This window comes from Niveispirillum sp. BGYR6 (assembly GCF_027568365.1).
In the GTDB taxonomy this organism is placed as follows: Bacteria; Pseudomonadota; Alphaproteobacteria; order Azospirillales; family Azospirillaceae; genus Niveispirillum.
Map to the genome: position 1 here is coordinate 568,280 of NZ_JANLNL010000002.1, position 367,676 is coordinate 935,955.

A 367,676-nucleotide genomic window follows, 5' to 3' on the forward strand; every position below is an offset into this window, starting at 1 on the left:
CGGGTGCGGGGGCCAAACAGGAAAGCACTGTAAAAGTCGGGCGGCAGCCGAACGAACGGCAGACCATCCCGAACCTGATCAGGCGCTGCGCACCTGGGCCAGGAACTGGTCGACGGTACGCCCCAATTCGCCCGACTGGCGGGCCATGTTGCGCGCCGCACCCAGCATGTCGGTCGCCGACGAACCGGTCTGGTGCGCCACTTCCTCCAGGCTTTCGATATTGCGCGTCACTTCCATCGTGCCCATGGAGGCCTGCTGGACATTGCGGGCGATTTCCTTGGTCGCCGCATCCTGCTCTTCCACCGCACCGGCCACCATTTCGGAGATGTCGTTGATCTCCGCAATGGTACGGCTGATCACAACGATGGCGTCCACGGCCTCCTTGGTCGCGTCCTGCATCGTGGTGATCTGGCTGGCGATCTCCTCGGTGGCCTTGGCCGTCTGGTTGGCCAGGCTCTTCACTTCAGAGGCCACGACAGCAAAGCCCTTACCGGCTTCGCCGGCGCGCGCCGCCTCAATCGTGGCATTCAGGGCCAGCAGGTTGGTCTGGCTGGCAATGTCAGAAATCAGCTTCACCACGTCACCGATGGACTGGGCGCGCTGCGCCAGCGACTGCACGGTGCCGTTGGTCTTCTCGGCGGTCTTGGCGGCATCGCGGGCGATGCGGGCCGAGGTATTGACCTGATTGCTGATCTCCGCCAGCGATCCGGCCAGCTCTTCAGTGGCGCTGGCCACCGACTGCACATTGGCGGAAGCCTGCTGCGTGGCGGCAGCCACGGCGCTGGTCTGGGCGCGGCTTTCCTCGGCCGAAGCGGACAGCCCTTCGGCAGTGGACTGGACCTGACTGGACGCGCCGGAGATTTCGGAAACCACGCCCTTGACGGAGTTCTCGAAATCGGACGCCAGCTTCTCCATGGCCGCCTTCTTCTCGATGGCTGCCTGACGCTCCGCCTCTTCCTGGCGGCGACGCAGATTGTCCATCTCCAGCGCGTTGTCCTTGAAGACCTGCACCGACTGGGCCATGGCGCCGATCTCGTCACCGCGCTGGGTACCGGTGATCTGCACCGTCAGATCGCCAGACGCCAGTTTGGACATGGCGCCCTGCATGGATTTCAGCGGCGTGCCGACGATCTTCTGCAGCAGCACCACCAGAATACCGATCAGCACGGCCAGAACGACCAGGGCGATCAGGGTGTTGCCCATCACCGCATCGGCGATGGAGGCCTGCAGGTTGGCCCGGCTCCACGCCACGGTCAGCGTACCAACCTGATCGCGGTTGGCACCGGCGCGGACGGGGGCCTGCACAACCAGGAAATCACCCTGGTCCAGCAGCTTGACTTCGGTCACCGTCTTGGCGATCTGCGCCTTTGCCGGCTCAAACGGGGCCATCCCGGCCGGCAGCGGCTTGTCCTTGCTGGGATATTCGATCAGCGACTCACCGTCGCTGTCGAGCACGCGCACAAAGGCCAGGCTGGTGCTCTTGGCCGTGGCGAGGTCAGCATAGCTGTCGGCGATGGCGTCAGCATTCTTGAAACGGACGGCGGCAGACATCTGCGCGGCCATCATTTCCGTGACCTGGCTTTCCGAGCGCTTGGAAAGGTCCAGCATCGACGAACGCATGGCGGAAGCGCTGAGAGCGATCACGGCGCCAAGACCGATAATGATCGGTATGGCAATCGCAAACGTGATCTTACGGCTGATCGACCAATTACTGAACAGCCCGCCAGACCCGGCCGGAGCGGGGCTACCGGCCGGCCGCATGGTCCGATTAAAATTGCTCATCTCGACTAACCTTTCCTGTCCTTCTCAGCAACGCAACCTGCTCCACTCAACCTTCCCTTGACGGATGCCACGGCAGACCAAGGCATCCTCATTACGCGCCCTGTTATTGTTTGGGCGCTGTCGGCTCCCACCGGGCAAACAAAACCAGGATTGCATAAACTTTTATATTAATCCCACCATCCCAAAGTGGGATTGGCGCTTGCCCTGGCACCATCCTTTCGAATAGGTATAAACGAGCTTGTTGGGAAAATGTAGGCGTATCTACTGAATTCGATGCGGAATAGCATTAACGTTCGATTATCCAGCATGTGTTAAGCTTAACCCCAGCGGAAGTTGCCTTCTGGAGGACGCCCTTAACCATTGTTGGTGATGCACTGCGGCATTCCGCCTGTAACCGTCAGGTATAGCACTTGCTTCATGAGGGTCTTGGGTTAGTACTTTGCAACAAGAAGAGGGGCTGCAAGATATGAAAAGAGCGACTGCGCTGGCAGTGACAATCGCGAGCTTCATGATATCGGGCGTCGCCCATGCCGAGTGCGCATTGAAGGATCCGCCGGCCGTTCCTGATGGTGCCTCTGCCACTGAACCCGACATGGTTGCTGCCCAGAAGGCCGTGAAAGCCTATGTCGCCGAAACGCAGGAATTCCTGGCCTGCCTGGAGTTCGAAGGCAAAGGCAAGAGCGGTGGCGACTGGACGAAGCGTTACAATGACGCATCAGCGCGCATGGAAAAGCTCGCCGCCGACTTCAACAAACAGTTGCGCGCCTACAAGTCAAAATAAACCTAATGTTGAATATTACCAACGGTCACAATCCATGACCGTTGGTAATGCTGCGACTGCCGCCGCACCGCTTATGCGGCTTAGCCAAGCCAGCGGAGGCTGGCGCCGGCGACTGAGAGGCACGAAAGCGTGACCGGCGGTCATGATTTCCTGCCGCTGGTTAAAGGCTGGCTTATCCCGCTTTTCGCGGCCAGCCTGATCGCGGAGTGACAATCCGGGATCAGGGTTTGGGAGTCGGCGGCAGGTCAGGGGCGGGCACATTCGTCAGCGGGCGGTCTTTGGGGGCCATGTTGCTGTGCGCACCATCTTCCAGCGGCTCTACCGTCACCTTCGGGATAGGCGGCGGTTTGGTGATCGGCGGCATGGCCACCTTGCCGTTGAGATCATTGGCCTTCTGCACCTTCTTGCCATTCACGCTGCGGGGTTCCGCTGCCACCAGGGTGCTGGCCCGTGACACCAGATTCGGCAGGGTGGCCTCATCCCAATCCGCCCCCAGGGCACCTAAGCGCAGAATCACCAGCTCCCTCGCCTTGGAGATGTAGAGCCGGCTGCCATCGTCCCCCGCCATGAAAACCGTATCCCCATCGGTAAAGGGGGCCTTGGCGGCCACCGGTCCCTTCGGATCAAAGGGCCAGCCCAGGCGCAGGCGCCAGCCATCATTGCGGGAATGGCCGTTCGGCCGCAGCATCAGGTCCAGCCAGGGCTTGGGCACGAGAGTGTCGGCCCCGACCCGCCCATCCTCCAGCAGCAGCAGGCCGGGACGCAGCCAATCGCGAGCGGTCGCCTTCATGCAGCATTGCAGATAGGCGGCACCGGTCTTGCTGCCCGCTTCCAGGCTGGCATCCCTGGCCCCCAGCGGCTGCCAAAGCGCGGTGGCGAGGTAGTCCGCCACCGGCTGGTTGCGCGCACGGGACAGCACGAGACCCAGCAGTTGGGCCTCATAGCTATTAGGGGCGAAGCGGGTGCCCGGCTCAGCAGCCAGTTCAGCCGAAAGCGTCCAGACGGACGCATCCGCGCCGGGCGGAGTCGCCGGCGGTGTCAGCCCGCTGCTGCCTTCCAGCAGATGGCGCACGGTAATACGGCCACGGGCATCACCGGCCCATTCCGGCAGGTAGCGGCTGATCGGATCATCAATCCCGGCCAGGGTGCCATCCTGCAGGGCAATGCCCGTCAGCAGGGCCAGCAGGCCCGGCAGCAGACCCGCCGCGTCCAGCCGGTCACCCGGCTGCAGGGCAGGATCATAATATTCCAGCTGCAAGGCCCCCGCCTGCCAGACCAGCAGGGCCTGGCTGTGGCTGCGGCGGGCAAAATCCGTCAGCGCCTTTACCCCCTCCTCCGACAGGGTCAAGGCATCCGGGTCGGCCACCGGCAGCAGCCCGCCCGGACCGCCCTTCAGCACCGCCGCCACGATCGGCGGCGGTGGGAGTGGCGGCGGCACCGCCACCACGGGAGCAGATGGCCGTTCCCCGCCCGGCACCAGCCAGAGCGCCGCACCGATGGCGGTCAGGACAATGGCGGTGGAGACAAGGAGGATACGCCGCATCGGAACCCCGTCGGGTGTGGAAGCGTCAGCTTACTGACGATGGGTGTAGAGCGGGTATTCCCGCGCATCCACCACTTCCCAGGCGCCGTCGGGCTGGCGGCAGAGGAAACCCGTGGTGTGCTGATACATGTCGTCCAGGATCACCACGGAATGGAACTCCCGGCAGGGGCGGTTCTGCGCATCATAACCATCGCGCAGCACCTTCACAGCCCCACGCTTGCCGGTCAGCGGATTGGCCCAGCCCACCACCTGATCCACCGGTTTGGTGCCCATCTCCCGCAGTGCGCCCTGGACGGCGGCCAGATCGCCGGCATCCATGATGATGCTGGTGGGCTTGGCCGGCGCGGCTGGTGGAGGCGGGGGCGCCGCCGCCTCCGGCGGGGCGGGTGGGGTTTTGCTGGCACAGCCGGCCACCGCTAGAACGATCAGGAAACCTGCAAGACGCCGCATCATGCCTGCCACTTCGATCCACAAGAATAGGGAGCCGCCTGTTTGCCAACCAGCGCCCGGCAAAGCAAGACTGTTAAACGGGTTGGCCCCCCAATCTATGCGGCAAATGGTGGCCAAAGCATGACGGCCCCTGTGGATAGAAGCGGGCAGCTTACCGGCTAAACCGGGCTACCCAGAACGCGCCGGGGCGCGATGGTGTGCTTCTTCAGCCGTGCACCGGTGGCGGGATCAACCTCCTCCAGTTCCACCTCATAGCCCCAGAGATCGGCCAGATGTTGCAGCACGGCTTTGGTCGACGCCTCATCCAGCAGCACCTGATTCAGCACCCGATGTTCCAGGATCAACCGGCGATCCCCCACCAGATCGACATCGACGATCTGGATATCGGCCTCCGCCCAGGCAATGTCATATTGTCGCGCCAGGGCGTGGCGCACGGCGCGATAACCCCGCTCATCATGGATGGCCGCCACCTTCATTTCCGGGTCACGCGCATCATCGGCCACATGGAACAGGCGGAATTTGCGGATCAGCGCCGGGGAGAGATATTGCAGGATGAAGCTTTCATCCCGGTAATTGGCCCAGGCATGGCGCAACGCCCCCATCGGATCGCCCCGGCCGGCCAGATCGGGGAACCATTCCCGATCCTCCGCCGTGGGGTTGCTGGCGATACGCTCGATATCCTGCATCATGGCGAATCCCAGCGCATAGGGATTGATACCACCATAGCGCCGGTCATCGAAATCCGGCTGGAACACCACATTGGTGTGGCTGTGCATCGCCTCCATCCAGGCGCCATCGGTCAATTGCCCACGCTCATGCAGGGTTTGCAGGATGCGGTAATGGCAATAGGTGGCGCAGCCCTCATTCATCACCTTGGTCTGGCGCTGGGGATAGAAATATTGCGCCACGTGGCGGACAATGCGCAGCAACTCCCGCTGCCAGCCATCCAGGCGCGGCGCCTTCTTCTCCAGAAAATAGAGGATATTCTCCTCCGGCAGTTCCAGCATGGCGCGGCGGCGGTCGCGGTCCGACAGTGGGCTGGCCCCGCCGGCTTTACCCGGAACGGTGCGCCAGAGGTCGTTGAAGGTCCGCTCACGGTGCTCCTCCCGCTCCCGCGCCCGGCGCTCCTCATTGCGCAGGTCGGGCGTGCGGCGGCGGGGATAGCGGTGGACGCCATGGTTCATCAGCGCATGAGCGGCATCCAGCACCCGCTCCACCGCCACATGCCCAAACCGTTCCTCACACTTGGCGATATATTCCTTGGCAAAGGAGAGATAATCCAGAATGCCGTCGGCATCGGTCCATTGCTGGAACAGATAGTTATTCTTGAAGAAATGGTTATGGCCGAAGGCCGCATGGGCAATCACCAGCGTCTGCATCGTCATGGTATTTTCTTCCATGATGTAGCTGATGCAGGGGTTGGAATTGATGACGATTTCATAGGCCAGCCCGCGCTGGCCGCTACGATACATCGCCTCGTCACGGGCGAAATGCTTGCCGAAGGACCAATGCTTGTAGAATAGCGGCATCCCGATGCTGGAATAGGCATCCAGCATCTGTTCGGACGTAATCACCTCGATCTGGTTGGTATAGGTATCCAGCCCCAGATCCTGCACCGCCACCTGCTCGATGGCATCATAGACGCGGCGGACCTTGTCATAATCCCAGTCCGCCCCCTGGTAGAGCGGTTCGCCGCCGGCGGCGGCCCCGCCGCCCAGTACATTGCCCAATGATGTGATGATGCTCATGCGCCGGCCTCCGCCTGTTGCGCCACCCCGTCCTTGGCAAACAGCTCCCGGAAGACAGGGTAGATTTCCCGCCGCTGCGTCACCCGGCGCATGGCCAGCACCGGTTCGGCGATGGATTTATAGGTACGCCAGAGATCGGTTTCCCGCGCCCCGCCGCCATAGGCCAGACCGGGCGACATGCCATCCTGCCCCACCTCGATATAGGCATAATATTGGCAGATCGGCAGGATGATCTCCTTCATCAGCTGCGCCGTCTTGCCATTGTCCGACAGGGCGTTGTCGCCGTCGCTGGCCTGCGCGGCATAGATGTTCCATTCCGATGGCGGGAAGCGCGCCTCCACCACCCGCTGCATCTCCTCCAGTGCCGTTGACACCACGGTGCCGCCGGTTTCGGGGCTGTAGAAGAAGGTCTCCTCATCCACCTCCTGCGCCTTGTGGGTATGGCGGATGAACACCACCTCCACATGCTTGTAACGCCGGGTCAGGAACAGATAGAGCAGCATATAGAAGCGCTTGGCCAAGTCCTTCATATGCTCCGTCATGGAGCCGGAGACATCCATCAGGCAGAACATCACCGCCTGGGCGGCCGGGCGCGGGGTGGCATCGAACCGGTTGTAGCGCACATCCACCGGGTCGATATAGGGAATGCGCTGGGTGCGGCGCAGCAACAAGGCCAGCTCTTCCCGCGCCTCTTCCAGCCGTACCCGGTCACGACCTGTGCGCTCCAGATCGTCGATCTCCACGCGCAGGGCCTTGATCTCATCCCCCGTCGGGCGGTTCAGCGCGATGCGGCGGGCCAGCGAATTGCGCATGGTGCGCACAAGGTTGAGATTGGTCGGCGAACCGGAGACGGAATAGCCGGCCCGGTGCCAATCCAGGCTGTCGGTCACCGCCAGCTTGCGTTTGGCCAGATCGGGCAGTTCCAGATCTTCCAGGAACAGATCGATGAATTCCTCCCGGCTCAGCACAAAGCGGAATTCATCCTGGCCGTCGCCATCATCGGCCCCCTCATTGCCCTGCCCGCCCCCACCGCCCTGGGGCGGGCGCTTGATCTTGTCGCCGGACATGAATTCCTTGTTACCGGGCACGACATAATCACGCGCGCCACCGCTGGAAGAGCGGTGGATGGTCGGTTCCTTGATACCGTCGGGGGAGATGCTGATATCCCCGCCCATATCGATATCCTTGATGCCCCGCTTGGCGGAGGCATCGCGCACGGCCCGCATCACCTGTTCCTTGGCCCGGCGCAGGAAGCGCTGACGGTTGGCCAGGGATTTGCCGGAAGGGTTCAGGCGTCGATCAACAATGGTGAACAAGGTTGCACCGTCCTTTCACTGGCATTCGCCGGTTTCCGGTAGGCCGGAAATGGCGGGCGCCTTTCCTGTTCCTCAACCACCGGCCCCGATCGGGGCCGGTGGCGGGGATTTTTCCCAAGGAACGGCCTCAGCCAGCCTGCTTCACCCGCATGTACCATTCCACCAACCGGCGGACCTGACGTTCGGTATAGCCGCGCGCCATCATCCGGTTGACGAATTCACTGTGCTTCTTCTCCGTGTCGCTGTCTTTCTTCGACCCGAAGCTGATCACCGGCAGCAGTTCCTCCACCTGACTGAACATGCGCTTCTCGATGACGTCCCGCAACTTCTCATAGCTGGTCCAGGAGGGGTTACGCCCACCATTATTGGCCCGCATACGCAGGGCGAATTTCACCACCTCGTTGCGGAAATCCTTCGGATTGGCGATGCCGGCGGGTTTCTCGATCTTGGTCAGCTCCTGGTTCAACAGGTCGCGGTTCATCAACTGGCCGGTATCGGGATCCTTGAAATCCTGATCCTCAATCCAGGCATCAGCATAGTCGACATAGCGGTCGAACAGGTTCTGGCCGTAATCGTGATAGCTTTCCAGATAGGCTTTTTGGATTTCATTGCCAATGAACTCGGCATAGCGCGGGGCCAGTTCTGCCTTGATGAACTCGATATATTTCTTTTCCGTCTCGTCGGGGAACTGCTCCCGCTTGATGGATTGTTCCAGGATATACATCAGGTGGACCGGATCGGCCCCCACCTCTGTATTGTCATAGTTGAAGGTGCTGGCCAGCACCTTGAAGGCGAAACGGGTGGAAATGCCGTTCATCCCCTCATCCACCCCGGCGGCATCCTTATATTCCTGCAGGGTCTTGGCCTTGGGGTCCGTCTCTTTCAGGCTTTCGCCATCATAGACGCGCATCTTGCTGAACAGGTTGGAATTGCCATGGTCACGCAGGCGTGACAGCACGGTGAAGCGCGCCAGCATTTCCAGCGTTGCCGGCGCGCAAGGGGCTGCCGACAACTCAGATGTCCTGATCAGCTTTTCATAAATGCGCTGTTCTTCCGTCACCCGCAGGCAATAAGGCACCTTGATCACGCAGATACGGTCGATAAAGGCCTCATTATTCTTGTTGTTCTTGAAGCTCTGCCATTCCGCCTCATTGCTGTGGGCCATGATGACGCCCTGGAAGGGCAGCGCGCCGATATTCTCCGTGCCGATATAATTGCCTTCCTGCGTCGCCGTCAGCAGCGGGTGCAGCATCTTGATCGGCGCCTTGAACATCTCGACAAATTCCAGCATCCCCTGATTGGCCCGGTTCAGGCCGCCGGAATAGCTGTAGGCGTCGGGATCGTTCTGGCTGTAAAGCTCCAGCTTGCGGATATCGACCTTGCCGACCAGGCTGCTGATATCCTGGTTATTTTCATCGCCCGGCTCGGTCTTGGCGATGCCGGTCTGGCGCAGGCGGGAGGGGCGCAGCTTCACCACGCGGAAGCGGCGGATATCGCCGTCAAACTCGTCCAGCCGCTTCAGGGCCCAGGGGCTCATCAGGCCGGTCAGCCGGCGGCGGGGAATGCCGAACCGTTCCTCCAGCACCGTCCCCATCTTGGTCGGGTCGAACAGGCCCAGCGGGCTTTCAAAGACCGGGCTGATCTGGTCGCCGGCCTTCAATACATAGATCGGCTGTTCCTCCATCAGCGCCTTCAGCCGCTCGGCCAGCGAGGATTTACCGCCACCCACCGGGCCCAGCAGATAAAGGATCTGCTTGCGTTCCTCCAAACCCTGGGCGGCATGGCGGAAGAAGCCGACGATACGCTCAATCGTCTCTTCCATGCCAAAGAACTCGGTGAAGGCCGGATAGACTTTGATTGTCCGGTTCATGAAAATGCGGGCCAGCCGCGCATCCTTCGCCGTATCAATCACTTCCGGTTCGCCGATGGCGGCCAGCAGGCGTTCCGCAGCGCTGGCATAGCGCAGCGGCTCGTCGCGGCAACCTTCCAGGAACTCGGACAGCGACATCTCAATATCGCGACGGCTCTCATAGGTGCTGGCGTAGCTGGCGAACAGGTCCGTGACCAAGCTCATGAGCACTCTCCTTCATCGGCAACCGGTCCGGCCATCGGGTAAAGGCCGGGTATTGCTGGACCGGTGGCGGTTCCAACAGGGGGCGAAGCGGGGGCTGGCAGCGGCGGCGCCCGGGCAAACGCGGACGACCCTTATGGCAATTCGTGGAAGGGAATGGATGGCGGCGTGCCACCCCTTCGTGCCGTCCTTCAAGCCCGCAATCGCCACCCCGGCGGAAATCCGCCGGCCGGGTACGACTGCCCTGGCCCTCTGGAAGCACATCACCGCATGTCCCTTCGTCACGCTGTGAAAACTTCTGTACCTGACTCAGATTGTTGACTGCCCTTATCGAGGCAAGGGGCAGCAGGCTTTGCTTAAGGATATTCTTCAACAACCGGAAAGCAGGCGGCCGAACGCTGGGCCGCCATCACATTTGTTCCCTAACCAAACCATTATCCCGATGCCCATGGTGGCACACCTGCGGAATGGTTCAATACTTCCGGCACCGGTTCGATTCCTGCCAAACCCGGCCGGCACGCTGGGCAGCCCCAGACAAAGGGCGGTTCCACCCATGCATGATGAAAGAATGGCCCCAAGCCGGGCAAAAGGTAAAGGGATGATACCCCATACTGATGATCGCCTTTCGGGAAACCGCTCTTCATCAATCCTTAATAGCCAGCGTTAACCAGCCAATTGTTCAAATCAAGGCAAGCCAGGGGATCAGTATCTTCCCGAACCGGGAAAGATAGCGGCGAATCGGCCCGCTGGGCAATCGGTCCACCCTTGGCCCCCGCGCAGCAGAAAGCGGCTCTGCGTTCTTCGCCGTTGCAACATGCGGACGGAAAGATTGTTCTGTCAAAGAAGGGTGCTTGGCTTCCCGATCAACAGCTTCGCTTTCCCGGTTCTTCAATCAGCGGGTTTCGCGGGTGCAACGGGAAAGTGGCGGCCATGGGTAGAACCGGCAGCCCTTCGGGTAAGACACGCTTGTACGGTGGATGGAATGAGCAGCGCGGATTTTGAGAAGAGCTTCGATACGGCCTGCCGCGAGCATGGCCTTGACCCAGCAAACACGAACATGTTCACACTGGAATGTGTGCGCCAGGGCCTGGACCCGAAGAAAGCGCGGGCCTTCGACCTGGACAAGAACCCCACCCCGCTGTGGGCCAGCTTCCGCAAGCTGAAGACTGCCAGCTGAAGACCGGTTTTCGGGCAAACGTCCTGAAAGGGGCGGTGCTGTTGTGAAAGGGTCGCCTGAAAGGGCGGCCCTTTTTCACATTTTGGTCTCTACCAAAAGTATTTTCTATACAACCGGCTATATTTTTGGCGTCATGGTTTTGGTTCATAATCATATTGGCCCTCATACCTCCGCCCTCAACGCATCCGTGTTCCGGTTGAAACTGCCGGTGCGTTGTCGGGATTGGCGGGGATGTCCCATCATATTGGCAATAATCGGGACCGGTAAGGATGCGTGGCACTTTGGCCAAATCACTGGCAGCACGGCAGGCGGCACGGGCCGTGCTGGCCGCCTGCCTGATCGGCCTGTCGCTGTCAATATTGGAAGTAGCCTGGGCCACCTGGCGCGAACGCGGCAAAGCAGCAGAACTGTCCAGCCAGATGCTGGATCTGCTGGAAGGCGGGGCCGCCACCGCCGCCTGGAATGTCGATGAAGGGTTGGCCGAACAGATCGGCCTTTCTGCCCTTTCCATTGGCGCCATTGACGGGTTGGAAATCCTGCTGACACCACAACAACCGCTGTGGCAGCGCTTCCGCAATGGCGGAGCGGAAGAGGCCGCCATGAACCCGATGGGTCGGCTGGTGTTCGACGATCTGCGGGTCAGCGACCGCCTGCTGTACCGCCCGCAAGCTGATGGCCATAGCCGTCCGCCCATTGGCGTGCTGCGTATCCATTTCGATATGAGCCGGCTCTCGGCTGATTATATCGCCTTCGTAACATCCACCCTGCTTAGTGGCCTGTTGCGCAACCTGTTGCTGGGGCTGGCCCTGACCCTGGTGTTTCACCGTTTCCTGACCCGCCCCCTGCTGGCGCTGGAACAGCATATTGCCACGTTGGACAGCGGCGGCCGTGGCTATAATCGCCTGCCGCTGCCCGAAGGGCATGAGCAGGACGAGCTGGGGCGGCTGACCCAGCGGATCAATGAGACCTTGGAAAGACTGGACAATTCCCAAGACCAGTTGCGCCAGCTGGCGACGCGCGACCCGCTGACCGGCCTGCCCAACCGCGCCCTGCTGCAGGAGCGGCTGGACCATGCCCTGTCCCGCGCCCGGCGGGGTGCAGGTGGTATTGCTGTGCTTTTCCTGGATCTGGACCGGTTCAAGACCATCAATGACAGCCTGGGCCACGAGGCTGGTGATAAATTGTTGCGGGCCGCCGCCCAGCGGCTGTCCCACATGTTGCGGGGGTCCGATACGGTGGGCCGCCTGGGCGGGGATGAGTTTCTGGTGATCGTGGAAGAGGTGCGGGAACCGAAGGAGGCCATCCAGGTGGCCGACCGCATCCTGATGGCCATTGCCAAGCCGCTGGAAATTGATGGACAGCAACTCCAGGTCAGTGCCTCGATCGGTATTGGCATCTGGCCGGGCGATGGGGAGGACGGGGCCAGCCTCCTGCGCTCCGCCGACATTGCCATGTATGCCGCCAAGGCCGCCGGCGGCGCCGGCTGGCGCATGTTCTCCGCCGAAATGTCGGAGAAGGCGGTCAACCGGCTGCAGACCGAAGCCCGTTTGCGGGCTGCCGAGCTGCGGGAAGAATTCGTGCTGTTCTATCAGCCGAAGGTCAGCCCGCATGATCTGTCGCTGCTGGGGGCGGAGGCTTTGTTACGCTGGCGTACCGATAAAGGTTTCATCTCACCGGCCGAATTCATTCCGGTGGCGGAAGAAACCGGCCTGATCATTCCGATTGGGGAATGGGTACTGCGGGAGGCCTGCCGTCAGGCTGCGCAATGGCGCCAGCACCATGGCGATCTGAATATGGCGGTGAATGTCAGCCCGCGCCAGCTGGCCGACAGCGGTTTTGCCGACAAAGTGCGCACCGCCCTTGCCCTCAGCGGCCTGCCCCCTGCCCTGCTGACGCTGGAGATCACCGAAACAGCGGCGATGAATCAGGCCAGCGGCGATTTCGTCACCCTGCACAGGTTGCGGGAAATCGGGGTTGGTATCGCCATGGATGATTTCGGCACCGGCTATTCCTCCCTCTCCCATCTGCGCCGTATCCCCCTGACAGAATTGAAGATCGACCGCACCTTGATGGCCACCGTTCCGGGCGATGCCGCCATCGCCGCCACCATTCTGGAACTGGGGCTGCGGCTGGGGCTGGAAATTGTGGCGGAGGGGGTGGAGACCGAAGAACAACGGGCCTGGCTGAGTGCCATGAATTGCCAGACCCTGCAGGGCTTTCTGGTCTCCCCGCCTGTGCCCGCCAGCGCTTTCGAACCCCGCTTCCTGGCGGACCGGGTGAAAGCCGTCGGATAGCGGCGGGGTCACCCCGATACGGTACTGACCGGCCGGATGCCCAGGGCGGTGGTCAGCACCATCTCTTCCGCCCGGTCCAAATCGGCCGGCAACAGGCTGCGTTCCCCCGCCCCCCAGGCTTTCAACAGGGCCGCCCGCATGGTGCCGGGCAAGGCCCCATCGCTGACCGGCGGTGTCAGCCAATGGCCATCCAGGCGAACGAACAGGTTGGCGGCGCTGGCCTCCGCCACCTGCCCCCGGCTGTTCAATAGAATGGCATCATCGGCCCCGCGCGCCTGCGCTTCATTCCGGGCAATGATGCTGTCCAGATAGTTCAGCGTTTTCAGACGCGACAGGGGCGAATGTTCATTGCGGCAGGTGCGGGTGGCAATGATCAGCCGGGCTGGCGGCAATTCCCCCGGCAAGGGCCCCGCCGTCAGCAGCAGGGTCGGCGCCAACATCGCCGGGCGCGGCAGCCCACGCGGGGCCGGCCCCGCCGTCAGGGTCAGCCGAACCGCCGCATCATGCAGCCCATTGGCAGCCACAATCCCGGCCACCGCATTGGCCAGCGCATCGTCGGCCAGCGGCACGCGCAACCCCAGAAAGTCGGCACCCGACCGCAACCGCTGACAATGTGCTTCCAGCCGCAGCGGGGCACCGGCCTTCACGGCGATGGTTTCAAACAGCCCATCCCCCAGGGTCAGCCCCCGGTCGCTGGCCAACAAAGCCGGCTTGTCCGCCGGCAGGAATTCGCCATTCAGCCAGATGCTGCTCATGCCGCCTCCCCTGCCATCCTGTCGCCCAGCGCCGCCAGACCGCTGGCCGGCGGCCAGGCCATGCCGGGGTCGATGGCGGTCAGCAGGGCGCGGGCCTTGGTCAGGCTTTCCTGATATTCCGCCTCCGGGTCGCTATCGGCGACAATGCCGCCACCGGCCTGCACCTGGATCAGATCGCCCGCCACGGCAGCGGTACGGATGATGATGGAACTGTCCATCGCCCCATCCCAGCCGATCCAGGCCACCGAGCCGCAATAGGCACCGCGCCGCGCCGGCTCCAGCTCGTGGATGATCTCCATGGCGCGAATCTTCGGCGCCCCGGTGATGGAGCCACCGGGAAAGGCCGCCCGCAACAGGTCAACCGGCCCCAGGCCGAGCCGCAGCTGTGCCGTCACCACCGAGGTCAGGTGATGGACTGTGCGATAGCTTTCCAGCCCCCACAGGCTGGGCACGGCGACGCTGCCGATTTCCGCCACGCGCGACAGGTCATTGCGCAGCAGATCGACAATCATCAGGTTTTCCGCCCGGTCCTTCTCACTGGCCAGCAATTCTGCGGCCAGGGCCGCATCCTGTACCGGGTCGGCATGGCGCGGGCGGGTACCCTTGATGGGCCGCGTCTCGATCCGGCCGCCGGCATCCAGCGCCAGGAAGCGTTCCGGCGACCCGGACGCCAGGGCCCGGCCCCGGCCCAGATTAAGGAATGCCGAAAACGGGGCCGCCGTGCGCGGCCGCAGCGTGCAATAGGCATCCCAGGCGCCGGCCCCCGGTGCCAGATGCCCCAGGAATCGCTGGGTCATGTTCGCCTGATAAATGTCACCCGCGGCGATATAATCCAGAATGCGGACGATGGCGGCGCGATAGGCAGCAGGGGCGAATTCCGCCTGCCAGCCGGGCGGGCGCAGGATCGGCCCCGGCGGCAGCGTCACAGCCGGAGCGGCCAGCAGCCGATCGCGCAGCCCGTCCGCCAGCGCGCGGGCCATGGCAGGCCGGCGCGCGGCATCCGTTTCCCGCTCCCCGCCCGAAACCACCCAGGCCTGCCCGCTGTGGTGATCAAACAGGGCCACCGTATCATAAAGCCCGAAGGCCATATCCGGCAGGTCCAGGCCCCGGCTGCGGGGCACCGGCAGCCGTTCCAGCCAGCCCCCCAGCTCGTACCCCAGCAGGCCGACGGCACCGCCCTGGAAAGGCGGCAGACCGGCCACGGCACGGCGCTGGAACGGGCGTAACAGCGCTTCCAGCGCGGCGAACGGGTCAACCGTCAATACCTGCCCATCACGGCTTACCAGCCGCCCCGTCACCTCCAGCCAGGCGAAGGGATCGGCGGCGATCACGCTGTAACGCGCCCGCCCCTGGTCCGCCGCCCCGCCATCCAGCAGCATGGCGCCATCCTCCCCCGCCAGGGCAGCGAAGGCGGTGGCCGGGTCAAGCGGCGGCAGGGGCAGGATGATGGGCAGATCGGGCACAGGCATGGGCGGACGATAATCGGCCGCGCCCTGGCGGACAATAAAGATCAGGGACAGATGCTTGTGGCCGCCCGGTTGCGTAACCAATTGGTTTCATCGCTGGCGGCCAGCGACGCGCCCGTCTACTCTGTCGCGCAGGGGACAGGTTTCATTCCCGTTCTTCCCCAAGCCATTGGATGAGGTTCATGCGTATCATCGTCCGCGTTTTCGCCATTCTGGGCCTGTTGGGCGTGCTGGTTACCGGCCTGCTCATCGGGCTCGCCATTCATTTCTCCAACCGCGCGCCCACGCTGCCCGGCAATATCGTGCTGGAACTGGACCTGGAAAAGCCGCTGGCGGAGGCACCGCCCAATGATCCGGTTTCGGGCCTGCTGGGGGAACGCCGCGCCACCTTGAGCCAGGTGATCGGCGCGCTCAACAATGCCGCCAAGGATAGCCGGGTGAAAGGCATCATTGCCCGCACCGGCAACCCGGCCTTCCCCTTCGCCCAGTCGCAGGAACTGCGCGACGCCATCGCCGCCTTCCGCAAGACCGGGCGTTTCGCCATCGTCCATGCCGAAAGCTTCGGTGAAACCGGCAATGGGATGCAGCCCTATTATCTGGCCAGTGCGTTTGAACAGATCTGGCTGCAGCCCATGGGCGATCTGGGCATTACCGGGATGCAGGCGGAACTGACCTTCTTCCGCGGCACGCTGGACAAGCTGCAGGTGCAGCCGGAATTCCGCAAGCGCGAGGAATATAAGACCTTCGCCGAGCAATATACGGAAACCGGCCCCTCGGCCGCCAACCGTGAATCCACCGATGCGCTGGTGGGTGACCTTTACGAACAATGGGTCGCCGGCGTGGCCGCTGATCGCGGGTTGGCGCTGGATGCCGTGCGTCAGGCGGTGGACAATGCCCCCTTGCTGGACAAGGCCGCCCTGGATGCCAAGCTGGTCGACCGGCTGGCCTATTGGGATGAGGCGGTGGCCTGGGCCCTGCTGAAGGCCAGTGGCCAGGTGCCGCCCCCCGCCGACCAGCCGCTGAAGGCCCCCAAGGGCGACGGCGTGGCGCAGCTGGTGTCGGTGCTGGATTATGCCAAGATCGCCAGCGCAACCAGCAAGGTGAAGCTGCCCACCGACAATGCGCCCGTGGTGGCGGTCATTGTGGGTGAAGGCGCCATCATGCGTGGGGAATCCAATGTCGATCCACTGTCCGGGTCGGAAAGCTTTGGCGCCACCACCATCGCCGCCGCCTTTGACGAGGCGATTGAGAATGAGCAGGTGAAGGCCATCCTGTTCCGCGTCAACAGCCCCGGCGGCAGTGCCGTGGCGTCGGAGGTGGTGCGCCGCAAGGTGTTGCAGGCCAAGGCCGCCGGCAAGCCGGTGATCGTCTCCATGGGGGCCGTTGCCGCGTCCGGTGGCTATTGGGTGTCGATGGGGGCGGACAAGATCGTCGCCCAGCCGGCCACCATCACCGGTTCCATCGGCGTGGTCGCCGGCAAGATGGTGACCAAGGGCCTGACCGACATGGTGGGCGTCAGCTTCGCCCCGTTCAGCCGGGGGGCCAATGCCGGGATGTGGTCGTCCAATGCGCCTTTCAGCCCGGAACAGGACGCCAAGCTGAACAGCTTCCTGGATGCCACATATGGCGCCTTCACCAGCGGTGTGGCCGAAGGGCGCAAGCTGCCGCTGGAAAAGGTGCGGGAGATTGCCAAGGGCCGTGTCTATACCGGGCGGCAGGCCAAGGAGCTGGGGCTGGTGGATGCCCTGGGCGGCTATCAGGTGGCGATCAAGCTGGTGCGTGAGGCGCTGGGCGTCAGCGAGGATCAGCGCCTGTTCCTGATCAATTACCCGGCCCAGCGCAGCCCCTTGGAAATGGTGATGAAGCTGATGTCGGGTGAGGTCAGTGTGGGTGACCTGCGCGCCGCCGTCAGCGCCCGCATGGCGGCCGATGCGCTAGCCGATGTACGGCCCGTGCTGTCCCCCTTGCTGCCGATCCTGCGCAGCGGAGAGGAGAACACCATCATGATGCCGGCCATGGCGACACAGGGGCTGTAACATCCCCTGATTCTGGCATAGGTAAACGGGCGGCCCTGGTGACGGGGCCGCCCTTTTTTATAGTTTCAGCCCCACCAGTTCGACCCGTCAGCGGGAGAGGTGAGACGTCGCCGCTACGCACGGCCAATCTGCCTTTTCAGCTGGCGTGCGACCTCACCGGTTCATCATAGGGTAATGGTAATGAAACCGGACGTCGCACCAGCGTGACCAGCACATAGGACAGCAGCATCAACAGGAACCAGGAGCCGAACTTGGCCGGTGAGACCATGGCCCAGCCATCGCGCTGGCTGGGATAGATCCAGGCCCCGGCAAAGGTGCCGATATTCTCGGCAAACCAGATGAACAGCGCCACCAGGGCAAAGCCCAGCAACAGCGGCATCCGGCGATGGTCATGCCAGATACGGAAATGAATCCAGCCGCGCCCGAACAGCACAAATGCCGCCCCAAACAACACCCAGCGCAGATCGAACCAGTAATGGTGCAAGAAGAAATTGCCATAGGCCGCCAGGGCAAAAGGCAGCGTGGCCCATAGGGGCGGATGGCGGGTGAAACGGAAATCAAACAGCCGCCACGCCCGCGCGATATAGGAACCCACGGCGGCATACATGAAACCGGTGAACAGCGGCACCCCGCCGATGCGCAGCAGGCTGGGTTCGGGATAGACCCAGGAACCCATGGCGGTCTTGAAAATCTCCATGCCCGTGCCGACCAGATGGAACAGGGCAATGACCAGCGCCTCTTCCCGCGTTTCCAGCCGCAGCCGGACCAGCAATACTTGCAGGGTGAGTGCTGCCAGGGTCAGGAAATCATAGCGGGCCAGCGGCAGATCGCGCGGATAAAACAGATAGGTGCCCAGCAGCAGGGCCAGCATCAGCCCGCCATAGAGACAGGCCCAGGCCTGTTTCACCCCAAAGCGCAGGAACTCATACCCCGCCAGCGCCAGCCCGCCCCGCGCGGCGGCGGCCTGGGCGAACCGGGCCTCACGGTCGATAAAGCGCGCCAGAAAGGGCCACGCCCTGGCGCTGGATGGATGCAGCATGAAAATCCCCCCGATCACCCAATGCTATATCAAGGGGTGGTGGGGCGGAAAGATGGCGTTAGCCATGGGAGAGGGCGGAAGCTAAATCGGTTTTGGCAAAATCCTGACCAACATACAATAACGGCCATCCCCGCTTGGCAGCCAACGCATAGGCAAAGCAATCACCATAGTTCAGGGAAGCCGGATGATTGCCCTTACCCCAACGGGAATAAGCAGCGGCAACGGCAGAAGCAAACTGTTCATCAACCGGTACAATCTCCGGCGATAACTCCGCTAAAAAAGAATCTATCTCCGCCTTTAAACGGCGCTGACCGGCAACGATCAACACCTCAGCCAAGTACCGGCAGACATCGCCAAGTCCTGTACGCAAAGAGCTTCGATACAGAATGGTGCCAGCGGCTCATCCAGTAAAACCGCCATAAGCGCGGATGTATCGATCACAATCACCTTGGCAATCCATCATTGCCGTACAGAAATTGGTCGGCCTGCGCTGCCGGTGCCCCTGGGGCAGCTTTTGCCGAAGCCTTCCGCGACAGGGCCCGTAGGAAATCAGCGCGCCGTTTTGGATCAAATACAGCGGATGGCTGAACAGGGAGCATACGCACCACCGCATGGCCCTGGCGGGTGAGAATGATCTCCTCCCCCGCCTCTGCCCGCTGGATCAACTCCTGCCAACGCACCAAAGCGTCGCCAACAGATACTTCCATGGCTGCCTCCCATCCTGTCCCTGATGATGGATCAGGGACAGGGGCTTTACAAGGCCGTGCAACCGCTGGGAAAGATCACCCCACCTTGCCCGCATTGGCCACGGCGATCAGGCCCTGGGTGCTGGCATCATGCGCCTTGGCGGCTTCGCCCTCCAGTTCGGGCAGGATCACCTTGGCCAGCTGCTTGCCCAGCTCCACGCCCCACTGGTCGAAGCTGTTGATGTTCCAGATGATGCCCTGCACGAACACCTTATGTTCGTACAACGCGATCAGCATCCCCAGCCGGTACGGGTCCACCGCATCGACCAGAATGGTGTTGGTGGGGCGGTTGCCGGTGAAAATCTTGTGCGGCAGCAGGGCTTCCAGGGCGGCCCCCGTCTTGCCTTCCTTCACCAGCTCGGCCCGCACTTCATCGCCATTCTTGCCGCGCATCAGCGCTTCGGTCTGGGCAAAGGTGTTGGACAGCAGCATGGCATGGTGGCGGCCCAGCGGGTTCTGCGAGGTCACCGGCGCAATGAAATCGCAGGGGATCAGGTGGGTGCCCTGGTGGATCAGCTGATAGAAGGCGTGCTGCCCATTGGTGCCCGGTTCGCCGAAAATGATCGGGCCGGTGGTGTAATCCACCGGGTTGCCCTGGCGGTCCACCGACTTGCCGTTGCTCTCCATATCCAGCTGCTGCAGATAGGCCGGCAGGCGGGCCAGATACTGGTCATAGGGCAGCACGGCGTGGGCCGAGGCACCCCAGAAATTGCCGTACCACACACCCAGCAGACCCAGGATCACCGGCATGTTCTGCGCCAGGGGGGCGGTGCGGAAATGTTCGTCCATGGCATGGGCGCCGGCCAACAATTCGCCGAACTTCTCCGGCCCCACCATCAGGGCGATGGGCAGGCCGATGGCCGACCACAGGCTGTAACGGCCGCCCACCCAGTCCCAGAAGCCGAACATATTGTCGGTATCGATGCCGAACTTCGCCACTTCGCCGGCATTGGTGGACAGGGCCACGAAATGTTTGGCCACGTCGGCCTCTGACCCGCCATTGGCCAGGAACCAGTCCCGCGCCGTATGGGCGTTCGCCAGCGTTTCTTGGGTGGTGAAGGTCTTGGACGCGATGATGAACAGGGTGGTGGCCGGGTCCACCTTCTTCAACACATCGGCAATATGGGTGCCGTCAACGTTGGAGACGAAATGCGCCGCCAGATGCGGATGATGCCAGGGCGTCAGCGCCTGCGTCACCATCACCGGCCCCAGATCGGACCCGCCAATGCCGATATTGACGATATCGGTGATGGGCTGGCCGTCAAAGCCGCGCCATTCGCCATCGCGCACCTTGTGGCAGAAGGCATACATGCGGGCCAGCACACCCTGCACATCGGGCATCACATCCTGGCCATCCACCAGCACCGGCCGGTCGGCGCGGTTGCGCAGCGCCACATGCAGGACGGCGCGATCTTCGGTGATGTTGATCTTCTCACCGGCATACATGGCATCGCGCATCCCCTCCAGATTCTGCTGGCGGGCCAGGTCCAGCAGCAAGGACAGGGTGTCGTCGGTGATGCGGTTCTTGGCGTAATCCAGCAACATGCCGTCAAACGCGATCTTGTACCGGTCAAACCGGCCCGCATCGGCGGCGAACAGGTCGCGCAGACTGGTGCCTTCCAGGGCGGCACGGTGGGCGGCAAGGGCCTGCCAGGCGGGGGATTGGGTAAGACGGGACATCGGATCACTTCTCCGGTGCTGCGGATGCAGGGGTTGCGGCCAGAGTGATAGCACGAAGAATGCCTTTCACAAGACATCCATGTAACGCATCACCCCCTAAATCCGGTTATTTTGCAACATATGAAAAGAACCGGTCAGGATGCGGGACGAAATGCCAATATAGAACCAAAACCAGACCAATGCCAATCTAGAACGCTTCCGCATCCCCCTGAAACGGCACCGGCTCGGAAACCCGATAGCCCTTATCCTGGTTGAAGCGCATCCCGGCCTTGGCGCCGGCCATCTTTTCGCTGGCGGCCCACACCATGTAACGCCGGCCACCCCGCCAGGATTGCGCTACCTCGTCCGGCGCCTTGCGGGCCAAGTTGTTGAAATCCGGATGCGAGATGGTCAGCATGAAGGCTTGGTCACCCAGGTTCTTGCGTTCATCAAAAACATAGATCTGCGAATCGTTGCCTTTTTCTCGCCGGGCCGCCGCTTCCCCATCCTCGATCATATCATGCAACATCGCCAGCTCGCGGTGCTGCTGCATTTCCTCCCGGCGCAGGCCGAGGGTAACAGCCGCCTTCTCCCGCATATGCTTGCGGGCCTGCTGCACCCGCGCCAGCATGGTGCTTTCCATGGCCTTGGCGCGACGCAGGCGCTTGGAAATGCCGCTGATCACCTGCACCATCACCACACCGCCGGCCAGCAGGCCAAACCAGATGGGCAATGTGCTGAACAAGGAACTGATCATACGATCCCCCCGCTCTCGACCACGGCCTTCATCTCGGCTTCCTGCAGGGGCGTCAGCTCATCAGCATCGCTTTGCGGTTCGGTGATTTCAGAGATGAAAAAGCCGGTCGCCGGCGGATAGGTACGCTCGGCCAGGGCCTTGGCATCGCCAATGGTCGGGGCCCAGATCACCACCTGCTGGGTGCGAGCCCAGCTGCGGGACAGGAAGGGATGTTCCTTCTGGTCCAGCTGGGCCCGCTGCACATGACGGTTCACAACATAGGCGATGAATTTGCGGGCCGGCCGCTCTGTCCGTAGAAAAGCCTCCTCCTCCCCGATCACCCGCATCAATTGCGAGCGGGCGATTTTCAGGTCGTTCAGGCGCTTGTTGATCATGTAATGGCGTCGGCGGGCGGATTTAACCTGGGCATCCAGCCGCACCAGACGCGGCAACATCGCTTCGCGCCGCTGTTCAAACCGCTGGGCACCCAGCATATAGCGGTTGAACTTGCTCTCCAGCCCCTGCCCTTCAAATCGGCGACGCAGAGAGCTTTCGACCGAATGGGCGATCCCCAGGCCGATCACATAGGACATGCCGCCAACGATAAGGAAAACGATAGCGGCTTCGACAAGTTTTTCGATCATTCATCGCAGCCGGAAGCGGCGGGCGACACCCGCCCGGATGGCAATAACCATAGACTGCTTTGCATCTGCGGAAAAGGCCGGTGCCGGATAAGAAGAACCCGCCACCCCGCGGGCAAGCGGAATGGCGGGCCAGTCGATGCGGCGTCGGGCGGGGAAAAAGGGGTGGGGGCACCCGCCCGTCGATACCGGGGGCGTACCCCGGTGAAGAAAATCTGCCCGTTGCCCCGCCCCGCCGCTGTGACCGGCATCACCGAAACACGCGATTTTCTTGTACAATTCTCTCAGTTCTGGTTCAGATCGATCAGTTCGCCATGCAGGGCGCAGGCCGGCACGGCAAATTCCACGATGGCGCGGGCCACCATTGCCGGATCCTGCAGGCTGGCTGGATCTTCCCCCGGAAAGGCCTTGGCGCGCAGGCCGGTGCGCGCCGGGCCGGGGTCCAGCAGATTAACCCGCAGGGTGGTGTTCAGCGTCTCCGCCGCCCAGGTACGGCCCATCATGTCCAGCGCCGCCTTGGCCGCGGCATAGGCGCTCCAATAGGCGATGGGCTCCCGGCCCACCCGATCGGTCAGCAACAGGGCACGCCCGGCATCGGACCGGCGCAGCAGCGGATCGGTGGTGCGGATCAGGCGCAGCAGCGCCGCCACGCCGACACCGAACACCTTGTCCCAATCCTTCGGATCGGCATGGGCGATGGGGCCCAGGGAACCGAGCTGGGCGGCTGCGTGAACGAAAATGTCCAGCCGGCCAAACCGCTCGTACAGCGCCGGCCCCAGCGCATCCAGCTTCACCCCATCCATCAGATCCTGCGGGATCAGGGTGGCGGCACCACCCTTGGCCCGGATACGGTCATCCACCTCTTCCAGCGCACCGACGGTGCGGGCCAGCAGCACGACATGCGCGCCCTCCAGGGCAAGCTGTTCGGCCACGGCCGCACCAATGCCCCGGGAGGCACCAGTGACAAGGGCGACACGCCCGGCCAGGCGCTGCGGCTGCGGGCTGGGTTGGGTGGGGCTGCTCATGATCATTCCTGTATTCCGATGGGCGGTGCCACGGGCACCAACCCTGCAAACCGCGATGGTAGAAGGCCGGCTGGTATTAGCCTATCCGGACCTTTGGGGAAAGACGCTGCGGCCCCATGCCGCCGCCTGAAAATGCCGACAGAAAAAAGGGGAGGTGGCATGGCCCCTCCCCTTTTCCGTCTCAGCGTTGGGCTGCCGGTCAGGCCTTACGGCTCCACCAGCCACCACGCCGGGGCTTCTCCGTCGCCGGCTCGGCCGCCGACTCCGGGGCCGGCGTGGCAACCGGGGCCGGCTCCACCACCGGGGCGGGCGGCACCGGCTCGCTCACCTGTTCGGCTGCAGGAACCTCGGCCGCCACCGGCTCCGCCACCTTCTTGCGGCTGCGGGGCGGCGCCTTCTTCTTCGGTGCGGCCGCTTCCTCAGCCACCGGCTCCACCGCAACCGGTGCTTCCACCGGAACCTCGGTAACCACCGGCGCTTCGGTCACCGCATCCGCCACCTTTTTGCGGCTACGGGTCGCCCGCTTCTTCGGCGCTGCCGCTTCCTCGGCCACCGGTTCCACAGCGGCGGGAGCCTCCACCGGTGCTTCGACAACCACCGGGGCTTCCACCGCCGGTTCAGCCACCTTCTTGCGGCTGCGGGTCGCCCGCTTCTTCGGCGCTGCCGCTTCCTCGGCCACCGGTTCCACAGCGGCGGGAGCCTCCACCGGTGCTGCCACCGTCGGCGCGGCCTCGGCGACCGGTTCAACCGGGGCAGTCACCACCGGCTCAACCGTCGGCACCTCGGCCGTGACAGGGGCGGCGGCCTCCTCGGCCCCCTCCTCGTCAGACTCGCCATCGGCCGACAGCTCATCACCCCGGCGACCGCGACGGCGACCGCCACGCTTGCCACGACGGCGCTTCTTCTGAGCGGCCTCGTCCTCACCAGCGGCCGCTGCCTCGTCAGCCTCGTCCTCTGTCTCTTCACCGGCCGGCTCTACCGCCTCGGCTTCGACAATCGGGTCAGCAGCGGCAGCGGGGATTTCGGCCGTATCAGCTTCCTGATCCGCCTCGTCCTCACCTTCTGCGTCATCGGACTGGTCACCATTGGCATCGGTACCCGTGCCCTCACCGCGTTCACCCCGGCGACGACGGCGACGGCGACGGCGGCGACCATCACGGTCACGGTCCCCGTTACCCTCACCACGATGGCCATTCTGGACGGGGGCGGGGGCTTCAACCTCCTCTTCCTCCGGCTCCACCGGCACAACCTCTTCCACCTCGGCCTCTTCGGCCTCCATGGCGCGTTCGGTCTGGGCCATCACGCGTTCGGCACTGACCGGGGCCACGGCGATATCATCGCTGGCCAGACGGGCGCGCAGACGCTCCAGCCGGTGGTCGGTGCCGGTCAGATGGTCATCGGCCTGCAGATAGACGCGCAGACCATGGCGCCGCTCGATATCCGCCAAAGCTTCACGCTTATGGTTGAGGATATAGAGCGTGACAGCCGAAGCGCAGGTGACGGTAATCTCCGCCGAACGCTTGCGGATGCCCTCTTCCTCCACCGCGCGCAGAATGGCCAGGGCGGCACTTTCCAGGCTGCGGATCATGCCGGTGCCCTGGCAGTGCGGGCAGCGCTCGAAGTTGATTTCCTGCAGGCTGGGGCGCAGGCGCTGACGCGACAGTTCCAGCAGACCGAAGGCAGAAATCCGGCCCAGCTGGATGCGGGCGCGGTCGGCCTTCATGCAATCCTTCAACCGCTTTTCAACCGACGCATTGTTGCGCGGGTCTTCCATATCGATGAAGTCGATGACGATCAGGCCCGCCAGATCGCGCAGGCGCAGCTGGCGGGCCACCTCTTCAGCGGCCTCCAGATTGGTGCGCACCGCCGTCTCTTCGATATTGCGTTCCTTGGTGGAACGGCCCGAATTGACGTCGATGGCGACCAGCGCTTCGGTCTGGTTGATGACGATATAGCCGCCGGATTTCAGCTGGACGATGGGGTTGAACATCGTCTCAATCGCACCTTCCACCTGGAAACGGTGGAACAGCGGGATGCCTTCATCCTGATAAAGCTGGATCTTCTTGGCGTGGCTGGGCATCAGCATCCGCATGAAGTCCTTGGCCACCTGATACCCGGCCTCACCCTCGACATGCACTTCGTCAATGTCGCTGGAATAGAGGTCGCGGATGGTACGCTTGATCAGATTGGCTTCTTCATAGATCAGCGCCGGGGCGACCGACTGCAGGGTCGTCTCCCGGATGCTGTCCCACAGCCGCATCAGATATTCCAGATCGCGGCGGATTTCCGGCTTGGACCGTTCAATACCCGCCGTGCGCAGGATGACCGACATGCCCGAGGGAATGTCGAAATCCTCCAGCATCTCCTTCAGGCGCTTGCGGTCGGCCGGGTTGGTGATCTTGCGGGAAATGCCGCCACCACGCGGGGTGTTGGGCATCAGCACCGCGTAACGGCCGGGCAGCGACAGGAAGGTGGTCAGCGCGGCACCCTTGTTACCGCGTTCTTCCTTCGTCACCTGCACCAGCAGAATCTGGCGACGCTTGATAACTTCCTGGATCTTGTAGGATTTCATCGGCCGGCGGCGCGCCTGGCGCGGCTCTTCCGGCTCAACCTCTTCCTCTACCTGCTCCGGCGCTTCCACCGCGGCGGCAACCGGGCGGGGGCCGGGGCGCGGACGGCGGCGGCGATTGTCGCGGCCGCTGCTATGCACGAAGGGTGAACCGTCACCGGCTTCCCCGGCTGTCGGGTCGATGACCTCACCCGTCTCACCATCGGCGTCGCCGCTGATCCCCGGCTCCACCCCGTCGCTGTCAACGCCCGATGCATCGCCATTGCCCTCTTCCCCGACGATCAGGGCGGGGGCGCCACCGCCCACATCTTCGGGCGCCGGCAGCGGCGGTTCCTGCTCAATGGGGGTTTCGCCGTCGGTCTCCGTCTCCGCCCGTTCCATGGCGCGGGCTTCACGCTCCTCCGCCAGCTCCTGCTGTTCACGCAGCAGCGCCTCACGGTCGGCGACGGGAATGCGATAATAATCGGGATGGATTTCAGAGAAGGCGAGGAACCCATGCCGGTTCCCGCCATATTCAACGAAGGCCGCCTGAAGCGACGGCTCCACCCGGATCACCCGGGCCAGATAAATATTACCCTTTAACTGCTTCCTGGAGGCGATCTCGAAATCAAGCTCTTCCAGGCGGTTACCATTAACCACAACGACCCGGGTTTCCTCCGGATGCGTGGCGTCCACAAGCATACGCTTGGCCATATGTCGTCCCCGTGGCGAAGAAACCCCACCCACCCGTGCGACGGGACGGGGGAAGGGCCTTGCCACCATTTCGGTGCGAGGCATTCGGCGGCAGTCATTGCCAACCACGTCGAACAGCGCTGCCCAAAAATTAAGAAACGGGAAGCAGCCAGGACGCGAACAACACCATCACCGGGCAGCACACCGGCGAACCGGCACACCACCAACCTCAAGGTTTCCACAGCACCACGCGCCGCCGGGGTTGAACCCCTGGCAAGCGTCACAGACAACGGGCGCAAAGGCAGCAGAAATCTGCCGGCAGCGCGGTCCCGGAGCGCGACGCCGAAGCCCGGGAGGGCAAGGACGACGCATGGTTTGTCGCAAGAGACACCATAAACAGGAGTAGCCCCCTTCCACAATGATAGATTTGCATCTGGCGGATAGGGGATGTGCGTTTTCTGCTTCACAAGGGGCGGTTGGCCGGATGGGGATAAAGCGATTTCTCATCAACGCCGTTGAAGTGGCTGATTTTCCGTGCCTATAAAAGTGCTGGTATTTCATCACCGCCGGGGGACGGAACAGGCGTGACGCGCCGTCAGCATCCCGCAGGAACCGGGGCCGACCATGCCCGGCAGCAAGGCCGGTTCGCGTGGCCGGTTTTTTGCGCACTCCTGCTGGCCCTTCTCTGGCTGTTGCCCTGGCAAACGGCCCGCGCCGGGGAAGATGGCCGGATGGCCATGAACCAGGCCCAGGTGGCCGCCATCCGCCCACCCGCCTCCCCGGCCCTGTCGCAGATTCTCGACGCCCGGTTGGGCGTGCATCCGGACAAGACGCGCTTTGTGCTGGAACTGACCCAGCCGGTCCCCTTCCGGGTGCAGACCCAATCGTCGCCCCATAGTGTGGTGATCGATCTGGCTGACGTGGCCTGGGGCGGGGCCATGCTGCCCGGTCGGGGGCTGGTGCTGGCCGTGGCCTCGGACAATGTCGCCCCCGGCCGGGTCCGGCTGGTGCTGCCGACCACGGGGCCGGTGCGGGTGGCGCTGGCGGAGATCATTCCGCCACGCGATGGCCGCCCGCCGCGTTTCATTCTGGATCTGGTGCCTGCCAGCGGCCTACCGCACGCGGGCGCCCCGCAAACCATCGGCAGCCTGCCGCCCCTGTCTGCCCCCCTCCCACCCCTGTCCGGTCCCTTCCCCCCGCAGGAACCGATCGGCACACCGCCGGAGATGGCGGCCAGCGTCACCGGCCCCCAGCCCAGCACCAACGGCCCGCAATCGTCCGGCACGCCCAGCGCCGGCATGGTGGTGGCCGCTGCCAGCCTGGGCAGTGCGCCGCTGCCGCCACGCCCCAAGCCACTGGCCAAGGTGGAACTGCCACTGATCGTCATTGATCCCGGCCATGGTGGCCAGGATCCGGGTGCCATTGCCGGCAATGGCACCTATGAGAAAGACATCACCCTGGCCATGGCGCAGGAGCTGCGGCGGCAATTGCTGGCCAGCAAGCGCTACCGGGTGGTGTTGACGCGCGACAAGGATATTTTCATTCCCCTGCGCGACCGCGCCGCCGTGGCCCGCGACCAGGGGGCCAGCCTTTTTATCTCTCTGCACGCCGACAGCATCGACCGCAAGCAGGTGCGCGGCCTGTCCATCTATACGCTTTCCGAAAGGGCATCGGACCGGGAGGCCGAAACCCTGGCCCAGCGGGAAAACCGCGCCGATGCGCTGGGCGGGCTGGACCTGTCCTCCCAACCGGAACAGGTGGCCAATATCCTGATCAACCTGTCCCAGCGGGAAAAGATGAACCAGTCGCGCCGCTTCGCCGCCCTAGTGCTGACCAGCCTGGACAAGGCGATTGCCGTGCTGCCCTCGCCCCTGCGTTCCGCCGGGTTCGGGGTGCTGACCGCACCCGATGTCCCCTCGGTGCTGGTGGAGATGGGCTATCTTTCCCACACGCAGGATGCCAAGCTGCTGACCACCAGCACCCACCGCCGCCGCATGGCTGCCTCACTCGTGCGTGCCGTGGATGGCTACTTTTCGCCGGGCGCGGGCCGGAAACGGTCATGAGGGCGACATAATCTTCACGAGATTGCTAGAATAGCGGGATGAAGGCGGGCCGATGCCTCGGCGCCGCCGTTATGGTGTTTTCTGCTGAAGCGGGCGCTGGCGCCCGTGTGGGAACGGGTTGTAAAATGAACAGATGGGTCAAGGCCGGGCTGGTCGGTGGTGTGGCGCTGGCGGCGGTCGGTGTCGGGATCGGCGTTCTGGGCTATGTCCGCTACAGCAAGGATTTGCCCGACCATACGACATTGGCCAATTACACGCCCTCGGTCGCCACCCGCGTTCATGCCGGTGACGGGCGGCTGGTGGCGGAATTTGCCAGCGAGCGTCGTGTCTTCGTGCCCATCGCCTCGGTGCCCAAGCGGGTGATCCATGCCTTTGTCTCGGCAGAGGATCAGAATTTCTTCACCCATCACGGGGTGGATTGGGTGGCCGTGCTGCGCGCCCAGTTGCAGAACCTGAAAAATCTCGGCTCCGGCCGCCGCCCCATCGGCGCGTCCACCATCACCCAGCAGGTGACGCGCGTTTTCCTGCTGACGAACGAGGTCTCCTACGTCCGCAAGATCAAGGAAGCGATCCTGGCCAGCCGCATCGAAGATGCGATGACCAAGGATCAGATCCTTGAGCTGTATATGAACGAGATTTTCCTGGGCAACCGCGCCTATGGCGTCGGCGCCGCGGCACTCAACTATTTCAACAAGTCCCTGGATGAGCTGACGATTGCCGAGGCGGCCTTCCTCGCCTCCCTGCCCAAGGCGCCGGATCGCTATTACCGCGAACGTCACCGCGATGCCGCCATTGCCCGGCGCAATTATGTGCTGGGCCGCATGGAAGAGGATGGCTACATCACCGCCGCAGAGGCCGAGGCCGCCCGGCAGGAGCCGCTGAATTTCGCCGACCGCGCCGGCGACAATCAGGTCCGCGCCGATTACTTCATCGAAGAGGTGCGGCGCGAGCTGGCCAAGCTCTATGGGGAGCAGACGCTTTATGCCGGCGGCCTGTCGGTGCGCACCACGCTGGACCCGACCCTGCAGGCCGCCGCCTCCACCGCGCTGCGCGACGGGCTGATGGCCTATGACCGGCGCGATGGCTGGCGCGGCCCCGTTGCCCGGCTGCAGGGGCTGGATAGCTGGCAGGAAAAGCTGGAAGAGGTCCGCATCCCGCCCGGCGGGGAGGATTGGGATCTGGCCGTGGTGCTGAAGACGGCCGATGATGCCGTCACCGTCGGGCTAATCGATGGCCGCCAGGGCCGCATCCCGCTGTCCGAACTGAAATGGGCGCGCAAGTCCGACAAGGGCCGCATCGTCGGCCCCAGCATCGCCAAGGCGTCCGACGCGCTGTCACCCGGTGAGGTGGTGTTTGTGGAGTCGCTGGCCGGGGCCAAGGGAGACAAGGCCGACCAGTTCGCCCTGCGCCAGATCCCGGAGGTGCAGGGCGCCATCATGGCGATGGACCCGCATACCGGCCGCGTGCTGGCCATGTCCGGCGGGTTCAGCGCCCGGATGAGCGTGTTCAACCGGGCCACCCAGGCCATGCGCCAGCCCGGCTCCTCCTTCAAGCCGTTCGTCTATCTGACGGCGCTGGACCATGGCTTCACCCCGTCCACCCTGGTGCTGGACGCGCCCTTCGCCCTGGACCAGGGCGGCGGCCTGGGTAAATGGAAGCCGGCCAACTATTCCGACAAATTCTATGGCCCGACCCCGCTGCGCGTCGGCATTGAGAAGTCGCGCAATGTCATGACGGTGCGGCTGGCGCAATATATCGGCATGGACCCGGTGGTGGAAACGGCCCGCCGATTCGGCATCTATGACAATCTGCCGGCCCAGCTTTCCATGTCGCTGGGGGCCGGTGAAACCACGGTCATGCGCATGACCACGGCCTATGCCATGCTGGTCAATGGCGGCCGCAAGATTGAGCCCAGCTTCATCGACCGGGTGCAGGACCGCACCGGCAAAACCGTCTTCCGCCATGATAACCGGCCCTGTGTCGGCTGCCAGATGCCGTTGGCAACAACCGCGGTGGCAGCCGATACCGGCACTGCTGGCACGGTCCCCGTACCGCAGACGGCCGCCCCCACCCCGCCGGCCGATGCAGTGCCCGTCAACCCCGATCAGGTGCCGCAGGTGCCCGATGACCGGGAACAGGTGGACGATCCGCGCACCATCTATCAGGTGGTCTCCATGCTGGAAGGCGTGGTGCAGCGCGGGACAGCCACCAAGCTACGGGAGATCGGCAAGCCGCTGGCCGGCAAGACCGGCACCACCAATGACAGCCTGGATGCCTGGTTCGTCGGCTTCTCCCCCGATCTGGCCGTCGGCGTTTTCGTTGGTTATGACCAGCCGCGCTCCCTGGGCGATCATGAGACGGGCGGCAGCGTGGCCGTACCGATCTTCAAGGATTTCATGACGGTGGCCCTGAAGGATCAGCCGGCCATCCCCTTCCGTGTGCCGCCGGGTCTGCAGCTGGTGCGGGTCGATCCGGAAAGCGGCAAGCCGGTGCCGCCGGGCACGCGCAATGCCATCTGGGAAGGTTTCATCCCCGGTACGGAGCCCAATGACGGTCAGGGCGTGCTGGATGGCGGCGACAATGGCGCCGGCTTCGTCTCCTCCGCCGGGCAGCCGGTGCCGGGCAGCCAGCCGGCGCCCACCATCGGCACCGGCACCGGCGGGGTATACTGATGCCAACCCGCCTGAAGGGTCACCTTCAGGCGGGCTGGAGGCCGGCGACCGCCGGCCCGCCGCCCATGCGGCGTAAGCCAAGCCCGCGGATGCGGGCGCCCGGCGCCTGAGGGAGATTGGTATGATCCCCTATCCATGGGGGTAGCGGCGGGCTGTCGGCAGCCCGCCGCCTCTGCTGTTACGCTTGCCAGCGTCACCAGCGATAAGGCCATGGATGAACGCCGGCACCCCTTCCCCTTCCTTCACCCGCCTCCATGCCCTGCGCCAAGCCCTGGATGTTGAGGCGCAGCGGCGCTGCCTGCGGGAAATGACCGGCACCGATCTGGTGCATCTCACCCGCTCGCTGGAGTTCCAGGCCATCCTGGAAGGCGCGCCGCCGGAGTTGCTGGAGATGCTGCGCCCCTGGCTGCGGCAGGCCCGGCCGCCCCGCGTCGGCTCGGTGGAGCGGCTGTGCTGGCGGCCGCTGGAACGGTTCCTGGTGGACGCACCCGAGGCGGGTTCCGCCTGCTGGCTGGTGCCCCGCCGGCTGCTGACCCCGCTCTGGCTGGCGCTGGAGGCCGCCCACCCGGAGCCGGTGGAACAGTTGAAACGACAGCACGCACTGGCCTGTTTCGATGGCGATCAGATCAGCCTGGATCAGGTCTCCACCGGTGTGGTGGATCTGGCCGCCTATTTCTTCAACAACACGCCCGATTTGCCAGAACGGCTGGGCCTGAATGCAGCGGAAACGGAGATGCTGGGTTTCATCGCCCGGGTGATGAAATGGCATCGGCTGGTCATGCCCAATGTGCGCTATTTCCAGCAGGCGCCCCTGGTGCGGCGCCTGCCGGGGGTGGAAGCGTTGCGCCTGTGCAGCAACTGGTACACGCTGCTGGAACTGCTGGAAGATCAGTTCGATCTCTATCTGCTGTACCTGTTCAATATCAGCGCCGATCCCATCCATGTGATCGATGCCTTCCCCTTCTATTTCGAACGGCTGGAAGATGCCGATTGTCTGGCCATGCGCTGGCTGCGCCATCGGCTGGATCAGCAGTTGCAGGACATCAGCGCCGCCCTGGCCATTCCCCCCCGGCTGCAGGCCGTGGGGGCGCTGCAGGCCATGTCGGACAAGCTGATGAACATGGAACGGTTCATCGAACGGCTGCACCGGCTGCCCCTACTGGCCCCCGACCAGCCGGAGGGAACGCGCATCGCCGCCCTGCCGCCGCAGCGGCTGTCGCCGGATTATGTCAACCGGCTCTGTCTCGCCTATCTGGAGGATTTGACCGACCTGCTGCATGGTCAGGGGCCGCAGCGCGACCGGGCGCGGGAGGTGCTGCCGGTGCTGTCCGTCACCCTGCCGCCCCTGCTGGCGCGGCTGCGGATGAATGACCCCAGCGGCCGTATTGCCGGTCTGGTGGCGGAGATGGGTGGCAAGGCGCTGTATGAGATTGACCGCTATCTGCGCAGCCACGAGGTATCGCCCCGCTCCCGCCAGGGGCTGCAGGCCAGCCTCGCCCCGGTTCTGACCATGTGCGAAGCCCTGGGCATGGTGGATACGGCCGCCGTGCTGCGGGGCAGGCTGGGCGTCCCCGCCCCCACCCAGAACGGATAGATATTGTAGCCGGCTTGGCGACAAACCCCCATCGGTGCTATGACCTGGGTCATGCCGATGATCCGCCGCCTGCCCGATACGCTTGTCAACCAGATCGCCGCCGGCGAGGTGGTGGAGCGCCCTGCCGCCGCCGTGAAGGAGCTGGTGGAGAACGCGCTGGATGCCGGCGCGCGGCGCATCGACGTCACCCTGCGCGATGGCGGCAAGGCGCTGCTGTCGGTGGTGGATGATGGTATCGGCATGGTGCCGGAGCAGCTGGAACTGGCGGTGGAACGCCATGCCACCTCCAAACTGCCCGATGGCGACCTGACCGATATCCGCACGCTGGGTTTTCGCGGCGAAGCCCTGCCCTCCATCGGGGCCGTCAGCCGCCTGTCCATCACCAGCCGCACCGCCGATGCCGACCATGCCAGCATCATTCAGGTGGAAGGCGGGGCCAAGGGGCCGGTCGGCCCGGCACCGGGCGGCGCAGGCACGCGGGTGGAGGTGCGCGACCTGTTTTTCGCCACGCCGGCCCGGTTGAAATTCCTGAAGGGCAGCCGCACCGAAAGCCAGCACGCCATTGATATCGTGGAACGGCTGGCCATGGCGCACCCCCATGTCGCCTTCACCGTGAATGATGAGGGGCGCACGCCGGTGCGGCTGGCCGCCAGCACGGGGGAGGCCGAACAGGCCAGGCTGCTGCGGCTGGGGGCCGTGCTGGGGCGGGAATTCCAGGAAAATGCCATTCCGGTCAATGCCGAACGCGCGGGCGTGCGGCTGACCGGCCATATCGGCCTGCCCACCTACAACAAGCCGACGGCGGCCGGGCAATATCTGTTCGTCAATGGCCGGCCGGTGAAGGATCGGCTGGTGGTAGGGGCCGTGCGTGGCGCCTATGCCGATTTCCTGGCCCGCGACCGTCACCCCGTGCTGGCCCTGTTCCTGGAATTGGACCCGCATGAGGTGGATGTGAATGTGCACCCCGCCAAGACGGAGGTGCGGTTCCGTGATCAGGCGCTTGTACGCGGCCTGATCGTGGGTGCCTTGAAACATGCGCTGGCCGCTGCCGGCCACCGGGCCAGCACCACGGTAGCCGCCGACACGCTGGCCAGCCTGACCCCGCGTGTCGCCCCACAGACCAGCCTGTTATGGGAACCACCGGCCCGGCCTGCCGCTGCGGCCGGCCCCGCCTTCCCCAACCCATATCAGCACCACGCCCCGCCGCCGGTGGCCCGCGAGTTGGCGGAGGCCAGCTGGCGCTTTCAGGCCCCCCTGCCCCAACCGGCAGCGGAACCGCCGGATGCCAATTTCGCCCCCGCCGCCCGCAATGAAGCCGTCCCGGACAGTGCGCCGCCGCCGGCCAGCCAGTTTCCCCTGGGTGCTGCACGGGCGCAGTTGCACGCCACCTATATCGTGGCGCAGACGGAAAACGGCATCATCATCGTCGACCAGCACGCCGCCCATGAACGGCTGGTCTATGAGCGGATGAAGCAGGACATGCTGGGCGCCGGGGTGAAGCGCCAGATGCTGCTGATCCCGGAGGTGGTGGAGCTGGACCCGGCCGATGCCGACCGGGTGGGCGAACGCGCGGCCGAACTGGCGGAGATGGGCTTGATCCTGGAAACCTTCGGGTCGGGTGCCGTGGTGGTGCGCGAAGTGCCGGCCATGCTGGGCGCGCGGGCCGATGTGCGCGGCCTGATCAAGGATATTGCCGACGAGCTGGCAGAGCTGGGCGACGCCCACGCCCTGAAGGAAAAGCTGGAGGCCATCTGTTCGCGCATGGCCTGCCATGGCAGCGTGCGGGCCGGCCGGGCGATGAATGTCGATGAAATGAACGCCCTGCTGCGCCAGATGGAAGCGACACCCCATAGTGGCCAGTGCAACCATGGCCGCCCCACCTATGTGGAGCTGAAGCTGGGCGATATCGAAAGGTTATTTGGCCGCCGGTGAAAATGTCATCGGGACATGTGCGTTCATACAGGAAGGGGGCAGAGGGATTATGCTGCCGGCCACGCCCCCGCCTGCATTGGAGAACCAACCCATGAGCCATGGCATCGCCCTGATCGACACGCTGCTGATCGGCACCCCGGAACCGCTGGGGCCCAAGGGGGTACCCAGCAGCATCCAGACCCGCCGCGCCGTGCCCGGCCCGGTGCAGGCCGATGAAAACGGCCTGTTCGGCGACCGGGTGGGCGATGACAAGGTGCATGGCGGGGCGGAGAAGGCCATCCATCTCTACCCGTTCGACCATTACGCCCGCTGGGCCGCCGAACAGCCTTTGATGGTGCCGCATCTGGCCGCCCCCGGTGCCTTTGGCGAGAATTTCAGCGTCGCCGGGGTGACAGAGGCGGATGTCTGTCTAGGGGATGTGGTGGAGGTGGGCGGTGCCCAGCTTCAGGTCTCCCAGGCCCGTCAGCCCTGCTGGAAACTGGGGGTGCGCTTCGGCCTGCCGGCCTTGCCCCGGCTGGTGCAGAAGACCGGGCGCACCGGCTGGTATTACCGGGTGCTGAAACCGGGGGCGATTTCCCAGGGCGACCCGATCCGCCTGCTGGACCGGCCGCATCCGGCCTGGGACATCGCCCGCACCCTGCGCACCCTTTATGTCGATACGCTGAACCGGGAGGCGTTGGAGGAACTGGCGGAGCTGACCGGCGCCAGCCCCGGCCTGCGCCGGCTGGCCGCCAATCGGCTGGCCAATGCGATGGTGGAAGATTGGGGCCGGCGGCTGGATGGGGTTTGAGGGGGGGCGTTCACACCAGCAAACGCTTCCGGGGCCAACGCAAGCGATTCTTTGCCCCGTTTTCACCTGCACCAACCGTCACCCCGGCGAAGGCCGGGGTGACGGTTGAGAAGGCAGCAATGGCGCCGCCCCCTTCCCTCACCCCCGCTTCCAGCTCGTCCCCTGCGGGCCGTCTTCCAGGATGATGCCCTGATCGGCCAAGTCCTTGCGGATGCGATCCGCCTCCGCGAAGTTCTTGGCCTTGCGGGCGGCCAGACGGTCGGCAATGGCCTGTTCAATCGCCGCCTCGTCCAGCACCGCCGCGCCCGCGGGCTGCCATTTGAACCAGCTTTCCGCCGGCTGGCCCAGAAAGCCCAGCAACTGCGCACCTGCCTTAAGGCTTGCCGCTGCCGCCTGCTTGGTCGCCGGATCGCTTTCCCGGTGATAGGCATTGGCCAGTTCGTGCAAAGCACTGATGGCCAGCGGCGTGTTCAGATCGTCGGTCAAGGCTGCCAGCAGGTCGGCCGGAACGGCCGCCGCCGGCAGGTCGTCACCCGCCGCCCGCAGCACGCCATACCAGCGGTCCAGCGTCGCCCGCGCCTGGGCCACCTTCTCCTTGGTGAAGTCCAGCGGCTGGCGGTAATGCGCCGACAGAATGGCCAGCCGCAGCGCCTCCCCCGGAAACTCGTCCAGCAATTCGCGCACGGTGTAGAAGTTGCCCAAGGACTTGGACATCTTGTCGCCGGCGATGGTCAGGAAGCCTGAATGCATCCAGACATTGGCCATGACCTGGGTGCCATGGGCGCAACGGCTCTGCGCAATTTCATTTTCATGGTGGGGGAAGATCAGGTCCAGCCCGCCGCCATGAATATCGAACACCTGCCCCAGATGCGCCGCCGTCATGGCGGAGCATTCAATATGCCAGCCGGGCCGCCCCTTGCCCCACGGGCTGTCCCAGCCCGGTTCGCCTGCCTTGGCCGGCTTCCACAGCACGAAATCGGCAGGTGACTTCTTATAGGGGGCCACCTCCACCCGCGCGCCGGCGATCAGATCTTCCTGGCTGCGGCGGGAAAGCTGGCCGTAATCGGCCATGGAAGGCACATGGAACAGCACATGGCCTTCCGCCGCATAGGCGAAACCCTTCTCCACCAGCCGTTCGATCATCGCCACCATATCACCGATATGGCGGGTGGCGCGCGGTTCGATATCCGGGCGCAGCAGGCCGAGATCATCCATATCGGCATGGAACTGCGCCGTGGTGCGGGCCGTCACGCTGTCAATGGGTTCGCCGGACTGGTTCGACCGGTCGATGATTTTGTCATCCACATCGGTGATGTTCCGGGCGTAGGTCACCTGCGGATAAAGATGCTTCAGCAGCCTTGCCAGCAGGTCAAAGGCGCTGAAGGTACGGGCATTGCCGATATGGGCATAGTCATAGACCGTGGGGCCGCAGACATACAGCTTCACATGATTCGCATCGATGGGATGGAATTCTTCCTTGGCACGCAGAAGCGTGTTGTAGAGCGACAGGGCCATGGGTCTGCTTTCGGAAACTTGGTCTTGAATATCAGGCGAGAGGAGGCGGGGCGACAACGCCCTGTCGACATCGGGAGCCTGCTTTAAACTGAACAACCATCACGCCACCCGCCCGGCCAGCCGCGCCAGGGCGCGGTCACGGCCGATCAACGGCAGCAGGGTCTTCAGTTCCGGCCCATGGTCGCGCGCCGTCAACGCGCGGCGCAGCGGCAGGAACAGGGCCTTGCCCTTGGCCCCTGTGGCCGCCCCCACCGCCTTGGTCCAGGCGCCCCAGGTGGTTTCATCCCAAACCCCATCGGGCAGCAGCCCGGCGGCGGTTTCCAGGAAAGCGGCATCCTCCACCAGCGGGGTGACCGGCGCATGGGTCACCGCCCACCAGTCTTTCGCATCAGCCAGCTTGGACAGGTTCGGGCGCACGGCCAGCCAGAAGGCCTCATCCACCCCGTCCAGCCCCAAGCCCGCCAGCCGTTCGGCCACGGCGGCAAACGGGGCCTGATGCAGCACCTGGGCATTCAGGCGCATCAACTCATCCGGATCGAATTTCGGCGTGCCGCGCCCGAACTTGGCGAAGTCGAACCCGTCCGCCAGTTCGGCCAGCGATCCGGCCGCCGCAATCGCATCCGCCGTACCCAGCCGCGCGAGATATGACGTCAGCGCCAGCGCCTCCACCCCCTCTTCCAGCCGCATGGAGCGGACGGAGAGGGAGCCCAGGCGCTTGGACAGGCCTTCGCCCTCAGCCCCGGCGATCAGCGGCAGATGGGCGAAGGTCGGCACCTGCCCCTGCCCTTCCAGGCCGATAATGGCCTGGAACAATTGCACCTGCACCGCGGTGTTGGTCACATGGTCTTCACCGCGCACAATATGGCTGATGGCGAAATCCACGTCGTCAACCACAGAGGTGAGCGTATAAAGCGGGCGACCATCCTCGCGGATCAGCACCGGGTCGGACAGGTCGACCCCTTTGAAATGCTTGTGTCCCTGCACCAGATCGTCCCAGACGATATCCTCATGCAGCAGCTTGAAGCGCCAATGCGGGCGGCGGCCCTCTGCCTCCAGCCGGGCGCGATCCTCCTCGCTCAGCCGCAGGGCAGCGCGGTCATAGATGGGCGGCAGGTGGCGGGCTAGCAGCGATTTGCGCTTCAGGCCCAACTCCTCCGGCGTTTCATAGCAGGGGTAGAGCCGGCCGGCGGCCTTCAGCTTTTCCGCCACCTCGCCATAGCGGGGATAGCGGTCGCTTTCACGGGCATAACGGTCCCAGGTCAGGCCCAGCCAAGTCAGATCCTGCGCGATGGCATCGGCATATTCCTGGGTGGAGCGCTCTTCGTCCGTATCATCCAGGCGGAACATGAAGCTGCCGCCTTGCCGCGCCGCGAACAGCCAGTTCACGATAGCGGTGCGGACATTGCCGATATGCAGGAAGCCGGTGGGGCTGGGCGCGAAACGGACGGCGATCTTCATGGGGGTACTGCTTTGGCAGGCGGGAAATCGGGCCGCAGCGATAGCACGGGCAGCGATTTCCCTCAATGTGGTGTGAAAATTTCCTCTGGCTGGTCGATGCCGCGCAGGGCATGGACACCCAGGGAGCGCATGGGCCGGCCCGAACAGCCGGCAAAGGCGGTGGACACCACCAGCGGGCAATCCAGCGCCTTGGCGGCATCCAGCAGCCGACTGGTCATATTCACCGCCGGGCCGACCACGGTGAAATCCAGCCGGCGCCGGCCGCCAATATTGCCGAAGGCCACATGGCCCAGATGCAGCGACAGGCCATATTCCAGCGCAATCTGGCCAGCCGGCGGTGCCTCGTTCCAGCGGGCGACGGCGGCTTCCAGCGTGGCGGCTGCGGCCAGCGCATGGCCGCAGGCCTCCCGCGGGTTCAGCATGTCGGCGGGGAAGATGGCCAGCATCCCATCACCGATGAATTTCAGCACCTCCCCGCCATGCGCCTCCACCGCATCCACCGCCAGTTCGAACCAATGGTTCAGGCGGGCCACCACCTCATGGCTGAGATGTTCGGCCGTGTAGCGGGTGAAGTTGCGCAGGTCGCAGAACAGCACGGCGGCGAAGATGCTCTCCGCATCGCCGCGCTGGATTTGCCCGGCATAGACCCGCTCCCCCGCACCCTGGCCCAGATATGTGGTCAGCAGGTCGCAGGCGATGGAACGCACGACGCGGGCTTCCAGCACCGGGGAGACGGCGGCAACGATATGTTCCAGATCGCGGATATCATCGTCGCTGAAGGACGGCACGCGCTTGGCGGCAAAGGACATGGCCGCCGTGCGGTGCCGATCCTGCACCTGCATGGGGATGATGTAATAATCGGTGAAGCCATCGGCCTGCAGACGGCGCAGCAACGACATTTCCGTCTGTTCCGTCGCCAGCCGCACGCGATAGGGCTGATTGGTCTGGTCCACCTGATAGACCGGGCTGCTGAGATATTCCGACAGATCGGTATCGACGCGGTGGACCCGGTGGGCCTGGGTGGCCTGACCGCAGAGCCAGACCCGCCCCTCCCCCACAACCTCGGGATGCAGCAGCTCCAGGTTCAAGGAGACGCGGCCGATCGGCAGGCCAGCGGCCGCCACCCGGTCAATCAGCTCCGCGAACAGCGCATCCATATCGGTCAAGCGGTTGCCTTCCAGCAACAGCCAGTCGACGATGGGTCGGATGCGGGCGGACAGGGCGGGAACCAAGGCGGGGAACTCCGGCAACATTGTCACCCAGTTTGGTTATCCGACCCCATCAGGACAAGCCCTGTTCACGCCGGGTGGCTATCCGCATTAACGATTTGCCATCCACCGGGTTTACCCTGCAACAGCCTTGTAAACCCGGAACCGGCGGATGCGCAGATGGCTCTGCGTGGTGCGGATGGCGAAATGGCCGCGCGTATAGGGTTCGGGGTCGTTGTAATCAAACAACATTTTTTCATCGCGGAAGTAGCGCACGGTGGGCCCGGCGGCCAGCAGGGTGATTTTCTGCCAGCGATTGGGCACCAGCATGTCGGCCGGATCCTGCCGGTCATTTTCCGGCAGCAGCGGCCGGTCATCCTGGCGACCGATATAGCGGCGGAATCGGGTGGTCTTGTTCCAGTTGCCGCCCTGGCCGACATAATAGGTTTTCAGCGTGTCATAATCCTCAAACTTGCCGCTGCGGGTCCGCGCCAGCACATCGCCGCCGGGGGCCGCCGGGTCGGTCGCCATCCAGAAGGCATTCAGGTCGCTGACCCGGTCATTGGGGCCCCCTTCGGAAACCGCCTGCGCCTCATACTCAATCAGCACCGGCCCGGAAAGCGGGTGCCGGAACCAGACCGAGGTGCCGGCGGGCACATCAATCTCCATCACCCCAGCCTGGGCCGCCACCCGGCCCGGCCGGTGCATCTCCACCTGCCATTGGTCAAGCCCCTGGGTGAAATCATCGCTGTACAGCAACGGGCCGGGCCGATAGGCCGGGGAAGGCGCGGCGGCATCAACAGGTGCAGCGGCGATGATACCGGTGGACAAGGCAAGGTACAGGAAGGCGCGGCGGGCGATTGCTGGCATGGGTCAGGGAAGACTCGGCTGTTTCAGGGCGCTTGAAAGATTGATCAACACTTCATAAACGGTGCCGGACTGCACTAACAAGCCCGCGCTTGGGAAACGGTCATGACCCAGCCGCGAAACGAAAGGGCGGCATAGAATAGCGCAGGTTCGCAGAAACCCGCCTCACGAAAGCATTTTTCTTCTTCCGTCGAAGAGAGGAGCGGCAATCGCTCCGCCATCGCCTTTGCCGTCGCTGCGGCTTGTGAGGGGGCAGCGCTGGCACCCCCGGCAAACGCTGCGGACCGTGCCAGCCAAGCTTCTGCCTTCCCCTCCACATCCGTGTGATGAGCGGCGACAAAGACACCCCCCGGCATCAGACGTCGGCGTATTTCCTGTAATGTCCCCAGCCGTTCGCTTTTATCGAGGAAATGTAATGTAAGAAGGCAGACCGCTCCATCAAAGGGCCCGGCGGGCGCGTCGATGGCCCTGCCGAGAATGAGCTCTGTTCGCTCTGCGCAGGCCAAGGTCGTCTGTTTTGCGATGTCCAACATCGCCGGGGAAGGATCGACGCCGGTAAAGCGCCACGCCGGTCGGGCCTTTGCCATTGCGCTGATTTCCAATCCACCGCCAGCGCCAACCACCAGAATATGCGCAGCATCAGGCGCCTGTTCGGAAATAAGCAGCGTGGTCATCTTGTGAAGGTCGGCCAGACCCGGCACTTTGCGCGGCGTTTCAAGAACATAAGAGGCGACCACGGCCGGGTCCAGGAACGGGGCGAACGTGCTGTTCATGATGTACCAACTTATGTATCAGATGAAGCTACATAACACAGCCCTACATCAAGCATCTACAATTGTTACGAAAAATTTCCAGATCACTGAACGGACGGTACGAGCCGACCCCAATGCCGTCTGTCATGCCCCATCGGATGCGTTGCCGGGTGTCGCGCAACCAGCGCCGCCGGCAACCATCCAATCTATCCGCACCTCAGGAACCTTTCTCCGCCCGCAGCCGGGCCCAGTAATCCAGCCGCTTGCGCACGTCGCGTTCGAAGCCGCGTTCGACGGGGCGGTAGAATTCCCGCCGGGGCATCTCCTCGGGGAAGTAATTCTGCCCGCTGAAGCCTTCCGGCGTGTCATGGTCGTAATTATAGCCCTTGCCGTACCCCAACTGCTTCATCAGCTTGGTGGGCGCATTCAGGATATGTTTGGGCGGCGACAGGCTGCCCGTCTCCTTGGCGGCGCGCACCGCCTCCTTATAGGCGGTATAGGCAGCGTTTGATTTGGGTGCTGTGCCCAGATAGATCACCAGTTGGGCGATGGCCAACTCCCCCTCCGGGCTGCCCAGCCGTTCATAGGCTTCCCAGGCCGCCGTGGCCTGGGTCAAGGCGGCCGGATCGGCCATGCCGATATCCTCCACCGCAAAGCGGGTCAGGCGGCGGGCGATATAGCGGGGGTCTTCCCCGCCGGCCAACATGCGGGCATACCAGTAAAGGGCGGCATCGGTATCCGAACCGCGCAGCGATTTATGCAGGGCGGAGATCAGGTTGTAATGGCCTTCCTGCGCCTTGTCATACAGCGGCATCCGCCGCTGCACGGCACTGGCCAGACCATTGGTATCCAACAGCGTGCCCGCCGGCAGCGCGAACAGTTCCTCGCACAGGTTCAGGCAATAGCGGCCATCGCCATCGGCCAGCGCCTTCACCGCGTTGCGGGCATCGCCATCCACCGGCAGCGGCCGCCCCTCCTCCGCCTCCGCCCGTTGCAGCAACTGCTCCAGGGCGGCATCATCCAGCCGGTTCAACACGAAAACCTGGGCGCGCGACAGCAGAGCGGCGTTCAGCTCGAAGGAGGGATTCTCCGTCGTCGCCCCCACCAGGGTGATGGTGCCATCCTCCACATAAGGCAGGAAACCATCCTGCTGGGAGCGGTTGAACCGGTGGATTTCATCGATGAACAGCAGCGTACCCTGCCCGCCGGTACGGCGCGCCCTTGCCGCCTCGAAGATTTTGCGTAAGTCCGCCACGCCGGAGAAAATGGCCGACAAGGGCTCAAAATGCAGGTCGGTGGTCTGGGCCAGCAGCCGGGCCAGCGTGGTCTTGCCGCAGCCAGGCGGCCCCCACAGGATCATGGAGGAAAGCCGCCGGGCGGCGATCATCCGGCCGATGGGCGCGCCTTCGCGCAACAGATGGTCCTGGCCCACCACCTCGGCCAGTTTCTGGGGCCGCAACCGGTCGGCCAGGGGCCGTGGTGCGGCGGCATCGAACAATCCTGCGGCCACGATCTTGCAGCACCCCTGGTCCCGTTCCGTTCCCTTCTACATAGACGCTGTCGCGGCGCAAGGGAAGGTTAAGAGGGTTTCTGCGCTGATTGGGCAGGCGGGGTTGCCGCCGGTTCTGCCGGGGCTGGGGCTGCGGCAGGGGCCGGCTTGTCGGCCGATTTGGCCCGGTAATTGTCCAGGAAGCTGCGGAACAGGTCGATTTCCGTGATGCGCGACCGGATGGTCGCGGCATCGGCCAGCCCGGCCGCTTCCTCCGGCCGGGTCAGCACGCGGAACGCCGTGGCATCCTTGGTCTTTTCCATCAGCGGGCCGAAATCCCGGCGCAGCGCTTCCAGCCCGGCATTATCCTGCGCCAGCGACAGGGCCACGGCGCGTTGCACCACCAGGCCCGATGTCTTGGCATCCAGCGCCGTGCCCGCTGCTGGCGGAGGGCCGATCACATCGCCCAGCGCCTGGGCTGCCTGCGGCCATTTCTTGTCGCGCATGGCAATATCCACCCGCAACAGATTGGCATTGCTGGACTGATCCCCCGTCAGCAACTGGATGGCATCCATCCCCTTGCCAGATTGCGACAGGGCGCGGGCCCGCAGCAGCCGGCGCTCCTCCGCCAGTTCGGGGGGAATGCCCTCCACCTGGCTGGCATCCAAGGCGGCCACCGCGTCGGTCGGCTTGCCATCCAGCAGCCGGATGCCGGCCAGCCTGGTGCCGACCTGGGCCTTTTCCACCCCGGCCAGCCGATATTGCACCTGATGGTCCAGCAGTTCGGCAGCCCGGTCCAGCAGATCAATCTCCACCAGCCGCTCGGCCAGCTTGCGGATGATCAGGTCGCCCTCTGCCCCCGGCGGGGTCAGCTCGCGGTACTGTTCATAAAGGCCCAGCGCCTCCAGCGGCGGCATCTTGGCCGCGCCATCCTTGGAGAAAATCTCTGTGAAGGTGCGGGTCATGTCGGCTGCAATCTCCTTGGCGTCCGGCGTGTCCGGGAACAGGGAGATGGTGCGGCGCATGGTTTCAAACGCCTGGGGATAATTGCCGGCCAGGGCATGGACCTCCCCCAGGCGGCGCAGATTGGCCAGTTCCAGCGCATCGCCCATCCAGGCAAAGCGCATTTCCTCCATCCGCTTGGCGGCTTCCTTGGCATCAATCTTGCCCAGGTCCAGGGCGGTGTCGATCCATTCCTTCTTGCCGCGCATGGCATAGAGCCGGTCGCGGCTGTTCATCGCCGCCTCAAACAGGCCCAGCGCCTTTTCCTTGTCGCCCAAGGCGCGGAAGGCGAGGCCGCGATAAAATTCCACCCCCGGCCCCTGCTGACCGCCTTCCCCGCCGCGCTTGACCACCTTGTCCAGGATCAGGGCCGCCGCCTCCGGCTGGCCCTGTCGCAGGGCGGCGTCGGCCGCCCCCAGTGACAGGCCGACAAAGAACGGATCGGGATAGGCCGCCAGCTGGTCCTTGCGGGCCTGGAACAGGGCGTGCGCGCCGGCATAATCCTGCTTGCCGGCCAGGGCAGCCGCCCGCCAGAGGTCGGCATCCTTCTCCCCCGCCAATCCCGGATTGGACAGATCGGCCAAGGCACCATCCAGATTGCCGGTCAGGACGCGGGCGATGCCGCGCACGGCCAGGAATTCCGGCCGGCGATCCACATCGGGCTGCACCTCCTGCACCCGGGTCAACATGCCGGCGGCCTCATAGGCCAGACCATTGGCGATGTAGAAACGGGCAAGGTCCAACCGGCCCCGGTTCCGCTCCGTCTCCGGCATTCCCGCCACCTGCTGCCAGCGCTCCTGCCGGGCGGCGATGTAGCGGTCGGCCGGCCCCTGCCCCCAGCGTTTGAAATCGAACAGCTTTTCCTTTTCCTGCTTGGGCACCGGCGGCGGCGCGACAGAGGCCAGATCGGCCGCCGGTGACAGGCTGAGCCCGCCGGGCACGGAGATTTCCACCCCCTCGCGCACCGGCTGCACCACCAGCCGGTCATCCAGCGGGCGCACCACCAGCCCCTGCAGGCTGGGCAGCAACTGCGCCTGGGCGAACCGTTGGGCGGCGGGCAGGTGCGGGCCGGGGGTGGAAATGGGCGTGACGAACAGCGTGTCACCCACCACCGGATCCTTGAAGCTCAGCACCTTGGCCACATCCGGCGCGGCCACCACCAGACGGGCACCCAGGGCAAATTGCGGGTCCGGCGTGGCGGTCAGCACTGTCGCCGGGTCATTGGGCGGCAGGTCGGTGGCCCGGTTCAGCCCGATGCGCCAGATCGTGCCATCACGCTGGACGCGGGCCTGCATCAGGGCCGGCATGGGCAGGCGGAAACCGGCTGCATCCTGCACCGCCACCGGCTCCACCGCTGTGTTCAGGCCGGGCACGCTGCCGGGGGCAGGGGCGGTTTCCGGCGGCACCGGGCGGTCGAACAGCACATACAGATATCCCGCCCGCTCAAATACCGCCGCCGCCGTCCCCAGCTTGGGATCAAAGGGGATGCTGACACTGTCAACCAGCGGTGCCGGTGCCAGGGCAGCCTGTTCCACCGCCGGCACCGGGGCCGGGCTGGCGCCAGGGGCGGGCGGCGTGGAACCGGCTGCCGGCGCCGGCTGACCTGCGGCCGGCGCCGGTGGTGTCAGCGGCGTCGGTTGCCCCTTGGCGGCGGCCTGCCCCTCCGCCGGGGTCTGACGGCCGCGGAGTTCAAACAGCGGTGCGCCTTCCTTGGCCCGCCTTGGATCAACCGGGGCGGGCGGCTTATCCTTGGTTTCGGCCTTCGCCGGTGCTGGCGCTGGCGCCGGTGGAGTCTCCTTGCTCTCCGCCTTTTCCGGGGCGGGGGCCGCTTTGGTCGCCGCTGGCGGGTTTTCCGCTGGCGGCGGGGCCTTGGCAGGGGCTGGTGGTGCCTTGTCCAGAATATCGACCACCACGCGGGTACCGGCCCGCATATCCTTGATGCCAGCCCCGGCCGGGATGCGGAACCGCACCAGCAGGGCGCCACCCTCCACCGCCTGGCTCAGCCCTTCCACCCGTGCGGGTTTGGCCCGCAGCACGGCTGCCAGATTGACCTCTGCCGCCACCGGGAAACGCAGGGTGACATCCTGCCCGGATTGCTCGGCCGTATAGGCCGTGTTGCTGGCCCAGTCGAAAACCAGCCTTGTATAGGTCGGATGCACCCCACTGCGCACCCCCACCTTGGCCGCGGAAGCTGTTGCCGCCGCTGGCTTGCCCGGCTGGGCATTGGCCAGACCGGGCAGCAGGGCCAGCGTCGCCGTCATCGTCAGCAGCAGCGGGATCAGGGGTCGGCGCATCAGCGGGGCCCCCCATGGTCACGGATCACCAGTTCCACCCGGCGGGCCAGGGCATTGCCCTCTGGGGTGGCGGCGACCTCCCCGGCCCTGCCATCGCCATGGCCGCGCATGGTGATGGGGCGCAGATAGCCGGCCTGATGCAGGGCTGCCGCCACCGCCTGGGCGCGGGCCAGCGATAATTCCCAGTTGGAGGGCCAATGGCTGCCCGCCGGCGTGGCATCGGCATGGCCGGCCACATCCAGGGCGTTGCCCAGATTATCCGCCACCCCGGCCATGACGAACAGGGCCGCCCGGCCATTTTCAGACAATTGCGCCTCCCCCGGCGCGAACAACAGGTCCGCCGGCAGGGACAAGGCCAGCCCTTCCGGCCGGCGTTCCATCCGCAGATCGGCCAGGGCCGGGTTGCCGGGCAGCAGATTTTCAAACACCCGCCGCAGATAGCCCAGATCGGCCGCCTTTTCCCGGTTCAGGCTTTCCGCCGTGAAGACAGCCTTGGGGGGGGGAGCACCGGTGCCGCCGCTGCCCTGGCCAGGAACCACACCCAGCGCGCGTTGATAACGCGCGGGGTCCGGCTCTGACATGGAATAGAGCATGACAAAGAAGGTCAGCAGCAAACAGACCAGATCGGTGAAAGTGACCAGCCAGGCCTTGCCCGAGGCCGTTTGCGGGGCGGGAAACAGTTTCAGCAGCGGCAGGCCTGCCTTCATCGCCCACCCCCGTCACCGGCCACGGCCTTGGGCGGCGGCAGCCGGAAAACAAGGCGCACCTGCCCGGCCGGGTCATCCGGCTCCAGCCCGATGGACAGGGCCGCCGCCGGGGCACCATTGGCCACCAGCGCGCGGGCCAGCGCGCCCATGCGCGCCACGGCGGGGCCGGGTTCTGCCTGCCCCTTGATGCCCATCAGCATCTCACCCGCCACCTGCACCCCGCCTGGGCGGGGGGCCAGGATACCCGCGATCCGGTCCAGCAGCGCCACCCGGTCGGCGCGCACCCCGCCGCCGGGCCCGAACAGCGCATCGGCCGGCATGGTGGCCGTCAGGGCCAACCCATCGGCACTGGTTTCCACCTTGGCCAGCGCCACCTCGCTGCGCACCAGATCGCCCAGGCTGGTGACGGCCTGCAGCGCATCGCCCATGGCCCGGTCATGCGCCTTCTCCCCGCTGTCGCCGGACAGCAGGCGGGGCATGGAAAAGGCCTGATCGACGCTGCGCAGCACCGCGCCGACCTTCTGATCATGGAAATGCGAAATGGCGTTCAGCAGAATGAAAAATCCCAGCAGCAGGATGAAAACACCCAGATAGACCGTCAGGGCCCCCGCCCCCTGCCCATCCTCACCGGCGGCGGGCGCCTGGGATGGCCAGAAGAAGGGCTGATTCGGGGGGCGATCCTGGGACATTCATCCTCTGGCGGGAATGGTCAGTCGAAAAGCGAGTCGATAAAGGCCTGATCGATCCCGGAACCCGGCATGGAGGGGCCATGCAGCAGGTCGGAATCGGGGACCGCCAGGGCCACGGCCGGCACATCGGGCGTCACCGGATGGCGGCGTTCCACCTGCTCGCCCATGGCGACCAGCAGCGCCTCCACCTTCTGTTCGATATGTTTCAGGGCGCGCACCACCTTGGTGATTCGCTGGCCCGTAATATCCTGGAAGTTGCAGGCCTCATAAATGCCGGTGGTGATGTCCATCAGCTTGGAGGATACGGCGCTGGGCACGTCGCCGGCCAGCGCCATCATCTGGTCGCAGGCATCCATGATGCGGTTGGTGGCGTCTTCCGTGGCGCCCACCACGGCATCCAGCTCATCCGTCGCCAGGGGGATATGCTCGGAATGGATGTCGGCCGGCTGAATGGCGGCGATTTCCTTCTTCGCATTGTGGATGAAGCGGGCCAACCCCTCCAGCTCGGAATAGATGCGCAGATCATGCTGGGAAATCTCCCCGCCCATGGAATTCAGGACGGAGGCGACGATGCCCGCCACCTCATCACGGGACAGGGGAAGGCGCGCCTCCTGGCGGGCCAGGTCCAGACGTTCCTTCAGGGCGGGATCAACAGCAGTGCGGAGCATCTGGACACCTTCGGCAAGCATCGGTTCATCGGACAGGAGTAACGCGACAGGGAACAGCCCCACCGAGAGGGCCAAACCCCGACGGCGGAGACGGTTCCGCCGCTTTCATACAATCATTCGGGCACGGTTGGCAGTCTCTTCCGCTCCGCCAGCAGGATTGTAACCTCTTGCGCACGCGCCGAATCCATCGCCGCCAGTACCGGGGCCGCCTTGGCCTCCTTCATCCGGCTGATGACATTCAGCAAAACCTTGCTTTCCAGGCTGTTGAAGATTTTTGCCGCATCCACCGGCTTCATCGTCTCGTAAATCTTCACCAGACTGTCCAACTGCGCCTGCTGTTCGGCATTCACCGTGGTCAGCAGGCCCTGGATTTCCTGTTTCAGCTTCTGCAGCTCGGCGATCTTCTGGTCAAAGCGGGATTCGGCGGCCACCAGCATGGCCTCCCGCTGGTCCAGTTCACGCCCGCGCTGGTCCAGTTGCTCCCGCCGTTCCTGCAGACGCTGGAGGATTTCCACTTCCTTGGGCGTAAAACTCTGCCCTGGCGCGCCAGAGGGGGCAGCACCATGGTCATCTCCGTGCTGCACCGCCGGTGCGGGCGTGGCCGGGGGGCTGGGCGCCTGCGCCGGTTCATGCTTGGGTGCTGCCGGTTCCTGCGCCGGGGCCTGGGCGGCGGCCACCTGGGTCGCCGGCGGCACGGCCAGCTTGGCCGCATCCGGCTTTTCCGGCAGGCCCTGGGGGGCCTGTTCCTCTGCCACCGAGGGCGGCACGGGGTTGAAGGCGGCACCGGTGGTGACCGCCATCCAGATATCCCCCACCTTCACGCCAATCAGCAGACCGGCCGCCAGGATGGTGGCGGGCAGCAGGCCGGGCCGCAGCAGAGGTCGGCGCCGCGCCTTCACCTTCGGCTTGGCCGCAACCGGGCGTTTGCCAGCCGGCACCTTGCCCGGCGCGCGTGGGGCGGCGGCCCGTGGCGCGGCAGGGCTTTTCACAGCAGGTGCGGCCGGCATATCCGGGGGAACGCTCATGGCCGCAGATTCTCCAGCGCCTGCAACAATTCCTTCTCCGCCCGGGAGCGCGGTTCAGACCCGCCGGACGAAGCGGCGGGCGGCGGGGAGGCCGGGCGGGATGGTGCTGGCATGGCCGGCGGCGCTGCGGCGGAACGGGAAGCCGGGGGCGGTGCCGCCGTCAACGGCGGCGGCGGGGATGGCTGCTGGGCGGCCTGACGCGCCCGGCCGGATGCCTGTTCCAACCGGTTGGCCAGCCCGTCGGCGGCCTGCACGATCAGTTCCATCTCTTCCTTCAGGCTGCGGGCGCGGGTGATCATGGCCGACAGGGCCTCCCCCGACTCCGACGCGGCCTTGCGCATCCCCTTGACCGAACTGTCGGCCTGGGCGGTGGCTTCGGCAAAGCCCTTCACCAGCTCTTCCAGCTCCGCCCGGCTTTCCTTCACGGCGGAAAGCTGTTTGTTCAGCCGCACGGCATAGATGATGGTGGCCACCAGCAGGCCGATGACGGCGATATCCAGCAGCAGGGACAACAGGCCGGGGATCATGGCTGCGACTCCGGTTTCGGGGCCTCGCGGTCGATCCGCACGGCGATATTGCCACCCTTGCGGCCCATGCGACCGAGGAACATCGGCACGTCACCGCAGCGCAGCTCGATCGTTTCGTCCGGTGCCACGTTCAACAGAACGCGGCTGCCGACACGCCAGGCCAGCACCTCGCTCAACGGCAGCACGATTTCATCCAGGACAGCGGACAGGTGAACATCGGTCTGCCAAAGCTCCGAGGCCAGGTGGGTTTCCCAGATGCTATCACGGCCGAATTTCTCACCCATGAACATCTGGAGCAGCAATTCACGCACCGGCTCCAGCGTGGCATAGGGGATCAGCAGTTCCAGCCGGCCGCCGCGATCTTCCATATCAATGCGCAGCTTCACCAGCACGGCGGCATTGGCCTGGCGGGCGATGGTGGCAAAACGCGGGTTGGTTTCCAGCCGGTCGAACCGGAAGGTGACAGGCGACAGCGGATCGAAGGCGGCCGACAGGTCGGACAGCACCACATGCACCATCCGTTCCACCAGATTGCGTTCGATGGTGGTGTAGGGGCGGCCCTCGATGCGCATGGCCGCCGTACCCCGGCGGCCCCCCAGCAACACGTCCACGATGGAATAGATCAGGGCCGAGTCGATCACCATCAGCCCGTAATTGTCCCATTCCTCCGCTTTGAACACGGCCAGCATGGCCGGCAGCGGGATGGAGTTGAGATAATCACCGAAACGCACGGAACTGATCTGGTCCAGCGACACTTCCACGTTATCGGACGTGAAGTTACGCAAGGATGTCGACATCATGCGGACAAGGCGGTCAAAGACCACCTCCAGCATGGGCAGGCGTTCGTAATTGACCAGCGCCGAATTCACCAGCGCCATGACGCCGGTATTGTCGCCGTCGCCAGAACCGTCCTTGTCAAAGCCCAGCAGGCTGTCGATTTCGTCCTGGTTCAGAACGCGGGTGGCGCCGCCACCCCCGCCGCCGCCCATTTCACCAAAGGCGTCGCCGGCCCCTTCATCGGCCATGGCCGCCCATTCGGCGGCCATCCGTTCTTCTTCGCTCAGCTCTTCAGGACCGGCCATGGTTTCCCATCCCTTCCATCATTGCTGAACCAGGAATTCACTGATCAACACGTCCTTCACCTTCATGGGGGCGACCGCCATATTGACCCGCAGCAGCAATTCTTCCCGCAGCCGGTACATGCCGGCCGAACCGCGCAGATCATCCATCCGCAATTCCCGCAGATAGACCTGGAACCCGTCGGTGATGCGGGGAAGTGCCTGTTCCACGGCGGCCTTATACTCCGGACGCTCCACCTCCACCGAAATGCCCAGCTTCAGCAAGGTGGCCCGGCGTTCACCCGTATTCAGGTTCACCAACATATCGGGCACCGGCACATAGATCGGCGGGCCGTGATAGGGCGGCAGCTCCGGCTCGTGCTTTTCCTCCGCGTGCTCACCCTCGCCTTCATGCTTCTTGCCCAGAAGCCCGTCCAGCATCCCGGTGAAAAAGGCGGCAGCACCGCCGCCGACGATCAGCAGCAGCGGCAGCACAATGAACAGAACGATCTTCTTGCCGCTCAGCTTCTTGCGTTGCTGTTCATGTTCGGTCGAACCGCCATCGGTTTCCATGGCCGTCATTTATGAACGCGCCTTCAATGCCATGTTCCGCCCACCTGGTTCCAGCAAACCAGCCCCCACCGGTTCTCCGATGAAAGCGCTGCTTCCACCTGATCCTAATCATGCGGTGGTTAACAAGCGCTTTCAACCGTTTCCACGGTTTTGCTGAAAAAGCCTGTGAGAATGGGGCCGCACGGATACAGTCTTCCTGGTACGGTTGATCAATAACCGCCGCCCATTTGGCTTTTTATGTCCGCATCCCGTCCGGCCTGTGCCTTTCGCGCCCATGATCCTGCCGATAACCTGCCCGCCATCAACCAAGATGGAGTGCCGAAAATGTCCGCCCCTGAAACCGCCCTGCTGGTCATCGACGTGCAGGAAAGTTTTCGTCAGCGCGCCTACTGGCAAGAGGCAGAAGCGGAAGCCTTTTTTCCCCGCATCCAATCCCTGATCGATGGGGCCAAGGCCGCCGGCATCCCCATCGTACAGATTTTCCATGTTGATCAGGAAGGCGTGTTTTCCAAGGCGTCCGGCTATGTGAAGCCGCTGTCACCGGTCCAGATCACCCCTGACGCGGTGTTTGAAAAGACACGCCACAGCGCCCTGGTGGGCAGTGGCCTGGATGTCTGGCTGGTGGCCAACGGCATCCGCCGCGTCATCGTCAGCGGCATCCGGACGGAACAATGCTGTGAGACCACCACCCGCCACGCCAGCGACCTGGGTTATGAGGTCGATTATGTGACGGAAGCCACGCTGACCTTCGCCATGACCGACGCAGCAGGCCGCACCTGGTCAGCAGATGAGATCAAGGCGCGGACGGAGTTGGTGCTGGCCGGTCGCTTTGCCACCATCACCAGCGTGGAACAGGCCCTGGACCGGGCCCGCACGGAGAACACCGCGCGGGAGGCCGCCTGATGGGTGCGGGGGCAGCGCAGACGCGGACCATTGTCCCGGTTTATGTGGTGCTGCCCCCGCGCGCCCTGTTGCTGGATGTGGCCGGCCCGGCGGAGGTGCTGCGCCGGGCCGGCATGGAACAGGACAAGCTGGGTTTCGCCCTGCATTTCATCGGGCCGATGCCAGAGCTGGCCAGTTCCGTCGGACTGATCCTGTCACACATCGCCCCCCTGCCCGACAGTTTGCCGGCCGATGCCATCATCATGCTGTCTGGCAATATCGACCCGTTGCCCGGTCAGGATGTGCAGGCCGACAACATGCACGAACAGGCGATCGTGGACTGGCTGCGCCGGACGGTCAGACCCGACCATCTGCTGCTGTGCATCTGCGCGGGATCGGTCATCGCCGCCCGGGCCGGCTTGATGGATGGTCGGGCCTGCACCACCCACCACAGCGCCTATGAGGAATTGCGTCAGGCCAGCACCGCCGCCCGTGTGCAGGAAAATCGCCTGTTCGTAGAGGATGGCAATTGCTGGAGCAGTGCCGGCATTACCGCCGGCATTGACCTGGCCCTGCATTTCGTGGCGCGGCGCTGCGGGCCCGGTGTGGCCGCCGCGGTCGCCCGTTATCTGGTGGTCTATATGCGCCGTGCCGGGGCGGACCCACAGCTTTCGCCCTGGATGGAAGGGCGCAACCATTTGCACCCGGCCATTCACCGGGTGCAGGATGCCATTGCCGCCGACCCGGCGCGGGACTGGACCCTGGGCGATCTCGCCCGCATCGCCTATGCCAGCCCGCGCCACCTGTCACGCCTGTTCAATGAACAGGCCGGCATGAGCGTGCCGGATTACATCAACCGGCTGCGCGTCGCCCTGGCCCGCCAGTTGCTGGAAAATTCCCGCCTGGATATGGAAACGGTGGCGGAAAGATCAGGATTCGCCTCCACCCGGCAGTTGCGCCGTGCCTGGGGGCGGCTGCATGGCACGCCGCCCAGCGCCGCCCGCGCCACCAATGCCGGATAAGAAAATGTCGTGATTCCGTCTGTCGGACAATAATGCTGCGACGCAGCTTAACCCGACTTCCTTTTGATGTTAACCTGCCTATCCGGGGTTGCGGGGGCCACCAACGGGCCGCCGCTATAATGGGCTGGGAGACAGGGCCGTATGGGTATCCATGTCGCGTTAAATCACAAAACCGTCTATCGCTATGACCGCCCCATCACGCTGGGGCCGCAGGTGGTGCGGCTGCGGCCGGCACCCCATTGCCGGACGCCGATTCTCTCCTACTCGTTGAAGGTTACGCCAAAGCAGCATTTCCTCAACTGGCAGCAGGACCCGCAGAGCAACTGGCTGGCCCGCTTCGTCTTCCCCGAAAAGACCACCGAATTCACGCTGGAAGTGGATCTGGTGGCCGACATGGCCTCCATCAATCCGCTGGATTTCTTCCTGGAACCGGCGGCGGAAAAATTCCCCTTCACCTATGAAGCCGCGCTCGCCAAAGACCTGAAACCGTTTCTGGAGGCTGAAACGCCCGGCCCCCTGCTGACCGAACTGCTGGCCAGCATCGACCGGACGGAAAAGGGCACGGTCGGTTTCCTGGCCGATGTGAATATCCGGCTGCAACAGGCCATCGGCTATGTCATCCGGCTGGAGCCGGGGGTGCAGGGCTGTGAGGAGACGCTGGAAAAGCGCACCGGTTCCTGCCGCGACAGCGCCTGGCTGCTGGTGCAGCTGCTGCGCAATCTGGGGCTGGCCGCACGTTTCGTCTCCGGCTACCTGATCCAGTTGGTGGCCGATCAGAAGCCGCTGGAAGGGCCGGAAGGACCGATCGCCGATTTCACCGACCTGCACGCCTGGTGCGAAGTGTACCTGCCCGGTGCCGGCTGGATCGGGCTGGACCCGACCTCGGGCCTGTTTGCCGGTGAAGGCCATATCCCCGTCGCCTGCACGCCCGACCCGTTCAGCGCCGCGCCGATCACCGGTGCGTTGGAAATGTGCGAGGTGGAATTCGACCACCAGATGTCGGTGACCCGCATCGCCGAACAGCCGCGCACCACCAAACCCTATTGGCCCGAACAATGGGCGGCGATTGAGGCTTTGGGCCATCAGGTCGACCGGGAAATCCAGGAAGGCGATATCCGCCTGACCATGGGCGGTGAGCCGACCTTCATTTCCATCGACGATATGGACGGGGCGGAATGGAACACCGCCGCCATGGGGCCGACCAAGCGGCTTTTGTCCGGCGACCTGATCCGCCGGCTGAAAAACCGTTTCGCCCCCGGCGGTCTGCTGCATTTCGGCCAGGGTAAATGGTATCCCGGCGAAAGCCTGCCGCGCTGGGCGCTTCAGCTTTTTTGGCGCCGCGACGGGGATGCGCTGTGGGCGCATGATGAATATCAGGCCGATGAGCGCAAGGATTATGGTTTCGGCCAGGAAGATGCCGAGCGCTACATCCGCGCCCTGGCAACCCGCCTGGGCATCCCGCCGGAATATGCCCGCGCCGCCTTTGAAGACCCCTGGTACTATATCCAGAAGGAACGCAAGCTCCCCCTCAATGTCGATCCGTTCGACGCCAAGCTGGAAGATGAGGAGGAGCGGGCAAGGCTGGCCCGCGTCTTCGAACGCGGGCTGGATAAGCCCATCGGCTTTGCCCTGCCGCTGAACCGGCGGCATGAGGCGACGGGGCCAGTCTGGCTGTCCAGCGGCTGGCCGCTGCGCAGCGACCGGCTGCTGCTGGCGCCGGGTGACAGCCCCGTGGGCTATCGCCTGCCGCTGGGCAGCCTGCCTTGGGTGGATGAGAAGGAGTATCCCTGGTCTTACGAGCAAGACCCGTTCGATACGCGCCAGCCCCTGCCCGCCTATCAGGAACTGGCCCAGCAGGCCGCCGAACTGAAGGGCCAGACGGAACCGGTGGAACGCCGCCGCCGGATGGCCGATGTGCGCGAGGAGGTGCCGGACCGTGGCCAATCCGCCTGGTGGATCGTGCGCACCGCCCTGTGCGTGGAACCGCGCGATGGCAGGCTCTATATCTTCCTGCCCCCCACCTCGCATCTGGAGGATTGGCTGGAACTGATCGCCGCGATTGAGGCGACCTGCGTGGAAGTGGATATGCCGGTGGTGCTGGAGGGTTATTCCCCGCCGCGCGACCCGCGCCTGAATTCCATCGCCGTCACCCCCGATCCCGGCGTGATCGAGGTGAATATCCATCCCGCTTCCACCTGGGAAGAACTGGTCCGCAACACCACCGACCTGTACGAGGATGCACGGCAAAGCCGGCTGGCGACGGAGAAATTCGCGCTCGACGGCCGGCATGTCGGCACCGGGGGCGGCAACCATATCGTCGTCGGCGGGGCCACCCCGGCGGACAGCCCGTTCCTGCGCCGGCCGGATGTGCTGCGCTCACTGCTGACCTATTGGCAGAACCATCCGGCCTTGTCCTTCCTGTTCTCCGGCATGTTCATCGGGCCGACCAGCCAGCATCCGCGCGTGGATGAGGCGCGGCATGACAGCCTGTATGAGCTGGAAATCGCCTTCAAAATCCTGGACGAGGCGGGGCCGGGTGCGCCGCCCTGGCTGGTGGACCGGGCGCTGCGCCACCTGCTGGTGGATGTGCAGGGCAATACCCATCGCAGCGAATTCTGTATCGACAAGCTCTATAGCCCGGACAGTTCCAGCGGTCGGCTGGGCCTGCTGGAACTGCGCAGCTTTGAGATGCCGCCCCATGCACAGATGAGCCTGTTGCAGCAATTGCTGCTGCGCAGCCTGATCGCCTGGTTCTGGCGTCAGCCTTATCGCGCCCGGCTGGTGCGCTGGGGCACCAAGCTGCATGAACGCTTCATGCTGCCGCATTTCGTGGCGCAGGACATCGCCGATGTGGTGGCCGATCTGCGCCATGCCGGCTATGGCTTCCAGGAAGATTGGTTCAAGCCGCACCTGAATTTCCGCTTCCCCACCCTGGGCACGATAACCCAGCGCGATGTGACGCTGGAACTGCGCAGCGCGCTGGAACCCTGGCATGTGCTGGGGGAGGAGCCGGGCGGCGGCGGTACGGTGCGCTTTGTCGACAGTTCGCTGGAACGGGTGCAGGTGCGCCTGACCGGCGCCACCGACGACCGTTTCATCATTGCCTGCAACGGTCGCAAGGTGCCGCTGGCCGCCACGGGGGTGGAAGGCGAATATGTCGCCGGGGTGCGCTATCGGGCCTGGCAGCCGCCAAACTGCCTGCATCCCACCATTCCCGTGCATACACCGCTGGTGTTTGACATTCTGGATAGCTGGACGGGCCGGTCCATCGGTGGCTGTACTTATCACGTCGCCCATCCGGGCGGGCGGAACTTCACCACCTTCCCCGTCAACGCCAACGAGGCGGAAGGGCGGAGGCTGGCGCGTTTCTTCCCGTTCGGGCATACACCTGGGCCGATGCCGCCCCCGGCGGAGATCAAGAATCTGGAATTCCCTTTGACACTCGACCTGCGCCTTGGCTGAACCTGCTCTTTCCCTTCCCCCCTGCCCTGCCGATGCCTGGGACGAGATGGTCACAGGCAAAGGCCGCGTGCGCCCGCACTGGCAGGGGTTCTTTTCCAGCGGGGAGGCGGAAGCCGGCGCGATGGAAGAAAGCTGGGACGCCGCCCGCCGGCTGCTGTTCCAGAACGGTGTGACCTATCACGCCTATGCCGATCCACAAGGCGTAGAACGGCCCTGGCCGCTGGACCCCGTCCCCCTGCTGCTGCCGGCCACGGAATGGCAGACCATCAGCACGGGCCTGCGCCAACGGGCCCGGCTGCTGGACCGGGTTTTCTGTGACCTCTATGGCAGCCAGAACCTGATCCGGGATGGCGTGTTGCCGCCGGGGCTGGTGATGGGCGATCCGGGTTTCCTGCGCCCCTGTCATGGTTTGCAGGTGCCCCCCGCCGCCCGGCTGACCCTGTTTGCCGCCGATCTGGTGCGCGATGGCGGCGGCACCTGGCGGGTGCTGGCCAGCCGCACGCAGAACCCCACCGGCACCGGCTATGCGCTGGAAAACCGCGTGGTGTTGAGCCAGACGCTGGCGGAGTCGTTCCGCAACTGCAATGTTGAACGCCTGTCGCCCTTCTTTGAACAGTTGCGCCAGACCCTGGCCTGTCTGGCGCCGCGTTCATCGGGGCCGGATGGCAGCCCGCGCATGGTGCTGCTGACCCCCGGCCCCTTCAACGAAGCCTATTTCGAACATGCCTATCTGGCCCGCCATCTGGGCCTGCTGCTGGTGGAAGGCGCGGACCTGATGGTCCGCGACCAGTGCGTTTATCTGAAAACCCTGGGTGGGCTTGAACGGATCGACATCATCCTGCGCCGCGTGGATGATGATTTCTGCGATCCGCTGGAACTGCGGCCCGACAGCGCGCTGGGCGTGCCCGGGCTGCTGCAGGCGGTTCGTTCCGGTAACGTGACGGTCTGCAATGCCGTCGGTGCCGGGGTGACGGACAGTGTGGCCCTGCTGCCCTGGATGGGCCGGCTGAGCGAGTATCTGTTGGGGGAAGCGCCCTTGCTGGCCGATGTGCCCACCCTGTGGGGGGGTGATCTGCAACAGCGGGCGAGCATGTTCAGCCGGCTGGATGAGCTGGTTTTGCGGCCCGCCTTTTCCAATCTGGGCCATACGCCCATCCATCCGGCCAGCCTGGATGCGGCTGCCCGCGCTGATCTGATCAACCGCATCCGCCGCCGCCCGCAGGATTGGGTGGCCCAGGAAGCCATCGCCCCCAGCACCGCACCGGTCTGGCGTGATGGGCGGATGGAGGCGCGGCCGCTGGTGCTGCGCGCCTTTGCCTGCGCCACGCCGGATGGTGACTGGATGGTGATGCCGGGCGGGCTGGCCCGGATCAGCGCTGATGATCGATACCCGACCGTATCGCTGCAGCAGGGTGCCGGGGCCAAGGATGTCTGGGTGGTGGGCAGCGGGCTGGCGACGCAGCCCCGCCGCAACCGCGCCGCCGCACCAGATGGGGCCGGCGACACCGGCCCGCATGGCGGCGATCTGCCCAGCCGTGCCGCTGACCATCTGTTCTGGGTCGGGCGTTACGCGGAGCGGGCCGACAGCGCCGTGCGCATCCTGCGCGCCGCCGCCCGCCGCCTGTCCGATGATGCCCATCCGGGGGCGGATGAGGAACTGGTGCCGCTGCTGCGGCTGATGGGCTGGGTCGGCATGATCCCGCCGGTCATCGCCGCCTCACCCGCCGCCGATGCGGTGCGGGCCATGCGGCAATCGCTGGAGATCATTGCCGATCCAGCCAATCCGGGGGGCTTGCGGGCGCATATGGACCGGTTGCGCCGCTCCGTCCTGTGCGTGCGTGACCGGTTGCCGGCCGATGTCAGCCGGCTGTTGGTGGTGCTGGATGAGCGGGCGGGCGCGCCTCTGCGCAGCGATCCGGCAGCCGTGCAATTGCGGCTGGATGAGGTTTCCCCCCTGCTGGCGGCCCTGGTGGGGCTGGAGCTGGACGGCATGTCGCGCGGGCCGGCCTGGCGCTTTCTGGTACTCGGGCGGCGGCTGGAACGGGCCATCGGCATTGTCGGCGCCCTGCAGGGCAGCGGTGTCGCGGCCGGCACGGTGGATATCGGGGCGGCCCTGTCGGTTCTGCTGGAACTGGGGGCCGCCAATGCCGCCTATCGGGAACGCCATCCCATCGGTATCCGGCGGGAAGCGGTGCTGTCGCTGCTGCTGGCCGATCTGGAGCATCCGCGCTCGCTCGCTTTCCAGATCCAGACGGTGGAGCGGCAATTGGCCAAATTGCCGTCGGTGGCCGGCGATGGCAGCAGTGTCAGCCCCACCCAACTGGCGCTGTCCCTGCTCTCCACCGCCACGCAACTGGTGCGCGACCCACAGCCGGCCCGCGATGCCGGGGCGCTTTTCGATCTGACGGAGCGGCTGGGCCGCATTCTGCCGGAAATCTCCAACCTGCTCAGCCAGGCCTATTTCAGCCATGTTTTCGCCCGCACCACCTGAGGGGGAACGGCCGCTGGGCGCCATGCGCTACCGCTGCCGCCATGTCACCCGTTATTCCTATGGGGAGATGGTGACCAGCTCGCATTTGCTGGCGCATCTGGCCCCGCGTCCCCATCCGCGCCAGACCGGGCGGGTGACGGACATGACCATCCTGCCCTGGCCCGCCTCCCTGGTGGACCGGCTGGATTGGTTCGGCAATCCGACAACCTATGCCAGCATCCAGACCCCGCACCGGGAATTGACGGTGACGGTGGAAATGGAAATGCAGGTGCTGCCCCCGCCGCCGCTGAACCCCGCCGACAGCGCCCCTTGGGAACAGGTGGCGGCGCAGGCACTGGCGCGGGCGGAAACGGTGGAATTCGTGCAGGCCAGCCCGCGCGTGCCCCCGCCCAATGCCACCATCACCGCTTTCGCGGCGCCCTTCTTCCCGCCGGCCCGACCGGCGGCGGAAGGGGCGATGGCGTTGATGCGACATATTTTCAGCGAATTCAGCTTCGATCCCACCGCCACCACGGTCAGCACCCCGATTGCGGAGGTGCTGAGCAAGCAGCGCGGCGTCTGCCAGGATTTCGCCCATCTGATGATTGCGGCCTTGCGCGCCGTGGGGCTGCCGGCGCGCTATGTCTCCGGTTATCTGCGCACCCTGCCACCACCGGGGCAGGAAAGGCTGCGCGGGGCCGATGCCAGCCACGCCTGGGTACAGGTCTGGTGCGGTGAAGGGATGGGCTGGATCGACCTGGACCCGACCAACGGCCGCCAGGCCGATACCGATCATGTCACCCTGGCCTGGGGCCGGGATTATGATGATGTCAGCCCGCTGCGCGGTGTCATCCTGGGCGGTGGCAGCCACGGGGTGCTGGTGGCCGTGGATGTAGAGCCGTTGTAAGGGGCCCCTCAAACAAAACGGCACCGGTGATCCCTCACCGGTGCCGCGTTGATTACGCCTCGTCGTCGTAATCCTCGTCATCATCCTTGGTTTCCGGGCCGACATCGACATCGATGGGCACGCCCGGTTCATATTTCGACTGGCGGATGGCCAGTGCCGACTTCACATGGCTGACATTGGGGGCCGCCGTCAGCTTGGTGGTCAGGAACCGCTGATAGCTGTCCCAGTCCACAGCGACGACCTTCAGCAGAAAGTCCGTCTCACCGGCCAGCATGTTGCATTCCCGCACCTCCGGCCAGCTATTGACCAGGGATTCGAAACGCTTCAGGTCGGTTTCGGCCTGGGAGGACAGGCCGACCTGTGCGAAAACCGTCACATGGAAGCCCATGGATTCGGGATTGATGTCCGCATGATAGCCGCGAATATAGCCGGCTTCCTCCAGCGCGCGCACACGGCGCAGGCAAGGGGGGGCCGAGATGCCGGCACGACGCGCCAGCTCCACATTCGTCATCCGGCCGTCTGCCTGCAGGTCGCGTAGGATGCGCCGATCAATCCGGTCGAGTTTAACCCGCCGCATGGTGATTTCTTTGACTCCAGGGGTTTGGATTTGAGCAATGATATTACACGCCCGACGGCAAGCTGCAAGAGCGGGGGGCCGTTTCAGGTGAAATTTTCTTATACGATCCATTGGTAAAAGGCCATTAACCGTGACAATCAGCCCCTCTCCCACCTGCTGGGTAATGTCCGATGGCCGCGCCGGGATTGAAAATCCCTGCCTGGGTCTGGCGGAAGCCATGGGCCTGACACCCATCGTCAAGCGCATTGCCCTGCGCACACCCTGGCGGCAGACCACGCCCTATCTGCCGCTGCCCGGCCTCTCCCTGCCGCTGGCGCCGGGCTCGGACCGGCTGGGCTCGCCCTGGCCGGATGTGCTGATTTCCTCCGGCCGGCAAGCGGTAGGCCTGTCCATGGCCATCGGGCGCCGGGCATCGCGCTGCGTGCGGGTGCATATCCAGAATCCGGGCGTACCGTTCGACCGGTTCGATCTGGTCTCCCTGCCTGCCCATGACGGCAAAAGCGGGGCCAATCTGGTGGAAAGCATCGGCGCCATCCATCGGGTGACGCCGGCGAAACTGGCCGCCGCCGCGGCAAGATTCGCCCCGCGCGTGGCGGGGCTGGCCCGGCCGCTGGTGGCGGTGATGATCGGTGGCTCCAACCGTTTCAGCCAGCTGACGCCGGCCATCATGGCGGAGCTGGCCGACCGGCTGGCCCGGCTGGTACGCGAACAGCAGGTGGGGCTGATGATCACCACATCGCGCCGTACCGGTGCCGAGAATGAGGCCATCCTGCGGGAAAAGCTGGCGGGCCTGCCCATCTGGCTGTGGGATGGTACGGGCGACAATCCCTATTTCGGCTTCCTGGCCCTGGCCGATGCGCTGATCGTCACCAGTGACAGCGTGGCCATGGTGTCGGAAGCCGCCAGCACCGGCAAGCCGGTGCATATTATCGATCTGGCCGGCAATGCCCCCAAATTCACCCGCTTCCATGACAGGCTGCGGGCGGCCGGCATCACCCGCCCCTTCACCGGGCAGTTGGAAAGCTGGGATTATCAGCCCTTGGACGATACGGCGCGGCTGGCGGCCCGCACCTGGGCGGTGCTGGCCCAGAAGGGCGGCTTTACAGCCCCGGCAGCATCTGGGGGCTAAAGGGCACCGGCATGGCGTCGGGCGGGGGCGGTGCCTCGCTGCTGCCCAGCGGCCGCACCATCATCACCCAATCCAGCCAGCGCCCATGTTTCACCCCCAGGCCCGGCACGGTGGCCGCCGGGGTGAAGCCCAGCGCCCGATGCAGCCCCATGGAGCCATCATTGCCGCCATCTCCGATCACCGCCACCATGCGGCGATAACCGGCCTTGGTGCAGATATCGATCAGCGCCCGCAGCAGGGCGCGCCCCACCCCGGCGCCTTGGGCCTCCGGCGCGATATAGATCGAATTTTCCACGGTGAAGCGATAGCCGGGGCGGGAGCGGAAGGGGCTGGCATAGGCATAGCCCAGAAATCGCCCGTCCCGCTCGGCCACCAGATAGGGATAGCCCTGATCCAGCAGGGCCTGGATACGCCGGGTCATTTCAGCGGCATCGGGTGGCACGGCCTCATAGCTGGCGGTTCCATCCGTCACATGCGGCGCATAGATCGCGGCGATGGCGGCCGCGTCATCCGGCCGGACTGGGCGAATGCTGATGCTGCTCATCTGATGTCCCCCTGTTCTTCTTCATTCTTGATCGGGCGTGATCGGCCCGGCGGTTTTTACCGCCGCGCCAGCAGAACCGACGCCGGAACGGCCCCCACAGCCGCCACCAGTCGCCGCATATGACCAGCCAACACCTCCAGATAGGGCAGCCGGCTTAAAGACAGCTCCTCCATGTAAAGCGCACGGTTCAGTTCAATCTGCAAGGCGTGCACCCCGTCGGCAGGGCGTCCATAATGACGGGTGGTATAGCCCCCCGCATAGGGGGCATTGCGTCCCACCACATAGCCCATGGCGGTCAGGTTGCTTTCTGCCGACAGTGTGACCTGCGGCGCACAGGCGCTGCCGAAGCAATCCCCCAGCACGGCATCCAGGCTGCCGACAGCGGCCAGTTCCGGCGGCAGACCGATGGAGGGCATGGAATGGCAATCCAGCAGGATGCAATAGCCAAAGCGCGCCCGCGTCGCCTCGATCAACCCGCGCAGCGCCTGATGATAGGGATAATAACAGCGATCCAGCCGGGCCTGCGCCTCCGCAAAGGCCAGGCGACCGGCATAGATTTCCTCCCCATTCGCCACCACGCGGGGCACCGTGCCCAGCCCGGCGGCCACGCGCGGGCTGCGGCTGTTGATATGGCCGGGCAGCGGCCCGTCAAACATGGTGGGGTCCAGTTCGAAGGCTTCGCGGTTGGGGTCCAGGAAGGCCCGCGGGAACAGGGCCGCCAGCATCGGCACCCCCAGGCCGACGGCCGCCTGGAAAATCTCGTCCACATAGCCATCTTCCGACCGGCGCAGGCTGACCGGGTCCAGCCGGGAACGGGCGATGAAGGAAGGCGGATAATCCCGCCCGCTATGCGGGCTGGCCAGCACAACCGGCAGCAATTGCTCCACCGGCTGATGCAGCCGGAAGATGCCCCCTTCCGCATCGGCGACGCGGTGTTCATCACTGGGACTGGGTGGCGTGGATCTCATGGTTTGAGATGTAACGGAATCCTTCGCCGCCCGCCAGCCAAGGCGGGTATGAAAAATTTATCCCCGCCATCCAAATAGGGTGTTGCCAGCGATCGGGGCAGTTGCTATAAGCCCGCCCACTCCGGTGGCCACGGCTTCCGGGGCACTCGATGGATCGGGCGGTTAGCTCAGCGGGAGAGCACTTCCTTGACATGGAAGGGGTCACAGGTTCAATCCCTGTACCGCCCACCATCCAGCGGGTACAGGCCGAAAGGCCGGATCGCCGGGCATCCTGCGCCCTGCGTGTGAATGATACGGGCGGTTAGCTCAGCGGGAGAGCACTTCCTTGACATGGAAGGGGTCACAGGTTCAATCCCTGTACCGCCCACCATTCCCAGACATCAAGCCGCCGCCGGGCGGCTTTTTTATTGCCCGCCAGTCAACGCTCAATGCGGCTTCACCAGTTCGTCACGCGACAGGCGCAGCACATTTTCCGGCACATCCACCCAGCCGCCGATCAGCCCGCCGGCCAGGAATGAGACGCCCGCCTCCTCGCACAGCTTCTCCATCGCCACATCCTCCACCGGCTCTACCGAAATATGCAGGCGGAGTTTGGCGGCGGCAGCGGCGAAGCGCAGCAAGTCCGGCCGCAGCCGCTCCGCACTGCTGCCCGGCGGCAGCATCAGCGAAGCAATCTTGGCACCCGACGCTGCGACGGCCGGCAGATCATTGCCATGAATATCCACCACCACCATGATGGTCCGGCCAAAGGGCCGCAGGGTGGATACCATCTCAGCCAGCCGACCGGCTGGCACGCCCGCCGGCACCCCGGTCAGGTGATAGGTCATGAAGGCCCTTAGATGGGCCGGGATGGTCTGCAGCAGGGCCACCAGCTCCCGCCGGCGGGTCAGGGCCGCCAGCGTTTCAAAATGGACCGGCAGCGACAGGAAGAAGCGGAAGCGATTATCGTAAAGCTCCAGCGCCACATCCAGGGCGTGGCGCATGATCGCCATGTCGGTCTGCATAATCTGATTGGGGTCGGCAGGATCGTCCTGACACTCATAGCCCCAGGCCGGCATCCGCCCCCGGCGGGCCCGGCAGCAGCGGGCGATAAAGATCGACAGCACCTGCTGGCGCGAATCCCAGGCCGGCCGGTATTTCACCTCCAGCGGGCCGGCCCAGCTGGACAGGGAAGGATGCGCCCCCGCCGCCGTCGCCGGTTCCACCTGTCCCGCCTTCCCGCCAGCCAGACCATGGCGCTGCTGCGCCACGGCGGCATCCAGCATGTCCTTCAGCTTGGCCGGGGCAAACAGCATCTCCGAACCGACCTCCTGCACGGCCGTGTGCACAATGATCGAGTCGGTATCGGCATCCCCCAGCAGCAGCTTTTGCAGCTCCTCCAGCAGCTTGGCACAGATCAGCCGGGCCTGGTCCGGCCCCAGATGGGAGAAGACAACGACATAGGTTTCCGGCCCATGCCGAAACCAGGCGTCGCTTGGCCCCAGCTTCTGTTCCAGCAGCTTTTCCGTCAGCTGATGAACCCGTTCCGCCACTGTGGCCCAGCGGGAACCCAGGCGGGCCTGCAGGCTTTCCAGCCCCAGCAGATGCATACTGCCGCATTGTGTGGGGTCACGTTCACTGAAAATGCGTCGAAGGGCGGGGGCCAGCGCCGTGCTGTGCCCACGCGACGGTATTGTCGCTGATTGATGCGCATTTTCAGTTGCATCAGGCCGCCCGGCCATTGACGGGGCCGGGGTATCGGCATCATCCTCCCGCAGGACGGACATAAAAGAGTCCAGAAAGTTTTTCATCGGCCAAGCCCTCCCAAGCCTGTGCCTTGCCTGTAAACAGCGTACACCAAGTACCGTTAACAAATAGTGAGGTCCACCACACGAGAAGGTGGAAAATTTCCAACAATATCCAGATGGAAAGTAGCTGACCTAGATCAATGCGGCTACTTAATCATTCTGGCATAAGGGACCATAAGAATGCCGTGGAAGGAACGCCGATGAGTGAAGCGAGTAACCAAAGGCCACCCCTCACCGGTCGGGAGCGCCAGTTTAGTGACGATGAACTGATCGTCACCAAGACAGATAAGGGCGGGCGCATCACCTATGCTAACCGCACCTTTCTGCGCGTCGCCCATATGACCGAAGCGGAAGCGCTGGGCACTCCCCACAACTGTATCCGGCACCCGGATATGCCGCGTGTCGTCTTTAAGTTGTTGTGGGACCAGATCGGTGCCGGCAAGGAAATTTTTGCTTACGTGCTCAACCGGGCCCGCAATGGGGACCATTATTGGGTTTTCGCCCATGTGACGCCGTCGCGCGACATGGGCGGCAACATCATCGGCTACCATTCCAACCGGCGCACCGCCGACCGCCGCATCGTCAGTGAGATCATCACCCCCGTCTACAAGGCGCTGTTGGACGAGGAGGCCAAGCATAGCCGCATCCGGGAAGGCATGGCGGCGAGCGAGGCATTGCTGGGCAAGGTATTGCGGGAACGGGGGCAGAGCTATGACCAGTTCATCTTCTCTCTTTAAGGCACAGGTTGCTGGCATCATCGCCCTGTGCGGCGGGCTGGTCGGGCTGGTCGGCTGGGTTCTAGGGCACAGCATCCTGTCCGCCATCGGCGGGGCCATCACCATGGCCGGCACCGGCACGGCCTTTCTGCTGCTGACCCGCGCCAACAATGCCATCATTGCCGCCAATCAGGTGATGGCCCGGCTGGCACAGGGCGATTATGAGGCGCGCATCATCGGCATCCGCGAAGGCGGGGAGCTGGGGGAACTGCTGCACCGGATCAATGATGTCACCGACCGGGCCGACGCCTTTGTGCGGGAGGCGGCGGCCTCCATGCAGGCGGTGACCAACCAGATCTATTATCGGCGTGTCATGGAAAAGGGCATGGTCGGCACCTTCCTGGCTGGCAGCCGCATGATGAACACCGCCACCAGCGCCATGGGGCAGAAGGTGGAACAGTTCCGCGCGATGGCGGATAAGTTCGAAAGCTCCATCCGCAATGTCACCGATCAGGTGACCCGGGCCGCCACGGAAGTGGAGGATACGGCCAAGACCATGTCGGAAGCCGCCGAAGACACCAATCACGAAAGCATGGCCGTGGCCAGTGCGGCCGAACAGGCGTCGGGCAATGTGCAGACGGTGGCCTCGGCGGCGGAAGAATTGTCCGCTTCCATCAAAGCCATCACCGAACAGGTGGAACGGTCGCGCACTGTCACCGGCAATGCCGTGGAACGCGCGCGTGCCGCCAATGACCGGGTGGGCACGCTCGCCATCGCGGCACAGCGCATCGGTGAAGTTGTCGGCCTGATCCAGGAAATCGCTGCCCAGACCAACCTGCTGGCATTGAATGCCACGATTGAGGCAGCCCGCGCCGGGGAAGCCGGCAAGGGCTTTGCCGTGGTGGCGTCGGAGGTGAAGAATCTGGCGGGCCAGACGGCACGGGCGACGGAGGATATCCAGACCCAGGTGGCCGACATCCAGGCGGCCACCCAATCAGCCGTCGACAGCATCAACGAGATCACCCAAGTGGTCGTCGACGTCAATGGCAGCACGGTGGCCATCGCCGCCGCCGTGGAGCAGCAGGGTGCCGCCACCAATGAGATCGCGCGCAATGTCGATCAGGCGGCCACCGGCACCAAGGATGTCTCCCACCGCATCACCAATGTCACCCGGGCGGCGGCCGACACCGGTGCCGCCTCCACCCAGTTGCTGGGATCAGCCGCAGCACTCGCCCGCCAATCCCAGGATCTGGACCGGGAGATTGACGGCTTTCTGGACGCCATGCGCAAGGTAGTGTGAAAAACCTCTGCCCGATAAATTCGCGGGGTCAGCGATTGACCCCGCGACATATCGCCACCACATAGCTGCCCGTTATAATGTACATGACGGAGCAGAGCCATGTCCAAGCGCCCCACCCGACGTGACCTGATGCAGCGAAGCGGCCTTGCCCTTGCCGGCACCTATCTGACGGCAATCGGCGGGGGCAGCGTGCTGACGGGCTTAATCACCAACAGCGCCCAAGCATCACCGCTGCCAGTGGGCAAGCCGGCCCCGGCCTTCAGCGGCAGCACCATTGACGGCAAGACGATCAGTCTGGCTGATTTCAAAGGCAAGCCGGTGATCCTGGAATGGACCAACCATGGCTGCCCCTTCGTGCGCAAACATTACGACACCGCCAATATGCAGGGCTTGCAAAAGGAAATGGTGGGCCGGGGTGCTGCCTGGATCACCATCATCAGTTCTGCCCCTGGTGAGCAGGGCCATGTCAGCCCGGCAGAGGCCAAGCAGCGCTATGCGGCCGAAAGCTGGGGTGCCAGCGCCGTGATCCTGGACCCGAAGGGGGAGATCGGCCGCGCCTATGATGCCAAGGTCACGCCACACATGTTCATCATCGGGGCCGATGGTGCCCTGCTCTATGAGGGCGGCATTGATGACAAGCCCACGGCCAAGCCCGAAGACGTGACCAGCGCCACCAATTACGTACGCGCCGCCATGGAAGATATTCTGGCCGGCCGCGCGGTTCGAACCAACACCAGCCGCCCCTATGGTTGCAGCGTGAAATATTCCAAAACAACCGCCTAGAGCCAGTTGCAAGCGGATTCACGCCAGGAGGTGTTCAGCTTCTGGCGCTCCCCTGAACGAGATCGGCGTTAACCAAACCATTCAGATGACGAACCGGAACCGGTAATTTCACTACCGGTTCCGCCCCTCCCCGCCGCTGGGCAAGAAAAAAGGCCGTGGCATTGCCACGGCCTGAGTTTAGGGAGGAAACGCCCAAGAAGTGCGTTACGACAGAGGGCATAGGGCCGTGTCGCAAGACAGACTATGCGCGCCTCACCCCCATTGTGCAAGTGCAAAATAAGAAACCCGTCATGCATGCTTGTTCTGACGTTTGGTAACCGGTTACCAACCATTTCCAACGATGCCAGCTTCGCGCCGCAGCATGATGCTGCGGAATAGTCACACCTTAGGGCACGGTGCCCCCGGCCGCCGCTGATCATAACGGAGGCATGGCTGATTCCCGCCTGCCGGACGGACCCTTTTTCCTGTCACAGCGTTACCGCCGATGCCCCGGCCAACCCTGGTCGTTGGGCATCCGTTAAAGCCATCGGGGGACAAGGCAGGTGAACCGTCTCATTATCATCTCCAACCGGGTTGCACCGGTAACCGAGGGGAAAAGCCAGGCCGGCGGCCTGGCTGTCGCCATTCTGGAGGCCCTGAAGCGTCAGGGCGGCATCTGGTTCGGCTGGAACGGAGAGATTGAGGAGAGCGCAGAGGCCACCGAGCCGATTCTGAAAAAAGCGGGCAACATCACCTATGCCACCATGCCGCTCAGCCGGCGTGACCATGATGAATATTATAATGGCTATGCCAACGCGACCCTGTGGCCGCTGCTGCATTACCGGCTGGATCTGGCCAGCTTTGATGCTGCCACCTATGAAGCCTATCGCCGCGTCAATGCGTTGTTTGCCGAAAAGGTGACACCCCTGCTGCGCGACCAGGATCTGGTCTGGGTGCATGATTATCATCTGATGCCGCTGGGGCAGGAATTGCGCCGGCGCGGACACGGCCAACGGATGGGCTTTTTCCTGCATACACCCTGGCCATCGCCGGAAATCCTGTCGGCCTTGCCGGCCATGGTGGAGCTGGTGGAGAGCCTCTGCGCCTATGACCTGATCGGCTTCCATACGCGTGACGATCTGGGCTGCTTCACCCAATGTGTGGCGACGAGCGGTGCCGGCACGGTAGAGATGGCAGAAGATGGCGCGTCGGCCTGCATCACCGCCGCCGATGGCCATCGCGTTGAGGCGCGTGTCTTCCCCATCAGCATCGATACCACCAATCTGGAGAAACTGGCGGCCCAGGCCGCCCAAAGCGAGGCGACGCAACGGCTGCGGGACAGCCTGGTGGGGCGCGCCCTGATCGTCGGCGTGGATCGGCTGGATTATTCCAAGGGCCTGCCCCAGCGTTTTACCGCCTTTCAGGAATTGCTGGATCGCTATCCGGAAAATCTCTCCGCCGTCAGTTTCCTGCAGATCGCCCCGCCATCACGCAGCGATGTGACGGAATATCAGCAGATCAGGCGGGAGCTGGAAACCATGGCCGGCCATATTAATGGCCACTTTGCCGATTTCGACTGGGTGCCCATCCGCTACCTCAACCGCAGTTTCGGGCGGCGCACCCTGGCCGGATTCTATCGCGCCGCCCAGGTGGGGCTGGTGACACCGCTGCGTGACGGGATGAATCTGGTCGCCAAGGAATATGTCGCAGCCCAAGACCCGGACGATCCCGGCGTGCTGGTGCTGTCCCGCTTCGCCGGCGCCGCGCGGGAGCTGGAGGAAGCGCTGCAGGTCAACCCCTATGACACCGGCGAGGTGGCGGAATGCCTGCAGCGTGCCCTGCACATGCCCCTGGCGGAGCGCAAGGAACGGCACGCGGCCATGCTGCGGCACCTCCGCACCCACGATATCACCCGCTGGCGGGAGGATTACGTTGCCGCACTGGCCGGCCACCCTTAGGGCGTGTTTTGGCTGACTGGCAGCGGGCTCCGCACCCAAACGGGCACTACCCCTTGATCACCGCCAGCACCGCATCGGCGGCGCGGCGGCTGGGGGGCTTTTCTTCCCCCTGGCCCAGCCAGCGGGCCACTTCCGCCACACCATCGATCTGCGCCTGCCGGGCCGTTGGATCGCTCAGCAGCCGATCCACCCCCTCGGCCAGACGGTCGGGCACGCAATCACCCTGCAGATATTCCGGTACCAGCATCCGGTCCTGCATGATGTTGACCAGATTGGCATATTTCACCCGGATCAGCCGGCGGTAGAGCCGGTAGGTCAACGGGTGGATGCGATAGGCGATGATGGCCGGCAGCCGCGCCAGTGCCAATTCCAGCGCCACCGTGCCGCTGGCCGCCAGCGCGGCGGTGGAGGCGGCGAAGGCGCCATATTTCGCCGCATCACCCTCCACCACAATCGGGGCAAGCGGCCAGCCTGCCACCGCCTCGCGCACCGGCCCGGCCACCTTGCCCAGCGTCGGCACCACCACCCGCAGATCGGGATGGCGTTGCGCCAGAATAGAAAGCGCATGGCCGAAATCCGGCAGCAGCACCTTGATTTCGCTGCGCCGGCTGCCGGGCAGCACAGTCAGCAGCTTGGTTTCGGGCGCGATGCCATGGCGGGCGCGGAAGGCCGCGCCATCCCCCTGCTCCACCCCGGCCTCAACGATGGAATGGCCGACAAAGGTGGCAGGCAGCCCGACCTTCTCAAAATAAGGCGGCTCAAACGGCAGCAGCACCAGCAGATGGTCGAGAAAAGCGGCGATCTTCCGGGCCCGCCCCGGCCGCCAGGCCCAGACGGTGGGGGCAACATAATGGATCAGCTTGATCGACGGGTCGGCCCGCCGCACCTTCTTCGCCACGCGGAAGCAGAAGTCCGGCGCATCGATGGTGACCACAGCATCCGGCTTCAGGTCCAGGATGGTATCGGCGGTCTGGCGGATGCGGCGCAGGATATTGGGCAGTTTGGGCAACAGTTCGGCCAGCCCGAACAGGGTCAGTTCCTCCATCGGGAACAGGCTGTCCAGCCCCTCCGCGATCATGCGATCGCCACCGATGCCGGCAAAACGCACCTGCCCGCCGGTGGCCTGCTTCAGCCCGGCCATCAGCCGGGCACCCAGCACATCGCCCGATGGCTCCCCCGCCACCAGGAAAATCAGCGGCGCGCTCATGCCTCAATCCCCAGCAGGAACAGGCCGGCGGCGTCAGCAGCGGTCACCGCCTGCTCCCGGCCCAGGAACAGGGTATTGCCGGCCTGCATGGCGATCCCGGCAAAGCCCCCCGCCACGCAATGGGCCACCGTATCCGGCCCCAGGGCCGGCAGGTCCAGCCGGCGATCCTGCTGCGGCTTGGCGCATTTCACCAACACCGGTCCCGCACCGGGCCGGCGCAGCGGACCACAACGCTGGATCAGCGCATCAGTCCCTTCAATGGCTTCTACCCCCAACACCACACCCTGCTGCACCACCACGGACTGGCCGATATCCAGCTCCCCCAGCGCCCGCGCCACGCGCAGACCGTGGGCAATATCGGCCAGCGCCTGTTCATCGGCACGGGTGCTGCCCAGCGGGCCGGTGGGGGTCAACAGGTCGGTGATCAGATTCTGCACCCCAACCACCCGGAATCCTTCCTGCTCCAGCACCTGCGCCACGCCGCGCAGCAAGCCATCATCCCCCAGCGCCTTCATACCGATACGGGTGAAAAACTGGGTGGCCTTCCAATCCGGCCGCAATTCAGCCAGGGAGGGGCGGCGCACCCGGCCGGCCAGCACAATCTCCACCACCCGTTCGGCCTTCAGCCGATCCAGGATGGCCCCGGCCGCGCCCATGCGGAACCAGGCGTGCGGAATGGCGGGCGAGAGCCAGTCCGGCTCCGCCTGCCCTTCCAGGGCGATCAGGAAAAATTCCCGCCCATCGCGGCGGCACGTCTCCACCAGCCGGACCGGCAGGTCACCGCCACCGGCGAGAATGCCGAGTTTAGCCGCCATCACCCCGCCTCAGCGCGGCAGGGTCAGCGCACGCGATCCGCGCTTGGCCAGGAAATCCAGCATGGCGGCCACCAGCTCACTATCCGCGAACTCCGTCGCGGCCGCTTCCATGCGTTCCGCCATGGTGCCTTCACCGGCGGTGAAGATGCGCTTGAAACCGTTGCGCAGGGCGCCGATCTGTTCCCGGTTGAAGCCGCGCCGTTCCAGCCCCACCAGATTGAGACCGGCCAGAAAGGCCCGTTCGCCCTTGACCAGACCATAGGGGATGACATCAGCCTCCACGCCCGACATGCCACCGATCATGGCATGGGCGCCGATGCGCACCCATTGATGCACGGCCGACAGGCCGCCCAGCACCGCATAATCCCCCACCTCCACATGCCCGCCCAGCGTGGCATTGTTGGCGAAGATCACATTGTCGCCGACGACGCAGTCATGGCCGATATGGACACCGACCATGAACAGCCCGCCATTGCCCACGCGCGTCACCATGCCGCCACCCTCGGTGCCGGGATTCATGGTGACCTGCTCGCGGATTTTGTTGTTGGAGCCGATGATCAGTTCCGACGGCTCCCCCTTATACTTCAAATCCTGCGGCGGGTGGCCCAGGCTGGCAAAGGGATAGACCACAGTACCAGACCCGATGCGGGTGCGGCCATCGACCGCGACATGGCTGACCAGCCGCACATGATCCCCCAGCACCACATCGGGACCGACAACACAGAACGGGCCGATATGCACGTCATTGCCGATCTGGGCGGCAGAATCGACGATGGCAGAGGGATGGATAAAACTGGTCATGTGCGGATGGTTCCGTCGCAAGGGATCAAGGGGGCGCGGAGGCCAGGGGCCAACGCCCCCAGCCCATCGCTTCACGCCTTCTCACTATCCATGACAATCATGGCAGAATATGTGGCTTCGGCGTGCAGATTGCCGTCAACAAAAGCCCCTGCCTTGAACTTCCAGACATTGCGGCGGTTCTGCAGGCGCTGCACCTTGATATGGATCTGGTCACCCGGCACGATGGGGCGGCGGAATTTCGCCTCTTCAATGCCCATGAAATAGACCAGCCGCCCCTCTGCCTCCTGCCCCAGCGTGTGCATCACCAGAATGGCAGAGGTCTGCGCCATGGCTTCCACGATCAGCACGCCGGGGAACACCGGCTTCTGCGGGAAATGGCCGGTAAAGATCGGCTCGTTCACCGTGACATTCTTGATGCCGGTGCAGCTTTCCCCCGGCACAATGTCGCGCACCTTATCCACCAGCAGCATGGGGTAACGGTGCGGGATCATCTGCATGATCCGCAGAATGTCGAGCTGCTCCAAAACCTGATTATCCGCCGTCGCGTTCATCGCCTTGTCCACTTTTGCCCCTGACAAGCCGGCCCATCATGGCGACCTGCCGGAAATATTGGCGCTTCGGCAAAGCGGGGGTGCCGAACACCTCCGTGCCGGGCTCCACGTCCCGCATGACGCCGCTCTGTGCCGCGATGCGCGCACCGGCGCCGATGGTCAGATGACCGGCAACGCCCGCCTGCGCCGCCAACACGGCATGATGGCCAAACCTGGTACTTCCCGAAATGCCGGACTGGGCCACGATGACGCAGCCGGCCCCGAGCTGGACGTTGTGCCCGATCTGCACCAGATTATCAATCATGCAGCCCCGGCCAATCAACGTATCGGGCCCCGCCCCGCGATCGATGGTGACATTGGCCCCCACCTCCACATCATCTTCAATGATGACGCGGCCCAGCTGCGGCACCCGGACATGCCGGTCGATATCCATGGCAAAGCCGAAACCATCCTGCCCGATGCGCGCACCGGGATAGATCATCACCCGCGCCCCGATGATGCAATGGGACAGGGAGGCGCAGGCGCCGATGATGGTATCGGCGCCGATCTGCACATTGCGGCCGATGACGGCATTGGGGGCGATGCGTACCCGGTCACCGATAACGGCGCCTGCCTCCACCACCACCCCGGCCGCGATCTCCACCCCCTGCCCCAGCACCGCCGTAGCATCCACATGGGCGGCCGGAGAAATCACCCCGCTGGCCTGGGGCAGCGGGTAGAAGGCCTGGGCGCAGAGCGCGTAGGAACGATAGGGTTTTTTCGACAGCAGCAGCGCCATGCCGGCCGGCGCCTTGTCGGCCAGGGCCGGATGCACGACACAGGCCGCCGCTTTGCTGGCGCTGAACGCGTCCAGATATTTGCGGTTATCGAGGAAGGAAAGCTGCCCCTCCCCTGCCCCATCCAGCGGTGCCACATCATGCAACAGCAGGTCGGGGGCGGCACCGGGCACCACCTCCGCCCCGGACAAGGCAGCCAGTGCGGCCAGGGTGAAGGGGCCGGCGCGGTCAAAGAAACGGGGATCGGCCATGGGATGGACCTCTGGACGAAAGGATAAGAGCAGGGAAAATCAAATAGCCGTCAGGGTGAGGGCGGCAGATTGACGATGATTTCCGGCAGACGTGCATTCAGCCGCTGCATCACCTCGTCCGTGATGTCGCCCGCCGTTCCCGCCTGATAGACGATGAACTGGCGGGAAATCACCAGGGTGGCGCCATTCTCCTTGGCTACCTCGGCGATCACCTGATCCAGCGTGTTGATGGCGCTGTTCCGGGCCTGATTAAAGGCCACATCCAGGCGGCGGGTCCGTTCCTGCAGGGCGCGGCCCATGGCCGAAACCTGGCTTTCAAAATCGGTGCGCTTGCGATCAAACTCTTCCACCGCCACCGACTGGCGCAGCTTGGCCAAATCCTGTTCGGCCACCCGCAGCTGTTCCTGCTGGGCACCGACCTCCCGCTGGAACTGATCCTTCTGCCGGTCCAGCTGCTGCTGGATGGACCGCATGACGGCGGCATCCTGCAGGATACGCTGCACATCCACCACCGCCACCTGGGCATAGGGCAGGCTGCCCTTGCGCGCTGGGCCGGCGGGTGCCGCTGGCACCGATGTCGGCTCTCCCACCACCTGGGCCAGCGCAGCAGGCAGAGTCGGGCCGGCAGGTTCCTGCGCCACCGCCGGAGCGGCGCCACTGATTGCCGGGCTCGCCATCAGGGCCAGACCGGCAATCAGCCAGCGCAGGGAGGAAGAACCCGCCCGCCGCATCATCAGAAGCGCGTACCGAAGCTGAATTTCAGCTGTTCGGTCCGGTCATAGGGTTCCTTGGAGAACGGATAGGCCAAGTCGAGGCGAATCGGGCCGAAGGGCGACTTCCACGACACACCCACGCCCACCGAGGCGCGGATCTTGTTGCTGTCATAGAACATGTCGCCCTGGCCCGGCGTCTCCTTGGAGGAGGACAGCGTACCGGCGTCACTGAACATATGTGCCTTCACACCCAGCTCATCCGGCAAGCCCAGCTTGCTGGTCAGTTCCAGGCTGGCGCGGGTAAAGATGGTACCACCCAGCGAGTCGCTGTTATCCTTATTATTCATGTTGGGCACGTTGCGCGGGCCGACACCACCCACTTCAAAGCCGCGCAGCGTATCGCCACCCAGGAAGAAGCGGTCATTGATGCGCAGCTTCTCACCCATGCCCCAGATATAGCCAGCCTCTGTCGTCAGGCCCAGCACCACCTGATCAAACGGCTCCCAATAGGTGCCGCCGGTAATGCGGTTGCGCAGGTAACGCGTATCACCGCCCAGACCAGCCAGCTGGTTTGACAGCAGGAAATAGAAGCCCGACGTCGGCTCCAGCCGGCTGTCGCGCTCATCCCACAACAGCTGGCTTTCCACCGCCGAGGTCACCGTCGAGCCGCGCTGATCCAGCAGGAAGCGAGAGGATCCCAGCTGGACATTGTCGATCTTGTTCTGGCTCAACGAGTAAGACAGGCGCTGACGCAGCTTTTCCGACAGCGGGAAGCCCAGGCGGAAGGTCACGCCCGTGCTTTCCAGACTGTAGGAATAGTAACGGGAATCATCGCGCACGATGCGGAACAGGTCAACACCAGCCGCCAGATCGCGGTCCAGGAAATAAGGCTCTGTCAGGCCCAGATCGACCTCGAACGTGCGCTTGGACAGGGTGGTGGACAGGCGCAGATCCTGGCCCTTACCCATCAGGTTGCGTTCGCGGAAGGAGAAGTCCAGCAAAGCGCCGTCGGTGGTGGAGTAACCGGCACCCAGCTGAATTTCACCGCTGGAATCTTCCTGCACATCGACCGTCAGCACCGCCTGGTCGGGCGAGCTGCCCTCCTTCGGGGTGATGGTGGCTTCCAGGAAATAGCCCAGATCCTTGATGCGCTGTTCAGACCGGCGCACCTTGGAAATGCTGAACGGGTCACCTTCCACCAGCAGGATTTCGCGCCGGACCACCTTGTCCAGCGTGCGGTAATTGCCGTTGACGTCGATCCGCTCCACAAAGACGCGCGGGCTCTGCTTCATTTCGAACAGCAGATCGATCGTCTGGTCTTCCTGGTTGCGTTCCAGCAGCGGGTCGACTTCGACGAACGGATATTGCAGATCGCCCAGCCGGTCCTGCAGCGCCTTGATCGATTCTTCGATCTTGTCGCCATTATACCAGTCACCGCTGACCGTGTTCAGCGCCTGATAGAGCGGGGCAATATCCAGATCGGGAATGTCGCTGGTGATCTCGATCTTGCCGAACTTGTAGCGCTTGCCCTCATCCACCGTCAGGGTGATGAAGAAATCTTCACGGTCGGGCGTCAGTTCCGCCACCGCCGTCAGCACCTTGAAGTCGGCATAGCCATTGCGCAGATAATGCCGGCGAATCTGCTCCTGGTCATAGCGCAGGCGCTCGGGATCATAATTGTCGTTGGACGACAGGAACCGCCACCAGCGCGATTCCTTGGTGATCATGATCTCGCGCAGTTCGCTGTCGTCGAACACATTATTGTTCACGAAGCTGATGGCCTGCACACCCGTCATCTGGCCTTCGTCGATCTCGAAGATCAGATCGACGCGGTTCTGCTCCAGCTGCACGATCTTCGGCTCGATCCGGGCGGCGAAGCGGCCCTTCCGGCGATAGATCTCCTGGATGCGCTCCACATCGTTCTGCACGCGGGTACGGGTATAGACCGTGCGGGGGCGCAGCTGCACCTCCGCCGTGATATCCTCGGTCTTGACCCGCTTGTTCCCTTCAAAGGCGATGCGGTTGATGATGGGGTTTTCCACCACCGCCACCACCAGCGTCCCGCCGTCGCGGCGCAGCGCCACGTCGGCAAACAAGCCGGTGGCGAACAGCGACTTCAGCGACTGATCGATCTTCGCCGGATCAAACGGATCGCCAGCCCGTACCGTCAGGTAGGACTGGACCGTCGCCCCTTCGATACGCTGAGAGCCTTCGACACGGACATCACGGATGATGCCACCATCAAACGCCTCCTGGGCCATGGCGCCAGATGAAAGCGCGATGACGGATGTTGCGGTCGTGCCGCCGAGCAGCAGGCACAGTGCCGCGAACCTGGAAACCGAGACCAACTGTTCCCCCAAAAGGCTATGACAGGACATTCTTGACGAAGTCGACGACACGCAGACGGACAAGATCGTTCCATGTCGCGAATAGCATCAAGCTCAATACCAAAGCCAGGCCCACCCGGAAACCATATTCCTGGGCCCGCTCCCCCAGAGGCCGTCCACGAACGGCCTCCAGTGCGTAATACAGCAAATGTCCCCCGTCCAGCATCGGAATGGGGAACAGGTTGATCAAGCCAAGGCTGATCGACATGCCGGCCATGAACCACAGGACCGTCACGAAATTTTCCTGCACCACCTGGCCGGTCATCTGGGCAATACCCAGAAAGCCGCCCAGCTCGGTCGTCTCCCGTTCCCCCTTGATCATCTGCCAGATGACACCCAGGGTCTTCTCAATCGATCCGACCGTCTCCTTGACGGCTTCCCAGACGGCTTTCAGCGGCGTATGGCGGCGATATTCATAGCCCCCATGGATCACGCCCATCCGGCCGATCGTGTGGACATTGCCGAAACGATCTTCCACTTTCACGTGGCGCGGCGTGAGAACTATCTCATGCGTCTCGAATTTTTCCGGTTCCCCGGCCGCGGCGCGCTGCACCACCATGTGCAGCGGCTTGCCGGGATTGATGATGACGGCACCCAGCACATCCTCAAACCGCTCAACGGCGGCCCCTTCCAGCTGGATGATGCGGTCACCCGGCTTCATCCCCGCCTCATTGGCGGCACCGTCCGGGGCCACTTCCAGCACCACCGGCGTGGAATAGGGCTGGCCATAGACCATGAACATGAAGGCGAAGGCGACGATGGCGAACAGGAAATTCGCCATCGGCCCGGCCACCACGATGGCCATGCGCTGCCCCACCCTTTTATGGTGGAAGGAGACGGCGCGGTCCGCCGCACTCATCTGGCTCAGCCCATCGCCGGGCGTGCTGGCCGCCCCGGCATCGCCGAACATCTTCACATAGCCGCCCAGCGGAATGGCGCTGAATTTCCAGCGGGTGCCGTGACGGTCAGTACGGCCGAAAATCTCCGGCCCGAAACCGACCGAGAAAACCTCCACCCGCACGCCATTGCGCCGGGCCAGCAGGAAGTGCCCCATCTCGTGCACGAAGACGAGAATGGTCAGCACCACCAGGAACATGATGCCGTAATTCCAGATGAAGCTCAGAACTTCCATCAAATGCCCCGAGGCTCCGTATCGTCAGCAGGTGGACTAACCTGCAATTTCGGCAAAGGCAAGGCGCCGCGCTTCCCCATCTGCCGCCATCACATCAGCCAGCGTGCTGATCGACGACGGCCCGAAGCTTGTCAGGGTGCGCTCCACCACGCGGACAATATCCAGGAAGCCGATGCGGCCTTGCAGGAAGGCCGCCACCGCCACCTCATTGGCCGCGTTCAGCACTGTAGGGGCCGCCCCCCCGGCGCGCAAGGCTTCCCTGGCCAGCGAGAGAGCGGGGAAGCGCACCGGGTCAGGCGCCTGGAAGTCCAACCGCCCTGCCCTGATCAGGTCCAGCCGGTCGCCCGGGGTGGCGATGCGTTCCGGCCAGGCCAGGGCCACGGCGATGGGCGTGCGCATATCCGGCGTGCCCAGCTGGGCCAGCACGGAACCGTCAATATATTCGACCAGGCTGTGCACCACCGATTGCGGATGCACCAGCACATCGATGCGGTCTTCCGGCATGGCGAACAGATGGTGGGCCTCGATCAGTTCCAGCCCCTTATTCATCATGCTGGCGCTGTCGACGGAAATCTTGGCCCCCATCGACCAGTTGGGATGGGCGCAGGCCTGGGCCGGATTCATCGCCCGCATCTCTTCCAGGCTCTTTTCCCGGAAGGGTCCGCCCGAGGCGGTCAGCACCAGCCGCGATACGCCTTCGCGCCGCTTCTCGTCGAACACCTGGAAGATGGCGCTATGTTCGCTGTCCACCGGCAGCAGGGTGGCGCCATGGCGGCGCACGGCCTGCATCACCAGATTGCCGGCGCAGACCAGCACTTCCTTATTGGCGAAGGCCACGGTGGCACCGCGTTCAATGGCGGCCATTGTCGGGGCCAGCCCGGCGGCACCGACAATGGCCGCCATCACCCAGTCGGCCGGGCGGCGGGCCGCCTCCACCACCGCGTCCGGCCCGGCCGCCACCTCAATACCCGTGCCGGCCAGCGCCTCACGCAGCGCCGCATAATGGGCAGGGTCGGCCACCACGGCCAGCTTGGCCCGCAGCAGCTTGGCCTGGGCCGCCAGCTTGGCGACATTGGCGTTGGCGACCAGTGCCTCTACCGCGAAACGATCAGCATAGGCGGCCAGCAGTTCCACCGTATTGGAACCGACGGACCCGGTACTGCCCAGCACCGTCACCCGGCGGGCGGGGGCTGTTGACATCACCACCATTGCAACCATTCCCCGGCCAGACCATGGATCAGCGCGAATAGCGGGGCGGCAAAGATCAGCCCGTCAATGCGGTCCAGAATGCCGCCATGACCCGGGATCAGCCGCCCGCTATCCTTCATATCCACCCGGCGCTTCATATGCGATTCGAACAGGTCGCCCGCCTGCCCGGCCACGGCCAGCAGGGCGCCGATGATCAATGCCAGCCAGGGCTTTTCTGCCCCGGCCCAGCTGGCCACAGCAAAACCGGCCAGGGCCGCCGACACCATACCGCCGATCAGGCCGGCCCAGGTTTTTTTCGGGCTGATACGCGGTGCCAGTTTCGGCCCGCCAATGGTGCGCCCGGCAGCATAGGCCCCGATATCCGTGGCCCAGATGGAGAGCAGCAGGAACAGGAACAGCGAGAGCCCCGCCTCCCCATTCTCCGTGCGCAGCCAATCCAGCGACACCAGCGACAGGGCGATATAGGGCACGCCGGCTGCCAGCAGCAGCCGGTGCTTCATGCGGGTGGCATGGGCCGCCAGATAAAGCGCCGGGGTGGCCCCCAGGGCCAGCAGCACGGCCGCATGGGCGCCGGAAAACAGATCGGTCGCCACCACCGCGGCAACGGCCACCAGGGAGATGCTGAACGGCAGGCGCTGTTGCCCCGGCTCCGCCAGCCGCACCCATTCGCGCAGCCCCAGCACGGCAATCAGGGCAATCAGCAGATCAAAGGCGATGCCGCCCAGCCAGACGGCGGCCAGCACCGGCGGCCCCAGCAGCACGGCCGATATCGCCCGCAGGGCGAGGTCGGACGGGCGCTTCTTGGGGGGCGGCACGCTCAACGGCTGCCCACCGTGGCGCCGAAGCGGCGATCCCGCCGGTGGAATTCGCGGATGGCTTCCTCCAGATCACGCTTGGTGAAGTCCGGCCACAGCGTATCCACGAAAACCAGCTCCGCATAGGCCAGCTGCCAGAGCAGGAAATTGCTGATCCGCTTTTCGCCGCTGGTGCGGATCATCAGGTCCGGGTCGGGGATGTCCGAGCCGGTGAACAGATGCTGGCTGAAGCTTTCGGCATTGATGTCGCCGGGGCTCATGTCACCGCGCGCCACGGACTCGGCCATGCGACGGGCCGCATCCACCAGCTCCTGACGCCCGCCATAGGAAAGCGCCAGCACCAGGGTCATGTCCTGATTGTCGGCCGTCAGCGCCTCGGAATTCTCAATCAACGCCTGGATATCCGGCGACAGGCGCTGCCGGTCGCCGATCACCCGCAGGCGGATGCCATTCTTGTGCAGCTTGGCAATCTCCCCGCGGAGATAGAAGCGCAGCAGCTGCATGAGGGTTGAAACCTCATCCTCCGGCCGGCTCCAGTTCTCCGTGGAGAAGCTGTAGAGGGTCAGGTAGCGCACCCCCAGTTCGCGGGCGCCCTCAATGGCGTTGCGGACGGCGTCCACCCCCCGCTTGTGACCAGCGGTTCGCGGCAAGCCGCGCGCCGTCGCCCAACGCCCATTGCCATCCATGATGATGGCAATATGCGCCGGCGGCGGCCCGAAACCCTGGCTGTCGGTGCCGTGCATGACGGGCCGATCCCTTCCCCTCTGCCGGCCGTCAGACCTGCAGGATTTCCTTTTCCTTGGTGGCCAGCGCCTCATCAATCTTCTTGATATGGGCGTCGGTCACGGTCTGGATCTTGTCCGACAGGCCCTTCAGCTCATCTTCGGACAGGTCGCCATCCTTCTGGGCCTTCTTGGCGGCATCCATGCCATCACGACGCACATTGCGCACGGCAACGCGGGTCTGTTCGGCATATTTGGCGGCAACCTTGGTCAGCTCCTTGCGGCGCTCCGAATTCAGCTCCGGAATCGGCACGCGGATGGTGGAACCCTCGGTCTGCGGGTTCAGGCCCAGGCCGCTGTCACGGATGGCCTTTTCCACGGCCTTCACCGTGCTGCGGTCGAACACCTGCACGGAGATCAGGCGCGGCTCCGGCACGCTGACATTAGCCACCTGGTTCAGCGGCACGGTCGCGCCATAGGCCTCGACCACCACCGGCTCCAGCAGGTTGGCGGAAGCACGACCGGTGCGCAGACCGGCAAATTCCTTGCGAAGGGTTTCCAGGGCGCCGGCCATGCGGCGTTCCATGTCCTTAAGGTCGGGAGCGGCCACCTTATGCCTCTTCGGTTATGATGGTGAACTTGCCCTGCCCGCCCATGACCTCGGCGAAGGCACCGTCGGTCACGATGGAGAATACCAGGATCGGAATCTTGTTTTCGCGGGCAAGCGAGATTGCCGACGCGTCCATCACGGCCAGATCGCGCGACAATACATCGAGATAGGTCAGGCGATCATAGCGGATCGCGTCCTTCACCTTCTTCGGATCGGCGCTGTAGACGCCATCCACCTTCGTCGCCTTCAGCAGCGCATCGCAGCCCATTTCAGAGGCGCGCAGGGCGGCGGCGGTATCGGTGGTGAAGAAGGGATTGCCGGTGCCGGCGGCGAAAATCACCACCCGGCCCTTTTCCATATGCCGTTCCGCCCGGCGGCGGATATAGGGTTCGCAGACGCTGGCCATCGGGATGGCCGACTGCACGCGCGTCGGCACGCCAGCCTTTTCCAGGGCGTTCTGCACGGCCAGCGCGTTCATCACGGTGGCCAGCATCCCCATATAATCGGCGGTCGCACGTTCCATGCCCGATGCAGCGCCGGAAATACCCCGGAAGATATTGCCGCCGCCAATGACGGCGCAAACCTCCACCCCCATCTCGATGACTGCCTTGATCTCCCGCGCCATCCGGTCGACGACGTTGGGATCAAGCCCATATTCCCGTTCGCCCATCAGGGCTTCGCCAGAGAGCTTCAGCAGAACGCGCTTGTATCGGGCGGCAGCGGGCACGGGGTTGGTCCTTTCGATCAGGGAATGCAGGGCAAAACCGGGCGGGAAAGCTCCCCGCCCGGATTGGCAGACTTCTACCGGCGCCCTTCCGGACACCGGCCTCCTAAATCCCGATTGCGGCGGGATTCAGGCAGTATGCATCAGCGCGCCATCGAGGCCACTTCGGCCGCGAAGTCCGTCGCTTCCTTCTCGATGCCTTCGCCCAGCTGGAAGCGGACGAAGCCGGTCAGCGTCACCGGGGCGCCAACGTCCTTGGCGGCAGCTTCCACGACCTTGCGGATCTTGGTTTCGCCGTCGATGACGTAGAGCTGCTCCAGCAGCACCACTTCTTCATAATACTTGCGGATGCGGCCCTCGACCATCTTCTCGATGATATTCTCCGGCTTGCCGCTCGCACGGGCCTGCTCAACCAGAACAGCGCGCTCGCGGTCCAGGTTGGCGGTGCTCACGTCGGCAATGTCCAGGGCTTCCGGACGGGCAGCGGCGACATGCATGGCGATCTGCTTACCCAGATCGGCCAGCTTGGCCTTGTCACCCGTGGATTCCAGGGCCACCAGCACGCCAATCTTGCCCAGGCCGGGAACCAGAGCGGAGTGAACATAGGAGGCGACGATGCCGTCCTTCACTTCCAGCTTGGCGATACGGCGCAGGTTCATGTTCTCGCCGATGGTGGCGACCAGATGGGTCAGCTCTTCGGCGACGGTGCGGCCGGTGCCCGGATAGGCAGTGGCCTTCAGCGACTCGATGTCGCCGTTGCTGTCAACGGCCAGCTTGGCCACCGTGGTGACGGCGCCCTGGAAGGCATCGTTGCGGGCCACGAAATCGGTTTCGGCGTTCAGCTCGATGGCAGCGCCAACCACGCCGTTGGCGGCAACGCCAACCAGACCTTCGGCAGCGACACGGCCGGACTTCTTGGCGGCGGCGGCGAGGCCCTTCTTGCGCAGCCAGTCGACGGCAGCTTCCGTGTCACCGGCGGTTTCGGCCAGCGCCTTCTTGCAGTCCATCATGCCGGCACCGGTCTTCTCGCGCAGCTCCTTGACGAGCGCAGCAGTGATCTCGGCCATAATTCGCCTCTCTATCCGCTAGGATTGGTGGGTCATCGTCAAAAACAGGTGAGCAACCACCGCAGCGGATGCCGCGATGGTTGCCAACCCCTGAACAGCACAACGGCCGGACCGCCCCGACAATCGGGTACGGCCCGGCCGCGGTCACTCAAACTCAGGCCTGGGCCTCAGCCGCCACTTCCTCGGGCAGCACTTCGACCGGGGCTTCTTCCTGGGCACCGACATCGATGCCGGAAGCCGACATTTCAGCCTGCAGACCATCCAGCACAGAGCCGGCCAGCAGATCGCAATAGGTCTCGATGGCGCGCAGGGCGTCGTCGTTGCCCGGCACCGGGAAGGTGATGCCGTCCGGATCGCTGTTGCTGTCGACGATGGCGACAACCGGGATGCCCAGCTTGTTGGCTTCCTGGATGGCCAGGCTTTCCTTGTTGGTGTCGATGATCACCAGCAGGTCGGGCAGGCCGCCCATTTCACGGATACCGCCCAGCGCGCGCTCCAGCTTATCGCGGTCGCGGGTCATGTTGAGCAGTTCCTTCTTGGTGCGGCCGGAGCCTTCACCAGAAACCAGCGCCTCGTCCATTTCCTTCAGGCGGCGGATGGACTGGGAGATGGTCTTCCAGTTGGTCAGCATACCGCCGAGCCAACGATGGTTGACATAGTACTGGCCGCAGCGCTTGGCAGCCTCGGCCACCTTTTCCTGGGCGGCGCGCTTGGTGCCGACGAACAGCACGCGACCACCGCCGGCGACCACGTCACGAACGGCCTGCATCGAGCGATGCAGCATCGGAACGGTCTGCTCCAGGTCGATGATATGCACGCCATTGCGCACGCCGAAGAGGTACGGGGCCATCTTCGGGTTCCAGCGGCGGGTGTGGTGACCGAAATGCACGCCAGCTTCGAGCAGCTGACGCATGGTAAAGGTCGGCATAGCCATAGGAAAAAGTCCTTTTCCGGTTCTTCCTCCGTGGGCGACGTCCGCCCGGCACCATGCCAGGCAAACACCGGACCGATGCTGACACCGACCGCCGGACCGTCCGGCAGATACAAGTATCGGCACCGCAAGCCCACGTGTGGGATTAACGATGGGCGGTGGAATAGCGCAGGCAGCGGCGCATTGCAACCCCGCCCAGCCACGATTTTAGCCCGCCGGCCCCGCCATCGGCGCATGGCGGGACGCACGCGACAGATTATCCAGCTTTTTTCAAGGCTTTCAGAGAAGCTCGGATTTTCTTGTTTTTCGGCTTCGGGGCCAAGGCGCGGTAATCGGTGCCTTCAAGCCAGCTGGAGCCAGAGAGCCGGCGCAGCAGCGAATCACGCCCGCATGAGGTGCCCCTGCCAGAAAATGACGATGATGCAGCATCGGAACAGGTGCAAAGGGATGACATCCCCTGCCCCGCTGCGCCATGCCTTGGCAGGGCCACGACAGTGCCGTATGGTCCGCGCCAATCAGAAAGCACGCATTCCCATCCATACATCCTACGGTAACATGACCGCCCCCGCCGCCACACCCGCCGAGATTGACCTGTTGACGGGTTTCCTGCGCCTACAGGCCGAGGGCGGTACGCCGCCCACCCCCTATTGGATCAGCGCGGAAGCGTTGCCGGAGACGGCGCGGCAACTGCTGGCCCATGATCATGGCATGACGGCCACGCTGGAGGCCTTCTGGGGTGAACGGATGCGCCTGACCGTGCTGCATACGGCGGAAGAGACGACGCGCCTGCGCCGGCATGTGCTGCTGAGCGGTGCTGACAGCGGTATCCCCGCCGAGCTGGGGCTGATTGAGATGCATCTGGACGCACTGCCGTCGGCGGCACTGTTTGCCGTGCGCCAGCGGCGCATTCCCTTCGGGGCCATCCTGTCCGCCTGCGGCGTTCCGTTCCGCAGCCAGCCGGCCGGCTTCCTGACGCTGAAGGCAGATAAGGGTATCGCCCGACTGCTGGGGCGGCAACCGGGCGATGGGGTGCATGGGCGGGCGACCACCCTTTATAATAAGGAGGGCCAGATTCTGGCCACCGCCGTGGAACTGCTGAGCGGCCACCACCCGGCCTGAACCGGGCGGTGGCGCCCGCCGGCGATTGAGCGGCGCGAAATCATAAGCTTCAGTCATGATTTCGCGCCGCTAGTATAAGATAGTTATCCCCAGAAGTCTTGAATGGCCGGGACTGCAACGCGTCCTTCCGCTATACCATACTGCATATAATGGAAGGCGGGGTTGACGCCGGCCGCCACAAGATCGGGATTCGCCGCCAGATAGGCGGAAACATCAAACGACGCTGATGGGTCCCGCCCTTCGCCCGCCCCATATTGCGCGTAATGCTGTGCCGCTGACCGCAGACTGCCTGACGCCACTGCCGCAGCCACATCTGGGTTGTGGGCGAGGTACCAGTTGCTGTCGAACAGAGCATTAGGATCACGCCCTTCATACTGGCCATAGAGATAGTAATGCTGATAGGCGTTCTTCAGCACGCCAGCGCTGACAGCCTGAGCCACGTCGGGATTGGTGGCGAGATAGAGCTTCTCGTCAAATCCGATCTGGCCGGGGCTAAACATCGGGGCAGAGGGCATCCGCCCTTCAACGCGACCATAAAGGTCATAATGCTGTTGCCCGCTGGAAAGCAGCCCCGCCGATACCGCCGCCGCCACATCCGGATTAGCCGACAGATAGAAGGCTTCATTGAACGGTCCGTCGCTGACGGAGGGGCCTTGATAGAAGGTCGTTCCCGTTAACTTGACCGAATGATCGATCCAGGACGTATAGTTGTTCAGCAGAAGAACGCGATCATTGAGATGGAGAACTTCGACATTTTTGGTGTAGACGGTCCCATCGCCAAAGTAATTCATATCTCCGATCTGCAAATTCCCATTATTATCTACGTTGATAAGGATATCAGCGTAGTTGGCCTTCAATACCAGCGTATCCACCCCGGCGCCACCGTCGACGCGATTCAATCCGGGACCGGCATGAATGACATCATTGCCTGTTCCCCCATCAATCACGTCGTTACCGCCGCCCCCACGGATCAGGTCGCGCCCGTTTCCACCATTAATCGTGTCCGGACCATCGCCACCCGTCAGCGTATCCGCACCATTGGTCCCTGTCAGGACCTGACCCGCAACGGAAGTTGGCTGATAGATCAACTTCCCATCAGCTGAGAAACGCAAACCATTATAGTCAGAGACATTCTCCAGCGTGATCATCGCGGATGGAAAGCTGTTACTCGTGTAAACTGACAAGAGCAACCCAGATTTATTGGCCAACTGGTTGACCACCAAGCTACCCGCATCGAAACTCGGCCGAGAAGTATATCCCGAATAGTAATTGGCGCCCGCTATAACTTTCTGCGGGGTGAAGCCTATAATCTCAATCTTGTCGCCAACAGCGAAATCATTGATCGTCACATAGTTTGTGCTAAAACTACTTCCACTCAATCCGACGCGGTAGGTATCCGAACCCTCACCACCCGTTATTGTAGCACTTCCAATAGCAGTTATGGTATCGTTACCACTACCCGCGTCGATATTAGCAGAACGACCACTCGGCACAGTGATCTGATCATCACCACCACCGGCATAAATGCTGGAACCATAGCCACCACCAACGATGGTGTCATTGTAATTGCCACCATAAGCGATCTCAGAGGAACCGGTGATAACTATATTGGTTGCAGGAATATAGGATAATTCCCCACCCGTCAGCACAAAGGCACCAGGATCGTAGGCGCCCATCATATCAATGATATGATCAGCCCCGGCGACAGTGTCGGTGCCGATATGGAAGCGGTAACCACCCTGGACAGCCTCCCATTCGACCTGCCCTGATGTCACCCCAGTCCCGGTTCCCTGCTTCAAGCTGGTCAAGGCGAGGTTGGTAATACCGTCACTGGCCAGCAGGGAGAGGCGGTCACCGGTGGCGAAATCGGTTATCTGGGTAATACCCGCAGTTCCCCCCTGCGCGGTAATGATATTGAATCGATCATTGCCCGCACCACCGGTCAGAGTATCGCCAGCACCACCGATGATGACATCATTCCCGGCACCGCCGTCAATCAGATCGGCACCGGCTCCGCCGACCAGGGTTTCCGCCCGCGACGATCCAGTGATCGTGTCATTCCCGGATCCCCCCACGACGGAGACATATTTAATCCCCGTGAGTGTATCCACCTCACCCTGGCTGGTCGTAATGCTGCCGTCCGTAACAGTGATGGCAACGCCGACACTGCTGCCGGCCACATGATCGTGAATAACCAGATCGTCGCCACCATTACCGATCAGCGTGTCGCTTCCGGAGCCGCCATTCAATGTGTCGTCGGACATGCTGCCGGTGATGCTGTCATTCCCCGCACCGCCCGACAACACGTCACGCCCATAGCCGCCACCGCCGCTGATCACATCATCTCCATCTCCACCATAGATGATGTCCCCGAAATTGCTGCCGGTCAGCGTGTCATTGCCAGCACCGCCACTGAGAAAAGACGAGCCCGTCGCGTTGCTGGCAATCAACGTATCCGCACTGGCCGTGCCTTCCTGAATGAAGAACTGCGAACCGGTGAAATTCACCTGCTCAACACCGCTCAACTGAACCTGACTGAACACCCGCTGGCCCGCACCATTCACATTGGAATAAGTCAGGATTAAAGAACCTGAATTATCGCTGGCAGGAGCCAGAACGGAGGAAAGATTATCGGTATAAGCAAAACCAGGAATATTCACCTGATCATAGCCATCACCTCCAACCAGGGTATCCCGTCCGGAACCGCCGATCAGCGTGTCATTCCCGGCCCCGCCGGAAAGCGAATCATCGCCGCTGGAACCGGTCAGAACGGCGTTGGACACTGTGTCGGACAGGGAGAGTTGGACGCCGGTAACGGCGCTGGCATCAATGCCAGCAAACTGGGTGTCATTGCTGGCGTAAAGGGATTGGCCGTCCAGGGTTACAGAAACCGCGGTGCCATTCATCGTTGCCTGCAAAGCCCCGGTTCCGCTGCCGGTCAATACCAGGGTCGGCGCGATGCCAGGAAAAGCGCCGGGGCGCGACGATACGGTGATTGTCATCGTTATTCCTCATTCATTTATGATGTTCGATATAAATGAGCGGACCATCGCCCCAAAGGTCGCCTGCGCTGGTGGAATGGTTTCCCACAGAGCGCTAAGCACGCCTATAGGAACCATCGCCGCCCATGGTATAAGAGTTACTTAACATCCGCAATCCCTCAGAAGTGGCAGTGATGCGCCCCACAACCTCACCTGCCAACCACACCCAGCTAACATTCTGAAAAAAAAGAAATCTTTTTCAGTCACAACGCCTGATGATTGATGCCACCCACAGGATCCTGGCAAAAACTGCAGACAATTCGCTGCTGCATACTCTAACGGCGACACAACCCGAACCGAATCAACCGAGCAGTCCCACAGGGGTCAGCAGACGCCCCTCCGCCCAGCCATATTCCAGATAATGAGAAAGCGGATTAAGGCCAGCCGCCTGGACATCGGGATAATCCCTCACATAGGCGGCAAGGCTGAAGGCCTCCGATGGATCGCGTCCCTCCCGCCATCCGTCGGTATAAAAATGTGCGGCGGCCCCCGGCAACAGCCCACGCTTCACCGCTTCCGCCACATCGGGGTTATGAGCCAAGTACCAGTCAGCATCAAAAAGCGCGTTGGGATCGCGGCCTTCCAGCAGACCGGCACGCACAAAATGCTCATAGCCATTGGCGTAGCTGCCAGCACTTATTGCCGCAGCAACATCCGAATTCGTGGAAACATAGTAGGTTTCATCATAACCATAGGCCAACGGGCCCAGGTCAACATAGCCTGCGCGCCCTTCGGCACGCCCGGCGAGTTGATAATGCTGGTACCCGCTGGAGAAAAACCCCTGCACCACGGCGGCCCGGACATCCGGATTGCGATCAAGATAAGCGCTCTCACTGAAGCCATTGCCCAGGTGATCTGAATGGCTGTTGGGCTGCCGGCCTTCCAGCTGACCGCGCAGCTGAAAATGCTGCGCTCCGCTTTCCAGAACGCCTTGCGCCACAGCCTTGGCCACATCCGGATTCTGCGCCAAGTACCAGACTTCATCCACTTGAACAGAAGGAGCGGGGGAAACCTTGCCTGGTGCGGTCAGCAGGACAACCCGGTCGTTCAGCCGCAGCAGCTCCACCCCGGAAAGGACATCCGCGCCTTCCCCATCAGCCCGGTTATCGATCACCTGCACCCCGCCAGTGCCATCCCGCAGAATGGTGACATCGGCAAAACGGGCGTTCATGCCCGCCGCCTGGGTACCGTCGCCGCCGATGATAAGGTCGTTGCCCTTGCCGCCTTTCAGCAGCGTGATGCCCGCCGCCCCCTGAAGAATATCGGCATTGGCCGTGCCCCGGCCGCTGGTGATGGCCGTGGGGGACAGGACCAAACGGTTCCCCCCAGTGACGCTCAGCAGCGCGCCGCTACCAAGACCAGCGATATCGACCGCGTAATCAGCCCCGGCCATCTCATCCGCGCCCACATAGAGCCGGACGCTGCCATCCGCGCCGTCCTCATACCGGATGTCACCAAGAGCCAAGCCCTCCCAGTCACCGGCCTGATAGCTGGAAATAGTCAAATCGCCGGACACTATCGTTTGGCTAAAGGTAAGGATATCGCCTGCATGGAAATCCATCACTTGGTCGATATCACCTTCACTATTGTAGCCCGCCAACGGGAACCGGTCGTTACCCAACCCGCCCCATAAGATGTCACTGCCCGTATTGCCGGTAACGACGTCATTGCCAGCACCGGCCCTGATCACATCTGAGCCGGCACCGCCGGCTAATGTCTCCTTCCGGTCACTTCCGTCAATAACATCATTATAGCGGGTGCCACGGACCAGAACGGCTTCGATTGAATAAAGCTGATCAACCTCACCGTTATTAATGACAATACGATTGTCGGCAACAATTACCTTTATGCCGTAAACATTTAAGGAATAATCGAGAACAGCAAGGTCATATCCCGTCTCGCCATTTATAATATCATTTCCTCTTCCTCCTTCCAGCACATCATCTCCAGCACCACCGTGCAGAGTATCATGCCCCCAGCCGCCATACAGCGTGTCCGCGAGGTTACTGCCGACAATCGAGTCAGAGCCCTGATTGCCGAACAGAAGGTTACGAACATTGCCAACGCCGGCCAAATTATCATTATAAACCGTTCCTTTAATAAGGCGATATTCAAGACCATTAACGATTAATTTTTCTACATCCTCAATATAAACATATCCATCATCTTTAAAATTATCCGAATACAAATAGCTATATACGCTTAAGCCGTAGAACTGCTCTTCAGAAAATTGGGGAGAAATGCTGTAAGTACGAAGGCCGTTGGCCGTATCAAATGTCAGTTCGGCGGTATCAAAGCCAGCACCGCCATAGAAAGTGCTTGTCCCGTCAAGGCGCTTCCGCAACAGGTCATCACCAGCCCCGCCATTCAACGTATCATCGCCGCTGAAACCATCCAGCGTATCATTGCCATCAAGCCCGGTAAGGCTGTCATTATTATTTGTGCCGACCAACAGGTCATCACCTGCAGCCCCCGTCAAAGTAATTCCGGGGATATAGGTCAGATTTCCTGCATCAATGCCGAAGGAGTGGATAGTATATTCACCTATCAGCATTACACTATAATCCGCGCCGACTACACCATCTGTGTCAGCATAAAGTTCCGCAGTCCATGTATCGTAAAAACGAACCTGCACGGCTCCGCCCAACGCGCCGGTACCATCCCCGTCGGATATTGACGTGATGGTCCGACCCAGATTGATCTGGTCACCAGAGCTAAAACCCCTGACATAGTCTCTACCGCCTGAAACAGGCGAAAGGTATAATAAATCGGCCCCGTTACCGCCATCCAGGGTGTTTTGCCCGCCCAGCCCCCATATTATATCGTCCCCATCACCGCCGCTGAGATTGTCATTGCCGGCACCACCCCGCAATATGTCGGCGCCAGCGGTACCTGACAGTAAATATCCGGCCGTAACCTGCGGTTCGACCTGCAGCGTCACCGTGGCACCGGAAACGGCACTGGCATCGATCCACTGTAATGGCAGGGTAACGTTGGACAGATCGAAAGGCTGGTCATTCAACCGACCGGCCAGCCCTTTGTCACCTATGGTGATGAGCAGATGACCGGTGTCTGACCCTGACAGCTTCAAGATGTCCTGTTGTCCGGGGATGGAGTTCGCTACCTGCTGCGCCACTATGCCCACGATCTGCCACCTGTTTCCTGGATTTATCCTTTGGGACACAGTAGCAAATGATCGACAGGGCACAATCCTACAGAAGTAATAGGGGCTCGATCACAACTCCAGCACCTCCACCACCCCCTGTAGGGATTTGATGGCCGCACGGCCGGCGCTGTCGATCTGAAAGGTTTTCGGCAAGGCGATCTCCACCTCCCGCAGGGCATCCATTTCCACCGCCAGCATCACCTTGCCGCGCCCCGGCGGCAGGCGGGACAGGGTGTTCTTGATGCCCTCCACGGCGCGCACATCATCCACCAGAATGCGCAAGCCAGCGGCGGTCTTGGAGACCTCCTCCTCCAGCAACTGCACGCCGTGGCAGGTCAGGCGGATTTCCTCCCCATTGCGCTGGGCATCCACCGATACAAGCACGGCCTTGCCGGCCTCCAGCATCTCCCGGCTTTGGGCCAGGGTTTCCTGGAACAGGGTCACCTCGAAAACACCGGTGGCGTCCGACAGAGTGACGAAGGCGAAGCGGTTACCGCTTTTGGCCGTGCGTTCCTGGCGGGCCACCACGATGCCGGCCATCTTGTAGCGGGTGGATTTGGCATCGCGCATGGCCTTGGGCAGATCGGCATGTTTCACCACCCGCATCCGGGTCAGCGCTGGCGCAAACGTATCCATCGGGTGGGCCGAGAGGTAGAAGCCGATGGCCTCAAACTCGTGCCGCAGCTTTTCCAGCGGCTCCCAATCCGGCACCTTGGGCAGGTCGGGCGTCTTCAGTGCCTCAGTGGCGCCGAACAGGCTGGCCATGCCGCTTTCCCGTTGCTGCGCTTCGGCCTGGGCATAGCGCAGCACGGTTTCCAGCCCGGCGAACAATTGCTGGCGGTTGCGCGACAGGCTGTCAAAGGCCCCGGCGCAGACCAGCTTTTCCATCATCCGCTTATTCATCACCGTGTGATCAACCCGGCGGGCGAAATCGAACACATCCTTATAGGGGCCGTTGGCACGGCGTTCGGCCACCACCGATTCCATGGCCTGCGCCCCCACACCCTTGATGGCGGCGAGCGCATAGCGCACGGCCCGGCTGCCATCGGGCAGGGTTTCCACGGCGAAGCGGGCAGCAGAGGCATTCACATCCGGCGGCAACAGCTTGATCCGCAGCCGCATCAGTTCCTGGCGGAACTGGTTCAGCTTGTCGGTATTGCCCATATCATAGGTCATGGTGGCGGCCATGAACTCGACCGGGTAATTGGCCTTCATGAAGGCCGTCTGATAGGCCACCAGCGCATAGGCCGCCGCGTGGGATTTATTGAAGCCATAACCGGCAAACTTGTTCACCTGATCGAAGATCAGACCGGACTGTTCTTCCGGCACGGCCAGCTTTTCAGCCGAACCGGCGATGAACTTCGCCCGTTCCTTCTCCATCTCCTCCTTGATCTTCTTACCCATGGCGCGGCGCAGCAGGTCAGCGCCGCCAAGGCTGTAGCCGGCCAGCACCTGGGCGATCTGCATCACCTGTTCCTGGTACACCATGATCCCGAAGGTTTCCTCCAGGATCGGCTGCAAGGCCGGGTGCATGTAATCCGGCTCTTCCTGCTTGAATTTCACCTTGATGTATTTGGGGATATTATCCATCGGGCCGGGACGATAGAGCGAGACCAGCGCGATAATGTCTTCAATCCGGTTCGGCTTCATGCGGCGCAGCACGTCGCGCATCCCCGAACTTTCAAGCTGGAACACCCCGGAACTCTCGGCCCGGCCCAGGATGTCGTAGGACTTCTTGTCCTCCATATCCAAATCCAGCAGATCCAGTTCCGGGCCCAGATCGCGCACATGGTCGACCGCCGTTTTCAGCACGGTCAGCGTCTTCAGGCCCAAAAAGTCGAACTTCACCAGACCTGCCAGTTCGACATATTTCATGTTGAACTGGGTGACCGGCATGTCGGACCGCGGGTCGCGGTACATCGGCACCAGTTCATAGAGCGGGCGGTCGCCGATCACCACGCCGGCGGCGTGGGTGGAGGCGTGGCGGTACAGCCCTTCCAGCCGCAGCGCGATGGTCAGCAGGCGGGCCACCGTTTCATCCCCGCGCTGCATCTCCTGCAATTGCGGCTCCCCATCCAGCGCCTGTTGCAGGGTGACTGGGTTGGCTGGGTTGTTGGGGATCAGTTTGCAGATACGGTCCACCTGACCATAGGGCATCTGCAACGTGCGCCCCACATCACGCACCACGGCGCGGGCCTGCAGCTTACCAAAGGTGATGATCTGGCCGACCTTGTCGTAGCCGTATTTCTGCTGAACATACTTGATCACCTCTTCCCGGCGATCCTGGCAGAAATCGATATCGAAGTCGGGCATCGACACGCGTTCCGGGTTCAGGAAGCGTTCGAACAGCAAGCCATAACGGATCGGGTCCAGGTCGGTGATCAGCAGCGACCAGGCGACCAGCGATCCGGCACCCGAACCACGGCCCGGCCCCACGGGAATGCCGTGATCCTTGGCCCATTTGATGAAGTCCGACACGATCAGGAAGTAACCGGGGAACTTCATCTTGATGATGGTTTCCAGCTCAAAATCCAGCCGTTCCCGGTATTCCTTCTCGATCTTTTCTTTCTCATCCTGCGCCATGCCGCTGGTGAAGACATATTTGGTCAGCCGGTAGGTCAAGCCATCATGGGCCTGCACGCGCAATTCATCTTCTTCCAGCCGCCCGCCCTCACACGGGAAGGGCGGCAGGATCGGGTTCACCTTGCGCGGCATGTAGGCGCAACGCTTGGCAATCACCACGGTGTTATCCACCGCCTCCGGCAGGTCGGCGAACAGCTCCCGCATCTCGGCGGCGGTCTTGAAATAATGCTGCGGGGTGACGCGGCGGCGTTCCTCCTGCATCACATAGGCGCCCTCGGCGATGCAGAGCAGCACATCGTGCGCCTCGTACATGTCCGAAGTGGCGAAATAGGCATCGTTGGTGGCGACCAGTGGAATATCGTGGGCATAGGCCAGATCGATCAGATCAGGCTCAACCTTGGCTTCTGCCTGCCCGATCGGCCCTTCGGCATGGCGCATCAGCTCAATATACAGCCGGCCGGGGAACAGGGTTTTCAGCTTTGCCAGCAGGTCCAGCGCGTGGGGCTTCTGCCCATCCAGCAACAGCCGGTTCAACCCGCCGCCGAACCCACCGGTCAGGCAGATCAACCCATCGGTCAGCCCCTCCATATCCTCCAGCGAGACCTGGGGCAGCAGGCCCGGATCGGTATCCATGAAGGCCTTGGAGACCAGCCGCATCAGGTTGCGATACCCCTGCTCGCTCTGCACCAGCAGGACAAGCTGGTCGGCCCCCGGCCCCAGCACCCTTCCCGCCACCTTTTTCAAGGGACCGAAGGGGGTGATCCACATCTGGCAGCCGATGATGGGCTGGATACCATCGTCGGATGCCGCCATGGCAAATTCCAGGCAGCCGAACAGGTTGCCGGTATCGGTGACGGCCACCGCCGGGAAGCCGTGCTTCTTGCACAGCTTCACCAGTTCCTTGGGCTTGATCGCCCCTTCCGCCAGGGAATAGGCGGAATGGACGCGCAGATGGATGAAACCGGGGTCAGACAAGGCGGCAACGATCAGGCTACGGAACGGGAGTGATCCGGACCCTACCGCAAAGCAGGGGCCGGATGCGACTCCCCCGTCGGTTAATCCTGTCGGCGCCGTACCCGGCGCATCCACAGGCCACAGCCGATATCCGTGGCGGCAACCAGCAGCAGCCAGAGCATCCCCCACAGGGTCAGATGGCCCCAGCCGATGCCCAGCAGCGCCAGGGTGCAGGCCCCGGCAGCAAAGGCCAGCAGCGGCGCCAGCCCCACGGCATGGCTGCGGGACAGCAGCCAGAGCACACCGCCCAAGGCAAAACAGGAAAGCCCCAGGCCACGTATCAGCCAAGTGATTGCTGGAATGGCCACCAACTGCGGATCGGCGAAAACCAGGGCCGGCTCCAGCATCGGCAGGAAAAGCGCATCGGCCCCCACCAAGGCCACGATCACGGCATAAATCCGCACCGCGCGTTGGACAGCATCGGCTGAGACGGTGAAAGGCTGGTTTTGCTCACTGAGAACCATGGCATCCTCCCGGCAAGGCGAGAATGATGCCCTGTTTCAACGCTTCCTGCAAAGGGGCCGGGGCAGCGATCTGCCGCCCCGGCCACCTGCGCTTACTGCTGATCGTTCACCACCTGCCAGGCCCCGTCCGGCATCCGGCAGGCCGTGCCATAGGCATCTTCCGCACGACCGCCGATCATCACCGTCTGCTGGAATTCCCGGCAATAGGAACCGGTGGCGGTGCGGCCTTCGCGCACAGCCACCACCTGGCCATTGGCCCCGCTGTCCGACCAATAGATCGGCTGGCCGATGGGGGCGGCGGTGGCGCGGATCTGGGCATCTTCCAGGGCGCGCTGCTGGTTCTCATTGATATTGTTCAGCATGGCGAGCGTGATGCCGGTCAGGCCCAGCCACAGCAGGGCGTCATCGTCGCGGCGATAGTGACCATAACCATTGTACCAATGGCCATAGGGGCGGACCACCACCACATCCCGGTAAACCCGGCGACGCTCCGGCGGGATATAGTAATTCACCACCGGCCGACGCTCATGCTCCCACCAGCCCGGCGGCGGGCCGGGGGGCGGGCCCGGGCGGTAAATATGCACGTCCTCATGGACATAGACATCCCGGCGCCGGTCCGGCCCGTGCCAGTCATGGTCACCATGCCAGTCCCGATCGCGGTGCCAATCCCGGTCGTCATCATGATGGCCGTGCCAGCCCCAGCCCCGATCATCATCGCCCGGGTGCGCGAAGGAAGGCGGCACCACAAGGCTGAGCACAAGGCCGGCCGTCGCGGCGATGGCAGTGAAAGGGCGGATACGCATGGTAACCTCACCATAACAGGCCCGACAGGGGGGCCTTGATCAGCGTCAAGATGAACCGCGCTCACGGCAAAATCTGGGCATGATCAGGGTGAAGAAGCGGTTTCACGGCCCCTACCCCCTTTTCGTTACCCCGCCGACCAGCCGGCCCAGAGATGCGCCGTTGCCAGCGACCGCCAGGGCGTGAAACGACGCATCAGTTCCCCCTGTTCTACGGGCGTGGGGCGCCTTTCCATGCGATTGAAATTCTGCAGGGCTGCCGCCAGCCCGGCGTCACCCAGGGGGGCGATATCCGGCATGGCGCAGGCCCGCAACAGCACATAGGCGCGTGTCCAGGGGCCGATGCCCTTGATACCGGTCAGCGCCGCCTCTGCCGCATCGGGGGCCAGATGCGGCAGGCCTTCATAATCCACGCCCGCACTGGCGGCAGTGATCAGATAGGCCGCCTTGGCGCGGGAGAATTTCAGCCGGCCCAGATGATCCGGGTCCAGGGCGGCAATCCCGGCTGGCGTGGGATGGGCCTTCATGCCCGACGGATGGTCCAGCCCCGCCAGTTCAATCAGCGTGCGGCGCAACTGCCCGGCAAAGCGCAAATTCACCTGTTGGCCGACAATGGCCCAGCACAAGGCTTCAAACACGCTGGCCGTCTGGGGCAGGCGCAGGCCGGGGCCACAGCGGGACAGCAGGCGCGCCACCTCCCCATCCTCTGCCGCCAGCGCCTCAAACCCCGCCCCATCCAGGGCCAGGCCCAGCATCCGGCTGGCAGCATCAGCCAAGGCCGCCACCTCCCCCGCACTCAGGTCTGCCGGGTCGGCGGAAAGCTGTGCGACATCGGCCCCAATCTCGATCTCCAGCCGGATGGCACGGCCGCCCGGGGCCAGCAGCTTGGTGATGCAGTTGCCCACCACCCGTTCCGACAGCCCGTCCAGGTCGCGGCCATGATATGCGAGCACCCAATCGGCGCGGTATCCCGCCGGCAAATCCAGGTCCGGCAGCGCGTCCGCCATCTCAGCGTTCCACCAGCACGCCGTCGCGCATTTCCACCACCCGGTCCATGCGCTGGGCCAGTTCCATATTATGGGTGGCGACCAGGGCCCCCAGCCGGGCCCCGCCCGCCGCCTCCCCGCGCACCAGTTGCTGGAACATGGCGAAGACCGATTCCGCCGTGTGCAAATCCAGATTGCCGGTTGGCTCATCGGCGATCAGCAGGGCCGGACGGTTGGCCAGCGCGCGGGCAATGGCCACGCGCTGCTGTTCCCCGCCCGACAGCTTGGCCGGGCGATGATCGGCCCGCGCCGCCAGCCCCACCCGTTCCAGCAGCTCCCGCGCGCGGATTTCCGCCTGTTTGCGGGCCACCCCGGCAATCATCTGCGGCAGCACGATATTTTCCAGGGCGGAGAATTCTGGCAGCAGATGGTGGAACTGATAGACAAAGCCGATGCGGTCCCGCCGCAACGCCGTGCGCCCAGCATCATCCAGGGAAGACGCCACGTGGCCGGCAATGCGGATTTCCCCGCCATCGGCCCGTTCCAGCAAGCCCGCGATCTGCAGCAGGGTGGATTTGCCGGCCCCGGACGGGCCGACCAGGGCCACCAGTTCGCCCGCCTTCACGGCGGCATTCACGCCGCGCAACACATCCAGCCGCTTTTCCCCTTGCGCGAAGGAGCGGCGGATACCGTTCAGGGAAAGCACAATATCGGTGCCGTTCATCGCCTCACTCATAACGCAGTGCCTCCACAGGGTCGAGCCGGGCAGCCCGCCAGGAGGGGTAAAGGGTGGCCACAAAGGACAGGGCGACGGAGGACAGCGCCACCAGCGCCACCTGCACCGGGTCCGTCCAGCTTGGCAGGGTGGACAGGTAATAGATATCGGCGTTGAACGGGTCGGTGCCCGTCAGGGCCTGCACCAGTTGGCGCACATCTTCCACATGGTGGGAAGCCAGCACGCCCAGCGCCACCCCGGCCACCGTGCCGGCAATGCCGATGGAGGCACCGGACAGCAGGAAGATACGCAGCACCATGCCACGCCCGGCCCCCATGGTGCGCAGGATGGCGATTTCCCGCCCCTTGTCCTGCACCATCATGATCATGCCGGAAATGATGTTGAAGGCGGCCACTATAACGATCATGGCCAGGATCAGCGTCACCACATTGCGCTGGGTTTCAATGACGCTGAAAAAGGCACCATTCACCTGCTGCCAATCCTGCGCCAGCAAGGGTTCCGACAGGCTGGCGCTGACCGCCGGGTGCAGCCCCGGCGCCTTGGCCGGATCATCCAGCATCAGTTCCAGGGTGGTGATTGTCTCCCCCAGTTCAAAGAAGCTCTGGGCGGCGGGCAGGTCCATCAGCACCAGGGTGGCATCAAATTCCGACACGCCCAGCGCCAGAATGCCAACCACCGGGAAGCTGCGGGACCGGGGCGCCCCCTCCGTGCCAATGCGGGGGCTGAGCAGGGTGATCCGGTCGCCCAGCTTGATACCGCCCCGTTCGGCCAGCTTGGCCCCGATGGCTACCCCGTCGCCTGCTGGCAGGGTGCCTGCCTTCAGGGAACCGGCGAAGGCCGGACGGCGGGCAATATCCGCTGCGTTCAGCGCCTTGACCAGCACGCCGCCGGCATAATCACGGATGGAAAGCAGCCCCTGCCCGTCAATGGCCGGCATCACCCCCGCCATGCCGGGCAGGGCCGACAGGCGGCGCAGATCGTCGCCCGGCGGCACGAAGGGGCCATTGGGGGAAAACACCATCAAATGGCCCTGGAAGCCCAGCACACGGGACAGCAGATCGCGCTGAAACCCGTTGAACACGGCAAGCGACACCAGCAGCGTCGCCACACCCAGCGTGATGCCCAGGAAGGAGAAACCGGCAATGACGGAGATGAAGCCTTCCTGCCGCCGGGCGCGCAGATAGCGCCCGGCGATCCAGCGTTCCACAGCGGAGAACATGCCGCCTGCCTTCTGCTTTGTCTCAGCCATGGCGCAGCGCCTCCACCGGGTCCAGCCGGGCGGCGCGCAGGGCGGGATAGATCGTCGCCCCGATGGACAGGAACAGGCCCAGCCCCAGCACCAGCATCACCTCCCCCCAATCAATGATGGCGGGCAGGCCGGTCAGAAAGGCGATCATCGGGATATTGGCCGCCCCCGGCAGCGATGACAGCGCGGCACCGATGGCCTGCACGTTGAGAGTCAGCACCAGCCCCAGGCCAAAGCCGATCAGCGTGCCAAACGCCCCGATGGAGGCACCGGCCAGCAGGAACACCCGCAGGATGGAGCGCTGTGCTGCCCCCATGGTGCGCAGAATGGCAATCGCCGCCGATTTGCCGCGCACCAGCATGACCATGGAGGAGATGATATTGAAACTGGCCACCAGGATGATCAGCGTCAGCACAATGAACATGGCCACCCGCTCCACGCCCAAGGCCGTGACCAGGGAACCATTGGCCTGCCGCCAGTCGGTAACGCGATAGCCAGGGCCGACCGCCGCCGACAGGCTGGCATGGAGGGCGGTGACATCCTGCGGGTTCTGCACAAAGACATCGATGGCGGTTGCCTGTTCCGGCAGACGGAAGAAACTCTGCGCCGCCCCCAGCGGCATATAGAGGCTGGCGGCATCCTGATCCGGCATCCGCACATCCACCACCGCATAAACGGGGAAGGATTTGCGCCGCAGCATGGTGCCGAACGGGGTGGGCGTGCCCTTGGGGCTGATCAAGGTCACCTCCCCACCGACGGAGATGCCCAGCGTGCGCGACAGGCCAAAGCCCAGCGCCACCCCATCATCCCCCAGATCGGGCAGGCCCCTGATGACCGAACTGCCGACAATGGGCCGGCGCTTGAAATCCTCCGGCAGCAGCCCGCGCACCTTCACGCCCGTGGCGCGGCCATTGACGGTCGCCATGGCCTGGCCCTCCACCACCGGCATGGCCATCACCACGCCCGGCGTGGCCGCCAGCTTTTCCACCAGGATCGGATATTGAGGGATCGCCCCGCCATCGCGGGTGATGCTGGCATGGGCGCCAATACCCTGGATGCGGGCCACCAGTTGCGCCCGAAACCCGTTCATCACCGACATGACGATGATCAGCGTCGCCACCCCCAGCGCCACCCCGACAAAGGAAAAGCCGGCAATCACCGACACCGTGCCTTCCTGCCGCCGCGCCCGCAGGTAACGGAAGGCAACCATGCGTTCAAACGGCGTGAAGATCATCGGCTCTCAAAAAGCAAGGGGGCCCGGATGGGTGCGGGTTTAGCCTTGCTTATAGGCGGAAATGGGGCGGGGGCGGAAGGGGGTGGCGTGAGCGCTTCAGCAAGCCGTTTGACTTTTTAGGTCAACCAACCTAATTTAAAATTAGGTCAATTGACCTAGGGGGGCGACATGAATGAGACATCGACAAGGGACCAGATCGTCACAGCAGCCGACATGCTGTTCTACCAACGTGGTTTTGAGCCAACATCGCTGGCCGACATCGCCGGTGCTGTCGGCATTGCGCGCGGCAATCTCACCTATCATTTCAAAGCCAAGGATGAGCTTCTGGCCGCCGTGATCGACCGGCGCCTCGCCAACACGGCCGCCATGCTGACGGCCTGGGAAGAGGCTGGCGATCATCCGACCGACCGTATCCTCAGCTTCATCCATATCCTGATTATGAATCGGGCAAAAATCATGCAGCATGGCTGCCCGGTTGGCACGCTCTGTAACGAGCTGGCCAAGTTGGATCATGCAGCACAGACCGACGCCGCCCGCCTGTTCACCCTGTTCGCCGATTGGTTGGAGCGGCAGTTCATCCAACTGGGCCAAGGGGAGCGGGCACGGGAACGGGCGCTGCATCTGCTGGCACGCAGCCAAGGGGTGGCAACACTGGCAACCGCTCTGCGGGATGAAGATTTCATCCGCCAGGAGGTGGCCTTAATGACGGAATGGCTGGCCGGGCTGACGCCCGCAGCGCATTGAGAGAGGAAACAGATGCATATCGTTTTTCTGCGCTTCACGGCGGACAAGGCCCGCGCCAGCCATTTTATGGCCGCCCATAATGAGTGGCTGCAAAGGGGGTTCACCGATGGTGTTTTTCTGCTGGCCGGCAGCCTGGGACCGGGTCTGGGCGGTGCCATCCTGGCCGATGGGGAGCCTTTGACAGCGCTTGAGGCGCGTGTCGCTGCCGACCCATTCGTGGTGGAGGGGATTGTCAGCGCCGACATCAGTACCATCGTGCCCGGTCGCACCGATCCCCGGCTGGACTTTCTGCGACCCTGAGGCGAAACCGGATGGACAAGACCCTGTCCAGCCCCGATGCCCCGCTGGTGCGCCAAGGCTTTCAGTCCAGCCTCTCCTGGCGTACGCTTTTCGCTAAACGGGTCAATTGCCGCCGTGGCTGCCTTATGCCAAGAGCCATTGATCATGACTCTTGGTCTTTACCCGTTCCCTCAATCGCCGGGCGCTGCCTCCAAGGGGCATGTCCCATGCCCCTTGGCATTACTCAATCATGTCCAGTACGCGACGATGGTTGTAATGGCCAGGGTGGAAAGGAAGTTTCTGGCGGGCTTGTCGTAGCTTGTAGCGACGCGAGGGTTTTTGCTCTGTGACGCTGAAATCCTGGGTAGGCATAACGGCATTTCCTGTCTGACGCCTTCTGCATACCCAGGATTACATGCCCCTTATTCCCACTCGATCGTGCCGGGCGGCTTGGACGTGATGTCGTAGGTCACCCGGTTGATGCCGCGCACCTCGTTGATGATGCGGGTGGCGACGCGGCCCAGGAAGCCATGGTCGAACGGATAATAATCCGCCGTCATGCCATCCACCGAGGTCACGGCGCGCAGGGCGCAGGCGTAATCATAGGTGCGGCCATCGCCCATCACGCCCACCGTGCGCACCGGCAGCAGCACGGCAAAGGCCTGCCAGATGGCATCATAGAGGCCGGCATTGCGGATTTCTTCCAGATAGACCGTGTCCGCCTTGCGCAGGATTTCCAGCTTCTCCCGCGTGATCTCACCGGGGATGCGGATGGCCAGCCCCGGACCGGGGAACGGGTGACGGCCGACGAAGCTGTGCGGCAGACCCAGTTCCCGGCCCAGCGCGCGCACCTCATCCTTGAACAGTTCACGCAGCGGTTCCACCAGCTTCAACTTCATGCGGTCGGGCAGACCGCCGACATTATGGTGAGACTTGATGGTGACCGACGGGCCGCCGGTGAAGGACACGCTTTCAATCACATCCGGGTAGAGCGTGCCCTGAGCCAGGAATTCCGCCCCGCCGATCTTGGCGGCCTCCGCATCGAACACTTCGATGAACAGGCGGCCGATGATCTTGCGCTTCTGTTCCGGGTCGGAAACGCCTTCCAACTGACCCAGGAACATCTCCGACGCATCCACATGCACCAGCGGGATGTTATAATGGTCGCGGAACAGGGTGACCACCTGATCGGCCTCGCCCGCCCGCATCAGGCCGGTATCCACAAAGATACAGGTCAGTTGGGCGCCAATCGCCTCATGGATCAGCACGGCGGCGACGGAGCTGTCCACACCACCGGACAGGCCACAGATCACCTTGGAAGAACCGACCTGTTCGCGGATGCGGGCCACGGCTTCGGCGCGGAAGGCCGCCATGGTCCAGTCGCCCTTCAGGCCCGCCACTTTGAACAGGAAATTGCGGATAAGCGCATCGCCATGCGGGGTGTGCACCACTTCGGGGTGGAACTGCACGGCATAGAAGCGGCGGGTATCGTCGGCGATGATGGCGTAGGGGGCGCCTTCCGACGTGGCGACGATACGGAACCCTTCCGGCAGCTTCGTCACCCGGTCGCCATGGCTCATCCAGACCTGTTCGCGGGCACCGACCTGCCATACCCCTTCAAACAGGGCGCAATCTTCCTTCACATCCACGAAGGCGCGGCCAAATTCGCGGGTGTCACCCGGTTCCACCTTGCCGCCCAACTGCTCGCACATGGTCTGCTGACCATAGCAGATGCCGAACACCGGCACGCCCAGCGTCCACACGGCTTCGGGGGCGCGGGGGCTGCCGGCTTCCGTCACGCTGGCAGGTCCCCCGGACAGGATGATGGCGCGGGGGGCGAAGGCGCGGATACGCTCTTCCCCGGCGCTGAACGGGATGATTTCGCAATAGATGCCGGCTTCGCGCACGCGCCGGGCGATCAACTGCGTCACCTGCGATCCGAAATCCAGGATCAGGACGCGGTCGGGATGGGCGGCGATGTCGGGGGTGGCGGCGGCCATGGCGCATATTCCTGGCTAGTGTCGGAAAATGCGCCGCACCCTAACCGAGGGGGCGGGGTGCGACAAGCAGACGCCAAGCAGGGCAGCCCCCGCTTCAGGGCGCTTACTCCTTGGTGCTGATGGCCGTATAAGCGGGGGGTTTGCTGAGGGTGATGCTGGGATTCTCCCGCCGCAGCTTCTTGTCATTGGGGATCATCACCCGCCCATCCTTGTCGGCCTTGATCTCCCGGCTGCCGGACGGCCCCGCCAGGGTGGCCGTGCAGTCCACCCCGCAGAAGACCCGCAATGTCTGGGCCGAGGGTGCCACGAAGGACAGCATCCCCGCTTCCTTGCCGATCAGCTTATCAAACTGGGCAAAGGCCGCCTGCACATCGGCATAGGTGAAACCACTGCCATCGCCCGGCAGCTTCATGCCCACCTGCACGCGGATTTTATAGTTCTTCTCCGACTGATTGAACTGGACCAGCGTATTGGTCTTCAGCCAGTCCGGCTGATAGGGAAGCTGGAAGGCATTATCGGCATCGACCGGGATATCCTGTACCCCGTCCGGGCTGGCGATGCTGATCGTCACCGGCAGGTTGAGCTGTTTGCCATCTTCGGCCCGGATGGAGGTGCGCAGCGACAGCCGATCCCGTTCCTTCAGGGAATAGAACTTGTCCAACTGATCGAACAATTCCTTGTAAGGCACCTGATGCACCGCCGGCTGGGCGATGGCAGGGCCAGCCAGCAGCGGTAACGCCAGGACCAGGGCGGCCAGCGGAAGGTTCCTCATCGCCTTATCCTCCTTGGATGATGTCACGTGACAGGGGCCAGCGGTTCCACCCGCACCTGCCCGCCTTCCGCCACCAGGACGCTGGCATCCGGCACCTCCGTCCAATGGCCGGGATCTTCATCCAGCGGTTCGGAAAGGACCAGCACCGAATCCCGTCCCCTTCCGTCCAGGCAGAGCTTGCCATCCTGGCAGCCTTCGACATGGCCTTGTGTCCAGTACAGGCTGGGCGAATGCTTGTCGCTGGACCAGCGCACGGCATAAAGCCGCCGGCCATCGCTGGCCGCCGCCGTCATGCGGAACGGTTCTTCCACCCCTTCGGCCCGCATCAGGCCCAGAATCTGGGCGATGGTGCGGGCAAAGGCGCCGGCCGGGTCTTCCATCAAGCCATTACCCAGGGCCAGGAAGAAGAAGGCCTCGCTATCCGTCGATCCTTCGCGGAATCGATAGAGATCGCGGCGGATCAGCCCTTCCACATCCTGGCGCACCTGGGACCAGCCACCGATCTGGCCATTATGCATGAACAGCCAGTCGCCATAACGGAACGGGTGGCAATTCAGCCGCGAGGTGGCGGTACCGGTCGACGCCCGCACATGGGCAAAGAACAGCGGCGAGCGGATCTGCTCCGCCAGGGATCGCAGATTGGCATCCGACCAGGCGGGCATCGTATCCCGGTAGAGGCCCGGCCGGGTCAGGTCGCCATACCAGCCCAGACCGAACCCGTCGCCATTGATGGAAACAACACTGCGCTGGGCGTGCAGCGACTGGCGGATCAGGGAATTGCGGGGCTGGAACAGCAATGTATCCATGGAAATCGGCACGCCCGCATAGGCTAACCAGCGACACATGAAAAGGGGACTCCAAAAGCCAACGGGCAACAGACTGGCCGGTTCTTGTGGCGGAACAAGGGCGGATACCGGCAGGGCAGCGCATGGGGGGTACCCCCTCAGCCGATGGACCCACAGCCCCCACGCCCCCGTTTCAACAACATCCCGCCGCTGCGCACAGCAGGCATGGCGGGCCAACAACCGGTCTGGAGGACCACCATGAGCAAGGAAAACATCAAGGGCAAGCTCAACGAGGCGAAGGGCGAGATCAAGCAGGCCGTGGGCCGCGCCACCGATAATCCGCGTCTGGAAAATGAAGGCACCGCCGACAAGGTGAAGGGCAAGGCCCAGCAGGTGGCCGGCCATGTCAAGGATGCCGTCCGCGATATCACCCGCTGAGCCACCAGGGGCCGGACCGATCATGCGCGAGACCATGACAGATGCGGCCCGTGACCTGAGCAGTGCCGGCCCGTCGGACGTCTCCCCCACGTCCGGCGGGCCGGCAGGGTTGCTGCGCCCTGGCGAGACCTGTTGGCGGCTGGAACGGGCCGACCGGCTGGGCGTGATGATCGACGCGCAGGATTATTTCCGCAGCCTGAAACAGGCATTGCTGGGCGCGCGCCATCAGGTGCTGCTGATCGCCTGGGATTTCGATACCCGAATCCGGCTGGAACCCGACCAGGACCGGCCAAGCCCCGCCAAGGCCCCGGATAAGCTGGGCCGTTTCCTGGCCTGGCTGATCCGGCGCAAACCGGGTCTGCAGGTCCATGTGCTGAAATGGCGGTTCAGTGGTCTCTGGGGTCTGATGCGGGGCATGACACCGCTCTGGGTCTTGAACCTGATGAGCGACCGGCGGCTGCATTACCGGGTGGCGTCTGACCATCCGCTGGGCGCCTGCCATCACCAGAAAATCGTTGTCATTGATGACCGCATCGCCTTTTGCGGCGGCATTGATGTGACGGCGGAGCGCTGGGACACGCGCGGCCATCTGGATGATGATCCGCGCCGCCGGGGCCCCGGCCCCAAACATTACGCGCCTTATCATGACATGAGTGCCGCCGTGGATGGTGCCGCCGCCCGCGCGCTGGGCGATCTGGCCCGCCAGCGCTGGTTTCACGCCACTGGTGAACGGCTGCCGGCACCGCCGCCAGCCACAGCCGATGACCCGGACCCCTGGCCCCCCGGCCTGCTGCCCTTGTTGCGCCGGCCCCTGGTCGGCATCGCCCGCACCCAGCCGGCCTTCAACGGACAGGAAGAGGCGCATGAGGTGGAACGGCTTTGGCTGGAGGCCATCCATGCGGCCCGACACTACATCTATATTGAGGCGCAATATGTCGCCTGCCGCCGCATCGGTCAGGCCCTGCTGGAACGGCTGGAGCAGCCGGACGGGCCGGAGATTGTCATCATCAACCCCACCATCGCCAATGGCTGGCTGGAGGAAGCCGCCATGGGCCGCGCGCGCGACCATATCCTGGGCGCGCTCTGCGCTGCCGACCCGGAGGGGGAGCGATTCGCCTGTTATGCGCCGGTGACGCCCAAGGGCGTGCGCATTTATGTCCACGCCAAGCTGCTGATCGTGGATGACAAGGTGCTGCGCATCGGCTCCTCCAACATGAATAACCGCTCCATGGGGGTGGATACGGAATGCGATCTGGCCGTCGCCCTGGGCGACGGGCCGGCGGATCAGGAGGGGCGCAGCCGGCTGCGCGACATGCGCGACGGGCTGATCGCCGAACATCTGGGCATCTCCGTCCCGCTGGCCACGCGAACGATTGCCGAGAAGGGCGGCATGATCGCTGCCATCGAGACCCTGCGGCGCGCCGGCGGCAAGACACTGGTTCCCATCCTGTGCCAGGAGGTGACCGCAGCAGAAACCTTCCTGGTCGAACAGGAATTGCTGGATCCGGAGCGGCCGCGCTACCCGTTCCAGTCCTTCTTCCACCGGCTGGACTGGCGCTGGGCCCGCCGCCGCAAGGCCCGTCGGCTGCGGCGGGAAGTACTGCAGATCAAATGATATAAACTTCATCCATGTTTTGACGGTCTGCCACACCGTTGTAACGCGCAAGGGTGCCGCGATTTACAGTTTGGTGGGGCTGGGGTTATGGTGCGCCCGCCTTCGTGAAGGTTTGGCGACACTGTTCCGCAGGGGCGCCGCTCACCCCTCCCCTTTCACCCAATGACGGGCAGCACGACATGAAGCTGATCGCCGGTAACAGCAATCAGCCCTTGGCTGAAGCCATTTCCCAGTGCCTTGAGGTTCCGCTGACCAAGGCCACCATCCGGCGCTTTGCCGATAACGAGATCTTCGTTGAGATCAACGAGAATGTCCGCGGTGAGGATGTTTTCGTGATCCAGTCGACCTCGGCCCCGGCGAACGACCATCTGATGGAATTGCTGGTCACGATCGACGCGCTGCGCCGTGGCTCCGCCCGCCGTATCACGGCGGTGCTGCCCTATTACGGCTATGCCCGTCAGGACCGCAAGACCGGCCCCCGCACGCCGATTTCCGCCAAGCTGGTGGCCAATCTGGTGACGACGGCCGGTGCCAACCGCGTGCTGACGCTGGACCTCCATGCTGGCCAGATCCAGGGCTTCTTCGACATTCCGCTTGATAATCTGGTGGCTGGTGGCGTGTTCACCAAGGACATCCAGGACCGGATCAAGGATGGCAACCTGATGGTTGTCTCCCCCGACGTGGGTGGTGTGGTGCGCGCCCGCGCCATTGCCAGCCGGCTGAATGCCGATCTGGCCATCATCGACAAGCGCCGCGAACGTGCTGGCGTCTCGGAAGTGATGAATGTCATCGGTGATGTGAACGGCCGCGACTGCATCCTGATCGACGATATCGTCGACAGCGCCGGCACGCTGTGCAATGCCGCCGTGGCGCTGAAGGCCCGTGGCGCCACCTCCGTGCGCGCCTATGTCACCCATGGCGTTCTGTCTGGCGGTGCGGTTGACCGCGTTGCCAAGTCCCCGCTGGATGAGCTGGTGACCACCGACAGCATCGTGGCGACGGAAGCCGTGCGCAATGCGCCGAATATCCGTCAGCTCTCGATTGCCAATCTGATGGCCGACGCCATCGAGCGCATCAGCAATGAACGCTCGGTCTCCAGCCTGTTCGACTGATCGGACGGCCGGTAACGGTTAAAGAAAGGGGCGGCAGGCCGATATGGCTTGCCGCCCCTTTTTGTTCAGGGCCACCTTTCCAATCAGTGGCTCTTTTCCCCGGACTGGACGATCACCCCGTACCAGCCGAGCCCACGATAGGTCTCATAGCCCGGTGTCAGGGCAAAGCCGACCAGACGGCCATATTTGTCGACATAGTGGCCCATCGGTTTGCCACCGGTTTCCAGCGGGAACGTTTCTGTCAACTGCCCGCGGCCATCGGATGAAGCGATGACCCGGCCAGCGGCATCCACCAGCAGGCAGCGCGTATGGGCCTCCTCACTGCGGTCCAGCCGCACGCCGGTGGTCACCGCGCGGGCCTGCGGTTCCCAGTCGAAGAAAATACCCATGGCGCCGATGACATCGCCATCCACCGCGCCGTCACGGCGCACGGCGGTGGAATAGGTTGCCACCGTGCGGCCATCCAGGGCCGGGTTGGTGGTGACATCGACAACGGCAAAATCCGCGCCGTCCTTGGTGGCCAGCGCCTGCCGGAACCAGGGCTCGTTGGCAACATTGGTGCCGACAGCATGGGGGAAGCGGCGCGGCCGGCCAGTGGCGATCACCCGGCCGCTGCGATCGGCCACCCACAGATCCAGATAGACCGTGTAGCTGTCCAGAATCACCCCCAGGCGGGAACTGGCGAAAGCCGTCGCGTCGGGCGTCGGCACGGCGATGCAATCCACCACCGCCTTGTCAGTGGCCCACCAGCGCACGTCGCAGGAGCGTTCATAGAGATTACGATCGATGATTTCGATCATGTTCAGCGCCAGATCGGCCAGACGCTGGCCCCGGAAGCGGACCATCAGGTCTTCGCCCACGGTGGCCATACGGTCCACCAGCTGGCCGATTTCGCTCCGCAGCTCGCTGGCCACGACACTGACCTGGCGGGAGATGGAATTCACCTCATTCGCCACCACGGCAAAGCCACGCCCGGCATCCCCGGCCCGACCGGCCTCGATCAGCGCGTTGAAGGCCAGCATCTTGGTGGTACGGTTGATATCTTCGATGGCGGAGACCTTCTGGCTCGCCACATCCAGCACGTTCCTCGTCAGATCGATAAGGCTGTTATCCATGAGCCGCCTCTTATGTGCACCGCAACAGCGTGTTTTTCTAAAGAGCAAAAACCGTGCCTGTTACGGGCAAATTGTTAACCCGTTGACAATATTTGACATTAACCAAAAGACCGGACGATAGATAATTTCGCATATGCCGCATGAAACAGCAGGAAATAGCCTGCTGCCTTGTAATTAAGCTGTCTTAAATGAAACAAAGTCCGAACATCGCTGTATCTGGCAAGAACAGGCCCCCGACACTGGCAGGGCGCGGTTCTAGACCCAACACACGTTGATGTATGACGCCGTGCTTGGCTCTGCGCGCAACAAAAAGGGCGGTGCCACTGGCACCGCCCTTTTCACAACTGACCAAAAAACAGGCTGATCAAATCAGCGGCAGAAGGGCGGCAGCGGCTGCGCGCCGGCGGCCTGTTCCATCACGCCCGCCACGCGCAGCAGCGTCACCTCATCAAACGGACGGCCCAGGATCTGCAGACCCAGCGGCAACCCGTCTGCGGCCAAGCCCGCCGGCACCGACATGCCCGGCAGACCGGCCAGGCTGGCCGGTACCGTGAACACGTCGTTCAAGTACATGGAAATCGGGTCATCCTGCTTTTCGCCGATGGCAAAGGCCGTGCTGGGAGCGGTCGGCGTCAGGATCACATCGCACTGCTCGTATGCCTTGGCAAAATCCTCGGCAATGCGGGCGCGGACCTTCTGCGCCTTCAGATAATAGGCGTCGTAATAGCCGGCCGACAGCACATAGGTGCCGATCATGATACGGCGGCGCACTTCCTTACCGAAGCCCTCGCCGCGCGTATTCTCATACATCTCCTTCAGATCCTTGCCCTCAACGCGCAGGCCGAAGCGCACGCCGTCATACCGGGCGAGGTTGGAGGAGCATTCCGCCGGGGCCACCACATAGTAGGTGGCCAGCGCGTACTTGGTGTGCGGCAGGCTGATTTCCACCGGCACGGCACCGGCTGCCTTCAGCCAGTCAATGCCCTGCTGCCAGACGCGCTCAATCTCCGCCGGCATCCCCTCCACCCGGTATTCCTTGGGGATACCGACGCGCAGGCCACGGATGTCGCCGGTCAGCGCTGCCTGGAAATCAGGCACCGGCATATCGACGGACGTGCTGTCCTTGGGGTCGAATCCGGCCATGCTCTGCAGCATGATGGCGGCATCGCGCACCGTGCGGGTCATCGGGCCGGCCTGATCCAGCGAGCTGGCAAAGGCGATGGTGCCCCAGCGGGAGCAGCGGCCATAGGTCGGCTTCAACCCGACAATGCCGGTGAAGCTGGCCGGCTGGCGGATGGAACCGCCGGTATCCGTGCCGGTGGCAGCAATGGCGAAACGGCCGGACACGGAGGCCGCCGACCCGCCGGACGAGCCACCGGGGACCAGCTTGCGTTCCGCTGCGGCCGGGTCTTTCCCGGTCCAGGGGTTCAGCACCGGGCCGTAATAGCTGGTGATATTGGCCGAACCCATGGCGAATTCGTCCAGGTTCAGCTTGCCCAGCATCACCGCACCATCGCGGAACAGGTTGGCGGTGATGCTGCTTTCATAGGCCGGCTTGAAACCGTCCAGAATGTGGCTGGCCGCCGTGGTCAGCACACCCTTGGTGCAGAACAGATCCTTGATGCCCAGCGGCATCCCGTCCATCGGGCCATTGGTGCCGGCGGCATAGCGCGCGTCGGATGCCTTGGCCTGGTCGAGCGCGATCTCCGGCGTCTCCGTGATGAAGGCGTTCAGCGGGCGGGCCGCTTCCACTGCCTTCACATAGGCCTCGGTCAGTTCGACCGCGGTGAATTCCTTCTTCTTCAGCCCGTCCAGGGCTTCCGACATGGAAAGATGGGTCAGATTGGTCATTATTCGACGACCTTGGGCACGGAGAAGAAATGTTCGGCGGCGTCGGTGGCGTTCAGCACCACGGCGTCGGGATAGCCCCCATCGGTCACCTGATCGGGCCGGCGGCGCAGGGTTTGGGCGGCAACGGAGGTCATCGGCTCGACACCGTTGGTGTCAACCTCGCCCAACTGCTCGACCCAGCCGAGCAGTTTGTTCAGTTCATCCGCCAGATGCGCCTGTTCCTCTTCCGGCACCTTGATGCGGGCGAGGTGGGCGATCTTTGCCACGGTCTTGGCGTCCAGGGTGGCCTTGTCCTGCGACATGGTGCTAAATCTCGTCATAGCTGCGGGCGTCTTGCCCCGGCCGCCCCCATCAGGAAACCGATGATGCGGGCGCGAAAGCGGTTTGGAAGCTAGCACCACGTCATGGCAATCCGCAACCTTGAGGAACTGAAACCCGCAATGCCCCGTCACGCACGGCTGATGGGGCTGGATATCGGGGAGAAGACCATTGGTCTGTCCGTCTGCGATCCGGGCTTCAGCGTCGCATCGCCCATCGGCACCATCCGCCGCACAAAATTCACCCAGGATGTGCAGGAACTGGCCCGCGCCATGAAGGACCGCGACGTGCGTGGGCTGATCATCGGCCTGCCGGTCAATATGGACGGGACGGAGGGGCCGCGCTGTCAGTCCGTGCGGGAATTCGCCCGCCAGATTCTGATGCGCCCGCAAATGTTCGCCCAGGGCGAACCGGAAATCGCCTTCTGGGACGAACGGCTGTCCACCAGCGCGGTGGAACGCATGATGATCGAATGGGACATGACCCGCAAAAGACGGGATGAGGTCGTGGACAAGATGGCCGCCGCCTACATCCTGCAAGGTGCCCTGGATTTCATGAAGCGGGCGGAGCAGGACGCGGCGGAGTCGGCAAGTGATCCTTTGGACGATCTGGATGAATAAGGAAAAGGGCGGTCCCAAGTGAGCCCGCCCTTTTTTATTCTATACAGTCACGCGCTTTTCATTACGCCGCGCGCGGCAGCCCGCCGGGGTCCAGCATCATGGTCAGCGCCGTGCTGCCGCGATCCATGGCTTCCAGGGTCAGGGAGAAGGCATCGGCGGGCGGCAGGTCAAAGTCACACACCACTTCGCCGCAATCAAACGTGACGCGGGCATCCAGCCGGCCGGCGATTCGCAGCATCCGGTGATTATCGCCCAGGCAGAACAGCATCATCCGGCCCATGCCGCGATTGCGGGCCAGCACCATGGCCCGGCGCACCATGGTGCTGCCAACGCCCTGGCCCTGCCAGTCGGGTTCAATAGTGATGGCCAGTTCAGCCCGTTCGCCACGCGACGGGTCGCGGCGCAGCTCCACAGCGGCGCGGACTTCACCACCGATCAAGGCAACCAGGATGGTGGCATGGGCCCAATCGATGCCATCCACATAGGCACGCACCGCATCATCCGACATGCCGCCCATGAATCGGGCCCGGCGATCCCCGCGCGGCAGGCGCAGCAGGTGGTCGGCGTAACGCCCGGCCTCAGCCGGCAGAAGGGTGCGGAAAACGGTCATGGCAGGAACATCCAACGTCATGAAAGGCAAAAGGTTAAAACCCGAACGCCCCATATGCTGACGCAACCATCCCTACCGGTACCTGCCCAAGCAAGGCGGCACCTGTTCTTGTGCGCTGCAATATAAACCTGTGACGCGATGATGCAATAAGGCCAAGCCTCCCCCAGCTATGCCGTTCCTGCATTGCGTCCGGCGTATCGCGCGTTATCCTGTAACGGACAATCCAAAGGCAGAACGATCATGAGCATCTGGGGCAAGGTCATTGGCGGTGCGGCGGGGTTCGCCATCGGCGGGCCGCTGGGTGGCTTGATCGGCGCCGTGGCGGGCCATGCCGTGGACGAATTGCGCAGCGTGGAGCTGCCCGATGGACCGGATGGCAAACCCGACCAGACGCAAAGCATCGCCTTTACCGTCGGCGTCATCGTGCTGGGGGCCAAGATGGCCAAGGCCGATGGCGTGGTCTGCCGGATGGAGATCAACGCTTTCCGCGAGGTCTTCAAGGTACCGGAGGCGGAATTGCGCAATGTCGGCCGGCTGTTCGACATTGCCAAGCGCGATAGCGCCGGCTTTGAACCCTATGCACGGCAGTTGGCCGGCATGTTCAAGGATCGGCGCGCGGTGCTGGAGGAATTGCTGGGCGGCCTGTTCCATATCGCCGTGGCCGATGGCGTGGTGCATGAGGCCGAACTGACCTTCCTGCGCCGGGTGTCGGAGATTTTCGGCTTCCCGCCGGCGGAGTTTGAGCAAATCCGCCGCATCCATGGCGGTACCGCCGCCGGCTATGGCGACCCGCTGGATGATCCCTATGCCGTGCTGGGCGTGCCGGCGGGGGCAGATTTCCCCACGGTGAAGGCAGCCTATCGCCGCCTGGCGCGGGAAAACCACCCGGACCGGCTGGTGACCGACGGGATGCCGCAGGAATTCATCGATCTGGCCCAGGAAAAGATGGCCGCCATCAATGCCGCCTATGACCGGATCGAGAAGGCGGCGCGGGAAAGGGTTTAATCCCCTTCCCTGCCCCTGGCATTGCCAGTAGAACGGGGCCAGAAACCCGTTCCAGGAAGTCTTGTCCCCATGGCCCCCAATAACCCCGCCCTTGTCGGCCTTGCCGGCGCGTCTGTCCATATGGGCGCCACCGTGCTGTTCGAGAATATCGACGTCGCCGTCTCGCGGGGGGAGAAGATCTGTCTGGTCGGCCGGAATGGCAGCGGCAAATCCACCCTGATGAAGGCGCTGGCCGGCATCATCGATGTCGACAAGGGCGAACGCTTCATCCAGCCCGGCGCACGGGTGGCCCATCTGGCGCAGGAACCAGATTTCAGCGGCTTTACCACGGTGGCCGAGTTCGTGGCCGGCGGGCAGGAGGAACCGGCCCTCTATCGCGTGGAAGCGGTGCTGGAAGCGCTGGACCTGCCGGGTGATCGGGCCTGCGCCACCCTGTCGGGCGGGGAATCGCGCCGCGCCGCACTCGCCCGCGCGCTGGTCGATCAGCCGGATGTGCTGCTGCTGGATGAGCCGACCAACCATCTGGACATTCCCACCATCCTTTGGCTGGAAAAGGAATTGCAGCAGTTCCGTGGTGCTTTGCTGCTGATCTCCCACGACCGGGCCTTCCTGGCCAACCTGTCCAAGCGCATCCTGTGGCTGGATCGCGGCGTGTTGCGCACCACCGAGCAATCCTTCTCCCAGTTTGAAACCTGGCGCGATGAGATCTATCGGGAGGAGGAGGCCACATATCACAAGCTGGACCGCAAGATTCAGGCGGAACTGAAATGGATGTGGGAAGGCGGCATTTCCGGCCGCCGCACCCGCAATATGGGCCGTGTGCGCCGGTTGCAGGGGATGCGCCAGGAACGCGCCGACCGCATTAAATCCCGTCAGGTCAATCTGGGCATTGCGGAGGGTGATGTTTCCGGCAAGCTGGTGATCGAGGCGGAGAGCATCTGCAAATCCTTCCACGGCCAGGCGGGCGAACGGGTGATCTGCCGCGATTTCTCCACCCGCATTCTGCGCGGGGACAAGGTGGGGCTGATCGGCCCCAACGGCGCCGGCAAATCCACCATCCTGAAAATGCTGACCGGCGAACTGGCACCCGACAGCGGCAATGTGAAGCTGGGCACCAACCTGCAGACCATCATTTTCGACCAGCGCCGCGCCCAGCTGGACCCCAACGCCACGCTGAAACAGGTGCTGCTGCCCGAAGGCGGGGACAATATCTGGGTCGGCGGCAAGCCGCGCCATATTGCCAGCTATATGAAGGACTTCCTGTTCGATCCCTCCATGATGGACCAGCCGGTGCGCGTGATGTCGGGTGGGGAGCGCAACCGGCTGCTGCTGGCCAAGCTGTTTGCCCAGCCCAGCAACCTGATGGTGCTGGACGAGCCGACCAACGATCTGGACATGGACACGCTGGACCTGCTGGAAGAGGTGCTGGCCGATTATGAAGGCACCCTGCTGCTGGTCAGCCACGACCGTGACTTCCTGGACCGGCTGGTCACCAGCACCATTGCCGTGGAAGGCGATGGCGATGTGGCCGAATATGCCGGCGGTTACAGCGATTACCTGATACAGCGCAAGGAGCGGGAGCCGGAAGCGGCCAAAACCGCCGCCAAGCCCAGCGCCCCCGCCCAGGCCACAGCGCCGAAGGCCAAGAAAAAGCTCTCCTTCAAGGAGAACCGGGAGCTGGAGGAATTGCCGGGCCGGATCGACGCGCTGGAAAAGAAGATCAGGCAGCTGGAAACCAAGCTGGCCGATCCCGCCTTTTACAGCAAGGATGCCAAGGGTTTCGCCAAGACAACCGATGATATCGGCACGGCCCAGGTCGAACTGGCCGCCGCCGAGGAACGCTGGCTGGAACTGGAAGCCCTGCGGGAAGAGCTGGAAGGGTAAGCAAAGCGTTGATAGACCATAAAAAAGGCCGGGTCCAACGCCCGGCCTTTTCTTAATTTACCTGATCAATCCAGGAAGTAGCGGTCCAGCGCCTTCAGATCGGCATCCAGCTCATAAACGATGGGCTTGCCGGTGGGGATTTCGAACTGAACGATGTCCTCATCGCTCATGTCAGACAGATATTTCACCAGACCGCGCAGGGAGTTGCCGTGCGCGGCGATCAGCACGCGCTGGCCGGCCTTCACCTGCGGCGCCACGACATGGACCCAATAGGGCACCACGCGGGCCACGCAATCCTTCAGGCTTTCGGTGCGCGGCAGATGGTTCTTCGGCATCCCGGCATAGCGCGCATCGCCATCGGGCAGACGCTCATCGCCTTCCTCCAGGGCCGGCGGGGCGATGTCATAGGAACGGCGCCAGATCTTGACCTGATCGGCGCCATGCTTGGCGGCCGTCTCCGTCTTGTTCAGGCCCTGCAGGCCGCCATAATGACGCTCATTCAGGCGCCAGTTCTTGTGCTGCGGCAGCCACAGACGGTCCATGGCCTCCAGGGCCAGGTTGCTGGTCTTGATGGCGCGCGTCAGCACCGAGGTGTGGCAGCAATCAAAATCGAAGCCGGACGCCTTCAGCTTTTCGCCGGCCTGACGGGCCTCTTCCACGCCCTGCGGCGACAGGTCCACATCGGTCCAGCCGGTGAACAGGTCCAACTGGTTCCAAACGCTCTGGCCATGGCGGATCAGGACTAGCTTCGTCATCTCCCACTTCCTTCAAAAAGCTCCGGCTTGCGGGGGCCGGGTTGGCGAATAGTGCACAGCAAGCGCGGTCCTACCACAGCGGCCGGGGCCGTACCAGCCGCAAGGGCTCTAGCCCGCCGCCAGCAGCCAGTCCCGCAGCGGCTGCCAGAGCTTTTCCTTGGCCCCGCCGCTGACCACCATGCCGATATGGCCCAGTGGCGGATGCCAGGCGGTGGCACCGGGGATCGACCGGGCCAGCGCATCGGCAGCGGCCGGCGGCACGATGCGGTCACGCGCCGGCACCACCACCAGCGCCGGCTTGTGCCATGCCTCTGGCCGCACTGGCGCGCCGGCCACCTGCCATTCACCCCGCCCCGGCGTGTTGCTGCCATACCAGTCACCCAGACATTCCCGCGCGATGGCGGCCGGCAGGGTGACGCCGTCATTCAGCCAATCCTCCAGCGCCACGAAATCATCGGCCGCATCGCTGGCCAGATCCATCTCGGCAAAGCGGCTGAATTTCTTCAGGGCCAGCAGCGGGTCCAGCGTGGCAAAGAAAAGCTGCACGGCATCGACCGGCAATTCCCCCAGCAAGTGCAGCGTCGGTTCAAAGGGCGGCAACAGGGTCGCCACCCGGCGCGCACCCGCCGCATCATCGGCATGGAAATCCCACGGCGTGGCGAGTGCCACATAGGCCGACACCTGATCGGGCCGGCGCAAAGCCGCCGCCAGGGCCAGCAGCCCGCCCATGCAATAGCCGGCCAGCACCACCGGCCCGCCCACCTGGGCCACCACATGGTCCAGCGCCCGGCCCAGCCGGCCGGCGATGATATCGGTCAGGGTAAAGGGCCGCTCCAGCGCCCCCGGCTGACCCCATTCCAGCAGGAAGGGGCGCAACCCCTGCCCGGCCAGCCAGCGCAGCAGGCTTTTCCGGTGCGACAGGTCCAGAATATAGCCGCGATTGACCAGGGAGGGCACGAACAGCACCGGCCTTCCCTGCCCGCCGAAATCCAGCAGCCTTGTCGCCCCTTCCCGCCAGATGGTGGGGGCATCCGCCACATCGCGCTGATAGGGATGGCGGCGATAGCGTTCCAGCCCGGTCATGAAGCGGTCGATTCGCCGCCGCATCTCCCGGTCGACCGCCGCCGGCAGCAGGGCCAGCGGGTCAGGCGGTGGGTTTGGCCCGGGGGCTGCGCCGGGGGCCTGGCTTCTTTCGCGCAGCCGGGCGATCAGCGCCATCAGTTCCGCCGCCTGTAGGCGCAGGCTGGGATGCCAGGGCGGCGAGCTGTTGTTCAAGAGCGGCAATCCGGCCGCCGAGCTCAGCAAGATCGTCAGCCCCATCCCCAGATGCAGGCCCAGCGGGCGCGGCCCCTGCCGCAGGGGCCCGCTCCCCATTTCCCGGCTGTCGCGCACCCGTTCCCCCCTTGCTGGCCTCTGCTTTCGTCTCCGCCGTGCCGTTCGGCCACAGGCCGGCCATCATATCCGCCCAAGGATTGCGTTCGCCCTTGCCGCCACCGAAACCAGGCGGCATGGACAGGAACGGGTTCAGCATCAGGGCCGACTGGCTGACCGCCTGCATGGTGCGCGCCACGCTGTCCGCCATGGTGGGGTCGCTGCACAGCGCCGCCCATTGCTCCTGCCACAGGTCCAGGTATCGCCGGGCCAGATCGTCCAGCGATGGCGGTTCGGCCTCACGCATTGATGCCTCCTCTCCTTATCCGCAGCATGGGCGGGAAACATACAATAACGCGCTTCGCCGCCTGATCTGAAACAATTGTTTCGCCTGGATCGTTGTGGCGTTGCGGAACGCTTGCGCTGCGACCGCGCAATGACGTACTCCTAGTGATAACAAATCGGTGTTCGAACGGGAGGGTGCGACGGCAAATGGCTGACAAAGAAGAGGCTAAGCCCGCGCCGGTGACGATCAAGAAGTACGCCAACCGCCGGCTGTACAACACCGCCACCAGCAGCTATGTCACGCTTGATCATCTGTGCCAGATGGTCAAGGACGGAACGGATTTCGTCGTCTATGACGCCAAGACGGGGGATGATATCACCCGCTCGGTGCTGACGCAGATCATCGTGGAAGAGGAATCGAAGGGCCAGAATCTGCTGCCCATTCCATTCCTGCGCCAGTTGATCAGCTTCTATGGCGACAATATGCAATGGCTGGTACCCCGCTATCTTGAACATTCCATGAAGTCCTTCACGGGCAATCAGGACAAGATGCGGGAATATTTCCAGACCACCTTCGGCAGCATTTTCCCGTTTGGCGGTTTTGAGGAGATGAGCAAGCAGAACATCGCCCTGTTCGAACGGGCGATGCGCATGTTCAGCCCCTTCAACGGCGAAGGTGGTGCGATGGATGCCAGCGGCACGCCGATGGCCGCCTCGGGCGACACGCCCAAGCCGAAGGCTGATGATAAATTTTCCGAACTGCAAAAGCGGCTGGATGAGCTGCAGAGCCAGATGGAAAGCCTGACCCGCCGCAAGGAATGAGCTTGCGGCTGATGTCGGCGGGGTTGCCCTGGCAATCCCACCGCCCCAGAACAGCGGATCAACCGCTGAACCGAGAGCACCCGCCCCTGCCAGGGCGGGTGTTTTGTTTCGGGGCTGTGACGAAATGGGGACAAAGCGGCTGCCCTCGTTTCGTCACGGGATCAGCGGGCGGAACCATGCGTTGATGGGGGCATGACATATCACCTGCCCATCGGCCGGCCCCGTCCGGCCCGACCGACCCGCCTCCTGCCGGAAGACAGGCTGGAGGGGGGCCCCATCCTTGACGCGGAATGGTGGGAAGACGAGCCCGCCGCCATGATCGAGCCCCTGCCACCCCAACGCGCCCAGCGGCATCGCCCGCCAGATCGCGCCGGCCACCAACTGGCCTGCACAGCCTATCGTCAGGCGGCGCATTTCTACGCGTGATCATCCGATGAAAGCAAAAAAGGCGGCAGCCCACCCGGACTGCCGCCTTTTTTATACCCAGCCCCAAGGGGCAGCGGGTTACCCCGCCGCCACCTCCCGCGCCGACCGGCCCATCACCAGCCGGCGGATCAGCACATAGAAGACCGGGGTGAACAGCAGGCCGAAGAAGGTGACACCCAGCATCCCGAAGAACACGGTGGTGCCCAGGCTCTGCCGCATCTCCGCCCCTGCCCCGGTGGCGATCATCAAGGGCAGCACGCCCAGGATGAAGGCAAAGGACGTCATCAGGATCGGCCGCAGACGCAGGCGGCAGGCCTCAATCACCGCGTCATAGCGATCCTTGCCCTCCGCCTCCAACTGACGGGCGAACTCCACGATCAGGATGGCGTTCTTCGAGGCCAAGCCCACCAGCACCACGAAGCCGATCTGCGACAGGATGTTATTATCCATCCCCCGCATCATCAGCCCCGCCACCGCCGACAGCAGGCACATCGGCACGATCAGCAGGATGGTGAAGGGCAAGGACCAGCTTTCATACTGCGCCGCCAGCACCAGGAAGACGAAGAAGACGCAGAGCGGGAAGATATAGAGCGCAGAATTGCCCGCCATCTTCTCCTGATAGGACAGGTCGGTCCAGGTGGCGGTAAAGCCGGGCGGCAGGTTTTCCACCGCCACCTGGTCCATCGCCTGGATGGCCGAACCGGAGCTGAAGCCCGGCAACGTATTGCCCTGCAGCTCCGCCGCCGGGAACAGGTTATAGCGCAGCACCCGGTCAGGCCCGGTAACAAACCGGGCATCGATGAAGGAGCCCAGTTGCACCATATCGCCCTTGCTGTTGCGGGTCTGCAACCGGCTGATCTGTTCCGGGTCCAGGCGATGCTGCCAATCCGCCTGCGCCACCACCTGGAAGGTGCGGCCAAACAGGTTGGTATCATTCACGTAAGAGGAGCCCAGATAGACCGACAGGGTCTGGAACACCGCATTCATCGGCACATTCAGCATCTGCGCCTTCACCCGGTCGACATCCAGGTAAAGCTGCGGTGCCTTGGCGCTGAAGGGGGAGAAAACGCTGGACAGGCCCTGCACCTTGTTGCCGGCCATGGCCACCGCCCAGGTGGCATCTTCCAGCGCCGCCGGCCCGGCATTGGCCATGTCCAGGATACGCAGGGTGAAGCCGCCAGCCGTGCCCAGGCCGCGCACCGGCGGCGGCGGCACCACCACCAGCCGCGCTTCCGGCACCGCCATCAGCCGCTTTTGCAGGTTCTGGATCACCACATTGGCGGTCAGCCCCTGCGGCAACCGTTCCTCGAACGGCAGCAGCGGCGTGAAGATGGCACCGGCATTGGCGGCAATGGTCCGGGTCGCCCCGGAGAAGCCGGAGAACTGCACCGTATGACCCACGCCCGGCGTCTCCCGCGCGATGCGCGATGCCTCCTGCACCACCTTGTCGGTACTGGCCAGCGATGCCCCTTCCGGCAACTGCACCACGACGATGACATAGCCCTGGTCCTGCTGCGGAATGAAGCCCGGCGGCACGCGGGTGAACAGGAAACCCGCCCCCGCGATCAGCAGCACATAGAGCCCCACCATCACCAGTGGCGCCCGCGTCACCCCACCGACCAGCCGGCCATAGCGGTCCGCCATCCGGTCAAAGCCCCGGTTGAAGGCGTTGAAGAACCGGTCGGTCAGGCCGGACACCAAGGCCAGCCGGCCCCGTGCCTCCGCATGGCCCGCCGTGTGGGATTTCAACAGCAGGGCGCACAAAGCCGGCGAAAGGGTGAGGGAATTGAAGGCGGAAATGATCGTCGCCACGGCGATGGTCACCGCGAACTGGCGATAGAACTGGCCCTGGATACCGTCGATGAAGGCGGTGGGGATGAACACGGCCGACAGCACCAGCGCGATGGAGACGAGCGCGCCGCCCACCTCATCCATGGTGATGCGGGCCGCTTCCAGCGGGGAATGGCCCAGCCCCAGATTACGCTCCACATTCTCCACCACCACGATGGCATCATCGACGACGATACCCACCGCCAGCACCAGCCCGAACAGGGTCAGGTTATTGATGGTGAAGCCCAGCGCCGCCATCACGGCAAAGGTGCCGATCAGCGAGACCGGAATGGCCACCACGGGAATGATGGTGGCCCGCCAGCGCTGCAGGAACAACAGCACCACCAGCACCACCAGGGCCACCGCCTCGCCAATGGTCTTCACCAGCTCATGCACGGATTCGGCAATGAAGGTGGTGGTGTCATAGACGATGCGATATTCCAGGCCGGGCGGGAAATCGCGGCTCAGTTCCGCAATCTCCTTCTTGATATTGGCGGCCGTTTCCAGCGCGTTGGAGCCGGGAAGCTGGGAGACGGCCAGCGCCACGGCCGGCTTGCCATCCAGATAGGAGTTGCGCACGTAATCGCGCGCGCCCAACTCCACCCGCGCCACATCCTTCAGCCGGACGATACGGCCATCGGTGCCGGATTTGACGATGATATTCTCAAATTCCTGCGGCTGGGTTAGCCGGCCCTGCAGGGTGATATTATACTGATAATCACGCGGCACGGCCACCGGCGGGGCACCCAGTTGGCCGCCGGCCACTTGCACATTTTGCGCCTGCACCGCCGCCAGCACCTCAGGTGCGGTCATGCCCAGCGAGGCGATCTTCTGCGGGTCCAGCCAAAGGCGCATGGAATAATCGCGCGCGCCGAACATGGAGATATCGCCGACACCGGCCACCCGGCTCAGCGCATCCTTCACCCGCAGCAGGCCGTAATTGGAGATATAGAGCTGGTCATAGGTGTCGTCCGGCGAGATCAGGTGGATCACCAGCATCAGGTCGGGCGAGTTCTTACGGGTGACGATGCCGTTGCGCCGCACCTCTTCCGGCAGGCGCGGTTCCGCCACCGCCACGCGGTTCTGCACCAGCACCTGGGCCTGATCCAGATCGGTGCCCAGCTTGAAGGTGACGGTCAGGTTCATCTGCCCGTCGGAGGTGGATTGGGAGGACATGTAGAGCATCCCCTCCACCCCGTTCACCTCCTGCTCGATCGGGGCGGCGACGGTGGCGGCCACCGTCTCGGCATTGGCGCCGGGATAGGTTGCCCGCACCGTCACCGTGGGCGGCACCACTTCGGGATATTGCGAGACGGGCAGGCCAAGATAGGCGATGCTGCCGACAGCCAGGATGAGGATGGAAATCACCATGGCGAAGATCGGCCGGTCGATGAAGAAACGGCCGATCTTCATGGCTTGGCCCCCGTCTCACCGGCCTGCAATGGCTTTTCCACCGGGGCCACCGTGGCACCGGGGCGCACGCGCAGCAGGCCGGCCGTGACGATGCGCTCATTGGCGGCCAGCCCTTCGCGGACCACGCGCAGGCCGTCGATCAGGGGGCCCAGCGTGACCGGGCGCATCACCACCTTGTTATCAGCCCCGACCACCATCACATAGCGGCGGTTCTGATCGGTGCCGATGGCGCTGTCAGGCACCAGCAGCCCCTGATATTCACTGCGCCCCGCCAGCCGCAAGCGGCCGAACAGGCCCGGTGTCAGCACGCCATCAGGATTGTCGAACACGGCGCGGGCACGGATGGTGCCGGTGCTGTCATCAATGCTGTTATCGATGAAATCCAGCTTGCCCTGATGGCTGTACCCCGTCTCATCCGGCAGGGCCAATTCCACCGGATGCTGCACCACCCGGCCGGATTGGCGCTGGCCCGACTGGTTCAGCCGCTGATAGCGCAGATATGACGCCTGATCGGCATCAAAATAGAAATAGATCGGGTCCAGCGAGACGATGGTGGTCAGCAGGGTCGATTCCGCCGACCCGCCGCTGACCAGATTGCCCACCGAAACCCGATGGTTGGAGACGCGGCCGGTGACAGGCGCACGCACCTGGGTAAATTCCAGGTTCAACGCGGCGGCCCGCTGCTGCGCCTCCGCCGCCAGCAGGCCGGCCTGGGCCGCCTGCAGGCTCTGCGACCGGGTATCCAGCACCGATTGCGACACGGCCTGGGTCTGCCGCAGATCGCGCGCCCGGTTCAATTCCCGGTCCGCCAGCGTCACCTGGGATTTGGCCTGCGCCACGGCCGCCTGGGCGCCATCCAGCGCCGCCTGATAGGGGCGCGGGTCGATGATGAACAGCAGGTCGCCCTTGTTCACCAGGTCGCCATCATGGAAATTGACGGAGGTGAGATAGCCGCTGACCCGCGCCCGGATCTCCACCCCCTCAACGGCGGTGAAGCGGCCAGTATATTCATCCCATTCATGGATGTTCTTTTGCAGCGGCTGGCTGACCACCACCTGCGGGGCGGCGGGTGCCGTGCCCTGCCCCGTCTCATTCTTTCCACAGCCGGCCAGCGCCAATGCGCCCGCCACGCCCATAGCCACGGCAAGCAGCTTGCCCCTGCGCATGGATCAATCCCCTGACTTTTTCGAAGTTGGGGGAAGAATGACAAGTTATTTGTCAGACGACTTGCAGAATCTTGCGATGACAGCGGAAATTTCCAGCAAGGCTGCCATTTTTCTGCCGGGAAACAATGTGTGCGCCCCATCACAGACGGGGGCCGATTCATGTTGCAGCGCACACTGTTCATTAAACTGGCTGGCCGGCCGCGCTTTCAGGAAAAAGCCCTTGGAAAACAAGGCTGAAGAGAAAACGGCCCGCCGGGAGGGGCGGGCCGTGGAGCATCAGGCGGGGCGGGTCACATGGCCCATTTTGCGGCCGGCCTTGGCCTCCCCCTTGCCATAAAGGTGCAGCCGCGCCCCCGGTTCGGCCACCAGGGCGGGCCAGTTATCGGCATCGCTGCCGATCAGATTGGTCATGACACAGGGGGCGCGCAGCCGGGTGGAGCCCAACGGCAGGCCGCAGACGGCCCGCACGAGCTGTTCAAACTGGCTGGTCTCCGCAAACTCGATGGTCCAATGACCGGAATTATGCGGACGCGGGGCCATTTCATTGACCAGCACCCGACCGTCGCGGGTGACAAACATCTCCACCGCCAGCAGGCCGATAACACCCAACGCCTCTGTCAGGGCCAGCGCCGTCCGCGTCGCCTCCGCCGCCACATCATCGCTGACATTGGCGGGCACGGTGCTGGTATCCAGGATGCCATCCTTATGCCGGTTTTCCACCACCGGATAGGCTGCCATCTGCCCATCATGGCCGCGCGCCACGATGACGGAGACCTCACAGGCGAAATCGACAAAGCCTTCCAGCACCGCCATATCGGTGCCCAGCGCGGCCCAGGCGGCCGCCAGATCGGTATCGGCGGCTATCCGCACCTGACCCTTGCCGTCATAGCCCATACGGTTGGATTTCAGGATCGCCGGCACCCCCAGCTCCGCCACCGCCTGTTTCAAGGCGGCGACACTGTCCACGGCGCGGAAAGGGGCGGTGCCCAGGCCCAGACCATTGGCGAAATTCTTTTCCGCCAGCCGTTCCTGCGCCACCGCCAGGACGGCGGCACCGGGATGCACGGCAACATGGCGGGAGAGGAATTCCACCGTCTCCGTCGGCACATTCTCCCATTCCAGGGTGACGACGGCGACGTCATCAGCAAAGCGCGACAGGGCGCGGCGGTCATGCCAGCCGGCCTGGGTGTGGCTGGCCACCACCTGACCGCAGGAACTGTCCATGCCCTCCGGCGCGAAGACATGCACCTTATAGCCCAAGCGGGCGGCGGCCAGCGCGGTCATGCGGCCCAACTGGCCGGCACCGAGCATACCGATGACGGAGCCGGGGGGAATCATCGTCATATGAGGGCCCTCAGGAAAGCCGGGATCAAACGGGATCGTCGACCGGAATGTCGGCAACGCTATCGGTCTGGCGCGCACGCCACGCCGTCAGCCGTGCATCCAGATCCGGGTCGGACAAGGCCAGGATGGATGCGGCCATCAGGCCGGCATTGATGGCCCCGGCCTTGCCGATGGCCAGCGTGCCCACCGGCACGCCGCCGGGCATCTGCACGATGGACAGCAGGCTGTCCTGCCCCTTCAGCGCGTGACTTTCCACCGGCACACCCAGCACCGGCAGCGTGGTCATGGATGCGGCCATGCCCGGCAGATGGGCGGCACCGCCGGCACCGGCGATGATCACCTGCACCCCGCGCCCCTTGGCGCCGGTGGCATAATCATAAAGCCGCTGCGGCGTGCGGTGGGCGGAAATGATGCGCGCCTCAAACGGCACGCCAAGATCAGCCAGCACATTGGCGGCATGTTTCATCGTGGCCCAGTCAGACTGGCTGCCCATGATGATGCCAACAGGCACCTTGGCATCGGTGGAAGAGATGTTGCTGGACAAGGTACCGGCTCCCTAATCACCGATCGGGTCTTGGAAGCGGCGGATTATAGGCAGCAGCGGGCCCGAAACAACCGCCGGACATGCAACGCCGCCCGGCAGAAAAGCGGGTAAATCAGGCGATGATATCCGGCACCAGCTGGCTTTCCAGCCGGGCGATCAAATCCTTCAGCAAAAGCTTGCGCTTCTTCAGCCGCTGAATCTGCAACTGATCCAGGGGAGCCTGACCGGCCAGACGCTGGATGATATCGTCCAGGTCACGATGCTCCATACGGAGCGTCGCCAGCTTCTCCTTCAGCGCATGTTGCTCGTTCATCGGGTTCCGCGTCGCACGTCAATCTCAGGCGATCCAGCGCCCGGGCGACTGCATATCACAAAACGCCGTGCGGGTGGTGAACGCAATTTCAAAACGGGAGCCTTGACCAGAGCGGCGGCCGGACAGGGTCAGGAACCGACATGCGGATCGGCCGCCATGCGGGCCAAAGGCAGCAGATCGGTCCAGCCATAGGCCACCTCTGACAGGCGCTGGCCGGCAAAGCTGATCGGCTGTTCGGCCAGCAGCACCCCGCCCATCCGTTCATAAAAGAACCGACTGGGATTGTCGCGCAGCACCCAGACCACGGCCGTGTGCAACCCGGCCCCCAGCAGATCCTGCGCCATCGCCCCCAGCAGGCGCCGCCCCCAGCCGCGCCCATGCACATGATCGGCCAGATAGACGGCATAGAATTCCCCGCCATAGCCGGCAAGGCTGGTGCGCTGCGGCCCGCAGGAGGCAAAACCGACAATCGCCTGCCCCTCCCCCTGCACCACATAGGTGCGCCGCGCCCGCACGCCGGAGGAGAGCAGCGCCCGCCAGCGGCGGGAATGGGTATCGACAGACAGGCTGATCAGATAATCGTCCGGCAACATGCCGGCATAGGTCGACCGCCAGCTATCGACATGCACAGCCGCGATGCCAGCGGCATCGGCTGGCTGGGCGGGACGGATCAGCGGCGTTGTGGCCATGGGCGGACCTCCGGGCAAGCCAGACCAGAACCATATGCTGCCCCAGATTCGCCCATCTGACCAGCCCCGCCAGCAGGGAGCGACACCTCTTCGCGGACACTGCGCATTGACAAGTGCGGCCGGGTGCGGCTGGATTGGCGCAACAAAGCGAGACGAGAGAAACCAAGATGACGATCGAGGAACGCAGGGCCGTGCATCTGCGCATCACGGGCAAGGTGCAAGGTGTGTGGTATCGCGGCTGGACCGTGGAACAGGCGCGGTTGCGCCAGTTGGATGGCTGGGTGCGCAACCGGACCGATGGCAGCGTGGAGGCCGTGCTGGCCGGCCAGGGATCGGACATCGACGCCATGCTGGATGCCTGCTGGCAAGGCCCGCCCTCGGCCAAGGTGATCAATGTTCAGGTGACGGAGGCCGACGATCCTGGCCTGATCGGCTTTGACCAACGGTCTGACGCCTGAGCGAGCGATACCTGACAGCGCTTATTGATCGCCGGCCAGACAGCCATGTTCCACCGATTGCGCCGCCAATTCCTGGAACTGCGCCAGATAGCGCCCATCCACGGCGATGTTGGGATCACGGATCGTATCGGCATTCAACTGCCGCATCTGACTGTTGATCCGGTCACAGGGGCTGGTGCAGGCACCAAGCCCCAGCAGAGCCGTCACCAGCAAAAACGGCCCAGGCCGCAGGGCGAGAAGGGAGCGGGAAAGTGGGCGGTGCATCATCACACGCTTCTGACAAAGGGAAAAATTCAGGCTGACCCTGAACCGATCCCCCGGCCAAAGCACGGCCGCATGGTGACGGGATTGCGGCAGAAAGCCCCGTCACCCCCGCCCGATCATCAATAACGGCGGATCAAACCGACCAGCCGACCCTGCACATTCACCCGATCTGCGCCAAAAACGCGGGTTTCATAGGAGGGGTTGGCCGGTTCCAGCGCAATGGAGTTACCCTTACGGCGCAGCCGCTTCAGCGTCACTTCCTGTTCATCCACCAGGGCCACCACGATGGTGCCATTCTCTGCCATGTCGCAGCGCTGGATGATCACCGTATCCCCATCCAGAATCCCGGCCTCCACCATACTGTCGCCGGCCACTTCCAGCGCATAATGGTCGCCGGTGGCCAGCAGGGTGGCCGGCACCTCAATGCTGGCGGAACTGTCGCGCATCGCCTCAATCGGCAAGCCGGCGGCGATCCGGCCATAAAGCGGCAGCGACACCGCCTCCGCATCATTGCCATTGGCCGAGCGGCCGGGCAGCGCGCCGCGGAAATCCCCCCGGATGACATTGGGCTTGAACTTGGACTCTGCCGCCACCGGGGCGGCGGCGGCCTTGGCAGCGCGCGGGACCGGCGGTTCCGGCAGGCGCAGCACCTCCAGCGCGCGGGCGCGATGCGGCAGGCGGCGGATGAACCCCCGCTCCTCCAGCCCGGTGATCAGACGATGGATACCGGATTTGGACTTCAGCCCCAGCGCATCCTTCATTTCATCGAACGAGGGGGAGACGCCGCCTTCATTCAGCTTCTCATTGATGAAGATCAGCAATTCCTGTTGCTTGCGCGTCAGCATCGTTACCCCTCGCCGCTTTCCGGATGCCCTGAACGGTTTCCCGCCAAACTCCCGCAATCATATAGAACAATCCCGGAACGTCAACCGGATGTTCCGTCTTGGTTCCAATTTCTTGCAAACGTTGGCATCGGGATGCGGCGGGGAGCGGGATTTCGCGTTAAACGATCGGTGATTACAGAGCGTCCAGCGGCATGATCCGCACCCTGTCCCCCGGTGCCACCGCCGGGGCGTGGGGATCGCGCAGAATCAGACAATCGGCCCAGGCCAGCCGGCTCAACATGCCGCTATCCTGTTTCGGGAAGGGGGTCGCCACCTCCCGCCCCTGTGCATCACGGGAAAGTTTGGCGCGGATGAAATCCGCCCGGCTGTCATTGGTGCCGAGATTGCCGCCGATCAGAGCCTCGCGCGTCTCATCCGCCGTCGGCAGGCCCTGCATGGCCAGTAGCAGCGGGCGCAGGAACAGCCAGGCGCAGACCAGGGCAGAGACAGGGTTGCCGGGCAGGCCCAGCATGGGCACACCCTTGATGCGGCCGAACATCAGCGGCTTGCCGGGCCGCATGGCGATTTTCCAGAAATCCAGCTCCAGCCCCGCACTGCCCAGCACGGAACGGACAAGATCATGTTCACCGACCGAAGCGCCGCCGATGGTCACCAGCAGGTCGGTGCCGCTGGCAGCGGCGGCCAGTTCGGCCAGACTGTCACGGTTGTCGCCGGCAATGCCCAGATCCACCGCCTCCCCACCCAGCTGGCGCACCAGGGCACAGAGCGCCAGGGAGTTGGAGCTGACAATCTGTCCCGGTGCCAGCGTATCGCCGGGCATCACCACCTCATCCCCCGTGGCGAGGATGGAGACGCGGGGACGGCGGCGCACTTTCAGCCAGGGCACATTCATGGAGGCCGCCAGCGCCAGATCGCGCACGGTCAACCGCCGCCCGGCCGGCACACCCACATCACCGATGCTGAAATCCTGCCCCGCCGGGCGTATCCAGCGGCCCGGCCCACCACCATCCCTTAACGTGACGGTGGCGCCGTGATCGTCCGCATCCTCCTGCACCACCACCGTATCGGCCCCATCGGGCAGCGCCCCGCCGGTGAAAATCCGCACTGCCTGCCCCGGCCCCACCGTACCGGCAAAGGGCCGCCCCGCCGGCGCTTCCCCGATGCGGGTCAAGGTCACCGGGAACGTGGCGATATCCGCCGTGCGCACGGCCCAGCCATCCATGGCCGAAACGGCCGTCGGCGGATGCGTCACCCGCGCCACCACATCGGCGGCCAGCACCCGGCCCAGCCCCTGGGTCAGGGGCACCTGTTCCGCCGGCAGCGGCTGGATATTGGCCAGGATACGGGCGCGGGCTTCGGAAAGGGGGATCATGGTGCGGCCCTATCTGTCAGATCGACGGCTTAGAGTGGGTCCGGTTTAGTTGGAATTCGGAAATGGTTCTCACTGCCGTCACCCCGGCGCAGGCCGGGGTCCAGTTTCGTAGAGCAACGCGCTTGTGACCCTGGACCCCGGCCTGCGCCGGGGTGACGGTGTAGGTTGATCCAACCTAACCCTTACAAACTCTAATCCTCCTGCGGCCCTACATAAATCCCGCTCTTGCCGCCTTCCTTATAGGCAAGCTGGATGGCACCGATCACCATGCCCTTATCCACCGCCTTGCACATGTCATAGATGGTGAGCGCTGCAACGGACACCGCCGTCAGCGCCTCCATCTCCACGCCCGTGCGGCCTTTCAGTTTCACGGTGGCGCTGATTTCTACCTTCGATCCCGCCTCATCCAAGGTGAAATCCACCGACACTTTGGACAGGGCCAGCGGGTGGCAGAGCGGGATCAGATCGGCGGTTTTCTTGGCCGCCATGATGCCGGCCAGCCGCGCCACGCCCAGCACATCGCCCTTTTCCATGCCGCCGGCGCGGATCAGCGCCAGGGTTTCCGGCCGCATGGCAATATGGCCGCGCGCGTTGGCGATGCGGACCGTCTCCTCCTTGGCGGAGACATCCACCATGGCGGCGTTGCCGGCCTCATCAAAATGGGTCAGGCGGCCGGACATGGCTCAGGCTGCCGGGATGAAGGGGGTGGAGAGAAGGGCGCGGGTGGCGGCCGCCACATCGGGCTTGGCCATCAACGATTCCCCGATCAGGAAGCGCCGCGCCCCGGCGCCGGCCAGCCGCGACAGGTCAGCCGGGCTATGGATGCCGCTTTCCGCCACCAGATGCCGGCCGGCCGGCACCATGGCCGCCAGCCGTTCGGTGGTGGCCAGATCGATGGAAAGGGTCTTCAGGTTGCGGTTATTCACCCCCAGCAGACCGCCGGGCAGCTTCAAGGCCCGCTCCATCTCCGCCTCGTCATGCACCTCCACCAGCACATCCATGCCGTAGCCGGTGGCGGCATCGTAGAGGTCACGCGCCAGCGCATCATCCAGGCAAGCCATGATCAGCAGGATGCAATCGGCCCCCAGCGCCCGGCTTTCGGCGATCTGATAGGGATCGATCATGAAATCCTTGCGCAGGGCCGGCAGGTCCACGGCAGCACGGGCGGCCTGCAGGAAAGCGTCATCGCCCTGGAAATAGGGGATATCGGTCAGCACCGACAGGCAGGTGGCGCCGGCCTCCTTGTAGGCCCGCGCCAGGGTCGGCGGGTCAAAATCGGCCCGGATCAGGCCCTTGGAGGGGCTGGCCTTCTTGATCTCCGCGATCAGGGCCCAGCGCCCGTCGGCCACGGTGCGGGAGAGTGCCGCGGCGAAACCACGCGGGGCCGGTTGGGCCTTTGCCGCCTCTTCCACCAGCGCCAGGGGACGGGCGGCTTTGGCACGGGCCACATGGTCTGCCTTGTCGGCACAGATACGGGCCAGAACGTCGGGGGTGCTGTTCATTATTCGGTCACCGGAATATGGGTGATGCTGGCAAGACGCTGCAGCGCCTGGGTGGCCTGCCCGCTATCTATCGCGTCGGCCGCCTTGGCGACGCCCGCCTTCAGGTCGGGTGCGGCATCGGCCACCACAAGGGCCGCCGCTGCATTCAGCAACACAATGTCACGATAGGCCCCTTCCGCCCCGGCCAGCACGGCGCGCAGGGAGGCGGCATTTTCCTCCGGCGTGCCGCCGCGCAGATCATCGGCGGTGGCGCGGGGCAGGCCCGCATCCTCTGGCGTGATCTGGAACGTGCGCACCACGCCATGGCGCAGTTCGGCCACATGGGTGGGGCCGGTGGTGGTGATCTCATCCAGCCCGTCGCTGCCATTCACCACCCAGGCCGTCTGAGAGCCCAGATTGTGCAGCACATGGGCCAGCGGTTCGATCCACTGGCGGGCAAACACGCCCAGCAATTGCCGCCTCGCCCCGGCAGGGTTGGAGAGCGGCCCCATCAGGTTGAAGATGGTGCGTGTGCCCAGCTCCACCCGCGTCGGCCCGACATTGCGCATGGCGGTATGGTGGCGGGTGGCCAGCAGAAAGCCGATGCCGGCATCAAACAGGGCCCGGCGGACCAGGGAGAAATCAGCATCCAGGTTCACCCCCAGCGCCGACAGCACATCCGCCGCCCCCGATTTCGACGAAATGGCCCGGTTGCCATGCTTGGCCACCGGCACGCCGCAGCCGGCAATCACAAAGGCCACGGCGGTGGAGATATTATAGGTATGGGCCCCGTCGCCACCGGTGCCGCAGGTATCGATAATGCCGTCGGGTGCTTCAATGCCGATGGCCTTGGCGCGCATGGCGCGCACGGCCCCGGTGATCTCCGCCACCGTCTCCCCGCGCACACGCAGCGCCATCAGGAAGCCACCCATCTGGGACGGCGTGGCATTGCCCGACATGATGATGGCGAAGGCATGTTCGGCCTCCGCCTCGCTGAGACTGGCACCGGTGGCGACCTTCGCCAGCAGTGCCTTGAAATCGCCCATATCGCCGGTCATCGGCCCCCGCCTTCAGGCAACGGTGCGCAGGCGGGGCCCGCGCGTGATGTTGGCCAGATCCAGGAAATTATCCAGGATCTTGTGACCATTCTCAGACGCGATGCTTTCCGGGTGGAATTGCACGCCATGGATGGGCAGCGTCTTGTGTGACAGCGCCATGATCATCCCATCATCCAGCCATGCCGTGCTTTCCAGACAATCGGGCAGCGTCTCCTTCTCCACGATCAGGGAATGGTAGCGCGTGGCCTGGAACGGGCTGGGCAGCCCCTGCATCAGGGTGCGGCCTTCGTGAAACACCGTGCCCATCTTGCCATGCATCGGCTGGGGTGCGCGCACCACCTTGCCGCCGAAGGCCTGGCCGATGGCCTGGTGCCCCAGGCAGACACCCATCAGCGGAATCTTATGCGCAGCCGCAGCATGGATCAGCGGCAGGCAGATGCCGGCCTTGTCCGGGTCACAGGGGCCGGGCGACAGCACAATGGCCTGCGGCTTCAGCTCCAGCGCCTGTTCCAGCTTCAGCGCGTCGTTGCGCCACACCTGCACATCAGCGCCCAATTCGCCCAGGTAATGCACCAGATTCCAGGTGAAACTGTCGTAATTGTCGATGAACAGCAGCATGGCAGAACTCATCAGCCTGATTGACGCGCCCCCTTGGCGCGGGCGCACAGCCTATAGGCAGAAGCGGATCATTTCCAGCCCACGCCGCGTTTTAAGCCCCGTTACCGGGCGCTGCCCGCCCTGCGGTCACAGCATTGCGGCAGATCGCCTTTTGTTCCATTACTGGCGGCACGCCATCCCCACTCTATGGCAACGGACCCTTCGCGCATGACAAGCCCCCGCCGCCCCAACGGCCCCCGTGTTCGCCCGCCGCGCTTTTCTGCCGGCCCCCGCAAGGGTGGTGGCGGCCGTTCCCGTGCCAAGCCCGCCGGGGGTTTGCGCGGATGGTGGACGCGGTTGAGCCAGGGGCGGCGCTTGCTGTCCGGCCTGGGATTCGCCCTGGTGCTGGGTGGCGGGCTGTTCCTGCTGCTGCAACCCCATGGCGGCTATCGCCCGGTTTCCGCCGGCCCTGCCCTGACCCCGGCAGAGGAAATGGCCGATGCCGAGGGTGAGGATGAAGGCACCGAAGCCGTTGATGAGGACGCGGCGGAACGGGCCGGCGTGCCGCAACTGCCCGGCAAGGCCCCTGCCATACCGGAAAAGCCCGCCCCGCAGGCCGCCGCCCCCGCAGCGCCGAAACCCGTTGAGGCCCAGCCGGCACCGGTGCCAACGCCCGCACCCACCGCCCCCACCACCCAGGTGGCAGCATTGCCCCGCCTGCCCCAGCCCCTGCCGGCCAAGCCATCCCCGCCCGCCGGCACCCCCGCCTGGCAGCATTACGCCCGCCCGGCCCCCGCCCCGGACGGGCGACCGCGCATTGTCATCGTCATTGATGATATGGGGTTGGACCGCAAACGCAGCGACAAGGTGGTGGCGCTGGATGGCAACCTGACGCTGGCCTGGCTGCCCTATGCCCGCGACCTGCCACAGCAGACCCAGCAGGCCCATGCCAGGGGCCATGAATTGATCGTGCATATGCCGATGGAACCATCGGGCAAGGAAGATCCCGGCCCCGGCGCGCTGCTGACCCGGTTCGGGGAAACCGAGCTGCGCCAGCGGCTGGCCGCCAACCTGTCCGCCTTCACCGGGTTCGTTGGCATCAACAATCATATGGGCAGCCGCTTCACCGCCGACCGGGACGACATGGCCATTGTGCTGTCGGAATTGTCGGCGCGCGGCCTGATGTTCCTGGACAGCCGCACCACACCGGACAGCAAGGCCGCCCCGCTGGCCGCCCATTATAATGTGCCGATTCTGGCCCGTGACGTGTTCCTGGACCATGTGATGACGCCGGATGCCGTGGCCAAATCGCTGGCCCAGGTGGAGGCCATTGCCCGGCGCAAGGGGGTTGCGATTGCCATCGGCCATCCGCATGATGTCACCATCGGTGCCTTGATGAAGTGGCTGCCGACGCTGGAGGCCAAGGGATTCCAGCTGGTGCCCCTGACAGCCGTGCTGCCGGCCGGCCCGCGCCTGAACGGCTGACGCCCCCGCCCGTCCGGCAGCTTTGCCGGACTGGGTTGCGGGGAAGTTGCGGGTTAAATGTGGCGGCGCGATTGACTCCGCGCACCTTCACCACTATACAACGCGCTTCGTTCAAGCCGTCCGTTTTCCAGACCGGAGTAAGTACCGTGAAGCGTCCCTTCCAGCCGAGCAAGATCGTGCGCGCCCGCCGTCATGGCTTCCGTGCCCGCATGGCCACCGTCGCCGGCCGCAACATCATCAACAAGCGCCGCGCCCAGGGCCGCAAGCGCCTGTCTGCCTAAGGGTATTTGTTGGCATGGCACCCCAGGCCGGGAAAAAGGTCGGCCGCTTGAAAAAGCGGCCTGAGTTCCTGGCCGTTGCGGGTGCCAAGCGCAAATGGGCGACAGCGGGCCTGATTGTTCAGGCCCGCGCCCATGATGACCGGCAGCATCCTGATCCCGGCCAGCCGGCGATCCGAATCGGTCTTACCGCCAGCAAAAAGGTCGGTGGCGCGGTTGAACGAAACCGCGCCCGTCGTCGTTTGCGGGCGGCTCTGGCCGAGGTGCTGGCCCCCCATGCCAAGGCCGGGCACGATTACGTGCTGGTGGCGCGGGGGGAAACCGTGCATCGCCCCTATGCGGCGCTGAAGGATGATCTGGCCCAGGCCCTGAAAAGGCTGAAGCTGTGGCGGGACAAGCCGGGGGATGTGCCCCGTGTACCGCCCCGGTCAAAGCCGGCCAAGGAGCAGTGCGAATGAGCCCGGCGGCTTGGCTGCTCCGGGCTTTTGTGCATTTCTACCGCTGGTTCATCTCGCCCCTGCTGGGGCCGCGCTGCCGTTTTCAGCCCACCTGTTCGGCCTATGCGCTGGAAGCGCTGGCCCGCCATGGCGCCATCAAAGGCGGCTGGCTGGCCCTGCGGCGCATCGCCCGTTGCCATCCCTGGGGGGAATCGGGTTATGACCCGGTGCCCCCCGTGGGCAGCAGGGCGTCCCCACCGGGGCGTCAGGCGCACAGGGCGGGTGGAAATTGTTGCGGCGGGCATTGATTGCCCGCCCATTTCATGTGAGGAACCTGGGGCCCCGGCCCCATCCGATTTTGCCCTTTGGCGGAACCTGGAACACGCACCCATGACGGATCAGAAGAACCTTATCCTGACCATCGTGATTTCGATCGCGATCCTGTTCGGGTTCCATTTCTTCTATGAGCGGCCGCGACAGCTGGCCGCCCAGGCGGAATTCCAGCGCCAGCAGGCGCTGCAGGCCGATACCACGCCGCAGCCGGCCACCACGCCCGGCGCCCTGCCGGGTGCTGCCGCTGATGCCAGCACAGTGCGCGACCGCGCCGCCGTGCTGGCCGACAATGGCCGTATCGCCCTGTCCACCCCCAGCCTGCATGGCTCCATCAGCCTGCGCGGCGGCCGGATCGACGATCTGACCCTGGCCAAGTACAAGACCACCACCGACAAGAACAGCCCGGAAGTGGTGCTGCTCTCGCCGCTGGGCGCGTCTGACCCCTATTTCGCTGAATTCGGCTGGGTGCCGGCCAGCGGCCAGACGGTTACCCTGCCCAAGGGTGACAGCGTCTGGACCGCCAGCAGCGACAAGCTGGCCCCCGGCCAGCCGGTGACGCTGAGCTTTGACAATGGCCAGGGCCTGGTGTTCGAACGCACCATCGCCGTGGACGAGAACTATATGTTCACCGTCACGGAGCGGGTGCGCAACCAGACCGGTGAGCCGGTCAGCCTCTACCCCTATGGTTTTGTGCAGCGCCGGGGCACCCCGCATGAAGCGGGCATGTATATCCTGCATGAAGGCCCGCTGGGCGTGCTGAACGGCACGCTGAAGGAATTCAAGTACAAGAACCTGAAGGAAGACGGCAAGACCGAGACGCTGTCCTCCACCGGCGGCTGGATCGGCATTACCGACAAATATTGGCTGGTCAGCCTGATCCCCGACCAGAAGACGGATATTGAGGCCCGCGTGCTGCACCAGCGCGTCGGCACCGATCTCTATCAGGTGGATTTCCGTGGCACCCAGGCCCTGACCGTGGCCCCCGGTACCACGGCGGAAACCACCCACCGGCTGTTCGCCGGTGCCAAGGTGGTGAACCTGCTGGACCAGTATAGTGAGAAGCTGGGCATCGCCGATCTGAACTATGCCATCGACTGGGGCTGGTTCTATTTCCTGACCATTCCGTTCTTCCACGCGCTGGATTTCCTGGGCCGTGCCCTTGGCAATTTCGGTCTGGCCATCCTGGCATTCACCGTCGTGCTGCGCCTGGCTTTCTTCCCGATCGCCAACAAGCAGTATCAGGCGTTCGCCAAGATGAAGAAGCTCCAGCCCAAGATGGAGGAGCTGAAGAAGAAGCATGGGGATAACCGCGAAGCCCTGTCCATGGCGATGATGGCGCTGTATCGGGAGGAGAAGGCCAACCCGCTGTCGGGCTGCCTGCCGATCCTGTTGCAGATCCCGGTCTTCTTCGCGCTCTACAAGGTTCTGTATGTCACCATCGAAATGCGCCATGCGCCCTTCTATGGCTGGGTGCATGACCTGTCGGCTCCCGATCCGACGACCCTGTTCAACCTGTTCGGTCTGATCCCGTGGGATCCGCCCAGCATGTTGCATATCGGTGTCTGGCCGCTGCTGATGGGCGTGACCATGTACCTGCAGCAGAAGCTGAACCCGTCCAACCCGGACCCGGTGCAGCAGAAGGTGTTCATGCTGCTGCCCTTCGTCTTCACCTATATGATGGCCAGCTTCCCTGCCGGTCTGGTGATCTACTGGACCTGGTCCAACCTGCTGTCGATCTTGCAGCAGTGGTTCATCATGCGCCGGATGGGTGTGAAGGCATCCTGAGGCTAAGCGGAACATCACGCCGCTTCCAACGGCTCCTTCCGTCATCCCGGCCTTCGCCGGGATGACGGAAAATGCCAATAATCGAAGTATGAGAATCCCCCCCGGTCCCGTACCGGGGGTCTTTGTTTTATGAAGTACCGCTGTTCCCCCGCGTGAAGGAGTATTCCCCCATGGCCAAACCGCTGACCATCACACCCAGCCTGATGGGCGACCTGTCGGAAGCCGAGATCGAGGCAGGCCGCCTGCTGTTCGCACGGGAATGCGACTTCTTCTGGGGCGCAGAGGCTGCCACCACCTTGCCGGAAGCCGTGCTGCCGGAAATCTGCTTTGCCGGCCGGTCCAATGTCGGCAAGTCGTCGCTGGTCAATGCCCTGACCGGCCGCAAGACCCTGGCCCGCACCAGTCAGACGCCGGGGCGGACCCAGCAGCTCAATTTCTTCAATCTGGGCAGCCGGCTGGTGCTGGTGGATATGCCGGGCTATGGCTATGCCCAGGTGTCCAAGGAGCGGTCAGCCGCCTGGACCGATTTCATCCGCGCCTATCTGCGCGGCCGCGTGACGCTGAAACGCGCCCTGGTGCTGGTGGATGCCCGCCATGGCCTGAAGCCGCATGACGTGGACATGATGAAGATGATGGATGAAACCGCCGTCGGCTATCAGATCGTGCTGACCAAGGCCGACACGCTGAAGACCGGCGGGGTGGAGCGCATCCGCGAACAGGTGGCCGTGGCGCTGAAGAAGCATGGTGCCGCCCATCCGGAGGTGCTGGCCACCTCGTCAGAAACCGGCCTGGGCATCCCCGAACTGCGCGCCTTCCTGACGCGCATGGCCGAACCGGCGGTAGGGTGAGAACAAGGGGGCCGGGCGGGCCCCCTTGCTGTATCAGCGCTCAAAGATAGCGCGCCTCAAGATGTGCCTTGAAAATGCCGGCATCCAGCCGCTTGCCGGTGGCATTCAGCAGTAATTCACCGGGCGAATAGCGGCGCCCCCAGCGGTGCACATTCTCCCCCAGCCAGCCGATCAGGGGGCCAAACTCGGCCCGGCCGATCTGTGCATCCAGATCGGGCAGCGCCTTGCGGGCGGCATCGAACAGTTGGGCGGCCATCATCGCCCCCAGCGTATAGGTGGGGAAATAGCCCCACAGCCCGCAGGGCCAATGCACATCCTGCATACAGCCCAGTGCATCATCCGGCGGGGTGACACCCAACAGATCGCGCATTCTCTGGTTCCAGGCCTCGGGCAGATCGGCCAGATCAAGCCCGCCCTCAATCATCGCCTGTTCCAGCCGCCAGCGCAGGATGACATGGGCCGGATAGGTCACCTCATCCGCATCGACCCGGATGAAGCTGCGCTCCACCCGGCGGAAGCGACGGCGCAGATTATCGGCCGACCAGGCCTCCCCTTCCCGGCCGAAGCTGCGGGCCAGCAGCGGCGCCAGCCAGGCCAGGAAGGCCGGATGCCGCCCCACCTGCATGTCAAAACTCAGGCTCTGGCTTTCATGCACACCCAGGCCCCCGGCCTGCCCGACCGGCTGCGACGCCCAGGCCGTCGGGCGACCCATTTCATAGAGCGCGTGGCCAGCCTCATGCAGGCTGGATTTCAACGCCTTGAAGAAATTATCCTCATCAAAGCGGGTGGTGATGCGCACATCCCCCGTAGCCCCGCCACAGAAGGCGTGCAGTGACTGGTCGATACGGCCGGTGAAGCCAAGCCGCTCCGCCAGCTCGGTGACCAGCCGGCGCTGGGTCTCGATGGGGAACGGACCCTCATAGGGTTCTGGCGCCGGCTCGGCCGCCTGCCGCTCCTCCACCCGCGCCAGAAAGCCGGGCAGGAAAGCAGCGTAGTCATCGAAGACCGGGCCGAAATCCGCCACCTTGCTGCCCGGTTCATATTGCCCGTGCAGCGCATCATACAGCCCGCAGCCCAGCACCCCGGCATAGGAAGCCGCCAGTTCCCGCTGGCGATCCAGCACCACCCGCAGGGAGGGCAGCAGCAGGCTGAAATCCTTCTCTGCCTTGGCGGTGCGCCAGATCATCTCGCAGTGAGAGGCGGCGCGGGCATTGGCCTCCACCAGATCGGCGGGGACGGCGCGGGCCAGCAGCACCTCCCGCCGCATCTCCGCCAGATTAGCCCGCTGCCAGCCATCCAGATCGGCATTTTCCGCCGCGGCCAGCCAGTCCGGCAGCTTTTCATCCAGCAAGGCCGCATGGATCACCCCTTCCAGGGCCGCCAATTGTTCGGCCCGCGCAGGGGAGGCAGCAGGCGGCATCATGGTGCGGCTATCCCAGTTCAGGATACCCAGTGCCCCCTGCAGGGCGGAACGGCGGGCGAAATGGGCCTCCAGGGCGCGATAGGCGTCGATCATGCGGTCGGGTCATTCCTGCGACGAAAACTCGCCGCAAGATAAACCCCGACCAGGGTGAGTGCCAGCCCATACCAGGTGAGCGCATAGGAGAGATGGTCGTTCTTAACCTTCAGGATAGTACGGCCGCCGATGGGATAACCGCCCGGATTGGGCGTGGCATCGGCCTGCAGCACCAGGGGCGCCAGCCCCGGCACAGCGGCGAAACGCGCCAGCGCCGGCAGGTCGAACCAGTACCAGTCATTGCGGGCCGGATCATTTTCCGGCTGCATCCAGGCGCGCGGCTCCGGCGCGCGCAGGATACCGGTGATGGTCACCTCCCCCGCCAATTCCCCGGCCGCCCGGCTGGCCGGATCGCGCTTGTCGAGTGGAATCCAGCCGCGATCCACCAGCACAATGCCGCCACCATCGCTGCGCACCAGCGGCGTCAGCACATGCAGACCGGGCAGCATCCGCCCATCGGGGCCGGGATAGAGCCGGGGGCCGATCAGGGCTTCTTTTTCGTGCATAAATTGGCCGGTCACAAAGGCGCGGCGATAATCCCAGGCGGCGGGATCGGCCACCAGGGCCGGCAGGGCCACCGGATCCGCCGTCATCCCCGCCTCAATCCGCGCCAGAAGATCGGTCTTCCAGTGCAGCCGCTGCACCTGCCAAGTGCCCAGCCCCACCGGAATGACAAACGCCACCAGGGTGGCAAGCGTAGGGATCAGGCGGGGGCGGAATTGGCGCGACATGGGGTTGTTCACAAAGGTCAGGGGCGGCTATTCCCCCGCCTCCCCATCAAAGGAATCACGGCGATAGCCATATTGCAGGGCGATGGTAACACCCTTGGCCGGGCGCAACATCCCCAGTGTCGCCCCCATGATCACCGGCACCCAGATCAAGGCGTGCAGCCAGAGCGGCCAATCCACCTTCAAGGAGATGATCAGCGCCGCCGGCACAATGGTGAAGCCCAGAATGAAGATCAGAAAAACCGCCGGGCCGTCACCACTGTCGTGGTGGGCCATTTCCAGCCCGCACACCGAACATTGGTCGACGACCCGCATGAAGCCGGTATAGAGCCGGCCCTTGCCGCAGCGCGGGCACCGGCAAGCCAGACCCGCGCGCAACAGGAAAGAGAGTTTCTGTTCCAACGGGGCAGCGCCGATCAATGCGCCGCCACCCACTTGCCACCCGCACCCCACCAATAGATGGAGATGAACAGGAACAGCCAGACCACGTCGACGAAATGCCAGTACCAAGCCGCCGCCTCAAAGCCGAAATGGCTCTGCGGGGTGAAATGGCCCTTCTTGGTGCGGAAATAGCAGACCGCCAGGAAGACAGTGCCGACAAAGACATGGAAGCCATGGAAGCCGGTGGCCATGAAGAAGGCCGAGGAATAGACATTCTCGCCAAAGCCAAAGGCGGCATGGCTGTATTCGTACATCTGGAAACCAGAGAAGACGATACCCAGCAGCACGGTGATACCGAGCGCACGGGCCGCCTCCGGCATCTTGTTCTCAATGATGGCGTGGTGCGCCCAGGTGACCGTGGTGCCGGACAACAGCAGGATCACCGTCATCAGGAACGGCAGGTCGAACGGGTTGAACGGCGTGATGCCATGCGGCGGCCAGACCCCGCCCGTCGCCTCGACGCGGGCATATTGGATGGCCTCGCCATAGAACAGGCTGGCATCGAAGAAAGCCCAGAAGAAGGCGGCAAAGAACATCACCTCTGAGGCGATGAACAGCGACATGCCATAGCGCAAGCCGATCTTCACCACCGGGCTGTGCGCCTTTTCGACCACCGATTCCTTGATGATGTCGCGCCACCAGCCGAACATGCAGCCCAGCACGGCGGTCAAGCCGGCGGCCAGCAGGTACCAGCCATGGTGATGGAACTGCATGACAGCCCCCACCGCCAGCAAGCCGGCGGCAAAGGAGCTGAGCAGCGGCCAGGGGCTGGGATTGACCAGGTGATAGGGCTGGGGAATGCCTTCCGTCGGAACGCCACCAGCTGCATGGGCCTTGATGTCAGCCATCTCTCTAATCCCTCGACTCTTGAAATCGGTCGTACATTGATTGATCGCGGGCACAGGTCATTGCTGCCGGCCCGTCATGGCGCTCTCCGCCCCCGCCCCGGCGGTGGACGTCGCCTCCCCTTGCCGACCAGCATTCCCCTCCCCCGCAGGGGGCAGGGCCGCGCTCTGGTCGGCGGCGCGGAAAAATGTGTAGGACAGCGTGATGGTCTTCACGTCATCCAGCTCCGGATCATCGGCAATCGCCGGATCAACATAGAAATAGACCGGCATCTCCACCGACTGGCCGGCTTCCAGCCGCTGTTCGGTGAAACAGAAGCATTGGATCTTCTGGAAATAGATGCCCGCCTTGTCCGGCGTCACGTTATAGGCGGCCGTTCCTGTCACAGCCCGGCTTTCGCGGTTATGCGCGTGGTAATGAACGGTCGCCGGCTCCCCCACCCGCACCTGGATGGAGCGGGTTTCGGGTTTGAAATCCCAGCCGATGGAATTGTTCACATCCGCGTTGAAACGGATTTCCATCACCCGATCCAGCACCCGCTCCGACGCGCCCTTGGCCACCTGGGTAGTGCCGCCGAAGCCCGTCACCCGGCAGAACAGGCTGTAAAGCGGGACCGAGGCGAAGGACAGCCCGACCATGCTGGCAACCAGCAGGCCCAGCCCCACCGCCATCCGGGCGTTACGCTGTTGCGGGGTGCGGGGCTGCTTCATGGGAAGCTGCCCCCGCTCATCCGGATCATTGCCACGAAATAAACCAGGACGACGAAACCCAGCAGTGTCGCCAGCGTGGCCAGATTCTTGCCCCGCTGACGGCGATGCACCTCTGTATCGGCGCCATGGCGGCGGGCGGGCTTCTGGGTCATTTCGATACCGTCAATCGTCATTGTCTTGTGTTTCCTCACGTTGCCAGATGGTCGCCGATCAGCAGGGCGAACAGCAGGAACAGATAGAGGATGGAAAAGGCGAACATGCGCTTGGCCGGCTTGTGATCCTGGCTGCGCAGGGTGGCGATGGCACAGGCCACGAACAGCCCCCCCAGCACCAGCGATCCCGCCAGATAAGCCAGCCCGCCAATCCCCAGGAAGTAGGGCGCAGTGGCCAGCGGCAGCAGGATCAGCGTGTAGATCAGCATCTGCCGCTTGGTTTCTGCCTCCCCGGCCACCACCGGCAGCATCGGCACACCGGCGTGCTGGTAATCCAGCCGGCGGAAGATGGCCAGTGCCCAGAAATGCGGCGGCGTCCAGAAGAAGATCAGCGCGAACAGCACGATGGAAGCGATGGAGACTTCCCCCGTCGCCGCAGCCCAGCCAATCATCGGCGGGAAGGCGCCAGCCGCCCCACCGATGACGATGTTCTGCGGCGTGCGCCGCTTCAGCCACATGGTGTAGATGAAGATGTAGAAGGCCGAGGCTAGGGCCAGCAGCCCCGCCGCCACCCAGTTCAGCGCCAGCCCCATCAGGGCCACGGAGGCGATGGTCAGCACGATGCCGAAGGCCAGGGCTTCGGCTGCCGGCACGCGGCCCTGGGGGATCGGCCGGCCCGCCGTGCGGTCCATCAGCGCATCAATATCGCGGTCATACCACATATTGATCGCACCGGCCGCCCCCGAGGCGATGGCGATGCACAGCACCGCCACCAGGGCCAGCAGCGGATGCAGATGGCCAGGGGCCACCACCATGCCGGCAAAACCGGAAAACACCACAAGCGACATGACCCGCGGCTTCAGCAGAGCCACATAGTCCCGCACGGAACCCCCGGCCAGCGCCGGGCCTTCCAGTGCCTCATTGTCGATCACGCCATCGGTCATTCAGGGGGTCTCTTCACATCGAACCGGATTGGCAGAGTACGGATGAAAGGGGTGTGAGGGCCGGTCCCGTCTGAAGCCGGGGCCGGCCCATCGCCTTACTTCACGCGCGGCAGGGTTTCGAACTGATGGAACGGCGGCGGGGAGGACAGCGTCCATTCCAGCGTCGTGCCACCCGTCTCCCAGTAATCGCCCGTCACCCGGCGCCCGGCGAACAGCGTGTAGATCGCCATGATGCAGAAGAAGATGGTGGAGGCAAAGGCCAGGTAGGTGCCGTAGGAGGAGACCATGTGCCAGAAATGGTAGGCCTCGTTATAGTCCGGCATCCGGCGCGGCATCCCCGCCAGGCCCAGGAAGTGCTGCGGGAAGAAGATCAGGTTGACGCCGATGAAGGTCGTCCAGAAATGCAGGTGCCCGGCCCAGGCGGGATGCTGACGGCCCGACATCTTGCCGATCCAGTAATAGTAACCGGCGAAGATGGCGAACACGGCACCCAGCGACAGCACATAGTGGAAGTGCGCCACCACATAATAGGTGTCGTGCAGCGCGATATCCATGCCGCCATTGGCCAACACCACACCCGTCACCCCACCCACGGTGAACAGGAAGACGAAGCCGATGGCCCAGACCATAGGCACTTCAAAGCTGATGGAGCCGCCCCACATGGTGGCGATCCAGGAGAATATCTTCACCCCCGTCGGCACGGCGATGATCATGGTGGCGGCGGTGAAATAGGCGCGCGTATCCACCGAGAGACCGACGGTGAACATATGGTGCGCCCAGACGATGAAGCCGACCACGCCGATGGCAACCATGGCATAGGCCATGCCCAGATAGCCGAAGACCGGCTTGCGGGAGAAGGTGGAGATGATGTGGGAGATGATGCCGAAGGCCGGCAGGATCATGATGTACACTTCGGGGTGACCGAAGAACCAGAACAGATGCTGGAACAGGATCGGGTCACCACCGCCGGCCGGATTGAAGAAATCCGTGCCGAAATTACGGTCGGTCAGCAGCATGGTGATGGCACCACCCAGCACCGGCACCGACAGCAGCAGCAGGAAGGCCGTGACCAGCATGGCCCAGGCGAACAGCGGCATCTTGTGCAGCGTCATGCCAGGCGCGCGCATGTTGAAAATGGTGGTGATGAAATTCACCGCCCCCAGGATCGACGAAGCGCCGGCCAGATGCAGGGCGAAGATGGCCATATCGACCGAGGGGCCGCTATGGTCATATTGCGCGCTGGAAAGCGGCGGATAAATCGTCCAGCCCGTCCCGGCGCCCGGCCCGACAAAGGCCGAGGAGAGCAGCAGCAGGAAGGCCGGCACGATCAGCCAGAAGCTGATATTGTTCAGGCGGGGGAAGGCCATATCCGGCGCCCCCACCATCAGCGGCACGAACCAGTTGCCGAACCCGCCAATCAGCGCCGGCATCACCACGAAGAACACCATGATCAAACCATGGGCGGTGATGAAGACGTTCCATTGCTGGCCGACATCGGCGGAGAAAGCCGTCAAATACTGAATGCCGGGATCTTGCAGCTCCAGGCGCATGATCACGGAAAACAGGCCGCCGATGACGCCGGCGATGACCGCGAAAAACATGTAGAGCGTGCCAATATCCTTGTGGTTGGTTGAAAACAACCAACGCGCCACAAAGCCCGGCTTGTGATCATGGTGATCGTGGGCATTCGCCCCGCTGACAGCACCCATGGTGTTACCCTCTCCTCCGATCCCGGTTACTGGGCGCCCGCCGCCTGGGCGAGCTGCCGGGGTTCGGACCCGTTGTTATTCAGTGCCTGCTTCTGCTGACCCAGCCATTGCTGGAAGGCTTCTTTGGAAACCGCCTCAATGGCGACTGGCATCTGGCCGTGGCCTGTGCCGCAGATTTCCGAGCACTGGCCATAGAAGACGCCTTCGCGGTTGGCGCGGAACCAAGTCTCGTTCAGGCGGCCCGGCACCGCATCCTTCTTCATGCCCAGCGAGGGGATGGCGAAGGAATGGATGACGTCGGCACCGGTCACCAGCACGCGGATATCGGTATCCACCGGGACGATAATGCGCTGGTCCACCTCCAGCAGGCGATGCTGGCCAGGCTTCAGATCCTTGTCCTCAATCATGCGGGCATCGAACGCCACACCTTCATGATCAGGATATTCGAAGGACCAGTACCATTGATGGCCGGTCACCTTGACCGTCAGTTCCGGGTTGGGCGCCTTGTCCATGAAATAGAGCAGGCGGAAGGACGGAACAGCGATCAACAGCAGGATGATCACCGGAATACCGGTCCATGCCACTTCCAGCAGCGTGTGGTGGGTGGTGGTGGACGGCACCGGGTTGGCGCGCCGGTTGAACCGGATCATCACGTAAACCAGCAAAGCCGTGACGAACAGCGCAATGGCCGTGATCGTCACCAGCAGCAGGTTATGGAAATCATGCAGCCGCTCCATCACCGGCGACGCCGCCTCCTGCATCCCCAACTGGGCGGGGGCGGGCACACCGACGAACTTCGCGGCCTCTTGGGCCATCACCGAACCGGCGGTGAAAACCGCCAGCGACAGGCCCGACAATGCGGCACCGATCTTGCGTTTGAACATCCCTCACCACTCTCGTCGTTCCGGGGATTTTGGCATCCCCTTGTATGTCAGCCGAACATCCCACCACCCCGTTCCGCTGCCGGTGGCACGAAACGGAACCGTTATGCCGATGCCCATCGTTTCGATCGGTTAATCGTTCCGGCGAGCACCTGCGATACGGGACACGCATCCAGTATAATATGCAGACCTAACGGCCCCATATATCGCCTGGGAGCATAACGCGCAAAATGCCGGCGGGGCAAGCCGCTACGCCACGCTTCTGCCATCATTCACCGGGGCAATCCGTCGCACTTGTAACGGGTTACGGGGCAAACCACCCGGTTTCAGCCGGCTTGCGCCGACAAAACGGGCAGGGAAAAATTTCCGCCCTGCGGTACGGGCATTCATCCGACACCCTTGCCGGGCTGGCTCCGTATCGCCATTCTTGCTGGGTGAAACCCGTTGTTTGAAAGCGACTCCATCCATGTCCCTGCTCTCCCTGACCGACGACATCTTCTTCCAAAAGGCCGGCCTCGACCTGGGACGGACGGAAGCACTGGTGCGCGATGCGCTGCACGGCGCCGATGATGGGGAGCTGTTCCTGGAATATGCCCAGAGCGAGAGTTTCGCCTGGGATGACGGCAAGCTGAAAAGCGCCGGCTTTGACACCACCCAGGGATTCGGCCTGCGGGCGGTTGCGGATGAGGCCACGGGCTATGCCCATGCCTCCGTCCTGACGGAGGACGCCATCCGCCGCGCCACGGCCACGGTGCAGGCCGTGCATCGCGGCCATTCCGGCGTCATGGCTGAAGCCCCCATCGGTACCAATCGCCTGCTCTATGCCAGCGACAACCCGTTGGGACTGGTGCCATTCGAAGCCAAGGTGAAGCTGCTGGCGGAGATCGATGCCTATGCAAGGGGCCGCGATCCGCGCGTGCGGCAGGTCTCCGCCTCCCTCGCTGGAGAATGGCAGGCGGTACAAATCCTGCGCGCGGATGGCACCCGCGTGGCCGATATCCGCCCGCTGGTCCGGCTGAATGTCTCGCTGGTGGTGGGCGAAGGCGACCGGATGGAGACCGGCTCCTATGGTGCTGGCGGCCGCCGCACCTATGAGGCGTTCCTGGACCCCGCCGTCTGGCGCGGCTATGTGGACGAGGCGCTGCGCGGCGCCTTGATCAACCTGTCCAGCGTTGAGGCACCGGCCGGCGAAATGCCGGTGGTGTTGGGGCCCGGCTGGTGCGGCATCCTGCTGCACGAGGCCATCGGCCACGGGCTGGAGGGCGATTTCAACCGCAAGAAGACGTCCGCTTTCTCGGGCCTGCTGGGTCAGCGGGTCGCTGCCCCCGGCGTCACCGTGGTGGATGATGGCAGCATCGAGGGGCGCCGCGGGTCGATCACGGTGGATGATGAAGGCACGCCCAGCCAATGCACCGTGCTGATCGAGGATGGTATCCTGAAGGGCTATATGCAGGACCGGCTGAATGCCCGGCTGATGGGGGTGAAACCCACCGGCAATGGCCGGCGCCAGGGTTTCTCCCATATGCCGATGCCGCGCATGACCAACACCGTCATGCGCAGCGGCGACAAGACGCCGGAGGAGATCATCGCCTCGGTAAAGCGCGGCATCTTCGCCGCCAATTTCGCCGGCGGTCAGGTGGATATTGTCTCGGGCAAGTTCGTCTTCTCCGCCAGCGAGGCCTATCTGATCGAAGATGGCAAGCTGGGCCCGGCGGTGAAGGGCGCCACCCTGATCGGTAATGGCCCCGACTCGCTGACCAAGGTGACGATGATCGGCAATGACAGTTCGATGGACCCCGGCATCGGTGTCTGCGGCAAGGCTGGCCAGGGTGTGCCGGTGGGCGTGGGCCAGCCCACCTTGCGCATCGACGGGCTGACCGTCGGCGGCACCAAGGCTGCCTGACAGAGCGGGGCAAGGCAGAGCGGCGGCCCGTTTCAGGCCGCCGCTTTCCAGATCAGGCCGGTAGCCGATACATGGCGCACAGCTTGTTGCCCGCCGGATCGCGCAGATAAGCCAGATAAAGGCTCATCGTGCCCAGGCTGCGGGGGCCCGGCGGGTCCTCACAGCTCGTCCCGCCCGCCGCGACGCCGGCGGCGTGCCAGGCATCCACCTGTTCCGCCGAAGCGGCAGCAAAACCAATTGTGCTGCCATTGGCAAAGGTGGCCGGCTCGCCATTGATTGGCTTGGTGATAGCGAAAATGCCGGTCGGCGCGCGATAGAAGACGCGGCCCTTGGGGTCATCCACACCAGGGGCGATCCCCAGCGCCGCAAAGGTGGCATCATAGAAATTCTTCGACGCCTGGATATCATGGGCACCGAGCATGACATGGCTGAACAATTCTCATCTCCCTGAAAGACACCGCCTGATGTCGGCGGTTTGTCTGTGTGATGGGATCATAGGAAGCGGGGGCCGATCGCGTCCAGGCTTCCCCATGGGCAAAACAAATAAAAAGGCCGCCGGATCGCGCCAGCGGCCTTTTCTTACTTCAGCAAGCTGTCACTGCTCAGTGCAGCTTGGCCGGCAGTTCAGCGATTGCCTGGTTGACCAGCGTGCCATCGCGGCCGGCATCCAGGTTTTCGATCAACAGCTTCTCGGTTGCGGCCACAGCGATATCAACCGCCAGTTCGCGAACCTGCTGTATCGCCTGATTTTCCGCCTGGGCGATCTTGTCCATCGCCTGCTGTTCACGACGCTTCAGCGCCACTTCCAGATCGCTGGCGGCATGGGCACGGATGCGCTGAGCCTCCTCACGGGCGGAAACCAGGATGGATTCGGCTTCCTTCAAGGCGTCGCGCTGCTTGCGCTGGAACTGGGCGAGGGCTGCCTGGGCATCCTCACGCAGCTTCTGCGCCGCTTCCAGTTCACCGGCGATGCGCTTGCCGCGCTCATCCAGCGAACCGATGATCGACTTGCCGGCCAGCTTAGCGACCAGCAGAACGAAGATTACGAAGGCAACGCCGAAGAAGAAATTGCTGTCGAAATGCATCACGCACGCTCCTTCAGCACGGCTTCAACGGCGGCTTCGGTCGTCTCCGCCGAAACGGCGACACCGACCAGACGAGAAACGGCAGCCTGGGCCGTTTCACCGGCGATGGTGCGCACATTGCCGAGCGCCACCTGCTTGGCGGCCTGGATGCGCTCCTCCGCCGTGCGGGTCCGCTGGGCCAGATCGGCCGCCAGATCGCCATTACGACGGGCGGCTTCGGCATCGGAAGCAGCAACGGCCTTGGCCATTTCCTGCTGCGCGTTGCCCCGCGCCTCGGTCAACGCCTTTTCATAGGCCTGCATGACCGCCTCGGCTTCCGCCCTCAGCGCGCTGGCCTTTTCCAGGTCGTTGGAAATCTTTTCCTGACGGGCTTCCAGCACCTCGGCCACCCGCGGCAGGGCCACCTTGGACATCAGCCAGAGCAGCAGGCCGAACGTGATGATCAGCCAGAAAATCTGCGACGCGTAGCTGGCCGGATTGAGCTGCGGCAGGCCCTTGGAATGATGCTCACCCTCAGCGGCGAGCACAGGCCCGGCCACCAGCAGAGCCATCGTCAGGGCCGACGCGGCACCGGCGCACAGGCGCGAAAAGCGTTGGACAGGCATTGAAGCACCCATTCACTGCTGACCGCCATCACCTTGCAACAGGCGACACACGATCACGCCACACTCCACAGCACCAAGCCAACCGGAACCATAGGCCCGATAGGAAGACCGCCGCTGCCCGGAATTCATAACCCGGCAGCGGCGGCAAACCCGGCGCTGAAGCCATGCCATCCCGGAAGGGACAGCAGGATGAAACCGTCGCTGATTAGGCGAACAGGATCAGGAAGGCGATAACCAGGGCGAACAGACCAGCGGCTTCCGTCAGAGCGAAACCGATGAACACGAAGGTCTTGTAGCTGTTCAGCGCGGCCGGGTTACGGGCAGCGGCCTGGTACAGGCCAGAGAACAGGTTGCCGAGGCCGATGCCGACGCCCAGCAGAGCGAACATGGCCAGACCAGCACCGATGTACTTTGCGGCTTCAGCTTCCATTTTGAAGATCCTCTATGTTGGAAGTGTCTCTTTGGGATGAAGACGAGTTGGACGACCGGATTGCTTAGTGCAGTTCCAGCGAGTCACGCAGATACACGCAGCTCAGCAGCGCGAAGACGTAGGCCTGAATGCCGGCGACCAGGAATTCCAGGCCGAACAGGGCGACATTCATCAGCACAGGCAGAATACCAATGGCAGCACCCGCACCCCCGGCAGCCAGCAGGCTGACCGTGAAGCCGGCAAAAACCTTCATCATCGTATGACCGGCCAGCATGTTGGCGAACAGTCGGACGGAGAGGCTGATGGGGCGCACGAAGTAGGAGATCACTTCGATGACAATGATCATCGGCGCCAGCCACAACGGCGTGCCATGCGGCAGGAACAGGTGCAGGAAGTGCAAGCCATGACGGGCAAAGCCGATGATCGTCACCAGCACGAAGACAAACAGGGCCATCGCGAAGGTAACAATGATATGGCTGGTGAAGGTGAAGGAATAGGGGATCAGGCCCAGCACATTGCCGAACAGCACAAACATGAACAGCGAGAAGATCAGCGGAAAATACTTGCGGGCCTGCGGCCCGGCATTATCCCGCACCATCTCCGAGACAAATTCATACAGCACTTCCGCCATGGATTGCAGGCGCCCCGGCACCATGGCGCGACCACGCATCCCGAACACCAGCAGCGCCGTGCTGACCACAACGGCCAGAACCATGAACAGCGCCGAATTGGTGAAGGAAAGGTCCAGATTGCCAACCGGGAGGCTGACCAAGCGCTTGACCTCGAATTGCTCCAACGGACCAGCCACGATGCCTACTCCCCACCGTCCCGTTCTTCCCGGGACTTGCCGAACCCTGCCGCGTACCCGTGGCCATTAACCACACGATACACATTCATGAAACCCGCAATCGCACCCACGAAGATCATAACAATCATGCCAATGGGTTTGGTACCCAACCAAAGATCAAGCCCATAGCCGAGGGCCAGCCCCAGCAACACGCCTGCCACCAGTTCCACCCCGATACGGATACCCAGCGCCATATCCCCGCCTGAACCCGCCGACACCCCAGGCTGGGGTTCAGGCTTGTCCAGGCCGGCTTTCTGCCGGGCCTCACGCAAACGGGCGTCCAGTTCCTCCAACGAGGGGGGAGGGCTATCATGTGACACGAAGCATCTCCCTTCGCCGGGGTTGGTTTGAATACCGTGCGAAAGCGGCGGCACCATACGGGCAGCCCCCAACCCTGTCAAGGGAGGACGCCCTTAGTGGAAACTCATATATTTCAATAGCTTAACTAATATGCATAGGTCCGATGCTGCGCCGCATCGCGTCTTTTGTGCTCAATTTGCCGTTTTTTCGCCCGAATTGCCGGTAGTGGGGCTGCCGGCGTTACCATTTGGCAGCCGCTGGCGGATGTCTGCGACGATCCGGGCCGCCGCCGTTCCGCGTGGATAAAGGGCGGCCAGCGCCCCATCTGCCCCCATCAGATAAAGATAGGCGGAGTGGTCCATCATATATCCCGTGCCATCCGGCTCCCCGCCGGATTTGGCGTAATAGACGCGGTAGGCCTTGGCAACGGCTGCCACCTGATCCGGCGTGCCGGTCAGGCCGACAATCCCAGGGTGGAACAGGGCCACGTAATCGGCCACGACCTGCGGATTGTCGCGCGCGGGATCGATGGTGATGAACAGGGGCTGGAGCTTGGCCTGTTCTTCCGGTGACAGGGCGTCCATCACCTCGGCCATGGTCTGCACCTCGGTGGGGCAGATATCGGGGCAATAGGTATAGCCGAAGAAGATCAATAACATACGCCCGGCATAGTCCTTCTCCGTCACCGTGCGCCCCTGGTGGTCGGTCAAGGTAAAGGGGCCACCGACCGCTGCGGTTTGATTACCCATGCCCGCCGCACCCGCCGCCGCCATCTGGCTGTCATGGCGGATAGTGAGCCAGGCCAGCAGCCCCAGCAGGGCCAGACCGGCCAGTGCCAGCGGAACCAGATGGAGGGGGCGGCGGGCTGGTTTCATCATCATGTCCCTTGCGGTGGGCGGTGCATCACCGCCACATTGATGGCCCTATATGGAACCGCGCAGCCGGGGAAGGAAGCGATCATGGCAAGGGGCCGCATCGGCGGGATTATCGTGGCACTGGGCCTGTGCCTGACGGGCAGCCTGGCCCAGGCACAAGCAGCGATGAGCTGTGCGGATGGGGCTTTTCAATGGTCTGACGGCAAGCCCCGCATCAACCTGCGCCATATCCTGTGCGGGGAGATCAAGAAGAATGGCGATCCGGTGGGGCTGCACTCCAAAGCGCTGGTCGCCACGTCCAAAATCATCGCCGGTATTGATGCCCAGCCGACCCAGCCGGATGGGCTTTATGGTGCGACGGTTCGTTTCGAGAACGGAACGTCCAAATTTTCCACGCTCTATCCGGACAATTGCACCCCGGCGCAGATCACCGCCTCCATCCGTTATGCCTTTGCCAACCAGAGCGGACCGGCCAAGCCGTGGGGCTTCCTGGGCTGCTCTGCGCCTACCGTTCCGACAGCGGAACAATGTACGGGGCCAAAGGGTCAGCGCTTTGTGATTCGCTTCGGCCTGAACAAGGAGGGCGACATCAACACCGCGTTCCCGCTGATCGGGGAAAGCTGCCAATGACCGGGCTGGATTTGACAGCAGAACAGGCCGATTGGCTGGCCGACTGGCTGGCCAGCGACATGAGAGGCGATGCAGCGGCGCGGGCGGCCTTCGCGGCGGCGCTGGCTGGTGACGGGCCGACCCCAGTGCGGCGCATCGGCAATCTTTATGCGGCCAGCCTCAGCGAGAAGGGTCTATTGCTGGAAAATATCCATGATGACGATCTGGCCCCGGTGCTGATTCCCGCCCCTGCCGCCCGCCGGGCCTTGCTGGGCGAAGGCTGATTCGGGAGCAGAATCAGGTCAAGGGCAGCAGCGGGGCCAGATCCCCCGCCGCCAGATGTTCCCGTTCCTCAGTCAGTTCCAGCAGCCCGTCGGCCTGCACCATGCCGGTGAACATGCCGGTCAGCGGCAGGGCCAGGGCACTGCCATCGGCCCCCTGCCCCAGCCGCACCGGCAGAAATTCCCGCCGCCCAGCCTTTTTCGCATGGGCGAATCCGGCGCGGACGGCAAAGCGCGGCGGATTTTCCACCCGCGCACCGGACAGGCGCTGAATCAGGGGGCGGGCCACCAGCAGGAAGGTGACCAGCACGGCGGACGGATTGCCCGGCAGGCCGCAGAATACCGCCCCGCCGATACGGCCCAGCGCCAGCGGCTTGCCGGGCTTGATCGCCAGCTTCCAGAAGGAGAGCGCGCCCAGCGCTTCTACCGCCGGGCGCACATGGTCGGCATCGCCCACCGACATGCCGCCCGAGGTCAGCACCAGATCATGATTCTCTGCCGCCTGCGCCAGCACCCGGCGAATCAGTGTCGCGTCATCCGCCAGGATGCCCAGATCGGTAACGGCGCAGCCCTGCCGCGCCAGCAGGGCGCGTAACAGATAGCGGTTGCTGTCATGGATGGCGGGCGGGGCGGCGTCCTGCCCCGGCTCCCGCAACTCATCCCCGGTGGAGAACAGGGCAACGCGCAGCGGGCGGCGCACCGGCAGGCTGTCCCACCCCTGGGCCGCCGCCAGGGCGATATCGGCAGGACGCAGGGTGCGGCCCGCCGATAGCAGCAGCGCCCCCAAAGCCACATCCTGCCCCACCCGCCGGCAATTGGCCCCCAGCGGCAGGGCGGGCGGCAAGGCCACCCGCCCATCGGGCAGCAGATGCACCTCTTCCTGGATCGCCACGCTATCCAGGCCGGCGGGCAGCATGGCACCGGTCAGGATGCGCACGGCGTGGCCGGGCGGCACCAGCGGCGGCCGATGGCCCGCCGCCACCTGCCCCGCCAGCGGCAAGGGCCCCGGCAGGTCGGCATGGCGCAGGGCATAGCCATCCATGGCGCTGTTATCGAATCCCGGCAGCGGGGCAACCGCCCGCAGATCGGCGGCCAGCACCCGTCCCACCGCATCGGCCAGCTTCACCCGCTCTTCCCCTATTACGGGGTCGAAACGATCATTGATCAGGGCCAAAGCCTGGTCCAGCCGCAGCAAATTCGAACCGGCTTCGAAACAATTGCCACAGGCCCCGCTCATCGCGCGCCTCCCAGCCCGCAGCGATCCAGGATCAGGTCGGCAATGGCCTCCACATCATCCAGGTTCAGCACGGGCAGCGGACAGCCCGGCAGCCCCATATCGCTGGCCACGGCAATGATGTTGGGATCATCGGGGTACAGCAACGGCTTGCCATTGGCCGGGCGATGCACCTCCAGCTTGGGGTGGCTGTCGCGTTTGAAGCCTTCCACCAGAATCAGGTCGACCGGCGACAGTTTGGCCACCAGTTCGGCCAGGCTCAATTCCGGTGAGCCGCGATTCTCGTGCATCAGGGCCCAGCGCTGGCCGGATGCCACCAGCACCTCTGACGCGCCGGCCATGCGGTGGACATAAGAATCCTTGCCCGGCTGGTCGATATCAAAGGCGTGATGGGCATGTTTCAGGGTGGAAACCGTGAAACCGCGCTGCGCCACCGCCGGAATCAGCCGCGCCATCAGCGTGGTCTTGCCGCTGCCGCTCCAGCCCGACAGGCCGAAAAGATTGGCGGGAAGCGATTGATCGGCCCCCATATTCCCCCCTTCCCCGGCCTGTAGCGGCCGGGATTATCGCAATGCCAGCACCAGCAGGGCACCGGCCGCCAGCGCCAAGGCCAGCCAGAGCGGGCGGCGCTGGCGTTTATTTTCCAACGCCTGGGCCTGAGCCAGCAAGGCCAGACTGTCGGGATGCAACCGCATCCCCCCGCCTTCGGCCAACTGGAAGGCCGCGCGTTCCAGATCGCGCACCAAGGTTGGCAGCCGGCCAATAATGCTGGCCACGGCACCGGCCGCATCGGCCACCCGTGCCTCCGGCCCGCGATTTTCCACCATCCAGCGTTCAATCAGCGGTCGCGCCAGTTCCCACATATTCACATGCGGGTTCAGCACCCGGCCCATCCCCTCCGCCGTCAACATGCTTTTCTGCAGCAGCAACAACTGTGGCTGCGTCTCCATCTGGAATTTTTCCGTAATGGCGAAAAGCTGGGCCAGCAGCCGGCCGATGGAGATATCCGACAGCGGGCGGCCATGCAGCGGCTCCCCGATGGAGCGACAGGCCTGCTTGAACAGTTCCCGATCCTGATCGGGGGGCACGAAGCCGGCATCGAAATGCACCCGCGCCACCAGATCATAATCCCGGTTGAGGAAACCGATCAGCATATCGGCCAGATAAAGCCTGGTCTGGCGGTCGATGCGGCCCATGATGCCGAAATCCACCGCCACCAGCTTGCCCTGCGCCGTAACGAACATGTTGCCGGGATGCATGTCGGCATGGAAGAAGCCGTCGCGGAACACCTGATTGAAAAAGGCATCCGCCGCCTGCTGCAACAGCTGGTCCGGCTCCAACCCCGCCGCCTTGATCTCTTCCAGCTTGTCGATGGAAAAGCCGATGACGCGGGCCTGGGTCATCACCCGCTTGGCGGTGCGATCCCAATCGATGGTCGGAACGGAAAAGGTCGGATCGCTGGCGAAATTCTCCCCCAGCTCGGAGGCGGCCGCCGCCTCCATCCGTAAATCCATTTCCAGGGCCACGGTGCGGGCGAAGGTTTCCACCACCGCCACCGGCTTCAGCCGTTTCAGGCGCGGTTGCAGGCGCAGGGCCAACCCGGCCAGCCACATCATCAGATCCAGGTCGCGCTGAAACGCCTGTTCGATGCCGGGGCGCAGCACTTTGACCGCCACCTGCCGTCCATCCGGCGTTTCGGCGAAATGCACCTGGGCGATGCTGGCCGCCGCCACCGCCTGATCGTCGAAATGGGCGAACAGAACATCCATCGGGCGGGCCAGCTCCGCCTCAATGATGGCGCGGGCCTCCGCCCCCGGAAAGGCGGGCAGCCGGTCGCGCAACTGCGCCAGATCGGCGGCCACCTCCTCCCCCACCAGATCGGCGCGGATGGACAGCACCTGCCCCAGCTTGATGAAGCTGGGGCCCAGTTCCTGCAAGGCGGCGGCCAGCCGCTGGCCAGGGCGGCCCGGCGCCTTTTCATTGTTGACGGCGCGCATCAGCAGCGCCACCAGCGGCGCACTGTCGCCGAACAGGTCGGGCTGCAGCGCGCCATGGCGGGCCAGCGTGCGACCGATGGAAACCAGACGCAGCAGATTGCGGGTCAAGCGCAGCATGGGGCGGGCGCCTTAAACGCGCCAGCCGGAATGGATACAGGCAATGCCACCCGACAGGTTGCGCGCCCGTGCCTGGGTGAAGCCCGCCGCCTCAATCCGGCGGCAAAGCGCCTGCTGTTCGGGGAAGCGGCGGATGCTTTCCACCAGATATTGGTAACTGTCGCGGTCGCCCGCCACCATCTGGCCCAACCGGGGCAGCAGGTGGAAGGAATAGCTGTCATAGATATCCCGCAGCACCGGGATCACCACATGGCTGAATTCCAGGCAGAAGAAGCGGCCACCGGGCTTCAGCACGCGCCGCGCCTCCCGCAGGGCCTTGTCGATATGGGTAACGTTGCGCAAGCCAAAGGCGATCGTATAGGCATCCATCGACCGGCTGGCAAAGGGCAGGTCTTCGGCATTGCCGACCGTCCAGTCGATGCCGCCGACGGCTCCCTGGTCGATACCCCGGTCACGCCCCACCCGCACCATGGCCTCTGTCAGGTCACAGACGGTGACGGCGGCGGCCGGCGCCTTCTTCTTCAGGCGAAAGGCGATATCGCCCGTGCCGCCGGCCACATCCAGCAGGGCTTCCCCCTCACGCGGGCGCACCAGATCGACGAAGGCATCCTTCCACAGCCGGTGAATGCCCATCGACATCAGATCATTCATCAGGTCATAGCGGCCGGCCACACTGCCGAACACGCCTTGCACCAGCGGGGCCTTTTCGGTCGGGTCAATCTCCCGGAAGCCGAAATAGCGCCCCTCCTCCCCAGCGGGCGGGCGGGGCGGGGTGGCGCTGGGGCCGGCGGCGGTGTGGTCGGTGCGTGCATCGCTCATGATAGCCGCACCATAGCGGCAAGCCGGCCCGCTGGGAAGCGGGGCAACGCGGGCCCCACCTGCGCGGATTGGCGCGGGTGGGGCCTGTACAGGTTCCAACACCGTGCCGATCCTTCGGCAGCACATGAAAAGGCAGATGCGCCGGCAACGACCGAAGAAAAGCGATCGCGATTCCTTTGTTTCCTGGGAGAAATTTAAAATTTTGCTATAATATAACCAAATTACATTATCAGCCGCATGGACGATCATGGACTATCAATTCACGAACAAATGGTTCGAAGATACAGCCAAGGTGAGCTGGAGCCAGCTGGTACCGCGATTGTCCCCCCGGCGGGTGCTGGAAGTGGGCAGTTACGAGGGGGCAAGTGCCTGCTATGTGGTGGAGACGATAACCCCGGTCGGTGAGCTGGAACTGCATTGTGTTGACAGTTGGGAAGGCGGGATTGAGCATCAAGATGCCTCCATGCAAATGTCGCACACGGAAATGCGCTTTCACCACAATATGGCGGTGGCGGCCAGCAAGGCACCCCACAAGCTGGACCTGCATGTCCACAAAGGGAATTCTGATGTGCAGCTGGCCAAGCTGCTGGCAGAGGGAAAGCAGGGCTATTTCGATATGGTCTATATTGATGGATCACATCAGGCCCCCGATGTGCTGTGCGATGCGGTTCTCGGTTTCAAATTGCTGAAAGTTGGCGGCCTGCTGGTGTTCGATGATTATCTGTGGGCAGAAACCCTGCCCAATGGTCCCGATTTATTGCGCTGCCCCAAACCGGCAATCGATGCCTTCATCAATTTATATTTCCGAAAGCTTCAAATACTGACCGCGCCTTTATATCAAATCTACACCATCAAAACAGCCATGTGAGCTTAAATGGTCGCCCCCCAACCTGGGTGGACGACAAAAATAGCCCCATCAGGGAACCATTGGCGCCCCCCAAGCCTTCACTTGACGACCCGCCAACCGGTGGCTCTGTGGAGAGATGGGGGGAGATCATGCGCAGCCGTATCATCATCTTGATCGCCGCCCTCTGGCTCTGTGCCTTTACCCAGTCCCCCAGCCCTGCCGACCTTTACGGCCCCCTGTTCCAGGCAGTACAGAGCCAACGGCTGTTCGGCGATGGCAAAAGCTTTGTGGACGCTGTGCCCAAGCGCACGCCGGACGCCATCATGGTGGATTTCCGGGCCCATCCGCCCGCCGATGCAGTCGCACTGCGCCGCTTCGTGCTGGATAATTTTACCCTACCGGCGGATGTCGCGCCGCCGGCCACCAGCCCGGCAGGCAGCGCCGCGCCGGGCCCGCTGCTGGATCATATCGCCGCCCTGTGGCCCCATCTGACCCGCCCCCCGGAATCCCCGCCACCCGGATCATCCGCCCTGGCCCTGCCCGCCCCCTATGTGGTGCCGGGTGGGCGTTTCCGGGAGATTTATTACTGGGACAGCTATTTCACCATGCTGGGGCTGGTGCGCGACGGCCGGATGGAACTGGTGCAGTCCATGGTAGTGGATTTCGAATATCTGTTGGAAACCTATGGCCGCATCCCCAACGGCACCCGCAGCTATTATCTCAGCCGCTCCCAGCCCCCCTTCTTCGCCCTGATGGTCGATCTGTTGCCGAAGGGGGATGAGGCAACGCAGCGGCGCCATTTGACAGCCCTGAAAAGGGAACATGATTTCTGGATGCACGGGCGCGGCTGCCTGACGGCCAAGGCGCATCAGCCCGATGCCTGCCAACGGGTGGTGCGGCTGGCCGATGGCAGCCTGTTGAACCGCTACTGGGATGATCGTGACAGCCCGCGCGACGAATCCTATGCTGAGGATGTGGAAACCGCCCGTGAGGCGCCGGACCGCCCGGCCGCAGCGGTTTACCGCCATCTGCGGGCCGCCGCCGAAAGCGGCTGGGATTTCAGTTCCCGCTGGCTGGACGACCCGGCGAAGCTGTCCAGCATCCGCACCACCGACATCATCCCGGTCGATCTCAACAGCCTGCTCTGGCAGTTGGAGCGGTCCATCGCCCTGCGTTGCGCCCTGCTGGAGGATCGCGCTTGTGCCGATCTGTTCGAACGGCAAGCCGCTGCTCGCCAGGGGGCGATCATTCGCCATCTCTGGCAACCGCAGCAGGGGCGCTTTGCCGATTATGACATCGTCCAGGGACGCCCCACCTCGGTGCTTTCCGCCGCCACCCTGTTCCCCCTTTTCGTTGGGCTGGCCACGCCGTCACAGGCCGACGCGGTCGCAGCATTGACCGAACGCGAATTGCTGGCACCGGGGGGCCTGCGCACCACGCACATCCGCAGCGGTCAGCAATGGGACGCCCCCAATGGCTGGCCGCCGCTGCAATGGGTGGCGGTGGAAGGGCTGGCCCGCTATGGGCACCGGCCTTTGGCGCGTGACATTGCCCAGCGCTGGATCGGCACGGTGGACAGCACCTATCGCGCCACTGGCAAGCTGCTGGAGAAATATAATGTCGAGGAACGCCTGCCCGGCGGGGGCGGTGAGTATCCGCTTCAGGATGGCTTCGGCTGGACCAACGGCGTCACCCGCGCCTTGATCGCGCGGTATCCGGAATTAAACCCCGATAGCCAAAAGGAAAAATAGTGGAAAAAATAGAATACGGATATGTGTATAAATATTAACCATCCACCAAGACACAAACCTATCCAAAAGAATACAAAGCAACAAACCACAGTATATACCAAAGAACAAAACCTCTATTCATAAAAATTGATCTATATCAAATCAGAAATCCCACCACCACTTATGTTTGTCTGGATTGGCGCCACAGCAGCCAGCCAGCCACCTTTGGAGGGGGGCCATCATGCAGTTTCGATCCATACAATCTAAAATCGCTTTACTTTCAGCAGCCTGTGTTTTGGGGGCCACCGGGGTGCTGGTTGGCTATGGCCTCATCGCCTCGGGCAATACCAAGAGCTTCGTGGCAGAGCAGGCAAGCGCCCTGTCGGATCACAAGACGAAGGAAAGTCTTGAAACCCTGGCCAGCACCCAGGCGGGGGCCATCCGCTCCACCCTGGACATGGCATTTGATGCCGCCCGCAACATGGCCCGCAGCTTTGAGGTGCTGGCCGCCAGCCCCGACAAGGGCGGCGTGCCGCTGGCCCAGCGGCGGGCGCAGTTCAACGCCATCCTGTTGAACATGCTGAAGGATAATCCGCAGTTCAACGGCACCTATTCCGCCTGGGAACCCGATGCCCTGGACGGGCAGGACAATGCCCATCGTGACCGTAAAGATGTCGGCTCCGATGCCACGGGGCGCTTCCTGCCTTATTGGACCCGCGATGCCGGGGGGCGCATCGCCATCCAGCCGCTGGTGGAATATGACAGCAGCGCCCTGCACCCCAACGGGGTGATGAAGGGCGGCTGGTATATCGGCCCGCAAAATGGCGGCGGCGAAAGCATTCTCGATCCCCTGCCCTATATCGTGCAGGGCAAGGATGTCTATCTGGCCACCATGTCGGTGCCGATCATGATCGGCGGCAAGTTCCAGGGCGTGGCCGGTGCCGATTTCGACCTGTCCTTCGTGCAGAAACTCGCCGAACGGGTGAAGGGCTCTGTCTTCAATGGCAAGGCCGCCGTCACCATCATCAGCCACAAGGGGCTGATCGTGGCCTCCAGCGAACATCCCGATGCCATCGGCAGCACCTATCAGCGCTTCGACAATAACTGGGCGCAGGATCTGGCGACGATCCAGGCTGGCAAGGCACAGGTCAGCGAGGATAGCAGCAGCGACACGATCAAGGCCTTCGCCCCCATCCAGTTGGGCCGCACCAAGACCCCCTGGGCCGTGCTGATCGAGGTGCCGCGCGCCGTGGCCATGGCTGAAGCCACTGCCCTGGCGGCAGCGCTGGAGGATCGCAACAGTCTGGACACCCTGCTGCAGGGGGCCGTGGCCGTGGTGATCGCGCTGGCCAGCATCGGTGGCATGTGGCTGGTGGCGCGCGGCATTGCCCGCCCCATCCGCAACAGCGCCCGCTTTGCCGAAGAAGTGGCCGCCGGCCACCTGGATAACAGCCTGGACGTGGCGCAGGTGGATGAAACGGGCACCCTGGCCCGTGCGCTGAACACCATGGCCGGCAATTTGAAACAGGCCGAGCAGGACCGGCTGGCCCTTGAGGCCAAGGCGGCCCTGGAGCGGAAAGAGACCCTGGCCGCCATCGCACGGGAACTGGAAGAAAATGTGCGCGATGTGCTGCAAAGCCTGGCCGATGCTGCCGGCCAGATGAATCAGGCCGCCAATGGGATGACGGCCACCGCCGACCGTACCAGCACCCGCGCCGTGACGGTGGCGGCCGGATCGGAACAGGCCAGCGCCAATGTGCAGACCGTCGCCGTGGCAACTGAGGAACTGTCCGCCTCCATCCGGGAAATTGCCGGGCAGGCCAGCGCCTCTACCAACATTGCCAGCAGTGCGGTGCGTACGGCGGAGCAAGCCAATCAGCAGATTCTGGGGCTGACGGCGGCAGCTGACCGGATCGGCAATGTGGTGGAGCTGATTTCCTCCATCGCCGGGCAGACCAACATGCTGGCCCTGAACGCCACCATCGAGGCGGCGCGCGCCGGCGAAGCCGGCAAGGGTTTCGCCGTGGTGGCGGGCGAGGTCAAGCATCTGGCCGCCCAGACGGCCAAGGCGACAGAGGAAATTGCCAGCCAGATCAGCAATGTCCAGCGCATCGCCCGTGAATCGGCGGACAGCATCCGGGGCGTCGGCCAGGTGATCAACGAGATGCGCGGCATCACCACCGGCATTGCCTCTGCGGTGGAGGAACAGAACGCCGCCACCGGGGAAATTGCCCGCAATGTCCAGCAGGCCGCCAACGGCACGCAGGAGGTCAGCAGCACCATCCAGGATGTCAGCCAAGCCGCCTCGGAATCGAAGCAGACGGCCATGCAGGTTCTCACCACCTCTGAAAGCATCAGCACCCAGACAGAACGGCTGGGCCGCGCGGTGGACAGCTTCCTGGCCAAGATAAGGGCTGCGTGAAATCCCACTTCCCGATCAGAATAAAACGGCGGTCATCCCAATGATCGCCGTAAATCTGTATGGATTAGAAAATAAAAAAAGCCGCTGAACAAATGTTCGCGGCCTTCAGACCAGATATGCAATGGTGCCCAGGGACGGAATCGAACCGCCGACACGGGGATTTTCAATCCCCTGCTCTACCGACTGAGCTACCTGGGCACTATCGCATTTGCTGTCGGCTTTCGCCGTTTCAGCGCCGGGCGGTGTTGGTCGCGCCGTCCGGTGGAGGCGCTTTTAGAGACTTGGCCGGACCCTGTAAAGCACTTTTTTTACAGGGTCTGATTTTTTTCATCTGCCTGTTCGGCCTCGTCATCATCGGGGGCCACCGGCACGCGATAGGCCTCCCCCAGCCAGCGGGACAGGTCCACATCGGCGCAGCGCTTGGAACAGAAGGGTTTGAAGGCAGCCACCACCGGGCGGCTGCAGATGGGGCAGGCCGCCTGTTTGCGGGGGCGGGCAGCCGCCAGATCAATGGGATCGTCACTCATCTTCATCACTTCCATCCAGGGCCAGCAGGTCGGCCAGGGCGGGGCCGCGGCGCGCGCGCGTCACCTCCACCAGGCCCAGGCGCGACATGCCGTAAACATGGGTGGCCACCGGATCGGCGGCCACCGCCTCGCTCAAGGCCCGCACCACCGCATCGCGGTCACCGGCACGGCCCATATTGACGAAATCCACCACCACGATGCCGCCAATATTGCGCAGGCGCAATTGGCGGGCGATTTCCGGGCAGGCATCCAGATTGGTGGCCAGCGGATTGCCCCGCTCCCCCCCATTCACATCCACCACGGTCAGCGCCTCGGTCCGGTCGATGACCAGGGAACCGCCATAGGCCAGCGGCACCCGCCGGCCGGCGGCACGGGCAATTTCGCCATCCACATCGCCCTGATCGAACAGGCGACGCCCGTCCCCCGGCTTCCAGGGTTTGACCAGGGCCAGCAGATCGGGGGCATCATCGGCCAGCAGCGCCTTCACCGAGGCCAGCAGCTCCGCTCCCTCCACCATGATCTCCGCCAAGCCATCACGTGGCAGTTCCGTCACCGCGCGGCGGAGGGCATCGGGCGGGGGGATCAGGGTGCGGGGGGCCGCCCCACCCGCACTCAAGCTGGCCGGGCGCCAGCGGGCCAGCAGGGCCTCGGCCTCCGCCAGCACCAGCCCCGGGTCCACCCCCGCCGCCTCCCCGCGCACGATCCAGCCGCCCTGGTTGGGCAGTTCAGCGGCGAACAGGGCACGCAGGGCATTCACCTGCGGCCCCTTGCCCAGGCGCTTGGACAGATGCAGCCCATCGCCCAGCGGCGTATAGACCAGGAAACGGCCCGGCAGGGAGATATCGCCCGTCAGGCTGGCGCCCTTGTCGCCATGGGCATCGGCCTTCACCTGCACCAGCACGGATTGGCCGGTGCGCAGCAACTGGCCGATCTTGGCATCACGGCGGGCGGGCCGCACATCAGCGGCGGAGAGCAGACCGGGCACCCGGTCGCCGAAATCCACAAAGGCGGCATCCAGCCCGGCGGCAATGCGGGTGACGCGGCCCAGCGCCACGGCACCCAGCCAGCCGGGATGGTTCGCATGATCGATGGCAAGATCAGTCAGGATGCCATCGCCCAGCAGGGCACAGCGCGTCAGCGCCCCCCGCCGGTCGATCAGCAGCCGGCGCATCAGCCGGCTTTCGGTGCAGTGGCGGCCGCCGCGGCCAGCGCCAGGGCGTCCAGCCCGGCGGCGCGCAGGGTGCCCCCCACCTCCGTCAACGGCAGGCCCACCACATTGCTGTAGCTGCCACCAATCTGCCGCACGAACAGACTGCCAATCCCCTGGATGGCATAACCGCCGGCCTTGCCGCGCCAATCGCCGGTGGCAATATAGCTTTCAATTTCATGGGCGGACAGGGTGCGGAAAATCACCGCCGTTTCCACCGTGCGGGACCAGACGCGCCCATCGGCACCAATGACGCAGAAACCGGTATGCACCCGGTGCCGCCGGCCCTGCAGCAGGGTCAGACATTGCCGCGCCGTGGCGGCATCATCCGCCTTGGGCAGGATGCGCCGACCCAGCCCCACCACCGTGTCAGCGGCCAGCACGATGGCGCCCGGATGGCGCGCCGCCGTCACCGCCGCCTTTTCCCGCGCCAGACGCAGGGCGTGGGGGGCGGGCAATTCGTCCTTCAGAGGGGATTCGTCGATATCGGCCGGATCAACGGCGTCCGGCACCAGCCCGATCTGGGCCAGCAATTCCCGCCGCCGGGGGGAACCGGAGGCCAGCACCAGCTTCGGGCGTCCGGCCAGGGGGCCGGGCCCGTCACCAGCCAGCGCCGGCGTACCTTGCAAGGTCATGAGACAACTTTCCGCTTACTTGAAGCGGAAAGTGATCCGCCCCTTGGTCAGGTCATAGGGCGTCATTTCGACATTGACGCGATCCCCCGCCAGCACGCGGATGCGATTCTTGCGCATCTTGCCGGAGGTGTGGGCGAGCACTTCATGTTCGTTATCGAGCTTGACGCGAAACATCGCGTTGGGCAGCAGTTCCGTCACCGTGCCGGAGAACTCGATCAGATCTTCTTTGGCCATGTCTTCCTGGGTCTTGGCGCTGAAAAACGGCAAATAGGTGATTGCCGCGCGCCACGCGGTCAAGTGTTTTCCACGCACGTCTGCACCCCTCCCCGCCCATGGCAGGGGATGGGGGTTCCAACGGGATAAATTGCAGCGTCCGCCGCTTGCTCAACCGTCCGGAAAACGATCCTTCAACCGCTTCAAAATGGTGTCGCGCACCTGCCGATAGGCATCGAGTCGCGCCTCCCGGTTGCCTTCCACCAGCGAGGGATCGAACGTGTGCCAGAACTCCACATCACAGGCCATGGTGCGGGTCATTTCCACCGCCTTGTGCTGCGCCTCCGGCGAGAGTGAGATGACCAAATCGAAGCTGTCATCCTGCAACTGGTCGAAAGTCTTGCAATGGTGGCGGGACATGTCGACGCCCAGTTCCGCCATCACCGCCGTGACGAACGGGTCGGCGTCGCCTTCGCGCACGCCGGCACTGTCTACATAAAGCGTCTTGCCGTGCAGCATCTTCAACAACCCCTCCGCCATGGGGGAGCGGATGGAATTATGCGTGCAGGCAAACAGAACAGAGGAGATGCGGGCGGGGGCGATGGCGGACATGCTGACGTCAGCCCCTGATATGCAGCACGCAGATCAGGGTAAAGATGCGCCGGGCGGTGTTGAAATCCAGCTCCACCTTGCCGGCCAGCCGCTCCCGCAGCAGTTCCGATCCTTCATTATGCAGGCCGCGCCGGCCCATATCGATGGCTTCAATCTGTGAGGGCGATGCCGTCTTGATCGCCTTGTAATAGCTGTCGCAGATCATGAAATAGTCGCGCACGATGGTGCGGAAGGGGGTCAGCGGCAGGCTGGTCCGGTTCAGCGGCTGATCATCCTCTGACCTGATGTCAAAGATCAGCCGGTTATCCTCCACCGAGAGGAACAGGCGGAACGGCCCATGATCCGGCATCTCCACCAGGGCAAAGCGATTTTCGTCCAGCAGGTCGAAAATCGCCACGGCCCGTTCATGCTCCACTTCCATATTGTGGCGGAGCACGTGTTTTTCGACCAGTTCAACATGAACGATCCGGTGATGGGGCGCATTCATCGCGTCATGGCCTCCTGATGCATCACCAGCTTCTCCCGGTCTGTACCGCCGGTTGGGTCCGGCGGCTTTGGTAAGGGGTCGGGCGGCACTACCACCCGTCCCCTACCCTGCTGTCAGCCGGCCTTGTTGGCAAGCCGGATTGCAACCGACAGGGCGTGCGCGCCCAGCCCTTCGGCTTCCGCCAGGGCCACGGCGGCAGGGCCGATGGCGGCCAGGGCCGCCGGGGAACAGCCCACCAGGGTCGTCCGCTTCATGAAATCCAGCACATTCAGACCGCTGGAGAAGCGGGCCGACCGCGCCGTGGGCAGCACGTGATTCGGCCCCGCGACATAATCGCCAATGGCTTCCGGCGTGTGGCGCCCTAAGAAAATTGCCCCGGCATTGCGTACCTGGGCGGCCAGCGCATCCGGGTCGGCCACGGCCAGTTCCAGATGTTCGGGCGCGATACGGTCCACCAGCGCCACCGCTTCTTCCAGGCTGGCCACTTTGATGATGGCGCCATGGGCATTCCAGCTTTCGCGCGCAATGGCGGCACGCGGCAGGGTCGCCAGATGGGTTTCCACCGCTGCCGCCACCGATTCGGCAAAGCCGGCATCATCGGTGATCAGAATCGACTGGGCCGACGTATCATGTTCCGCCTGGCTCAACAGGTCGGCGGCAATCCAGGCCGGGTCATTGGCCGCATCAGCCACCACCAGAATTTCCGACGGGCCGGCGATCATGTCGATGCCGACCGTGCCGAAAACCTGCCGCTTGGCGGCGGCGACAAAGGCATTGCCGGGGCCGGTGATCTTGTCCACCGGCGGAATGGTCGCCGTGCCATAGGCCAGCGCCCCCACGGCCTGCGCCCCGCCGATGCGGTAAATCTCCGTCACGCCGGCCAGATGCGCGGCGGCCAGCACCAGCGGGTTCAGCTTGCCATCCGGCGTCGGCACCACCATGGCGATGCGCGGCACGCCCGCCACCTTGGCGGGGATGGCATTCATCAGCACCGAACTGGGATAGGCGGCGGTGCCACCGGGCACATAGATGCCGACCGCCCCCACCGGGGTCCAGCGGGCACCCAGCCGCACCCCGGCGGCATCGGTGTAGAGGGTGGCCTCCACCGTCTGGCGACGATGAAACGCCTCAATCCGTTCCGCCGCCAGCCGCAGGGCTGCCAGCGTTTCCGGATCACACAGCGCGATGGCGGCGCTGATCTCGTCAGCGGTGATGCGCAGCCGGTCGGCGGTCAGGTCCAGCCGGTCCCAGCGGCGCGTGTATTCCAGCAGGGCGGCATCACCGCGCACCCGCACATCGGCCAGAATGGCAGCGACGGCATTGTTCAGATCTTCCTGAACCTCGCGCTTGGCGCCCAGCAATTCGGTAAAGGCTGCCTCGAACCCGGCATCGGCGGTGGAAAGATTAACCGGCATTGCCAATGGCCTCCTGGAAACGGTCGATCCAGCCCTGGATTTCGCCATGGCGGGTCTTGAACGCGGCACGGTTGACGACAAGGCGGGAGGAGATATCGGCAATATGCTCAATCTCCACCAGGCCGTTGGCCTTCAGCGTCACGCCGGTGGAAACCAGATCGACGATGCGGGAGCAGAGGCCCAGCGACGGGGCCAGTTCCATGGCCCCGTTCAGCTTGATGCATTCCGCCTGCACGCCGCGCGCGGCGAAGTGCCGGCGGGTGATCTCCGGGTATTTGGTCGCCACGCGCACATGGCTCCAGCGGGAGGGATCGTCCGTGGTGGACAGGTCCACCGGCTCGGCCACGGCGATGCGGCATTTGCCGATGCCCAGATCCAGCGGGGTATAGAGTTCGGGATAATCGAACTCCATCAGCACATCGCTGCCGCACACGCCCAGATGGGCCGCCCCGAAGGCCACGAAGGTGGCCACGTCGAAGCTGCGCACCCGGATGATCTGCACATGGGGCAGATTGGTGGCAAAGCGCAGGGCGCGGGATTTCGGATTATCGAAATCCGGTTCCGGCTCAATGCCCACATGATGCAACAGGGGCCTCACCTCATCCAGGATACGACCCTTGGGCAGGGCCAGCACCAGCATGTCTTGGGGGGCGGACGGCATCATGTCCTGGACGCTCCAGGTAGGGAAATGGGAGCGACTACATGGCACGCCAAACCGCCCACGTCCAGACGCGGGGGGCGAAAGGCTGGGGTGCGATCAGTTGGAGACAGGATGGGCGGGGCGCGCCACGGCGGGCCACGGCTCCCCGATATCGGCCAGCCGCACCTCCAGCCGTTCGACAGACAGGCGGATATCCCCGCCGCCGGCCAGCCGCAGCAGCAGGCTGGCCCCGTCATCAGCAGGTTCGATCGCCAGCAGGGAGAGGAACTGATCCCGCCGGCGCAGATCGAACCCGCGATAGGCGACGCGGGTGACGCCCAGGAAGCGCAGGCCGCAATTCACCCGCTCCCCCGCATGGCCAGCATCGGGCGTGGGGCCGGCGGGTGTCCCCTCCCCTTCCCAGCGGAAGCGGTTGGCCACGGCCACAAAACATTGCTCTCCGGGCAGAAAGGCAATGTCGCCGATGGGCACGATGGCGTCCTGCAGAATGGCCGACAGCACCGCCAGATCCTGGGCATCCATCGCGGCCAAACGCAATCCGGTCATCGCTGCTTCTCTCCGGTGATCAGGGGATGGGGCTTAGATGGGTGGGGGTGGTGGGGATTTTAAGGGGGCAGGCCGTTGGGTGCACGCTGGCCTTTCCACCCTGCCCCCACCCTCTACCGTCACCCCGGCGAAGGCCGGGGTGACGGTAGAGAGGGGGAAGCGGCGCGAAAGAAATCTCAAGCTGAAAGAGGGGCTTTATCCCCCCCTCAATCCGCTTCCTTCACCCGCTCCATATCCGCGCCACAGGCGGCCAGCTTATGTTCAATCCGCTCGTACCCGCGATCCAGGTGATAGATGCGGTTGACCACCGTTTCGCCCTGTGCCGCCAGACCGGCCAGCACCAGCGATACCGAGGCGCGCAAATCCGTCGCCATCACCGGGGCCCCCGTCAGGCGCGGCACGCCGCGCACCAGGGCCGACGAGCCATGGACGGTGATGTTCGCCCCCATGCGTGCCAGTTCTGGCACATGCATGAAGCGATTCTCGAAAATCGTCTCCGTGATCATGGAGGCACCCTTGGCCACGCACATCAGCGCCATCATTTGCGCCTGCAGATCGGTGGGGAATCCGGGGAACGGCTCCGTCATAACATCCACGCCCACCAGTTCCCCGGCGGTGGCGGAAACCAGCAGGCCGTTTGCCGTCTCTGACACTTTCACATTGGCGGCGGCCAGCGTCTTGGCCACGGCCTTCAGGTCGTCCAGCTTGGCGCCCAGCAATTCCAGCTCACCGCCGGTGATGGCGGCGGCCATGGCGAAGGTGCCAGCCTCGATCCGGTCAGGCAGCACGGCATAGGTCGCCCCATGCAGCCGGTCCTTGCCCTTGATCACCAGCCGGTCGGAACCGATCCCCTCGATCTCCGCCCCCATGGCGATCAGGCAGCGGGCCAGATCGCCGATTTCCGGTTCGCGGGCGGCATTCACCAGCACGGTTTCACCCTTGGCCAGGGTGGCGGCCATCATCAGGTTTTCCGTGGCCCCGACGGAGACCTGCGGGAAGACGAACTCCGCCCCCACCAAGCCGCCTTCCGGGGCGCGGGCCAGGATATACCCACCCTCGATATCGATCTGCGCGCCCATGGCCTGCAGGCCCTTGATATGCAGATCGACCGGACGGGTGCCGATGGCGCAGCCACCGGGCAGGCTGACCTTGGCCTGACCGAATCGCGCCAGCAGCGGCCCCAGCACCAGCACCGAGGCGCGCATCTTGCGCACCAGATCATAGGGGGCGGTGGTGTTGAAAATCTCGTTGGCGTCCAGTTCCACCGACCGGCCGCTGGACCCGAAGGCGTCGCGCCCGTTGATATGCACCTCCACCCCATGCTGAGCCAGCAGCCGGTTCATGGTGGTGATATCGGCCAGCAGCGGCAGGTTGGTCAGGGTCAGCTTCTCATCAGTGAGAAGGCAGGCGGCCTGCAGCGGCAGGGCCGCATTCTTGGCACCGCTGACGGGGATCTGACCCTTGAGCGGCTTGCCACCGCGGATGAGGAGCTTGTCCATGGGGGTTCGGTTCTGATGTCTGGTGTGGGCGGGCCGGGATTATCGGCCCGCAAAAAGGCGATAGCAGGGCGGGGGCCGGATCAAATCCGCGCCAGGGTGACGCCACGCTGCTTCATATATTTGCCGGCCCGGTCGGCATAGGAGACCTCGCACGGGCTGGCCCCCTGGAAGAACAGGAACTGGCACAGCCCTTCATTGGCATAGACCTTGGCGGGCAGCGGCGTGGTGTTGGAAATTTCCAGCGTCACATGGCCTTCCCATTCCGGTTCCAGCGGCGTGACATTGACGATCAGGCCGCAGCGGGCATAGGTGCTCTTGCCCAGGCAGACCACCAGCACATCGCGCGGAATGCGGAAATATTCCACCGTGCGGGCCAGCACGAAACTGTTGGGCGGGATGACGCAGACATCGGTCTTGCGATCAACAAAGCTCGTCTCATCGAAGCGCTTGGGATCGACGACAGCATTGTCGACATTGGTGAAAATCTTGAACTCGTCGGCCACGCGCGCGTCATAGCCGTAGGAGGACAGGCCATAGGAGATGACGCCTTCGCGCTTCTGCGCCTCGATGAACGGCTCGATCATCCCGTTCTTGGTCGCCTGTTCCCGGATCCAGGTATCGGGCATGATCGGCATAATGTCCCCCAATGGCAAAAGGCCCCACATCTTGGGGGCCGCAACAGTTTGTAGCCCAGCGCCCCGCCGGGCTCAAGCAGTGGTGCCGCCCTCATGCCCGTCCCCAGCGGGGGGCGGGTTTGCATCCACATCGTCGCGGGCGCGATTCTGTTCCTTGCGCTTGCGCAGATTATCGCGCAGGGCCTGGGCCAGGCGTTCCTGACGATCATCCTTCTTGGGGGGCACTTTGGTCATGGCGGGGTTGGCTCCTTGAAAACCGGCGGAATTCCAGGCGATTTGACCCGCCGCCGTCAAGGGTGTCAGAAAAAATCCTGCCGCAGCGAATTTTCCGCTTGCGCCGGCGGGCCTGGAGTGGCACATAGCCGCCCACCGCAGCGACGCCAACGTCGACGCGGTTTGAAAATGTCGCTGCTGCCGTAGCTCAGTCGGTAGAGCGCGTCCTTGGTAAGGACGAGGTCGTTGGTTCGATTCCAATCGGCAGCACCATTTTCAAAAACAAAAGCCCGCCAGCCCGGCAACGGACGGCGGGTTTTGTTTTGGCAGCGGTTAAGCCCCGCTGTTCGGCCGGATCTGCGCTGGTGATAATTCACTTGCACTTGCCCGCCCCGGATGGCAAATAGCCGCCCACCCCACAGCCGGTATCCGGCTGCGGGCATTGAAATGTCGCTGCTGCCGTAGCTCAGTCGGTAGAGCGCGTCCTTGGTAAGGACGAGGTCGTTGGTTCGATTCCAATCGGCAGCACCATTTCACCGATCAAACAAAAACCCGCCAGCCTGGCAATGGGCGGCGGGTTTTGTTTTTGGCTTTATGCTTGCCCCCTCACTCGCCGGGCGCCTGCATCCGCAGGTTTGGCTTCACGCGGCACGGGCCGCGCGGCGGCAGTCGCCGCCGTATATCGTCCCTCACTCGCCCGGCGCCCAGCCGGATAACTGATCCTGGCCATAGAGCCATTGCAGCCCATAAACCAGCCCGATGGGAAAGGTGGTTTCGTGGATGGTGGCGGGGATCACCATATCCTGGACCTGGAACCCCTGATAGCCGCGCGCCCGCAGCCCCTTGGCCATTTTCTGCTGGTCGCCCACCATATCGGTTTCCTTATTATAACGCGGGCTGGGTGCCCCTTTCTTCACCCCTTCAAAGGCACCGGTGGCCATGAACAGCCGGGCCTTCAGCTCCTTGTGATTCTTCGCATAGTCGGCTTCCAGCGCCGTCAGTGCCTTTTCAGCATACCAGATGGAGGGGCTGGTCAGCAGATAGCTGGAAAAATGCTGCGGCTGGCTGAACAGAATCCACAGGCCCAGCAGCCCGCCATAGGATTGGCCAACAAAGGTGCGCCGGGCCGGATCGCTGCGGTAAGTCGCATCGATCAGCGGCAGCACCTGACCGGTGATGAATTCCACATAGGCCTTGCCGCCGCCATTGGGGCCGGGCATGGCCGGATTCTCCCAGGGGGTCAGGTCACGGCGGCGGGCGGCCATGCCGTCTTCGCCCTTGGCATTGGGCAGCCCCACCAGAATGGCCTGTTCCAGCTTGCCGGCATTATGCGGCAGCCGGGTGACGCCGGAGGCGACCTGAAACGTATAATCCCCATCGGTGAGATAGATCACCGGATAGCGCCGCCCGGCATTTTCCGGCGCATCATATTTTGGCGGCAACTTCACATAAATATCGTAGGTGCGGCCGTTGGACTTCGCCGTCAGCGTATGCACGGCGGAGCGTTCCAGCGCCAGCGGCGGGGCCGCCTGTTGGGCCAGGGCGGGCATGGGAAAGGACAAGGCGAGAAGCGAAGCGGTGAGCGTTCGACGGGAAAGCAGCATCCGGGAACCTGTGAAGGATGGATTGAACAAGTGGGAAGAACTGACCAGGGGATTGTGCGGTTTCCAAGACTTTCCCGTGACAAAGGGCGTAAAAATATCACAGGCTGGGGCCTGCTGCGCCGCGTCCCGGCAATCTTCATCGAGATCGGGAACAAGCCCCCTGTCGCCCCCGTTCTGCTGAGCGTGAAAGGGGTAAGCGGCGTGCCGCTGCCCCGATAAGCCTAACCCAAGGGGGACTGTAAGATGATGTTGCGCAAATTCACCCACATCGCCGCCATCCTGATGATCGCCGGCACCCCGCTGGCCCTGACCGCCTGCGACAAGGAAGGGCCGGCCGAACGCGCGGGGGAGAAGATCGACAAAGCAGCGGAAAAGGCCGCCGACAAAATCGAAAACGCCACCGACAAAGCGGCTGAGAAGATTGAGGAGACCAAGGAAAAGGCCGCCGAAAAGATCGACGAGGCGACCGAGCATAAGAATTAAGATCGGCCCAGGCCCCGGACGTACCCCGTCCGGGGCTTTGTTTTCTTACCGAGAAGCCTGCCGCTGCGCCCAGGCCAGGCGCAGCACATCGCACAAGGGGCCCCAGGCCACCAACCTTTCCCATTCAGCGGGCCCCGCCCAACAAACGGCGCGGGCATCATCGCCGGCCACCGGCTCCCCCGCCCGCCATTCGGCCACCACATCCACGATGGTGTAATGGAACAGCAGGGCACCGGCGGCATCATGGACGATATTGTCCACCGCCGTCAGCACCGACCGGGCCACCGCCTCCACCCCCGTTTCCTCCCGCACCTCCCGGATGGCGGCCTGAAACAGTGTTTCCCCCAGCTCCTGGCTGCCACCGGGCAGCGACCATTCCCCCTCACCCGGCGGTTTGCCGCGCTGGATCAACAGGATCTGATCGCCCTTCCAGACGATACAGCCGACGCCGACACGGGGATGGGTCAGGGGGATTGGCATGATGCTCCGGCACCTCTGAAAATTAAAAAGCCCCCGCCGAGAGAACCGGCGGGGGCCTGACTTTCCGGTGGTTCCCCACCAGACATCAATACATGTGCTGACCACCATTGATGGACAGGGTGGAGCCGGTGATGAAACCGGCATCATCCGCCACCAGGAACAGCACACCGCGGGCGATTTCCTCCGCCTTGCCCAGACGGCCGACCGGCACCTTGGCGACGATCTTTTCCAGCACGTTGGGCGGCACGGCGCGCACCATGTCCGTGTCGATATAGCCCGGCGCGATGGCGTTCACGGTGATACCCTTGGCAGCCCCTTCCTGGGCCAGAGCCTTGGTGAAACCATGGATGCCGGACTTGGCAGCGGCATAGTTCACCTGGCCATACTGGCCGGCCTGCCCATTGATGGAGCCGATATTGACGATGCGGCCGAAATTGCGGGCACGCATCCCGTCAATGACGGCGCGGCAGGTATTGAAGCAGCTGGCCAGATTGGTCTGGATCACCGCGTTCCACTGTTCAAAATTCATCCGGTGCATCACGCCGTCGCGGGTGATGCCGGCATTATTGACCAGCACATCGACGGGCCCCAGCTCCGCCTCGATCTTGGCAACAGACTCATTCACCGCGTTCGGGTCGGACACGTCGAACTTATAGGCGGCAATGCCGGTCCGTTCGGTGAACTGACGGGCAGCCTCGTCATTGCCACCATAATTGGCGGCGACGGTATAACCGGCATTCTTCAAGGCGACAGAAATCGCCTCGCCAATGCCGCGCGTACCACCCGTTACCAAAGCCACTCGTGCCATTTGTTTCCCCCGTGGTTGTGAATTGCTTGGATATTAAAAGGGTGGCCCCCCGCCGGCGATCAGGCCGGCAGGGGCCGTTTTTGAAGCTCAATCGCGCTCCACGCAGAGCGCGACACCCATGCCGCCGCCAATGCACAGGGTCGCCAGACCCTTCTTGGCGTCGCGGCGGGCCATTTCATGCAACAGGGTCACCAGCACGCGGGCGCCCGATGCACCGATCGGGTGACCCAGGGCAATGGCGCCGCCATTGACATTCACCTTGGCCGGATCCCAGCCCAGATCCTTGTTCACGGCCAGGGCCTGGGCGGCGAATGCCTCATTCGCCTCGATCAGGTCCAGCTGGTCGATGGACCAGCCGGCCTTGCGCAGCGCTTCGCGCGACGCCGGGATCGGGCCGGTGCCCATGATGGAGGGATCGACGCCGGCGGTGGCCCAGCTGACGATGCGGGCCAGCGGCTGCACGCCGCGCTTGGCGGCATTGTCAGCACGCATCAGCACCAGGGCAGCCGCCCCGTCATTGAGGCCAGACGCATTGCCGGCGGTGACGGTACCATCCTTCTTGAAGGCGGGCTTCAGCTTGGCCAGCGTTTCCGCCGTGGTGCCATGCTTGGGATATTCATCGGCATCCACCACCACATCGCCCTTGCGGCTGGCGATGGTGACGGCGGCGATTTCGGCCTTGAAGCGGCCTTCCTTCTGCGCGGCTTCAGCCTTCTGCTGCGAGCCGGCGGCAAAGGCGTCCTGCTCCTCGCGGCTGATCTGGAACTTCTCCGCCACATTCTCGGCGGTGATGCCCATGTGATAGCCGTTGAAGGCGTCCCACAGGCCGTCCTTGATCATGGTGTCGACCAGGGCGGCGTCACCCATCTTGGTGCCGCCACGCATATAGATGGCGTGCGGGGACAGCGACATGCTTTCCTGACCGCCGGCCACCACCACATCGGTGTCACCCAGCAGCAGTGACTGATAGCCCAGCGCCACGGCGCGCAGGCCGGAACCGCAGATCTGGTTGATGGCAAAGGCGGTGCGACCGGCCGGGATGCCGGCGGCGATGGCCGCCTGACGCACTGGATTCTGGCCCAGGCCGGCGGTCAGCACATGGCCCATCACCACTTCGGAGACTTCGGCCGCATCGGTCTGCGCGCGGGCCAGCGCCTCCCGGATGGCGACCTCGCCCAGCTTGGCGGCGGGCACGCCCGCAAAGGCGCCGTTGAAAGACCCGATGGGGGTACGGGCCGCACCGGCAATTACCACTTCAACCATGGTTCCTCTCCTTGAAAGCGTGTTTGACAGGTTGTTTCACCCGTCCCTGCCCTCGGGCGTCAGATTAGGCGGAACCGGTCGGCCGGCGCAAGCCGGGCACCGACCAATTCCCGCCTCGCGCGTACTATTGTCATGGATCAATCCCGCTTTCCCAGCAAAGTTTCAGCCGCAACCTTTTCTGGCGCCCGGCGCGGGAATACCAATGTAAACAGGGCCCCGCCCTCCGGCGCGTCCCCAACCGTCACCGTACCGCCCAGGCGCACGGTGACGATGGAATAAAGCAGGTAGAGGCCGAGCCCGGACCCGCCGCTGCCGCGCCGGGTGGTGAAGAACGGTTCAAAAATCCGCTCCCACAGGCTGGGGGGAATCCCCTGCCCGTCATCGCTGTATACCAGCTCCACCCGATCCCCCGGCAGCAGCCGCGCCGACAGGCGCAGATGGCCCGGCCGTTCATCGGGATAGCCGTGCATGATGCTGTTCATCACCAGATTGGTGATGACCTGGGCCACCGCCCCCGGATAGCCATCCAGCTCGATCGCCTCAGGAATATCAACAGCCACCTTATGCTGGGCGCGGCGCAGATGCGGCGACAGGCTGGCCAGCACCTCCGCACTATACGGACCCAGCCGGAAAGCGCGGCGGGCGTCGCTGGACTGATCCACCGCCACATCCTTGAAGGACTGGATCAGTTCACCCGCCCGCAAGGCATTGCGTTCGATCAGGGTGGAAAGCTCCTCCACCAGCCGCAGATAATCATCCAGCTCATGCCGGCGCAGTTTGCCTTCCGCCACCCGTGCCACCAGTTCCCGCGTTTCTGTGCGCAACTGAGAGGCACCGGTGACAGTAAGCCCGACGGGTGTGTTCACCTCATGCGCCACGCCGGCCACCATGCTGCCCAGGCCGGCCATCTTTTCCTGCAGCAGCATCTGCGATTGCGCGGCGCGCAAGTCGGCCAACGCCTTTTCCGCCGTGCGCCGCTCGGCCACGGCGGCATCGCGGGCATCGCGCAGCCGGCGCCGGGTGCGGGTGCGCGCCGACTGGGCCGACAGGGTGGCCAGGATCATCAACACAATCGCCGTCACCATCAGGGCGAATCGCGAATGGAGATCCAGCGGTATCGGCGGTCGATAGAGCTGGCACAGATAGGTACCGATGATGACCAGGGCGAATCCGCCGAAAAACATCAGAATGGCGCGGTTCCCACCGAAATTGCCCGTCGTCACCACCCCCACCAGGAACAAGGGCAACAAGGGGGAATGCAACCCGCCGGTGAGATTCAGCAGATAGGCGATGGCGGTGAGCCCCATCAGATTATTGGCCAGCGTCACCGCATGAAAGCGGCCGGTCAGCCGCACCAACACCAGATTGGCGGCCAGCAGTGTGGCATAGATCATCCAGGCCAGACTGGCCGGGGTGGATGGCCCCTCCTTGATGATCCAGACGCCGGAAATCACCAGCAGACCACCCAGAATCAGCAGGGTGATGCGTACAAAGGCGCGGGCGCGCTGAAGCTGGTTTTCATCAAAACCAGGCTGGCGCATCGGGGTGGGGATGAACAGGTCGGTGACACGGCGCAGCGCCGCCGCCAGCCTTCCCTGCAAACCCAATCGCACCATCCCGCACCATCCCTCCGGTCAGCCCCATTCCAGGCTGAATGATATCCGGTGAAAGCTCAATCGCAACCACGCGAATTTTCGTGAAACTTTCGCCATTTATGACAAGGGTAGGCAGGCCGGCGGTCACAGCCCATGGTGCTGGCGGGCCATCAGGCACGCCTCGTCCCCCGGCAGGCAGTCACGGCAGACAATCGGGCGCAGCGCATAGATGCCGCAGCCGGTCGCCTCCCCCACCTTGCCGGTGAGCGCGACACAGCGATCCCCCTCGCAGCGCATCCCCGACCCGTTGGGCGCCACCATGGCCGGGGGAATGCGGGCAATATCCGCGTCATCTTCCAGTGTGAAGCGCGGCCATTCGGCGGAATAGGCGCAGCAGGCCCCGCAGGCCTGGCAATCAAAATCCGCCAGCGCTGGCAACCCATCCCAATCGTCCATGGTCTGTCCCCCAGCCCGCAAAGGGCATCCCCGCAGATAGGTGCATCAAGCTGCTTTTTGCAAGCCTGCCCGTTAACACATGGCGGCCAGAACCGGGATATCCGGTATTGCCCTTGCAAGAAGGAGCGGGAGCGTCCATATCAGGCGGGTCATTCTTCCTACGGACTGCCGGCCTGCTGCCTTCGGGTTTCCAGATCGACGACCCATCTGGACACGTCTGATGCGGCGCGCCGGTGGCGTGCTGCCATCCCAAATCGAAGGAGAGGCACAATGCCGATCGGTTCCGTTAAGTGGTTCAACAGCACCAAGGGTTTTGGTTTCATTCAGCCGGAAAATGGCGGTTCGGACGTGTTCGTCCATATCTCCGCCGTTGAACGCGCTGGCATGTCTTCCCTGAACGAAGGCCAGAAGGTCTCGTTCGAGGAAGAGCGCGATCCGCGCCGGGGCAAGACCTCCGCCGTCAATCTGAAGGCGGTCTGATCGCCGCAAGGCATCGGAATTTGGAAGGGGGACGCCGGGCAACCGGCGTCCCCCTTCTGCTTTAGGCCCCATCGTTTAAGGAGTTGGCCCCATGGCCAAGAAGAAGGTGCCGGTGGAAACCGGCCATGTGCTGTTCGACGTCTATTATCAGGATGGTCAGCGCACCTCCAACCGCAAGGTTCCCCGCGCCCTGGTCGGCGGCCTGGATGGCGAAGATCCGGTGCGTGGGTTCATTGAGGAACAGGATCGGGAAATTGCCCAGATGTCCGGCAAGCCGCGCGGGCCGATCAAAAGCATCTCCCGCTCGCCAAACTGATCCTGTCGGGGCATTGTGCGGGCATTATCCAATTCTTCTGCTGAAACGCGCCCGCCATGCCTGAAATATTGATCGATGCCGACGCCTGCCCGGTGAAGGAAGAGACCTTCCGGGTTGCCCTGCGCTATGGGCTGACCGTGTATCTGGTCGCCAACAGCCCGCTGCGCGTACCGGCGGAAGGCGATGTGCGGCTGGTCGTCGTCTCTGACGGGTTTGACGCTGCCGATGACTGGATCGTGGAAAAGGCGGCGAAGGACGATATCGTCATCAGCGCCGACATCCAGCTGGCCAAGCGCTGCCTGGACAAGGGGGCGCGCGTCGTCGGCCCCACCGGCCGGTCCTTCACCCCGGCCAATATCGGTTCCGCCCTGGCCAGCCGTGCCCTGATGCAGGATTTGCGCGACATGGGGGTGGTACAGGGCGGCAATGCGCCCATGTCCAAATCCGACAAATCGGCCTTCCTGCAGGAACTGGACCGGGTGATCAACGCGGTCAAACGCGGCCGGCCTTCCTGATCGTCACCTGGCCGGCGGCAGCGACCACAGCTCCCGCGTCGTGCGTTCCAGCCGCAGGGCCAGTTCCCGCATCACCGTGATGGCGATATGGGGGAACTCCATCAACATGCGAAAAAACGGGTCGCGGGCGATGCGCAGGGCAGTGACCGGGGCGATGGCCTGGGCGCTGGCGATGCGGGGATGGTCGCACAGAATGCCGATCTCCCCCACAATGCCGCCCGCCGGCACATCGACAAAGTCCCGCCGGCCGGTCGGCGTATCCACCACCAGCTTCACCTGCCCTTCCAGAATCAGGAAGGCCGCCTCTGGCGCCTCCTCCTGGCGGAACAGCATGTCACCCGGATTGAAACTGACCCGCTCGCTGGTAAAGGCCAGCAGCTTCAGTTTCGACAGCTCGATATCGGCGAAGATGGGCAGGCGGCGCAATGCCTCCACCTCCGCAGCCAAGTTGGCGGCCATTATTCCCCCATGTTCCCCAATGCCGGTTGGTTCCGGTTTTTCCTTTGATTACCATAGTGGTGACCGATGACGGCCCCCTTGTCCAGCTTTGCCGCCCTGCAACAATGAACGCTGCACCGCCCCCTGATTTATTATTCTGGGCCCAGCCGATGGCGGCGGGTGATGCCCAACGGCTGGCCGACACCGCCCGGTTGCTGGCCGGGCGGGGCTGGCAGGTGCTGCTGGCCTGGGGTGGGGAGGACATGCCGGCGGCGGGGCCAGGGCTGCAGGTTGCAGCACTGACCCCGGTTGCCCATTGGCGGGCAGATCAGCCGGGTTTGATTCTGGATGCCGGCGGCGGGCTGGCCAACCATGCCTGGAAGAAACAGCGCGCCGCCAGCCTGCTGGCCCTGTTCGCCCAAACCCGTCCGGCACTGCTGCTGCTGGACCGGTTTCCCTTCACGAATCAGGCTTTTCGCTATGAGCTGAAGCCCATGCTGGAAATGGCGTGCCGACGCACGCCGAAACCCCGCATCGTCAGCCTCTCCACGGGGGTGGCGGTGGCTGAGCCGGCGATACGGGGGTTGATCGACCAGATCATCCGCGAAGCAGCGGACCTGCCGGGGCCCTGACCGTTTAGGGTTCGGCGGAAACCTGCACCGCCAGCTTGCCGGTATTGCCGCCACTGAACAGCTTGCCGAAAGAGGTCAGGGTATTTTCCAGCCCCTGATCCAGATCCACCTTCCATTTGATCCGGCCATCCGCCACCCAAGGGCCCATTTCGGCGTACATTTCCGCCATGCGCGGGGTGTAATCCAGCACCAGGAAGCCTTCCATCCGCGCCCGGCGCGACACCAGAATGGACAGGTTGCGCGGCCCCGGCTGCGGTTCGGTGGCATTATACTGGCTGATGGCGCCACAGAAGGGGATGCGCCCCTTGATGTTCAGCAGCTCCAGCACCGTCTCGGTGATCTCCCCACCGACATTCTCGAAATAAATGTCCACACCCTGCGGCACGGCGGCGCGCAGCTGCTTGCGCCAACCCTGGGCCTTGTAATTCACCGCCGCGTCAAAGCCCAGCTCCCCGGTCAGCCAGTTGCACTTCTCCTCCGACCCGGCGATGCCGACGGCGCGGCAGCCCTTCAGCCTGGCAATCTGCCCGACCAGGGAACCGACGGCACCGGCGGCGGCAGAGACCACCACGGTTTCCCCTTCCTTGGGTTTGCCAATATCCAGCAGGCCGAAATAGGCGGTGGCCCCCGTCATGCCCAGCGGCCCCAGATAGGCCAGCAGCGGCAGACCGGGGATATTGGGCACCTTGCCCATGCTTTCGCCATTGGTGATGACGTAATCAGCCCAGCGCCCCATGCCCATGACGATGTCGCCAACCTTGATCCGGTCATGGTTGGAGATATCCACCACGCCCAGCACCAGCCCGCGCATGGTGGTGCCCAGCGGCACCGCCGGCAGATAGCTGTCATATTGCATCCAGACCGCATTGGTCGGGTCCAGCGACAGATAGATCGTGCGCACGCGATATTCGCCCGGCCCCGGTTCCGGTGCCTTTTCTTCCCGCAGGCTCAGCACCTCAGCGAAATTGCCGCCCTTGGGGCGGGCGTCCAGCAACCAGTGCCGGTTCACGGCGGGGTCAAAGGCGGCCATGGTTTCCTCCGTCTGTCATTGATCGGACCCTTGATCCGGTCCTGCCGCAGCATCGTTCAAACAGTTGTTCGACACAACTGCTTTCCGCCGCTTCCATAGAGCAAAGGATTTATGCCTAAAACGATTTCAATATCGATATTTGCCAACTGGGCGCGCATCGACGCGTGCTGTAATATGCGGGAAAATTTCAAAAACCTCGCAACCAACAGGCATGAAGCGGACAAACGGGTATGGCCCTTGGTTTACCAAGTTTTGACGAAGCAACTGAACGGCGTTTCGACGAATGGCGGGAAGCCCGGCTGCGCGATGCGCTGGCCTGGCCGATCGGTGCGGGGGCCGCATCTCTGCTGGCATTCATCATCTGGGATCTGACACTGGACCCCAGCCGTTTCTGGCTGGTGGTGCCGATCCGGCTGGTGGCGGGTGGGGTAATGCTCTGGTGCGCCTGGACCATTTCCCATCGTCCGGCGATGCCGTTGCTGCTGATGACCATCATTGCGGTCACGGCCGGCACGGGCTGCGTGGGCCTGACCCAATATCTATTGCCGGACGGTTTGCTGTACGGCCCGGCCGGGCTGGCGATCTTTCCCACCGTGTCGGCCATCTGCGTCACCCGGGCGCAGTTGGTGCCGCTGGTCAACCTGCCCTCTGCCCTGCTGGTGGGTGGGTTGCTCTGGGCGGACGGGCTGACCGGCTTTCCCCTGTTCAATACGCTCAGCTTCTTTGCCACCGGCATTTTTGCCGCCTATGTGCTGGCCCATGCGCTGGAACGGACCGCCCGTTATGGCTTTCGTCTGGAATTGCAGCTGGAGGCAGAGGCGCGGCTAGACCCGCTGACCGGCATCGCCAACCGCCGCCGGCTGGAGGAACAGGGCGAACAAGAAGTGGCCCGCGCCCGCCGTTTCAAGCGCCCGCTGACCATGCTGCTGCTGGATCTGGACCATTTCAAATCCATCAATGACCGGTATGGCCATGCCACGGGTGACCATGTGCTGAAGGCAGTGGCGCGACTGGTGGGCAATAATCTACGCCAGACCGACCTGTTCGCCCGGCTGGGCGGGGAGGAGTTCGTCGCCCTGCTGCCGGAGACAGACCTGGAGACGGCTTACGGTCTGGCCGAACAGTTGCGCCACCTGCTCTCCTTCACCCCGTTGCGCCATGAGGGGGCGGAAATTGAGGTGACGGCCAGTATCGGGGTTGCCGCCTATTGCCCGGAACTGTCCAGCCTTGCTGCCATCCTGCGCGCTGCCGACGAGGCGCTCTATGCCGCCAAGGCGGGCGGGCGTAATCAGGTGGTGGTGGTGCGCCGGGCAGAGGCGGGGTGAAGCAATTTCCGCCGAAAGTCCAGCTGGCCGAGCCTGGCCTTTGTAGCGTTTAATCCTGCTGCGGCCCGAACCGGCGGCCCCAGGACAGGAAACAGCCCATGCACTTCGCCACCGCCGACCTTGTTGACCAGCATGAACGGGTGATCAGCAGCTGCAGCACGCAGTTTCGCAATTTTGGCGGCCATGCCCGCTTCTTCGGCAAGGTGCGCACTGTGCGCTGCCACCGCGACAATGCGTTGCTGAAATCCCTGCTCTCCACCCCCGGTGACGGGGCGGTGCTGGTGGTGGATGGCGGCGGGACGCTGGCCTCCGCCCTGGTGGGCGATATCATCGCCGGGCTGGCGGTGAAAAATGGCTGGGCCGGCATCGTCGTGCATGGCGCCATCCGGGATTCCGTGGCCATCAGCACCCTGCCGCTGGGCGTCAAGGCGCTGGGCACCAACCCGCTGAAAAGTGCCAAGACCGGGGCCGGGGAAGCCGACGTCACCGTGCATTTCGGTGGCTGCGACTTCACCCCTGGCCAATGGCTCTACAGCGACGAAGATGGCATCGTGCTGCTACCGCAGCAGGCGTGAGACTCAGGCCGTCCGCTTCAGCCGGGCAGCGAAGAAGCCATCCATGCCGCCCTGGTCTGCCAGATGACCGGGATGGCAGCGCACGAAGCCTTCCGGCGTCAGCAAGGCGGCCATGCCGCCCACCTCATCGGCGGTGACCGGCACCACCTTCATTTCCGGGCGGCGATAGAGCAGGTTGGTGATCTGCACCTCCCCCTCTTCCGGCTGTAAGGAACAGGTGCAGTAAACCAGCACGCCGCCCGGCTTCAGCATGTCGACAGCGCGATAGAGCATCCGGGACTGGATGCGGCCCAGCTTCTCCACATCCTCTTCATCCTTCAGCCGTGCGACATCGGGATGGCGGCGGATGGTGCCGGTGGCGCTGCAGGGCGCATCCAGCAGCACGGCATCGGCAGGCTGTTCCGGGCGCCATTCGGTGGCGTCGGCCACGACGGTGGTGACCTGACCGGCAAAGCCCAGCCGTTGCATATTCTCCGTCAGCCGCAGCAACCGCTTGTCGGAACGGTCAACGGCGGTGACCTGGGCACCGGCGGCTGCCAGTTGCGCCGTCTTGCCGCCGGGGGCGGCACAGAGATCCAGCGCCTGCTTGCCCGACAGGTCGCCGAACAGCCGGGCCGGGATGGCGGCGGCAGCATCCTGCACCCACCAGACCCCGTCATCGAAGCCGGGCAGTTCCATTACCTGCCCACCGGCGGGGCGGCGGATGCTGCCGGTGGGCAGCAGCACACCGCCCAGCTTTTCCGCCCAGGCGGCAGCATCGCCCTTCACGGTGATATCCAGCGGCGCTTCGTTCAGCTGGCTTTCCACGATGGCGCGGGTGGGGCCGGTGCCATAATGCTTGCGCCAGGCCAGCCACAGCCAGTCCGGCGTGTTCAGCCGGCCGGCATCCTGGGCCGCCAGCATGGTTTGCCCATCACGCGCCAGCCGGCGCAGGACGGCGTTGATCAGGCCCTTATAGGGGTGCTGCTTGCGCTGGATGGCCAGTTCCACGCCCGTATCCACGGCGGCATGGGCCGGCGTGTTCAGGAACAGCAGTTGGGCAGCACCCAAGCGCAGAATATCCTGCACCACGGCCTTCAACTGCTGGCCCGGCTTGTCCAGGCAGGCGGCGATGCAGGCATCGATCTGGCCCAGCCGGCGCAGCACGGTGGCGCAGAGCAGACGGACAAAGGCGCGGTCGCGCGCTTCCAGCAGACGGATGCCGCGATGGCCTTCCCAGGCATCATCAAACGGCACGCGGCGCGACAGCACAGCGGAAACCAGATCAAGGGCGGCGACGCGCGCGGCCAGCGCGGCATCGGTGGCAGGGGTCTGTTCAGTCATGGCAGGCGGATTTAACGCGGCGCAAGCCGCTTGTCGAACGCCGATCACGCACGGGTGACCCATGATGCGCGCCGTCCCCCTGGATTTTACCCGGCCCCTCGCCCACCTTATCCATCAAGTTGATTCCTTATGATCCGGGAGTGTGTTGCATGGGTACGCAAAGGGCCGTACTGGCCGGCGGCTGTTTCTGGGGGATGCAGGATCTGATCCGCAAGGTGCCGGGCGTGGTGACCACCCGCGTCGGCTATACCGGCGGCGGTCTGGCCAACCCCACCTACAAGGATGTGAAAACCGGCAAGACCGGCCATGCGGAGGCGATCGAGATCAGCTTTGATCCGGAAAAGCTGAGCTATCGCCGGCTGCTGGAATTCTTTTTCCAGATTCATGACCCGACGACGACCAACCGCCAGGGCAACGATATCGGTACCCAATATCGCTCCGCCATCTTCACCCTGGACGACGCCCAGGCCGAAACGGCGCGGCAGGTGACGGCGGCAGTGGAAGCCTCTGGCCGCTGGCCCGGCAAGCTCGCCACCGAAATCACACCCGCCGGTCCGTTCTGGGAGGCCGAAGATTTCCACCAGGACTATCTGGAGCGCACCCCCAACGGCTATACCTGCCATTGGGTGCGGCCGGATTGGGTGCTGGACGGGAAATAAACGGATAGGGGGCAGCCTTTCCTTCAGGCTGCCCCCTTCAGATCACCGTTTCAAATACCGTTCCTCCAGCGCGCGCTGGCGGGTTTTCAGGGATTGTTCCACCCCGTTAATGAAAACCCGCTCGGCCAGCACCATCGGCTCCAGCGGGTCACCGCCCCACAGTACCAGATCGGCGGGCTTGCCCACGGCGATCTGGCCGGCGCTGCCCGTACCGCCAAACAGCGCCGCCGGGCGGCCGGTGATGGCGGCCAGCGCCTTGTCGCGTGGCATCCCATAGGCCACCGCCGTCCCGGCCTGGAAGCGCACCTGATTGGCATAATGGCCATCGGCGCTGCCGGTCAGGATCACCACCACGCCGGCCTTTTCCAGCAGGGCGGCATTGTCCAGCCGTGCATGTTGGGTTTCAAACCGGCCCGGCAGGTTGGTGGTCGGCTTGATAATGACGGGCACGCCGGCAGCGGCGATTTCCCCCGCCACCATCCAGCCTTCCTCCGCCCCCATCAGCACCAGCCGCAGCTTTTCCTCCCGCGCCAGCCGCAGGGCCAGACGGATATCGGCGGCGCGGTGGACGGCCAGGAACAAGGGCGCTTCGCCCCGGACCACAGGCAGCAGCGCCTCCAGGTCCAGCCGCGACAGGCTATATTCCCGCGTGCCGCCCTGATTAAAGGCCCCCTTGTTGGCGGCGTAATGGCGCACATCCTCCAAAGCGGCCTTCAGGATGGCAACGGACAGCGCACGGCTGCCGCCGGCACTGCTGGCGGCACTTTCGCCAAAGGGCAGAGCCACGCCCAGGCGCGGTTTCACCACGATGTCCGGGGCGGCGCCCAGATGGATCAGCGCCGGCTGGCCCTGGAACAGCGGCTCATCGACATGGCCCGCCGTCTCCCCATCATGGATATGGGCACCATCGCCAAAGGCCACAGCGGGCATCACCACGGCGCGGGTGATGCCCCCGGCACGGGCCAGCGGGATCAGGCTGCTGGCGGGGTTGACGGCGTAGGAGGGATCATAGGCCACGCTGATCCGAGGATTGGCGGCATTGCTGTCATTGGTCTCCTTGACCGCACTCACCTCCTCAATCCCGATATCGGAGGAGGAGACGAACAGACCCGGCGTCACCACCTTGCCCTTGCCCCCCACCAGCGTCGCCCCGGCCGGCACCGCCGCACCGGGGGCCGCCGCCGTGACAATGCCATCCTTGATGATGATGGTGGCGTCGGGGGTGGAAACGCCGCTGCCATTCACCAGGGTCGCCCCCTGGATGGCGATGGTTTCCGCCCCCGCTGTCGTGCCCAGGCCGGCCAGCAGCACGGCCCCGCCAAGAAGCATTTGTTTGAAGCCGCGCATCATTTCGCCCCCTTGCCCTGGAAGATTTCCGCCCCCGCCTGTCCCAGCTCAAAATCAGAGCGGGGTTCAGCGGGCGGGTGGGCGCGGTCGAATTGCGGCACGCCATCAATATAAACGAGATCGGCCAGCGTATAGATGCTGAAGGGATTGCCGTTCCACACCACCACATCGGCCATCTTGCCCGGTTCCAGCGTGCCGGTCTTGTCCTGCACGCCGATGGCCTTGGCGGGGTTGGCGGTGATCCAGCTGATCGCCTCCTCCTCCTTGATGCCCAGGCCCAGATAATTGCCCTCCGCCATAGCCTGGGCGGCTTCCTTGGGCAGGTACTGGATCAATGTTTCGTCATCGGAATGAATGACGGCGCAGGCCCCGGCCCGGTGCACCATGGCGGCATTGGCCGGCACCCCGTCATAGGCTTCCATCTTGAAGCCCCACCAATGGGCCCAGGTGGCGATGCAGACATTATCCTGCTTCAGCAGGTCGCTGATCTTGTAGGCCTCAGTGGCATGGTGGAAGGCTGTGACGCGATAGCCGAATTCCCGCGCCACCTCCATCATCACCGACATCTCGTCAGCGCGGTAGCAATGGTTCTGCACCAGGATATCGCCGGACAGCACGCCAGCCAGGGTTTCCAGTTGCAGGTCACGCTTGGGCGGATCGGGCTGCTTGTCGCCCTTGGCCTCCTGCTTTTCCTTGTAATAGGCGTCCCATTTGCGGCGATATTCCGCCGCTTCGATCCAGGCCGTGCGGTACCCCGCCACATTGGCCATGCGGCTGCCAGGCGCCCGGCCCTTGTCGCCATAGACGCGCTTGGGATTCTCCCCGCAGGCCATTTTCAGCCCATAGGGCGCGCCGGGGAATTTCATCTCCATCACATTGCGGGCGGTGACATTCTTCACCGTCACGCTGCGCCCACCGAACAGGTTGGCCGAGCCGGGCAGCAGCTGCAAGGTGGTGACACCGCCGCGCAGCGCCCGTTCAAAGCCGGGATCCTGCGGCCAGACCGAATGTTCAGCCCAGACCTGGGCCGTGTTCGGGTCCGTCATTTCATTCCCGTCGGAATGGGCCTCCACCGCCGGGGAGGCATAGACCCCCAGATGGGAATGCATGTCGATGATGCCGGGGGTGATCCAGCGCCCCGCCGCATCCACAATGGTGGCCCCCGCCGGCACGGGCAGGCCCGCCCCCACCGCCTCAATCCGACCATCGCGGATGATGACGGTGCCGTTTTCAATCCGCGCCCCGGTGCCGGTCAGCACCGTCGCCCCGGTCAGCGCCACCAACCCGCTGGCGGCGGGCTTATAGCGGCTGGGGAACGGGTCGCGGCTGCTGGCCGCATCCAGCCCCGGCGCCAGCGCCTGCTTGTCCCCGCCCTTGTCCTTGTTCCCGGAATGCCCGGTTCCCTGTCCGGTGGCGCAGCCAGCCAGCAGCAATGCCAGCCCCGTCACCAACCAGCGACCGCCCCGCGACCGCATCATGTCCGACCCCGTCTTATTCGTGTATGGATCTTGCTTTGGCGGGCAGTGTGACCGGCTATTCACAACCGCGTCAATGGCCTGGACGCCGCCCGCGTCACCGGTTAAGCATTCCGGTCAAAGCGCAACATTGAACCAACAGGGTACCCACGCCATGCACTTCATTCTGGAATGTATCGACAAGCCGGATTCGCTGGACCTGCGCATGGCGACCCGCCCGCCGCATCTGGAATACCTCACCAGCCTGTCGGACAAGATCACCATCGCCGGCCCGATTCTCAGCGAAGACGGCAAGCCCGTCGGCAGCCTGCTGATCCTGGACGTGGCCGATAAGGCCGAGGTGGAGGCGATTGCCGCCAACGACCCCTATGCCAAGGCGGGTCTGTTCGCCAGCGTAACGATCCGCCCCTTCCGCAAGGTTCTGCCGGCCTGATCGACCAGGGGACGATAAGAAGATGGCCCATTGGCTGGTAAAATCCGAACCGTTCAAATATTCCTGGGACCAGTTCGTCAAGGATGGGCGCACCCATTGGGATGGCGTGCGCAACCATCAGGCCGCCAAGAATCTGAAGACCATGGCGGTGGGCGACCGGGTCTTCTTCTATCATTCCAATGAGGGGCTGGAGATTGTCGGCATTGCCGAGGTGGTCGCCACCGCCTACCCCGACCCCAGCGATCCCGCCGGCCGCTTCGTGATGGTGGACCTGAAGCCGATCACCCCGGTCAAGGTGCCGCTAACGCTGAAGCGGATCAAGGATGATCCGGTGCTGTCGGAAATGCAGCTGGTCAAACAATCCCGCCTGTCCGTCTGCCCGGTGACGGATGATCAATGGGCCTATGCCTGCGGCCTGATGGGTGTGCCGGCGTGAGCGATGGGGGCCGCTTTCTCTGCCATCTGACGGAGATTCCCGACGGCACGGCGCGCGGGTTTGACTGGGATCGCGGCGGTGAACGGCCGGTGCCGATCCTGGTCTTTCGCCGGGGCGGGCAGGTTTACGGCTATCGCAATGCCTGCCCCCATATCGGCGTGCCGCTGGAAATGGACCCGGACCGGTTCATGAACCGCGAAGGCACCCACCTGCAATGCAGCACCCATGGCGCCTTGTTCCGGGTGGATGACGGGATGTGCGTGGAAGGGCCGTGCGTGGGCCGGCCGTTGCGGCCCGTGCCGCTGGTGGTGGATGGTGAGGGGCGCGTGATGCCCGCCGGGGGGTAACCCCTCTTACCCCGCCTTGGCCAATACTGCCTGCATATCCTGGGTCGCCACCTGGATGCGTCTGGCCAGCAGGCGGGCATCCTGGGCGGCTTCCTGCACGGGGAAGCCGCCGGGGCCGGGGGCCAGACGCAGCAGCGTATCCAGCGCCAGCAAGCTGGTGCGCAGGCCCAGACGGGAAAGCTCTGCCTCCGTTCCGGAAACCTCTGCCACGCATTCCGGCTTTTCGCCCGCCATGCCCCACCCCCCGTCTGGTTGCCCAACCTGTCCGGCTGCGCAACGGCTGGCTTTTTCCATACCACAGCACGCGTCCGAATGCACGCGCGCGGGCGGAGAGGACAACCAGCCGCCGGCTTCCTTGTCCACGCGACGAATGTACATGTTCCAAAATAGCTTAGGCTTGCTTACATAAGGTTACCGACGCCGGGTTGGGGGACGATAGAACCGCCATCCGTTCCGCCGGCCTATGGTCGAGAAGAACCGCAGCCATTGCCCACCGGGCAACCCGGACGGCGCTGCGACAACAGTGGGAGATTGAACGCCATGAGCAGCCCGACTTTCTTTCCGGTTGCGGAAGAAACCGCCCGCGGCGCCTGGGTTGACGCCGCCAAGTACAAGGAAATGTATGAGCGGTCGATTTCCGACCCGGACGGGTTCTGGGGCGAACATGGCAAGCGGATCGACTGGTTCACCCCCTATACCAAGGTGAAGAACACCAGCTTCGAAGGCGATGTCGCCATCCGCTGGTTCGAAGATGGCACCACCAACGTTTCCTATAATTGCATTGATCGCCACCTGGAAAAGCGCGGCGACCAGACCGCCATCATCTGGGAAGGCGACAATCCCGCCGACAGCGCCCACATCACCTATCGCCAGCTGCATGAAAAGGTCAGCCGGCTGGCCAATGTGCTGAAGGCACATGGGGTGAAGAAGGGCGACCGGGTGACGATCTATCTGCCGATGATCCCGGAGGCAGCCTATGCCATGCTGGCCTGCGCCCGCATCGGCGCCATCCATTCCATCGTCTTTGGCGGCTTCTCCCCGGACAGCCTGAAGGACCGGGTCGAGGGCTGCGAAGGCAAGATCATCATCACCGCTGATGAGGGTCTGCGCGGCGGCCGCAAGGTGCCGCTGAAGGCCAATGTCGACAAGGCGCTGGAAAGCCTGCCCGACGTCTCATCCGTCATCGTCGTCAAGCGCACCGGCGGCAGCGTCGCCTGGAAGGAAGGCCGCGATTACTGGTACGAGGAGGAGATTGCCAAGGTCTCCGCCGATTGCCCGGCAGAGGTGTTGAGCGCGGAAGACCCGCTGTTCATCCTCTATACCTCCGGTTCCACCGGTAAGCCCAAGGGCGTGCTGCACACCACCGGTGGCTATCTGGTCTATGCGTCGATGACGCATCAATATGTGTTCGATTACCATGATGGCGACATCTATTGGTGTACCGCCGATGTGGGTTGGGTGACCGGTCACAGCTATATCGTCTATGGCCCGCTGGCCAATGGCGCCACCACACTGATGTTCGAAGGCATCCCCAACTATCCCAGCGTCAGCCGGTTCTGGGAGGTGATTGACAAGCACAAGGTCAATATCTTCTACACCGCCCCCACCGCCATCCGCGCCCTGATGCGTGAAGGCGAAGGCCCGGTGAAAAAGACCAGCCGCGCCTCCCTGCGCCTGCTGGGCTCGGTCGGGGAACCGATCAACCCGGAAGCCTGGCTCTGGTACCATTCGGTGGTCGGCGATGGCCGCTGCCCCATTGTGGATACCTGGTGGCAGACGGAAACCGGCGGTATCCTGATCACCCCGCTGCCGGGCGCCGTCGGCCAGAAGCCGGGTTCGGCCACCCTGCCCTTCTTCGGCGTGAAGCCACAGGTGGTGGATAATGAAGGCACGGTGCTGGAAGGGGCGACGGAGGGCAATCTCTGCATCGCCGATAGTTGGCCGGGCCAGATGCGCACCGTTTATGGCGACCATGAACGGTTCGTGCAGACCTATTTCAGCACCTTCAAGGGCAAGTATTTCACCGGTGACGGCTGCCGCCGGGATGAGGATGGCTATTACTGGATCACCGGTCGCGTCGATGACGTGATCAATGTCTCCGGCCACCGGCTGGGCACGGCGGAAATCGAAAGCGCCCTGGTCGCCCATCCCAAGGTGGCCGAGGCGGCGGTGGTGGGTTATCCGCATGATCTGAAGGGCCAGGGCATCTATGCCTATGTGACGCTGAATGCCGGCGAGGAGACGTCGGACGAGCTGCGCAAGGAGCTGGTGGCCTGGGTCCGCAAGGAAATCGGCCCCATCGCCACGCCGGACCTGATCCAGTGGGCGCCGGGTCTGCCCAAGACCCGTTCGGGCAAGATCATGCGCCGCATCCTGCGCAAGATCGCCGCCAATGAGCATGAGGCGCTGGGCGACACCAGCACGCTGGCCGATCCCAATGTGGTGACGGAACTGGTGGGCAACCGCATGAACCGCAGCTGAGCCGAAGGCACAGCCGCGATACAGGGAAGGCCGGCCTTAGCGCCGGCCTTTTCGTTCCCGATCCACCGCCACATACAGGGCCGCATAGCGCCGGGCCTGCACCACCGGGGCATATTCCCGTTCCGCCCGCTGCCGCCCGGCCTGGCCCATGGCGGGCAGGTCGGCCCGTCGGCGCACCGCCGCCGCCAGGCCGACCGCCAGAGCGTCGGCATCGCTGCCGGGCGCCAGAAAGCCGGTGACGCCCGGCATGATCATGTCAGGCACCCCGCCACTGTCGAACCCCACCACCGGCCGGGCGCAGGCCATCGCCTCCAGCACCACATTGGGCAGGTTATCCTGCCGGCTGGGCACCACCAGCAGGTCACAGGCAGCATAGAAACCGCAGAGGTCCCCATCGCCGGATTGTGGCCCGGCATTGACGCAGGGCACCGAAAGGGGAACCGGCGGCACCTCCCCTTCCCCGGCGACCAGCAGGGTCAGCCGGTCCGGCAGGCTGGGGGCCAGCTGGTTCAGCGCCTGCATCAGCAGATCCAGCCCCTTGCGCGGATCGGCCAGCAGGTGGGAGACAAAGCCCAGCGTCAGCACATCATCCGCAATGCCCAGCCGGCGGCGCAGCGGCGCGCCATCCGCCGGCACCAGGGTGCGGATATCCACGGCATTGGGAATGACATGGATGGGCAAGCCGGCGAACAGCCGGCTGTTCGCCGCCTCCGCCGCCAGCCAGCGGCTGGGGCTGACAATATGAACCGGGCCGGGAAAGGCCGCCAGTGCTGCCCGTTTGCGGGCCAGCACCAGGGCGGAAAGATCATCGGCCACCACCGATCCCAGCATCGGACAGCGACCACAGGCCATGGTGAAGCCCCGGCAGGCATCGGCGTAATGGCAACCACCGGTAAAGGGGTTCTGGTCGTGCAGGGTCCAAACCAAGCCCTGATCCGGCCGGCGGCGGCGGAAGAACAGCGGCCAATCCACCAGACCGCGCACCCAATGCAGGTGGAAAATATCGGTGGGCGGCAGCCGATCTTCCAGCAGATCGGCACGGCCCGCCAGACCGCTGTGGAAGGGCACGAATCCAGGCCCCTGAAGGGCAGGATAGGCCGCCAGCTCCGCCTGCCCTTCCCCCTCCCGCGCGGCCCAGGCCGCCTGTTCGGCGGCATCGCGCGGGCGTACCGGGGTGATATCGGGATCGTCACTATCCTTGCGGGCAACCAGAAACTGATGCGCCACGCCAATTTCCCGCAGCCCCTGATGCAGCCGATAAGCAGCACGGGCAGCACCGCCGGCAATGTCAAAGGTGTTGAGTAAGGTGATCCGCATCATCCAAGCTGTCCCGGTTCGCCCTCGTCCATCATACTGCAAATCCAGATGACAGCGGCTGGTTGTCTCCGCCTACTCCCATGGGGTAGCATGGCTGAACAATTTCCATGATACCTGTACGTGAGCCTGCTGATGCCCCGTTATTCAGATCTGGCCTCCTATCTGAACACAGGCGGCAAGCCGATCTTCTTTGTCCATTGCGTGAAGACCGCCGGCACCTCGTTGAACGGCTATCTCACCCGGATGGACGGGCGAAGCCGGATGGCCACCTATTATATCGACCGACAATATACTGACTGCGTGCTGGCAGAGGCGGCGCAGCCCGGCTTTTATGACAGCCACCATGCCACCCACCTGCCCTTCTCTGTGCTGGCGCCGATATTGGACCGGCTGGATGTCAGCCAGTTTCACTGGCTTGTCTGTGTACGCGACCCGGTGGCGCGGCAAATCTCCCATTACCGCTTCCTGCGGAAGATGCAGCATCTGCCGCTGATCCAGAATAACTGCATCGATTTTTCCTCGCTGGAGGCTTTCACTGACAGTATGCCGCGCAACAGCCAGTGCCGCTTCTATCATTCATCCGGACAGGCCGCCGACGCCATCGCCTTTCTGGACCGGCTGGATGTGCAGGTGGTGCCGGTGGAATTCATGAGTGCGGTGATCGATGATATTTATGTGCAGCACGGCCTGCCGCCCCTGCAGGAAATCCGCGCCAACCGCACCGATCAGGAACCGCCGGCCCGCGACCTGTCCCCCACCGCCGCTGCCCTGATCGCTGAGCGCTTCGCCCAGGATGATCTGCTCTACCGTACCTATCATGCCCGCGTCGCCCCGCTGATGGCGGGGCTGGGGCGGCCGGTGCCGGTGGCGACATTGCAGCCAGGGGACGACCTGTCCTTTCTGCGCCCGGCGGCCCAGGCGGGGCAGTTATATATTTTCGGCAGCAGCAGCGTGGCCGAACAATTGCTGGGCCGGCTGCGCCAGGCTGGGCTGCAGCCGGCCGGTTTCATCGACAGCACGCGGGACGGCACACTGGCCGGGCTGCCGGTCTGGCGGGCCGACCAGCTGGACAGCGCGCGCTGGCAGGCCGCCAGCGTACTGATCGCGGCAGAGGCCTTCGGGCCGATTCATCGTTTGGCCCAGACCCGGGGCTGCCGCCAGATCATCGATGCCTTTGACTACGCCATCCAGAAGGAGATCTGGCGTGTCTGACGCCAATCCGCTGAAGCGGCAACATTCAGGGAAGCGGGGGAACCGAGCAGAGAATAAAAGAAAAACCAACTGCGATTAAAGGCAGATCAATACAAAATCAGGCAGGGGAAAAGAATGCATGAAAAACCATCAACGGTACGCGGATCTTTCATCTTACCTATCAACCGGTGGGAAACCGTGGTATTTCCTACATTGTCTAAAGACAGCCGGAACCTCTCTTGTTCACTATTTTATGCGGCTTCACGGGCGGGGTCATTGCAGTTTTCACTATGATGAACGTCAATCAGTACCAAAGCTGCTGGAGGCCCTCAGCCATCCGATAGAGCGGCTGCATCATCGCGCAAGCCATTTGCCCCTCGCCTTCATGGGGCCATTCCTGGATCAGATCGGTCGTCAGCATTTCCATTGGATGACCTGTGTGCGTGAGCCGATGTCACGGCAATTGTCATTGTACCGGTACCTGCGGGATCGGCAGGATCGGCCCATGCTGCAGAATCTCGGCCTGGATTTCAGCAGTCTGGAGCGTTTCATCGACGGCACCCCCCGCAACAGCCAGTGCCTTTTCTATCACCCGTCGGGGCGGGCCGATGCTGCGCTTGAAGCGTTGGATAATTTGGGCACACAGGTGATTCCGCTGCCTTTTCTGGGCACGGTGATCGACGCCCTGTTTGCCAGCCAGGGGGTGGCACCGCTGGCCCCCATCCATATCAACCGGTCACGCCGGGACAGCCGCGACGCCGATATCAGTCCCATTGTGCAGGCCATGATTGCGGAGCGCTTCGATCAGGATCAGTTGCTGTATGACACCTGTTATCAACGCGTCGCCCCGCTGTTGGCGGGGCTTAACCCTGCACGCCCAAGGGTGGAGACACTCACGCCAACCGATGGGCTGGAGAGGCTGCGCAGCATCACCGGGCCACTGCATATTTTCGGCACCAGCGCGCCGGGCCAGGCGCTTTCCGGGTGGCTGGATCAGGCCGGCATACGGGTCAGCGGCTTCCTGGACAGCCGCAGCCGGGGAGAAATATTGCTCGGGCGACCGGTGCTGCGGCCGGGCGTGCTGGACGCCACCCGGTTCCAGCACGCTACGGTGCTGATCGCGGCAGAAACCTATGGCCCGGTTTACCAACTGCTTGCCGCCCATGGCGGCGGCCGGATCATTGATGCATTTGATCTGGCAAAGGCGCTGATGCCGGCCCTGCGGGTGGGGGCTGAAGCCACCCACCCGCTACGGCCTGTCAATGCGCCCCGCCTTCCAGGTACGCCGCCCGCACCTCCGGGTTGGCCAACAGTTCCGGCCCCGCCCCCTGCAACACCACTTGCCCCTGCGCCAGCACATAGGCCCGGTGGGCCAGTTTAAGCGCGTGATAGGCGTTCTGTTCCACCAGCAGAATGGTCATCCCCCGCGTCTTGTTGAGATCGGCGATCACATCAAAGATGCGGCGGATGATCAGCGGCGCCAGCCCCAGGGAGGGTTCATCCAGCAGCAACAGGCGCGGCCGGCTCATCAAGGCGCGGGAAATGGCCAGCATCTGCTGTTCCCCGCCCGACAGCGTGCCGGCCCGCTGGTCCCGCCGGGTCTTCAGGATCGGGAACAGGTCGAAGCAATAGGCGATGTCGGCATCAAAATGGGCCGGGTCGCCCAGCGTGGCACCCAGCTGCAGGTTTTCAAACACCGTCATGCGCGGGAAGATGCGGCGGCCTTCCGGCACCTGGGCGATGCCCAGCTTGGCCGTTTCATGCGGCGGCAGGTCGACGATGGACTGGCCATCGAAGATAATGCTGCCCGCCGCCGGCTTGGGCTGGCCGCAGATGGTCATCAGCAAGGTAGATTTGCCGGCCCCATTGGCCCCGATCAGGGTGACAATCTCCCCCTGTTCAACCGTCACATCCACGCCGCGCAGGGCCTCGATGGGGCCGTAATTGGTGCGCACCCCCGTCAGTTGCAGCAGGCTCATACCCGGTCTCCTTCGCCCGCCACGTCGGCGATATCGGCCGCCACCACGGGCGGCAATTCTTCCTCGTCCGGTTCACCCAGATACGCCTTGATCACGCGCTCATCGGTGCGAATCTGTTCGGGCGTGCCCTCGGCAATCTTGCGGCCATATTCGACGACATGGATATGGTCGGAAATGCCCATCACCAGCGTCATGTCATGTTCGATCAACAGGATGCCGATGCCGAATTCGGCGCGGATACCCTGAAGCAGCTCCCCCAGTGCCGCCGTTTCGCGTGGGTTCAGACCGGCGGCTGGTTCATCCAGGCAGAGCAGCAGCGGATCGGTGTTCATGGCGCGGGCGATTTCCACCCGCCGCTGCATCCCATAGGAAAGGTTGCCCGCCTCCTCATTGGCGACAGCGCCCAAATCCAGCCGGTTGATCCAAAACCGCGCGCGTTCAATCGCGTCCCTCTGCGCGGTGCGCCAGCCCTTCAGCCCCAGCAGCCCGGCAATGCCCAGCACCGATTTCTGCATCAGCCCGACATGCTGGGCCACCAGCAGGTTTTCCAGCACCGTCATGCGCGGGAACAGGCGGATATTCTGGAAGGTGCGCACCACCCCGTGGCGCGCCACCTGATAACCCGGCAGCGTCTGCAGGCTGACCTTGCCGCGTGTCGGGTGCGCCAGGGACAATTCACCCGAGGTGGGTTTGTAAAACCCGGTCAGGCAGTTGAAAATGGTGGTCTTGCCGGCCCCGTTGGGGCCGATCAGGGCGGTGATGCGGCCGGTATCGGCCGACAGGTTCACGCCATCCACCGCCACCAGCCCACCAAACCGCATGGTCAGGCCGGTGACATTCAGCAATGGTTCGCTCATGTCTCAGGCCCCCTTCTGATCCAGCTTCACGGTCGGCACCCGGGTGGACAGCAGCCCACCGGGGCGCCAGACCATGATGGTGATCATGGCAAGGCCGAAGACGATCATGCGGTAATCGGCAAATTCACGCCCCAGTTCCGGCAGCATGACGATGAACAAGGCGGCGATGACCACCCCCACCTGGCTGCCCATGCCGCCCAGCACCACAATGGCCAGGATCAAGGCACTTTCGATGAAGCCGAAGCTCTCCGGCGAGACAAAGCCCTGACGGGCGGCGAAGAAACAGCCGGCAAAGCCGCCCATCATGCCGCCAATGGCATAGGCCGACACCTTGCTGGCCGTGGGGTTGATGCCCAGCGACCGGCAGGCGATTTCATCCTCGCGCAGCGCCTCCCACGCCCGGCCCACCGGCAGGGCGCGCAAACGGTTGATCACCCAGGCCGCCAGACAGACCAGCGCCAGCACGATCAGATAGAGGAACATCAACCGGTGCTCACCGGAAAAGCTGATGCCCGTCACCTCATGGAAGCTGCCCATGCCTTCCGGCGGGCGGCGGTCGAACGACAGGCCGAACAGGCCAGGGCGCGGAATGCCGGAAACACCGTTCGGGCCGCCGGTCAGCCCCTGCCAGTTCAGGATGACGATGCGGGTGATCTCCCCGAAACCCAGCGTGACGATGGCCAGATAATCCCCGCGCAGCCGCAGGATGGGCAGCGACAGCAGCGCCCCGAACAAGGCGGCGATCAGGCCCGACAAGGGTAGGCAGACCCAGAAATCCAACCCAAAAAATTTCGACAGCAGGGCGAAGCTGTAGGCCCCGATGGCATAGAAAGCGACAAACCCCAGATCCAGCAGCCCCGCCAGCCCCACGGTGACATTCAGCCCCAGCGCCAGCAGGATATAGATCAGCACCGTGGTGCCCAGGTCGATGATATAGCGGTCGCTGTAAGGCATGAAGGGCAGCGTCACGGCGAACAGCAAGGCGGCCACCATGAAGGCCCGCGTCAGCCGGGCCGCCAGCGTCGGCGCCCCCGCCACCACGGGTTTTGCCTGCTTCTTCGGCCGGCTGGCGGCGCGCGCGGCCAGCGCATCGCGTGCAAAGCCCAGCAGCAGCCGACCGATAAACACCAGCCCGACCGCCCAGGCCACCCAGGACCAGCGGCTTTCCACCACCAGCCCCTGGTCGGTGGAAATGGTGTGCAGGCCGATAAAGGGGATGGACAGCACCAGCGCCAGCCCGGCGGCAGCAACGCTGTCCTTCAACTTTGTCTCGATTGGGGTCGCCATCTCACACCTTCTCGATGTCGGGGCGGCCCAGCAGGCCGGTGGGGCGGAAGACCAGCACGGCGATCAGCACCGTGAAACTGGCCACATCCTTATAGGCACCGGAAATATAGCCGGTGAAAAACGCCTCGATCAGGCCGATCAGCAACCCGCCCAGCATGGCACCCGGCAGGGAGCCGATGCCCCCCAGCACAGCGGCGGTGAAGGCCTTCATCCCCGCCAGGAAGCCGATATAGAAATCGATCACCCCGTAATACATGGTGACCAGCACACCGGCCACGGCGGCCAGGGCTGCCCCCATCACGAAGGTCAGGCTGATGGTGCGATCCACATTGATGCCCAGCAACCCCGCCATGGTGCGGTCCTGCTCACACGCCCGCTGGGCGCGGCCCAGGGCGGTGCGGCTGATCAACTGGGTGAAGCCATACATCAGCGCAAAGGTCAGCACGATGATGAACAGCTGGATATAGGAGACGGACAGCGTAAACCCGTCCCCCTGCCACAGGTTGATGCCACCATTCATCACCGGGGCCAGCGGCTTGGGCCGCGAGCCTTGCGTCTGCATCACATAGTTCTGCAGAAAGATCGACATGCCGATGGCGGAAATCAGCGGCGCCAGCTTGGGCGCGCCGCGCAGCGGGCGATAGGCTACGCGTTCCACCGTCCAGCCATAGGCGGCGGTGAAGAAGATCGAGACCAGCAGCACCAGCAACAGGGCCAGCGGCACGGCAACAATCCCCAGCGCCGACAGCAGGGAGAAGGTCGTCACCGCGACGAAGGCGCCGATCATATAGATTTCGCCATGGGCGAAATTGATCATGCGGATGATGCCGTAAACCATCGTATAGCCGATGGCGATCAACCCATAAATGGCACCCAAGGTGATGCCATTAATCAGGTATTGGAGAAACGTCCCCAGCGCTGACGCGTCCATGTGCCCCCATATGTCCGATACGGCCGGCGGTTCCCTGATCCATGGCCGGTGGCGTGGCCTTGCTCGGGAACTTCTTCCGGCACCCGGATGCACGGTAGCGAACCGACACGCCCCCTTCAAGCATGGCGCGAATTGTCAGGGGGACATTTGGGGCGCTGGGGTCGGCCTCACTCCGCCGAGAGCCCCGCCAGCCGGGCGCGGGTCAGTTCCGGGCTGACCCGTTCTGATGCCATCAGCCAGCGGATCAAGGGGGTGGCCATGAAGGTGCTGACAATGGCCATCACCACCAACATGCTGAACATCGGTTTGGGCAGCACGCCCATATCATAACCAATATTCAGCACGATCAGTTCCATCAGGGCCCGGGTATTCATGGCAACACCAATGGTGGCCGCCTGCCGGTGGCTTTCCCCCAATGCGCGGCAGGCCAGATAGGCCCCGCCGAACTTGCCGGCAAAGGCCACCAGACAGACCAGCGCACACAGGCCCCAGCCAGAGGCAGACAGGGAGCCGACATCGGTGCGCAACCCCGTATAGGCGAAGAACAAGGGCAGCAGCAGCACCTGCACCAGCCCGCCGACGCGCATTTTCCATTGCGCCACAAAGGCCCGGTCATTTTGCAGGCAATGGCCGACAATGAAGCCGCCGATAATGGCGAAGATGCCCAGATTGCTGGTGATGATGGCGGCCCCCAGCAGCACCAGCAGCAGCCCGGCGATGGTGGTTGTGTCCAGCGTGCCGCCCTCCTTCGCCATCCTCCCGGCCACCCAGCGGGACAGGAAGGGGCGCACCAGGGCCAGCATCACCGCCACGAACAGGGCCACCCCGGCAATCCGGGCCAGGAACATCACCATATCGAAATTGGCGGCGACGATAGCGGCCACCAGCCCCAGCAGCATCCAGCCGCAAATATCATCAATCGCTGCCGAGCCGATGACCAGCGAGGCCGTGCGCGTGTGGGACAGGCCCAACTCCATGAAAATCCGGCCCAGGATGGGGATGGCCGTGATCGACATGGCAATGGCGAAGAACAGGCGGAAGGCCAGCAGGCCCTGATCCGGGTCCATGCCCAGTTCGCGCCAGAAGAAGGGGGCGGTGGCATAGCCCAGGGCAAAGGGGATGATGATCCCTGTCAGGCTGATCAGCGCCACGGCCCGCCCGTCACGCCCCCGCCCTGGTGTCATCTGAAATTCCATGCCGATCTGAAACATCAGCAGGATCAGGCCCAATTGCGCCAACCCGACAAAGATGGGCCGGGTTTCCGGCACAAACAGCGCGTGGGAGAGATCGGGGAACAAGGCACCGATCAGCGATGGCCCCAGCAACAGCCCGGCCAGGATTTCGCCCGCCACCGCCGTCTGCCCCAGGAACCGCGTGCTGATCCAGGAAACCAGGCGGCTGAAGGCCAGGATCACCACCAGCTGGTAAAGCAGCATCAGCGTCAGATGTTCTGCCGATGAACCCACGGCGGAACCGGCCATGGCAGCCGTATTGCTCATGCGTTTTCTCCCCCCACGGAAGTATGTTTTGTCATGCTATAGCGGATAGCGGATCGCCCCGCCAGTGCTGCCCCCGGCTGGGGCGGGGTTTGCAGGGAAAGCCGGTGTCGCCAGGGCCGCCGGGGTCTATGCTATCGGAACTCCGTTACGCCACGCCCGGTAGTCTCGCCTGTGCCCCACGATCATTGCTGCGACGATCCCAGCCACCACCACACTGCCCCCAGCATCCCGCCGCATCCCGACCGGCCGGCGGTGATAACGCCGGGCACGCCTGCCTATGCCAGGGGGGCGGCGATTCTGGCGGCGGGTGGGCTGGTGGCCTTCCCCACCGAAACCGTCTATGGGCTGGGCGGCAATGCCGGGGATGATGCGGCCGTGGCCGCCATCTTCGCCGCCAAGGGCCGCCCCAGCTTCAACCCGCTGATCGTGCATGTGCTGGATGAGGCGGCGGCCGAACCGCTGGTGCATCTGGATGACCGCGCCCGCCAGTTGATGGAACTTTACTGGCCCGGCCCCTTGACCCTGGTGCTGCCGCGCCGGACCGATGCGCCGCTGTCGCTGCTGGTCAGTGCCGGGATGGACAGTGTGGCCGTGCGCAGCCCCGCCCATCCCGTGGCCCGCGCCCTGCTGGCGGCATCGGGCCTGCCGGTGGCGGCCCCGTCCGCCAACCGGTCCGGCCATGTCTCCCCCACCACGCCGCTGCATGTGGCAGAGGAATTTCCCGATGGCGGGGGTGCGCGGCTGCAATTGATCCTGGCCGGCGGCAAGGCGGAAATCGGCCTGGAATCCACGGTGCTGGACCTGACCGGCCCCACCGCCCGCCTGCTGCGCCCCGGTTCGGTAACGCGGGAGGAGCTGGAGACGGTGCTGGGCCGGGTGGAACTGGCGGGTGAAGCGGACGGAATCAAAGCCCCCGGCATGATGACCAGCCATTACGCCCCCGGCCTGCCGGTGCGGCTGGATGCCGACAGCGTGGGCGAGACGGAGGCGCTGCTGGCCTTCGGGCCGGATCAGTTCCTGCGCGGCGGGGCCATGCGGCTGAACCTGTCCCAGCGCGGCGACATGGCGGAGGCGGCGGCCAACCTGTTCGCCATGCTGCGCGCGCTGGACCGGCCCGGCCTGTCCGGCATCGCCGTGATGCCGGTGCCGGAAAAAGGGCTGGGTGTGGCCATCAATGACCGGCTGCGCCGCGCCGCCGCGCCGCGTGGCTGATCAGGCCAGGATGTCGGCGCTGGGGCGCACCCGCGCCATGTTCGGGCCGACATCGAACCAGTCCAGGATCCGGTTATGGTGGTCGATGATCTGTTCGAAACGCAGCGCGCCGATATCGCAGGTCATGTGTCCATCTTCCAGCAGCGTGACGTCGAAGCCATGGGCCACGGCACTGCGCACGCTGGTATCGATGCAATAGGGCGTCATGCAGCCACCGATGATCAGGTGGCCGATGCCACGCTCCCGCAGCCACACCGCCAGCCCGGTGCCCAGAAAGGCATCGCAGGCGGATTTATTGAAAACGGGCTCCCCCGCCGCCGGCCCCAGTTCCGCCCTTATCTGCCAGCCCTCGCTGCCCTTTTCCAGCCGGTGCCCCGGCTCCCCATCATGCTGCACATGGATCACCGGCACGCCCTGGGCGCGGGCGCGGGCGGCCAATGCCGCCAGCCGCTGCACCACGGCATCCAGGGCCGCCAGCGTCTCCACCCCACGCGGGTCGGACCCCAACAGGATATTGTTCTGCACATCGATGATGATCAGGGCTGTCGCCTTGCCGGACATGCTGGTTCCTCCTTATGACCGGGCCGCATCATGGCCTGGATCGTCCCACCAGCGGCGGGACTTTCGGCGGCAGCACCCATGCCCAGGCGGGTATTTACCCCCCGGCACCCGTCCATTAGCCTGCATCGGTTGAGCCGATGAACCGGGAAACTGCCCCCATGTCCCCTGCCGACCTGCTTGCCCGCATCGCGGACCTGATCGGACCCGCCCATGTGCTGACGGACGCGGCGGACATGGCCCCCTTTGCGGTTGAGCAGCGACGTCGGCAAGCCTCCCACCCCGCCGCCGTGCTGCGCCCCGCTGACACGGCCCAGGTGGCCGCCATCGCCGCCCTGGCATCGGCGGCGGGCGTGCCGCTGATCCCCCAGGGCGGCAATACCGGTGTGGTCGGCGGCACCGTGGCGGCGGCGGATAAGGGGGCCTTTCTGCTTAATCTCGGCCGGTTGAACCGCATCCGTGACCTGGACGCGGCGGATTATACGGTGACGGCAGAAGCCGGCTGCATCCTGGCCGATCTCCAGCAGGCAGCCCAGGCGGCAGACCGTTATTTCCCGCTTTCCCTGGGCTCTGAAGGCACCTGCCAACTGGGGGGCAATCTTTCCAGCAATGCCGGCGGCATCCTTACCCTGCGCTATGGCAATGCCCGCGATCTGGTTTTGGGGCTGGAGGTGGTGTTGCCTGACGGGCAGGTCTGGAACGGGCTGCGGCGTCTGCGCAAAGACAATACCGGCTATGACCTGAAACACCTGTTTTTAGGGGCAGAGGGCACGCTGGGCATCATCACCGCCGCGACGCTGAAACTGTTCCCCCGGCCCCGGCAGGTGGAAACCGCCCTGATTGGCGTGGCTTCCCCCGCCGCTGCCGTCGCCCTGCTGGCGCAGGCGCGGGCCGGCACGGGCGATCTGTTATCAGCGTTCGAACTGATGCCGCGTTTCGCGATAGATGGCGCCCGTGACCTGCTAGGCCGCGACCATGACCCGCTGGCCAGCCCCCACCCCTGGTACGTGCTGCTGGAAGTCGCCAGCGGCATTGCGGGGCCGCTGGTGCGGCAGATGGTGGAAAGCACACTCAGCGATGCGGTGGAAAGCGGGCTGGCCCAGGATGCCGTGCTGGCCGAGAGCGGGGAACAACGCCGCCGGCTCTGGCAAATCCGCGAGGGCCTGCCGGAGATCGGTCGGGCCATTGATGGCGCGGTGCATACCGATATTTCGGTGCCGATCAGCCGCATCCCGGATTTCCTGGACAGGGTGATTCTGGCGCTGGCCGACTTCATGCCCGGCCTGCGCCCCTACCCGTTCGGCCATGTCGGCGATGGCAATATCCATTGCAACATCGCAAGGCCGGAGGCGATGGACAAAGCCAGTTTCCTGGCCCATGCCCCCGCCATCACCGCCATCATCCATGCCGAGGTGACGCGCCAGGGCGGCAGCATCAGCGCCGAACATGGCATCGGCAATCTGAAGGTGGCGGAAATGGCCCGGCTGAAAGACCCGGTGGAACTGGCCCTGATGCAGCAGATGAAGGCACTGCTGGACCCGGCCGGGATCATGAATCCGGGAAAGCTTCTATCCCTGTAACCAGATGGTCGCCTGCTTGCGCCCCTGCACTTTCAGGGCCGCCAGATATTCCTGATCGACCCGCAGACCATCCAGTTCCTCCACCGCCTTTGAATCGGGGTCGATGGCCAGCAGGTGCAGGCTCTCCGGCCGGTCGCGGTGGGCCAGCTTTTCCCGCACCAGGGCAATCTCCGCCTCCAGCGGGCGGGAGAAGGTGATCTCGTTCAGCCGCTCGCGGATGGCATCGGCCGTCTTCGGCGTTTGAGAAGCGCGGTTGGGCATGGCCTGCACCACCAGGATTCGCCCCACGGCCGGCCCTTCCAGCAAGGCCGCCACCGGTGGGTTCAGCGTATAGCCACCATCCCAATAGGCCTCGCCCTCAATCTCCACAGCCTGATGAATGGCTGGCAGGGTGGTGGAGGCCAGCAGCGCCTCCAGGCTGATATCGCCATTGGTGAAGACGCGCGGGCTGCCATCCCGCACGCGGGTGGCAGAAATATAGAGACGCGGTGCGGTTTTCTGCTTCAGCGCCTGGAAATCCAGCACCTCGGCCAGAATGTCGCGCAACGGATTGATGCCCAACGGATTCAACGCATAGGGGGAGAAAAAGCGCGTGGCCATCTGCAACGCCGCCGCATTGACCGCCCGCACCACGCCGCTGGCCGGCCAACTGGGGCAGAAGCCCAGGGAGCCGGCACCACATTCCCCCACCTTCTGCCACACCAGATCCAATGTGGCCCGCGCCCCCGCCGGCCCATCGGCAGCCCAGCCACAGGCGAAGGCCGCCGCATTTACCGCCCCGGCACTGGCACCGGATAGGCGCACCGGGCTGAAACCCGGCTCTTCCAGCAGCCGATCCAGCACGCCCCAGGTAAAAGCCCCCAGGGAGCCACCGCCTTGCAGCGCCAGCGCCATCCCTTCGGGGCGATTCGGGCGCACGGGAGCGGGTGGTGGTGGCGGGGGCGCCACCGGCGATGCCGGGGGCGCCTTGCGGCGGAACCCGCCGATCAGCTTTTTCAACACCATGATGCTCGCCCGATTGCTGCGCTGCACAATAACTTGGTCAGTCAACGGGCGTTACGCAAGCGTCAAGGGGCGGGGCAGCCATGCCCCACCCAAACACCGATGATCAGGCCGCCAGCTTGGCGCCACCTTCGGCCTTCTTGCGCATCCGGCTATAGGCGAATTTTGACGCGATGCTGTGCAGCCAGCCCTGCGGCTTCAGGCCCGATGCCTTGAACACCATGGCCACCATACGGTCCAGATGCTGTGGCTTGTAATAGGAGTAAGCCAGCTTGGTATATTCGCTGTAATTCTCGCTGCGCTGGTAAGGCCGCGTCCAATAGTTGGCCGCATAATAGGCATAGGCCAGCTCGTCATCCTCTGTCTCGTTGATGCGGGACAGGCTGACCATCAGCCGCTGAAACCGGTTCAGCTTCTCGCTTTCCAGATAGCGTTTCAGGTGGTCATAGAACAGCTTGTAATGGCGCAGCTCATCGGCCGCGATATGGCGGCAAATCTGCTTGAACACCGGCTCTTCGGTATCGTCACCCAGGGCCGTGTAATAGCTGGAGGTGCCAGTTTCCACGATGCAGCGGCTGACCAGCTCGCCCGCCCGGCTGCCCCGGCGGGAGGCATCAACCGAGGTCTCCACCTGATAACCTTCACGGAAGCGCGTCACCGCCGCCTGGAAATCCCAGCTGGGATCGACGCGCTGCGCCCAGGCACCCAGTGCCTCTCCATGCTGAACTTCTTCCACCGCCCAATCACGGGCGACCTGGCAGAATTCCGGGTCGTCGCGGAAGACATTGCACAGATAGTCGGCATAGATATGGCCGTTATATTCGACCAGCGCTGCGGCCTTCGCCAGCTTCACCTTGTCAGGGTCGACCTTCGACGGGTCGAACTTGTCCCAGGGGAGACCCTCGATGGTCCAGTGCGTATAAGCCATGGTAACGGCCAGCTTTCCTGATGCGAAACGAATCCAGGCCAACAGATTGGCAAGAGATCGACAAAAAGCAACGGGGGCGCCAAGCGCCCCCGTGATAATCAATCGCAAAAACCCGTGGCGTGACAGATTTGTTACGCCTGTCGGCCGAAGCCGACATTGATCGGGATCAATGCACGCTCTGACCGAAGAGTTCCAGCTTGGCCTGGGCGATCGCCAGTTTGGCTTCCACCGCATGGCGTTCGCCGTCGCTCTTGGCGTCTTCCAGATCTTCAGACAGATCGGCGATCTGCTTTTCCAGCCCACCCTTGTCCTGGCGGCGCAGGGCCTCCAGATCGGTAGCTTCCTCGGCCAGCACGGTCACGCGATCTGCGGTGATTTCACAGAAGCCACCGGCCACGAAGATACGCTGGGTAACGGTCACCATGTCGTTACCATAGATGTCGATGACACCCGGCTTGACGGTGACGATCATCGGCGCATGGCCCGGCAGCACGCCCAGGGCGCCTTCGGCACCCGGCACCACCACCATGGTCACCGGCTGCGACACCAGCAGCTTTTCCGGCGACACCAGCTCGAATTCAACCTTGTCGGCCATGGCTCACACCTTGGGTAAAACCGTAAGAAGGGGCGAGCCCCTCCCTAGATGGTCACCTTCCCCACCCGATTGGCGGAGAAGGCTTCCTTATAATGATGACGAGGCTCAGGCGGCCTCGGCAGCCATCTTGCGGGCCTTCTCGACGGCACCTTCGATGGTGCCGACCATGTAGAAGGCCGCTTCCGGCAGGTGGTCATAGTCGCCGTTGACGATGCCCTTGAAGCCCTTGACCGTGTCTTCGATGGACACCAGCACGCCGGGGGTACCGGTGAACACTTCGGCCACGTGGAACGGCTGGGAGAGGAAGCGCTGGATCTTGCGGGCGCGGGCCACGACCAGCTTATCTTCTTCCGACAGTTCATCCATGCCCAGAATGGCGATGATGTCCTGCAGGGCCTTGTACTGCTGCAACACCTGCTGGACCTTACGGGCCACGCTGTAATGCTCTTCACCGACAATGCGCGGGTCCAGCGCACGCGACGTGCTGTCCAGCGGGTCCACGGCCGGGAAGATCGCCATTTCGGCGATCGAACGGCTCAGCACCGTGGTGGCGTCCAGGTGGGCGAAGGAGGTGGCGGGCGCCGGGTCGGTCAAGTCGTCGGCGGGCACGTACACGGCCTGCACAGAGGTGATCGACCCCTTCTTCGTGGAAGTAATGCGCTCCTGCAGGGCGCCCATGTCGGTGGCCAGCGTCGGCTGGTAACCCACGGCGGACGGGATACGGCCCAGAAGTGCGGACACTTCGGCGCCGGCCTGGGTGAAGCGGAAAATGTTGTCCACGAAGAACAGCACGTCCTGGCCTTCCTGATCACGGAAATATTCCGCGACGGACAGACCGGTCAGCGCCACGCGGGCACGGGCACCGGGCGGCTCGTTCATCTGGCCATAGACCAGCGCCACCTTGGAGCCGAGCGTGTCGTTCTCGTTCAGCTTGATAACGCCCGAGTCCACCATTTCGTGGTAGAGATCGTTACCCTCACGGGTACGCTCACCCACGCCGGCGAACACGGAAACACCACCGTGTGCCTTGGCGATGTTGTTGATCAGTTCCTGAATGGTCACGGTCTTGCCGACGCCGGCGCCGCCGAACAGGCCAATCTTACCGCCCTTCAGGTACGGGGCCAGCAGGTCGATGACCTTGATGCCCGTGACCAGGATTTCCGCCTCAGTCGCCTGTTCAGCGAAGCTCGGCGCATCGCGGTGAATGGAAGCGACGTTGGTCAGGTCAACCGGACCACGCTCGTCAATCGGCTCACCGATGACGTTCAGGATGCGGCCCAGCGTGGCGGGACCGACCGGCACGGTAATGGGGGCGCCGGTATCCGTCACCTTCTGACCGCGGACAACACCATCGGTGGTGTCCATGGCGATGGCGCGGACGGTGTTTTCGCCCAGATGCTGCGCCACTTCGAGCACCAGGGTCTTGCCCTCGTTCACCGTGTGCAGGGCGTTCAGGATGGGCGGCAGTTCTGCGTCGAACTGAACGTCCACGACGGCGCCCAGCACCTGGGTGATGCGGCCGACCGCGTTGCTCGTATTAGCCATGGGGCAAGCTCCCTCGGAACCCAATATCTGACAGTCGTCTTGGAACTAATACCACGGTCAGGAAATCCTGGCCGTGGTATCCGCGCCGACTGGCGCGGCGGCGGCACATGCCGCCGAAGTCAGTAAATTCTGACAAGTCAGAATTTACTGACACTGGTATAGGACTTAAACCGCTTCCGCACCGGAGATGATTTCAATCAGCTCCTTGGTGATGGTCGCCTGGCGGGTGCGGTTATAGATCAGCGTGTACTTCTTGATCATTTCGCCGGCATTGCGCGTCGCATTGTCCATCGCCGTCATCTGCGCGCCGAAGAAGGAGGCTGCGCTCTCCAACAGGGCGGAGTAGATCTGGATGGCGACATTGCGCGGCAACAGATCAGCCAGGATGCTCTCCTCGTTCGGTTCAAATTCATAAACCGGACGGACGGAGGCATCAGCCACCTCGACCGCAGCCTGGGGGGCTGCGAACGGGATGATCTGCTGGAGGGTGACCTCCTGCGTGATGGCCGACTTGAACTTGTTGTAGATGATGGTGGCGATGTCGAATTCACCGGCCTCAAACATCTCCAGCAGCTTGGCGGTGATCATGTCCGCGTCAGCATAAGAGAGGCGCTTCTTACCCACTTCCTCAAAGGAAGCGGTAATCAGCGAGGGGAATTCACGACGCAGCAGGTCGCGGCCCTTGCGGCCCACGCACAGCAGCTTCACCACCTTGCCCTGAGCCTGAAGCGACAGGATCTGCCGCTTGGTGGCCCGGACGATGGAGCTGTTGAAACCGCCGGCCAGACCACGGTCGGCCGTCATCACCACCAGCAGATGCACCTGGTCATTGCCCGTGCCCGTCATCAGACGGGGGCCGCCCGGACCGCCCGCCACATTAGCGGCGAGCGATGCCAACATGCGGCCCATGCGCACCGCATAGGGCCGACCAGCCTCTGCCTGTTCCTGGGCGCGGCGCAGCTTGCTGGCCGCGACCATCTTCAGGGCAGAGGTGATCTTCTGCGTCGACTTGACGCTGGTGATCCGGTTTCGGATGTCCTTCAAGCTCGGCATAACGGCCCTACGCTTTCAAAGACCCGTTCAATCGGGACTGTTGGATCAGGCAAAAACCTTGGAGAAGTTTTCGAGGAAAGCCTTCAGCTTTTCCTCAGTCCCCTTGGAGATCGCCTTCTCGGTGCGGATCGCGTCCAGGATGTCGGCACCCTTGGCGCGGACCTCGTCCAGGAAGCGGGCCTCGAAGCGGTTCACATCCTCGGTCTTCACCTTGTCCAGGTAGCCCTTCACGCCGGCGAAGATCGACACCACCTGCTCTTCCACCGGCAGCGGGCTGAACTGCGGCTGCTTCAGCAGCTCGGTCAGGCGCGCACCGCGGTTGAGCAGACGCTGGGTGGAGGCGTCCAGATCGGAAGCGAACTGCGCGAAGGCAGCCATTTCACGATACTGGGCCAGTTCCAGCTTGATGGTGCCGGCAACCTGCTTCATCGCCTTGATCTGCGCGGCGGAACCGACGCGGGACACAGACAGACCCACGTTGATGGCCGGGCGGATACCGCGATAGAACAGACCGGTTTCCAGGAAGATCTGACCGTCGGTGATGGAAATCACGTTGGTCGGGATGTAGGCCGACACGTCACCGGCCTGGGTTTCGATGACCGGCAGAGCGGTCAAGGAGCCGCCGCCATTCTCATCGTTCAGCTTGGCCGCACGTTCCAGCAGACGGGAGTGCAGATAGAACACGTCGCCGGGGTAAGCTTCGCGGCCCGGCGGACGGCGCAGCAGCAGCGACATCTGACGGTAAGCAACGGCCTGCTTGGACAGATCGTCATAAACGATCAGCGCGTGCATCCCGTTGTCGCGGAAGAATTCGCCCATGGCCGCACCCGTATAGGGGGCCAGGAACTGCAGCGGCGCCGGCTCGGAAGCGGTGGCGGCGACGACGATGGAATATTCCAGCGCGCCGTTTTCTTCCAGGGTCTTGACGATCTGCGCGACGGTGGAGCGCTTCTGGCCGACCGCAACATAGATGCAGTACAGCTTCTTGCTCTCGTCGTCGCCCTTGTTGATCGCCTTCTGATTGATGAAGGTATCCAGCGCAATGGCGGTCTTGCCGGTCTGGCGGTCACCGATGATCAGCTCACGCTGGCCACGGCCAACCGGCACCAGGGCGTCAATGGCCTTCAGGCCAGTCTGCATCGGCTCATGCACGGACTTGCGCGGAATGATGCCGGGGGCCTTCACTTCCACGCGGGTGCGCACCACGTCGGTCAGCGGACCCTTGCCATCGATCGGGTTGCCCAGACCGTCAACCACGCGGCCCAGCAGGCCACGGCCGACGGGGACTTCCACGATGGCGCCGGTGCGCTTGACGATGTCGCCTTCCTTGATCTGACGGTCGGAACCGAAAATCACGACGCCGACATTGTCAGCCTCAAGGTTCAGGGCCATGCCCTTCACCCCGCCCGGGAATTCGACCATCTCGCCGGCCTGCACATTGTCCAGACCATGGACACGCGCGACGCCGTCGCCAATGGACAGCACCTGGCCAACTTCGGCGACATCGGCCTCGTTGCCGAAGTTCGCGATCTGCTGCTTCAGGATCGCGGAAATCTCAGCGGCGCGGATTTCCATTATCCAACCCCTTTCATGGCGAGTTTCAGCTTGTTCAGCTTGGTGCGCACGGAACTGTCAACCATGCGGGAACCGATTTTGACGACCATCCCGCCAATCAGCGACGGATCGATCCAGACGTCGAGCTTGATCTTGCCACTGGCGCTCGGATCGATCGCCGCAGCCAGAGCCGCCCATTGTTCGTCGCTCAGCGGACGGGCAACCGTCACGCGTGCCGTGGATTCACCGCGACGACGGGCAAGTTCGGCCAGAAAACCGTCCATCATGCCCGGCAACGCCGCCAGCCGGCGGCTGCGCGCCACCAAGCCAATGAATTTGCGCACAAGCTCACCCACGCCAGCGGCGGCCAGAACCGCCTCCATGGCGCGTTCCTGATCGCCACGGGCGAGCAGCGGGCTGCCGATCAAGCGGCGGAGATCCGCGCTTTCAGCGAGCAGAGCCTTGACGAGCGAGAGATCCTGGGCCGTCTGGTCCAGAGCCTGCTGCTCGTCCGCGAGATCGAACAAGGCGCTCGCATAGCGAGAGGCGAGTTCGGATACGCCAGTCCCTTCGGTTGCCACCTGGTAACCCCGGTTGTGTCCGTGGACCCTGAATAATTTCAGGATGTTAGCAATAAGCCACCTTGCCGGAAGAGGACCTTCCGACGTTGAGCGAGCGTGCATGTAACACAGCCCCAGCCCCTACGCAACTGGTCCGGCTGGATTTGGGCTATGCGGTTTTGCGCCGCGAACCGCCAAAAAACGCCGATCTGCGGCGTTTGGGGCGGGCGATCCGACGAAGGTGCAAGGGCGCCTTGCGCAGGTGCGAGATGATAATGCCATTGGTATAGGGTGGGCCCATCCGTGGCCAACCTATACGAAGGCGTTGATCTTGCGGGCTTCTCCGTAAAGTTCCCGTTAACCGGTTGCGCGCCAGTTTGGACAGAACAAAGGCCAGATTATGGCCGCCCTCATTCCTTCGTCCAAGGTGCCCGGCCATGTGTCTCGTCATCCCCTTCCCGGTTACCCGTTTCACCCCCGATGATGTTGCCTGCTGGTCCCGGTTGGCCGAGGACAAGGTGCGCCGGGGATTGTGGCAGCCGCACCGCCGGGTCAGCAGCCGCGACAATGACAGTTTCCTTGTCAGCTTTCCCGATGCCGAACGGCCAGTCTTCAAGTTTGAACGGGATCGCAGCGGTACCTACCGCCTGAGCTTCAATGATCGGCGCGGCTGGCACCCGATCGGGGTTGGGGCAACGGCCGAGGAATGTCTGGCCGTCTGGGACCAGCCGCGCCGCCGCGACGCCGCCGCCAGTTAACTGCCTTGCCCCACTTTATACTGTGTCCGGTGACAGCACGTTCAAGGGAATCGGCAAGCGTTCAATCCGCAGGGGCAGCCGGGCGATGACATCGCCATCACCCTGCACCGGCTCCCCCGCCGGCCCGTCGATCTCCACGGCGGTAACAGGCAGGATGCTGACATCCCGACGCTTCGGGATCAGCCCCAGTACCATGGCAGACGCATAGGACAAAGCCGCCAGCCGCCCCGGCCGCTGGAACAGCACCAGTTGAAAACTGGTGGCATCCAGCCGTGCGTCTGGGGCCAGCACGAAGGTGCCGCCATAATAATGCCCGTTGCAGATGATGGCGCTGGCCCCTTCCAGGGCCGTCACCGCCCCATCCGGGCCGGTGGCCCGCACCCGATAATCACAGCGGGGGCCGGCCATGATCTCCCGCAGGGAGCCCAGCGCATAGGCGCCCTTGCCCAGCCGGCGCTTCACCACCGGATCGATACCGGCCACCACACGCGCATCCATGCCCACCCCGGCCATCTGCACGAACAGCCGGCCATTGGCCCGGCCCAACCGGATGGGCCGGGCCGACGCGGTGGCCAGCCAGCGCCCCACCATCCCCGCCTCGGCCGCCATGCCCAGTTCATGCGCCAGCACATTGGCCGTGCCCAGCGGCACAATCCCCAGGGCCGGTAAGGACAGTCCGGCCACCAGCGCCGCCCCAACCATACCGTTGATCACCTCGTTGATGGTGCCATCACCACCCGCCGCCACAATGACGTCAAAACCACCGGAGCGCACGGCCGCCGCCGCCATGCGCTCCGCATCGCCGGCGGCCGTCGTCGCCGACAGCTCGATTCCCGCCCCCGCCCCCCGCGCAGCGGCCAGGGCACGGTCCAGATAGCCCGGCCGCCGTCGCCCCGCCGTGGGATTGAAGATGACCAACAATCGACGTCCTGGCGCAGAAACAGGCAAAGCCGCCCCATTATGACGATCGGATGAATGGATCATGTATTCATCATGACTGTCCGAAGAAGATTTGAATAACATGAGGTTCTTCACCGCTCATATGGTGGTCAATCGCCCGGAGTGCCGATATAGAACCAGCAAGCTGTCGATAGATAGTCTTAAGCCATGACAATAACAATATGTGGATGAGACGGTTTATCGGGGTGGGGGATTGGGGTTGACCGGCCATGGGGGCAGTCATGCTGGGCGACGAAGACGTCAAGCGTTACCGGACGATCTGGCTTTCCGACATTCACCTGGGCACCCGCGGGTGCCAGGCGGAAATGCTGCTGGATTTCCTGAAACATACCGAGTCGGATCGTCTCTATCTGGTCGGCGATATCGTCGATGGCTGGCGGCTGAAGAAAAGCTGGTACTGGCCACAGGCGCATAATGACGTGGTGCAGAAGGTGCTGCGCCGCGCCCGCAAGGGCACCCAGGTGATCCTGGTGCCCGGCAACCATGATGAGGCTTTCCGGGAATTTGTCGGGCTGCAGTTCGGCGGCGTCACCATCCTGGAAGACACCATCCACGAGGCCGCCGACGGCAAGCGCTATCTGGTGATCCATGGCGACCAGTTCGACGCCGTGGTGCGCTATGCCAAGTGGTTGGCCTTTGTCGGCGACAGTGCCTACACCTTCCTGCTGTGGCTGAACACGGCAGTGAACAAGGTTCGCCGCAAGCTGGGTTTCCCCTACTGGTCGCTGTCAGCCTATCTGAAGCACAAGACCAAAAAGGCCGTCGAATTCATTGGCGATTACGAAACCGCGCTGACCGACGAAGCGCGGCGGCGGCAGGTGGATGGCGTCATCTGCGGCCATATCCACCATGCCGAAATGCGCGACATGGACGGTGTTCTCTATGTGAATGATGGGGACTGGGTCGAATCATGTACCGCACTGGTGGAACACATGGACGGGCGGCTGGAAATCCTGCGCTGGGCGGATATTGTCGCCTCCCGCACGGCGATGAAGGCGGCAGCGTGAAGCTGTTGATCGTCACGGATGCCTGGCATCCGCAGGTCAACGGCGTCGTGCGCACCCTGACGACGACGCGGGCCGAACTGGAACGGCTGGGCCATCGGGTGGAGGTGATCTCCCCCGACCGGTTCCGCACCATCCCCATGCCGACATATCCGGAAATCCGCCTCGCCCTGGCCCCCGGCCGGCGGGTGCGGCAGATGATTGAGGCGGCCCAGCCCGACGCCATCCATATCGCCACCGAAGGGCCGCTGGGCTTCGCCGCCCGGCGTTACTGCCTGAAACGCGGCCTGCCCTTTACCACCGCCTATCACACCCGTTTCCCGGAATATGTGCGGGATCGCGCGCCAGTGCCGCTGCGCCTTTCCTATGCCTTTGTGCGGCGGTTCCATTCGCCAGCCCATTCGGTGATGGTGGCCACCGCCAGCATTGAGGCTGATCTGGTGCAGCGCGGCTTCACCAATATTCGCCGATGGTCGCGCGGGGTGGATACCGAGCTGTTCCGCCCGCGCGACAAGAGCCTGTTCGACCATCTGCCCCGCCCCGTCTTCATCTCGGTCGGCCGGGTGGCGGTGGAAAAGAATATTGAGGCGTTCCTGTCGCTGGACCTGCCCGGTTCCAAGGTGGTGGTGGGCGACGGGCCGCAGCGGGCGGAGCTGCAGGCCAAATATCCCGGCGTCATCTTTGTCGGCGCCAAGCATGGTGAGGAGCTGGCCCGGCATTATGCCGCCGCCGATGCCTTCGTCTTCCCCTCGCGCACCGACACGTTCGGGCTGGTGCTGCTGGAGGCGCTGGCCAGCGGCCTGCCGGTGGCGGCCTTCCCCGTGCCCGGCCCGCTGGATGTGATCGGCAGCCATCCGGCCGGTGTGCTGGATACGGATCTGCGCCGCGCCTGCCTGAAGGCGCTGGAAATTGATCCCGCGCTGTGTCGCGACCATGCGCTGACCTTCTCCTGGCAGGCCTGTGCCCGCCAGTTCCTGGCCAACCTGCGCCCCTTCACGCCGGAAGGCTTGGCCGATCAGGCGGCTTGATCGCGATCCGCCTTGGCTCACGCCATCACGGGCCGGCGCGGCATAATCTGCCGTTGCCGGCCCGTTTTGATTCGGTTATGCCTAAAGCCGGTGGCGCTTAACCTTTCATGCCACCAACCATCAACACGCCGGTACCGGGAACACAGTGCGGGTCATCTGACCCAAATCTGCGGCTATCCCTGTAACTGTAAGCGGCGAGCGTGACAGACGGGCGGGGCCGCAACCCCGCAGCCACTGGGCACCCCCTGAAAGGGGCCATGCCTGGGAAGGTGTCTGTCAGGCGATGACCCGCGAGCCAGGAGACCGACCGGCGCTGTGTCGCTCTCTGCTTTGGCTCAGGGGTTGGCCGGGGCACGGGTTCACTCTCGTCTTGAGCGACGACCGAGCGGCGGGGGCCGCATCGGAACGTGCCGACGGGTGCCTGGCAACAGGCGCGTCCGACCGCTGGCGCGCGCCTGTTCGCCTGCCGGCGAGATGCCCCCTGCCCTGTTGCAGTGTCGCCAGACGGGGCTGTCGTCGGGGCTTGGACCCGCGCGGCGAAACAGTGCCGGGAACGCGATCTGTAACAGTTTCGGAACAGTAATTAACTCCCGCGGACGGGAGCGAATGTTACGGCAACTGAATGATCGCGCTCATGCATTGTGGGGAACCAATGACAAATAACCAGGTATCCCGGCTGGCCCTGATGGCCCTGGCCGGTCTCACCACCCTGCCCGCCGCTGCCACCGTGGAGATGGCGCCGACCGAGGAAATCATCGTCACCGGCCGTTCGCTGGAGGAAACGCTGCCCCAGGAACTGGCCGCCTATGGCAGTGATCTTGAAATCATCGGCGAACGGCAGATCAAGGAAGGGGGCTTCCGCGATGTTTCCCAGGCCCTGCAGATGCTGACCCCCGGCCTTTACCTGATGCCGCATTCCGGCCCCTTCTCCTATCTCGATATCTCGCTGCAGGGGTCGCGCACCCAGGATGTGCTGTGGCTGGTGGATGGGGTGCGCATCAATAACCGGCTTTACGGCACCACCACGCCGGCCGACACGCTGCCGGCCAGCATGGTGGAACGGATCGAGGTGCTGAAGGGCGGGCAAAGCCTGTTCTTCGGCACCCAGGCCGCCGCCGGCGCCATCAATGTGGTGACGCGCGGCTTCAGCGACACGCCGGACGGGCAGGCCAATATCGGCTTTGACACGCGCGGCACCTATCATCTGGATGGCTATGTCCGGGGCCGCATTGATGCGCATAAGCTGGTGCTTTACGCCACCAAGGAAAAGGCGGAGGGCTATCGCCCCTATACGGTGATGCAGCCCAGCGCCACCCAGCGCGACCGCGGCTTTGATGTCCGCTCCGCCGGGCTGAAATATGGCACGGAACTGGCCGAAGACCTGTCGCTGGAACTGTCCTATCAGCATACCGACGCCAAGGTGGATTTCGCCACCCCGGCCCGCACCTTGCTGAATTACAATGACCGGGACGAGGAGATTGCCAGCCTGCGGCTGGATTACACGCCGACCGGCATCGCCCAGTTCTTCCTGAAAGGCTATTTCCATGATTGGGATACGAAATACGCCAATATCCAGAACAGCCTGACCGGCGGCCCGCCAGTGGTGATCAACCCGCCCGGCACCTATTGGGGCTATCGGGATTACGGGGTGAACGGGGTGCTGAAACTGGCCCTGCATCGCGGCGTGGATTACCTGCTGGGCTATGATTTCCAGAATTTCCATGGCCGCGATGATGTACTGCTGATCGCTGGCAAAACCGAACAGGTTCATGCCGGCATCCTGCAAATCCGCAGCAATGATGATCTCTCCAGCGATCTGAAGCTGGCGGCCGGCGTCCGCTATAACCACACCGATGCCGCCGACAGCACGGTGTGGAATGTCAGCGGCCGCTATGATTTCAGCGAGGCGCTTTATCTGGAGGGGGTGGGCGGCACCTCCTTCCTGTTGCCCAGTGCTGAACAATTATTCGCGGTTGATCCCTGCTGCGCACGCGGTAACCCGAAGCTGGCCCCCGAGCGCAGCCTGTCCGCTAACCTGTCGCTGGGCGGTGCGCTGGAAACGGCGGGCCGGATCACCTGGCAGGTGACCGGCTTTGCCCGCCGCATCAATAACCTGATCACCGACAGCTACAGCAACCCCGCCTTCCCGGACGGGATTTACATCAATGAAGACCGCAAGGTGCAGGTGCGCGGCGGGGAGTTCCAGGTCGGCTGGCAGCCGGATACGGATTGGCGGCTGGATGCCAGCTATACCCATACCCGCTCCCGCAACCAGGGGTCCGACCAGCAACGCGACCGCATCCCGACGGATTTCGCCAAGGCCGGTATCTCCTATCAACCGGTCGACCGGCTTTTCGGTGCCGATCTGGCGGTAAGCTGGACCGGGGATAGCTGGCAGACAGTCAGCGGCTTTGGTCGGCGTAATTACGGCAACCATGTCGTCACCGATCTGGGGGCCCATCTGTTCCTGGACAGTGAGCGGCGGCACCGGCTGGGGGTACGGCTGGAAAACCTGTTTGATGAAGAATACTCCACCCGGCTGGGCAGTGCGGCGGCCGATGCCGGCGGGCGCTTCCTTTATGGTTATCGCGGGGTGCCGCGCACCCTGCATGTCAATTACGGCGTCCATTTCTGATGCCGGCCAGCCTTGTGCACAAGCGTCGCCCGCCGCCCGCCCATTGGCGGGCGGCGGTGCTGCGCGCCACCGTCTGGGCCCATCGCTGGTTGGGCGTGGGCCTGGGCCTGGTCATGCTGGTCTGGTGCCTGTCCGGCTTTGTCATGATGTATGTCGATTATCCACGGCTGACGGCGGAGGAACGTCGGCTGGGCCTTGCCCCCCTGGACCTGAGCCAGCCGCTGGCCGACCTGTCCGCCAGCCTGCCGGCGGAAACCCCATTGGCCGGCTTCCGCCTGGAAATGCTGGGCGACCGGCCGGTGCTGCGCCTGCAACCCGTCGGCGGGCGCGGCCCCCGGCCAGGGGAACAGATGCGGGCAACACCCCTGCTGCTGGACGCCGTGACCGGCCAGTCGGTGGCCGCGCTGACGGCAGAACAGGTGGTGACACTGGCCAATGATGCCGCCCGGCGCAGCGGCATTGCCGGCAGGGCAGAGGCCGCCGAGCTGATCGAGGCGGACCAATGGACGGTGCAGAATGCCCGGCGCCACCAGCCGCTCTACAAGGTGCCCTTCAATGATGCCGCCGGCAGCGTGCTCTATGTCGCCGGGGCCAGCGGGGAACGGGTGCAGCAGACAACCCGCTGGGAACGGTTCTGGGGCTGGCTGGGGGCGGTGCCGCACTGGCTCTACCCCACCTTGCTACGCCAGCAGCCGGTGCTGTGGACGCAGGTGGTGATCTGGCTGTCGCTGGCCGGCTGTTTCCTCACCCTGGCCGGGATCATCATCGGGCTGGTGCGGCTGCGGCGGCGGGATGGCAGCCTGTCCATCCCCTATCGCGGCCTGTGGCGCTGGCACCATGTCAGCGGGCTGGTGGCCGGGCTGCTCACCCTTTCCTGGGTGGCATCGGGCCTGCTCTCCATGAACCCCTGGGGGCTGCTGGACAGCGAAGCCGGTGGCCAGTGGCGGGGCCGGCTGGCCGGCACGCTGACGGGGGTTGATGCCGCCCATGCCCTGGCGCTGGCCCCCGGTCTGGCCCTGCCCCCCGATACGGTGATGCTGGAGGCGGTGCCGCTGGGCGGACGGCTGCACCTGACGGCGGTGACGCGGGATGGTCTGATCCAGCGCTTCGATGCGGGGGGACGGCCCGCCCCCCTGACGGAAGCAGACATCAGCGATGCCATCACCACCAGCAGCACCCGCATTGCGGAACTGACCCTGCTGAGCGAACCGGACGATTATTATTACGCGCATAAGGGCATTGTCACCCTGCCGGTCTGGCGGGCCATCCTGGCGGATGCGGAGGCAACGCGGCTTTATATTGATGCCGGTTCCGGTGCCTTGCTGCGGGCCTTTGATGCCCCGGCCCGGCAGTTCCGCTGGTGGCAGGATGGGCTGCACCGGTTGGATTTCGCCTGGATGCGGGCGCGTCCCCTGTGGGATCTGCTGGTCATCCCGGCCCTGGCTGCCGTCAGCCTGCTTTGCGCCACCGGCAGTTGGATGGGCCTGCGACGGCTGGGGCTGAAACGCCGCCGCCGTCGCAAGCCCGGCGGGATTCAGCGCACCACGATACTTTCAAACCCGCCATAGATCATGCGTTTGCCATCAAAGGGCAGACTGGCGGGATCACAGTTCAGGCGCGGGTCGGCCATCACCTTGGCGTTGATCTCGTCCCGCGCCTGACGCGACGGATAGGTGATCCAGGCGAACACCACCACCTCTTCCTCCTTTGCCATCACAGCGCGGGGGAAGGAGGTGAGTTCGCCATAGGGCACATCATCGGCCACCGCCTCCAGATAGGAGAGCGCGCCATGGTCGGTCCAGACCTCGGCGGCGGTACTGGCCAGGGCCTTGTAATCGTCCAACCGGTCCTTGGGCACCGCGACGATGAAGCCATCAACATAGGGCATGGGTTTCCTCCGTCCTTGGGATTGTTTTTCTGCCAACAATCCCAAGGACGGGTGAGGCTGCCGCGATCCGACAGGCTGCCCGAAAAAATCAATTCCCGATCTGCGCCTTCAGGAACCGTTCCCAGGCGGTCATGATCCGGACCATATCCTCCCGGTTCATCGGGTAATGGTCCATTTCCTTGATTTCAATATACTCCACGGCCTTTCCAGCCTTCAGCAGTGCCTTTTCCATGTCCCGGCTATGGCCGACATCGGCCTGCACATCCCGGTCGCCATGGATCAGCAGAACCGGCACCTTGATCTCAGCCGCCCGATGCACCGGGGAATTGCTGGGATCAAATCCATCGGCCTCCCCAAAGATGCGGTCGCGGTTATAGTTCTTGGTCCGCACTTTGCGCAGATCATTATAGAGCCGCTCCATATTGGCGACCGGTGCGGTGGCCACGGCGCATTTGAACAGGTCCGGCGTCTTCACCGCACCCATCAGCGCGGCATAGCCGCCATAGCTCCAGCCCAGGATGCACATGCGGGCGGGGTCGGCATAGCCCTGGGCCACGGCCCATTGTGCGGCATCGGTGACATCATCCTGCATCAGCCCGCCCCATTGGCGATATCCCGCCTCCAGGAACTCGCCCCCCATGCCGGTGGAGCCACGGAAATTGGGCTGGATCACAGCATAGCCACGGTTGGCCAGGAACTGCGACAGCACGTCAAATTCCCCATCATCGCGGCTCTGGGGACCGCCATGGGGCATGACGATGAAGGGCAGGTTCTTTTCCCCCCGCCCGACCGGCAGGGTGAGATAGGCGGGAATCTCCTGTCCATCCCGCGCCTTGAAGGTTACCGGGCGGCGGGCGGCCACAGCGTCTGTCGGCAGACCGGGGTAACTATCGCCAAAAAACTCAAACTTCTTACTGTCGCGGAAGAACAACCGATAGACCGTGGGTTCCGTCAGGGAATAGCTGGCGACCAGCGCCACCTTGCCATCATCGCTGACATCGATGATCACCTCGCGGCTATTGGGCACCACCTTGTCCAGCTTTTCCTGCATATCCTGGGTCACCGGGTCCAGCCAACGGCGCTGCGGCAGGTCATCGGTCCATTGGAAGGCAACCACGGCCCCCTGCTTCATCACCGCCCCGCCGATCGAATATTTCGCATCCTCCAGCAGACGCGGCCCCAGTTTTTCCTTGTCCAGGTCATAGGTATGGATGCCTGAACGGTCGCTGTCTTTCGTGTTGGTGGCGATATAGAGCTGCTTCCCATCGCGGGAGAAGCCCAGCACATCAAAAATGCCATGGCGGATAATGTCCGCCCGCTTCATCGGCCGGTAGGACTCATCCGCGCTGTCACGCAGCATATAGGTCATCACGCCGGTACGGTCGTTATAGGTGCTGGCGATGCGCACCTCGCCCGTCGGATCAGGCAGATATTCGCTGAGATTAGGCAAGGCGCGACGCACGCGGCTATATTGACCGGTATAGACGTCCAGCCGCACCACATCGGGTTCCGGCTGGCCGCTGGTGGGAAACAGGGCCAGCACATGCTCCCGGTCAATGAATTGCAGGATGGGGGTAGCGGTCAGATAATATCCCCCCGTCTCCGCACCCCGTTTCAACAGAAGCTTGGCGTTGGACCCGTCGCGGTTGATGGCGATCAGGCGCTGGAACCGGATGGGCATGACACCCATGCCGGTCGGCACCTTCTGTGTCGCCATGGCGGACAGGATCAGCCGTTCCTCATTCACCCAGTCAATCTGGATGATTTCCGCCTCATCCGGCGGGGCGAATACGGCGGGACGCTCGCCAGGGGCCGGGTGGGTTTTCTGTATCGCCAGATGCTGCCGCCCCTTCAACGGGGCGAGATAGGCGACATATTCACCATTTGGCGACAGGCTGATCACGCGCAGGCTGGCCGGATTGGCGAAAATTTCCACCGCTGCCGGGGCGGGTGCCGGCTGCGCCCAGCCCGGCAGCGACCAAACCGACAAGCCCACCACAAGCACCAAGGCAGCCTTGAATGTGAAACGCAAGATGTCCCCCCCCTGCAGCCCCGGGGTTCTGCCCCAGGAACCGCATAATCTTATAGAGGGGTTTTCTATTCGGCAATTCCCCTATTGCCTGTATCGACGCCTCACCTTTTACCTTGGGCTAACAGGGGCCACAGCGTGCTCAACCGAGCCTCGTCGCTGTCGGCTGGAATGGCTGCCAGGGTCTGTTCGGCCAGCTTGGGCTGGCCGGCCTTGTAGTAAAGCATACCCAACCACAGGCGGGTGCGGGCCGGCAGGCGGGGCTTGCCCTTCAGGGCTTGCTGCAACAGGTCGATACCCTGATCAAGCTGCCCCAGCATGGCGCGGGCCATGCCCACCTTGGCCAGGGCATTGGCATCCTTGGCGGCGATGGCCTGGCGCTGCTGTTCATCAATTGCCTTCTTCTGGGCATCGGCCTGTTCGCGGACATAGGCGCGCAGCCGTTCCTGCCGCTCCAGCTTCGGCCCCGGCTGGCCCAGCAGCCCGCTTTGCCAGCCCTTGTCCAGAATGGTCACGGCCTCACCCGGTGTCCCTTCTGCGGCGGCGCGTTGTGCCGCCTCCGTATATGAATCGGGGTTCTCATAGGCATCGGCCGCCAGTTTCAGGCGAATCCAGTCCATGTCCAGCCGATCGGGGATGGGTTTCTGCTTTTCCATGGCATCGAACAGGCGCTGCCAATTGTCCCGGCTGCTTTGCGCCGCCAGTTGCTGGCGCAGGGTCTTGATATAGCCGTCGGTATTGCCGGTGCCGAACTCAGAGGCAGCCAGGAGCTGCAGCATATGGGCATCGGGCTTGCGCCCGGCGGCCTGCGCCTCCGTCACCATGGCCTGGGCCAGCTTGGATGATTTGGCGAAATTCTTGCTGCGGTAATAGGCCTCCGCCAGCATCTGGCGGAAACCGTCGCTGCGCGCCCCCGCCGCCAGGGCCTTTTCCCCAAAGGCCGCCGATTTGGCGTAATCGCCATGGCGGTACCAGAGCTGGGAGAGGGTCTCCAGCGCCCCCGCCTGCTGGTCGGGCGGCAAAGGCACCAGCTTGATCGCTGCCTCAAAGGCGATGGCCGCCTTGTCGAACTGGCCCTGCGCCTTGTAGATGGCGGCGCGCATCTGCTCCACCGCCCATTTCTCATCCGGGGTGATGGATTTGACGGCAGCCGCCTTCTCCACCTCTTTCACTGCCTGATCATAGCGCTTCTTGGCCAGCGCCTCCCCGGCCGCCTTCAGGGGCGTGCCCACTTCCGGGCTGACGGAGATGGCCGCCAGGGCAGGCAGGACCGCCAGAGCCATGACCGTGGCGGCGGACAGCAGGCGGCGACGGAGGGCAACCAAGGCGACGGAACGCATCTCTTCTCCCAGGGAAACAGCAAGAGCCATACCCTGATGTGCGTCGAAATGTCGGCCTGTTCAACCCTGAATGACGCGTCCACCCTCCAGGGAGCGGACAATATGTTCAGCCAGCAGGTCCACCGCTTTGGATACCGCCCCCGGCCGACGGTGCAGGGCGATCTCCATATCCGCCAGATCGGGCATGTTTTCCACCACCTGAAAACCGGCGGCCAGCAGGTCGCGCGACAGGATGGTGACGCCCAACCCGGCACTGACGGCCGCTTGGATGCCGTTCAGGCTGGGGCTGGTATAGGTGATGCGCCAGGGCATCCCGGCGCGGTCCAGCGCTTCCAGCGCGCGGCGGCGGTAAATGTCGGGCGCGGGGGCCAGCACCAGCGGCACCGGCTGGCCCGGTTGCAGCAGCAGCCGGGCGGATGCCGCCCAGACCAACGGTTCCCGCCAGACCCGCACCCCGTCACCGGCCCCGCGCGGTTCCCGCTTGCACAGCACCAGATCGTAATCACCCTGGGCGAAGCCATCCAGCAGGTTGGCGGTAAAGTCGCAGCGCACTTCCAGCGCCACCTGCGGATGGGCGCGGGCGAATCGCCACAGCACATCGGGCAGGTGTGCTGTGGCGAAATCCTCCGGCGTACCCAGGCGGACCACACCGCCGACATCCGGTTCCATCAGCACCGCACACGCCTCCCCCGCCAGCCCCAGCAGGCGGCGGGCATAGGCCAGCAGCACCTCCCCGTCCCCGGTCAGGGCGAAACCCCGCCCGTCACGCTGGAACAGCCGCTTGCCCAGCCCGTCTTCCAGCCGCTTCACCTGCAGGCTGATGGTGGACTGGGTGCGGCCCAGCCGTTCGGCAGCCCGGGTGACGCCGCCGCTTTCGGCAATCGTCACCAGGGTGCGCAGCAAATCCAGATCGAACGGCGGCAGGGGTGTCGGCATCAGGTCAGCCCAGGATGGCGCGGCTCAGCGCAAGATAGAGGGGGATGCCGACCAGGATATTGAAGGGGAAGGTAATAGCCAGCGAAAGCGGCAGCGAGAGGCCCGGATCGGCATCCGGCAGGGCATGGCGCAGCGCCGCCGGCACCGCGATGTAGGAGGCCGAGGCGCAGAGCGTGACCAGCAGCACCGTATCCCCCAGTTCCAGCCCCAGCGACAGCGACGCCGCCATCCCGATGGCCGCCCCCAGCAGCGGCATGATGAAGCCGAAGGCAATCAACCGGGGGCTGAGGGAGGCGGCCTGCCGCAGCCGGCTGGCCGCCAGGAAACCCATTTCCAGCAGGAACAGGCTGAGCGCGCCATCCCAGGGGGCCACGAACAGGCCGGCCAGCTTGTCCAGCCCCGGCTTGCCGATCACCAACCCCACCAGCAAGGAGCCGGCCAGCAGCAGCACCGAACCGTTCAGCGCCGCCTCCCGCACGGCAGCCCCCAGCCGGCTGCCGCCGCCATTGCCACCGCCGATGGAAAGGGTGACGGTGCCGCCCTGGCCATTACTGCCCGCCGCCGCAACCGCGCCGCCGGCCATGCCCGCCAGCAGCAGGCCAGAAATGATGGCCGGCCCTTCCATGATGGCCAGTGCCGCCACCATATGCCCACCGAACGTCACCCCCTGCGCTTCCAGCAGCTTGGTGGCGGTGACAAAGGTGACCAGACTGACGGAGCCATAATGCGCGGCAATCGCCGCGGCATTGGTGCGATCCAGACCCACCGGCCCGCGCAGCAGGGCGAAACCCAGCACCGGCATGGTGAAGCTGAGCAAGGCCGCCGTGATCAGCAGCGGCAGCACCTCCCCCATCGCCGCCCCGGACAGGGCCACCCCGCCCTTCAGGCCGATGGCGACCAGCAGATATGCTGCCAGCGCCTTGCCGAACCCTTCCGGGAACGGGATTCGGGCACCGGCCAGCGCGATGGCGGCACCCAGAATGAAAAACAGGATCGGGGCGGACAGCAACACGTCCATTTCAACATCTCCCACACAGCACAAAGGGCCGGGAACGACCCGCTGCGCCGCAACATAGGGGGGAGGTGTTATTTTGTGAAATTGATATGTTTTTCGTTATTCATTGAATTTTTCAATGTTACTCTACATCCCGTCATCCTGGCACAAGCCAGGATGACGGGATGGGATGTTCAGAACAGCAACAACCTCACCACTCCGCCAGGCTGCCATCGGGCAGGCGCCAAGCCGGGTTGCGCCAGCGGTGCGGGGTGCGGGCCATTTCGCGCACCAGTTCCTCATTGATCTCCACCCCCAGACCGGGGCCGGTGGGGGCGGCGACGAAGCCGTCGGTCAAGGCAAAGATCGACGGGTCGCGCAGGTAGGTCAGCAGGTCATAGCCGCCGGTATTGTAATGGATGCCCAGCGACATTTCCTCGATGATGAAATTGGGGGTGGAGACGGCCAGCGCCAGACAGGAGGCAAAGGCGATCGGCCCCAACGGGCAATGCGGGGCCAGGGCCACATCATAGGCTTCCGCCATGGTGGCGATGCGCTTCACCTCTGAAATGCCGCCGGCATGGGACAGGTCGGGCTGGATGATGTCGACAATGCCCTGGGTCAGGAAGGGCTTGAAATCCCAGCGGCTGTAAAGCCGTTCGCCCAGCGCGATGGGCAGGGTGGTCAGGCCCGCCAGCTGGGCCAGCCCCTCGATATTCTCCGACAAAAGCGGTTCTTCGATGAACAGCGGGCGCAACGGCTCCAGGGCGGCGGCCAGCTGCTTGGCCATCGGCTTATGCACCCGGCCATGGAAATCCAGCCCGACATCCAGCCCCTGGGCCTGCACGGCGGACGCGCGGGCCAGCACCCCGTCAATGTCGCGGCTGGTGGCCAGCCAGTTCAGTTCTGCCGTGGCATTCATCTTCACGGCGCGGAAGCCCTGGTCGCGGCGCAGGCGGGCGGCTTCCGCCACCTCATCCGGGCGGTCGCCGCCGATCCAGGCATAGCATTCGATCTTGTCGCGCACCATGCCGCCCAGCATCTGCCAGACCGGCGTGTTCAGCGCCTTGCCCTTGATATCCCACAGCGCCTGATCCAGCCCGGACAGGGCCGACATCAGCACCGGGCCGCCCCGGTAAAAGCCCAGGCGATAGGCGGTCTGCCAGACATCCTCAATCCGGGCGGCATCGGCGCCAATGAACCGGTCACGCAGCGATTCGAAGGCACCTTCCACGGCTTCCGCATGGCCTTCCAGGCTGGCTTCACCCCAGCCGACCAGACCGTCATCGGTCTCCACCCGCACGAACAGCCACCGGGGCGGCACCTGGAACAGTTCAATGCGGGCGATCTTCATGGCGCTTTCCGTTCTGCATGGTGGTGTTGCACCGCTTTGGGTGCTGTTTCCTCTGCCGGGATTCTTAGCTTTTGCCGCATCGCTCGGCAATTCATTTCTCATATAAATATGCTTTTGAATGGCTGCTTGCCTTGTCATTCATAGATGATATGTTCATGCATTGTTCTCATCTGGGGCGGCGTGATGGATGAACTGGCCTGGCGGGCGGTCAAGGGGCGGGCTGCCATCAGCAATGAAAGCTCGCGTTTTGAACGTGAACGCCGGGTGCCGGTGGATGATGGCTGGGGGGAGGGTGAGGCGGAGACCGTCGGCCCCCGTACCCGCATCCTGCCGGACAGGGCGCGCACGGTGATCAGCACCAACCAGTCACCCGATGTGCCGTTCGACCAGTCGCTGAACCCGTTCCGGGGCTGTGAGCATGGCTGTGTTTATTGTTTCGCCCGCCCCACCCATGCCTATCTGGGCCTGTCGCCGGGGCTGGATTTTGAGACGATGCTGTTCGCCAAGCGCGATGCCGCCGCCCTGCTGACGCGGGAATTGCGGGCCAAGAACTATGTCTGCCGGCCGCTGGCCATCGGTGCCAATACCGACCCCTATCAGCCGATTGAACGCAGTGAGCAGATCACCCGCTCGGTGCTGGCGGTCTGCCGCGATTTCAACCAGCCGGTCGGTATCATCACCAAGTCGGCGCTGGTGCTGCGCGATCTGGATATTCTGGCGCCGATGGCGGCCCAGGGGTTGGCGCGGGTGGCAATCTCCATCACCACGCTGAACCGCGATCTGGCCCGCCATATGGAACCCCGCGCCAGCACACCCACCCGCCGTCTGGCGGCGGTGCACGAACTGGTAGCGGCGGGGGTGCCGGTCACCGTGCTGGCCAGCCCGATGATCCCGGCGCTGAATGATCATGAGCTGGAGGCGATTCTGGAAGCGGCGGCCGGGGCGGGGGCAAGCGGTGCCAGCTATATTTTCCTGCGCCTGCCGCTGGAAATCGGCCCGCTGTTTGAAGAATGGTTGCGCCAGCATTATCCGGATCGGGCCGACCGGGTGCTGTCGCTGGTGCGCCAGTCGCGCGACGGGGCGCTCTATCAGGCGGATTTTGCCAGCCGCATGAAGGGAACCGGCCCCTATGCCGCGCTGCTGCGCGCCCGCTTCCTGGCGGCGGCCAAACGGCTGGGCCTGAGCGGCCGGCGCTGGGAGATGGATTGCAGCCGCTTCCAGGTGCCGCCGGCACCAGGGGACCAGTTGAGCCTGTTGTGAGCCGGGTTACGATGGGTGGAACGCATCGTAACCCGGCACGGCGGCGACTGCCGCCGCGCGGCCCATGCCGCGTGAAGCCAAGCCAACGGATGTTGGCGCCAGCGTTTGAGGCAAACGAGTATCAGCCGGCGCTGGCGGATGCGCTGGCTTGCGTGCATCCTGTCCCCCATTGGCAACAAGGGGAAAACCCATGGCTGAACAGGCGGTTGAGGTGCGGGAACAGGATGTGCCGCTGCTGGTGGCGCAGTTTGATCCCAAGCTGCGGCTATATCTGTTTTTGCAGGCCAGTTTCCTGCTGTGCGTGACCGTGGTCGGGCTGGTGCTCTTGCCACTGACGTTGGCGGCGGCCTGGTGGTGGGCCAGGCACTATTACCCGACCATCCGCTGCCATGTGACCAGCCGGCGGCTTTATTTTCAGCACGGCATCCTGTTTCAGCGGGAAAGTGCCGTGCCGCTGGACAAGATCCAGGACATGTCCCTGCTGCGGGGGCCGGTGTTGAACATGCTGGGCCTGACCCGGCTGACGCTGGAAACGGCGGGTGGCAGCAGTGAGGCCGGGGCGCTGGGCGGTGGCGTCAAGCTGCTGGGCCTGCGCGATGCCCGGACCTTTCAGGAAAAGGTGCTGCGCCTGCGGGATGCGGCCTGCCGGGGCGAAACGGTGCCTGACGTGGCCCCATCGGCGCCAGCAGACAGCCTGCAGGTGCTGCTGGAAATCCGCGATAGCCTGCACCGCATCGAGCAAAAGCTGGGCCCGACCGCCTGAGAAAACGGCCGGGCCGTGATCCTTACTGCGCCGGGGTCAGGGCGCTGGCCAGGGCCTGGGCCTCGGGCCGATAGAAATGCCGGTCGACCAGGATGGCGCGCGGGTCGGTCGGCTGGCCATAGAACTTGTCGTTGAACTCGCTGCGCGGCGCGATGACGGAGCCTTCCAGCGCCATGCCGCCGAACAGGCCGCTGGTCTTGGAATAGACATAGATGTCCGACGACAGGCCGACGCCGTAGGAGGCGCCGACGCCGGTGCCCAACTCCCCGATGGCGACATTGGCGTCGGCCCCCAGCTTCACCTTGCGGTCGATCACCGCGTCCAGGCCCTTCTGGGTCATGATGACGACGATCATTTCCGAGGCCTGACCACCGAATTGCAGGCCGAAGCTGGCCTCTGCCAGGGTATAGAAAGCCGGGCCGCTCCAGGCGCCATCATCGCCGCGCGCCACCATGACGCCCGTACCGCCGCCGCCACCGATGAAGAAACCGGCCTGGATGACATTGGGCAGGATCAGCACGGCGCGGGCGCGGCCGACCAGATTCTTCAGGTCGCTATATTCCGGGTCGGTCAGCAGGGTCAGCGCCGTCACCCGCGCCCGCTCCACCATCAATTCAGGCTCGGTCAAGGCATAGGCCGGGCGCACCAGCGCAGAAATCGCCAGTACCAGACCCGCCAGGGCCATCGCGAAACGCTTCATCGAACCCACTCCTGTCTTCACGTCGCCTGTCTTTTCGAAATCTCTGGATGTCTGTCAGGTAACACGGTTGAACAAGGTGCGGCCAGCCTGACGACAGAAGAATAACAGCCTGAATGATCAGATGGGCCTCAACAGGGCGGAATATTGACAGCGCCAAGGCGCCAGGCGTCCGGCTGGCCCGCCATCGCCATATGATCAACGCGCGTCAGATGCAGGCAATCCACGGCCAGGGGCAATAAATGCACCGGTGTGATGCCCAGGGCCTGGCCGATGGCGGCGCGGATGGGGCCGGCATGGGCCACGGCGATGATATCCCGCCCGGCCAGGGTCTGGCTCTGGCGTGACACGGCGGCGGCCACACGGGCACACAGGCTGGCAAAGCTCTCCCCCGCCGGTGGGGCGGCATGGGCGGGGTCGGCCCAGAAGCGCTCCGCCGCTGCTTGCTCCTCCTCCCACACCGCCGCATGGGTGCGGCCTTGCCAGGTGCCGAAATGCTGTTCGCTGAAATCTGGCTCCAGCCGCAGTTCCGTGGCACCCAAGGCCTGTGCCGTGGCCTGGGTGCGGGCCAGCGGGGTGGCGATCCACACCGCACCGGCCGGCAGGCGCCGGGTCAGGGTGGCAAGCGCGGTGCTGTCCGACAGGTCGGCCGGCAAATCCGCCTGTCCGGCGATGGTGCCGGGGGCGGCGGCGATGGGGGCATGGCGCACCCACCACCAGCGGGTGGTGATCATCGTGTTCATGGGCTGCGGGCGGCGACAATGCCCAGCAGAAAGGCGATTTCCGCCAGTTGCTGGGCGGCCCCCAGCACATCGCCCGTCACCCCGCCAATCTGCCGGCGGGCCAGCCAGCCCAGCCCGATCACCGTCAAGGCGGACAAGGCCATGATATCCAGCCCGATCATCCCGGATTGCAGCCCCAGCTTGCCCAGCGTGGTGCCGGCAAAGGAAAAGCCGATGACGACCGCAATGACGGCGCGCGCCCGGTCCGGCCGGCCCTGGCTGGCGGACAGCCCTTGTGCGCGGGCATCGGGCAGCCAGAGCTTCATGGCCGGCAGCAGTGCGCGGGAGAAACCATGCGCCCCGATCAGGGCCAGCGCCACCAGACGCGGATCGGCCAGGGTGGCCAGCGCCCCGATGCGGGCCAGTGCCGCCAGGATCAGCGCCAGCGCGCCATAGGTGCCGACACGGCTGTCCTTCATGATCGACAGTTTGGCAGCTGGGTCGCGCCCGCCGCCGAACCCATCCGCCACATCGGCCAGCCCATCTTCATGCAGCGCCCCGGTCAGCAGCGACAGGCCGGCCACCGTCACCAAGGCGGCCAACGGTGCCGTCAGCCCCGCCAGCGTCAGCCCCCAGTAAAGCAGCCCGCCGACAGCGCCGATCAGGGCGCCGACAATGGGGAACCAGGCCAGGGCCCGGCGATCCAGATCCGGCGGCCAGGGGCCGCGCCAGCGGATGGGCAGGCGGGTCAGGAAAATCACGGCGGCCACAAACTCCGCCAGCGGAGAGGGCCTGTGCTGCTTTGTTGCATCGTCCATCACATCGGTATACGGGAGTGTGGCTTGCGCCGCCAGCGCCGTTGCCGTCGTCCCCTATGGGGCCACCGTCACAGGACCATTCTCGATGCCCGCCGATCACGACCATCCGCACGATCATGACCATCACCACCATCATCACGACGATGCCCCGTCGATGGATGATATCCGCAAGGTGTTGAAGGAATTGCCGGGGCCGGATCTGGAATCGGCGACGGCAGCCCTGCAGCGCGAACAGAACCTGTTGAAGCCGCGCGGCGCGCTGGGCCGGCTGGAAACGCTGGTGCAGTGGCTGGCCACCTGGCAGGCCAAGGCCCCGCCGGAACTGACCCATCCGCGCATCGCCGTGTTTGCCGGGGCGCATGGCGTGGCGGCCCATGGGGTGTCCGCCTATCCGGCGTCGGTCAATGCCCAGATGGTGCAGGCCTTCATCAATGGCCATGCCGCCGTCAACCAACTGGCGACGGCGGCCGATGCCGATCTGCGCGTCTATGAAATGGACCTCGCCCGCCCGACCGCCGATTTCACCCATGGCCCGGCCATGGATGAGGCGCGCTGCGCCCGCGCCACCGCCTATGGCATGATGGCGGTGGAGCCGGGCCTGCACCTGATGTGCCTGGGCGAAATGGGCATTGGCAACACCACCTCCGCCGCCGCGCTTTGCGCGGCCCTGTTCGGTGGCACGGGGGCCGACTGGGTGGGGCCGGGGACCGGCGTGGATGAAGAGGGGCTGAAGCGCAAGGCCGCCGTCGTCGATGCCGGCTTGGCCGCCAATCCGCAGGCCCTGACCGACCCGTTCGAGGCGCTGCGCTGTTTGGGCGGGGAGGAACTGGCGGCCATCGTCGGTGCCATCATCGCCTGTCGGTTGGCCCGTGTGCCGGTGTTGCTGGATGGTTTTGCCTGCACCGCCGCTGCCGCTGTGCTGCACAAGGCCGACCCCAAGGCCCTGGACCATTGCGTTGTCGCGCATAAGAGTGCGGAGCCCGGCCATGCCCGGCTGCTGGCCGCCATCAACAAGCAGGCCCTGTTCGATTTCGGGATGCGGCTGGGGGAGGCATCAGGCGCTGCCCTGGCCATCCCGCTGCTGCGCTCCGCCCTGGCCTGCCATCTCAACATGGGCACCTTCGCCGATGCCGGCGTGTCGGAAAAGGCAGCCGGCGGGCCGGTCAGCCTGCATTGAGCCAAAGCGGCGGCGGGGCGTGGGGGGCGTGCTATGTTTCCCCCTCCCGCCCCGCCGCCTTTTCCCGGGCGCGCAGCCGGTGATGGAAGGCCGGCGGGTCGCTGGCGGCCCGCGCAGCCATCTCCCGCACGCGGGCTTCCGCCCCGGCGATCAGGTCCGGGATCAGATCGGCTTCCGGCAGGTTCTTCCAATATTTCTTGGGCATTTCCGACTGCATCGCCTGCACCTTCAACCGTGCCGGGTTGAAGATATGGGCGTAATAGGTGCGCCAGAGATCGTCCGCTGCATCGCGCAGGTCCGGCTTTGTCGCCGGGGCCGGATCAAAGCGCAATTGCTGCCCATCCCAGGATGATGTGCCCTTGGGCGTGGCGATGATCCAATCCATATCGGTGAAGCGGCGCTGAAAGAAACCGGCGGTGCGGCCGACGATGAAATGCTCCGGCTCAAACCAGGCGAGGAAGCGGCGGCGCGGCTGCCCTTCGCCATCCGGCAATTCCTTGAAACGGACAAACGCCTTCATCTTGTGCGCATCGCGCCGAACGGATTTTTCCAGCCGATTGGCCTGGACGACATCGGCGTCGGCCCGCATCTCCAGCAAGGCCCGCTCCCCCTGCAGGCGCCAGAGCAGGCGATAGAGCAGGGCGAAGCGGCCGGGATCGCTGTGGCAGATCACCGCCTCGGCCAGTTCCAGAAAGGCGCGCGGCACGGTGGCGGCGGGGGCCTGCGGGTCGGGCGGCGGCAGGGCGCTGCCACTTGCCGGCCCGCCGAACAGGTCACCCGTCGCACCTTCCCACTGCCGCCATTCCACCTGTTCCGGCCGCGTGCCGGCCAGCAGCAGGGCGCGGGCGGCCGCCCGCCATTCCGCCAGTTCGCCATGCCCGTCCAGCAGGAGGGTCAGCATCAGAACAGGCTCAATTGTTCGGGTTTGGGGGCGAACAGGTCGCGCAGGTCCGAGCGGTCGACCAGCCGCAACGGCGTCCAGCCCAGGGCGGCGATGAAGGGGCGGACCTTGCGCAGCGACACGCCCAGCCGGCCCAGATCCTCCAGCCGCAGCGCCTTATGGGCGCGGGCCGAGAGGATGGCGTTGACGCTGCGCGGCCCCAGCCCCGGCACGCGCAACAGCATCTCCCGTTCCGCCCGGTTGATATCGATGGGGAACCGTTCCCGGTTGGCCAGGGCCCAGGCCAGTTTGGGATCAATCTCCAGATCCAGATTGCCATCCGGCCGGGTGCGGGTGATCTCCTCCACCGCGAAGCCATAGAAGCGATAAAGCCAATCGGCCTGATAGAGCCTGTGTTCGCGTAGCAACGGCGGCTTGATCAGCGGCAGCGCCCTGGAGGCATCGGGGATCGGGCTGAAGGCGGAATAATAGACGCGGCGCAGACGGTAATGGCCGTAAAGCCGGGCGGAAGAGGCCAGGATGGTGGCATCATTGGCGCCATCCACGCCGACAATCATCTGCGTGCTCTGCCCACCGGGCACAAAGCGTTTGCGCCGGCCCCGGAAGCTGGGCTCCGCCGCCGCATCGATCTTCAGGCGCAGATCGCCCATGGCCGCGCGGATGCGGGTCGGGTGCTTCTGCGGCGCGAAATTGTCGATGCCGGCATCGGTCGGCAATTCAATATTGATCGACAGGCGGTCGGCATAAAGCCCCGCCTCCTCAATCAAGGTCGGGGAGGCATCGGGGATGGTCTTCAGGTGGATATAGCCCCGGAAGCCATGCTCGGTGCGTAAAATGCGGGCCACCCGCACCAGCTCTTCCATCGTGTGATCGGAAGAACGGATGATGCCAGAGGAGAGGAACAGCCCCTCAATATAGTTGCGGCGATAGAATTCCAGCGTCAGCCAGACCACCTCTTCCACCGAAAACCGCGCCCGCTCCACATTGCTGGAGGAGCGGTTGATGCAATAGGCGCAGTCATAGATGCAAAAATTCGTCAGCAGGATTTTCAGCAGGGAGATGCAGCGCCCGTCCGGCGCATAGGCATGGCAGATGCCCGACCCTTCGGTTGAGCCCAGCCCGCCACTGTGCCCGGAATCCCGCCGCTCCGTCCCGCTGGAGGCACAGGAAGCATCATATTTGGCCGCATCCGACAGGATGGCGAGGCGTTCTTTCAGCGTCTTCTTCATCGGGCTTTCGCAGGCTTTGCCTCTCAAATATTCACGTTTTGTTCTTCTTGGTCAACGGATTTCCAGCAAGGTCAGGCCGAAACCGCTTATTCGCGGGGTAATTGCCGGGGGAAGGTGACCTGGAAACGTGTGCCCTTGCCGGGGGTGCTTTCCACATCAATCCGTCCACGCAGCCGCTGCGTGACAAGATTATAGACCACATGCAGGCCCAGACCAGTCCCCCCCTCGTCCCGTTTCGTGGTGAAGAACGGGTCGAAAATATGCGGCAGGTTCTCGGCGGGGATGCCGCAGCCATCATCGCTGATGGAAAGCTGCAGCAGGTCGGGATGGGGGCCATCCGACAGGCGGATGGCGATCACGCCTTGTTGCGGCCCGAAGGCATGGGTCAGCGCATTCATCACCAGATTGGTGATGATCTGGGCGATGGCGCCGGGCGCGCTATAGACCTGCACGCCCGGCGGCAGATAGGTATCCAGCCAGTGCGGGCTGCGGCGCAGGCGCGGTACCAGACTGCGCAGCACCTCGCCGACATATTCACCCAGGTCGAACTGGCGGGGCAGGTCGCTGGTCTGGTCCACCGCCACCTGCTTGAAGGCCTGCACCAGATCGGCGGCGCGGGTGATATTGCCCTGGACGAAGCCCAGCGCCTCCCCCGCCGATTGCACATATTCTTCCAGGTCGTTGCGGCGCAGCTTGCCGGTCTGATAGGCCTCCCGGAATTTCTGCGTCTCCTGCGCGAAGGCGGTGACGGCGGTGACGGCCACGCCCAGCGGCGTGTTGATTTCATGCGCCACGCCGGCCACCAGCCCGCCCAGGGCGGCCATCTTCTCGCTCTGGATCAGGTCGCGCTGGGTGCTGCGCAACTGCTCCAGCGCCTGGGCCGTGCGCTCCGCCGTCAGGCGCATTACATCGATGCCCAGCCCGATTCCGGCATAGGCACCCGTTTCATCCACCAGAATGAAGCCGCGATGCAGGGCATCGGGTTTTTCCTGGCTGATCCTATCGCTGATTTCCGCCAGATCAGCCTCCAGCGACACCAGCAGCGGCCGGCGATCCCCCAGATGCAGCACCGGCCGCTTGGTATAAAGATCGCGCCCATAGCGTTGGGCGAAATGCAGCAGGAAGGTGTTGCGGTCGGCCAGCCCGGCGGGGATGCGGGCACCCTTGTCGGCCAGCACCACAATGGCGGGCAGGGTCGGATCGTCCTGGAACATCTGCGCCACCTGGCCACAGGTGGCTTCCGTCCCGACCCAGGGCGCTTCCTGCAACAGCCGCCGCGCTGAAAAGCCCATATGATCGGACGCTTTAACCATCGCCTCCAGGTCCATCGGTTGTTCCGACCGCTTGGGAAAAGTCATGGCACATAGCACCATGACGCGAAAGGAAACGATGAAAACTGTGTGAAGTTTTCCCCGTTACCGGGCCTCACCCCCCCTTCAACAGGGTCAGCCCGGCATCCCAGTATGGCACTGGACCGAAGCGCGATGCGAGAAAATCTACAAAGGCCCGCACCTTTGGGCTGAGGTGGCGGTTGGCGGGGTAGACGGCGTGAACGGCACTCTGCGACAGCAGATAATCGTCCAGCACCGGCACCAGCCGCCCGCGTGACAGGGCTTCCCCGACGATGAAGGTGGGCAGCAGCACCAGCCCCTGGCCGGTCACGGCCGCTTCCCGCAGGGCATCGCCATTATTGGCGTACAACCGGCCATTGACGCGGATGCTGCGCGTCTCCTCCGCCCCTGGCTCGGTCCGGAAGCTCCATTGCTCGGGCGTGGAGCTGTTGGTGTAGATCAGGCAATCATGCTGAAGCAGGTCGGCCGGCACCTGCGGGGTACCGCGCCGGGCCAGATATCCGGGCGAGGCGCAAAGCACGGCGCGCACCGGGCAGAGCCGGCGGGCCACCAGCGAACTGTCCTTCAGCCGGCCGATGCGCACGGCCAGATCGAACCCTTCATCGACCAGATCGACGAAACGGTCGGACAGTTCCATCTCCACCTCCACCTCTGGGTAGCGTTCCATGAACTCCGCCACCGCGCTGGAAAGATGCTGGATGCCGAATGACATCGGGGCCGCCAGTTTCAGCCGCCCGCGCGGGGCGGCGTGCTGGCTGGCGACCGACCGTTCCGCTTCCTCCAGCGCTTCCAGAATCTGGCTGACCCGCTGATAGAACCCCTCCCCCACCTGGGTCAGGCTGATATGGCGGGTGGTGCGGTTGAACAGGCGGGCCCCCAGCCGCGTCTCCAGCTCCCCGATGCGGCGGCTGGCGGCGGATTTCGACAGGCCCAGCCGGTCGGCCGCGCGGGTAAAGCTGCGCCCCTCCGCCACCAGGGTGAAAAGCCGCAAATCCTCCAACCGTTCCATGCCGTGTGCCGCCTTATTGTCCCGATTGATGCAACAATCCTGTTCGATTTTGTGCCATTAACGGGCAAGCCGCAACGGCCTATCTTCACCTCAGACAGACGGACGAACCGACCGACACAGCGGACGGGGCCCCGCCCAGAAACAGGAGATGGTGATGAGCAAGGTTCTGGTTCTCTATTATTCCAGCTATGGCCATGTTGAGACGATGGCCAACGCCGTGGCCGAGGGTGCGCGCAGCGTGCCGGGCACCGAGGTGGTGGTGAAGCGCGTGCCGGAACTGGTGCCGGATGAGGTGGCCAAGCGGGCCCATATCAAGCTGGACCAGGCCGCCCCCATCGCCACCCCGGACGAGCTGGCCGATTATGACGCCATCATCTTCGGCACCCCCACCCGGTTCGGCATGATGGCCGCCCAGATGCGCAACTTCCTGGACCAGACCGGGGGTCTGTGGGCCAAGGGCGCGCTGATCGGCAAGGTGGGCAGCGCGTTCGTCTCCACCGCCAGCCAGCATGGCGGCCAGGAATCGACCCTGCTGTCCTTCCATACCAGCCTGCTGCATCACGGCATGGTGGTGGTGGGCCTGCCCTACAGCTTCGGCGGCCAGACCACGCTGGATGAGGTGACGGGCGGCAGCCCCTATGGCGCCACCACCATCGCCGGTGGCGACGGCTCCCGCCAGCCCTCCGCCAACGAACTGGCCGGCGCGCGCTTCCAGGGTGAGCATGTCGCCCGCATCGCCGCCAAGCTGACCGCGTAATTTCTGTTCCTCTCAACTTCCTTCTCACATGGACCCGGTTCCGCCGCCTGCCAGGGGCGGCGCCGGGGGCCGCTACAGGAGACCTATCATGATCGAACATCGTCCTTTCGCCGGTTTGGGCAAGGCCAATCATGGCTGGCTGCGCGCCAATTTCCACTTCAGCTTCGCCAACTATCACAACCCGTCGCGGGTGCATTGGGGCCCGCTGCGCGTCTGGAACGATGACACGATCGACAGCGGCACCGGCTTTGACCCGCACCCGCACCGCGACATGGAAATCATCACCTATGTCCGCAAGGGCGCCATCACGCACCAGGACTTTCTGGGCAATGAGGGCCGCACCGAAGCGGGTGACGTTCAGGTGATGTCGGCCGGTACCGGCATCGTCCATGCCGAATATAACCGGGAGCCGGGGGAGACCACCCTGTTCCAGATCTGGATCATCCCCAACAAGCAGGGGGTGAAGCCCCGCTGGGAAGCCGCCAAGTTCCCCAAGGGCGACCGGGCCGGCAAGCTGGTGGTACTGGCCTCTGGCCGGGAGCAGGACAAGGATAGCGGGGCGCTTTACATCCATCAGGATGCTGCCCTGCTGGGTGGCACCCTGCCGGCGGGCACCGTGCTGACGCATGAGCTGGGCGACCGGCTGGCCTATCTGGTGCCGGCCCGTGGCAAGGTGAAGGTGAATGGTGTGGTGCTGGAAGCCCGCGATGGTGCTGCCATTCGGGATGAGCCGGTGCTGACCATCGAGGTGCTGGAAGAGGCCGAACTGGTGCTGGCCGACCTGCCGCGTACCGCGTGAGTGTGGTTTTCCTGAGTTGCAGGCTCCAGCGCTTGCGTGACTAAAAAAGGCTGGGGGTGGCGGAATATCGCAACCCTCGGCCTTTTCCTGTTCTGTTGCAGCGCCTAGATTGGCGGCCACGCTCTGCTGCCCCAGGAAACCATGATGACCGACCCCGCCCCGCAGGATGCCCGCGCCGACCGCCTGTTGCTGCTGGCGGGCCTGTTCGGGGCCGTTGCCGTGGCGGCGGGGGCCTATGCCAGCCATGGGCTGTCCGCCATCCGCGATGCCCGCGCCGTGGAACTGTGGCAGATGGCCAGCCATTACCAGTTGATCCATGCGGTGGCGATGGTCGCCACCGTGCTGCTTTACCGGCTGATGCCCCATGCCGGTCGCCGGCTGCTGGCGGCAGGGCTGGCCTTTGCCATCGGGTCCGTGCTGTTCCCCGGCGCGCTGTACGCGCTGGGCTGGTGGGGGCCCAGTGCCATGGGTGCGGTGGCCCCGCTGGGCGGCCTTTCCTTCATCATCGGCTGGCTGCTGGTCGCCTCTGCCGCCTTTGGCCGGGGGCGTTGAGATGGCGGATCAGGAACTGGACTGCAACGGGCTGCGTTGTCCCATGCCCGTCCTGCGCGCGGCCAAGGCCCTACGTGCGCTGCAGCCGGGCCAGGTGCTGGCCGTGACGGCCACCGACAAGGTGGCGATCAAGGATTTCCAGACCTTCTGCCGGGAAGCCGGGCATGAGCTGTTGGAAATACGCCCCGCGGGCGATCATGCCGCCGGACCGGTCACCCTGTTCACCATCCGCCGGGGCAATGGCTGATTTAGCGCAATGACAAGGCCGTCCCATCCCCTTATGCTGTTTTGCACAATGAGAAGGGGAAGGCGGGGGCGCTTCTGCGACCCTTGACCGGCCCCCGTCCCAGGGGAACGTTCGGGAAATGGGTTGCGGATGAATACGGCACTTTTCACCCATCTCGCCTGTCTGGAACATGATACCGGCTTCGGCCACCCCGAATGCGCCGACCGGCTGCGCGTGGTGCTGTCGGCGCTGGAGGAAGAGAGCTTCATGTTCCTGGACCGGCGCGATGCCCCGCCGGCCAGCCGGGAACAGCTGGAGCGGGTGCATCCCCCGGCCCATGTCGCCGCCGTGCTGGCTGCGATCCCGGCCAGCGGTCACAACTCCCTGGACAGTGACACGGTGCTGTCCCCCGGCAGCGGGGAGGCGGCCTTGCGCGCCGCCGGCGCCGTGGTGGCCGCCGTCGATGCCGTCTGTTCCGGCGAAGTGCGCAACGCCTTTTGCGCCGTCCGCCCGCCCGGCCACCATGCCGAACCCGATCAGGCCATGGGTTTCTGCCTGTTCAACAATGTGGCGGTGGGGGCCGCCCATGCCCGTGCTGCGCACAGGATAAAGCGCGTCGCCATTGTCGATTTCGATGTGCATCACGGCAATGGCACCCAGACCTATTGCGAGCATGATCCCGATCTTTTCTATGCCTCCACCCATCAATGGCCGCTTTATCCCGGCACCGGATCGGTGAAGGAGACGGGGGAATTCGGCAATGTGCTGAATGCCTGCCTGCCGCCCATGTCCGGCAGCCCGGAATTCCGCCATGCCATCCAGAGCCGGCTGATCCCGGCGCTGGATATTTTCCGTCCCGACCTGCTGATGATTTCCGCCGGATTCGACGCCCATATGCGTGACCCGGTGGGTGGGCTGGACCTGACGGAGGATGATTTCGTCTGGGTGACGACGCGGCTGGTGGAGGTGGCGGATCGCCACGCCAAGGGGCGCATCGTCTCCGTGCTGGAGGGTGGGTACGACCTGCGGGCCCTGGCCAACAGCACCGCCGCCCATGTTAAAACCCTGATGACGGTGTAGTTGGCTCCCCCATGGCAGCACAAAGCGGCCTTGCACCGCACCCATCGCACTTGAACAGTGGGGGCGGGGGACATACAGTCCGCCGTTCCGCAATGTGCCCCGTGCGAATGCCATGACTGATACCAAACTGCCCGCCGATATCGCCGCCTTGAGTTTTGAGGACGCGCTTGCCGAACTGGAACGGATCGTCCGTCAGTTGGAGGAAGGCCGGGCCAAGCTGGATGACGCCATCCAATCCTATGAGCGCGGCACCCTGTTGAAGCGCCATTGCGAACAAAAGCTGCGCGAGGCCCAGGCCAAGGTCGATCGCATCACCATTTCCGCCGATGGCGCCATTGGCGCTGAACCTGCACGCCTGGATTGATGAGCGATACCATGCCCTCGCTGCCCAAGACCCTGACTGCCGCCATGGCGGATACCGTCGAACAGGTGGAAGCCGCCATCGAGGTGCTGCTGCCCCGCGCCGATGCGGTGGAGGCGCGCCTGTTCGATGCCATGCGCTATGGCTGTCTGGGCGGTGGCAAGCGGTTGCGCCCCTTCCTGGTGATGGAAAGTGCGCGCATGTTCGGCGTCAGCCCCGCCTGCGCCCTGCGCACGGCGGCGGCGGTGGAATTCGTCCATTGCTACAGCCTGATCCATGACGATCTGCCGGCCATGGATGACAGCGACCTGCGGCGCGGGCGCAAGACCGTGCATCTGGAGTTTGACGAGGCGACGGCCATCCTGGCCGGTGACGCCCTGCTGACCCAGGCGTTCGAAATTCTGGCCGACCATGAGACGCATGAAGACCCGCAGGTCCGTTGCAAGCTGGTGGCGGCCCTCGCCAAGGCTGCCGGCCCGCGCGGCATGGTGGGCGGCCAGATGCTGGACCTGATCGCCGAGAATACCGTCTTTGATATTGGCGCCATCACCCGCCTGCAGCGGATGAAGACCGGCGATATGATCGCCTTTTCCGCCGTTGCCGGGGCCATTCTGGGCCGGGCCGGCGCGCCGCAGCACCATGCGCTGCAGGCCTATGCCCACGATCTGGGGCTGGCCTTCCAGATTGCCGACGATCTGCTGGATGTGGAAGGCCAGCAGGATGAGGTGGGCAAGCCGGTGGGACGAGATGACGCCGCTGGAAAAGCCACATTTGTCTCTATCTTAGGTGTAGAGCGGGCGCGCGATCAGGCACGCCGGCTTGCCGATCAGGCGGCCCAGCATCTGGATATTTTTGGTGATCGGGCCGATATGCTGGTTCAGGTCGCCCGATTTGTCGTTGAGCGCCGGTCCTAAGAAAAAGACTTGGGTTTAGAGAGAGGCGGGCATGTCCCCATCCAAAACGCCGCTGCTGGATCAGGTGAAGGTTCCGGCGGATCTGCGCCGTTTGCAGCCGTCGCAACTGCGCCAACTGGCCGATGAGCTGCGGGCGGAAACGATTGATGCCGTGTCCGTCACCGGGGGCCATCTGGGTGCCGGGCTGGGGGTGGTGGAACTGACCGTCGCCCTGCATTACTGCTTTGATACGCCTGCCGACCGGCTGATCTGGGATGTGGGCCACCAAGCCTATCCGCACAAGATTCTGACCGGGCGGCGCGACCGTATCCGTACCCTGCGCATGGGGGGCGGCCTGTCCGGCTTCACCAAACGGTCGGAGAGCGAGTACGACCCGTTCGGCACCGCCCATAGCTCCACCTCCATCTCGGCCGGGCTGGGCATGGCGGTGGCGCGCGATCTGGCCGGCCGCACCAACAATGTGGTGGCCGTCATCGGCGATGGTGCCTTGTCCGCCGGCATGGCCTATGAGGCGATGAACAATGCCGGGGCCGCCCAGTCGCGGCTGGTGGTGATCCTGAATGATAACGACATGTCCATCGCCCCGCCGGTGGGGGCGCTGTCGGGCTATCTGTCGCGGCTGATTTCGTCGAAATCCTATCGCGGCTTCCGTGATTTCTCCAAGCAGGTGGCCGAACATCTGCCCCGTCCGCTGTTGAACGCCGCCCGCCGGGCGGAGGAATATGCGCGCGGCATGGTGACGGGTGGCACCCTGTTCGAGGAACTGGGCTTTTACTATGTCGGCCCCATCGACGGGCATAATCTGGACCATCTGCTGCCCGTGCTGGAAAATGTGCGGGACGATCCGCAGGGCGGCCCGGTTCTGGTGCATGTCGTCACCCAGAAGGGCAAGGGCTATGCCCCGGCAGAGGCGTCGGCGGACAAGCTGCACGCCGTCGGCAAGTTCGACGTTATCACCGGGGCGCAGGCCAAGCCCAAGGCCAATGCCCCCTCCTATACCCGCGTCTTTGCCGACAGCCTGATCAAGGAAGCGGCCAAGGACGAAAAGATTGTCGCCATCACGGCGGCCATGCCGTCGGGCACCGGGCTGGACCTGTTCCAGAAGCAGTTCCCTAAACGCAGCTTTGACGTGGCGATTGCCGAACAGCACGCTGTCACCTTCGCCGCCGGCATGGCGACGGAGGGGTTCAAGCCGTTCTGCGCCATCTATTCCACCTTCCTGCAGCGCGGTTATGACCAGTTGGTGCATGATGTGGCCTTGCAGAACCTGCCGGTGCGCTTCGCCATTGACCGCGCCGGGTTGGTGGGCGCCGATGGCGCCACCCATGCCGGCGCCTTCGACATCGCCTATCTGGCCTGCCTGCCCAACATGGTGGTGATGGCCGCGGCGGATGAGGCGGAACTGGTGCATATGGTGGCCACCTGCGCCACCTATGATGCCGGCCCCATCGCCGTGCGCTATCCGCGTGGCGAAGGGGTGGGCATCGACATGCCCGAACAGGGCGTGCCGCTGGAAATTGGCAAGGGCCGGGTGCTCCAGCAGGGCACCAAGGTTGCCATCCTGTCGCTGGGCACAAGGTTGCAGGAAGCGCTGAAGGCGGCGGAGGATATGGGCGCGCGGGGTCTGTCCACGACGGTGGCCGATGCCCGCTTCGCCAAGCCGCTGGATATGGCGCTGATCGAGCGGCTGGTGCGTGACCATGAGGTGCTGATCACGGTGGAGGAAGGCTCCATCGGTGGCTTCGGCAGCCATGTGCTGCACCATCTGGCCAGCAGCGGCCTGCTGGATGGCGGCTGCAAGGTGCGCCCGATGGTGCTGCCCGACACCTATCAGGACCATGACACCCCGCAGAAGCAATATGACGAAGCAGGATTGAACGCCCGCCACATCGTCGACACGGCCCTGAAGGCGCTGGGCGTGGCCCAGGGGGCGAAGGTGGTGGGGGCTTGAGGGGAGTAATTACAAGATGTAATTTTCCCCCTTGATCCCGGCAGGGAACTAGTCTAGAAGAGATAGGCGTTTTGCCGATCTTTCTTTTGACTTTTTGCGCACCAAAAATGGTGCTATATGATGCGCTCTAGTTTATGGGGTGCGTCATGCAGAAAGGTGTGCCTAAACGTCTCCCGGCGCAATTTTATGCGCTGGCAAGCGGTGCCGAGCCCGTACGCGAATGGTTGCTGAGCCTCAGCAAAGAAGATTGCCTCGGTATTGGCGATGATATTCGAACCGTAGAATTTGGCTGGCCGATCGGTATGCCAACCTGTCGCCCCATGGGTGGGGGGCTTTTCGAGGTGCGCACGCATCTCAGGAACCGTATCGCGCGGGTTCTGTTCTGTGTGCATGAGGGGCGGATGGTCCTGCTCCACGGCTTCATCAAGAAGACGCAGGAGACTCCGCAGGCCGATCTTGATCTGGCCAGGGACCGGATGAGGACACTCTGACGCAAGACCTTTTAGTCTTCGCGTCAGGACGCGAGGGCTAAGTGATGGAAGACAAGCACCCCCATATCGGATCGTCCTTCGACGATTTTCTGGCAGAGCAAGGCATCCTTGAACAGGTCAATGCCCGCGCCCTGAAGCGGGTCATCGCTTGGCAGATCTCCCAAGCCATGGAAAGCCGCAACCTGACCAAAACGGAAATGTCGGAGCGGATGGGCACCAGCCGCACAGCCGTGGACCGGCTACTGGACCCCGCCAACGGCTCCGTCACCCTGTTGACCCTGGAAAAGGCGGCCAGTGCGGTGGGCAAGCGGTTGCGCATTGAACTGGTGGATGGCTGAACGCCCTCCTCACACCCGATAGGCCAGCCGCAAGGCCCCCCAATGCCGGCCCGCCACCTGGATGGGGGCGGAACAGTCCTTCATCAGGGTGTAGGTGCCGTTGCCCATGTCACGGCGATAGGCCTGCAACAGGAAGGGCTGGGTGTTGCGCCCGGCGGTCAGGCCCACCCGGTCGTTGAAGATGCGGCGGTTGCGGCAATGGGCGGCGTTCCAGGCTGGATCGCCGGGGCGCTGCGGCTGGCTGAATGTGCGGTTATGCGTGGGCAGATAGCCATTGCGGTCCAGCGCCACGCAGAACACCACCTTGTCGGTCAGGGTCAGCAGCGGTTCCTGGATGGCGGGCAGCAGCCGGTCGGTCAGGCTGGTGAAGCGCGTCATGTGCTGCACCGGATCGCTGCCCTGGATGGGCTTGTAATCCTCGTCAAACAGGTCGGAAATCTGAATGCTGCCCTCGGCCAATGCCCGCTCAAAGGCGGTGGAAATCTGCCGGGCGGCGGCCTGGGTGGCGCGGATATAGGGCGTGTCCACCGTCTCCACATCCAGCTTGGCGGTATGGCCGATCAACCGCTCACTGAGGGAGAGCAGGCTGTTCAGCCGGTTGCCGGCCTGGGTCAGGCTGGTGCTGCTTTCCTTCACCCCGCCGGCCATGTCGCCGATACGATGATCCACCGTCTCGATGCTGCCACCGATGGCGCGGGCGGCGGTGTCGATATGTTCCTGCTGGCGGTCCACTTCGCCCATGGCGTCGGCCAGCACCTGCATGGTGCGGCCGATCTGGTCGGTTTCATTGCGCACGGTGGCGGCCTTGGCGCTGCCGGCGGCACTTCTGGCCGCCAGCGCCTTCACCTGTTCGCCCAGGTCGCGCATGGTGGCGTCGATTTCCTGCGTCGCCTCTGCCGTCTTGTTGGCCAGCGCCTTCACCTCTGTTGCCACCACGGCAAAGCCGCGCCCGGCATCGCCGGCGCGTGCCGCCTCAATGGTGGCATTCAACGCCAGCAGGTTGGTCTGCTTGGCGATGGTGTTGATCTCACCGGCCACCTTGCCCACGCGTGACAAGGCATCGGTCAGCCCGCGTAATTGCTGTTCAATGCCGGTGACATCGGTCGCCAGGGCGCGGATTTCCGCCAGCGCATGTTCCACCTGGGACCGGCTTTCCACCGCCTGGGCACGGGCCTTGCCCGTCACCTCCCGCGCGGCGGATGTCGCGGCCGTCACCTGGGTGTTGCCGGCCTTCATCTCCAGCGCCTCCCGGCGCAGTGCCTCGAATATCTCCGCCTGCTGGCGGATACGGCGGCTGACATCATCGACATAGCCGGTCACATCGGCAATGGAAACGCCCAGCGTTCCGACCTCCTGCGCCAGCTCCGCGATGGCCTGGCTGGTGCCTGCGCTGGTGACGGGCTTTCCGTTGCCTGCATAGGCTTGATCCATGGCATTTGCCTCCCGGTATGGTCGGTCGCTTTCATCATTGCGACTCTGACTTGTCATAGGGTGGCAGAATGAACGGGCCGCGGCTCCCCCCGCTATAGGCCATTGGTCGATAGTTGCTTAAAATCCCGCTAACCAGGAAATACACTTACGTCGGGGGTGCGCGGGGGAGCGTTCTCAGCCATGTAACAACGCCACGGCTGTTACCATGGTCGGGCGGTGGACATCGGCGGGCGGCCTTGCCATAAGGGGTCCGCGAATGAAACCGGCCCTTATGCCCAGGGGCAGCAAAGCAACGGATGGTTATTCCCATGGCGGACACCCAATTCGATCTCGTCGTCATCGGCGCCGGCCCCGGCGGCTATGTTGCCGCCATCCGCGCGGCCCAGCTTGGTATGCGTGTCGCCTGCGTGGAAATGCGCAAGACCCTGGGCGGTACCTGCCTGAATGTCGGCTGCATCCCCTCCAAGGCGCTGCTGGTCGCGTCGGAAAAGTACAGCGAAGCCAAGCACCATCTGGGTGCCTTCGGTGTGAAGGTCTCGGGCGTTGAGCTGGATTTTGCCGGATTGATGAAGCACAAGGACGAGGTGGTGAAGTCCAACGTCACCGGCGTGGATTTCCTGTTCAAGAAGAACAAGGTCACCCGCATCCTTGGCAAGGGTTCCATCAAGGCCGCCGGCATCGTGCTGGTGACCAAGGAAGATGGCTCGACCGAGGAAGTGACGGCGAAGAACATCCTGATCGCCACCGGCTCCGACGTGATGCCGCTGCCCGGCGTGACGATTGATGAGAAGCGCATCGTCTCCTCCACCGGTGCGCTGGATCTGGAGAAGGTGCCAGGCCATCTGGTGGTGATCGGCGGCGGCGTCATCGGTCTGGAACTGGGTTCCGTCTGGCAGCGCCTGGGTGCCAAGGTGACCGTCATCGAATATCTGGACCGCATCCTGCCGACCATGGATGGCGAGGTCTCCAAGCAGTCCCAGCGCATTTTCGGCAAGCAGGGCATCGACTTCAAGCTGTCCACCAAGGTGACGGGTGCTACGGTTGAGGGTGAAGGCGTCACCCTGACGGTGGAGCCGGCCAAGGGTGGTGCGGCGGAAACCATCCAGGCTGACATCGTGCTGGTGGCCATCGGCCGCCGCCCCTATACCGAGGGTCTGGGCCTGGAAGCTGTGGGCGTGGAACTGGATGAACGCCGTCGCATCAAGACCGACCATCATTTCCGCACCAACGTGGCGGGCATCTGGGCCATTGGCGACGTGATCGCCGGCCAGATGCTGGCCCACAAGGCGGAAGAAGAAGGCGTGGTCGCGGCGGAAGTGATGGCGGGCCAGTCCGGCCACATCAATTACGACGCCATCCCCGGCGTCGTTTACACGTGGCCGGAGGTGGCCACCGTCGGCAAGACGGAAGAGCAGTTGAAGGCCGAGGGTGTCGCCTATAAGGCCGGCAAGTTCCCCTTCACCGCCAATGGCCGCGCCCGGTCGATGAACGCCACCGAAGGCTTTGTGAAGATCCTGGCCGACGCCAAGACCGACAAGGTGCTGGGCGCGCATATCATCGGCGCCTCTGCTGGCGAGATGATCGAGGAACTGTGCCTGGCGGTGGAATTCGGCGCTTCGTCGGAAGATATCTACCGCACCAGCCACGCCCACCCGACCCTGACGGAAGCCATCAAGGAAGCCGCTATGGCCGTTGCCGGTCGCCCGATCCATATGTGATTGGCGGTCCCCGCAAGGGATGAATGGATCAAGGCCGGGGTGGCAACGCCCCGGCCTTTTTTCTTGGAAACCGCGGGGAATAGAGCAGATCGCGGAAAAGCGGAATCGCTTTGCAGCGTGAATCTGCTCGCTGAACAAGAGCTTAGAGCCTGATGCGTTTACGATTAAACGCATCAGGCTCTAATATACCCAAGTGCCGAGTAGATTCGGCAAAATGCTCAAACGTCGCACGGGCTGAGGTACACCAACGGCCATAATTTCATGATCGTTGGTATCACACCTCCTCCCCCGTCGCCTCCATCGTCTCTTTCGCCTGCTCAATCAGGGTCATCGCCTCCACCATCAAGTGGCGCATGGCGGCCGATGCAGCGTCCGGGTCGCTGGCGAAGATGGCGTCGGCGACGCGCTGATGGTCGGCCACACTGGCCAGCCGCACGCCCTTGCGCCGGTTGGTCAGCCGGATGGAGGTGCGCAGCGCCGCCTCAATCAGCCCGCGCAACTGGGCATAGAAGCGGTTGCCGCTGGCTTCCAGAATGGCGACATGGAAGGCGATATCCGATGTCAGCGGGTCATCATCGCCGGCTTCCGCCGCCTTCATCCGGTTCAGCGCCGCCGTGATGGCTTCCTTGGCCTTGGCATCGGCATGGCGCGCGGCCAGGGCCGCCGCCATCGGTTCAATCGCCAGCCGTACTTGCGTGAATTCCAGCAGCAGGCCGGGGGAGAATTTACGCTCCAGCAGCCAATAGAGCACATCCGGGTCCAGCAGGTTCCAGTTGCGCTCCGGCTCAATCCAGGTGCCTTGGCGGGGCCGGGCCTTCAGCAGACCCTTGGCCGTCAGCATCTTCACCGCTTCGCGCAGCACGCTGCGGCTGGCCCCCAGCCGCTTGCACAGCTCCGCTTCCGTCGGGAACGGATTGCCCACGCCATAGGTGCCGGTGACGATATCCACGCCCAGCCGCTGCAGGATCTCGTACGTGAAGTTGCGGCCCATTTCGTGGCGCAGGCCCCTTGCATTGCCATTAGTCATCTGAACAGAACTCCACAGAAGCCGCGACGACACTCCACTGCCAGAAGAAGCGCCAGACGGGCGGGGCCCAACAGCGGGGGCGCTGTTGAAAGGGTGCAGAAAAGAGAGGGGCGGCTGAGGTACCGGGCAGGTATTATATATGATAAATACATGCCCGGTAAAGCCGCCCTACTGTCACACAGCGCCTTGAATTTCAGGCTCCATTACAGACATGGAACGATTGCGCAATCAACCGCCCAGCCGGAAACGGAAGCTGGTGGCGGCCACCTTCAGGCGATAGGGCGGCAGGGCCCGGCCATCCAGGCTCCACCCCGTATCGCCGCCGACACCCACCTGTCCGGCATCAATCAGCAGGCTGCCGACGGGGCCGGGTTGAATATCGGAACTATGCGCCTTGCCCACCGGCTTCATCATCAGATCGGCATAGGGGAAGGCCAGGGCATTGACCGACAGCGGCCCGGCCCCAGTCACCCGCAACATGGGCAGGCCCTGCCCTTGCAGGGTCAGCCAGCGCACATCCACCTTGTTGCCGGTTTCCTGCGGCCGCACATAATCATGGTGCTGTTCGGCCAGCTTGCCCTGCCACAGGCCCAGCGCCATCCCGCTCTTGCGGTCGGCATAGCTTTCCTGCGGGCCCCGGCCGAACCAGGAAAGATCGGTCAGGCTGGTCGGGATGCTGTAGGACAGGCCGATGCGCAGCGGATCGGGCAGGTCATCCTTCACCGGCGTGAAACTGCCCGTCACCTCCACTACCCCATCGGCCCCCATGGCATAGCGGGTTTCAAACCAGCCGCCGCCGGCCCCCAGCGCGTGGCGCACGGTCACGGCACCGGCCTTGTCGACCTTGATTTCCCGCACATGGCGATATTGGGCGTCGGACAGTTCGCGCCAGACATCATGGGTCTTCTGCACGCCGGCGCCGATATCATTATCGGTCAGCGCGCGGAAGAAGTTCGGTGCCCCGCCGGACAGCAGCAGCTTGCCCTGGCGGGCATAGCGTTCGACCAGACCGGTGGCCCGGTCGATCACCAGTTCGGCGTCACCGGCCTTCAGGGTGATGCGACCATCACGGTCCACCAGCTTGGCATCCGCCGCCAGCAGCGCCGGGGCCGGCGGTTCGTTCAGGGCGAACTGTTCCCAGGCCACGACATGGCCCGCCGCCACGCCGGGAATGGCCCCCTCCCGCGCCAAAGCACGGAGGGTCAGCACATGGCTGCGCGTGTCCCCCGTCGCCGGGGCTGGGTAGCGCGGCAGGGTCAGCTTGGCGCTGCTGGCGGCCGGGACGTTCGGCGCCTCCAGGCTGCCGCTGGCCACCACCACACCATCGGCTTCCACCTTCCAATCAAAGGTAACGCCGGACAGATCGATCATGTCGTGGCGGTTATGCAGGGTGACGGTGCCGGCAGCGGGGTCGAACCCGTCAAAGCCGATAGGGGCATAGACCTTGGCCAGTTGGTAATAATGCGGGTTGGGCGTGCGGTCGGACTGGATCAAACCATCGGCCACAACGCTGAGATCCCCGCGCGGGTTGGGGCCGTAATCAAAGCCCGACGCCCAGTAATCCCGGCCCTGGGCATCCTTCAGGATCATGGTCTGGTCCACCCAATCCCAGACGAAACCGCCCTGCAACTTGCGGTGCGCCCGGATCGCCTTCCAATAATCCTCCAGATTGCCCAGGGAATTGCCCATGGCATGGGCATATTCGCACTGGATCAAGGGCTGCTTGAAGGCGGGGTCGGTGGCGTAATCGACGATCTTGTCGATATCGTCATACATGGGCGCATAGATATCGACATAATCATTGGGCCGATGTTCCTGGGTCAGCGTGCCCCAGCCGAGATAGGAGACAAGGCGCGACGGATCACGCCCCTTCACCCATTTGCCCATCGCCTCGAATGTCGGCCCGATACCGGCCTCATTGCCCAGCGACCAGAAGATGATGGAAGGGTGGTTCTTGTCCCGCTCCACCATACGGCGCAACCGGTCCAGGTGCGCCTCCTTCCATTCCGGCTTATAGCCCATCTGGTGGGCGGCGCGGTCGCCGGTCTTGTTACCCAGTTCCATGAATTCATGGGTTTCGATATTCGCCTCATCCATGATGTAGAGGCCATATTCATCGGCCAGATCATAGAGGCGCGGATCGTTGGGGTAATGGGAGGTGCGCAGCGCGTTGACATTGGCCTGCTTCATCAACTCGATATCGCGGCGCATCGTCTCCAGGCTGACCACGCGGAACGTATGCGGGTCATGTTCATGCCGGTTCACACCACGAATGGTGACGCGGCGGCCATTCACCTGCACTTCCCCATCCACCACCGCCACGCTGCGGAAACCGACGCGGCGGCTGGTCGCCTCCACCAGTTTGCCGTCACGGTCCAGCAGTTCGATCAGCAGCGTATAAAGATGGGGCGTTTCCGCCGACCAGGGGCGCACCCCCGGCACGGTGCCGGACAGGCTGACCGTGTCCTTCACGGCGGCCTGCTGGGTCAGCACCGGGGTGCTGCCATCCAACAGGGTGGCACGCACCTGTCCGCCCTTGGCACCCTTCGCCCCGGCAATCGCCACATCCAGGGCGAAGGTGCCGTTCTGGAAGCTCTTATCCAGCCCGGCCTTCACCTCAAAATCACGCAGATGGGTGGTGGGTGCAGCATAGAGCGTGACCGAGCGTTCAATGCCGGAAACCCGCCAGAAATCCTGATCTTCCAGGTAAGAGCCATCGGCGAAGCGATAAAGCTCAATCGCCACCACATTGGGCTGGCCGGGTTTCAGATGCGGGGTGACGTCGAATTCCGACGGCAGCTTGCTGTCCTCGGCATAGCCGACGCGCACGCCATTGACCCAGACATAATAGGCCGCACCGGCAGCCCCAATCTTCAGGAACACCTGCCGCCCGGCCCAATCCGCCGGAATGTCGATATTGCGGCGGTACGACCCGACCTCATTCATCTCATGCGGGATGAAGGGGGGATTGAGCGGGAATGGATAGTCGATATTGTTGAAATAGGGCTGGCCATAGCCCTGGGCCTGCATGATGCCCGGCACCTGGATGCTGCCCCAGCCGCTGACATCATAATCCGGGCGGAAGAAATCCTTCGGCCTTGCCTCCGGGTTGCGGGAATAGGCGAAGGACCATTTGCCATCCAGCGACAGATGAAAGGGCTGCCCCTTGGTGTCGCGCGCCAGGGCGGCTTCACGGCTGGTGAAACCGTCAAAGGTGGCGCGCGCCGGCTCCCGCCCGATGGCAAGAATATCGGGCCGTTCCCATTCGGCGCGCGTCGGCTCTGACTCTGCCGCCATGGCGGGGGCCGCCATCAGCGGGCAGAGCAGAAAAAGCGTGGCAAGGGCGGTTCCCAGGGGGCGGAGCATCGTCACGGGGCGATTTCCTTATTGGTTATGATCGGCGGATGGATGGCCGGAGCCATCCATCACAAATGATGGGCAGCGGCGGTGGCGGCGAAGGCTGCCACCTGCTGCCGCTGCCAGGTCTCATCCCGGCCCAGTTCGGCGGCCATCAGGGCGGCCACCTTGGGGGCGGCTTCCAAGGCTGCCGCCGCATCCAGCAGCAGGGCGCGGGTGCGCCTGGCCAGCACATCCTCCACCGTGCGCGCCATTTCGGCCCGCACAGCATGGATGACCAGGGCGGTCGGATAGGGCAGGCGCGGATGCAGCGGGGCGGCCAGGGCCGGATCGGATGCCATCAGCGCCCGCACCGCATCGGCATCAGCGCCATAGACGGTCAACGGATCGGCATAATCGCCCGCCTTCTCCACCCAGCCGGCCAGATGCCGGTCGGCTGTGTTGGAGGGCACGGACGGCAGCCCGGCCAGATCGGCGGCGCGATCCACCGTCTGTTCGGCCATCTTGCGATAGGTGGTCCATTTCCCGCCGGTCAGGGTGATCAGGCCGGAAGGGTCGGTGATGATCAGATGATCGCGCGGCACGGCCGAGGTGCCGGAGACACCATCGGCCTTCACCAGCGGGCGAATACCGCTGAACACGGCCAGCACATCGGCGCGGCTGGGGGCCTTCTCCAGATACAGCGCCGCATGGGTCAGCAGGAATTCGATTTCCTGTTCCAGCGGGCGCGGTTCCAGCGCGATCTCGGGGATGGGCGTGTCAGTGGTGCCGATGATGGTGCGGTCATGCCAGGGCACGGCGAACAGCACGCGGCCATCCGCCGTTTTCGGCACCATCACCGCATCATCCCCCGGCAGGAAGGACCGATCCAGCACCAGATGGATACCCTGGCTGAGCGACAGGGTGGAGGGGCGGGACGGATCGTCCAGATGCCGGGTCTGGTCGGTGAACAGTCCGGTGGCATTGATGATGGCGCGGGCGTTGGCCGTGCGTTCAACACCGGTTTCGCTGTCCACAAACCGCACCCCCGTCACCTTGCCAGCCTGCTTCAGCAGCCCGGTGACGGGGGCATGGTTGACCAGCACGGCCCCGGCTTCCGCCGCACTCAAGCCCAAAGTCAGGGCCAGCCGCGCATCATCGAACTGCCCGTCATAATAAAGGATGCCGGCCTTCAGCCCCGCCTGCTTCACCGTCGGCGCGCGGCGCAGAACCTCTGCCCGCGACAGCAGGCGGGACCGGCCCAGACCCAGCCGCCCGGCCAGCAGGTCGTACACCATCAGCCCGGCACCATAGAAGGCGGCATCCCACCAGCGATAGACGGGCACGACAAAGGGCTGTCTGCGGGTGACATGCGGGGCATTGGCCAGCAGCCGCCCCCGTTCACGTAGCGCATCCATCACCAGCCCGATATTGCCCTGCGCCAGGTAGCGCACACCGCCATGCACCAGCTTGGTGGAGCGCGAGGAGGTGCCCTTGGCGAAATCATGCGCTTCCAGCAGCAGGGCGCTGTATCCGCGCGCCGCCGCCTCCAGCGCCACGCCCAGGCCACTGGCCCCACCACCGATAATCACCAAGTCCCAACATTTGCCGGGTTCGGCATCCAGCCGGGCGATGGAAAGGTTGCGATCCAGGATCGACATTGTTTGTTCCCGTGAATTGGGGGGCTGGTTTGCCTACCGTCATTTCCCTTCCACCGTCACCCCGGCGAAGACCGGGGTGACGGTGGAGAGAGGGCATCGATGCCCCCTACACATCCCACCCCTTGGCGCGTTCCAGGGCGCGGCCCCAGCGTTCGTACAACCGGTCCCGTTCAACCGGCGTCATGCCCGGTTCAAACCGGTGCGCCAGCTTCCATTTCTCGTCCAACTCTTCCCGACTGCTCCAGACACCGGCCCCCAGCCCGGCCAGATAGGCCGCACCCAATGCCGTCGTCTCGGCAATGCGCGGCACCTCCACCGGCACGCCCAGCATGTCGGCCTGGAACTGCATCAGGAAATGGTTGGCGGTGGCCCCACCATCGGCGCGCAACTCCGTCAAGGGAATGCCCGCTTCCCGCTCCATCGCGCGCACCACGTCCAGGGTCTGGTACGCCATGGCTTCCAGGGCAGCGCGCACCATATGGGCGCGGCCGGTGCCGCGCGTCAGACCGCAGATCAGGCCGCGCGCATAGGGGTCCCAGTGCGGTGCCCCCAGCCCGGTCAGGGCTGGCACGAAATAGACCCCCTCATTGCTGCGGATGGAGCGGGCCAGTTCCTCCGTCTCCGCCGCGGAGGCAATCAGCCCCAGCCCGTCGCGCAACCATTGCACCGCCGCTCCGGTGACGAAGATCGCCCCTTCCAGCGCATATTCCACCGGTTCATCGCCGATGCCCCAGGCAATGGTGGTCAACAGGCTGCCCGGTCCCCGCCGGGCGGCGGTGCCCGTGTTCATCAGCATGAAGGAACCGGTGCCATAGGTGTTCTTGGCCAGCCCCGGCCCGTGGCAGGCCTGGCCGAACAGGGCCGCCTGCTGGTCCCCCGCCACGCCCGACACGGGGATGCCATGGGTGCCGAAGAAGCTGTCGGGATCGGTCAGCCCGTGGATGCAGGTGGAGGGGTTGACCTTGGGCAGGCAACAAGCCGGGATATCCATCAGGGCCAGGATATCCTCATCCCAGCGCAGTTCATGGATATTATAAAGCTGGGTGCGGGCGGCGTTGGAATAGTCGGTGACATGCGCCGCCCCGCCGGTCAGCTTCCAGATCAACCAACTATCGATGGTGCCGAACGCCACTTCTCCCTTATCCGCCCGTGCGCGCAGGCCCGGCACATGGTCCAGCAGCCAGCGGATTTTCGTGCCGGAGAAATAGGGGTCGATCACCAGCCCGGTCTTGTCGCGGATCATCGCCTCCACGCCGGACTGCCCGCGCAATTCCTCGCAATAAGATGCCGTGCGGCGATCCTGCCAGACGATGGCGCGGTGCAGCGGTTCCCCCGTCGCCCGGTCCCAGACCACCACGGTTTCGCGCTGGTTGGTGATGCCGATGGCGGCCAGATCATCGGCGCGCAGATGGGCCGCACGCAGGGCGCGGCCGATCACATCCAGCGTCACATGCCAAATCTCCAGCGCATCATGTTCCACCCAGCCGGTCTGGGGGAAATGCTGGGTGAATTCGGCATAGGCGCGGCCCACCATATTGGCGTCGCGGTCGAACACCAGCACGGTGGTGCCGGTGGTTCCCTGGTCGATGGCAAGCACATGGCCGGTCATTTTAAGCTTCTCCGATTGAGGAGTTATTGTTCCCGCACGGCCTTGGCGATGCGGGTCAGCGGCACCTTGGCCGTTGCATTGTGAAGCTGTTGCAGGCGGTGAACCTGGGTGGCCGATGCCATCACCGCATGGGCGAGCGCCAGATGACCCTCCCGGTGCAGCGCCAGCACATCCGCATCGGCCAGATCGCGCAGGCGACCTTCCCCGATGCTGTAGATCCCCTCAATCTGGTTTTCCCGCCCATCGCCGAAGGTCAGCAGCATGTCGACCGGGCAGATCAGGTCCAGCGCCGCCAGCCGGTCGACAAAGCCGCGCGCGGCGGCCAGATCATCACGCAGGCCGGCCAGCAGCCGGCCCAGTTGTTCGGTGCGCGCCGTCGGCTGGCCGTGCGCGTCGAACAAGGGGTCGCCGTCGCGGTCATGCAGCCGGTCCGTTTCCTCCTCCACCGCCAGATCGAACACGCCGCCGGCACCGGGGGCGAGGTGGAAGGGCTGGCGCAGCAGGTTGCGCGGCAGGTATGTGGCCTGCCAGCCGCCCTGGATCATGAACCAGCTTGCCGCCCCTTCCAGGGCGAACAAGGCGCAGAGGTTGAACCGGCCGCTATCGGCATGTTTCAGCAGAAAGATCGGGTAATCGGCCAGCGCGTCCCGCACCTCGCTGAGACCCAGTTGGGCATGGTTTTGGCGGGCGGCATGGCCCATGTCGGGCAAGGGGCGCAGGCGGGCGCTGGCGTGGCGGGCGGCGGTCAGGGGATGGATGGGCATGGGTGCTTCTCCTGATAACCGGGATCAGACCGGCTGCAGCCCGTATTGCTGAATACGGTTCAACAGGTCGCGGTGGCGCGGCAGGTCACGCAGGGCCTGTTGGCGCGCCCGCTCGGCCTGGGCAAAGGCGCGGCGCGCGCTGGCGGTTTCCGCCTTCACCTGGGCCAACCCGCTATAGTCCGCCGCAAAGCCCATCCCGTGCATGACATATTGATAAGAGGGCCAGGAAAACACCTCCGGCTGGTGCGGGAAATCGGCGGGCCCCGGCGGGTGGTAGCGCCACAGTTCCAGCTTCTCCCGCAATTCGACCGGGATGCTGGCCGGGTCCAGATTATCGCGCCAGAAGGCGGTATCTGTCCGCTTGGTCAGCACATAATGCAGCTTCAGGAATTCGATGATCCGATCCCAGTGATGGGTGAAGGCGCGGTTGAACTGACGGGACAGCGTATCCATCACCGCCCGGTTGGCGGGCAGCCGGTCGGCGATGAAATCCACCGCCGTTTCGATCAGCATCAGGGCCGATGCTTCCAGCGGTTCCAGGAAGCCGGCGGCCAGCCCGACGCCGACGCAATTATGCGTCCAGAAGCTGGCGCGGTGGCCGGCGCGGATTTTGATCAGGCGCGGGCTCAACCCGTCGGCAGCCGGGCCCAGATAGCGGCGCAGACTCTCTTCCGCCGCCTCATCACTCATATGCCGGCTGGAATAAACATGGCCGGTGCCGCGCCTTGTCGGCAGGCCGATATCCCAGATCCAGCCGGCATCCTGGGCGGTGGAAATGGTGTGGGTGGCAATCGGCGCATCGGGCCGGTCATAGGGCACCTGCAGCGCCAGCGCCCGGTCACAGAACAGCACGTCGCTGCAATCCTTGAACGGCACGCCATAGGTGCCCCCCAGCAGCAGGGAGGCGAAACCGGTGCAATCAACGAAGAAATCCCCGTCGACGCGGCCCGCCCCGCGCAGGGTCAGCCCGGTCAGGTCGCCGGCTTCATCCTGATGCACCTCGATAATGTCATCCACCATATGGATAACGCCCAGCTTTTCCACCGCATGATCCCGCAGCAGATCGGCGAATTTCCCGGCATCCAGATGATAGGCGTAATTGGCCAGCCCGGCATATTCCGGGCTGGTGATGGATTTCGGCGCCAACCCGGCGTCGCACAGGCTGGCCTGGAAATCCACCGCCTCGGCAAAATTCAACGGGTTCTCGCGGGCGAAAGCCTGCCAATGGCCGGACAGGTTGATCTGCGGTGCGCCCTGCGGCGGGTTCAGCGGGTGGTAATAGGCATCGCCAGCGCTGCCATCCGTCCAGCGGGCAAACTGGGCGCCCTGCTTGAAGGCGGCATCGCACTGGCGGATGAAATCGGTCTCCCGGATACCGATCTTGCGCAGGGTGTTGCGCATGGTCGGCCAGGTCCCCTCCCCCACCCCGATGGTGCCGATGACCGCCGATTCGATGAGGATGACGCGCACGCCACCCGCCAGGCTGGTACCATTGCGAGCGGCAATCCGGCCAGCGGCGATCCAGCCGGCGGAGCCGCCCCCGGCGATGACAACCGTTTTCACGGGCTTGTCCATAAACTCCTCCCACTTGATTATATTGGCATTTTTATGCCTTGGCGGGCAGACCGCAGCCCAACGGGCCGATGCAGATATACCACACGAGGGAACGTTTTAGCCCGAAAGCGTCAGTTCGTCGATTGCAATGTTATATTTATCTGATAATTCATATACAAGAAACCGACGGCAAGAACGGTGGAGGGGGCTCCTCCTCCGGCAGACGTCGAAAATCCGGGCGGCACAATCCTGTTCGGTCAGACCGGTACGCCCGGTCAGCAAGAAGTAATGTGTGGGAGGAGTGACATATGCTGAAAAAGACTATGGGCCGGCGCATGGCTGCCGGCCTGGGTGGTGTTGGCATGGCCGCGCTGTGCGCCCTGATCCCGGCAATGCCGGCGATGGCGCAGAATGCCAATGGTGCTACGGACGGCACGCTGGACGAAATCGTCGTCACCGGTATCCGCCGCTCCCTGCAGGCCTCGGCGGAAATGAAGCGTTCTGCCGGCATCGTGATGGACAGCATCGCCAGCGAAGATCTGGGCAAGTTCCCGGACAGCAACGTGGCGGAATCGCTGCAGCGCATCCCCGGCGTCTCCATCGACCGCAGCGGCGGCGAAGGCCGTTTTGTCACCGTGCGCGGCTTCGGGCCGGAATTCAACACGGTGCTGGTCAATGGCCGTTCCTTCGCCTCGGAAAACCAGGGCCGCGAATTCTCCTTCGACCTGCTGGCCGCCGAACTGATTTCCGGCGCCGACGTCTATAAGACCAGCCAGGCCCAGGTGCAGGATGGCGGCATCGGCTCCACCATCAATGTGAAGACGGCGCGCCCGTTTGATATTGGCGGCTTCAAGGCCATCGCGTCCGCCAAGGGCGTGTATGAAGAGAATAATAAGAAGGTCTCGCCGCAGGCTTTCGGCCTGCTGTCCGGCACCTTCAATGATGACAAGCTGGGCGCCCTGCTGGCCGTGTCTTACCAGAAGCGTGAGACGGAAACCCCGTCCACCACGGTGAACGGCTATCTGTCCGGCCAGACGATCGGCCCCTCCTCCAAGCCCATCGCCACCAATGTCTATGCCCCGCGCAACCTGGACATCGCCCAGGAGGATTCGGAGCGCGAACGCATTGGCGTCAACCTGACTACCCAGCTGCAGGCCAATGACGATCTGGTCTTCACCCTGGACGGGCTTTACAACAAGTTCACGGTGGATTCGACCAGCCATGCGCTCGGCAACTGGTTTGAACCGTCCAGCTATACCGCTGCGCAGATCGATTCCAACCGCACGGTCACCGGCCTGACGACCAACGGCAACGCCGACCTGATCATCAACAGCAACAACCGTAACGTCACCACCAAGGCCCTGGGTCTGAATGGTGCCTGGAACGTCAATGACAATCTGACGGTGAAGGCGGACGCTTCCTGGTCCAAGGCTGCCAATAATAATGGTGGCAAGAATATCTTCACCGTTATCGGCATTCCCTCCACCTACAGCTTCCAGCAGGCGGATGGCGGCGGCTTCCCCTCGGTCTTCGGTCACACCACCTCGCTGACCGACCCGACGCGGGGCCGCACCCATATCGCCATCCGTCAGGGCAATGACGAGGCGGAAGAGGTGTTCGAGTACAAGCTGGACACCGAATGGAAGAGCGATGGCGGCGTGCTGGATGCCATCCGTTTCGGCCTGATCAATACCAACCGCGAAAAGACCAGCAATTCGGTCACCAGCGACCCGAACATCCAGTGCCTGTATTGCGGTTATCCGACTTCGGCTGATGCTTCCCTGTTGAAGCCGTTCAGCCTGGGCAGCTTCCTGGGTTCCGGCGGGCGTTTCCCGGCCAATTTCATGACCTATGACGCCAACGCCTATTTCAGCTTCCTGGAAAGCCCGGCGGCGGCGGCAGCCCTGGATAAGGCCCAGGGTCTGGCACCCGGCACCACGGCGGCCCGTCTGGCCGCCAGCAAGGGCTATACCGCGACCCGCCAGCCCAATTCCTTCTCCGTGAAGGAAAATGTCTATGGCGGTTATGTGGATACTGATTTCAAGGGTGACCTGGGCAACATGCCCTGGTTCGTGAATATCGGCTTCCGCTATATCCATACCGAAGTGAAGGCCGCAGGCCAGCAGCGGGCTTTGACCGACATTCTGCCGGTGGCCAACGACCCCACCATCTATACGGCGGTCTATGCCAATAACGGCGTGCCGGTGGCGACCAGCCAGAGCAGCAGCTATGACTACCTGCTGCCCAGCCTGAATGTGAAGATCGACCTGACGGACGATGTGATCGCCCGTTTCGGCGCTTCCCGCACGCTGACCCGTCCGCAGATCAGCGATATGGCGCCGCGTGTCAGCTTTGATACGGTGCGTCCGGCCAGCCTGGACGCTTCGGGCGGCAACCCGTCGCTGAAGCCCTACACCTCTGACAATTTCGACATGTCGTTCGAATGGTACCCGACCCGTACCACCACCTTGTCGGCGGCCGCTTTCTATAAGCGCGTCAACAATTTCGTGGTGCAGACCCGGGCGGACGAGGTGTTCAACATCGCCAATGCCGGCAAGCTGGCGGTGGGTGCCGGTGGCGTGACCGGGCCGAACCAGGTGACGTTCAGCGTGCGCCGTCCGCGTAACGCGCAGAGCGCCAATGTCCATGGGTTTGAGTTCAACGTGAACCACACGATGGATTACCTGCCCGGTCTGCTGGCCGGTTTCGGTGTCCAGGCGAATGCCACCTTCGTGGACAGCAACGCCGTGTTCGACCCCAGCTCCACCACCACCTCCTTCGCGCTGGAAGGTTTGGGCGACAGCCAGAACCTGGCCGTTTTCTATGAAATGGACGGGCTGTCGGCACGCGTCGCCTATAACCGCCGCGAACGTTTCCTGGAAAATCTGGTCAATCCCAGCGCTGGTTCCGATCCGGTCTATCGCCGGACCTATGATCAGGTTGACGCCCGCGTCAGCTACAATGTGCTTGAGAATGTGCAGGTCTTCGCTGAAGGCACCAATATTTTCGGCAGCGAAGTCGTCACCACCGGCCGCTTCGACAATCAGGTCCTGACCTATGTCGATACGGGTGCCCGTTACGCAATCGGTGTCCGCGCCGATTTCTAACGGTTTTTTGACTCTCCCTTCTTCCTCAGGATCCCTGAAAGGGGGCGGCCCGTCCGCCCCCTTATTTTTATTGCGGGAGAAGGGTTGGAAATGTCGACCTTAACTCTACGGCTGCAAGGCCAGCACGGCGGCCCCGATCAACCCGGCATTGGCCCCCAGCTCGGCCGGCACCAGCAACGGCTCCTCCGTCCGCCGCAGGATCAGGGCGCGGACGGCCTGATCCAGGGCCGCCACCAGCGGGGCCGATGAGCCGAGGCCGCCACCCACCGGCACCAGATGCGGGCCGATAGCATTGACCAGCAGGGCCAGCGGTTCAGACACCAGTTCCAGGAAGATGGACATGGTGCGGCTGCTGAGAGCCTCACCCGCCTGCCAGCCGTCAACGATGCCGCGACTGTCCAGCCCCTGGCCCGTCAGATGGCGGTGCAGCCGTTCCAACCCGCGCGCACTGCCGAAGGTTTCAATACAGCCCACCCCACCGCAGCCGCATTCCAGCCGGGGAATGGCGACGGGGGGCGATCCGGCCATGGTTTTCACAATGGCGCCATGGCCCCATTCCCCGGTGATGCCGGCAGCCCCGGAAATCAACCGGCCACCCACCACCAGCCCGCCACCGATGCCGGTACCCAGGATGATGCCGAACACCACCCGGTGGCCCCGCCCGGCGCCAACGGTGGCCTCCGCCAGGGCGAAGCAATCGGCATCATTGGCCACCCGCACCGGGCGACCCAGCGCCACCGTCAGTTCCGCCGCCAGCCGGTGCCCCACCAGACCGCCCAGGTTGGAGGCGGCGGTCAGGATGCCGCTGTCGGGATCAACGATGCCGGCCATGGAGATGGCCAGCGGCGCATCCGCCGGCTGCCCCGCGCCATGGCGGGCGCAGAGGCCGGCCAGCGCCGCCACGAAATCCGCCCAGCTATGGGCCGGGGTCGGCACCTGATCGACCTGTCGCACCGCCTCCCCATTGCGGGGGGCGAGGCCGAATTTCATGAAGGAACCGCCGATATCGACACAGAAAGCCACGGCAGACACACCCGTTCGTCAGCTTCTCGGGTCAAGCAGGTCGCGCAGACCGTCGCCGAGGATGTTGAAACCAAGCACGGTCAGCATGATCGCCAGACCGGGAAACAGGGACATATAGATATTCACGCCCAGATAGTTGCGCCCATCGCTCATCATCGCCCCCCATTCCGGCATGGGCGGCTGGGCCCCCATACCCAGGAAGGACAGGCTGGCCGCTGACAAAACCACCGTACCCGCCGTCAGGGTGGATTGCACGATGACGGGGCCAAGGGCGTTGCGCAGGATATGGTCGAACATGATGCGCGGGGTGGATGCGCCCAGGGCGCGTGCCGCCTCCACATAATCCATGCTTTTCAGGCCCAGGGCCACGTTGCGCATCAGCCGCGCATAGACCGGCACGGAGAAAATGGCGATGGCGATCAACAGGTTGAACAGGCCCGGCCCCAGGATGGAGACGATCAGGATGGCCAGCACCACGCCGGGAAAGGCGAACAGTACATCCATGGTCCACATGATCACCTGATCGACCAGCCCCCCGATGGTGCCGGCGGCCAGCCCCAGCGGCACGCCCACCAGCACCGCCAGCCCGACGCCCACCACCACCTCCAGCAAAGACAGCCGCGCACCATAGAGCACGCGGGCCAGCAGGTCGCGGCCATTATCATCGGTGCCGAACGGATGGTCCCAACTGGGCGGCAAAAGCGCGTCGGACAGCACCTGTTCATAGGGATCGGCGGGCGACAGCAGCGGGGCCAGGATGGCGGCCAGCAGCACCAGCCCCACCAGCAAGCCGCCGATGAAGATGCTGCGGCGACGGGACAGCCAGCGCCTGCGGCGACGGGCCTTGCTGTCCATGGGGGCGGTGATCTCGGTCATGGCGGCCCTCAATCAAACCGGATGCGGGGATTGATGGCCGCGATCAGCATCTCGGCCAGGAAATTCATCATGACGACGGCGGTGACGGCCACCAGGGTGACGCCCTGCACCGTCGGGTAATCACGGAAGCGCACGGAATCCACCAGTAGCCGGCCCAGGCCGGGCCAGTTGAACACCGATTCCGTCACCACCGCCCCGCCCAACATGCTGCCGAAATTCAGCCCGATGATGGTGACGATGGGCACCAGGGCATTGCGCAGCGCGTGCTTGCGCATCACCACCCGTTCAGGCAGGCCCTTGGCGCGGGCGGTGCGGATATAATCTTGGCCCACCACCTCTATCATTGAGGCGCGTGTCATCCGGGCAATCACCGCCGTCGGCATCACCGCCAGGGTGATGGCCGGCATGATGTAATGTTTCCATGTGCCCGACCCCATCAGCGGCAGCCAGCCCAGTTCCACCGCGAAGTAATTCATCGCCAGCAGGGCCAGCCAGAAATTGGCGATGGAGGCGCCGGCAATGGCGAACAGCATGGTTGCCTGATCGGGCCAGCGGTTGCGGTTGACCGCCGCCGCCATGCCCGCCGACAGGCCCACGGAAATGGCGATGCCATAGGCGACCAGGGCCAGCGAAATGGTTTTGGGCAGCCGTTCGGCGATTTCCACTGTCACCGGTCGGCCCGACCGGATGGAGGTGCCCAGGTCACCCCCCAGCGCCGACCCGGCGAAACGCAGATATTGCAGCGGCAGGGGATCATCCAGCCCCAGGCGGACGCGCATGGCATCCACCGCTTCCTGCGGTGCCTCCGGTCCTGCCATCAGGCGGGCGGGGTCGCCCGGTAGGGCGCGCAGGGCCACGAAGACCAGCAGCGAGACACCCAGCAGGATCAGCGGCAGGGTGACCAGTTTCTTCAGCAGATAAATATGCATGTTAAGGCTTCACCGCATCGCGCACGGCGATGCCGCCGCCCGGTTCCGTCCACAGGTTCTGGATGTTGGCCTGGGCGGCGAACAGATCCTTTTTGTAGTACAGCAGCACATGCGGCGCGTCGGCGTTGATCAGTTTCTGCGCCTCCCCATACAGCGCGTTGCGGGCGGCCTCATCCGCTGTCGCCGCCGCCTTGTCCAGCAAGCCATCTAAAGTGGGGGAGGAATAGAAGCCCAGATTGGCCCCGGTCGGCACGAAGCTGGCCGTGTGGTAGAGCGGGCGCAACTGCATATCCGCCCCATTCACCCCCGATGACCAGGAGGTGAGGATAGCGCCCGTACCTTCCTTGGCCTTCTGATCCGGGTTGGCGAAGGCGGCATTGGACCAGACGCCGCTTTCCATTTTGCGGACCTCCAGCTTCACGCCGATCTTGGCCCACATGCCCTGCAGCACCTCGGCAATACGCGCCTCTGGTTCCTGCACCGCCACCGACAGGCTGAACCCGTCCAGCAATCCAGCCTGAACCAGCAGTTCCTTGGCCTTTACGGGGTCGAACGGATAGGGGTTCAGGCTGGCATCATAGCCGGGGGTGACGGGGGAGAGGGGGGAATTGGCCGGGCGGCCAAAGCCGAACATGATCGCCTTCACCAGGGCAGCCCGGTCGGTGGCCAGGTTCAGGGCCTGACGCACCCGCACATCATCCAACGGCTTCTGTTTCAGGTTCAGCGCCACGAAGAACACCACCGCCCCGTCACTTTCATGCAGCGTCAGAGCGGTATTGGCCTTGACCATGCGGGCGAATACCGGCGGCAACGGGTTGACAATATCCACCTCCCCCGCCTGGATCGCCATGTTCAGCACGGATTGTTCGGCGGTCCAGGTCCATTTGATGCGTTCCGTGCCGCCCGGCTTGCCCCAGTAACCGGGGAAACGTTCTTCCAGCACATATTCGCCGGAGCGATATTCCACCAGCCGGTAAGGCCCGGTGCCCACGGCCAGGCGGGACAGGGTGCCGGCGGCATCGGCCTGGGGGCTGACCATCAGGGCGGGGCCGGTGGTCAGCAGCGACAGGAAGGCCGGGTACGGCCCCTTCAGGGTGAACTGGACATTCATCTCATCCAGCGCCACCACGCTGGCCAGCACCTGCCGGATGCGGCCGGATGCCGCCAGACCGCGCTTGGCGTCCAGATGGCGCTGAAAATTCTTCACCACCACATCGGCATTGAACGGCGTGCCGTCATGGAAGCTGACGCCGGGCCGCAGCTTGAAGGTCCAGACCAGCCCGGCCGCATCGCTGGACCATTCGGTGGCCAACGCCGGTTCCAACTGCAATTGCCGGTTCCGCCGCACCAGCCCTTCATAAAGCGGTTCCAGCACCGTGTAGGTGAAGGTCGCCGTCTGGTCGCCGGGGTCCATGCTGCGCGGCGCCTCATTCTGCAACACGTTCAGCGTCGCGGCAGGGGCCGCCAAAGGCAGCCCCGCCAACAGCCCGGCAAACAGGGTGGCCGCCACAAAGCGACCCTTCCTGACATTTGGCAACCCACGCGCCTTCATCGGCTTGAAACCCCTGCCCAGCAGCAAACTTTACCAACCCTACCAAAAGCCTCTTCACTTTTGAACTAATTATGCGTAATAAATTTAGAAATTGAACTTAACCCTCAGGCCCATCTCCCTGATGCTCAACCCCACCCAACGTCAGGCCCTGCGCACCATCGCGGAAGGCGGGCCGCTCAGCCGCAGCGATCTGGCCGAACGGCTGGATCTCAGCAAGGCGGCGATGACGACGCTGGTGCGCGACCTGATTCAGGATGGCATCCTGCGGGAGACGGAGACGGTACGCGGCGTGGGCCGCCCCTCCATCCTGCTGGGCATCAACCCGGCCTGTGCCTATTTCGTCGGTGTCTCGCTGATCGACGATCCGATGATGATGGTGCTAACCGACCTGAATGGCGACATTCTGGCCCAGGCCTCGCAGCCCCGGTCGCGTGAACCGCTTTCCGTGGCGCGGGATGTGGCGGCGGGCATTGGCCTGCTGTTGGACGGCAAGCCGGTGCAGCGGGACCAGTTGGCCGGCATCGGCGTCACCCTGTCCGGTCTGGTGGACCCATCGCAGGGCACCTGCCTGCAATCCACCCTGCTGGGCTGGCAGGATGTGCCCCTGTCCGCCATGGTGGAGGGGGCAACGGGCCTGCCCACCTATATGGAAAATGATGCCAAGGCCGTGGCGATCAGCCAGCATCTTTATGGGGCCGCCCGCGATGTGCGGTCCTTCTGTCTGGTCTCCGTCGGGGCCGGCATTGGCTCAGCCCATGTGATTGACGGTCAGCTTTACCGGGGTCGCCGCGGTGGTGCCGGTGAAATCGCCCATTGCACGATTGAAATCGGCGGTCGCCCCTGCCGCTGCGGCAAGCGCGGCTGCCTGGATACCATCGCCTCGGTCAGTGCCATTCTGGGCGAAGCGGCTTCATCGGGCCTGCCCTGCCAAAGCGTGGCGGAACTGGAAGCCCTGGCCGCCACGGGGGAGGCCCGCGCCGTGCGCATCCTGCACCATGCCGGCGAAGCGCTGGGGCTGGCCATTGCCCATATCATCCAGATCAACGATCCCGAACTGATCCTGATCACCCATGATGAGGCACCGCTGGACGGGCTGATCGGCCGGGCCATGCGGCAGGCCATTGATGCCCATGTGCTGCCGCTGTCGGCCGGGCAGACCCCCATCCACATCGTCCGCACCCAGCCCGACCATTGGGCGCGCGGGGCGGCCGGTCTGGTGGCGCATAAATTCTTCCACGATCCCGATTTCTTCCAATAAAGGCACCCGGACCATGCGCATCGCTGTCGGCGGCATCCATATCGAATGTTCGACCTACAACCCCGTGCTGAACCGGGCGGAAGATTTCATGGTCGTGCGCGGTGACGCCCTGCTGGCGGCCCCCCGCTTTGCCTTTCTGGGGGATTATCCGGCTCAGTTCCTGCCCACCATCCACGCCCGCGCCATTGCCGGCGGCCCGGTAGCGCGGGAAACCTATGAGGCGTTCAAGGCCGAATTCCTGGAACGGCTGGCGGCCACCCTGCCCATTGATGGCCTGTATCTGGCCATGCATGGCGCCATGTTCGTGGAAGGGATGGAGGATGCGGAGGGGGACTGGATCAGTGCCGCCCGCGCCCTGGTCGGCCCCGATTGCCCGATTACCGTCAGCTATGACCTGCATGGCAATGTCTCGCAGCGGATTATCGATGCGATCGACATGTATTCCACCTACCGCACCGCGCCGCATATTGATGTGGAAGAGACGATGCGCCGCGCCGTCACCATGCTGGTGCGCAGCCTGGAAACCGGGGTGAAGCCCATCCTGCTGTGGGCGCCGATCCCGGTGGTGCTGCCGGGCGAACGCACCTCCACCGTCGATGAACCGGCCAAAAGCCTCTATGCCATGTTGCCGGCGATCGATGCCATTCCCGGAATCTGGGATGCCTCCCTGATGGTGGGCTATGTCTGGGCGGATGAACCGCGCGCCACGGCCGCCGCCATCCTGACCGGCACCGACCGCGCCGTGCTGGAACGGGAGGCCAAGCGCATCGCCCAAGCCTATTGGGAGGCGCGCGACCAGTTTGTCTTCGGCACCGATACCGGCAGCATTGAGGAATGCGTCGCCAAGGCCATTGCCAGCCAAACCCATCCGGTGGTGCTGGCCGATAGCGGTGACAACCCCACCGGTGGCGGGGTGGGCGACCGGGCGGATGTGCTGGGCGAGCTGATCCGCCAGGGGGCGGATGGGGTGATCATCGCCGCCATCACCGACCTGCCGGCCCTGGAAGCCGCCTTTGCCGCCGGCGAAGGCGCGGAAATCACGGTGAGTGTGGGGGCAACACTGGACCCTGCCAGCCCGCGCGTAACGGTGACGGCGCAGGTTACGCGCCTGATCAGCCATGCGGTGCCGGCGGAACGCGAAGCGGTGCTGACGCTGGGCGGGATCACCCTGGTGCTGGCCGCCCGCCGCCGCCCCTATCACAATATCGCCGACTTCACCCGCCTGGGGCTGGACCCGCTGGCGGCCAAGATCGTCGTCGTCAAATCGGGCTATCTGTCGCCCGAACTGGCCCCCATCGCCAACCCGGCGCTGATGGCGCTGTCGCCTGGCGTGGTGGACCAGTTCGTGGAGCGGCTGGCCCGCAACCGTAAAGTGACACCAACCTATCCGTGGGACCGTGATGTCAGCTTCACGCCCGTGGCCACGCTGTCGGCCCGGTCGCGCTGATGATCCGCATCGAAGCCCCGCCGGTTCTGGAGGTTCGCGACCTGCAAACCTGGTTCGATACCGAACGCGGGCTGGTGCGGTCGGTGGATGGTGTCAGTTTTTCCGCCCGGCCCGGTGAAACCGTGGCCATTGTGGGCGAAAGCGGATCAGGCAAAAGCGTCACCAGCCTTTCGGTGATGCGCCTGATTGCGGCCCCGGCAGGAAAGATCATGGGGGGATCGATCCTGTTCCGGGGCCGCGACGGAGGTGTGCGCGATCTGGTCACTGCCGATGCGGCGACCATGCGCACCCTGCGCGGCAATGAAATCTCGATGATTTTTCAAGAGCCGATGACCTCCCTCAACCCCGTCTATCCGGTGGGGGACCAGATTGCCGAGGCCATCGCCCTGCATCGCAACCTGGGCCGGAAAGCGGCCTGGGCGGAGGCGGTGGCGATGCTGGAACGGGTGGGCATTCCGGCCCCCGCATCCCGTGCCAAGGATTATCCGCACCAGATGTCAGGCGGGATGCGCCAGCGGGTGATGATCGCCATGGCGCTGGCCTGCCGCCCGCTGCTGCTGATCGCCGATGAGCCGACCACAGCCCTGGATGTCACCATCCAGGCACAAATCCTGGAACTGATGCGCCAGGCGCAGCGCGAGATGGGCATGGCCATCCTGTTCATCACCCATAATCTGGGTGTGGTGGCGGAAATGGCCGACCGGGTGGTGGTGATGTATGGCGGGCGGGTGGTAGAATCCGGCCCGATTGATCAGGTCTTTCGCACCCCGTTGCACCCCTATACGCGCGGCCTGATGGCCAGCGTGCCGGGATCGCCCTTCCGCTTTCGTGATGCGCGCGGGCGGCTGCGGCTGCAGGCCATTCCCGGCAATGTGCCGGACCCGCGCAACCTGCCGCCCGGCTGTGCCTTTGCCAGCCGCTGCGCGTCGGCCACCGACGCCTGCACCGCCGCCATGCCACCGTTGGAGGCAGCCGCCGCCGATCATCAGGTGCGTTGCGTGCGCTGGAAGGAGCTGCTGCCATGAACGCGCCGTTGCTGGATGTGCGTGACCTGACGACGACCTTCCCGGTCGGCACCAATCTGCTGGGCCGCCCAAAGGCCAAGGTTCATGCGGTGGATCAGGTCAGCTTTTCCATCCGCCGGGGCGAGATGGTGGGGCTGGTGGGGGAATCCGGTTCCGGCAAGACGACGGTGGGCCGCTCCATCCTGCGGCTGACGCAGCCGACATCCGGCGCCGTGACTTTTGACGGCACCGATATCCTGAAACTGAAACCAGCCGCCTTTCAGGCCTATCGCCGGCGGATGCAACTGATCTTCCAAGACCCGTTCGCCAGCCTGGACCCGCGCAAGAATATTGAAGGCATCATCGCTGAGCCGCTTTCCATCCACCGGCTGGTGCCGCGGGCCGAACGGCGGGAGCGGATTGCTGAGTTGCTGGGGATGGTGGGGCTGCCGCCCGACGCCATGAAGCGCTATCCGCATGAATTTTCCGGCGGCCAGCGCCAGCGCATCGGCATTGCCCGCGCGCTGGCGGTGAAGCCGGATTTCATCGTCGCCGATGAACCGGTCTCGGCGCTTGATGTCTCCATCCAGGCGCAGGTCTTGAACCTGTTGCAGGATTTGCAGGCCGATCTGGGCCTGACCATGCTGTTCATCTCCCACGATCTGGCCGTGGTGGAACATGCCTGTGACCGCATCGTAGTGATGTATATGGGCCGGATCATGGAGACGGCCGACACCGCCGATCTTTATGCCAATCCCCGCCACCCCTATACCCGCGCCCTGCTGTCGGCCGTGCCATCGCTGGATCTGGACCGGCGGCGGGAAAAGATCATCCTGAAGGGTGATATCCCCAGCCCGATCAACCCGCCCAGCGGCTGCGTCTTCCGCACCCGCTGCCCGCACGCAACGGAGATTTGCGCGCAGGAACGGCCGGTGCTGGCGGAAGCCAGCCCCGGCCATGCCGTGGCCTGCCTGCGGGCGGGGGAGATTTAACGCTTCACCGCCCCCACCTGCCGATGCCGCAGATAGGCAATCAAGGCATCGGGATAATCAGTCTGGATCATGCTGACCCCTGCCCCGATCATGCGGCCCCAGACGCCATCCGGGTCACGCGTGGCCATTTCATCGCTGCCCAGCCCGGCGATGAAACCGTCAAACAGGCTGTTTACCCACAGGCGCACGCCCTGTCGCTTTGCCTCGGCCGCCAGATCGGGAAGATAACGAAAATCCATATAGGGCGCTTCATAGGCAACAGGCAGCCGATCTGCCTGCCCCTGATGCCTTGCCACCGCCACCAGATCGCTTCCCGCCCGGTCAGCGGAAGCCAATATGGGCACAAAAGGCACCTGACGGTAAGGTTCAATGCCCGATAATGGCGGGGAACCCGCACCGGCCACGTTTTTCACCAGAACCCGATCGGCGACGCCCAAGCGGATGACGGTGGCGACGACCTCCGCATAGATTGCGTCCTTGACGTCAAGGTTGAAGATGATCCGCCCTTGCCCCCGCAACAGCATTTCCTCCAGCGTTGGCACCTGCGCATCCGTCAGGGGGGCCTTCTCGCCGCCTTCATCGGCCCGCAGACGGAACTGGCGGATCTGATCCAGGGTCAGCGCGGATACTTTGCCCTGGCCGTTGGTCGTGCGATCAATGCTGTCATCATGGATCATCACCAGATAGCCGTCTTTGGTCCGGCGTACATCAGTTTCCATGACATCCACCCCAAGGGCGACGCAGCGCTCCAGGGTTTCAAGGGAATTTTCCGGCGCGGTCCCCGCCAGCTTCAGCGAAGGGATCGGATTGTGACACCCCCGATGCGCGATGACGATAATGTCAGCGGGGGATTTGTTGATTTTGTTGGCGATTTTTGTCGCATTATTCTCAGCCTTAGCCGGAAGTCCGCTGCCAAGGACAAGCGATATGAGCAATGTCAGTGCAAATGCACGCATTTTTACCTCACCATGACGGAAACAGTGATCGGGGCCTGCTGACGGTTCAACATATTCATCCCCAGGGAATTCAGTTGCTGCAACGGGCGCAAAATCACCATTTACGACTCAGCATCAGCCGGTAGTTGCGACCAAAGATCGTGCGGCCAAAAATTGCCGTGGGCACCCCCTGACCGGCCAGACGGTCACCCGCTGTATTGCCTTCGGTCATCCCCTTGGCGTTGGTGATATTGTCTCCCACCACCTGGACGCTCCAGTCACCATGGTCGTAAGTAGCACCCACGGTGAAATAACCATAGGAGGGAAGCGCTGTGTTATTGAAGAAGTCTGTATAACGCTTGCTCACGTAATCGTAGCGCCCATAGAGGCTGAGGTTGTCTTCTTCTATCGGGATGTTGAAGGTCGGCTGGATATTGAAGAAAATTTTTGGCTCACGCACAATCTGCTTGCCATTTGCGCGGCTGCCATCAGCACCGGTGTTGCTGCTGAAGTCGATATAGTTCGGCTCCTGATAGGTAAATGCGCCGGCCAGCGACAGCGCGTCGGTGATCTGCCACTTCCCATCAGCCTCCACGCCCTTGTTTTCGGCATTGCCGATGAAGTTGATGGTTTGGTCGCTGCGCCCCGTCTGCGGATTGAAAGCGGTGAAGCTGGCGTTCAGCGGGTCGAACTTCGTGTAGAAGCCCGTCAGATAAAGATAGGTGCGGCCGAAACTGGCCTTTACGCCGACTTCATGCATTCGCGCGTTGCTCGCCGCCAGCGACGGGGTGGGATAGGTGCTGGTAATCGAGGCGACGGGCGGCACCTCAAGCCGGGAGGTGCGGGCGTAAATACCGAAATGGTCGGTAAGGTCGAAATTGCCCCCCACGGTCCAGTTGGTTGCCGTAACGTCGAGCGACTGGGTACCCACCGCACCGGTAAATGCGCGGGTGGCATCATCGGCAAGCGTCGTCTTGTCACCCAGATCCGCCGTACCGGTGAGGCGGCCATAACCATCATAGCTGTAGCGTTCGTGGCGCAGGCCCACATCAATGCGCAGCCGATCCGTCACGTCCCAGGTATCCGCGCCATAGAAGGCAAAGAGCCGACCGTCATAGCCGCCACTGTTCAAGGAGGCCGCAACATTCAAGGCCCCCTTATCGGTGACGAAGCCGACGGCAGTGCCGCCAGCATTATAGGCAGCAAGATCAAGCAGCCGCGGCTGGGTACGCACCTGCATCAGGTAGTTCTGATAGAGGGCAAAATTGTCCAGGCCCCAGAGCGCACCATAAAGGCCGAAACGGACATCATGACTGCCAAAGCCGGTTTCGAACTTTCGCGTCAGGCTGACGTCACTTTGCCCAGAATAGAAATCGGCCGTCACCGACCGATACTGCGCCTGCACCACCAGACCGGAATCACGGGCGGGATCATAGATCCCCGCCCCGCCAGTGCCGGCAAACGCATAGCCCATGCGGGCGACACCGCTGCCAAAGGCAGCCTGCGATCGGGCCAGGAAGCCCGCCGCATAGCTGGCCGCGTCAACCGGATTGGTTGTGGTGTAGAGCGCGTCAAAATGGTTGCGGCCGCTTGTATAGCCCGCCTTGGCCGACAAGGTCCAATCGGCGAACGCGCCCTGATAATCAATGCCAATATTGGTGAAGCGCATGTGGCGACCGTTGGCAAGGTCACCCTGAACGGATTGCAATACGCCCGCACCATCGCGGTAGCGCAGGGTCGCCGCGCGGAGTTCCGGCGTGTGGAGCGTCCCCTTGTGGTAATCGATATAGGGGTCAAGGCTGACAGCCGTGTTTCGCGGATCGGCTGTCGGGGCCGACAGATAGAAAAGGTTGTGATCATCGGTAAACTGGCCCGAGACCTTCACATAGCCGTTATCAAACTCATGCTTGATGTTCCCCCGGATTTGGCCACCCCGGTCCGACGGGAAACCATTGTCACGATAGCCTTCGTGATAACGATAGAAGCCGCCGATGGCGAAAGTCGTGCTGTCGCTGATCGGGCCGGATTGCACCGCGTCAAGGCGATAAAGCCCGGTCGAGCCCAGCGTCAGCTGGGCCTTGCCCCGCGCAACCTGATCCCCGGTGACCGTGACCACATTGGCAATCGCGGCGGCGGCGCTGGCGAAAATCGGGGCCGGGCCGCCGCGCACAACTTCCAGACGCTCCGTCATCAGGTCGAAGCGGTTCATGCCATCGCCCTGATTGAAAAAGAAACCGTCCAGCTCATGGTAGAGCGGCAGGCCATCCTGCTGATAGTAAAGATAGCCGCGATCCGTGGGAATGCCCCGGACGCGCGTGATATTCTGCACCTCACCGCCGGATTGCTCGACATGAATACCCGGCACGGCGCTGATCAGGTCCGTCATGCTCTTCGGGGCCAGGCGCAGGATATCGGCCTGCGACAAGCTGTTCACGGCATAGGACACATCGAACCGGCGCTGCTGGCGCACCGATCCGGTGACAACGATTTCCTCCAGCTGATCCGTGTTGTCCGCCGGCGCTTCCTGCCCCATCGCACCGGCAGCGTTACAAACGATTGCAAAAACGGCAACTCCACCCCATACGCTCCGCTTCATCTCGCTTCCCCATTATCCAAAGCCCCCTCCCTGACAAGACAGGGCTGGTCTGTGCCGCAATCTAGGGGGGACGCGTGACGCATATATTTATTTATTAGAAAATAAATCGGTGTCGCTGCGCTATCTCTCAGACCCCGTCACCGCCGGCTGGTCTGGGCATGGATCGGCACCAGCCCAGCCCCGAGACAGACGGCGGAACTGCACAGCTCAGAGGCGATGATCTGTGGGCGCGGGGCGGCATAATCATTCCTTTCCCAGTCCTGCAGGCGCGCGGCGATGCCCGCCGGCAGTGCCGGCGGCAAAGCCCCGGAAATCACGATGGCCCCGGGATCAAGCCATGCCGTGCCGCCAGCGACCACCGGCGCAAGCTGCCGCGCCACCCGATCCATCCATTGTTCAAACAGGGCGGGGTGCAGAAGCAGCAGCGATTGCAGCCCGCTCAAATCCTTGATCGCAATCCCGTGGCCACGCAGGGTGCCGATGAGATCAATGCCGGAAGGCCGTTGCGGGCTGAGAGGGAATAGCCGACCGATTTCCCCGGCATTGCCATATTCACCGCGATAAAGCTCACGCTCCGCAACGATGCCGCCGCCCAGCCCATGCCCCAGAAAAAGCATAAGGATGGTTCGATGGTTGCGTAAGATGCGTTCCTGGTAATATTCAGCAAGGGCGGCGGCGGTGGCGTCATTCTCGATCCAGATCGGCATATCCAGGATATCGCTGAACAGCGGTATCAGCGGCTGATTGCGCCAGCCCCCCAGCCAGGGCACCACAGCGCGCCGTTCCTCCGCCCCCACCAGATAGCCCGGCACGGCCACGCCCAGCCCCAGAAACCGGCGTTGCGTCAGACCCAGCCGGGCCGCCAGCACGGTCAACCGTTCATCCACGGCCAGGGCAAAATCGCGCGGGCTTTTGCTTTCAAAGGGAAGACTGTCCTGGGCCAGCACGGTGCCGGCGAAATCCACCAGCATCACCTCCAGCCAGCCCGGATGGTAGGTGGCCCCCGCCGCAAAGGCGCCATCGCCGGAAATGCCCAGCGGGACCATGGGTCGCCCCTTGATCCTGGCGTTCAGCCCCTCTTCCTCACGGATCAGGCCGAGATTGATCAGCTCGCGGGAAAAGCGGGTGATGGCGGCATTGCTCTGCCCCAGGGCAGCGGCCAGCTGGGACCGCGCCGTCGGGCCATAGACACGCAAGTGCCAGATCATCCGCTTTTGCAGTTCCGACAGGGACAATCCCCGTTGCCGTCCACCGAACATGGATCTCCCCTTTAATTTACATTAGTGAAATATATAGAAAATCCGCGTGGATTTCGACCGTGGCAACGTTCAGAAGCGGCGAGCCAGCCGCCAACAGGCCAGGCTGGAAAGCAGCGGCGCCAGCATGGCAATGCCGATGCTGATCGTCGCTTCCGACAGGCCGCTGTCAACCCCGCCAGCCAATGCCAGGGCCAGCAGGCCATTGCCCGCACCAGCCGATATTTTCAGCACCGCCAGGAACACCCCGATGGGAAAGGCGTGCAGCGCCGCTGTCGGGCCGATCTCATGCCGGATCACCAGGGCCAGCCGGGCCCATAGCGCCATGGTCATGCTGCCTTGCGCGGCACCGATGAGCAACAGGACCGGAAAGGCCAGCACCGGCGCCAGCAAGGCCGTCGCCAATAACAGCGGCAACGCCACCGCCATCAGCGCATGGGCGGCCCGCATCACGGTTGCCGTGGCGGGCATTCTGTGCCCCAGCACCAAAAACAGCCCCAGCATGGCGATCTGGCCGATGGAAAGTAACAGCATGGCCAGGCCTGCCCAGGCGGGATCATCAAACAGGGAACGACCAATGTAAGGCAGCCCCTTCATGAACAGGCCGGTTACACCCGCTTGCAAAATGACCAGTACACAGACGCGCCGGAACAGAAGATTCCCGAACAATGATCGCAACAAGGACCGCACATCCGACCTGACCAGCGCCTCCCGATGCATCAGGCAATTGTTGCGCAGGCGCGTCGCCACCAACAAACTGCTGATGTAAATTGCCCCGCCCGCCCAGGCGATATTCTGGAAGGCCGCTTGGCGCGCCGCTTCATCCGGCATGGAAACCGCCATCTTGAAAGCCAGTCCGGTGGCGATCGTCCCGCTGGCGCTGAACAGCAGGCGTAAACTGGTGATGGTGGTGGCCTGCCGTTCTTTGGGGGAAAGGTTCACCAGCAGCGCATTATGGGCCACATCGCACAATGTGAAGCCAATCCGGCATAGCCAGCAGAACAGGGCCGTCAGCATGGGCCAGCCAGGGGCAAGCTGGAAAATCCCGATGAAAGACAGGCCGCAAAGCGGCGCCCCGAGATAGAGCAGCCAACGCAAGAGATCATCGCGCGATGATCGATCCACTTGAAAGCTGACCAGGGTATCGCCCACAGCGTCCAGAACCGCCGCCACCAGCAGGATGATGCCGGCATCCACCAGGGACAGCCCCGCCACCATGGTCAGATAGAAGAGCAGGATGACATCAAACACCGACAGGACGATCACCTTGCCGGCATTTCCGGAGGCGTACAGCACGGACTGAACAACCAAAACGGCCCCTCCGCCAAAGGCAGAATCCCCCGAAACCGACAAGGAACACCGCTATGGTACAGCCGCCTTCCTATCATAAAATCATGATAGGGATGTGACCCTGATACCAAAGGCACCCACCCCAATGGCTGTTTGACATCAGCAACCTGCCGCCAGATCATTCACGATTGAGCCATCAGTTGGGATGATCCATGCGTCGGTGCCGCCTGCTTCCCCTCCCCGCTTTGCTGGGTTGCCTGTTGCTGGGGGCCTGCGCCAGCCAGCCGCCCGTAACAGGCCCGCAGGCGGCAGCCACGCCCCCCACCCCCCAGACCATGGCCCCCGCTCTGATCGCCCAGGTGCCGGAAAGCGGCCCCCTTACCCTGCCGGCGGAGCCGCCCGCTGCGGTCGCCCTGGTGGCGGAGGGCCGGAAATATCTGCGGGGGGAAGAGATACCGGTGGATGAAGGCCGGGCCTTCGCCCTGTTCCAGCAGGCGGCCGATCTGGGCAGCCCGACCGGCCGCTATCGGCTGGGACTGGTCCATCTGACCAGCCGGGAAGGCCGGGGCGATCCGCAAAAGGCAGCCCAGCTGATATTGCCGCTGGCCCAGCAGGGCCATCCGGATGCAGCCTTCCTGCTGGGGCTGGTCGCCAGCGGCTTCACCCCCGCCCCCAGCCTGTTGCCGGCAGCCGGGGAATCCAGCCTGCGACAAGCCCCCTATTGGTTCAACATCGCCCGGCGGGCCGGACAGGCCAATGCGCGCCGCGCCTATGAACAGCAATTGGCGGCGATGCGGGAAGATGGCGTTATCCCCGCCGGCAGCGGCACCGGCGATGATTTTGCCAGCGCCATCCGCTTCAAGGGCAGAATCGCCAGCAGCGACGAAGGGGTGCCGCTGGAATACCGCACCATCGGCCCTCTGTTCCCCGGCTGGAAACGGCAAAGCCAGGCCCTGATCGAGCAAGAGGGAAAGCACTATGATGTGCTGACCCTGGTGAATGAGCACCAGCAGAAGGTGTTGGTCTATTTCGACATCAGCGACTGGATAGGGATGGGGAAAGCCCGCTGAGCAACAGATGCCCCATTGGGTGGACACACCATTGAAGACTCGCTTTTTTGGCTTAAACCCATTATCATATACATAATGGCTGGAACAGCCCGGAACCGAATACCCGTCAACCATCCCCAGTGGGGGAGTGTCACACCATGTCGGTTTCCGCAATCAGCACCACCCCATCCCCCAGCGAGCGCACCAGCCTGCGCGACAAGGATAGCAACGGCTTTGCCCTGCCCGGCGCCGGTGAAGAGATATCGGCCGGGATAAAGTCGACGCCTATTCCCGTCTCCCGCTATGGCGATCTAGGGATGAAGCCGGTCAATCTGGCCCTGGTTCCGGGCATGGAATGGATGGCTGACTATAACCACATGGAAGTTGCGGAATATCATGAGTCACTGGCCGCCTATCATCGGCGGCTGTTCGACTTTGCGAACGAGATGTTGGGCACGGCCGGCAAGCCGGCACGGGTTGTCAGCCTCAGCGGCTCTGCCAATGATATCGTGCGGCAGGCGGCAGCGGCCCACGGCATTCTGCCGCCGGAAAAGCCGCGCAGCCTGTTACTGGAAGAGGCAGCCAACGGAAAATCAGCCTCCCCCCTTTCTGAGAACGCTGCGAAGAACGACACCGACGTTGGCGTGATCACCCTCTTGCTTCCCGCCGAGGAAGGTGGCGGGGAGCAGCATATCATGATTGATCCGGCGCAGTGGAAAGGTCTGGCGGCGCAACATCCCCCCACCGCAGTGGCCAGTCTGCTGGATATGCTGGATAATTCGGCCAAGGCAGTGAAGCTGAACGACACCATGCTGACCGGCCTGTTCGGCAAGTTCATGCAGGCGAACAGCGGGGAGGGCCAAACCTGGCACGACAAGCCTGTCAGCCGCTATGGCTATAGCCTGCCAGGGGCATCGGATCGAACCGGGCCAGCCTTCATGGTGGAGGCCTATCACGGTGCGGCCCTGTCGCCCGAAAAGGCCATGGGGCTGGCCGCTGGATTGCTGCGCCTCGCCCAGGCCGCCGCACCGGGCGGCGGACGGTAGAACGGATCGCGGATAAGCGAAATCGCTTTGGAGCGTTTATCCGCTCGCAGAACAAGGACCTAAAGCCGGGTGCGTTTCCGTTTAAACGCTCGCGGCTCTAGGGGGAACGTCACCCCATCGCGTCCAGGATTTTCAACTGCTCAATATAATGGCGGTTCTGCTGCAACATGCCGGTTTGCGCCTGCACGCTGCCAATCGCCTCGGCAACATTGCGCTTCACAGCATCCACCTGACGCATCACCTGATCCACATTGTTCAACAGGCTGACATTGCTGCCGGCGATCTGGTCCAGCGTGCTGCCGGTCTCGGTAATACGCGCACCCAGCGCACCCACGGAATGATGGATATCGCTGATCGCCGCCTGGGTATTGCCCAGCGTCGCCTTGGTATCATTGGCCAGTTTGCGCACCTCGGCCGCCACCACGGCAAAGCCCTTGCCGGCCTCCCCTGCCCGCGCCGCTTCGATGGTGGCATTCAGGGCCAGCAGGTTGGTCTGGCCGGCAATCCCATCAATCACCCGCAGCACGCCTTCGACATTCAGCAGCACCTCCCCCAGTCGGGCGAATTCCCCCTCCATCTCCGCCTTGCGCTTTTCCTGCCCCTGAAAGGTGGCGGCATGGCCATGCAGGCCGGTCTGGATGGCCGACATGCAGCCATCCACATGGTCGGCATAGGCCGTCATCTTATCCATCAGCCCGCTCAAGGCGGTGATCGCCTCCACCTGACCAATCAGATTATGAATCAGCTTCTGGCGAATGCGGTTCAGCAGAGACAGCCGGTTCAGCCGCGTTTCAGTGAAATAGGATTTGAAGCGGGCATAATGGATGGGGAAACGGTCAGCAATATCATCATGGAAATCACCCTTCTCATTGTCGAAGAAAAAGACGGCCGAAAGGGTTTGATTGATATTGATCCCCAGCAATTCCCCAAAGGTGGAAAAGCCCGCCACTGTCACCTCATCAAACGCCCGCACCTGCCCCAGGGCACCGGCATTGTTCAGCCGCCGCAGGATACAGTCATTCAGGATGCCGCCCAGCGGCTTGGGCTTGCCACGCAGGAATGAGCGGAAATCCTGCTCCGTCTGACCGACAAAATCAGTGCCTTCCACCAGATGCAACTGATCGCCAGGACTGACATCACAGTAAAAATGCGCCTTGCCGGTCGCTTCTTCAAAACCGGAGACGGAGCGGACGAACAGTTCGCCATCCAGTTCGATGGCGAACGTATAGCGGGAAAGTTTGGCAGACAGTTCGGCCGGACGGCATTTCAACGCGCCGCACAACGCATCGGCAAAACTCTGCACCGCCAAGCTGTTACCATCAATCACGCTGCTGACGGTCCGACCGACCGGGTCGGCATCCAGCACCGAGAAGGAAATGCCGGTGCGGCGGAAATTCTGCGTCTTGAACACGCCATACCGCTTGCCCGGCGCCAGTTTCAGAAAGGCGATGACGGCATGGTTTTCCAGCACGCGGCTGCCGTCATAAAGCCAGGTATGCTGGAAATCCAGCTTGCCCCCGGCAGAACCGCCCAGGAACAGAACGGGGAAGCGGCTGGTCTGATAGACTGCCTCCATCAGGTAATTCTCGCTGGCTGACAGCCCATCGATGAAGGTCAACGCCAGACTGTCCCGGCTGTCCAGCACAAAGGGCGGGGTAATGGCGGACAGGTCGGCCGCGATGGCCGCCACCCGCTGATCCTGGTTCAGCGTCGGCTTGCCCGACCTTATATCCTGGCAGTGCAGCGGCACCGCGCGCACATCCACCGCCGCCAGCAGATCACTGGCGAAGGATTGCAGCACGATACCATCCCAGGCGCCGTCGGCCGGACTGTAAAGCCGGCCGCCCTGGGAGCAGAGTTCCCCCGCCGTCGTCATCAGGATCAGCTTGGTTTCGGCCGCAACAGCACGGCGAACCCGCTCGGCGATGCTGCGGAAATCCAGATGCGGGGAAACAAAGCCCAGCACCAGGGCGGGGGCCTTGCCATCGAACTGCAATGCCGCAAGATCATCCGCCGACAAGGCGGTGGAACGGGTGCGAAGCGTGCGCACCATCTCAGCCGGGACAGGGGCCGACACCGGAACAGGGGGCATCACAGAGGGGGAAACCGGCTGATTCTGACGGGTAACAGCCTCGGCCGCCGGGCCCTTCCGCAAACGATCCATCAAGCTCATTTCAGTCCCCCCCTACGCCCATGACTGACACCGACAAGCCCCACGGCAGCCGGGGCAAAATTTAACCGCACACCATGAAATATCGGACAGGACAGTCGAATTTACTATCTATGCTGATGATCATAACTTTTGGTGTTTCCATGTTTTCTTATAAAGACTGCCCACGATATTGTTTTTGTCACTTAACAATTTATCATCCCCCGATGATCCGGCCGAAGGCGTGCCCGCGGCCGCAGCCGGCAAGCGGGTTGCGTCAGCATGGCGGCGCCCTTATGGTCGGCACCAGCCCTCGCGCCGATCAGGAAAGCCGCCGCCCATGCCCGCCATGACGCTGACCGCCCTGTTGAAAAAGATTGCCCGGCAGATGACCGTGGGCACCCTGTCCCCCGTGCCGCCCGGCTTGTCCGAGCAGCTGCTGGAGGTGCCGGAATTGCTGGAGGAACTGCTGTTCCTCTTCAGCGATGAGTTTGAAAAGCCAAAGCCTAACCGGAAACTTCTCGCCCTGTGCAGCCACCTGCTGGGCGATGTGATGATGATCCTGGCCCAACGGGGCAAGAAGGGCGCCAAACCCGCGCGCCATCTGCGTGATCAGGTCCGGCAAATGCTGGAGGAAGGGCTGGCCGGCCCGGAATTCGCGCTGGAACTGCTGCGCACCGCCGAGAGCACCGGTTTCGACCTGGAAATCGATCTGACGGGGGAGATGCAGGGCATGGCCCCTGCCGTCCCGTCCATATCGGAAAATCCGGCGGACCAGATCCAGGCCCTGGCCCAGGCCTTCACCGGCCTGCTGGCGGAGGCTGAGGGCGATATCTTCACCGCTTATGAACAGATAGCCCCGCTGATCACCGGCATCCCGGTGGAGGCGCGCAGCGCCATGGGGGGTGTTCTGCTGACCAACCCGGACAGCACGCCCTTGCGGGAACTGGCGCTGGCCTGGCTGCTGGACCCGGATGCCGGCATCCGGCAGCAGGCGGTCAGCCTGTTGCAGCAGACAGCGGAAAAGGGCGCGCTGCCGCCGAACAGTCTGCGCCGGCTGATCCTGCTGCGCAACATGCTGCCGGAGGCCTTGCGGGCCGGGGTGGATGCCACCATCCGCGCCGCGCGGCTGAAGGGGATCGAATGCCCGCCCAGCGGTCCCGGCGTGGTGCCGGAGGCGGTGTTCGCCTCTGGCTTTGACGGGGCGGGGGCGCAGAGCCTGTTCATCCTGCTGAAGCAGGGGCGCAAATATGTCATCGTCTCCCTGCTGTTCAAGCACGGGGTTGGAATCCGCGATGCCTGGTGCGGTGAAGCAATGACCCGCAAGGCCGCCACCGCCATGCTGGACCAGATCGACGAACAGCTGGGTCTGCTGGAAAGCAATGTCGATTATCTGACCATGGCGCTGGGCCATTTCATGGCGGTCGGGGCCAATGCCGAAACCCCGCCCCCGTTCAGCCTGCTGTCGGTGCTGGAAACCCTGGCCCTGCCTTTGCCCGCCCCCGCCATCCGGGATACCGAGAGCCTGTTGGAAGCACTGCTTCCCACCGAACAGCCGGCGGATATCGTGGCACAAGCCCTCGCCGGCTCTGCCGAGTGGGTGAACGACATCCCCCTCACCCTGTCCTGGTTTGAGGATGAACAGGTGGTGGATGATCTGTTGCGCGGCCGACGCCTGGGGGTGGAGAAGCAGCGCACCCTGATCCTGACCCAATTGCTGCCACAGCGGCGCGACCATTGGGCCCGCCTGCTGGCCTGGACCGCCGCCACCGGCAAGGGGGACTGGAACAATGTTTCCGCCACCGACATGGCCCTGGTGGCCCGGTCGATGCTGACCGGTGCCGATCTCGCCACCATCCCCGTCATGGCCGATATCGCCCAGCAGACGGTGCTGGCCTGGCGCTCCGCCAATGGCAAGGGCTGAACCGCTGCGTCAGGGATCATCATAATCGGCGGGGAAATGCCGATCCCACAGGTCGCGCAGGCGGGGATCGGCATCCACCTTCTCCGCCACGGCGACGATGCCGGGCGCCACGGCGCGGATTGCCTCCCGCCCTGGGCGCCAGCGCGTCAACATGGCGATATAGAGGTCCAGCACCGTCCAATCCGGCGTGCCCAGCACCCAACCGCCGGGGGTGGGTGCCAAACCCGCCTCCACATTGGCCCAACAGGCCAGCGTGCGGTCGATGGTGGCCTGTTTCAGTTCCGCCTGCGCCGCCTCCCCCGTCACCCAGCGATCACAGAAATCGCCCACCGTATACATGGGATAGATGGCGGCCGGCAGATAGACCAGCCAGCGCAGGAACAGCGGCCGCAGCGGGTCACCCGGTGCCGGGGCCAGCGCGCCCGGATGGCGTTCCAGCAGCCAGAGCAGGATGGCCACTGTCTCCGTCAGCACCGTGCCATCGGGCAGGCGCAGGGTGGGCACCTGACCCAGCGGGTTCAGGGCGCGCAAATCATCCAGCGCCGGCGATGGCGTCCAGGGCTCAACCTCCACATAATTGTAATCTTCGCCGAGTAGGATCAGCGCCGCCTCCACCACGGCGGAGCCACAGCCGACGCACCCATAGAGAAGCGGTTTCCCCGTCATCGCATCCTCCCCCTACCCTGTCGCGCCAACAGCCGATGCAGCATCGGAACATAAAGCGAACAGCCATGCAAGGGGGAGAAATGTGACAAGGTGATTGGCGGATTGCCCCAACCCCCTGCGGGTGTTAGACACTCGCCCGTTTACCCATCATCATGGCCCACTTCCAACAGACCGGAGCCCGCACGAGATGACCGCACCCGCCGCCACGACGATCAGCCGCGAGGAATGGCTGAACAAGGCCCGGACCCTGTCGGAAGCCCTGCCCTATATGCGCCGTTACGATGGCAAGATCGTCGTGGTGAAATATGGCGGCCACGCCATGGGCAACCCGGAGCTTTCGCGCCGTTTCGCCAATGACATTGTGCTGCTGAAGCAGGTGGGTGCCTACCCGATTGTGGTGCATGGCGGCGGGCCGCAGATCGGCAATATGCTGGACCGCTTGCAGATCAAGTCTGAATTCATCGACGGGCTGCGCGTCACCGACAAGGAGACGATGGAGATCGCGGAGATGGTGCTGTCCGGCTCCATCAACAAGGAGATCGTCGCCCTGATCAATGATGCCGGCGGCGATGCCATCGGCCTGTCGGGCAAGGATGACGACCTGATCGAGGCGCGCAAGGCCACCCGCACCAAGCGCGACCCGGACAGCAATATTGAAAAGGTGGTCGATCTGGGCTTTGTGGGCGAGCCGTTCCGCATCAACCCGGAAATCCTGCACAAGCTGCGCCATGCCGGCTTCATCCCGGTGATCGCCCCGATCGGCATCGGGGAAGATGGCCAGACCTATAATATCAATGCCGACACCGCCGCCGGTGCCATCGCCGCCGCGATGCATGCGGTGCGCCTGCTGCTGCTGACCGATGTGGCGGGTTTCCTGGACAAGGATAAGAATCTGGTGACGGAACTGTCGCTGGAGGCGGCCAAGGCTGCGATTGCCGACGGCACCGCCTTCGGCGGCATGATCCCCAAGCTGGAAACCTGTATCGATGCGGTGGATGGCGGGGTGGAGGGGGCCGTTATTCTTGACGGGCGCGTTCCCCATGCCATTCTGCTGGAAATCTTCACCGAAGGCGGGGCCGGCACCCTGATCGGGAAGAAGTAATTTCCTGACGGAGGCCCGTGGCTTCAGGCATGACAGCCAGCCTGCACCTGATCGATGGCCCCGCCGGGGCCGGCAAATCCGCCTATGCCAGAAAACTGGCGGCGGAATTGCCGGCCCTTTTTCTGTGCCGTGACCTGGCCATGGCCACCCTGTTCACCCCAACCGCACCGGCAGCACTGGACCCCGCCTGGCTGGCCGCAAAGGCGGCCCAGTGCGAGGCGCATCTCTGGTCCGTGGCGGAAAGCACCCTGGCGGCGGGTGATGCCGTGGTGCTGAACCTCGGCCCCCTGCAGCTGCACCAGCGACAGGCCGCCCTGTTCCGTGCCCGTGGCAAGGGCGCGAGCCTGCATTTCCACCAGCCCGCCGGCCCGCTGGCTGACCGCTGGGCGCGGGTGCAGGTACAAACCACCTCCCACCCCTGCCCGCCGGTTGACCCAACCGGGTTTTATGCCCCGCCGACGTTGGATGAACTGGCGGCGGCCTATGCGATGGCATTGTGAGGGGGGGGGAGGGGTATACACCCAGCCCCGATAAGGTTTAATAAGGAACCCCGGCAGCAGCGTTATTAAACCTTATGCATGAACCACAACAATCTCTGCTACGCCGTTCGCCAGAGCTTGACCGGGTCCATGGTGGCTGAATTGGGCATCAGCTTCGTCGCCGCCTCCCGCGCCATTTGCCAACTGGTAGATGCCGGCATCCTGACCGAACGCACCGGCTATCGCCGCAACAAGCTGTTTGCCGCCAGGGAAGTTCTGACGATTCTGAACCGCCCGCTTGGGAGCGCCGCGGAACTGCCGGGGGGCGCCATATAGAAAATATCAGCTCAGGTTCATTACCGACATTCGGGTTATATGCCACCACACTTAATGATGGTTATGCAATGTCATATTGCACTTTTTAGGGGAAAAACGACAATGCAGAGTACCAACCCTTTGACGGTAGGGGCTCCTGTTTTGGAGGACTTGCTCAACGACAGCCGATTAGGGCGATTGTTTTCACAAGACTCTCGGGACTGTGCGCTTCAGCTGTGGATCATGCAGATCAAGTCCGAGCAATCGGTCGAGAATCGCTTAGTCTATGGGCGACTGCTCCCCTACAGGCACGCGAATAATCGCTGGTCTGCCAGCAATGACGATGCGTTCCAGACCTTTGGACACGTCGAAGCGCAGCTCATACGCCTCAATCTGTATGTCAAGAGCGTTCACTGCGCGGAACTCCTACGGAGGCTCGGGGACGGCAAAACCATTGCAGCAATCAGCGACGAATTGAAGTTCGATTTATCCAAAAATTTAAGGGAAAGGTTGGGGGAAACCGCGCTTGCGGCCAAGGGACTTGCCTTCCGTCCGGTTGCCTTCTTGATTAACCGTGATGCGTATGAACGGGGCTTGCCCTCAAGTCCACATGGCGACGCTGGGGCGTTCAGCGCTTCGCTTGCTCAGTACGACAAGCAAGGCATTTTTCGCCTTGGACAGGACTACAATATCGCATTAACCGCGGCAGTGGTCAGCCAACTGAATGCAGAAACAGGTTTAGACTTTGGCGCCGCCGATATAGCCCGCTTCGGTGATTTAGAGTTGTTAGTTTTTCCAACCTTGGATGACTTTGAGCGACCGCTTTTGGCCGTAGGCTGGGCCGAAACATCGTTCGCCCGGCTTGTCCGCTTCAATCCGACGCAGCTACCGCACTACAGCGGCTTCCAGTTCCACCTGAAGGTGACGAATAACGGCTTGGCCATTTATTCGGCTATCGCAACGGCGACTCCTGATCAGGAAGGCGTGTTCGAGCACAAATTCGAACTGAGCGACCAATTGTGCGCCATGAGTGACAGCACAGAAGTGGAGGTTTTCGGTTTCCTTGGAGAGCAGATGAATGAGGGTGTGCTCTGCTGCCGCTGGCGGGTCGGACACCTCCGAGAGATGAACTTCCAACTGCTTGCTGTGGGGCATGGCGTAAGCCCGGTGAAATTCGACTGGCTCGAAAAAACAACCAAGCCTTCCGACGCAGATCGAGTTAAGGCCGCCCTGACGATCGATCACGGTATGCACAGGTCCTCAAGCCTGTTAGGCGGACGTCAGGCGGATCCTTGGGTTCCAGCAAACCGCAATCTTGTCTCCCTTTTTTCAAAGCTCCATCCGCAGAAGTCAGAAGGGCAGTTTTTCTTGCGCTGGGGCCCGAGCGGCGGCCAAGGGCGGCTGGAATTCGTGGAATGGCTAAAAGCGTTGCTGGCCAAGTACGCCGCTCACCAAGTGGTCATTTTCGACCCCTATTTTGAGGTCTCTGGCTTGAATTTAGTGCTCCTCTGTGCCGCAGAGAAGGCCGATTACATCGTCTTTCGCTCCTTACCCAAGTCCACCAAAGAAGATAGCGCAGCAGAAGAAAACTCACCATCTAGAGAATTTGGCGATACTGCCCCTGAGCAATTCAATAATCTTGTGACGAGCTGCGAACTCAATCGTCACCTAATGAAACACATCAAGCTGCGCATCTACGGACTGAAAAACGGCCGGCTGCATGACCGGTACATCCTGATCACGGGAAAGGAGGATGGTCTCCCTGTCACCGGCTTTAACCTGTCCAATTCGCTTCAGAATGCCGCTGAAAATTATCCCATGTTGGTCACACCGATACCAGCAGATGTGTTACTGAAGGTCGAGGAATACAAATCTGGATTGGTGCGGGAAGCACGCGAGGCGCAGGAATCCATAGAAGCGAAGCCTGAAGGTGAGATACAGAAGCCCCTCATTCGTCTGTTGTTCGACTCTTCGGTCTCTGCGTCGGAGACGCCGCGGCTGTACGAGCCCCTGCGTTTTCTCGAAATGCCCCAGGCCGGCGACGTGTTGAGCGTATGGACGAACGAGTCTTCGCTGCGGGGCTTGAACGGTGATCTGCTGAAGGAACGGATGGCGGCTCTTGACCTACTTAGCGGCGAGTCGCTTACCTTGCCCGAAACGGAAGGCCTGCAAAATTATCTTGATCGACGGGCAGGCAATTTCTTGGATTTCACAGCAGACTGGGAGGTGCTCGGACAGATCCTGGCGCATTCCAACGGTTATGAATTCAGGTCCCCAGAACCCGGATTTGATCATAATTTTCTGGAGTTCCTTGGACGGTTTCTAAATAAATCGTTCAGGCTTGCGCCTATCAATCTTAGTAAAGGACTGACCACAACGGAGCCTAAGGTGTTTGTGGCACGGGTAGAAACCCTGCTCACCAGCGCTTACGCTCCGCATCATTTCTCCCGTCCGGCAAAATATGCCGCATTAAGCTGGTCTGAGTTATTCGCCATCAGATTTTTGTGGTGGTACGCACCAGACACTCTTCTAGCGATCACTGAAGCCCAAGCAGCCGGACTACCGTCCGAACCACAGGCTCCGGACGTCATAAGGTTGTCCTTATTGAGTCAGATTGTCAGTGAGATTGCACTCTCAGTTCAGTTCAACATCACCGAGGGTCAGCGTGCAAGACTCATTCAGAGCAACAACGGCCTGCTTCAATGGATGGGATTGAATGCGATCGTGATGCTGCTGGAGAAGCCAGAAGGGCTTGCCACTGCGCTGCAGATAGTCGCCAACTTTTCCTATCCGGAGCAGGTCCGCACCTTGGGTTGGATGGTTCATCATCTGGCTAGAGACCCGAACAAAGCCGAAATCTATCGGAGCTTGGTCACGGCACTGCACGAGGCATTGCCAGAAACCATTCCACTAGAAGATCTGAAACGCTTGGTTGACTCGATGCGTGGGCATATGCGCTATCTGAGCTGGGCCGAACCGTGGTTGTTCCAGGACGTGGTCTATCCTTTGTTGCGGAATCAGCGCGCCAATACCGACGATGCCTGTGAGATTTGGGTTCATGAGGTGGTAGATTTGTTGAATCCAGAACTTGACCAAATGCTTGGGCATTTTGATCGGGCGCGCGAGGGCCAGACCACCACAATCGCCGCTCTCCTCTTCGCGTACAGTAATCCCCCCCAACAACAAGCCAGCCTAAAGTCAATGCACGCTATCCTAAAGCGGCAACGGCGAATCATCCAACAGCCCCTCGCAAACACGTCGGACTGGACCAAATGGAACGAGGCGCTGGTTGTCTCGATGTGGGTCCTGACTTTTGCTCGATGGGGGCAATATTATCTGCGTATTCGCGACATGGATGACAGCGATCTGGATAAGCTATCGCAAAGCGCCAGCGAGCTTGCGATGGTCAGGTCGATGGATGAATGGCGATCGCACAATTCCGGGAAGGTGAGTGAACTCGCCCTATTCCTTGATCAAGTCATGGGGCTCCTGGCGGAAGCCAGTGGGAGGTGATCAACTATATTCGGATAGAGAGCTGGCTATTGGCGTCTCTATCCGAAAGCAAGCGGACCGTAGCGCATTGAGCCGGTTTTGCCTAAGCACCATTCCACGGAAAGTCCGGATTACCTGTTTCGCATCAGATAGCCGTCTTTCCGCCTTCCGCCCAAATCACCCCCCCACAGCCCAAACAAAAAAGCCGGGGCGCGGCCCTGCGACCGCGCGCCCATCCTCACACCACCCTGCAGCATCAATGCCGGAAGTGGCGCATCCCGGTGAACACCATGGCCAGCCCGCGCTCATCCGCGGCGGCGATCACCTCGGCGTCGCGCATGGAACCGCCGGGCTGGATCACGGCCGTCACGCCGGCGTCAGCGGCGGCCAGCAGGCCGTCGGCGAAGGGGAAGAAGGCGTCGGACGCCACGACCGAACCCTTTGTGCCGGCCTCGGCCAGACCGGCGGCCTTGGCGGCGTCGGCGGATTTCCAGGCGGCGATGCGGCTGCTGTCCACCCGGCTCATCTGGCCGGCACCAATGCCCACCGTCGCACCCGCCTTGGCATAGACGATGGCGTTCGACTTCACATGCTTGCCCACGCGGAAGGCGAACAGCAGGTCGGCCAGTTCGGCCTCGGTCGGCGCGCGCTTGGTGACGATCTTCAGGTCAGCCTGGGTGATGCGGCCATTATCACGCGTCTGCACCAGATAGCCACCGGCCACCGACTTCACGAACAGACCCGGTTCCGCCGGGTTGGGCATGGAGCCGGTCAGCAGCACGCGCAGGTTCTTCTTGGTGGCCAGGAACGCCTTGGCCGCCTCGTCCGCATCCGGGGCGATCACCACTTCGGCGAACAGCTTGGCGATCTGCTCGGCCGTGGCGGCATCCAGCGTACGGTTCATGGCGATGATGCCGCCAAAGGCCGATACCGGGTCACAGGCCAGCGCACGGGTGTAGGCATCCAGCAGATTGTCGCCCTCGGCCACGCCGCAGGGGTTGGCGTGCTTGATGATGGCGATGGCCGGGCGGTCGAATTCCGACACCAGTTCGAACGCCGCATCCGTGTCGTTCAGGTTGTTGTAGGAAAGTTCCTTGCCCTGAAGCTGGGTGGCGGTGGCGATGCCGGGGCGCTGGGCACCGGTGGTGTAGAAGGCGGCGGACTGGTGCGGGTTCTCACCATAGCGCAGGGTCTGGCGCAGCTCACCGCCAAAGGTCAGGCGCTGGGGGTAATCCTCCCCCAACTGGCCGGCGAACCAGCGGGAAATGGCAGCATCATAGGCACCGGTGCGGGCATAGGCCTTGGCGGCCAGCCTGCGGCGGAAGCCCAGCGTGGTCTGGCCGTCATTGCCTTCCAACTGGGCGATCAGCTCGGCATAGTCGGACGCATCCGTCACCACGGCGACGAAATCATGGTTCTTGGCCGCACCCCGGATCAGGGACGGGCCGCCAATGTCGATATTCTCAATGCAGGTTTCAAAATCCGCCCCCTTGGCCACGGTGGCCTCGAACGGATAGAGGTTCACCACCACCAGATCGATGCCGGGGATGTCGTGGGCCGACATGGCATCGGTGTGGGTGGGGAAATCGCGGCGGGCCAGGATGCCGCCATGGATCTTGGGGTGCAGGGTCTTCACCCGGCCATCCATCATTTCCGGGAAACCGGTATGGTCCGACACCTCGGTCACGGCAATGCCGGCATCGGCCAGCGCCTTGGCCGACCCGCCGGTGGAGAGGATCTGCACCCCACGGGCGGCCAGGGCGCGGCCCAGATCGATCAGGCCCGTCTTGTCGGAAACGGAGATGATGGCGCGGCGGATGGGAACAAGATCGATGGTCATTGGTGTCAACCCTGGGATGGAAAAGAAGCCGGGCCGATCCATATGGACCGGCCCGGACGGTTAGTGCCGATCATAAATCGGCGTCATGTCTCTGTATCGGTACCTTCACGGCGGAAGCCCCATTTCACCAGGGTTTCCCCATATTGGGTCACGCCGCGCAGCACGATCTGTTTGGTGGGGCGCGGGTCGGTGCCCTGGCCCAGATAGATGCTGTCTTCCAGCCCCACCTCTGCCCCCGACACGCGCAAGCGCCAGAGCGCACCCGACGGCAGGCGCAGCATCAACCCCGCCTCGCCTTCCACCCAAGCGGCCTTCACGCCGGGATGCAGGTGGAAGCGGACAGCGAATTCGCGGCCCTGCGGGCCGATCAGCGTATCCTGGCCGCGCAAATCCTCCCCCGTCTCCGCCAGATAGAGGCGACGGCGATGGACCAGCCCGAACAGCTCCCGATAGCCATCATGCGAGGCTTCCACCAGCGTGCCGCCATTGGCATCCGTCCGGGTGCATTCCACCCGCTGGGGCCGGCGGGACAGGCCGCCTTCCTCCACCACGCCGGATGAATTGGTATCGGCCACACAGAGGGTGGAATGGGCCGCCGTGGCCGCCAAAGCGGCGCGCCAGGCCCCCTGGTCGCCCGGATGCGCCCCGCAATTGACGATCATCCGTTCGCGCCCCACGCTCATCTCAAACGACAGGGTGCCGGCATGGGCATGGTCGTCCAGGCCGGGGGCGGGGGGATAGCCCGCATCAATGATCACGCAGGTGCGGTTGGCGGTCAGCCGTTCGAACCCGATATGGGGGGTGGATTTCAGGGGCCGACCACGGGCATCCGCCTGCCCCAGCACGGTGTCGATCAACACCCCCTCCCCCTCCTGTGCGCCGTTGAACAGCGACAGGCCGCCATCGCCATGGCGGAAGAAGCGCAGGGTGGGGGTGATGCGGTCGATGGCGTGCTGCAGCGCCTCCGGCACCTCCGTGCGCGACGCGCGGAAGCAGCCGCGAATATCAATCAGATGGCGCAGCACGGCCAGTTGCTGGGCCGGGGAATGTTCGATATGGCCACCATCAGGCAGAACCTGACGCGGCAGTTCCCGCGTCAACAGTTCGATGGCGCGTTCCACCACGCGGCCCATGCCCTGCAGGCAGATGCCGCCATAGACCAGCCCCTTGATGGCCACCACCAGGGCAGCCCCTTTCAGCCGACCGGGCAAGGTGCGTTCCAGAAAGCGCACCTGCCGGGCCATGCTGTCAAAAATGCCGGCGCGTAGATGGTCATCGGCACTGGCCAGGAAGAAGTCATGCTGGCCGACCCAGGCGGCGATACGCGTGCCCGCCACATCAGGCGCCCAGGCGACCGGATCCCATTTGCGGCCATAAAGGTCCAGCCAATGGGCCGCCAGCACGCGGGCCTGCCGCCGCGCCGCATCGCCCCCGGTGGCGCGCAGGTGGCGCAGCCAGTCGAACCCGTGCATTTCCCCCAGCCAGGGGGCGGACGCCTCTGCCGCATCCCAGGGCGGCAGTTCGCCGGAAAAGCTCTGCCCGGCGAAGCGGAAACGGTTGGACAGCAATTCCTGCCCGCGCTGCGCATCACCCGGCCAGGGGTCCGGCGGCACCAGCAGCAATTGCATGGGCACCGGACCCGACAGGGCCGTCATCTGATAGAATGTGGAGGCGCGATACCAGGCACCGGGGCCGGGACGAAAACGCTTATGCTCGCCGCCACCTGCTGTCATGGGACGGGTCAGCCCACTTCGCCGCGCAGGGCGCGCATATTGGCGGCATAGGCATCGGGCCCACCGACAAAGGTGGCCGTGCCGGCAACCAGCACATCGGCACCGGCCGCAATACATTGCTGGGCCGTGGCGACATTGACGCCGCCATCAACCTCCAGATCAATCACCCGGCCACCTTGGCTTTCAGAGGTGGCATTGATGCGGCGGCGCAGTTCCTGGATCTTCGGCAACTGAGAGGCAATGAAGCTCTGCCCACCGAAACCGGGATTGACCGACATGACCAGCACCAGATCAATATCACCCAGCAGGTAATCGACCATGGAAATCGGCGTGTGCGGGTTCAGCACGATGCCCGGCTTCTTGCCCAGCGAGCGGATCAGTTGCACCGTGCGGTGCGGATGCGGCCCCGCCTCCGGATGGAAGCTGATGATATCAGCGCCAGCATCCGCAAAGCCCTGGATGAAATTATCCACCGGGGAGATCATCAGATGCACATCGAAGACCTTGGCCGTGTGCGGCCGCAGGGCCTTCACCACGCCGGGTCCGATGGTGATGTTGGGCACGAAATGCCCATCCATCACATCAATATGGATGTAATCGGCGCCGGCGGCGTCGATGGCGCGCACCTCTTCACCCAGCCGGGCGAAGTCGGCGGACAGGATCGAGGGGGCGATCTTGACGGGCTGCTGTTTCATGAGCCCGGTTCCTACCGAAATCCCCCCCATCCGGCAAGACGGGTTGCGCGCATGATGGGCCGGTGGGCCACACATGGCGTGACGCCGGCGGCCCCAAAAGGGACCGCCGGCACCACCTGACCACGGGAGAACAGCATCAGGAGGAGGGATGGTTACTGACCGGCGGAACCCGCATTCGGAGTGACCTGCGCCCCGCCACGGCTCAGCGAGACGGTATCGCGGTCATACTTATAGCCGTCCAGCCGCTCGACCTGGGCCTGGGTCAGGGTGTTCACCTGGACCTTCTCGTTCCCGGCCAATACCTTGGCATCTTCGAACTTGACGGCGATATCCTTCTCGCCAATGCCCAGGAAGCCACCGCTGGAGATGATCACCTGTTTAGCACTGCCGCTATTGGCATCCAGGATGACATCCTTCACCTCACCCAGCTTCTTGCCATCAGAGCCGATCACCGTGCGCCCCATCAGGGCCTCGGCAGAGGCGCGGGTTCCCCTGACACCATCCGCCTTCTGGTCATGTTTCGTGTCGTGACCCATCGGGTCAGTCACGGTGCGATCCGCTGCGGGTGCCGACTCGGTCCCCGTGGTTTGGGCCTGGGCGAAAGCGGCACCGGAACAAAGCAGAGCGACGGCCGAGGCGGCGCCGATAAGTTGCTTGCGCATGGTCGTATTCCTCTGTCCATTTTTCTCGTGGAACGGCGTCTTCGCCATATCCATGTAGAGAACAACAGCAGCGGCGGATAAACGGACCAGGCCTGTATTGTGACCAATAGGGGCAGATTTCAGCCCCTTTCTGGTCACAGGCCGCTGGCCGCCCCCTTCAACTGGTCAGCGATATGGGCCAGCCGGGCGGAAAGATCGCGCGCAGCATTGGCGCTGCTGACCTCGTTCTGGCGGGAGGAGGAGCGCAGCATGTCGATGGCGCGCGACAGATCCACCGACAGCCCATCCAGCCGCAGCACCCGCTCGCGCAGGTTCTGGGTCAGTTCCGACACGATGGACAGGTCGGTGCGCTCCCGCTGGCGGGTTTCGTCCAGCAATCCACGCACGCTGTCGGTGGTGCCATCCAGCCGGTCGCCCAGCCGGTCGATGCTGTCCAGCCGTGCCTTCAGCGCCTCGGCAATGGCCAGCAGGTCGGCATTTTCCCGCTCCCGTCCGGCATTGTCAGACGCGGCGAGCGCGTGCAGCGCCTCGCTGGCCGCGTGCAGGCCGCCGGTCATGCCCTCCACCGCCTCAATCCGCTGGCGCAGGTCGGCCACCAGGCCCACGGCGGTTTCCACCGCCGTCTTTTCCCGGTTGTCGGCACTGGCGATCAGCGCATGGACCGCATCAATGGCGGCCCGCAGGCCAGAGGTCAGGTCGACCAAAGCCTGGGGCGTATTATCCTTGTCACGCTGGGCATCCAGTTCCGCCGTCAGCGCCCTCAGGTCTTCCACCATGCGTTCCTGTTGGCTGACAGCGCGGGTCAGGCCGGTGGCGGCCTGATGCGCCTCGGCCGACAGGGCGCGGGTTTCGGCGCGCAGATCGCCCGCCACGTCGCGCAGACGGGCGGTGGCATCGTCCACCCCGCCGGTCAGGCTCTGGGCCAGCCGCTGCGCCGTCTCCCCGATCTCCCCCACGCGGCCGGCAATCTGGGTGGCGCTGCCACGCAGGCGGGTCAGCAGGTCGGCAATGGCCTCGTGCTGGCCCGGTTCCACCCGGCGGCGCTCAAACTCCATCTTCAGATCGTCGCTGGTCTTGCGCAGTCCCTCCACGGCGCGGGCCATGGCATCGGCCCGATCGCCGATATCGCCCATCATATCGCCGAAGCGGTTGCGGATATCGGTGAACTCGTCGGCCAGCGGTTCCATCTTACGCTCGGCAATCTCCGCCGACAGTTGCAGCGTGGTACGCGCCTCCTGCATCGATTCCAGGGCGCTGTCCAGCCGGGCACCAATATCGGCGGACCGGTCATCCAGCAGGTCGGCGGCGCGGGTCATTTGCATCCCGGCATCTTCCAGCCGGGCGCTGGCCTGGCTGGTGGCATCATCCAGTCGCAGGGTGGCGCTGCCCAAGGCGGCCACCATGGCCTTTTCGCCATCCTCCATGGCCTCGGCCGCGCGCAGCAGGCGGCTGCCCGTCTGGTCAGCGGTATTGGCCAGCAGATCGCCAGAGGCGCGCAGGATCTTCACCGCTGACAGCAGGCTGGCCTGGGTTTCCGCCATGGTCAGCGACAGGGCATGGGCGGCTTCGCGCGCTTCCCCGCTGGCATGGCGCATGTCGCCATCAGTGAAGGACAGGGTGTCCAGCGTCTGGCTCACCGCCTCTTCCGTCCGGCTCAAGGTGGCGGCCAGGGCATCGGCATGGTTGCGCATCGCCTCGATCACCGCATCCAGCCCGCCGCCGCCGGCATCGGCGTCAAACGCCTTCACCTGGGCCACGGCATGGGCCAGAATCTCCGTCGCCTGCCGGATTTCGCGGTTGCTCTCGCTCACCGTGCGCACGGCGGCGGCGCAAAGCTGGTTCACCTGGCCCAGCGTATCGGTCAATTGATGCTTGGTATCGCCGACGATGCGGCCGACATCCTGGCCCAGCACAGCCAGGGTACCGCCGGCCCCACGCAGCCGCGCCGTCAGCGCCTCGAACAGGTCCGCATATTCCCCCTCGAATTTCAGGCGCAGGCGGCCATCTTCCGTCGCCACGGAGATATCGGGGATTTCCTGCGCCTGTTTGCGGAACCCATCCAGCGCGCGGGCCAACTGGCCAAACTCATCCCCCCGCTCCTGCCCCCAGATGGGGGATCGCCAGTCGCCGCGCGCCACCTGATCCACCGCATTGGTCAGGTCGCGCAGGGGGCGTTGCACCCGCACCGCCAGCAGGATCAGGAAGGCCACCAGCACGCCCACCAGGGCCAGCACCGCCGCCACGCCCAGCCACAGGCCGCGCTGTGCCGTTTCGCCCAGCCGGGTCAGTTCCAGCGTCTGCAACCCGCGCCCGCGCGCCTCGATCCGGTCGGACAGGGCGGCATAGCGGGTGGTCAGGATCAGGGGTGTGGTCTGGCCCAGGGCGGTCGGGCCGCCATTGGCGGCATCCAGGCTGCGCCGGGCACTTTCCACCAGCCGCTTCAAGTCCGCCGCCAGTTCCAGTTCCTGCGGGGTCAGCCGCTTGCCCTGCAACCCGCGCAGGGCCTGATCGGCCGCTTCCAGGCTGGCCCGCATATCGGTGCGGGCATCGGCATTGCCGGTTTCAGCAAACTGCGCCAGGGCACCCAGATAGCCGCCATAGCCCATGCGCGCCTGGAAATCGGCCAGCAGCCGGTTCTTGGCCAACGCGTCGCCCGGCGCTTCCAGGGCCGCCGCATCGACAGAAAACTGCGCCAGCTCATACACGGCCCCGGCGGTCAGCCCGCCAACCAGCAGCACGGCACCCAGCGAGATAGCGGTCGCGGTGCCGCGCAGCGACGATTGCCGCGATCCCCTGCCCCGCTCCATCATACCGACCCCCGTGCCCCGGATATTGCGTTGATGGCGCAGAGACTAACCAATTCTTGTGGCGGGTTCATCCTTTCTTGTGAACAGGTTTGAAACAGACCAGTCTGCCGAGAGTTTGACCCTTGGCAGACTAGAGGCTGGCGACCGCCAGCCCGCCGCTCGTGCGGCGTGAGCCAAGCCGCCGGATGGCGGCGCCCGGCGCGTGAGGGAAAACGAAACCACCCTTGGTCGGTCACGAGCAAGGGAGGTTGGTGTCAGGCGGCGGCAAAGGCCGCCCAGGCCGGGGCACGGACCGTCAGCGACGCCTCACCACAGGTCAACGGGGCCCCTTCACGGATGGCTTCCAGCCGCAGCAGGGCCAGTGCCAGATCGTCCCGGCCGCTGCGAATCTCTCCCACCTCCTGCCCATCGCGCAGGATCGGGCTGCCCGGTTCGGGCAATGGGCCGGTGACCGCCACCGGCACCAGCCGCTTTTTCACCAGCCCGCGATATTTGGTGCGCGCGGTCAGTTCCTGGCCGACATAGCAGCCCTTGTCCCAGGCGACGCCATGCAGCTCATCGAATCCGTTTTCCAGCAGGATGGATTTTTCCACCAGCAGATCGCGGCTGCCATCGGGCAGGCCCAGGGCAATACGGGCGCGGTCCCAATCGGCAAAATCACCTGTTGCCAGGGTGCCGATGGGCAGCAGCAGGCGGCTGCCCATCTCCGCATGGCGGGGATCGGCAAAGGCGATTCCCGCCACCTCTGCCGCATCACCCGGCCCCAGCCGGGCGAACAATGCCAGTTCGGCCGACAGGTCCGTCAGTTCCACCTTGGACCGCAGCTTGAACATTTTCAGCCGGCGCAGCAGATCATCCTTGCGCGCCGCCTCGCAATCCAGCAGCAACCGGTCGCCCGCATCGATGATGAAAAATTCATGCAGGAACTTGCCCTGCGCCGTCAGCAGGGCGGCCCAGATGGCGCGGCCGGGGACCAGCTTGCTGACATCATTGCTGACCAGCCCCTGCAGGAAAGCGATGCGATCATCGCCACCGACGGCGATGACAGTACGGGCGGGCAAGGCGATCAAGGGGGCGGTGCTGGACATGGGCGGCAAACCGGCAGCGGTTGGAACGGATAATGGTTGCCAAAGCATATAGTCATGCCACCCCCCTCCCGCCTAGGGCGGATTCACCCTGGAGCCCCCCTGCGTTCGACCAAACACAGGGGGGCTCCAGGGGCGACAAGATGCGCCATGCTTGGTTTCGGCCCCTGGCGCGTTTATGAAGGCGACGTGGCCCTGGTGCCTTGCGGGCCGCATCACATTCCTTCCCGTCAAAGGCGATGCGGAACAGACCATGACGCAGCATCCAGGCGCGCCCCAGCCGGCCGCCGCGTTCGGCCCCTTCGGGCTTCTTATCCTGTTTGTCAGTGTGCTGATGCTGGGGCTGCTGCTGCCCTTGGCAGCCCTGGGGGCGGCCCCCGGCTATCTGATCCTGGCCTTTATCGGCGGGGGCATCTGGCTCTGGCGGGAACACCGCCTGCCGCCCCTGCCCTGGGCGGTGCTGTTACCGCTGCTGGCGTTCATCCTTTATGGCCGAGTCAGTGTGTCCTGGTCGCTGGCGCCCAAGGATGCGCGCGATCTGTCGGTGACGTTCCTTTATGAATTTCTCCCCGGATTTCTGCTGTTTCCGGCACTGGCCATGCTGCCGGCGGAAACGGCACGGCGGATCGCCCGCTGGCTGATCCCGGCAGCGCTGGTGGGCATTGCCCTGCTGGCCATTGAAATCCTGTTTGATCAGCCGATCCAGCGCCTGTTCAGCGAACCCAAGCTGCCGGTCGATCTGGTGCGGCCGGTCAACCGGTCGGCCCTGCTGATCGCCTTCATGGCCGGGCCGATGGCGTTGATGCTGTGGCGGCTGGGCAAGGGCTGGCTGGGGCTGGCCTGGATGGCGGGGGTGCTGCTGCTGGTCGGTGTCAGCACCAGCCAGTCGGCCGCCGCCGCCCTGCTGGCCATGATCCCGCTGATCCTGCTGGCCTGGCGCTTCCCGCGTCTGGTGGCGGGGCTGACGGGGCTGGCCATCGTCGCCGGGCTGATCTTCTGCGCCCCCATCGCGCAATGGATGTTTGATGCCGGGCTGGCCCATGCCCATTGGATGCCGGACAGTTTCCAGCATCGCATCATGATCTGGAACTTCGCCGCCGAGCATCTGCCGCAGCGGCCCTGGCAGGGGTTCGGGCTGGACAGTTCGCGTGCCATCCCCGGCGGCAATGATGGTTTCATTGGCACCGAGGGCTGGCGGAAACTGCCACTGCACCCGCATAATTTCTTCATGCAGGTGCGGCTGGAACTGGGCTGGATCGGTGCGGCGCTGACCGGCTGGCTGATGCTGTCGGTGCTGCCGCTGCTGGTGCGGTTGCGCAGCGCCGATACCCGCGCCGTGGCGCTGTCGCTTTATGCAAGCTGCATCTTTGCCCAGTGCTTCGCCTATGGGGCGTGGCAGACCTGGGCGATCTGCGGGATGCTGTTTGGGTTCTTCCTGATCATGCTGGCCGACCGGATGCCACCACGCACAGCGTGACGCCCGATCAATCCACGCCGAAGCGGCGGGTCAGGCAATCCGCCCCCGCCGCTTTCAGCCTGGTGCAGAAAGACGCGGCACCCGCTTTGTCGAAGCCGCCCAGCAAGACGCGGGTATAGCGGCCCTTGCCAGCCACGTCCGCTTCCCGCAGCAGGGGCGTGCGGCCGGCCAGCAGGTCGGCATGGCGCTTGGTCAGACCGGCCCAATGCTTTTCCGCCTCCCCCCGGCTGGGCAGGGAGCCCACCTGCACCGCCCAATCCTGGCCGGCGGCGGCTGGCGGGGGCAATGGCGCGGGGCTGGCCGCCACCTCCACGGCTGGCGGTGGCGGCGGCGGGGCCTCCACGGCGTGAGGGGCCTCTGTTGCTGCCGGCTCCGGCGGTTTTGGCGGTGGCGGCACTTCCCGGGCCAGGGGGGCGGTGCTCTTGGGTGGTTTGGGCATCTGGCCGGATGCCAGCATGGCATTGGCGGCAGAGGCCTGCTCCGGCGTGGCCTCTGCCGCGATTTCGGCCGCCAGCTTCACGGCAGCCACCAGATTCTTCCCCGCCGCCCGCCGCGCCCAGTAAAGCGCGCTGACAATATCCTTTTCCGTGCCCAGGCCGAAACAAAGCAGGGTGGCCAGATTATTCTGCGCGTGCATATCGTCGGCCTCCGCCGCCGGACGCAGCCAGCGCAGGGCCTGTTCATAATCGGCGGGCACATCCTGGCCATAGGCATAGATAGCACCCAAGGCGCTCATCGCCGCCACATGCCCGCCCTCGGCCGCGCGGCGCATCAGTTTCAGGGCCGCCTTGGCATCCTTGGGCGCGCCGCGTCCCTGCAACTGCATTTCGCCGGCCAGATAAAGGGCGGTCAGGTCACCCTTGTCGCCAGCTTTGACGAATTCCTTGAAGGCCTGATCATATTTGCCAGCGGCAAAGGCCGCCCGACCCTGCGCCATGTCGGCATGGGCGGTGGGAACGGCTGCCAGGGCCAGGATCAGCAGCAGGGGGGCAAGCGGTCGAAGCATAGGCACCAAAGCGAGATGGGGGATGTTCTGTATTACCCCACATGGCGATGCTTGACGATGGCGGATAAACGGGCTTCAACGGACACAGAGATTTCATATCCGTTATCAGAGATTGCCCGCATGGCCACGCCCAAGAAAAACCCGCTGAACCTGAATGCTTTGCAGTTGAAGACCCTGACCCTGTTCCAGGCCCTGGCGGAGTTTGAGGATATTGCCCGCCCCATCGGCGATGGCGCGATTGAGGTGCTGGAACTGCCCTTCACCGCCCATGGCAATCATTTCCATCTCGGCCCCTGGCTGGTCTTCGCCCAGGATGCCACCGGCCTGCGCAACCCGGCCCCCTGGGCCGTGCTGGAGCGCAAGGGCCTGATCGTCGGCAGCTTCCCCGTCAGCGTGGTGGTGACCCGCGCCGGGCTGGATTATGAAACCGGGATGCGCCGCCAGATCCTGCAAGGGTCGGATCACTAAATGTCCGTCCAGAAAATCCTGTTTCTTTTCAGGATTTTACGTTTTTAACACCGTCATTCCCGCGAAGGCGGGAATCCATACGACAGCGCGGATTTTGGATTCCCGCCTTCGCGGGAATGACGGTTAAGGGATTGGAAGCGTAGAGATTTTGTCGGACGCCCCCTGACCAACCTCGGCATCAGCCCGGTTCTGCTGGTCAATGCTCAACCGCGCTCTCCCCTTCGATGGGATGCACGTGAAGGCCGCCCCCCTCTCCGGGGGGCGGCCTTCTGGCCTTTTTAGGCTTCGCTGGCGCGCTTTTCGCCTTCGATGGCGGCTTGCGCCGCCGCCAGACGGGCAATCGGCACGCGGTAGGGGGAGCAGGAGACGTAATCCAGCCCCACCTTCTCACAGAAGTAAATCGACGACGGGTCGCCACCATGCTCCCCGCAGATGCCGAGCTTGATGTCGCCGCGCGTCTTGCGGCCCCGTTCGGCGGCGATCTGCACCAGTTCACCCACGCCTTCGGTATCCAGGGTCACGAACGGGTCGTGTTCCAGAATGCCGGCGCGCTGGTAATCCGGCAGGAAGGCGCCGGCATCGTCACGGCTGATGCCAAACGTGGTCTGGGTCAGGTCGTTGGTGCCAAAGCTGAAGAACTGCGCCGTTTCCGCAATCTTGCCCGCCTGCAAGGCGGCACGCGGCAGTTCGATCATGGTGCCGACCAGATAATCGATCTTGTGGCTGGCAGCGGCGATCACTTCGCCTGCCACGCGATCAATCACCCCCTTCAGGATGTCCAGTTCCTTCTTGGTGCCGACCAGCGGGATCATGATTTCCGGGATCACCGTCTCACCCGTTTCCTTGAACACGGCCACCGCCGCTTCAAAGATCGAGCGGGCCTGCATCTCGTAAATCTCCGGGAAGGAGATGCCGAGACGGCAGCCGCGATGACCCAGCATCGGGTTGGCTTCATGCAACTGAAGCGCCCGGTGCTGCACCTTCTGAATGTCGGTGCCGGCGGCCTTGGCCACCTCGGCCATTTCGGCTTCGCTGTTGGGCAGGAATTCGTGCAGCGGCGGGTCCAGCAGGCGGATCGTGACGGGCAGGCCCTTCATGATCTTGAACAGCTCAACGAAATCCTGACGCTGCATCGGGGCGATCTTGGCGAGCGCAGCGCGGCGCCCCGCCTCGCTGTCGGCCAGGATCATTTCACGCACGGCGATGATGCGATCCGTATCGAAGAACATATGCTCGGTCCGGCACAGGCCGATACCTTCGGCGCCGAACTTGCGGGCGGTGCGGGCATCCAGCGGGGTTTCCGCATTGGTGCGCACCTTCATGCGGCGATGCGCATCGGCCCAGCCCATCAGTTCAGCGAAATCGCCGGACAGTTCGGGCTGAATGGTCGGCACCTCGCCCAGCATCACCTCGCCGGTTGAGCCGTCGATGGTGATGATGTCGCCGGCCTTCACCTCCACATCGCGCACCAGCATGATGCCGCGCTTGTAATCCACGCGCAGTTCACCGGCACCGGCCACGCAGGACCGGCCCATGCCGCGCGCCACCACGGCGGCATGGCTGGTCATGCCGCCACGGGTGGTGAGAATGCCCTTGGCCGCGTGCATCCCGTGAATATCTTCCGGGCTGGTTTCCACGCGGCAGAGGATGACGCTTTCGCCCAGGCCCGCCTGCTTTTCTGCCTCTTCCGCGGTGAAGACGACCTTGCCGGATGCAGCACCAGGGCTGGCCGGCAAGCCCTTGGCGATGATCTTCTTGACGGCCTTGGGGTCCAGCGTCGGGTGCAGCAACTGGTCGAGCGACTTCGGCTCAATCCGCAGGATGCCTTCCTTCTGGCTGACCAACCCTTCACGCACCATGTCCACGGCGATCTTCAGCGCCGCCGGGGCCGTGCGCTTGCCGGACCGGGTCTGCAGCATATAGAGCTTGGATTGCTGCACCGTGAATTCGATATCCTGCATGTCACGGTAATGCCGCTCCAGCTTCAAACGCACCGCGTTCAACTGCTGGAACACTTCCGGCATACTTTCTTCCATGGCCGGCAGGGTGGAGCCATTGGCGATCTTGCCGGCAATGGTCAGATGCTGCGGCGTGCGGATGCCGGCCACCACATCTTCGCCCTGGGCGTTGATGAGATATTCGCCATAAAACGCATTCTCGCCCGTCGACGGGTTGCGGGTGAAGGCCACGCCGGTGGCGCAATCCTCGCCCATATTGCCGAACACCATGGCCTGCACATTCACCGCCGTGCCCCATTCGGCCGGGATGTCATGCAGCTTGCGATAGGTGATGGCGCGCTGGTTCATCCAGCTATCGAACACGGCACCGATGGCACCCCAGAGCTGTTCCTGCGGATCCTGCGGGAAGGGCTTGCCCAGCTCCTCCTCCACCACGCGCTTGTACCCGGTGATGACCTGCTGCCAGTCTTCGGCCGTCAGTTCGGTATCCAGGTTCAGGCCGGCATCGCGCTTATGGTCTTCCAGCACTTCTTCAAAGTGGTGGTGATCCACATCCAGCACGACATTGCCGAACATCTGGATGAAACGGCGATAGCTGTCATAGGCGAAGCGGGCATCGCCGGAACGCCGGGCCAGGCCGGCGACGGTGATGTCATTCAGGCCCAGGTTCAGCACCGTATCCATCATGCCCGGCATCGAGGCGCGGGCACCGGAGCGCACGGACACCAGCAGCGGGTTTTCGGCATCGCCGAATGTGGCCCCGACAATGGTTTCCACCGCGGCCAGCGCACCGGCAACGGACGCGGCCAGTTCTGGCGGATACTGGCGGCCATTGGCGTAGAAATAGGTGCAGACCTCCGTCGTGATCGTAAAGCCGGGAGGTACGGGCAGGCCGAGATTGCTCATCTCCGCCAGATTGGCGCCCTTGCCGCCGAGAAGATTCTTCATCTCCGCGCGGCCCTCGGCCTTGCCTTCACCGAAGCTGTAGACCCACTTCGTCATGGTCTTGGTCCCGTCGATTGTTCAATGGTTGGGATGTAGGACTGGGGGTGTTGGACGCTACGCAACACTGTGCAACGGATTTGGGGGTGAGGTTGCACAGGGGAAATCCGGCTTTTGGCTGCCGGCATGGGGGTGCCTGCCCGCGTTGGGGGCGGGGGGAACGTGGTAAACAGTTGAGAAAACCGTCGCCAAAATATCAAACCGTCACCCATGCTGCGGCCGGGGTCCAGGGGCCACAAGCGCATTGCTCTACGAACCTGGACCCCGGCCTTCGCCGGGGTGACGGTAGTGTGGGGAGAGATGTAGGTGAGAAAGGGGGATGGGTGTTGGGTGGGCGTAACTGTTTGTACGCGAATCCCCTCAGCAGCCTTATGTAACGCTGCCAACCCCACTAGCTTTTTACCGCAATGCGGTACGAATAGCGTAATTCCACTAGCTCCCCCGCCGTGCCCCGCCCGCAACGGACGGCGGGGGGAGCGGCGGGAAGGGAGCATGGCGGGTCAGCCCTCGATCTTGGACAGGTCGGCGATCAGGCCGAGCGTACCACGAATCTGGCTCAACAGCCGCAGGCGGTTGGCGCGCAAGTCCTTGTCGTCAGCATTCACCGTCACCTTCTCGAAGAAGGCATCAACCGGGGCGCGGACGGCGGCGAAGGCGGCCATGGCACCGGTGAAATCCTCCGCTTCGATCAGCGGAGCGGCGTGCTTGTGGGCGGTGACCAGCGCATCGGCCAGGGCCTTTTCCTCATCCTGCGCCAGCAGGCTGGCATCAACGGCGGCATCATAGGCGATGCCGTCCTTCTTTTCCTCAATCCGCAGGATGTTGCTGGCGCGCTTATAGGCGGCCAGCAGGTTGGCCCCGTCATCGGTGGCAACAAAGCCGGCCAGCGCATCGACCCGGGCCAGCAGTCGGACGAGATCGTCTTCACCACCCAAGGCCAGCACGGCGTCAATCAGGTCGTGACGAACGCCCTTTTCCTTCAGGGAGACCTTCAGGCGGTCGAAGAAGAAGGAGAGGAGATCGTTGATAATCGTCTTCGCTGTATTTACTTCGCGAATCTCATCTTCTTTCATCCCAGACCACAGGGAAGACGACAGTGAGATGAGTATCTTCTTGTAATAGTCATAATCGATGCCGCTAACATTTTCTGGTCTAACAATGGCAGAAAAAGTCAACGGAAGCCGAAGATTAATGCGCAGATTGTTTTCGACAATGAGCCGGATAACACCCAATGCCGCTCGACGTAATGCAAACGGATCGCGTGAACCCGTCGGCTTTTCATCTATGCGGAAGAACTGGACCAGCGTATCAATCTTCTCGGCCAGTGCTACGACCACGGACACTTTGTCTGTCGGCACGCGGTCAGACGGCCCCAGCGGCTTGTAATGGTCGGCAATGGCCTCGGCCACTGGGGCGGGCAGGCCCTCGTGATAGGCCACGTAGCGGCCCATGATGCCCTGGACTTCCGGGAACTCGCCCACCACGCCGGTGGTCAGGTCGGCCTTGGACAGGCGGGCGGCCAATCGCACCTGCTGAATAGTCTCTGCATCATAATCCAGAGATTTAGCAGTCTCTACAGCGAGCGCCTCAATCCGCTCCACCCGCTGGTGCAGCGTGCCAATTTCTTTGTGAAAGGTGATGTCCTTCAGGCCCGGCAAGCGGTCCTCCAGCTTCACCTTCAAATCCTGGTCCCAGAAGAATTTCGCATCCGACAGGCGGGCGCGCAGCACGCGCTCGTTCCCCGCCACCACGGCCTTGCCGCCATCGGCGGTGGTGCGGTTGGCGACCACCACGAAGCGCGGGGCCAGCTTGCCGTCAGCCGTTTCCAGCGCGAAATAACGCTGGTGCGTGCGCATGGAGGTGGTCAGCACCTCCGCCGGCACGTCCATGAACTTGTTGTCGATGGCACCGGTCAGCACCACCGGATATTCCACCAGCCCCGCCACCTCTTCCAGCAGACCCGGATCATCCTTCAGGCGGAAACCCTCGGCCAAAGCTGCCTTCTGCGCGCCGTCCAGGATCAGGCGCTTGCGCTCCTCCCGGTCCAGCACCACATGGGCGGCCGCCAGCTTGGCCTGATAGTCGGCGAAACCGGTGACAGTGATCTCACCCGGCGACAGGAAACGGTGGCCCTGGGTGGCACTGCCATAGGCAATGGTTTTGCCGCCCAGATCCAGCGCACCCGGCACCACCGCCCCATCGAACAAAGCGATGATGGAATGCAGCGGGCGGACCCAGCGGAATTCATTGGCGCCCCAGCGCATCGATTTCGGCCAGGGCAGTTCGCGGATGGCGGCATCGATGATGGCGGGCAGGACTGCGACCGTGGCGCCGCCCTTCTTCTCGATCACCGCGAAATAGAACACACCCTTGCCGGTGTCGCGCTGTTCGGCCTGATCAATGCTGGCCAGGCCGGTGGATTTCAGGAAGCCAGCCAGGGCCTGTTCGGGCGACCCGACGCGCGGGCCCTTCTTTTCCTCCCGCACATCGGCCTGGGCCGTGGGCACACCATCGACCACCAGGGTCAGGCGGCGCGGGGTGGAATGGGCCGCTGCCTTGGTAAAGGCAATGCCGGCAGCGGCCAGCTTGTCCGTCACCAGACGCTTGAAGTCATCCGCCGCCCGCACTTGCATCCGGGCCGGGATTTCTTCCATGAACAGTTCGATCAGCAGTTCGGCCATGATTTCTTCAGTTCAAAAACGTCTGGTGAAAATTCGTTACGGTCGCGGAACAAGGCCCCTCAGGCGGCCTTGCCCTTACGATAGCCATCGGCAATCCAAGCATTGCAGCAGGCCTTTGCCAGCTCGCGCACACGCAGGATGTAGCTCTGTCGTTCCACTACCGAAATGACGCCGCGCGCATCCAGCAGATTGAACAGGTGGCTGGCCTTGATGCACTGGTCATAGGCGGGCAGCGCCAGATTATGCGACAGCAGCCGGGCGCATTCCTTCTCCGCGTTCTGGAAATGCTGCAACAGCATGTCCGTATCGGCGAATTCGAAATTATGGGCGGAATATTCCTGCTCGGCGCGGTGGAACACCTCGCCATATTTCACCGCCGGCACATCGCCCACCGGATCGTTGAACTGCAGGTCATAGACGTTTTCCACGCCCTGGATATACATGGCCAGACGTTCCAGCCCATAGGTCAGTTCGGACGCGATGGGGGCGCATTCAATGCCGCCAACCTGTTGGAAATAGGTGAACTGCGTCACCTCCATCCCATCGCACCAGACCTCCCAGCCCAGGCCCCAGGCGCCGAGCGTCGGGCTTTCCCAGTCATCTTCCACGAAACGGATATCGTGCAGTTCCGGGTCGACGCCCAGCGCCACCAGGGACTGCAGGTACAGATCCTGGATATTGGCCGGCGACGGCTTCATGATCACCTGGAACTGGTAATAATGCTGCAGCCGGTTGGGGTTTTCGCCATAGCGCCCATCCTTGGGACGGCGGGACGGCTGCACATAGGCGGCGTTCCAGGCGTCCGGCCCCAGCGCGCGCAGCGTGGTGGCCGGGTGGAACGTTCCCGCCCCCACTTCCATGTCATAGGGCTGCAGAATGGTACAGCCTTGCGCTGCCCAAAAATTCTGCAAGGTCAGAATGACACCCTGGAAGGAGAGGGGCTTCTTGCCCGATGCGTTGGCCGCCATAGTTCCTGGATTTCTACACTTACGTTGCGGTGCGCCACCTTAGTCGGCCGTCCCGGCCAAATCAAGGCGGGCCGCCGGTTATTATCTGTGCGGGGAATGCAGGGCTCAGCAGCATTTTGTTGCGCGTGCGAGCCGACGGCCCTGCCCTGCCCCGTCAAGCCTGGGGACAGCCAGGGGTGCCGCATTTGCGGGCATTGGCGGGGATATAGACGCCGCAGCCGGGGCATTTCACCATATCTTCGGTCTCCATCACCGGTTCCTTGCCCCGGCCAGGGCGTGGCGGCGGCTGGGGCGGCCGGTTGCCATTATTGCGGCGCAGGGCCTCCTGCCTTTGGCGTTGCAGCTTGCCCACCAGGCGGAAGCCGAACCAGACAATGGCAAGAATGCCGATCAGGGTGATGAGCTTGGAAATCGACAGCATGGTGGCCCAGGATTGACGCGAGGCAGGGGCGGCACGCAAGCGCCAAATCGCCCCACCCGGCACTTATACCCACTTGTCTTGATCAGAACCTCTCGGTTCTGATCAAGACCCTCAATCGCCGGCGCCAACATCCGTTGGCTTGGCTTGCGCGGGCACGAGCCCGCGGGCGCTCAATGCGCCAACCGGGTTACGATTGAGTGAAACTCAATCGTAACCCGGTACTGATTATTAAAGCCCGAAGCGGGCATAGATGGAACGCTGTTCGGCCGCATCGATCAGCCCATCGGCCAGATCGGCCGAGAGTGCCCGGCTGTCCAACCCGATGAAACGGCCCAGCCCCGGCCGGCGCGTGGGGTTGACCACATGAATGCGCACCTTTTCCCCGAACCGTTCGCGCAGGGTGGAGCGCATATCGCCCAGCCGGTCCACCAGCCCCAGTTCCTTAGCCCGCGCACCCGACCAGAAGGCGCCGCTGAACAAAGCTGCCGTATCCTGCCCCTCCAGCCGCGCGCCACGGCGGGCGCGCACCCATTGGCGGAAGCCGTCATGCACCTCTTCCTGCAAGCCTTTCAGATGGGCCACATCCTCCGGCTTTTCCGGCTGGAACGGGTCCAGCATGGATTTGGAGGTGCCCGACGTATAGACCCGCCGTTCCACCCCCAGCTTGGCAATGGCGTGCTGAAAGCCAAAGCCGGCGGAGATGACGCCGATCGACCCGACGATGGAGGCGGGATCGGCCACAATCTCATCCGCCGCGCAGGCCAGCCAATAACCGCCGGATGCCGCCACATCCTCCACAAAGGCCAGTACGGGCACGGATTTTTCTGCCGACAATTGACGGATTCGCCCAGCGATCAGGGCCGATTGCACCGGCGACCCGCCCGGCGAATTGATGATCAGCGCCACGGCGGAGACATCCGGCAGGGCAAAGGCGCGCTCAATCGGCTCTGCCAGCGTCTCCAACGACAGGCCCCGGCGCCCCACCGCTGAGGCGGCAATGACGCCCGACAGGCGGATGGCGGAAACGATGGGCGGCAGGTCGGCCCCGGCGAACTTGGCGATGCGGCGGAACAGCATGGGGGTACAAGGGCCTTTCACGGAGGAAGCTGCCTTATAGATGGGGGCAACCGGTCGATTACGGAAGGGGCAAAGTCGGACACGGTGGGGTAGAGCCGATCAGGGAGAGACTCTATACAAAAGTGCAGTGAAGGTTGTTTGACGAGAAGATGTATTGAGCGCACCTTATACCAAATGGTTATCGATCACTTACACGCGCCCTTTGCTACAGCTTGGTGCCGGCTGGCCGCGAGTCTGCTGGTTTCCCTGATGTTTTGGCCCACGGCGTTGGCAGCGACACCCCCCAGCAGCGTCACCGTGATGAGTGTGGAGGCCATGCCGCTTTCCAGCAGCAACCCGGACCGGCCGGGATTGACGCTGGAAATCACACAAGAGGCCGCCCGCCGCGCCGGGATCACCCCGCAATTCGCGTTCATCCCCTGGCGCCGGGCACAGGAACAGGTGGCCACCGGCCGCGACCTGCTGATCACCCCGCTGGCCCGCACGCCGGAGCGGGAAGATCGTTATCGCTGGATCACCCCGCTCTACCGGGTGGAGCGCACGCTGGCCACCTTGGACAGGCCGGTGGACAGTCTGGCCGATGCCCTGGCGGAAAGGCGGGTCATTCTGGTGGGGGCCGGCACAGCACAGGAACAGTTGCTGCGCAGCGCCGGCTATCCGCCCGAGCTGATTCTGTCGGTCAAGGTGGGTGAACGGGAGATCGACCTGCTGGTCAGCGGCCGGGCCCAGGCCTGGCTGAACAGCTCCCCCGAAACCATCTGGCGCTGGCAACAGGCCAAGCGGCCGGAACCGCTGCTGCTGGGCCGGCCGATCCAGAGTGATGATGTCTATCTGGCCTGTTCACGCGATTGCAGCGGGGCGCTGATCGAGTCCTTCAGCCGGGCCATCGGTGAGATGCGCGCCGACGGCAGCATGGACAGGCTGCTGTTGCGCTATGAGGGTGGCTATTAACCGGCCGCGATTGGCTGTTGCGGCGACAAAGTGGCAATAAGGCGACAAAATAAAATATCACTTAATTGTTCTCTGTATGTATTTTCCGTAATATGCCAAAAAAGCACTTGGCACGGTCTTTGCTACAGTAGGTTCATCGAAACAAACCCGATGGAGCCGACAATGACCAACCTGACCGAAACCGCCGCCACGATCGCCCATGATGCCAGCGAGGGCCTGTTGACCGGCCTGCTGGCCTCCCTGCCCACCAGCCTGGAGCTGGTGGAAGCCGTGGCCCTGCTGAGCACCGCCGCCCTGGTGACCTTCGGCATCAACTTCCTGCTCTGATCCCCCTCTTCGCCGACAGCCCCCCTTACAGACGGAACCAGAATCATGACCGACCAGACGATCAACCACGAAGAACCCGGCCTATTTGACAGCCTGCACCATGCCGCCCCGACGCTGGGCGAACTGGTGGAAATGGTCGGCCTGCTGGGCACCGCCGCCACCTTGACCCTGCTGCTGAACCTGATGCTGTGATTGCCGCGCCATTGGCGCAACCTGTCAAGCCCGCCCGCCTGGGGCGGCCCCGTCGGTGGCCGGCAGAACCGGAACCGACGCCGGACAGGGGGAATGGCCTTGCGTCCAGCCGCCGCACCCCCTCTCTTCGTATATATTGCCAGAATCGGCATCTTCTGTTGTAATCGTATCACCTGAAACGATTACTGCTGTTCCCCAGTTTTACAAACCAATCCCCTTTCCCGTGCTGGCAGCCGCCGGCGGGCATGGTGATGGTGTGCGCCCCTGGTTGCCGGGGCGCGCCGGCCCGACAGCCCAGGCCGGCATCAGGTCGCTTCCCACCTGTCGCAGAATAAATCAGCCAAGGAGGAACCCATGACCGTCAAGCCTGCCACCACGGATGAAGAGCCCGGCCTGTTCGCCAGCTTCATGCAGCTGATGCCCACCCCCACCGACCGCGCCGAAGCGCTGGTGATGCTGGCCATCGCCGCCGCCCTGACCACCTGCATCAGCCTGGTGATGCTGTAAAATCCACTTCAAGCCTCAGAACACCACGGACGCTTCAGCCACAGGGATGGCGCGGCTGCGGCCAAAGATCGGCAGTTCCCGCGGGATGCGGATGGTCGCCACCGTTCCGCATCCCGGTTCACTGTGCAGATGGATGCTTCCGCCCAATCGTTGGGTCACCTGATTATAGGCGACATGCAGGCCGAGCCCCATATGGCCGGCGGCCCGGTTGGTGGTGAAGAACGGATCGAAGACATGGGCCAGCACTTCCGCCGCCATGCCTTCCCCCTCATCCGCCACGGTGATTTCCACCTTGTCATTGCCGGTCTGGCGCGCCTGGACCCGGATGGGGCCGGCGCGATCCGGGCCATAGGCATGATCAGCCACATTGGCCAACAGGTTGGTGATGGTCTGTGCCAGGGCGCCGGGATAGGTATCCATCTGGATCAGGTCGATATCCAGGCTGATCTGGCTGCCGCTGCCAGTCAGCTTGGCCTTCATCAGATTGGCGATTTCGCGCAAGTAATCCCCCAGATCAAAGACGCGGCGGTCATCGCTGCCGCGATCAACCGCGACCTCCTTGAAGCTGCGGATCATGTCAGAGGCGCGCACGACATTGCGCTGGGCCAGCGATGACAGTTCCAGCCCGGTCTGCAGATGTTCGGTCAGGCTAGAGCGGGTAAGGCCGCCATTGCTGAGTGATTCCTGCAAGTTTTGGATATTGTCGTGCAACAGTGATATGGCGGACAGGGTGACGCCCAGTGGCGTGTTCACCTCATGCGCCACACCGGCCACCAGCTGACCCAGCGCCGCCATCTTTTCCTGCTGGACCAGCCGGTGCAGCGCCTCCCGCAGATCGCCGACCGCCCGTTCCAGCTGGTCATAGGTCTCCGCATTGGACAGGGCGATGGCGCTGTAGGCGCAAAGCGTGCTGAAAATCCGCCGTTCCCGCTGGCCATAAGCGTCCGTCTGGTCGCTTTGCACTGAAATGACGCCCAGCACCCGGTCCCCAATGGTCAAGGGCCGCACCAGCACCGTATGCATCGCCCGGGTGCCCGGTACCTGGGTCGGCGGCCGGCCATCCTGGCTCCGCGACAGCACCTCCCGGTTTTCCCGCGCACAAAGCGCCACCAGACTGTCGGCCGAAAGCGCCACCTGACGGGGGCCCAGCCGCTGGCCATCCTCCACCCGATAGCGGACATCGACAATCTGCCGATCCTCATCCACCAGCCCGATGGAGAGAAAATCCGCCGGCATCAATTCCTTGATATGGCCATAGATCGTCTGGAAGACGCCTTCATAATCCAGCTTGGCGGTGATTTCCTGCCCGACCTGCCCCAACCGCTCCAGAATCTGGTTGGCCTCATCCAGGGCCGTGGCGCGGGCCGCCTCCGACCGGGCCAATTCCCGGTGATGTTCCGCATCCGCCTTGGCGCGGGCCGTATCGAACCGGACTTGCATGGCCAGGATACGGGCGCCGTTCTGCTGGTCAAAATTGCGCTGCCAGCTGTCCCGCGCCCGGCGTTCATAGTACAGCGCCTTCTGATAATCACCAATGGCTTCGTAATCGCGGGCCAGTTCCGTCAGAATGTCGGACTGCAAAGTAAATTGCTTCAGGCTATCCGCCAGTTCCACCGCTGATTCCAGGGTTGAAATCGCCACCAATACGTTGGGTTTATGCAGGTGACGCTGGATCCTGGCCAGCACCTTGTATGACTTGATCAAATGATAAGTGTAGTTTGACTTCTCTGCCTGATCGACGGCCTGCTTGATGGCGTCAATCGCGCGATCATTGAAACCCAGCTGATGCGAGGCAAGGGCATAACCGATGAGGCCGGAGAGCCGGACATCAATCTGATTGATCAGATCGGCAACGGCCCTTGCCTTTTCAAACTGCAATACAGCCTGATCAGGCTGCCCGATTTCCAGAAAAAGCTCCCCATAGGCATTGTAAGCAATGGCGTGACGGCGGGTATTGTTCAGCCTTTCAATATAGGGTATCGCCTCTTCAAAGTAAGTCTGTGCCTTTTCATACTGCTTCAGGCTGATGGTTGTTTCCGCCATGGAAGCCAAACTTGTCCCGATCGCCATCGGCCAACGGGTTTTCTTTGCCAGCGCATAGGCTTTCTCCTTCCACTCCATCGCAGCGGGAAGGTCATAAAGATTGGCGTAGGCGGCACCGATACTCATCGATATTTGGATCGCCGTCATGGTTGCAGCATGTTGCAACGCAACATCAAGGGCGATACTTAAACATTTTATCGCAGCAGGAAAATCCCCACCTTGAAAATGAACCACACCCTGAAATGTCTTGTAATATATGGCCGCAATTTCATTGTTGTCGAAGCTGGAGTATTTAGAAACAAAAGCCGCTGAATCTACAGAATTGTTTGCCTTTTCATATTGTTTTTCCAAAATGATCCGGGCAAGGCACATGGCGCGATGGCGATCAGCGCCAGCCCCCTCATAATGGGCGGCGGATTTCTCCAGCAGATCATACACCTCTTCCATGCTGCCACGCACAAGGGACAGATCGGCCAGCCCCTGGCAGGCATCCCCCTGCCCGAGCAGATCATCGGCTTGGGCAAAAAGCTGCAGCGCGGCGTGACAATGCTGTGCCGCCAGATCAAGCTCGGCCATCAATCGGCATAGCTCTGCCTGGATCAGGAAGGCCCGCCCTTTCAGAGAAAAATAGCTGGATTCAGAGGAAAAATCCTCAATCCGTGCCGCTTCTATGAAATTTCTGGCAATTTTTAAAGCAGTATCGCTGTCACTCTGCCTGACATACCAAGCATATTGCATATCAATAGAGAGCGAATTTTCCTTTGCAGATTTTTGCTTTCGCAAATTCACCAAGAGATCTATTTTTTCTACTGCCCCGAAATATTCTATTTTATTTTCCATTTTCCAGAGCATCGTCGCGCACCCGGTCATTGATCGACGCCCAACCCAACACCCAGAAGCCGTCGAAAATCATCCTTCATGGGGTACCATGGGTTACCGGACGGTGACCCATGGTACCGCGATTATACTAACTCAAATCAATCTGATGCGTGAAGGGCTTCACCTCACAAGGATGTTTTAACGCTTTCTGAGGCATCAACCTCTTCAGACGGATCGACTTCCTCAGAAGCATCAACCTCCTCGGACGGATCGACTTCCTCAGAAGCGTCAACCTCCTCGGACGGATCGACTTCCTCAGAAGCGTCAACCTCCTCGGACGGATCGACTTCCTCAGAAGCGTCAACCTCCTCAGACGGATCGACTTCCTCAGAAGCGTCAACCTCCTCGGACGGATCGACTTCCTCAGAAGCGTCAACCTCCTCGGACGGATCGACTTCCTCAGAGGGGTCAACCTCCTCAGACGGATCGACTTCCTCAGAGGGATCAACCTCCTCAGACGGATCGACTTCCTCAGAGGGGTCAACCTCCTCGGACGGATCGACTTCCTCAGAGGGGTCAACCTCCTCAGCCGCATCGCCCTGAATGGGGCCAAGGAACTGACCAGCCGAGAGGGATGCTGACGTCGCAGCATCAACTGCCTCAGAGGGATCGACCTCTTCAGAGGCGTCAACCTCCTCGGAAGCATCGACCTCCTCAGCGGCATCGACCTCCTCGGAAGCATCGACTTCCTCAGCGGCATCAACCTCCTCGGACGGATCGACTTCCTCAGCGGCATCAACCTCCTCGGACGGATCGACTTCCTCAGCGGCATCAACCTCCTCGGACGGATCGACTTCCTCAGCGGCATCAACCTCCTCGGAAGCATCGACTTCCTCAGCGGCATCAACCTCCTCGGAAGCATCGACTTCCTCAGAAGCGTCGGCCCGAATGGTGCCAAGGGACTGGCCGGTGGGGATGGATACTGACATTGCAGCGCTGGCTTCCAGCGCGCCCGTCAGCGTATCGCCCCGCAGGCTGTTGCCATTGCTGGGGATGTCATCCGCCGCCGATGGCAGGGCGGGGGCCAGATCAACCTGCAAGGCGGCCGCATGAAGGGCCGACGCCTTGCGCTGGGCCAGGGCCTGCTTTTCGGCATCCGTCAGCCCGCCGAACAACGACACATAGGTTTTCGGTTCCTTGCGGAAGGCCTCTGCCGCCGTCGGGTTGCTGGCCAGCTGGGCCAGCACACGGTAAAGCGCCTTGGGCGTTTCCCGCAGGCGGCCGCCCAGCGGTTCGCGGTCCAGGCGCGCCACAGCCTCCAGCTCGAACGGGCCGTAATCACCCACCGGACGCCCTGCCGCGCGGGCCTTGGCCTGATCGATGGCCTTGGCCATGCCCAGCTTTTCAGCCATCACCGGGTTGACGGGCAGGAACTCCTTGGGCGGCAGGTACAGGGTGCTGACCGGGTGCACAGAGGCGCGCACCGCCGGGTCACGGTAGGCCTTCAGCGGGCGCCGGACGATCTGGCTGTCCAGACCGGGGAAGGTGGCGCCGACATAATGATAGCTCGGATGATCCTCGCCATAGAGGTCGATCAGGTGTTCGAACAGAATTTCGCGCTTGTTGCGCTTGAACCCCTTGGCGGAATAGGTGACATCGCCGAAGGAGCCGACCTGCAGCAGCACGACATGGCTGGAGGTGACCACCGGACGCCCGCGCAGCATCATGTCGGAGGCTTCCAGGATCTGGCAGCCATGGACAGACGGGTCGATGCGCAGGTCGGAGAACAGGTAATCGGTGGAGGAAATGCCGGGCAGCATTTCCGTATGATGCCCTTCCTTGCGGGCAATATTCAGCGCGCGGCGGGCGGGGGAAACAAAATAGCCGGGATGGCCATAGAAAACCGCCGCCACGCGCTTGCCCTGGCGCACCGCGCGCAGGATCACCTCAGCCATCTGCACATAGGTCACCAGGCGACGCTTGTCTTCCCCATAATGCAGGGAGAGATTATAGGCGCTGGGGTTGAGATCGCGGATGAAAGCCGCCGTCACACCATCTGGAACCGCATAGAAAACCGCGTCAGCCTCCCGGATATGGCCGATCGCTTCCTGGGTCATGTGGGCAATGGACCGGATACCGGTGCCGACCACGGTGAGGCTACCGTGGGAAAGGCCGGCGGCGAGCGGCTTCGACACGTCGATGGAATTAGGCATGTTCCTGTTTCCCCTGCGTACGATATGGCTGTGGTGTGGATGGTGCGGGCCCCTGGCGCCCTTGGCCAAAGGCGGTACGACTTTAGCGTATTCTTAACCATTTCGCATGTCGGTAAATTAGAGAGAGTGCGTTTTGCCCACAGCCTTAACAAGAATGTCGTAAAATCGCGCGGACACGGGGGGAGAGGGAAAATGGTGGCGGAAGCAGGCATCATCGGGGCCATCCTGGCCGGCGGGCAGGGGCGGCGGTTGGGGGGCGACAAGCCGTTGACCGACCTGGCCGGTCGCCCCCTGCTGGCCCATGTCGTCCGCCGGCTGGCCCCGCAGGTGGGCCGACTGGTGCTGAATGCCAATGGCGATCCGGCCCGCTTTGCCGGGATTGCGGAACTGCAGGGGCTGCCAGTGGTGCCCGATACGGCACCGAACCAGCCGGGGCCGCTGGCCGGCCTGCTGGCGGTGCTGGAATGGGCAGCGCGGATGCAGCCGGCCGCCCGGCATGTTCTCAGCGTGCCGGCCGATTGCCCCTTTCTGCCGCACGATCTGGTCAGCCGGCTGGCGCTGGCGGCGGGCGATGGGGTGGCGCTGGCGCGCACGGCGGCGGCCGATAGCAGCGCACACAGCCATCCGGTGGTCGGCCTGTGGCCGGTCAGCCTGTGCCAGGATCTGCGCGTCGCCCTGCTGGTGGAAGGGCAGCGCCGGGTCGGCCAATGGGCGGCCCGGCACCGGCCGACCTTTGTCGACTGGCCGGACACGCCGCTGGACCCGTTTCTGAACGTGAACACCCCGGACGATCTGGCCGCCGCAGAGCGGCTGCTGGCTGTCCATCCGGGGAACTGAGGGTTACGCGGCCTGCGACAGGGTTTTCAGCAGCCGGTCGAACCGGTCGCCCGCCAGCGAGACGGTATCCAGCAGCCCCTCATCCAGCTCATCCCCCTGGACTTCGTTTTCATCCAGCGCCGCCCCTTCGCCATAGCCCATGCGGCGCACGGTGCTGCGCAACCGGTCGGCCAGGAACAGGGCGATGGCGCGGTAAAAGCGCATGGCAAAGCCGGTATCGCGGGCCAATTCCCGCGCCAGCAACTGCTTTTCCAGCATCAGCACCGCCCCCGCCGTGGCGGCGGCAACGGAGGCCGAGGGCGGGGCGCTGTCGACGAAGGAGAGTTCGCCGATAATCTCGCCTGCGCCCAGGCTGGCGACGGGGCCGATGCCTTTCACCGTCACCTCCATGCGGCCATCCAGCACGATGAACAGGTGTGGCGAGGGCTCCCCCTGCCGCACCAGCAGATCACCGGGCGCCACCATGCGGCGGCGGCCATGGCGGGCCATCCAATCCACATCCATATCGTCCAGCTGACCCAGGATATAGAGCACCTTGCGCATGGGATTTCCTTACCAATGTGATGGGGTTCGGGGGAACGGGTCTCGTCACAGCATCTGTCGACGGGCCAGTGCGGCGAAGACGCCATCCTGGGCGATCAGGTCGGCGAAACGGCCCTGTTCCACCAGCCGACCGCGTTCAATCACCAGGATGCGGTCCACCCGTTCGATGGTGGAAAGCCGGTGGGCGATCATCACCCGCGTCACATCCAGCTTTTCCAGGGACCGCATCACGGCGGCCTGGGTGCGGTTGTCCAAGGCGCTGGTCGCCTCATCCAGCAGCAGCAGGCGGGGCTGGCGCACCAGGGCGCGGGCGATCATCAGGCGCTGGCGCTGCCCGCCGGACAGGGTGCCCCCGCCCTCCGTCAGCACCGTATGCATCCCCATCGGCATGGCCTTGATATCATCGGCCAGATCGACCTGACGCGCCGCCGCCCAGGCATCTTCCAGCCGAGCAGCAGAGGCACCGACGATATTGTCCAGGATGGAGCCGCCCATCAGCCGCCCATTCTGCAGCACGGTGCCGATCTGCCGGCGCACGCTGTCGGGCGTCAGCCGGCTCATCGGGCGGCCATCGAAGAACAACTCGCCCGCCTGGGGCCGGTCCAGCCCCAGCAGCAGGCGCAGGATGGTGGATTTGCCCCCGCCGGACGGGCCGACAATGGCGACAAATTCCCCCGGCCGGATGCTGAAGGACAAATTATCCAGCACCGGCGGCAGATCGGGCGCATAGCTGAAGCTGACGCCGGAAAACTCCACCCCGCCGCCCAGCCGCCCGGCATCCTCCCCATCGGCCACATCATCCAGCGGGCTTTCCAGCAAGGGGCGCGACCGTTCCCAGATGGGGAACACCCCCAGCAGCCGGGTCAGCGTGCCCACCAATTGGGTCATCGCCCCCTGGAACTGGCCGAAGGCCGTGAAAAAGGCGATGAAGCCACCGGCCTGCATGGCGGTGGCACCGCCACCCCCCTCCACCCCCGCCAGGGCCTGCACCGCCTGTTCGGCCATCACGCCCTTGGCGATCAGTACCACGCCGGCCATCAGCGCCACGGTGGAAAGCGGACCAAAGGCCGCCTGGAACACGGTCTGCATCCGGGCCAGCCGCTGGCCGGCAATATCGAAGCGGCGTTGCGCGCCATAGCGGCGCATCCAGAACATGATGGCGCGGTCCACCGCCGCCGCCACCTTCAGCTTGGCGACCCCGGTGATGAATTGCAGCACCAGCCCTTCGGCAATGCCACGGGTGCGCGCCTCCTGCCGTTCATGGCGCAATTGCAGCAGGCTTAACCCCACCGTCACCGACAAGGACAGGGCCACCAGCAGCAAGGCCACCAGGGCCAGCTTCACCGAATAGAAGAACAACATGCCCAAGCTGACCAGCGACATCACCCCGCCCAGCAGGCTGGACAGGGCAGCACCGGCCAGCATCTCCCGGATGGTGGCGATGCCCATGGCGCGGTCGGCCAGATCGCCCACCGTATAACGTTTGAAGAACCCCGCCGGCAGCCGCAGCAGCCGGTCGATTACGGCGGCGTGCATTTTCAGGTCGATGCCGCTTTGCAGCCGCAGCACCGCATGGCTTTTGCTGTAATCCAGGGCGGCCGAACTGATGGCCGCCACCACCAGGGCCAGCACCAGCAGGAAAAGCTGATCGCCCGCCGCCGTGGGCACGATCTTGTCCACGATCAGGCCACTGGCCACCGGCGTCAGCAGGCCGATCAGCGCCACGCCCAGCGCCAGCAGCGCAATGGCCAGCCGTTCGCGCCCGGTGCCATGCAGGCCCAGGCGGATCATGTCGCCCAGCCCCACCGGGCGCGATGGCAGGGCGGCATAGATCGCCTGGGCCTGCGGGTTCAGCTTTTCCGCCAAGGCGGCATCCACCGGCTGCGATGTGCCGGCCAGCGCATCCCACAGCACATAGCCATTGCCCTGCGGCAGCAGGGCGACGGGGCGGTCCCCCTCGGCCAGCCGCGCCACCATGGGCAGGCCCGTCTGCTGCCACCAGCCCAGCCGCAGCAGCACGCCACGCTGGCGCAGCCGGGCGGCGGCCAGCGCCTGGGCCAGATCGGGCGGGTGGCCATCCTTGCCGGCATGGGCAGTTGTTGGCAGCTCCAGCCCCAGCGAATGGGCGATGCGGCGGACCAGGGCGCCCGCCTCCCAACCCGGCATAACCCGTTCCGGGGCGGCCAGCCGGCTGCCGGGCTGGATCAGGTCCACCAGCGTGCCAAACGCCGCTTCCATGCCCTGGCGGGACAGTTCGCCCCGCTGGCGGGCCTGGGCCGTTTCATCTGCGGCACGCGCATCCAATGCCTGGGCAATCTGGCGCGGCAGGGCGGCATGGGCGGCCGCCAAGGCGGGGGCCAGCAACCCGGTATCGGCCAGTTCCCGGCTGGTGCGCAGCGCAATGCGCGCCGTGCCATCGGCGGAGACCCAGCGCCCCGCCACCAGCGGCACCGGCACATCGCGCAGCCCCGTCCCATCGGGCAGGGAAAGCAACCCTTCTTCCCGCACCAGCCACAGGCAGCCCCGGCCGGGCTGGATAGCGGCGACGTCCCCCGCCGCCAGATCATGCCGGCCAGGGGCCAGGATGCTGGCGGTCTTGGCCGGCGGTGGGGCCGGCGGCAGGATGGCGCGCAGCCAATGGTCGATATCGGCCAGCGCCGGCGCATCGCCCAGCGCTTCCACCTGCGCGCCCAGCCCGCCCACGGCGATCAGGCCCAAGCCATCCCCGCGTTCATCCAGGGCGCGCGGCACCGGCCAGAAACAATCCCCGGCGGACAGGCGGGCCACAGCGCGGCGGCGACCGACATGCCGGCCGTCCCGCATCGCCACGGCGAACAGATCAACAAAGCCGGCCACCACGCGCAGCGGCTCCGCCATCTCCCCCAGGCACAAGGGCTGATCGGCGCGCAGCGGCTGCGGCAGGCGGGCGACGCGGGAAACGGGGTCCAGCGGGCGGGAAGATGGGATGCTCATGCACCCTCCGCATTCAACAGGGCGGCATAGGGGCCACCTTCGGCCACCAGGGAAGCATGGTTACCGCGCTGCACCACCCGCCCGCGTTCCAGCACGATAATCTCGTCACAGTCGCGGATGGTGGACAGCCGGTGGGCAATGATCAGGCAGGTGCAACCCCGGCGGCGGATATTGTCGTCGATGGCTTTTTCCGTCACCGGGTCCAGCGCCGCCGTCGCCTCATCCAGCACCAGAATGGCCGGATCGCGCAGCAGGGCGCGGGCAATTTCCAGCCGCTGGCGCTGCCCGCCGGAGAAATTCAGGCCACCTTCCAGCACCGCGCTGTCATAATGGCCGGGGCGCAGGCTGATTTCGGCGTGGATTTCCGCATCCTTCAGCGCCTGGGTCAGGGCGGCTTCCGGCACGGTGGCATCCCACAGGGTCAGGTTGTCGCGCACCGTGCCGCCGAACAGAAAGACATCCTGATCGACATAGGCCACCGTCTGGGCGAACAGGTCGGGCGGGATATCATCCAGCGCCACCCCATCGATCAAAATCGCCCCACCCCAGGGGCGCAACAGGCGGCAGACCATGCGGCCCACGGTGGATTTACCGCTGCCCGACGCCCCGACCAGCGCCACGCGCCGCCCCGGCTCCACCACCAAGGACAGATCTTCCACCAAAGGCGGGTCACACGGGCTGTAGCCAAAGGAAATGTCGCGCAGTTCCAGCCGGCCCGACAGCCGTTCCGGCAAGGCGGCAAGGGGCCGGGCCGGTTCGGCCACGGCCACAGTGCTGCCAGCCCCCACCACATCGGCGATGCGGTCCAGATCGCCGCGGATGGTCTGCAACTGTCCGGCCAGAGTGACCAGCCCGTTGATCGGCGTGGTGAAGCTGACCATCAGCGCCTGAATCGCCACCAGCGATCCCACGGTCAGGCTGCCATCAATCACCCGCCAGCCGCCAACCCCCAGCAGGGCGGCGGTGGACAGGGCCGTCAGCAATGTGGGGATCACCCCCAGCGATACATCCAGCCGGCCCAGCGCCTGACCGGTGGCCAGCAGGCGGGCCTGATAACCGCTCCATTTACCGAAAATATCGCCTTCCAGCCCGCCGACCTTGATGCTTTCAATCCCGCCGATCAGCATGGCGGTGGCACCCATCAGCTTGCCTTCCTCCGCCGCGCGGTTTCGGCTGAGGTCCACCCGGCGGCGTTCAGCCAGTTTCAGCACGGTGATATTGCCCAGCACCAGCGCCACGGCGATCAAGGCCAGCAGCGGGTCATAGGCGGCCATGGCCAGGCCATAGAAAAGCACGGCGGTCAGGTTGAAGATATTGGTGGCCAGGCTGCCCGACAGCAGTTCGGCCACCTGATCCACCGCCGCCGCCCGGTTGGCCAGATCGCCCGCCATGCGCTGGTTGAAGAAATGCATGGGCCGGGCCAGCAGATTGAACAGGTAGCGCGTGGCCAGGGTCAAAGCCAGCTTGGTGCGCAACAGGGTCAATTGCCGCTGCTGGAAATAGGTCAGCAGCCCCTGCATGGTGCCGGCCAGCGCCACGCCCAGGCAGAGCGGGGCCACCCAATCCTGCCGCTGGTTCACCAGCACGGCATCAATGAAGGTCTTGGACAGGCCCGGCAGCACAATGCCCGGCAGCACCAGCAGCATGGAAAAGCCGGCAATCACCGCCAGCGGCCCCCACGAATGGGTCAGATGCCCCTTGATCTGGTCCCAGATACGGGGGCGCTGGCCGCCGGGGCGGAAGCTCTCATTGGGGCTGAAGGCCAGCACCACGCCGGTGAACGCCTCGTCCAGTTCCCCCAGCGGCAGCCGGCGCGGGCCGGATGCCGGATCGTTGATATAGGCCCAGCCATCGCGGATGCCTTCCAGCACCACATAATGGTTGAAGTTCCAATGGATGATGGCGGGCACCGGCAGGTCCGGCAGTTGCGCCGGCTCTTTCCGGAAACCCTTGGCGGTGAAGCCAAAGGTACGGGCCGCCCGCAGCAGGTTGGAGGCCTTGGACCCGTCGCGCGAGACGCCACAGGCCAGGCGCAATTCCTCCAGCGGCACCCACAGCCCATGATGGGCCAGCACCATGGCCAGACAGGCCGCCCCGCATTCCACCGATTCCATCTGCAGGATGGTGGGCACCCTGGCGCGGCGGGCACCGGGCTTGCGCTTGGCCGCTGCCTTGTCCGGCGCTGGCTGTTTCTCCGGCGACTGGCTCACGGTTCGGTGCCCAGCAGCTTGCGGAAGAAGGGCAGCACCAGTTCCACCGGGCGCTGGCGGCGCACGGTGATTTCGGCGGCCACCAGCGTGCCGCTGGTCAGCGCGATATCCGGCCCCTGGCCGGAGGTCCAGCGAAAGCCCGATGGCGTATCCGCCGGGATCAGGTCCACCCGCGCCTCATAGGGCGCGCCCTTCTTGGCGAATTCCCGCACCAGCCCTTCATTCTGCACCACGGCGGCCATGCCGCCTTCGGTGGCGGGATAGGCGGAGATGCTGGAAACCCGGCCCAACAGGGTGCCGAATTCCTCCTTCTTCACCATGGCGGGGGCGATGCGCACCTCCATCCCCGGTGCCACGCGCTTGCCGTCGGCGGTGGGGATGTACAGCACCGCTTGCAGCGACTGGCCGGTGCTTTCCACATTCACCACCGGCGTGCCGGCGGAAATCAGGGTGCCCTGGCCCACCTTCACCTCTGTCACCCGCCCGCTGGCCGGGGCCCGCACGACAGAGGTGGTTTGCAACTGCAATTCCAGCTCCCCGATGCGGCGCTTCAGGTCGGCGATGCCGGTTTCCAGTTGGGTGCGCTCCCGCTCCTGCTCCATTTTCATCTGGACCGTCTGGGCATCCAGATTGATCTGTTCGGCGCGGTTTTCCGCCAGGGTGCGCTGCGCCTCCTCCAGCGCCTGCTGCACCTCCTGCACCTGGGCGGCGGTGACATAGCCCTGTTTCAACAGGTCGCGCCGGCCTGCCAGTTGCTGTTCCAGGAAGCGGATACGGCTCATGGCGCTGTCGGCGGCCTGGTTCAGGGCGGTGCGGCGCTGGTCCAGGTTGCGGCGGCGGACATCCGCCTCCCCCGCCAGACCCTGGGTGCGCTTATCCAGTTCCGCCTGCTTTTCGGCCAATTGCGCACGGGCGTTCTTCAACGACAGGTCGGTTTCCGGCTGGGTCAGGCTGGCCAGGGGCTGGCCTTCCGTCACCATGTCGCCCACGGCCACGCGCACCCCGGCCAGCGTGCCGCTGGCACTGGCCATGGCCGGCAGCACGCGGCCACCTTGCGTCACCAACAACCCCTGGCCGGGAGCTTCGGTGGGGATGGTGCCGGCGAATCCCCAGCCGATCACCGCCGCCGCCGCCAGCAGCAGCCCGCCCAGAGCAACACGCGCGCGGATATCAACAATGCCGCAGGCAAGGTCCAACTGTTCGGGCGAGGCGATCCGATCCAGCGCCGCCTTCCGGAATATCTGCACCGACATTACGCGCGTCCTACATCCTGCCGCCCGCGGGGCGGTTTCTTAATGGCTACCAAACATGATGCGGCGGTGCGATGGAAGGGGCAGTACCCCCCAGAAAGGTTAACAAGCCCCCTTCCTCAATGGTGGTTGAACTTGTGTGTTAGCGGCTTGCTGCCAGGGGTCGCCAGCCGGTTAATGGCGGCACGGGATGGGGTGGCGTTAACCAATTTGCCGCCCATGGCCCCGGGAGATCGGTTTTTAGATCGGACAAGGACGGGGCTGACCGGGTGGATCAGACTTGGTTGATCGGTGACGGTGTTGCACCGTCCCTTTGCGGGTTGATGCTGGCAACCGGCCGCCTGGACGGGCGGCTGGAAAATCTTGGCCTGCGTCCGGGCCTTTCCGTCACCCTGCTGGATTTCACAGCGGCGACGGCCGCCGAAATCGCCCCCAACCCGCCCACCGGCGATACGGGTGGGGCATGTCATCTGCTGGCGCTGGTGCAAGGCCAGGTGCTGTTGACGCAGGGCGGGGGCAACGGGCCACTGCCGGCCGGCCATCTGCACCACCTGCCCCATCAGGGCGACGGCCCGCTGCTGTCCGTTTGCGCGGGCGAGGCGGTGCGCGGGGCCATGCTGCATATTGATGCGCCGCTGATGCGCACCCTGGGGGCCGATGCCGCCCAGGGCCTGGACAGCCGCCCCGCCGGCAACCAGTGCCTGCGCGTGGTGGACCGGATGCTGGAAACCACGTCGGAGGCGCCCCCCCTGCGCGATGTGATGCTGCACGCCAAGGGGCTGGAATATCTGGCGCTGGCCATGGCGGAGTTGCAGCAGCCGGCCATTGACCATCATGGATTGTCACGCCGCGAACAGGCGCAGATCATGGCGGCGCATGGCATGTTGCTGGCCGATCTGGCCAAGCCCCCCTCCCTGCGCCAATTGGCCGGTGCCGCCGGGCTGAACGAGAAACGGCTGAACGAGGGGTTCCGCGCGCTTTACGGTGCCACGGTCTTTGAATGTCTGCGCAATGCCCGGCTGGAAAAGGGTCGGCAATTGCTGTTCGATGACCAGTTGCCGCTGAAGACCATCGCCTGGCAGGTGGGCTATACCCACGTGAACAACTTTATCACCGCCTACCGCAACCATTTCGGTGAACCGCCCCGCCGGCACCAGAATGGCGGGGCGGAGGAATAGGGGGCGGGGGAGAATGCATTGTTATTTTTCAATGCATTATATTCACTCACGTCACTGTCACCGCTGCTATGGCCTGCAGGTGCTAAGTTAGCCTCTCGCACCGAAATGCCTTCCCCGCGAAAGCGGGGATCCAGGGGCCACAAGAACCACACATCAGCGCAAAAGGCCCCTGGACCCCCGCTTTCGCGGGGGAAGCGGGAAAGGTGCGAATCCCGAGCTTAGCACCTACAGGCCGCAGCAGCGGGGACGGAAGGAAAACGCCTAAGCGCCTGAAAAACTGAAACGAACATCAGCCAAACCCAGCCCATCCCAACCCCAACGCCAGCAACATGACCGCCGCCAGCAGCATTCCATGGCGCGGGCGGGCCAGCAGCAGCGGATAATCCATCCGGTCCGGCGTGGTCAGCCGGTCCAGCGCCTGGGCGCGGAACAGGGGGCGCTTTTTGGGGGGATTGGTCATGGTACCAGCCTTCCCTCTTCCAGCCGCAGCACCCGGTCCGCCAGGGCCAGACTTTCCGGCCGGTGGCTGACCAGCAGGCAGGCACAGCCCGCTTCCCTTAAAGCTGCCAGCACGCGGGCCTCCGTCGCCTGATCCAGCGCCGTCGTCGCCTCATCCAGAATCAACAGGCGCGGGCGGGTCAACAGGCAGCGGGCAATATGCAGGCGCTGCACCTCCCCCGCCCCCAGCATCGCATCCGACAACAGGGATTGCAGCCCCATCGGCAGGGCCGCCACCATCTCCCACAGCCCCACCAGCCGCAGGACGGTTTCCAGTTCCTCCAGCGGGCGGGGATTATCGCCGGTCAGATGGTGGCGCACGGTGGCCAGCGGCAGGCGCATATCCTGTTCGACCACATCCATATGCCGCCGCAATGCAAACAGCCGCTGCGGGGTGCAGGGCGCGCCATCCACCCGCAATTCACCTTGATCAGGCGTTTCCAGGCCCAGCAGCAGGCGCAGCAGGGTGGTCTTGCCGCCACCGGACGGGCCCGTCAGCCCCACCACCTGGCCCCCCGCCAGTGACAAGCTGACACCCGTTAGCGCTGGGCGGGCGGCACCCGGATAGCGGAAATGCATGTCGGCCAGTTCCACCCGCTGCGGCGGGGGCAGGCTGCGATCATCGACCAGACCGGCCTCCGGCATCGGGATCAGCAGCGGGCTTGCCGCCTGCACCGCCGGCCCCAGCAGGGCCAGCCGCCACGCCGCCTCCATCGCCAACAGGGCCCCGACCAGCGGCACCGCCATGCCGGGCGGGGCCAGCCCCGCCAAGCCCAGCCCGGCCAGCCAGACCAGGGGGCGGCGTTGGGCCAATACCAGCATCCGGGCCAGGGCTTGCTCTGCCCTCGTGCCCCAGCGGGCCAGCAGGCCAGCCCCGGCCCCCATCTGGCGCAAGGCGGGGAAATCCGCCAGACAGGCGGCCAGGAAACGCTGATCGCCGGCCATCTGCTGGCGCAGCACCACCCAGCCCCGCGCCGTCAGCCAGCCCAGTGCTGCCACCGGGGGCAGCAAGGCCAGCATCCAGGCAGTGGAGAGGCCCCCAAGCGCCAGCAGCACCAGACCTAGCCCCCCGGCCCACAAGGCCGCCGGCCCCAGCGTCACAATATCATCCAGACTGTCCAGCCGCCCTTCCAGCGCCGCCGCCGGTTGCCGGTGCAGGAAGGCGGCGGGCAGGCGCAGCAGCCGATACCACAGGGCCAGATGCACCCCGGCCAGCCCGCGCGCCAGCGCCCGGTCCCGCAGGCTCCAGCCCCAGGCGAAGACCAACCCCGCCGCCGCCAGCAGGCAGAGCCCCGGCCCCGCCAGCAATCCCCCCGCCAGCAGCACCAGCCCCCCGGCCCCCAGCATGGCGGCAAAGCCGGCCATCCCCTCCCCACCGCCCAGGCGCAGGCCCGCCCAGGCGAGCGCAGCGGGACCGCCGCGCAGCTCCCGCAAGGGCAGCACGGCCAGCGCCTCATCGGGCAAGTCCGTGGGCAGCGGGGAAAGTCGGCCATCTGCCGAGAGCCCGCGATATCCCCCCAGCTTGTGCGCCACCAAGGCCAGCGCCCCGCCATCCGGCATCGCCATCAACAGGGGCGAGCCATCCAGCACCCGCCACGGCCCCGTCAGCCGCACCGGGCGCAGCAGCAACCCGGCGTCGCGGGCCAGATCGTCCAGCCCCCCACCGCCCGTAGCGCACGCCCGGCCCAGCCTGCGGGCCAGTTGGGCCAAGGCGGCAGCCATGGCAGGGGCGGCGGGGCTGGGTGCCAAGGGTGGCAGCGGGGCGGTGGTCCCCGGCCCTTCCCTCACTTCGCTTTCACCCGCCACCGGCTGCCAGGGCATCAGCCCCTGCGGTGTCAACTCCCAGGCGCCATCGCCGCCGGCCAGGGTGGCAGCCCGGCGGCTGATCACCAGCAGGCTGATCCCCGCCCCGGCCAGATTGGCGCGGATACGCCGCTCCAGCGCCAGATCCAGACAGTCGAACAACCCGTCCAGCACCAGCAGGCCGGGGCGGTGCAGCAGGGCACGGGCCAGGATCAGCCGCCGCCGCTCCCCGCCACTGAAACCGGTTGCCCCCTGCTCAACAGGCTGGTCCAGCCCGCCACGCGCCTGCACCAGCGCCCATGCCTCGGCCAGCCGCAGGGCATTTTCAACCTCAGCCTCGGGAATGGCGGCATTCCACAGGGTCAGATTATCCCGCAGGCTGCCGGCCAGAAACGGGCTGGCCGCATCGATCATCAACCGCCGCTCCGGCCCGAAAATCTGCCCCGCCCAGGGGGGCATCTGGCCGGCCAGCAGCCGGCCCAGGCTGCTGCACCCGGCCCCCGGCCCGCCGGTCAAGCCCACCTGCGCGCCCGGCGGAATGGTCAGGTCAACCAAGCTGAACAGCGGTGCCGCCCCCGGCCGGTGGCCGAAGGTCAGGCCCGTCACCGCCAGGGCAGGTTGAACCGTCACCAGGGTCGGTGCCCCCTCCCCCGCTGGGGCTGGCGACAGGTCGGCGATGGATGCCAGCTCATCGGCCCAGCCGCCCGGATCATCCGCCACCTGCACCAGCCGCAACAGCGCCAGTACCGGCAGCAGGCCCAGCGCCACGGCGCCCGCCCCACCCGCCAGTTGCACAGCCCCCAGCGTCAGCAGCGGGGCCAGCAGCGGCGGCAAGGTCCGTCCGGCCACGCGCTGGCGGGCGCTGATCCGCTGGGCCATGCCGGCGGCCAGCACCGCGAGCCGCTGGCGCAGCCGCCCGGCCAGTTTCAACGGCGCGATATGGATCAGGCTGTCCGCCGGCAGCATCACCATACCCTGGCCGAACCGCCGCCGCACCCGGCCCGGTGCCAACCGGGAGATCTGCGCCCCGGCCAGCAGCCCCAGCGTGGCCAGGAACCCCACCCCCGCCAGCGCCCCCGCAGCCGGGGCCTGCTGACAGAGCAGGGCCAGCGGCAGCAGTGCCCCCAGCCCATCCAGCAGCGCCACCCCCTCCACCCCCGCCAGCCGCTGGGCTAGCCGGTCGGGCGCTTCCATCTGCTGGGCCAGCAGCGGCGGCAGGCGATAGGTGAAGAAGCGGGCGGGCTGTTCCGCCAGCCGCTGGATCAGCGTCGCCCGCGTGGCCGCCGCCGCCCTTGCCCCGGCATGGCGCAGCAGGCAAAGGCGCAGCCATAACAGACCCAGGCCGGGCAGCAGCCAGACGGGTGACGCCGCCGTCACCGCCCAGCCCAGCGCCGCCCAGCCCGCCAGCGTCAACAGCAGCGCCAAGGCCAGCCAGCCACGCACGGGCGCCAGCCAGCCCCACAGACCCGACAGCCAGTCGGGCAGCGGTCGCGGCGGGGCGGGTGGTGGCAGATCGGGGCCGGGGCGGATGCGCTGCACAATGCCGGTGAAACGGTCGTCAAACTCTGCCCGGTCCAGGCATAAAGGCCCCTGCGCCGGATCGCAGACCCGCACCCGGTCAGCCTCCACCCCCTCCACCACCACGGCATGGTTGAAATCCAGCTGCACCAGCAGCGGAAAGCCCAGCGCCGCCAGCCCGTCGCCATCGCGTGAATAGCTTTGCACCGTAAAGCCCAGGCGCCGCGCGGTGGCGGCGATGGTGGCCAGCGTGCAGCCATCACGCGACACACCGGTTTCCTGGCGCAGCCGTTCCATCGGCACCGGCTGGCCATAATGGGCCAGGATCATGGCCAGGGCGGCCACGGCGCATTCGCTGTCCTGGCGCTGCCGGATGGGCGGCACCCGTAGTTCCCGCCTGAACCAATGCCGCCAGTCCCGCCCCATGCTCCGCCATTATCCATCGCCCGTCTGCCATGGTGATAAGGCGGATGCGGGCGGCTTGTCGATCTGCCGGGCGGGTGCGCTACGCCCGCGCATAGTGATTTGCCGGGCAGGCAAACCCACCCCCGGTTGGCGGGGTCGGGGCTGGCGCGGCATCCTGCCCGGCAGAACATCAAATCGGAACCCCTGACATGACCGACCTTGCCCGCCTGGAAGCCGCCATCCGCGCCGATGCCGGCTTGTTCGCGCAATTGAGCGCCAGCGCTGCGGACAAGGCCGCCTTGCTGGCCGCCATCCAAGCCCAGTCCGCCCGCCTGGGCCTGACCGTACCGGCGGCGGAAATCAGCGCCCGGCTGGACAGCCTGATCCAGGCCGCCGCCAACGATGAATTGAGCGATGATGAGCTGGAGCTGGTTGCCGCCGGCACCAGTTCCAAAGCCAGCACACCGGATCAGGGTGGCGGCCGCCGACGGCCGGCGCAATAAATGGCTTGATCATGAAAACCCCCATGCCCATCAAAGAGGCCTGGGCGGGCAAGGGGGTAAGGGGATGGGTGAATGACCGAGGAAGTGCTGGTCGCCTTTTATCGCCAGATCCGGGAAAATGAGGCGCTGATGCGCCGCCTGTTCGCCTGCCCGGATGATGCGACCCTGATCGCCGCCGTGCTGCGGGAGGCGGAAGCCAGCGGCCTTTCCATCCAGCCCGCCGATGTGGAACTGGTGTTAAGCGACCTCACCTCCTTCATCGCCATCGCCAATGATGATGAGCTGACGGATCACGAGCTGGAACTGGTCGCCGCCGGGGGCAGCCAGTACGGCCAGGGCAAACAGTGACCGGGCTTTCCGGGGTGCGGTTCACCCGCTGGCCGGCGCCGGAGATGGCCGGTGCCCTGGCCGGTTTTGCCGCCCTGACCTATCCGCGTTATCGCCCGGTGCTGCTGGAAAACCCCATCGGGCCACAGCCGGCAGGCACGCCGATTGCCGGCAATTGCTTTGCCGTCACCGCCCATGCCGGTGACATGCCGGCCGGGCTGGCCCTGGTGGAGGGCATGTGGGAGGGCGAGGCACGGCTGCTGTCCATCATGGTGGCCCCTTCCCTGCGCCGGCGCGGCATCGCGCTTGCCCTGTTGGCGGCGGTGGAGGGCATGGCGATGGATGCCGGCTTCACCCGGCTCTGTTGTTTCCACAATAACCGGATGCGCGATGTGCGGGCGTTTGAGGGGCTGTTGCAGCGGGCTGGCTGGTCCACCCCGGTGCTGGCGGAAATCCGCCTCACCGGCCCCGCCGGCTTCACCGACGCCGTCCGCCCGCACTGGCAAAGCCTGTTCGACCGGCAGGACCGCGATGGCTACAGCCACAGCCTGTGGGCCGACCGCACCCAGGCCGACCGGGACGAACTGGCAAGCCTGCATGAAGGCGGGCAGGTGGAGGAACGGTTGAGCCTGCAGGACTGGATGCTGTCGCACGCCGACCCGCATGTCAGCCTGCTGCTGCGCCACCGGGCCCGTGTGGTGGGCTGGATCATCGGGGAACGGAACCGGCAGTTGGACTGCATCCATTACACATCCGGCTTCACCATCGGCCCCTTGCGCCGCTGCGGCTGGATGATCCGCGGCCTCTATGAAGCGGCAGCGCTTCAGGCCCGGCACTATGGCGCGGACCACCCGGCCCGGTTTGAAACCTTCAATGGCAATGACGGCATGATGCGCCTGATGGCCGACCGGCTGGCCCCCTATGCCAGCGAACAAGACCGCCGCTATCGCAGTGAGCGGGTGCTGGGGTAAGCGGTACCCCTGTTGACAGCAAGGGTAAGCCGCAAGGTTGCTTTACCGCCGATGCGCGGCTGGGGGACACTTTGACCGCGTAGTGGCGGGCAGGTTTTCCCCATGGATGGCCAGACAGCAACAGTGGATAGCGGCAGTTTCGTCGGCCTGTTCCTGCTGGAACTGCCCGATGACTGGTGGGTGCCGGACGGCTATGGGCTGGTGCCCAACGGCACCGTGCCGCTGCATGTGACAGCACCGGACGGGCTGGAGACCAGCCTTTACGCCGATCCCGCCTATCAGCCGCCAGCGGAACGGCTGCGCTCCATCGCCGAGGTGATTGCCCAGGAAATCGGGCCGCTTTCCGGCGTTTCCGGTTTCGGGGGCGAGACAAGGCGAAGCTTCGGGCTGGACCGGCCCGACCTGTTGGGCACGGTCAACCGGGTGGCCACGGCCCCGATCAATGCGGCGGCCTATCTGTTCGATCTGGCCGCCTATGGCATCCAGGCCAGCATCATCGGCGGGACGGAGATGGCCGCCCGGCAGGGCTGGATCGAACGGGCCAGCCTTGGGCGCTCCCAGCGCGAGATGCTGGGTATGGTGGAGTTCCTGGCGGCGGAAACCGGTGTGCGGGGTGGGCGCCTGTCGCCGCGCGCCGAAGCCGCCGTCACCCGCTTGGCCAGCACCGCCCGGTTTGCCCGCGACACGCTCTCCCCCCTGGTGATGCGGCTGGAACGCGGCACCGGGCTGGCCCGGCCCCGGACGTTCCAGGTGGTGGAGGTCGTGGAAGCCAGGGAGGCCGGTGCAGCCGCCGGACTGTCACCGAAAGAGGTGTTCCTGCGCAGGGTGCAGGCGGGGAAGGAATGGGAAAGAAAACAGAACAGCAGATATGAGTTCACTCAACTCTACGTGAAGCGACCGGATGGAAGCTGTTGCTATGTTCTTGACGCCTATAAGCCTGTAAACTCATTGGTTCCTGACGGCCCCGTATCATTAAAATACACCCAGATTGCAGATATCAGCCACAAATCAGCACGGGCCATGCTTCTTGAGGCGAAACGCAAATATGGAACCGGCACCGAAATTGCTGCTGTACAATCTCGCCCTAGAAGGTTGAGGGACACCCATCTCAAAGGACCGATATGGCTTGAGTTTCCCCCTCAAAGCAAGGCTTTGCCAAGTGATTTTATAAATGATGCTCGTACAATCGGCGTTAGGCTGCGAGATACTGAGGGGAAAATATATGACTGAAGAAAAGTTCAATGAGAGCCTGCACAATCATCTTTTGGACATTTTATACGAAGGAGGATTCCTCGAATCGTACCTAAAATTAAGCCACAAATACAACAAGTACAATTCCACACCCGAAGGAATTGATTTTGAACGTACAGCGAAGTTATTCACTGATAATGGCGTTAAAATAAAGAAAATCAAACGCTGGAAAATGATTGAGTATGATGAGACGGAGATCGGCCAATGGGTATGGACACCATCCCTTGTCATCAAGAAGGGGGACTGGGTTGAGCCCATGTTGGCCGGCGTCGACCAATCAGGCACCGAATCAGTCGGAGATACTTGGCGCAACCTTGCTCTTTACACCGCCAAGCGGCTTCCACACGGCGATGCACCTACGTGGGAAGAAATTCGGACACTTGAATATGACGGCACCATGGAATGTATGGAACGCATGGTGCCCGACCTGATCGCCCTGTTCGGTGAGATGAAGCAGATCATCCGTCACGGCTGGTCGAACCAGCCGTGAGAGGGAAGAATATATGACTGAGTCAAAATTTAACGAAAACATGCACAATCACCTCATCAACATATTATGCGATGGTGGTTTTGTTTATAGCTTCATGAAATTGGGTCAAAAATACAAAAAATACAAAGCAACATTAATAGGGATAAATTTCGAGAGAACAGCAAAAATATTTTCCGATAATGGAGCATCAATCAAAAAATTCAAACGCTGGAAGATGATCGAATTTGATGAGGTGGAGATCGGCCAATGGGTATGGACACCCTCAATTGTCATCAAAAAAGGTGATTGGGTTGATCCAATGCTATCGGGCGTCGATAAGTCAGGGACAGAGTCTGTGGGTGACACATGGCGCAATCTCGCCATAGATGCATCAGAACGACTGCAGAACGACGATGCCCCCACCTGGGAGGACATTATTAACCCAAAATATGACGGCACCATGGAATGCATGGAACGCATGGTGCCCGACCTGATCGCCCTGTTCGGTGAGATGAAGGAAATCATCCGTCACGGCTGGTCAAACCAGCCGTGACGCGTACAGACCAACACCCCCTCACCGCACCGGCACCAGCCCATCCCCGATCAGGGTGAAGGCGGCCCAGAAGAAGGGATGGCCGGTGCCGGGACTGGCGGCCAGCCGCATCTGAGCCGTCGCCAGCGCCGCCGCTGCATCGCCACCCGCCACCGGCAGGCCGGCGAAACTGTCGGTCATCAGGGTTACGGTGGGCTTTGACGGCACCTGCCAATGCGTCACCAGCAGATTGCGGGCCCCGGCGAAGAAGAAGGCCTCGGCCAGACCGGACAGGGATTCCCCACCCAACTGGCCCCCACCCGCCGTGTTGCAGGCCGACAGCACCACCAGTTCGGCATTCAGCCGCAGGGTCGCCACGTCCGATGCCGTCAGCAACCCGTCATCCGCCGGATCGGGGTTGGCGCTGCTGGGCGGGGCCAGGGCCAGGCCGGGCTCGGCCTGACAGCGCAGTTCCCCCGGCAACAGCCCGTGGGTGGCGAAATAGAGCACCCGGTAATCGGACAGGCTGGCCCGGCGCAGGGCCGCCTTGGTAACGGCCGCCCCGGTCAGCAGCGCATCGGGCGTGGCCCCCAGCCCCTGGCCGATCTGGCGGATTTCATCGGCCGTTTCCGGCAGCGGGGCCAGACTGCGCAGCAGGGCCGGATCGACCGCCCCGCCGGTGCGGCATTCCTTGGCCAGGGCCGCCATGCCATCGGCACGGCCCGCCGCCCCCTGGAAGGGCGGGGCCGCGAACCCGATGAAGGGCTTTTGCGCCGTGGAGCGGCTGGCCAGCCGGCGCAGCGACAGGAAGGCCGGAACCGATGGTGCCACCGCAATGGCCCGCCCGCGCGCCAGCCAGGCCGCCCCGGCATAATCCCCCGCCGCCGCCGGTGCCGTGACCAGCAGGGCCGGCGGCAGGCTGAGCAGCGGCCCACCCGGCACCAGATCCAGCCGTCGCACACCGGCCATTTCCGCCGCCACCGGACCATAAAGCGCCTGATAGAGCCCGTGCGCCGCCGCCAGATCAAAGGGCAGCAGCCCGCCATCCCGCGGCACAAAGGCCCGGCGCAGCCCCTGCACCTGCCGGGTCAGCTCGGCCCGTGCCATATCCACCGCATAGGCCGTCACCCCCTGGGGCCGCAGCAGAAAGCCGAAACCGCCTTGATCGGCAAAGGCGAACAGCGACAGCGCCTCCCCCTCCCGCAGGGCGGCGGCCACCTCTGCCCCGGTGGGCGTGGTGAAACGGGTCAGGCGGTTATAATCGGGGAAGCGGCTGGCCAGCGCCTGATCGGCGGCATCGGCCCGGCGGCTGGCGGCCTCCAGTTCCGTGCGCAGGGATTGTTCACGCGCGGGTGAGCGCTGGCCATCCGGCTTGGCGGTTTCCGCCGCCAGATCCAGCCGCAGCCGGTCGCGCTGGCGGGCGGCTTCCTGCTGGCTGCGCACCGCCTCGGCCGCCGCCGGGTCGTTGGTGGCGAAACGCGCGGCGGCACGGCCGATGGTCTGGCCCACCGCCCCTTCGCGCACCAACTGCACCGCCTGGAACATGGCGGCGTGCAGGGCCGGGGCCTCGGTCGGTTTGGCCTTTGCCACCGCCAGGGCAGCCCGCAGATAAGGGGCGATGCGGTCCAGCGGCAATTGGGCCGGCGGCTGGTCGGCGCTGCGGATGATGGTAAAGGCCGCCTCGAAACTGACCAGGGCCGGCTCGTTGAGCCCGGCCTCTGCCGCCACCCGGCCGCGTTCCAGCAACAGGCTGGCGACGGGCCAGCCTTCGCCGAACAAAGCGCGGCTGGCCGCCGTCGCGGCCTCCAGCTTTTCCAGCCCTTCCCGCGTGCGCCCGGCCATGGCATCGGCCATGCCCTGCTGGGCCAGCAGGCGCGGCTGCCACCAGGAGGGCAAACCCGGCGTGCGGTCGAAAATGCGCCGCGCCTCCGCACTGGCCGCTTCCGCCAGCGGGGCCTGGCGCAGGCGGATACCGATGGCGGCCTCCAGCACCAGACTATGGATCAGTTCGGCGCGCGCCACCGTCAGATTGCCCAGCACGGCGCGGTTCAGGCCGGTGGGGTCATCGCCCTCCAGCTCCGCCACGCGCTGGCGGCGGGCGGCACTGGCGGCCTTGGCCAGAACCAGGGCGGTTTCCGGCCGCCCGGCCGCCAGCGCGTGATAGCCGCGATAGGCCAACAGCCGCGCCCGCAAGGCCGGATCGAACGACCGCTGAATCAGCGCTTCGGCCCGGTCGAACAGGCCATCCGCCTCTTCATAGCGACCCTGGTTGCTCACCTCCAGCGCCAGGGCCATCAGCGTGTCGCCAAGGCCCGGTGCGTCCGGCCCCAGGATGCGGGTCTGCATGGCCAGCGCCCGACGATATGATGCCTCAGCCGCCGCGAAATTCTCCAGGCTGTTGGCCAGCCGGCCCTGGCGGCGGTCGCCGTCGAAGCGGGTGACCTCCCCCTTGCCAAAGGACCGCTCACCCAGCCCCAAGGCCGCCGTCAGCACCGGGGCGGGGGCAGGCTTGCCGGCTGCCATGGCGATGGCGGCCAGGAAAGGATCGGCCATGGCCGGGATGCCATCGGCCTGATAAAGCCGCCCCTCCAGCGCCAGCACCAGCGACAGATGCGGCCAGCCCCCTTCACGGAGCTGGCAATGCTGCACCATCGCCTCGCCCAAGGGCGTGGGCAGCCATTGCGGTTCCTGGCAACTGGCCTTCAGCGCCAACTGGCTGGCCCAGTCGCTGCGGTCGGACAGGCGGCGCAGATCGTCGCGCCCCACCGGCGGGGCGGCGGCGGGGCGGGACCAGAGCTGGCCCCCGGCCTCCCCCTCCTCCCCGCAGGCAATGTCCCAGGCCAGGGTGCCACCGGCCAGCGGCGGCAAGGCGGTGGCGCGGCATTGCCGACCGCCGGCATCGGTCCCGGCCGGCACGCCGGCGCTGCTGCTGGACGCGGCGGGGCCGTTTGTGCCGGCTGTCGGCGGTGCCGCTCCCGGCCCGGCGCATCCGGCCAGCAGCAGGGGCAGCAGGGCGCCCAGCGCCAGCATCCAATCCTTCATCTGCCGCTGCATCTTACCAGCCCTGTCCCATCACCGGATAATTCTGGTCCAGCCCCGGCGTGCCCGTCACCGGAACCGGCGGCGGCACGTTCTGCCGCACCAGCAGACCGGGGATCAGCACCTGGGGTGCCGTCACCCGGTCATTCACACTGCCACTGACCGGGGCAGAGCCGGCCGGGGCCGTCGCCTCGGCAACCCGGTCCGCCGGGGCATCGGCCCTGTTCGCCGGTTGTCCACCAGCGGCGGGGGGGCTTTCGCTGCCGCTGCTGCTGTTGCTGGCGGGTGAGGACGCGGGCGGGCTACCCGGCTGCAGAACCGCCGCCACGGTACTGCCACCGGGTGTCCCGGCGTTGGCGATACTTGGCAAAGGTGGCGGCACATTGCTGATGGCATTCACCTGGGTGACCGGCACCACCGAGGCGACCGGCCCCGGCAATTGCCCGGCGGGGGGCGCTGTCACGGTCAAAGTGCCCTCCTGATAGGCGATCGTATAATTGGCCGCAACGGCCCCGCTGGCCGTGATGCGGTAGGATCCCAGATCGGACAGGCTGGTGGCCGGGGTCGCCACACTCAACCCGCTGACAATGCCGGCGCTGTCACTATTGACGAACCCGTCATAGATCACCGTGAAAGCGGGGTTCGCCCCCCCCCGCACCCGGCTGGCATCCGCCACCCGGATGGTCAGTGCTGCCGGAATGACCGTCAAGGTGCCGGATTGCAGGCTGATCGTGTAGTTCGCAGCCGTGGCCCCCGACAGGCTGATCCGATAGGCACCGACATTGGATGCCGGCGTGGCATCCGCGCTGAGGGTCAAACCGCTGACCACCGAGGCCGTGTCGCCATTGAGCAGCCCATCATAGCGCGCCGTGAAGGCGGGGTTGGAGGCACCATAGGTGCGGCTGGCATCGTTGGCACGGATGGTCAAGGCGGCCGGCGTGATGCTCAAGGCCCCCGCCTGATAGCTGATGCTGTAATTCGCCGCCGTGGCTCCCGAGCCGGTGATGGCGTAGCTGCCGACACCCGATGCAGCCGTCGCACCCGTCGCCAGCGTCAAGCCGCTGACCACCGACGCCGTGTCCCCATTGACCAAACCGTCATAGCGCGCCGTGAAGGCTGGGTTCGCCGCACCATAGGTCCGGCTGGCGTCATTGGCCCGGATAGTCAAGGCGGCGGGCGTAATGCTCAACGCCCCCGACTGATAGCTGATCGTGTAATTCGCCGCCGTCGCTCCCGAACCGGTGATGGCATAGCTCCCCACGCCAGACGAAGCCGTCGCGCTGGTCGCCAGCGTCAAGCCGCTGACCACCGACGCCGTGTCCCCATTCACCAACCCATCATAGCGCGCCGTGAAGGCCGGGTTCGCCGCGCCATAGGTTCGGCTGGCATCGTTGGCACGGATGGTCAAGGCGGCCGGCGTGATGCTCAAGGCCCCCGCCTGATAGCTGATGCTGTAATTCGCCGCCGTGGCTCCCGAGCCGGTGATGGCGTAGCTGCCGACACCCGATGCAGCCGTCGCACCCGTCGCCAGCGTCAAGCCACTGACCACCGACGCCGTGTCACCATTCACCAAACCGTCATACCGGGCCGTGAAGGCGGGGTTCGCCGCACCATAGGTGCGGCTGGCATCATTGGCGCGGATCGTCAAAGCCGCCGGGGTGATGCTCAATGCCCCCGCCTGATAGCTGATGCTGTAGTTCGCCGCCGTCGCACCCGAACCGGTGATGGCGTAGCTGCCCACACCCGATGCCGCCGTCGCGCTGGTCGCCAGCGTCAAGCCGCTGACTACCGAGGCTGTGTCGCCATTCACCAACCCCTCATACCGCACCGTAAAGGCCGGATTCGCCGCCCCATAGGTGCGGCTGGCATCGTTGGCGCGGATAATCAAGGCTGCAGGAGTGATGCTCAAGGCCCCCGCCTGATAGCTGATGCTGTAGTTCGCCGCCGTCGCTCCCGACCCGGTGATGGCGTAGCTGCCCACACCCGATGCCGCCGTCGCGCTGGTCGCCAGCGTCAAGCCACTGACCACTGACGCCGTGTCGCCATTGACCAAGCCATCATAGCGCGCCGTGAAAGCCGGGTTCGCCGCCCCATAGGTGCGGCTGGCATCGTTGGCCCGAATGGTCAAGGCAGCCGGGGTGATGTTCAGCGCGCCCGCCTGATAGCTGATCGTGTAATTCGCCGCCGTCGCTCCCGACCCGGTGATGGCGTAGCTGCCCACGCCTGACGACGCCGTGGCACCCGTCACCAGCGTCAAGCCACTGACCACCGACGCCGTGTCGCCATTCACCAACCCGTCATAGCGCGCCGTGAAAGCCGGGTTCGCCGCCCCATAGGTGCGGCTGGCATCATTGGCGCGGATCGTCAAAGCCGCCGGGGTGATGCTCAATGCCCCCGCCTGATAGCTGATGCTGTAGTTCGCCGCCGTCGCACCCGAACCGGTGATGGCGTAGCTGCCCACACCCGATGCCGCCGTCGCGCTGGTCGCCAGCGTCAAGCCGCTGACTACCGAGGCTGTGTCGCCATTCACCAACCCGTCATAGCGCGCCGTGAAAGCCGGGTTCGCCGCGCCATAGGTGCGGCTGGCATCATTGGCGCGGATGGTCAGAGCCGCCGGGGTGATGCTCAATGCCCCCGCCTGATAGCTGATCGTGTAATTCGCCGCCGTCGCTCCCAACCCGGTAATTGCGTAGCTGCCCACCCCTGACGACGCCGTGGCATCCGTCCCCAGCGTCAACCCACTGACCACTGACGCCGTGTCGCCATTCACCAACCCATCATAGCGCGCCGTGAAAGCCGGGTTCGCCGCGCCATAGGTGCGGCTGGCGTCGTTGGCGCGGATGGTCAAGGCGGCTGGGGTGATGCTCAATGCCCCAGCCTGATAGCTGATCGTGTAATTCGCCGCCGTGGCACCTGATCCGGTGATGGCGTAGCTGCCGACACCCGACGCCGCCGTCGCACTGGTCGCCAGGGTCAGGCCGCTGACCACCAAGGCCGTGTCGCCATTGACCAACCCATCATAGCGCGCCGTGAAAGCAGGGTTCGCCGCGCCATAGGTCCGGCTGGCATCGTTGGCCCGGATGGCCAAAGCCGCCGGGGTGATGCCCAGCGCTCCAGCCTGATAGCTGATCGTGTAGTTCGACGCCGTGGCACCCGAACCGGTGATGGCGTAACTGCCCACGCCCGACGCCGCCGTTGCGCTCGTCGCCAGCGCCAGGCCGCTGACCACCGAGGCCGTGTCGCCATTGACCAACCCATCATAGCGCGCCGTGAAAGCTGGGTTGGCCGCGCCATAGGTGCGGCTGGCATCGTTGGCACGGATCGTCAAAGCCGCCGGGGTGATGTTTAGCGCCCCTGCCTGATAGCTGATCGTGTAATTGGCCGCCATCGCACCCGAACCGGTGATGGCGTAGCTGCCCACTCCCGACGCCGCCGTCGCACTGGTCGCCAGCGTCAAGCCGTTGACCACCAAGGCCGTGTCGCCATTGACCAACCCATCATAGCGCGCCGTGAAAGCAGGGTTCGCCGCGCCATAGGTCCGGCTGGCATCATTGGCACGGATCGTCAAAGCCGCCGGGGTGATGCTGAGCGCACCCGCCTGATAGCTGATCGTGTAGTTCGACGCCGTGGCACCCGAACCGGTGATGGCGTAACTACCCACTCCCGACGCCGCCGTTGCGCTCGTCGCCAGCGCCAACCCACTGACCACCGAGGCCGTGTCGCCATTCACCAACCCATCATAGCGCGCCGTGAAAGCCGGGTTCGCCGCGCCATAGGTGCGGCTGGTATCGTTGGCACGGATCGTCAAAGCCGCCGGGGTGATGCTCAAGGCCCCAGCCTGATAGCTGATCGTGTAGTTCGCCGCCGTCGCACCCGAGCCGGTAATGGCGTAGCTGCCAACACCCGACGCCGCCGTCGCGCTGGTCGCCAGCGCCAACCCACTGACCACCGAGGCCGTATCGCCATTGACCAACCCATCATACCGCGCCGTGAAAGCCGGGTTGCCAGCGCCATAGGTCCGGGTGGCATCGTTGGCACGAATGGTCAAGGCGGCCGGGGTGATGCTCAAGGCCCCCGCCTGATAGCTGATCGTGTAATTCGCCGCCATCGCACCCGAACCGGTGATGGCATAGCTGCCGACACCCGACGCCACCGTCGCGCTCGTCGCCAGCGCCAGGCCGCTGACCACCGAGGCCGTGTCGCCATTGACCAACCCATCATAGCGCGCCGTGAAAGCTGGGTTGGCCACCCCATAGCTCCGGCTGGCATCGTTGGCGCGGATGGTCAAAGCCGCCGGGGTGATGTTTAGCGCCCCTGCCTGATAGCTGATCGTGTAATTCGCCGCCGTCGCCCCCGATCCGGTGATGGCATAGCTGCCGACACCCGACGCGGCCGTCGCGCTCGTCGCCAGCGTCAGGCCGCTGACCACCGACGCTGTGTCGCCATTGACCAACCCATCATACCGCGCCGTGAAGGCCGGGTTGGCAGCGCCATAGGTGCGGCTGGCATCGTTGGCCCGGATGGTCAAGGCGGCTGGGGTGATGCTGAGCGCACCCGCCTGATAGCTGATCGCGTAATTCGCTGCCGTGGCACCCGACCCGGTGATGGCGTAGCTGCCAACACCCGACGAAGCCGTCGCGCTGCTGGTCACCAGCGTCAAGCCGCTGACCACCGACGCCGTGTCGCCATTGACCAAGCCATCATAGCGCGCCGTGAAAGCCGGGTTCGCCGCCCCATAGGTGCGGCTGGCATCATTGGCGCGGATCGTCAAAGCCGCTGGGGTGATGCTGAGCGCCCCAGCCTGATAGCTGATGCTGTAATTCGCCGCCGTCGCACCCGAACCGGTGATGGCGTAACTGCCGACACCCGACGCCGCCGTTGCGCTGGTCGCCAGCGTCAGGCCGCTGACCACCGAAGCCGTGTCACCATTCACCAACCCATCATAGCGCGCCGTGAAAGCCGGGTTGGCCGCGCCATAGGTGCGGCTGGCGTCGTTGGCGCGGATGGTCAAGGCAGCCGGGGTGATGTTCAGCGCGCCCGCCTGATAGCTGATGCTGTAGTTCGCCGCCGTGGCTCCTGCCCCGGTGATGGCGTAGCTGCCCACGCCTGACGACGCCGTGGCGCTGGTTGCCAACGTCAAGCCGCTGACCACCGACGCCGTGTCGCCATTCACCAACCCGTCATACCGCGCCGTGAAAGCGGGGTTCGCAGCGCCATAGGTGCGGCTGGCGTCGTTGGCGCGGATGGTCAAGGCGGCTGGGGTGATGCTCAATGCCCCCGCCTGATAGCTGATCGTGTAATTCGCCGCCGTCGCACCCGAACCGGTAATGGCGTAGCTGCCCACGCCTGACGACGCCGTGGCACTGGTTGCCAGCGTCAAGCCACTGACCACCGAGGCTGTGTCACCGTTCACCAACCCATCATAGCGCGCCGTGAAAGCCGGGTTCGCTGCCCCATAGGTGCGGCTGGTATCATTGGCGCGGATGGTCAAGGCCGCCGGGGTGATGCTGAGCGCCCCCGCCTGATAGCTGATGCTGTAGTTCGCCGCCGTCGCACCCGAACCGGTGATGGCGTAACTGCCGACACCCGACGCCGCCGTCGCGCTGGTCGCCAGGGTCAGGCCGCTGACCACCGAGGCCGTGTCACCATTCACCAACCCATCATAGCGCGCCGTGAAAGCCGGGTTCGCCGCGCCATAGGTGCGGCTGGCGTCGTTGGCCTGGATAATCAAGGCCGCAGGCGTGATGCTCAGCGCACCAGCTTGATAGCTGATCGTGTAATTCGATGCCATGGCACCCGAACCGGTGATGGCGTAGCTGCCCACGCCCGACGCCGCCGTGGCACCCGTCACCAGCGTCAAGCCACTGACCACAGAGGCCGTGTCGCCATTCACCAACCCGTCATAGCGCGCCGTGAAGGCCGGGTTCGCCGTGCCATAGGTGCGGCTGGCATCATTGGCAGTAATCACAAGCGCCGCCGGATTGATTGTCAGCGTGCCAGTGGCATAGCTGAAATCATAGCCCTTGCTGTTGGCAAGCGTGCCCTGGCTGATGGTGATCGTATAGGTGCCCACCCCCGACGCGGCGGTGGCACTGGTACCCAGCAGGGCCGCCCCGCTGATGGTATTGTCCAGCGTGTCCCCCGCCTCAAACCCGGTGATCGTATAGGTGAAGGCGGGATTGGCAGCACCATAGGCGCGCGTAAAGCCGTTGGCAGTGACGGTCAGGGTGCCGCTGGCGGCATAAAGCACCAGATTGCCGCTCTGCGTCACGCCGGCGGGCGGATGATCGGCATAGGAGCGGCCGCGCAGCACGGTACCCGACAGCGTGCCCAGATCAGCCGTGGCGGCAGAGCGGGAATAGATCAGCCAGCGGCCACCGGCCGTCACGCTGGCTGTGTCGTCGGCCTTGAAATCGCGGGTGCTGGCCAGGATGATATCGTGCCCGGCCCCGCTGTTGCGCAGCGTCGCCGCGTCCCCCAGGATTAGGTCAACCCCATCGGCCAGCAGTTGCAGGGTGCCGGCACCGGCATCCACATCCCCCACCATCAGGGTGCTGGTGCTGCGGATATCCACCCCGCTGCCGGCCTTGATCGTGCCCAATTCGCTGATCCGGTTGGCCCCGGTCAGTGACAGGCTGCCCACCGCATCGGCATTCAGCACCCCGGCCGTCAACACGCTGGAGCCGGTCTGGCTGATGCCGCCGCCATTCAGGCTGAGGCTGTTTTCGCCGGCATTGACGGCACCCGACAGGATGATCCGGCCATCGGCCCCATCCATGCGCAGCCTTGTGCGGCCGGTCAGGGCCACATCGCCGACACGCAGCTCCCCCGAACCCTCCAGATGACCGACGGTCCGCTGGGTGAAGCTGCTGGAAATGGCCGCCATCTCAGCCGCCGAAATATGCAGGGAGCCGGTGACCCCATCCCCCAGCCCGATACTGTCTCCGCTGTCCTGCGTGGTAATGGCGATGGTACCAGCGCCCAGAATGGCGGCCCCGCCGCTGATGGCCAGATCGCGCAATTCCAGCGACAGCGTGGCATCCGACCCCGCCTGCCCCAGCACCGCGCCATTGCCCAGCCACAGGCCGACGCCCTTTTCACCATGGCTATCGGCGCTGGCCCCGCTGTCCCCATCGGCGGTGATGGTCAGTTCCGCCCCGGTGGTGCCGGCGATCACCGCCCCATCCACCACCACACCCAGACTGTCGGCACCGGAAGAACCGGTCCCGGCCGTGCCGCCGGTGCCGTTCAGCACCAGCCGGCCGCCATTGATGGTCAGGCGGGTGGCAGCCCCCTGGATCCGCACCCCGTCATTGCCGCCATCGTCGCTGTCTTCCGGCCCGGCCAGGTCGGTGGTCCCGCCAGTGCCGGTCAGGCGCATGGCCCCCGTCGCAACCGACAGGGCCGCCCCGTCGGCGATGACGATGCCGCTATTATCGCCCTGCCCCCGGCCGACGCTGTTGGTGGCGGTGCCGCGCAGGCTCAGGCCGCCGCTCCCCGTGATGGAAAGGCGGGTGCCCGCCCCGCTGACCAGCACGCCATAGCTGCCGCCACCGGTCCCGGATGCCTCCCCATAAAGGCTGATATAGCCGTCGCCGGCGCTGAGCACGCTGCCATTGGTGATGGCGATGCCGTGATTGCCGCCGGAAGCGCCGAAATCACTGCCGCGACCGCGCAGGGTGATTTCCCCCTGATCGATGCTGATGGAACTGTTGGACAGGGTGATACCGGCCGCATCGCTGGCCGTGCCGGTGGCGCTGTAGATTTCCAGCAGGCTGGTCGTATCCAGCCCCGGCCCGCCGGACAGGATGACCCAGCCATGATCGGCATGGATGTTGGTATCGGTCAGCACGATGGCACCCTGGCCGCCGCTGCGATGGCCGGCAACCAGGGTGATATCGCCGCTGCTGGTGCGGATATCGGCTCCGGTCAGCCGCATGGTGCCGCCAGCGGCGACCACAATATCGCCGGCACCGCTGGTCAGCTTGAAGGCACCGTCGATATTGCCGCGCGCGTCCAGGGTGATGCGGCCGCTGCCGCTGGTGGTGAGCTGGGTGCCGCTGGTCAGGAATTTGATGCTGCCTTCCGCTGCCCCGCTGTCCAGCCCGGCCTTCAGCGACAGGGAGACATTGGGCAGCATGGTGACGCCGCCCGCCGCCAGATCGCGGATGATGATGTTATTGTCGGCTTCCAGATAGACAATGCTGGCGCTGCTGGCCGCCAGACTTTCCACCGAAACGCCCAGATCGGCAGCCCCGACTCCCGACAGGTCGGCCAGATCGTCGATGATGATATCGGTCGGGTCCAGCAGCAGCGTACCGCCCTTGCCGGCAAGCGCCCCCAGCGAGAGAGCGCCGGTCAGCCGCACCCCACCCTTGGAGGAGACCTCAACAAAGCCGCCATCACCGCCGGCCGTCCCGCCCTGGGCGGAAATCGCCCCTTCCGCCTCGGTCGTTTTGCGTGACCAGAGCGTGATGCGGCCGCCATCGCCCTGCGCCTTGGCATCGGCGCTGATCTGGCTGGCCGCATCCATGGCGACCGTCTGCGCCAGCCGGTCCGCCTTGGGCGAACCGCCGATGGAAACGCTGCCGCCACCCGATGCCCCATCGGCGGACAGGTTGGCCCCGGTCAGCGCGATGGCCCCGCCATCCACGCTGATGCCGCCGCCCTGGCCGCTGGCGGCAGAGGCATCAACCCGGCCCGACAGCTCCACCGAGACGCCATCATCGCCAGCGATGATGATCCGGCCGCCGCGTTCCTGCACCGTCTGGGCCTGGATGCTGCCGCTGCTGTTGATCACGCCGGCCATGGCATCGCGCCCGCCGCGTGCCGTCAACAGCACGGTCCCGCCATCGGCACCCAGATGGCCCTGGTTCAGCACCTGACCGGCGGCACTGCCGGCCGGCACGGCGAAGCTCAACAGCCCGTCGCCAGCCAGATCCAGGGTGAAGCTTTCCGCACCGGACAGCACCACATGGCCCAGCCGCGCCTCCACCACGCCCTTATTCTGCACGATGCCGGCGGCCAGGGCGGCATAGCCACCCTCCGCCACCCGGATCACGCCCTGGTTGACGATGCGGGACAGGCTGTCGGCCAGTTCGATCCGCACCGTGCCGCCGGCCAGGAAGGATTGCTCATCCAGCCGGCCCGTGCTGGCCAGGAAGCCGGCGGCATTGATCTGCGCTGTGCTGCCGAAGAAAATCCCCGCCTCATTCAGCAGGAAGACCTGTCCATTGGCCGACAGGGTGCCATCGAACCGCGTCGCCGCCCCGCCGGTGACGCGGTTGACCAGCAGGGAAGTACTGCCCGGCTGATTGACCTGCACATGCTGGCCCGCCGCCGTATCAAAGCGCGACCAGTTGACCAAAGCCCGATCGCTGGACTGGTTGATGATGGTCTGGGCGCCGTTGGTTTCGATTCCCACCCTGCCCGACACCACGCTGGCCCCTGTCGGGGCAACAGCCGGGGCCTGCTGCGCCTGGGCCTGCAAGGCCAGCGCGCTGACACCCGACAGCAGCATGAACAGCGGCAAGGCACGGGGGGAAAAGGCGTTTTTGCGGGGCACGGGGGCGGAACCTTGCCGGTTTCGGGGGCGCGGAAAGGGCGATGGCCAGACCTTCCCGCCCATTCTTAGCGGGTTTGCCCCCTATGCCGCTTGGTTGGCGCTCTATGAACGGGGATTTATCAACGCCGGTTGACAAACCTGCCACCCGCCTTTGCCCCCGCCGGCTTTCGTGAAATGACCTGCGCAATCATGCACATGAATGGTTCCCTGAAAATGCCCCGGCACCTGGGATGGACGCTGTTGACGGGTGGCCTGCTGCTGGCCGGCATTCCGGCTGCCCAGGGCCAGTCCGCGCCCCCCGCCCTGCCGGGCGCGGTGCAGCCGGGGCGCGGCACCCTGCCGCCCGCGATTGAGGAACAGCAGCGCCGCCCGCCGGAAGCCAAACTGCAATTTTCCATCCCCACGCAGAACCGGTCCCGCCCGGCGCCCAAGGAGGGGCAGGAGCTGCGCTTCACCCTGCGGGCGATCCAGGTGGAGGGGGCCAGCATCGTCGGCCCCGCCTTCTATGATCCGCTGATCCAGCCTTTGCTGGGCCACCCGGTGACGCTGGCCGAGGTGGCGGCCCTGGCCGATGCCATCCAGGACCGTTACGTCGCCCTGGGCTATGTGCTGACGCGCGCCTATGTGCCGGCGCAGGAACTGGCGGACGGCACCCTGCGCATCCGCGTCATCGAAGGGCATATCGACCGGCTGCTGGTGGAAAAGGGCGATGCCGCCATCACCGACCGGCTGACGGCCATGACAGCGGCGGCGATTGCCACCAAGCCCGCCCGCATCGACCGGCTGGAACGCGCCCTGCTGCTGGCCGATGATCTGCCGGGCACCGATATCAATGCCGTGCTGCGGCCGGGGGCGGATTTCGGGGCGGCGGAACTGGTGGTCACGGTGGCCCGTCAGCCCTGGGGCGGGTCGGCAGGCATCGGCAATCACGGGTCAGACTATGCCGGCCCCTGGAGCCTTTATGCCGATCTCTACGCCAATGGCCTGCTGGGGCAGGAAGAACAGATCGGCCTGACCGTCTCCGGCACGCCGGACAGCCGGGAACAGCGGGCGGTGAATGGCCGCTATCAGCAGCCGCTGGGCGGTGATGGCTGGCTGCTCTCCAGCCAGGGTTCCTGGTCACGCGGGCGGCCCGGTGCCTCGCTGCGACCCTTTGCTGTCCGCACGGAAAGCTGGTCGGCCGGGCAGCGGCTGGCCTATCCCATCATCCGCTCGCGTAGCTTGAACCTGCAGGGTGAGGTGGGATGGACGGCGCAGCAGGCCAAGGTGGATATTCTGGGCTTTCCCTATACGCAGGATGATTGGCGCAACCTGAAAGGGCAATTAACCCTGTCCTGGAGCGGCTGGGCCGGTACAGCGTTTCAGCTTTCCACCGGGCTGACCCAGGGGCTGGATATGCTGGGTGCCTCCCCCAAGGCCGGTAAAATCACGTCGCGCAGCGGGATCGATACCGGCTTCACCAAGCTGGAAGGACAGGCCACCGGCAGCGTGCGGCTGGCCGAAGGGCTGGCCGCCACGCTCAGCCTGTCGGGCCAATGGACCGATGATGTGCTGGTGGCCGGCGAAGAGTTCGTGCTGGGCGGCAGCCGCTTCGGCCGCGGCTATAACAGTGGCGATCTGGCGGGGCCGCGCGGCATGGCCGCCAGTGCCGAACTGCAGTATCGCCTGCCCTGGTCCGGGCGGGTCGTACAGGCTGCGACCCTCTATGCCTATGCGGATTGGGGGCGGGTGTGGCAATCTGTGGCGCTGGATGCCGATCTCACCTCAATCGGGGGTGGCGTCCGGCTGGCGCTGCCGGCCGGTTTCAGCCTGTCCGGGGAGGTGGCGGTGCCCTTGACCAAACTGGACCTGCCCGGCCTGACCGACCCCGATCCGCGTTTCTTCATCGATCTGGCCGTCTCCTTCTGAGGGAAATTTCACCATGGCCCTGAACCGCCTGTCCGCCCTTGCCCTGCTGCTGACCGCCGCCACCGCCCTGCCCGCCGCTGCCGCCGAACTGGTGGTGGTGGAATCCAGCGCACCGGCCCTGGCCCCTGGTCAGGTGCTGGATAGCGAGGCAGCCTTGTCGCTGCCGGCGGGCAGCCGGCTGGTGCTGGTCTCGGCCGATGGTGCCACCATCAACCTGCAGGGGCCGTTCAGCGGCAAGCCGGGCAATGGTGCCGGCGGCAGCAGCGGCGGGGTCACCCAGTCGCTGGCCAGCCTGCTGAGCGCGCGGGACAGTGACACGGCGTCGCTGGGTGCCGTGCGCGCCGCCAGCAGCGCCCAGCCGCTGCCCCGCCCCTGGCTGGTGGATGCCAGCCAGTCCGGCCATGGCTGCCTGCAACCGGGGGCCGCCCCGGTGCTGTGGCGCGCGGCGACGGCGGCCACCGACCTGACCCTCGCCCCGGCCGACCGCGCCTGGACCGCCACCACCCCCTGGCCCGCCGGCGCGCAGGATCTGGCCCTGCCGGCCGATGTGCCCTTTGCCGATGGGGCAACCTATCTGTTTGACATGGATGGCAAAAGCAGTGCTGTCACCCTGCATGTCGCCCCCGAGGCGGTGAAGGGTGACCGGATGCTGGCCGCCTGGATGCTGGCCAAGGGCTGCGAACGCCAGGCCCAGGCCCTGGGCAGGCAACTGGCGGGGAAGTGAGGTCACCCCCGCCATTCGCGGCGCAGAATGGCGTACTGCATGGTGTTTTCGTAAAGCGGCGTGCCGTTCGCGTCCTTGCCGAAACTGATATAGTCGAGGAACAGCCCCTCCTGCCGCATTCCCAGCCGCTGGCACAGGCGTTGCGACGACAGGTTGGTATCTTCCACATAGGCATAAAGCCGGCGGGCCTGTTTGACCGTGAACAGATGGGCAAACAGGGCCCGCGCCGCCTCTGACGCATAGCCGGCCCCGGCGACATCCGGGTTGAAATTCCAGCCGACGGAATAGGTATCCGGCTCCTCAAACATCGCAAACAGGTCGCCGATCAGCCGGCCGCCATCGCGCAGGCAGACGGCAATATGCTCATCATCCTGGCTGCGCTTTTCAACTTCTGCTTCGGCGGCGGCAAGATCATCCAGCTTGAGCGAGAAAAAACAACTCACCGTCGGCTTGTACAGATAAGCCCATAAATCCGCCGCATCCCCGGTCTGGAATTTCCGCAGGATCAGCCGGTCGGTTTTGATCATGTCCATTTAAAGCTCTGCTGCCTCAGTCTTGTGTTTTATTTTGCTGACGTCAGATAGGTATTGATTGCAGGCTCCACCAGGGACAGCAGCAAAAACATCCCGCTGTTCGGCCCTTGCATCCGGGCGGGCTTGCTGGCAAGCCTGGGGCCCTGTCCCGTGACCTCACCATCTTGAAAGCTGACCGCCATCATGCCCGGCCCCGTCACCGTTGATTTCTATTTCAGCCCGGCCAGCCCTTATGCCTATCTGGCATCCACGCAACTGTCGAAGCTGCAGATTGAAACCGGCTGCCGGGTGGATTGGTATCCCGTCTCTGCCCGGGCGCTGAACCGGGCGGCGGGCTATGATCTGGAACAGGCGGTGCCGCATTCCGGCCAGTTCCGCCCCGATTATCGGCGCACTGACCTGGAGCGCTTCGCCCGGCTCTATGGCGTGCCCTTCCGTGATTACAAGGATGTGGTGATGCCCAATCCGCCGCGTCTGGCGCTGGCCTGCGTGGCGGCGCGGCGGTTCGATGCCGGGCAGGTCTTCGCCCGCACCCTGATGAAGGCCATCTTCGTGGAAGGGGCCAGCCCCGCCGATGATGCGCTGTGCCTGCGCATCGCCAATGATGCCGTCGGCATCGAACCCCACCTGTTCGAACCGATGCTGAACGACCCGGAAACCGCCGCCCAGGCCGCTGGTTTCGTTTCTGCCGCCGTCAAGGCCGGCTGTTTCGGCGTGCCCAGCTTTGTCGTGGCCGGCAAGGAAATGGTCTATGGCAATGACCGGCTGTCATTGCTGCGTCAGGCAGTGCTGGACGCCAAACAGGCCGGCTGACCAGCGGCCCTTGAGGGATACAATACCAACCGGCCTGAAGGTTTAGCTTCAGGCCGGTTGGAGGCCGGCGACTGCCGGCCCGGCACCACGTGGTGCCGCAAGCCAAGGGCGCGGATGCGCCCGCCCGGCGCATGAGGGAGACGCGTATAAATTCATCCGCTGCTGTTGGCCGGGGTGGGCATCGTCAGCGGCTGAATGCTCTGGATCAGATAGACACCATCGGGCGGATAGCGACGTTCCACCTTGGCGCGCGCCGCTGCTTCGTCTGCGGCCCAGACACGGAAGCGGCGGCTGCCCACCCAGGGCGGCATCTGCCGGCTGTCGGGCTGCGGGCCGGCACTGTCCACAATGACCAGCCAGCCCCGGTCCAGCACGCCGCGCCGTTCATCCAGCACGAAGATGCGGTTTTCCGGTCGGGCCAGCTGGTGCATCTCCTCCTCGAAACGAACCAACTCCTCGCTCAACAGATCGGCGGTGCGTTGAACATTGCGTACCTCCCGGCCCAGCGTCAGGCTCTCCCGCGCGGCCGCGCGCAGCCGCTCCGTCTGCTGGCCCTGTTTGGCAATCACGGTCTGGTACCGTTTGCGCGCCGCCCGCACGCGGCGCATGGCCTGATCAAGGCCGATAGCCACCGCCATGAAGACCAGCAATGCCGCCAGGAGCAACGAAACGTTCATCGCACTCCCTTCCCGTTCACCCCAGCCTCAACCGGCCACAGCCTTGGCCGTTTCCTGACCCTCGGCGGGGCCCGCCTGCTCCAGCGAGATGGATAACGTACTGAAACCCAGCGGCACAGGGTAAAAGCGCTGGATTTCCTTGCGGGCATCGCCCAGCGAATCGGCCCAGACCTCCACGATCTGCGGCTGGGCCCATTCGCCATCCAGGGTGGGGTGGCGCTTGCGGTCGGCCACCGCCATCTGCACCTGCCGGTTCACCAGCCAGGCGCGGAATTTCAGGAAGGCCTGCCCTTCCGCCCCCACCACGCGGATAGGGGCCTGTGCCTCCCGCCGCGCATCGGCCAGCGCCTTATCCTGCAGGAAACGGCGGCGGCGCAGATCGGTGATTTCCGCCGTCAACACCCCCAGCCGGGCACGGCGGTCGCTGCGCCGTGTGTCAAACTTGGCTTCCAGCAGGGAACGGCGGGGCAACGCTTCCTCCGCCCGGCGCAGATCGGGACGTGACAGGATGCTGCTTTCCACGAAGCGGCCCAGCAGATAGGTGAAAAGATAGGCACCGAAGCCCATCATCACCCCCACCATGATCCCGTGCATGTAACCCATCGCCATCCGGCCCGTCTGTCCGCACGAACATGTTATGCGTCCCTGCCGCCTGGAATATCCGCCAGCAGAAACCCTACACGCTCTAATATACCCGCGCTTCGGGTGCCAACGATATAGCGCCTGCTGCCTAGGCCCCATCCGAAAGTGAAAAATTAACAAAGCGGCGCCCGCCGGGCGTGCCGGGCATGACGGGTTTGCGTGGCGCCGGGCCGCCCGTCCTTGCTGACGGGCCGCACCCTGGATAGGGTATCGCCGTTTGGGAGAATTCCGGGTAACGGGGTGAACTTGTCTTACATCAGCACGCGCGGCCAGGCGCCGTCCCTGGCTTTCGACGAGGTTCTGCTGGCGGGGTTGGCCCGCGATGGCGGGCTTTATGTGCCGGCGGCGTGGCCGCAGCTCACCCCGGATGATCTGCGCCGTTTCCGTGGCCTGACCTATGGCGAACTGGCGGTGGAGGTGATGCTCCCCTTCCTGGGCGGCACCATCACCCGCGATGATTTCGCCCGGCTGGTCAATGCCGCCTATGGCAGCTTCGCCCATAAGGCGGTGGTGCCGCTGGTACAGATCGACCAGCGCACCTGGATGATGGAACTGTTCCACGGGCCGACATTGGCCTTCAAGGACGTGGCCTTGCAGCTGCTGGGCCAGTTGTTCGACCATGTGCTGGCCAAGAAGGACAGCCGCGTCACCATCGTCGGTGCCACCAGCGGTGACACCGGCTCGGCCGCGATTGAGGCCTGCCGCGACCGGGAACGGGTGGATATCGTCATCCTGCACCCACAGGGCCGCACCTCGGAAGTGCAGCGCCGGCAGATGACGACGGTTCTGTCCAGCAACGTGCATAACGTCGCCCTTCAGGGCACGTTCGATGATTGCCAGGATGCCGTGAAGGCGATGTTCAACGACCAGCCGTTCCGCGATGCGCTGAACCTGTCGGCCGTGAACTCCATCAACTGGGCCCGCATCATGGCCCAGATCGTCTATTACGTGGCGGCTGCCGTGGCGCTGGGTGCGCCGGATCGGGAAGTGGCCTTTGCCGTGCCCACGGGCAATTTCGGCAATGTCTATGCCGCCTATGCCGCCCGCCAGATGGGCGTGCCGGTGAAGCGCCTGATTGTCGGCACCAACGAGAATGACATTCTGGCCCGCTTCTTCGCCTCTGGTGCGATGCAGGCCGACGGGGTGGTGCCGACCATCAGCCCGTCAATGGATATTCAGGTCTCCAGCAATTTCGAACGGCTGCTGTTCGACCTGATGGACCGGGACGGCGCCGCCGTCGCCCAATGCATGGATGGTTTCCGTAAAACCGGCCGGTTTGAGGTGAGCCAGGGTCAGTTGGCCCGCGTGCGGGAATTGTTCGAGGGCTATCGCTGCGACACCACCGAGACGCTGTCGGTGATGAAGCAGGCCTATGAAGGTTCCGGCTATCTGGTTGATCCGCATAGTGCCGTTGGCGTCGCCGCCGCCCGCGCGTCGGATCTGGACCCGTCGGTGCCTTTGGTGGTGATGGGGACCGCCCATCCGGCCAAGTTCCCCGATGCGGTGGAAAAGGCCACCGGCGTGCGCCCGCCGCTGCCGCGTCATCTGGCCGATCTTTATGACCGGGTGGAGAGGATGGACATCCTTCCCAACGATATCCAGATATTGAAAGATCATGTGAAAGCCCGCGCCCGCATTCTGGGCAACTAAGACATTGATGGAAGAAAGCCCTACGTGAGCAACTTCGCTTTCCCGACCCCTGAGAATATCCGCCTGACCACCCTGCCCAACGGGCTGCGGGTCATGACCGACACCATGCCGCATGTGGAGACCGTGACGGTCGGCGTGTGGTTTGGTGTCGGCAGCCGGCATGAACCGCTGGCCGCCAATGGCGTGGCCCATGTGGTGGAACATATGCTGTTCAAGGGCACGCCGACGCGCGACGCCTTCGCCATCTCGGCGGAGATCGAGAATGTCGGCGGGCACCTGAATGCCTATACCAGCCGCGAACAGACCACCTATTACGCCAAGGTGCTGAAGGAGGATCTGGGGCTGGCCATGGGCATCCTGGCCGACATGGTGCAGCACCCGCTGTTCGATGAGGGGGAGCTGGAAAAGGAACGCCAGGTCATCATTCAGGAAATCGGTCAGGCGGAGGATACGCCCGACGATATCGTCTATGACCATTTCCTGGCCACCGCCTTCCCCGGCCAGCGGCTGGGCCGCCCGGTGCTGGGCACGGCGGATATTGTCGGTTCCCTGCCGCGTACCGCCCTGATGGATTATGTGCATGGCCGCTACGTTCCGGCCAATATGGTGGTCGCCGCCGCCGGCAATGTGACCCATGAGCAGGTGGTGGAACTGGCCGCCCGCCTGTTCACCGACCTGCCGACCGGTGAGGCCATCCAGGCCGAACAGGCGCTGTATCAGGGTGGGGAGTTCCGGGAGGAGCGCGATCTGGAGCAGGTGCATCTGCTGCTGGGCTTCCAGGGCCTGTCCAACACCGATCCTGATCTCTATGCCACGCTGATGCTGTCCACCCTGCTGGGCGGCGGCATGTCGTCCCGCCTGTTCCAGGAGGTGCGGGAGAAGCGCGGGCTGGTCTATTCCATCCACAGCTTCAACTGGTCGATGGCCGATACCGGCGTCTTTGCCATCTATGCCGGCACCGGCCCGGAAAGCACGGGCGAACTGGTGCCGGTGGTGTGCGAGGAGGTGCGCCGGCTGGCGCGCAGCCTGACCCAGGATGAGGTGTCGCGCGCCCGCGCCCAGTTGAAGGCCAGCCAGTTGATGGGGCTGGAAAGCACCACCAACCGGGCCGAACAGCTGGGTTCGCAGATGCTGTCGCATGGCCGCTACATCCCGCCGGCCGAGACGGTGGCACGGCTGGATGCGGTGGATCTGGACGCCATCGCCGCCTGCGCCGACCGTATCTTTGCCAGCAAACCCACCCTGACGGCCCTGGGTCCGCTGGAGGGGCTGGAAAGCTATGACGACGTGGCCGGGCGTCTGGTGGCCTGAGCCGATAACAATAATAAGAACAGCAAAGGGGGGCGGCTTCGTTGATCAGATTGATCCCCGATGGGTTATTGAGCCCCCCGGCACTGCGCGTGGATGGCGCCCGTGTCTATATCCGCCCGGCCCAGCCCAAAGACTGGCGCCCCTGGGCGGAGTTGCGGGAGGCCAGCCGGGATTTCCTGGTGCCATGGGAACCAACCTGGCCGCCCGATGCCCTGACCCGCGAAGCCTTCAGCCGCCGCCTGCGCCGGCAGGCCGGCGAATGGCGCGATGATGAGGCCTATAGCTTCCTGGTCTTCACCCAATCGGGGGACGAGGTGGTCGGCGGCATCGGCCTGACCAATGTGCGCCGGGGCGTGGCCCAGATGGGCACCATGGGCTATTGGGCCGGCAAGCCTTATGCCCGCCATGGCTACATCTCAGAGGGCGCCCGGCTGATGCTGTCCTTCGCCTTCGGGCAGCTGGGGCTGCACCGGGTGGAAGCCGCCTGTCTGCCCAGCAATATCCCCAGCAGCGGCCTGCTGGAAAAGGTGGGCTTCACCCGCGAAGGCTATGCCCGCGCCTATCTGCGCATTGATGGCAAATGGGCCGACCATCTGCTCTATGCCATGCTGCGCGATGATTGGGCAGCGCGCGGCGAGATGGCGAATCCGGCCCCGGTGCGCGTGCCCTGAAAACATGGATGCAGGGTTTGGCCGCAAGCGCCGTATAAGAAGCGGCGCATTCTGCCCTTCAGGGCATTAAATTTAAATTATCAATTAAATTTCATTTAAAATTACATTTTCCAATCAACATAAAATAAAAATTCCAATCACATCAAAAAAAATCGAAGTATCAATCCCTCATCGAAAATCAGATTCATGGGATATTTTTTCCAAAATTATCACGAATTTTTGAAAATTTACTGCGCTAATTCAGATGGTGCCAATTTTTAAATTCTTATGATACTTATAGATTTCTATATTTTTTACTCAAATTTCGAAATTTTTCCGGTAAAAAGAATTTTTTTCCTATTGGATACACTCTCTTTCCCTTGCAATCCTGTGACCACGAAGCCACAGCCCCCTGGAATCCGGCCCTAATTGTAACTGAACCGTTGCAGACTGTCGCGGGCGCGCCATGAATCTCACCATTGGGCTAAGCCATTGCGCATAAACAAAAGGCCCAGGCAATCCGACAGGGGATTATGATGATAAAGAAACAAGCATTGATCGATGGCCGTCTGCGTCGCAGCCTTCTGATTGGTGCCGCTATCGGCTTGGCAGTCGTTTCAACCGCCTCCGCGCAGGAGCCGGTTATTGAAGAAATCGTGGTGACGGGTTCGCGTATCGCCCGCCCCGAACTGACCAGCTCCAGCCCTGTCGCTGTCGTCGATGCCGCCGCTTTCGAGCAGGCCGGTGCCGCCACCGTGGACAGCGTGCTGAACGAGCTGCCGCAGATCATCCCCTCGTTGGGTTCCTTCTCCAATAATGGCGGCAATGGTTCCGCCACGGTCGACCTGCGCGGTATCGGACCTTCCCGCACCCTGGTGCTGGTCAATGGACGCCGCTTCATCCCCACCAATGGCGATGGCACGGTCGATCTGAACAATATCCCCGCCTCCCTGGTGAAGCAGGTGCAGGTGCTGACGGGTGGCGCCTCGGCCGTTTACGGTTCCGACGCCATCGCCGGCGTCGTGAACTTCATCCTCAACGATGAATTCCAGGGCGCCCAGGCCAGCGCGCGCTATGGCATCACCGGTGAAGGGGATGGCAAGGAACGCAATATCAATTTCACCCTGGGTACGGGTTCGGAAGATGGCCGCAGCCATCTGACCTTCTTCGCCGAATATAATAAGCGCGATGAAGTGATGGCCGGCGACCGCGACTTCTCCAAGCAGGCGCTGACCGAAGGCGTGGTCGACGGCAAGCCGACCCTGCTGTTCAGCGGCTCCACCAACACCCCCGGTGCCCGTCTGGCCCGCGGCACGACGGTGCTGACCTGGGATGCCAATGGTGTTCCGCGGAACTTCAATTCCACCCGCACGCCCACCAGCGCCGGTGACCTGTATAATTTCTCGCCGGTGAACTATCTGCGCGTGCCGCAGGAACGCTGGTCGCTCTATGCCACCGGCAAGCATGAGGTGAATGACCATATCAACCTCTATGCGGAAACCACCTACACCTCCAACCGCGTGCCGCTGCAGCTGGCTGAAACGCCGGCGAATATTCCGCAGCCGCGTCCCGGTGTGCCGCCGATCCGCATCAACCTGACCAACCCGCAGCTGACGGCCCAGACGGTGGCCCAGCTGCGCGCCCTTTATCCGGCCTCGGCCGATCCCACCTTCGTGGCGCCGGCTGGCTTCACCGCCAATGATTATGCCAGCATCACCACGGCCAACGCCCTGTCCCGCCGCATGACGGAACTGGGCCCGCGTGAGCAGGATAATAACCAGAACGCCTTCAACACCACCTTTGGCACCAAGGGCGATCTGTTTGGTGACTTCAAGTACGACACCTACTTCACCTTCGGCCGCGTCAGCCGCGATGTGATCGTGCGCAATGACGTGTCGTCGTCCCGCCTGCGCCAGGCGCTGAACGCCACGCGTGACGCCGCTGGCAACGCCGTCTGCGTTGACGCCGCGGCCCGCGCCCAGGGCTGCGTGCCGATCGATATTTTCGGGCCCGGCCGCATCTCCAAGGCTGCGGCTGCCTATGTGCGGTCCGATACCAACCGGATGCAGGAATTCGAACAGCAGGTCTGGAACGGGTCCATCAGCGGTCCGCTGTTTGAACTGCCGGCCGGCGCGCTCTCCGTGGCCATCGGCTCCGAATGGCGCAAGAACAAGTATTTCGACCGGGTGGATGACAGCATCCGTACCGGCGACATTCTGGGCTTCAACCCAGCCTTGTCCTCGGCCGGTTCCTTCGACGTGTGGGAAGGTTTCGCTGAAACCTATATCCCGCTGGTGAAGGATCAGCCCTTCTTCCATAACCTGTCGGCCGAAGCCGCCTTCCGCTATTCCGATTACAGCTCGGTCGGCGGCGTGACGGCCTGGAAGGCTGGTATGGAATGGTCGCCGGTGGCCGATATCGGCTTCCGTGGCCAATTCCAGGCCGCTGTGCGTGCGCCCAACGTGCTGGAACTGTTCCGTGGCGGTCAGGTCAGCTTCCCGACCCTGAATTCCACGGTTGACCCCTGCCTGCTGTCGACCGCCGCCAATTATGACCGCAACTTCTGTATCAGCCAGGGCGTGCCTGCCGGCGTGGTTGGCACGGCGGCCTTCAATGCCGGCCGTCCGACCCAGCTGCAAAGCCTGATCCAGGGTGCCTCCGTCGTCGGTGCCGAGCTGAAGGAAGAGGAATCCAAGACCTGGACCGTCGGTGCCGTGCTGACCCCCAGCTTCCTGCCGGAATTCACGGCCACGATTGACTGGTGGCAGATCAAGCTGGAAGACCGCATCGGTGATTTCGGCGGCGGTGCCGCCGGCGTGATCCGCGACTGCTTCACCAGCAAGAACCTGCAGAGCACCAACTGCCGCGCCATTACCCGTACCGCCGACGGCTATCTGGCGGTGGTGCAGGTGCCGACCGTCAACAATGCCAACCGCAACACGGCCGGTGTCGATTTCGGCTGGGTCTGGAACGGCGATCTGCCCGACAGCCTGGCGCTGTTCGGCGATGGCACCTTCCGCATCAAGAACGACGTGACCTATCGCTACAAGTATGATGACCAGCCGGCGATCAACGGCTTCGTCTACAAGTGCGCCGGTTACGGTGGCCCCAGCTTCTGCGGTGAGCCGCTGCCCCGCTTGAAGAGCACGGCCAGCTTCACCTATCGCAGCGGCCCACTGACGACCACGATGCAGGTGAACTATATCGGTTCCTGGAAGAACGAGGCGCTGTTGACGGGGTCCGCGGCCAACACGCTGGTCTATCCGGAGGTGGATGACTACTACTTGTTCGACCTCAGCGGTTCTTATGAAGTGCTGGAAGGCGTCACCGTCTCTGCCGGTGTGACCAACCTGTTCGACAAGAAGCCGCCGATGCTGCCGGACACCATGATCGGTTCGCAGCAGAACACCTTCTCCAACACCTATGATGTGCTGGGGCAGCGCTTCTTCCTGTCCACCACGGTCAAGTTCTGATCGTGGCGGTGACGGTGGCGGGGGCCTCCCCGTCACCGACGGCCGGTCCCGACCGGTCTTTATGTTACGATTGCTTCATTTGCCTTCAGGCGGACCTTCGCGGGTCCGCCTTTTTTTTGCCATGGCGGCCGGGCGGCATCGCCCGCAACGGCTGGCAATCGCCCCCCCTTCTGCGCCATGATGCCCCCTTGCAGCGTAGCGCCCCGGGGCAGGATCATTCGTGAAGCGACAGACAGGACAAAGCCAGTTCCGCTGGACCGGTGAATTCACCGACACGGACCGGGAGGCGGCCTTCGCCCTGCGCAACCAGCGCCTGGATTTCAACATGGCGCATGTCTGCGTCATTGCCGCCACCCTGACCAGCCTGCTGTTCGCGCCGTTGGATTTCCTGACCGTCGATCCCCATCGGCTGGGCTGGTTTCTTTCCATCCGGGGCCTGATCCTGCTCTGGTGCATCCTGTCGCTGCTGGCCATGGCGCGGGCCCGGCCAGCACGGCTGCCGGCCGTCACCTTCCTGAACCTGTTCGTCTTCTTCAGCCTGAATGCGCTGGTCTTTGATCACCCAACGCTGCAGGTGCATGGTGGGGCCTTCTTCCCGCTGATCGCCATCGGCCTGTCGGCCAGCCTGCCCGGTGCTTTCATGCCGGCCATGGCCATCACCGCCTATGGGGCGGGGGTCAGCCTGCTCTGGTGGGGGGTGCTGGGCCAGCAGCCCAAACCGCCGATTGATCTGCTGATCATCGTGGCCCTGACCATCGTGGCCTTTTGCGTTGGCGGTGTGCTGCGGGCCAGTTCCAACCGGATGCGGCGCGAACAGTTCCTGAATGTGCTGCGCGAACAGGCCAGCAACCGCGAACTGGCCGAAGCCAAGCGCCAGGCAGAGCTGACCGCCTCCGCCAAAGCCGATTTCCTGGCGATGATGAGCCATGAGATCCGCACGCCGATGAATGCCATCATGGGCATGGCCGGGCTGCTTCACCGTGACAGCCCCCGGCCCGATCAGGAAAGGCGGCTGGATATCATGCTGGCGGCCGGACGGCGGCTGGTGCATCTGCTGGATGATGCGCTGAACCTGTCGCGGTTTGAGGCCGATGGCATCGGCCTGAAACCCGCCCCGGTGGACCTGCCGCGCCTGCTGGATGAGGTGGCGGCCCTGATGCGCCCGGCGGCGGATGAAAAGGGCTTGGCCATCCTGCTGGATATCGGTGCCCTGGCCCCCGCCCATGTGGCCGATGGGCTGCGGGTGCAGCAGGTGCTGATCAACCTGCTCTCCAACGCCATCAAATATGCGCCCAGCGGTGCGGTGGAGGTGGGGCTGCACAGCCAGCCCCTGCCCGATGGGCGCGATGAGCTGGTGCTCAGCGTGGCGGATCGCGGCCCTGGCATCCCCGATGCGGCCAAACAGCTGATCTTCGAACCGTTCCGCCAATATGGCGCCTCGGATCGGGCCGATGGGGCCGGGCTGGGCCTGTCCATCGTGCGGCGGCTGGCCGATGCCATGGGCGGGGTGGTGACGGTGGCCGACCGGCCGGGCGGCGGGGCCCTGTTCGGCTTCCGCTTCCCCGCCCGGCCCACGCAGCCCCTGCAACCGCCGGCCCCCGTACCGGTCGCGCCGCCGCTGGTGCCGCTTTCCATCCTGGTGGTGGATGATGCGGCGGAAAATCAGGCGCTGCTGCGCGGTCTGCTGGAACCACATGGCCACCGTGTCACGGTGGTGGAGGATGGCGGAGAGGTCTGCGCGGCACTGGCCCGCGACCAGTTCGATCTGGTGCTGATGGATATCCGCCTGCGCAGCGTGGATGGGGTAGAGGCGACGCGCCGGGTAAGGGCCCTGCCCGACCCCAACCTGGCCCTGCTGCCCATCATCGCTGTTACCGCCAATGCCAGCCCGCTGGACGAAGCGCGCTATCTGGAAGCCGGCATGGATGAGATGCTGGCCAAGCCGCTGGAACCCGACCGGCTTTATGCCATGCTGCACCGCTATGCCCCGGCCGCCAGCCCCCTGCCCGCCGCTCCCGCGCGGGAACCGCCCAGCCGCACCGGCACCGCCCAGGGCCTGTTCCTGGAGGCGTGCCGGGAGCAGAAAAAGCGCCTGCGGGCCGCCTTACTGCAGGGTGACAGCGCGTCCCTGGCCGCCAGCGCCCACCGGCTGCGCGGCTCGGCCGCCAGTTTCGGCCATGGCGACCTGTCAATTGCCGCCGGCGCGCTGGAAACGGCCCTGGCCGATGGCATGGCGACAGATGATTTCGCCTTGATTTTGCTGGTAGAAAAGCTGCTGATCCAGATCACCCGCGTGCTGGAACCGGACGGAGCCCCGACATGAACAAGTCCGCGACCATCCTGGTGGTGGAGGACGCGCCGGAAATGCTGGAACTGATCGCCGGCGCGCTGGAGGATCAGGGTTTTGCCGTGGTGCGGGCGCGCAATCTGGCCGATCTGCGCCGCTGCCTGCCCTGGGCCAAGGCCGATGTCATCCTGCTGGATATCAACCTGCCCGATGGCGATGGCCTGACAGCGGCGGTTGAACTGCGCCTGCGTGACAAGGCCGGGCTGATCTTTGTCACCGCCCGCGATGCGGAAGAGGATCGTGTCCTGGCGCTGGAAAAGGCCGGCGATGATTATCTGACCAAGCCGGTCTCGGTGCGCGAGCTGATCGCCCGCATCAATAATGTGCGCCGCCTGCGCGATGCCAAGGCGGTGGCGCTGGTGGAGATTGATGGCTGGAACCTGGACCCGATCCGGCGCGAACTGTTCCGCCCGGACGGCAGCCTGCTGCCGCTGACGACGGGTGAATTCAACATCCTGGCGGCCCTGGCGGCGGCCCGGCCGCAGCCGTTGGACCGGGATTTCCTGCTGGATGTGATCAGCAACCGCGACCCGCGTTCGGTGACGGCGCACACGGTGGACACGCTGATCGGCCGCCTGCGCCGCAAACTGGACCTGCCCCAGGGCGGCGGTCTGATCATCACCACCATCCGGGGGGCGGGCTATGCCCTGTCCGATGCGGTTGAGGGTCGGGCGGAGAAATAGCGCGTTGGGAGATATGTTACTCATCCACACTGCAGCTGTTGATTTCGTCGAATGTTTTGTGCAAATTGCGGTCCTTGCGTGGGCCTGTAGCTCAATGGTTAGAGCCGACCGCTCATAACGGTCTGGTTGGGGGTTCGAGTCCCTCCGGGCCCACCACTCTTTTCAAGGAGTTAGCGTCGCCACGTTGGCGACGCTAACATCTCGCAAGTGAGCTGTAAGTGCAATGGGCGTCGGCGGACGGCCAGGAACGGCGGCGTTGTCCGGCGGTTACGGCATCCGGCCCCTTGGTCCCCCTGGAACAGCCTTCATCGTCCCCTCCGGTGCGCCCCGGCCTTTCCTGTCGCCCCCCTCTTCATGCTATGAAACCGGGTGCCCGTTGATGGGTGACGCCTAGGTTTTCAGTGCAGAATTCGGGACCGTTGGACATGAATGCGATTGAGATCGAACAGGCCATATCCGAGCTTGCCGAACAGACGTTCGATGCTGCGGAGTTTCCGTTCGCTTTCCTGATGGCGTTCGGGAACAAGGAGACGACGATCCGCCGCCTGCGCAAGGGGGAGACGAACAAGTCCGACCTTGCCAGCCCGTGGGGCGGCGTGCTGCAGGCCAACAATATCCATATCGCCGTGGCACCCAAGGGAGCGGTGACGCAGGCCCTGGCCGCGTTGAAGGCCAGCCCGGCAACGGCCAAGCACAAGGCCAAATACATCCTGGCCACCGATGGGGAGATGCTGGAGGCTGAGGAACTGGCCAGTGGGGAGGTGGTGGCCTGCCACTATGCCGATTTCCCCAACCATTTCGGTTTCTTCCTGGCGCTGGCCGGCATCACCACGGTGCAGCAGATCAAGGAAAATGCCTTTGACATTCGGGCGACCAGCCGCCTGAACCGCCTCTATGTAAGGTTGCTGGAGGATAACCCGGACTGGGGTGCGGCCGACCGACGGCACGACATGAACCATTTCATGGCCCGGCTGATCTTCTGTTTCTTTGCCGAAGATACCGACATTTTCAACGGCACCGGCCTGTTCACCGCCACCGTGGAACAGATGAGTGCGCGCGATGCGTCCGACACGCATACGGTGATCAGCGCCATTTTCCAGGCGATGAACACGAAGCCGCACGACCGCGCCCATTCGGGCCTGCGCCCCTGGGCGGATCAGTTTCCCTATGTGAATGGCGGCCTGTTCTCCGGCTCTGTCGATGTACCACGGTTCAGCCGGATCGCCCGATCCTATCTGCTGGCCATTGGCAGGCTGGATTGGACCAAGATCAATCCCGACATTTTCGGGTCGATGATCCAGGCCGTGGCGGATGATGAGGAGCGCGGGGCGCTGGGTATGCATTACACCAGCGTGCCCAACATCCTGAAAGTCCTGAACCCGCTGTTCCTGGATGATCTGCGCGCCAAGCTGGCCGAGGCGGCGGACAATCCCCGCATGTTGTTGAACCTGCGCAAGCGCATGGCGCGCATCCGTGTGTTCGACCCAGCCTGTGGATCGGGCAATTTCCTGGTCATCGCCTATAAGCAGATGCGGGAGATCGACGCGGAGATCAATCAACGGCGCGGGGAACCGGGCCGGAAGAGTGATATTCCCCTGACCAATTTCCGGGGCATCGAGCTGCGAGACTTCCCGGCGGAAATCGCCCGGCTGGCCCTGATCATCGCGGAATATCAATGCGACGTGCTGTATCGCGGGCAGAAGGAGGCGCTGGCGGAGTTTTTGCCGTTGGATGCGCAGAATTGGATTGTCTGCGGCAATGCCCTGCGGCTGGATTGGTTGAGCATTTGTCCGCCGGCGGGCACGGGGGTGAAGCATCAGGCCGATGATTTGTTCCATACGCCGCTGGATCAATCGCAGATTGATTTTGAGAATGATGGAGGCGAGACGTATATTTGTGGGAATCCGCCTTATCTTGGCTCGACTTGGCAGAACGACGGTCAAAAAGCCGATCTACAAGCCATTTTGGGCCATCGCACGAAAAGCTGGAAGTCGCTTGATTATGTAGCAGGTTGGTTTATGAAAGCGGCCGATTACGGAACGCAGACCAACGCGGCGACAGCCTTCGTGTCGACCAACAGTATTTGCCAAGGCCAACAGGTGCCGATCCTCTGGCCATTGATTTTCAATTATGGCCACGAAATCGTGTTTGCGCACACCAGCTTCAAATGGGCGAACCTTGCAAGCAACAAGGCTGGTGTGACTGTGGTGATCGTTGGCATCTCCAATCATGCCAGCAAGACAAGGCTCCTTTATAGTCTAGACGATAAAAATAACTCCATTGTCAAAGAAGTGACTAACATCAACGCCTACCTTGTCGCTGGGCCTAATGTGGTCGTGGTGCCACTTTCAAGGGCGTCTGACAACCGCAGTCTTATGGAGTGGGGAAACAAACCTACCGATGGCGGGAACCTGATCCTTAGCTCCGATGAGAGGCATGAGATTATTGAGAATTATCCCACCTCAAGAGATTATCTCCGTAGATATGTTGGCTCGCGGGAGTTGATCGACGGATCGCTCCGGTGGTGTCTTTGGATCACTGACGAGCGCCGAGCTAGTTCTGAAGAGATTCCACCAATAAAAAAACGAATAGAACGCGTCCGCGATTACCGGGAGAATAGTAGCTCGGCAGATACTCGCCCGACAGCCTCTTTCCCACACAGATTTAGGCAGATTCAGCGCATTGCAGACGAGAAACAAATTCTGGTTTCTGGCGTCTCATCTGAAAACAGACCCTATCTGCCGGCTGATATTTTCCAGGAAGACGCTATCGCCTCAAACAAGTGCTTCGCCCTCTATGATGCCCCGCTCTGGAACTTGGCGCTGATCGTCTCGCGACTGCACTGGGTATGGATTGGAACGGTGTGCGTCCGTATGCGAACTGACTTCTCCTACTCCAACACCCTCGGCTGGAACACCTTCCCCGTCCCCACCCTGACCGAGAAGAACAAGGCCGACCTGACCCGCTGCGCCGAGGATATCCTGCTGGCGCGGGAGGCGCATTTCCCGGCCACCATCGCCGACCTCTATGACCCGGACAACATGCCGGATGACCTTCGCCAGGCCCATGAGCGCAATGACGAGGTCCTGGAGCGTATCTATATCGGGCGGCGGTTCCGCAATGATACCGAACGGCTGGAAAAACTGTTCGATCTCTATACCAAGATGGTGGCGGCACAGCCGGCCAAGAAGGTGGGGAAATCGGGGAAGGGGCGAAAGGCATGAGTGACGGTGAAGCCCCCCTGACCCCACCACCCGAGGGCTATGCTTCCTGGCTGGCCGACCTGAAGGGACGCATCCACAGTGCCCAACAGCGAGCCACCCTGGCGGTTAACCGCGAACTGGTGTCGCTCTACTGGCAGATCGGCCGGGACATCCTCTCCCGGCAGGCCGAACAGGGCTGGGGGGCCAAGGTCATTGACCGGCTGGCCACGGACCTGCGCGCGGCGTTTCCGCAGATGAAGGGGTTTTCCCCCCGTAACCTGAAATATATGCGGGCCTTTGCCGAGGCCTGGCCGGATTCCGAATTTGTGCAGCAGGTTGCTGCACAATTGCCGTGGTTTCACAATGTCGTGCTTCTGGACAAGCTGCCCAACCCGGAAGCCCGCCGCTGGTACGCCGCGCAGGCCATAGAGCATAACTGGTCCCGCAACGTGCTGGTGATGCAGATTGAAACCCGCCGGTTGGAACGCAGCGGCCAGGCGCAAACCAACTTTGATACACGCCTGCCCAAGCCGCAATCCGATCTGGCGCGGGAATCGCTGAAAGACCCCTATCGGTTCGACTTCTTGCAGCTTGGTGACGAGGCGCAGGAACGCGATATCGAAAATGCCCTGGTGCGGCATGTCACCGATTTCCTGCTGGAACTGGGGGCCGGTTTCGCCTTTGTCGGGCGGCAGGTGCTGTTGGATGTGGGGGGCGATGAGTTCTTTATCGACCTGCTATTCTATCACCTGAAATTGCGCTGCTATGTGGTGATCGAGCTGAAGGCCGGGAAGTTCAAGCCGGAATATCTGGGTCAGTTGGGCTTTTACCTGACCGCCGTTGATGCCCAGATGAAACATGCCGATGACGGGCCGACCATCGGGTTGCTGCTGTGCAAGACCAAGAACAAGGTCGTGGCGGAATATGCCCTGCGCGACAAGGCCCAGCCCATGGGGATCGCCGAATATCAACTGGCGGAATCCCTGCCGGCGGAATTTCAGACGAACCTGCCCAGCATCCAGCAGATTGAGCGGGAGTTGGCCGGTGAGGATGAATTGACCGACGATGATCCTCCATGACACCAAGGGCCAAGCAGGGGCCCGTCAGATTTCTTGATCGGGTTTTGATCGGATCGGGGGATGCGGGACGGGGCTTGACGGGTGAGGTGAGTAATATCAGATGGTTACGGCTCTCGCGCCGACCTTTTGGTTCTTGATCGGGTTTTGATTGGCGGGGTTTTCCCCTCTCCCTTGTGGTGGTACAGGAACGAAAATGACCAAGAATGTCCCTTCCGTCTCCGTCTCCTACACCCGTAACGGCAGCTCGACCAAGGCCAACGCCCTGGGCATGCGGCCGATGCAGGAACGGGCCTATGAGAAGCGGGGGGAGCCATATCTGCTGATCAAATCGCCGCCGGCATCGGGGAAAAGCCGGGCGCTGATGTTTGTCGCCCTGGACAAGCTGCATAACCAGGGGCTGCGCCAGGCCATCATCGTGGTGCCGGAACGGTCCATCGGGTCCAGCTTCAATGACGAACCACTGACCAAATACGGGTTCTGGGCCGATTGGGTGGTGGCCCCGCAATGGAACCTGTGCAATGCCCCCGGCACCGATGGCGGCAAGGTGAACGCGGTCGGCAGCTTCCTGGAAAGTGCCGACCGGGTGCTGGTCTGCACCCATGCCACCTTCCGCTTTGCCGTGGACCGGTTCGGGGTGGAGGCGTTTGACGACCGGCTGATTGCCGTGGATGAATTCCACCATGTCTCCGCCAGCCCGGATAACAAGCTGGGCCTGCATCTGGGCCAGTTCATCGCGCGCGACCGCGTGCATATCGTGGCGATGACTGGTTCCTATTTCCGGGGCGATGCGGAAGCGGTGCTGGCCCCGCAGGACGAGTCGAAGTTCGACACCGTCACCTACACCTATTATGAGCAGTTGAACGGGTACGAGCACCTGAAGCAGCTCGACATGGGCTATTTCTTCTATGCCGGCTCCTATGCCGACGACATCCTGGAGGTGCTTGATCCGGGGCAGAAGACGATCATCCATATCCCCAGTGTCAATTCACGGGAAAGCACCAAGGACAAGCTGAAAGAGGTGGAGCATATCACCGACGCCCTGGGCAAATGGCAGGGCATTGATCCGGTGACGGGCTTTCAATTGGTGCAGCGCCCGGACGGCAAGGTGCTGCGCATCGCCGATCTGGTGGATGATGATCCGGCCAAGCGCGACCGCGTTTCCGCCGCCTTGAAAGACCCCGCGCAGAAGAATAACCGCGACCATGTCGATATTATCATCGCCCTGGGTATGGCCAAGGAAGGGTTCGACTGGATCTGGTGCGAACACGCGCTCACCGTCGGTTACCGGTCCAGCCTGACGGAGATCGTCCAGATCATTGGCCGCGCCACCCGTGATGCGCCGGGCAAGACCCGCGCCCGCTTCACCAACCTGATCGCCGAACCCGACGCCTCGGAAGAGGCAGTGACGGAGGCGGTGAACGACACGCTGAAGGCCATTGCGGCCAGCCTGCTGATGGAACAGGTGCTGGCCCCCCGGTTTGAGTTCAAGCCCAAGAACCCCGGCAATGGGCCGACGCCCGGCTTTGACTATGGCGAGGCCGGCTATGACCCGACCAAATGCAATGTCGGTTTCAACGAACAAAGCGGCCAGTTCGAGATTGAGATCAAGGGCCTGGTCGTGCCCAAAAGCCCCGAGGCGCAACGCATCTGCCGCCAGGATTTGAACGAAGTGATCGCCGCCTTTGTCCAGGACAAGGGCACGATTGAGCGCGGGCTGTTCGACAGTGAACTGGTGCCAGAGGAACTGACCCAGGTCCGCATGGGCAAGATCATCAAGGCCAAATATCCCGAACTGGATGATGCGGATCAGGAAGCCGTGCGTCAGCACGCGGTCGCCGCCTTGAACCTGACGCAGCAGGCCAAGGACATTGCCTCTGGTGGCGGCGCGGACAGTGGCGACGGGGAGCGCAGTGCCAACACCGCCTTTGTCGATGGCGTGCGCAAATACACCATGGATGTGCGCGACCTGGATATCGACCTGATCGACAGCATCAACCCGTTCGGTGAAGCCTATTCCATCCTGGCCAAGACCATGAGCGAGGAGAGCCTGAAACAGGTGGCCGCCGTGATCGCCGCCAAGCGCATCAACCTGACCATGGAGGATGCAAGGCTTCTGGCCAAACGCGCGCTTGAATTCAAGCAGCAACGCGGCCGGCTACCGTCTATAACGTCGCCCGATGCCTGGGAAAAGCGTATGGCCGAAGGCGTGGCCTTCCTGGCGCGGATGAAGGCGGAGGCGGCCCGTGGCTAACAAGTTCACCGATGAGGATGATGCGCTTCTGGAAGCGTTGGGGATCGATGTCGAAGCCCCCAACCAATCCAGCCGCACCCCCCGCGAGGAACGGATCATCGCCGGGTTTGAGGAAATCCAGCGATTCGTTGAGCAGCATGGACGCGCCCCCCAGCACGGGGAAGATCGCGACATTTTCGAGCGGCTTTATGCTGTCCGGCTGGATCGGTTGCGGGAGCAAGCGGACTGCCGCTCCCTGCTTGAGCCGATGGATCATCAGGGGCTGTTGAGCGGCGCGCTGACGCTGGCATCGGTCGGTGATGATCTGGACGATGATGCGCTGCTGGCCGAACTGGGCGTGGGTGAGGAGGGTGCTGACAGCGTCACTAACCTGCGCCATGTCCGTTCCACCGCGGAAAAGCGGGCGGCGGAAGAAATCGCCAACCGGGAAAAGTGCCCGGATTTCCCCAAGTTCAAGCCGCTGTTCGCCCAGGTGCAGGCCGACCTTGATTCCGGTGTCCGCACCACCCGGCCCTTCGTAAAGGATGCCGGCTTTGGCAAGGCCGACATCGCCAAAGGGGAATTCTTCATCCTGGGTGGACAGGTCGCCTATGTGGCTGAGGTAGGGGAGACGATCAAGGCCCCCAATGGCGAGACGGATGCCCGGCTGCGGGTGATTTACTCCAACGGCACGGAAAGCAACCTGCTGCTGCGGTCGCTGCAACGGGCGCTGTACAAGGACGACGCGGGACGACGCATCACTGACCCCGTTGCCGGACCTCTGTTTGCCGACCGCAGCGAAGAGGGTGACCATGCCACCGGCACGGTCTATGTCCTGCGCAGCAAGTCGGACCATCCCACCGTCGCTGCGAACCGGGACCTGGTGCATAAGATTGGCGTCACGGGGGGGGATGTTGACCGCCGCATCGCCAATGCAAGGTTAGACCCGACATTCCTGATGGCGGATGTGGAAGTCGTTGCGACCTACCAGCTTTACAATATCAACCGCACCCGGCTGGAAAACGTCATTCACCGGATTTTCGGGGCGGCCCGCCTGAATATCGAGATCAAGGACCGCATGGGCATTCCAATCGTGCCCCGCGAATGGTTCCTGGTTCCCATCTTCGCCATTGATGAAGCCATTGAGCGAATCAGAGATGGGTCGATCAGCGAGTACGTCTATGATGCGCAGTTGGCAAAGTTGGTGCTGGCTGGGGCTGAGGTGGCGTCAGGCCGATAGTTCGTCAATCTTCCTGAACAGCACCCCCCTTAGCTCCCGCAGCTCCTCAAACGCCGCATCCACCATCTCCGCCGACACGACTTCTCCCCGGCGGTCTGCCAGCCACAGCTTCAGCAGGCCGCCGACGCGGCCGAGGTCGGCGTGCAGGCGGATCAGTTCCATGATGGCGTCGTAGTCCAGCATGCTGCGGATCGGGTGGTTCAGGCCGGCGGTGCGCAGGTAGGCGGACAGGGACAGACCGGCCATCTTCGCCAGGGCTTCGATGCGTTCCCGCTCCTGGTCGTTGACCACGACGCGCAGGGTGCGTTGCCGGTCCCTGGGGGCCTGGGCTGGATCGTCCCGCCGGTCTGTCATTGCCATTTCCATCCTTCTCCCGCTTTTGGTCTGGCGGATGCCGGATCGCGTCGAGCCGTCGGCGAGTAAGCTGTAATGTTGGGCTGTTGGCCAACATTACCTATCCTGCCCGGCTGCGCATATAGTTCATGTGTTCGTGACAATACTGATTTCTTCGCAACTCATCGATATTAGTGTAAGCGTCAGCCGTTCCCCGCGTTTTTTTTGTTTTTCAGGCGTTTGGCGGCAGCGTTTCTGCGGTTTGCGATGCGGCTGAGAGCGTATTGCATCGGGATTTCATCGATGGTGTGGGGATCGT

Annotated in this window: 314 protein-coding genes, 6 tRNA genes and 1 riboswitch; of the genes, 123 read left to right on the forward strand and 197 right to left on the reverse strand. The window is 64.1% G+C overall.

From position 1 onward, the window contains the following. Positions 1-78: 78 nt before the first annotated feature. Positions 79-1,782, reverse strand: a complete 1,704-nt coding sequence (locus PCJ49_RS06610) for a methyl-accepting chemotaxis protein (RefSeq protein WP_089287921.1) — start codon at positions 1,780-1,782, stop codon at positions 79-81. Positions 1,783-2,248: 466 nt separating this feature from the next. On the opposite strand from PCJ49_RS06610, the gene PCJ49_RS06615 reads away from it, so the two are divergent. Continuing rightward, complete coding sequence (locus tag PCJ49_RS06615) at positions 2,249-2,563, forward strand: hypothetical protein (RefSeq protein ID WP_269910250.1); 315 nt, start codon at positions 2,249-2,251, stop codon at positions 2,561-2,563. 220 nt (positions 2,564-2,783) lie between these two features. Here PCJ49_RS06615 and PCJ49_RS06620 read toward each other — a convergent pair whose 3' ends face one another. From PCJ49_RS06620 to PCJ49_RS06640, 5 genes are all read right to left on the reverse strand, one after another. Beyond that, a complete protein-coding gene (locus PCJ49_RS06620; protein WP_269910251.1) occupies positions 2,784-4,106 on the reverse strand; it encodes a serine hydrolase in 1,323 nt (440 codons plus the stop codon). Positions 4,107-4,136: 30 nt separating this feature from the next. After that, entirely contained in the window at positions 4,137-4,559 is a 423-nt protein-coding gene (locus PCJ49_RS06625; RefSeq protein ID WP_089287924.1) for an RT0821/Lpp0805 family surface protein, read from the reverse strand. A 155-nt stretch (positions 4,560-4,714) separates the two neighbouring features. Continuing rightward, positions 4,715-6,304, reverse strand: a complete 1,590-nt coding sequence (locus tag PCJ49_RS06630) for a SpoVR family protein (RefSeq protein WP_089287925.1) — start codon at positions 6,302-6,304, stop codon at positions 4,715-4,717. After that, entirely contained in the window at positions 6,301-7,620 is a 1,320-nt protein-coding gene (locus PCJ49_RS06635; RefSeq protein ID WP_269910252.1) for a YeaH/YhbH family protein, read from the reverse strand. Before PCJ49_RS06635 ends, PCJ49_RS06630 begins: the two co-directional genes overlap by 4 nt. Before the next feature lie 127 nt (positions 7,621-7,747). Next, positions 7,748-9,694, reverse strand: coding sequence for a PrkA family serine protein kinase (locus PCJ49_RS06640; RefSeq protein WP_269910253.1), 1,947 nt, complete (start codon positions 9,692-9,694; stop codon positions 7,748-7,750). Between the two features lie 157 nt (positions 9,695-9,851). Here PCJ49_RS06640 and PCJ49_RS06645 point away from each other — a divergent pair, with 157 nt between their 5' ends. The 3 genes from PCJ49_RS06645 (at position 9,852) to PCJ49_RS06655 (ending at position 13,162) form a co-directional block, all read left to right on the forward strand. Beyond that, positions 9,852-9,983, forward strand: coding sequence for a hypothetical protein (locus tag PCJ49_RS06645; protein ID WP_256387121.1), 132 nt, complete (start codon positions 9,852-9,854; stop codon positions 9,981-9,983). Between the two features lie 690 nt (positions 9,984-10,673). Further along, a complete protein-coding gene (locus PCJ49_RS06650; RefSeq protein WP_089287929.1) occupies positions 10,674-10,868 on the forward strand; it encodes a hypothetical protein in 195 nt (64 codons plus the stop codon). Positions 10,869-11,137: 269 nt separating this feature from the next. Then, on the forward strand, positions 11,138-13,162 hold the full coding sequence (locus tag PCJ49_RS06655) for an EAL domain-containing protein (RefSeq protein WP_269910254.1): 2,025 nt from the start codon (positions 11,138-11,140) through the stop codon (positions 13,160-13,162). Positions 13,163-13,170: 8 nt separating this feature from the next. Here the strand turns inward: PCJ49_RS06655 and PCJ49_RS06660 are convergent, their stop codons facing one another. Both PCJ49_RS06660 and pabB read right to left on the reverse strand, forming a co-directional pair. Next, positions 13,171-13,917, reverse strand: coding sequence for an aminotransferase class IV (locus PCJ49_RS06660; protein ID WP_089287931.1), 747 nt, complete (start codon positions 13,915-13,917; stop codon positions 13,171-13,173). Beyond that, positions 13,914-15,467: an aminodeoxychorismate synthase component I gene (pabB, locus tag PCJ49_RS06665; RefSeq protein WP_269910255.1), complete on the reverse strand. Its 1,554-nt coding sequence runs from the start codon at positions 15,465-15,467 to the stop codon at positions 13,914-13,916. The genes PCJ49_RS06660 and pabB overlap by 4 nt, the downstream gene beginning before the upstream one ends. 98 nt (positions 15,468-15,565) lie before the next feature. Here pabB and sppA point away from each other — a divergent pair, with 98 nt between their 5' ends. Continuing rightward, positions 15,566-17,419: a signal peptide peptidase SppA gene (sppA, locus tag PCJ49_RS06670; RefSeq protein ID WP_269910256.1), complete on the forward strand. Its 1,854-nt coding sequence runs from the start codon at positions 15,566-15,568 to the stop codon at positions 17,417-17,419. Positions 17,420-17,555: 136 nt separating this feature from the next. On the opposite strand, the gene PCJ49_RS06675 is transcribed toward sppA, so the two are convergent. The 7 genes from PCJ49_RS06675 to PCJ49_RS06705 all read right to left on the reverse strand — a co-directional run bounded on the left by PCJ49_RS06675 (position 17,556) and on the right by PCJ49_RS06705 (position 26,527). After that, positions 17,556-18,458, reverse strand: coding sequence for a DUF817 domain-containing protein (locus PCJ49_RS06675; RefSeq protein WP_269910257.1), 903 nt, complete (start codon positions 18,456-18,458; stop codon positions 17,556-17,558). 58 nt (positions 18,459-18,516) lie between these two features. After that, positions 18,517-18,786, reverse strand: coding sequence for a type II toxin-antitoxin system VapC family toxin (locus PCJ49_RS06680; RefSeq protein ID WP_269910258.1), 270 nt, complete (start codon positions 18,784-18,786; stop codon positions 18,517-18,519). Between the two features lie 454 nt (positions 18,787-19,240). Continuing rightward, positions 19,241-20,884 (reverse strand): glucose-6-phosphate isomerase, encoded by a 1,644-nt coding sequence (pgi, locus tag PCJ49_RS06685; RefSeq protein ID WP_269910259.1) that lies wholly within the window; start codon positions 20,882-20,884, stop codon positions 19,241-19,243. Positions 20,885-21,071: 187 nt separating this feature from the next. Next, positions 21,072-21,620 (reverse strand): hypothetical protein, encoded by a 549-nt coding sequence (locus tag PCJ49_RS06690; protein ID WP_269910260.1) that lies wholly within the window; start codon positions 21,618-21,620, stop codon positions 21,072-21,074. Continuing rightward, complete coding sequence (locus tag PCJ49_RS06695; protein WP_269910261.1) at positions 21,617-22,243, reverse strand: hypothetical protein; 627 nt, start codon at positions 22,241-22,243, stop codon at positions 21,617-21,619. Before PCJ49_RS06695 ends, PCJ49_RS06690 begins: the two co-directional genes overlap by 4 nt. A gap of 281 nt (positions 22,244-22,524) precedes the next feature. Beyond that, entirely contained in the window at positions 22,525-23,265 is a 741-nt protein-coding gene (locus tag PCJ49_RS06700) for an SDR family NAD(P)-dependent oxidoreductase (protein WP_269910262.1), read from the reverse strand. Positions 23,266-23,464: 199 nt separating this feature from the next. Then, positions 23,465-26,527 (reverse strand): ribonuclease E/G, encoded by a 3,063-nt coding sequence (locus PCJ49_RS06705; RefSeq protein ID WP_269910263.1) that lies wholly within the window; start codon positions 26,525-26,527, stop codon positions 23,465-23,467. Positions 26,528-27,237: 710 nt separating this feature from the next. On the opposite strand from PCJ49_RS06705, the gene PCJ49_RS06710 reads away from it, so the two are divergent. The 5 genes from PCJ49_RS06710 to PCJ49_RS06730 all read left to right on the forward strand — a co-directional run bounded on the left by PCJ49_RS06710 (position 27,238) and on the right by PCJ49_RS06730 (position 35,557). After that, positions 27,238-28,569 carry an N-acetylmuramoyl-L-alanine amidase gene (locus PCJ49_RS06710; protein ID WP_269910264.1) on the forward strand — a complete coding sequence of 444 codons (1,332 nt, stop codon included), beginning with the start codon at positions 27,238-27,240 and terminating at the stop codon, positions 28,567-28,569. A gap of 125 nt (positions 28,570-28,694) precedes the next feature. Next, complete coding sequence (locus PCJ49_RS06715; RefSeq protein WP_269910265.1) at positions 28,695-31,241, forward strand: penicillin-binding protein 1A; 2,547 nt, start codon at positions 28,695-28,697, stop codon at positions 31,239-31,241. 214 nt (positions 31,242-31,455) lie between these two features. After that, positions 31,456-32,835, forward strand: coding sequence for a hypothetical protein (locus PCJ49_RS06720; RefSeq protein WP_269910266.1), 1,380 nt, complete (start codon positions 31,456-31,458; stop codon positions 32,833-32,835). Positions 32,836-32,886: 51 nt separating this feature from the next. After that, a complete protein-coding gene (mutL, locus tag PCJ49_RS06725; RefSeq protein ID WP_269910267.1) occupies positions 32,887-34,767 on the forward strand; it encodes a DNA mismatch repair endonuclease MutL in 1,881 nt (626 codons plus the stop codon). A 91-nt stretch (positions 34,768-34,858) separates the two neighbouring features. Beyond that, positions 34,859-35,557 (forward strand): MOSC domain-containing protein, encoded by a 699-nt coding sequence (locus tag PCJ49_RS06730; RefSeq protein ID WP_269910268.1) that lies wholly within the window; start codon positions 34,859-34,861, stop codon positions 35,555-35,557. 138 nt (positions 35,558-35,695) lie between these two features. Here PCJ49_RS06730 and cysS read toward each other — a convergent pair whose 3' ends face one another. The 14 genes from cysS to PCJ49_RS06800 form a co-directional block, all read right to left on the reverse strand. Continuing rightward, entirely contained in the window at positions 35,696-37,072 is a 1,377-nt protein-coding gene (gene cysS / locus PCJ49_RS06735) for a cysteine--tRNA ligase (protein WP_269910269.1), read from the reverse strand. Positions 37,073-37,171: 99 nt separating this feature from the next. Then, on the reverse strand, positions 37,172-38,530 hold the full coding sequence (gltX, locus tag PCJ49_RS06740; RefSeq protein WP_089287944.1) for a glutamate--tRNA ligase: 1,359 nt from the start codon (positions 38,528-38,530) through the stop codon (positions 37,172-37,174). A gap of 62 nt (positions 38,531-38,592) precedes the next feature. Next, positions 38,593-39,783, reverse strand: a complete 1,191-nt coding sequence (locus tag PCJ49_RS06745) for an adenylate/guanylate cyclase domain-containing protein (protein ID WP_269910507.1) — start codon at positions 39,781-39,783, stop codon at positions 38,593-38,595. A 90-nt stretch (positions 39,784-39,873) separates the two neighbouring features. Next, complete coding sequence (locus tag PCJ49_RS06750; RefSeq protein ID WP_269910270.1) at positions 39,874-40,608, reverse strand: DUF6250 domain-containing protein; 735 nt, start codon at positions 40,606-40,608, stop codon at positions 39,874-39,876. A 74-nt stretch (positions 40,609-40,682) separates the two neighbouring features. Continuing rightward, a complete protein-coding gene (locus tag PCJ49_RS06755; RefSeq protein WP_269910271.1) occupies positions 40,683-41,378 on the reverse strand; it encodes a class I SAM-dependent methyltransferase in 696 nt (231 codons plus the stop codon). 196 nt (positions 41,379-41,574) lie between these two features. Beyond that, complete coding sequence (locus PCJ49_RS06760) at positions 41,575-42,867, reverse strand: replication-associated recombination protein A (RefSeq protein WP_269910272.1); 1,293 nt, start codon at positions 42,865-42,867, stop codon at positions 41,575-41,577. Between the two features lie 68 nt (positions 42,868-42,935). After that, the gene (locus tag PCJ49_RS06765) at positions 42,936-46,142 is read right to left on the reverse strand and encodes a tetratricopeptide repeat protein (RefSeq protein WP_269910273.1); all 3,207 of its coding nucleotides are present in this window, start codon (positions 46,140-46,142) and stop codon (positions 42,936-42,938) included. Then, positions 46,142-46,849, reverse strand: coding sequence for a flagellar motor protein MotB (locus PCJ49_RS06770; RefSeq protein ID WP_269910274.1), 708 nt, complete (start codon positions 46,847-46,849; stop codon positions 46,142-46,144). Before PCJ49_RS06770 ends, PCJ49_RS06765 begins: the two co-directional genes overlap by 1 nt. Next, positions 46,846-47,538, reverse strand: a complete 693-nt coding sequence (locus PCJ49_RS06775; protein ID WP_269910275.1) for a hypothetical protein — start codon at positions 47,536-47,538, stop codon at positions 46,846-46,848. Before PCJ49_RS06775 ends, PCJ49_RS06770 begins: the two co-directional genes overlap by 4 nt. A 20-nt stretch (positions 47,539-47,558) precedes the next feature. Continuing rightward, a complete protein-coding gene (locus PCJ49_RS06780; protein WP_089288116.1) occupies positions 47,559-48,206 on the reverse strand; it encodes a chemotaxis protein CheZ in 648 nt (215 codons plus the stop codon). A gap of 113 nt (positions 48,207-48,319) precedes the next feature. Next, a complete protein-coding gene (locus PCJ49_RS06785) occupies positions 48,320-49,231 on the reverse strand; it encodes a hypothetical protein (RefSeq protein WP_269910276.1) in 912 nt (303 codons plus the stop codon). Next, positions 49,228-49,758 (reverse strand): DUF6468 domain-containing protein, encoded by a 531-nt coding sequence (locus PCJ49_RS06790; protein ID WP_269910277.1) that lies wholly within the window; start codon positions 49,756-49,758, stop codon positions 49,228-49,230. Before PCJ49_RS06790 ends, PCJ49_RS06785 begins: the two co-directional genes overlap by 4 nt. After that, a complete protein-coding gene (fliM, locus tag PCJ49_RS06795) occupies positions 49,755-50,840 on the reverse strand; it encodes a flagellar motor switch protein FliM (RefSeq protein ID WP_089287953.1) in 1,086 nt (361 codons plus the stop codon). The genes PCJ49_RS06790 and fliM overlap by 4 nt, the downstream gene beginning before the upstream one ends. Positions 50,841-50,858: 18 nt before the next feature. Then, positions 50,859-51,398 carry a flagellar basal body-associated FliL family protein gene (locus PCJ49_RS06800; protein ID WP_269910278.1) on the reverse strand — a complete coding sequence of 180 codons (540 nt, stop codon included), beginning with the start codon at positions 51,396-51,398 and terminating at the stop codon, positions 50,859-50,861. A gap of 315 nt (positions 51,399-51,713) precedes the next feature. Here PCJ49_RS06800 and PCJ49_RS06805 point away from each other — a divergent pair, with 315 nt between their 5' ends. The 5 genes from PCJ49_RS06805 (at position 51,714) to PCJ49_RS06825 (ending at position 60,132) form a co-directional block, all read left to right on the forward strand. Next, positions 51,714-52,292, forward strand: a complete 579-nt coding sequence (locus PCJ49_RS06805; protein WP_269910279.1) for an isochorismatase family protein — start codon at positions 51,714-51,716, stop codon at positions 52,290-52,292. Then, complete coding sequence (locus PCJ49_RS06810; RefSeq protein ID WP_269910280.1) at positions 52,292-53,293, forward strand: helix-turn-helix domain-containing protein; 1,002 nt, start codon at positions 52,292-52,294, stop codon at positions 53,291-53,293. The genes PCJ49_RS06805 and PCJ49_RS06810 overlap by 1 nt, the downstream gene beginning before the upstream one ends. Before the next feature lie 141 nt (positions 53,294-53,434). Continuing rightward, positions 53,435-56,755 carry a transglutaminase family protein gene (locus PCJ49_RS06815; protein WP_269910281.1) on the forward strand — a complete coding sequence of 1,107 codons (3,321 nt, stop codon included), beginning with the start codon at positions 53,435-53,437 and terminating at the stop codon, positions 56,753-56,755. 46 nt (positions 56,756-56,801) lie between these two features. Then, positions 56,802-59,246 (forward strand): circularly permuted type 2 ATP-grasp protein, encoded by a 2,445-nt coding sequence (locus PCJ49_RS06820; RefSeq protein ID WP_269910282.1) that lies wholly within the window; start codon positions 56,802-56,804, stop codon positions 59,244-59,246. Continuing rightward, positions 59,224-60,132 carry a transglutaminase family protein gene (locus tag PCJ49_RS06825; protein WP_269910283.1) on the forward strand — a complete coding sequence of 303 codons (909 nt, stop codon included), beginning with the start codon at positions 59,224-59,226 and terminating at the stop codon, positions 60,130-60,132. The genes PCJ49_RS06820 and PCJ49_RS06825 overlap by 23 nt, the downstream gene beginning before the upstream one ends. 52 nt (positions 60,133-60,184) lie before the next feature. Here PCJ49_RS06825 and PCJ49_RS06830 read toward each other — a convergent pair whose 3' ends face one another. Next, positions 60,185-60,709: an Lrp/AsnC family transcriptional regulator gene (locus PCJ49_RS06830; protein WP_153203903.1), complete on the reverse strand. Its 525-nt coding sequence runs from the start codon at positions 60,707-60,709 to the stop codon at positions 60,185-60,187. A gap of 163 nt (positions 60,710-60,872) precedes the next feature. On the opposite strand from PCJ49_RS06830, the gene PCJ49_RS06835 reads away from it, so the two are divergent. Beyond that, the gene (locus tag PCJ49_RS06835; RefSeq protein WP_269910284.1) at positions 60,873-61,838 is read left to right on the forward strand and encodes a mitochondrial fission ELM1 family protein; all 966 of its coding nucleotides are present in this window, start codon (positions 60,873-60,875) and stop codon (positions 61,836-61,838) included. Here PCJ49_RS06835 and PCJ49_RS06840 read toward each other — a convergent pair. Then, a complete protein-coding gene (locus PCJ49_RS06840; protein WP_269910285.1) occupies positions 61,810-62,382 on the reverse strand; it encodes a GNAT family N-acetyltransferase in 573 nt (190 codons plus the stop codon). The two genes, PCJ49_RS06835 and PCJ49_RS06840, sit on opposite strands and share 29 nt — an antisense overlap. Positions 62,383-62,438: 56 nt before the next feature. Then, positions 62,439-63,350: an N-formylglutamate amidohydrolase gene (locus tag PCJ49_RS06845; protein ID WP_269910286.1), complete on the reverse strand. Its 912-nt coding sequence runs from the start codon at positions 63,348-63,350 to the stop codon at positions 62,439-62,441. Positions 63,351-63,506: 156 nt separating this feature from the next. Between PCJ49_RS06845 and PCJ49_RS06850 the strand changes: the two genes are divergently transcribed. Further along, positions 63,507-63,581: transfer RNA gene (locus PCJ49_RS06850), tRNA-Val, on the forward strand. Between the two features lie 64 nt (positions 63,582-63,645). Continuing rightward, a tRNA-Val gene (locus tag PCJ49_RS06855) sits at positions 63,646-63,720 on the forward strand. Positions 63,721-63,775: 55 nt separating this feature from the next. On the opposite strand, the gene PCJ49_RS06860 is transcribed toward PCJ49_RS06855, so the two are convergent. Further along, entirely contained in the window at positions 63,776-65,116 is a 1,341-nt protein-coding gene (locus PCJ49_RS06860) for a hypothetical protein (protein WP_269910287.1), read from the reverse strand. A 221-nt stretch (positions 65,117-65,337) separates the two neighbouring features. On the opposite strand from PCJ49_RS06860, the gene PCJ49_RS06865 reads away from it, so the two are divergent. The 4 genes from PCJ49_RS06865 to otsA all read left to right on the forward strand — a co-directional run bounded on the left by PCJ49_RS06865 (position 65,338) and on the right by otsA (position 69,873). Then, positions 65,338-65,874 carry a PAS domain-containing protein gene (locus PCJ49_RS06865; RefSeq protein WP_269910288.1) on the forward strand — a complete coding sequence of 179 codons (537 nt, stop codon included), beginning with the start codon at positions 65,338-65,340 and terminating at the stop codon, positions 65,872-65,874. Continuing rightward, on the forward strand, positions 65,849-67,153 hold the full coding sequence (locus tag PCJ49_RS06870) for a methyl-accepting chemotaxis protein (protein ID WP_269910289.1): 1,305 nt from the start codon (positions 65,849-65,851) through the stop codon (positions 67,151-67,153). The genes PCJ49_RS06865 and PCJ49_RS06870 overlap by 26 nt, the downstream gene beginning before the upstream one ends. Before the next feature lie 99 nt (positions 67,154-67,252). Then, on the forward strand, positions 67,253-67,936 hold the full coding sequence (locus tag PCJ49_RS06875; protein ID WP_269910290.1) for a thioredoxin family protein: 684 nt from the start codon (positions 67,253-67,255) through the stop codon (positions 67,934-67,936). A gap of 542 nt (positions 67,937-68,478) precedes the next feature. After that, positions 68,479-69,873, forward strand: coding sequence for an alpha,alpha-trehalose-phosphate synthase (UDP-forming) (gene otsA, locus PCJ49_RS06880; protein WP_269910291.1), 1,395 nt, complete (start codon positions 68,479-68,481; stop codon positions 69,871-69,873). Between the two features lie 46 nt (positions 69,874-69,919). On the opposite strand, the gene lpxB is transcribed toward otsA, so the two are convergent. The 15 genes from lpxB to rpsB all read right to left on the reverse strand — a co-directional run bounded on the left by lpxB (position 69,920) and on the right by rpsB (position 84,587). Then, positions 69,920-71,080 (reverse strand): lipid-A-disaccharide synthase, encoded by a 1,161-nt coding sequence (gene lpxB / locus PCJ49_RS06885; RefSeq protein WP_269910292.1) that lies wholly within the window; start codon positions 71,078-71,080, stop codon positions 69,920-69,922. Further along, complete coding sequence (gene lpxI / locus PCJ49_RS06890; protein ID WP_269910293.1) at positions 71,077-71,895, reverse strand: UDP-2,3-diacylglucosamine diphosphatase LpxI; 819 nt, start codon at positions 71,893-71,895, stop codon at positions 71,077-71,079. Before lpxI ends, lpxB begins: the two co-directional genes overlap by 4 nt. Before the next feature lie 9 nt (positions 71,896-71,904). Then, entirely contained in the window at positions 71,905-72,696 is a 792-nt protein-coding gene (lpxA, locus tag PCJ49_RS06895; protein ID WP_269910294.1) for an acyl-ACP--UDP-N-acetylglucosamine O-acyltransferase, read from the reverse strand. Between the two features lie 71 nt (positions 72,697-72,767). Next, entirely contained in the window at positions 72,768-73,247 is a 480-nt protein-coding gene (fabZ, locus tag PCJ49_RS06900; RefSeq protein WP_089290016.1) for a 3-hydroxyacyl-ACP dehydratase FabZ, read from the reverse strand. Next, positions 73,228-74,274 carry a UDP-3-O-(3-hydroxymyristoyl)glucosamine N-acyltransferase gene (gene lpxD, locus PCJ49_RS06905; protein ID WP_269910295.1) on the reverse strand — a complete coding sequence of 349 codons (1,047 nt, stop codon included), beginning with the start codon at positions 74,272-74,274 and terminating at the stop codon, positions 73,228-73,230. The genes fabZ and lpxD overlap by 20 nt, the downstream gene beginning before the upstream one ends. Positions 74,275-74,324: 50 nt before the next feature. Then, complete coding sequence (locus PCJ49_RS06910) at positions 74,325-75,008, reverse strand: OmpH family outer membrane protein (RefSeq protein ID WP_269910296.1); 684 nt, start codon at positions 75,006-75,008, stop codon at positions 74,325-74,327. Continuing rightward, positions 75,008-77,335: an outer membrane protein assembly factor BamA gene (gene bamA / locus PCJ49_RS06915; protein ID WP_269910297.1), complete on the reverse strand. Its 2,328-nt coding sequence runs from the start codon at positions 77,333-77,335 to the stop codon at positions 75,008-75,010. The genes PCJ49_RS06910 and bamA overlap by 1 nt, the downstream gene beginning before the upstream one ends. A gap of 16 nt (positions 77,336-77,351) precedes the next feature. Further along, entirely contained in the window at positions 77,352-78,506 is a 1,155-nt protein-coding gene (gene rseP, locus PCJ49_RS06920) for an RIP metalloprotease RseP (RefSeq protein ID WP_269910298.1), read from the reverse strand. A 36-nt stretch (positions 78,507-78,542) separates the two neighbouring features. Beyond that, positions 78,543-79,715, reverse strand: a complete 1,173-nt coding sequence (locus tag PCJ49_RS06925) for a 1-deoxy-D-xylulose-5-phosphate reductoisomerase (protein ID WP_269910299.1) — start codon at positions 79,713-79,715, stop codon at positions 78,543-78,545. Beyond that, on the reverse strand, positions 79,706-80,530 hold the full coding sequence (locus PCJ49_RS06930) for a phosphatidate cytidylyltransferase (RefSeq protein WP_269910508.1): 825 nt from the start codon (positions 80,528-80,530) through the stop codon (positions 79,706-79,708). The genes PCJ49_RS06925 and PCJ49_RS06930 overlap by 10 nt, the downstream gene beginning before the upstream one ends. A gap of 2 nt (positions 80,531-80,532) precedes the next feature. Next, complete coding sequence (locus tag PCJ49_RS06935) at positions 80,533-81,273, reverse strand: isoprenyl transferase (protein ID WP_269910300.1); 741 nt, start codon at positions 81,271-81,273, stop codon at positions 80,533-80,535. Between the two features lie 31 nt (positions 81,274-81,304). Further along, positions 81,305-81,862 (reverse strand): ribosome recycling factor, encoded by a 558-nt coding sequence (gene frr, locus PCJ49_RS06940; RefSeq protein ID WP_089290023.1) that lies wholly within the window; start codon positions 81,860-81,862, stop codon positions 81,305-81,307. 1 nt (position 81,863) lies between these two features. Continuing rightward, on the reverse strand, positions 81,864-82,589 hold the full coding sequence (gene pyrH, locus PCJ49_RS06945) for a UMP kinase (RefSeq protein ID WP_089290082.1): 726 nt from the start codon (positions 82,587-82,589) through the stop codon (positions 81,864-81,866). A gap of 140 nt (positions 82,590-82,729) precedes the next feature. Continuing rightward, positions 82,730-83,653, reverse strand: coding sequence for a translation elongation factor Ts (gene tsf, locus PCJ49_RS06950; RefSeq protein ID WP_269910301.1), 924 nt, complete (start codon positions 83,651-83,653; stop codon positions 82,730-82,732). 154 nt (positions 83,654-83,807) lie between these two features. Continuing rightward, positions 83,808-84,587 carry a 30S ribosomal protein S2 gene (rpsB, locus tag PCJ49_RS06955; RefSeq protein ID WP_089290025.1) on the reverse strand — a complete coding sequence of 260 codons (780 nt, stop codon included), beginning with the start codon at positions 84,585-84,587 and terminating at the stop codon, positions 83,808-83,810. A 444-nt stretch (positions 84,588-85,031) separates the two neighbouring features. Between rpsB and PCJ49_RS06960 the strand changes: the two genes are divergently transcribed. Further along, the gene (locus PCJ49_RS06960) at positions 85,032-85,703 is read left to right on the forward strand and encodes a hypothetical protein (RefSeq protein WP_269910302.1); all 672 of its coding nucleotides are present in this window, start codon (positions 85,032-85,034) and stop codon (positions 85,701-85,703) included. Between the two features lie 83 nt (positions 85,704-85,786). Here the strand turns inward: PCJ49_RS06960 and PCJ49_RS06965 are convergent, their stop codons facing one another. From PCJ49_RS06965 to PCJ49_RS07005, 9 genes are all read right to left on the reverse strand, one after another. After that, a complete protein-coding gene (locus tag PCJ49_RS06965) occupies positions 85,787-88,705 on the reverse strand; it encodes a hypothetical protein (protein WP_269910303.1) in 2,919 nt (972 codons plus the stop codon). Between the two features lie 340 nt (positions 88,706-89,045). Next, positions 89,046-91,889: a calcium-binding protein gene (locus PCJ49_RS06970; protein WP_269910304.1), complete on the reverse strand. Its 2,844-nt coding sequence runs from the start codon at positions 91,887-91,889 to the stop codon at positions 89,046-89,048. A 90-nt stretch (positions 91,890-91,979) separates the two neighbouring features. Then, the gene (gene dnaE / locus PCJ49_RS06975) at positions 91,980-95,468 is read right to left on the reverse strand and encodes a DNA polymerase III subunit alpha (RefSeq protein ID WP_269910305.1); all 3,489 of its coding nucleotides are present in this window, start codon (positions 95,466-95,468) and stop codon (positions 91,980-91,982) included. Between the two features lie 80 nt (positions 95,469-95,548). Beyond that, entirely contained in the window at positions 95,549-95,971 is a 423-nt protein-coding gene (locus tag PCJ49_RS06980) for a hypothetical protein (RefSeq protein ID WP_269910306.1), read from the reverse strand. A 92-nt stretch (positions 95,972-96,063) separates the two neighbouring features. After that, complete coding sequence (locus PCJ49_RS06985; RefSeq protein WP_269910307.1) at positions 96,064-96,774, reverse strand: RT0821/Lpp0805 family surface protein; 711 nt, start codon at positions 96,772-96,774, stop codon at positions 96,064-96,066. A 125-nt stretch (positions 96,775-96,899) separates the two neighbouring features. Further along, positions 96,900-97,778 (reverse strand): hypothetical protein, encoded by an 879-nt coding sequence (locus PCJ49_RS06990; RefSeq protein WP_269910308.1) that lies wholly within the window; start codon positions 97,776-97,778, stop codon positions 96,900-96,902. A 1-nt stretch (position 97,779) separates the two neighbouring features. Next, a complete protein-coding gene (locus tag PCJ49_RS06995; protein ID WP_269910309.1) occupies positions 97,780-98,493 on the reverse strand; it encodes an ABC transporter ATP-binding protein in 714 nt (237 codons plus the stop codon). Further along, the gene (locus tag PCJ49_RS07000) at positions 98,486-99,742 is read right to left on the reverse strand and encodes a lipoprotein-releasing ABC transporter permease subunit (protein ID WP_269910310.1); all 1,257 of its coding nucleotides are present in this window, start codon (positions 99,740-99,742) and stop codon (positions 98,486-98,488) included. The genes PCJ49_RS06995 and PCJ49_RS07000 overlap by 8 nt, the downstream gene beginning before the upstream one ends. Further along, a complete protein-coding gene (locus PCJ49_RS07005; protein WP_269910311.1) occupies positions 99,735-100,973 on the reverse strand; it encodes a lipoprotein-releasing ABC transporter permease subunit in 1,239 nt (412 codons plus the stop codon). Before PCJ49_RS07005 ends, PCJ49_RS07000 begins: the two co-directional genes overlap by 8 nt. 168 nt (positions 100,974-101,141) lie before the next feature. On the opposite strand from PCJ49_RS07005, the gene PCJ49_RS07010 reads away from it, so the two are divergent. Continuing rightward, a complete protein-coding gene (locus tag PCJ49_RS07010; RefSeq protein WP_269910312.1) occupies positions 101,142-101,717 on the forward strand; it encodes a TetR/AcrR family transcriptional regulator in 576 nt (191 codons plus the stop codon). Positions 101,718-101,729: 12 nt separating this feature from the next. Continuing rightward, positions 101,730-102,017: a hypothetical protein gene (locus tag PCJ49_RS07015; RefSeq protein WP_269910313.1), complete on the forward strand. Its 288-nt coding sequence runs from the start codon at positions 101,730-101,732 to the stop codon at positions 102,015-102,017. 401 nt (positions 102,018-102,418) lie between these two features. Here PCJ49_RS07015 and guaA read toward each other — a convergent pair whose 3' ends face one another. The 3 genes from guaA to PCJ49_RS07030 all read right to left on the reverse strand — a co-directional run bounded on the left by guaA (position 102,419) and on the right by PCJ49_RS07030 (position 105,613). Further along, on the reverse strand, positions 102,419-103,996 hold the full coding sequence (gene guaA, locus PCJ49_RS07020) for a glutamine-hydrolyzing GMP synthase (protein WP_269910314.1): 1,578 nt from the start codon (positions 103,994-103,996) through the stop codon (positions 102,419-102,421). 103 nt (positions 103,997-104,099) lie between these two features. Further along, positions 104,100-104,768, reverse strand: coding sequence for a DUF2987 domain-containing protein (locus PCJ49_RS07025; RefSeq protein WP_269910315.1), 669 nt, complete (start codon positions 104,766-104,768; stop codon positions 104,100-104,102). A gap of 23 nt (positions 104,769-104,791) precedes the next feature. Continuing rightward, the gene (locus tag PCJ49_RS07030) at positions 104,792-105,613 is read right to left on the reverse strand and encodes a class II glutamine amidotransferase (RefSeq protein WP_269910316.1); all 822 of its coding nucleotides are present in this window, start codon (positions 105,611-105,613) and stop codon (positions 104,792-104,794) included. A gap of 198 nt (positions 105,614-105,811) precedes the next feature. Between PCJ49_RS07030 and PCJ49_RS07035 the strand changes: the two genes are divergently transcribed. The 3 genes from PCJ49_RS07035 (at position 105,812) to PCJ49_RS07045 (ending at position 108,718) form a co-directional block, all read left to right on the forward strand. Beyond that, positions 105,812-105,991: a CsbD family protein gene (locus PCJ49_RS07035; protein ID WP_269910317.1), complete on the forward strand. Its 180-nt coding sequence runs from the start codon at positions 105,812-105,814 to the stop codon at positions 105,989-105,991. Between the two features lie 22 nt (positions 105,992-106,013). Then, positions 106,014-107,606, forward strand: coding sequence for a phospholipase D-like domain-containing protein (locus tag PCJ49_RS07040; protein ID WP_269910318.1), 1,593 nt, complete (start codon positions 106,014-106,016; stop codon positions 107,604-107,606). A 179-nt stretch (positions 107,607-107,785) separates the two neighbouring features. Continuing rightward, on the forward strand, positions 107,786-108,718 hold the full coding sequence (locus PCJ49_RS07045) for a ribose-phosphate pyrophosphokinase (RefSeq protein WP_089287335.1): 933 nt from the start codon (positions 107,786-107,788) through the stop codon (positions 108,716-108,718). Between the two features lie 83 nt (positions 108,719-108,801). Here the strand turns inward: PCJ49_RS07045 and PCJ49_RS07050 are convergent, their stop codons facing one another. The 3 genes from PCJ49_RS07050 to gatC form a co-directional block, all read right to left on the reverse strand. Next, on the reverse strand, positions 108,802-109,833 hold the full coding sequence (locus PCJ49_RS07050; RefSeq protein WP_269910319.1) for a methyl-accepting chemotaxis protein: 1,032 nt from the start codon (positions 109,831-109,833) through the stop codon (positions 108,802-108,804). A gap of 369 nt (positions 109,834-110,202) precedes the next feature. Further along, on the reverse strand, positions 110,203-111,684 hold the full coding sequence (gene gatA, locus PCJ49_RS07055; RefSeq protein WP_269910320.1) for an Asp-tRNA(Asn)/Glu-tRNA(Gln) amidotransferase subunit GatA: 1,482 nt from the start codon (positions 111,682-111,684) through the stop codon (positions 110,203-110,205). Continuing rightward, a complete protein-coding gene (gene gatC / locus PCJ49_RS07060; protein WP_269910321.1) occupies positions 111,684-111,986 on the reverse strand; it encodes an Asp-tRNA(Asn)/Glu-tRNA(Gln) amidotransferase subunit GatC in 303 nt (100 codons plus the stop codon). The genes gatA and gatC overlap by 1 nt, the downstream gene beginning before the upstream one ends. A 102-nt stretch (positions 111,987-112,088) precedes the next feature. Between gatC and ruvX the strand changes: the two genes are divergently transcribed. Beyond that, complete coding sequence (ruvX, locus tag PCJ49_RS07065; protein WP_269910322.1) at positions 112,089-112,622, forward strand: Holliday junction resolvase RuvX; 534 nt, start codon at positions 112,089-112,091, stop codon at positions 112,620-112,622. A gap of 61 nt (positions 112,623-112,683) precedes the next feature. Here the strand turns inward: ruvX and PCJ49_RS07070 are convergent, their stop codons facing one another. Then, positions 112,684-113,232 carry a GNAT family N-acetyltransferase gene (locus PCJ49_RS07070; protein ID WP_173012609.1) on the reverse strand — a complete coding sequence of 183 codons (549 nt, stop codon included), beginning with the start codon at positions 113,230-113,232 and terminating at the stop codon, positions 112,684-112,686. 240 nt (positions 113,233-113,472) lie between these two features. Between PCJ49_RS07070 and PCJ49_RS07075 the strand changes: the two genes are divergently transcribed. Further along, positions 113,473-114,237 carry a TerB family tellurite resistance protein gene (locus PCJ49_RS07075; protein ID WP_269910323.1) on the forward strand — a complete coding sequence of 255 codons (765 nt, stop codon included), beginning with the start codon at positions 113,473-113,475 and terminating at the stop codon, positions 114,235-114,237. Positions 114,238-114,306: 69 nt separating this feature from the next. Next, positions 114,307-116,121: an ATP-binding cassette domain-containing protein gene (locus PCJ49_RS07080; RefSeq protein WP_269910324.1), complete on the forward strand. Its 1,815-nt coding sequence runs from the start codon at positions 114,307-114,309 to the stop codon at positions 116,119-116,121. 65 nt (positions 116,122-116,186) lie between these two features. Here the strand turns inward: PCJ49_RS07080 and gpmA are convergent, their stop codons facing one another. From gpmA to PCJ49_RS07095, 3 genes are all read right to left on the reverse strand, one after another. Next, positions 116,187-116,876 carry a 2,3-diphosphoglycerate-dependent phosphoglycerate mutase gene (gene gpmA / locus PCJ49_RS07085; RefSeq protein ID WP_269910325.1) on the reverse strand — a complete coding sequence of 230 codons (690 nt, stop codon included), beginning with the start codon at positions 116,874-116,876 and terminating at the stop codon, positions 116,187-116,189. A gap of 108 nt (positions 116,877-116,984) precedes the next feature. Then, positions 116,985-118,094 carry an alpha/beta fold hydrolase gene (locus PCJ49_RS07090; protein WP_269910326.1) on the reverse strand — a complete coding sequence of 370 codons (1,110 nt, stop codon included), beginning with the start codon at positions 118,092-118,094 and terminating at the stop codon, positions 116,985-116,987. Further along, a complete protein-coding gene (locus PCJ49_RS07095; RefSeq protein ID WP_269910327.1) occupies positions 118,021-118,554 on the reverse strand; it encodes a hypothetical protein in 534 nt (177 codons plus the stop codon). Before PCJ49_RS07095 ends, PCJ49_RS07090 begins: the two co-directional genes overlap by 74 nt. Positions 118,555-118,739: 185 nt before the next feature. Between PCJ49_RS07095 and phaR the strand changes: the two genes are divergently transcribed. Both phaR and PCJ49_RS07105 read left to right on the forward strand, forming a co-directional pair. Beyond that, a complete protein-coding gene (phaR, locus tag PCJ49_RS07100) occupies positions 118,740-119,354 on the forward strand; it encodes a polyhydroxyalkanoate synthesis repressor PhaR (RefSeq protein ID WP_089287346.1) in 615 nt (204 codons plus the stop codon). 192 nt (positions 119,355-119,546) lie between these two features. Then, positions 119,547-119,780: a hypothetical protein gene (locus PCJ49_RS07105; protein WP_269910328.1), complete on the forward strand. Its 234-nt coding sequence runs from the start codon at positions 119,547-119,549 to the stop codon at positions 119,778-119,780. 78 nt (positions 119,781-119,858) lie between these two features. Here the strand turns inward: PCJ49_RS07105 and PCJ49_RS07110 are convergent, their stop codons facing one another. The 6 genes from PCJ49_RS07110 to PCJ49_RS07135 all read right to left on the reverse strand — a co-directional run bounded on the left by PCJ49_RS07110 (position 119,859) and on the right by PCJ49_RS07135 (position 127,079). Next, positions 119,859-123,023, reverse strand: coding sequence for a multidrug efflux RND transporter permease subunit (locus PCJ49_RS07110; protein ID WP_269910329.1), 3,165 nt, complete (start codon positions 123,021-123,023; stop codon positions 119,859-119,861). Beyond that, positions 123,020-124,189: an efflux RND transporter periplasmic adaptor subunit gene (locus PCJ49_RS07115; RefSeq protein ID WP_269910330.1), complete on the reverse strand. Its 1,170-nt coding sequence runs from the start codon at positions 124,187-124,189 to the stop codon at positions 123,020-123,022. The genes PCJ49_RS07110 and PCJ49_RS07115 overlap by 4 nt, the downstream gene beginning before the upstream one ends. A 276-nt stretch (positions 124,190-124,465) precedes the next feature. Continuing rightward, positions 124,466-125,533, reverse strand: a complete 1,068-nt coding sequence (locus tag PCJ49_RS07120; protein ID WP_269910331.1) for a 5-(carboxyamino)imidazole ribonucleotide synthase — start codon at positions 125,531-125,533, stop codon at positions 124,466-124,468. 25 nt (positions 125,534-125,558) lie between these two features. Next, entirely contained in the window at positions 125,559-126,026 is a 468-nt protein-coding gene (gene purE, locus PCJ49_RS07125; RefSeq protein ID WP_269910509.1) for a 5-(carboxyamino)imidazole ribonucleotide mutase, read from the reverse strand. 163 nt (positions 126,027-126,189) lie between these two features. Then, entirely contained in the window at positions 126,190-126,390 is a 201-nt protein-coding gene (locus PCJ49_RS07130) for a DUF465 domain-containing protein (RefSeq protein ID WP_089287350.1), read from the reverse strand. Positions 126,391-126,518: 128 nt separating this feature from the next. After that, the gene (locus PCJ49_RS07135) at positions 126,519-127,079 is read right to left on the reverse strand and encodes a GNAT family N-acetyltransferase (protein WP_269910332.1); all 561 of its coding nucleotides are present in this window, start codon (positions 127,077-127,079) and stop codon (positions 126,519-126,521) included. 167 nt (positions 127,080-127,246) lie between these two features. Here PCJ49_RS07135 and PCJ49_RS07140 point away from each other — a divergent pair, with 167 nt between their 5' ends. Further along, positions 127,247-127,537, forward strand: coding sequence for an acylphosphatase (locus tag PCJ49_RS07140; RefSeq protein ID WP_269910333.1), 291 nt, complete (start codon positions 127,247-127,249; stop codon positions 127,535-127,537). A 21-nt stretch (positions 127,538-127,558) separates the two neighbouring features. Here PCJ49_RS07140 and PCJ49_RS07145 read toward each other — a convergent pair whose 3' ends face one another. The 7 genes from PCJ49_RS07145 to PCJ49_RS07175 all read right to left on the reverse strand — a co-directional run bounded on the left by PCJ49_RS07145 (position 127,559) and on the right by PCJ49_RS07175 (position 133,175). Then, positions 127,559-127,804, reverse strand: a complete 246-nt coding sequence (locus PCJ49_RS07145) for a hypothetical protein (RefSeq protein ID WP_269910334.1) — start codon at positions 127,802-127,804, stop codon at positions 127,559-127,561. A 116-nt stretch (positions 127,805-127,920) separates the two neighbouring features. After that, complete coding sequence (lexA, locus tag PCJ49_RS07150) at positions 127,921-128,646, reverse strand: transcriptional repressor LexA (RefSeq protein WP_269910335.1); 726 nt, start codon at positions 128,644-128,646, stop codon at positions 127,921-127,923. Between the two features lie 172 nt (positions 128,647-128,818). Continuing rightward, positions 128,819-130,018, reverse strand: coding sequence for a gephyrin-like molybdotransferase Glp (gene glp / locus PCJ49_RS07155; protein WP_269910336.1), 1,200 nt, complete (start codon positions 130,016-130,018; stop codon positions 128,819-128,821). Between the two features lie 191 nt (positions 130,019-130,209). Continuing rightward, a complete protein-coding gene (moaC, locus tag PCJ49_RS07160) occupies positions 130,210-130,698 on the reverse strand; it encodes a cyclic pyranopterin monophosphate synthase MoaC (protein WP_269910337.1) in 489 nt (162 codons plus the stop codon). A 3-nt stretch (positions 130,699-130,701) separates the two neighbouring features. Then, a complete protein-coding gene (trpC, locus tag PCJ49_RS07165) occupies positions 130,702-131,520 on the reverse strand; it encodes an indole-3-glycerol phosphate synthase TrpC (RefSeq protein WP_269910338.1) in 819 nt (272 codons plus the stop codon). Beyond that, positions 131,520-132,557, reverse strand: coding sequence for an anthranilate phosphoribosyltransferase (gene trpD / locus PCJ49_RS07170; protein ID WP_269910339.1), 1,038 nt, complete (start codon positions 132,555-132,557; stop codon positions 131,520-131,522). The genes trpC and trpD overlap by 1 nt, the downstream gene beginning before the upstream one ends. A gap of 12 nt (positions 132,558-132,569) precedes the next feature. After that, positions 132,570-133,175: an aminodeoxychorismate/anthranilate synthase component II gene (locus PCJ49_RS07175; protein WP_269910340.1), complete on the reverse strand. Its 606-nt coding sequence runs from the start codon at positions 133,173-133,175 to the stop codon at positions 132,570-132,572. Between the two features lie 207 nt (positions 133,176-133,382). Here PCJ49_RS07175 and PCJ49_RS07180 point away from each other — a divergent pair, with 207 nt between their 5' ends. From PCJ49_RS07180 to yihA, 6 genes are all read left to right on the forward strand, one after another. Further along, a complete protein-coding gene (locus tag PCJ49_RS07180) occupies positions 133,383-134,639 on the forward strand; it encodes a divergent polysaccharide deacetylase family protein (RefSeq protein ID WP_269910341.1) in 1,257 nt (418 codons plus the stop codon). Positions 134,640-134,785: 146 nt separating this feature from the next. After that, on the forward strand, positions 134,786-134,920 hold the full coding sequence (gene rpmH, locus PCJ49_RS07185) for a 50S ribosomal protein L34 (protein WP_089287361.1): 135 nt from the start codon (positions 134,786-134,788) through the stop codon (positions 134,918-134,920). Between the two features lie 47 nt (positions 134,921-134,967). Beyond that, positions 134,968-135,375, forward strand: a complete 408-nt coding sequence (rnpA, locus tag PCJ49_RS07190) for a ribonuclease P protein component (RefSeq protein WP_244559451.1) — start codon at positions 134,968-134,970, stop codon at positions 135,373-135,375. Continuing rightward, on the forward strand, positions 135,372-135,662 hold the full coding sequence (gene yidD, locus PCJ49_RS07195) for a membrane protein insertion efficiency factor YidD (protein ID WP_269910342.1): 291 nt from the start codon (positions 135,372-135,374) through the stop codon (positions 135,660-135,662). The genes rnpA and yidD overlap by 4 nt, the downstream gene beginning before the upstream one ends. Positions 135,663-135,744: 82 nt before the next feature. Beyond that, the gene (gene yidC / locus PCJ49_RS07200; protein ID WP_269910343.1) at positions 135,745-137,472 is read left to right on the forward strand and encodes a membrane protein insertase YidC; all 1,728 of its coding nucleotides are present in this window, start codon (positions 135,745-135,747) and stop codon (positions 137,470-137,472) included. Between the two features lie 170 nt (positions 137,473-137,642). Next, on the forward strand, positions 137,643-138,320 hold the full coding sequence (yihA, locus tag PCJ49_RS07205) for a ribosome biogenesis GTP-binding protein YihA/YsxC (RefSeq protein WP_089287365.1): 678 nt from the start codon (positions 137,643-137,645) through the stop codon (positions 138,318-138,320). Between the two features lie 40 nt (positions 138,321-138,360). Here yihA and PCJ49_RS07210 read toward each other — a convergent pair whose 3' ends face one another. From PCJ49_RS07210 to coxB, 9 genes are all read right to left on the reverse strand, one after another. Continuing rightward, on the reverse strand, positions 138,361-139,836 hold the full coding sequence (locus PCJ49_RS07210) for a carboxypeptidase M32 (protein WP_269910344.1): 1,476 nt from the start codon (positions 139,834-139,836) through the stop codon (positions 138,361-138,363). After that, positions 139,833-140,567 carry an SURF1 family protein gene (locus PCJ49_RS07215; RefSeq protein WP_269910345.1) on the reverse strand — a complete coding sequence of 245 codons (735 nt, stop codon included), beginning with the start codon at positions 140,565-140,567 and terminating at the stop codon, positions 139,833-139,835. Before PCJ49_RS07215 ends, PCJ49_RS07210 begins: the two co-directional genes overlap by 4 nt. 27 nt (positions 140,568-140,594) lie before the next feature. After that, positions 140,595-140,984, reverse strand: a complete 390-nt coding sequence (locus PCJ49_RS07220; protein WP_269910346.1) for a DUF983 domain-containing protein — start codon at positions 140,982-140,984, stop codon at positions 140,595-140,597. Beyond that, positions 140,981-141,853, reverse strand: a complete 873-nt coding sequence (locus tag PCJ49_RS07225) for a cytochrome c oxidase subunit 3 (RefSeq protein ID WP_269910347.1) — start codon at positions 141,851-141,853, stop codon at positions 140,981-140,983. The genes PCJ49_RS07220 and PCJ49_RS07225 overlap by 4 nt, the downstream gene beginning before the upstream one ends. Before the next feature lie 57 nt (positions 141,854-141,910). Beyond that, complete coding sequence (locus PCJ49_RS07230; RefSeq protein ID WP_269910348.1) at positions 141,911-142,561, reverse strand: cytochrome c oxidase assembly protein; 651 nt, start codon at positions 142,559-142,561, stop codon at positions 141,911-141,913. Further along, complete coding sequence (locus PCJ49_RS07235; RefSeq protein WP_269910349.1) at positions 142,558-142,734, reverse strand: hypothetical protein; 177 nt, start codon at positions 142,732-142,734, stop codon at positions 142,558-142,560. The genes PCJ49_RS07230 and PCJ49_RS07235 overlap by 4 nt, the downstream gene beginning before the upstream one ends. 14 nt (positions 142,735-142,748) lie before the next feature. After that, the gene (cyoE, locus tag PCJ49_RS07240) at positions 142,749-143,657 is read right to left on the reverse strand and encodes a heme o synthase (protein WP_089287369.1); all 909 of its coding nucleotides are present in this window, start codon (positions 143,655-143,657) and stop codon (positions 142,749-142,751) included. 95 nt (positions 143,658-143,752) lie between these two features. Beyond that, positions 143,753-145,366 (reverse strand): cytochrome c oxidase subunit I, encoded by a 1,614-nt coding sequence (gene ctaD, locus PCJ49_RS07245; protein WP_269910350.1) that lies wholly within the window; start codon positions 145,364-145,366, stop codon positions 143,753-143,755. A 26-nt stretch (positions 145,367-145,392) separates the two neighbouring features. Continuing rightward, entirely contained in the window at positions 145,393-146,250 is an 858-nt protein-coding gene (gene coxB, locus PCJ49_RS07250; protein WP_089287371.1) for a cytochrome c oxidase subunit II, read from the reverse strand. 463 nt (positions 146,251-146,713) lie between these two features. Here coxB and tldD point away from each other — a divergent pair, with 463 nt between their 5' ends. Further along, positions 146,714-148,150 carry a metalloprotease TldD gene (gene tldD, locus PCJ49_RS07255; RefSeq protein ID WP_269910351.1) on the forward strand — a complete coding sequence of 479 codons (1,437 nt, stop codon included), beginning with the start codon at positions 146,714-146,716 and terminating at the stop codon, positions 148,148-148,150. A gap of 52 nt (positions 148,151-148,202) precedes the next feature. On the opposite strand, the gene PCJ49_RS07260 is transcribed toward tldD, so the two are convergent. The 7 genes from PCJ49_RS07260 to PCJ49_RS07290 form a co-directional block, all read right to left on the reverse strand. Continuing rightward, positions 148,203-148,586: a VOC family protein gene (locus PCJ49_RS07260; RefSeq protein WP_089287373.1), complete on the reverse strand. Its 384-nt coding sequence runs from the start codon at positions 148,584-148,586 to the stop codon at positions 148,203-148,205. Positions 148,587-148,752: 166 nt separating this feature from the next. Further along, positions 148,753-149,235 (reverse strand): F0F1 ATP synthase subunit B, encoded by a 483-nt coding sequence (locus tag PCJ49_RS07265; protein ID WP_089287374.1) that lies wholly within the window; start codon positions 149,233-149,235, stop codon positions 148,753-148,755. After that, the gene (locus PCJ49_RS07270) at positions 149,235-149,840 is read right to left on the reverse strand and encodes an ATPase (protein ID WP_244559453.1); all 606 of its coding nucleotides are present in this window, start codon (positions 149,838-149,840) and stop codon (positions 149,235-149,237) included. The genes PCJ49_RS07265 and PCJ49_RS07270 overlap by 1 nt, the downstream gene beginning before the upstream one ends. A gap of 205 nt (positions 149,841-150,045) precedes the next feature. Continuing rightward, a complete protein-coding gene (locus PCJ49_RS07275; protein ID WP_089287375.1) occupies positions 150,046-150,270 on the reverse strand; it encodes a F0F1 ATP synthase subunit C in 225 nt (74 codons plus the stop codon). A gap of 64 nt (positions 150,271-150,334) precedes the next feature. Continuing rightward, the gene (locus PCJ49_RS07280) at positions 150,335-151,078 is read right to left on the reverse strand and encodes a F0F1 ATP synthase subunit A (protein ID WP_269910352.1); all 744 of its coding nucleotides are present in this window, start codon (positions 151,076-151,078) and stop codon (positions 150,335-150,337) included. A gap of 5 nt (positions 151,079-151,083) precedes the next feature. Further along, positions 151,084-151,494 (reverse strand): AtpZ/AtpI family protein, encoded by a 411-nt coding sequence (locus tag PCJ49_RS07285; protein ID WP_244559454.1) that lies wholly within the window; start codon positions 151,492-151,494, stop codon positions 151,084-151,086. A 114-nt stretch (positions 151,495-151,608) separates the two neighbouring features. Beyond that, complete coding sequence (locus tag PCJ49_RS07290) at positions 151,609-152,298, reverse strand: SCO family protein (protein ID WP_269910353.1); 690 nt, start codon at positions 152,296-152,298, stop codon at positions 151,609-151,611. Positions 152,299-152,376: 78 nt separating this feature from the next. Here PCJ49_RS07290 and PCJ49_RS07295 point away from each other — a divergent pair, with 78 nt between their 5' ends. Together PCJ49_RS07295 and PCJ49_RS07300 are read left to right on the forward strand one after the other, a co-directional pair. Beyond that, positions 152,377-152,922 (forward strand): EndoU domain-containing protein, encoded by a 546-nt coding sequence (locus PCJ49_RS07295; RefSeq protein ID WP_269910354.1) that lies wholly within the window; start codon positions 152,377-152,379, stop codon positions 152,920-152,922. After that, positions 152,919-153,185, forward strand: coding sequence for a hypothetical protein (locus tag PCJ49_RS07300; protein ID WP_269910355.1), 267 nt, complete (start codon positions 152,919-152,921; stop codon positions 153,183-153,185). The genes PCJ49_RS07295 and PCJ49_RS07300 overlap by 4 nt, the downstream gene beginning before the upstream one ends. A gap of 13 nt (positions 153,186-153,198) precedes the next feature. On the opposite strand, the gene glp (PCJ49_RS07305) is transcribed toward PCJ49_RS07300, so the two are convergent. The 4 genes from glp (PCJ49_RS07305) to ubiE are packed head-to-tail and all read right to left on the reverse strand — an operon-like array spanning position 153,199 to position 157,349. Continuing rightward, positions 153,199-154,419 (reverse strand): gephyrin-like molybdotransferase Glp, encoded by a 1,221-nt coding sequence (gene glp / locus PCJ49_RS07305; RefSeq protein WP_269910356.1) that lies wholly within the window; start codon positions 154,417-154,419, stop codon positions 153,199-153,201. After that, positions 154,416-154,946 carry a molybdopterin-guanine dinucleotide biosynthesis protein B gene (gene mobB, locus PCJ49_RS07310; protein WP_269910357.1) on the reverse strand — a complete coding sequence of 177 codons (531 nt, stop codon included), beginning with the start codon at positions 154,944-154,946 and terminating at the stop codon, positions 154,416-154,418. Before mobB ends, glp (PCJ49_RS07305) begins: the two co-directional genes overlap by 4 nt. Before the next feature lie 33 nt (positions 154,947-154,979). Then, positions 154,980-156,530: a 2-polyprenylphenol 6-hydroxylase gene (gene ubiB, locus PCJ49_RS07315; RefSeq protein ID WP_269910358.1), complete on the reverse strand. Its 1,551-nt coding sequence runs from the start codon at positions 156,528-156,530 to the stop codon at positions 154,980-154,982. 12 nt (positions 156,531-156,542) lie between these two features. After that, entirely contained in the window at positions 156,543-157,349 is an 807-nt protein-coding gene (gene ubiE / locus PCJ49_RS07320; protein ID WP_269910359.1) for a bifunctional demethylmenaquinone methyltransferase/2-methoxy-6-polyprenyl-1,4-benzoquinol methylase UbiE, read from the reverse strand. 334 nt (positions 157,350-157,683) lie between these two features. Here ubiE and PCJ49_RS07325 point away from each other — a divergent pair, with 334 nt between their 5' ends. The 3 genes from PCJ49_RS07325 to PCJ49_RS07335 all read left to right on the forward strand — a co-directional run bounded on the left by PCJ49_RS07325 (position 157,684) and on the right by PCJ49_RS07335 (position 162,348). After that, positions 157,684-158,217 (forward strand): class I SAM-dependent methyltransferase, encoded by a 534-nt coding sequence (locus tag PCJ49_RS07325; protein ID WP_269910360.1) that lies wholly within the window; start codon positions 157,684-157,686, stop codon positions 158,215-158,217. A 128-nt stretch (positions 158,218-158,345) separates the two neighbouring features. Then, complete coding sequence (treF, locus tag PCJ49_RS07330; RefSeq protein WP_269910361.1) at positions 158,346-159,947, forward strand: alpha,alpha-trehalase TreF; 1,602 nt, start codon at positions 158,346-158,348, stop codon at positions 159,945-159,947. A 274-nt stretch (positions 159,948-160,221) separates the two neighbouring features. Beyond that, positions 160,222-162,348 (forward strand): methyl-accepting chemotaxis protein, encoded by a 2,127-nt coding sequence (locus PCJ49_RS07335; RefSeq protein ID WP_347710424.1) that lies wholly within the window; start codon positions 160,222-160,224, stop codon positions 162,346-162,348. Positions 162,349-162,470: 122 nt separating this feature from the next. Here the strand turns inward: PCJ49_RS07335 and PCJ49_RS07340 are convergent. The 13 genes from PCJ49_RS07340 to PCJ49_RS07400 form a co-directional block, all read right to left on the reverse strand. Next, a tRNA-Phe gene (locus PCJ49_RS07340) sits at positions 162,471-162,546 on the reverse strand. Between the two features lie 110 nt (positions 162,547-162,656). Beyond that, on the reverse strand, positions 162,657-162,875 hold the full coding sequence (gene yacG, locus PCJ49_RS07345; RefSeq protein WP_269910363.1) for a DNA gyrase inhibitor YacG: 219 nt from the start codon (positions 162,873-162,875) through the stop codon (positions 162,657-162,659). Further along, positions 162,868-164,046 carry a ribonuclease E/G gene (locus PCJ49_RS07350; protein ID WP_269910364.1) on the reverse strand — a complete coding sequence of 393 codons (1,179 nt, stop codon included), beginning with the start codon at positions 164,044-164,046 and terminating at the stop codon, positions 162,868-162,870. The genes yacG and PCJ49_RS07350 overlap by 8 nt, the downstream gene beginning before the upstream one ends. After that, a complete protein-coding gene (locus tag PCJ49_RS07355) occupies positions 164,046-164,717 on the reverse strand; it encodes a Maf family protein (protein WP_089287402.1) in 672 nt (223 codons plus the stop codon). Before PCJ49_RS07355 ends, PCJ49_RS07350 begins: the two co-directional genes overlap by 1 nt. Before the next feature lie 15 nt (positions 164,718-164,732). Then, positions 164,733-164,951 (reverse strand): translation initiation factor IF-1, encoded by a 219-nt coding sequence (gene infA / locus PCJ49_RS07360; RefSeq protein ID WP_028097283.1) that lies wholly within the window; start codon positions 164,949-164,951, stop codon positions 164,733-164,735. Between the two features lie 150 nt (positions 164,952-165,101). After that, positions 165,102-165,542, reverse strand: coding sequence for an arsenate reductase ArsC (locus tag PCJ49_RS07365; RefSeq protein ID WP_269910365.1), 441 nt, complete (start codon positions 165,540-165,542; stop codon positions 165,102-165,104). Positions 165,543-165,549: 7 nt separating this feature from the next. Next, positions 165,550-166,029, reverse strand: a complete 480-nt coding sequence (locus PCJ49_RS07370) for a UPF0262 family protein (protein WP_089287404.1) — start codon at positions 166,027-166,029, stop codon at positions 165,550-165,552. Positions 166,030-166,142: 113 nt separating this feature from the next. Further along, entirely contained in the window at positions 166,143-167,444 is a 1,302-nt protein-coding gene (hisD, locus tag PCJ49_RS07375) for a histidinol dehydrogenase (protein WP_269910366.1), read from the reverse strand. Further along, complete coding sequence (gene hisG, locus PCJ49_RS07380) at positions 167,434-168,105, reverse strand: ATP phosphoribosyltransferase (RefSeq protein WP_089287739.1); 672 nt, start codon at positions 168,103-168,105, stop codon at positions 167,434-167,436. Before hisG ends, hisD begins: the two co-directional genes overlap by 11 nt. 96 nt (positions 168,106-168,201) lie before the next feature. Further along, positions 168,202-168,651 (reverse strand): DUF2948 family protein, encoded by a 450-nt coding sequence (locus PCJ49_RS07385; protein WP_269910367.1) that lies wholly within the window; start codon positions 168,649-168,651, stop codon positions 168,202-168,204. Between the two features lie 206 nt (positions 168,652-168,857). Beyond that, the gene (murA, locus tag PCJ49_RS07390) at positions 168,858-170,150 is read right to left on the reverse strand and encodes a UDP-N-acetylglucosamine 1-carboxyvinyltransferase (protein WP_153204267.1); all 1,293 of its coding nucleotides are present in this window, start codon (positions 170,148-170,150) and stop codon (positions 168,858-168,860) included. A gap of 80 nt (positions 170,151-170,230) precedes the next feature. Beyond that, complete coding sequence (gene dcd / locus PCJ49_RS07395; RefSeq protein ID WP_269910368.1) at positions 170,231-170,785, reverse strand: dCTP deaminase; 555 nt, start codon at positions 170,783-170,785, stop codon at positions 170,231-170,233. A 72-nt stretch (positions 170,786-170,857) separates the two neighbouring features. Then, positions 170,858-171,019, reverse strand: coding sequence for a hypothetical protein (locus PCJ49_RS07400; RefSeq protein ID WP_160105662.1), 162 nt, complete (start codon positions 171,017-171,019; stop codon positions 170,858-170,860). Between the two features lie 176 nt (positions 171,020-171,195). On the opposite strand from PCJ49_RS07400, the gene PCJ49_RS07405 reads away from it, so the two are divergent. After that, positions 171,196-171,271: transfer RNA gene (locus PCJ49_RS07405), tRNA-Thr, on the forward strand. A 182-nt stretch (positions 171,272-171,453) separates the two neighbouring features. Then, positions 171,454-171,529, forward strand: a tRNA-Thr gene (locus tag PCJ49_RS07410). A 158-nt stretch (positions 171,530-171,687) separates the two neighbouring features. Here PCJ49_RS07410 and PCJ49_RS07415 read toward each other — a convergent pair. Continuing rightward, positions 171,688-172,602, reverse strand: a complete 915-nt coding sequence (locus tag PCJ49_RS07415; protein ID WP_269910369.1) for an alpha/beta hydrolase-fold protein — start codon at positions 172,600-172,602, stop codon at positions 171,688-171,690. A gap of 243 nt (positions 172,603-172,845) precedes the next feature. On the opposite strand from PCJ49_RS07415, the gene PCJ49_RS07420 reads away from it, so the two are divergent. After that, positions 172,846-173,085: a hypothetical protein gene (locus PCJ49_RS07420; RefSeq protein WP_269910370.1), complete on the forward strand. Its 240-nt coding sequence runs from the start codon at positions 172,846-172,848 to the stop codon at positions 173,083-173,085. A 45-nt stretch (positions 173,086-173,130) separates the two neighbouring features. On the opposite strand, the gene PCJ49_RS07425 is transcribed toward PCJ49_RS07420, so the two are convergent. The 5 genes from PCJ49_RS07425 to PCJ49_RS07445 form a co-directional block, all read right to left on the reverse strand. Next, positions 173,131-173,565, reverse strand: coding sequence for an NUDIX hydrolase (locus PCJ49_RS07425; RefSeq protein WP_269910371.1), 435 nt, complete (start codon positions 173,563-173,565; stop codon positions 173,131-173,133). An 85-nt stretch (positions 173,566-173,650) separates the two neighbouring features. After that, on the reverse strand, positions 173,651-174,373 hold the full coding sequence (gene phbB, locus PCJ49_RS07430) for an acetoacetyl-CoA reductase (protein WP_269910372.1): 723 nt from the start codon (positions 174,371-174,373) through the stop codon (positions 173,651-173,653). An 87-nt stretch (positions 174,374-174,460) separates the two neighbouring features. Then, positions 174,461-175,636, reverse strand: a complete 1,176-nt coding sequence (locus PCJ49_RS07435) for an acetyl-CoA C-acetyltransferase (RefSeq protein ID WP_269910373.1) — start codon at positions 175,634-175,636, stop codon at positions 174,461-174,463. Between the two features lie 137 nt (positions 175,637-175,773). Next, a complete protein-coding gene (locus PCJ49_RS07440) occupies positions 175,774-177,252 on the reverse strand; it encodes a HAMP domain-containing sensor histidine kinase (RefSeq protein WP_269910374.1) in 1,479 nt (492 codons plus the stop codon). A 123-nt stretch (positions 177,253-177,375) separates the two neighbouring features. Beyond that, positions 177,376-177,687, reverse strand: a complete 312-nt coding sequence (locus PCJ49_RS07445; protein ID WP_269910375.1) for a YkgJ family cysteine cluster protein — start codon at positions 177,685-177,687, stop codon at positions 177,376-177,378. Positions 177,688-177,957: 270 nt separating this feature from the next. Here PCJ49_RS07445 and PCJ49_RS07450 point away from each other — a divergent pair, with 270 nt between their 5' ends. From PCJ49_RS07450 to PCJ49_RS07460, 3 genes are all read left to right on the forward strand, one after another. Beyond that, complete coding sequence (locus tag PCJ49_RS07450) at positions 177,958-178,167, forward strand: cold-shock protein (protein ID WP_089287433.1); 210 nt, start codon at positions 177,958-177,960, stop codon at positions 178,165-178,167. Positions 178,168-178,258: 91 nt separating this feature from the next. Beyond that, positions 178,259-178,483 carry a hypothetical protein gene (locus tag PCJ49_RS07455; protein ID WP_269910376.1) on the forward strand — a complete coding sequence of 75 codons (225 nt, stop codon included), beginning with the start codon at positions 178,259-178,261 and terminating at the stop codon, positions 178,481-178,483. Between the two features lie 56 nt (positions 178,484-178,539). Then, the gene (locus tag PCJ49_RS07460) at positions 178,540-178,998 is read left to right on the forward strand and encodes a YaiI/YqxD family protein (protein WP_089287435.1); all 459 of its coding nucleotides are present in this window, start codon (positions 178,540-178,542) and stop codon (positions 178,996-178,998) included. 3 nt (positions 178,999-179,001) lie between these two features. On the opposite strand, the gene PCJ49_RS07465 is transcribed toward PCJ49_RS07460, so the two are convergent. Beyond that, a complete protein-coding gene (locus PCJ49_RS07465) occupies positions 179,002-179,457 on the reverse strand; it encodes a Crp/Fnr family transcriptional regulator (protein ID WP_089287436.1) in 456 nt (151 codons plus the stop codon). A gap of 149 nt (positions 179,458-179,606) precedes the next feature. On the opposite strand from PCJ49_RS07465, the gene PCJ49_RS07470 reads away from it, so the two are divergent. Next, positions 179,607-180,068 carry a hypothetical protein gene (locus tag PCJ49_RS07470; protein WP_269910377.1) on the forward strand — a complete coding sequence of 154 codons (462 nt, stop codon included), beginning with the start codon at positions 179,607-179,609 and terminating at the stop codon, positions 180,066-180,068. Between the two features lie 4 nt (positions 180,069-180,072). Here the strand turns inward: PCJ49_RS07470 and PCJ49_RS07475 are convergent, their stop codons facing one another. Beyond that, positions 180,073-181,098 carry an NADP-dependent oxidoreductase gene (locus PCJ49_RS07475; protein WP_269910378.1) on the reverse strand — a complete coding sequence of 342 codons (1,026 nt, stop codon included), beginning with the start codon at positions 181,096-181,098 and terminating at the stop codon, positions 180,073-180,075. Between the two features lie 230 nt (positions 181,099-181,328). On the opposite strand from PCJ49_RS07475, the gene PCJ49_RS07480 reads away from it, so the two are divergent. Together PCJ49_RS07480 and rraA are read left to right on the forward strand one after the other, a co-directional pair. Beyond that, complete coding sequence (locus PCJ49_RS07480) at positions 181,329-182,423, forward strand: GGDEF domain-containing protein (protein WP_269910379.1); 1,095 nt, start codon at positions 181,329-181,331, stop codon at positions 182,421-182,423. 98 nt (positions 182,424-182,521) lie between these two features. Continuing rightward, entirely contained in the window at positions 182,522-182,998 is a 477-nt protein-coding gene (gene rraA / locus PCJ49_RS07485) for a ribonuclease E activity regulator RraA (RefSeq protein WP_269910380.1), read from the forward strand. Positions 182,999-183,001: 3 nt separating this feature from the next. Here the strand turns inward: rraA and PCJ49_RS07490 are convergent, their stop codons facing one another. Continuing rightward, the gene (locus PCJ49_RS07490) at positions 183,002-184,321 is read right to left on the reverse strand and encodes a transcription antitermination factor NusB (RefSeq protein WP_269910381.1); all 1,320 of its coding nucleotides are present in this window, start codon (positions 184,319-184,321) and stop codon (positions 183,002-183,004) included. Between the two features lie 149 nt (positions 184,322-184,470). On the opposite strand from PCJ49_RS07490, the gene msrA reads away from it, so the two are divergent. Then, complete coding sequence (gene msrA, locus PCJ49_RS07495; RefSeq protein ID WP_269910382.1) at positions 184,471-184,980, forward strand: peptide-methionine (S)-S-oxide reductase MsrA; 510 nt, start codon at positions 184,471-184,473, stop codon at positions 184,978-184,980. 42 nt (positions 184,981-185,022) lie between these two features. Here msrA and PCJ49_RS07500 read toward each other — a convergent pair whose 3' ends face one another. Both PCJ49_RS07500 and PCJ49_RS07505 read right to left on the reverse strand, forming a co-directional pair. Continuing rightward, positions 185,023-186,330 (reverse strand): amidohydrolase family protein, encoded by a 1,308-nt coding sequence (locus PCJ49_RS07500; protein ID WP_269910383.1) that lies wholly within the window; start codon positions 186,328-186,330, stop codon positions 185,023-185,025. Then, positions 186,327-187,805 (reverse strand): amidohydrolase family protein, encoded by a 1,479-nt coding sequence (locus PCJ49_RS07505; protein WP_269910384.1) that lies wholly within the window; start codon positions 187,803-187,805, stop codon positions 186,327-186,329. The genes PCJ49_RS07500 and PCJ49_RS07505 overlap by 4 nt, the downstream gene beginning before the upstream one ends. 151 nt (positions 187,806-187,956) lie before the next feature. Between PCJ49_RS07505 and PCJ49_RS07510 the strand changes: the two genes are divergently transcribed. Genes PCJ49_RS07510 through PCJ49_RS07520 form a run of 3 tightly spaced genes read left to right on the forward strand, consistent with a single transcriptional unit; the run spans position 187,957 to position 189,018 of the window. Then, a complete protein-coding gene (locus PCJ49_RS07510) occupies positions 187,957-188,235 on the forward strand; it encodes a YciI family protein (RefSeq protein ID WP_269910385.1) in 279 nt (92 codons plus the stop codon). Between the two features lie 22 nt (positions 188,236-188,257). Continuing rightward, complete coding sequence (locus tag PCJ49_RS07515) at positions 188,258-188,671, forward strand: EVE domain-containing protein (RefSeq protein WP_269910386.1); 414 nt, start codon at positions 188,258-188,260, stop codon at positions 188,669-188,671. After that, positions 188,668-189,018: a Rieske (2Fe-2S) protein gene (locus PCJ49_RS07520; protein ID WP_269910387.1), complete on the forward strand. Its 351-nt coding sequence runs from the start codon at positions 188,668-188,670 to the stop codon at positions 189,016-189,018. The genes PCJ49_RS07515 and PCJ49_RS07520 overlap by 4 nt, the downstream gene beginning before the upstream one ends. Positions 189,019-189,024: 6 nt before the next feature. On the opposite strand, the gene PCJ49_RS07525 is transcribed toward PCJ49_RS07520, so the two are convergent. Then, entirely contained in the window at positions 189,025-189,252 is a 228-nt protein-coding gene (locus PCJ49_RS07525) for a hypothetical protein (protein WP_089287448.1), read from the reverse strand. A gap of 306 nt (positions 189,253-189,558) precedes the next feature. Here PCJ49_RS07525 and acs point away from each other — a divergent pair, with 306 nt between their 5' ends. Further along, on the forward strand, positions 189,559-191,499 hold the full coding sequence (gene acs / locus PCJ49_RS07530) for an acetate--CoA ligase (protein WP_269910388.1): 1,941 nt from the start codon (positions 189,559-189,561) through the stop codon (positions 191,497-191,499). Positions 191,500-191,535: 36 nt separating this feature from the next. Here acs and PCJ49_RS07535 read toward each other — a convergent pair whose 3' ends face one another. After that, complete coding sequence (locus PCJ49_RS07535; protein WP_269910389.1) at positions 191,536-192,819, reverse strand: glycosyltransferase; 1,284 nt, start codon at positions 192,817-192,819, stop codon at positions 191,536-191,538. A gap of 129 nt (positions 192,820-192,948) precedes the next feature. Here PCJ49_RS07535 and PCJ49_RS07540 point away from each other — a divergent pair, with 129 nt between their 5' ends. Further along, complete coding sequence (locus tag PCJ49_RS07540) at positions 192,949-194,028, forward strand: hypothetical protein (protein ID WP_269910390.1); 1,080 nt, start codon at positions 192,949-192,951, stop codon at positions 194,026-194,028. Between the two features lie 1,238 nt (positions 194,029-195,266). Here the strand turns inward: PCJ49_RS07540 and PCJ49_RS07550 are convergent. The 5 genes from PCJ49_RS07550 to PCJ49_RS07570 all read right to left on the reverse strand — a co-directional run bounded on the left by PCJ49_RS07550 (position 195,267) and on the right by PCJ49_RS07570 (position 200,560). Beyond that, positions 195,267-195,986 carry an ABC transporter ATP-binding protein gene (locus tag PCJ49_RS07550; protein ID WP_347710425.1) on the reverse strand — a complete coding sequence of 240 codons (720 nt, stop codon included), beginning with the start codon at positions 195,984-195,986 and terminating at the stop codon, positions 195,267-195,269. Beyond that, entirely contained in the window at positions 195,983-196,843 is an 861-nt protein-coding gene (gene livG / locus PCJ49_RS07555; protein ID WP_269910391.1) for a high-affinity branched-chain amino acid ABC transporter ATP-binding protein LivG, read from the reverse strand. Before livG ends, PCJ49_RS07550 begins: the two co-directional genes overlap by 4 nt. Before the next feature lie 3 nt (positions 196,844-196,846). Further along, positions 196,847-198,130 (reverse strand): high-affinity branched-chain amino acid ABC transporter permease LivM, encoded by a 1,284-nt coding sequence (gene livM, locus PCJ49_RS07560; RefSeq protein WP_269910392.1) that lies wholly within the window; start codon positions 198,128-198,130, stop codon positions 196,847-196,849. Between the two features lies 1 nt (position 198,131). After that, the gene (locus PCJ49_RS07565; RefSeq protein WP_269910393.1) at positions 198,132-199,061 is read right to left on the reverse strand and encodes a branched-chain amino acid ABC transporter permease LivH; all 930 of its coding nucleotides are present in this window, start codon (positions 199,059-199,061) and stop codon (positions 198,132-198,134) included. Between the two features lie 167 nt (positions 199,062-199,228). Beyond that, the gene (locus PCJ49_RS07570; RefSeq protein ID WP_269910394.1) at positions 199,229-200,560 is read right to left on the reverse strand and encodes a cation:proton antiporter; all 1,332 of its coding nucleotides are present in this window, start codon (positions 200,558-200,560) and stop codon (positions 199,229-199,231) included. A gap of 252 nt (positions 200,561-200,812) precedes the next feature. Here PCJ49_RS07570 and PCJ49_RS07575 point away from each other — a divergent pair, with 252 nt between their 5' ends. Then, positions 200,813-201,772: an L-threonylcarbamoyladenylate synthase gene (locus PCJ49_RS07575; RefSeq protein ID WP_269910511.1), complete on the forward strand. Its 960-nt coding sequence runs from the start codon at positions 200,813-200,815 to the stop codon at positions 201,770-201,772. On the opposite strand, the gene PCJ49_RS07580 is transcribed toward PCJ49_RS07575, so the two are convergent. Beyond that, positions 201,773-202,333, reverse strand: coding sequence for a cysteine hydrolase family protein (locus PCJ49_RS07580; RefSeq protein ID WP_269910395.1), 561 nt, complete (start codon positions 202,331-202,333; stop codon positions 201,773-201,775). A 158-nt stretch (positions 202,334-202,491) separates the two neighbouring features. Between PCJ49_RS07580 and PCJ49_RS07585 the strand changes: the two genes are divergently transcribed. Continuing rightward, positions 202,492-203,910, forward strand: coding sequence for an FAD-binding oxidoreductase (locus PCJ49_RS07585; protein ID WP_269910396.1), 1,419 nt, complete (start codon positions 202,492-202,494; stop codon positions 203,908-203,910). On the opposite strand, the gene PCJ49_RS07590 is transcribed toward PCJ49_RS07585, so the two are convergent. The 7 genes from PCJ49_RS07590 to PCJ49_RS07620 form a co-directional block, all read right to left on the reverse strand. Next, the gene (locus PCJ49_RS07590) at positions 203,899-204,915 is read right to left on the reverse strand and encodes a patatin-like phospholipase family protein (RefSeq protein ID WP_269910397.1); all 1,017 of its coding nucleotides are present in this window, start codon (positions 204,913-204,915) and stop codon (positions 203,899-203,901) included. The two genes, PCJ49_RS07585 and PCJ49_RS07590, sit on opposite strands and share 12 nt — an antisense overlap. Positions 204,916-205,018: 103 nt before the next feature. Next, complete coding sequence (locus PCJ49_RS07595; RefSeq protein ID WP_089286377.1) at positions 205,019-205,840, reverse strand: ferritin-like domain-containing protein; 822 nt, start codon at positions 205,838-205,840, stop codon at positions 205,019-205,021. A 166-nt stretch (positions 205,841-206,006) separates the two neighbouring features. Further along, positions 206,007-206,435 (reverse strand): ATP synthase F1 subunit epsilon, encoded by a 429-nt coding sequence (gene atpC, locus PCJ49_RS07600; protein ID WP_089286376.1) that lies wholly within the window; start codon positions 206,433-206,435, stop codon positions 206,007-206,009. Positions 206,436-206,540: 105 nt separating this feature from the next. Next, the gene (atpD, locus tag PCJ49_RS07605) at positions 206,541-207,980 is read right to left on the reverse strand and encodes a F0F1 ATP synthase subunit beta (RefSeq protein ID WP_089286375.1); all 1,440 of its coding nucleotides are present in this window, start codon (positions 207,978-207,980) and stop codon (positions 206,541-206,543) included. A gap of 165 nt (positions 207,981-208,145) precedes the next feature. Beyond that, the gene (locus tag PCJ49_RS07610; protein WP_269910398.1) at positions 208,146-209,033 is read right to left on the reverse strand and encodes a F0F1 ATP synthase subunit gamma; all 888 of its coding nucleotides are present in this window, start codon (positions 209,031-209,033) and stop codon (positions 208,146-208,148) included. Positions 209,034-209,078: 45 nt separating this feature from the next. After that, on the reverse strand, positions 209,079-210,608 hold the full coding sequence (atpA, locus tag PCJ49_RS07615) for a F0F1 ATP synthase subunit alpha (RefSeq protein WP_089286373.1): 1,530 nt from the start codon (positions 210,606-210,608) through the stop codon (positions 209,079-209,081). Beyond that, positions 210,608-211,168 (reverse strand): F0F1 ATP synthase subunit delta, encoded by a 561-nt coding sequence (locus PCJ49_RS07620; protein WP_089286372.1) that lies wholly within the window; start codon positions 211,166-211,168, stop codon positions 210,608-210,610. The genes atpA and PCJ49_RS07620 overlap by 1 nt, the downstream gene beginning before the upstream one ends. Positions 211,169-211,584: 416 nt before the next feature. On the opposite strand from PCJ49_RS07620, the gene PCJ49_RS07625 reads away from it, so the two are divergent. Continuing rightward, a complete protein-coding gene (locus tag PCJ49_RS07625) occupies positions 211,585-211,905 on the forward strand; it encodes a hypothetical protein (RefSeq protein WP_089286371.1) in 321 nt (106 codons plus the stop codon). A 15-nt stretch (positions 211,906-211,920) separates the two neighbouring features. Here PCJ49_RS07625 and PCJ49_RS07630 read toward each other — a convergent pair whose 3' ends face one another. Further along, positions 211,921-212,823 (reverse strand): YegS/Rv2252/BmrU family lipid kinase, encoded by a 903-nt coding sequence (locus tag PCJ49_RS07630; protein ID WP_269910399.1) that lies wholly within the window; start codon positions 212,821-212,823, stop codon positions 211,921-211,923. A 263-nt stretch (positions 212,824-213,086) separates the two neighbouring features. On the opposite strand from PCJ49_RS07630, the gene PCJ49_RS07635 reads away from it, so the two are divergent. The 4 genes from PCJ49_RS07635 to PCJ49_RS07650 all read left to right on the forward strand — a co-directional run bounded on the left by PCJ49_RS07635 (position 213,087) and on the right by PCJ49_RS07650 (position 219,100). After that, positions 213,087-213,872, forward strand: a complete 786-nt coding sequence (locus PCJ49_RS07635; protein ID WP_089286369.1) for a UDP-2,3-diacylglucosamine diphosphatase — start codon at positions 213,087-213,089, stop codon at positions 213,870-213,872. After that, complete coding sequence (locus tag PCJ49_RS07640; protein ID WP_269910400.1) at positions 213,869-214,897, forward strand: glycosyltransferase family 1 protein; 1,029 nt, start codon at positions 213,869-213,871, stop codon at positions 214,895-214,897. Before PCJ49_RS07635 ends, PCJ49_RS07640 begins: the two co-directional genes overlap by 4 nt. Before the next feature lie 71 nt (positions 214,898-214,968). Then, positions 214,969-215,224: riboswitch (cobalamin riboswitch) on the forward strand. Between the two features lie 325 nt (positions 215,225-215,549). Next, entirely contained in the window at positions 215,550-217,532 is a 1,983-nt protein-coding gene (locus PCJ49_RS07645) for a TonB-dependent receptor (RefSeq protein ID WP_269910401.1), read from the forward strand. After that, on the forward strand, positions 217,532-219,100 hold the full coding sequence (locus PCJ49_RS07650; protein ID WP_269910402.1) for a PepSY domain-containing protein: 1,569 nt from the start codon (positions 217,532-217,534) through the stop codon (positions 219,098-219,100). The genes PCJ49_RS07645 and PCJ49_RS07650 overlap by 1 nt, the downstream gene beginning before the upstream one ends. On the opposite strand, the gene PCJ49_RS07655 is transcribed toward PCJ49_RS07650, so the two are convergent. The 6 genes from PCJ49_RS07655 to dgoD all read right to left on the reverse strand — a co-directional run bounded on the left by PCJ49_RS07655 (position 219,067) and on the right by dgoD (position 226,073). Continuing rightward, a complete protein-coding gene (locus PCJ49_RS07655) occupies positions 219,067-219,420 on the reverse strand; it encodes a DUF1428 family protein (protein ID WP_269910403.1) in 354 nt (117 codons plus the stop codon). The two genes, PCJ49_RS07650 and PCJ49_RS07655, sit on opposite strands and share 34 nt — an antisense overlap. Before the next feature lie 88 nt (positions 219,421-219,508). Further along, positions 219,509-221,452, reverse strand: coding sequence for a S9 family peptidase (locus tag PCJ49_RS07660; protein ID WP_269910404.1), 1,944 nt, complete (start codon positions 221,450-221,452; stop codon positions 219,509-219,511). A 101-nt stretch (positions 221,453-221,553) separates the two neighbouring features. Beyond that, on the reverse strand, positions 221,554-222,789 hold the full coding sequence (locus PCJ49_RS07665) for a tetratricopeptide repeat protein (protein WP_269910405.1): 1,236 nt from the start codon (positions 222,787-222,789) through the stop codon (positions 221,554-221,556). 60 nt (positions 222,790-222,849) lie between these two features. Continuing rightward, entirely contained in the window at positions 222,850-223,725 is an 876-nt protein-coding gene (locus PCJ49_RS07670; RefSeq protein WP_089286364.1) for a LysR substrate-binding domain-containing protein, read from the reverse strand. A gap of 4 nt (positions 223,726-223,729) precedes the next feature. After that, positions 223,730-224,743, reverse strand: a complete 1,014-nt coding sequence (locus PCJ49_RS07675; RefSeq protein ID WP_269910406.1) for a sodium-dependent bicarbonate transport family permease — start codon at positions 224,741-224,743, stop codon at positions 223,730-223,732. Positions 224,744-224,930: 187 nt separating this feature from the next. Beyond that, positions 224,931-226,073 carry a galactonate dehydratase gene (gene dgoD, locus PCJ49_RS07680; RefSeq protein WP_269910407.1) on the reverse strand — a complete coding sequence of 381 codons (1,143 nt, stop codon included), beginning with the start codon at positions 226,071-226,073 and terminating at the stop codon, positions 224,931-224,933. A gap of 183 nt (positions 226,074-226,256) precedes the next feature. Between dgoD and PCJ49_RS07685 the strand changes: the two genes are divergently transcribed. Next, positions 226,257-227,333 carry a PA0069 family radical SAM protein gene (locus PCJ49_RS07685; protein WP_269910408.1) on the forward strand — a complete coding sequence of 359 codons (1,077 nt, stop codon included), beginning with the start codon at positions 226,257-226,259 and terminating at the stop codon, positions 227,331-227,333. 190 nt (positions 227,334-227,523) lie between these two features. Beyond that, positions 227,524-228,096, forward strand: a complete 573-nt coding sequence (locus PCJ49_RS07690; protein WP_269910409.1) for a PH domain-containing protein — start codon at positions 227,524-227,526, stop codon at positions 228,094-228,096. Positions 228,097-228,118: 22 nt separating this feature from the next. Here the strand turns inward: PCJ49_RS07690 and PCJ49_RS07695 are convergent, their stop codons facing one another. The 3 genes from PCJ49_RS07695 to cobS all read right to left on the reverse strand — a co-directional run bounded on the left by PCJ49_RS07695 (position 228,119) and on the right by cobS (position 230,333). Next, positions 228,119-228,796 (reverse strand): lipid-binding SYLF domain-containing protein, encoded by a 678-nt coding sequence (locus PCJ49_RS07695; protein WP_089287424.1) that lies wholly within the window; start codon positions 228,794-228,796, stop codon positions 228,119-228,121. Positions 228,797-228,924: 128 nt separating this feature from the next. Further along, positions 228,925-229,536: a histidine phosphatase family protein gene (locus PCJ49_RS07700; protein ID WP_269910410.1), complete on the reverse strand. Its 612-nt coding sequence runs from the start codon at positions 229,534-229,536 to the stop codon at positions 228,925-228,927. After that, positions 229,533-230,333, reverse strand: coding sequence for an adenosylcobinamide-GDP ribazoletransferase (cobS, locus tag PCJ49_RS07705; RefSeq protein WP_269910411.1), 801 nt, complete (start codon positions 230,331-230,333; stop codon positions 229,533-229,535). The genes PCJ49_RS07700 and cobS overlap by 4 nt, the downstream gene beginning before the upstream one ends. 85 nt (positions 230,334-230,418) lie before the next feature. Between cobS and cobT the strand changes: the two genes are divergently transcribed. Continuing rightward, positions 230,419-231,510: a nicotinate-nucleotide--dimethylbenzimidazole phosphoribosyltransferase gene (gene cobT / locus PCJ49_RS07710; protein ID WP_089287421.1), complete on the forward strand. Its 1,092-nt coding sequence runs from the start codon at positions 230,419-230,421 to the stop codon at positions 231,508-231,510. 31 nt (positions 231,511-231,541) lie between these two features. On the opposite strand, the gene PCJ49_RS07715 is transcribed toward cobT, so the two are convergent. From PCJ49_RS07715 to PCJ49_RS07730, 4 genes are all read right to left on the reverse strand, one after another. Further along, positions 231,542-232,411 (reverse strand): TIGR03915 family putative DNA repair protein, encoded by an 870-nt coding sequence (locus PCJ49_RS07715; protein ID WP_269910412.1) that lies wholly within the window; start codon positions 232,409-232,411, stop codon positions 231,542-231,544. Next, positions 232,411-233,640, reverse strand: a complete 1,230-nt coding sequence (locus tag PCJ49_RS07720) for a putative DNA modification/repair radical SAM protein (protein WP_269910413.1) — start codon at positions 233,638-233,640, stop codon at positions 232,411-232,413. The genes PCJ49_RS07715 and PCJ49_RS07720 overlap by 1 nt, the downstream gene beginning before the upstream one ends. Before the next feature lie 86 nt (positions 233,641-233,726). Next, positions 233,727-234,998 (reverse strand): ATP-binding protein, encoded by a 1,272-nt coding sequence (locus PCJ49_RS07725; RefSeq protein WP_269910414.1) that lies wholly within the window; start codon positions 234,996-234,998, stop codon positions 233,727-233,729. Between the two features lie 67 nt (positions 234,999-235,065). After that, positions 235,066-236,001, reverse strand: a complete 936-nt coding sequence (locus PCJ49_RS07730; RefSeq protein WP_269910415.1) for a LysR family transcriptional regulator — start codon at positions 235,999-236,001, stop codon at positions 235,066-235,068. 154 nt (positions 236,002-236,155) lie between these two features. On the opposite strand from PCJ49_RS07730, the gene wrbA reads away from it, so the two are divergent. The 10 genes from wrbA (at position 236,156) to PCJ49_RS07780 (ending at position 243,470) form a co-directional block, all read left to right on the forward strand. Further along, entirely contained in the window at positions 236,156-236,758 is a 603-nt protein-coding gene (gene wrbA / locus PCJ49_RS07735; protein WP_089287416.1) for an NAD(P)H:quinone oxidoreductase, read from the forward strand. Positions 236,759-236,846: 88 nt separating this feature from the next. Then, the gene (locus PCJ49_RS07740; protein WP_089287415.1) at positions 236,847-237,557 is read left to right on the forward strand and encodes a pirin family protein; all 711 of its coding nucleotides are present in this window, start codon (positions 236,847-236,849) and stop codon (positions 237,555-237,557) included. 141 nt (positions 237,558-237,698) lie between these two features. Beyond that, on the forward strand, positions 237,699-238,109 hold the full coding sequence (locus PCJ49_RS07745) for a DUF423 domain-containing protein (protein ID WP_269910416.1): 411 nt from the start codon (positions 237,699-237,701) through the stop codon (positions 238,107-238,109). A 1-nt stretch (position 238,110) separates the two neighbouring features. Beyond that, positions 238,111-238,356 carry a sulfurtransferase TusA family protein gene (locus PCJ49_RS07750; protein WP_269910417.1) on the forward strand — a complete coding sequence of 82 codons (246 nt, stop codon included), beginning with the start codon at positions 238,111-238,113 and terminating at the stop codon, positions 238,354-238,356. 129 nt (positions 238,357-238,485) lie between these two features. Next, on the forward strand, positions 238,486-239,415 hold the full coding sequence (locus PCJ49_RS07755; protein ID WP_269910418.1) for a histone deacetylase family protein: 930 nt from the start codon (positions 238,486-238,488) through the stop codon (positions 239,413-239,415). A 112-nt stretch (positions 239,416-239,527) separates the two neighbouring features. Then, positions 239,528-239,779 carry an exodeoxyribonuclease VII small subunit gene (locus PCJ49_RS07760; RefSeq protein ID WP_153204215.1) on the forward strand — a complete coding sequence of 84 codons (252 nt, stop codon included), beginning with the start codon at positions 239,528-239,530 and terminating at the stop codon, positions 239,777-239,779. Between the two features lie 11 nt (positions 239,780-239,790). Then, entirely contained in the window at positions 239,791-240,690 is a 900-nt protein-coding gene (locus PCJ49_RS07765; protein ID WP_269910512.1) for a polyprenyl synthetase family protein, read from the forward strand. 31 nt (positions 240,691-240,721) lie between these two features. Continuing rightward, a complete protein-coding gene (gene dxs, locus PCJ49_RS07770) occupies positions 240,722-242,641 on the forward strand; it encodes a 1-deoxy-D-xylulose-5-phosphate synthase (protein WP_269910419.1) in 1,920 nt (639 codons plus the stop codon). Positions 242,642-242,787: 146 nt separating this feature from the next. Continuing rightward, positions 242,788-243,132, forward strand: a complete 345-nt coding sequence (locus tag PCJ49_RS07775) for a type II toxin-antitoxin system RelE/ParE family toxin (protein ID WP_269910420.1) — start codon at positions 242,788-242,790, stop codon at positions 243,130-243,132. A 44-nt stretch (positions 243,133-243,176) separates the two neighbouring features. Beyond that, the gene (locus tag PCJ49_RS07780; protein ID WP_269910421.1) at positions 243,177-243,470 is read left to right on the forward strand and encodes a Fis family transcriptional regulator; all 294 of its coding nucleotides are present in this window, start codon (positions 243,177-243,179) and stop codon (positions 243,468-243,470) included. Between the two features lie 9 nt (positions 243,471-243,479). Here the strand turns inward: PCJ49_RS07780 and PCJ49_RS07785 are convergent, their stop codons facing one another. Beyond that, positions 243,480-244,901: a methyl-accepting chemotaxis protein gene (locus PCJ49_RS07785; protein ID WP_269910422.1), complete on the reverse strand. Its 1,422-nt coding sequence runs from the start codon at positions 244,899-244,901 to the stop codon at positions 243,480-243,482. 308 nt (positions 244,902-245,209) lie between these two features. Here PCJ49_RS07785 and lpdA point away from each other — a divergent pair, with 308 nt between their 5' ends. Then, entirely contained in the window at positions 245,210-246,619 is a 1,410-nt protein-coding gene (gene lpdA / locus PCJ49_RS07790; RefSeq protein ID WP_269910423.1) for a dihydrolipoyl dehydrogenase, read from the forward strand. 274 nt (positions 246,620-246,893) lie between these two features. On the opposite strand, the gene PCJ49_RS07795 is transcribed toward lpdA, so the two are convergent. The 6 genes from PCJ49_RS07795 to PCJ49_RS07820 form a co-directional block, all read right to left on the reverse strand. Further along, complete coding sequence (locus tag PCJ49_RS07795) at positions 246,894-247,646, reverse strand: FadR/GntR family transcriptional regulator (protein ID WP_269910424.1); 753 nt, start codon at positions 247,644-247,646, stop codon at positions 246,894-246,896. A 228-nt stretch (positions 247,647-247,874) separates the two neighbouring features. Next, positions 247,875-251,012, reverse strand: coding sequence for a glycoside hydrolase family 2 TIM barrel-domain containing protein (locus PCJ49_RS07800; RefSeq protein ID WP_269910513.1), 3,138 nt, complete (start codon positions 251,010-251,012; stop codon positions 247,875-247,877). Between the two features lie 59 nt (positions 251,013-251,071). Then, positions 251,072-252,643 (reverse strand): glycerol-3-phosphate dehydrogenase/oxidase, encoded by a 1,572-nt coding sequence (locus PCJ49_RS07805; RefSeq protein ID WP_269910425.1) that lies wholly within the window; start codon positions 252,641-252,643, stop codon positions 251,072-251,074. Between the two features lie 106 nt (positions 252,644-252,749). Next, the gene (gene glpK, locus PCJ49_RS07810) at positions 252,750-254,252 is read right to left on the reverse strand and encodes a glycerol kinase GlpK (protein ID WP_269910426.1); all 1,503 of its coding nucleotides are present in this window, start codon (positions 254,250-254,252) and stop codon (positions 252,750-252,752) included. Between the two features lie 23 nt (positions 254,253-254,275). Next, positions 254,276-255,016: a SapC family protein gene (locus PCJ49_RS07815; protein WP_269910427.1), complete on the reverse strand. Its 741-nt coding sequence runs from the start codon at positions 255,014-255,016 to the stop codon at positions 254,276-254,278. Between the two features lie 24 nt (positions 255,017-255,040). Continuing rightward, a complete protein-coding gene (locus PCJ49_RS07820; RefSeq protein WP_269910428.1) occupies positions 255,041-256,579 on the reverse strand; it encodes a tryptophan halogenase family protein in 1,539 nt (512 codons plus the stop codon). 299 nt (positions 256,580-256,878) lie between these two features. On the opposite strand from PCJ49_RS07820, the gene PCJ49_RS07825 reads away from it, so the two are divergent. Continuing rightward, positions 256,879-259,677 carry a TonB-dependent receptor gene (locus PCJ49_RS07825; protein ID WP_269910429.1) on the forward strand — a complete coding sequence of 933 codons (2,799 nt, stop codon included), beginning with the start codon at positions 256,879-256,881 and terminating at the stop codon, positions 259,675-259,677. Between the two features lie 105 nt (positions 259,678-259,782). On the opposite strand, the gene PCJ49_RS07830 is transcribed toward PCJ49_RS07825, so the two are convergent. From PCJ49_RS07830 to PCJ49_RS07845, 4 genes are read right to left on the reverse strand one after another with little or no spacing between them, the layout of a single operon-like run. Beyond that, complete coding sequence (locus tag PCJ49_RS07830; protein ID WP_269910430.1) at positions 259,783-260,700, reverse strand: ROK family protein; 918 nt, start codon at positions 260,698-260,700, stop codon at positions 259,783-259,785. Between the two features lie 18 nt (positions 260,701-260,718). Further along, on the reverse strand, positions 260,719-261,576 hold the full coding sequence (locus PCJ49_RS07835; RefSeq protein WP_269910431.1) for an ABC transporter permease: 858 nt from the start codon (positions 261,574-261,576) through the stop codon (positions 260,719-260,721). A gap of 8 nt (positions 261,577-261,584) precedes the next feature. Next, the gene (locus PCJ49_RS07840; protein ID WP_269910432.1) at positions 261,585-262,505 is read right to left on the reverse strand and encodes an ABC transporter permease; all 921 of its coding nucleotides are present in this window, start codon (positions 262,503-262,505) and stop codon (positions 261,585-261,587) included. A 1-nt stretch (position 262,506) separates the two neighbouring features. Further along, on the reverse strand, positions 262,507-264,015 hold the full coding sequence (locus PCJ49_RS07845) for an ABC transporter substrate-binding protein (protein WP_269910433.1): 1,509 nt from the start codon (positions 264,013-264,015) through the stop codon (positions 262,507-262,509). Positions 264,016-264,178: 163 nt separating this feature from the next. Between PCJ49_RS07845 and PCJ49_RS07850 the strand changes: the two genes are divergently transcribed. The 4 genes from PCJ49_RS07850 to PCJ49_RS07865 are packed head-to-tail and all read left to right on the forward strand — an operon-like array spanning position 264,179 to position 268,758. Further along, positions 264,179-265,315, forward strand: a complete 1,137-nt coding sequence (locus PCJ49_RS07850) for an ROK family transcriptional regulator (RefSeq protein ID WP_269910434.1) — start codon at positions 264,179-264,181, stop codon at positions 265,313-265,315. A gap of 13 nt (positions 265,316-265,328) precedes the next feature. Further along, on the forward strand, positions 265,329-266,762 hold the full coding sequence (locus PCJ49_RS07855) for a M81 family metallopeptidase (protein WP_269910435.1): 1,434 nt from the start codon (positions 265,329-265,331) through the stop codon (positions 266,760-266,762). Continuing rightward, positions 266,762-267,787 (forward strand): ABC transporter ATP-binding protein, encoded by a 1,026-nt coding sequence (locus PCJ49_RS07860; protein ID WP_269910436.1) that lies wholly within the window; start codon positions 266,762-266,764, stop codon positions 267,785-267,787. The genes PCJ49_RS07855 and PCJ49_RS07860 overlap by 1 nt, the downstream gene beginning before the upstream one ends. Next, a complete protein-coding gene (locus tag PCJ49_RS07865) occupies positions 267,784-268,758 on the forward strand; it encodes a dipeptide ABC transporter ATP-binding protein (RefSeq protein WP_269910437.1) in 975 nt (324 codons plus the stop codon). Before PCJ49_RS07860 ends, PCJ49_RS07865 begins: the two co-directional genes overlap by 4 nt. Here the strand turns inward: PCJ49_RS07865 and PCJ49_RS07870 are convergent. The 4 genes from PCJ49_RS07870 to PCJ49_RS07885 form a co-directional block, all read right to left on the reverse strand. Then, a complete protein-coding gene (locus tag PCJ49_RS07870; protein ID WP_269910438.1) occupies positions 268,755-269,714 on the reverse strand; it encodes a glycerophosphodiester phosphodiesterase family protein in 960 nt (319 codons plus the stop codon). The two genes, PCJ49_RS07865 and PCJ49_RS07870, sit on opposite strands and share 4 nt — an antisense overlap. A 94-nt stretch (positions 269,715-269,808) precedes the next feature. Further along, positions 269,809-272,289 carry a TonB-dependent receptor gene (locus tag PCJ49_RS07875; protein ID WP_269910439.1) on the reverse strand — a complete coding sequence of 827 codons (2,481 nt, stop codon included), beginning with the start codon at positions 272,287-272,289 and terminating at the stop codon, positions 269,809-269,811. A 137-nt stretch (positions 272,290-272,426) separates the two neighbouring features. Then, a complete protein-coding gene (locus PCJ49_RS07880; RefSeq protein ID WP_269910440.1) occupies positions 272,427-273,548 on the reverse strand; it encodes an ROK family protein in 1,122 nt (373 codons plus the stop codon). A 69-nt stretch (positions 273,549-273,617) separates the two neighbouring features. Next, entirely contained in the window at positions 273,618-274,856 is a 1,239-nt protein-coding gene (locus PCJ49_RS07885) for an MFS transporter (protein ID WP_269910441.1), read from the reverse strand. 191 nt (positions 274,857-275,047) lie between these two features. Here PCJ49_RS07885 and PCJ49_RS07890 point away from each other — a divergent pair, with 191 nt between their 5' ends. Then, the gene (locus PCJ49_RS07890; protein WP_269910442.1) at positions 275,048-275,905 is read left to right on the forward strand and encodes a hypothetical protein; all 858 of its coding nucleotides are present in this window, start codon (positions 275,048-275,050) and stop codon (positions 275,903-275,905) included. Positions 275,906-276,042: 137 nt separating this feature from the next. Then, entirely contained in the window at positions 276,043-276,930 is an 888-nt protein-coding gene (locus tag PCJ49_RS07895) for a hypothetical protein (RefSeq protein ID WP_269910443.1), read from the forward strand. 109 nt (positions 276,931-277,039) lie between these two features. On the opposite strand, the gene PCJ49_RS07900 is transcribed toward PCJ49_RS07895, so the two are convergent. Beyond that, the gene (locus PCJ49_RS07900; protein ID WP_269910444.1) at positions 277,040-278,983 is read right to left on the reverse strand and encodes a methyl-accepting chemotaxis protein; all 1,944 of its coding nucleotides are present in this window, start codon (positions 278,981-278,983) and stop codon (positions 277,040-277,042) included. Between the two features lie 436 nt (positions 278,984-279,419). Here PCJ49_RS07900 and PCJ49_RS07905 point away from each other — a divergent pair, with 436 nt between their 5' ends. Continuing rightward, on the forward strand, positions 279,420-281,003 hold the full coding sequence (locus tag PCJ49_RS07905; RefSeq protein WP_269910445.1) for a hypothetical protein: 1,584 nt from the start codon (positions 279,420-279,422) through the stop codon (positions 281,001-281,003). 9 nt (positions 281,004-281,012) lie between these two features. Here the strand turns inward: PCJ49_RS07905 and PCJ49_RS07910 are convergent, their stop codons facing one another. Beyond that, complete coding sequence (locus PCJ49_RS07910; RefSeq protein ID WP_269910446.1) at positions 281,013-281,669, reverse strand: glutathione S-transferase; 657 nt, start codon at positions 281,667-281,669, stop codon at positions 281,013-281,015. A gap of 187 nt (positions 281,670-281,856) precedes the next feature. Here PCJ49_RS07910 and argB point away from each other — a divergent pair, with 187 nt between their 5' ends. The 4 genes from argB to PCJ49_RS07930 all read left to right on the forward strand — a co-directional run bounded on the left by argB (position 281,857) and on the right by PCJ49_RS07930 (position 287,078). Beyond that, positions 281,857-282,771, forward strand: a complete 915-nt coding sequence (argB, locus tag PCJ49_RS07915; protein ID WP_269910447.1) for an acetylglutamate kinase — start codon at positions 281,857-281,859, stop codon at positions 282,769-282,771. Positions 282,772-282,800: 29 nt separating this feature from the next. Further along, positions 282,801-283,271, forward strand: a complete 471-nt coding sequence (locus PCJ49_RS07920; protein WP_269910448.1) for an AAA family ATPase — start codon at positions 282,801-282,803, stop codon at positions 283,269-283,271. 78 nt (positions 283,272-283,349) lie between these two features. Next, positions 283,350-283,586 carry a hypothetical protein gene (locus PCJ49_RS07925; protein WP_269910449.1) on the forward strand — a complete coding sequence of 79 codons (237 nt, stop codon included), beginning with the start codon at positions 283,350-283,352 and terminating at the stop codon, positions 283,584-283,586. 102 nt (positions 283,587-283,688) lie between these two features. Beyond that, complete coding sequence (locus tag PCJ49_RS07930; protein ID WP_269910450.1) at positions 283,689-287,078, forward strand: VPA1262 family protein; 3,390 nt, start codon at positions 283,689-283,691, stop codon at positions 287,076-287,078. Between the two features lie 235 nt (positions 287,079-287,313). On the opposite strand, the gene purH is transcribed toward PCJ49_RS07930, so the two are convergent. The 6 genes from purH to PCJ49_RS07960 form a co-directional block, all read right to left on the reverse strand. After that, positions 287,314-288,897 carry a bifunctional phosphoribosylaminoimidazolecarboxamide formyltransferase/IMP cyclohydrolase gene (purH, locus tag PCJ49_RS07935; RefSeq protein ID WP_269910451.1) on the reverse strand — a complete coding sequence of 528 codons (1,584 nt, stop codon included), beginning with the start codon at positions 288,895-288,897 and terminating at the stop codon, positions 287,314-287,316. An 83-nt stretch (positions 288,898-288,980) separates the two neighbouring features. Continuing rightward, positions 288,981-290,630 carry a heparinase II/III family protein gene (locus PCJ49_RS07940; protein ID WP_269910452.1) on the reverse strand — a complete coding sequence of 550 codons (1,650 nt, stop codon included), beginning with the start codon at positions 290,628-290,630 and terminating at the stop codon, positions 288,981-288,983. 8 nt (positions 290,631-290,638) lie between these two features. Further along, positions 290,639-291,325 carry a ribulose-phosphate 3-epimerase gene (gene rpe, locus PCJ49_RS07945; RefSeq protein WP_269910453.1) on the reverse strand — a complete coding sequence of 229 codons (687 nt, stop codon included), beginning with the start codon at positions 291,323-291,325 and terminating at the stop codon, positions 290,639-290,641. Between the two features lie 152 nt (positions 291,326-291,477). Beyond that, positions 291,478-291,987, reverse strand: coding sequence for a PRC-barrel domain-containing protein (locus PCJ49_RS07950; RefSeq protein ID WP_269910454.1), 510 nt, complete (start codon positions 291,985-291,987; stop codon positions 291,478-291,480). 134 nt (positions 291,988-292,121) lie between these two features. After that, a complete protein-coding gene (locus PCJ49_RS07955; protein WP_269910455.1) occupies positions 292,122-294,797 on the reverse strand; it encodes a HAMP domain-containing protein in 2,676 nt (891 codons plus the stop codon). 251 nt (positions 294,798-295,048) lie between these two features. After that, positions 295,049-295,882 (reverse strand): folate-binding protein, encoded by an 834-nt coding sequence (locus PCJ49_RS07960; protein ID WP_269910456.1) that lies wholly within the window; start codon positions 295,880-295,882, stop codon positions 295,049-295,051. A gap of 250 nt (positions 295,883-296,132) precedes the next feature. Between PCJ49_RS07960 and PCJ49_RS07965 the strand changes: the two genes are divergently transcribed. Beyond that, positions 296,133-297,356: an O-antigen ligase family protein gene (locus PCJ49_RS07965; RefSeq protein ID WP_269910457.1), complete on the forward strand. Its 1,224-nt coding sequence runs from the start codon at positions 296,133-296,135 to the stop codon at positions 297,354-297,356. A gap of 7 nt (positions 297,357-297,363) precedes the next feature. Here the strand turns inward: PCJ49_RS07965 and PCJ49_RS07970 are convergent, their stop codons facing one another. Further along, entirely contained in the window at positions 297,364-298,362 is a 999-nt protein-coding gene (locus PCJ49_RS07970) for an SPOR domain-containing protein (RefSeq protein ID WP_269910458.1), read from the reverse strand. A 120-nt stretch (positions 298,363-298,482) separates the two neighbouring features. On the opposite strand from PCJ49_RS07970, the gene PCJ49_RS07975 reads away from it, so the two are divergent. Then, the gene (locus PCJ49_RS07975; RefSeq protein WP_089290071.1) at positions 298,483-298,830 is read left to right on the forward strand and encodes a hypothetical protein; all 348 of its coding nucleotides are present in this window, start codon (positions 298,483-298,485) and stop codon (positions 298,828-298,830) included. Between the two features lie 278 nt (positions 298,831-299,108). Here the strand turns inward: PCJ49_RS07975 and ppdK are convergent, their stop codons facing one another. The 5 genes from ppdK to PCJ49_RS08000 form a co-directional block, all read right to left on the reverse strand. Then, positions 299,109-301,790, reverse strand: coding sequence for a pyruvate, phosphate dikinase (gene ppdK, locus PCJ49_RS07980; RefSeq protein WP_269910459.1), 2,682 nt, complete (start codon positions 301,788-301,790; stop codon positions 299,109-299,111). 500 nt (positions 301,791-302,290) lie between these two features. Further along, the gene (gene glyS, locus PCJ49_RS07985; RefSeq protein ID WP_269910460.1) at positions 302,291-304,471 is read right to left on the reverse strand and encodes a glycine--tRNA ligase subunit beta; all 2,181 of its coding nucleotides are present in this window, start codon (positions 304,469-304,471) and stop codon (positions 302,291-302,293) included. A gap of 59 nt (positions 304,472-304,530) precedes the next feature. After that, complete coding sequence (locus PCJ49_RS07990; protein WP_153202262.1) at positions 304,531-305,439, reverse strand: glycine--tRNA ligase subunit alpha; 909 nt, start codon at positions 305,437-305,439, stop codon at positions 304,531-304,533. Positions 305,440-305,593: 154 nt separating this feature from the next. After that, positions 305,594-305,899, reverse strand: a complete 306-nt coding sequence (locus PCJ49_RS07995) for a hypothetical protein (protein ID WP_143271115.1) — start codon at positions 305,897-305,899, stop codon at positions 305,594-305,596. A 189-nt stretch (positions 305,900-306,088) separates the two neighbouring features. Then, positions 306,089-306,958, reverse strand: coding sequence for a S49 family peptidase (locus PCJ49_RS08000; RefSeq protein ID WP_269910461.1), 870 nt, complete (start codon positions 306,956-306,958; stop codon positions 306,089-306,091). Positions 306,959-307,186: 228 nt separating this feature from the next. On the opposite strand from PCJ49_RS08000, the gene PCJ49_RS08005 reads away from it, so the two are divergent. The 4 genes from PCJ49_RS08005 to PCJ49_RS08020 all read left to right on the forward strand — a co-directional run bounded on the left by PCJ49_RS08005 (position 307,187) and on the right by PCJ49_RS08020 (position 308,914). Then, positions 307,187-307,888 carry a transporter substrate-binding domain-containing protein gene (locus tag PCJ49_RS08005; RefSeq protein WP_269910462.1) on the forward strand — a complete coding sequence of 234 codons (702 nt, stop codon included), beginning with the start codon at positions 307,187-307,189 and terminating at the stop codon, positions 307,886-307,888. Positions 307,889-308,050: 162 nt separating this feature from the next. Further along, the gene (locus PCJ49_RS08010) at positions 308,051-308,215 is read left to right on the forward strand and encodes a hypothetical protein (protein ID WP_160106132.1); all 165 of its coding nucleotides are present in this window, start codon (positions 308,051-308,053) and stop codon (positions 308,213-308,215) included. 45 nt (positions 308,216-308,260) lie between these two features. Further along, positions 308,261-308,407 carry a hypothetical protein gene (locus PCJ49_RS08015; protein ID WP_160106134.1) on the forward strand — a complete coding sequence of 49 codons (147 nt, stop codon included), beginning with the start codon at positions 308,261-308,263 and terminating at the stop codon, positions 308,405-308,407. Between the two features lie 354 nt (positions 308,408-308,761). Further along, positions 308,762-308,914 carry a hypothetical protein gene (locus PCJ49_RS08020; protein WP_269910463.1) on the forward strand — a complete coding sequence of 51 codons (153 nt, stop codon included), beginning with the start codon at positions 308,762-308,764 and terminating at the stop codon, positions 308,912-308,914. 15 nt (positions 308,915-308,929) lie between these two features. Here the strand turns inward: PCJ49_RS08020 and PCJ49_RS08025 are convergent, their stop codons facing one another. Further along, positions 308,930-311,083 carry an ATP-binding protein gene (locus PCJ49_RS08025; protein WP_347710426.1) on the reverse strand — a complete coding sequence of 718 codons (2,154 nt, stop codon included), beginning with the start codon at positions 311,081-311,083 and terminating at the stop codon, positions 308,930-308,932. A 252-nt stretch (positions 311,084-311,335) separates the two neighbouring features. Here PCJ49_RS08025 and PCJ49_RS08030 point away from each other — a divergent pair, with 252 nt between their 5' ends. Further along, the gene (locus PCJ49_RS08030) at positions 311,336-311,545 is read left to right on the forward strand and encodes a hypothetical protein (RefSeq protein ID WP_269910516.1); all 210 of its coding nucleotides are present in this window, start codon (positions 311,336-311,338) and stop codon (positions 311,543-311,545) included. A 416-nt stretch (positions 311,546-311,961) separates the two neighbouring features. Here the strand turns inward: PCJ49_RS08030 and PCJ49_RS08035 are convergent, their stop codons facing one another. Continuing rightward, a complete protein-coding gene (locus tag PCJ49_RS08035; RefSeq protein WP_269910464.1) occupies positions 311,962-313,989 on the reverse strand; it encodes an SAM-dependent methyltransferase in 2,028 nt (675 codons plus the stop codon). 192 nt (positions 313,990-314,181) lie between these two features. On the opposite strand from PCJ49_RS08035, the gene mobA reads away from it, so the two are divergent. Then, positions 314,182-314,826, forward strand: coding sequence for a molybdenum cofactor guanylyltransferase MobA (gene mobA, locus PCJ49_RS08040; protein ID WP_269910465.1), 645 nt, complete (start codon positions 314,182-314,184; stop codon positions 314,824-314,826). Positions 314,827-314,829: 3 nt separating this feature from the next. On the opposite strand, the gene PCJ49_RS08045 is transcribed toward mobA, so the two are convergent. From PCJ49_RS08045 to PCJ49_RS08060, 4 genes are read right to left on the reverse strand one after another with little or no spacing between them, the layout of a single operon-like run. Continuing rightward, positions 314,830-315,369, reverse strand: coding sequence for a cyclic nucleotide-binding domain-containing protein (locus tag PCJ49_RS08045; RefSeq protein ID WP_269910466.1), 540 nt, complete (start codon positions 315,367-315,369; stop codon positions 314,830-314,832). Between the two features lie 45 nt (positions 315,370-315,414). Beyond that, entirely contained in the window at positions 315,415-318,342 is a 2,928-nt protein-coding gene (locus PCJ49_RS08050) for an NHLP bacteriocin export ABC transporter permease/ATPase subunit (RefSeq protein WP_269910467.1), read from the reverse strand. After that, positions 318,339-320,552, reverse strand: a complete 2,214-nt coding sequence (locus PCJ49_RS08055) for an NHLP family bacteriocin export ABC transporter peptidase/permease/ATPase subunit (RefSeq protein ID WP_269910468.1) — start codon at positions 320,550-320,552, stop codon at positions 318,339-318,341. The genes PCJ49_RS08050 and PCJ49_RS08055 overlap by 4 nt, the downstream gene beginning before the upstream one ends. After that, complete coding sequence (locus PCJ49_RS08060) at positions 320,549-321,805, reverse strand: NHLP bacteriocin system secretion protein (RefSeq protein ID WP_269910469.1); 1,257 nt, start codon at positions 321,803-321,805, stop codon at positions 320,549-320,551. Before PCJ49_RS08060 ends, PCJ49_RS08055 begins: the two co-directional genes overlap by 4 nt. Positions 321,806-322,071: 266 nt before the next feature. Between PCJ49_RS08060 and PCJ49_RS24750 the strand changes: the two genes are divergently transcribed. After that, a complete protein-coding gene (locus PCJ49_RS24750; protein ID WP_269910470.1) occupies positions 322,072-322,980 on the forward strand; it encodes an AraC family transcriptional regulator in 909 nt (302 codons plus the stop codon). A 289-nt stretch (positions 322,981-323,269) separates the two neighbouring features. On the opposite strand, the gene PCJ49_RS08070 is transcribed toward PCJ49_RS24750, so the two are convergent. Both PCJ49_RS08070 and PCJ49_RS08075 read right to left on the reverse strand, forming a co-directional pair. Next, entirely contained in the window at positions 323,270-323,440 is a 171-nt protein-coding gene (locus PCJ49_RS08070) for a hypothetical protein (RefSeq protein ID WP_269910471.1), read from the reverse strand. Then, entirely contained in the window at positions 323,437-327,183 is a 3,747-nt protein-coding gene (locus PCJ49_RS08075) for an ATP-binding cassette domain-containing protein (protein WP_269910472.1), read from the reverse strand. Before PCJ49_RS08075 ends, PCJ49_RS08070 begins: the two co-directional genes overlap by 4 nt. A gap of 230 nt (positions 327,184-327,413) precedes the next feature. Between PCJ49_RS08075 and PCJ49_RS08080 the strand changes: the two genes are divergently transcribed. The 6 genes from PCJ49_RS08080 to PCJ49_RS08105 all read left to right on the forward strand — a co-directional run bounded on the left by PCJ49_RS08080 (position 327,414) and on the right by PCJ49_RS08105 (position 331,278). Further along, a complete protein-coding gene (locus tag PCJ49_RS08080; RefSeq protein ID WP_269910473.1) occupies positions 327,414-327,707 on the forward strand; it encodes a hypothetical protein in 294 nt (97 codons plus the stop codon). A gap of 72 nt (positions 327,708-327,779) precedes the next feature. Further along, the gene (locus PCJ49_RS08085; RefSeq protein WP_269910474.1) at positions 327,780-328,055 is read left to right on the forward strand and encodes a hypothetical protein; all 276 of its coding nucleotides are present in this window, start codon (positions 327,780-327,782) and stop codon (positions 328,053-328,055) included. Then, a complete protein-coding gene (locus PCJ49_RS08090) occupies positions 328,052-329,005 on the forward strand; it encodes a GNAT family N-acetyltransferase (RefSeq protein ID WP_269910475.1) in 954 nt (317 codons plus the stop codon). The genes PCJ49_RS08085 and PCJ49_RS08090 overlap by 4 nt, the downstream gene beginning before the upstream one ends. A 102-nt stretch (positions 329,006-329,107) precedes the next feature. Then, the gene (locus PCJ49_RS08095; RefSeq protein ID WP_269910476.1) at positions 329,108-330,235 is read left to right on the forward strand and encodes a hypothetical protein; all 1,128 of its coding nucleotides are present in this window, start codon (positions 329,108-329,110) and stop codon (positions 330,233-330,235) included. Then, positions 330,228-330,746: a hypothetical protein gene (locus PCJ49_RS08100; protein ID WP_269910477.1), complete on the forward strand. Its 519-nt coding sequence runs from the start codon at positions 330,228-330,230 to the stop codon at positions 330,744-330,746. The genes PCJ49_RS08095 and PCJ49_RS08100 overlap by 8 nt, the downstream gene beginning before the upstream one ends. A gap of 13 nt (positions 330,747-330,759) precedes the next feature. Then, the gene (locus PCJ49_RS08105; RefSeq protein WP_269910478.1) at positions 330,760-331,278 is read left to right on the forward strand and encodes a hypothetical protein; all 519 of its coding nucleotides are present in this window, start codon (positions 330,760-330,762) and stop codon (positions 331,276-331,278) included. Positions 331,279-331,299: 21 nt separating this feature from the next. Here the strand turns inward: PCJ49_RS08105 and PCJ49_RS08110 are convergent, their stop codons facing one another. After that, positions 331,300-334,311 carry a CHAT domain-containing tetratricopeptide repeat protein gene (locus PCJ49_RS08110; RefSeq protein ID WP_269910479.1) on the reverse strand — a complete coding sequence of 1,004 codons (3,012 nt, stop codon included), beginning with the start codon at positions 334,309-334,311 and terminating at the stop codon, positions 331,300-331,302. A gap of 1 nt (position 334,312) precedes the next feature. Next, positions 334,313-343,861 (reverse strand): MBG domain-containing protein, encoded by a 9,549-nt coding sequence (locus PCJ49_RS08115; RefSeq protein ID WP_269910480.1) that lies wholly within the window; start codon positions 343,859-343,861, stop codon positions 334,313-334,315. Between the two features lie 213 nt (positions 343,862-344,074). Between PCJ49_RS08115 and PCJ49_RS08120 the strand changes: the two genes are divergently transcribed. Both PCJ49_RS08120 and PCJ49_RS08125 read left to right on the forward strand, forming a co-directional pair. Then, the gene (locus tag PCJ49_RS08120) at positions 344,075-345,769 is read left to right on the forward strand and encodes a ShlB/FhaC/HecB family hemolysin secretion/activation protein (protein WP_269910481.1); all 1,695 of its coding nucleotides are present in this window, start codon (positions 344,075-344,077) and stop codon (positions 345,767-345,769) included. A gap of 13 nt (positions 345,770-345,782) precedes the next feature. Next, positions 345,783-346,493: a hypothetical protein gene (locus tag PCJ49_RS08125; RefSeq protein ID WP_269910482.1), complete on the forward strand. Its 711-nt coding sequence runs from the start codon at positions 345,783-345,785 to the stop codon at positions 346,491-346,493. 2 nt (positions 346,494-346,495) lie between these two features. Here PCJ49_RS08125 and PCJ49_RS08130 read toward each other — a convergent pair whose 3' ends face one another. Together PCJ49_RS08130 and PCJ49_RS08135 are read right to left on the reverse strand one after the other, a co-directional pair. After that, a complete protein-coding gene (locus tag PCJ49_RS08130; RefSeq protein ID WP_269910483.1) occupies positions 346,496-347,026 on the reverse strand; it encodes a GNAT family N-acetyltransferase in 531 nt (176 codons plus the stop codon). Positions 347,027-347,055: 29 nt separating this feature from the next. Beyond that, positions 347,056-347,211: a hypothetical protein gene (locus PCJ49_RS08135; protein WP_269910484.1), complete on the reverse strand. Its 156-nt coding sequence runs from the start codon at positions 347,209-347,211 to the stop codon at positions 347,056-347,058. On the opposite strand from PCJ49_RS08135, the gene PCJ49_RS08140 reads away from it, so the two are divergent. Then, positions 347,210-347,839 (forward strand): DsbA family protein, encoded by a 630-nt coding sequence (locus tag PCJ49_RS08140; protein WP_269910485.1) that lies wholly within the window; start codon positions 347,210-347,212, stop codon positions 347,837-347,839. The two genes, PCJ49_RS08135 and PCJ49_RS08140, sit on opposite strands and share 2 nt — an antisense overlap. A 152-nt stretch (positions 347,840-347,991) precedes the next feature. On the opposite strand, the gene PCJ49_RS08145 is transcribed toward PCJ49_RS08140, so the two are convergent. Both PCJ49_RS08145 and PCJ49_RS08150 read right to left on the reverse strand, forming a co-directional pair. Next, positions 347,992-348,516 carry a hypothetical protein gene (locus PCJ49_RS08145; protein ID WP_269910486.1) on the reverse strand — a complete coding sequence of 175 codons (525 nt, stop codon included), beginning with the start codon at positions 348,514-348,516 and terminating at the stop codon, positions 347,992-347,994. A 27-nt stretch (positions 348,517-348,543) separates the two neighbouring features. Continuing rightward, on the reverse strand, positions 348,544-349,125 hold the full coding sequence (locus PCJ49_RS08150; RefSeq protein ID WP_089367386.1) for a hypothetical protein: 582 nt from the start codon (positions 349,123-349,125) through the stop codon (positions 348,544-348,546). Between the two features lie 279 nt (positions 349,126-349,404). On the opposite strand from PCJ49_RS08150, the gene thrC reads away from it, so the two are divergent. The 11 genes from thrC (at position 349,405) to PCJ49_RS08205 (ending at position 367,024) form a co-directional block, all read left to right on the forward strand. Next, a complete protein-coding gene (thrC, locus tag PCJ49_RS08155) occupies positions 349,405-350,808 on the forward strand; it encodes a threonine synthase (RefSeq protein ID WP_269910487.1) in 1,404 nt (467 codons plus the stop codon). A gap of 93 nt (positions 350,809-350,901) precedes the next feature. Beyond that, complete coding sequence (locus tag PCJ49_RS08160) at positions 350,902-352,119, forward strand: pitrilysin family protein (RefSeq protein WP_269910515.1); 1,218 nt, start codon at positions 350,902-350,904, stop codon at positions 352,117-352,119. 41 nt (positions 352,120-352,160) lie between these two features. Next, the gene (locus PCJ49_RS08165; RefSeq protein WP_089286329.1) at positions 352,161-352,790 is read left to right on the forward strand and encodes a GNAT family protein; all 630 of its coding nucleotides are present in this window, start codon (positions 352,161-352,163) and stop codon (positions 352,788-352,790) included. Positions 352,791-353,302: 512 nt separating this feature from the next. Further along, positions 353,303-356,242: a TonB-dependent receptor gene (locus tag PCJ49_RS08170; protein WP_269910488.1), complete on the forward strand. Its 2,940-nt coding sequence runs from the start codon at positions 353,303-353,305 to the stop codon at positions 356,240-356,242. Positions 356,243-356,462: 220 nt separating this feature from the next. Beyond that, on the forward strand, positions 356,463-358,565 hold the full coding sequence (locus PCJ49_RS08175) for an ATP-binding protein (protein ID WP_269910489.1): 2,103 nt from the start codon (positions 356,463-356,465) through the stop codon (positions 358,563-358,565). After that, complete coding sequence (locus tag PCJ49_RS08180) at positions 358,562-359,272, forward strand: response regulator transcription factor (protein WP_269910490.1); 711 nt, start codon at positions 358,562-358,564, stop codon at positions 359,270-359,272. Before PCJ49_RS08175 ends, PCJ49_RS08180 begins: the two co-directional genes overlap by 4 nt. An 80-nt stretch (positions 359,273-359,352) precedes the next feature. Then, positions 359,353-359,428, forward strand: a tRNA-Ile gene (locus PCJ49_RS08185). Positions 359,429-359,697: 269 nt separating this feature from the next. Beyond that, positions 359,698-362,496, forward strand: a complete 2,799-nt coding sequence (locus PCJ49_RS08190) for a DNA methyltransferase (RefSeq protein WP_269910491.1) — start codon at positions 359,698-359,700, stop codon at positions 362,494-362,496. Then, entirely contained in the window at positions 362,493-363,554 is a 1,062-nt protein-coding gene (locus PCJ49_RS08195) for a PDDEXK nuclease domain-containing protein (RefSeq protein WP_269910492.1), read from the forward strand. The genes PCJ49_RS08190 and PCJ49_RS08195 overlap by 4 nt, the downstream gene beginning before the upstream one ends. Positions 363,555-363,747: 193 nt before the next feature. Beyond that, entirely contained in the window at positions 363,748-365,805 is a 2,058-nt protein-coding gene (locus PCJ49_RS08200) for a DEAD/DEAH box helicase (protein WP_269910493.1), read from the forward strand. Next, on the forward strand, positions 365,798-367,024 hold the full coding sequence (locus PCJ49_RS08205; protein ID WP_269910494.1) for a GIY-YIG nuclease family protein: 1,227 nt from the start codon (positions 365,798-365,800) through the stop codon (positions 367,022-367,024). Before PCJ49_RS08200 ends, PCJ49_RS08205 begins: the two co-directional genes overlap by 8 nt. Here the strand turns inward: PCJ49_RS08205 and PCJ49_RS08210 are convergent. Continuing rightward, positions 367,013-367,384 (reverse strand): hypothetical protein, encoded by a 372-nt coding sequence (locus PCJ49_RS08210; protein WP_269910495.1) that lies wholly within the window; start codon positions 367,382-367,384, stop codon positions 367,013-367,015. The genes PCJ49_RS08205 and PCJ49_RS08210 overlap by 12 nt on opposite strands. Positions 367,385-367,676 lie beyond the last annotated feature (292 nt).

What these genes read in the sequence shown, in the direction of transcription:
- PCJ49_RS06610 (WP_089287921.1), bottom strand. Translation starts at nt 1,782, where the DNA reads ATGAGCAATTTTAATCGGACCATGCGGCCGGCCGGTAGCCCCGCTCCG.
- PCJ49_RS06615 (WP_269910250.1), top strand. Translation starts at nt 2,249, where the DNA reads ATGAAAAGAGCGACTGCGCTGGCAGTGACAATCGCGAGCTTCATGATA.
- PCJ49_RS06620 (WP_269910251.1), bottom strand. Translation starts at nt 4,106, where the DNA reads ATGCGGCGTATCCTCCTTGTCTCCACCGCCATTGTCCTGACCGCCATC.
- PCJ49_RS06625 (WP_089287924.1), bottom strand. Translation starts at nt 4,559, where the DNA reads ATGATGCGGCGTCTTGCAGGTTTCCTGATCGTTCTAGCGGTGGCCGGC.
- PCJ49_RS06630 (WP_089287925.1), bottom strand. Translation starts at nt 6,304, where the DNA reads ATGAGCATCATCACATCATTGGGCAATGTACTGGGCGGCGGGGCCGCC.
- PCJ49_RS06640 (WP_269910253.1), bottom strand. Translation starts at nt 9,694, where the DNA reads ATGAGCTTGGTCACGGACCTGTTCGCCAGCTACGCCAGCACCTATGAG.
- PCJ49_RS06645 (WP_256387121.1), top strand. Translation starts at nt 9,852, where the DNA reads ATGGCGGCGTGCCACCCCTTCGTGCCGTCCTTCAAGCCCGCAATCGCC.
- PCJ49_RS06650 (WP_089287929.1), top strand. Translation starts at nt 10,674, where the DNA reads ATGAGCAGCGCGGATTTTGAGAAGAGCTTCGATACGGCCTGCCGCGAG.
- PCJ49_RS06655 (WP_269910254.1), top strand. Translation starts at nt 11,138, where the DNA reads ATGCGTGGCACTTTGGCCAAATCACTGGCAGCACGGCAGGCGGCACGG.
- PCJ49_RS06660 (WP_089287931.1), bottom strand. Translation starts at nt 13,917, where the DNA reads ATGAGCAGCATCTGGCTGAATGGCGAATTCCTGCCGGCGGACAAGCCG.
- sppA (WP_269910256.1), top strand. Translation starts at nt 15,566, where the DNA reads ATGCGTATCATCGTCCGCGTTTTCGCCATTCTGGGCCTGTTGGGCGTG.
- PCJ49_RS06675 (WP_269910257.1), bottom strand. Translation starts at nt 18,458, where the DNA reads ATGCTGCATCCATCCAGCGCCAGGGCGTGGCCCTTTCTGGCGCGCTTT.
- pgi (WP_269910259.1), bottom strand. Translation starts at nt 20,884, where the DNA reads ATGTCCCGTCTTACCCAATCCCCCGCCTGGCAGGCCCTTGCCGCCCAC.
- PCJ49_RS06690 (WP_269910260.1), bottom strand. Translation starts at nt 21,620, where the DNA reads ATGATCAGTTCCTTGTTCAGCACATTGCCCATCTGGTTTGGCCTGCTG.
- PCJ49_RS06695 (WP_269910261.1), bottom strand. Translation starts at nt 22,243, where the DNA reads ATGATCGAAAAACTTGTCGAAGCCGCTATCGTTTTCCTTATCGTTGGC.
- PCJ49_RS06700 (WP_269910262.1), bottom strand. Translation starts at nt 23,265, where the DNA reads ATGAGCAGCCCCACCCAACCCAGCCCGCAGCCGCAGCGCCTGGCCGGG.
- PCJ49_RS06705 (WP_269910263.1), bottom strand. Translation starts at nt 26,527, where the DNA reads ATGGCCAAGCGTATGCTTGTGGACGCCACGCATCCGGAGGAAACCCGG.
- PCJ49_RS06710 (WP_269910264.1), top strand. Translation starts at nt 27,238, where the DNA reads ATGGCCATGAACCAGGCCCAGGTGGCCGCCATCCGCCCACCCGCCTCC.
- PCJ49_RS06715 (WP_269910265.1), top strand. Translation starts at nt 28,695, where the DNA reads ATGAACAGATGGGTCAAGGCCGGGCTGGTCGGTGGTGTGGCGCTGGCG.
- PCJ49_RS06720 (WP_269910266.1), top strand. Translation starts at nt 31,456, where the DNA reads ATGAACGCCGGCACCCCTTCCCCTTCCTTCACCCGCCTCCATGCCCTG.
- mutL (WP_269910267.1), top strand. Translation starts at nt 32,887, where the DNA reads ATGCCGATGATCCGCCGCCTGCCCGATACGCTTGTCAACCAGATCGCC.
- PCJ49_RS06730 (WP_269910268.1), top strand. Translation starts at nt 34,859, where the DNA reads ATGAGCCATGGCATCGCCCTGATCGACACGCTGCTGATCGGCACCCCG.
- cysS (WP_269910269.1), bottom strand. Translation starts at nt 37,072, where the DNA reads ATGGCCCTGTCGCTCTACAACACGCTTCTGCGTGCCAAGGAAGAATTC.
- gltX (WP_089287944.1), bottom strand. Translation starts at nt 38,530, where the DNA reads ATGAAGATCGCCGTCCGTTTCGCGCCCAGCCCCACCGGCTTCCTGCAT.
- PCJ49_RS06745 (WP_269910507.1), bottom strand. Translation starts at nt 39,783, where the DNA reads ATGTTGCCGGAGTTCCCCGCCTTGGTTCCCGCCCTGTCCGCCCGCATC.
- PCJ49_RS06750 (WP_269910270.1), bottom strand. Translation starts at nt 40,608, where the DNA reads ATGCCAGCAATCGCCCGCCGCGCCTTCCTGTACCTTGCCTTGTCCACC.
- PCJ49_RS06755 (WP_269910271.1), bottom strand. Translation starts at nt 41,378, where the DNA reads ATGAACAGCACGTTCGCCCCGTTCCTGGACCCGGCCGTGGTCGCCTCT.
- PCJ49_RS06765 (WP_269910273.1), bottom strand. Translation starts at nt 46,142, where the DNA reads ATGCGCCGACCCCTGATCCCGCTGCTGCTGACGATGACGGCGACGCTG.
- PCJ49_RS06770 (WP_269910274.1), bottom strand. Translation starts at nt 46,849, where the DNA reads ATGAAGGCAGGCCTGCCGCTGCTGAAACTGTTTCCCGCCCCGCAAACG.
- PCJ49_RS06775 (WP_269910275.1), bottom strand. Translation starts at nt 47,538, where the DNA reads ATGTCCCAGGATCGCCCCCCGAATCAGCCCTTCTTCTGGCCATCCCAG.
- PCJ49_RS06780 (WP_089288116.1), bottom strand. Translation starts at nt 48,206, where the DNA reads ATGCTCCGCACTGCTGTTGATCCCGCCCTGAAGGAACGTCTGGACCTG.
- PCJ49_RS06785 (WP_269910276.1), bottom strand. Translation starts at nt 49,231, where the DNA reads ATGAGCGTTCCCCCGGATATGCCGGCCGCACCTGCTGTGAAAAGCCCT.
- PCJ49_RS06790 (WP_269910277.1), bottom strand. Translation starts at nt 49,758, where the DNA reads ATGATCCCCGGCCTGTTGTCCCTGCTGCTGGATATCGCCGTCATCGGC.
- fliM (WP_089287953.1), bottom strand. Translation starts at nt 50,840, where the DNA reads ATGGCCGGTCCTGAAGAGCTGAGCGAAGAAGAACGGATGGCCGCCGAA.
- PCJ49_RS06800 (WP_269910278.1), bottom strand. Translation starts at nt 51,398, where the DNA reads ATGACGGCCATGGAAACCGATGGCGGTTCGACCGAACATGAACAGCAA.
- PCJ49_RS06805 (WP_269910279.1), top strand. Translation starts at nt 51,714, where the DNA reads ATGTCCGCCCCTGAAACCGCCCTGCTGGTCATCGACGTGCAGGAAAGT.
- PCJ49_RS06810 (WP_269910280.1), top strand. Translation starts at nt 52,292, where the DNA reads ATGGGTGCGGGGGCAGCGCAGACGCGGACCATTGTCCCGGTTTATGTG.
- PCJ49_RS06815 (WP_269910281.1), top strand. Translation starts at nt 53,435, where the DNA reads ATGGGTATCCATGTCGCGTTAAATCACAAAACCGTCTATCGCTATGAC.
- PCJ49_RS06820 (WP_269910282.1), top strand. Translation starts at nt 56,802, where the DNA reads ATGGTCACAGGCAAAGGCCGCGTGCGCCCGCACTGGCAGGGGTTCTTT.
- PCJ49_RS06825 (WP_269910283.1), top strand. Translation starts at nt 59,224, where the DNA reads ATGTTTTCGCCCGCACCACCTGAGGGGGAACGGCCGCTGGGCGCCATG.
- PCJ49_RS06830 (WP_153203903.1), bottom strand. Translation starts at nt 60,709, where the DNA reads ATGCGGCGGGTTAAACTCGACCGGATTGATCGGCGCATCCTACGCGAC.
- PCJ49_RS06835 (WP_269910284.1), top strand. Translation starts at nt 60,873, where the DNA reads ATGTCCGATGGCCGCGCCGGGATTGAAAATCCCTGCCTGGGTCTGGCG.
- PCJ49_RS06840 (WP_269910285.1), bottom strand. Translation starts at nt 62,382, where the DNA reads ATGAGCAGCATCAGCATTCGCCCAGTCCGGCCGGATGACGCGGCCGCC.
- PCJ49_RS06845 (WP_269910286.1), bottom strand. Translation starts at nt 63,350, where the DNA reads ATGAGATCCACGCCACCCAGTCCCAGTGATGAACACCGCGTCGCCGAT.
- PCJ49_RS06860 (WP_269910287.1), bottom strand. Translation starts at nt 65,116, where the DNA reads ATGTCCGTCCTGCGGGAGGATGATGCCGATACCCCGGCCCCGTCAATG.
- PCJ49_RS06865 (WP_269910288.1), top strand. Translation starts at nt 65,338, where the DNA reads ATGAGTGAAGCGAGTAACCAAAGGCCACCCCTCACCGGTCGGGAGCGC.
- PCJ49_RS06870 (WP_269910289.1), top strand. Translation starts at nt 65,849, where the DNA reads ATGACCAGTTCATCTTCTCTCTTTAAGGCACAGGTTGCTGGCATCATC.
- PCJ49_RS06875 (WP_269910290.1), top strand. Translation starts at nt 67,253, where the DNA reads ATGTCCAAGCGCCCCACCCGACGTGACCTGATGCAGCGAAGCGGCCTT.
- lpxB (WP_269910292.1), bottom strand. Translation starts at nt 71,080, where the DNA reads ATGAGCGCGCCGCTGATTTTCCTGGTGGCGGGGGAGCCATCGGGCGAT.
- lpxI (WP_269910293.1), bottom strand. Translation starts at nt 71,895, where the DNA reads ATGGCGGCTAAACTCGGCATTCTCGCCGGTGGCGGTGACCTGCCGGTC.
- lpxA (WP_269910294.1), bottom strand. Translation starts at nt 72,696, where the DNA reads ATGACCAGTTTTATCCATCCCTCTGCCATCGTCGATTCTGCCGCCCAG.
- fabZ (WP_089290016.1), bottom strand. Translation starts at nt 73,247, where the DNA reads ATGAACGCGACGGCGGATAATCAGGTTTTGGAGCAGCTCGACATTCTG.
- lpxD (WP_269910295.1), bottom strand. Translation starts at nt 74,274, where the DNA reads ATGGCCGATCCCCGTTTCTTTGACCGCGCCGGCCCCTTCACCCTGGCC.
- PCJ49_RS06910 (WP_269910296.1), bottom strand. Translation starts at nt 75,008, where the DNA reads ATGATGCGGCGGGCGGGTTCTTCCTCCCTGCGCTGGCTGATTGCCGGT.
- rseP (WP_269910298.1), bottom strand. Translation starts at nt 78,506, where the DNA reads ATGGAAGTTCTGAGCTTCATCTGGAATTACGGCATCATGTTCCTGGTG.
- PCJ49_RS06925 (WP_269910299.1), bottom strand. Translation starts at nt 79,715, where the DNA reads ATGGTGGTGATGTCAACAGCCCCCGCCCGCCGGGTGACGGTGCTGGGC.
- PCJ49_RS06935 (WP_269910300.1), bottom strand. Translation starts at nt 81,273, where the DNA reads ATGCACGGCACCGACAGCCAGGGTTTCGGGCCGCCGCCGGCGCATATT.
- tsf (WP_269910301.1), bottom strand. Translation starts at nt 83,653, where the DNA reads ATGGCCGAGATCACTGCTGCGCTCGTCAAGGAGCTGCGCGAGAAGACC.
- rpsB (WP_089290025.1), bottom strand. Translation starts at nt 84,587, where the DNA reads ATGGCTATGCCGACCTTTACCATGCGTCAGCTGCTCGAAGCTGGCGTG.
- PCJ49_RS06960 (WP_269910302.1), top strand. Translation starts at nt 85,032, where the DNA reads ATGACATCCCCTGCCCCGCTGCGCCATGCCTTGGCAGGGCCACGACAG.
- PCJ49_RS06965 (WP_269910303.1), bottom strand. Translation starts at nt 88,705, where the DNA reads ATGACAATCACCGTATCGTCGCGCCCCGGCGCTTTTCCTGGCATCGCG.
- PCJ49_RS06980 (WP_269910306.1), bottom strand. Translation starts at nt 95,971, where the DNA reads ATGGTTCTCAGTGAGCAAAACCAGCCTTTCACCGTCTCAGCCGATGCT.
- PCJ49_RS06985 (WP_269910307.1), bottom strand. Translation starts at nt 96,774, where the DNA reads ATGCGTATCCGCCCTTTCACTGCCATCGCCGCGACGGCCGGCCTTGTG.
- PCJ49_RS06990 (WP_269910308.1), bottom strand. Translation starts at nt 97,778, where the DNA reads ATGGCGGACGCGCTGCCGGACCTGGATTTGCCGGCGGGATACCGCGCC.
- PCJ49_RS06995 (WP_269910309.1), bottom strand. Translation starts at nt 98,493, where the DNA reads ATGAGTGAGGCGATGAACGGCACCGATATTGTGCTTTCCCTGAACGGT.
- PCJ49_RS07000 (WP_269910310.1), bottom strand. Translation starts at nt 99,742, where the DNA reads ATGGCTGAGACAAAGCAGAAGGCAGGCGGCATGTTCTCCGCTGTGGAA.
- PCJ49_RS07005 (WP_269910311.1), bottom strand. Translation starts at nt 100,973, where the DNA reads ATGATCTTCACGCCGTTTGAACGCATGGTTGCCTTCCGTTACCTGCGG.
- PCJ49_RS07010 (WP_269910312.1), top strand. Translation starts at nt 101,142, where the DNA reads ATGAATGAGACATCGACAAGGGACCAGATCGTCACAGCAGCCGACATG.
- PCJ49_RS07015 (WP_269910313.1), top strand. Translation starts at nt 101,730, where the DNA reads ATGCATATCGTTTTTCTGCGCTTCACGGCGGACAAGGCCCGCGCCAGC.
- guaA (WP_269910314.1), bottom strand. Translation starts at nt 103,996, where the DNA reads ATGGCCGCCGCCACCCCCGACATCGCCGCCCATCCCGACCGCGTCCTG.
- PCJ49_RS07025 (WP_269910315.1), bottom strand. Translation starts at nt 104,768, where the DNA reads ATGAGGAACCTTCCGCTGGCCGCCCTGGTCCTGGCGTTACCGCTGCTG.
- PCJ49_RS07030 (WP_269910316.1), bottom strand. Translation starts at nt 105,613, where the DNA reads ATGTGTCGCTGGTTAGCCTATGCGGGCGTGCCGATTTCCATGGATACA.
- PCJ49_RS07035 (WP_269910317.1), top strand. Translation starts at nt 105,812, where the DNA reads ATGAGCAAGGAAAACATCAAGGGCAAGCTCAACGAGGCGAAGGGCGAG.
- PCJ49_RS07040 (WP_269910318.1), top strand. Translation starts at nt 106,014, where the DNA reads ATGCGCGAGACCATGACAGATGCGGCCCGTGACCTGAGCAGTGCCGGC.
- PCJ49_RS07045 (WP_089287335.1), top strand. Translation starts at nt 107,786, where the DNA reads ATGAAGCTGATCGCCGGTAACAGCAATCAGCCCTTGGCTGAAGCCATT.
- PCJ49_RS07050 (WP_269910319.1), bottom strand. Translation starts at nt 109,833, where the DNA reads ATGGATAACAGCCTTATCGATCTGACGAGGAACGTGCTGGATGTGGCG.
- gatA (WP_269910320.1), bottom strand. Translation starts at nt 111,684, where the DNA reads ATGACCAATCTGACCCATCTTTCCATGTCGGAAGCCCTGGACGGGCTG.
- gatC (WP_269910321.1), bottom strand. Translation starts at nt 111,986, where the DNA reads ATGTCGCAGGACAAGGCCACCCTGGACGCCAAGACCGTGGCAAAGATC.
- ruvX (WP_269910322.1), top strand. Translation starts at nt 112,089, where the DNA reads ATGGCAATCCGCAACCTTGAGGAACTGAAACCCGCAATGCCCCGTCAC.
- PCJ49_RS07070 (WP_173012609.1), bottom strand. Translation starts at nt 113,232, where the DNA reads ATGACCGTTTTCCGCACCCTTCTGCCGGCTGAGGCCGGGCGTTACGCC.
- PCJ49_RS07075 (WP_269910323.1), top strand. Translation starts at nt 113,473, where the DNA reads ATGAGCATCTGGGGCAAGGTCATTGGCGGTGCGGCGGGGTTCGCCATC.
- PCJ49_RS07080 (WP_269910324.1), top strand. Translation starts at nt 114,307, where the DNA reads ATGGCCCCCAATAACCCCGCCCTTGTCGGCCTTGCCGGCGCGTCTGTC.
- gpmA (WP_269910325.1), bottom strand. Translation starts at nt 116,876, where the DNA reads ATGACGAAGCTAGTCCTGATCCGCCATGGCCAGAGCGTTTGGAACCAG.
- PCJ49_RS07090 (WP_269910326.1), bottom strand. Translation starts at nt 118,094, where the DNA reads ATGGCGCTGATCGCCCGGCTGCGCGAAAGAAGCCAGGCCCCCGGCGCA.
- PCJ49_RS07095 (WP_269910327.1), bottom strand. Translation starts at nt 118,554, where the DNA reads ATGCGTGAGGCCGAACCGCCATCGCTGGACGATCTGGCCCGGCGATAC.
- phaR (WP_089287346.1), top strand. Translation starts at nt 118,740, where the DNA reads ATGGCTGACAAAGAAGAGGCTAAGCCCGCGCCGGTGACGATCAAGAAG.
- PCJ49_RS07105 (WP_269910328.1), top strand. Translation starts at nt 119,547, where the DNA reads ATGACATATCACCTGCCCATCGGCCGGCCCCGTCCGGCCCGACCGACC.
- PCJ49_RS07110 (WP_269910329.1), bottom strand. Translation starts at nt 123,023, where the DNA reads ATGAAGATCGGCCGTTTCTTCATCGACCGGCCGATCTTCGCCATGGTG.
- PCJ49_RS07115 (WP_269910330.1), bottom strand. Translation starts at nt 124,189, where the DNA reads ATGCGCAGGGGCAAGCTGCTTGCCGTGGCTATGGGCGTGGCGGGCGCA.
- PCJ49_RS07120 (WP_269910331.1), bottom strand. Translation starts at nt 125,533, where the DNA reads ATGACGATGATTCCCCCCGGCTCCGTCATCGGTATGCTCGGTGCCGGC.
- purE (WP_269910509.1), bottom strand. Translation starts at nt 126,026, where the DNA reads ATGGGCAGCCAGTCTGACTGGGCCACGATGAAACATGCCGCCAATGTG.
- PCJ49_RS07130 (WP_089287350.1), bottom strand. Translation starts at nt 126,390, where the DNA reads ATGAACGAGCAACATGCGCTGAAGGAGAAGCTGGCGACGCTCCGTATG.
- PCJ49_RS07135 (WP_269910332.1), bottom strand. Translation starts at nt 127,079, where the DNA reads ATGGCCACAACGCCGCTGATCCGTCCCGCCCAGCCAGCCGATGCCGCT.
- PCJ49_RS07140 (WP_269910333.1), top strand. Translation starts at nt 127,247, where the DNA reads ATGACGATCGAGGAACGCAGGGCCGTGCATCTGCGCATCACGGGCAAG.
- PCJ49_RS07145 (WP_269910334.1), bottom strand. Translation starts at nt 127,804, where the DNA reads ATGATGCACCGCCCACTTTCCCGCTCCCTTCTCGCCCTGCGGCCTGGG.
- lexA (WP_269910335.1), bottom strand. Translation starts at nt 128,646, where the DNA reads ATGCTGACGCGCAAGCAACAGGAATTGCTGATCTTCATCAATGAGAAG.
- glp (WP_269910336.1), bottom strand. Translation starts at nt 130,018, where the DNA reads ATGATCCCCCTTTCCGAAGCCCGCGCCCGTATCCTGGCCAATATCCAG.
- moaC (WP_269910337.1), bottom strand. Translation starts at nt 130,698, where the DNA reads ATGTCCGGCCGCCTGACCCATTTTGATGAGGCCGGCAACGCCGCCATG.
- trpC (WP_269910338.1), bottom strand. Translation starts at nt 131,520, where the DNA reads ATGAACAGCACCCCCGACGTTCTGGCCCGTATCTGTGCCGACAAGGCA.
- trpD (WP_269910339.1), bottom strand. Translation starts at nt 132,557, where the DNA reads ATGACCGGCGATATGGGCGATTTCAAGGCACTGCTGGCGAAGGTCGCC.
- PCJ49_RS07175 (WP_269910340.1), bottom strand. Translation starts at nt 133,175, where the DNA reads ATGCTGCTGTTCATCGACAATTACGACAGTTTCACCTGGAATCTGGTG.
- PCJ49_RS07180 (WP_269910341.1), top strand. Translation starts at nt 133,383, where the DNA reads ATGACAAGCCCCCGCCGCCCCAACGGCCCCCGTGTTCGCCCGCCGCGC.
- yidD (WP_269910342.1), top strand. Translation starts at nt 135,372, where the DNA reads ATGAGCCCGGCGGCTTGGCTGCTCCGGGCTTTTGTGCATTTCTACCGC.
- yidC (WP_269910343.1), top strand. Translation starts at nt 135,745, where the DNA reads ATGACGGATCAGAAGAACCTTATCCTGACCATCGTGATTTCGATCGCG.
- yihA (WP_089287365.1), top strand. Translation starts at nt 137,643, where the DNA reads ATGGCCAAACCGCTGACCATCACACCCAGCCTGATGGGCGACCTGTCG.
- PCJ49_RS07210 (WP_269910344.1), bottom strand. Translation starts at nt 139,836, where the DNA reads ATGATCGACGCCTATCGCGCCCTGGAGGCCCATTTCGCCCGCCGTTCC.
- PCJ49_RS07215 (WP_269910345.1), bottom strand. Translation starts at nt 140,567, where the DNA reads ATGTCGCGCCAATTCCGCCCCCGCCTGATCCCTACGCTTGCCACCCTG.
- PCJ49_RS07225 (WP_269910347.1), bottom strand. Translation starts at nt 141,853, where the DNA reads ATGGCTGACATCAAGGCCCATGCAGCTGGTGGCGTTCCGACGGAAGGC.
- PCJ49_RS07230 (WP_269910348.1), bottom strand. Translation starts at nt 142,561, where the DNA reads ATGAAGCAGCCCCGCACCCCGCAACAGCGTAACGCCCGGATGGCGGTG.
- PCJ49_RS07235 (WP_269910349.1), bottom strand. Translation starts at nt 142,734, where the DNA reads ATGACGATTGACGGTATCGAAATGACCCAGAAGCCCGCCCGCCGCCAT.
- cyoE (WP_089287369.1), bottom strand. Translation starts at nt 143,657, where the DNA reads ATGACCGATGGCGTGATCGACAATGAGGCACTGGAAGGCCCGGCGCTG.
- ctaD (WP_269910350.1), bottom strand. Translation starts at nt 145,366, where the DNA reads ATGGGTGCTGTCAGCGGGGCGAATGCCCACGATCACCATGATCACAAG.
- coxB (WP_089287371.1), bottom strand. Translation starts at nt 146,250, where the DNA reads ATGTTCAAACGCAAGATCGGTGCCGCATTGTCGGGCCTGTCGCTGGCG.
- tldD (WP_269910351.1), top strand. Translation starts at nt 146,714, where the DNA reads ATGTCCCTGCTCTCCCTGACCGACGACATCTTCTTCCAAAAGGCCGGC.
- PCJ49_RS07265 (WP_089287374.1), bottom strand. Translation starts at nt 149,235, where the DNA reads ATGCATTTCGACAGCAATTTCTTCTTCGGCGTTGCCTTCGTAATCTTC.
- PCJ49_RS07270 (WP_244559453.1), bottom strand. Translation starts at nt 149,840, where the DNA reads ATGCCTGTCCAACGCTTTTCGCGCCTGTGCGCCGGTGCCGCGTCGGCC.
- PCJ49_RS07275 (WP_089287375.1), bottom strand. Translation starts at nt 150,270, where the DNA reads ATGGAAGCTGAAGCCGCAAAGTACATCGGTGCTGGTCTGGCCATGTTC.
- PCJ49_RS07285 (WP_244559454.1), bottom strand. Translation starts at nt 151,494, where the DNA reads ATGGTGCCGCCGCTTTCGCACGGTATTCAAACCAACCCCGGCGAAGGG.
- PCJ49_RS07290 (WP_269910353.1), bottom strand. Translation starts at nt 152,298, where the DNA reads ATGATGATGAAACCAGCCCGCCGCCCCCTCCATCTGGTTCCGCTGGCA.
- PCJ49_RS07295 (WP_269910354.1), top strand. Translation starts at nt 152,377, where the DNA reads ATGGCAAGGGGCCGCATCGGCGGGATTATCGTGGCACTGGGCCTGTGC.
- PCJ49_RS07300 (WP_269910355.1), top strand. Translation starts at nt 152,919, where the DNA reads ATGACCGGGCTGGATTTGACAGCAGAACAGGCCGATTGGCTGGCCGAC.
- glp (WP_269910356.1), bottom strand. Translation starts at nt 154,419, where the DNA reads ATGAGCGGGGCCTGTGGCAATTGTTTCGAAGCCGGTTCGAATTTGCTG.
- mobB (WP_269910357.1), bottom strand. Translation starts at nt 154,946, where the DNA reads ATGGGGGCCGATCAATCGCTTCCCGCCAATCTTTTCGGCCTGTCGGGC.
- ubiB (WP_269910358.1), bottom strand. Translation starts at nt 156,530, where the DNA reads ATGCTGCGCTTGACCCGCAATCTGCTGCGTCTGGTTTCCATCGGTCGC.
- ubiE (WP_269910359.1), bottom strand. Translation starts at nt 157,349, where the DNA reads ATGAGCGATGCACGCACCGACCACACCGCCGCCGGCCCCAGCGCCACC.
- treF (WP_269910361.1), top strand. Translation starts at nt 158,346, where the DNA reads ATGCGCAGCCGTATCATCATCTTGATCGCCGCCCTCTGGCTCTGTGCC.
- yacG (WP_269910363.1), bottom strand. Translation starts at nt 162,875, where the DNA reads ATGAGTGACGATCCCATTGATCTGGCGGCTGCCCGCCCCCGCAAACAG.
- PCJ49_RS07350 (WP_269910364.1), bottom strand. Translation starts at nt 164,046, where the DNA reads ATGCGCCGGCTGCTGATCGACCGGCGGGGGGCGCTGACGCGCTGTGCC.
- PCJ49_RS07355 (WP_089287402.1), bottom strand. Translation starts at nt 164,717, where the DNA reads ATGACCTTGCAAGGTACGCCGGCGCTGGCTGGTGACGGGCCCGGCCCC.
- infA (WP_028097283.1), bottom strand. Translation starts at nt 164,951, where the DNA reads ATGGCCAAAGAAGATCTGATCGAGTTCTCCGGCACGGTGACGGAACTG.
- PCJ49_RS07365 (WP_269910365.1), bottom strand. Translation starts at nt 165,542, where the DNA reads ATGTCCGCCATCGCCCCCGCCCGCATCTCCTCTGTTCTGTTTGCCTGC.
- PCJ49_RS07370 (WP_089287404.1), bottom strand. Translation starts at nt 166,029, where the DNA reads ATGAATGCGCCCCATCACCGGATCGTTCATGTTGAACTGGTCGAAAAA.
- hisD (WP_269910366.1), bottom strand. Translation starts at nt 167,444, where the DNA reads ATGCCGGTTAATCTTTCCACCGCCGATGCCGGGTTCGAGGCAGCCTTT.
- hisG (WP_089287739.1), bottom strand. Translation starts at nt 168,105, where the DNA reads ATGCCGTCCGCCCCCCAAGACATGCTGGTGCTGGCCCTGCCCAAGGGT.
- PCJ49_RS07385 (WP_269910367.1), bottom strand. Translation starts at nt 168,651, where the DNA reads ATGACCGGATTGCGTTTGGCCGCGATGGATGCCCAGGATCTGGCGGTG.
- murA (WP_153204267.1), bottom strand. Translation starts at nt 170,150, where the DNA reads ATGGACAAGCTCCTCATCCGCGGTGGCAAGCCGCTCAAGGGTCAGATC.
- dcd (WP_269910368.1), bottom strand. Translation starts at nt 170,785, where the DNA reads ATGCCGATCATGCCCGATACCTGGATCCGGGAACAGGCGACCAAGAAC.
- PCJ49_RS07400 (WP_160105662.1), bottom strand. Translation starts at nt 171,019, where the DNA reads ATGACCAAAGTGCCCCCCAAGAAGGATGATCGTCAGGAACGCCTGGCC.
- PCJ49_RS07415 (WP_269910369.1), bottom strand. Translation starts at nt 172,602, where the DNA reads ATGCTGCTTTCCCGTCGAACGCTCACCGCTTCGCTTCTCGCCTTGTCC.
- PCJ49_RS07420 (WP_269910370.1), top strand. Translation starts at nt 172,846, where the DNA reads ATGATGTTGCGCAAATTCACCCACATCGCCGCCATCCTGATGATCGCC.
- PCJ49_RS07425 (WP_269910371.1), bottom strand. Translation starts at nt 173,565, where the DNA reads ATGCCAATCCCCCTGACCCATCCCCGTGTCGGCGTCGGCTGTATCGTC.
- phbB (WP_269910372.1), bottom strand. Translation starts at nt 174,373, where the DNA reads ATGGCACGAGTGGCTTTGGTAACGGGTGGTACGCGCGGCATTGGCGAG.
- PCJ49_RS07435 (WP_269910373.1), bottom strand. Translation starts at nt 175,636, where the DNA reads ATGGTTGAAGTGGTAATTGCCGGTGCGGCCCGTACCCCCATCGGGTCT.
- PCJ49_RS07440 (WP_269910374.1), bottom strand. Translation starts at nt 177,252, where the DNA reads ATGGTGCGATTGGGTTTGCAGGGAAGGCTGGCGGCGGCGCTGCGCCGT.
- PCJ49_RS07445 (WP_269910375.1), bottom strand. Translation starts at nt 177,687, where the DNA reads ATGGACGATTGGGATGGGTTGCCAGCGCTGGCGGATTTTGATTGCCAG.
- PCJ49_RS07450 (WP_089287433.1), top strand. Translation starts at nt 177,958, where the DNA reads ATGCCGATCGGTTCCGTTAAGTGGTTCAACAGCACCAAGGGTTTTGGT.
- PCJ49_RS07455 (WP_269910376.1), top strand. Translation starts at nt 178,259, where the DNA reads ATGGCCAAGAAGAAGGTGCCGGTGGAAACCGGCCATGTGCTGTTCGAC.
- PCJ49_RS07460 (WP_089287435.1), top strand. Translation starts at nt 178,540, where the DNA reads ATGCCTGAAATATTGATCGATGCCGACGCCTGCCCGGTGAAGGAAGAG.
- PCJ49_RS07465 (WP_089287436.1), bottom strand. Translation starts at nt 179,457, where the DNA reads ATGGCCGCCAACTTGGCTGCGGAGGTGGAGGCATTGCGCCGCCTGCCC.
- PCJ49_RS07470 (WP_269910377.1), top strand. Translation starts at nt 179,607, where the DNA reads ATGGCGGCGGGTGATGCCCAACGGCTGGCCGACACCGCCCGGTTGCTG.
- PCJ49_RS07475 (WP_269910378.1), bottom strand. Translation starts at nt 181,098, where the DNA reads ATGGCCGCCTTTGACCCCGCCGTGAACCGGCACTGGTTGCTGGACGCC.
- PCJ49_RS07480 (WP_269910379.1), top strand. Translation starts at nt 181,329, where the DNA reads ATGGCCCTTGGTTTACCAAGTTTTGACGAAGCAACTGAACGGCGTTTC.
- rraA (WP_269910380.1), top strand. Translation starts at nt 182,522, where the DNA reads ATGCACTTCGCCACCGCCGACCTTGTTGACCAGCATGAACGGGTGATC.
- PCJ49_RS07490 (WP_269910381.1), bottom strand. Translation starts at nt 184,321, where the DNA reads ATGACTGAACAGACCCCTGCCACCGATGCCGCGCTGGCCGCGCGCGTC.
- msrA (WP_269910382.1), top strand. Translation starts at nt 184,471, where the DNA reads ATGGGTACGCAAAGGGCCGTACTGGCCGGCGGCTGTTTCTGGGGGATG.
- PCJ49_RS07500 (WP_269910383.1), bottom strand. Translation starts at nt 186,330, where the DNA reads ATGATGCGCGGCTTCAAACAAATGCTTCTTGGCGGGGCCGTGCTGCTG.
- PCJ49_RS07505 (WP_269910384.1), bottom strand. Translation starts at nt 187,805, where the DNA reads ATGATGCGGTCGCGGGGCGGTCGCTGGTTGGTGACGGGGCTGGCATTG.
- PCJ49_RS07510 (WP_269910385.1), top strand. Translation starts at nt 187,957, where the DNA reads ATGCACTTCATTCTGGAATGTATCGACAAGCCGGATTCGCTGGACCTG.
- PCJ49_RS07515 (WP_269910386.1), top strand. Translation starts at nt 188,258, where the DNA reads ATGGCCCATTGGCTGGTAAAATCCGAACCGTTCAAATATTCCTGGGAC.
- PCJ49_RS07525 (WP_089287448.1), bottom strand. Translation starts at nt 189,252, where the DNA reads ATGGCGGGCGAAAAGCCGGAATGCGTGGCAGAGGTTTCCGGAACGGAG.
- acs (WP_269910388.1), top strand. Translation starts at nt 189,559, where the DNA reads ATGAGCAGCCCGACTTTCTTTCCGGTTGCGGAAGAAACCGCCCGCGGC.
- PCJ49_RS07535 (WP_269910389.1), bottom strand. Translation starts at nt 192,819, where the DNA reads ATGATGCGGATCACCTTACTCAACACCTTTGACATTGCCGGCGGTGCT.
- PCJ49_RS07540 (WP_269910390.1), top strand. Translation starts at nt 192,949, where the DNA reads ATGCCCCGTTATTCAGATCTGGCCTCCTATCTGAACACAGGCGGCAAG.
- PCJ49_RS07550 (WP_347710425.1), bottom strand. Translation starts at nt 195,986, where the DNA reads ATGAGCCTGCTGCAACTGACGGGGGTGCGCACCAATTACGGCCCCATC.
- livG (WP_269910391.1), bottom strand. Translation starts at nt 196,843, where the DNA reads ATGAGCGAACCATTGCTGAATGTCACCGGCCTGACCATGCGGTTTGGT.
- livM (WP_269910392.1), bottom strand. Translation starts at nt 198,130, where the DNA reads ATGGCGACCCCAATCGAGACAAAGTTGAAGGACAGCGTTGCTGCCGCC.
- PCJ49_RS07565 (WP_269910393.1), bottom strand. Translation starts at nt 199,061, where the DNA reads ATGGACGCGTCAGCGCTGGGGACGTTTCTCCAATACCTGATTAATGGC.
- PCJ49_RS07570 (WP_269910394.1), bottom strand. Translation starts at nt 200,560, where the DNA reads ATGAGCAATACGGCTGCCATGGCCGGTTCCGCCGTGGGTTCATCGGCA.
- PCJ49_RS07580 (WP_269910395.1), bottom strand. Translation starts at nt 202,333, where the DNA reads ATGTCCGGCAAGGCGACAGCCCTGATCATCATCGATGTGCAGAACAAT.
- PCJ49_RS07585 (WP_269910396.1), top strand. Translation starts at nt 202,492, where the DNA reads ATGTCCCCTGCCGACCTGCTTGCCCGCATCGCGGACCTGATCGGACCC.
- PCJ49_RS07590 (WP_269910397.1), bottom strand. Translation starts at nt 204,915, where the DNA reads ATGGTGTTGAAAAAGCTGATCGGCGGGTTCCGCCGCAAGGCGCCCCCG.
- PCJ49_RS07595 (WP_089286377.1), bottom strand. Translation starts at nt 205,840, where the DNA reads ATGGCTTATACGCACTGGACCATCGAGGGTCTCCCCTGGGACAAGTTC.
- atpC (WP_089286376.1), bottom strand. Translation starts at nt 206,435, where the DNA reads ATGGCCGACAAGGTTGAATTCGAGCTGGTGTCGCCGGAAAAGCTGCTG.
- atpD (WP_089286375.1), bottom strand. Translation starts at nt 207,980, where the DNA reads ATGGCTAATACGAGCAACGCGGTCGGCCGCATCACCCAGGTGCTGGGC.
- PCJ49_RS07610 (WP_269910398.1), bottom strand. Translation starts at nt 209,033, where the DNA reads ATGCCGAGCTTGAAGGACATCCGAAACCGGATCACCAGCGTCAAGTCG.
- atpA (WP_089286373.1), bottom strand. Translation starts at nt 210,608, where the DNA reads ATGGAAATCCGCGCCGCTGAGATTTCCGCGATCCTGAAGCAGCAGATC.
- PCJ49_RS07625 (WP_089286371.1), top strand. Translation starts at nt 211,585, where the DNA reads ATGTGTCTCGTCATCCCCTTCCCGGTTACCCGTTTCACCCCCGATGAT.
- PCJ49_RS07635 (WP_089286369.1), top strand. Translation starts at nt 213,087, where the DNA reads ATGCTGGGCGACGAAGACGTCAAGCGTTACCGGACGATCTGGCTTTCC.
- PCJ49_RS07645 (WP_269910401.1), top strand. Translation starts at nt 215,550, where the DNA reads ATGACAAATAACCAGGTATCCCGGCTGGCCCTGATGGCCCTGGCCGGT.
- PCJ49_RS07650 (WP_269910402.1), top strand. Translation starts at nt 217,532, where the DNA reads ATGCCGGCCAGCCTTGTGCACAAGCGTCGCCCGCCGCCCGCCCATTGG.
- PCJ49_RS07655 (WP_269910403.1), bottom strand. Translation starts at nt 219,420, where the DNA reads ATGCCCTATGTTGATGGCTTCATCGTCGCGGTGCCCAAGGACCGGTTG.
- PCJ49_RS07665 (WP_269910405.1), bottom strand. Translation starts at nt 222,789, where the DNA reads ATGCGTTCCGTCGCCTTGGTTGCCCTCCGTCGCCGCCTGCTGTCCGCC.
- PCJ49_RS07670 (WP_089286364.1), bottom strand. Translation starts at nt 223,725, where the DNA reads ATGCCGACACCCCTGCCGCCGTTCGATCTGGATTTGCTGCGCACCCTG.
- PCJ49_RS07675 (WP_269910406.1), bottom strand. Translation starts at nt 224,743, where the DNA reads ATGGACGTGTTGCTGTCCGCCCCGATCCTGTTTTTCATTCTGGGTGCC.
- dgoD (WP_269910407.1), bottom strand. Translation starts at nt 226,073, where the DNA reads ATGAAGATCGCCCGCATTGAACTGTTCCAGGTGCCGCCCCGGTGGCTG.
- PCJ49_RS07685 (WP_269910408.1), top strand. Translation starts at nt 226,257, where the DNA reads ATGGATGAACTGGCCTGGCGGGCGGTCAAGGGGCGGGCTGCCATCAGC.
- PCJ49_RS07690 (WP_269910409.1), top strand. Translation starts at nt 227,524, where the DNA reads ATGGCTGAACAGGCGGTTGAGGTGCGGGAACAGGATGTGCCGCTGCTG.
- PCJ49_RS07695 (WP_089287424.1), bottom strand. Translation starts at nt 228,796, where the DNA reads ATGAAGCGTTTCGCGATGGCCCTGGCGGGTCTGGTACTGGCGATTTCT.
- PCJ49_RS07700 (WP_269910410.1), bottom strand. Translation starts at nt 229,536, where the DNA reads ATGAACACGATGATCACCACCCGCTGGTGGTGGGTGCGCCATGCCCCC.
- cobS (WP_269910411.1), bottom strand. Translation starts at nt 230,333, where the DNA reads ATGGACGATGCAACAAAGCAGCACAGGCCCTCTCCGCTGGCGGAGTTT.
- cobT (WP_089287421.1), top strand. Translation starts at nt 230,419, where the DNA reads ATGCCCGCCGATCACGACCATCCGCACGATCATGACCATCACCACCAT.
- PCJ49_RS07715 (WP_269910412.1), bottom strand. Translation starts at nt 232,411, where the DNA reads ATGCTGACCCTCCTGCTGGACGGGCATGGCGAACTGGCGGAATGGCGG.
- PCJ49_RS07720 (WP_269910413.1), bottom strand. Translation starts at nt 233,640, where the DNA reads ATGAAGAAGACGCTGAAAGAACGCCTCGCCATCCTGTCGGATGCGGCC.
- PCJ49_RS07725 (WP_269910414.1), bottom strand. Translation starts at nt 234,998, where the DNA reads ATGACTTTTCCCAAGCGGTCGGAACAACCGATGGACCTGGAGGCGATG.
- PCJ49_RS07730 (WP_269910415.1), bottom strand. Translation starts at nt 236,001, where the DNA reads ATGGAACGGTTGGAGGATTTGCGGCTTTTCACCCTGGTGGCGGAGGGG.
- wrbA (WP_089287416.1), top strand. Translation starts at nt 236,156, where the DNA reads ATGAGCAAGGTTCTGGTTCTCTATTATTCCAGCTATGGCCATGTTGAG.
- PCJ49_RS07740 (WP_089287415.1), top strand. Translation starts at nt 236,847, where the DNA reads ATGATCGAACATCGTCCTTTCGCCGGTTTGGGCAAGGCCAATCATGGC.
- PCJ49_RS07745 (WP_269910416.1), top strand. Translation starts at nt 237,699, where the DNA reads ATGATGACCGACCCCGCCCCGCAGGATGCCCGCGCCGACCGCCTGTTG.
- PCJ49_RS07750 (WP_269910417.1), top strand. Translation starts at nt 238,111, where the DNA reads ATGGCGGATCAGGAACTGGACTGCAACGGGCTGCGTTGTCCCATGCCC.
- PCJ49_RS07755 (WP_269910418.1), top strand. Translation starts at nt 238,486, where the DNA reads ATGAATACGGCACTTTTCACCCATCTCGCCTGTCTGGAACATGATACC.
- PCJ49_RS07760 (WP_153204215.1), top strand. Translation starts at nt 239,528, where the DNA reads ATGACTGATACCAAACTGCCCGCCGATATCGCCGCCTTGAGTTTTGAG.
- PCJ49_RS07765 (WP_269910512.1), top strand. Translation starts at nt 239,791, where the DNA reads ATGCCCTCGCTGCCCAAGACCCTGACTGCCGCCATGGCGGATACCGTC.
- dxs (WP_269910419.1), top strand. Translation starts at nt 240,722, where the DNA reads ATGTCCCCATCCAAAACGCCGCTGCTGGATCAGGTGAAGGTTCCGGCG.
- PCJ49_RS07775 (WP_269910420.1), top strand. Translation starts at nt 242,788, where the DNA reads ATGCAGAAAGGTGTGCCTAAACGTCTCCCGGCGCAATTTTATGCGCTG.
- PCJ49_RS07780 (WP_269910421.1), top strand. Translation starts at nt 243,177, where the DNA reads ATGGAAGACAAGCACCCCCATATCGGATCGTCCTTCGACGATTTTCTG.
- PCJ49_RS07785 (WP_269910422.1), bottom strand. Translation starts at nt 244,901, where the DNA reads ATGGATCAAGCCTATGCAGGCAACGGAAAGCCCGTCACCAGCGCAGGC.
- lpdA (WP_269910423.1), top strand. Translation starts at nt 245,210, where the DNA reads ATGGCGGACACCCAATTCGATCTCGTCGTCATCGGCGCCGGCCCCGGC.
- PCJ49_RS07795 (WP_269910424.1), bottom strand. Translation starts at nt 247,646, where the DNA reads ATGACTAATGGCAATGCAAGGGGCCTGCGCCACGAAATGGGCCGCAAC.
- PCJ49_RS07800 (WP_269910513.1), bottom strand. Translation starts at nt 251,012, where the DNA reads ATGCTCCGCCCCCTGGGAACCGCCCTTGCCACGCTTTTTCTGCTCTGC.
- PCJ49_RS07805 (WP_269910425.1), bottom strand. Translation starts at nt 252,643, where the DNA reads ATGTCGATCCTGGATCGCAACCTTTCCATCGCCCGGCTGGATGCCGAA.
- glpK (WP_269910426.1), bottom strand. Translation starts at nt 254,252, where the DNA reads ATGACCGGCCATGTGCTTGCCATCGACCAGGGAACCACCGGCACCACC.
- PCJ49_RS07815 (WP_269910427.1), bottom strand. Translation starts at nt 255,016, where the DNA reads ATGCCCATCCATCCCCTGACCGCCGCCCGCCACGCCAGCGCCCGCCTG.
- PCJ49_RS07825 (WP_269910429.1), top strand. Translation starts at nt 256,879, where the DNA reads ATGCTGAAAAAGACTATGGGCCGGCGCATGGCTGCCGGCCTGGGTGGT.
- PCJ49_RS07835 (WP_269910431.1), bottom strand. Translation starts at nt 261,576, where the DNA reads ATGACCGAGATCACCGCCCCCATGGACAGCAAGGCCCGTCGCCGCAGG.
- PCJ49_RS07840 (WP_269910432.1), bottom strand. Translation starts at nt 262,505, where the DNA reads ATGCATATTTATCTGCTGAAGAAACTGGTCACCCTGCCGCTGATCCTG.
- PCJ49_RS07850 (WP_269910434.1), top strand. Translation starts at nt 264,179, where the DNA reads ATGCTCAACCCCACCCAACGTCAGGCCCTGCGCACCATCGCGGAAGGC.
- PCJ49_RS07855 (WP_269910435.1), top strand. Translation starts at nt 265,329, where the DNA reads ATGCGCATCGCTGTCGGCGGCATCCATATCGAATGTTCGACCTACAAC.
- PCJ49_RS07860 (WP_269910436.1), top strand. Translation starts at nt 266,762, where the DNA reads ATGATCCGCATCGAAGCCCCGCCGGTTCTGGAGGTTCGCGACCTGCAA.
- PCJ49_RS07865 (WP_269910437.1), top strand. Translation starts at nt 267,784, where the DNA reads ATGAACGCGCCGTTGCTGGATGTGCGTGACCTGACGACGACCTTCCCG.
- PCJ49_RS07870 (WP_269910438.1), bottom strand. Translation starts at nt 269,714, where the DNA reads ATGCGTGCATTTGCACTGACATTGCTCATATCGCTTGTCCTTGGCAGC.
- PCJ49_RS07875 (WP_269910439.1), bottom strand. Translation starts at nt 272,289, where the DNA reads ATGAAGCGGAGCGTATGGGGTGGAGTTGCCGTTTTTGCAATCGTTTGT.
- PCJ49_RS07880 (WP_269910440.1), bottom strand. Translation starts at nt 273,548, where the DNA reads ATGTTCGGTGGACGGCAACGGGGATTGTCCCTGTCGGAACTGCAAAAG.
- PCJ49_RS07890 (WP_269910442.1), top strand. Translation starts at nt 275,048, where the DNA reads ATGCGTCGGTGCCGCCTGCTTCCCCTCCCCGCTTTGCTGGGTTGCCTG.
- PCJ49_RS07895 (WP_269910443.1), top strand. Translation starts at nt 276,043, where the DNA reads ATGTCGGTTTCCGCAATCAGCACCACCCCATCCCCCAGCGAGCGCACC.
- PCJ49_RS07900 (WP_269910444.1), bottom strand. Translation starts at nt 278,983, where the DNA reads ATGGTGCGCACGCTTCGCACCCGTTCCACCGCCTTGTCGGCGGATGAT.
- PCJ49_RS07905 (WP_269910445.1), top strand. Translation starts at nt 279,420, where the DNA reads ATGCCCGCCATGACGCTGACCGCCCTGTTGAAAAAGATTGCCCGGCAG.
- PCJ49_RS07910 (WP_269910446.1), bottom strand. Translation starts at nt 281,669, where the DNA reads ATGACGGGGAAACCGCTTCTCTATGGGTGCGTCGGCTGTGGCTCCGCC.
- argB (WP_269910447.1), top strand. Translation starts at nt 281,857, where the DNA reads ATGACCGCACCCGCCGCCACGACGATCAGCCGCGAGGAATGGCTGAAC.
- PCJ49_RS07920 (WP_269910448.1), top strand. Translation starts at nt 282,801, where the DNA reads ATGACAGCCAGCCTGCACCTGATCGATGGCCCCGCCGGGGCCGGCAAA.
- PCJ49_RS07925 (WP_269910449.1), top strand. Translation starts at nt 283,350, where the DNA reads ATGAACCACAACAATCTCTGCTACGCCGTTCGCCAGAGCTTGACCGGG.
- PCJ49_RS07930 (WP_269910450.1), top strand. Translation starts at nt 283,689, where the DNA reads ATGCAGAGTACCAACCCTTTGACGGTAGGGGCTCCTGTTTTGGAGGAC.
- purH (WP_269910451.1), bottom strand. Translation starts at nt 288,897, where the DNA reads ATGACCATCGATCTTGTTCCCATCCGCCGCGCCATCATCTCCGTTTCC.
- PCJ49_RS07940 (WP_269910452.1), bottom strand. Translation starts at nt 290,630, where the DNA reads ATGACAGCAGGTGGCGGCGAGCATAAGCGTTTTCGTCCCGGCCCCGGT.
- rpe (WP_269910453.1), bottom strand. Translation starts at nt 291,325, where the DNA reads ATGAAACAGCAGCCCGTCAAGATCGCCCCCTCGATCCTGTCCGCCGAC.
- PCJ49_RS07950 (WP_269910454.1), bottom strand. Translation starts at nt 291,987, where the DNA reads ATGCGCAAGCAACTTATCGGCGCCGCCTCGGCCGTCGCTCTGCTTTGT.
- PCJ49_RS07955 (WP_269910455.1), bottom strand. Translation starts at nt 294,797, where the DNA reads ATGATGGAGCGGGGCAGGGGATCGCGGCAATCGTCGCTGCGCGGCACC.
- PCJ49_RS07960 (WP_269910456.1), bottom strand. Translation starts at nt 295,882, where the DNA reads ATGTCCAGCACCGCCCCCTTGATCGCCTTGCCCGCCCGTACTGTCATC.
- PCJ49_RS07965 (WP_269910457.1), top strand. Translation starts at nt 296,133, where the DNA reads ATGACGCAGCATCCAGGCGCGCCCCAGCCGGCCGCCGCGTTCGGCCCC.
- PCJ49_RS07970 (WP_269910458.1), bottom strand. Translation starts at nt 298,362, where the DNA reads ATGCTTCGACCGCTTGCCCCCCTGCTGCTGATCCTGGCCCTGGCAGCC.
- PCJ49_RS07975 (WP_089290071.1), top strand. Translation starts at nt 298,483, where the DNA reads ATGGCCACGCCCAAGAAAAACCCGCTGAACCTGAATGCTTTGCAGTTG.
- ppdK (WP_269910459.1), bottom strand. Translation starts at nt 301,790, where the DNA reads ATGACGAAGTGGGTCTACAGCTTCGGTGAAGGCAAGGCCGAGGGCCGC.
- glyS (WP_269910460.1), bottom strand. Translation starts at nt 304,471, where the DNA reads ATGGCCGAACTGCTGATCGAACTGTTCATGGAAGAAATCCCGGCCCGG.
- PCJ49_RS07990 (WP_153202262.1), bottom strand. Translation starts at nt 305,439, where the DNA reads ATGGCGGCCAACGCATCGGGCAAGAAGCCCCTCTCCTTCCAGGGTGTC.
- PCJ49_RS08005 (WP_269910462.1), top strand. Translation starts at nt 307,187, where the DNA reads ATGTTTTGGCCCACGGCGTTGGCAGCGACACCCCCCAGCAGCGTCACC.
- PCJ49_RS08010 (WP_160106132.1), top strand. Translation starts at nt 308,051, where the DNA reads ATGACCAACCTGACCGAAACCGCCGCCACGATCGCCCATGATGCCAGC.
- PCJ49_RS08015 (WP_160106134.1), top strand. Translation starts at nt 308,261, where the DNA reads ATGACCGACCAGACGATCAACCACGAAGAACCCGGCCTATTTGACAGC.
- PCJ49_RS08020 (WP_269910463.1), top strand. Translation starts at nt 308,762, where the DNA reads ATGACCGTCAAGCCTGCCACCACGGATGAAGAGCCCGGCCTGTTCGCC.
- PCJ49_RS08025 (WP_347710426.1), bottom strand. Translation starts at nt 311,083, where the DNA reads ATGAGTATCGGTGCCGCCTACGCCAATCTTTATGACCTTCCCGCTGCG.
- PCJ49_RS08030 (WP_269910516.1), top strand. Translation starts at nt 311,336, where the DNA reads ATGGCGATCAGCGCCAGCCCCCTCATAATGGGCGGCGGATTTCTCCAG.
- PCJ49_RS08035 (WP_269910464.1), bottom strand. Translation starts at nt 313,989, where the DNA reads ATGCCTAATTCCATCGACGTGTCGAAGCCGCTCGCCGCCGGCCTTTCC.
- mobA (WP_269910465.1), top strand. Translation starts at nt 314,182, where the DNA reads ATGGTGGCGGAAGCAGGCATCATCGGGGCCATCCTGGCCGGCGGGCAG.
- PCJ49_RS08045 (WP_269910466.1), bottom strand. Translation starts at nt 315,369, where the DNA reads ATGCGCAAGGTGCTCTATATCCTGGGTCAGCTGGACGATATGGATGTG.
- PCJ49_RS08050 (WP_269910467.1), bottom strand. Translation starts at nt 318,342, where the DNA reads ATGAGCATCCCATCTTCCCGCCCGCTGGACCCCGTTTCCCGCGTCGCC.
- PCJ49_RS08060 (WP_269910469.1), bottom strand. Translation starts at nt 321,805, where the DNA reads ATGTCGGTGCAGATATTCCGGAAGGCGGCGCTGGATCGGATCGCCTCG.
- PCJ49_RS08070 (WP_269910471.1), bottom strand. Translation starts at nt 323,440, where the DNA reads ATGACCAATCCCCCCAAAAAGCGCCCCCTGTTCCGCGCCCAGGCGCTG.
- PCJ49_RS08080 (WP_269910473.1), top strand. Translation starts at nt 327,414, where the DNA reads ATGACCGACCTTGCCCGCCTGGAAGCCGCCATCCGCGCCGATGCCGGC.
- PCJ49_RS08085 (WP_269910474.1), top strand. Translation starts at nt 327,780, where the DNA reads ATGACCGAGGAAGTGCTGGTCGCCTTTTATCGCCAGATCCGGGAAAAT.
- PCJ49_RS08095 (WP_269910476.1), top strand. Translation starts at nt 329,108, where the DNA reads ATGGATGGCCAGACAGCAACAGTGGATAGCGGCAGTTTCGTCGGCCTG.
- PCJ49_RS08100 (WP_269910477.1), top strand. Translation starts at nt 330,228, where the DNA reads ATGACTGAAGAAAAGTTCAATGAGAGCCTGCACAATCATCTTTTGGAC.
- PCJ49_RS08105 (WP_269910478.1), top strand. Translation starts at nt 330,760, where the DNA reads ATGACTGAGTCAAAATTTAACGAAAACATGCACAATCACCTCATCAAC.
- PCJ49_RS08110 (WP_269910479.1), bottom strand. Translation starts at nt 334,311, where the DNA reads ATGCAGCGGCAGATGAAGGATTGGATGCTGGCGCTGGGCGCCCTGCTG.
- PCJ49_RS08120 (WP_269910481.1), top strand. Translation starts at nt 344,075, where the DNA reads ATGCCCCGGCACCTGGGATGGACGCTGTTGACGGGTGGCCTGCTGCTG.
- PCJ49_RS08125 (WP_269910482.1), top strand. Translation starts at nt 345,783, where the DNA reads ATGGCCCTGAACCGCCTGTCCGCCCTTGCCCTGCTGCTGACCGCCGCC.
- PCJ49_RS08130 (WP_269910483.1), bottom strand. Translation starts at nt 347,026, where the DNA reads ATGGACATGATCAAAACCGACCGGCTGATCCTGCGGAAATTCCAGACC.
- PCJ49_RS08140 (WP_269910485.1), top strand. Translation starts at nt 347,210, where the DNA reads ATGCCCGGCCCCGTCACCGTTGATTTCTATTTCAGCCCGGCCAGCCCT.
- PCJ49_RS08135 (WP_269910484.1), bottom strand. Translation starts at nt 347,211, where the DNA reads ATGATGGCGGTCAGCTTTCAAGATGGTGAGGTCACGGGACAGGGCCCC.
- PCJ49_RS08145 (WP_269910486.1), bottom strand. Translation starts at nt 348,516, where the DNA reads ATGAACGTTTCGTTGCTCCTGGCGGCATTGCTGGTCTTCATGGCGGTG.
- PCJ49_RS08150 (WP_089367386.1), bottom strand. Translation starts at nt 349,125, where the DNA reads ATGGCGATGGGTTACATGCACGGGATCATGGTGGGGGTGATGATGGGC.
- PCJ49_RS08160 (WP_269910515.1), top strand. Translation starts at nt 350,902, where the DNA reads ATGACCGACACCATGCCGCATGTGGAGACCGTGACGGTCGGCGTGTGG.
- PCJ49_RS08170 (WP_269910488.1), top strand. Translation starts at nt 353,303, where the DNA reads ATGATGATAAAGAAACAAGCATTGATCGATGGCCGTCTGCGTCGCAGC.
- PCJ49_RS08180 (WP_269910490.1), top strand. Translation starts at nt 358,562, where the DNA reads ATGAACAAGTCCGCGACCATCCTGGTGGTGGAGGACGCGCCGGAAATG.
- PCJ49_RS08190 (WP_269910491.1), top strand. Translation starts at nt 359,698, where the DNA reads ATGAATGCGATTGAGATCGAACAGGCCATATCCGAGCTTGCCGAACAG.
- PCJ49_RS08195 (WP_269910492.1), top strand. Translation starts at nt 362,493, where the DNA reads ATGAGTGACGGTGAAGCCCCCCTGACCCCACCACCCGAGGGCTATGCT.
- PCJ49_RS08200 (WP_269910493.1), top strand. Translation starts at nt 363,748, where the DNA reads ATGACCAAGAATGTCCCTTCCGTCTCCGTCTCCTACACCCGTAACGGC.
- PCJ49_RS08210 (WP_269910495.1), bottom strand. Translation starts at nt 367,384, where the DNA reads ATGGCAATGACAGACCGGCGGGACGATCCAGCCCAGGCCCCCAGGGAC.